The sequence below is a fragment of the Mesorhizobium sp. BR1-1-4 genome (genome assembly GCF_020165375.1).
Classification (GTDB): domain Bacteria; phylum Pseudomonadota; class Alphaproteobacteria; order Rhizobiales; family Rhizobiaceae; genus Mesorhizobium; species Mesorhizobium australicum.
In genome coordinates, this window is record NZ_JAIUIB010000008.1 from 1 (window position 1) to 324,847 (window position 324,847).

The window sequence follows — 324,847 nt, forward strand, 5'->3', positions numbered from 1 at the left end:
CCGCCCGCCCGACAGCCCGATGCCGCCGATCACCGCCACCAGCACGATGTCGTAAAGCAGCGTCGAATTGACGACACGCGTGTTGATCGAATGCAGGCTGGCCGCGGTCAAAAGGCCGGCGATCAGGGCGACGAATGCCGAGAGCACGTAACGCAGGACCAGCATCGGCCGTACCGGAATGCCGATATTGCGCGCCGCGACCGGATTGTCGCCGGCGAAATAGATGTAGCGGCCCCATTTGGTGCAGCGCAGGAACAGGAAGAACAGGAACGCCAGCCCCGCAAAGACGAACACCTCGATCGGGACGTCGAGAAAGCGCAGACCGCCGAGCAGTTCCACCCAATGGCCCTGCGGCACCGGCACGGCGTCCTGCGTGATCAATTGCGAACGGACATAGCCGAAGACGAAAGAGCCGGTCGCCAACGTGACGAAGATCGCCGGTACATCGGCGTAGGCGACGAGAAAGCCGTTGAGCAGGCCGATGGCGAGCACGCCGGCCAGCACATAGGCGAAGGCGAGCCCGTCCGGCGTTCCGCTGTTGAGCAGTTGCAGGTACCAGGCGACCGACATGGCCATGATCGCAACCGCCGACAGGTCGATGCCGCGGCCGATGATGACGACAGCCATGCCCAGCGCCAGTATACCCAGCACCGAGACGGAGCGGATAATGGCGACCAGATTGTTGGCATCGATGAAGCCTGGCAGGCCTATAGCCGCGGCAACGAACAGCACCACCGCTATGGCAAAGACAATGCCTTCCTGATTCAGGCTTCTGAAGTTCAGCCAGCCGGCCATGTTCATTGTCTGCTTTCACCCCGGTGGCAGTGCTGCCACCCCTGGAGAGAAAGCTAATCGGCTCAACGCCGCTTCGTCAAATGAATCCGCGTTCAAAACGTGGGCTGGCGATGAGATTCGCAAAGTGGACGCATTGATTGCCGAATCTGGCGCAATGCCCGGAAACTCCTGCACTTTTGGCCATTGTTTGCGCCGCCTCGGCGCTTGGCGAAGCACAACACCAAGGCGAAAGGCGAAGACGGAATTTAACCCTGCGATCTGGCGGAAAATTCGATTTCAGTTCCCGGCAACATGGCCGGAGACCTCGGCGCCGGCACCTCTTGGCAACACCAGGAAACGAAACGACGCCACCAGCCCGATAATGCCGATCAGCAGGAAGGCTGCTCGAAAATCGACGAGGTCGAGCGCCGGCCGGTCTCTCGCGATCTGCGACAGGTTGAGGATCGCCGCCGCCACCGCGACGCCGAACAGCATCGCCACTTGCTGCAGCATCGAGGACAAGGTCGCCGCGGAGCTACGCTGCGCGGCGGCGATATCGGCGAAGGCCAGCGTGTTGAGCGCGGTGAACTGCATCGAGCGCGACAGGCCGGCGATCAGCATCAGCGCCATCACCAGCGGCTGCGGCGTCTGCGGCGAGATCGCCGCACAGGCCATGATCGACACCGAGGCGATGATGCCGTTGACGACCATCACCGAGCGGAAGCCGAAGCGACGCAGCGTCGGCGTCGTCATCGTTTTCATGCCGAGATTGCCGAGGAAATAGGCCAGGATCATCATGCCGGCATCGACGGGCGATAGGCCGAAGCCGACCTGGAACAGCAGCGGCAAAAGGAACGGCGTGGCGTTGATCGCCACCCGGAAGATGGTGCCGGCCGCAAGCGTCGAGATGGCGAAGGTCTGCACCTTGAACGAGGAGAGGTCGAGCAGCGGATGCGGCGCGCGGCGCAGATGCCGCACCGCTAGCCAGCCGACGACGATCCCCGCCGCGATCAGCCCCACCGTCGGCAAGGCCCCATCCTCCGGATGCGCGATGCGCTCAAGGCCATAGAGCAGGCAGGCGAGCCCCAGCGACGTCAGGAAAAACCCCGGCCAGTCGAGCGGCTTGGGATCGGCTTCACGATCACCCGGTATGAAGCGGGCGACCAACACCAGCCCGATCGCGCCGAGCGGGATGTTGATGAAGAAATTCCAGTGCCAGGACAGATAGGTGGTGATGAAACCGCCAAGCACCGGGCCGACCACGGGCGCGAAGAGCGCCGGCCAGGTGATAAGCGCCGTGGCGTTGAGCAATTCGGATTTCGACGCGTTGCGCAGGACCAGGATGCGGCCGACCGGCGTCATCAAGGCGCTGCCCAGGCCCTGCACGGCACGGGCAACGACGAATTCGGTCAAATTTCCAGAGAAGCCGCAGGCGAGCGACGCCAGCGTGAACAGCGCGATGGCTGCGAGGAAGATGTTACGCGCGCCGAACCGGTCGGCGAGCCACCCCGACAGCGGCACGAACACGGCCATGGTCAGCATGTAGACGGTGATGCCGATGCTCATCGCCACCGCCGGCACGCCGAAGGAAGCGCCCATCTGCGGCAGCGACGTCGAGATGATCGTCGAATCCAGCAGTTGCATGAAGAAGGCGATGGCGACGATCAGCGCCACGCGCCGCGAATTCGTGGCTGTCTCGGGCAAGGCTTCATTTTCGGGAATGGCCGTCATGTCGGGTCGGTTTCAACAACATTTAGCCAACTGCGTCCAGAGATGGACCAACAAACTTTCGTGTCGTATCGCCGCCTGTTATGGAATGAATGGGCCTCGGTCTTAAACAACAGGAACCGTGCGCGCATGAAGCCTATCTATATCGACTACCTCAACGCCCTCGACATCGAAGCGCTTGCCATGGCCGATGGCGAGATCATCGACGCCGTCGAGGCCGGGCTCGTTGCGCAAGGCAAGGGCCAGACGGTGATCGAGCCGCGCGTCCACCTCGAACCCGACCCATCCTTCCACGGCCATTTCAATGTCTTGCGCGGCTACGTCGCGCCGCTCGATACGGCCGGCGTGAAAATCGTCGGCGACTATGTCGACAATTATCTTCACGGCCTGCCGTCGGAATTCGGCATCCTCAATTTGTTCGATCCACGCACCGGCACGCCGCGCGCCATTCTCGACGCCACGGTCATCACCGACATGCGCACCGGCGCCGTCACCGCCATCGGCGCCAAGCACTTGGCACGCAAGAACGCGAAGGTGCTCGCCCATATCGGCGCGCGCGGCACTGCGTACTGGAATGTGCGCCTGCTCGACCATCTCTTCGATTTCGATGAGATCCGCGTCCATTCGCGTCGCCCAGAAAGTCGCGATGGCTTTGCCGCAAAACTCTCCGCCGACCTCGGCAAGCCCGTCACCGCGGTCGCCGACTGGGAGAGCTGCGTCAAAGGCGCCGACATCGTCGTCGAAGCCTCACGCCTGCCCGAGCCGCAGCCCCTTCTCAAGACCGAATGGATCAAGCCGGGCGCGCTTGTCGTTCCCTATGGCACGATGAGCGCGGTGGAGCTGTCGCTGACCGACATCATGCAGAAGTTGGTCGTCGACGACTGGGGCCAGTGCAAGGGCGGCAAATTCGGCTCGCTGCGCGCGCATGTCGAGACCGGGCGGTTGAGCGAAAAGACGCTGCATGCCGAACTCGGCCAGATCGCCGCTGGCCTCAGGCCGGGACGGCAGAGTGACGACGAAACCATCCTCTTCTGGCATCGCGGCCTGTCGCTCTCCGACATTGCGCTCGGCAAGGCGATGCTGGCCAAGGCGCAGGCGCAAGGCATCGGCCAAAGGCTGCGCTTCGCATGAGCGCGCTCGTCCTCACCGGGGCCGGCGTCAGTGTCGGCGATGTCGCCGCCGTCGCCCGCGAGGCACGCAAGGTGGAGATCGGAGCCAATGTCATCGGCAGGCTGGAGAAGGCGCGAAAAGTGCTCGACCAGGCGGCGGCCTCCGGCCAGCAGATCTACGGCCTGAACACCGGGCTCGGCGCCAATCTTCGCACATCGGTCGAGGGTGACGCCAGCGCCTTCCAGCGCCAGTTGCTCGAGGGCCGCAGCGGGGCGGTCGGCGAAGCGCTGCCCGTCGAGGCCGTGCGCGCCACCATGCTTGCCCGTCTGACAATGTTGTCGGCTGGTGGCTCCGGCCTGTCGCCCGCCGTGTTCGTTGCCTTGGTCGAAGTCCTCAACGCCGGCGTCCATCCGGTGATGCCGTCGCTCGGCTCGATCGGCGCCGGCGACCTGGTGCTGATGACCGCGATGGCCCGCCTGCTGATCGGCGAAGGTGAAGCCGATTATCAGGGAAGGCGCATGCCGGCGGTCAAGGCACTGATGATGGCCCGCCTCGGCCCGATCGGCCTGGCGCCCAAGGATGGACTGTCGCTGATCAACGCTTCCGCCGTCTCCGCCGGCGGCGGCGCGCTTGCGGCCACGGACGCGCTGTCGGCTCTTGCCCAGCAGCAGCAGGCCGGCGCGCTGACCATGGAAGGTTTCAGCGCCAACCGCACCATCCTCGATCCCCGCCTGCACATGGCGCGGCCCGCCGCCGGCCAGCAGGAGGCCGCCAAGGCGCTGCATGATCTTCTCGCCCGCGACGAAGCGCCCGCGCCCACCACCATACAGGACCCGCTCTCGATCCGCTGCATGCCCTCGATCCATGGCGCGCTGATCGAGGCGATCGGCCAGGCAAGACGCGCCGTCGAGACCGAACTCAATGCCGCCGCCGACAACCCGCTGGTTCTGAGCGACGACGAGCTGGTGCTGTCGACCGGCAACTTTCACACCGCTTCGCTGGCACTCGCCTTCGAGGCGCTAAGCCTGGCAATCGCTCAATGTGCGGCCGCCAGTGCCGCCCGCTTCATCCAGCTCACCGGCCCGGGCCGCAACGGCCTGCCCAAATACCTGTCGCCGGTCGGTGGCGCCTCGGCTGGTTTGGTGCCGTTGCAAAAGACGGTGACGTCGATCCTGGCCGCCATCCGCCACAAGGCCAATCCGGTGATGCTCGATTTCCTGCCGGTTTCGGAAGGCGTGGAGGATCACGCCACGCAGACGCCGCTGGTGGTTTCGAAATGCGCCGACATGATCGCGCTGTGGCGGCGGCTGATCGCCTTCGAGTTGATGGCGGCGGCGCAAGCCGTCGACCTGCGCGAGGGATTGACGCTGGCGCCACGCACATCAGCCGTCCACACCGCGATACGCACGCTCGTCCCCGCGCTTGAGGAGGACCGGCCGCTCGGCGTCGATGCGGAAGCACTCCACGCGGCGCTCACCGGCGGCAAATGGCAAACGATCCTAGCCCCGGCCGACCTTGTCCAGAAACAGCTTTAGCTCGGCCGGGTCCATGTGCACGATGTGCCGGTCCTCGGGATAGGCGCCGCTGTTGACGTCGGCGACATATTCGGAAAATGCCGCCACCCGCTCCGCCTGAAGCCGATCGTATTCGGCGGCGAAATTGCGGTAGATCTTCGAGTGGCGCGGCATGTGGCCACGGTTCTGGCCAAGAATGTCGTCGGCGAACAGATATTGCGCGTCGCAGCCGGTGCCCGCGCCCATCGACAGCATGATCAGCGAGGTGCGCTCAGAGATAGCCTTCGCCACCTCGACTGGTACCACCTCGATCTCAGCGCCGATCGCACCGGCAGCCTCCAGTTGCTTGACCGCTTCGAACACCTGCATCGCCGTATCGGCGGACTTGCCGACCGCCTTGAAGCCGCCGGTCCAGGTCGCGCGGGAAGGAATGAGGCCGACATGGCCGATGACGGGAATGGCGTCATCGGCCATCCGCTTGATGGTGGCGTAGCCGGCGCTGCAATAGACGGCGTCGGCGCTCGCCTTGTAGAGCCGGAAGGCCCAGCGGACGAAATCGTCAGCGGTGCCGATCTCGAAGAAATTCTCGCCCGGCATGGTGAACAGGCTGGGAGCGGCATCGCGATATTGCGGGTTGAGCACCAGTTCCGGCGGCACCGAGACGATGTCGACCCCTGCCCGTTCGGCGGCCTCGGCCTCGTCCAGGGTCAGCACACGCAGCATGGTCAGCTGACGCTTGCCTTTCATGGCGCGCAAATCGGCGACGGTCGGTCTCTTTCGGCTCATTGAAGCGTTCCCCTCTATTGTTTGCCGTCGCGGTGCCGGATCGATTGATCATACCCCCGCTTCAGATCTGGATCATCACCTTGCCGGCTTCGATCTTCACCGGATAGGTCGCGAGATTGACGCAGACCGGCGCGCCCTTGGCCTGGCCGGTCTTGTAGTTGAAGCGGCCATTGTGCTTGGGGCATTCGATGATGTCGTCCATGACAAGCCCGTCGGCCAGATGCGCCTTCTCATGCGTGCAAAAACCGTCGGTGGCGAAGAACTCGTCATCCGGCGAGCGGTAGATCGCGAAGGTCCGCCCACCATGGTCGAAGCGGATGACATCCTCTTCCTCGACATCGTCCACCGCGCACGCTTCAACCCAATCGGCCATCTCTATCTCCTGCGGACATTCGCGATCGCTACTCGGCCGCCGCCGACATATCGACCTCGTGGAACTCACCGCGATAGGGCCTGGCCGTCGGCGGCAGTTCGCGCTTAAGGTAATAGTCCTCGTATTTCAGCTGCCTGAGCAGGACCGGCCAGACCTCGCGGTAGGCGTGCCACATGGACGGATTGGGCTTCGGCAGATCGTGCTTGATCAGTTCATGCAGCCTGGGCAGCGCGTGATACGGCACCATCGGGAACATGTGGTGCTCCACATGGTAATTCATGTTCCAGTAGATGAACCGGCTGATCGGGTTCATGTAGACGGTGCGCGTGTTCAGCCGATGGTCGACGACATTGTCGGCGAGCCCGATATGCTGCAGCAGGCCAGTCGTCACCATGTGCCAGGTGCCGTAGAGGCGCGGCAGGCCGATCAGCACCAGCGGTATCCATGACCTCAGCGCGATCGCGAGGGCGATCGTCGCCACATAGATCGCGACATGCCAGCGGGCCGCGACCACGGCCTTATGCTGTTCCATCTCGGGGATATAGCTCTTCTCTTCGTCGGACAGCGTCCCGAATGCCTGCCGCACCAGCGTCGGCAGCGAATAGCGAAAGTCGAGAATGCCGGTGAAGGCGAGCGCCGCCTTCAACAGGTCCGGCGGACGCATGACCGCGATCTCGGCGTCGCGGCCGACGATGATGGTGTCGGTGTGGTGGCGGGCATGGCTCCAGCGCCATTGCACGGGATTGCGCATCAGCATGAACGAGGCGATGTGGTAGACGACATCATTCATCCAGCGCGTGCGAAAAGCCGTGCCATGGCCGCATTCGTGCCAGCGTGAGTCGCTCGACGAGCCGTAGAGCACGCCATAGACGAACAGGAACGGCACCACCCACCACGAACCCCAGAACAGGACGATACCCACGGCCGAGCCCAGGATCGCGACAATCCAGATGATGGTGTCGCGGATCGCCGGGCCGTCGGAACGCTGCATCAACTCCTTCATCGCCTTGCGCGGCACGTCGGTGTGGTACCACTCGGCCGAGGCAAGCCCGGTCTCGATCGCTGCCCTGGTGCTTTCGCCGACCAGGCTGTAGTCGCGCTTTTTCGCCATCGTCGTCAAATTGGCCTCCAATCGTCGCGCAGCGCTGGCAATCCGGTCCGCCGGCCGGAGGGCTTGCTTTGAATAAATGTCGCGCTCATGTCCTGCCGGCCAGTCTTGGAAAATTTTCTGAAGGCTGAGGATAATCCTGCTCGGGCTGCCGGGCGATATCCGCGATCCTGGCTTCGGCGCCAGCGATTTCCTCCTTGCCGTCGAGGACGCGGAACACCGCGTCGTAGGCCCGGCTTTCGCCATGCTCCAGCCAGATCATCTCACCGCGCTCGCGGGCAGCGAGATCGCCGAGCACATGGTGGGTCGATGGCTCTATCCCCAGCGCGTACTGCCCGGCCTGGAAATTCTGCCATTGGTAGGCACACGGCAACTGGTCCTTGCGGGTCGCCACTTCGAAGCCGAGACCGAGCCGGTCGTTGACGACGGCCACCGGAACCTCGCCATGGGCGTCGGCGGCCATTTCGTGCTGCCAGACCTGCTCCCTGAAGTGCCGTTGCGGTGCCGGCGCCGTGCGATAGCCGACACTCTGCGCCTCGTAGCGCTCGCCGGCATGGCTGGCCCAGACGACGTCGCGGATCGGCGCCAGATAACGGGAGCCTTCGTCGAGCAAGGGATGGCTGACATTGACATGGTAGAAATACATATGCGGGGTGCGGTTGAAGCCGTGGTTGACGACATGGTCCGAAAGCCGGATCTCGTTACCCCCGACATCGGCTTCGATGCGGCGAGTGAGATGCAGATCCTCGCCGAATACAGCCGACTGCTGCACGATGCCTTCTGCCCACAGCACGCAGCGGTCGCCCTCCCAGCGCTCGCCATAGCCGGTCAGCCGCGCCGGGATGGTACCGACACGACCATGCAGCGAATGAAGCACCGTCTTCTTCCCCGGATAGTTGTAGCTCTCGGCCGGCACTTCTTCCCGCCCCAGAATGTGGTCGAGGCCGCAGGTGACGAGCAGCCCCGAGAAGGACCGCGCCCAGGCCAGCCCCGCTTCCCCCTCATAGTCGTGCAGGCCCGGATGGCGAAAGCCGCTCGGCGAATGCCAGCCGATCGCCTGGCCCTTGAAGTCGCAATCGGCGATGTCGAGCGCCCGGTCGACGAGCGCGGTGAAGCGCAGGCCCGAGCCGGTGCGGAATTCGAGCATGCGGATGCCGCGCTCCACCCCGTCGCCGAGCGTCGTCAGCCGCACGCCGGCGAACTGCGACAGCTGGCCTGACCGCTCGGCCACTTGCCGGCGCGACAGCGTCTTGCCGTAAAGCTCTACCATGCGACGCCCTTCACTTTGCCCTCGCCTCCTTGAGCAAGGCCGACATGTCGGCGCCGGTGATGATGCTTTCCACGGTCAGGAGGTCGGTGTCGGCGACCGTCTGTTCGGCGACGATCTCGCCGCGCCGCATGACGACGATGCGGTCGGCGACCTGGAAGACATGGTGGATGTTGTGGGTGATGAGCAGCACCGAATGGCCGGCGTCGCGTACCTCCTTGACGAAACGCAGCACACCGTGGGTTTCCTCGACGCCGAGATTGTTGGTCGGCTCGTCGAGAATGATCACCTTGGCGGCGAACTGCATGGCGCGCGAGATGGCGATCGACTGCCGCTCGCCGCCCGACAGCGTCGAGACCAGCGCATCAGCGTCGAGTTTCTTCGAGATGCCGACGCGCTTGCGGAGTTCGGAAGCGGCTTTGCGCAGCTTCGCGAGATCGAGCGGCGCGAACACGCCGAGCCAGCCGAAGTTGACCGGCTCGCGGCCGAGGAAAAGATTGCGCGCGATGCTGAGATCAGGCGCCAGTGAGGTGTCCTGATGGATGGTCTCGATGCCGAGGTCCATCGCATCCCGGGTCGAGCGGATCGAAACCTTTTCGCCGCGTACAAAGATGTCGCCACGATCGACAGGGAAGACACCCGAGATCGCCTTGATCAGCGTCGATTTTCCGGCGCCGTTGTCGCCCAGCAGAGCCACCACCTCGCCTTCCCGCAGTGTCAGCGAGGCGTTCTTCAGCGCGCGCACGCTGCCGAAGGACTTTTGCAGGTTCTGCAGCCGAAGTACTTCTTGCACCATCGTCAGCCCCTTGCGGCGTTCTTCTGCAGCAAAGCGTGCAGGATGAGCATGGCGAGGATGATGAGGCCGACAAAGATGTTGTAGGCGAGCCCCGGCACGCCGATCAGTACGATGCCGTTGCGGATGGCGCGCAGCATCAGCGCGCCGACGATGGTGCCGAGTATGGTGCCGCGTCCGCCGGTCAGCGCCGTGCCGCCGACCACCACCATGGCGATCACTTCCAGCTCATAGCCGGTGCCAGCCACCGGTGAGGCGGCCGAGATGCGAAAGGCGCTGATCATGCCGGCAAGGCCGGCCAGCACCGAGGTCGCGATGAACAGCCAGATCTTGACCGTATCGGCCGGCACGCCGCGCGCCACCGCCGCGTTGCGATTGGAGCCGATGGCACTGATCCAGTTGCCGAGCTTGGCGTAGCGCAGGATGTAGATGGCAAACAGCGAGAGGCCGATGAACCACCACAGCGAGGTGTAGAAGCGAAACGAGCCGATGTTGAAGCTGCCGGCGAGCAGCGTCACGAAGAAGCCCGGCTGGTCCCAGGATTTCAGCGGAAAGCCTTGCGTAATGTAAAGCGCTGCCCCGCGCACGACGAGCAACATCGACAGCGTCACCAGGAAGGAGGAGATGCCGATCTTGGTGACGATCAGCCCGTTGATCGCGCCGATCGCGATACAAAGCAGCAGCCCGGCCAGAAGCGCGACACCTATATCCACCCCACCATTTTGCACCAGCAGCATCACCACCACTGGCGCCAGCCCAAACACCGCGCCGACGGAAAGATCGAATTCGCCTGCCGTCAAAAGCAGCGTCATGCCGAGTGCGATGATGCCGAGCTCGGGCAGGAACGCCATCATGTTGGAGATGTTGAGCGGCGACAGGAAATTGGCGTCGGCGACCGCGAATACCGCCAGCAAAATGAGGAGGATGACGAAGGAGGAGAATTGCGGCGAGCGCAGCAGGCGCGATCTGCCTTTCACCCCCGGCACTTCGTCTTCTGCGGCAATTGTCATGACTGCTTGAACCATGCTTGAAAAGACGCCCGCCGCTTTTCCGGCGGGCGCTGTTTTTCTCATTTCTTGTCGTAAAGCTTCAGAATCGGGTCGACGCTGGAGGCGTCGTAGAGACCGAAAGTGTGGATGTCGTAGCCGATCGGCTCGCCTGACGCGGCAAGCCCGAGCAGCGCCACCGGCATGAAGCCTTGCGCAGAGGGATATTGCCAGGCGGCGGCATTGACGAAGCCGTCCTTGACGGCTTGTGCCGTCTCCTTCGAATTGCCCCAGCCGACGACGGGGATCTTGCCCGCCGGCACGCCGGCGCCATCGAACACGCGCTTGACGCTGGCGGCGACGGAATCGCCGAGCGCGATGATCGCCGGCGGATTGTTGGCGACCATGTAGTCGGTCATCTTGGCGATGATGCCAGCCGGATCGGTGCCGCAATCGACCACGTCATATTTGATCCCCAAGGGATCGAAAACGCTGGCGATGCCCTCGGTCTCGAGCTGCTGGTAACTGGCGCCGGGAACCTCGACCGGCAGGAAAACCTTGTCGCCCTGCTTCACCATCTTGTGCTCGACCAGATATTTGGCCCAGATGACACCCGCTTCTTTCAGGTCCGCGCCGACATAGGCCTGCCGCCCTGTCGCCGGATCGTCGGTATTGAAGAACACGATCGGGATGCCAGCCGCCTTGGCTGCTTTCACCTCCTCCGTCCACAGGCCCGGCTGCGCCGACGTGGTGGCGATGCCGTCGGGCTTTGCGGCAAGCGCCGAGTTGAAGGCTTCCTTCTGCGCCGCCATGTCGCCGCCGCTGAAGGAAATCTTGCAGGTTACCTTGAGCTGGTCGCAGGCCTTGGTCGCACCGGCGTTCCAGTCGATCCAGAACGCATCCGACGGACCGCCATGCGACAAGAGATAGAAGGTCTTCTGGCCGTCCTGCGCCTGCGCCGCCGTGCCAAGGGCGACGCCGGCGAGCACTGTCGCGGCGGCCGCCAGTTTCAATGCGAATTTCAACATTCTTTCCTCCCTTGTTTGAAGCCGCGCCGCCGTGCACTGGTGGCGCGGCTAGCCGTCACAGGCCGTTGGCGCGGAATTTCCCGTCGAGGAATGTCTTGGCGCGCGGCACGTCATCTTCCGACAGATGCTCGATGATCACCGGGATATTGGGATGCTTTTCGGCCAGCCGCTGGAGGTAGAGGTCGTAGTTCAGCGAGCCAAGGCCGGGCGCCGGCAGTTCGATTTCGCCAACCCCGCGGAACGTATGGCTTTCCATCGCGTCGGCATCGCCGATGTCGGCGTGCTTCTCCGACTTGTCATCGCCTGAGCGCTTGACGTCCTTGGCATGCGCTATTCTGATCTTTTCGGTCAGCGTGTCGAACACCTGGTTCAGGATCTGGTCCATCCGGTCGATGTTGTGCGTCTCGAAATAATTGGTCGGGTCCATCAGCAGGCCAAGGCCTGGATGGTCGACCTGCGCGAACATCTTCACCGTCTCCTCGACCGAGCCGACGACGTTGTTGACATAGGTTTCGAGCAGGAAGACCGCGCCATGGTCGTAAGCCGTCTGGGCAAGATCGGCGATGACCTTGCGGCATTCCTCAAAACCTTCCTCGGTCTTGTTCTTGGGGTGATGCACCCAGTCGGATTCGGTGTTGTAGGTGCCGGTCTCCGAGATCACGTAAGGGCTGCCGAACTCGCGCGCATTGCGGATGATCTCCTTGAGATAACCGACGCGCTTGTCGCGCTCCGCCTTGTCGGGATGGATGATGTTGGTGTAGCCCGACACGCAGCAGACCGGCAGGTTGTGGTCGCGGAAGACGTCGCGCACCTTCCTGGCCTTGTCCTTGGTGATCTGCCCAGCCGACAGGTCGACATCCCTGAAGTGCAGGTCGAGCTGCACCGTGTTGAAACCGAGCCCGCGGATCTTCTTTGCCGTCTCTTCGAGGCCGTACGGGAAATAGCCCGTGAAAATACCTGCCTGCATCATGATCTTGAATTCCTCCCTGTAAGCGATTCAGTTGTCTGCGATTTCAGTTAGTTGGTTTGTGGAGATTTCGGAAAGCTTGACCGTGCGGCCCGATGCCATCGAGCGATAGCCCGCTTCGACCAGCGCCATGGTCTTGACGTTGTCGGCAACGGTGAGCGCCGGCGGCGTACCGGTCTTCACGGCGTGCTGCAGCTGCTCCATGACGCCGATGAAGGCATGCGGGAACCACATCGTCTCCCAGCTTGGAGTTACCCACTCGCCGCCGGTCGTTTCGGCCGAAGCATAGGTCAGCGTCGAAGCAGCACCGGTCGGCCAGCCGATCGTGCCCTTGGCAACGCCCTTGGTGCCGTCGACGCGCCAGTTGATGTGCTGGTCGTCCTTGTAGCCCTGCTGGCGCGGACCGGACCACACATCCTCCAGCGACACGGCCAGCACGCCGGACGGGAATTTCAGCGTCGATACGGTGATGCCGTCGGAATGGTCGAATGTCGTGCGCGGATCCTTGCGCGTCAGCGTCGTGATCTCATCGGGATCGCCGAACAGGAAGCGCAGCACGTCAAGGTGGTGCACGCTCATATTGGCAAGCGTCAGCCGGTCGTAACCCTGAAGGAAGGTCTGCCAGTGCGGAATGGCGTGCATGTCGATCTGCGCGAAGACGATGTCTCCGAGCGCGCCACTGTCGATGAGCTGCTTCAACACGCGCATCGACTGGTCGTAGCGCATGTTCTGGTTGACCGAGAGTATCTTGCCGGCCTTCGCCGCCTCGTCGCGCAACTTGACGGCTTCCTCGACCGACAGCGCCAGCGGCTTCTGAGCCAGGATTGCCTTGATGTGGTTCTGCTTCAGCGCATGGCGGATCAGCGCCGGCTGCTGGTCCGGCGGAAACGCGAGGTCGATGATCTCGACATTTGCATCCTCGATCAGCTGTTCCGGGGTGTCGTGGACGGTCGGGATACCCCAACGGTCGGCGACCTTTTGCGCATTCGCCTTGGTACGCGAGGCGATCGCCACGACCGGAAAGCCAGCGTCCTTATAGGCGGCCAGATGGCATTCGGCCATGATCATGCCGGCGCCGACGCAGCCGATCCGATATTCCTTCGTGCGGACCTTCACATCCGGCTCGAAGCCCTTGCCTGTCATGCCTTCCTCCCGAAATCCTGTCCTTGCGGCCGCGTTCATCTTGCCAACGCGCCTCCGCCCTGTCCGAAATAATGCACGCGCGCCGGCTCGCAGGATATCGCCACCATCGCGTCGGGCCTGATGTCAGGCTGGCCGCGCAGCAAAGCCTTCAGCCGCGCTTGCCCGGCGGCGAGTGTCACCACGGTATAGCCGCCAAGCGGCTCGACCTCGAACACCCGCGCCGGGCGGCCGGGGCTCTCCTTCTCGGTGTCGCTCCAGGGCCTGACCTTGATATCCTCCGGCCTCAGCCCGATCTCGACGGCGTCGGCCGGAGCCGTGCGATCGGCGATGCTGATCGCGCCTTCGGCGGCCTCGATGCCGCCCTCGCCTTGAACGGATTTGAGGATGTTCATGACAGGCGACCCCAGCAGCCGCGCCACGTAGGTGCTGGCCGGGCGATCATAGATCTCGGCCGGCGCGCCGATCTGCCGGATCCTTCCGCTTTCCAGTATGGCCATGCGGTCGGCGATCGACATCGCCTCTTCCTGGTCGTGCGTGACATAGATCAGCGTCTTGCCGAGCTCGCGCTGGATGCGCTTCAGTTCGACGCGCGTTTCCTCGCGCAGCCGCGCGTCGAGCGCCGAGATCGGATCGTCCATCAGATAGGCGTTGGGGTCGCGCACCAGGGCGCGGGCGATCGCCACCCGCTGCCGCTCACCGCCCGAAAGCAGTGCCGGCGGCTTGTGCAGGATATGGCCGATATGCAGCTTGGCCGCGACATCGGCGACGCGCCGTTTGATATCGACCTCGGCGACCCGGCGCTCGACCAGCGGGAAACGGACATTGTCGAGCGAGCTCATATGCGGGAACAGTGCCAGGTTCTGGAACACCATGGCGACATTGCGCTCTGCTGGCGACACCGTGTTGACGGGCTTGCCGCCGATGAGGATTTCGCCGGCATCCGGCGTCTCCAGCCCGAGCACCAGGCGCAGGATTGTCGACTTGCCCGACAGCGGCGGCCCGAAGAAGCAGAAGAACTCGTTGTCGTTGACAGTGAACGAGGCGTCGTCGACGGCGAGCATCGTGCCGTAGCGTTTCGTGACATTGCGGAAGACGATGTCGGCCATGGCTCAACCCGCTCTCATCGCAAGGCCGCTAACGGCGTCGAAGACCCGCACTGACGACGCCGCGGGTGCGACGACCGCGGTTTGCCCTATCGACAGCCCGACATCATTGTCGAAGACCGCTTTCACGGCGCCGTCGCCCTGGCCGAGGTGAACGATGGTGCGCGCGCCGATGCGCTCGACGAAAGTGACAGGCATGGCAAGCCCGCGTCCATTCTCCGCCAGGGCTACCTGTTCCGGCCGAAAGCCGTAGAGCACCTCCCCGCGAGCACCGCGCACGCTGGCCGCCAGCTCATCCGGCAATGGCGGCGAGACCCCAAGCGCCCCGAGATCGACGACCAGACTCCGGTCGCTCTCCGCAGGTCGGCCCTTGAGCAGGTTCATGCCCGGCGCGCCGATGAAGCGGGCGACGAAGACATTGGCCGGATTGTTGTAGACCTCGAGCGGCGTGCCGACCTGCTGCAGCACGCCGTGGTCCATGACCGCGATACGGTCGGCCATGGTCATGGCTTCCAGCTGGTCGTGCGTGACGTAGACCATGGTCTGCTTGAACTGGCGCTGCAGCTGTTTCAGCTCGGTGCGCATCACCGCGCGGAAGGCGGCGTCGACATTGGACAGCGGCTCGTCGAGCAGGAAGATCGCCGGCTCCATGATTGCCGAGCGGCCGATCGCCACGCGCTGCAGTATGTTGACCGACAGCCGGTCGGCCTTGCGGTCGAGCAGCGGCGTCAGTTGCAGCAGCTCGGCAATCGTGCCGACGCGACGATCGATCTCGACCGTGGCGGCGCCACGCATCCTTGGCCCGTAGGCAAGGTTCTGGCGCACCGTCATATGGGTGAAGATCGCGTAGTTCTGGAACACGAAGCCAACCCCGCGCCGGCCCATCGGCACGCCGGCCATGTCGCGCTCGCCAAACAGGATCTTGCCGCTGGTCGGCTCTTCCATTCCGGCAATCATGTTCATCGTCGTCGACTTGCCGCAGCCTGAAGGCCCCAGCAGAGCCATGAACTCGCCATCGGCGATATCGAGGTCCATGGTCTTCAGCGCCGTGAAGTCGCCGAATGTCTTGGTGAGGTGCTTGAGCTGGATCGTGCTCATGCCGCCACCTGCCTTGCCCGGGCCATGCGCTTCATGGCGAACACGGCGACGATGGAGAGCACGACCAGAATGGCGAGCGCGATCGCCGCCACATAGCCCCAGATCAGATCCTGCGTGGTGACCTTGTAGATGTAGACGGAGATCGTTTCGGTGGCGACGCCGGGGCCGCCGCCGGTCATGATGTACAGCGTGTCGAAGATCTTGAAGTTCTCGATCACCCTTATCGCCAGCGCGATGATGATGATCGTCTTCATCTTGGGCAGCACGATGGTGGTAAAGCGTTGCCAGGGATTGGCGCCGAGCAGCGTTGCCGCCTTGATCTGGTCCTCCGGCACGCCGACGAGGCCGGCCAGCAGGATCAGGAACATCAGCGGCGTCCACTGCCAGATGTCGGCGATCATCACCGCGATCAGCGCCAGTGTCGGGTCCGACAGCCAGGCAATGGTGACTTGCGTGCCCGTGATTGCCGACAGGATGTCGTTCACCGGGCCGCCGGACTGGAACAGCATGAAGAACATGTAGCCGGCCACCGCCGGCACCACCATCATCGGCATCAGGAGGACCGAATAGAAGATGCGCTTGCCCGGAAAATCGTCGGCGAACAGCGTCGCCAGCGCCAAGCCTAACAGGAATTCGGCCGGCACGCAGACGACCATCACGATGACCGTGCGCTTCAGCGCACTCCAGAAGCGCGCGTCGGCGGCAAGGTCGGTGTAGTTGGCGAAGCTGTTCCACATCTCCCAGGCGTTCCACCAGCCGAGGCCCGAGAGTGGCGACCAGTCGGTGACGCTGATGTAGAGCTGCATCAAGAGTGGAAAGGCCGAGATGAACAGCACCAGGATCTGCGCCGGCAAGGTCAGGCGAAAGCCCAACCGCATGCCTTCGTCGCGCAGCGCCGGCTTTGCACGGGCCGCGTCCATCTCACCCTCCGAAATCGTCGCAACCACCGCGCTCATTGCTTGAGCGCTCCGAAAGTCAGCCCGCGCACCAAATGGCGCTGGATGGCGATGCCCATGATGACCGGCGGCACCGCCGCGATCAGCCCGAGTGCGGCCTTGGCGCCATAGAGCTGGCCGGTCATCGACGATGACAGCGAGGCCATGTAGACGGGGATTGTCACCCATTCGCGCGTCGTCAGAAGCAGCGCGATCAGATAGTCCGACCAGTTGAGGATGAAGACGAAGAGCGCAGCACTCGCCAATGGCGCGCGCATCATCGGCAGCGTGATGCGGGTGAAGACGCGCAGCCGCGAGCAGCCCTCGACCAAAGCGGCTTCCTCGATCTCGCGCGGCATGTCGTCGAAGAAGGTCTTCATCAGCCAGAAAGCGAACGGCAGCGTGACGATGCCGTAGATCAGCGCCAGCCCCCACCAGCTGTCTGTGAAATTCAGGAAGGCCCACATGATCATCACAGGGATCATGACGGCCATCGGCGGAAACAGCCTGAGCTGGATCAGCGCCAGCGGCAGGTTCTGGCCGGAGCCGAAGCGCGACAGGCCATAGGCGGCGGCGGTACCCGCCGACATGGCGATCGCGGTGCCGAATACCGCCGACAGAAGCGACGACAGGATCGGCCTCAGCGCGGTGCGGTCGAGCGCAACGATCAGATTGTTGGTGGACTCGCCGAACACGAACTGGAAATTGCTGAGCGTCGGGTTCTTCGGCCACCATGTCAGGTCCGCACCCGTCGCCGACCATTCGGCGATCGGCTTGAAGGCCATCGACACCATCCACAGGATCGGCACCAGCGTGACGGCCATCGCCGCGAGGATCGCGGCGTAGCGGAATATCTCGAAGGGGACGGAACGCTTCATCTGGCTGCTTTTGCTGGTGGCGTCGGTTGCGGAGGGGAAGAGCGGATGCTCCTCCCCTCCGGCTTTGATCCAGGGAGATGGATCAGCTGATCGGATCGAGAACGGTCGGCCATGCCTCCTTGTTGGTCCTGATGGCTTCGAGCAATTTGTCCTCGCCAATGCGCCGGGCGATCTTCTTCCACTCGGCTTCCGTGTCGGCCATCGCCTGCTCCGATGTCTTGGCCTTGGTCAGCGAGGCCATCAGGTTTTCGTCCAGCGCGTTGTGGAAGGCGGTGGCGCCGGGATAGTTGATGGTCGGCACCGTGCGGGCGACCGTCTCGCGCACCACGTCCATGTGATAGGCGTGGTAGGTCTGGCGCACCAGCGGATCGGAGAAATCCGAAAGCCGGAACGGATCGAGATAACCGCCGGGGTTGGCGCTCATCCAGGCATAGATGCGGGCCGAGCCCAGCCACTGCAGCAGGAGATAGGCGACCTCCTGGTTTTTCGACTGCGACGAGACCATGCCGGTCAGCGAGAACCACAATACGGAGCGGCTGATCAGTTTGCCGTCGATCTCGCGGCCGGGCGGCAGCATCGTGCCGATCTTGCCGGTGACCTTGGAGTCCTTGTTGCCGGCATTGTCGAGGAATTTCGGCAGGTTGGAGAAGGCACAGGTCATCGCCGCGCCGCCCTTGGCGAAATTGCCGTACTGCTCCGGCCAGCCCCACGAGATCGCGTCCGGCGAATGATGGACCAGCGATTCGACATATTCGTTGGTGGCGGCGATGCCATGCTCGGAATTGATCAGCGGCTTGCCGTCGTCGCCGAACAGAAACTGGTTGGGCGAGGCCATCGACACATAGCGCTGATACCAGTTGGTGTAGCCCCAGCCCTGGTTACGCAGGTCGGTGGAGCCGAACAGGCCCTTGTCCGGACGCTGGAAGAAGGCGGCGATATCGCCGTGCTGCTTCCAGGTTTTCGGCGGCGCCAGATCGTAGCCGTATTTGTCCTTGAAGGCCTTCTTCTCGGCTTCGTCACCGAACAGGTCGGTGCGGTAGACCCAGGTCTGGAAGTCGCCGTCCAACGACACCCCATAGTTGGAGCCGCGATATTTGTTGAGCAGCGATACACCCTTGGCGCCGTCGACATAGCCGGTCTTGGGATCGTCCCATTCGGGTTTGTACTGGGCGACGAAGTCGTCGAGCTTGGCGATGCCGCCGGTCTCGGCGAGATCGCCAAGGCGATTCCACTCGGTCGAATAGATGTCGTAGGCCCCACCCTTGGTGGAGATGTCCTGCATGGTTTTGGTGAATTCCTGGCCGTTCGGCAGACCGACGATCTCGATCGGGATCCCGGTTTCCTTTTCCCACAGCTCCTTGATCGACGGCGCCCCGGCCGGAAAAGGCTGGGTGAGCTGGCCAATCGAGCCGTCCGACAGGCCAAGCACGATCTTGGCCGGCGCCTTGCCGGCGCCCTTCAAAGCCTTGGCGGCCTCAATGGCGCGGCCCTCCGGTGTGTCGGGACCGTATTGATAGCGTTCGGCGCCATCGAAGCCCGTCGGACCGCCGATCATGCCAGGTGCGAGCGCATCGGCCGCGAAGGCGCGGCCGGGACGAATGAATTGCGGAGCGATACCTGCGGCGGCCACGAACACCGCCGCCTTTCCTCCGGACGCCAGCAACCGGCGCCGCGAGATGCGGATCAAATCAGACATTGGAATTCCTCCCTCAGGCCCAATGTTTCCTCCACGAGCCCATGAGGGATATTGACGGCAGGATCAGAAGGCTGTCAACATCATTAATAATCAAAATACATCACAACATCGCATCGAGTGAGGAAATGCGTCATACCAAGGTTCATAGACCCCCTCCGAATGCGTCGATTTGATGGGAAATGTGATCTCCCTTTCCGACGCGATCGTGCCGGACGAGTTGATTTAGCTTGGCGGCTTGCGCATCGGCCAAGGCCGGATACATCATTTCCCATCAGAATCGCGGATCGCGGGGCGTTGGGCGCAATCAGCCGCCAGCCGGCACTGCGTCATCCCTGATGCATTGAGGAGATGAGACGGTGCGTTCCACCCTGACCGACATAGCCCGGGAAGCCGGCGTCTCCGCCGCCACCGTCGACCGCGTGCTCAACAATCGCCCCGGCGTGCGGGCGCGCACACGCGAGATCGTGCTCGAAATGGCGCAGCGGCTCGGCTACATCGCCGAAGGCCCGAACGGGGCGCCGCCCAGGCCGGTGCCCGGCGATGTCATCCGGCTCGACTTCGCGCTGCCGGCCGGCACCAATTCCTTCATCAAGATGCTGCACCGCCACATCGAGGCACAAGCCCTGGCGCGTCCCGATCTCGACGTCCATATCGCCACCATAGAGGGCTTCAATCCCGACCGGCTCGCCCGCCTGCTGCAGGATTTGCGCGGCCAGACGCAAGGCGTCGGTGTCATCGCGCTCGACCATCCGACGGTGCGCGAGGCGATCCGCTCGCTATCGGCCAACGACGTCAAGGTGGTGACCATCGCCTCCGACATCCTGCATGTGCCAAGGGTTGCCTATATCGGCATCGACAACCGCGCCGCCGGGCGGCTGGCCGGCTATCTGCTCAACCGTTTCATGGGACCGGGGCGCCCCGGCAAGGTGGCGCTGTTTGCAGGCTCGCTGTCCTATCGTGGCCACGAGGAACGCGAGATGGGCTTCCGGCACATATTGACCGAGGAATCCCCCAATCTGGAGATCGTCGAGATGCGCGAAATGCTCGACGACCGCGAAAAGGCCTATTCGGAGGCGTCAGCCCTTCTGGAACGCCACCCCGACCTTGCCGCGATCTACAATGTCGGCGCCGGCAACACCGGCATCGCGCGCGCGCTGAAGGAACGCGGCCGTGCGCAATCCATGGTTTTCCTCGGCCACGAGGCGACGGACGGCACCAAGGAACTGCTGCTCGACGGCACGCTCGACGCCGTCATCGACCAGAACCCGCGCGTCGAAGCCCGTGAGGCGCTCAACATCCTGACCCACGCCGTCCGGGGCCTCCCCTATGAATTGCACCAGCCGAGGCTGCAGGTGATCTTCAAGGAGAACATCCCGGAGATTTGAGGCGCGCGCAGCACTTGGCTCGGCACGCACAAAACAAGGATTTAGGCGGTGTCGGTTAGATCATTTGGAGTAATGACAGGCCTGATCGGCCGGTAGGTTGGCGCGTCCTAGAGGCAGGCGGCAGCCGGATGCAGCGCTCACCCTATCAGCGCGTGCTCATTTCCTGACCTTGCGGACAATCGCCCCGCCATCACCGCCCACATCGATCGCGATCCGCTCGCCGGAAACAATGCCCCCAATGTCGCAAACCACCAGCGGCATGCTGATCGCGTAGAGGAACTCGGCGACGATGGCGCCAACGGCAAGGATCGGGTCCGGCCGTTCCAGAAGAATGCCGGCCGGCGCCGTGCCCCTGCGGATTGCCTCGGCCAAGACAGAGGAAGAAGACGAGGACCCTCGCCCGCTCGGCATGACCAGTATCTTGCCGGAGACATTCTGGCCAAGGCCTGGGTGCGAATGATCCGTTATGTCGCCGGTCTCGGCGTCTATGCCGCCCCAGAAGCTGAGCGGTTGCGAGAACACCAGCGCCGCGCCCTCGGCGGCACCGGCCAGTTGGAATGTGCCGGCTCTTTCAACGACCTTCACTTCAATCGACCGCGTCATGAGGCGCCCCGCACGACGTGCCCTGCGGCGGCGGAGCGGATGCAGTCCTGCATCTCGGCGAAGGCGACGGTCACGCCGATATTGCCCGGCGCATAATGCGCCCATTTGCCGGAATTGGTCATCACGACGCCGTCGAGACGCTCGAGAATCGAGGTGACATAGGTGCAGGTGTCAGCGACCGGGACCAGGCCGAACGCCTCCATGCCAGCCAATGCCCCCTCCTCCTGCAATCGTGTCAGCGTCGCGCGGCCGGTGTTGACATAGATCGGGATGCCCCTGCCCGGCGCCACCGCACGCAGCAACGGCAGCAGGCGCATCCATTCCTCATGCGAGAAATGCGGGGTGCCCAGCGACACGGCCGCCAGCGGCGTCCCGTCGGGTACGCGCGACAGCCTGGCCAGCGCTTGACCGATATCGGCGCGCGTGATGCGGATCGTTGCCTCCGGCGCTTGTCCATGGAACGCCTCGTCGAGTGTTCCCGCTTCCGGCGTGATGCCGACCGCGTGGAACAGCGCCACCGCGCCCGTCGTCGCCGCCGCCGCGCCAAGCGCCTTCAGCTGGTCCTCGTCGCGTGGCCGCGGCAGGCCCGATATGACCGGAACGCGATCGCCGCTCGCTTGCCCGATGATCAGCCCGACGCCGACGAACAGGCTATCGCTCGGCTCCCCGTCGGGAACATCCAGCTCGAACAGGATGCGGCCACGCCGGTTCCCGCTCAGATGCAGGCCCCAGGCCGGTGCGCGACCGGTCATGGCGCAGCACAGATCGATGAAATCGCCATAGCGGTTTGTGCGCGCGCCGATCACCGAATTGGCAAAGACGATGGCATTGGATTCGCCCCAGGCGATCTGCTGGCCGAATTCAGGCCGAAACCGCGTCTGGTAAGGGGCACAGGTGAAGGTCGCCTGGCAGCCAAGCTCCAGATGCGCCTTCATCAAGCGCCGCGCTGGCATTTCTTCAGCCGCCGGCATCTTGACCATGCCGGGATGAATAAGGTCGAACGACCCGACATTGAGCGTCGTCGGCACCCGGACACGTCCGCTTCCCTCGACCAGCCGCTCGACGAAGTCGAGCCCTGCCTTGCCGTGATAGAGGCAACCGTCAATATGGGCGCCGGTGATATCGAGCAGGCCGCCGGCGCCAATCGCGTTGGAAAAGGCGACGAGGATTTTCATGGCGGCGGCCGCGGCTGGGCCTTGCTCGCCATCGAGCATGGACCGGTCGCGGGCCGTCAGGTCAAGCGTCATCAAAATGCTCCGGGCTTAACTTGGGCCCGGCTATGCGTTCCTTATTATCAGCGGTCTGGCAAGAGCCGAAACGACGATCAGCCCGCCGCCGCAATCAGCACTGTGCTCTCCGGCGACCAGCGCAGCACCACATCCTGCCCCTCCGCCAACCTGTCGGCGCCAGTATTCTGGACGATGACCTTCAGCGTCTGACCGGCGCAGCCGCGAGGCGGAGCGAGCGCCCGGCTTCGATCAGCGAGTCGTCACCTCGAGGCCGAGGCGGAGTGAAGCCGGCAGCAGCGTCAGATAGAGATTCTGCGAGAAGAAGGCGGCGTAATTGCCCAGCGTGAACGCCCACGGCTTTCCCGTCAGCGGCAGGTCGGTCATGACGGAGAAAAAAGACCGTGGCCGAGAGCGGCAGAAAGACCGAAGGCAATCGCTTTGCAGAAGAACGAAAGCCCGCTCCGGGAACCGGGGCGGGCCTTGGAGGAGGATGAAGGGGTGGGACCCTCTCCTCTTGTTTCCACGGGGGGTGTGGACCGCAATCAACATACAGCCGTCCTGCGGGGCGCATGATCACAAGCCGGCCTGCTTCCATCACATTCCAGTGCACTCCGGCGCGGGTTCGCTCACGGGACCGCGACGCCGGCGACACAAGAGGAGCCGGCTAGATGCGTCCCAGGACGACAAGGATGATGACGATGATCAACACAAGTCCGAGACCGCCACCGCCATAGTAACCGGTTCCGTAGAACGGGCCACCGCCCAGACCGCTGAAGCCGCCGAGCAGCGCGAGGATTAGAATAATGATAAGTATCGTTCCGAGACCCATGGCCTTCCCTGCTCCTGAATGCGCGCTTTCGCGCTGGTTCAACATCGCGCCATTTCGGATGTCGCAAGGTATGAACGTTTTAGAGGGGCTGGCGTTCCGCTGGACTATTGCGGCTACGGAACACACAGCCCGCAACGCAGAAAGCCCGCCTGGACGGCGGGCTTTCCAACCGGCCGGAGGCCAGGAGAGTGCGGTCAGGCCTACGGCTGGTTCCGCAACCTCCCTCAGCCTCAGCGGCGTGCGATCAGCAGGCAGAGCTGCCGCAAGTCGCGGTCATAGGTCCCTTCGCTGCTGAGGACATCGACGCAGCGCTTCTTCATGCGCGTCACCTGCGAGCTTGACATCTGGGCCACGACACCAGGAACGTTGGGGTGATTGGGATTGGATGGATTGTTCGGGTTGGACGGATTGCTGGGATTGGTGCCGTTGCCGATGCCCGCGCCGACACCAATGCCACCGGCGCCGCCAACACTGGCGCCAAGCCCCGCATTGATGCCACCCGTTCCGCCAACATTGGCACCGAGCCCGGCGTTGATGCCGCCCGAACCACCGATATTGGCGCCGGCTCCTGCATTGACGCCATTGCTGCCGCCGACCGACGCGCCGAGCCCGGCGCTGACGCCCCTCGAGCCGCCGACATTGGCGCCGGCTCCGGCATTGACGCCACCGCTGCCGCCGACCGAGGCACCGACGCCGGCATTGATGCCGCCACCGCCGCCGACCGAGGCGCCGACACCGGCATTGACACCGCCGCTACCGCCAACCGAGGCGCCGACACCGACGCCAAGACCTGCTGCGTTTGCTGGCACGGACAGAACCAAGACTATTGCACTACCCGCCAACACACTGGCGACTGTCTTGATGGTAAAGGCCATAACACTCTCCTGTTGTCGTTGCGCTAGGCAGTCGGCATGCAGCCGATTGCGATGGCAACTACGTCGAAGAGAGTTTTGAGTTTCAATTCACGCTATACATGTGAGCGGCATGGTATTAACTGTCGAAACAAGAAAGCGGTAATGATAATAAAAATATAATATACTTGTAGAAAATATCTAATGGCAGACGTTTGCAATGTCTATATTTTGAGAAGTTTACGAGAAAAAACGATTTAGAGCCAGCTGTTGGAGAGCCGATGATTTGGTGCCAGGCTGCTTGCTACCGAACAGCCAGGATACAGCACCTCACCTGCGGAGCAGTTCCGGACCACTAGCCGCTAAGGAGCCCTGTTGGCCAACTCTGGATCAAACAGGACCGGCCACTCTCGCGTGACAGTCTGGCCTTCAGAATATCCGGTAAAACAGCCTATAGCGCACGCGCTCCATATAAGAGCGGTACTCCGGTTCCGCGGCAAGCAAGGCCTCCTCGCGCAGAATGCGGTACACCTGCAGATAGGTGATAACCGCATAGACGGCGAGATTGTAGAAGGAAAAGGCCGACAGCAGGTAAAGGACATGGCCGGTAAGGTAACCGGCATAGATCGGATGCCGCACCAGGCGGTAGGCGCCGCCGGTCATCACGCCGCGATTGGCGGGCAGGATGGCAAAGGAACGACCCAGCGACAGCTTTCCCCAGATGACGAACCACAGTGCCAGGAACTGCAGCGGCGCGGCGACATAGATGGGGATGATGGGGATGCCCGGTTCCATGGTGATCAAGGCGACACCAAAACTGGCGGTCACCGAAGCGACTACCGCAAGCGGGCTCCAGTCACGCGTCACCGGCCGCCGCGACAGCAGCAGCCAGGTAAAGGTGAGCGTCTCGGAGACCGCCACGAGCGCGATATTGAACCGGGTGGGGTCCTGCACGAAGTGATACACGCCCCGGTACACAAACAGCGCGGCGCATGCGAGCGCACAAATGCGAAAGAAGCCTTCGCGCAAGTCGGCCAGGATCTCGCGCTTGCGCGCTTCGGATATCATCCCGCCCTGGTTGACGCGCGGAAGCGTTTCGCTTTTTGGTGCAAGCAAGGCAAGAACCCCGATGATCCCTCGGAGGGACCTTTGCACGCAACCATTGCTGTGCGGTTAACCGAGAAGATCATATCGGCATCAGAAACGGCGACGGCGCCGCCGAAAGACATGCGAGACACAAGGCACGGCCGTGCAGATTGTCTCGGCTTCGAGGATCGCCAGGAATGGGTTTCGCCCGAGTTGATCCTCTCCTTAAGGGATTGGCCAGCTACCCCAGAAATGCGTTGCTGAAATACCTGGCGAAATCCGGGCTCTGCGGCAGAACCGTACCGTCGGTGTCGCGCAGAATGCCGGCGGCGAAGAGGTAGTTGCCGATCGCTTCCATCTTGGCAGGGTCCAACGTCCCGATGGCACCATTTTGCCCGCGTAGATAATTGCCCTCGAGCAGTGCCTTCAGCGAGGCGTGGACCAAGGCCGGATTCGTCAGGGCATCCTTGTTGGCGGCTATCAGCAGCGTGGCGGCCTCCCCTGGATGATCGACGGCGAATTGGTAACCGCGCCGCGTTGCCTGGATGAAGGATGACGACAATTCGGGGTTCGCCTGGAGATACGCTTCGCTCGAAGAGATAAGCGTGGTGTGCTCATCGGGGACGCCATGGTCGGCATAGACGAAACTGCGCTGCTTAACGCCCCTGAGTTCGGCTTCGACGCCCTCCCAGGTCGACACTTCCAGCGTGAAGTCGACCGAACCGTTGGCCAGCGCCTCGTAGGCGGAAGTGCCCAGCGTCACCGTCTCGAAATCGCCCTTGCCGCCGTCGTGACGGATGATGGTCGAGATCAGCGCGGTCTCCCAGGCGCTGCCGAAACCGCCATAGGTCAGGCCATCCAGATCTTTCGGGCTTTTGATGTCGCTGCGCGCGGCATTGAACACCAGCCGGCCTGTCTCGGACTGCACGACGGCATAGACGCCCTTCAGATCGGCCCCCGCGGTCTTCTGGGTGAACAGGCTGATGGTGCCGTTGATCCCGAAATCGGCGACATGGTTGGCGACAAGCGTGCCGGCACCGGTATCGCTGTACGGCAGGATGTCGACCTCGATGCCGGCTTCCCGATAAAATCCCTTATCGCGGGCGACGAACAGGCCGATGTGGTTGGTGTTGACCGTCCAGTCGAGGGCGACTGTGACCGTCCGCGTTGCCGCGAAGGAACGGCTCGATCCGGTGATCAGCGGTACGCTGCCGGCAAGGGTGAGCAGCAGGGCTTGCCTGCGCGTCAAGTCAATCATGGTCATGTCCTTTGGATGGCTGGGGGTTGAGCAAAATGTCGAGAATCTCGGCCTCGAGTGCCCCGGCCTGCCGCGTGGCCGCGCTGGCGGAATCGCGCGGGCGCGGCAGCGGCACCTTGATCTCGCGCACGACCCGGGCAGGCCGCGCGGACAGCACATAGATGCGGTCGGACAGGAACAGGGCTTCGCGCACGTCATGAGTGATCAGCAACGCCGTCCAGTGGTGGTGCCGCCACATCTGTTCGAGCCAGCGCTGCAGGGCCGCACGGGTCAGTGCGTCGAGCGCGCCGAACGGCTCGTCGAGCAGCAACATATCGCGTTCCTGCACCACGGTGCGTAAAAGCGCCGTGCGCTGGCGCATGCCGCCCGAGATCTGCGCTGGAAAGTGCCACTCGAAGCCGGCAAGGCCGAATTCGGCAAACAGCGGAGCCACACGCTTCCGTGCCGCCTTGCGGCTGACGCCTTGCACCTCGAGTCCGAGCGTGGTGTTGTCGAGGATGCGCCGCCACGGCATCAGCGCGTCGCGCTGCGGCATGAAGGCGAAATGCCTGCCGTGATCGTCGAGCGGCACGCCGTCGAAGAACATCTCACCCTCGCCATGCTCGGCGCCGGTCAGAAGCTGGAACAGCGTCGACTTGCCGGCTCCCGAAGGTCCAAGGATCGAGACGAATTCGCCGGCATCGACACGAAGCGAAATGTCGGCGAGCACATCGAGCCCGCCAAACGCCTTGCGAACATGCCGCAATTCGAGCCGGCTCATGCTTCTGGACCTTTTCCAGGGCCTTGCCTGCCAGCAGCTCGTTCCCAGGGCATGGCAAGACGCTGCAGCAGCATCGTCAGCCCGAACAGGACAAGGGTGAGCGCTGCGCTGACGCAGACGGCGGCGAGCACCAGGTCGGGACGGAAATTGTTCTTGGCGTTGAGCATGTAGATGCCCAGCCCTTTGGCCGCGCCTGCATATTCGGCGAAAATGGCGCCGACGACGGCATAGGTGATGGATATCCTGAGGCCAGCGAAGAAATAAGGCAGCGCCGAAGGCAATCGTGCCAGCATGAAGACACGCCAACGCCCTGCTCCCATGGCACGCAGCATCTGACCGATCTCCACCTCGGTAGCCTCGTAGCCCTGTACCAGCGCGACCAGCATCGGGAAGAAGGTGACCAGCGCCACCAGCACGATCTTGGGCGCCAGCCCGAAGCCGAACCACAGCACCACCAATGGCGCGATGGCGACCAGCGGCAAAGTCTGGCTGACTATGAAGATGGGAAACAGCGCTCGCCGCAAAGGCTGGAAGAAGTCGACCAGCATCGACAGGGCGAAGGCGGCACTGAGCGAACAGGCAAAACCGATCAGCGTGGCGCGGACCGTGGGAATGGCGTTGTCGACCAAGGCTTCCCGATTGAGCATCGCCTGTTCGAAGACGCGCGAGGGCGCCGGCAGAACCGTCGGCTTCATGCCGGAAATGTTTGCGTACAGTTCCCAGGCCACGAGCACCAAACCGATCGATATCACGGCCGGCGCTGTTTTTGCGAAGAAGCCCGCGACGTTACGCGGGTTGAATGACGATGAGACCACGAGCGGTTCAGACGGCGGTGGGACTGTTGGCCGAGACCGTGACATCGAGGGTTACATGGCCGGCGCCGGGCCCGAAGCGGCAGAAGGCTTCATCGAGGGCCGAGAAGATCGCGCCGGCATCGCCGCGCAGCTTGGTGCAGAAATTCTTGGAGCGATCGTAGACGCCGGACTGCTTCAGGAAATCTATGCAGCCATAGATTTCGTCCGTGTGGTCGTCAGTGCCCATCACATAGAGCGAGAACTGCGCCGCCGCCGGCTGGCCAGTGGCCGGCGCGCCGCGCACTGCGGTGATGGCGGCTTGCTTGCGCGGGCCGAGTGGCCCGGCAGGTCCGCCGAACGTGTCGGAGCGGCAGATCGGGTCATCCGGCTCGCCTGGGCAGCCACGCGAAATGGTGGCTGACAGCACGCAATGCCTGCCGCTGCCAGACGCGGCCACGAAAAGGTCGCGCAGCGCAGGGAATAACACCTCGGGGGGCCCGACCAGCAAGGTCGAAATGTCGTCGGTCTCGATCCTGAGCTTATCGCGGTACGGATCGAGCGCGCCGAGCGCGCCCAGAATGATGCCGACGAAATCGTCGGCCATTGGATATAGGGAAACCTGTGCGCCTGAAAACATCGCCCGCCTCGCTCCGCTGGTATTACCCAGATCAGCTTCTAGGGTCTGTGGGCTTGCCGCCCCCGTCTCAGCCCCGACCGTACGGAGCACCCCTGTGGATAGGCGCGTTAAAGCATCATTCGGACGGTTGGGAAAGCTGTTTTTTTGGCAAGCCGCGCTAAAGCATTGCCCGAGCTCCAGGGCAATTGGACATCGCCGGCGCGGAAATTTGTCTGGAACCTTCGCCATTCCGAGGGGTTGTCCCACCAGTCGCTGGACGCGATTCCAGGACCAATTTTCCGTTCGGGATTGTGTCAAAACAAGAGATTGAGCGGTTCATGATTTCCGCGAAACCGTGCACCGTTCCCGGCGACGAGTTCACAGAAAATGGAGACAAATCATGTTCATGAAAATCCTCGCGGCTTCGGCCTTCACCATTGCCGTTGCAACATCCGCCATGGCACAAAGCAATAGCGCAGCGGGCGCGGATGGGCCCGGCGGTAGCGGCAAGTCCGTCACTGTGGACCCAAGCACCCCGGCTTCACCCAGTACGATCGATCCGGGCGCGACCAACAGCACGACCACCACGCCGGGCGACATGAATTCCAATGCGGACAAGAATTGCCCGACCAACCCGCAGGGTGCACAGACGGACGCCAATGGCAACGCCACCGCGCCGACCGTGAACGACAACAACTGCGGAAAGTAGTTTGCCATCGCGATATGAGAACCGCGGACGCAGTTTCCGCGGTTCCCATTATTGGGATTCAGTGTCCGCGACTACCCGCTTGCGGCTCTGGTGCCGCTTCACTGCCCACCCGGCCAAAGACCCTTAATTCAGCGTACGGTTTGCCGGCCCGGGGGCGTGGGAATGAGGCGTATATTTTCATCAGCCGTTTGAGCAGGCGCCCGTAGGTGAGGTGCCGAACCCGGCCATTGGCAAGATCGAACTCCACCATCCCCCACCGCCTTACGGGACCCTTTCCGGTTGGCGGACCCAGTCGCCTGACCTGGAAGGCCAGCCTGACCTTGCGGCCGGCGACATCCAGATAGATACCGGGTTTAGCGCCCAATACGTGCCACATCCGGGCAACGTGCCCGATCGACATGTCGGACGAAATCGCCATGTGGTCCCGCTCAAGTCGAGCCCAGACGAAATCACCGGCTGGCTGCCGCATCCCCGACACCAGATTCTTGCAATAGCCTGGCGCCACCTCACGCACCAACCGGCGCATCGCGCTCGCCACGCCGTCCACCATATCCCGCCGCGATGCCCAGTCTGCTTCGGTGAACAGTACTTGTCCGAGGATGTCGCCGTCGTCGAAATTGGCCGACATCTTATGCAGTGTCACGCCGCCATGGACCGCATGCTGGCCATCCGCGACAAGACGATGGAGAGGATGCGGCCCCCGGTAGTTGGGCAGCAGCGCCGGATGAAAATTAAGCCCGCCCTTGGGAAAGAGGTCGAGCAGCTGCTGCGGGATCAAGGTCGGGAAAGCGAAGCAGATCAGCACATCCGCGGCGATGTCAGGCAATTGCCGGGCAAGCTCGTTCCAGTCGTAAGGCCGGCGGAATTCAATCAGCTTTACCGGCGTGTTGCCGAGATGGCGCCTGAGCAAAAGCCGGCGCCTCAGCCTGCGCCGAAAATTGCCAATGCTGAAGCCTCTGGATGGGCGTTGAAAACCAGGCACGATAATCGCACCAACACGGTTTCCCGCCTCGATCCATCCGGAAAGCAGCGGCCCGGTATAAGCAGAAACATCCAGGATGAAAATTGCATTGAGTTCCCCGGCGCGGGCCGCGGGTTCGGAAGAAATCATCTTCTCAAGCCCAGCGGGGCAAGACGTAGCCTGCCCGCGCCAGCAATTCGATCACCGTTACAACTCGGCCAGCCAGGCCCGAAAGCCGGCCTGGCCGGTCAGGCTGCCTTGGAAGAAAGCGGTCCCGCCGCAACACTTGAGAGTCTTTCCCGCTTCACCAACACCGGCTTTTCGTAGATCTTCTTCATGCTCATCCCCGATGATCGATCAACCCACACAGTTGGCCAGCAACGCAGCGGACTGTCAACCGCCGGACGGCGGCCAACAGCCACTATGCGTATGATCCTTGGCAATCGACGAGCGTTTACACCCCACCTACCGCCAAAACGGCTGGTGAACTTTATCAAACCGCCTTTTCACGAACCGGCAGCTTCCAGCCTGGTCTGACGAAATGGCAGGTGTAGCCGTTGGGATATTTCTCGAGATAGTCCTGGTGCTCGGGTTCGGCCTCCCAGAACGCTCCGGCCGGCGCAAGTTCGGTGACGACCTTGCCGGGCCACAGGCCGGAGGCGTCGACATCGGCGATGGTGTCCTCCGCCACACGCTTCTGCTCCTCATCGGTGTAGTAGATTGCGGAGCGATAGCTCATGCCGACATCGTTTCCCTGGCGATTGCGCGTCGTCGGATCATGTATCTGGAAGAAGAATTCCAGAAGCTGGCGAAAGCTGATTCTCGCCGGGTCGAAGGTGATCTCGATGGCTTCGGCATGCGTGCCATGATTGCGATAGGTAGCGTTCGGCACGTCGCCGCCACTGTAGCCGACACGCGTGGCAAGGACGCCCGGAAAGCGCCGGATCAAATCCTGCATGCCCCAGAAGCAGCCGCCGGCAAGCACTGCACGTTCGCTCGAAGTCGCCATGTCACGTCTCCTCAAAAGGCAATTCCGGGGAAGTGTAGCGGCTCTCCGTCGGGAATTGCGCGGCAACAAACTTGGATAGCGCCATAAATGGGCATTGTTGCCTGGTTCGTCCAGTCAGACGAGCGGCCGTCCGCTTGTATTATAGGGAATGGGATCGCACGACGCCGCTCACCCTAGCTGCGCGGATGCCGGGTCCGGCTGCTGGCGGCAGCCGGCAGATATCGCGTGCCGGGCGGAATGACGGCAAAGCTGATCGCCACCGGCGGTGCCTCGCGCGACCAGTTGAAAAGAACGGTCTTGACCGGGATATTGTCCACCCACGCCAGAAATCTTGACGGCACGTGACGACCCGACCAGACCATCAGCATGCCGTGATCGCGCAACCGCTGCCTCGTGATCCAGGGTGCGAACCGCATATCGAGATCGGTGAAGATAGACGGCTTGTCATAGGCGTTGAGGCCAGCCAGCATGGCAAGATTGGTGTCGCCACCGACGATGTCGAGCCTGCCCGGCGCCGCCGCGTGCCAGATTGCCTCGGCCTCGTCCGAGATCGGCCGCGCCGGCCAGCAGACGGCGTCCATGCGTCCCCGCACATTGCAGTCCGTCCATCGGATCGCCCCATAGGCGCCCGACATGGCGACGATGCAGATGAAGGCGCAGATCGCCAACCTCCTCATCTCGACGGCACCGAGCCGGTGACCGAGAAAGGCGAGCGCGACGACGCCGACAAGATTGTACATCGGTGCGCCCCAGGCTTCGCCGGTGCCGGTGAACAGCGAGACCACCATGATCAGCGCCGCCGGCCCAAGCCCCATCCAGCAGAGATAGACGAGCGTGTCGCGCTCGACCGGCACTTGCGGTGCTGGTGAGCGCCGCAATAGCCCTGATAGCGCCAACACCAGGAGAAAGCCGGAAAGGCCGGCCATCTGGACGCCGATATAATAGAGCCGCGCCCGGTGCTCGCTCACCCATGCATCGCGGCCGGCGAAATAGGTCAAAGGCAGGAAATCGATGCGGTAGAGTGCGATGGCAAGCGGCGCGGCGGCGGCGAGAAACACAGCCAGGCCAAGCCATGGCCAGGGTGTCGCCAGCCGGCTGCGCGCACGTGGGTCGCACAGCAGCCAGAGGCCGCCGAAGGCAAGCAGCAAGCCGGTGGAAAACTTGGCGTAGAGCCCAACGCCCGACACCAATCCGAGCGCCAGCCACCAGCCCGGCCCGCCGCCGCGGCTGGCGCGCCACAGCAGCCAGCAGATCGCCGCCCAGAACGGCATCTGCGCATAGTCGTGATTGAATTGCGGCGTCGGCCAGCCGAAGAAATAGACCGACGGCATCAAAAGCACGGCGGCCAGCGCTTTGTCGCGGCCGAGCGTGTCGCGAGCCAGCAGGTAGACCAGGACGAAAGTGGCCGAGATCGTCAGCTGGGCCAGCAGATATTGCGGCCAGCGGAACGATCCGGTCAGGAGATGACTGGTCTCGAGCAGCCAGCCGGGGAGTTGCGGATGCTTGTAGGTCAAAAGCACCCATTCGCGGCCCCACATGAAGCCTTCCACGACGTCGCCGGGCGGTGCGGGATCGATGAGTGTTGGCACCAGGGTCCAGCACAGGATCTGCACCAGGCACAAAAGTGCCAGCAAACCCCAAGGGTGCCGAAGCAGCGCGGACCAGACCAATGACGAGTCCAGGCCCACGGCAGGCAGTGCTGCCGGCACCCAACGATCCATGGAGTCGTCAATTCCCGCCATGCCGCGCTTAAATCACATCGCCCGGTTTGCCGAATAGCCCCAAGGTCAAAGCTTACAAAAAAGTATACTTGGGTGCCATTGCAATACCAAGATTGAGCGGGAATCTCGGCATTCTATTGCCCTCCCCGGGCAAAAACAGCCCGCACACCCGATCCCACTTCAGCATCCCGGACATTCGATGCGTCACCAGCATGCCGTCATTCACCACCGCGCGCTAGACTTCTGGCTGGCGCGCGCGGCTGTCCTCGTCATCATCTGCCTGCAGCTTCTGGTCATCAACGATCTTTCGTTCGGCCCTCGCTGGCTGGCGCCGGCGCTGGAGGCCGCCCTGCTGGTGCCCCTGTCCGTGGCCACCGCCTGGACACAGGTCGCCACCCAGAAAGCGGTCGAGGAAGAGCACTGGTATCTCGTCGGCCGTTTTCGCGTCATGATCCGCAGAACGGCCCTGGTAATGACCGGCGTCGTCAGTGTCATGAACTGCGGCTCGCTGGTGCTGCTGGTGCGCGCTTTGCTGGCGGGACATGCCGGCAGCAGCGGCCAGACACTGCTGGTCGACGCGCTCAATATCTGGCTCACCAACATCATCGTCTTCGCCTTGTGGTTCTGGAGCACCGACCGCGGCGGGCCGCCGACCTGCGGACTGGTCAAACGCGCCCATGCCGATTTCCTGTTTCCGCAAATGACCCTGGACGATCGCGAGATCCGCGACTGGCTGCCTGGCTTCGTTGATTATTTCTTCCTCGCCTTTACCAATGCGACGGCGTTTTCACCAACCGACACCTTGCCGCTTTCCCAGCGCGCCAAGCTTTTGATGATGGCGGAGGCGATGATCTCGCTGCTCACGATCGCGCTGGTCGCGGCCCGCGCCGTCAACATCCTGGCCTGAGTACGGTTTTCCGACCTTGCGCCGAAGAGGAGCCGGGCCTCGTTTCCGTGAAACGGTGAGCGGTCCGACGACGCAAAAAAGCTCGCCCCGGCGTGAGCCAAGGCGGGCTTTTGGTTCGATCGAGGCCTCAGGTGCCGGGTCCCAAAGCAGGGCCGGCCGTCAGTCCTCCGGGGCTGGCCCGAACTTCCGCACGATCACCTCGAACAGAATATCCGAGAGGACGTCCAATTGGTTGACGGCGACACCGAAATCCTTGGGCAGCACGGACAGCACGATCTTCAGATACTGGTCCGGCTTGTCGGTCCGCACCTCGGCGAGGACACCGGCGCCATGCGCCTGAAAATCGGCCCGCACGGCGGCGAGGAAATCATCGCCCAATGTTTTCTTGGTCCGCTTCGGCCGGGGCGTCTTGGCGGCTACCGGACTGGCAGCGGGCTTGCGCCTTGCCGCCCTGGCCTTGCGGCGCGCCGGCCCGGTTTCACCAGTCATGGGTCCGCGCCCCGACATTGACATCACCGGCGGCGGCCTTCGGCGGCGCCTGCCTGGCCCGCTTTTTCGAGCGGGCGGATTTCTTCCTGGCCTTCCCGCCGCGCTTCGGCTTCGCGGCCTGTGCGGGCCTCGCCAGAGGCCTTGCGGCCTTGAGCCGCGCCATGGCGAGACCTACGAGCTGTGCGCCGATACCGGCCTGCGGAAAGCAGAAACCACCTGCCGCATCGCGCACCATGCCGATCAGCACGCCGGGCGCAACCGCCTCGACACGGCCGAGGCGCGCCACCGGGCCGGCGCCCTCGAATTCGCCGATGGCGCTGACGATCTCGCGGCCGTCATCGCCGGTGATGATGCTGGCATAGCGGGGCATGGGATTTCTCGCATCTCGCGGAAGCAGCGCCCTACGGCGCCACCGCATCGGCAGGCAACCCAACCAGGGGCCAGAAACACAAAACCCGCCTCGGCGGCGGGTCGGTGGCGCAAATCAGCACCATGGATAGATTTATAGCATCGCTGCCCTCACCGGTCAATGCCAAATAGGAAAAAATTCATATTTCTCCGGGAGGCATGATCCCGTCCGCTGACATTTATCCGGCTGTTCATGAACCGGCTCCTGTGAAATCATCAGCGCCAGCTCATGGAATGATTCCCGTCGCACGGCCTTGTGGGAGAGGACGATGGACAGACCAGCCATGGCATCCGTCTTCAGGATGCGGCACGCTCCGGCCACGGTTTCCGGTGTGCGCAGCACCGGCCAGGGTCAGGCCGATCCGGTCATCCGGGTGCACTCGCTTGGCGAAGCGATCCGCTTCGTCGCCAACGCTTACCCCAATTACGACATCGGCACCGTCGCCATAGACTGCGGCGACCCTTCGATCCCGCGCCTCGGCAGCCTGGAAGTCAGGGCGCTTTGGCGCGAGTATGGCGAGCGCCTGACGCAGGAGTAGCGCCTGACCGCTCACGATCGGCGCGCTGGTTCCCGCACGCCGGCCGGATCGGAAACGCCGCTGATGCGTTCCACTGCGATCAACGGAGGGAGAAATCCATGAACGTCGCCAACCTGCAACTCGAAGGCCTGCTGATGGCCGTCGCCTCGATCAACCACGTCCTGGTCAAAAAGGGGGTGCTGACGTCGGAGGAGATCGACATCGCGCTTCGCAAGGCCGAGGCGTCGGAAACCGGCGAGGAGCGATCGGACGGCATGTCGGCGTCGAACCGCGACGCCGTCAATTTTCCGATCCGGCTGCTGGAACTCGCCAACCAGTGTCAGCCGGAGGCCGACATGCCGTCTTTCTCGAAGCTGGCCCGCATGGTCGGCCAGATGAAGGAGCCCTACAACGATCAGATGTGAGGCTCCCGCCCCCGGGCGGGCCCTACGCCCTGCCCCGGGCGGGCTTTATGCCCTGCCCGGCCATCCCAGGTTCAGCGCCAGAATTCTTCCCGGTCCGTGGACCGCCGCGAACAGCAGTCCGGCCATGAACGAAAAATGGTCGACGAAGAAGCCGAACTCGGCCTGGTTGCCGGCCCAGTGGCTGGGTCCGTGGAAGGCAAAGGCCAGGAACAGCACATAGGCCGCGGCGACCAGGGCGGCTTGGGTAAAGAAGGCGCCGCTGAGGAAACACAGCACCAGGGCCACCTCCAGGATCGCCGCGCACCATGCCAGGAAGAGCGGGAACGGAAAGCCCGCGGCCGCGATATAGCCCGCCGTGGCCTCCATGCCCATGAACTTGAAGGTCACCGCCATCAGGAAGACGGCGGCGAAGATCAGGCGGGCGACGAGAAGGGCCGCGGTCTGCCACGGCGATTGCGCGATTTGAGGCGACATGGTTGTTCTCCAGCTTCATCAGCCCCAAGGACGCGCCGCCATGTGCCGATCCGACATGCCGGGCGAAAATTTTCACCGGTTCCGGTTTGGCGCCCGATGCTATGGCAGCGCACCGCTCGAAGGAAGAAGCAAGGCCGCTTCCCGGCAGGCACAGCTTTAGAAATTCTTAATGATCCTGAAACTTGTCCGTAACCCTGATCGTGATATTGTTAGCCGGGGCTAATGCACAGCTGTGTCTGGTGCACGATATGGGTGGGTGGGTTTTGGGCGCAAGCGTCAGGCTGGGGACGAAGTCCTATCTGGTCCGGACACCGGTTCTGGAGTGCGAAGGCTGCGGCGGCACCGGACAGGTTTTCCAATGCCCGCGCTGGACGAGTTCCAGCGGCCTTTGCTGCCCCGCCGGTACGCATCGCCGCGGCTGTCCCGGCGCCAGCGCGCGCTGCGCCCAATGCAGCGACACCGACAGCACCGGCCCGACCTCTTCATCGGCCTAGGCTGAACTGGCATTGCTCCGCGATGGAACCAGCATCGCCGATCCGTGTTATGTGTGACCGCGACATATAGGCGTCCGCGCGACCATGCGGCTTACAGAAAGTGAGGCCCGACATGCCTGACGACAAATCCAAGACCAAACAGGACCGCAAGCTGGTCTCGAGCGAGGAAACTTACGAGGTCGCGGCCTTCGCGCGCAAATATGGCATTCCGCAGAGCGAGGCCCAGACCATCATCAAGCGCTACGGACCCTCGCGCAAGAAGCTCGACAACCACATGGCCGCCCGCGGATAGAAGGAGCGGCCGAAAGGCGGCAACCAATTCGCCGGCATGGCGTTGAAGAATGCTGCGGGCCGCGTCAACCGGGCTCGGCGGTACGGTGAACAGGATGTCTTTTTCCCGGTTTCTCATCCTGGCCAACGAAATGGCAGACGAGCATCTGTCCCGCCCGGCCCGCGGCATGCCAAACTGACGGAGCCGGCCATGGCTGGAGCAGCCCCATGGCAGGCAAAGCCAGGCTGGCGAAACGGAGGGCGCAACCATGTCCGACACAACACGCAGGACCGGCAGTTGCCTGTGCGGTGGCGTGCATTTCGTCGTCAACGGCCAGCCGTCGCGGGTTGGCCTTTGCCATTGCAAGGATTGCCGCAAGGCGGGTGGTTCGGTCTATTCGGCCTTTGCCATCTGGCCGCGCGATGCGTTCGAGACATCGGGCGAGGTCGCCAGCTACGGCACACGCAGCTTTTGCCCGACCTGCGGCAGCCGCGTCGCCTGGGTCGACGACAACGAGGCCGAGGTGATGCTCGGCAGCCTCGACGTCGCACCGACGGATTTGGCACCGCAATATGAATTGTGGACCGGCCGGCGCGAAACCTGGCTGCATGCCTTGCCCGACGCCGAGCAGTTCGAGCACGACCGGCCGCAAGCACAGGATGTCGATCCGCCGGCGGCCAGGCCCTTGTCGGACGCCGTCGCGCGCGACTGAAAGCATGGTTGGAAATTGATTGTCCGGGCCTGGAACCCTCCCCTGTCGCCGACGTTATCAGGCGCTTCCTCGGTGCATGTCGGCCGATGTGCATGATCCATGGAGACGACCGTTGAACGACAAGATGTTTCCCCGACCGATCCGCCTGAAATTCGCCCCCGAGCGGGAGCGCGTGGTGCGCAGCGCCTGGGAGGGGCTGGAATGCCTTGGCGACTGGCCGGCCGGCCAAGGCCGCCGATACCGCGCGGCACTGCGCAGCTGCCGCGATGCGCTGGACGGCTGGACGCCGGCGGAAAAGGCGATGCGGGCGATGATCGACGCCGCGCGCGAGGCGCGCATCCTGCAATGAGGACCCAGTAGCAGGAGAAACCAATGGCCGGTTTGATGCTGTCGACACCGCTGCGGGTCAAGCCCCATGGCTCGGAGACGATCCGCGAGGTGGCCACGCTTCAGGACGCCAGTGAAATCCTGATCGACTGGCCACAGGCCAGGCGCGGCCCCTTCTACCAGACCGCGCGCGAAAAGATCGAGTCGGCCCTGGCCAACAATGAGGGCGCGGCACAGGCGCAGGAAGCCTTCACCGCACTCTGCGATCACGCCGGCCTTCTGGTCAGGTAAGCCAAGGCACCATGCAAGCGAAAAGCAGGCGAACTCGCCTGCTTTCTTGTGCGGAACCGCTTTCGGGTCATTCCACTGGCAGATCGCCGTCCACGATCGGGTGGGAGGCCTCGAAGCCGAAGCTCTTCGGCGCCGTCAGCATCAGGACGATAACGATGGCAATAGAGGTAAGCAACGCGGCTGTACTGGCAACATCTCTCACGGTCCATCCTTTCCAGATCCGGTTTGTCAGAGAAACGTTTCCTGGTCTGCGAAGTTCCTCCGCCGCCATGACAATGCTGCCGAACGATCTCTACTGCTTTGGCGGCTGGGGCGGCACTTCGCCCGGCTTGATGACCGGCGTCTTGCCTTCGTCGGGTGCCGGCGCGGCCATGCCCTGGTCGCCTGTGGGGGGCGGTTTCAGCACGCCGCCGCAATCGTTGAGCTTTTCGCTCAGGTCGCCGCTGCCGGACTGCTGCTTGCCGCCCTGATCCGTTTGTGCCCGGCATTTGTCGGCCTGCTGGTTCGGCGACTGCTGGGCCGTCTGTGCCGCTGCCGGCAATGCCAGGGCCAGCATCGCGGCGCATGACGCAATGACGAGGGATTTCATCTCGGCCTCCTTCGTTGAAGCCGCCCCACGGCGGCCTTCCGTTCACGGGGACAACGTCCGCCGGCCCAAAAGGTTGGCCCAAGGGATTGGGGGAGAGCTTGCGCGGGATCGGCCCGTTGCGGCCGGCGCTTGCGAAGGCGCCGCAACCAATCCCGTTCTCCAGCCGTTGCCTGTGCCGGAGGCCAGCCATGTTCGAGCATTTCCAGCCTATCGACGTCGACATCGAGGACGCCGGCATCTTCGTGCGCCGCGCCGGTGCCGGACCGGCGGTGCTTTTGCTGCACGGCTTTCCGCAAACCCATCTGATGTGGCGCGATATTGCGCCGCTGCTTGCCGATCGTTTCACCGTCATCTGCGCCGACCTGCGTGGCTATGGGCGCAGCGCCTGCCCGGCCTCGAGCGCCGATCATGCTCCCTATGCCAAGCGGGCCATGGCATCGGAGATGGTGGCGATGATGGCCAGGCTCGGCTTTACCAGCTTCATGGTCGCCGGCCATGATCGCGGCGGGCGCGTCGCCTACCGCATGGCGCTCGACCATCCCGGCCGTATCGAAAAACTCGCCGTGCTCGACATCGTCCCCACGGCCGACGCCTGGGACCGGGCCGACGCGCGGCTGGCCCTCGGCTTCTGGCCGTGGTCCTTGCTGGCACAGCCCGAACCCTTGCCGGAAAAGATCCTGGCGGGCGCCGCCGACGCCATCGTCGACAATGCGTTGGGTGGCTGGGGGTCGTCGCCCGATGTCTTTCCGGCCGGCATCCGCCAGGCCTATGTCGAAGCCTTGCGCGACCCCGCCCACATCCACGCGATCTGCGAGGAATACCGGGCCGCGGCAACGCTGGACCGCGATCACGACCGGGCGGACAAAGCCGCCGGCCGGCGCATCGCCTGCCCGGTGCTGGCCTTGTGGAGCGGGCAAGGCGCGCTCGCCCAATGGTATGCCGGCGAAGGTGGGCCGTTGGCGCTCTGGCGGAACTGGGCCGACGACGTGCGCGGCCGCGCGATCTCGGGCGGACATTTCTTCCCGGAGGAGGCGCCCGCGCAAACGGCAGGTGCGCTGATCGATTTCTTCGGCGGGCTCAAGTCGGATGCCGGTTAGCCACCCGCCACCGGGCACCTCGGATCAGCCGGCTGGTTCCTCCGCTATATCCTCGCCCTCGGGCTCGCCGGGCCGGAAAGGATCGGGCATTCGCGGACATTCCTCGAACCGATGGTCGCGGCCGCCGCAGAAGGAGCAGCACATCGCCTCGCGGCCCTCGTTTCCGGGCCGCCATTGCGGTGTTTCGTAAGGTTTCCTGCCGTCCATGCCCAGCAATGCGCGACGCCTGATTTGGTTGCGCGGCGCGCCAACGCGCGCCCGGCAAGGCCCGTCGCGGAACCAACGGACACGATAGGGGGTTATGTGCGACAATGCATGCGGCCATTCCCCGGCGAATCCGGGCCAGCCGCGTTCGCAATTCCGTCAAACCGAAGAGAACCATCATGTCCGCTCGCGTTCCGACCCTGTTGATGGCCATGGCCGTCGTGCTCGCGGCGACCGGTCTGGCCGATGCCCGGCCCGACAGCCGCTCCATGGGCTGCGCTCAGATCCGGGCCATGATCCAGAACCACCGCGCCGTGGTGCTGACCACTGGCCCCAACACCTACGATCGCTATGTCAGGCAGTTCGGCAACGAGTGCGACTGGCCTGAAGTGCCGATGTCGGCCTATGTCCCGTCCCGCGACGGGGACTGCCCGGTCTATCGCTGCGAAGAGCCGGTCAACAATTTCCCGAATTGACCGCAAGCTGCCTGGGCGCCATAACGTGCCGGCTTTCCCGCTTCGTCTAATGGTAGGACAGCGCCCTTTGAAGGCGTGAATCGTGGTTCGAGCCCATGAGCGGGAACCAGGCAGCTGCAAGCCAACGAGTAGCCGGAACCAGGTCGGGTAGCTCCCGATCCTCTCCGATCAATGATGCCGTGATCCGGGACAGGAACCGGCCGGTATCCGGGCAGGAGGAAGGTGGCTTCCTCCCTGGACCTCCGTCGCGATTGACGGCCAGGTAACGTTACGTTAACTTTAATTTAGCTTAAGCTAAACTAGGGGGATCTAATGAAGATGGTTTTCATTTGCCTGGCGCTTGTCCTCGCCGGCTCAAATGTCGCTGCGGCACACGAAAAGAAGGCGACCGTCACCGCCTCGAAGGCATGCGCCGGTCTGTCGATCAAGGCGGCGGTGGCAGCAAAATTGGACTGCACAGCAACCGGAACAGCAACATCGACCCCGACCGACGCAGCGACTGCCAAGCCGCGCCTTGGGTACCAAAACCCTTGGACCATGTCCTCGTTTGGCCTTTGATGTTCCCGGAATTCTGGCTGCCCAGAGGCGCGGAGACCGAAGCCGCCGGGCTTTTGATAAGGCGTGAGTGCGCCGTCAGATCTCGCTCCTGGCCTGTTCCCGCACGTCCTGAGCTTCTCGACAATCGGACCAACTGATTGGGGTCGCTTCCGTCAGCATGAAACCTTGCGGCCTGTTGGACGTTCATTGTCGGCCAACAGGAGAGTTTCATGGATCCGGCAACCGCGGCGGTGATGATCATGCTGTCGTGCAACGCATCGCTCTGTCGGCCCATGGAGTCGCGCCCGGTCGTCTATTCATCGATGGCGCAGTGCCAAGCGGCGCTTGAAATCAGATTGGCACCGTGGCCGAAAGGCGAAATGGTCGGCCGGTGCAAGCAGGTCGACCGGATGGCGACCGGCTCGATTGCCCCGGAAGGCTATGCCTCGGTTCAAGTCACGCGTGGAATCGGCGGCGATGCGGTCACCACCAACTATTTCGTTCCGAGAGCCGACGACTGAATCAGAGGCCGGACGCCGGGGCTACCGGGCGGTTGATGACTTCGCCCGCGGACATCGGCAGGTGTTTGAGCCGGACCTCCTGAAACCATTTCATGGACCCCGCGTTGACGACCCGGGGGCACCGCCAGACACTGGAGAGAGTCCATGACCGTCAATTGCCGCATATCCATCGACAACAGGCCTGACGCCACCAATGTTACTTTCCAGGCGGTGCCGCGCATTGGCGAGAGCGTGTCCCTGTCGGTCGACGGAAACCCACAGGATCTGCGGGTCTCGCGCGTCGTGCACGTTCCCAACGGTGGACTGGAAGGCGCCGCGATCATCGTCGAAGTGACGACCAGCATCCTCTAGGGATTGGTTCGCGTGGAGATGCCCGGAAAGCCTCACGCTACAGTGATCGGCGGCGATGAAACCTCATGCCGCCCAACGCGTTCCACGGGCTAAACATGGTCTAGGTTCCAATGCAAACTGCATGGTTCTCCAAGCCCGTCGTCGTTTCGGTAGGCGTTGCCGGAGCCATCCGCAACCTGTCCAACACACAACAGGCGATCGAACTCCTCACGACACATTGGCGCGATGCCGGGAGCCTGAAACATCAGTCCGCACTGCGCGCCTGCCGCAGGGCAACGAGCGGCGACTTGCCCCCCGAAACCGCCAGGGAGGCCTTTGTCGAGGCCGCGCGCGAGGCGCATATCCTGGTCGAGCAGGTGCAGCCCGACAGGGAATAGGGGCGGCGTCCAGACCGGCGGATCGCCCTAGATGCCGAAACCCGGCGAAACACCATCGGCCTCGCTGCCGGCCTGCGCCACGATGATGGAGGCCAGCGGCGCGCTCAGCTGCCATTTGAGATGGCCGGGCGACCGCTCCAGAATGGCGGAGCCACCGAGCGACTGCGGCGCCACACGCTGCAGCACGACAGTGCCGAACCCCTTGCGCGTGGTCTGATCGCGCCGGTCGCCGGGATGCGGTTCGCAGTTTTCCTCCCAGGTCAGCTGGAATTCCCGTTCGCCAGCGGAGCCGGGAGCATGCGCTCCCGAGCCGATGGTCCAGGTAATCTCGACCCGGCCGCCTTCGCTGCCCAGCGCGCCATACTTTGATGAGTTGGTGCCCAGTTCGTGAAAGGCCATGCCGAGGTTCTGCACCGCGTTCGACTGCAGCGTCAGGACCGGGCCGGAGAGCAGGATCTGCTCCTCGAGGCCGAAGGGCTTGAGATGTTCCTGGATAAGGTCGAACAGGCTCGCCCCCGCCCACTCGGAGGTGACGAGCAGATCGTGCGACCGCGACAGTGCCATGATGCGGGCGCGGATCAATTCCTCGAACTCGCCTGGACCATTCGAACGCTTGCTGGTCTCCCTGACCATCGACAGGATGACCGCGAACTGGTTCTTGACCCGATGGTTGACCTCCCGCATCAGCAGCCTGATCCGGCGCTCGCTTTCCTTGGCGGCGGAGATATCGCGGGCGATTTTCGAGGCGCCGATGATTTCGCCATCGCCGTTCTTGATCGGCGAAATCGTCAGTGAGACCGAAATCAGCGCTCCGTCCTTGCGCTTGCGCGTCGTCTCATAGCTCGCCACGCGGTCGCCGCTGCGAATCTTGCTGATGATCCCGGTCTCCTCGCTCTTGAGGTGATCGGGAATGAGCATGAGGACGGATTGGCCGATCGCCTCCTCGGCGGTGTAGCCGAACATGCGTTCCGCCGCCTGGTTCCAGCTTTGGATGACGCTGTTCAGGTCCTTGCTGATGATGGCATCGAAGGAGGAATCGACAATTGCCGCGAGCCGGGCGTCGGCGGTCGCCCCCTGTCTGTCGCTGCCGTCGATGTCGTTCATCGCCACCCGCAATTGCATCTTTCCCGATCAGATAAGGCGCAAACGGATCAAGGCAATCGCCGGCGCGAGAATGGAAGGCTTACCGCGAAGTTTTACTCCGCCTGTTCCGGCGGGGCCTTGCCGTCGCCATTGGGCAGGAGCACGCCGAATTCCTGCGACTTGGCGCCCACCTCGGCCGTCAGGAAGCCATCGGAGGCAAGGCCGCGGCGCAGCAATTCGCGTACCGCCGCCGAGCGGCTGGGCATGCGTTTGTCGAAACGCCAGTTTTCCAGTGCGGCCAGTTCATCCTGGGTCAACATGATCTGCAGTCGTTCCGGGCGTTCCAGGTCAGCCATGTGCGCCTCCAAGCGCAAAGATCAGGCGAGTTAGTAACCGTCTCATTCTACTTACAGTTAGGAATTTCGGCATCCTGCGTCAAGCGCGGTCAGTGGGTGAATGCAGCGTCGTACCAAAGATGATCATCCAACGCAGGTTGCCCATTCGTGTAACTATGCTAACTAGCTGATTTTATTAATTCTTTTTTCACTTTTAACTTGCCATGCGCCGCCATGGGGCGCATCCTGCCAGCTTGAGGAAACCAACTCGCTTTGGGAGGTTTCAATGCGATACGATTATTCCACGCGGCTGCGTGAAGACGTCTATGCGAGCGTCCGCGCAGCGTTCAAGACCGCGGGCATCATCAACGTGTCGGTGGTGGCGGAAAGGATCAGGGTCAGGAACCTGGCCGAGAACGTCGCCCTCGAGGACATTGAACATCTGGTCCTGCAGGCTGCACAACTGGTTGGTGCTGCGATCGAATTCGACGCTTTGGGCAACGGATTGGCCCCGCCTGGAACCGGACTCGTCGAGAACCGTGATGAGAGCTCGATGATCCCTCTCGGTCTGCATCGATCAGGCTCGATGCAATAGCCAGAAGCGCCAGGTGCGACGGCTCCATGCGCCATGGAACCAGTCCGGCCTTCGGAGATTACCGCATCGTCCAGCAGAGGAGGATGTCGTGAAGGCCCTGCGCAGTCTGCTTGCCGAACTGTCGTCGAGCTGGCTCCAGCGCCGCAAGGCGCAAAAGTCATCCGCTGGAAATCCAGTCAAACCCGTGTCCCGCGTCCCCCGCCAGGCCGCGACGGTGAGGCCGGTACACAAGCCAAGGTCGCCCTCCTCCCGCGATGTCGCTTCCAATATGTGAACGACCGAGATCGACCCAGTCTCGGAGATCAACCGGCACCCACGGCTAGGTCGAGGCCGCCGAGGCCTTTTGGGAGGTGGCGCGCTGTCGCCGCATCCGGCGTTTGGCGACGAGCTTGAGGGCAATTGGCGGCTCGTTCGACAGCGCGCCGACCACTGCGTCCACCATGCCATGCGCCACGAAATCCGCGTTGATGTCACGGGCGAGCTTCGCGGCCGCTTCCTTGTCCTCATTGGCGGCTTGCGACCAGAACACGATTCCCACCCTCAACGCCGCTTTCGCCCGCTTCAGCCGGCGAACCAGAAACCGGGCATGCTTGACGGAATCCCGGTTCAGGAAGCCGACCACCACGGTATCGATGCCTTCGAGCTCGAGACGGCGGATGTTGGCGGGTTCCATATCGGCAAAGCCGGCCTTCGACACCGTCGTGCCCTGGACTTCCAGCACCTGTGCCAGCATCGCGGCGGCGGCATCGTCCAGTTCACCGCGCCCGCCTGTGCAAAGCACCGACAGATCCGTGCCGTCGGGCAGTTCGGTCTCGTCTTCGCGGGAAGGATCCTTGTCATCCGGCTCCTCTTCGGCCGCCGGCGGGGCATCCTCTTCCTCTGCTTCCTCATGCGCGCTGTCGTCGAGGTTTGCCACCATCACCAGGGCGCTCTCGGCCACCTGACGCCTTTGCTGGTCGCCCATGACACCGCGCGCACGGTCCTGCTCGCCCAGCAGCAGGGCGGGAATGGCCACCTTGTCGTAGAACTCGACCAGATATTTCTCTTCCAGCATCTCCTCGGCGTGATCCGTGGCTTCGTCAGGGTCACCGGCCAGCAGACGCTGGTAGAGGCGTGCATGAGGTTCGAGCACGGGCTCGTTGCCAAACAGGACATCGAGGAACTCAAACTGCGGCACGTGCCTGCCCAGCACCACCAGGCACACGGTGAGCGGCGTTGACAAAACCAGCCCGAGCGGGCCCCACAGCCACGTCCAGAAGATGGCCGCAACGATGATGGCCAGGGACGACAGCCCGGTTCGCGAGCCATAAAGCCAGGGTTCCACGACATTGCCGGTGATCAGTTCCATCACCACGAACAGGGCGGCTGTCCACAGCACCAGCGACCAGCCCGGCGCCACGGCCAGCGCCAGGAACAGCGGCAGCAGCATGCCGATCGCCGGGCCGATATAGGGAACGAAACGCAGGCCAAGGGCCAGCAGCCCCCACAGCAAGGCATTCGGAATGCCCAGGATCCACAGGCCGGCCGCAATTGGTACGGCGTACACGATGTTGACGACCAATTGCATCAGCAGGTACCGGCCAACACGCTTGCCGGCATCCTGAAGCGCCTCGGTGGTACGGTGAAGGTCGCCATACCCGACAAGGCGGATAAAGCGGTCGCGCAAATCCTCCCGCTCCAGCAGCATGAAGATGACGACGACGATGATCAGCCCGGCCGATCCGAGCGGGCTGATCAGCGGCCCGACTATGTTCTGCAGAACCTCCAGGGGTCTTTCGCGCGAGACGATCTCGACCGGCACCGGTTCACGCGGCTTTTCCGGGGTGGCGGCCGGCGGCGACGTCTCCTGCCTGTCGATCTCCTGGCCGACACGTTCGACCACCTTGCTCAACTTGGCAATGATCCCTCCCCCAACGCCAGTCTCCTTGAGCGAGCGGACCTTGGTCAGGATGTTGGCCTGGTAGACCGGGATGTTTTGCGCCAGTTCGCTGACCTGCGTGGCGACGATGAAGCTGAAGAGGGCAAGTGCGGCGAAAGCCCCCAATACGCTGACGATGACGGCCGCGATCCGGGGAACACCGGCCCGTTTGAGCGCGGACACAAGGGGGGCGAGCGCGAAAGTCAGCAACAGCGCGATCGCTATCGGCAGGAAAACCTCACGCCCGAAATACAACGCCGCCACCGTGGTGACGATGGTGGCTACATTGGGCAACGACGTTCGGGGGTGCGGGGCGGCGGGCGAAAGAATATCCTCCAAGCCATGCGCGGGCGACGCCATCCCGTTTCGACGATTGGCCGCCATTCCATGCCTCCCCTGCCAGTCCCATGATCGGGCATATAGAGCCGGCCAGCAACATTAGCCAGAGGTGGAAAGACACGCCGTCCAAAGGGCGGTTTATCCGATGCGGCGGCCGCTGACTCGGATCAGCGCGCGCCGTGCCGCGCCAGCGCATGCTCGATCAAGATATCGATGACCTCGCTGTAGCCGATGCCGATCGCGGCCAGCGCCTTGGCGTACATCGAGATGTCGGTGAAACCGGGCAGCGTGTTGACCTCGTTGACCAGCAGGGAGCCGTCGGCGCGCAGGAAGAAGTCGACGCGCGCCATCGCCTCGCAGCCGAGCGCCTTGAAGGCTTGCCCAGCCATTTCCCTCGCCCGGTCGATCACCGCTGCCGGCACATCGGCGGGCACTTTGACCACCGCGCCGTCGGCGTCGAGATATTTGGCCTCATAGGTGTAGAAGCCGTGCTTGCCGGCCGGGATGATCTCGCCGGGCAGCGACACCGTGAGCGAGCCGCCGGCCCGTTGCAGCACCGAGCACTCGATCTCGCGGCCTTCGACGAACTCCTCGATCAACGCCTTGCCGTCATAGCGGAAAGCCGTTTCGAGGGCTTGATCGAAACCATCCCTGTCGTTCACCTTGCTCACTCCGAACGACGAGCCCTGGCGCGCCGGCTTGGCGAAGAATGGCAGCCCCAGCGCCCCGGCGATCTCCTGGAAGGAACCGACGTCGTTACGATGGACAGTGACCGAGCGGGCGACGGCAAGCCCGGCCCCGTGCATGAGCCGCTTGGCGACATCCTTGTCCATCGCCGCGGCCGAGGCGAGGATGCCGCAGCCGACATAAGCGACGTCGGCAACCTCCGCATAGCCCTGCACCGAGCCGTCCTCCCCGAAAGGACCATGCAGCACGGGGAAGACGACATCGACCGGCGCCAGGTCAGCCCGCGTTCCCGTAGGCGACGCTGAGATCAGCCGGCCCTTGCCGCCGGGCAGCAGGGCTATCTCCACGCCATCCTGCGACACTGGAGCTCCCGCCCCTTCGCCGATGGCCTCGGACGCCGGCTGCAGCAGCCATCTGCCCTCCCTGGAAATGGCGATCGGCACCACCTCGTAGCGCGTCCGGTCGATGGCCTTCAGCACATTGGCGGCCGAAAGCCGCGACACGTCATGCTCGGCCGAGCGCCCGCCATAGAGGATCGCAACCCTGATCTTTCCGGTCATCGAAATCCCTCAACTGTCAAAATCAAATGGCGACGGCAATGCCGCGATTGGCAAAGAAGCGGTCGAAAGCGGCTGGCGCCAACACTGCGTTGGCCTGTGTGGCACTGGTATGGCCGGATGGGTTGTGAAAGCGGAACCCTTCATCCGAGGCGGCGGTGACCAGAACCAAATGTCCGCCCTTCGACGGCGGCTCGCGCTCGGGCCAGCGGATCGAACTGCTGACCGAAGCGATGAAGAACCGCGACCGGCCGAGGATCGACGGAATGTCAGCCGTCGCGACATCGGTCATCACCTCGGCATCGAGGCCGAATTCCGCCTTCACGAAGGTGACGAAGGGCGCATAGATCAGCCCCTTGATCGAGCCGTCATTGACGACATAGCCGCCATACGGAGTGCATCGCCTGGCCAGTTCGATCGTCGGCACGATCTCGCCGCGCGTCGCCAGGATCATCTTGAGACACGCCATGCCGCAGACATTGGCGGCCCAGGCCGTGTATTCATCGAGCGTGGCAGCGCCTGATCCCTGCCATAGCGGATCCCGCCGCAACGCGGCTTCGGCGCCGTTGGCGAGCACCGCCAGCGTCATGTCAGGCGTCTCCCACTGACTGAAAAACGGCACGGTTTCAGGCAATGGACTCATGCGAACTCCCCGGGTCTTCAACTCGTATACGAGCATACAAGATTGGAGAAAAGCCGCTCGGACCTGTCGAGGCGCGCGGCGTCTACTCGACCTTCGTCCAGCCAAAAACCAGCCAGGCGTTTCGATTTTCGTCGGGAGAGGTCGGTCGGCGCACCGTGCGGCGTCACCTCGCCTTCGAAGCGAAAAACGTGTTTTTCCAGGACGCGCCGCGAAGGCGGCATCGGCCGTGCGACCAGTCCGATAACCCGCTCGGCATGCAGGTCGAAGGCGAAAGCCAGGTCGCGCCTTTCCAGTCGTGCCGCCGGCTCACTTCGTATTGATCACCGAAGCGGCCCGATAGGTGTCCATGGTCGCGCCGTTGCGGTCCTCGTCGAACAGCGTATCGCTGCCGAAGCTGGCGCGCAGGCCGATGACGACCTTGTTGGCTCTGGTGTCCTGCGTAGACGTTTCGAACTTCCTCCGCTCGAATTCATAGCGTCCGAACACCGCCCATGGCGTTTCGTCGAACCGGTACATGGCCTGCACGGCGGCACCGACCACGTCTTCGTTGGTGCCGTTATAGTCGGTTCGGTTGAAGTCGAGCTCCGCATCGAGGCGAAGGTTCTTCCGGACGAAGTAGCGCGCCACCGCGCGTACGCCCCATTGGTCGCCATGAAAGTCGCTGATGGTGAGCTGGCCGAAACTGGCTTGGCCATAGAGGGTCAGATTGCCGAAATAGAGTTGTGCTTCCGGGCCGACCGCATAGTTGTTTACGGTCACGCCGCTTTCGCCGACAGATGTGTAGGCGGCGAAAATGCCGGCGGCGAAACGGTCGGGATCGCGGTAGAAGCCATGGACCGCACCGCGCGTGTCATCCAGGGGGGCGTAGTGGCCCCAGATGCGGTCGTAGGACAGGTCGCCCTGCAAATTCCAGCGCTCGGCAAACGGAATGTTGATGCGCACGGCGCCGCCGCCGGCCCGGGTCGTGTAGTCGTCGCCGACGAAGCGAAGCCCGCCGAGATAGAGTTCGCCGTAGCCCGAAACATGCGGCGTCACCACCGTCTCCGCTGCCAGCGGCTGCTGCGTATCGGCGGCGTAAGCGGAGGTCGCGGCGACCAGCGACGACGCGGCGAAGATTGAAAAGCGATGCATTAGAGCCCTCGAATGCGAATTTCCGGACCAGCGTCCGGCCGTGGAGATCAGAATTTGTAGGCCACGCCGATCCGCAGATCCTGTGTCGTCAGTTCGATGGCATCCCGATTGAGGGGAGCGCCATTGGAGAAGGCGTGGCGCACGGAGGTGTGGCGGCCGAAATCGGCGAACCTGTATTCGCCCCGAACCACCCAATTGTCGGTGACGGCGTATTCGCCGCCGGCACCCAGCGTATAACCCGCGACGGTATCTCGGACGTCGGCATAGGGACCGCCCGGAATGTTGGTGGTCGTGTGTTTGTAGCTTGCCACCACCAGGCCGCCGGTGACGAAAGGAAGCCAGCGATCGATCGCATAACCGGCTCTGAGGCGCACGGTGCCTACCGCCTCAAGCTCGAGCTCGCCACCAAAGGCGGGGTCGTCGACGCCGAGCGCCCGGTAGAGCGTCGTGTCGTTCACGCTTGCAAAGCTGTAGTCTCCCTCGACGCCAACAACCAATCCGCTGTCGAACTGCTTGTTGTAGCCGGCAAACACACCGCCGAAACCGCCGGACGGGCTGTAACCCCAGCCGTAATTGTCGAAGCTGCCCGGCGCGAAAGTCTGTCCGACCCTGGCGTCGCTCCGGGCATATCCGGCCTGTGCTCCGAGATAGCCGCCGGACCAGTTGTAGCTGGCCGCGACCGGCAAGGTCTCGGTGGGGTCGGCGGCCAACGCCATGCCGGCGGGAACGAAAAGAAAGGCAGTGGCGAGAAGAATCGTTTTCATTGCTTGTCTGCTGTCCCCGGGATGCTGCACCACGACCGACTTTGTCAGTGGCGGTCAGTCGAAGCTACGGTGTTGCATTGATCGCCGGCGGCGTCTTGGGCTGGACAGCATCGGAATTGTCTTGGAGCGCGCCGCCGCACCCCGGCCGGCCGGTGTGGCCGTTCAGCATCAGCCGCGGCGCAGGCAAAACCCCGGCGCGGACGCCAGGGTTTTGTTCGAACCGGCCTGTCAGAACTTATAGCTGAGGCCGACGCGTAAATCGTGCGTCTTGAGATCGATGTTCGAAACCGTGCCAAGACCAAAAATCGGCACCGAGAGATCCTCTTTGCCAAAGTCGGAATAGCGATATTCGACGCGGGCGATCCATTTGTCGGTGAAAGCGTGCTCGACGCCGGCCCCAACCGTCCAGCCAAGATGGGTTTCGTCGTGGATTGTTACTGTACCGAGGGGACCACTGCTGACCACACTCATTTCATACTTGGCCGCTGCCACGCCGGCACTGATATAAGGCAACGTCCGATCGAACGCATAGCCGGCCCGCAGCCGGGCCGAACCCGACCACTTGAGTTCGCTCGACAACAACGCGCCGGCACCGGCGAAGGTCCCCACCGCATCGACATTGCTGTAGGCAAGGTCAGCTTCGGCGCCGAGCACGAAACGGTTCGCCAATTCCTGATTGACGCCGATATGGATGCCACCAATAAAACCGTCCGGATCGAAGGCAGCATTGACGTCGGTGCCCCCAATGCCGGCGCCGCCGATGAAGAGATTGGATTTCCCGGCTACGTAACCGAAGTGAACGCCGGCATAGAGGCCGGACCAGTCATAGCCGGCAGCAACCGGCAAGGTTTCGTTGACGTCCGCCGCGGACGCCATGCCGGCTGGCGCAAGCACGAGGATGGTGGCGAGAAGAATCGTTTTCACTGTTTGCTACCCCAATGATGTTGCTTTCCCCGGCCGTGGAAAATACTCCGCGGCGACCCGGGTATCGTCGAGGTTTTGCATTGTTCGCGGGCGGCGTCTTGGGCTGAGCCGCATTGGAATTGTCGTGGAGAGCGCTGCGGCACTCGGGCCGATCAGTGTGGCCGTTCGGCATCAGTCGATCGGTTCGAAGACGACTGATCCGACTCGCTTCGAGTCCTTGTCTTTGATATCGCGCTTCCGCCCGGAATTGCGGAAAACAAGGAGTTAGAGCGGCCATCGATTCCGTGAAGCGACGATTCGTTCTAACGGGCGGCGTTCGGCGTTGAGCCGAAGCGGCGGCGGAAACAGCGATTGAAATAGGAGACGTCGGAAAAGCCGCTCAACAGCGCGATCTCGCTGACCCGCATGCGGTCGTTGCGCCGGTCGCGCAGCATGCGGTGGGCTCTCTGCAGACGCAGTTCGAGAATATGCTCGGCGAAACTCGAGCCCGTTTCCTGCAGGAGATCATGGACGTAGCGCGCGGAAAGCCGCAAACGCTGGGCGATATGCTGGGCCGAGATGCCGGGATCGGCGAAATTGTCCCGCATCGTCTGCAGGATGGCTTGCAGCCTTGCCGCGCGCAGGCCTCGCACGCCCGCCAGCTCGGCGATCTCGCCCTTGGCGCCCGTCGCCAATCCGATCAGGTCGACGATCGTTTCGGTGGCATGGGCGACAAGATCGGGCAAGAGCAATGCCGGCCCCGCTTCCAGGAAGCCGCAATAGCGCTTGAGCATGTCGAGCGCTTCATTGTCGACGCCGATGGTCAGCGCCAGGCGGTCCTCGACATGGGCGAAGGCATTTTCCATGATTTCGCGGGGCACCACGACATTGGTCCAGACATTGCGGTCGCCGCCGGTCATTTCCAGCGCTTCCGAAGCCGAGACCAGCGCGCCTTCGCCCCTGCCGATGCTGTAGTCGCGGCCGGTCTGCACACCGCTCAGCCTGGTGTCGCCATCGTTGACCAGCAGCAGATAGCCGTCGCGGCCGTCGTCGGCGATGTTGCGCGTCTTGCGGCTCGCATGCTTGATCGTCCCGGCCATCCGCCCGAGCACCAGCGGCCCGATGGCGGTGGCTTCGATATCCGCCTGGAACGGCACATTGCCGGAGATGGCATATTCGACCGACCAGATCTCGGCGACATGAATGTCCTGCCAGAGCGCGAAGCGCGCGCGGTCGTCGAGATGCGACGGCAGATCGAGCGAAGAGAAGACGTTCTTTTTCAACGAGCAACCGGCCTTTCCCGCGCACGCGTCTTCCCTGAAGCCGCACCGTATGGGACCGATTTGCCTCTTGTCCAGAGACGGCGCCATCCATGCTCCGCAGGACAATTTCAGTGCCGCCCAGGTCAAGAATCCGATCGGATTGGCCGGTGTGGCGTCCGAGTCTCCGAAATACCCCGGAAATGCGGCATCGGAATCACCTCGCCTCGACGCGGTCGATCGATTGCTCCTAGAACGTGATCTTCACCGACGCGGCGCTGCGGTTGGCCGGGCCGTGGTGGACGGCCTCGATGTTGTTGCCGTCCGGGTCGAGCAGGAAGGCGGCATAATAGCCGGGATGATAGGACCGCTCGCCCGGCGCGCCATTGTCCGTGCCGCCGGCTTCGAGCCCGGCCTTGTAGAAGGCATCGACCATGGCGTGATCCCTGGCCTGGAAGGCCAGATGATGACGTCCGGTCAGCTTTCCCAGCGCGGCCCGGCTGTCGGCGCTGGAAATGAACAATTCGTCGGCCCAGAAATAATCCTCGCCGGTGCCGCCGATCGGGACACCAAGGACTTGGAAAACCGCCTCGTAGAAACGCCGGCTGGCGGGGAGATCCCGGACCACGAGCTGGAGGTGGTCGATAAGCCGGCCGCGATGCAATTCCTGGGTGTCCATGAAAGCGCCTCCTCGCAAGGCCCGAATTTAGGCGCGGTCGGCAGGGCGTCAACGCGGGGCGCGTGCCTCTGCTGACAACCAGCGACAATTTTTCGAGGCCGAATGGAACTTTTGGGCCGATGGCAAGTTTGGTGGCGCGGCGGGAGAATGTCGGTTGGATTGTTTACAGAAGCTTGAAGCGCTGGTCGACGGCGCCAATGCCGATGCCATCGAGGAAGCGAACGCATTGCTGCGCCGGTTCAAGGACAGGTCTGAACAGACGACGCGGGCCATCGACGAGTTCATGCTGGACTTCAAGACATTGGTCTTCGTCGTCGAAGCCGGCGAAGAGGGTTTCGAAAAGCCGATCCGCAAGCTCGCCCGCGCCAGGCTTGCAAAGCTCAAGCAGCTGGTGAACGTGCCGGCTTAGGCGCATGCCGCTCTTGCTATTACGCAATTCCTAGGGAAAGCGCTGGGCGCTTTCCCGGGAAAACCATTTGAGACTTTCGTGGAATTTGCTCTAACCCTTGAGCAGCGCCGCCAGCCGGGAAATGCCCTCGCTCACCGCGCTGCGGGTGGCCAGCGTGAACGACAGCCGCAGCGTGTTGCGCCCGGTGCCGTCGGCGTAAAAGGCGTTGCCCGGCACGAAGGCGACCCGCGCCTCCTTCACCGACCGTGCCAGGAGGTCCGTGGCGTCGGTGCCTTCCGGCAGCGTCACCCAGACGAACATGCCGCCTTCCGGACGGCTCCAGGTCACCCCCTCTGGCATGTTGGCTTCAAGCGCGCCGAGCAGGCCGTCTCGGCGCTCGCGGTAGGCGCCGATGAGTTTTTCCACCTGGCCGTCGAACACGGCTTCGGCGACGCGGTGCATCACCATCTGGTTGACGGACGGGCTGTGCAGGTCCGAAGCCTGCTTCATCAGCACCAGCCTTTCCACCACGCGGCGCGGCGCACAAACCCAGCCGACACGCATGCCCGGCGACAGAATTTTCGAGAACGAGCCGCAATAGAGCGTGCGCGCCTTGTCGATGCCGCCGGACCTGATGCAGTCGAGCGCCAGGATCGGCGGCACACCCTCGCCGTCATAGCGCAGCGCCCGGTAGGCGGCATCCTCGATGACGGCGATGTCGAGCTCGCCGGCAAGGTCGAGCACCGCTTCGCGCTGCTTTCGGTCCAGCGTGTTGCCGGTCGGGTTGGCGAAATCGGGCACCAGATAGGCGAATTTCACCTTGCCGCCATTGGCGGCGGCGGCAGTGTGGTAGGCTTCGGGCGTCATGTTGCCGCCCTCGGGCCGCAGCCGGTCATAGCGGGGCTCGTAGGCGTTGAAGGCCTGCAGCGCGCCGAGATAGGTCGGCCATGTCACCAGCGCGGTATCGCCTGGCGACAGGAACAGCTTGCCGAGATAATCCAGCGCCTGCTGCGAGCCGGAGGTGATGAAGATGTTGGCCTCGTCGCAGGCCACGCCGAGCTTGCCCATTTGCCCGGCGAGCCAGCGCCGCAGCGGCAGATAGCCTTCCGAAACCTGGTATTGGAGTGCTGCCCCCGCTTCCGGCCCGCCGAGCACGTCGGCATAGGCATCGCGGATGGCGTCTGCCGGAAACAGCGACGGATCGGGAATGCCGCCGGCGAAAGAGATGATGTCGGGCTGGTCGAGCAGCTTCAACAGCTCGCGGATTTCGGAGGCCTTCATGCGCGATGAGCGCGAGGCCAGAAGGTTCAAAAGGGTCACGACACGCCTCCCCGGACGTTTTTACAATAGGTCAACCTGACTGACCTATATCCGCTTTGCCAGGCGATTTAAATAGTGCCTGAAGGGCTTCCGCTATACGCCAGTCACCGCCAGGCCCGAACCGGCGAGGGTTTCCGCTAAAGGCTCTTCTTGTAACCAATATGGCTGGCACTGAAGCCGAGCCCTTCATAGAAGCGGTGCGCATCCGCTCGCCCCTTGTCGGTGGTGAGCTGCACAAGGCCGCAGCCCCGCGCCCGGCACTCGTCGATCGCCCATTCGAACATCTTCTTGCCGACGCCGTCGGAGCGCCTGTCGCTGACAACGCGAACCGCCTCGATCTGCCCGCGCCAGCCGCCCTTGCGCGAAATACCGGCAAGGAAGCTGATCTGCAGGGTGCCGATTACCTCCGCGCCATCCACGGCCACGGCAAGCAGCTGATTGGGATCGGTATCGATGGCGTTGAAGGCATCGATATAACCCTGCGCCAACGGCAACGAGGCGTCTTCGCGGGCGGCACCCAGCGGATCGTCGGCGAGCATGGCGACGATGGCTGGCAGGTCGGAGGCTTGCGCCTTGCGGAATTGGATGTCGGTCATGGACGTGAGATACGGCCGCCCGGCGCTGGCGGCAAGCCGCTGATGGAATGGATCAATGGGCGGCAGGACAATGAGGGGCGGCGCAACCTCTCGAGGTTCAATCCCCGTCGCCCGCGGGCTTCGCCTTGCCGCACTGCGCCAGCACCTTGCCGATTGCCCCACTGGAACCCTTCAGCGCAAAACTGATCGAACCATATTTGGCAGCGCTGACCGACACGTCCCCCTTGGACCGCAACAGGTCGAGCAGCGGGTCCCCCTTCTCCAGATCGACCACGAAATAATTGTACATCGCCTCCAGCTGCAGCGTCTTGGTCACCGTCTTGCCGTCGGCCTTGAAGTCGAACGCGCCGCTGATGCCCGGTTCCAGTTGTTGGCCGCTGGCGCCCAGATCGTAGCTCAGCACCGGTTTGTCGTAGCAATTGAGCATCAGATAGGCGTCGCCCCTGGGCCCGCCGCAGACCGAAGCGGTCAGCACGCTGCCACCCTCGTCTTCCTCCATCTTGGCGCTCCAGCCGCCGCAGGATGCCGCGAAGGCCGATTGCGAGCCAAGCACCGCCGCCAAGGCACCGGCGGCAACGAGATTTCTTCTCATGACGTCCCCCTCCGGGCCATTTGCAGCGCCCGCCGGCAGCATATAGGAAAAGCCGTTGAATAGCGTTGCCTGAATGGCAGGGCCGCGCGCCTCGGAGAGAGCAGTGTTGAGAGCCTGTGTTCGCCTGTATCTTCCGACCGCCGCCCTGGTGGCCTTCCCGCTTGCGGCGCATGCCGAGTGGAAGCCTGTCGAGAAGGTCGAGACCTACGCCATTTCAGGCCAGTCCGGGCTCGAGCTCTACCGGTCGATTGGCGAGAACGGGCCGAATGTCGGCATTACCCGCGCCATTGCTCACACCAATTTCAAGCTGACCTGGACCAGGGATTATCAGCCGCGTGCCGGAGCCTGCGTGCTGGTCTCGGCCAAGCCAAAGCTCATCATCACCTACACCTTGCCCAGCCCCTCCTCGCCGCTGCCGTCCGCCATCCAGAAGAACTGGGAGGTTTTCCTCGCAGGCGTCAGCGCCCACGAAAAGGTGCATGGCGCGACCATTGTCGACATGGCGCGCAAGATCGAGGCGGCGACGGTCGGCCTCACCGTTCCCGACGATCCCAAATGCAGCAAGATCCGGGTCGAGATGACCAAACGCCTGTCCGCCCTTTCGCAGGCGCAGCGGCAGGCAAGCCGCGATTTCGACCGCATCGAACTCGGCCAGGGCGGCAATCTGCAAAAGCTCATTCTTGCCCTGGTCAATGGCGGCTGAGCCACCGCGCCTCGCGGCGCGGTGGCATATTCGCGGTTCGCTCCGCCCTAGCGGCTGAGATTAAGCGCGGCTGACAAATCCCCCATCGGCGGCTCGCCATTGGCGGCCAGCGCCTTGTCGCGGGCGACGATGCCCGTCAGCACCGGCAGATCGTAGCGCGCGGTGATGAAGCGCAGGATCGACGTCGTATCGTATTGCGTGTGGTCGACCGTGCCCATCCTGGCATAGGGCGAGACGATGAAGGCCGGGATGCGGTTGCCCGGGCCCCAGCGGTCGGCCTTGGGCGGCGCGACGTGATCCCAGAAGCCGCCATTCTCGTCATAGGTGATGACGACCAGCATGTGGCTCCATTGCGGGCTCTTCTCCAGATGCGCGACGAGGTCGGCCAGATGCTGGTCGCCCGATGTCACGTCGGCATAGCCTGAGTGCTCGTTGAGATTGCCCTGCGGCTTGTAGAAGGCGACCTGCGGCAGCTTGCCGTCGTCGATCGCCTTGATGAACTCGGCGCCATCCAGGCCGCCATCCCTGAGATGCTCGGTGCGCGCGGCGGTGCCGGGCGCGTAGGCGGCGAAATAGTTGAACGGCTGGTGGTGGAACTGGAAGTTCGGCACCGGCGTGGCGTTCTTGCCGTCGAGGGTAGCCTGCCAGGCGCCGGCGTACCAGGCCCAGTCGACCCCCTTCAGCGACAGGAGATCGCCGATGGTGATGTCGTGCTGCGGCGGCAGCGTGGTGGGCGCGGCCGGATCGGCCAGCGCCTTGTCGCCGCCCTCGGCAGGCTTGTTGGCGCTCGGCTGATAGGGCGGCTGCATGGTGTTCACGGCGTAAAAATCGGGCGTGATGGCGCCGTCATTGACGAATTTCGGCACGCCGCCCAGCGCCGACGGCGGCGAATTGTCGGCCACCTTCAAGGTCGTTCCGTCGGCCTCGACCACGGCGATCTGGCCCTTGATCGGACTCGTGTCGGCATGCGGATAGAGCGGCGTACAGGCGCAGGCGAGCTGGAAATGGTTGAGGAAGGAGCCGCCAAAGGCGCCCTGGAAGAAATTGTCGGCCAGCACATATTTCTTCGCCACCTGCCACATCGGCAGGCTCGAGCCGTCATAATGGCCCATGACCAGCCCGCCGGAATCGGCCCAGGCGACGAATTTATCGTTCTTGCCGCCGTCGATCTGCATCTGCTCCTGGTAGAAACGGTGCCACAAATCGTGGGTGATGACATTGGTGCCTTCGTTGAAGCCCTTGGGATCGTCGATGGCGAAGGCCGCGTTGGCGAGATGCGCGGTCTGCGCCTCCGTCACCACGGGCGTGACGCCCTTTCCGGTCAGCCCGCCCCAGGCCGGCGGCAGTTCGGTCAGCGGCTTGCCATCGCGATCGAGCTGGCGCGCCTGTTCGGCCGAGACATTGGCCAGCCCATTGGCGCCGGGGAAGCCACCATAAAGATTATCGAAGCTGCGGTTCTCCGCATAGATGACGACGACGGTGTCGATCTTGTCGAAGCCGGGAGGGGCGGCATTGGCGGCCGCAAGGGGAAACAAGGCCGAACCGGCCAGACAGAAGGAAGTGAGGAACTTGAGCCTCGTCATGGAAAGACCTCGTGGCAGACTTTAACTAGAAGAGCTATTGCGCGGGAACCATAGGCAGCTAACGTGGATGCCTTGTCACCTTTGTGACATCCGCCGCCGCGGCGAACACGGTTTCGTGAGCACTGGGACCGGTCATCAATCCGTTGCACTGCGTTCTTATTTCCGGGCCAAAGCGGACCGTGCCCCATGATGACGAGACGATGGAAAAGCCTGATGATCGCGAGTGCCGCGATCTCGGCATTTGGCTTTGCCGCGCCCGCGAATACGGCGGGGCCGGACGGGGTCCATCCCGGTCCGCTGTCGCGTGGCCAAGCCTTCGCACGCGCCGAGGCGCTGACTGCCTTGGGGCGAAAGATGTTCTTCGACCCGGCGCTCTCGGCTTCGGGAAAACAGGCCTGTTCCTCCTGCCACGATCCGCGCCATGCCTTCGGTCCGGCCTCGGCATCTCCCGTCGAGATGGGCGGCCCGAACCTCGACCTGCCTGGCGTGCGCGCGGTGCCGTCGCTGCGCTATCTTGAGGCGGCACCCGCCTTCACCGAGCATTTCCACGATTCCGAGGACGAGGGCGACGAGAGCGTCGACAATGGCCCGACCGGCGGTCTGACCTGGGACGGCCGCGCCGATCACGGTGTGGACCAGGCGAAAATCCCCCTGCTCTCGCCCTTCGAGATGGCAAACAAGGATGCCGTGGCGGTCTCCGCCGCCTTGCGCAAGTCAGCCTATGCCGATGACTTCAAGGCAACCTTCGGCAACGATGTCTTCGACCGCCCGGACGATGCCTTCGACGCCGCCGCCGAGGCGCTTGGCACGTTCGAGCAGAGCGCGGTCGACTTCTACCCCTATTCCAGCCGCTACGACGCCTTCCTCGCCGGCAAGGCGACGCTATCGGCGCGGGAACTGCATGGCCGCGCCCTGTTCGAGGACGAGGCGAAAGGCAATTGCGCCTCCTGCCACCTCAGCGAACCGGCCAATGACGGTGAGCCGCCGCAATTCACCGATTTCGGCCTGATCGCCATCGCCGTGCCGCGCAATCCGGCCATCCCGGCCAACGCCGACCCGGCCTATGTCGATCTCGGCCTGTGCGGTCCCCTGCGCACCGATTTCCGTGGCCGCACCGACTATTGCGGCCTGTTCAAGACACCGACCCTGCGCAACGTCGCACTGCGCAAGAGCTTCTTCCACAACGGATATTTCCACACGCTGCGCGAAGCGGTGGCCTTCTACGCCAGCCGCGACACCGACCCCGGCCGCTGGTACCCGAAAAACGCTTACGGTACGGTCGATAAATATGACGATTTGCCAAAGGCTTACTGGCCGAACTTGAATCAAGACCCGCCCTTCGGCGGCAAGAAACCCGGCGACAAGCCGGCGCTCGACGATGCCGAGATCGACGACATCGTGGCGTTTCTGCAGACGCTGACGGATGCGGATCAGGCGGCGAAGCGGTCGCAGTGAACTGGGAAGCCACGTCGTAAGGGTCGCTAGTTGACGTGGGGATTAGCCGAAGCCCTCCCTCGCTTCGTCATCCTAGGGCGGAGCAAGGAGCGAAGCGACGCGGCGCAGACCCTAGGATCCATGCCGCGACGCTTGCGACGGACAAAACGGTGCCGAACCTGGCTCCAACCTCCGACGAAACGCCATCAAACCGCGACCAACCTGTTCCGCGAAACAGCTCGAACCATTCCGGATTGGTCTTCTCGATCAGTTCGATCTTCCATTGTCGCGACCAGCGCTTCAGCGATTTCTCGCGTTGAATGGCGTCACGAATGTCGAAATGTTCCTCGTACCAGACCAACCGCTGCACACCGTAGCGCCTGGTGAAGCGCGAACCTTCGCCGGATTTGTGCTCCGGCATGCGGCGACCGAGATCGTTGGTGACACCGATGTAGATGGTGCCGCCCTTCTGGCTCGCGGTCATGTAAACATAGCCGGTCATGCGTTGACGGTAACCGCCAACCCGTCCGGGGACTATCCTCGTTCGCCGTATTTTTTCGGCCCACGTCGCGGCATGGATCCTAGGGTCTGCGCGGCGTCGCTTCGCTCCTTGCTGCGCCTAGGATGACGAAGGGAGGGAGGGCTTCGGCTAATCTGAGAGGTATGGGATCGCCGCCAGCCGCCTCTCACAGCGCCCGGATCACACCCCCATCCACGCGGATATTCTGCCCGGTAATATACCCTGCCCCGTCCGACGCCAAAAACGCGATCGTCGCGGCGATCTCCTCTGATGTGCCATAGCGCTGCATCGGCACGTTGTCGCGGCGCTCTTCGGTGGCGGGCAGGCTGTCGATCCAGCCGGGCAGCACATTGTTCATGCGCACATTGTCGGCCGCGTAGGTGTTGGCGAAAATCTTGGCGTAGGCGGCAAGGCCGGCGCGGAACACGGCCGAGGTCGGGAACATCGCGTTCGGTTCTGCCACCCAGGCCGTCGAGATGTTGATGATGGCCCCGCCCTTCTGCTTGACCATCTGCGGCGCCACGATGCGCACCGGCCGGATGACGTTCATCAGGTAGACGTCCATGCCGGTGTGCCACTGCTCGTCCGTGATCTCCAGGATCGGCGCGCGCGGCCCATGGCCGCCGCTGTTGACCAGCACGTCGATGCGGCCATAGCGCTCCAGGGTCAGGTCGGCGAGCCGCTGCAGATCGTCGTTCGACTGGTTGGAGCCGGTGACGCCGAGCCCGCCAAGCTCCTTGGCCAGCGCCTCGCCCTTGCCGGACGAGGACAGGATGGCGACCTTGAAACCATCCGCCGCCAGCCGCTTGGCCGCCGCCGCCCCCATGCCGCTGCCGCCGGCCACGATCACGGCTGTCTTTTCTACACTCATCGGATTTCCTTTTCAGATTGGCGGGAGCTACGGTTTCAGCGGTCCTATAGCCGGTTTGGCCGCGCAGTTCGAACGAGAAAGCCTGAATCGAGCTGCAGAAAACTTGCGCGGTGAGCTGCGCCCTATCCTTCAACCGTCTCCAGCTCGCTCAGCAGCGTGCCTTCCATGTCGGGCTCGTCGCCGGAGCAGACGCACAGCATCTCGGCGTCGCCCTCGCCCACCGACAGATAGGCGTGGCCCATGGTGGAATCGATGTAGACGCTCTCGCCCGCTTTCAGCCGCACCGGCGCGTACTGGTCGGTGTGCAGTTCGATCTCGCCCTTGAGCACGATCAGGAATTCCTCGCCGGCATGCCTGGTCAGCGGGCCGAACTCTTGCGGCGTGCGGGCGCGCGCATAGGCGTGGATCGGCACCATGCGCTTGCGCACCAGGTCGGTGGCCAGATACCGGTAGTCGTAGTTGCGGGTCAGCTGGCGCAGCGTGTTGGACTGCGAGGTCACCGAACGGCGGGTGCGCGCTGCCGGCTGCTTGCGGTCGCCGCTGAGCAGTTCCGTCACATGGATGCCGAGCCCCTCGCAGATCTGCAGCAGCTTGTCGTAGGTCAGCGACATCTGGTCGTTCTCGACCTTGGACAGCGTCGACACCGCGACGCCGGTGAGCGCGCTGACCTCCTGCAAGGTCCAGCCATGGGTTTTTCTCAAAGCCCGCAGACAATCACCGAGATTGGGTTGCTCCGACATTGCCAGCTCCAAGGCGCGGGATCGCGCCGCTCCACCCTAGGTAGTCGAACTCCCCGCAGCCATCAACAACATCGAAATTTTCTTATACGCTAAATATTGACTGGATACGAAAATATTTTTACGACTGATGAATGCAGTCAAAGTCCTTCCAAAAGATTGTCGTCATCGGCGGCGGCATTGCCGGCCTCTCACTTGCCGCCGAGGTGGCGGCCTCGGCCGAAGTCACCGTCATCGAGCGCGAACCGCATCTCGGCTACCACGCCAGCGGACGCTCCGCCGCTCTGTTCACCGAGACCTATGGCAACCGCCTCGTGCGCGGGCTGACGCTGGCCAGCCGGCAGGCAATCGTCGAGGGCGGTTTCGTCGCCCACCGGCGTGGCGCGCTGCATGTCGGATGGACCGGTGACGATGCCGCCATCGACAAGCTGGCTCGTGATTTGCAGGCGCTGGTGCCATCAGTGCGCCGCCTCTCGGCGGCCGAGCTCCACGCGCTGGTTCCGGTCATTGCCCAGCAAGCCACATGCGGCGGCGTCTATGAGCCGGACGCGGTGGATGTCGACACGGACAAGATGCTCGCGACCTGCGCGTCCAAGCTCAAAGCCGGCGGCGGCACCATCCGCACCGGCGAGGAGGTCCGCGCCATCTCACGCGACGGCAGCGCTTTTCGGGTTGAAACAAGCGCCGGCGTCTACTCGGCTGACATCATCGTCAACGCCGCCGGCGCCTGGGTCGATGTCGTCGCCGGCATGGTGGGACTCCCGGGCCTCGGCTTCCAGCCGAAACGGCGCACCGCCTTCCTGTTCGATCCGCCCGCCGGGTTGGACATCGCCGGCTGGCCGCTGGTGGTCGACCTGCACGAGCAGTTCTACTTCAAGCCCGATGCCGGCAGATTGATCGGTTCGCTCGCCGACGAGACGGATTCCGAGCCTTGCGATGCGTATCCCGAGGATATCGACGTCGCCATCGCCGTCGACCGCATCGAACAGGCGACGTCTATGCGCATCGGCCGCCCGTCGACGCCGTGGGCGGGCCTGCGTACCTTCGCTCCCGACCGCACGCCGGTCGCCGGCTTCGACCCGCGCCTGCCCGGCTTCTTCTGGCTCGGCGGCCAAGGTGGCTACGGTTTTCAGGTGTCGCTGACGCTGGCCAGGCTGAGCGCGGCGCTGATGCGCGGCGAGCCCCTGCCCGACGACGTCACCGCACTCGGCGTCACCGCTGGGGCGCTGGCGCCCGATCGCTTCCTTACCCCGGCGACGACGCCATGAAGTTCCTTCCCTCAACCCCGAAGTGTCATCAGGAGCGTTTGCGATGAAATCTCTGCGCGCGGTGCTTGCCCCGTCCCTTCTGGCCACGTCCCTCCTGGCCACGTCCGTTCTGGCCTCATCCGTCCTTCTCGGCGGACAGGCCTACGCCAAGACGCTGGTCTATTGCTCGGAAGCCAATCCCGAGACCTTCAACCCGGCGATCGGCATCGCCGATTCCACCATGGACGCCGCCGCCAAGACGATCTTCAACCGGCTGGTCGAGTTCAAGCCGGGCACCACCGAGGTCGGCTCGGCGCTCGCCGAAAGCTGGGATGTCTCGTCGGATGGCAAGGCCTACACTTTCCATCTCAGGCACGGCGTGAAGTTTCAGTCGAACGAGCATTTTTCGCCCACGCGCGACTTCGACGCGGACGACGTGCTCTACACCTTCAACCGCCAGCGCGACGCCAACAATCCCTATCACAAGCTTGGCGGCGGCTCTTACGAGTACTTCAACGCGCTGGGCATGGGCACGCTGATCGACAGAATAGACAAGGTCGACGACTACACCGTGCGCTTCACGCTGACGGCTCCCAACGTCACATTCCTGGCCGGGCTGGCACTCGACTATCTCTCCATCCTGTCGCTGGAGCAGACCGAAAAGATGGTCGCGGCCGGCACGCCGGAGCTGATCGACAGCATGCCGGTCGGCACCGGACCGTTCGTGCTTGAGGCCTATGTGCCCGACAGCCAGGTCCGTTATGCCGCAAACAAGGATTACTGGCGCGGCGCGCCGAAGATCGACACGCTGGTCTTCGCCGTCACGCCCGAGCCGACCACCCGCGTCGAGCGCATCAAGGCCAATGAATGCCAGGTCGCCGCGCCGCCGCCGCCAAGTGCTGTCGCCGACCTGCGCAGCGATCCCGACATCACGGTTCTCGATCTCAAGGGCCAGAACATCGGCATCCTCGGCTTCAATGTCGAGCACCAGCCGCTGGGCGACGTGCGCGTGCGCACGGCACTGGCCAAGGCCGTCGACCGCAAGGCGATCGTCGATGCGGTCTACGCCGGCGCCGGCACGGTGGCCGGCAGCGTCGTGCCGCCGGCGCAGCTCGGCGCCGTCACTGATGCCGGCATCGACTACGATCCCGATGGCGCCAAGAAACTGCTCAAGGAAGCGGGCCACGAAAGCGGCCTCAAGATCAGCCTGTGGGCGATGCCGGTGTCGCGCCCCTACAACCCCAACGCCAAGCGCATGGCCGAGATGATCCAGGCCGACTGGGCGAAGATCGGCGTGCACACGGAGATCGTCAGCTTCGAATGGGGCGAATACCTCAAGCGCACCGCGGCGGGCGAACAGGACGCCTTCCTGCTCGGCGGCAGCAGCGACAATGGCGATCCCGACAACATGCTGAGCTATCTGCTCTCCTGCGACGGCGTGAAGGGCGGCTCCAACCGCTCGCGCTGGTGCGACAAGGATTTCGAGAAGCTGCTCGACGAGGGCCGCGTTGCCGCCGACCCGAAGGAACGCGCCGCGATCTATGGAAAGGCGCAGGCCATCCTGAAGGCCGAGGTGCCGGTTGCGCCGATCGCCCATTCGATGGTGGCGATCCCGATCCGCAAAAGCGTGCTGAATTACGTGCTCGACCCCTTCGGCCGGCAGAATTTCGCCGCCGTCGACATTGCGGAGTGAGGCTTGTCGCGCCGGGTGCCCCCCTCATCCGGCCGCTACGCGGCCGATTTTGCGAAGATCCCGCGATCCACAAAAAGCGAGACCACCATGCCAAAAGACCTGAACGCCCTCCTCGACACCTACCTCGCCGATGGCGCGGTGGGTGCCTCGCTGGCCTATGCCCTCGACAGAGCAGCGCCTACCGCGCGCACATCAGGCCTCGCCGATCGCGCGCAGGGCACGCCCGTTACGTCGGACCAGCTGTTCAAGATCGGCAGCTGCACCAAGACCTTCGTCGCCGCGGCCCTGGTCAAGCTCGCCGAGACCGGCAAGCTCGACCTCGGCGCGCCGATCGCCTCCTGGTTCCCGGACCTGCCTGGCGCCAAAACCATTTCGGTACGCCAGCTGGTCAACCATCGCAGCGGCCTGCCGGAATTCGAATATTACATTCCGATGGACCCGAGCCGGCAATGGACGCCGCAACAGCTGGTCGACATCGCCTTCGCCTCCGACAAACAGAAGCCACCGGGCGGACCGGCCGTCTACAACAACACCGGCTATGTCCTGGCCGGCATGGTGATCGAGGCCGTCACCGGCCAGAAGCTGGGCGCCTATGTCAGAAGCGCGGTCCTTGAGCCACTCGGCCTGAACAACACCTGGTCGCCGGCGACCGAGGCCTTCCCCGATAAATCGATGGTGCGCGGCTATTACCACCGGCCGCCGCCAGCGCCGAACGCGCCCACCGATATCGCCTCGGGCGGCGAGATGTGGCGCATGGACGGCGTGCTGCCTTACTCCAATGAACTGCAGGATTCCTCCGACTCCTTCCCCTTCGGCGCCGCCTATGGTTGCGGCGACATGGTGTCGACGCCGTCAGACATGGTGGGCTTCATGCGCGGCCTGTTCTCCGGCGGACTGTTGTCACCGCCCTTCTTCGCCGAGATGTTCGAACACCGCGTGCCGGCGAGTTTCCCCGGCACCCGCATGCGCGAGACGGGCGCGGGCATGTTCCAGAGCACCTATGCGGACCGCGCCTTCTACGGGCACCAGGGCAGCATTCCGGGCTATGTCGCCGTCATGCTGCACGATCCCGAGACGGACCTCACCATCGCCATGACCAGCAATGTCGGCTCCGGCAATCGCCTCTCCTTCCAGGCGAGCGGCATGCATCCGGTGGTGGATCAAGCGATCGCGACAATCTTGCGGCTGTGATCTTAGGGAGGGGTAGGAAATCGAACTGCTGCCGTCAGAGGGCCTCACGCGATCTATGCGCGGACGTCAGCCATCTCTGCGCCTCTCGAAGAGCTGGAGGTATCGTTCGAACACGAAAAACCGATTGCGTCTTTGGCCGGTGACTTCGATTAGAACGCCGTGGCTTATGAGATCGGCAATCAATGACGTAGCCGTGTTTGTCGTCGTGTCCAACAGAATGGTGACACCCTTCACGTCGACCAATGGTTGCCTGTAGAGATGTCTTACAAGTTGTTGCGCGTTTCCTTGACGGCGATGGCTGAAGCGCGGCAGCGTTTCCCGTTCTATCCGCTCTTTAAGCACCAGAATTTTGCGGAACACGTCAGCAGACGCACGCGCTGTCTCTTCAACTCCGTGGAGAAAGAAAATCAGCCAGTCGCGCATATGGTTGCCCTCGCGTACGGCCATGAGGTGATCGATATACGCTGTCTTGTTGCGCTCGAAATAGTCGGACAGATAGAGCGCGGGTTTGACAAGAAGCCCCTGCGAGGCGAGGTAAAGCGAAATCATCAGGCGGCCCAGCCGCCCGTTGCCATCCAGGAACGGATGGATGGTTTCGAATTGATAGTGGGCGATCGCAATGCGGATGAGTGGCGGTACGCGCAGGCTGTCGGCATGGATGAATTTTTCCATATCGCTCATGAGCTCGGGAACATGCTCGTGATGCGGGGGCACGAAGACCGCGTTTCTTAGACTCACGCCAATCCAGTTCTGACTGGTTCGAAATTCGCCGGGTTGCTTAGTGTCGCCGCGCACCCCCTGCATGAGGATGGCGTGAGTTTCCTTCAGTAGCCTGTTGGAGAAAGGCAGGCGCTCCAGGCTGGCAATGGCGCTATTGATCGCTTGGATATAGTTCTGCACCTCCTCCCAGTCGTCGCGTGCCTCAGGAGACAAATCTTCGATCTGCTTGAAAGCGTCCTCGATATTGGTGTGGGTGCCTTCGATCCGGCTGGACTGGGTTGCTTCCTTCGCAACGTACATGCTGATGAAAAAATCGATGTCGGGAACGAGTTGTGCGAACGCATTCAATTCACCCAATGCTCGATCGGCGCGGCCAAGCACCTCTATGATGTTCGGGTCGGAGACGATCCAGGGATGATTGATCGAGGTCGGCACGAAGCTGCGATGTTCCAACCGCTTTTCGTACTGCCCCGCCTTGTAAGACGACAAATCCATATTTCAGAAACGTCCACGATTTCTACAATAAGAAAATCGTTATGTCAGATTCGACCAACTTCCAAAAGCTATTTCAATTTCTCACCAGGTTTCTGAAATAAGGGTTCGGCTATTTCAGAAACTTCCGTATTGCGGCTTCGACGGCCCAGCGGCCTGCACCCGGTCGTCGATCGGGCGATCCGCATCATTCTCGACTGACCGCGTTCAGCCGCCCTGCCGCGACGATGGATCGGGCAGGCCCGGCAGCATCTGGCTCAGCACCCGGTCGCGAAGGAAGAAATGGTGGAAGATGGCGGCGGCCGCGTGCAGGCCGGCGATCCACATCATGACGTCGCCGAGCGTGCCGTGAATCTCCGCCAGCGGCGCGCCCCAGCTGCCGGAAAACGGACCGATAGCTCCCAGCCCATAGACAGTGACCGGGTGGCCGCCGAACAAGGCGCCGACCATGGCTGTCGCCGGAACGGCGAACAGCAGCGCATAAAGCGCCCAATGCGTTGCCTTCGAGGCGACCTCCATCCAGGACGGCATGGCCGGGGCATCGGGAATGCGGTCGAACCGGCGCCAGATCAGGCGAACGACCAGCAAGCAGAAAACGGTGAAGCCGAGCGACTCGTGCAGCAGCAGCGTCGACGCCCTGGCCGCTGAATAGACCCGCTCCGGCGGACCGCCCGCCGAGACCAGGAAGGCAATGAGCACCAGCAATGCCGTCAGCCAATGAAATGCCTGGGCGAGGCGCCCATAGCGGGTTGTCGTGCCGGACAATGACATGCGAGAGCTCCGAAACGTTGGACATCTCCCCTCGCCCGCGAATGTGGCCTTATTTCAGCTGTTCCTCAATCGCCTTGCCCGAGCGAATGGCATCGCCGAGTTCGCCGGCGCGCGGCCCGACAAGGTTCAGCTGATACTCGTGGAGTGGAAATTCGCGGCGGCCGCGGCCACGATCTCGGCATTGTCCCTCGCCACCGTTCCATCGGCGAGTGTCTTGCCGTCCTCCAGCCCGACCCGTGTCGACCAGCGCTTTTGCCGCGCAAGGTCCACGAACGGCCAGACCGTGCCGTCGACGCCGTGCAGCAGGATCTGCCGCCGCACGCCTGCGCGTTCGAGAATGGCGGCGATGCCGTGCGCCTCGTCGAGGGCTGCAGGCAGGTCCGGTATGTCGATCTCGATCAGGATGCGCAGTACGCGGCCGTGATCGGCGAGCGTCACGAAGCGCTCGGCATCTTCCGTCGTGGCCAGCCCCGCCTCGATGCCGACGCCCTGCTTGCGCAACAACTCCATCACGGCGGGCGCGTCGGTTTCTGAAAGATTGACCGAGGCATAGTCGGGCAGTTCCCGCCAGGCGGCGATCGCCGCGCGGGTGCGCGCCACATCGTTCTCGATCCAGGCGCCGGTCGAGACGCCGATCAATGTGCCCGGACAGGCCTGGCGCACTGCAAGGACCGTCGCATCCACCGCCGCCAGGCTTTCGCGCCCGCCGGCGCCGCGCGGATGGATGTGCAGTTCGGCGGCACCCGCGGCGACGCAGGAAGCCGCATCGCCGGCCATTGCCTGTGCCGTCAACGGCAGCCTGGGATGGAAATCGCGCGAACGCGCGCCGTTGATGCAGGCTTGGACGATCATCGATTTCACCTCGGGCAAAAGAGCGCAGTCTAGACAAGCCGCCAAACCGCGCAAAGCCGGCAGGGCCGTCACTCCTGACACGATGGCGCCGCCAGCAGCACGGCGTTCGCCGGCATTTGAATAAAAGGCGCCTGTGGATATTTACCCCACCTTGCGCCAGGCAGGCCAATATCCATCAGGGCGGGATCATGGAGGGAACCATTGACCAGCGATTTTTCAGCCGCCCGTCTCCATCTCGAACGCGCCTACCATTATCTGCGCGGCAATGACGAGACGAGCCGCGCCACATGCGAGGCCCTCGACCTGTTGATCGAGATGGTAGCGGAAGCACAACACAGGAAGCCGGAACCCGGGGTGCTGGAATTTCCGCGAGCGTCGGCACGCCGACTCGGCTGAACAGCACGCGTGGCGTTGTTCAGCCCGCGCGGATCAAATCTTCGTCTTCACGCATGTCGCTCCGGGCCGCTTTTGGAGCGACATGCATTTGATCTCTCAGGACGCCCTGCGTCTCGATGCGGCGCCGGCCATTCGCGCCGCCTGCGCCACGACCCGCTCCAGCGGTTCGGGCCGGTGCAGCAGAAAACCCTGACCGAACTCGACGCCCATATCGCCCAGCATGGCCACCGTATCCTGCCGCTCGATCTTCTCGCCCACCACGGCGCAGCCGAGGCTGCGGGCAATGCTGGTGATGGCCAGCACGATCTCGCGGTCGAAGCGGCTTTCGGTGACGTGCTCGATGAAGGAGCCGTCGATCTTGATGGCGTCGACCGGAAAGCGCCTGAGATATTCGAACGAACTCATGCCGGCGCCGAAATCGTCGAGGCTGACCCGGCAGCGCCGCTCGCGCGCCTTGCGCACGAATGCCTCGGCGGCGTCGAAATTGGTGACGGCGGCGGTTTCGGTGATCTCGAAGCCGATGCCGGAATGCGGCGCCCCGGTCTCCTCGATGACCCGGTCGACAAAGTCCCATAGTCCTGGGTCGCTCAGCGTCTGCGCCGACAGGTTGAAGCCGAGCGTGATCGCGCCGGACTTCATCGCCGCGCCGTGCCGAGACAGGGCGGTGCGGATGATCCAGCGGTCGAGCCGCGCGGCAACGCCGAAACGCTCCGCCGCCGGAATGAACTCGCCGGGCGGGATCAGCCGGCCGCCCTGTCCGGCAAGCCGCGCCAGCACCTCGACATGGCGGCTCTCTTCCCAGGGCCTGCCCAGCCGGTGGATCTGCTGGCCGAACAATTTCAGCCTGCCGTCATCCATGGCGTCGACCGTGTCGGCGGCGAGCCGCGCCGCATTGAGGCCGACCGAACCGGAGACGGCATCGGTCGAAAACAGCGCGAAGCGATCGCGCCCGGCGGCCTTGGCCGCGTAGCAGGCATCGTCGGCGCAGGCCAGCGCGTCGGCAACCGTGGTGGCACGGTCGCGGACGACGGTGATGCCGATGCTGGCCGCCAACCGGCGCGACGTCGCGGCGAGGCCGAGATCGGCGTCGCGCACGGCCGCCAGGATGGCGCCGGCCAGACCTTCGGCTTGCACGGCGTCGCAATCGGGCACCATCAGGGCGAACTCGTCGCCGCCGAGCCGCGCCGCATGCGCCGATGGCGGCAGGCAGCGGCCGATACCCGCCGCGACGCTCTTCAGCGCCAGATCGCCCGCGGCATGGCCGGCGAAATCGTTGAGGGCCTTGAAGTAGTCGAGGTCGACATAGAACACCGCCAGCGGCACGGCCGTGGCGATATGGTGGGCGAGCAGACGGTCGAAGGCGGCGCGGTTCCAAAGGCCGGTCAGCGCGTCGTGGCGGGCGGCGAAGGCAAGCTCCTGTTCGCGCAGCTTGTCCTCGGTGATGTCGCGCACGGTCCCCAGCACCTGGCCGGTGGCACCGGCGGCGGCGATGAAGCGCAGCAGCGATTCGACATGCCGGATCTGGCCGTCGCGCTTGATAATGCGGTACTGCGCGGCGATGACGCCGTCGGTTCCCAATGGCACCCTGTGGGCGCGTTCGGCGGCGTCCTTATCGTCGGGATGCAGGTAGCTGTGCCAGAGATCGGCCGTCACCTCGTCGGTCACTGCGACGAGGCCGAATATCTCTCTTGTGCGCGCGTCCCAATAGCTCTTGTTGGTAGCGATGTCGTAGTGCCAGATGCCGGTGCCGCTGGCGGCGAGCGCCAGGCGAAAGCGGATATTGACCTGTTCGAGCGCGGCTTCGGCCGCCTTCTGCTTGGAGATGTCGGTCTGCACGCCCATCAGCCTGAGCGGCTTCCCGTCGGCGTCGCTCTCGACGATGCCGCCTCGGTCGAGCACCCAAACCCAGTGGCCCTGCTTGTGCTTGAGCCTGAGTTCTGTCTCGATGGCGTCGGTGAGCCCGGCAATGTGGCGGTCGCCGCTGGCCTGCGCCCGTTCCCGGTCGTCGGGATGGGTAAGCTGTAGCCACAGGTCACTGGTATTGGCGAGTTCGCCGTCCTCGTAACCCAGCATCCGGGCCCAGGTCGCCGAATAGAAGCAGTCGCCGGTGCTGAGATCCCAGTCCCAGACGCCAAGATGGGCGCGCTCCAGGGCCTTGGCCCAGAACGCTCCGCTGCGACTTTTCTTATCCTGACCCGCCATCGCCCGTTCCGCCACCCCCGCCCCTGGGCAATCTGCGGCAAAACCAGAGAAGAAACCGTTACCGGGCCGCGGAAGGGCGGAATGTCCACGCTCCCGGCGACAATCTTGGCATCAGCCTTTCGATTGGCCGGCAAGAACCGGAGTTTGGCGCGCCTCGATTGGTCATAGGAATGGCCGTGTTCACCAGCCAGTCCGGTGATCACGAAGCAAGACAGGAAAAGGACCTCCCAATGACCAAGCAGGAAGACAACAAGGCCGTCGTCGTCAGATGGTTCACCGACTTCTGGGGTGAAACCTGCGACCTCTCCGTCGTCGACGCCGTCGCGGCCCCCGATATGCTGCTCAAATACTCGCTGCACGAGCCGCGCCGCGGGCGCGACGACATCAAGGCCTTCATGACCGATTTTCGCGCAGCCTTCCCGGATCTCAACTTCTGGGCCACCGCCGATCTCATCGCCGAGGGCGACTATGTCGTCGGCCAATGGGAGGGCGGCGGCACGCATACCGGCCCGGCCTTCGGCGATTTTCTCATCGGTTCGCTGCCCGCCGCCACCGGCCGCATGATGCGCTTCACCGGCACCACGGTGCTCAAGGTGATCGACGGCAGGATCGTCGAGGAAATCGGTCTCGACGACGGCGTCACCGCCCTTACCCAGCTCGGCCTCATCAAGCCCGCCTGAGAAATCTCACGCAGAACCGAGGTGGGGGCCAGGCGGCATTGCCGCCGCCTGGCTATGCCGCTTACTGGCTCGGCGCCATCGCGTGTTCGCACGATACTTTCGGATTCATGTCGGCAAACGTGCCGGTCGGGTTGCCTTTCCAGGCCCAGACATGCAGTTCGTAGAACTCACCCAGGCCATAGCGGTTGGGCGCGCTGTTGAAGTTGAACAGCTGTCCCTCGAGCGACGCCGGCCCCTTCGAGGTGATGTATTCGACCGCCACCAGCTTCAGCGTGCCGTCGGTCATCGGCTCGTACATCACCGCTTCGGGACGGGCGATGTCGATCTTGTCGTCCTTCAGGTACCCGCCATTGACATAGTGGATGCCCATGGCGCCGCCGGTGATGCCGCTGGCGCAGGGAATGGGCGCATAGCCTTCCGCCGTCGCGGCGTTGACATCGAGAAACCGGCTGTTGGCGGCCCGCACCTTTTCGGCCAGCGGATTGGCACCGGACGCGGCTTCAGCCGCCTCCTGATGCGCCTGGGCAAAGGTGGTGCAGGCGGCCAGAATGGCCCCTGCCACGAAAAGCCCGTTGCGAAAATCGCGTATCATGTTTGTTCCATTCTTCTTGAAAAAGCACAGCGGGCCGGCCGCCGAAATACGGAGGCCCGGCAGGCAAGCGCCGTGGCTGTTGTTGCTTGGTGATCCCGGATACGGTGCAAGGAATGCCGGGAGGGATCATCCCTTCGGCAGATACGGGATCGTTCCGGCCAGATCGGTGTCGTCGATCAGCTGGAAACGGCTGTCGCTGCCGCCCTGGCGGGCCGAAACGAAAGGCGCGTAGGCCGGATCGTTGGTGAAGGCGCGCGCCGCTGCTTCCGACGGAAACGCCATCAGGGCGATCAGCGTGGTGTCGAGCGGCTTGCCTTCGAGCGTCTTCACATTGCCGCTGCGCGACAGATATTTGCCGCCATGCTTGTGGACGAGGTCGTGCACCGAGGCGGCATAGGCCGGCACCCATTTCGGGTCCTTCATCTTGATGTCGGCGATAACGTAAGCAGTCATTGTCGTCTCCTGGTTGCGGCGCACAGGATATCCCGTGCAACCGTCCAGAGGGCTCGCATGGCGGGACCCGAGCCGACCAGTCCGCGATCTGTACTGGGCCGGTACAGTTTCTGTACTCGCCGCTTCAATCACGAAGGACTAATGTTGCCCGCAGGTTCTAGGGAGAGGCACGGTCATGACCCAGCACGGATACAAACAGTTCTGCCCGCTATCGATGGCCGCCGAGGTGCTGTGCACCCGCTGGACGATGGTGCTGATGCGTGAGCTTGTGGCCGGTTCGACACGCTTCAACGACCTGCGCCGCGGCGTGCCGAAAATGTCGCCAACCCTTCTGTCGCAACGGCTGAAGGAGCTCGAGCTGGCGGGGATCGTCGAGCGCAAGGAGGTCCAGGGAGAAAAAGGGATCTTCGACTACCGGCTGACCGAGGCCGGCCGCGATCTGCGTCCGGTCGTCGAGGCGATGGGCTTCTGGGGCCAGAAATGGGTCGAGTCCCGCCTGTCCCTCAAGAACCTCGATCCGTCGCTGCTGATGTGGGACATGCGGCGCAATTTGAACCCCTCGCCGCTGCCGGAAGGACGAACGGTGATACAATTTCTGTATCAGGAACTCCCCGCCTCCAAACGCTCCTGGTGGCTGATCGTCGAAAAGCACGGCGAAGTCGATCTGTGCTGGTATGATCCGGGCTTCGACGTCGACCTCTATGTCTCGACCGACCTGCACACGATGACGGCGATCTGGATGGGAGTGCTCACCGTCGAGAAGGCCGGCGCGAAGGTTAGCCTGACCGGCGACCAGGCCATCGGCAGGAAGATGCAGGCCTGGCTCGGGCTCAGCCCGTTCGCGGTGGAACCCAAACGCGCGGCGTAGGAGCCGGTCCTGTCTGTGCAGGCATTCTCGGCTGCGCTCACATGCAACATCCCCGTTTCAATCACGCGTGCGCCTCCTGACGGTTGTCAGGAAACGGGTGGCGAGGCCGGCTTTTGGCGGCTTCAATGCCGGCCATGTTCATCACCCTGGCCAAACATCTGCAACCCGCGCCGCTGCCGGTGGCCGACGATCCACGCTGGGCGCGCATTGTCGCCCGTGACAAGTCGGCCGACGGCGCATTCTGGTATTCGGTGGCGACGACGGGGGTTTATTGCCGGCCCTCCTGTCCGTCGCGGCGCGCCAACCCAGCCAATGTCCAGTTGCACGACACTTTACAGGCGGCGAGGGCGACAGGCTTTCGCCCATGCCGGCGCTGCAATCCGGACGGCCCTTCGCTCGAGGTCGCCAACGCCGCCATGATCGCCGATGCCTGCCGCAGGATCGGGCAGAGCGAGGTTGAACCGTCGCTGATCGAACTGGCCGATGCCGCCGGCCGCAGCCCCGGCTATTTCCACCGCATTTTCAAGGCGGTCACCGGGCTGACGCCGAAGGATTATGCAGCGGCCCGGCGTGCCGCCCGGGTCCGCCAGGGCTTGGAAAACGGCGTCAGCGTGACATCGGCGATCTACGATGCGGGCTTCAATTCGAGCGGGCGCTTCTACGAGAAATCGACCGGCATGCTCGGCATGACGCCGACGCGCTATCGCGCCGGCGGCGCCAACGAAGAGATCCGCTTCGCCGTCGGCGAAACCTCGCTCGGCACCATCCTGGTCGCATCGAGCCGGAAAGGCGTCGCCTCGATCCTGCTCGGCCAGGACCCCGACGCGCTGGTGCGCGACCTGCAGGACCGTTTCCCCAAGGCGCGGCTGGTCGGTGGCGACAGCGACTACGAGGCGCTGGTGGCCCGCGTCGTTGGCCTCGTCGAGGCGCCGGCGCTCGGTCTCGACCTGCCGCTCGACGTGCGCGGCACCGCCTTCCAGCAGCGTGTCTGGCAAGCTCTGCGGGATATCCCGGCCGGCCGCACCGTCTCCTACGCCGATATCGCGGGGCGTATCGGCGCGCCGAACGCAACCCGCGCCGTCGCCGCCGCCTGCGCCGCCAACGCCCTCGCGGTCGCCATCCCTTGCCACCGTGTGATCAGGAAGGATGGCGTCCTGTCGGGCTATGCCTGGGGCGCCGAGCGCAAACGCGCGCTGCTCGACCGCGAGGCCGGCGATGCTGCGGAGAATGCCTCGCGGTCCTCGCGGGCCTGACGGCAATGCGCGCGATGGCCAGTTCTTCCACCACCGGTGCGAACGGTCAGGTCGCCAACGGCGCTGCCGTCAGCCTGGAGGACGCGAAGGCGCTGGTGTTGGCCGTCATCGGCACGCTTGTCGAGGATGGCAAGGCCGAGTGGAGCCGCACGACGACCGGCGAGTTCGAGCTGCGGCTGATATCAGGCGAAGTTTTTTTGCTGGACGAGGTCGGCGTCACCCGTGTCGCTTGAGGCGGTCCAAAACCGCACTTGCTTTCGCCGTTCAGCCCCCTGGATTGAATTTGAAAGCAAGCATCGGAGTGAGCGGCACCGGCCAGTTCGTTAGGGTCAAGGCATAGACAGGAGTGAAGGCAATGAACCACATTCAAACCGATATGCAGGCGACAACCACCAGCGTCCTTGACACCATCAGCTACGCCATCGGCCAGTCCGCGCTTGGAAACATCCTGGCGGCGCGCAGCCCCATCGGCGTCTGCGCCATCCTCATCGGCTCCGACGCCGGCACGTTGCGGCAGGACCTCGCCAACCGCTTCCCCGGCAGGGTGCTGCTCGAAGACGCGGCCGGCCTGCGCGATGATCTCGCGGCGATAGCGCGCTTCATCGAAACGCCCGGCGCCGGTCTCGACCTGCCGCTCGACATGCGCAACGGCACGCCCTTCCAGCAGCGCGTGTGGGAGGCGCTGCGCGCCATCCCATGCGGTGCCACCGTCACTTACACCGCCCTAGCCCGGCGCCTCGGCATGCCGGACGGCGCCCGCGCCGTGGCGACGGCCTGTGCCGCCAACGTCATCGCGCTCGGCATTCCTTGCCACCGGGTGTTGCGCGCCGACGGCTCGCTGTCCGGCTACCGCTGGGGCATCGAGCGCAAGCGCGCCTTGCTGGAAAGGGAGGCCGCGATATGAACGCCGACGCCAGGGTCGCGCCATCGCTGGTCGCAGCCGCCGAGACACGCATCGCCGCCTATGACTGGCCGGCGCTCGCCACCGAGCTCGACAGCTTCGGCTGCGCGGTGATGGAAAAGCTGCTCTCGGCCGATGAGTGCCGGCAACTCGCCGGCCTCTATCCCCAGGAGCAACATTTCCGCAGCCACATCCACATGGCCAGGCACGGTTTCGGCAAGGGCGAATACCGTTATTTCCGCTATCCCTTGCCCGATCTGGTCGGCGGCCTGCGCGGCGCGCTCTACCCCAGGCTGGCCGACGTCGCCAACCGGTGGAACGAGCGCATGGGGATCGCCATGCGCTACCCCGCCACGCATGGCGCGTTTCTCGACCAGTGCCATGCCGCGGGCCAGGTCAGGCCGACACCGCTTTTGCTGCAATATGTGCCCGGCGACTTCAACTGCCTGCACCAGGACCTCTATGGCGACCTTGCCTTCCCGCTGCAGGTGGCAATCCTGCTTTCCGAACCGGGCGAGGATTTCACCGGCGGCGAATTCGCCCTGACCGAACAGCGGCCGCGCATGCAGAGCCGGGTCGAAGTGGTGCCCCTGCGCCAGGGCGATGCGGTGGCTTTCGCGGTCCACAACCGGCCGGTGCAGGGCACGAAAGGCAATTACCGCGTCAACCTGCGCCACGGCGTCAGCCGCCTGCGCTCCGGCATGCGCCACACGGTCGGCATCATTTTTCACGATGGGAAGTGAGCGCCGGCTCATGCTCCCAATAGGGCGGATCGCCGAAAGCGTTGCGCAGCCATGCGGTAAGTGCGCGCAGTTTGGCGGATCCGCGCCGATCCTCGGGACAGGCGATATAGATGGTGGCTCCTTCAGGCTCCGCACCCACATCGACGACCGTCAATCGCTTGTCGGCGATCTCGGTGCGGATGAAGTAGGCGGGGAGCAGCGCCAGGCCCAGGCCGGCAAGCGCGGCGTCGCGCATCAAAATCCCATTGTTGACGCGCAGCGCGGTTTCCGGGCGGATCGTCACCAGCCGCCGCGAAATCTTGAACCGCCAGTCGGCGGCACCTCGGATGGAATAGATGATACCCTTGTGGCGCTTCAAGTCATCGATGGTCACGGGCAACCCGAATTGCTCGGTATAATCCGGCGAGGCCACCAGGAAGCGACGGCTGGAAGCCAGCTTCTTGACGATGACAGGTCCATCTTCGACGACCGGCCCATGACGCACAATGGCATCGTAGCCATCAGCCACCATGCTGACGAAACGATCCTCGAGATCGAGCGTCAGTTCGATTCCCGGGTGCTTGGCCAGGAAGCCATATAGCGCCGGGCCGAGATGGAGGATGCCGAAACTGGTCGGCGCCGATATCCTGAGCGGCCCGGCGAGTTCGCCGCGGCGCTCGGCGATTTCGGCGCGGGCATCGGCCACCTCCTGCATGATGCGCTTGGCGCGCTCGTAAAAACCTCGTCCCGCCTCGGTGATGGAGAGTTTGCGGGTGGTGCGGTCCAGCAGCTTTGTGCCGAGGCCGCGCTCCAGTTCCGACAGTCGCTCGCTGATGACGGATTTCGACAGGCTCATGCGCCTGGCCGCTTCGCTGATCGAACCGGATTCCGCTACGGCGACAAACGCGGCGGCCGATTCGAGCTTCAGCATTGTTCGGCTTTCCCAAATTCACCATCAGGCGACAGCCACCTAACGAAATCAAGGACATGGTGCCATAATTGTGCAGGTCGCGATACCGCGATCACAGAACAAAAGCTCGGAGAGTGCAGCATGTTTCGTCCGTTGGTTGTCGTCCTTGGTCTGCTGGCCATGAGTGTTCCGGCCTCCGCGCGCGTTGTCGCGTTTCCGGCCGGCTTCAAGACGCAGACGATCGAGACCAACGGCACCAGCCTGAACGTCCGTGTCGGCGGACAAGGGCCGGCGGTCGTGCTGCTGCATGGTTTCGCCGACACCGGCGACATGTGGGCGCCGGCTGCGATAGCGTTGATGAAGGACCACACCGTGATCGTGCCGGACCTGCGCGGCATGGGCCTTTCGGCGCATCCCGACGGCGGCTACACGAAGAAGAGCCAAGCCGTCGACATCGCCGGCGTGATGGACGCGCTGAAGATCGACAAGGCCGACCTGGTCACCCATGACATCGGCAACATGGTCGGCTATGCGCTGGCCGCGCAGTATCCGAAGCGCATCACCAAATGGGTTGTCATCGACGCGCCGCTGCCGGGCATAGGCGACTGGGACAAGATCAAGCAGAGCCCGCTGCTGTGGCATTTCAACTTCCGCGGCCCCGACATGGAACGGCTGGTGGCGGGCCGCGAGCGCATCTACCTCGACCGCTTCTACAACGAATTGTCGGCCGATCCCAAGAAGATCGACGAGGCGACGCGCGTCCACTACGCCAAGCTTTACGCCCGGCCACATGCCATGCACGACGCCTTCGAGCAGTTCAAGGCATTCGACCAGGATGCGATCGACAATCAGGCGATGCTCACCACGGGCGGCAAGCTGACCATGCCAGTGCTCGCGGCGGGTGCGGAAAAATCGGCCGGCACGACGCAGGCCGACATCTTGCGGTTGGTCGCCAGTGACGTGACCGGAGCCATCGTGCCTGCATCGGGCCATTGGATCATGCAGGAAAACCCGGACGCCACCGTCACGCTGATTACAGATTTCCTCGCCAAGTAACAGCACGGCTTCAGCGACCACCGCGGGCTCTGCCAGGGCCGACCTTTGTAACGATGAAGCCGAACGGGATCGCGCCCAGCAATGGTGCGGCCCGTCGCGACAATGGGAGACATTCTATGCCGTTAACGCATTTCCTGACTCTGGGAACCGCCGTTCTCCTGACGGCGACAGCACCGGCGTCAGCCGCCGATGTCCCGAAGAAAACGGTCGTCCTGGTGCACGGCGCGTTCGCCGACGGATCGAGCTGGAGCAAGGTCATTCCCTTGCTGGAGGCCAAGGGGCTCAATGTGGTGGCCGTGCAAAATCCTTTGAGCTCGCTTGCCGCCGATGTCGACGCAACCATGCGCGTCATTGATGCCCAGCCGGGTCCGGTCATTCTCGTCGGTCACTCCTGGGCCGGCGTCGTCATCAGCCAGGCCGGCGTGAACGACAAGGTCAAGGCGCTGGTCTACGTCGCCGCATTCGCGCCGCCAAAGGGCGTGTCGATCAACGAGCTTGGCAAGGGTCAGCCGCCGCCGCCCTGGGCAAGCGCGCTGCAACCCGACAGCGGCGGCTATCTCAGGTTGAGCGCCGAGGGTGTCGCCAAATATTTCGCGCAAGACCTGCCGCCGGCGGAAATCGGGGTGATCGCCGCCACCCAGGGACCAGCCTTCTCCGGTATCTTCGACGAAAAGCTCACCGCGGCCGCGTATGAGACAAAGCCGAGCTGGTACATCGTCGCCAGGCACGACGGAATGATCCCGCCGGCGGCCGAGGCCGCGATGGCGAAGGCGATCGGCGCCAAGGTCACCGAGTTGCCGACCAGCCACGTCGCCATGCTCGCCAAGCCCCGCGAAGTCGCCGATGTTATCCTGGCGGCGGTGGACTCGGTGAAGTAGGCAGGGAAACGATACCGGCGAGGAGGCCAGGATAGATCCCCTCCACGTTTGCCATCTCCAGGATCCACGGGCAGGCATAATAGTCGCTGATGCTGTCGATCACCCCGCCCGTGGCGCCGATCCGGACCAGATATGCCTGCCGCCAGACCTCGCCATATTGCCTGTCGACGACCAGCACCATCTCCCCTTCGAACGCGCCTGGCCGCACGCGCCAGGGCAGTTCGCTGCGCTCATATTCGACGAAGTAGGGCGAACCCGACAGCAAGCCGCTGTAGCAGTCCGACACCTGGAGGCGTGCATCGGCGCTGGTCAGTGCCCGCACGCCGTCCCAGTCCCTGGCGTTGAAGAGCGCGACATAGCGATCAAGCAGCCGCTCCAGTTCGGGATCGTGTGGCGGCGCCGCGGCCGGTTGCGCGGGTAGAGCGGCGAGCTTGGCGCGGCCGCGATTGAGCGCCGATTTGACGCCGCCCGGTGTCGAGCCGACCATCTCGGCGATCTCCTCCAGCGAATGGTCGAAGACATCCTTGAGCAGCACGCAGGCGCGCTCCTTCGGTGGCAGATGCACCACCAACCGCTCGATGGCGCGGCCGGCGCCCGGACCGGTCGGCTCGACCGGCTGCACCACGTCGTCGTCGGCATAGAAGGCCTCTGCCGCGTGCCGCGTGCGGCGATTGCGGATGAAATCGATGCACCTGTTATGCGCGATGCAGAAAAGCCACGGCCGCAGCGCCTGCGCATCGTCGAGCAGCTCGATCTTGCGATAGGCCTCGAACAGCGCCTCCTGCATGATGTCCTCGCCATCCAGCGCCGAGCCGGTCATGCGGGCGCAATAGCGATGCAGCCTGGCGCGCAGGTGCGAAACCGTCTCCAGGAACGCGGCATAGCGCAGGTCGAACACGCGGTCGGGCTCAGGCCAGACCCGCATGCCTCGTGCCGTGTCGGGGGATTTGCGGATCTGCTGGTTCATCGCGGCACATAGGTCAGGGTCACCACGCCATTGGCAAAACGGTTGATGTCGACCAGTTCGAGATCGATCGGCCCGACGTCGTCGAAGGCGCGCTTGCCCTGCCCGACCCATGTCGGCACGATCGACAGATGATACTCGTCCACCAGCCCAGTGGAAAGCAAGGTGCGGTCGAGCTGCGACACGCCATATTTCAGGATGTCGCCCCCCGGCTGGCGTTTCAGCGCCGCGAGCGCCTCGGCGACGTCGCCCTCGATCAGCGCGGCATTCCACGACACCGTCTTCAGCGTCGTCGAGGCGACCAGCTTCTTCAGGCCGTTGATGCGGTCCATGTACGGACCCTTGGCCCCGGGCCAGCGCGCGAAGAACATCTCGTAGGTGGCGCGGCCAAGCAGGAAGAACTCGACGTTCGAAAGCGCCCGCAAGGCATGGTCCACATTCTCTCCGACGAAGAATGGCGACGCCCACGTCATCGGCGCCTCGATGACGCCATCTAGCGAGACGAAACTCGACACGATCAGCCGCCGCATGCTCACGCCGCCTTTTCGCTGGTCTTCTCACCGGGAGCCGGCAGCCCCAGTCTCGGCCGCACCCAGGCGGCGAAGCGGGCAATGGCGTCATCGGCCTCCGGCGCCCGCCCTGCCATCATCTGGAAGGAGTGGAGCATGCCGTCAAAGACGTCGAGCCGCGTCTCGACGCCCGCCTGCCTCGCCCGCTCGGCGAACATGCGGCTTTCGTCGACCAGCGTCTCGTCGGCGCCGACCTGCAGGAAGACGGGTGGAAAGCCGGAGAGGTCGGCGTAGAGCGCGCTGACTTCGGGATCGCGCCGATCGGCATCGCCGATGAAATTGGCCGCCAGCCAGTCGACGGCTTCCCTAGCGAAGGCCGGGTCCTTGTCGCGGTTGGTCTCGTAGCTGGCGCCGGTCAACGCCATGTCGAACCAGCCGGAGATGATCAGCGTGGCGACCGGCAGTGGCCGCCCTTGCGCGCGCAGCCGCTGCAGGACGCCATAGGTCGGCACCGCGCCGCAGGAGTCGCCGGCGATCACGATCCGCTTGGGGTCGAAGCCTTGGTCGACGAGCCAGTCCCAGGCCGATGTCGCGGCCTCGAGTTGGGCCGGATGCTTGGCTTGGTGCGCCAGCGGATAGTCGTAGAGCAGCGCCCGGCAGCCGATGGCCTTGGCGAGATGACCGACCAGCTTGCGGTGGGTGTAGATCGAGCCGCCGATGAAGCCGCCGCCATGCGCGTAAAACAGCACCCGCTGCTCGTCGGCGCCCTTCGGCACGATCCACATCGCCGGCACGCCGCCGGCATCGACCTCGATATAATCGACGCCGCCCGGTTCGCCGGTCAGCGCCGTCCAATTGACGTCGTTGTAGTCGATGACCGCCTGCGGGCTGGTCAACTTGCCCGCATTGGCCGCGAGCGCGGCGTAATGGTTCCTGTTTGCCTGACTTTGCATGCTCGCCATGACCGTTTCTCCGTGGTGGCCGATCGCGGTCCGGCGCGACCTTCAGGCAAGAGACGGACGGGCAGGCAAAAAGGATACGTGCCGGCCCGCGTTTTTTCGGCGGCCTACGCCCCGCCCCGCAACATTGCCGCGTGGCGTTGGGCGAATTCGACGAACGGCGTTGCGCGCACGCCGAACATCTCGTGGGTGGCCAGATGCACCCGCGATTTCGGCCGCCGCAGGCGCTCGGTCAACTGCTCGTCCAGCGCATCGGCGAAGTCGGCGGGGACGCCGGCGGCCAGCAGGTTGCGCCGGCGGTCCTGCGGGCTGATGTCGACGTAGCGGACCGGCTTGCCGATCGCCTGCGAAATCCGCGCCGCGATGTCGCTCATCGTCAGCGCCTCGGGTCCGGTCATGTCGAGGCTCTCGCCTTCATGGCCGCCATCGCGCAGCAGACGGACGGCGACCTTGGCGATATCCTCGACATCGACCGGCGACAGTTCGGTGCCGCCAAGCGCCAGATAGAAGGCGCCCTCGGCGGCGATGGTCGGCGCGTCGCGCAGATAGACCTGCATGAACTGGCTGGGGCGCAGATGCGTCCACGCCATGCCGGCTCCTTCGAGATAGCGCTCGACCTGCTCATGCATGCGCGTGAAGCGGAACTTCGTCGCGTCATAGCCGATGTTGGATTCGGCACCGGAAAACTTCACCACATGCGCGACGCCGGCCTGCTTGCAGGCGTCGATAAAACGGCACTGCGTCTCGACCATGTCTTGCGCGGCGGTCGAAATCATCAGCACGCGATCGACACTATCGAGAGCCGCGCCAAGCGTCTCCGCCCGGCGCATGTCGCCCTCGACCAGCTCGACGCCGGCAAGTCCGCCGAGCCCTGCCGCGGATGCCCCGTTGAGATCGCGAACCAGCGCCCTCACTTGATGCTTCTGCCGCGCGAACTCGCGCACGACTGCCTTGCCGTTCAGGCCGGTGGCGCCTGTCACCAGGATCATCTGTCTCTCCATTCAGCATTGATGTGGCCGCCCTTCCGGCGACCCACCTTGAAGACGAAGAGAAGTGGGCAAAGGATTCCGGCCAAACGTCTTTTTACCGGCGTGCGGCCTGCGCGCCGGCGATCAGCCCGCCGGCGCGTAGCGGCTGACCACCATGCCGCAGGCATAAGCCTTCGAACCAAGCAGAAGCAGGTTTCGGAACCCGCCCTCATCGAAGATCCGGCGGCCGGCGCCCAGCACCGCCGGATTGACGAACAGCTGGAACTCGTCGACCAACCCGGCCGCGATCAGCGCCGACGCAAAGCCGGCCCCGCCGAAGACGGCCATGTCGCCGCCCTCACCCGCCTTCAATGCGTTGACCTCGCGCGGCAGGTCGCCGCTCACCACCGTCGTGCGCTCCCATCGCGAGGTCTCGAGCCTGTCGCTCGGCACCACCTTGCGCGCTTCGACGATACGCTGGGCGAAGGCATAGAACGGATCGGCCGGGTATTTCCGCGCCGCGTTGCCCCAATGGGTGAGGTAACCTTCCTCAGCCATCTTGCGGCTGAGCAGGATGGTGTCGATGCCGGCAAACACCGCGTTGAAATCACGCTTCAGTTCCTCGTCCCAGCCGATGTCGTCGCCCCATCCCCAAAGTTGCCAGGGGTGGTTCTCATTGGCACCGACAAAGCCGTCGACCGACATCTGCATCTGAAGGATCAGCTTTTTCATGGGGTTCTCCTCGTTTCCGGATTCCAGGCAGGAAGGATCACGCCGCGCTTTGCGAACGGGCAAAGGCTTGTGCCCAGCTCTCGAAAGTGGTCGGCGTGGCGTTGCGGATTGACGGTGCCTCAAGTGCCCAGCGTTCACGCTTGTTGAAACTCGCCGCCGTTTCGCCGAGCGCATCGGCAAAGCTCGGTGACAGACCGTTGGCGATCATCCCGGCGCGCGCCTCAGTGAATGGAGCCGCCTTGTAAGTGACCTGCCTCCCCATCGCGCTGCCCAGGATCGTGGTGGCCTGCTCGAAGGTATAATAGCCGCCGCCATGCAATTCGATAATCCGCTCGCTTGGAAAACGCGTAGCGTCCAGCAGGGCGGCGGCGCGCTGGCCGAGATCGCTGGCAGCAATCAAAGGCATCGGCAGATCGCCACGGAACGGCGTCATGAAGATGCCGGAAGCGGCCTGCTGGACAAAGCCCATGCCCTTGGCGAAGTTCTCCATGAAGAACGAGGCGCGCAAAAACACCAGTTCGTCGAGGCCGAGCGCCGCCAGCCGGTCCTCCATCAAGGCGGCGCCGAGCGAAGTTCCCATCCTGAGATGGGCGTTGAGGCCGCTGAGCAGCACGACGCGGCGCACGCCTGACTTCGCGATCACCGCCGCCAGCCGCTCGCTGACTTCATCTTCGAAGCGATGAAGATCCGGCGCCGTGACGTCGAACGGAATCATTACATAGGCGCTGTCGGCACCGGAAAAGGCGGAGGCGAGCGCGTCGTTATCGTCAAGCGCGACACCCAGGCTGCGCGCCACGCCGCGCACAATATGCCCCCGCCCGGTCAGGACCTGGGCGACCGCCTTGCCAACCTCGTTGGTGGCCCCGATGACCACGACGGTTCTTGGTGAGCTGATTTTCCCGACGGCCTGACTCATGACGTCCTCCTGCTGGCCAAGTTGCGGCCCAACGATTTACTTTTGGAAGCATTTGACTGATGGAAAGAACGATGTCAATAGTAAAGTGATTTAAAAATGGAACCGTAGAGATGTCGACGCGTGAAAGATCCGGCTGCCCGATCAGCCTGTCGCTGGAATTGCTCGGCGATCGCTGGACGTTGCTCATCATCCGCGACCTGGTCTTCGCCGGCAAAAAGCATTTTCGCGAGTTCCTCCAATCCGATGAAGGCATCTCCTCGCGCACATTGGCCGAGCGGCTGCAGACGCTGCAGGACGAAGGCATCCTCACCCGCAGCGACGACCCTAGCCACGGGCTGAAGGCGATCTACCGGCTGACCGAAGCCGGCATCGATCTCCTGCCTGTGCTGGCCACGCTCGGCGCCTGGGGCAGCAAGCACCGCAAATCCGACGACAAACTCGCCCGTATCGCCGACGAACTGGCGGCCGGCGGCGAGCCGGCGCTGGAACGGATGAAGGCGGCACTGCGGGCGGAGCATGTTGTCTAGGAAGTGGCGCTGCCTCCTCCGCCCTGTGGGAAAAGGAGGCACTTTACGCGCCTCGGTTACGCCCAAAGGACACCGATGCAGCAAAGACCCAATTGACAACGATCTCTGTTTGTTCACTATAGGTTCCTGTCTATCAGCAATCGCGGATGAGCGGAACAGGATGGAAACGACGGCCACCATCCTGCATGCCGATCTCGACGCCTTCTATGCCTCGGTCGAGCAACTGCTCGACCGGTCGCTGCGCGGCAAGCCGATCGCGGTTGGCGGCGGCGTGGTGCTCGCCGCCTCTTACGAAGCGCGCGCCTTTGGCGTGCGCGGCGGCATGCCGGGACGCAAGGCGCGCGAGCTTTGCCCGCAATTGATCTTCGTCGGCGGCAATTTCAGCCACTACCAGCGGCTGGGCGACGCGGCGATCAAGGTGCTCGACGATTTCACGCCGGTGGTCGAACGCATCTCCATCGACGAGGCCTTCGCTGATGTCGCCGGCTGCACGCATCTGTTCGGCTCCCCGCGGGAAATCGCGACGGCGATCCGCGGCCGTGTGCGGGCCGAACTCGGCCTGCCGATCTCGATCGGCGTGGCTCGCACCAAGCATCTGGCCAAGATCGCCTCGCAAGTCGCCAAGCCAGACGGGCTGGTGGTGGTCGAGCCCGGCACCGAGCTTGCCTTCCTGCACGATTTGCCGGTCTCGCTGATGTGGGGCGTCGGCCCGGCCACCAGGGCGCGCTTGGCCGAGATCGGCGTCGAGACCATCGGCGAGCTGGCCCGGACCCACAGCGGCGCCCTGACCCGGCTGCTAGGCCCCGCGGCCGGCGAAAAGCTCGCGGCGCTGTCGTGGAACCGCGATCCGCGCAAGCTGGAGACGAAGCGCCGGGCGCACTCGGCCGGCGCGCAATCGGCGCTCGGGCAAAAGCCGGCCGTGGCGCGAGTGATCGTGCCGACACTGCTGCATCTGGCCGATCGCGTCGCCAGCCGGCTGCGCGCCAAGAACCGTCCCGGCCGCACGGTAACCGTGCGCGTGCGCTTTGCCGATCTCAGCGCCGTCACGCGCTCGATCACGCTGGAACAGCCGATCTCGGCGACCGCCATGCTGGCCGAGATCGCAGGGGATTTGGTGCGCGGCGTGCTCGCCGAGCATCCCCGGGAGAAAACGATCTCGCTGCTGGCGATCTCGGTCTCGCACCTGGAGGAGAGCGCCGAACTGCAGCTCGACCTGCCGCTCGGCCTCGCCGACGAGAAGCGCCGCCCGGGCAGCCAAAAAGGCCTCGCGCGCTTCGGCGCCGACCGCGCCATCGACAAGATCCGCCAGCGTTTCGGCAAACAGGCGGTCGGCTACGGTACGGTGGCGCTGGAGGCGGCCCGCTCGGTGCCCGACGCATTCAGGGAGCTGGCGGAAAAGGAGCTTTGAGTGGAAAAGGGACTGTCCCCGACGGCGCGCCAACCGACACCATGGCGCTTCGCTACTGTCGGGCCGACGCTGCACCGACCCAATAGAGTTGCCCGCCTCCCGGCACGGCGCCTGTTTCCGTCCCGCCGCGCTCTGTAAACACAAGGCCGGAGCCCGGCACGAGATCGCGGATTGTGCGCGACGTAACGATCTCGCCCGGCAAGGCTTGGTCGAGCATCAGCACTGCTTGGTCGATGGCGGTGCCGGTTAAATCACCGTCTTGCTTTTCGCACTCGCCAATATGCACCGCGGCACGGACGCCGAGGCCGGATGGCTTCAAACCGTCGCGGATCGCCATGGCGCATTGGATCGCCCGCGTCGGACGCTGGAAGGCAGCGAGGAGGCCATTCGCGTTGCGCCGTATCTCCCTGCCCTGGGCCAGTTGGACTTGATCGCAGATCGCGTCGACATATCCCCGCCTCAAATCCCGGCCATCGGGGGACGCAGATGGCGAGGTGATGTCCACGCAGAGAATGGTGACCAGCACACGCTCGCCGGGTGCCGCCGGCAAGGTGCCGCTGACAAAGGACTGGATCTCATCGATCAGGCGATCGGAGCCTTCCCCCCAGATGACATGGTCGTTGCCCGCGAGCTCGATGTAGCTCGCTCCCGGTATGTGTTTCGCCAGGTAGCGCCCCTCCTCGGCCTTGACCCAGCGATCGCCCGTTCTCTGAAGGATCAGCGTTGGAACGTGGATGGCTCCCAGGATCTCCCGAACGTCGATTTCGGTGCTCCAGTACCACAGCGAGATCGCATCGGCGGGCGAAGCTGAATTGCGCAGGAAGGCCGCGAACCATTCGCGCTCGAATGCATCGTTCATCAGGCTGGGCGCGGCATTGCTGAGGTCGGCCGGCTCTCCCCATTCGCGCTCGATGGCGACGAGTTCTCTTTCCACCTGCGCCTTGGTTTTGGCCCAGGGGTAGTCCGGCGCCCATACGCCTCGGGCATAGGTCCCGTTCAAGATGAGGGCGGCCGTGCGTTCGGGATAGGTCGCGGCAAACAGCATGCACATGCTGCCGCCCTCGGAGCTGCCGAACAGGACGGTACGCTTCGAACCGACCGCGTCCAGGACCGCGCGCACGTCTTCCATACGCTCTTCGAGCGTCGGCAGGCCGACATTGCGATCCGACAGTCCGGTGCCGCGCTTGTCCATCCGGATCAGCCGGCAAAAAGAGCCGAGACGGTGCAGGACATGCGCCAGCCTGGGCGATGCCCAGGCAAGGTCGAGATTGGAAACCCAGCCTGGCACATAAATGAGGTCTACGGGGCCGTTGCCCGTTACCTGATACGCGATGTTGCTGCCAGCCGATTTGACATAGTGGGTCGGCGGCGATGCAGCCTGAGCACCGGGCGCAACCGGCCCGGCTGCTGCTGGGGCCGCCGACGCTGTGCGTCGGGCGCGAAGCTGTTCATAGAGCTGCCTCGTTTCCGGTTCCGGCTGAACACGTAGCTGGCGCTGCAAGGCGTCGCGGCAGAGCTCATATTGTTTCAGCGCCAAATTGACGCGGCCCTGGGCCGCACAGGCCCGCATCAAGGCCCGGTGGATGTCTTCACGCAGCGGCTCCCAGGCTAGCAAGCGTGTCGCCGCCTGCACGCAGGACGCCAGATCGTTCTGCGCGAAGTAATGCGCGACGAGCTTTTCCAGCACCAAGACGGCCGTGGCCCGCAGCCGTGCGCGTTCGATCCGCAGCCAGTCCTCGAAGGGTTCCTCCTTCAGGCTGAAGCCATCGAGGAGATCGCCTCGATAGAGGCTGATGGCCTGCTCAAGCTGCTCGGGTGCCGCCTCGGCGGCCAGCACCTCGAACCGGGCGACGTCGAAATCGAGATCATCCAGCGCCAGCATGATGCTGTCGCCATCGGTCAGGAAGCGAATGCCATGGGCCGAGGGCATAGCCTTCCTCACGACAGAAAGAGCCTGCCGAAGGTTCATGCGTGCCTGCGGCTCGCCGGTGTCGCCCCACAGCAGGGCGGCAAGCTTTTCGCGCGAGAGCGAATGCCCCGAATGGATCGCAAGATAGGCGACCATGGCGCGCGCCTTGCGGGTGAAGGACGGGGCCACGGCACCGCCAGCGAAATCGAACCCACCCAACAGTGAGAGGCGCGCCATCGGATCCACCACAGCTTCAGCGGCAATCCTTTACCGGTGCCGATACCAATTCAACCGGCTTTCTGCGTCGCGCGACGCTTTTCACGATTTCGTCACGCTGGCGCGAACGCGAGTCCGACGGGTGTGACGCACGGTGCTGCTGACAACTGTCATGGAGAATACCATGTTGCTCCCGCACCCAACAGACTGGCCGCTCCTGTTCTACGGCGATCCCTGGCTTACGTCGCGGTCTCCGGACCGGGTCGCGCCGCAGCGCCACGACCTGGCGCTGGCGGGGTACCTGGAGAAACAGGCGGCCAACCGGGAGGCGATGAATCGCCGGCCAGGCCTCCTCGGCCGCCTTATCGACAAGATCCGTCAGCGTTTCGGCAAACAGGCGGTCGGCTAAGGTACGGTGGCCCTGGAAGCGGCCCGCTCGCTGCCCGACGCATTCAGGAACTAGCGGAGAAGGAATTGTGAGCGGAGGAGCCCTCCCCGTCGCTCACGCTTTGCGGATCGACGTCCCGAACCAGGCGGCGCGGTGGTCGTCACCAGCGCCGGCTTTCAATAGGCCTTCTTCACGGCACGCCCGTTGCGCGGCGGGGTCAGTTTGCAGATCGTCGACATCGCTGCAATGATCGAGGGAAGGAGCGGAGACGCCGATGTTCGGGGCCTTCTAAAGAGAGTTGCCGGGTGACTGTCCTCGACAAGGCAAAGCAATGGGCGAAAGCCATCAAGCGCGATGTGATGGCCCTGTGGCTGGCCGCCCGCGATCCTCGCGTTCCCTGGTACGCCAAACTTGCCGCCGGCATGGTCGCCGCCTACGCGCTCAGTCCTATCGATCTGATACCCGATTTCATTCCCGTACTCGGATATTTAGACGATCTGATCATCGTACCGCTTGGCATCCTGCTCGCGGTGAAGTTGATCCCCGCCGATCTGATGGCGGAGTTTCGCGCGGAGGCCATTCGCCGATCGAGGCCGACCAGCCGCGGCGGCCTCGCATTCATAGTCGGAATTTGGGTTCTGATGGCCGCCGCGCTCATCTGGTTATTCTGGCCAGATCGCTCGGCCTGATATGGATTTCAGGCTGGGCGTTTCCCGTCGCCCGGCAGACCACGAATGAAGTTGGTCGCCTGGTCGAAAGGTTCCCCACGTCAAAGCCTAGCGGTGCCGAAAATCCGGTCCCAGAATATCGACGTCACGCCGAAATTGGCGTTGTCGTCGATATGGTGGTGCACCGCGTGGCGGCGCTTGAGCGTGTAGAGATAGCTCGGATGGGCCGGATGCCAGTGGTGGATCATGTGGTGGACGCTGATGTACCAGAGATAGCCCAGCATCAACCCGCAACTCACCGCGCTGGCGGTCGCGAAGTCGGAGACCATCCAGACGGGCAGGAACGCCACCAGCGCATGCACGCCCAGGCTGAGCCAGGTCGGCGTGCCCACCGGACTGCGCTCCTCGACGTGGTGACGGTCGTGCAGGTCCCGGATCCAGGGGACGTGGTGCAGCACGAAACGGTGCAGCACATATTCGATCAGCGTCCACAGGCCAAGGCAGATCAGCATCGTGCCGACCCAGTCCGGCGCGCTTTCTTCTCCGGCCTCGATCAGTCCGGCCACCCCCAGTATGGCGATCACCAGGGGATAGACCACGAAGTCGCTGTAGTAGCCGATCAGACCCAGCTGCATTCGGACGCCTCACCTGATTTTCGACGCCGCCCCAGAAACGATGCTATCAGTTTGCCGGACTCGCGTATGAGGTGCAATGCGGATGCATCTGACATAGCGTCGCAATTTCCAGGTGCAAGATCGGCAGCCATGATCGCTCAGAATCGGCCGGCTTCGCACCGGTGCCGCAAACGGACATGCAAACATGGCAAAACGCAGCGCGGGTCTGCTGATCTATCGCCGGAGCGATGACGGTATCGGGGTGCTGCTGGTTCATCCCGGCGGCCCGTTCTGGGCAAAGAAGGACGATGGCGCCTGGTCGATCCCGAAGGGCCTCATCGACGAGGACGAGGACGAATTGACGGCGGCACGACGCGAGACCGAGGAAGAGCTCGGCATCAAGGTCGGCGGCCCTTTCGCGCGCCTCGGCGACTACAGGCAGCCGGGCGGCAAGATCGTCATGGCCTGGTCCGTCGAGACCGACATCGATGTGGCCGCCATCAAGAGCAACACCTTCACCATGGAATGGCCGCCGCGGTCGGGATCGATGAAGGAATTCCCGGAGGTCGACAGGGCCGACTGGTTCACCTTGGCCGAAGCCGGGGTGAAGATTCTGCAGGGTCAGCGCCCGATGCTGTCGGATTTGGCAGAACAGTTGGGTATCGAATAATTGCCGACGGCAAAAGCTGCCGATCTCCCCCTCGGAGGTCGGCTGTTCATCCCGCAAACCTGGCCGCGGTCCAAGCCCCGCCTGCAGCATTCGACTCCACCGCGGCGGCGACGAACTTCACGCCGCGCGCCCCGTCGATCACGTCCGGCACTTGCGCCGCTCGGGCCGGATCCACCGCGCCGCCCGAGCGGTGGGCGCGGATGATGTCGGCGGCGTCGCGGTAGAAATTGGCGAACGCCTCGATATAGCCCTCCGGATGCGCCGCCGGCATGCGCGACACGCGGCGGGATTCCTCCGTCGAGCCATGGCCGCCGCGCACCAGCGTGCGGGTTTCCTCGCCGTACCTGGAAAAGCGCAGTTCCTCCGGCCGGCCGCCCGACCATTCGAGCCCGGCCCTGTCGCCATAGATGCGCACGGAGAGGTCGTTGTAGTGGCCGGGCGATGTCTGGCTGGCCAGGATCGTGCCGCGTGCCCCATCGGTCCAGCGCACCAGCACATGGGCATTGTCGTCGAGCCGACGTCCGGGCACCGCGGTGAACAGATCGGCCGACACCGTCTCGGCCTCGCGGCCCGAAATGAAGCCTGCCAGGTTGAAGGCATGCACGCCGATATCGGCCAGCACCGCCGACTGCCCCGCCCTCGCCGGATCGGTGCGCCATTCCGCCTGCTTCTGGCCGTCGGCGTCGATCGGCTTGGTCAGCCAGTCCTGGATGTAGGCGCCATGCACCGACACGATCCGGCCAAGCTCGCCCGCCATCACCATCTCGCGCGCCTGGCGCACCATCGCGTAGCCGGTGTTGTTGAGCGTGACGACGAAGCGGCGGTTTTTCGCCTTCGCGAGTGCAACCAGTGCCTCGGCGTCCGCCAGCGTCGTCGACAGCGGCTTGTCGCAGATCACGTCGATGCCGGCCTCGAGGAAGGCGGTGGCGATCGGCGCGTGCAGATGGTTGGGCGTGACGATGACGACCGCCTCTATGCCATCCGGCCGCGCGGCCTCCGCTTTGGCCATGGCGCGGTAATCGGCATAGCTGCGCTCCGGCGCGATGCCGATCTCGGCGGCCGAGGCGGCGGCATTGTCCGGGTCGGACGACAGCGCGCCAGCAACCAGCGCGATCTGGTCGTCGAGGCGCATGGCCAGCCGATGCACGGCGCCGATGAAGGCATTGCGGCCGCCGCCGACCATGCCGACGCGCAGACGCTGGCGCGTCGATCCATCCGATGTTGCATAGACCATGTTTTCTCCTCGGGGCTGATCACTAGCGGGGTCGTCATCCCAGGGCGTAGCAAGGAGCGAAGCGACGCGCCGCAGACCCCAGGATCTGCGCGGCTGCTTCGCCCTGGGATGACGATATCGCCGAGCCTCGCCCTATCCCCATCGAACACCATTTCCAAAATCCATATTGTAAAACGATCGTATCGCGCTAGCCTGAATTCATGAGCGGGGCGAGAAAACCATCCGGACGATCCAGTGCCGACGAGGCAGCGACGCGCAAACGCGGCCGTTCGCTGGCGGCACTTGGCTATATACAGCCGCGAACCTATGAGGAGCTGCGCGCGGTGCTGTCTTCCGGCACCGTGCATTTTCCCAAGCGCCTGCGCCAGGTGGCGATCTTCCTGTGGCAGCACCCGAGCGAGGTGGCGCTCGGCACCATTGCCCAGGTGGCGGCACAGGCCGGCGTGCAGCCCTCGACGCTGGTGCGCTTCGCCCAGATCTTCGGCTATTCCGGCTTTTCCGATTTCCAGGGCCTGTTCAAGGACCACGTCAAGGGATCGTGGCCGGAAGGCCGCGGCGAGCAGCGCGCCGAAGCCGAGCCCAATGCCGCCACGCATTTCCTGCGCGGCATGGTTGGCGCCTCGCAGGCCTCGCTCGGCCGCATCGAAAGCGGCTTCGATATCGAAAGCTTCGAGAAGATGGTGGCGACGCTGGCCAAGGCGGACCTGATCTACGTCATCGGCTCCAAGCGCGCCTTCCCCGTCACCACCTATCTGTCGCTGACGCTTTCGCAGCAAGGCGTGCGCAATGTGCTGGTCGACAATGTCGGCTCGACCGCGCTCGATCAGGTCGGCTGCATCGGCAGGCAGGATGCGGTGCTGGCGGTGTCCTTCAGCCCCTACAATTCGATCACGCCGGACCTGGTGGCCGTCGCGCATGAGCGCAAGGCGCGCATCGTCACCATCACCGACAGCACCTTCTCGCCGCTGATCCGGCTGTCGGACAGCTGGCTCGAAGTAGTGGAATCCGACTTCGCCGGCTTCCGCTCGCTGGCGGCGTCGCTGGCGGTGGGCATGGCGCTGGTCCAAGGCGTCGCGGCGCGCCGCGGCACATGAGGCGCCGCTGGTACAATTGACTATCGGGAATTGGCATTCCATATTTAAAGAAATAGAAACTTTGTTCCGGGAGGAGGAATGGAGATCAGGCTCGAAGGCAAGGTGGCGCTGGTCACCGGGTCGACGCAAGGCATCGGCCGTGCCATTGCCGAGACGCTGGCGCGCTCCGGCGCTGCCGGCCTGCTGATCACCGGGCGCGACAGCAAGCGCGGCGAGGCCGTGGCAGCGGAACTGTCGGCCCTGGGTACGCCGACGCTCTTCGTCGCCGCCGACCTTGGAGACACGGAAACTCCCGCCCTTTTGGCGCAGGCCTGCATCGAGCGCTTCGGCCGCATCGACGGCCTGGTCAACGCCGCCGGCCTGACCGACCGCGCCTCCTTCCTCGACGCGACACCGGACGACTGGTCGGCGCTGTTTGCCGTCAACGCGCGTGCGCCCTTCTTCCTGATGCAGGCCGCGATCGCCGACATGAAGAAGCGTGGCCACGGCGGCGCCATCGTCAACATCCTCTCGATAAACGCCCATTGCGGCTCGCCGGAACTCGCCGTCTATTCCGCCACCAAGGGCGCGCTGGCGACGCTGACCAAGAATGCCGCCAACGCCCACCGCTTCGACCGCATCCGCGTCAACGGCATCAATGTCGGCTGGACCGACACGCCGGCCGAACGCATCATGCAGGCGCAGACGCTGGGCAATGGCCCGGGATGGCTCGACGCCGCCAATGCCGCGCAGCCCTTCGGTCGGCTGCTCAAGCCGGACGATATCGCCAATCTCGCCGTGTTCCTGCTTTCCGACGCAGCCGGGCCGATGACCGGCGCGGTGATCGACCAGGAGCAGGCGGTGATCGGGGCGAACCGGTGAACTCCATCGAAAGGCTCGGGCCCAGACTGCTGGAGCGGCTGCCCGCAGCCGTGCAAAAGCCGTCATACGACCGCGCGGCGCTCTCACCAGGCATGGCGCATCTGGGCGTCGGCGCCTTCCATCGCTGTCACCAGGCCGAATACACCGATGACCTGCTTTCGCGCCGGTTCGGCCGCTGGGGCATCGTCGGCATCAACATTCGCCCGCCCGCCCTGGCCGAGACGCTTGGCCGGCAAGACGGCCTCTACACAAGGCTGATCCGCGACAACGATCATGTCGAGGCACGCGTCATCGGCAGCATCGTGAAGGTGGTCGACAGCCAGGACAGCGCCGCACCGGCGCTCGCGGTGCTCGTCTCCGCCGACATCGAGCTGGTGACGATGACGGTGACCGAAAAAGGCTATTGCCATGTGCCCTCGACTGGCGCGCTCGACCTCGATCATCCCGACATCGTCCACGACCTCGCCAACCCGGAAACGCCGCGCAGCGTGCCCGGTATCCTCACGCGGGCGCTGGAGCAACGCAGGGCCACGCATGGCCCGAAGCTGACGCTGCTCTCCTGCGACAACATTCCGACCAACGGCGTCATCCTGGAAAATGTCGTGCGGAGCTTTGCCGAACGGCGCGGCAATGGCCTGGCCGACTGGATCGCGGCCAATGCCGCCTTCCCCTCGGCCATGGTCGACCGCATCGCTCCGGCGGTGACACAGGACGATCTCGACAGCGTCGAGCGACGGTTCGGCTATCGCGACGCCGCCGTCGCCGTCGGCGAACCCTTCCGGCAATGGGTGATCGAGAAAAAGTTCGCCGGCCGCATGCCGCTCTGGGATCTGGCCGGCGCGACCTTTGTCGATGACGTCACCCCGTTCGAGCATCTCAAGATGCGGGTACTCAACGGCGCCCAGACGACACTCGCCACGCTCGGCGTACTGGCCGGCCTCGAACACACGTCGGATGCCATCGCGGACCCGCTGCTTTCGATCTTCGTCAGGCGAATGCTGGTCGAGCAAACCCTGCCGACACTGATGCCGGTGGCTGGCATGAATCCATCTGCTTATGTCGAGCAGAGCCTTGGCCGGTTGAAGAACACCGCGATCCGCCATCGCAACCACCAGATCGCCACCGACGGCTCGCAAAAAATCGTGCAGCGCCTGCTCAACCCGATCCGCGACCGCCTGAACCTGGGGGCCAGCATCGGCCTGCTGTCGGTGCCGGTCGCCGGCTGGATGGCTTATCTGATCCTGGCCTCGGCGCGCTTCGGCAAGCGCTGGCCGGTGTCGGATCCCTATGCCGGCAAGGTCGCCGCGATTGCGGACGAAACCGGCCACGATGCGCGGGCGCTGGCTTCCGCCATCCTGGCCATCGAGACGATATTCGACCCGGGCCTTGCCGCGGACGAGACGTTCCGGCTGGCCGTCACGTCAGCGCTTGGCGAACTGCTTTCGGGCGATCCGATGGCGGCAGTCCGTCACAGTCTCGAACAAGATGAGGTCGCGAGGTTGAAGCGATCCAAACAATCGGCATTATAGGCATCGATCGCGGGTTCGCGGCCAGGGGAGGCATGATGAAACTTGGACTGCTCACCGCACCGTTCGCGGACACGCCGCTTGGCGAGGTCGCCGGCTGGGCAAGCTCTGTCGGCTTCGAGGCACTGGAAATCGCCTGCTGGCCGAAAACCTCCGGCGCGACCCGCCGCTATGCCGGCACCAGCCATATCGATGTCGATGGCACTTCGGTCTCGCGGGCGAAAGAAATCGTTGCATCGCTGGCGGAAAAGAACCTCACGGTCTCCGGTCTCGGTTATTACCCCAACCCGCTGCACCCGGATACCGCCCATCGCGAGGCGGTCATCGGCCACCTGAAGAAGGTCATCGTCCTGGCGGCAAACATGGGCGTTCCCCTGGTCAACACCTTCTGCGGCGGCGATGCCTCCAAGACAGTCGACGTCAACTGGCAGGACGCGCTGAAAGTCTGGCCGGAAATCGTTGCCCATGCGCGCGGCCACGGGGTAAAACTCGCCTTCGAAAACTGCCCAATGATCTTCAGCTATGATGAATGGCCGGGCGGGCACAACATCGCCTATTCGCCGCAGGTCTGGCGTCGCATTCTCGAAGCCTGGGGCGGCGATGTCGGCATGAATTTCGACCCCTCGCATCTGGTCTGGCAGATGATCGACCAGGCCCGCTTCATCCGGGAATTCGGCCCCTATATGCTGCATGTCCACGCCAAGGACCTGATGATTGATCATGATGGTTTGTACGAGCGCGGAATTCTATCCGCGGGCATAGACTGGCAGGTGCCGCGCATGCCGGGGCTCGGCGATGTCGACTGGAGCGGCTTCTTCTCGGGCCTCTACCGCGCCGGCTATGACGGATCGGTCATCATCGAACACGAGGACAGGCGATTTGAAGGCAGCGACGAGCAGGTGAAGCGGGGCTTTCTGCTCGCCCGCGACGTGCTGCGTCCCTTCGTCAAGTAACGGCAAAGCGAGCCACTTGACTCTGATTGTGAGTGGCGCGGCCCAACAGGTTAAAACTGAACTGAAAAACAATGTGGAGGAAGACTGAAATGAAGAACTATCTGACCATGGTCCCGCTGCTTGCCAGCGCGGCGCTGCTGGCCTCGGTGGGCGTGTCGTCCGCTGCCGGCAAATACACGATCGGCATTTCCAACACCGTGCAGGGCAATGGCTGGCGCGAGGAAATGGTTTGCGCCATGAAGGCGCAGGCGCTCGCCTCCGGCGAAGTGACCAAGCTCAACATCGCCCACCGCAACACCGATGCCGCCGGCCAGCTGGAAGACATCCGCAACCTGATCAGTGCCAAGGTCGACGCCATCGTCGTTAACCCCGCCGACCCGGCCGGCATCAAGGCCGGCCTGGAAGAAGCCACCAAGGCCGGCATCGTCGTCGTCGCCGTCGACCAGGCGGTCACCGAGCCGTCGGCCTACATCATTTCCAACAACCAGGAGCAGTATGCGTATCTCGGCGCCAAATGGCTGTTCCAGCAGATGGGCGGCAAGGGCGAGGTGTTTTACATGCGCGGCGCGGCGGGCGCTTCGGCCGATAGCGATCGCGACAAAGGCTTCAAGAAGGCACTGGCCGAATTCCCCGACGTGAAGGTGGCGCAGGAGGTCTTCACCGGCTGGCAGCAGGACCAGGCCAAGCAGCAGATGCTGTCTTTCCTGGCCACCGGCACGCCGTTCAACGGCGTGTGGACGTCGGGCATCGATAACGTCATCGTCGACGCGCTGGTCGAATCGCAGGCGCCGCTGGTGCCCGTGGTCGGCGCCGACAATGCCGGCTTCGTCGGCCAGCTGAGCTCGGTCAAGGGCCTCGTGGGTGCCGCCGTCACCAACCCCGGCTCGATCGGTGGTGCCGGCGTGACGCTGGCGCTGCAGATCCTCGACGGCAAGAAGCCGGCCCAGCAGACCGTGCTGGTCGACCCGCAGCTGTGGGAGAATGCCACCGAGGAAGGCAAGGCCAAGCTGAAAGCCGCCGCCGACCCGTCGCTGAGCCCTGAATGGCCGGTCTCGATCATGATCCCCGACTGGACGACGTATACCAAGGACCAGATCGTGGCCTGCAAGGGCCCGGGCGAGTAAGCAGCGGCTTTGCTGACCATGGTCGGCGCCGCCCCTCACTGTCCTGCCGGACATCTCTCCCGGTAAAACGGGGCGAGAGAAGCTGGCCGCAACGCCGGAGGCAAGCCCCTCTCCCCGTCTCTATACGGGGAGAGGATGCCGGCAGGCAGGTGAGGGGCGGCGCTGACATTCGCGGTTATTAGGCACATAAATCGAGACCCAAATCATTTGACCACCAGTCCCCTCCTCGACGCGTCAGGCGTCGCCAAGAACTACGGCGCGGTCGCGGCTCTCCGCGATGCGTCGCTCTCCGTGCTGCCGGGCGAGGTGCATGCGCTGATGGGTGCCAATGGCGCCGGCAAGTCGACGCTGGTGAAGATCCTGACCGGCGCGATATCAGCCAATGCCGGACGCATCCTGATCCGTGGCGAGGCGCGCGACATACGCTCGCCGGCCGCCGCGCGCCGGGCCGGGCTGCTGCCTGTCTACCAGGAGCCGTCGCTGATCCCCGATCTCGATGTGCTGTCCAATCTGCGGCTGACCGGCACGCCGGTCGAGCCGTTCCGCGCCTGGGTACGCGAACTCGGCATACCTGACCTCGACCTGCGCGACACCGCGCGCGACATCCCGCTCGCCATCCTGCGCGTGCTCGACCTGGCCCGCGCGCTGGCCGTCGAGCCCGACGTGCTGCTGCTCGACGAGATGACGGCCGCACTCCCCGCCAACCTTGCCGAAAAGGTGCTGGAAGTGGTGCGCCGGCAGGGCGACGCCGGCCGCGCCGTGATCTTCATCTCCCACCGCTTCGTCGAAATCTCGGCCCTTTGCGACCGCGCCACGGTGCTGCGCGACGGCGCGACCGTCGGCGTCGTCGACATCGTGCCGGGCGTCGAGGAAAAGATCGTCGAGCTGATGCTCGGCACTCGCATTGTCAAGACCCATGTCGCCGCCCGCGGCGCCAGCGAAGAGGCCCGCCCCCCTGCTCGCCCGCGCATCGCCGTGCGAAACCTGCGCGTCGGGACCAAGCTCAGCGATGTCTCCTTCGATCTCCGCGATGGCGAGGTGGCCGGCGTCGTGGCGCTGGAAGGCCAGGGCCAGGACGAACTGTTCGCCGCCCTTGCCGGCTCGATCAAACCATCGGGCGGCACGATCGAGGTCGACGGCAGCCCGGTGAAATTCGCCCACCCGATCGACGCCATCCGATCGGGGGTCGCCTATGTGCCGGGCGACCGTTCCGAGGCGCTCGCCATGCAGCGCTCGGTGCGGGAGAACATTGCGCTCCCCTTCAGTGCCGCCCTGCGCAACTGGGGGCCTATTCGTATGCGCAAGGAGCGCGCCACCGTGGCGAGCGCCATCCAGCGCCTGCAGATCGACACCCGCGCTCAAGGCGAGGTGCAGCGCCTGTCCGGCGGCAACCAGCAAAAGGTCACCATCGCCCGCTGGATCGCGGCCGACGCGCGCACCATCCTGTGTTTCGACCCGACGCGCGGCATCGATGTCGGCACCAAGCAGGAGATCTATCGTCTGCTGCGCGAGCTCGCCGGCAACGGCAAGTCGGTTCTGTTCTACACCTCCGAACTGGAAGAAGTGCAGCGCGTCTGCGACCGCGTCATCGTCATCTTCGGCGGCCGCCTGGTCGATATTTTCCCTGTCGAGGAGGCCGACGAGCCGACGCTGATGCGCGCCGCCTACGGCCTGCCGCGCGGCGTCAAGGCGGATATCGGTATTTTGGCCGCACCCACGGCGAATGCCTCCGATGCGCCGGAGGCAACGCCATGAGCCATTTCCTGCGCCGGCAAGGCTGGGTAACAGGCCTGTTCGCCCTCCTCGTCATCCTGTTCATCGCCACCAAGATCATCCAGCCCGGCTATGGCAGCGGCGATTTCGGCTCGCTGGCGCGGGCCGTACTGCCCTACGCCTTTGCCGTCGCCGCGCAGACGGTCGTCGTCATCGCCGGCGGCATCGATCTCTCGGTCGCCGCCATGATGGCGTTGACCAGCGTCACCGCCGCCTCGATGATGGCGGGCGCGAGCGAGGAATACGCGCTGTTCGTGGTGCCTTTCGTGCTCGCCATGGGGTTCGTGCTCGGCGCGCTCAACGGGATGCTGATCGTCGTCACCCGCGTGCCGGACATCGTCGTCACGCTGGCCATGCTGTTCGTGCTGCAAGGCGCGGCCCTTCTGGTGCTCGGCGCCCCGGGCGGCGCGGCGGCCGAATGGCTGAAGGCGCTGATCTCGGGCACCGTGCCGATCCCGGGCCTGCCCGACGCCGTCGACGCGTGGCTGCCCAAGGCGCTGCTGGTGCTGATTGTCTGCCTCTGCATCGTCTGGATACCGCTTCGGCGGTCGCGCCTCGGCCTTTCCATCTACGCCATCGGCTCCAGCGAACTGGCGGCGTTCCGCAGCGGCGTGCCTGTCGCCCGCACCAGGGTCATCGCCTACGCGCTGTCAGGCCTGTTCGCGGCCATGGGCGGGTTGGCGCTGACCATGAGCACAGGCATCGGCGCGCCGATCCCCGGCCCCTATCTCCTGGCCAGCGTCGCCGCGGTCGTGCTGGGCGGCGTGGCGCTCGGCGGCGGCAAGGGCGGCCTGCTCGGCCCCATCGTCGCCGTCTTCGTGCTGCGGCTGGTGCGCACGGATCTCACCTTGCTCGCCATCGACCCCAACGTCACCGCCATCATCGAAGGCTTGATCATGGTCGCCGTGGTGATGTTCGGCGCCTTCATCACGATGCGAGGGCGGCAATCATGAAATTCACCCGCAGCGCTGTACGGCGCCGTAGAGCACCATCCTTCCAGAACGCCACCACCAAGCCCACCTCCTCGCGAGCAGGAGCCAACCCATGAGCACCACCGCGATCACGCCCGCGCCGGTCCCCTTCGGCCGCCGCATAAAACGCTTCATGGCCGACCGGCCTCTCATCCCGCTGATCATCCTGCTGGTCATCCTGGTGGTGATCCTGCAGATCCTGCGCCCCGGCATCGTCAACGAGCGCTGGATCGCCAACACCATCAAATTCGCCATTCCGCTGGCGATCCTCGCCGGCTGCCAGACCATGACCATGCTGACCGGCGGCATCGACCTTTCGGTCGGCACGGTGGCGACGATGAGCGCCTTCATCATGGCAACGCAGATCGTCAGCCAGGACCCGGCTGTGGCTTTCCTCCTGGCGATGATGCCGGCGGTGCTGATCGGCCTCGTCAACGGCATCGGCGTCGGTGTCTTCCGCGTCCATCCGCTGATCATGACGCTGGGCACCAGCCTGATCGGCACCGGCTGCCTGCAGGTCTACCAGCGCACGGTGATCGCGTCCGGTGCCAAGATCCCCGACTTTCTCGCCTGGCTGGGGACCGGCGTCACCCCCGTACTCGGCTTTGCCTTCCCCAACGCGCTGCTGCTGTTCGTTCCGTTGGCGGCTCTCATCGTCTTCACGCTCGCCCGCACCGGCTTCGGCCGCCTGCTCTACGCCGTCGGCGATAATGAGCGCGCGACGCGCCTGTCGGGCGTGCAATACTGGCAGGTCATCACGGCGCTCTACGTCACCTCCAGCGTGCTCGCCGGCATCACCGGCTTGCTCTACATCGGCCTGATCAAGGCGCCATCGCTGTCGCTCGCCGAACCGCTGGTGCTGCCATCGGTCGCCGCCGCCGTCATCGGCGGCACTTCCATCTTCGGCGGTCGCGGCGGCTACACCGGCACCATCATCGGCGCGCTGATCCTCACGGTGCTGACGACGCTGCTGACGATTTTGCAGATGCCGGAGGGAGCGAGGCGGATACTGTTCGGGTTGATCGTCCTGTTCGTGACGGCGGCTTATCTGCGCATTGTCGAGGACAAGTAGGCGCGGGCCGACTATTGGCACGGGGCAGCCACAGGCTCCGCCGACAAGGGAGACGAAATCATGGAAAAAATCATCCTGGACTGCGATCCTGGGCACGACGACGCCATCGCCATCCTGCTTGCGGCGGGAAACCCGAATATCGACCTTCTCGGCATCACGACGGTTTCGGGAAACCACAATGTCGAGAACACCACGCGCAATGCTCTGGCCGTATGCACGGCCTACGGCATCAAGGTGCCGGTGGCGAAGGGCTCACCCGGCCCGCTCATCGGCGAGCAGGTGCTGGCCGTCGAAATCCATGGCGATACCGGGCTCGACGGCCCCGTCCTGCCGCCCGCCTCGTTCGAACTCGACAAGCGGCATGCCGTCGACTTCATCATCGACACGGTCATGGCACACGAGCCGAAAACCATCACGCTGGTGCCGGTCGGTCCCTACACCAACATCGCGCTCGCCATTCGCAAGGACCCACGCATCATCGGGCGGGTGAAGGGCGTCGTCGCGATGGGCGGAGCCTACACGCGCGGCAACATCACGCCAGCGGCGGAGTTCAATGTCTATGGCGACCCGGAGGCCGCCGACGTCGTGTTCCGCGCCGATTGGGATGTCACCATGGTCGGCCTCGACCTCACGCACCAGGCGCTGGCCACTCCGGACCTGCAAAACAGGGTGCGCGCCGTCGGCGGCCCGATCGCCAAGTTCATCCTCGATATCTGGGAGTTCATAGCGACCACGCATGGCGGCCTCCTGCAGATCGAGTATCCAGCCGTCCACGACGCGTGCTGCGTCGCGGCCATGATCGACCCGACCGTCTTCACCACCGAGAAGGCCGATATCCGCGTCGAAATCGCCGGGCGGTGGACCAAGGGCATGACGGTCTGCAATTTCGAGAAGATGGGCGGGATGCACCATTTTGGCGGCACGGCGAGCGAGCAGGTCGACTTCCGCCATACCGTGGCGATGAAACTCGACCATCCGAAATTCTGCGGCCTGATCGTCGATGCGCTGGAGCGGTTAACCCACGCCAAGGCCTGACGGGTGAAGGTTTCGGCGATGTTCACAGGGATTAAGTGGCTCCGTATAGAAAGCCCGCCGCGCCATTTTTGCGGCACGGCGGGCCGCCCCCGTTGGCCAGGGACGAACTACCGGCATCACTCGATGATCTGCACGACCCTGCGTGTATCGGGGTCAACCAGAACCGCATGATCGCCGACAACAGTGTATTTGTATCTGACGTCGGGGACGTCGATTGTATGAAGCTCGACAGTGTCAGGGAGAGCGGAGCCGACGTTGAGTTCGACGCCGAGCAGGCTGACTGACGCGAGTTTTTGCTTGTGGATGTATTCGCGAACGACCGTCTGCTGCTCAGGCTTGAGAATTACGACGTCTCCCGCGAAGGAAGCACCAATTCCAGCCACAAGCGCGAGGGCCGCGACAGCGCCGACAAGATACCTTTTCATGACAAGTCCTTTTGTGAACTAAGACACATTTTCAGAGGCCAGAACAATTCTGGCCTCTGCCGCAGCCAATCAGCCACCATTGGCAGGTGCCGCGGGCTTCGCGGGCGCTGAAGTGGCCGGAGCTTCCACCTTTGGCGCCTCAACCTTCACGTTGATGTCCTTCCCGCCGCCGCCACCAATGTTGATGACACCGGTAAATATCAGCAGGACAACGATGGCGATTATCGCAAGAACAATAGCGACCGCAGTGCCGCCACCACCTCCAGAATTAACAACAGTTGGACCGTCAGCCATGACTTTCTCCTCTCCTATTCTTTGAGTTGTCACCGGTCACCAACGGCTCCCGCTGCATTGCGTTCCCGGGCAAGGCTTAGGTCTAAGAATTGGCAAGACTGAAGTCGTATGCGGCAACCCATGTCTTGCCGATACGTTGGGTTTCGCGCCGGAGCAACGCAGCCAATCACCCATCATCGCGGAATCCAGCTCGACCGCCGGATATTCTGAGAGCGAGGCAAGCAGTGACATCAGCCCAGAGACCGAGCACCCAGGACGACAATCGCCCCGCAAATGACAATGATGTTCAGGCCCCGGAAATCCCGTCGGGCCCGCCCGTCTGTCTGAGTGAGGACGCCAACATGGTCGATCTTGTCAGGCGAACCGAGCGCTTGGCTATCGCCGTTGTCGTGGGAATGGCGATCTGCCTGACGCTTATCCCGGCGATCTATGTTGCCCTCACCTACGGAATGTAGACGGTATATCAGCCGTCTGTCCGCTCCGAGGCAGGCGCAATCTCTTCACCACCTGCTCTCTCCAGGCTTTGCTCCCATTGCGCCTGGCATGCCGGACATGTTCCCGCGCGCCATCAATCCCGAGAATCTCAGACAAAAAGGAACCCGCCCCGGCGTCAACCGAAGGCGGGCTCTCTCCGTTTTCCAGTCCGTTGATAAAGCATTCGACGGCTATCAACCTCCAATGCCCGAGAGCGTTCCACCGGAGTGATGAACTATGCTTCGATCTGTCCGTCGATCGTTCCGAGGCAGGGCTTGCGCCGGCAAGCTTTGCTCTCTTTCGCCTTCGGCGAACTCAATCTTTCTTCCACGCCGCCAGCAGCGGGCCCTTGCTTCCATAGACGGGGTCCTTGTGCGGACGGCCGACCTTGGGGATCGTCACCACCGCCTTGGCGTGATCGGCGGTGGTCGTGCATTCGTCATAGGTGCCGGACGGCGGATAGGCGCCAACGACGAGAAAGTCGTCCGAAGCGGAGATGCGCTGGTGCCCCGTGCCGGCCGGAAGAACCGCGACATCGCCGGCCTTCAGCGCCAGCGTTCGGCCCTTCTTGCCGCCAAACCGGACCTTCGTCGTGCCACGCGCCACGCCGAGCACTTCGTGGATGCGCGAATGGTAGTGAACATAATCGTAGATGCCGTTGCGCCAGCTGTCTCCCCAGCCATTGGCCGAGAAAAGCGCCTCTAACACGGCCGCGGGATCGAAGTCTTCCGGCAATCTCACTGCGCCGTGATAGACGACCAGCGGCCAGGACGGATGATTGGGCACCAGGCCATCATCGCCAAACCTGAACTCGTTCGCTTTGCGCGGCCTGACAAGGTCGGCCGCCTGACGGCTGTCCGGTCTTGCGGCACCGGTCACCTGTTCGGCCACTTTCTTGATGCTTTGCAGGATGCTCATGACGTCGCCTCGCCTCGGGGAACCAACACTGATTCAACCCGATGGCCATCGCTTGGTTCCCCGCGGGCTCGCGCCCGCCACCGCCGCGAGGCGGACCGCTGAAGATCAGACGGACCTGCCGCCTCGCCCCGCCTGCAGCGCATTGTCCATCGCAGCGGCCGGCGAAACCATATCCGGCAGCAATATGTCGTTGCGACGTGCGAAGGTGACCAGCGTCGCGCGCACCGTCTCCGGGTCGATCTCACCGGCGATGCCCGCCTTGCAGGCATTGAGGGCGACGGCATGAGCGCCGTTGCGGCTGGCGGCCGGCCAGTCCTGCAACAGCGCGTAGGCTTCCATCACGCTTTCGATCTTCCTCGGAAAGCCCATTCCGACCAGAATGGTCACCGGTTCTTCAAACTGCCAGCGATTCATGGCTTGTGCCTCCTCTCGATTGTGCGGACCCGCGGCGGGCCGAACACCGGAAGGCGCGGCCCGCCGCGTAAGGTTCATGGGACTGCCCGTAAGGTTCATGGGACTGCCCGTAAGTTTATGGGACTGAATGTCAGCGCTCAGCCGCCGGCCGAGGCCTCGGACGCCTCCGACACCTGTTGCGCGGCCAGGAACATCAGCGTCGCGGCAACGGTCCGCCGCTTCCAGCCGGCGGCTTCGGCCCTGTCGAGCAGTTCCGCCAGCAGCGGCTTCAGCGCACCGCGGCATTCGCTTTCATAGGCCAGGAACTCCTTTGCCTGATGTGTCGGCGCGGGCACGGGCCCAAGGTCAGCAAGCGCATCCATATCTCTCTCCCTTCAACCGATGCCCGCTCCCTGTCGAGGGAGCGGGCGGACTGGTCGGACCTCAGAAGTCCATGCCGGCGCCGGCCGGCATTGCCGGGCTGGCGGCTTCCTTCTTCGGCTTCTCGGCCACCATTGCCTCGGTGGTCACCAGCAGGCCGGCGACCGACGCGGCATCCTGCAGCGCGGTGCGCACCACCTTGGCCGGGTCGATCACGCCCTGGCCATAGAGATCGCCGAACTCGTTGGTCTGAGCGTTCCAGCCCCAGCCGAATTCGCTCTTCTCGCGCAGCTTGCCGACGATGATCGAGCCTTCAGCACCGGCATTTTCCGCGATCTGGCGGACCGGCGTCTCGATGGCGCGGCGCACGATCTCGACACCGGTCTTCTGGTCGGCATTGTCCGTCTGGACAGCATCGAGCGCCTTGGCGGCCCGAAGCAGCGCGACGCCGCCGCCGGGCAGCACGCCTTCCTCGACAGCCGCGCGGGTCGCGTGCAAGGCATCGTCGACGCGGTCCTTGCGCTCCTTGACCTCAACCTCGGTCGAGCCGCCGACGCGGATCACCGCGACACCGCCGGCAAGCTTGGCCAGCCGCTCCTGCAGCTTCTCGCGGTCATAGTCGGAGGTGGTCTCCTCGATCTGGGCCTTGATCTGCGCGACGCGGCCCTGGATTTCTTCCTTGCGCCCGACGCCGTCGACGATGGTGGTGTTTTCCTTTTCGATCACCACCTTCTTGGCGCGGCCCAGCATCTCCAGCGTCACATTCTCGAGCTTGATGCCGAGATCCTCGGAGATCGCGGTGCCGCCGGTGAGGATCGCGATGTCTTCCAGCATGGCCTTGCGGCGGTCGCCGAAGCCCGGCGCCTTGACGGCCGCGACCTTGAGGCCGCCGCGCAGCTTGTTGACGACCAGCGTCGCCAGCGCCTCGCCCTCGACATCCTCGGCGATGATCAGCAGCGGCTTGCCCGACTGGACCACCGCTTCCAGCACCGGAAGCAGCGCCTGCAGGTTGGCGAGCTTCTTTTCGTGGATCAGCACGTAGGGCTCGTCAAGTTCGACGCGCATCTTGTCCTGGTTGGTGACGAAATAGGGCGAGAGATAGCCACGGTCGAACTGCATGCCTTCGACGACTTCCAACTCGGTCTCGGCTGTCTTGGCTTCCTCCACCGTAATGACGCCTTCATTGCCGACCTTCTCCATCGCTTCGGCGAGGAAGCGGCCGATCTCGGCGTCGCCATTGGCAGAGATGGTGCCGACCTGCGCGATCTCGTCGTTGCGGGTCACCTTGCGGGCGTTGGCCTTCAGCTCGGCGACGACGGCGTCCACCGCCTTGTCGATGCCGCGCTTCAGGTCCATCGGGTTCATGCCCGAGGCAACGGCCTTGGCGCCCTCCTTGACGATGGCCTGGGCCAGCACGGTCGCGGTGGTGGTGCCGTCGCCGGCAAGGTCATTGGTCTTGGAGGCGACTTCGCGCACCATCTGCGCGCCCATGTTCTCGAACTTGTCCTCAAGCTCGATTTCCTTGGCGACGGTGACGCCATCCTTGGTAATGCGCGGCGCACCGAACGACTTTTCAATGACGACATTGCGCCCCTTGGGGCCGAGCGTCACCTTCACCGCATTGGCCAGGATATCGACGCCGCGCAGCATCTTCTCGCGCGCTTCGGTATGGAATTTTACCTCTTTGGCAGCCATTGGATCACTCCTCTATCTCTAGGCAGCATTCGTTGACTGGTGGATTTTCTAAGAAGCCGTCAGGCGGCCTTCTTCACTTGCGCGGTCTGTTCGATCACGCCCATCACGTCACTTTCCTTCATGATGAGCAGGTCCTCGCCATTGAGCTTGATCTCGGTGCCGGACCATTTGCCGAAAAGGATACGGTCACCCACCCTGACATCCAGCTCGGTCAGTTTGCCGCTGTCGTCGCGCGCGCCGGGACCGACGGCGATGACTTCGCCTTCCTGCGGTTTTTCCTTGGCGGTATCGGGAATGATGATGCCGCCGGAGGTCTTTTCCTCGGCCTCGATGCGGCGGACCAGGATACGGTCATGCAATGGACGGAACGCCATGTCGTTCTCCTCTTGGGACAAACAGGTTTTCAGCTTCCTCCACACCGGACCGGCAATTCGGGCCGATGCGGAATGCGGCGACCCTTTGTCAGGCATCGCGCGCGCATATCGAGCTAGTTTTCCCTTTTTTCGGTTTCAAGAGGCCGCCAGAAAATTTTAGCACTCACGCCGGCGGAGTGCCAACTCCCTGTTATGGCGGTCTTATTCGCTCTGCGTCGGGAGCCGCCGCTTGAATTTACGCCTAGATCCGGCAAAATTATCCGAGCCGGTACCATCGCCGGCGCCGGAACCGCTCACCCTCTGAAGGAGTTGTTTCCCGGCGGCGCACATCGATGGGCCGAGAGACTTTTTCGCCGTTGCGGCCACCGCTGCCGCCGAAAGGAGACACGAATGATCGCAAGCGTCAGCAAGGGGTTCCGCCTCCAGATGGAAGGCTATGGCCTGACCACCGCACAAATCCATTACCGTCTGCCTGACCATCGGAGCCTGCTGCAGCTTTATGTCTGGCAGGACTACGACCTGGCGCCGGAGTTCCCCGAACTCAAGGGCTTTCTCTCCTATTGGGAGCGCGAATTGGACGGGCCGCTTCACTCCGTCCACATCGCCCACCACCGGCTCATCACCCCATCGGAATGGCGGGCGGTCGACGGTGTCATCACGGTCCAGTAAGGGCGGCCTCGTCGCGCGGTGCTGACCTCACCAGAAGCCGGCCAGCGAGCTCAGCATCGCCTTCGCACCCGCCGTCTGCGAGCAAGCTTCAGATACGATGATTGACCAGCGCGACGCCGAGCCCGACAAGGATCGAGCCGCGGGTTCCCGGCACCAGCCACCCGGCGCCGCTTGCCGGGGACCGCGCAAGCGGCGCCGAGGCGATGCCGGCCGCCGCCAAGTCCGTCATCGAGAACCAGCGGATCAGCGTTTGTCGATGAGATCGCGATGCGCCACGGCCGCCATGGCCGCCCTCACAGCGCCAAACTCCCCTGCTCCGCCCCCTCGGCATTGGGATCGCCGGGCGCCGTTGCCCAGGCGAGTTCGACCAGCGTTACGGTGCGCTTCCCCGTGCCGTCGACCTGGCAGACGATGAGGCCCTGCTCCTCGATATAGGTGAGCAGCCGCCGGGCGCGGCGCATGGAATGCGAGCCGTAGGCGCGGGCGATCGCGCCATCGCTCGGGCACGGCCAGCCCTCCTTCGCCGCGCGCGCGATCATCATGAACACGCCTTGCATGTCCTCCGGCAGCAGCGAAGCGCGCACCGAGACGTCGCGCCACACATCGTCCTCGCTGGCTTCGGCCCCCAGTCCGGCACGGGCGCGCGTCAACATGCGCCGGAAGGTGGGCAGGTCAGGCACGACCGAGGCGAGGCCCTCGATGCGGCAGCGCACGACAAACTCCTGGTAGAGCACCCCGATCACGCGGAAGCCCGCGTCAGGTTGTGCAAGAATGGCGCGCAGCACGCGGTCCACCCGCTCGCGCCGCTCCGCCAGATCCTCGGCGCTGACTTGCGGCTCCGCCGGTTCGGGGCGGATTTCCAGCGCAGCCGACTTCGCCGCCATCAACTGGTCGAGCAGGTCCGGCGACGCCACCCGGCGCGGCGCGCGCATCGTCTCGGGCGGCGGGGCGGCCAGGATGATGGCGCGGGCATCCTCGAGCGCCGCCTCCGGCAGCGGCATCAGCTTGGGCGTGCCGTTGCGCGGGCTGGTGTCGGTCGGGCCGATGCGCAGGCCGAGCGGCCGGCGCGACAGTGCCGGCCCCAGCGCCATGAACTGGCCGCGCTCCAGATCGCGGAAGGCCTCCGCCTGCCGCCGCTCCATGCCTAGGAGATCGGCCGCGCGCGCCATGTCGATATCGAGGAAGGTGCGGCCCATCAGGAAATTGGAGGCTTCCGCCGCGACGTTCTTGGCGAGCTTGGCCAGCCGCTGCGTGGCGATGATGCCGGCAAGCCCGCGCTTGCGGCCCCGGCACATCAGGTTGGTCATAGCGCCGAGCGAAAGCTTGCGCGCCTCGTCCGACACCTCGCCGGCCACCGCCGGCGCGAAAAGCTGAGCTTCGTCGACCACCACCAGCATCGGGTACCAGTGGTCGCGCGCGACCTCGAACAGCCCGCCGAGAAAAGCGGCGGCGCGCCGCATCTGGTTCTCGGCATCGAGGCCTTCGAGGTTGAGCACGGTCGAGACCCGGTGGATGCGCGCCCGCTCGCCGGCCGCCTGCAAGCCGCGCTCGGTATGCTCCTCGGCATCGATCACCAGATGGCCGTAGCGTTCGCCCAGGGATACGAAGTCGCCTTCCGGATCAATGATGGTCTGCTGCACCCAAGGCGCGCTCTGTTCCAAGAGGCGCCGCAAGAGGTGCGACTTGCCGGACCCCGAATTGCCCTGCACCAGAAGGCGGGTCGCCAGCAACTCCTCGAGATCGAGTTTCGCCGGCGCGCCCGCTGTCGTGTGTCCCATCTCGATCGCAACGGTCATGCCAGACTCATCAGCTCCTTCGCGGACGGGCTTAGCAATCCGATCGCGGCCCGTCGAGCGTGGCATGGCCGGCGATTCGCGTTGCGCACAGCCGAGACAATGACGATCTGGCCGCGATGGACGGCCGCAATCCGGCGGGCCTGCCGGATTGCGGCCCTGACCTGTGGATAGTAACCACCTGTTCACCATGGGCCGGCGTTTCGATTGCGGCGGCCGGCCATCCGCTTAGCCTGGCCTCTGCATCGCCCCCCAAAGCGATGCACCCCAACGCCCCCAAATGGCGGCCGGCGTTTTCAAGTTTCTCTCCAAACGTATACGCCGGTCGCCACCCCTTTCGACTACAGCCTCGGCGCCTCATGCGGCTCGACCTGTCCTGGGACTGGCGGCAATCGCGGCGCGTCCAGACCCTCGAAGGGATCACGCCAGGCGTCGATCGCTTCAAGCCGCCGATACCAGCGATCGACCAGTCGATAGTCGCCGAGCGGCAGGCCCGCGACATCGTTGAAAGGCAGGAAGGTCGCCATGCGGAAGTCGGCATAAGAAACTTCGTCTCCGACCAGCCATTGCCGGCCCGCAAGCGCGGTCTCCAGGATCGCCGCCGTTGTGTGAAACAGTTTCAGCCCATCCTCGACCAGTTGGTGATCGATCGGCCCGATGTGATAACGCTGCTTGGTGCCGCGCTCGAAATGCACCATGTCGCAGGCCCGCATGAAATTCTCCTTGCCCCAACTCAGCCAGCGGATCATCTCGGGCTCATCGTCGCCGCTGCGCCAGAAATCGGACCCCATGTCGCGCGACAACCGGCAGGCTATGGCGTCGGCCTCCCACAGGCTTCCGCCGGGCCAGGCCAGTATGGGCAGGGAAAGGTTGGGATTGAGCGGCCGAAATCGCTCCGCTTGCCCCGGCGCGAACGGCGACGCGAATTCGAAGGTCACCCTCGCCCCGAGATGACGCGCCACCGCGACCCCCAGGCGCGGATTGGGGTTGCGGCTGAAGTACAGTTTTGTTTCCACCCCAGCCGGCATCGGCTCGACTTCGTCACTCATGAATGCCTCTCCTTGTCTCGGCGACCGTCGCCAGATCAAGGACGGATGCGGCTGGTGCAATCCGACAAATCATCCACTCCCCGTGCGCCGGGCGGAACGAGCAGCCTATCGAAACAGGATGGGTTGCGCAAAGTTTGGGTTGACCGTCTCCGACGACGAGGCGACACTTCATCCCACAGCAAGGCAGGAGGAAATACGATGGACGAGCCCGACCGCTGGCGCCACATGTCGAGCGCGCCAAAAGACGGCAGCCGGATCCTCGTGACGGTCCGCCCATCCGAGCAGGGGCCGGCGGAAGTCGACCTCGCCTACTGGTCACGCGCCGATCAGTTCGGTGACGAGGGCTGGCGCGCCTCCGATTCCTCGCCCGGCCGCGTCGTCGAATATGCCGAGCCGGAGCTGAAGTGCTGGATGCCGATGCCCTCGGCCAATCTCAGCCGGGGCGCCTCGATGCCGGCGCCGTGGGAAGGCGACGACGCGCAACAGCTGGACGGCTCGGGGATTTAGCGCGCCGACCGCTTCGTCCTGTCAGAACAGAAACGCCGCCGTCACCGGATTCGGACCGTTACGGCCGTCAGCCGAATCCATGCCGGCGATCATCTCCAGGTCCTGTGCGTCCAGTTCGAAATCGAAGACATCGAAGTTGGCCGCGATGCGGTCCTGGCGCACCGACTTCGGGATGACGATCAGCCCTTGCTGGAGATGCCAGCGGATCATTGTCTGCGCGGTGGACTTGCCGTGTTTGCGGGCAATGCCTGATATGGTCGGGTCGCTCAGCAACCGGCCGCTGCCCAGCGGACTCCAGCTTTCCGTATGGATGTCGTGCCGGGCGTGAAATTCCCTCAGATCGCGCTGCTGGAAGCGCGGGTGCAGCTCGATCTGGTTGACGACGGGCGTCACGCCCGTCTCGCCGATGATGCGCTCCAGATGATCCCTGTTGAAATTCGAAACGCCGATCGACTTGATGCGGCCGGCCTGCTGCAGCTCGACGAGCGTCTTCCACGCCTCGACATATTTGTCCTGGCTGGGCACCGGCCAATGGATCAGGAACAGGTCGAGCTGCTCGACGCCGAGCTTCTTCATCGTGTCGTCGAAGGCCCGAAGCGCCGCATCGCGCTGGTGCGCGCCGTTGCGCAGCTTCGAGGTGATGAACAGCTCTGCCGCCGGCACGCCGGCGGCGCGGATCGCCTCGCCGACCCCTTCCTCGTTCCGGTAGCCCTCGGCGGTGTCGATCAGCCGGTAACCGGCCTGGATCGCCCAGCCCACCACCTGCGCCGTGATGTCGTGATCGACCTGCCAGACGCCAAGGCCAAGCTGGGGAATGGCGGTGCCGTCGTTCAACGTGATCTGTTCGGGCATGGGAGAATCCTTTTGTGGGGGATGGTCCAGCCTATCTAGGTTTGGCATCGCACAACGGCCAGTCGATTGGGGAAAATTCGCGGACCCTTATTTCGGCCGGCGCACCGCCCTCACCACGCCGGCGTTTCCGCTGCCGCAGAACAGTCGGTCGGCGCCATCGGATTCCAGCCCCGAGACGCCCATGCCGGCAGGCATGTCGAGCTTCTCCAGAACCTTGCCCGTCCGCGGGTCGACGCGGCGCAGATCGCTTTCGTCGCCCTCCCAGGTGGCGTGCCACAATTCCCCGTCGACCCAGGTCACCCCGGTGACGAACCGGTTGGATTCGATGGTGCGCAGGATCGCGCCGGTCTCGGGGTCGATCTGGTGGATCTTGCGCTCCCGGTGCTGGCCGACCCATAGCGTGCCTTCGGCCCAGGTCAGCCCGGAATCGCCGCCATTGCCGGGGGCTGGAATGGTGGAAAGCACCTCGCCCGTGTCGGGATCGATCTTCTGGATGCGGTCCTTGGCGAGTTGGAAGAAATGCCGGCCGTCATAGGCGGTGCCGGCATGTGCCGCGACATCGATCGAGCGCAAGGCCTGCCCACTCTCCGGATCGAAGGCGTTCAGCCTGTCGCCCGAGGCGAACCAGACATTCTTGCCGTCAAAGCTTACCCCGGCCACCGTATTGGCACCGGGAAAAGGCCCGTATTCCCTCAAGATTTCGGCTGCCGAATGTTTCATGTCCTTGTCCCTCGATGGTGGTCGTCGTCACTTTCTAGCCATTGGGAAGCGGCGCGGGGAGTAACAAGGTGGTCGTGAAACCCGCCACCGGCGGCGTCATCCAGCGGCGCGCCCGGCCATGGCCGAAGGATTGTACCTTGCCGGCCTCGGCAAGCGGCTCAAGCGCCCGCTGCACGCTGCGCTGGCCGGTTCCAAGTGCCAGCGCCAAGGCCGAGCTCGACCAGGCCTCGCCGTCGGCCAGCAAGGCAAGCACGGCCGCGTGCCGTTCCTCGATCGGCCGCGCCAGCACCACCACTGCATGGGCCTGGCGCGGCACCAGCGTGAAGCCATGCCTGGTGGCGCTGATGCCGGCCAATGCGCGAAACTCGGCACGCAGCCGCCCGATCTCGACGCGCAGGCGCGCGCGATGCGATTCATCGGCATGCTTGCCGCCGAAAGCCCGCGCCACGAGTTCCCCCCGCGACACATCACCGGGCCAGGCTTCGGCGAGCGTCCGCGCCAAGGCGAACAGCACAGGCCGGCTCGCCAGCGAAACCGTGGTCCGCCCAACGCGCACGGCGTAGCGGAAAGCATCGACGACCAGCGCCGGCGATCCCTGCAATGCCTCGACCTGTTCGAGCAGCAGCGGCTGCTCCCTGCCCTGCGCGATCAGCCGCGCCGCGGGTGTCTCCAGTGCCAGCCACGCGCTGTCGACCTCCGCGATGAGGCCGGGAATGCCGGCCTTGCGAGCGGCATGGCGCGCCCACTCCAGCGCCGCACGCGCCGGCCTGGTCCGCAGGCGCCGCATGGCGATGCCGGCGACGGCGAGTTCGTGCGCGGCTCTTGCCGCCGGCGGCAGCGGCGCCGGGTCGAGCCCGGCCAGCACCTGCTCGGCCTCGTCGAGGCGGCCGATCAAGAGCAGGCGCCGTACCTTGAGGTGACCGGCATGCGCCGCGTTCAACCGGTCGCCATGCTTTTCCAGCGCCGTGCGGGCCGCGTCGAGCGCCTTGGCCGGCCAGCCCAAATCGCGCGAAACCAGCGCGATCTCGGCCTCGGCGACGACGCATCTGGCGCGCGCCACCGCCTCTTTCGGACTGAAGGCACGCGCGGCCCGCCGCAACAAGAGCTTGGCGCGATCGAAGTCGCCGAGCTGCGCCATGGCAATGCCGCGAAGCGCCAGCGCCGGCGCATCCTCGCGCAGGGCAACGCGGTCGAGCGCGCCGAGCGGATCGCCGGCCGCCAGCGCCAGCGCTGCCGCGGTGATCAGCGAGTCCAATCCCGTCACACTTGTAACTCCCACCTCGGCGCAGCGCCGCCTAACTTACGTCAGTACCGTCAACCAGCAAGACGTGCCGGCAATGACGGCAGCAAGGGAGAACCAGAAATGCCTGCCTCCACCGACCTCGACCTCGACGCGGCCAATGATACGGCCAAGCACGCCACACGCCACCCCTGCTGCGCCGGGCCGGATCTTTCGGATTTCGCCGCGCCTGCGGCTCCCCCACACGCCCAGGCAACACCACATCGCAACGACGCCACGACTGGCAAAGGAGAAGACCAATGACCATGACCATGACCATGAACACCCCACCGATCGTCTCACAGCAGGATTGGAACGCCGCGCACGAAAAGATGCTGGTGAAGGAGAAGGCGACGATGCGCGCCAGGGACGCGCTGTCGGCCGAACGCCGGCGCATGCCGTGGACGGAAGTGGACAAGGCCTATGTCTTCGAGGGCCCTGACGGCAAGGTGAGCCTGCTCGACCTGTTCGAAGGCCGCCGCCAGCTCATCGTCTACCGCGCCTTCTTCGAGCCCGGCGTCTATGGCTGGCCCGATCATGCCTGCCGCGGCTGCTCGCTCGGCGCCGACCAGGTCGGCCACCTCGCCCATCTCAACGCCCGCGACACCACCCTCGCCTACGCCTCTCGCGCCCCGCAGGAAGACATCGAGCGGCTGAAGACACGGATGGGTTGGGAGATGCCCTGGTATACGATCACCGATAGCTTCGACAAGGACTTCGGCGTCGACGAATGGCACGGCCACAACGTGTTCATCCATGACGGGAACCGCATCTTCCGCACCTATTTCATCAACAACCGCGGCGACGAGGCTTTGGGCACCGTCTGGAGCTATCTCGACATCACGCCGCTCGGCCGCCAGGAGGTGTGGGAAGACTCGCCCGAAGGCTACCCGCAGACGCCACTCTACAGCTGGTGGAACTGGCACGACAATTACGATGCCGGGGCCGACAAGAAATGGGCCGAAGTGTCAGCTGCCGGCGAGGCCGCGTTCCGCGACAAGGGCAACCAGTAAGCTGGCGCAAGCCCGTCCAGCCTGGGTTCCTCTCCTCCGGCAGGGCCGAGGACCCAGGTCATGACGGGCCGCAACCATCAAGGGAATAAGATCATGAGCGATATCCATTCCGGCATCGGCAGCGTGACCGCCCCCCGTGGCATCGCCGACTGGCTATGCCTCGCCGCGGCGCCGACCTTTGCGGTGATGGCGCTGCTTTCCCGTCTTCACGGCGGCGACGGGACCATGCTGTGCATGGGCGCCTCGCCGCTGACCGGCTCGATCCTGACCGGCATGCCGGCCATGTATCTTCTGATGAGCGCTTTCCATCTGGCGCCGTGGCTGAGGGTGATGTCCCGCCGCTAGGCGCTGAGAAGGCATGGCTCTGCCCGACTCCGGCGTCCGACCTCATGTCGCGATGTCATTGACCGGCAGCAATGGCTTGGGAAGATCGCTCTCGCCGAGCCCGGCGCGCATCTCGATCTCGATGTCGCGGCAGATTTGCGAGATCGGCACGTCGTTGGCGTTGCCCTCGAAAGGGTTGGCGCTGCTCTCGCCGACCTGATCGAGGGACATGTAGGCCCAGCCCAGCAGCGTGCTGAACGGGATCGTCAGCCAGATGCCGATCGAGCCGAGCATTCCCCCCAGCTTGCCCATGTCGGCGAACACCGGAACCACGCCGAACGGCAGCAGCGTGCAGAAGATCATGACGAACATGGAACTGACGATGGCGTATTGCCGGGGATAGGGATTGTTCTTGATGCGGTCGCAGCGCGCCTGCTGGTCGTGGAAGTCGCGGATCAGCTTCGTCAGTTCGCCATGGATCTGCGGCGGGACCTTGGCGTCCTTGAACACTGCATTGACCTGGACGGACTGCAATTCGAGCAGGGCTATCGCCGGACGAGGCGATTTCAGGACATCCGCGGTCTGGTCGCCCAGCAGCGGGCGTAATTCGTCGGCGATCGAACCCTTGTCCTCCTGAATGTGGTAACGCCGTCGGTATTCGATATTGGCGGCCTTCCCCATGGATTCCCACGGCATCGGCCGCCGCAGCGCGTATCGCAGCGCCGTCATCCAGGCGATATGGCGGTAGATGAGCTGCCTGGCCGTCGGCGCATCGAGGAAATCCCGACAGAAATTCGACCATACGCGGCTGCTGGCCGTGATCTGCGTGAAGGCCTGCAGCGCCTCACCGCTGCGGGTGAACACCTGCGAGTTCTTGAAGCCGGCGACCAGCGACACCGTGGTGCCGAGCACCAGCACCACCGACCATGGCACGGAGAACCCGGCAATGCCCGGAAAGCGGTAGGCAGCCACGGCCAGCCCACTCACCACCACCATGTAGAGGACGCTGCGCCGTGACCACAGTGCGAAATCGATCACCTTGTAGGAACGGCCTACATACATTGAAATGCCCCTCAATCACGAACGGGCGGCAATCGGACCACCGGTAGCCTGACGCCTATCATATCGTTTGCACAGGGCGAAGAGCCGTCGACCGCGGTGTGCGCAGGACGCCGCCATGGGCACGGGATCTCGCCCGCGCCCGTGATCGTTCCCCCTATCTCAATTGCACTTCGGCTTGGCGAGTTGCAGGCGTCCGCCAGCTCCGCCCGGCGAGTGGTTGTGGAAGACCGTCTTGAAGGATTCCAGCAGCACCGGACTGCACCGCGGCAAGGCCTGGACTCCGATCGACGCCGGCGTGGGTTCGCCAATAAGCGCCTTCATCATGGCAAGCGCCTCGGCGACGCCCTTGTCATCGGGACGCCACGAGCCGATAGCCTTGAGCGGAACGCCCTTGGCGATCTCGTTTGCCGACCGCAGGCCGAGATCGACCGTGGTATCGGAATGTCGATGCCTTGCGCGCGCATCGAGGACAGCGTGTCGAGCGCCAGCTGGTCTCATGCCACCTTCTCGTAGCGGGCGCGGCTCAGGCTGACCAGGCAGGCGATGGCCGCGCAGACGCCGGCCAGGACCAGCGCGAGGCTGGGTGCGCCTGTCAGCGGCACGGTCGCGAAAATGATCGACATCGAAATGGCGCCAAGCGTTTGTCCCAACAGCCGTGCCGTGCCCTGCATGGCTCCCGCCGCACCGCTGCGCGCCTTGGGTGCGGAGAGAAGCAGGATGCGATTGTTCGGCGTCTGGAAAAGACCAAAACCCGTGCCCGCGACGACGGTTCCGACCAGGAAGGCAATCGCCCTTGGACCGGGCGGTGTCAGGCCCGCGATCAGAAGGCCGATCGCCAGCAACCCGCCGCCGGCGGCGCACAGCCACGCCGTCTTGAAACGATCGGCCAGCCGCCCCGAAATCGGAGCGATGATGATCGTCGCGATGGGCCATGGCATCATGTAGAGGCCCGCCTGGACCGGGCTCATGTGCAAGGTGTGCTGCAGGTAGAATGGCAGCGCGACGTAGCTGAGCATCTGCCCGGTGAAGCACGAGATCGAAGCGATGACGGCTACCCGGAAGGCTGGATCGGCCAAGAGGTCGGTCGGCACGATCGGTGCGGCACTCCTGCGTTCGAGAGACAACAAGATGACGAGGCACAGGACGGAACAACCGATCAGGATCGACCCGCTGACCGGCGCACCGGCGATGCGGTCGGCGCCCGTGAAGAACAGGATGAACATCAGTGTGTTGGCCAGCAATGCCACGAGGTTGAGGTGACGCTTCACGCCATCCAGATGCGCAAGCAACCCGCCAGACAACAGGACGATGATGCCGATCGGGATGTTGACGGCGAACAGCCACGGCCAGCTGGAAACGGAGAGGATCGCGCCGGCGACACCAGGGCCGGCGGCCGCGGAAATCGCGATCGTCATCGCGTTGAAGCCGATGACGGTTCCGAGCAGCCGCTGCGGCACCGAAACGCGCAGGTTCATCGGCCCGGTCGCCATGATGGCGCCCGCCCCCAGTCCCTGGATGGACCGGGCAGCCACAAGAACAGGCAGGCTGCCGGCGAAGGCGCAGGCGGCCGAAGCCACCGTGAACAGCGCGACACCCAGAAGAAAGACACGCCGGGGGCCGTGGATCTCGCCCAGGGCGCCGCAAGGCAAAAGAGCCACAAGGACCGCAAGCTGGTAGCTCGACACCACCCAAACGGTGCTGCTGGCACTGGCATTGAGCGAGGCCGCGATGGATGGCAGCGCGACATTGGCGATGGCGCCGTCCAGCACGACGAGCACCAGCGTCATCAGCAGGACGGCGATGGCCAGGTAGCGGCGTGGCGACGGCAGGCCGTCATGGGCGGGATTGATCGTTGCGGCTATGGACATCGCAGGCTCCGCTTCGTTGGTGTCGCCGCATCGATACCGCTCACCCCATGATTGCACCAGACGCAACGGAGTAAATTGACAGTTGCGTCAAACGCCTCATCTCGTTAGGCTCTCTCATGCTCAATCTCGACCTGAACCTTCTGGTGGCGCTTGACGCCTTGCTGCGGGAGCGCAGCGTCTCGGGCGCCGCCAAGAAACTTGGCCTCAGCACGTCCGCGATGAGCCGCACACTGTCGAGATTGCGGTTGGCGCTGAGCGATCCCATCCTGGTTTCGGCGGGACGCGCCATGGTGGCGACGCCTCATGCCGAAGCGATTGCCGAACAGGTGCACACGCTGACGTCGGCGGTCCGGTCCGTGCTCAGCCCCTCGCCGGAGATCGACATCAGCCAGGTGCGGCGCGATTTCACCATCCGGGCCAATGAAGCCTTCGTGCTGCTCTACGCCGCGCGTCTCCATGCCCTTGTCACCAGTGCCGCGCCCGGCATAAGGCTGCGCTTCGCGCCCCGGCCGGACAAGCGCATCGAACTGCTGAGAGAAGCCACGATCGACCTCGATATTGGCGTGCTTTCGGGTGATGGTGCCGAATTGCGCGGTCAGGCGTTGTTCGAGGACCGTTTTGTCGGCGTGGCGAGAACGGGGCATCCGCTTCTGGAGACCGAAATAACCGCTGAGCGTTACGCCGCGTGCCGGCACGTGGTCTCATCCCGGCGAGGCCATTTCATCGAACCGATCGATGAAGCACTCGCCGAACTCGGCCTTTCGCGAAAGGTCGATCTGGTGGTGCCTAGCTATCCGGCGGTCGTCGCGGTCGCGGCCGCATCCGATCTCGTTGGACTGGTGCCGCGCTCGTACCATCTGGGTGCGACAGGCCGTACCCAGATGTTTGATCTGCCGGTGGCAAGCCCAGGCTTTACCATCACCCAGGCATGGCACCCCCGCATGGATGCCGATCCCGTGCATCGCTGGCTGCGATCGTTGATCTTCAAGGAGTTTCCGGGCGCGGTTCGCCGGCTCGAGCAGCCGGCGAAGGCAGGGAGTCTGGTGGCGGATCGACAGCGGACCGACTGATCCTGTTCCCGGACCGGGAGCAGTTGCCGAGCTGCCATGCCGGAGCTAAATTCAGCCGCCCCCAAACACGATCGTCACGATCATCGTTTGCCTCATGCCGGGGCAAGCGGCGTTCGCCCTCTCATCCAGCCTTCCTCGCCCCGAACCGCAACCCGTCCATCAGGAGCTTGACCAGGCGGCGCGAGCGGTCGCGCCATTCGGGCGTGTCGGGCGCCGAGTAGATGCCGCCGAGCGCATGCAGCACGTCGGAGGCATCGACATCGCCGCGGATGGTGCCGTCGGCCACCGCCGCCTCGACCAGTTGCCGCAGCGCCTGCGACACCCGTCCCGACGTGTCGGAAAACAGCGTCGAATTGGTGGTGAACAGGATGCGCAGGCTGGTCGCCAGGCCGCGCTTGGTGGCGGTGTAGTCGACGAAGCGGCGCATCCATTCTTCCAGCGCCACATCGGAGGGATATCTTGCAGCGAGCTCGCCGGCCGCCGCGCACAACCCCTCCGCTTCGCGGCGGTAGACCACCTCGACCAGATGCTCGCGTGTCGGAAAATGCCGGTAGAGCGTGCCGATGCCGACGCCGGCGCGCCGAGCGATCTCCTCCAGCGAGCCGTCGATGCCGCGCTCGGCAAAGACCGCAGCCGCCACCTCGACCAGCCGGTCGCGATTGCGCCGTGCATCGGCACGCAACGGCTTGTCGGCGGCGGCGGTTTTTTGGTCAGCAGTTGCAATGGGCTCAAAAGCCAATTTTTTCTCCACCAGGGATATGGGGGCTTGAACCACGCCTGGCCAGCCCCCACGTAAATAAACGGAGGCACCTCCGCTTTTAGTGGAGAACCCTCATCATATAATCAGGGGAACCGGTATGTCACGTCTTTCGAAGCCGCAACCCGCCACTTTCCCAACCCGCAGGAGATTGGCCGTCGCCTGACCTTGCCCTTCCCCGCCCCTACCCCCACTTCATTCCCCTCAGCGTCAAGCAACTGGAGCCAGACGCCCATGACCAGCCTTCCCATCTCGCTTACCGTCAACGGACATCGACACGAACTGGAGGTCGACCCACGCGTCACCTTGCTTGACCTGCTGCGCGAGCGGCTTGAGTTCACCGGCACGAAGAAGGGCTGCGACCGCGGCCAGTGTGGCGCCTGCACGGTGCTGGTCGACGGCAAGCGCATAAACTCCTGCCTGGCGCTGGCGGTCAGCCATGACGGCGCCGAAGTGCTGACCATCGAAGGTATCGCTCACGGTGAAGAACTGCACCCTGTGCAGGCCGCCTTCATCGCCCATGACGGTTTCCAGTGCGGTTTCTGCACGCCCGGCCAGATCATGAGCACGCTCGGCCTGATCGCCGAAGGACAGGCTGGCGACGATCCCGAGCGCATCCGCGAGGGGCTGAGCGGCAACATCTGCCGCTGCGCGGCCTATGGCGGCATCGTCGAGGCCGTCCTGGAAGCCCAAAAAAACATGGAAGCCTGGAAAAACATGGCAGACACCGCCGCCACCGAGGCACGCAGGAGGACCGCGGCATGAGAGACTTCGATTTTATCAGGCCGGCCACCGTCTCCGACGCCATAGCGGCGGCGGCCGAACCGGGTTCGGCCTATCTCGCCGGCGGCACCAATCTGCTCGATCTGATGAAGGGCGGCATCACCAGCCCCGAACGGATCGTCGACATTACCCGCCTGCCGGAACTCAATCGCATCGAAACGCTCGATGATGGCGGCCTGCGCATCGGCGCGCTGGTCCGCAATGCCGATCTCGCACATGATCCGGCCTTCGCCAGAGCCTATCCGGCGGTGGCCGAAGCGCTGCTTTCGGGCGCCTCTGCGCAGCTTCGCAACGCCGCCACTGTCGGCGGCAATCTGTTGCAGCGCACGCGGTGCAGTTACTTCTACGACACCGCCAGCGCCTGCAACAGGCGCGAACCCGGTTCCGGCTGCTCGGCGCTTGGCGGCGAGAACCGCCTGCATGCGGTGCTTGGCTGGAGCGACGCCTGCATCGCCACCCATCCCTCCGATTTCTGTGTGCCGCTGGTGGCGCTGGACGCCGTCGTCGAGATCGAGGGCAAGGGAGGCCGGCGCCACGTGACCTTGGAGGAATTTCACCGGCTTCCAGGCGACACGCCGCAGCGCGAAACCGTGCTGCAGCCAGGCGACCTGATCGTTGCGGTGCGCCTGCCGGCGGAAGCAGCGTCCTTCGCCGCCCACGCCCGCTACCTGAAGCTACGCGAACGCACCTCCTACGCCTTCGCCGTCGTTTCGGCTGCCGCGGCCCTGACGGTCGCCGACGGCAAGATCCGCGCCGCGCGGCTGGCGCTCGGCGGTGTCGCGGCCAAGCCATGGCGGGCGCGCTCGGCGGAAGCGGTGCTGCTCGGCGCCGATGCCAATGAAGCGAGCTTCGTTCGGGCCGCGGATGCGGCTCTGGTCGACGCCAGCCCCTCCGGCGACAATGCGTTCAAGATCGAGCTTGCCCGCCGCATTGTCGTCAGGGCGCTGATGTCCGCACAGGCGGGAACGCCCGCTCTGATGCCCGCTTTGCCTGCTTCCCCTTTTTCCTCCCTTCCCGGAGTGCGTCATGACGCTTGAACTCGGCCTCAACCAACAGCCTGCCCATGCGCGCCAGGGCTCCAGCATCGGCCAGCCGCTGACGCGTCGCGACGGATTTTTGAAAGTCACCGGGACCGCGCGCTTTGCCGCCGACAACAATCCGCCCGGCATGCTCTATGCCGTGCTTGCCGTCTCCAGTATAGCGCGCGGCCGGGTTGTCTCGCTGGATGTCGAGGCGGCCAAGGCGCATGCCGGCGTGGTCGAGGTGATGACGCCACTGAACCGGCCGGCGCTCGCCGTCGATCCGGATGCCAAGGACCATCCCTTCATGTTCCGGCTCGACCTGCTGCAGAACGATGGGGTTCGCTACCCCAACCAGAGCATTGCCGTGGTAATCGCGCGGACGCTGGAAGCGGCGACCGAAGGGGCGGCACTGTTGTCGCCTCGCTATGAGGAGTTGCCGGCGCGCGTTGGTCTGGACGGCGCCAAAAGCTTCGTGCCGCGCGGCGTCGGCGTCGGCAATCCGGCTGTGCAGGAGAAGGGCGATGTCGAGGCCGGCCTCAAATCGGCAAGGACGCGGATCGAGGCGACCTACGAGACGCCGGCCCAGTACCACAACGCCATGGAGCCCCACGCGATCGTCGCTGCCTGGGATGGCGACCGGCTGTCGATCGACACGCCGAGCCAGGGCCTGGCCATGGCGCAGGGCCGCATCGCCGGCCTGTTCGGCATCGCGCCGCAAAACGTCCATATCCGCAGCCCTTTCCTGGGCGGCGGCTTCGGCTCCAAGGGCATGATTTCCGGACCGCAAGTGCTCGGCATCCTGGCGGCGCGTCTCGTCGGCCGCCCGGTCAAGCTGGTGCTCCGGCGCGAGCAGATGTACGGCCCGGTCGGTCACCGCGCCCCGACCCGCCAGACATTGCGCATGGGCATGGATGGCGAAGGGCTGCTGACCGCGATCTCCCATCACGCCAGGACCACGTCGAGCACGTTCGACGATTTCTTCGAACCGGCGGCGGACGCCTCGCACACGCTCTATGCCAGTCCGGCCATCGCCACCTCGCACGATGCCGTGCGGCTCGACACCGGCACGCCGCTGTTCATGCGGGCACCAGGCGAGGCCACCGGATCGATCGCGCTTGAGAGCGCCATCGACGAGGCGGCCCATGCCTGCGGCATGGACCCGCTGGAATTCCGGCTCAGGAATTACGCCGAGGTCGAACCGATGACCGGCAAGCCGTTCTCCTCCAAGGCGCTGCGCGAATGTTACGAACAGGCCGCCGAGGCGTTCGGCTGGGCGAGTCGCCCGCTGCAGCCGCGGCGGATGCGCGACGCCGACGGTTTCCTCACCGGCTGGGGCATGGGCACGGCGACGTTCCCGGCACTCATGTTCCAGGCGGAGGCACGCGCGGTGCTGAGGGCCGACGGCACCGGCTTGATGGAGACCGGCGCCCAGGACATGGGCCAAGGCGCCTGGACGGCTTTTGCCCAGATTGCAGCAGACGGGCTGGGGCTCGACATCGACCAGGTCGATTTCAGGGCCGGCAGTTCCGACCTGCCCAATGCGGGTATCGCCGGCGGTTCGGGTCACACGGCGACGGCCGGCATGGCCATCCACAATGCGGGTGCGGCCGTCATCGCCAACCTTGCCGATCTCGCCACCGGCGACGAAGCCTCGCCGCTGTTCGGCGCCGGCAATGAAGGCGTTGTTGCACGCGGCGGACGCCTTTACCGGCGCGATGACGAAAGCCGCGGCGAAAGCTATGTCGAGATCCTCGTCCGCGCGGGCCTGACCGAAATCGAGGGCCGGGGCAAAGGCGCTCCGGACCCGGCCTCCCAGGAGACTTACGCCAAGCACGCGCATGGGGCCGTCTTCGCCGAGGTGAAGGTCGACCCGGATCTCGGCCAGATCCGCGTCACCCGGCTGGTCGGCGCATTCGCCGCCGGACGGGTCATCAATCCGCGGCTGGTGCGCAGCCAGTATTATGGCGGGATGATCTGGGGCGTTTCCTTCGCGCTGCATGAGGAAGCCGTCACCGACCGGCGTTCCGGCCGCATCCAGAATGCCAACCTGGCGGACTATCATGTCCCGGTGAATGCCGACGTGCCCTCGGTCGAGGCGCTGCTGGTTCACGAGGACGACCCTTACGTGAACGCCCTCGGTATCAAGGGCGTTGGCGAAATCGGCATCACCGGGACTGCCGGCGCCGTCGCCAATGCGGTCTGGCACGCGACCGGCGTGCGCCCGCGGCGCTTTCCGATCCGGATCGAGGACCTGATGGGATGACGAGCGGTCCGCCTGAAACGACAGGCCTGCGCCAGAGCATGATGCCGAAAAGTGGGAACCGGTTTTCGGACGACATCATGCTCTATCTATTTTGATTTAGAGGCGGATTCAGATTTCAGGTCGAACGGACCTGAAATCATCCGGCTCTAGGGCAGGCAAGCGGTCGGTTGGAGCGCCCTGCCCCAGTTTCAATTCATTCCCCCAGCGTCAAGCAACTGGAGCCAGACGCCCATGACGAGCAAGACCACGATTCCCGTCCATCTCGATATCAACGGCCAGCATCACACGCTGGAACTCGAGCCGCGTGTCACGCTGCTCGACGCCTTGCGTGACAGGCTCGGCCTGACCGGCACCAAGAAGGGCTGCGACCACGGCCAGTGCGGCGCCTGCACCGTCCATGTCGACGGCGAGCGCGTGCTGGCCTGCCTGACGCTGGCCGCACAGGCCGAGGGCCGCGCCATCACCACCATAGAGGGGCTTGCACGGGAGGGCGAACTGCATCCCGTGCAGGCTGCTTTCCTCGAGCAGGACGCCTTCCAGTGCGGCTACTGCACGCCAGGCCAGATCATGTCGGCAGTGGCCTGCATCCGCGAGGGCCATGCCGGCTCGGACGAGGAAATCCGCGAATACATGGCCGGCAATCTCTGCCGCTGCGGCGCCTATCCACACATTGTCGCCGCCGTGCGCCAGGCGGCGCTGGAGGCCGCGTCATGAGGGATTTTTCCTATTTTCGCGCCACCTCGGCTGATGCCGCCCGCCAGGCGGCCGCGCTGCCCGGCGCCATGCTTCTGGCCGGCGGCACCACGCTGATCGACCTCGCCAAATGCGGTGTCGCCGAGCCCGACACGCTGGTCGATATCACCCATCTCAAGGGGTTCGACCAGATCGAGATCGACGAGCGCGGCGCCGTCATCGGCGCGCTCGCCAGGATGGGCCATGTCGCCGACCATGACGACATCAAGAGCCGCTTCCCCGCCATCTCCGAAGCGCTCTGGCAGGCAGCCTCGGCGCAGATCCGCAACATGGCGACGATCGGCGGCAATCTGATGCAGCGCACGCGCTGCCCCTATTTCCGCGATCCCTCGAACTTTGCCGCCTGCAACAAGCGCGAACCAGGCAGCGGCTGTTCGGCGATCGGCGGCGTTACCAGGGGCCATGCCGTGCTTGGCACCAGCGAGGCTTGCATCGCCATGTATCCCGGCGACCTCGCCACCGCGCTCGTCGCCTTCGACGCAACGGTCCATCTCGGCGAACGGCGCGTGCCGGTGGAGGACTTTTTCCTGCTGCCAGGCACGACGCCCGACAGGGAACACGCGATCGGACCGGGCGAGATGATCACCGCCTCGAAATCCCTTCTTCCGCCGTCGCCCGCCGTTCGACCTATCTGAAGATCCGCGACCGGCAGTCCTATGAGTTCGCCGCGGCCAGTGCCGCTGTCGGGCTCGAACTGGAGGCCGACGGGCGCACCATCCGCGACCTGCGCGTGGCGCTCGGTGGCGTCGCGACCAAACCCTGGCGGGCGCGAGCCGTGGAAGCCGCGCTGAAAGGCAAGGTGCTGGAGCCGGACGCTGTTCGCACGGCCAGCCTGCTCGCCGTCGAAGGCGCCGTCGACCACGGCGCCAACCGCTACAAGATCGAACTCGCGCCGCGCGTCGTCGCACGCGCCATCCTCAAATTGGGAGAAGCGGCATGACCGTTCACATCGCAAGCACTGTTTACGTCGGAAGACATGGCGACGCGTCCGACGGCGCGCAGGTGGAGGCCGTCGGCGGCCGGCTGTCGCGCGTCGACGGCCCGGCCAAGATCACGGGTGCGGCGAAATACGCCGTCGAGCAGCAGCTCGAAGGGCTCGCCTATGCCGTGCTGGTCGAAAGCACCATCGCATCCGGCAAGGTGCGCGCCATCGAGACGGCGGAGGCCGAGACTGCGCCGGGCGTCCTCAAGGTGTTGACACCAGACACGATCATCAGCCTGAAAACCGCCTCGGACTGGTTCGGCACGCCACCGCCGGACAAACCCTATTGTCCGCTGGCGCGCGACGTCACCTTCTCGGGCCAGCACGTCGCCGCCGTCATCGCCGAGACCTTCGAGCAGGCCGTGGCCGCCGCGACGATGGTCAAGGTCAGCTATGATGAGGCTTCGGCCATCGTCGACCTCAGCGACGGCAAGGCCGGCGACGGCATCCCGGTCGACGCCATGACCAAGGAATGGGGCGACGCGGCCGCCGCCTTCGCCTCCGCCCCGGTGCGCATCTGCGCCGCTTACAACACACCGCGCGAATACCAGGCGCCGATGGAACCGCATGGCCTGATCGCTCGCTGGGAGGGTGACCATCTCACCGTGTGGGAGCCGAGCCAATGGCTGGACGGCATGGCGCGCACCTATGCCGAATGGTTCGGCGTGCCGTTCGAGAATGTGCGGCTGGTGTCGCCCTATGTCGGCGGCGGCTTCGGCTCCAAGGCGCTGGCGCTCAGCCATGGCGCGATCGCCGCAAGTGCCGCGAAAATGCTCGGCCGGCCAGTGCGGCTGGTCATGACGCGGCCGCAGACCTTCACCGGCTATGGCGGCCGCGCCGCGACGCGGCAGACGGTGACGATCGGCGCCGACCATGACGGAAGAATCCAGTCGATCGTGCATCGCGGCGTCAACGAAACCTCCATCGACGGCATGTGGGTCGAGCCGCTGGGCTCGGTCACCTCGATCATGTACGCGACGCCGAACTTCTCCTCGAAACAGAATGTCGTGCGGGTGAATTCGGTGGTGCCGGGCGCCATGCGCGCACCGGGTGAAAACCCGTCGGCCTTCGGCATCGAAAGCGCCATCGACGAGCTCGCCTACGAGGTCGGCATCGATCCGCTGGAAATCCGGCTGCGCAACTACGCCGAACAAGATCCGCATGCGAACAAAGCCTGGTCGACCAGGCAGCTGCGCGAGGCTTTCGCAGCGGGTGCCGAACGCTTCGGCTGGGCCAGGCGCACGCCTGAGCCACGCTCGATGCGCGACGGCAACCATCTGGTCGGCTGGGGCGTGGCCGCCGGCACCTATCCGGTGCGGCGCGCCTATGGCGAGGCGATCGTGCGCATCCTGGCCGACGGCTCGGTCGAGGTCGAAAGCTCCTCCATCGACATGGGCCAGGGCACCTACACCATCCTGGCGCAGACGGCCGCCGAAACGGTCGGCGTTGCGGCCGACGACGTGGTGGTGAAGCTCGGCGATTCGCGCTTCCCCCGCGCCGGCGTCGCCGGCGGCTCGCGGCTGGCCGGCGTGATGACGGGCGCCGTCCACAAGGCCGCGACCTCGGCGCTCGACCAGCTGGTCGGCCTGGCGATCAGCGATCCGCGCTCGCCCTTCCATGCGCTGCAGGCCAACACGCTGGTCGTCGTCAATGGCCGCATCACCGCGCCGCGGGGCGACGGCCCCGACGTCTCGATCGCCGAACTGCTCAAAAGCGTCGGCCGCGACCGCATCGAGGCGACGGGCGACACCATGCCGGCCAATTCGAGCGTCGAGGATCGCTACAAGAACTACACCACCATCGCCATGGCGCTGCCACACACGGAGGGTGACTATTCGCGCCATTCCTGGTGCGCGCATTTCGTCGAGGTGCGCGTCGACGAGGATTTCGGCACGGTGCGTGTGTCGCGCGTCGTGTCGGCGCTGGATTCGGGCCGCCTCTACAATCCGAAACTCGCCGAGAGCCAGTGGAAGGGCGGCATCATCATGGGCATCGGCCAGGCGCTGCTCGAAGAAGGCATCGTCGATCGCCGCCACGGCCGCATCGTCAACAACAACCTCGCCGACTATCTCATCCCGACCAATGCCGACATCCCCGACATCGAGGTGATCTCGGTGGGGATTCCCGACCCGCACTCCTCGGTGCTCGGCGGCAAGGGCGTCGGCGAGCTGGCGATCGTCGGCATGGCGCCGGCCATTGCCAACGCGGTGTTCCATGCCACAGGCAAGCGCGTGCGGGATCTGCCGATCACGCTGGAGAAGCTGATCTGACGGTGAGGCTGCCAATCTTCCCCCTCGTGGGGGAGATTGGATGTCGCGGCGGTTCCGCCAATTTTCAACATTGAAAAAAAAGCGCCTGCGCCGATCACCACTCCAGCCCGAACACCAGCTTGCCGAAGTGCAGGCCGCCGGCGGCCATGTGGGCGTAGGCTTCGGCCGCTTCGTCGGGCGAAAACACCTTGTCGACCACCGGCTCGATCCGGGCCGCGCCGACGGCGCGGGCGGCGTCGCTGAGATCGGACACCGATCCGGTGTTGTTGCCGACCACTTTCAGCGCCTTGATGATGATCGGCAGCAGATTGATCGTGGCTTCGGCACCGGTGACGAAGCCGATGGTGAACAGCGTACCGCCGGGCGCGGTGGCGTTGACGGCGCGGGCGAAGGTGGCGCTGCCCCCGGTCTCGACGACAAGGTCGGCGCCGAGGCCGCCGGTCAGCTCCAGCACCTTGCCATCCCACTCGGGCGTCGCGCGGTAGTTGATGAGATGATCGGCGCCGAGCGCCTTCGCCCGCTCCAGCTTTTCGTCCGACGACGAGGTGATGATGACGGTCGCGCCGGCGGCTTTGGCGAGCTGCAGGGTGAAGATGGAGACGCCGCCAGTGCCAAGCAGCACGACGACCGAGCCCGGCCCGACATCGGCGGCGCGGATGGCGTTCCAGGCGGTGGTGCCGGCGATGGGCAGCGTCGACGCCGCCTCGAAGGAAAGATGAGCCGGCACCGGCACCAGCGAATTGGCCGGCAACGCGACATATTCGGCCAGTGACCCCGGCAGCGAAATGCCGCGCATCTGCGTCATTTCGTAAGGCCGCGGCGGCCCACCGATCCAGCGCGGCTTGGCATGGGCGATGACGCGATCGCCGATGGCGAATTTCGCAACGTCCTCGCCCAGCGCGACGATCTCGCCGGCGCCGTCGGCTACGGGGATGAGCGGAAAGCTCGGTCCGGGATAATTGCCGCTTGCCACCGCCACATCGACGAAATTGAGGCTCGCCGCACGCTGGCGGATCAGCACCTCTCCGCGCTGCGGTTCGGGGGTTGCAACGGTGGCGGCGCGGAAGGCGTCCAGCCTGGGCTGGCTGAGTTCGATGGCTTTCATGGTTTCACTCCGGTGGACGATTGGTGGTTGAGTGAACCTATTTGCTGCGTTATCTCTGGATAATCCTCGTTTCGCGAAATTGAGAACTGTGAATGATGCAGCAATCTCACGAACCCGCTGCCCTTGCCGAGATGGCTGCGTTCGCGGCCATCGCCGAGGCGCGCTCCTTCACCAAAGCGGCGGCGCGGGTCGGGCGCGACGCGACCATTCTGTCGCGGCGCCTGCAATCGCTGGAAACGCGGCTGGGGGTGAGATTGCTCTCGCGCACGACGCGCAGCGTCTCGCTGACCGAAGCGGGCGCCGAATTCCTGATGCGCGTGCGCGCCATCCTTGCATCCGTCGACGAGGCCGAGGCCGTCGCGTCCGCGCATGCCGGAGGCCGCCCGCGCGGCGTGCTCAGGCTGGCGCTGCCCGGCACGTTCGGGCGCATGTGGATCGGGCCGCTGCTGCCTCAATTCCTTGCCGAATTTCCCGATGTCCGCATCGAGGCCGAATTCTCCAACCGCTTCACCGATCTGGTCGCCGAGAATTTCGACGTCGCCGTGCGGCTGGGCAGCCTGGAGGATTCGCGCCTGGTGGCACGCAAGGTGGCGACGCGACGCAGGCTGCTCTGCGCGGCTCCCTCCTATCTCGCCCGCAGGGGCACGCCGGAGACGCCGCAGGCGCTGCTCGATCATTCCTGCCTGGGCTTCTCGGGCTTCCAGACCTTTCCGGCCTGGGAGATGACCGACCGCGAGGGCCGGCGCGCGCGCGTCGAGGTTTCCGGGCCGTTGGTCAGCGACGATGCCGAGGTGCTGGTCGAGGCCGCCGTGCAGGGGCTCGGCCTGATGATGAGCACCGACTGGCTGGTCGGGCGCGAGCTTGCCGATGGACGGCTGGTGCCTGTGCTGGAGGAGTGGACCTTGGCGGATGAAGGCGCCGTCTATGTCGTCACGCCCTCGGCCAAGGGAAAAGCCGCCAAGACCCGCGCCTTCACCGACTGGATCGGCAAGCGCTTCGCGCCGGAACCGCCCTGGCGGTAAAGCCGCTGACCCGCTCGCGGTAGAGACTGCGCGCTTCAGGGCCCATGAGCCGCCAGCGGCATGCCGATGTCCGACACGAGTTTGACGAGGTCGGCTTGGCGTCTCGTGCCGGTTTTGGCAAAGATTCGGTTGAGGTGGGTCTTCAAGGTGTTTTCGCCAATGCCGAGCGCCAACGCGCTCTTGGACGCTGACAATCCGCTGCCGATCCGCAGCAGCACCCGCGCCTCCGAGGGCGTAAGATCGAACAGCGTGGTCAGAACGGCCTCCGGGAGGGGAGAAGCCGATGTCGTCGTCGATATGAACACAGCCGCGCATGCCGGCCGGAAAACCGCGCGCGCCGTTCCTTCAGTCAACGGCAACACATAGGCAACGGCGGGCGGCTGGCCTTGGGCCGAAACCGGCAGCCCTATGCCGCGCGCGCCAAGCGAGGCATCCGCGCTCGCCGTGCTGGCGATCGCGTCGAGCAGGGCGCGGGCCACGACCCGATTCTGTGCCTGGAGCAGGCCGTTCCTGGAGAGAATGGGCCCCTGCACCGAAAACATCTGTTCGGCGGCCGCATTCGCATGGAGGATTGCTCCATTGGCGTGGGTAAGCACGACAGGCACAGCCAAATGATCGAGCGCCTGACGATAAAGATCGATGGTGATGCGGCCCTGGTCGAGCAGATCGCCGATCAGCGAAGCACGGCGCAGATGCGGCGAGAGCAATGCCAGGAAATGCTGCTCTTCGATCGAGATGCCTCCCCTGCTGGCTCGCGTGGTGCAGCCCAGAAGCCCGATTCGGTCCGGCGTATGAACGAATTTGGTGATGCAAGCCTCGCGCAGTCCCTGCGGTTTGGCCCAGTTCTGAAAAAACGGCGTCAGTTGGAGTTCGCTTTCGCTCATGAGCGACAGCGTCGCAACGGGCCGGTCGACATCGCCGACGACCGCTGCCTTCAGCCCGGGAATTCCATCAAAGTCATAGTCTTCCTCGAGGGCCCGCATCCGTACGGGATCCCAGGGCGACTGAGCCGCGAAACGGCCGCTATTATGGGCGGTGCCGGCAAGCGCGATGGTGGTATAGGCCGCGTCGACAGCTTTCGTGACGCGGGTCATGACTCCGGCCCAGCCTTCCGGGTTCAAAACGCAATCGTAGATATCGCCGATAATCGAACTCAGGACTTCGCTGCTCAGCCTTTCCATCACACCTCCAGGCACGCCCCGATCTCGCCTCGGAGGAATTTGTGACATCATACTTTTGGATGACGCAAGTCGCGGCCGCTCTCGACTATGGGTTGAACTTGGTCGCTTGAACGCCGGGCCGCCACTGTTGCCGGTTATTGTCGCAATGGAAAGCATCGCGTTCGATATTTTTTTAAGCCGTGGACAGTTGTCGAGGTTCCCCATTGTCGCGAAAGACGGTGCTTTCATCGGCTCGGTTGCCACCGCATCTTGATGAACGAGAACGATTTTCCCCGTGGCAAGACATCCCTGTCGCGGAAATACGGTCGGCCGAATACGACAGTCCGGAAAACCTGCACTTCGAAGCCATCGAAGCCACGGCCGTCGGTTCAGCGGTTCTCGGCCAGATGTCCGGACCCGTCAAGCATGCCACACGCAAAGCGAGCAACATCGCCAATGACGACAAGGACGGCTATCTGCTGATGATCAACAAGGCCGACACCATGCTGTCAGGGGTACATGCCGGCCGCGAATATGCCGTCGGCCGGGGAGAGGCCGTGCTTGTCACCGCATCGGAAGCTCTGAAAATGAACGGTGCCGACAGCAATGTCTGGACGAATGTGGTGGTCCCACGCGCGATCCTCCTGCGCGCCTTCCCGCAGATCGATGACAGGCTGGGGCTGAAGATCGGCGCCGACAGCGAAGCCCTCGAGCTTCTCAAACGCTATTGCCTGCTTCTTGAAAGCGGCAGCCCGCTTGCCTCCGCGGATCTGATCACGCACGCGACGGACACGATCGTGGATCTGATCGGCCTGGCGACCGGCGCAAAAGGTCGGGCTGCCGAACTGGCCGGGCTTCGGGGCCTGCGCGCTGCCAGGCTGGAGGCCGTCCTCGCAAGGATCGCCGAGGATTTTATCGACCCCGGCATCTCCGCCCAAAGTGTCGCTCTACAACTCGGCCTGTCGGTGCGCTACGTCCACGACCTCCTTCAGGAGACGGGAATGAGCTTCTCCGAACGCGTTCTCGAACTGCGTCTGCAGAGCGCCCACAGGATGCTCTCGCACAAACACCGCGACATGCGGGTCAGTGACATCGCCCTGACAAGCGGATTCAGCGACGTATCGTACTTCAACCGCTGCTTTCGTCGCCGTTTCGGCTATACGCCGACAAGCGCCAGATAAGTTTTGCAGCCTTCGCCAGCAGTCCGGTACCGCCCGTGCGAGGCCGTTCCGCAGCGGCTTGCGCCACCGATGACGCCGAACTGCCACAATGCGCGCAAAACACGCTGCTTTTCGCTCCAGTCCAATTCCGGTGCGGCCCTGCCCAAGACAAGGCCGGGCTCCAATGACATGTCAGCCTCAGGGTGAAACGACTGTCATGTCAGGGGATCGAATGCCGCGGAATGCATTTGGAGGCCGTAAGGCCAACGCATTGAAAAACCTGGCGCTGGCGTCGACGGCACTGGTCTGCCTTGGCCTGCCGATCCCCGCATCGGCAGCCGAGATCTGGACCGGCGCCGCCACCACGGATTGGTTTACCGCCGGAAACTGGAACCCCGCCGCTGTTCCGACATCGAGCGACGATGTTATGCTCGATCCGGTGTTCCCGCACCCGACCGTGGTCAATGCGGCGAATGCGGCCGCTCATTATCTGTTTGTCGGCACCATTTCGAGTTACTCGGGCTCGCTGACGATCACCAATGGCGGCACCCTCTCCGACACTGCCGGCTATCTCGGCTACGCTTCGGACGCGAGCGGCACCGTGAGCGTCACTGGAGCAGGCTCCGTCTGGAGCAACAGTTCGGACCTTTTCCTTGCCTTGGGTACGAACAGCAACGGCACCTTGACGATCTCCAGCGGCGGCGCTGTGAGCGACAAAGTGGGTCATGTCGGCTACGGCCCGGGCACCGGCACCGTAACGGTGGACGGCCCGGGCTCGACATGGACCAACAGCGGAGATCTTTATATCGCCGAATTTGGCACAGGCACGCTGGACATCACCAATGGCGGCGTGGTCAGCAATGCCATGGGCACCATCGGTTGGCATGTAGGCTCCACCGGCACGGTGACGGTCGACGGAGCGGGTTCGACCTGGACAAACTCCTCCCACCTATACGTCGGCGATCAGGGCACCGGTGCGCTGAAAATCTCGAACGGCGGCAAGGTCAGCAATCTGAGCGGTATCCTGGGCAACCTGGCGGGCTCCAGTGGCACGGCAACTGTCGACGGTGCTGGCTCGACCTGGGCGAACGCGGCCCTTGCGGTTGGGAACGCGGGCTTCGGCGCGCTGACGGTCACGAATGGCGGCGCGGTCACCAGTTCGGTGGGCTATGCCGGCTATGCCGCGGGCTCCAAGGGCCTGGTGGCGGTCGACGGCGTCGGCTCGGCCTGGACCAACACTTCGGACCTCTTCATCGGCTTCCAGGGCCAGGGTACGCTGACGGTCTCGAATAGCGGCGCGGTCAGCAACACCATCGGTATGATCGGCGCGCAGACGGGCTCGACCGGCATCGCGTTCGTCGATGGCGCCGGCTCGATCTGGACAAACAGCTCCAACCTGATTGTGGGCAATTTGGGTAACGGCGCACTGGGGATCACTCACGGCGGCGTGGTCAGCAACACCTGGGCCGCTGTCGGCGCGAAGACGGGCTCCATCGGCATGGCGTTCGTCGACGGCACCGGCTCGACCTGGACCAACAGCGGAAACCTGAGTATTGGCGATTTCGGCGCCGGCACTTTGGCGATAAGCAATGGCGGCGCCGTCACCAACGCCTGGGGCTTTGTCGGCAACTCGGCGGGCTCGGCTGGCGAAGTGTTCGTCGACGGCGCGGGATCAAAGTGGACAAATAGCGGGAATCTCTACCTCGGGGGTCTCAGCACGGGCACGCTGACGATCTCGAACGGCGGCGCGGTCAGCGACACTGTAGGCGCTGTGGGCACCATGGCGGGCTCGACGGGCTTTGCCACTATCACCGGTGCGGGCTCGACCTGGACAAGCAGTTCCGACTTCTATGTCGGCGATGGAGGCACTGGCACGCTGAAAATCCTGAACGGTGGCGCAGTCAGCAATGCCATGGGCTACGTTGGCTTCGAGGCGGCCTCGACGGGCACGGCAATGGTCGACGGTGCAGGCTCGACCTGGACCAACAGCGGAAACCTCAAGGTTGGGGTTGCGGGCACGGGCACGCTAGTTGTCACGAACGGTGGCGGCGTGAGCAACCTTGCTGGCTATCTCGGATATGCCGCGGGCTCGACCGGGACGGCGACGGTGGACGGCACCGGCTCAACCTGGGCGAATACGGGCGAACTCATTGTCGGCCAATCAGGAACCGGCACGCTCGACATCACCAATGGCGGCGCCGTTAGCAACCAGACTGGCTCTGCGGGCTACGACGTCGGGTCCATGGGCACCGTCACGGTCGATGGACCGGGTTCGAGCTGGACGAATTCCGGCGACCTGTTCCTCGGTTTCAAGGGCGCCGGCACGCTCCAGGTGGCAGATGGCGGCCATGTCCTCAACCAGGCCGCGCTCCTCGCAGTGTTTGAAACCGCAACCGCCACCGTGACGGTGGACGGAGCGGGATCCTCCTGGAGCACCGATGACAATCTTATCCTGGGAAGCGCCGGTCACGCGGCACTTTCCATCTCCAGCGGCGGTTCAGCGGATGCAGATTCCGTCTTTGTCGGCCAGGCGGCGACAGCCAACGGTGCGGTTACCGTCGACGGCGTGGGCTCGAAATGGACCAACAAGAACGGCATGTACCTTGGCGGTCTGGGAATCGGCACTCTTGCCGTCACCAATGGCGGCGTCGCATCCGGCGGCGGCACCTACATGGCGTTCGCCGCCGGTGCCACCGGCCAGGCAACCGTTGATGGCCCGGCCTCACTGTGGGAGATGCACGGCGACCTGGATATCGGGTTCAGCGGCACTGCTTCGGTGACGCTCTCCAACGGCGGCACCGCTCTGGTGGACGGCTCCACCGTGATCGCCAGCCAGGCCGGCTCAGTCGGCGCGCTTAACATCGGCGGCGCGGCGGGCTCCGCGGCGGCGGGCGCCGGCGTCCTCGATTCGGCAACGTTGCAGTTCGGCTCCGGCACCGGCACGCTCAATTTCAACCATACCAGCGCGAACAATGGCTTCGCTTCGGCGATCAGCGGACTGGGGACGATCAACCAGATCGCCGGCAACACCAAGTTGACCAGTAATTCCTCCGGCTTCACCGGGACGACGAACGTTCTCGGCGGCGGCCTCTATGTCAACGGCTCGCTCGGTGGCGCGATCAACGTCACCGGCGGCCTGCTTGGCGGGTCGGGCACGGTAGGCAACGTGACCATTGCTTCGGGCGGCACCTTTGCACCGGGCAATTCGATCGGCACGATCAATGTCAGCAACACAGCCTTCTCGGCCGGTTCGACTTATGCAGTTGAAGTCGAAATCGGCGGCACATCCGATCGGATCAGCGCCACCGGTACGGTGACGATCGGCGGCGGCACGGTCGACGTCATCCCCTATCCGGATTATGCGACCGGCACGACCTATACGATCGTCACGGCGGCGGGCGGTGTCACCGGCACCTTCGACAAGGCCAGTCTCGAAGGCGGCTCGATCTTCATTGCGCCGACGCTCACCTATGACGCGAACAATGTCTATCTCAACCTGGCCAAGGCAAGCTTTGCCAGTGTAGGCCTGACGCCTAACCAGATCGCCACCGGCGGCGGCGCCGAAAGCCTTGGCGCCGGCAATCCGCTCTTCGATGCCATCTTTGCCTTGCCGAGCGAGGCAGCCGCCCAAGACGCCTTCGACCAGCTTTCCGGCGAAATCCACGCCTCGGCCAAGGGGCTGCTGATCGAGGACTCCGGCTTCATCCGCGACGCCGCCAACAGCCGCATCGCTGCCGCCTTCGGTGATGCCGGCGCGGCGGCGCTTCCGGTCATGGCCTATGGCGAGGGCGGCCCGGAAATGGTCGCCGCCGATACCGACCGCTTCGCCGTCTGGGGCCAGGCGTTCGGTTCCTGGGGCAGTACCGACAGCGACGGCAACGCCGCCGCCTTCGACCGCTCGACCGGCGGCCTGCTGGCCGGCGCCGACGCTTTGGTCGGCGGCTGGCGCGTCGGTGTTCTCGGCGGCTACAGCCATTCCTCCTTCGACGCCGACGATCGCAATTCCTCCGGCAAGAGCGACGGCTACCATCTCGGCCTCTATGGCGGCACCAATTGGGGCGCCATCGCCTTCCGCACCGGTGCGGCCTACAGTTGGAGCAGCCTCTCGACCAAGCGGTCCGTCGCCTTCACCGGTTTTGCCGATCAGCTCTCGGCCGACTATGATGCCGGCACCGCGCAGATGTTCGGCGAACTCGCCTACAAGGCCGAGACCAGCGGGGGCCTCAAGTTCGAACCCTTCGCTAACCTCGCTTATGTCAGCCTGCACACTGACAGCTTCAGCGAAACCGGCGGTGCGGCGGCCTTGACCAGCGCCGGCGCGAGCAGCAACGCCACCTTCACTACGCTCGGCTTGCGCGGCTCGACCGATTTTGCGCTTGGCGGCGTCAATGCCACCGCGCGCGGCATGCTCGGCTGGCGCCACGCTTTCGGCGACGTCACGCCGACCTCAAGTTTCGCCTTCGCCGGCGGCGACGCCTTCACCATCGCCGGCGTGCCGATCGCCAGGGACGCGGCGGTTATCGAAGCCGGCATCGACATGAAAGTGTCGCCCAATGCCACGCTCGGCCTGTCCTATTCCGGGCAGTTCGGTGGTGGCGCCTTCGACAACGGCGCCAAGGCAAACCTCAGTGTCAAGTTCTGACGACAACAGGCCGCCGGCTCGCGCCAAATTAACGTCGCCGGGCGGTCCTGGCGTCCGTCCCCTACTCCGGCGACGGCACCGGCGGCTTCGAGGTTAGCGCGGTGCCGGCGGCGGCCACGATCACGGCGGCGATGCCGGCCAATTGCGGCGTGGTCAGGCTTTCCCGCAGGAACAGGAACCCGGCCAGCGCGCCAAGCCCCGGCTCGAGGCAGGTCAGCGTGCCATAGATGCGCGCCGGCATGCGGGTCAGCGCCACCATCTCCAGGAAGAACGGCAGCGCGCTCGAGAACAGGCCGACGAGCAGCGCGCTGACCAGGATCGACGGCGCGAGCAGGCCGCTTCCCGCCTCGGCAATGCCAAAGGGCAGCACCAGCACAGCGGCGATCGCCATGCCATAGGCGGTGGTGCGGGTGCCGAGTTCCGCGCCCGCCTTCTGCGCCAGAACGATATAGAGCGCCCAGAACCCGCCGGCCGCCAGCGCCAGCATCACGCCGATCGGGTCGAGCGGCTTTAGCGAGTGGATGAAGGGCGACAACAGCACGATGCCGGCGACCGCAAGTGCGATCCAGGCAAAGTCGCTGGCCCGCCGAGAGGTCAGTGTCGCCACCAGCAGCGGACCGGAAAACTCCAGCGCCACCGCGACGCCAAGCGGGATCCTGGCAAGTGCCGCGTAGAACAGAAGGTTGAGCGCGCACAGCGTCACCCCATAGGCGATGAGCCACGGCATGGTGGCGCGCGAGGGCCGTACCTGCCAGGGCCGCAGCACCGCGATCAGCATCAGCGCGCCGATGACCAGCCTGAGCGTCGTCGTGCCTTGCGCGCCGATCACCGGAAACAGCGTCTTGGCGAAGGTGGCGCCGATCTGGATCGACACCATGGCCCCCATCAGCGCCGCGACCGGCAAGGGTGCGGCTTCGCGGCTGGCAAGCGGCATTGATGTCACTTGTGCTTCATCTCCATGCCCGACGCGAAAACCTGCCCGGCAGCAATGCAATAGGATGAACCGGCCTGGCTGTCGTGAGACAGCGCGGATGCCTCGATGGGGGCACGGCCAGAAACGGTCGATGCCGTAAGGCGATTCCGCCACCGACAGCGCTTCGGGCGCCGGCGCGACACCGATGGCCGCCGGCCCACGGACGCGTCGCTGGCGGCGGCCCGGTTGAGTTCGACGACGGTCCCTGCCCTGAGCAGATGCGCCGTAGTCGGTCAGCGTGGTGGGCGAAAGCGCCGTGCGCCGCGCCAGTTCGGCACGACTGCGGACCGTCGTCGCGCAGCATGCGCAGGATCGCCGCTCCAAACTGGATTTGGCAGAACGCCGAACCCGCCCTAACCAGTTGGTTTCCTGGAATTGCCCTAGGCCGCGGCGGCGGAGCGCTTGAACACGATCGTGACCCGCGTGCCTTCGTCGGCGCTGGAAGTCACGTCGAACTCAGCCTTGGCGTTCTCTGTCAGCGATTGTGCGATGAGCGCGCCGAGCTTGCCTTGCTTGGGCCAGCTCTCGCCTTCCGGCAACCCGATCCCGTCATCGGCGACGACGACGCGGCAGCCATCCCCGTTCACGACGCTGTGCAGCGTGATCGTGCCGCTGTCACGCCCGCGAAATGCATGCTTGAGCGCGTTGGTCAGCAATTCGTTGACCACCAGGCCGGTGGGCATGGCAACGTTGATCGAGACCGGGTAGGTGTCCACCTTCATGTCGAGGCGAATGCCCTCGACAGCATGCGAACTCATCACGGCTGACGCGATCTGGCTCAGATAGACGCCGAGATCGACCTCCTCCTTGTGCTCCTCGCCCGATAGCGTTTGATAGAGGATGGCCAAGGCGTCGACGCGGCCGGCCAGTCTTTCGAAGCGTTTCCGGTCCGGCTCGGTCGCATTGCGCGTTTCGAGGCGGATCAGGGCGGTGATCATCTGCAGATTGTTCTTCACCCGGTGCTGCAATTCCCGCAGCAGCGTGTCTTTCTCGCGGACGCGCTCCTCGATCGAGCGCGCATCTTCGGTTTCGCCATGCGCTGAGACGTCGACCAGTGCCACCAGCCGGAAGCAGGCCTTGCCGTTGTCGTCCTCGATGACGTTGGAATAGACGTCGACGATCGCAGGCTTGTCCTCGGCCCGCTCGAGCCGGAACGTGCCGACGAAATCGGTCCCGTCGACCACCGCATGGGACAGCGCGCTGTCCTTCTGCTGGTGCAGGCCAATGCCGGAAAGTGCCGCCCAATGCTTCTGGGCGAGGCTGGCCGCCTTCAGGCCCGACAGTTTCTCGAACTCCGGATTGGCATAGACGACACGTTCCTGCCCGCCGAGGTCCGAAACGGCGATGGCAATCGGCACCTGGTCGAGGAACTTCTTGAACTGTTCGCTTTCCAGCGCGCTGGCAAGGTCGGGCGTTTCCAGCAACTGCTCGACCGTTTCCGCCTTATCTGAATTCGATGTCATCTCTTGCATCCAGGAATTTTCTGGACGCCACCAATATCAGCGAAGCGATGCGCGAGCTATCGCCAAAAGTGCCACTTTCACCGGCATCAGGACTAGGCCCGCGCCGGCCTGGTCCCGCGCAACGGCAGCGCCATGGTGAAATCCAGCCCGTCGCCAAGATAATTCAGCTTGATGATGGCATCGCATTGCAAGCGTTCCCCAGCCTGGAACCCTGCAGGAACCCGAACCGGTCAACTCTGGCCGGCCACCTTCGCCAGCCGCGGACCGGTCTTGCCGTCGACGATTTCGGGCCTGGCGCTGTCGACCGCGCCGTCCAGCCGCCGCCGAGCGCCTTGTTGAGGGCGATGTAGTCGGTCGCCAGAAGGACGCGGCTCTGCAACAGCGAATGCCGAACATCCCGCTCATTCCCTGAAAGCGCGGCTGATCTGATCCTGCAGCGGTTTGACGAGATAGGAGATCACGGTCCGGTCCGCGGTCTTGATGAAGGATTCGACCGGCATGCCGGGAACCAGCTTGACCTCGCCGAGGCGTGCCACCTCGGCATGCGTGGTTGCGATGCGAACGGTGTAGTAGCTGATGCCGGTGCGCTGGTCGGTCGTCGTGTCCGGTGAGGTCCGTTCGACCGTGCCGTTGATTTGCGGCGTGGTGCGCTGGTTGAAGGCCGAGAAGCGCAGCGCCGCCGACTGGCCGACCCAGAGCTGGTCGATGTCGCTCGGCGCGATCTTGGCCTCGACCGTCAGGCTGTCGCTATCGGGCACGATCTGCATGATCGTCTGGCCAGGGGTTATCACGCCGCCGATGGTGTGAGCGATGGACTGCTGCACGACGCCGTCCTGCGGCGCGCGGATGTCGATGCGCCTGAGCTGGTCCTCGGCGGCAATCTTTCGTTCCGTCAGCTCGCCGATCTTGCCGTCGATCTCGCGCAAATCCTTGTTGACGTCGGTGCCGAGTTCGAGGTCGATCTGGAGGACCTGCAAATTGATCTCGGCGATCTTGCCCTGGGCCTGTGCCAGGGCCGCCGTCAGCTGGCCGCGCTCGCCGTCGAGCCGCGCCGACTCGCGCTCCATGGCGGTCAGGCGATCGATTGAGATCAGCCGCTTCTTCCACAGTGCGCGTATGCTGGCCAGTTCCTCCTCGACGAGCGTGATTTCCTGCGACTTGGCTTCGACCTGCGCCGTGTCGCCGCCAATCTCCTTCTGCAGCTGCAGGATGCGCTCCTGCAGCTGGCTCTTCTGGCCGGAACGACCCGCACGCCTTGTTTTGAAAACCTGTTGCTCGCCGGCCATCATCGCGGCGATCCCCGGACTGGCGCGGCGATCGAAAAGATCTTGCGAAAAGACGATGGTGTCGGAGCCCTGGCGTTCGGCTTCGAGGCGCGCCTTGCGTGCCGACAGCTGATCGAGCGCCTTGGTGACGACGGCGAGGTTGGCCGCCGGCACGGTAGGGTCGAGGCGCACCAGCAGCGCCCCGCGCTTGACGCGGTCGCCGTCACGCGCCGAGATCTCGCCGACGATGCCGCCGGTCGAATGCTGCACATCCTTGACGTGGGAATCGACGACGAGAACCCCAGACGCGATGACCGCTCCCGAAATCCGCGTCAGCGAGGCCCAGCCGCCGACGCCGCCGACCAGCATCGCGACCGCGATGAGGCCCATATGCATGTAGCGCCGGATGGATTGGTGGGAAGCGTTCGACATCGTTCCCCCCGTCATTCGCCCGCCGCCGCCACGCCAGGCGATGGCGCCGGCCCTTCGGTGGCGAGCCTGAGGTGCGGCACGGCGGCCACTGCCGGTTGCGGCCGCGGAAACAGCTTGGCCAGAACATCGTCCTTGAGGCCGAACGCCTGGACGCGGCCCTGGCTCATGGCGAGGATGAAATCGACTGTGCTGAGCGCGCTTGGCCGGTGCGCCACGAGTACGACGATGCCGCCACGCTGCCGCACCGAAAAGATCGCCTGGAACAGCGCCTGCTCGCCTTCGGCGTCGAGGTTGGAATTCGGTTCGTCGAGCACCACCAGGAAAGGGTCGCGATAGAGCGCGCGGGCCAGCGCGATGCGCTGGCGCTGGCCCGCCGAGACGGCTTCGCCGAGTTCGCCGATCTGTGTTTCGTAGCCATCACGGAAACCGACGATGAGGTCATGCGCGCCGGCGGCCCTGGCGGCGGCAATCACCAATGCGGGATCGGCGCCGGGCTCGAAACGCGCGATGTTCTCGGCGATCGAGCCAGCAAACAGCTCGACGTCCTGCGGCAGATAGCCGATGAACCGGCCACGATCCTCCGGCGACCACTGATCGAGGTCGGCGCCGTCGAGCCTCACCCTGCCGGCGGCGGACGCCCAAGCGCCGACAAGCGCCCTGACCAACGTCGACTTGCCTGAGCCACTCTGGCCGATGATGCCGACGGCGTGTCCCGCTTCCAGCGCAAAGCTGGCATCCTGCACCAGAAGGCGCTGCGTGCCGGGTGCGGCAACACTGACACCCTGCATGAAGACATGGCGGCTCGGCGCCGGCATGGCCATCGGCTCGGCGTCGGCCGGCAAAGCGGCGAGAATCCTGGTCAGCCGCTGCCAGCCCTGCCGCGCGGTCACGAAACCCTTCCAGTTGGCGATGACCAGATCGACGGGTGCCAGCGCGCGGCCGCTCAGGATCGATGCGGTGATGATGATGCCCGCGGTCGCCTGCTGCTCGATGACCAGCCAGGCGCCAATGCCGAGCATGGCCGATTGCAGGAGCATGCGCAGCACCTTGGACACGGCGCCGAAGCCGCCGGCGATGTCGCTGACGCTGCGCTGCTCGGCGAGATAGTCGCGGTTGGCCTCTTCCCATCGTTTCGCCATCCGGCCGCCCATGCCGAGCGCCGCGATGACTTCCGCATTGCGATTGCCGGTCGTGGTCAGGCCGTTGCGGATGATGCCGGTCTGGGTGCCTGATGTGACCGGCTTGCGCGTCAGCCGCTCGGCAAAGACGGTCAACAGCACCAGCACGATCGCGCCGATCAGGGCGGTCACGCCGAGAAGCACGTGGAACATGAAAATGATGGCCAGATAGAGCGGCAGCCACGGCAGATCGAACAACGCGGTCGGGCCGGTGCCCGACAGGAAAGTCCGCACGCTGTCGAGATCGCGCACCGGCTGCATGCTGTCGCCGTTGCGGCCGACCTTGAGCGGCAGCTTGAGCACGCTGGAATAGACGCGGGCGCCGAGCACCTCGTCGAGGGCACCGCCGATGCGCACCAGGATGCGGCCGCGGATGAAATCGAGCCCGCCTTGCCCGGCATAGAGGATGGCGACAAGCAGGCTGAGGCCGATCAGCGTCGGCACGCTGCGGCTCGGCAGCACGCGATCGTAGACCTCGAGCATGTAGATCGAACTGGACAGCATCAGCACGTTGAGGACGCCGCTGAACAGCGCGATGGCGATGAACGCCGAGCGGCAGGATTTGATCGCCGCCGCGAGTTCCGATCCCTGCTGTTGTCTGGCGTTGGGCTGCCGGGCGTTGTTGGGCTGCCGGGTACTGGGCCCGGCAGCATCTCGCGCCGTCGCCGTGACGCCGGGGGCTGCGTCCGGACCGGCTTCAGCGCGAAAGGGATTGCGTTCCCGAAACAGCAGAAGTGCGCCGGATATCGCCAGCGCCAGGCACAGCAACCAGACGCCCTGCGATGCCGTCAGCACGCCGCCGAGCCCGAGAAAAAGGGCGCAGGCTATCAAAACCAGACCCAAGGACCTGATCATGGCCTGCGCCGATTTGAAGATGGTGGAGGCCCTTCCCATGCCAATTCATGCGAGCAGCGCTGCGGCAAGACACCCGACCGGAAGGCCGGGAGCCTGCCTCAGGCGATCCCCGTCAGGCCCCCCACTTGAGTCTGCGCCACCTCATGCAGCGTGAGCCAGAATTGATCGAGCGTGTTGGGATGCTCGTCGATGATGTTGGTCCCGTCGAACCAAGCGACATGCCCGTCCGGCCCGGATGTCACCAGTTGCCCCTGGTTGAACCACATCAGCGCGTTCTTCAGGCCCTCGCCGTCGGCCTCCTTGCCGCCGTTCCAGTCGACGATGCCGGAGCTCGCGTCGGTGACGTCGACATATTTGGTCCAGGCAACCGTGTTTGTCTTGACCGCAGGCCCCTTCAGCGCGGTGCCGACCTGATCGACGACGCCATCGTTGTCGGCGTCGACATTGACGCCGAGCCCGGCCCAGGTCCCCTGACCCTTCAGCCACATCACCGCCTCGTCGATCAGGTCGTTGGGCTGAGCGACATGGTTGTCGATGTTGAGCTGGGTGGCGATTGCCTGCTGCAGCATGATCACGCGCGCATCGCCACCCGCCGAACTCGATTCGATGGCCTTGGCCAGCGAGGTCGAAATCAGGAGGTCGTGCGCATCGTTGGCAATGCCGTCGCCGTTGCTGTCGCCGAGCAGCAGATAGCCGTCGCTACGCGGATTGACGTCAAGGCTGGACAAGACGCCGCTGGCCACCGCGCTCTTAGTGGGATTGCCCTCATTGCCGGCGACATTGTCCCAGGCATCGGAATGGCTTCCCCAGAACCCTTGTGTCAGCGCCTTGTTCGAGAAACCTTCGTAGTCGCTGTTGTCGGCGGCGAGCGGCGTGCGCGAATGTCCGGCCGTGTCGACATAGGCGTCGGTGGTGGCTGTTGCATTGTTGACGTAGCTGCCGAGCTGCGCGATGCCCGTCGCCTGGTAGTGCCAGGTCTCATTTATATCGAGCAGATTGTCGTGGTTGGTGTCGCCGCTGTTGAAGCCGCCGCTGAGGATCGCCGTCGGATGGAAATCGTCGCCGGTGCCGGCGGTGCCGTTGTCGTCGGTCACGACCACATGGGCGAGCGCGACATTGCCGTCGTTCTTGACATCGTAGGTCCAGGTCACGGCTTGGCCCTGGAAGATGTTGAGGCCGTGGTCGACGGCGTTGGTCTTCTTGTCGAGCGTGATGTGCGGATTGGCGCCGAAATAGCCGGAGTCGTCGGTGGCCGTGTCGGTGCCGGTATGATTGGCATCATCGGTGAAGGAGCCGGAGGCGGTGCCGGTGTTGCTGTAGGCGCCTGTCACGGCGGTGCCGGTTGCCGAGAACTTCCAGACTTCACCGATGTCGAGCTTGTTGTTGTCGTTGACGTCACCGATGTTGGTGACATGGCCACCGCCAAGCACCGCGCCCGGCGTCACGCCGGCGTCGCTGTCGGTTACCGTGACGCCCGACAGGGCAACGTTGCCGACATTGGTCACCGTGTATTCCCACGAGATCGGCTCGCCGGTCAGGATCGTCAGAGTGTCGCCCTTGGTCCCGTCGTCGACCGTCACCTTGTCGATCTTGATCTCGGGATCGGCGCCGAAATAGCTGGAGCCGTCGCTGTCGGTGACATTGACTACCCCGGCCGAGCCCGTGACCGTGCCAACATTGGTGTAATCGCCGACGACAGCCGTGCCGGTGCTCGTGCCGATGAAGCTCCAGTGCTCGGTGGTGTCGAGCTTGCCGTCATGGTTGGTGTCGCCGACGTTGAAGCCGCCGCTGAGAACCGCCGTCACGACCACGTCATTGTGGTCGTCGGTGACGACAATGTTCGACAGGGCGACATTGCCGGTGTTGCTGACCGTGTATTGCCAGGTGATCGTATCGCCGGCGAGCACGCTCAGCCCGTCGCCGATCGCCGTGCCGTCGACCGTTACCTTGTCGATGCCTATTCCAGGCGTATCAGTGCCGGTGCCGGGGGTCGTGAGGGTGCGCCACTCCTCGAAGCCGCCATTGGCTCCGGAGAAGCCCGAAGACAGCGTGACATAGGAATCGGGCGAGACACCGGCCGCCGTAAAGTCGCTGACCGGGACGAGCACGCGGTAGTCGTCCGTCCCCGAGCCATGATTGGAATCGATCAGCAACTGGTCGGCGGTCAGGTGGAAGACGGTGGTGAACCCTGCAAAGTCAGCATTATAGTCGGCAAGCGTCGCTCCGGCATTGGAGATGTAGATATCCAGCCCGGTCAGCGTGATGTTACCGTTTACATCATTGTTGCTTTCGTTCAGGTCCAGCCGAAACTCGATATACTGGACGCCGTCGACAGTGATCGCCTGCGAGGCGTCCACACCATAGCGTGCGGCCTCGACGCCCCGGCGGTTGGCGCCGAACAGGTCGAGTTCCCAACTGGCGTCGAAGCCCGATGATACTGGCTGTAGGCATCGCTGGCGGTGCCGTCGGCCGCGGCGGCGGCAGTCCTGTTGCGCGTCGCCGATGCCGAGCCGTCGGCTGACGGGAACAGCGTGCCGGCGCTCTGGCGGTAGTCGGCGCGCGCTTCGCGGATCTTGGCCTTCGCCGTGGCGACATCGAGGTTGCCGGCGACTGCTTCCTCGACAAGCGTGTCGAGCTGCGGGTCGCGCAGGCGTTGCCACCATTGCGACAGCTGCGCCGGCTGGACGGACTTGGTCGGCTTCTCACCGCTCCAGTTTGCCGGTATCGGCAGGTCGGGCCTGCGGTAATCCGGACCGACGACGCATCCCGCGAGCAAGGCCGCGCCGACAATAGGCGCAAGGAGCCGCCCCGCGGCCACCGAGCCACGTTCAAAACCTGTCATGTGAAGAACCCTTACTGCTGGTTGGCCGTCACCGGCGTTTCGCCCGTATCCTGCCCGGGATCTGGTTTGGCCACCCTGCCCTTGAAGATGCGCCGCACCGTGACGAACAGCAGCGGCACCAGGAACACACCGATCACGGTCGCGGCGATCATGCCGCCCATCACGCCGATGCCGACGGAGTTCTGCGCGCCCGAGCCGGCGCCGCTGGCGATCGCAAGCGGCGTGACGCCGAGGATGAAGGCCAGCGACGTCATCAGGATCGGCCGCAACCGCTGTCGCGCCGCCTCGAGCGTTGCCTCCACCAGCCCCATGCCGGCCGCCTGCCGTTCAATGGCGAACTCGACGATCAGGATGGCGTTCTTGGCGGCGAGGCCGATCGTGGTCAGCAGGCCGACCTTGAAATAGACGTCGTTGGTCTGGCCGAACAGGCTTGCCGCCAGCAGCGCGCCGAAGATGCCGATCGGTACCGACAGCATCACCGCGAACGGGATCGACCAGCTCTCATAGAGCGCGGCCAGGCACAGGAACACGACCAAGGCCGAGATCGCATAGAGCGACATCGCCTGGTTGCCCGAAAGCCGCTCCTGATGCGACAGCCCGGTCCATTCATGCGAATAGCCGGCCGGCAGTTGCGCGACGAGTTTGTCGATCTCGTCCATCGCCGCACCCGAGCTCACGCCCGCTGCCGCCGCGCCCTGGATCTCGACCGCGGCCGAACCATTATAGCGTTCGAGCCGGGGCGAACCGAATGTCCAGTGGCTGGAGGCAAAGGCCGAGAACGGCACCATGGCGCCGCTTGAATTGCGGACCTGCCATTTGTCGAGATCCTCCGGCTGCATGCGGAAATTCGCGTCCGATTGCATGTAGACCGGCTTCACCCGTCCGCGATCGATGAAGTCGTTGACGTAATCGCTGCCCCAGGCGCTGGACAACGTGTTGTTGATGTCGGCAAGGCTGACGCCCAGCGCGCTCGCCTTCTCCTGGTCGATGTCGACCGAGAATTGCGGCTGGTCCTCCTGGCCGTTGGGACGCGTGTTTGCGAGCACCTTGCTCTGCCCAGCCAAGGCCAGAAGCTGGTTGCGCGTCTGGATCAGCGCGTCATGGCCGGCGCCGTTGACGTCCTGCAGGTAGAAATCGAAGCCGTTGGTGTTGCCGAAGCCCTGGATGGCCGGGGGCGCCAGCGCGAAGACCTGCGCATCCCTGATCTTGGAGAACGCGCCCATGGCGCGGCCGGCGATCGCCTGCGCGGCCATTGCGGACGACTTGCGCTGGGCGAAATCCTTCAGCCGCACGAAGCCGATGCCGACATTCTGCCCGGCTCCGCCGAAGCCGAAGCCCGACGCGGTGAAGACCCCGTCGACGGCGTCCTTTTCGTCGTTGAGATAGTGGTCGGTGACTTGCTTCAGCACGCGCTCCGTGCGGTCCTGCGTGGCGCCGACCGGCAATTGCACGCTGGTGATCAGGATGCCCTGGTCTTCTTCCGGCAGGAACGAGCTCGGCAACCGCGCAAACATCCAGCCCATGGCGACGACAATGGCGAGGAAGATGGCAAGAAATCGCCACGACCGGTTGATGATGCCGTGCGAGCCGTCGCGATAGGCCGTCGTGCCGCGATCGAACATCCTGTTGAACCAGCCGAACGGACCGGTCTGCGTGGCATGGTCCTTCGGCCGCCGCAGGATCGTGGCGCACAATGCCGGCGTCAGCACCAGCGCCACCAACACGGACAGCACCATGGCCGAGACGATGGTCACCGAGAACTGCCGGTAGATGATGCCGGTCGAGCCGCCGAAGAAGGCCATCGGCACGAACACCGCTGACAGCACGGTGGCGATGCCGACCAGCGCGCCGGTAATCTCGTTCATCGATTTTCGCGTCGCTTCTTTCGGCGACAGATCTTCCTCCTGCATGACGCGTTCGACATTCTCGACCACGACGATGGCGTCGTCGACGAGCAGGCCGATGGCCAGCACCATGGCGAACATGGTCAGCGTGTTGACCGAATAGCCGAACAGCGACAGCACGCCGAACGTGCCCAGCAGCACCACCGGCACCGCGATGGTCGGGATGATCGTCGCCCGCAAGTTCTGCAGGAAGATGAACATCACCAGGAACACCAGCACGATCGCCTCGGCTAGCGTCTTGACCACCTCCTCGATCGACAGCCGCACGAAGGGCGAGGTGTCGTAGGGATAGACGACCTCGACGCCTTGCGGGAAGGTCGAGCTCAGCCGGTTTATCGTCGAGCGCACCGCTTCGGCGGTGCTGATCGCGTTGGCACCGGTCGCCAGGTTGACGGCGACGCCCGCCGCCGGCTTGCCGTTGTAGTTGGCTTGCGTCGTATAGCTTTCGGCGCCGAGTTCGACGGTGGCGACGTCGTTGAGGCGGACCAGCGAGCCGTCCGTCTGGCTCTTCAGGATGATGTTGCGGAACTGTTCGGCGGTTTGCAGCCGGCTCTTGGCGGTCACCGTGGCGTTGAGCTGCTGGCCCTTGCGCGCCGGCAGGCCGCCGAGCTGGCCGGCCGAAACCTGCGTGTTCTGCGCCTCGATGGCGCTCGCCACGTCGCTTGGCATCAGCGCGTATTTGGCCAGCTTGTCGGGGTCGAGCCAGATCCGCATCGCATAGCCCGAGCCGAAGAGCTGCGTCGAGCCCACGCCTTCGACGCGCTTCAGCGTGTCGTTGACGGTGGCGTCGACATAGTCGGCGAGGTCGGTCGAGTTCATCTTGCCGTCGCTGGAGACGAAGCCGATGACCATCAGGAAGCCGGTCGAGGATTTGGAGACGGTGATGCCGTTGCTCTGCACTACCTGCGGCAGTTGCGACTGCACCAGCTGCAGCTTGTTCTGCGTCTGCACCTGGGCGGTGTCGGGGTCGGCCGAACTGGTGAAGGTCAGCGTGATCGACGCAGAACCGGTCGAGGTCGACGTCGCCGTCATGTAATCGAGGTTGTCGATGCCGGTCATGCCTTGCTCGATGACCTTGGTCACCGAGTTCTCGACCGTCTGGGCGTCCGCGCCCGGATAGGTGGCGCTGATATTGACCGTGGTCGGCGCGATCTGCGGATATTGCGAGATCGGCAGCGTGGTGAGTGCGAGCAGACCGCCCAGCATGATCACGATGGCGATCACCCAGGCGAAGATCGGCCGGTTGATGAAAAATGCTGACATCGTCTCAGTTCCCGGTCGACGCGGCGGGTTGCCGGCCGGTGCTGGCCACCTTGGATGGGGCCGGCAAGGCGGAGGTCTGGCCGCGATCCTTGATCTCACCGGTCGCCTCGTCAATCGTCACTTCGACGCCGGTCGCATCGCCGCCGGGGCGCACGAGCTGCAGGCCCTCGACGATGACACGGTCACCATCGCCCACGCCGCTGTCGACCAGCCAGCTGTTGCCGACGGTGGTGCGCACGGCGAGCACGCGCGTCTCGACCTTGCCCTGCGCATTGATGACCATGGCCGTCGCCTCACCCTTCGTGTTGCGGGTGACGGCGCGCTGCGGCACGAGAAAACTGTTCTGGGCAACGCCCTCCTCGACCAGCGCCCGCACATACATGCCCGGCAGAAGCAGGCGGTCGGGATTGGGAAACTCGGCCCTGAGCGCGAACGTGCCGGTGGTCTGGTCGACATTGGCGCCGGCGAATTCCAGCTTGCCGGTCTGCGCGTAGATGGTGCCGTTCTCGAGCTTCAGCTTCACGCTGACATTGGGGCCGCTGAACTTCAGCCGCCCTTCCGAGATCGCCTGGCGCAGGTTGAGCAAATTGGTGCTCGACTGCGTGACGTCGACATTGATCGGGTCGAGCGAGCGGATCGTGGTCAGCACCGTCTCCTGGTTGGCGGTGACCAGCGCGCCCGGTGTCAGCGTGGACTTGTCGATGCGGCCTGCGATCGGCGCGGTGATCGAGGTGCGGTCGAGGCTGATGCGCGCGGTTTCGGCGCTCGCCTTGGCGGAAGCCACATCCGCCTGCGCCTGCGCAAGCGTGGCGGCGGCGTCATCATAATCCTGTTTGGAAACAACGTTCTGCTTCAACAGGCCGGCGTATCTGTCGAACTTGGCCTGCGCGGTAGGCACCGCCGCCGCCGCCTTCTGCTGCGCCGCGACCGCGCTGTCATAAGCCGCCTTGTAGCTCGCCGGGTCGATGAGGTAGAGCGGCTGTCCCGCCGCCACCTCGCTGCCTTCCTTGAACAGCCGTTGCTGGATGATGCCGTTCACTTGTGGACGCACCTCGGCGATCAGCGAGGCCGCCGTGCGCCCCGACAGTTCGGCTGTGATCGCCACCGATTGCGGATGCAGCGTGACGACGCCGACTTCCGGTTTGCCGACGCCGCCCATGCCTGCGGGAGCCTTGCCGCCCTCCTGTGAGCAGGCCGCCAGGAGAAGGGCTGCGGCAAGAGCCGTCCAGGACGCGAGCCGGCGAACCGGCGGGGAGGACTGGCTAGACTGCATGGACATGGCTGAATGATCTTTCGCTGGAGGTGCGGTGACCGCATGGGCGTTGGCCAATGCAAAGCGAGGGCGAACGCCGGCGGTCGCAGGTGAGGCTTGAGACGGACGATGTCGTGACGAGGGGTCGCGCCCACTTGCGGGCGGCGTCGAGCAGTGCTTCGAAGCGGCTCATGTCGCGCTCCTTCTTCGTGGCTGGAGCGCACCCGAGGATCGGATGGCTGGCCGCGATGCCCTCCGCGCCATTATGCCGATCAGCACCGACATGCCAAGCGCCTTGCCAGGTCTCACGCGATCTTGCGGTCATGATTTCCGTGGCCATCGGCGTGCCGCGAGATCGGCAGCGACAGGCGCCAGGCGGCGAATTCCAGCCGGATCGCGCCTTGCAGCGTGTCGACCGGCAAGGCCGGCGGCGTTGCGGCATGATCGATGCGCCGGCCGAACGAATATTTCGGGCTGGCCGATGCGATCAGCCGCAGCAGCATCAGGGCTTCCCACATTGTCGTGCCTTGTTGCATGGGGTGAATCCGGGAAGGCGCGATCCGCCATCCCGGAGAAGGAAACCCGGCCGGCCCGGGAACGGGTTGGGTACCGGGGCCGGCCGGCGCAGCCGGTCGGTTGTCAGCCGTTCCCGGGCTGGGGCGGCGGCATCGGGCCATCATTGGGCGGGCCTGCCGGACCGACTGCGTCATTCGGCGGGCCGCCCCATGGACCGGGGGGTGGTCCATGGGGGCGTTCCGCCGAAACGACGATTTCGAGCTGTTCAGGCGTGAGCTTGGCGCGCAGCTCGGCGATCGCGTCCTTCAGCTTGGCGGCCGAAGCCGCACGCGCCGTGACGTCGTCTGCCAGCCTTTCCTGGAAGGCGAACGGATCGGGCTTGCCGGCCGGCCCTGCATCGGGACCTCTCGCCTGCGGCCCGCCATCCGGCCCTCCAGGCCGGCCAGTGCCGCCCGGACCACGATCCGGCCGCGGTGGCGAAAGCACCGCCTGCAGCGCGCTGGTGTAGTCGCGCCAGGCGTCGAGCTGTTCGCTGCGGATGCCGACGCGTGTTTCGAGCGCGGCGAGCCGGGCGGCCAGCATGAATTCCGGCGGCGGCCCCACGCGGCGGGGGCCGAAGCCTTGCGGGCCGAAACTGTGCGGGCCAAAACCTTGCGGACCCCATCCTTGCGAAGGATGCGGCATCGAGCCATGGTCCGTTCCATCCTGCATTGCCATGGCAGGCGGCGGCCCGCCTGGCGCCGCGCCCGGGTCGGGCTGCGCCGCCAGCGCGGGGTGGATGGCGGCGGCGGAAAACAGGCCGAGCGCAAGAAGTCTGCTTCGCATGACGGTATTCCTTTCATCCATGCTTTGGACGTCAGGAGGATAGGAAGCGTGTTTGTCTGCTTCGCGTCGGCATGTTGCCGAAGGTTTCCGCAAAAGGGCAATTTGTTTCCGAATGTTGCCATCCCCCGGCCAGAAACATTGGGTTGCAATTTTCCATGCCGCTTGCGCGCGCGCTCCCTATAATCAGGACAAGCCCTGGGATCATGGGCAAGGGCACGATAATGCAGTCACAACCCCATATCCTCGTCGTCGACGACGACCGCGAAATCCGCACACTGCTCGGACGCTATCTCGATGGCCAGGGTTTTCGCGTCTCGGTGGCGGCCGACAGGCGCGAATGCGAGCAGAAGCTGGCCACTGGCCAGTTCGACCTGGCCGTGCTCGACGTCATGCTGCCGGATGGTTCGGGGCTCGACATCTGCCGGGGCTTGCGCGACCGCAAGCCGCATATTCCCGTCATCCTGCTGACGGCGCTGAAGGAGGATGTCGACCGCATCATCGGGCTGGAACTCGGCGCCGACGACTATCTCGGCAAGCCGTTCAACCCCCGCGAGCTCACCGCCCGCATCCGCGCCGTGCTCAGGCGCTCGACGCCGGAAGAAGCGGCGCCCGCGCCTCCGCCCCGCGCCTACCGCTTCGCCAGCTACAGGCTGGAGCCGGACACCCGCAAGGTGACGGATGCGCAGGGCGCGGCCGTCGATCTCACCGGCGCCGAATTCGACCTGTTGCAGGTGTTCCTCGACCGCCCCGGCCGGCTGCTGTCGCGCGACCAGCTGCTTGATCTCACACAAGGCCGCGAACGCGACCCGCTCGAACGCTCGGTCGACGTGCTGATGAGCCGGCTGCGCCGCAAATTCACCGATACCGGCGACGGGCCGCTGTTCAAGACGGTGCGCAATGGCGGCTACCAGCTAACCGCGCGCGTCGAGACGGTGGAGGCGCAGGCGTGAACTCGCTGCGCCGCCGCCTCATCCTGTTGCTGGTCGCCTCCATCGTCGGTGTCGTCGGCCTGGCGACGGCGGCGGTCCTCAGCGTGCGCGGCGGCGGGCCGCCGCCGGAACTCGTCGTGCCATGGGTTGCCCAGCAGATGGAACTCGTGGTGCGGCTGCTGCCGGGGCCGATACCGGATGTGCTGCGAGTGCAATTCAGCGACCGGCCGGCGGATGGCAAGGTGGACCGGCAGGAGACGGCGATGCTCAATGATCTGCTGCGCCGCCGCGGCTTCGACGTGCTGGCCATTGTCAGCGACAAACCGGGTGAACCCAGCCAACGTGCCTCGATGCGCCTGCCCGACAGCCGGTGGGCGATCCTCGAAATAGCACATATCGATCCGCCCAGGCGCGAATGGCTGGTTCTTGCCGGCTGGATCTCGCTGATCGTGGCCGGCGCCACCGCCGTCTCTGTCTATTTCACCTCGGTGCTGATCCGGCCGCTCGAAATGCTGGAGGCCACCGTCTCCAAGATCGGCAGGGACGGCGTGCTGGCGCCGGTGCCGGAGGTGGGCTCGGCCGAGGTCAAGGCCACGGCGCACGCACTGAACCAGCTCTCGTCCAGGCTGAAGACCGCCATGGAAAGCCGCATGCGGCTGGTGGCCGCCGCCGGCCACGACCTGCGCACGCCGATGACGCGCATGCGGCTGCGCGCCGAATTCCTCGACGAGGAGCGCGACAAGTGGCTGCACGACCTCGACGAGCTCGACCGCATCGCCGACAGCGCCATCCGCCTGGTGCGCGAGGAGGTGAACCAGGATGCCGTCGAGCCGCTCGACCTGGAAAAGATGGTGCGCGACATATCGGCCGAGATGGTCACGCTCGGCCATTCCGTCTCGATCGGGCATCTGGACAGGGTTGCGGTCCGCGCCGGCGCGCTCGGCCTGCGCCGCGCCCTGCGCAATCTGGTCGTCAACGCCGCCACCCACGGCAAGGCCTGCACGATCGCGCTCGACCTCGCCGACAGGCGCGCCGTGCTCTCCATATCGGACGTCGGCCCGGGCATTCCGCCCGACCTCATCCACAAGGCCTTCGAGCCCTTCTTCCGCGTCGACCCCGGCCGCCAGCAATCCATTCCAGGCGCCGGCCTCGGCCTCGCCATCGCCAAGGAGATCATCGAGCGCTACGGCGGCACCGTGACGCTGGAGAACCGCCAGGGCGGCGGGCTGGCGCAGACGGTGGTGTTCGCGGCGGTGTGATTGGGTCAGGCCCGTCCACATCGCGAAAGGCAGCCCAATGCGGGGACTGCCAAGCAACGAGGCCTGCGAAGCGCGCTACGACGTGGCGCGCAGATTCCTGCGGATGGGACGCCTGCCCGTTGCACGGGCTTTCTCGGCCACCACGGCGGCTATCTCCACCACCTCGCCCTCGCGCGATTTGCCGTTGGTGGCCTTGTGGAGCCGCTCGTAGGGCAGCAATTCCTTGATCCGGGCATTGAGCGACGCGATTTCGGCCCGCAAATCCTCGCATTCCTGCCGCTGGACATCCCGTTGTATGTCCTCCGATGCCTGTTGCAGCGCAAGTTGCGAAAGATTGGCGTTCGCCTTCGAAAGACTCAGCTTGTCGGCTTCGTTCTCGTCGGTGAGCGCGGACAATCTTTCATCGGCGATTTTCTTTTCGGCCACTGCGTCGTCCAGGTCGGTCTTGAGCCTGGCGATTTCGGCGGCAGCCGCACTGTTCTCGTTCGAGGCCCGCTCCAGCCGCGATTCCAGGTCTTGGATCTCGGACCGCAATCCGCGCATCTCCGTCTGGCCGCGAGCCCGTTCGGCTTCCCAGTCGCCTTCCATCAGGCTGGCCGTTTCGGTCTTTTCCGCCAGCTTCGCCTGTGTGGCCTCGAGCGCCTTCTGCAGCCGGATCTCCTCTTTCTCGCTCTTGCCAAGCGCCGCCATCAGTTCGGCAAGGCGCGCCGCTTCGCTGGCGTGGACTGCCGAAAGCTCGTCCAGCCTGTGGCGCGCCTGGCTCTCCCGCTTCAGCACCTTGTCGAGTTCGACCGACAGGCTGACATGTTTTTCCCGCAGCATCTTGCTCTCGCGCAAGCGCCTGTTGGCCTCGACCGTCCTGGCGGTCAGCCGGTTGGCGATGTCGCCGAATTCCGCGTCGCGTTTGGCGCTGGCATTGCCCATCTCGGCGAGCTCGAGCCTTGCCGCCGCGAGCGCTGTGCGAAGCGCATCCCGGTCCTGGACCAGGTCTGTCTCGCGCTGCTGCAGCACTTCGCACGTGCTGTCACGCTCGCGCAGCTTGGCCGCCGTGTCGTGCAGCTTTTCCGACAGCGCTCTTTGCTCGGCGATCAGGCCGGCGTTTGCGAGCTCCAGCTCATTGGCGCGAAGAATGTCGGTGTGGAGGATGTTGAGGAATTCGCGCGTCAGATGGTGCGAGGTCGAGATTTCCGACAATTTGCCGTTGATCTCATCCAGATAATCCCTGGCGTCGTGGAACATTCCTTCGAAGGCGTTCAACGCCGCGAGCCGGGTCTGGGCATGGGGCGTCAGTCGTGGCGTGGTTTCGGCGGTGTCGGTGTTGCCCGCATCGTCGGGATTGTCCGCGCCCTCCGCTTGCGCCGCATCGGCCTGGGGTGGCGAGACGGTTGACGCGTTATCGGGGACATCGTCGCCCTGTGGCGGTGCCTCGAATTCGCTGTCGAGGCTGGCATCCAGGGCGTCTGCCAGATCGTCCTGCAATTCCTGGAGTGCGTCGTCTACGTCTTCAGCACGCTTGATCAGGCTCTTGAAGTTCATACGGAACTCCCTCTTACGCAATCAAAACCAGATATTTAACAAACTGCTAATATGTATCCTTACATCCGCTTATTCCGCAGGGGAAGCCCCCCTAGGGAAATGTAAATTTCAGACATTTGGGGATTTGCACCGCCGCGACAGCCAGTGCCGGGTCCCGGGCTGGCACAGACCGTAGCGTTCGCGGCGATGTCAACGCTTCTCGTGCATATTCGGTGTGCAGCCTGATATGCTGCCAGCAAACGGCTTGCAGATCGAACGGGAGGGGATGGAGATGTCGATCAAGGTGATCGGAACCGGCTTTGGCCGAACGGGCACGGATTCGATGCGCGAGGCGCTGGCCATTCTCGGCTACGGTCCCTGTCATCACATGCATGAAGTGATCGGCAACGAGGAGCAGAAACGGATGTGGCGTGCGCTTGCCCAAGGTGCCGCGCCGGACTGGAACCAGCTGCTGTCGGGCTATGTCTCCTGTTTGGACTGGCCTTCGGCGTACTACTGGCGCGAACTGATCGATTTCTATCCGAATGCCAGGGTGATCCTGACCTACCGCTCGGCCGAAAGCTGGTGGGAGAGTTTTGAAAAAACGATCGCGGCGGGACTTGAGCAAAGCGTCGATCAAGAATCGCTGGGCCTCGCCCTGATCGCCAGGCAGGTGTTCGGCGGCCGGCCCGGCGATCGAGCGCATGCCATTGCCTGCTACGAGGCCAATGTCCGTGCGGTGTACGCCGAAGTGCCACGGGAGCGGCTGCTGGTCCACGCTCTTGGCGACGGTTGGGAACCGCTGTGCACCCATCTGGACGTTGCGATACCGGATCAGGACTATCCCAATCGCAACAGCGCCGCGGGCTTCAGGTCGAGATTTTCGCTGAACTGATCTGGACGAAAACCGGCGGTGCCGGCCCGGCAATCCGGGTTCCTCGCCCCCTGTGGAGCGGGGCGAGGAAAAGGCGCACCGTTTTTACCCCGCCATGGCCAGCGGCACGGCGCTCTTGTTGGGGATCTGGATGTCGATTTCCAGCGTCGACATGGTCTCGCCCCGATCCATCGACACCTGGAGATAGTCCTGGTCGATCTGCACATGCTTGGCGATCACAGCCATGATCTCCTCGCGCAGAATGGAGACGAGGTCGGGCTGGCCACGGCTGCGGCGCTCATAGGCGAGCAGCACCTGCAGCCGCTCGCGCGCCACCGGCGCGCTGGTGCGCCGCTTGAAGAGGTCGAGGATGCTCATGCGGCCCTCCTTCCGAGCAGACGGTCGAGGAAACCCTTGCGTTCGAAGGGAACCACCACCGGCAAATCTTCGCCTTCAAGCCGCCGTGCCGCTTCGAGATAGGCCTTGGCGGCGTTGTTGAGCGGTTCCGACAGCGTCACCGGCGAACCGAGGTTGGAGGCGCGCAGCACATCCTGGCTTTCCGGGATGATGCCGAGCAGCGGCACCGACAGGATTTCCAGCACGTCGTCGATCGAGAGCATTTCTCCCCGCGCGGCGCGCGCCGCGTCATAGCGCGTGACCAGCACATGCTTGGCGATCTGCTCGCCCTGTTCGGCGCGCATGGTGCGGGCGTCGAGCAGACCGATGATGCGGTCGGAATCGCGCACCGACGACACTTCCGGATTGGTGACGATGACGGCCTCGTCGGCAAAACGCATGGCGAGCTGCGCGCCGCGCTCGATGCCGGCCGGGCTGTCGCAGAAGACATAGTCGAAGACCGAGCGCAGCTTGTCGATCACCTCGCCGACGCCGTCCTCGGTCAGCGCGTCCTTGTCGCGCGTCTGCGACGCCGGCAGCAGGAACAGCGTGTCGACGCGCTTGTCGCGGATCAGCGCCTGCGACAGCTTGGCCTGGCCCTGGATGACGTTGACGAGGTCGAACACGACGCGCCGCTCGGCGCCCATGATCAGGTCGAGATTGCGCAGGCCGACGTCGAAATCGACCAGCGCCACCTTCTTGCCGGTCTTGGCGACCGCGGCACCCAGCGCGGCCGTCGAGGTGGTCTTGCCGACGCCCCCCTTGCCCGATGTGACGACCACTACCTTGCCCATGGAAAAAGCCTCCGTTGCCTGTTGTCGTTTGTTGTGCCATGCGCCGCACGGCTGTTGTCAGAGCCTGCCATCATGCCATCCCAAACCGGTCCGAGGCTTGCGCGCGGCGATGCCTCAGCGCTTGTCCGGGCCGGAACCGTGAAGCCGGGCGTCAGCATCGCGCCGCCCTAGTTCAGCGGCACGACGGCGAGCATGTCGCCTTCGAGGAAGGCCTGCACGGCCTTGCCGCGCGAGACGCCTTCCATCTCTTCGGCGGTGGTGTACCAGCCGTCGATCGAAATCAGCTCCGCCTCGTTCTTGCGGCAGAAGATGCGTGCCGAGCGATTGCCCTGCGAGCCGGCGATGGCGCGGCCGCGTAAGGTGCCATAGACATGGATAGAGCCCGCCGCGATGATTTCGGAGCCGGACGCGACCGAGCCCAAAACGATGACATCGCCATGTGGATGGAAGATCGACTGACCCGAGCGGATCGGCGACTTGACCATAAGCGTGCCGGCCTGGACAGTTTCGATCGCGCCGGCTTCCGCGGCCTTGGCCGCCTTGCCCTTGCCCACCTCGGCCCTGGCTTCGCCGGCCTTGCCCTCGCCTGCCTTGACTTCGCCGGCCTTTACTTCGCCGGCCTTGCCGGCATCCTTGCCGCGATCCGAAAACACCGTTTCCAGCTGGCCGGCTTCATCAGCCGCCTCCGCCTTGCCCTTGCGGCCGGGCTGCGACAGCAGGCCATCCGTGGTGGCCTCCTTGGCGCCGCCAAGCAACGGCGGCAGGTCAAGCCCGAGCGAGGCGCCTTCAAGCTCTATCGCATAGACCCGGATGCCTCGCGCACCGAGGGAAGCAACCAGCAGCCCGATGTCGGCGACGTCGGGCTTCAGCACGTTCAGATCGAGCACCACCGGCCGTCCCGCAAAATACCCCGGCGAATTGCCGATCCAGTGATCCAGCCCCTCCAGCCAGGCGGAAATCGGCGCCTCCGGCGTGAGCGTAAAGGCCACGAAAGAACGGGCGCGAAAACGAATGGATTTTGTTTCGACGGGGGCGGCAAAGGTCACGGCCAGCGAATCCTTACTGAGAGGTAAACGCTAGGGGGTTAATGGTTAACGAATGGTTAACGGCAAGGGGCAACTCGGCAGCTGGTGCGAGAAATTGGGAGGTCGGCTAAGCGCCTGCGGAGACCGACGACAAGCGCGGCTCCCCCGAACCACGGCCTTCAGCGGCGGCGCGAAGCTGATCGAATGGCTGCTACCAAATGGGCATCTTCGAAGGGCTTGCTGATCAACGCCACGTCGTGAGGGCGGTCCGAGATCTTCTCGGCATCGGCGTAGCCCGTGACGATGAGTGCCGGCCAATCCGCGCGCAGGCTTCGGGCGAAGCGGATGACGTCGATGCCCGAAATGAGCGGCATGGCGAAGTCGGTTACGATGACGTCGAAACGGTCCGGTTCCTTTTCGATGGCGGCCAGTGCCTGGGCGCCGCCGGAAAACGCCGTCACGTCGAAACCCGATTGCCGCAGCGACATCGCCGTCAACTCCCGCAGGGATTGACTATCGTCGACGAGCAGAACAGTCGGCAACTGATCCTCGGCCGCCGTCGGGAGGTCGGTGCCGGCATTGTTGGCGGCACTGGCTTCGAAAACGAGCTCATCCCTGGCGGTAACGTCTTGCGCCTCGCGTGAACGGGGCAGCCAGAGCTCCATGGTGGTGCCGTGGCCAAGCTCGCTGTCAATCCTGAGCGTGCCACCCGATTGCTTGGCGAAACCATAAACAGTGCTGAGGCCCAGACCCGTGCCCTTCCCGATCGGCTTTGTCGTGAAGAACGGCTCGATCACCTTGCTGATGACATCCGCGGCGATACCTGTCCCGGTGTCCTCGACCGCAAGCCTGACATAGTCGCCCGCGGCAAGCCCCTGGCCGGAATGGCCGACGCTGCGATTGTGGGCCCTGACGCAGATTGTCCCGCCGGAAGGCATCGCGTCGCGGGCATTGAAGACCAGGTTCATCAAGGCAAGCTCAAGCTGCGCCGGGTCCGCATGCACCGGCCATATGTCGTCACCGACATGCCAGTCGAAGCGCACCAGGCCGCCCAGGATCGGCGCCACAAGGCCGGTCATCGTGTCTCCCAGGCTCGACATCCGCACGGCAACCGGTTTCAGATCCTGGCGCCTTGAAAAGGCGAGCATGCGCTGGATGAGGTCCTTGCCCTGGGAAGCGGAGCGGCGCGTCATGTCGAGAACCTGGGCCGCCTTGCCGTCGAGGCTCACTTGCCTTTCGAGCAGGCTCAGCCCGGAGAGGATCGCCGCAAGCAGATTGTTGAAATCGTGGGCAAGTCCGCCGGTCAGCTTGCCGATCGCATCGAGCCGCTGCGATTGCAGCAATTGGCTTTCCAGATGGCGCTGCTCGGTGATGTCCTGCATGGTGCCCAGCAGTTCGAGCCCGGCGCCATCCCTGGCGACCACTCCCTGGTCGAGGAATATCCGGTATTCCTCATTGGCGCATCGCCAGCGGAACTCGCACGCATAAGAGCCGGTCTCGTGGGCGGCCGAAAGCGATCTTGTCACCGCGTCCCGGTCAGCCGGATGGACCCGGCTGATGCCGAAATCTGGATCCGCCATGAACCGGTCCGGAGAAAATCCCGTCAACCGCTCGACCCCCTTGGAAACATAGCTTGCGGCGAATGGCGCCTCGGCCGCGCGGGCGTGAAAACAGATCGGCAGCGAAGCGAGGATCGTCTCCTGCCGGGCCTCGGAATGCCGCAACGCCCGCTCGGCGTCGAGCTTGTCGGAGGTCGCCTTCAGCGCTCGCTCAAGCAGCAGTTGCTCCCTGGCCGCATTCCGTTCGATTTCCCTCGTCTTTTCATAGAGATCGACGAAGACCATGACCTTGGACCGCAGCATCGACGGGTCGAATGGCTTGAACAGATAATCCACCGCGCCGGCGTCATAGCCGCGCAACATATGTGCTTCTTCCTTGTTGATGGCGGTCAGGAAGATGATCGGCGTGGCGTTCGAACGTTCGCGCCTCCGGATCAGCGAAGCGGTTTCGTAGCCGTCGAGACCGGGCATCAGCACATCCAGCAGAATGACGGCGAAGTCGTCCTTGAGCAGAAAGCGCAGCGCCTCGTCGCCCGAATGGGCGCAAATCACCTGCCCGACCCCGTCAAGTGCCTCCTCTATGGCAAGGAGATTTCGCGCGTCGTCGTCGACGGCGAGAACGCGAACCGGCCCCAGCTTTTCGAACGGTTCGCTGCTTTCTGCTTCCATAGCGGCCATAGGCTAAATCCGCCGGGGCGCGATCAGATTGCGGTCGTCGCCGTCTGCCCGCGATGTCCCCGCTCGCGAGCGCGAGCGGCCGACCCAAACCCGCAGCAGGGCGAGGAGCAGGTCGAGGTCGACGGGCTTGGCGATGTAGTCGGACGCGCCGGCGTCCAGACATTTCTGGCGATCTCCTTTCATCGCCTTGGCCGTGACGGAAATCAGCGGAATGTGCGCGATTTCCGGCTGGGAGCGGATCCGGCGCATTGTCTCGTACCCGTCCATCTCGGGCATCATGATGTCGATCAGGGCGACATCGACGTCCGGTGCCTCTTCAAGCATGGCTATGCCGTCCCGCCCCCGCTCGGCATGCTGCACCTCGATACCGTAGGTTTCCAGCACGCTGGTCAGCGAATAGATGTTGCGAATGTCGTCGTCGACGATCAGAACCTTGGCCCCGGCCAGATCGGCGTTGTCGAGTTGTTCGGAAGCCAGGATTTCCTTGTCGGGCCTGTCGCCTGGAAGGGCTGCGGACATCAACAAGCCAAGCTGGGCAAAGTTGTCGGCACGCGGAACATCGCTGAGCGGCGGATGCAGGGCGATCTGCTGTTGAAAGGCGTCCGGATGGGGCGTGAAGAAGAGCAGGCGCGGGACAAAATCGCCGAACTGCGACATGATCTCATCGAGCATCTGGGCGTTGTCCTTGGCCGAACGGCCAAAACCGAACACGACGGCATCATATCCGGCAATACCACCCCCGTCGGCATTGGCCGCGACACGGCCGATGGCGGTGACCGACGTGACGCCGTCGCGAATGGCTTCGACCAGCGCCAGGCGACGCTCGGGGTCCGGATCCGCGACCAGCACATTGCGTTGTGTCCTGAGCGTCCTCGACTGAATGTCGTCGAAGACACGCGAAAGTTCGCCGGCGGACACCGGCTTGCTGGAAACGCTTGCGGCGCCTCGGCGCGTGAGGAGCTCGATGTCTTCGGCGCCGGAGATAACGTGGATGGGTATGTTCCTGGTCTTCGGATCGTGCCGTAAAAGGTCGAAAAGCACCCAGCCATCAATGTCCGAAAGGCCGAGATCCAACGTGATCGCATCGGGCATGAGCTTGCGCGTAAGCGCCAGCGTTCCCGAGCCGGCCGTGGAGAGCACGCCTTTCAATCCGGCCGATCGCGCAAGACCAAGCAGCAGCCCGCCAAAAGTGGGGTCGTCCTCCACGATCAGCACCACCCTGTCCGATGGATCGATCGCATCACGGTCGTCGGCGAGTTCCGGCGTTCCTGTCGTGCTGCTGGCCGCAACGGAAACGGCGGCCGGCGAAAGCTCGACCTGCGGTGCAAGACTGCTGCTGCGCGGGCCGTCGAAGGGAATGACAAGCGTGAAGGTCGATCCCGTTCCAGGCTGGCTTTCGACGCGCAACTCGCCGCCGAGCAGGCGGGCGATTTCCCGGCTGATCGAGAGGCCGAGGCCAGTGCCGCCATATTTGCGGCTGGTGGTGCCGTCGGCTTGTTGGAACGCCTCGAAGATCAGCTTTTGCTTGTCCTCCGGAATGCCGATGCCCGTGTCGGTGACGGCGATGGCCAGCGCTTGCGGCAGTGCCGCCGCGCCGTTTGCGCGGCCGGTCCGCTCGGCATGGATGCTGAGCGTCACGTCGCCTTGAGAGGTAAACTTGAAGGCGTTGGACAAAAGGTTGAGGACGATCTGCTGCAGCCGTTTTTCGTCCGTACGGATCGTCTCGGGCAGGATCTGATCGATCTTGATCGTAAACCCAAGCCCCTTGTCGGCCGCAAGCTGCCGGAAGGTTCGCTCCATATGCTGGCGCAGATGTGCGAGCGGCATGTCGTTGAGCTCGATCGAAACCGTGCCGGATTCGATTTTCGAAAGATCCAGTATGTCGTTGATGAGACTGAGCAGGTCCGTGCCCGCCGAGTTGATCGTGCGAGCGAACTCGATCTGCTTGTCGTTCAGGTTGCCCTGCTGGTTGGTCGCGAGCAAGTTGGACAGGATCAGCAGCGAGTTCAGCGGCGTCCTCAGCTCGTGGCTCATATTGGCCAGGAATTCGGACTTGTACTTGGACGTCAGCGCCAGCTGTTCCGCTTTCTCCTCGAGTGCGCGTCTGGCCATTTCGATCTCGAGATTCTTGTTCTCGACCTGCTTTTTCTCGTTCTCGAGAAGCTGCGCCTTCTCCTGCAATTCCTCGTTGGTGGCGTGAAGCTCTTCCTGTTTCTTGGTGAGCTCGGTCTGGCGCGACTGCAGTTCGGACGTCAGAAGCTGGGACTGCTTGAGAAGCCCTTCCGTGCGCATGGTCGCGGCGATCGTGTTGAGCACGATGCCGACCGACTCCATCAATTGCTCGAGGAACAGGCGATGCGTGTCGCTGAAGCGGCTGAACGAAGCGAGTTCGATGACCGCCTTGACCTCTTCCTCGAACAATGCCGGCAGAACGATGGCGCTGGCCGGCGGTGCTTCGCCGAGGCCCGAGCTGATGCGCAGGAAGCTCGAGGGAACCTCGTCGAGCATGATCGCCCGTTTGTCGGCCGCGCTTTGACCGATCAGGCCTTCCCGGAAGTCCACACGCTGGCGGATCTTGGCTTTGCCCTCGGCGGCGTAGGACGCGGCCAGCTCCAGATAAGATTCTTCCTCGTCGCGATTGGTCACGTAGAAAACGCCATACTGCGCGTTCACCAGCGGCGCGAGTTCCGAGATGATCATGCGCGACACCGTGGCCAGATCGCGCTCGCCCTGAAGCATGCGGGAGAACCGCGCGAGGTTGGTCTTCAGCCAATCCTGCTCGGCATTCTTGAGCGTCTGATCCTTCAGGTTGCGGATCATCTCGTTGATGTTGTCCTTGAGCGCCGCGACCTCCCCGGAAGCTTGGACGCTGATGGAACGGGTAAGATCGCCCTTGGTGACCGCGGTCGACACCTCGGCAATGGCCCGCACCTGTGTGGTCAGGTTCGCCGCCAGCTGATTGACGTTGTCGGTCAGGTCGCGCCACAGGCCGGCGGCGCCAGGCACCCTCGCCTGGCCGCCGAGCTTGCCCTCGATGCCGACCTCGCGGGCGACGTTGGTCACCTGATCGGCGAAGGTGGCCAGCGTTTCGATCATGCCGTTGATGGTGTCCGCCAGGGACGCGATCTCGCCCTTGGCATCGACGGCGAGTTTGCGCTTGAGATTGCCCTGCGCCACGGCGGTGACGACATCGGCGATGCCGCGCACCTGGTTGGTCAGGTTGGTCGCCATGAGGTTGACGTTGTCGGTCAGGTCCTTCCAGGTGCCCGCCACGCCCTCGACCTGTGCCTGGCCGCCGAGCTTTCCCTCCGTGCCGACTTCGCGCGCCACGCGCGTCACCTCGCCCGCGAATGAGTTGAGCTGGTCGACCATGGTGTTGATGGTGGACTTCAGCTCCAGGATCTCGCCCTTGACGTCGACGGTGATCTTCTTCGACAGATCGCCTCGCGCCACCGCGGTCGTCACATCGGCGATGTTGCGCACCTGGCCGGTCAGATTCTCGGCCATCGAATTGACGTTGTCGGTCAGGTCCTTCCAGGTGCCGGCGACGCCGCGCACCTGTGCCTGGCCGCCAAGCTTCCCCTCGGTGCCGACTTCGCGCGCGACACGCGTCACTTCCGAGGCGAAAGAGTTGAGCTGATCCACCATCGTGTTGATGGTGTCCTTGAGCTCGAGAATTTCGCCGCGAACGTCGACAGTGATCTTTTTCGACAGGTCGCCCAGCGCAACGGCGGTCGTCACTTCCGCGATGTTGCGGACCTGGCCCGTCAGATTGGCGGCCATGGCGTTGACGTTATCCGTCAGGTCCTTCCACGTGCCGGCGACACCGCGGACCTGTGCCTGGCCGCCAAGCTTGCCGTCCGATCCCACTTCGCGGGCCACGCGCGTCACCTCGGATGCGAAGGAGTTCAGCTGGTCCACCATCGTGTTGATGACGTCCTTGATCTGCAGAATCTCTCCCAGCGCATCGACGGTGATTTTCTGGGTGAGATCGCCGGTCGCGATCGCGGTCGCGACCTTGGAGACATCGCGCAACTGCACGGTTAGGTTGCCGGCCATGGCGTTGACGTTGTCGGTCAGGTCCTTCCAGGTGCCGCCGACCCCCTCGACATGGGCCTGGCCGCCGAGTTTTCCCTCCGAGCCCACTTCGCGGGCAACGCGCGTGACTTCGGAGGCGAATGAGTTGAGCTGGTCCACCATCGTGTTGACGGTGTTCTTGAGCTCGAGGATTTCGCCCTTCACGTCGACCGTGATCTTCTTGGAGAGATCACCCCGCGCGACGGCCGTCGTCACGTCGGCGATGTTGCGCACCTGGCCGGTGAGATTGGCGGCCATCAGATTGACGTTGTCGGTCAGGTCTTTCCAGGTGCCTCCGACGCCACGGACTTCCGCCTGACCGCCGAGCTTTCCCTCGGTGCCGACTTCGCGCGCGACGCGCGTCACTTCCGAGGCGAAGGAATTCAGCTGGTCCACCATCGTGTTGATGGTGTTCTTAAGCTCCAGGATCTCGCCCTTCACGTCGACCGTGATCTTCTTCGACAGATCGCCGAGAGCCACTGCGGTGGTCACTTCGGCGATGTTGCGCACCTGGCCGGTCAGGTTGGCCGCCATTGAATTGACGTTATCGGTCAAATCTTTCCAGGTTCCGGCGACACCCCGCACCTGCGCCTGCCCGCCGAGCTTTCCCTCCGTGCCGACCTCGCGCGCGACGCGCGTCACCTCGCCGGCAAATGAGTTGAGCTGGTCGACCATCGTATTGATGGTGGACTTCAGCTCCAAAATCTCTCCCTTCACATCGACGGTGATCTTCTTCGACAGGTCGCCGAGCGCGACCGCGGTCGTCACATCGGCGATATTGCGAACCTGGCCGGTCAAATTGGCGGCCATCAGGTTCACGCTGTCCGTCAGGTCCTTCCAGGTGCCACCGACGCCCTCGACGCGGGCTTGGCCGCCGAGCTTTCCCTCGGTGCCGACTTCGCGCGCGACGCGCGTCACCTCGCCGGCAAACGAGTTGAGCTGGTCGACCATGGTGTTGATGGTCGACTTCAGCTCCAGGATCTCGCCCTTCACGTCGACGGTGATCTTCTTTGACAAATCGCCCGAAGCGACTGCGGTGGTCACCTCCGCGATGTTGCGCACCTGGCTCGTCAGGTTGGTCGCCATCGCGTTCACATTGTCGGTCAGATCCTTCCAGGTGCCCGCCACCCCCTTGACCCGGGCCTGACCGCCTAGCTTGCCCTCGGTGCCGACCTCGCGCGCCACGCGCGTCACCTCCGAAGTGAACGAGGCGAGTTGCTCGACCATTGTGTTGACGATCTTGCCGATCCGCAGGAATTCGCCGCGCAGCGGCCTGCCGTCGATCTCCACCATCATGGTCTGGGACAGATCGCCCTTGGCGACGGCGCCGATGACCCGGGCCACCTCGGCGGTCGGTTGCACCATGTCCTCGATCAGGTCGTTGACCGATCGGACGCTCGATTCCCAGCTACCTTTGGCGTTCCTGACATGGCCGCGCTCGCTGATGCGCCCGTCCTTGCCGACCACCCGGCTGAGCCGCGCGAATTCCCGCGTCACCTGGTCATTGAGTTCGACGATTTGATTGAACGTGTCTGCAATCTCGCCACTCAGCCCATCATAGACGTTTTCGATGCGGACGGAGAAATCGCCGTTTCGAAAAGCTTTGAGAGCGCTAAGGATTTGTCGAGAGTCCAGTTGTTCTTTTGGTAACCGAGATGCGCCCAAAAACCCCTCCACGCGAACCCCCGGCCGGATCAGGCCGAAGCCCTTAACGCGTGGCCGCGTATTTGGTTCCACATGGCTTGCAAGCGCGGCTGAAAGGTCCGCCGCGCTTTGCTGGCCCCCTAGGAGGACGAAGAAGGCCGGTTGGCCTACAGCGGTCTCGGTCTCTGTGTACCGCTATGCAACAGCGATCCCTTCAATGCCGCTTGAAATACTGCACTTCCCTTTCGTGCTTCTCCGCCGCTTCGCGGCTGTCGAACGTGCCCAGATTCCGCCGCTTGCCCGTCTTCTCGTCCTTTTTCCTTGAATAAAGCCGATATTTTCCGTCTTTCAACTTCCTGATCATCGGTCTCTCCTCAGGAAAGGACGAAGGGCCCGACGATCGCCGAGCCCTTCCTATTGTCAGTCGCGGTGTTCGGGCATAGCTTTCAGCTGGTCCTTGGTCCAGCTGGTCACGGCGTGAACGTCGCCGTCCTCGTCGCGCATGAAATCGAGTTCGTTGGCGGCGACGGCGACCGGCTTGGCGCCGATGCCGAGGAAGCCGCCGACGTCGATGACGACCTGGCTGCTGCCATGCATATGGTCGACGGAGCCGATCTTCTCGTCGTTGGGGCCGTAGATGGTCGCGCCTTCAAGCGTATCCGGGGTCAGTTCGGCGCGGCTGAGCCTTACGTGATTGGCGTGGTCCATGAGTGCATCTCCTTTGCGGTGGGACAGGGTGAACCTCCGAGGCGGCCAAGGGTTCCGACATTGTCGGAGATGACCAGGGATAGCGCTCCAAGAGAGCGCCGGCTTCGGGGCGATCATGGTTTTTGCGCTCGGTGGCTCGATGAATCATCTTGTCATCGCGTTGCGCCAACCCGTTGTTTCGAAAGGCTCGCGCGTTCAGCGCCCGCGCTTTGGCTTGAGGCTGCGCGCGGCTTGCTCGATCGCGGCGCGGTCGGTGCCGAGACGGTCGATCAGCTCCTGCGCCTCCTCGCCCGATATGCCCGCGCGGATCGCCAGTTCCTCCACCGTCAGAACGTCGGAGCTCGCGATCTCGCCGGTTTGTGGCAGCGCGTCATCCGCCGTCAGCGGCAGGGCGGCTTCCCTGTCGATCTCCATCTCGGCCCGGCTCCAGTGCCGCTCATGGTCGCCATGGCCGCCGCCTTCGCGTTGCCAGATCTCGTAGGCGCGGTTCCTGATCTTGTCGTCGCGGTCGTCGCTCATGTCATTCCTCCACTCATGTGAGGCATGAACGCCGCGCCGGTGCGAACGATCCAAAAAATCTGCGTGATCGTCGGGACGACAAGATGCAACCCTTCAGCCAGGCCTGCACGGCAACGGCGGCTACTCGCACTGGCGCCTGGGTCCGCCGGAATATGGCTGATAGCTGTTGTCGTCGGGCCTGTAGGAGCGGTAGCGGCTGAAGCAGGAATCGACATGGTCGGCGGAAAGCGCCGTCGTCGCGACCGCCGGGGCGACACCGCCCTCGACATAGCTGACGGCTGCCGATGGCTGCGCGCCCTGGTCGTCGCCGGCGTCGAGATAGGGCGAGACGCAGGGGCGCTGCTGCCCGCTATAGGACATGTAGCTGTTGTCATCCGGATTGTAGGAGCGGTAGCGGTTCGCGCACCAACTGACATGGGACGCCGGCAGCGCGTCGGCTCCAGCCGCCGGCGCGATCGATCCGGTCGCGGCCGGATCGGGTGCCCGCGGCTTGACGGCGATATCGGGCGGCGCGGGCTGGTCGGCCGGCAAGCGTTGCAGATTTTGCGCCGCCTTGTTCACCGGCCGCGCGTCCCTGGTCCACAGTTCCGCCACGCTGACGGTCGGCCTTGCCTCATGCGCGGGCTTGGCGGCGAGCAACCAGGCGGCAAAGCCCAGCCCGCTGCCGAAGACCGCAAGGGTCAAGACAAAGCCGCCGACCAATGCCAAAATCGCTTTCACGTCACGCTCCTTCAGCCCCTGCTTATAGAATGCGGAGCATCAAGGCTGGTTCCAGCAAAGTACGTGTCGCAGGCGCTTGAACGGGTCGCGCGCGCTCAGCTCCTCCTCAGACCGGCAGCCTCACCTCTGGGAAAACTGGTTCTCGACCGCCAGCAGCGACGCCACCGTTTCCCGATCGCGCTGGCGCTGCTGCAGAGTGCAGGCCAGCAGCCAATCCAGCGAGATCCGGCCGGCGCCGGCTACGGCCAGAACGAACATGCCGCCGGCGATCGCCAGATCCTTTTCGAAATTCAGCAGCTCGCTCTGGCTGGCGAAGTTGGTGTGGAACAGTGTGGCCGTTGCCAGGCAGAAGAGGCCGAGGCCGATCGCCCCCAGCCGCGTCAGCACGCCCGTTGCCACCGAGAGCCCTGCCCCCAGTTGCAACGCGATGGTGGCGACAAACAGCGGCAGACCGACGCCTTGCGCGGCCATCGCCTTGGCGGCGCCGTCGAAATGGGTGGCCAGTGTCACCCCCTCATGCAGGAAGATGAAGGACATGAGCAGGCGCCCGACAAGCAGGGTCAGATCCCTGACATAGAGTTTGATGGCGAGGGCGTGCAGCTTCTCGGCGCGTTCGTTCAGGGTCATGGTCAGCCTCCGATATTTTGACACCGTGCATGCGCCGCACGAGGACGGCGCCTGCCGAATGTGATGCTTGAAAGGGCCGGAGCCGGCTCGAGGGAGAGGCGCCGGCTCCGGCAATGGGCGCCAGCCACGAGCGCCCGAACTTTGGTGGGTTAGCGCCAAGCCCCTCATCCGGGCGCTTCGCGGCCACCTCTCCCCAGCGGGGAGAAGAGAAAGGCGGCGCCTCCTCTCCCCGAGGGGGAGGTCGGATTGCCCCGAATTGCCCTTCGCAAGTGGGGGCAATCCGGGGGGAGAACTTACTTCGTCACCTTGGTATCGATGGCTTTCCGCAGGTCGGAAAGCTCGTCGCAGCCGGTCGGGCACAGTTTCTGCAGCGAGGCCAGTTGCTCATCGGCCTTGGCCATGTCGCCGGTTTCGACATAGAGCTCGCCCAGATATTCGCGGGCGGCCTTGTGGTCGGGTTTCAGCTCCAGTGCCTTGTTGTAGTAGGTCAGCGCGGTGGTGAAGTCGCCGGTCTTGCGCAGCGTGAAGCCGAGCAAATTGTAGACGTCGGCCTGCTGGTTGTCCTGCGCGAGGTCGCGCAGGTCCGCCAGCGCGCCCTTGTAATCCTTGGCGTCGATCTTGGCCTTGACGGCGGTGAGGTCGGGCGCGTCGGCGCCCTCGATGTCGTCGACCGCATAGGCTGGGATGATGGTTGCGACGGGAACCACGGTCAGCACGGCAATGGCGCCGAGCAGGCCGAACAGGGCGTGCTTGCCCAAAAAGGATTGTTTCATTGTCTGTCTCGCTTGGGTTGGGAGCTCGCGCTCAGATTTCGACAGGCGTGAAGCCGTAGGCATTGCCGTCCTTGACGAAGACGCCGGTGCCCGGGAACGGGAAGTGCGAACCGGAAATGCGGATGTTGTCCGCGATCACCCGGTCGATGATCTTGTGGCGCGTGGCGATCGCCGTCGGCCCGTCCTGGTCATAGGCGCCCTGCCATTCCGGATGCGGTGCGAGAAGCGCCGGCACATACATGGTGTCGGCCGAGATCATCAGTTGTTCCTTGCCGGAATTGGCGAGGTACACCGAATGGCCGCGCGTGTGGCCGGGGGCGGCGATGATCTGGATGCCGGGCGCGACCTCGGCGCCATCCTCGACCAGCTTCCAGTTCTTCCATTTCGGGAAGTTTTCGGCGATGCGCTTGCCCGCCGGCTTGCGGCCCTCGGGCAGCTTCGCCAGCCTGCTCGGGTCGGTCCACCAATTGTATTCGGTGGCGTTGACGATGAGCTCGGCATTGGGGAACACCGGCGTGTTGGTGCCCTTCTCCATGAGGCCCCAGACATGGTCGGGGTGGAAATGCGAGATCATGATGGTGTCGATCGCCTTGTAGTCGATTCCGGCGGCGGCCATGTTGGCCGGCAGGTGCGTGGCGTTGGCCTGCCACTGGCCGACGCCCGAGCCGGCATCCATCATGATCAGCCTGCCGCCCATCTTGAGCACGGCTACGGTGAGCGGAATGGGCATGAAGTCGGTCGTCAGCCCCGCCTTGGCGAGCGCTGCCTTGGTATCGTCGACCGAAACATCCTTGATGAAGGCCGGGTCGTGCGGCTTCTTCCAGATGCCGTCATAGACGGCGGTCACCTCGATATCGCCGACCGTGTATTTGTAGAAACCGACGGTGGGTTCCACCGGCGTCTGCGCGAAAGCGGGACGGGTGAATTCCAGCTTGCCGGCAAGGCCGAAGGCGGCAGCGGCGGCGGCGGATTGAAGCACTGTGCGGCGTGACATGCTGAACATGGTGATCTCCTCTGTTGAGTGGTGGCTAAGGCGAAAGGTCGAAGGGAATGACGGAGCGCCAAGCCCTGGCCCTCCGTCGCTGGTCGCGGATCGGATTGGCGCCGCCGGGATCGGGTGTCGACCCGTGAACTCAGTTGCCCCAGATGCCCTGGCCGGGTTCGTCCGCATCGGATTTGGTCGCCGGCCGGCTCGGCTTGGTCGTCACCTTGGTGTCGACGCCGTGAGGACGTGCCGTGTAGGGGATCGAGGCGGTGGCATTGGTGTCGACGGCGACGCCCGGCTGGTTGGGGGCATTGGCGTTGAAATGGTCGCTGCCGGCAAAGGCAGAAGTCGAGGCAAGCAACATCGCAGCCACGCTGAGAGCGAGCTTGGTCATTTCGGTAAATCCTTGTTTCGTTTTCTATGGGTCGCGGACCGCAAGATTGCCCCGCTTGCAGAGAAGACCCGCAAGGGCCGCGCTTTATTCCCGGGCGCTATGAGATTTTTCTGGAAGGGCTGAAACCGCAGAAAGCGGCCCTACGGAAAGCTGCCCAGACACAATTCAGAAACAAGATTCAACAGTTCGGAAAAACTGGCGAAAAGATCGGATGGCATAAGCATCCCTCAATGGCCGGAAATCTGGCCGCCGCACAAGCGCACGGACACAGGCGCACCGAATTGGGTAAGGGCAAATGCAACGAGGTTCGAACGGATCGATGGGTGGCCTGCCCGGCATGTCGCTCGCCGCCGGCAGCGCCCAGGCAATGCGCGCTCTCGCCCCACGCCCATGCTCCCGAAACTGTGAAGACAGGACGGTCGATTCCGTGATAACCGCCCGGCCAAAGAGGGTGCGGCCGGCGATCGCCGGTCTGAATTCCGGAATCTTCCGTTCTGGAAGCTTCAGTCATTCCCCCTCCATGAACAACGATCAAATTGCAGCGACGGCACAGCCGGCAATGCCCGCCGGCGCGGCGGCGTGACCGAGATGTGCCTGTAACGGCTTGCCAGGACGAGAAAGTTTGGAAATGGACCACGGTATCGATATCGCCGAACTGGACAGGGAAGCGGCAAGATCGGACGCAGGACCCGAGACCAGCTCCGACAGCGTCGATGCACTTGCGGGAATTGCCTCCGGAGCACACGGCCAGGTCCTGGCGGGCGCCGATTTTGCCCGGGCGGGTCAACCGGACGAGCGACTCGACAAGGTCTTCGAGCAACTCGCCGAGACATTCGCCACGCTGCCGGCGGTGATCTCCGAGGGCCGCGCCTGGACCTATCGGGAGCTGGACAAGCGCGCCAATCAGTTCGCCCGTCTGCTGGTCAAGCGCGGCGTACGGCCGGGTCACCGTGTCGGGCTCATCCTCGACCGGTCCGCGGAAACCTATGTGGCCCTGCTCGCCGTGGTGAAGGCGGGTGCCGCCTTCGTGCCGCTGGCCACCGCCTTTCCGCAAGAGCGCATGGCGCTCATCATCGAAGACGCCAGCGTCAGCCTGGTCGTCACCATCGCCACCTACGCTTCGCGGGCCGACCAGCTGCCGGTTCCGCACCTGTTGATCGACAGCGCCGCCGCCGAAATATCAGCCCAATCCGACGCGCCGCTGAAGCCGCACAAGGCGCCGGCCCCCACGGCGGCAGAAGACATCTGCTACATCCTCTATACGTCCGGCACCACCGGCAGGCCGAAGGGCGTCGCCATCCGCCACCAGAGCTTCGTCAACTTCATCCGCGTCGCCGCCGCATCCTACGGCTACCGGCCGGGCGATCGCGTCTACCAGGGCATGACGATCGCCTTCGACTTTTCCTCCGAGGAGATCTGGGTGCCATTCGTCGCCGGCGCAACGGTCGTGCCGGCACCAGGCCAGATGCCTCTCGTGGGCGAAGAGCTCGCCGATTTCCTGCGCCATCACGACATCACCTGCATGGCCTGCAGCCCGACGCTTCTGTCGTCCATGACATCGGACGTGCCCAGCCTGCGCACGCTGCTGGTCGGCGGCGAGGCCTGCCCGCACAATCTGGTGGTGCGCTGGTCGAAGCCCGGCCGGCAGATCCTCAACACCTATGGCCCGACCGAGGCGACCGTCACGGCAACCATGGGTGCATTGACGCCGGACCGGCCGGTGACGATCGGCGCGCCGCTGCCCACCTACTCGATCGTTATTCTCGACCCTTCGCTGCCGCGGCTCGCCGAACCTGGCGAACTGGGCGAGATCGGCATTGCCGGCATCGGGCTGGCGGCCGGCTATCTCAACCGGCCGGACCTGACCGAACAGAAGTTCATCGCCGATTTCCTCGGCCTGCCGAACAACCCGTCGAAGCGCATCTACCGCACCGGCGACCTTGGCCGGATCAGTGACGCCGGCGAGATCGAGTATGCCGGGCGCATCGATACCCAAGTGAAGATCCGCGGCTATCGCATTGAACTCGGCGAGATCGAGGCCGTGCTGCTCGACCAGCCCGAGATCGCGCAGGCCGCCGTCACCACCTGGGAGATCGAGCCCGGCCGCGTCGAACTCGTTGCCTATTACGCGCCCAAGGTCGGCCAGCCGGCGCTCTCGCGCGCCGACATTGCCCAGACGATGAAGCGGCGGCTGCCCGACTACATGGTGCCCTCCTATCTGGAGGAACTGCCGGCGATCCCGATGACGGTCTCCAACAAGGTCGACCTTCGCCAGTTGCCCAAACCAACCAGCGTCCGGCTCTCGGCCGATCGCGCCATGGTGCCGCCCGGCAATGACGACGAGCGTTTCCTGGCCGACGCGCTATGCGCCGTGCTGAAGTTCGACGACGTGTCCGTCGAGGACAATTTCTTCGACGATCTCGGCGCCAACTCGTTGCTGATGGCGCATTTTTGCGCGCGTGTGCGCACCCGCAAGGAATGGGCGACGACGTCGATGCGCGACATCTATCTCTATCCGACGGTGGCGCGCCTGGCCAAGCACCTGAGCGTCGCGGAAGAGATGACGACGGCCACCAACGAGCCCGTTCTCACCCGCCAGGCGTCCAATCTCGTCTACTGGACCTGCGGCGCGGCGCAGTTGCTGTTTTACGCGCTCTACAGCTACGTGGCCTTGTGGGCGATCAATGACGGCCTCAACTGGGTCTATGACACGCTCGACGACCCGCTGCAGCTTTATGTCAGGTGCGTGGTGCTCTCGGCCGGCGTGTTCTTCGGCATGTCGGGCTTCGCCATTGCCGCCAAATGGCTGCTGGTCGGCCGCTGGAAGGCGGAAGCGTTCCCGATCTGGGGCCTGCGCTACTATCGCTTCTGGGTGGTCAAAACCTTGATCCGCACGGCACCCGTCGTGCTGTTCCGCGGAAGCCCGCTCTACAGCCTCTACCTGCAGCTTCTGGGAACCAGGATCGGCAAGAACGTGGTCATCGAATCCCGGGCGGTGCCGGTGTGCACGGACCTGATTTCGATCGGCGACCGAACGATCCTGCGCAAGGAATCGCTGATCCTCGGCTATCGCGCCCAGGCCGGCTATATCCACACCGGGCCGCTGACCATCGGCCGCGACGCCTTCGTCGGCGTCGGCTGCACGCTCGACATCGACACCGCGATCGGCGACGGCGGCCAGCTCGGTCATTCCTCCTCGCTGCAGCACGGGCAAAGCATCCCCGACGGCGAACACTGGCATGGATCGCCCGCGGTGCCGACCACGGCGGACTATTGCAAGGTGCGCAACGTCAATCCTCCCCGCATCCGGCGCTTCCTCTACGAGGCCGTGCAGCTGATAGGCCTGTTTGCCATCGTCACCCCGCTGCCGCTTTTGTTCCACAGCTATTGGGAGAATGTCGGCGACGACTATCAGGAGACGATCGGCATTGTGGCGATCGGCACCACGGTCACGCTGTTCGGCTACATCGCCGCGGCCTTTTTCGCCGCCACGGTGGTGCCGCGCCTGTTCAGCCTGATCCTGAAACCCGGCCGTACCTACACGCTTTATGGCTTCCGCTACTGGCTGCAGACGGTTGCCGAGTTCTCGAGCAACTCCCGCGTGCTCGGGCTGCTGTTCGGTGACAGCTCGGCCATCGTCCATTACATGAGCGCCATCGGCTGGAACCTCAACAAGGTGGTGCAGACGGGCTCCAATTTCGGCTCCAACCAGCAGCACGAAAACCCGCTCCTGTGCGAGATCGGCACCCAGACCATGGTGTCGGACGGGCTTTTCATGATCAACATGCACAAGTCCGCTTCCGCGTTCCGGCTCGAGCCGACCCGGATCGGCGAGCGCAACTATCTCGGCAACAACATCTACTATCCGCCGGATGGACGCACGGGCGACAACGTCCTGCTCGGCACCAAGGTGATGGTCCCCATCGACGGGTCATTGCGCGAGAATGTCGGCCTTCTCGGCTCGCCGCCCTTTGAAATCCCGCGCATGGTGAACCGCGACAAGGAACTCATCGCCGGCATCGACGAGCAAGACCGACGCCAGCGCATCCCGCTCAAGAACCGTCACAACCTGGTGACGATCCTCCTGTTCATGGCGACGCAATGGATCATGCTGTTCGCCACGCTGGCGATCTGGGACCGGGCACTGAACTACTACACCGAATGGGCTGAGATCGCCCTCTTCGTGGCGGTGCTTTTGACCTCGGCGATCACCATTCCGTTCTACATCTTCGTCGAGCGGGCAAGCCTCGGTTTTCGCAAGCTGAAGCCGCAGATAACGACGATCTACGACGTCACATTCTGGCGCCACGAGCGCCACTGGAAGCTCGCGGATTCGCCTGTTGTGCGCCTGTTCGCCGGCACCCCGTTCCGGCCGATGATCCTGCGCATGCTTGGGGTCAAGGTGGGCAAGCGCGTCTATGACGGCGGCGCCAACCTGACCGAGCGTTCCCTCGTGGTGATCGGCGATGACGTCACGCTCAATGAAGGCTGCGTCATCCAGGCCCACTCGCTGGAAGAAGGTGCGTTCAAGTCCGACTTCATCCGTATCGGCGATGGCTGCACGCTCGGACCTTCCGCCTTTGTCCATTACGGCGTGGTGATGGGCAAGGGATCGATGGTCGATGCCGATTCCTTCGTGATGAAGGGCGAGGAGTTGGAGCCCAACTCGATCTGGCGCGGCAATCCGGCCAAGCTGCACCGGTTCGTCGAGCCGGTCATCGAAGACGGCTCCAGGGCGTCGTCCTGACGCTCGATCCCGATATCGTCGGAGGGCCACGTGGCAGAGCGATCCGGAAGCACCGCGGACATCCGGATCGGCCCGGTGACCCCAGCCAATCGCGCTTTGGTCACCGCATTGCAGCTGGCGCCGGAGCAGATGGATTTCGTCGCCAGCAATGCAGCCTCCCTGCGTGAGGCCAGATCCGATCGGGACGCGCGGCCACGCGCCGTCATGGCAGGCGACCAGATCGTCGGGTTCCTGATGTACGAGGCGCCGCGGGACGATGACGAGGCGCGCATCTACCGCTTCATGATCGACCGTGCCTCGCAAGGCCGGGGTTACGGCAAGGCCGCGTTGCGTGAAGTGCTGGAGGAAATCGACGGGCTCGGCCACATCAGGCATGTGTCGATCTGCTACGAACCGGAGAACGAGGCGGCGCGGCAGCTTTATCGCAGTGCCGGTTTCGTCGAACAGGGGCTCGACGAGGACGGCGAAATGATCGCCGATCTCATTCTGCCAACCGGCGACCGATGACGCCGCCCGCCGATCCGTCCGAGGAAATCGCCCTGGCGCGCGCCATGGCCGCCATGGCTCCGGCCGGGGTCCGCACCGGTTGCCGGATCATCCGCGAAGGCGACGAGACCCATCTGTTGCCGGCGGAAGCACGCTCCATCCCCGCTCGCCAGCCGTCCATGCGGCGGGCCAGCGGCGCGGCGCGATTGCTCGCGCACCGACTGCTGACGGATGCCGGCTTCGACGGTTTCGCCCTCTTGCGCACGCCGTCCGGTGCACCCGCATGGCCCGACGGGATAACGGGCTCGCTCGCGCATGACGACGACATGGCCGTGGCGGCGGTCGCGCCTGTTGGCCGCATCGCCTCGCTCGGCATCGACGTCGAGCCGGCGCTGCCCCTGCCCGATGAGATTTTCTCGCTCGTGGCAATTCCCGAAGACCGGATCGACGCCGCCGACCGGCAGCTTGCCGGCCGCATCCTTTTCGCCGCCAAGGAAGCGGTCTACAAGGCCGCCTATCCGCTGGATCGCGAGGTGCTGGGCTATGAGGATATCGCCGTGGACCTCGAAACCGGCCACGCGACAACGAGGACGGGCCGCAAGGTCAGCCTCGCACACTGTATCGCCCCGCGCGTGGTCGTGCTGGCGTTTGTTGCCAGATAGGCGTTGGCCTATTCGCCAACCACCTCTCGATAGGCCCTCACCGCACCATCCAGCCCACGTATGCGCCAGCGCTGCCCGTCCTGTTCCTCGACATGGCAAGGTCCAAGCGGCACTTTCCCTCCCCCGTCGGGCAGGTCGAGCACATAGACAGGGTTGCAGATGCCCGACAGGCGCGCGCGCAGCGCTTCCACCAGCGCCTGCCCCTGCGCGATCGTGGTGCGCCTGTGTGCCATGCCGCGTGCGAGATCGCCATGGTGGAGGTAGTAGGGTTTTATCCCCAGCCGGTACATCAGCTCGCGGCAGAGCTCTTCCAGCGCTTCGACCGTATCGTTGACGCCCTTCAGCAGAACGCTCTGGTTGAGCATCACGAAGCCGGCCTGTCGCAAGGCGCGGCAGGCCACTTCGGTGGCGTCGGTGATCTCGCGCGCGTGGTTGAAGTGGGTGACCACCGTCACCATCAGCCGACCCTGCAGCGCCGCGACCAGCCCTGGCGTGATGCGCGACGGCAGTGCCACCGGCACGCGCGTGTGGAGGCGCAGCAATCGCACATGGGCGATGTCCTCGATGCGCGCCCGGATCTCGGCCAGTGCCTTGTCGGGCAGCGACAGCGGATCGCCGCCGGTCAGGATCACTTCGCGGATTTCGGGATGGTCCGATATGTAGGCCAGCGCCGGCTCCAGCGCCTCGCGCGTATAACCACGGCCGATCGACGTCAGCGATTCCTTGCGGAAGCAGAATCGGCAATAGACCGCGCATTGATAGGTCGGGAACAACAGCACCCTATCCGCATGGCGATGCGTCAGCCGCGGCACCGGGCTGAATTCGTGATCGGCGATCGGGTCGCCAAGCTCACCCTCCGCCTCGTCCAATTCCCCAGGCGACGGGATCACCTGCGCCCGGATCGGATCGGCGGGATCGTTCCAGTCGATCAAGTCGAGATAGGCCTTTGGCGCCCGCACCTTGTGAAGCGCCGCGGCGGCGTGCGCGGCTTCGCGCTCGGCCGGCGAGAGCGGCAGGGAAGCGAGGTCACGCGCATGGCGCACGCCGGCGCGGACATCCTCCTGCCAGGCGCTGTCGGCGGCGCGGGTCGCATCTTTGAGATTGGGCATCGGGCGTCTCGGCTGTTTGCGCGGACCTATCGGCCGGATGGACAGCGCGGTCAACCGCTGTCGCAACGCCAACCATGTCCGCCGCCTTCACAACCTATGTCCATCCGCGCCAGCCATCGCCACAAAAGCGCTTTCGATGCTTTCAAACCTCAGCTCCGGATAACGCGCGCCCGCTTCAGGCGTAGCCGTCTCGAGCGCGGTCTCGCCGCGGATCCAGAATGCGCGCAGCAATCCAAGGCCGGGAACCGCCGCGATCAGCGCCTCCAGCTCCTCGGCGCTCATCTGCTTGACGCGGGGCGAACGGCCGCTCACTTGCCGCCACAGCTCGATCATTTCACCTTGGGTGATCTTGTTTTGTGCGATCCGTATCTCGCTGCGAACAGCATTGGCATCCTCCAGTGCGCGCATGGTGACCGCAGCGATATCCTTCTCGCTGACGAAGGTCGCCGGCACGTTGCCCTCGCCATAGAGCGTCACCTCGTCGGGTGGCAGCGGCGTCGAGCCGAAGCGCGTCAGGTCGCCCAGCGTCGCCACCCAGGTCGAGAAGAAGCCGTTGGTGTAGATCACCGTATAGGGCAGGTCGGCCTCACGGACCGCGTCGAAGACGGCCCGCTTGATGTCGAGCGGTTCGATCGAGCCGGGTGCGGCGGCGGCAAAGTCGAGGCCGAAGCCGGCGGACGGGACATAGCGGGAGATACCGGCATCCCTGATGGCGCGCACCAGCGTCATCTCGCTGGCCGACCCCACATGCACCGAGCTGACGACGCGGTCGACCTTGCCGACGGCGCGCACGAGGCTGTCATAGTCGTCGAGATCGCCGACATGCACGGTGGCGCCGAGGTCCTTCAGCGGGCGCATCCGCGCTTCATTGGCCGACGTTGCCTGCCGGACCAGAACATGCAGGCTGTCGCCATTGCGCGCGCTGGCCTTGGCCATCTCGCTGCCGAGCAGTCCGGTGGCGCCAATGATCAGGGTGCTGGTCATATTGCCCTCCCATTGCCCAGAATTTCGTTAGCAAGGATCGAACCATCCCAGTCGCGTTCCAGGCCGATGTCATGCAAACGGCGATCGGAAAGCCGGGAGATCTGGCGCAATGTGCGGCGGCGCTCGAACGCTGCCGCGCTTCGCATGGCAAGGCCGCTCATCGCGGCGCCGATGGGTCGAAGGGTCAAGGTCATAATCCGTCTCCTGTGTTTCACTGGGCGCAAGCCTGCCGATGTCGCCCGAGTGGGGCGAGCATGACGATTGCTCACACTTGTCTGATCAATTCAGCGCATCGATGAACCGGAGAGCCGGTGTGGATGCTTGGTACGCCTGAATATTGGGCCATTGAGGGCTGGACGACAAACGACTCTTTGTGCACGATTTGTGAGCAACACTCACAGGTCGATCCGATGCCGCGCAGACTGCCGCCCCTCACCGCTTTGCCCGCCTTCGACGCGGCGGCCAGGCATTTGAGTTTCTCCAAGGCCGCGGAGGAGCTCAACCTCACCCATGGCGCGGTCAGCCGCGCCATCCGCAACATAGAGGACAGGCTGGGCATCCAGCTGTTCGATCGCGGCACACGCTCCGTGCGCCTCACGGGCGTGGGCGCGGCCTATGCGGCGGAGGTCGGCAAGGCGCTCGACCAGATCGCCGCCGCCACCATCGCCGCCACACCCGACCGCTCGACGCGCATCCTCAATGTCAGCACGTCCGACGGTTTCGCCGGCCGCTGGCTGGTGCCGAGGCTGCATCGTTTCCATCGCGCCAATCCCGACATCGACGTGCGGCTGGCGACTTCGGGCGTGCTGGCCGATTTCGTCAGCGACGGCATCGACATATCCATCCGCTACGGCCGCGGCGGCTATAGCGGGGTGACGGCGGAATTCCTCGCCGACGAGGAGGTTTTCCCCGTCTGCAGCCCGGAACTGCTGCAAGGCGAGCATCCGCTGCATCTGCCAGCGGACCTCAGGCACCACAAACTGATCCACGACGCCTTTCGCATCGACTGGGCGACATGGCTTGAGCAGGCCGGTGTCGAAGGCATCGACCCCACACGCGGCGTGCGCTTCGATTCCGCCACCTTCGCCGTCGAGGCCGCCGTGCATGGCGAAGGCGTGCTGCTCGGCCGCAGCGCGCTGGTCTCGGCCGACCTCGCGGCAGGCCGGCTGGTCCGGCCCTTCGATCTCGCGCTGAAATCGGCGGCCAGCTACTACGTCGTCTATCCCGAAGGCGCGCTGCGCCAGAAAAAGATCAGGGCGTTCCGCGACTGGCTGTTCGCCGAAGTGGCGGCCGACTGGATTGGTGCGAAGAAGAGCGGCTGATCCGAGGAACGCCCACCTGAATTCCCTCTCTTGCCGGCCAGCTATCGCCTTTCGCTCCGGCGCATCCAGTCAGTCCGACGGGCCGTCAGGCAGCTTGGGCGTCACGATCCGTATGGGACGGCTCCCGATCGGCGTTCCGGTCCCGCGATCGATGCTGACTGGGTCGATTTCGGTTCCTGTCTCGGCGTCGAAGAACCGAGTGAAATTGCCACCGCCCCGGTGCTTGCTGCCCCAGGCGGCGAGCGAGAACAGCACCGGAAGCAAATCCCGACCGGCCTCGGTCAGCACATATTCATCCCGTGGCGGCCGCTCCGAATATCGCCGTTTCTCCAGCAGCCCTTCCTGAGTCAAGGTCGCCAACCGGCTGGTCAGCATCGTCGGAGCGATGCCAAGGTTCTTGCGAAATTCGTCGAAACGGCTGAGCCCCGCATGGGCATCGCGCATGATCAGCATGCTCCACGTGTCACCCATCGTGCCGAGGCTGCGGGCGATCAAACAGGGCTGGTTGGAAAGATTCTTCACGTAGATACCATTTTGATAGTGACTTACTATTAATTTGATAGTATCTGATCTCGCGAGGCCGTTCCACCGAAAAATGATGGTGACGGCCGGTCATCGCGCCGCTGGGAGTCCCAAATGAAATTCTATCTGTGCAAGTACATCCCGCCCCGTGCCGACTTTCTTGCATCCATGACCGGCGACGAGCGGGAATGGATGAGGCAGCATGGCGCCTTCTTGGACGAGTTGCTCGACCGCGGACTGATCGTCGCCCATGGTCCGGTGATGGATCCAGGCGGCGGCTATGGCTTGTCACTATACCGGATCGCCGACGACCAGGACATCCAGGCGATAACCTCACAAGACCCCATCGTGAGAAATGGCGCCGGCCATTACGAACATCACCCCATGCTTCATCTGAGCGTACACGGCTGACAAGTCCGTCGGCACAAACCGTCATGATCATGCATCTCGAAGGATATTGAAATGAACAACAAAAATCGCGGCGTCGCCGTCGTCACCGGAGCAGCGGGCGGCATCGGGCTTGCGACAGCCAAAGCCCTTCAGTCGGCCGGCTACCGCGTCTTCGGCACGAGCCGGAAAGCCGCGACCGGGTCACCGCCCGGGATCACGATGCTGAGCTGCGACGTGACCGACGCGGACTCCGTCGCAAGCATGGTGTCGCAAGTGATAAGCCAGGTCGGGCGCATCGACCTGCTGGTCAACAATGCTGGCAATGCACTGATCGCGGGTGCGGAAGAATCGTCCGTTGAACAGGCAAAGACCCTTTTCGACGTCAACGTCTTCGGTCTCATCCGCGTCACAAACGAGGTGCTGCCGATCATGCGGCGCCAGGGCGGCGGCCGGATCGTCAACATCAGCTCGGTTGTCGGCTTTGTCCCCAGCCCGTTCAGCGCGCTCTACACATCCACGAAACATGCCGTCGAGGGCTACTCCGAGTCGCTGGACCATGAGGTCCGCCCCTTCGGTATTCGCGTCCTGCTGGTCGAACCGGCCTTCACCCGTACGGCTCTCGATCACAATGCGACGAAGCCGGACAGGATGATGAGTGTCTATGACCAGGCGCGGGCAACGGCAACCGCGGTCTGGAACAGGGCGATCGAAACCGGCGATGCTCCCGAGGTCGTCGGCCAGGCGGTCGTCACCGCGGCCACCGCGACATCGCCGAAGCTGCGCTATCCCGCCAGCAAGCAGGCGCGTCGCCTATACCTGCTGCGACGGTTTGTTCCCGCGCATGCTTTCGACAAAAGCCTCCGAAAACAGATGAACCTGCCGTCGTGACAAAGGCGCGTAGCCACTGTTCGGCGAGCCGGTTTTGAAACGCCAGACATCCGCTGCTGCGGCCGGACGATTTGAGGCATCACAAGCCGATCCACGACGGTTCCGAGAGGGGAAATTGAGCCGGCGGAGTGGCGCCAAACCGCCTCTGGGCATTCCTGCCCGGTTTCAGGTGGCGCTCGACACTTTCGCGATTGCCGCCAGCACCAGCAGAGCCAGACAGCCAACAAGCGCCATCAGGCCCAGCGACCAGGAAATGCCGATATGGGCCATCGCCAATGCCAGGGCGAACGGCGCGACCGCCGAGACGATCAGGCGGGCGGACATGGCGCGTCCCTGCAGCCGGCCATAGCCTTCGCTGCCGAACAGCATCAGTGGCAGTGCCCCGGTGACGATGCTGAACAGCCCGTTGCCCATTCCGAAGACGACGGCGAACGCCATCGCGCCGGCGATCGAAGGCGCGGTGCCAAGCAGGATGACCACGCCCGCCGTCATCAGCACGGCTGAGATGATGGCGAGCCGCAGCGGCGGCAGGTTGATCCCGAAGACCATATTGATGAAACGGCTGAGCACCTGCGACGGCCCGAACAGCGTTCCAACGATGGCGGCGGCGGCACCCAGACCGAGCCCGGACAGCAGCGGCACCATATGGACCAGCACGGCGGCGCTGACCAGGTTCTGGAGCGAGAAAGCGACAACCATCAAGGCAAAGCCGAGCGGCCGCGCCGGGGCCGGCAGCGATCCCGCGACGTGCCGTGGCGGCTCGATCGCCGCGCGCCTGCTCCTGGCCAGCCCCTGCGAGAGCCAGGCGTGCAGCGGCAGGCAGACCAGCAGGTTCAGCCCGGCAAAGACGAGGTAGACGTCTCGCCAAGGCAAATGCCCATGCAGCGCCGATGTGATCGGCCAGAAGACGGTCGATGCGAAACCGGCGATGAGGGTGAGATAGGTTATGCTGCGCTGCGCGGCACGCGGCCGGATCTGGACCAGCAGCGCGAAGGCCGCGCCGTATTGGACAAGGTTCGATGCTGCCTCCAGGGCAATCAGCGCGGCGACGAAGGCTGGACCGTTGGGCGCATAGGCACAGGCGGCAAGCGCAGCGGCAGCAACGGCCGAGCCGGCGGTCATGATCCGTCCCGCGCCAAAACGGTCGATCCAGCCGCCGATCAAGGGTGCGGTCAGCCCGCCGGCCAGCAGCGCGGCCGATAGCGCGCCGAATATCCATTCGGTTGGCCAGCCCATATCCTTCGCCATGTCGCCGGCAAGGATGCTGAAACTGTAATAGAGCGTGCCGTAGCCGATAATCTGGGTGATCCCGAGCGCGGCGACAGCCGCTATCGGCGCACGCTCCGCGGTTTCGGCTTTTGCAAGGCTTCCATCATTGCCCACCGCGGTCATGGCTCACCACCTCGCCGTCTTCCTTGGTGAACCGGCTCACCGGGTGGTCGAGCAGATCCAGCACAAGCTCGGACGGACGGCACAGCCGTGTCCCTCTCGGCGTTTCGACGATCGGCCGGTTGATCAGGATCGGATGCTCGAGCATGGCATCGAGCAGTTGGCCGTCGGACCATTTTGGATCGGCCAGGCCCAGTTCGGCGTAGGGGGTGCCCTTTTCACGCAGCAGGGCGCGCACGGGAATTTCGAGCGTCGCTATCAACTGCTCCAGCCGCGCACGTGGCGGCGGATGTTTCAGATATTCGACGATGGTCGGCTCCTCGCCGCTCGCCCTGATCATGGCAAGCGTGTTGCGCGAGGTGCCGCAGTCCGGATTGTGGTAGATGGTGATCGTCACGGGCTGGCCTCGATGGGGAACGGTTGAACGTGCGGCTGCAGCAGCCATGTCGTCAGCGCCAGGGCAATGCCCGCGCCGGCCAGTTCGGCGGCGATGAAGCCCGGCAGGCTTGCCGGACTGATTCCGGAAAAACTGTCCGTCAGTGACCGTGCGGCCGCGACCGCTGGGTTGGCGAACGATGTCGATGCGGTGAACCAGTAGGCGGCGGTGATATAGAGGCCGACTAGCCAGGGGATGGCCGAGCGCTCGAAACGCAGGCCGGCGAGAATGACCGCCAGCAACCCGAAGGTCGCGATCCCTTCCGAAAGCCAGAGCGCGGGTCCCGTTCGGTCATGCGTCGACAAGGCGAGCGGCGAAAGCCCGAACATCAGGTGCGCGCCGACCGTGCCGGCGACGCCGCCCGAGAGTTGGGCGAGCACATACCAGGCGCAGTCGCTCGCCGGCAGCCGGCGCGACAGCGCCAGGACCATTGAAACGGCCGGATTGAAATGAGCGCCCGAGACCGGCCCCAGTATCGTGATGAGCACCACGAGGATTGCCCCCGTCGGCAAGGTGTTGCCAAGCAGCGTCAGTGCGCGATCGGGCGTCAGCGACTGCGCCATGATGCCGGAGCCGACCACCGTGGCCACCAGCAAGCCCGTGCCGAGAGCTTCCGCCGTGAGCCGGCGCGGCAAATCAAAACCGGCCATGTCCCGGATGGAGGACGCGCCAGGCACAGTGTGGCCGCCACTCATCGGGCAGGCTCCCGCGTGTCGGCCGCACAGCAGCCCGGCAACACCGCCGGCGCGCAGATTTCCGGCCGGCCGGAGCAACAATCCTCCATCAGGAAGCGGATAAGACCGCTCAGCATGTCATACTCGGCGCTGTAGACCATGGAGCGGGAATCGCGGCGCACGCTCACCAGCCCCGCGCGTTCAAGCTCCTTAAGGTGGAAGCTGACGTTGGACGCCGAAACCTCGACCTTTTCGGCGATCGCCCCGGCGGCGATGCCGTCGGGGCCGGCGATCACCAAATGGCGCAGCACGCGCAGCCGTGTCTCCTGCGACAGAGCCGCGAAGGCCGCCAGGGCTTGACGTTCATTCATATTTCAACAATCCTATGAATATTGAAGCAAGGATTATCGCACATGCTCGCCTCTGACAATCGAGAATTTGATCCCGTGATCACAGCCGACCCGCGGGACATCACCATGGCCGGCTTGCTGGACTTTCTGGCGGATCACAGGGAAAAGCCACTGGTGTTTTTCCATGAAGGCGGGCCAGTGTTGCCGGGCTACCATGTCACCGAGGTCAAGGCCGGCCGCTTCGACGCGCTCGACTGCGGCGGGAATCCGGAATCATGGTCGGAGATCTTCGTGCAGCTATGGGACGTCAATGAGGACCGCACCCATATGCCGGCTGGAAAATTCGCGGCGATCATCCGGAAAGTGACCGAGCATGTCGGTCTCGACCAGGCGGCCAAGCTGACCTTCGAGGTCAGCGACGGCGTGCGCCCGATGCAGCTCTACCGGGCCGCCCTGCCCCGGCTGGCCGACGGCGCCGTGCATGTCACGCTTGCGCCACGGCCAGCGAGTTGCAAGCCGCGCGACCGCTGGCTGGAGGAGGAAAAGAAGGCCAAGGCCTGCTGTGGCCCCTCCGCCGGGCCATGCTGCGGCTAGCGGAGGGTGCTTTTGAGCATGTGAGTACCGGAAGCGCGGGCGTGAGCCATGTGCAGGCCGGCCGGACATCGGCAACCTTAGTCCTTGGCGCGAAAAGCGTCCGGCACCACGAACACTTCGTCGGCGCGGCCATAGCCGCCATCGGCGACTTCCTCCACAAGCACCATCGTGTAGGGCCGCACGCCCTCGCCGAAAAAGTCGACGAACATGGCGGTCGTGCGATGGATGAGGTCTTCTTTCTGTGCCTTGGAGAGCGCCGCCTGCGGCATCTTGATATTGGCGAATGGCATGATGTTTTCCTTGTCTTCTCAATCATTTGGGCTAGGTTTCGAATGAAACGGGAGGCAGACCGCCACAGCAGCAGCGGCCAGCCTCCTTCAGATCACGCCGCCATTGGCGCGGATGATTTGCCCGTTGACCCAGCCACTGTCCGGCCCGGCCAGGAACGAGACCACGCCGGCAATGTCGTCGGGCTGGCCGAGCCTGCCGAGCGGGATCATCTTGGCCGTGGCCTCGATCTGCGCCGCGCTCTTGCCATCGGTGAACAGCGCCGTCTCGACCGGTCCGGGCGCCACCGCGTTGACGGTGATGCCGCGCGCGCCAAGCTCCTTGGCCAAGATGTGCGTCATCGCCTCGACCGCCGCCTTGGTGGCGGCATAGACGCCGTAACCCGGCTGGTAGAGGCCGACCACGCTGCTCGAAAAATTGACGATGCGGCCGCCATCGCGAATGCGTTTTGCGCCTTCGCGCATGCCACGGAACACGCCGCCGAGATTGATCGCGACCTGGGTGTCGAAGAAGGCATCATCGGCCTGTGCGATCGGCGAAAGCTTCATGATGCCGGCATTGTTGACCAGTATATCGATGCCTCCGAACGCCTTCTCGCCGGCGTCGAAGAGGCTGGCGATACCGGCCGGATCCGCGATATCGGCCTGCACGGCGATCGCCTTGCCGCCATCGGCTTCGATGGCGCGCACCAGCGCCTCGGCCCCGGCCTGTCCCCGAGCATAATTGATGACGACGGCGATGCCGTCACGGGCGAGCCGCCGCGCGATCGCCGCGCCGATGCCCTTGGAGGCGCCGGTCACGATCGCCGCTTTGGTTTGGCCCGTGCTCGTTTGGCCTGAAGTCATGGAAGTCTCTCCTTCTTGTTGGTGAGACGGATATAGGCGGAGCCAGCTTCCGGACAATCAGCCTTGTCTTGACATTACTATTCGGAAATTGCGAACAAAGAGCATGGATCGCCTGGACACGATGCGACTCTTCGTTCGCGTGCTGGAGCGGCGCAGCTTCACCGCTGCCGCCGCCGATCTCGGCCTGCCTCGCTCGACCGCGACGGAAGCGGTCCGGCGGCTGGAAGAACATCTCGGCGCAAGGCTGCTCGAGCGCACCACGCGCCAGGTGAACGCCACGCAGGATGGCGAGGCCTATTACCGGCGCTGCCTGTCCATCCTGGCCGAGATCGAGGATGCCGAGGCCGCCTTCCGCAATGCGGAACCCTTCGGCCTGCTGCGCATCGACGCCAGCACGCTGCTCACACGCACCTTCCTGTTGCCGCGCCTGCCGGAATTCCTCGCCCGCTATGCCAGGATCGACCTGCAGATCGGCCAGAGCGACCGGCTGGTCGACTTGGTGCGCGAGGGTGTCGACTGCGTCATCCGCGTCGGCGAGCCGCCTGACAGCGGCATGATCATGCGCCGGCTTGGCATGATCCGCGAGATGACCTGCGCCAGCCCCGCCTATCTCTCTCGCCACGGCACGCCGGCTTCCCCCGATGCGCTGGACGGCCATCAGGCGATCGGCTTCGTCTCCTCCCGCACCGGCGAAGTGCTGCCCTTCGAATTCACCGTCGGCGGCAAGACGCGCGAGGTCAGGCTGCCCGGCCGCGTCGCCGCCAACAATTCCGACACCGCCGCCGACCTCGCCCGGCTTGGCCTCGGTCTCATCCAGGCGCCGCGCTATCGCTTCGAGAAGGATTTGGCAGAGGGAACACTGGTCGAGGTGCTGGCCGGGTATCCGCCCTCGCCGACACCGCTCTCGGCGCTCTATCCGCAGAACCGGCAGCTTTCGCCGCGCCTGCGCGTCTTTCTCGACTGGGCGGCACGCATCTTCGCCGAGGCGAACCTGTAAGCGCAATTCCGGGAAAAGTGTGTAGCGGTTTTTCGTCCGGAGTTGCGTCAATACAAAGGAACAGGCACTCGCCGTTGCCCATCGGCGCCATCTGATGTCAATGTCGCCGCGACAGCGCGCCATGGGGAGATGGCGCACCGCCAGGGAGGATTTTCATGACCAAGCAGCAAGCCGGCTTGCCGCGCTATGACGATGCCGTTGCAAGCTTTCGTATTGAGGATGAGATCGCGAGACTGCAGGGCGACCCCGCGACCGGCATCAACGCCTATGTCGAATGCTGCGGCCGGCACACCGGCGGAAACCGCCTGGCGCTGCGCGCCATCTCTGCCGGCGGCGAACTCAGCGAATTCAGCTTCGAGGATCTCGCCGACATGTCCGGCCGCGTCGGCACTCTGCTGAAGGAGTTGGGCGTTGGCCCGGGCGATGTCGTGGCCGGCATGCTGCCGCGCATCCCCGAACTGGTGGCGCTGATCCTCGGCGCCTGGCGCATCGGCGCGGTCTACCAGCCGCTGTTCACTGCCTTCGGCCCGAAGGCGATCGAACACCGGCTTGGCTACAGCGGCGCCAGGCTGGTGGTGACCAATCCGGCCAATCGCGGCAAGCTCGACGAGGTCGCGAACCCTCCGCAAATCGCCACCATCCTCGGTGCTGGCGACGCCCTGTCCCCGGGCGACATCGATTTCCGTGCCGCGCTTGCCGCCGCCTCACCCAACTGCGACCCGGTGATGCGCAAGGGCGAAGACCTGTTCATGATGATGTCGACCTCGGGCACCACCGGCCTGCCGAAGGGCGTGCCGGTGCCGCTCAACGCGCTGCTCGCCTTCGGCGCCTATATGCGCGACGCGATCGGCCTGCGCCCAGACGACATCTTCTGGAACATCGCCGATCCGGGCTGGGCCTATGGCCTCTACTACGCCATCACGGGACCCCTGCTGCTCGGCATCGCCACGACCTTCAACGAGGGCGCCTTCACCGCCAAAAACACCTATGATGTCATCGAGCGGCTTGGCGTCACCAGCCTTGCCGGCTCGCCCACCGCCTTCCGCCTGCTGCTCGCCGAAGGTCCCGATGCCGCCGCGCGTGCAAAAGGCCGGCTGCGTGTGGTGAGCAGCGCCGGCGAGCCGCTCAACCCGGAAGTGATCCGCTGGTTCGACGCCCATCTCGCCGCGCCCATCCACGACCATTACGGCCAGACCGAGAACGGCATGATGGTCAACAACCATCACGGCCTGGCGCACCCTGTCCGCGCCGGCTCGGCGGGCTTTGCCATGCCGGGCTATCGCATGGTGGTGCTGGACGAGGCCGGCAACGAGCTCGGCCCCAACCAGCCCGGCATCCTCGCCGTCGACATCGCCAACTCGCCGTTGCGCTGGTTCGACGGCTACCACCAGGCCGAAACGCCGGCCATATCGGGCGGCTACTACCGCACCGGCGACACGGTGGAATACGAGCCGGACGGCTCGGTCTCCTTCATCGGCCGCGCCGACGACGTCATCACCTCGTCAGGCTACCGCATCGGCCCCTTCGACGTCGAAAGCGCGCTGATCGAACATCCCGCCGTCAACGAGGCGGCGGTGGTCGGCGTGCCCGACCCGCAGCGCACCGAGATCGTCAAGGCCTTCGTCATCCTGGCGCCCGCCTACGAGGGCAGCCCGGAACTCGCCGAAGAATTGGCGCAGCATGTCCGCAAACGCCTCTCGGCCCATGCCTATCCGCGCGAGATCGACTTCGTCGGGGAATTGCCGAAGACCCCTAGCGGCAAGATCCAACGGTTCTTGTTGCGCAAGGCTGAGGTGGAGAAAAGGAACGGGTGAAGGGCGGCGGGAAGATTGGAGTCGGTCCTGCGCCAATTGCTGAGACCTGCGCATTGGAGGCAAAGTTGAGTGCGGGCGATAGGCGCCACCGGTAAGGGCACGTCATGACGGAGCATCGAATCTATTCCACAAGCTTTGCCAGCGTCTATCCGCACTATGTCGCCAAGGCGCAAAGGAAAGGACGCACCAGAGCAGAGGTCGATGAGATCATCTGCTGGCTGACGGGCTACACCGAGAAGGAACTCGAGGCCGAACTGGAGAAGAAAACCAGCTTCGAGGATTTCTTTGGTCAGGCCTCCCGACTGAATCCTTTGCGGAATTTGATTACAGGGGTGGTCTGCGGCGTCCGCGTGGAAGATATTGAGGATCCACTGATGAAGGAAATTCGCTACCTCGATAAGCTGATCGACGAGCTTGCGAAGGGGAAAGCGATGGAGAAGATACTCCGGAAATGAGGCGAGAGGCTCGAGCGCGCGATATCATCAACCGGGCGCACGGGCGCCAACGCTAATCACACCCCTCACATCGCGATCTGCAGCGTCCCGTGGCGCTTCACCTCAGCCTCTATCTCCCGCACCAGCGTCTCCAGCGCGGGATTGCGGACGTTGCGGGCGCGGCGAATGACGTAGGCGAGGTCCGGAGGCTTGGGGAACGACTTGTCGACGATCTCCATGCCGGGCCGCAGATGCCGCTGGCTGAGCAGCGCGACGCCGAGGCCGGAGGTCACGCCGGCGATGATGCCGGCCGCGCTCGAACATTCGAACACGATCTCGAACACCGTTCCCTCGTCCTGGCCGAGATCGAGGCCCCAACGGCGATAGAAGCAGTTCTCGTCGAAGGATAGGAACGGCACCGGGTCGCCTTTCCCAAGGGTCAGCTCGGGCGACTTCACCCAATGCAGGGTCTCGCGGAACAGCAGGACATCGGTGGGGCGGACGTCGTGCTGGAACACCTGGATGATGGCCGCGTCGAGCGCGCCCTCGCCCAACAGCTTCTGCAAGGCCAGGCTCATGCGCACCTGCGTGCGCACGCTCACCTCGGGGTACAGCCGGCGAAACCGGCCAAGGATGCGCGAAAGGTCCGTGCAGGTCGTATCCTCGGTCATCCCCAAAGCGATCTTGCCTTGCAGCGTGCTCTTCGACAGGCTCAGGATCGCCTCGTCATGGATGCCCAGGATCCGCCTGGCATAGCCCAGCAGATCCTGCCCTGAACTGGTGAACATCGGCGCATTCGCCTTGCGGCTGAGGATTTCGCAGTCGAGACTTGCTTCCAGCCGCCTGATCTTGTGGCTGACGGCCGATTGCGACAGGCCGAGCATCTCGGCAGCCCGGGTAACACCGCCATGTTTCTCGATCGCCACCATCGCCCGCAAGGCATCGACATCCAGGCGGCGGCTCATCACTCCAGCCATGACAATCCTCGTTTGAAACGAAAGCAGCGCTCCAGGGTCTCGGCAGAGAACGGGCTTTGAGGCAATCAGATATGCCACATCTCCCGCCTATTTCATGAATACATCGAAATTTGTCATGTGCAAAGGCGCCTGCGCGCCGCCATAAATCCCGCATCCGAGATCGGCCGTAATCCGCTGGCGAACCCGCTTCGACGAAGAGACCGCATGACGCTCCCGAAACCTCCGTCCCGTTGCCTGGCCTGGCCGCTTCTGGCGGCAGCCCTGGTCGTAAGCTGGAGCTCGGGCTTTGTCGGCATCCGTTACGCCAGCGAGAGCGCCGACGTCATGCTCGTGCTGTTCTGGCGAACCTTGATGTCAGGGCTGGTCCTTCTGCCCTTCGCGCTCATGGTCGGGCCGCGCATCGGCGTCCGGGCGCTGCTCCAGCAGATGGCGTTCGGCGTGGCGATGATGTTCCTCTATCTCGGCGGCTTCGCGCTTGCCATCGGCCAGCGCGTGCCGACCGGCCTTGTCGCGCTGATCTCCGACCTCGTCCCCCTCGCCATCGCGGCACTATCGCAGCCCGTTCTCGGCCACCGGCTGACATCGAGGCAGTGGACCGGAACGGCTCTCGGCGTGCTCGGCGTGCTGATCGTTTCGCTGAACAGCCTCAGTCTCGGCACCGCGCCGGCCTGGGCGTACGTGGTCACGATCGCTTCCATGATGGTCTTCGCGCTGGCGACCGTGCTGCAGAAGCGGATGGGGACGATCAACATGCCCATCCACCAGAGCCTGTGCATCCAATGCCTGACAGCGGCGCTGTTTTTTGCCGCTTGCGCCGAATGGAAAGGCGGGCTGATGCCGCCCCTTGATGGCCGGTTCGAGTTCGGCATCGCCTGGCTGGTGCTGTTTTCGACCTTCTTCTGCTACGGCGTCTATTATGCGAGCCTGCGCCTCCACAGCGCCGCGCAGGTCAGCAGCATGATCTATCTCAGCCCGCCGGTGACGATGCTCTGGGCCTGGCTGCTCTTCGGCGAGCCCCTTTCTGCGGCGATGGTCCTTGGCCTCGCGGTGACGCTGGTCGGCATCTGGCTGACATCGTCGCGCGGCACCGCACCGAAGGGCGAGGCAGGTTTGCGCCCAGCCGGGCAGCCGGCCGATTGATCGCGATCCACGCAAACGCCAGCCAATTATCCAACTCAAGGGAGTGAACCATGAAGCTGACTGATTTCAAGGCCTTGACCTTCGATTGCTACGGCACGCTAATCGATTGGGAATCCGGCATGATCGACGCCCTGAAGCCGCTGACCGGGCGGGTTGGCCGCGGCCTCGGCCGCGACGAGATCCTGCAGGCGCATGCCAGGCACGAATCCAGCCAGCAGGACTGGACGCCGCAAAAACGCTACAGCGACCTTCTGGCTGTCGTCTACAAGCGGCTCGCCGAGGAATGGGGCGTCGTGACCACGCCGGAGGAATGCATCGCCTATGGCCAAAGCGTGAAGGACTGGCCGGCCTTTGCCGATACCGCCGCCGCCCTGCAATACCTCAAGCAGCACTACAAGCTCGTCATCCTCTCCAACGTCGACAATACGAGCTTCTCCTTCAGCAACAGGAAGCTCGGCGTCGATTTCGATGCGATCTACACGGCGGAGGACATCGGCTCCTACAAGCCGTCGCCCCGGAATTTCGACTATATGCTGGAAAAACTGGCGACGCTCGGGATCGGCGACAAGCAAGTCCTGCACACGGCCGAAAGCCTGTTTCATGACCATGCCGTGACCAACCGCCTGGGCCTTAAATCGTGCTGGATCCACCGCCGGCATGCCGATCAGGGTTTCGGCGCCACGATGCATCCCGGCGAGATGCCGAAGGTGGACTTCCGCTTCGACAGCATGGCCGACCTCGCCAAGGCGCATCAGGAAGAATTGGGCGGCTGATAGAAGGCCATCCCTTGAGCTGAAACCAGAACTCGCCTGAGCGTCATCAACTCTTTTTACGGGCGGCGCCGCGCTTTTCGGCGGAAGTGCCGGAACCCCACAGGGCGCGGCCGAGCAGGCCCCTGCGTTTGCGCGGGGCGAGGTCGATATCGCTGACCAGCTTGGCGCCACCCTTGCGCCGCTCGAGCGTGATCTTGCGGCTGTGGAAGGCCTCCAGCTCGGCGCGGTGCGCCACGCTCAAGATGGTCACATTAGGCAATTCGTGGATGATGGTCTCCATCATCCTGTCCTGGCTCTTCTCGTCGAGTGCCGCCGTCGCCTCGTCCAGCACGATGATATCGGGCGCGTGCAGGAGCAGCCGCGCGAAGGCCAGGCGCTGCTTCTCGCCGCCCGACAGGGTCTGGTCCCACGGCGCGTCTTCCTCGATCCGGTCGCCAAGATGACCGAGCCCAACCTTGTCGAGGGCAGCCCTGATCTGCGGGATCGTCCAATCCTCGGCGGCGCCTGGATAGGCAGCGGCCCGGCGCAGCGTGCCCGAGGGGATGTAGGGGCGCTGCGGCAGCATGAACATGCGCTTGCCCGGGTGGAAATCGACGCTGCCGCCGCCCCACGGCCACAAGCCCGCTATCGCCCGCACGAGCGTGCTCTTGCCCGAACCGGATTCGCCGGCCACCAGCAGCCGCTCGCCCGGCTGGATCACCACCTCGGTTTCCTTGACCACGGCGGTGCCGTCATCGAGCGACACGGACAGATTGTTGAGGTTGAGCATCGTGTCGTCCTTGGTCTCGCCGCGATTGATGCGTCCGAGCGCGTCGCTCTCTTCCGCGCGCTCGAGCCCATCCAGCGACATCATCAGCGAGGCGATGCGCCGTGCCGAGGCGTTCCAGTCGGCCAGGCGCGGGTAATTGTCGACCAGCCATCCGAACGCGCCCTGCACGATGGCAAAGGCGGATGCCGCCTGCATGACCTGCCCAAGCGACATCGAGCCGTCGAGGAATTTTGGCGCGCACAAAAGCACCGGCACCACCGGCGCGAACAGGCTCGATCCCTGCGAGACCAGCGCCGTGCGCATGTGCTGGCCAGCAAGCATCGCCCACTTCCCCAGCACGCCGGCGAAGGTCCTGTCGATGCCGCTGCGCTCCTCCTCCTCGCCGCCGAGCAGGGCAATGCTCTCGCCGTTTTCGCGCACGCGCATCAGCGTGTAGCGAAATTCCGCTTCCGCCTGGTTCTTCTGCTCGGAGAGTTCGACGAAATGCCGGCCGATGACCACCATCGAGGTGGAGGTGATGCCGGCATAGATGACCGCGGTGATGACGAGAAAGCCCGGAATGGTGACGGTCGAGGAGCCGATCGGCAGCGTCAGCGCGCCGCCGATGGTCCACAAGACGACGATGAAGGTCGAGGCCGCCAGGAACGCGTTGAGCACGCCGGAGACGAAATCAACAGGCGATTCGGTGGCGATCCGCAAATCGTCGGCGATGCGGGCTTCCGGGTTCTGGTGATCGCCGCTGACGAGATTGAGCTGGTAGTAGCGGCCGTTGGTGAGCCAGCGGCCGATGATGGATGTAGTGAGCCAGGAGCGCCAGCGGCGCTGGATCGTCATGCGCAGATAGACCTGCGCAACGACAAGGCTGACGCTTCCAAGCACCAGCGGCACGAACACGGCGCTCAGGAAATAGACGGTCGGCGCATTGCGCTGCTCGATGGCGTCGAAGATCGAGCGGTTCCAGACATTGATCCCGTACTGGAAGCCGACATTGACGCAGATCAGGATCAGGAGCGCGATCGTGCATGGCCAGGCGAGCTTGTCGCCCCGCCGGCTCCAATAGCCGCGCGCGCTGATCCAGAAGCGCTTCAGCAGGTATTTCTTGCGCGCCTGTTCGGCCTGTTCGGGGCTCAGCTGCGGATCAGGTTCCACCGCCGCTGGCGGCGGCGCCGCCTCGCCGACGACCTCGGATGCGGCCTCGACATCGGGTACCTTCTCCCGGCGGGGCTTCCTGGCACCGTTTGGCTTGGCGCCGCCGGCCGGCCTCTGTTTGGGTTTGATGTCTGCCACAACGGCCATAACGGCCTGGGTATCGGAAGGTTTCATCATGAGGGCTTGCGACCTTGCCAGGGCTGTCCTGGTGCCCCGATATCCGCCACGTCTCGCCATGACTTCACCGCCGCACAATCGCCACCAAGCCACGCGAAGAGCTTGTAAAACGGAGGTTTTCACGATGCGTCTGGTCTGGACTTTGGTGTTCGCGCTGGCGAGCGGTGCGGCGTATGCGGCTTCGCCGGAGGACGACTACATCGCCGCGCGCGACAAGGCGATCGCGGCCATCGCCGCGATGGAAAGCGCGAACGCTCCCGTGGAAACGCTCGATGCGGCCAATGAGAAGGCCCGCGCCGATCTCGAACAGCGCCTTTCGACGCTTCTTGGACCTTTCACGGTCAAGGGTTTTCCGGCGGCCGGCAGGATCAATATCGAAAGCCTCAGTTCCTCCGATGTCGGCTTCGGCATGCTGGACGGGCTGCGTCACGGCACCGAGGACGGCCCCAGCATCGTCGCGTCGACACGCGGGCTGGTCGAGCGCTGGCTGCAATCGCGTGCGGCGGAGACGGACGCCGATCTCAAACTGCCCACCAGCTTCGACGCGGCGCTGAAGCTCGATGCGTTCTACACCCAGGCCATCGGCAGCGACGCCGCTTTCACAGGCACGCTCGACTTCACCCTGAAGGCGCCCGACGGCGCCGACACGGCGATCGCCCGCCTTGGCGGCTGGGCACAGGATGTCGGACCTAACTACGACCAGGAAATCGTCGTCACGCTGGTCAAGGGCAACAGTGTCATGATCGCCGAGGCGCCCGCGACACCGCCCGTCCCAAGGATCGCGGCCTGCGACGCGGTGTGGACCGCGGCTGACGCCGCCGCCCAGAAACTGGTCAAGCAGGCCACCGACGACAGCGACGAAAATACATCCGATGCCGCCGACGCCGCCTGGGCAAAAGGCGACAGCGACTTCCGCGCCTGCATGGGCAAGAACCTGCGCGACAACCCGGCCTTCCCCACGCTGCTTGCCCAGGCGCAGGCGCTTGCCGACCAGATGGCGGGGAAGTAGGGCGCGCAGGACCGGCGCGGCGCCGACGCTGCCAATCTCCCCCTTCGCGGGGGGAGATTGGCTGTTTCGTCGTCAGCACCGTTTCCACCCCCTTGCGGCCCCAGCATCCCATCACGATATTGTCGGCGCGTTGGCCTTGCTGACGGCAGTTGCCAGCACCGTTGAAAATTGGTGAAAGGAAGTCCCGATCGCGCATGGCGCGACGGGCGGATGAAAGCGTGGGAAACTCGGAATGACGACAGACACGAAAGCGACGGAAACCAAGGCATTCGAGGCGGATGTTTCGCGGCTGCTGCACATGATGGTGCATTCGGTCTATTCCGATAAGGACGTCTTCCTGCGCGAACTGATTTCCAACGCCGCCGACGCCTGCGAGAAGCTGCGCTTCGAGGCCGTCAGCCGCCCCGAATTGCTGGCCGACGATCCGAAGCCCCGCATCTCGATTGCAGCCGATCCCGACGGCAAGCTGATCACCGTCGAGGACAACGGCATCGGCATGAGCCGAGACGACATGACGGAGGCGCTGGGCACGATCGCGCGCTCGGGCACGCGCGCTTTCATCGAGCGCGTCGGCGCCGGCAATTCGAGCGAGGACACGCAGCTCATCGGCCAGTTCGGCGTCGGCTTCTACTCCGCCTTCATGGTCGCGACCCGCGTCGACGTCATCAGCCGCCTGGCGGGAAGCGAAGAAGCCTGGCGCTGGTCGTCCGACGGTAAGGGTTCCTACGAGATCGCGCCCGCCCCGCTCGAAGCCGCCCCCAAGCGCGGCACCCGCGTCGTGCTGCATCTGATGGACGACGCCGCGTCCTACACCGGATCCTATCGGCTCGAGCAACTGGCCAAGTCGCAGTTGGGCCATGTGCCGGTGCCGATCACGCTCATCGAGAAGCCCGGTGCCGAGGCGCGCGACATTGCCGACGGCACGGCCCTTTGGGTCAGGCCGAAAAGCGAGATCAAGCCCGAGGAATACACCGACTTCTACCGCGGCGTCTCCGGCCAGTATGACGAGCCGGCCGCCACCGTCCATTTCCGCGCCGAGGGCCGGCAGGAATATAGCGTGCTGGCCTTCGTGCCCGGCTCGCGTCCCTTCGATCTGTTCGACCAGGACCGCAAGGGCCGCATGAAGCTCTATGTGCGCCGCGTCTTCATCACCGACGATGCCGATCTGTTGCCGCGCTACCTGCGCTTCATGCGCGGGCTGGTCGATTCCGCCGACCTGCCGCTCAACGTCTCGCGCGAGATGATCCAGGAAAGCCCGCTGCTGGCCGCGATCCGCAAGGGCCTGACCAACCGCGTGCTTGGCGATCTCGCCAAGCTGGCGGAGAACGAGACCGAGGCCTATGCGAAAATCTGGGAAAACTTCGGCGTCGTCCTCAAGGAAGGACTCTACGAGGACCATGAGCGGCGCGAGCAGCTCTTGAAGCTCGCCCGCTTCCGCTCAACCGCCTCCGGCGAAGGCTGGCGCGGCCTTGCCGACTACGTCTCGGCGATGAAGGAAGGCCAGAAGGCGATCTTCTTCATGGCCGGCGACGACCGTGCACGGCTCGAAGCCTCGCCGCAGCTCGAAGGTTTCAAGGCACGCGGCATCGAGGTGCTGCTGCTCACCGACCCGGTCGACAGTTTCTGGACGTCGATGGCGCCCGAATTCGACGGCAAGCCGTTCAGGTCGGTGACGCAGGGCGTGGCTGAACTTTCCGAGATCCCGCTGCTCGACGAGGCGAACAAGCCGGATGCGGCGGCGGCGCCCGAGGTCGATGGCTTCCTGGCCTTCGTCAAGGCGGCGCTTGGCGATGCCGTGTCGGACGTGAAGGCCTCCGACCGCCTGACCGAAAGCGCGGTCTGCCTGGTGGCGCCCGAACACGGTCCCGACCGGCAGTTCGAGCGGCTGCTCAACGCCGCCGGCCGCCTCGACAAGACGGCCAAACCGATCCTCGAGATCAACCCCCGCCACGAGCGCGTCCTGGCACTCGCCAACCTCGGCGAAGACGAGCAGGCGTTCAAGGAGGATGCCGCCCACCTTCTCTACGACGAGGCGCGCGTCCTCGACGGCGACAAGCCGGCCGACGCCAGGGCGTTTTCAGAGCGCCTCGCCCGGCTGATCGAGCGCGGTATTTCGAAGGGCTGAGGAGACGCCGGCCAGCCGTTCCCGACGTGTGGTCGAACGGGGTTGCGTGGCGACCCCGTCTCCCGACAAATTTCGGCATCTCTCGCACCCGGCGACACTGAAGTCCGCTGGCTCAATCGCCGACTGTGGACATCGCGCCTGCAATCCCTCAATCTTGGCCTGGGAACAAAACAGGCGCTTCAAAGAGAGCGCACCGGGTGCTCATGAAACGACGATGGACATTGTATGATCCACGGCTGGCCTGGATGCTGGTCGCGCCGGTGCTTTTGCTGCTGACCTTTTTCCTGGTGCTGCCGATCGCCGTGATGGCCGGCTATACCTTCTTCACCTTTGTCACCGCGGGCGTGGAAACGAGCGCACTGACGACGGCGAACTGGCACGAATTCCTCACCGACAGCTACTATCACGGCTTCCTCCTGAAGACGCTGAGGGTCGGAGCCATGACGGCGCTGCTGTGCGGCGTGCTCGGCTACTTCCCCGCCTATTTCATCTGGGCCACGACCTTCAAGCACAAATGGCTGCTGCTGCTTTTGCTGATCGTGCCGTTCTGGATCAGCTTCACCATCCGCACCTTTTCCTGGATCAACATCCTGGGGGAACAGGGCGTCATCAACGTCGCGCTGCTCAAAATGGGCATCATCCATGAGCCGCTGCAGATGCTCTACAACGAAGGCGCGGTCATCCTGGGCATGCTGCACTTCCTGCTGCCCTACATGATCCTCAACGTCTATGTCAGCCTGGAGAGCATTGATCGCACGTTGATTTCGGCGGCCCGCTCGATGGGCTGCACGAGTGCGCAGGCGTTCCGCGAGGTCACGCTGCCGCTGTCGCTGCCCGGCCTGGCGGCGGGCCTGCTGCTTTGCTTCGTGCTGGCCGCCGGCAGCTATGTGACGCCGCAGCTTCTCGGCTCGGGCCGCGACGCTCTGTTCGGCAACCTGATCTACGACACCATCATGGGCGAATTGAACTGGCCGATGGGAGCCACGCTTTCGATCGTGCTGTTCATCGTGCTCGGCTTCTTCGCCGCCGTCTACACGCGCTACATGGGCATGTCGCAGATCGTCAAAGGGCTTGGCGGATGACGGGGTTTGGAGGATGAGAGGAACACGGCGCAGGCAGGAAGGCAGATGGGCCTGGCGGCTGACCGGCTTCGTCACGGTCTGCGTCTACGTCTTCATGTTCGCGCCGATCGTGGCGACAGTGGTCCTGTCGTTCAACGCCTCGATGTTCGGCGGATTCCCGATGACCGGCTTCAGCCTGCAATGGTACGGCAAGCTGATGGCCAACGAGGCGGTGCTGGCTGCCTTTCGAACATCCTTGTGGATCGCATTGGTCACCGCCATCGTCACCACCGCCATCGGCGTCACCACGGCGTTTGCCTTGGTCCGCTTCGAATTTCGCGGCAAGCAGGCGCTGAGCACCCTGGTGATCCTGCCGGCGCTGGTGCCGGAAACCATCCTCGGCGTCGGCCTGCTGGTGCTGATCAAGGCCGTCGACCAGCCGAGGACAATGCTGCTCCTGGTGCTCGGCCATATCCTGCTCGCCGTGCCCTATGTGGTGCTGATCGCCCAGGCGCGCATGATCGGCATCCGCCGCGTCTACGAGGAGGCGGCACTGTCGCTTGGCGCCTCTCGCTTCTCGTCCTTCCGCGAGATCACGCTGCCGCTGCTCATCCCGGCCGTGGTCGGCGGCGCCCTGCTCGCCTTCACCATTTCGTTCGACAACACTTCGGCCAGCCTGTTCTGGCGGCCGGCCGGCGTCGAGACCATGCCTACCCAGATCCTTTCCATGCTCAAGATTTCGATCAGCCCGGAGATCAACGCGCTCGGCACCGTGATGATCCTGGTGACCGTCGGCATCCCGCTGATCGGCGGCCTGGTCCTGCAAAGCCTGACAAAACTGAGAAGACGTGGCGAACCAAAGGAGGAAATACAATGAAACTAACCACCACCAAGCGGCTGGAACGGCTGCACGATCGATACGCCAATGGCGACCTGAGCCGCCGCACGTTCCTGACGCTGACCGCCGCCGCGGCAGCATCGGCGGGCCTGTCCATGCCCTGGATGGGCCGGGCGCTCGCCGCGGTCCAGGAGGTTCGCTTCGACGGTTGGGGCGGCACGGTGCAGGACGCGATCGACAAGTTCGCCTTCCAGCCCTACACGACCAAGACCAAGATCAAGGTGGTCCAAGGCACGTTCGGCGACGAGGACGAGATCATCACCAAGATCAAGACCGCCAAGCCCGGCGACTACCAGGTCATCCATTCCTCCGGCGTCAACTACTACATCAAATACGTGAACGCCGGCCTGACCTCGGAAATCAACGAGGCCAACATTCCCAATATGGCGAACGTGCTGCAGCCGATGATCGAGCCGTTCCGCAAGCTGACGCCGAAGCTATCGGCCGTGCCCTACGACTACGGCACGACGGGCATCGCCTACAACACCAAGGTGATCTCGCCGGAGGAAGCCAAGGAAAAGGGCGCCGGGCTCCTGCTCGACAAGAAATATGCCGGCAAGGTCGGCGGCTATTCCGACATGACGACGCGCGTCTGGTATGCGGCGCTCGCCACCGGGCAGGACCCCAACAACCTCAAGGACATGGACGCCATCTGGGCCAAGGTGCGCGAAACGCGCGACCTCGCCAAGAAGTTCTGGAGTTCCGGCGCGGAGCTGATGGACCTGCTTTCCAAGGGTGAGATCGTGGTGACTGATGCCTGGTCGGGCCGCGTCGCCGCGCTGCAGGACCAGGGCCATCCGATCGGGTATCTCGATCCGGCCGGCTCCTACGCCTGGATGGAGGACATGCTGATCCTCAAGGGTTCGCCCATGGCCGAATGCGAGGAACTCATCAACTTCATGCTCGACCCGGCGACCTCGATCGCGGTGGCCGAAGGCCAGAGCTATCCGCCGTCGCTCGATCCGAACAAGGTCAAGCTGACCGAGAAGATCGAGAAGCTGCCGGCATTCGACAAGACGGGCACGATGAAGTCGCTGACCTTCGCCGATCCGACCTACTGGGCGACCAACGAGGACGCCTGGACCAAGCAGTGGAACAGGATCTCGAAGGGTGCCTGACAGCCAGGACACGACACTCCATCCCCGGCCTGTCCAGGCCGGGGCAGCCGGCTCGAGCGCGGCCGCCGAGGCGAACAGCCCGGCGGTCGAGTTCCGCGACATCGACATCGCCTACGGCAAGTTCGTCGCGGTGCGCGATTTCTCGCTGTCGATCCGCAAGGGCAGCTTCGTCACCCTGCTCGGGCCCTCGGGTTGCGGCAAGACCACGATCCTGCGCTCCATCGCCGGCCTGGTCGATATTTCGGGCGGCCAGATCATGATCGACGGGCGGCGCGTCGACGACGTCCCGATCTACAAGCGCAACATCGGCCTGGTCTTCCAGAGCTACGCGCTGTTCCCGCACAAGAACGTGTTCGACAACGTCGCCTTTGGCCTGAAGTACCGCAACGTGCCGAAGCCCGAGATCGTGCGCAAGGTCGGCAAGGCGCTCGAAATGGTGCGGCTGCCGGGCAGCGAGAAGAAGCTGCCGTCGCAACTGTCGGGCGGGCAGCAGCAGCGCATCGCGCTTGCCCGCGCCATCGTCTTCGAGCCGCAGGTGCTGCTGCTGGATGAGCCGTTGTCGGCGCTGGATGCCAACATGCGCGAGGAGATGCGCGTCGAGATCAAGAAGATCCAGAAGGAAACCGGCATCACCGCCATCTTCGTCACGCACGACCAGGAAGAAGCCCTTTCCATGTCGGATCGCATCGTGGTGATGAACGCGGGCGCGGTGGAGCAGATCGGCACTCCGGAGGAGGTCTACGAGGCGCCGGCGACGGCCTTCGTCGCCGACTTCCTCGGCAAGGCCAACATGCTTGCAGGGACCGTGAGCCGGTCCGGCCAAGGAACGGCAACGGTGGTGCTTGGCACCAGCCAGACGGTCAGCGTGGCTTGTCCAAGGCCGCTTGCCGACGGCAGCAAGGTCACCGTCGTGGTGCGGCCGCAGAAATTTTCGGTCGGTGCTGGAACGAGCGCCAATCGGCTGTCCGGTCGCGTGATCTCGGCCTCCTATCTGGGCGGCAGCGCGATCTACGAGATCGACATCGGCGGCAAGGCCAGCCTCCGCGCCAATACACCGATCACTGGCCGCGTGCTTCGCGAAGGCGAGACGATCGAATTGGGTTTTGCCCCCGACGGCTGCGTGCTGCTGGACGGGGCCGGGAAGCGGATTTCCTGAAGGTCGCGGGCGCTTGGTGCGGTTCAGCCACCATTTGACGCGCCCGTGCCGTCTCGCGCAACAGCCCAGATCCCAGCCGCCTGAAGGCGTGGGGTCTGCAGATCCCCATCGGGGCTCTAAACGCTTGTTTCCGCAATTCCGGCAGCGCCGGTCTGGTTTCAACTCGCACCGGTCAGTGATCGACTTTGCGGATGTTGCGCTCGGCCGTGGGTGCAAGGCTCCCGGCTCCGGGCACTGAAGCCGGCGCGCCTTGAAGAACCCAATCCGCCGCGATCTGCCCGATCACCGGCGCCAGCTGGATGCCATAGCCGCCGGCGCCGGCGGCGGTGACCAATGCCGGTTCCGAGGCATCGATCGGTCCGACGAGCGGCCGATGATCGGCCGTGACAGGATAAAGGCCGGCCCAGCCACGGCCAAGCCGCGCGCCCGGCAGATCGGGCAGCCGTTCCAGCAGCAGTTCGGCCAGGTGGACCTTCGATTGCTCCTCGCACTGGTCGTTGTAATTGTCCGGATCCTCGGGAGCGATGGACGTCACCTCGTGGATCTCGGCAATCAGCGCGCCTGGCTTGTCGTGGCGGAAATTAAGGCCGCTGCCCTCGCCGTCCACGAGGTCCATGACCATCGGCATCGTATAGTCGAGCGGCCTGTCCAGATGGATGACGACCGCCTCATGGCGCTCGGGCCATATGTGCAGGCGCTGGCCGAAGAGCTCGGCGACCCGCGGCGCCCAGGCGCCGCCTGCGTTGACCACGGCATCGCATTCGACCGGATCGCCATTGGTCTCCAGCCTGTAGCCGCCTGGCCGCCTTCCCACCCCGAGCACCTTGCGGTACTGGCGGATGTCGCCGGCCTTTTCGCGGACGATCCGCGCCAGGAAATTGCACATGTCATAGGGATCGAGAAAGCCGTTGTCGGGTCCGAACAAACCGCCTTCGAGCCCGTCGGGGCTGAGGTGGGGAACAAGGTCCCTGAGTTCGTTCGCGCGGATCAGGCGCGACTTCAGGCCGGCCCCGCCCTGAATCTCGACTGATTTCGCGAACAGCTCCATCTGCGCGGGCGTGCGCGCGAGCCGAAGATAGCCGATGTGGTTGAATTGAAGCCCCTGCCCCTCCCACTGGCGAAACCGGCGGAACGATTGAACGCGAAGCATGATCTCGAACGGATCGGTAAATTGCGACCCGACAACGCCGACCGACCTGCCGCTCGAACCCGAAGCGATCGACTGCGCTTCCAGCACCGTCACGCGTGCGCCCTGTTCGAGGAGGTTCAGCGCCGTGCATAGGCCCAGCGTGCCCGCACCGATCACCGCGACATGGAGGGAAGCTGTCATATTGTCACCTGCTTTCAGGCATGATCCCAGACGTGGGAACCGGTTTTCTCGGACTAACGCTTTCCGTTTGTCCAGAGCTCATGCTTCGACAAAGAGATAGGGAGGCGAATCGACCAAACGTCATCCTGATCCACGCTGCGCTGCGATCTCGCCCAGGGTGTCGTCGATCGCATGCAGAATGCTGCGCGCGTCCGCCTGTGTCATTGGCGTCGAGAGCGCGAACAGGCCGTAGCTGGCAGACAGGACGCCGCGGCTGAGCAAGCCCTTGTGGAATGTATCGAACCTCCGGTGCTCGGCCTGGCCCGGATAGACGGATCTATAGTCGGTAACCGGATGCGAGGTAAAATGAACCTTGAACAGCGAACCGAGGCCCACGCATTGGCCGGCAAGGCCATGCCTGTCGAACGAGGCGGACACCCCTTCGCGCAGGAATGCGCCCAGTGTATCGAGATGGGCAAAGCTCTCCTTCGTCAGCGCCCGCATCGAGGCGAGCCCGGCCCGCATGGTCACCGGATTGGCGGTGAACGTGCCGCCATGGGGAAGAGCGGGCTTGCCCCTGGTCGGATCGAACACCGCCATGACATCGGCGCGCCCGCCAACGGCGCCCACGGGGAAGCCGCCGCCGATGATCTTTCCGAGCGCGGTCAGGTCGGGCTCGATGCCCCACAACCCCTGCGCGCCCGACCAGCCAAGGCGAAACGAGATGACTTCGTCGAAGACAATCAGGGTCCCGGCCGCGCGGGCAATCTCGACCATTGCGTGCAGATAGTCCCGGCGTGCCGGGATGAGGCCGGCACGATTGGGCATCGGGTCGATCAGCACGCCTGCTATGCTGTCGCCCTGAGCGGCGAAGACGGCGCGAAGCGCCTCGACATCGTTGAAGGGCACGGCAATCACATCGTCCAGCACCCCGCGCGGCGTTCCCTTTGCGTAAGGCGTCGAGCTTGGCATGTCGCCCCAATTGGACGGGGAACTGTCCAGGCTCACCTCGGCGAAATCATACGACCCATGGTAGGCGCCTTCGATCTTGACGATCTTCGGCCGCCCGGTGAAGGCGCGCGCGGCCTTGATGGCCATCATCACCCCCTCCGTGCCGGAGTTGGTGAAGCGGATCCGGTCGACGGAGGGCAGCCGGTCGACGAGAAGCTCGGCAAGCTCAATCTCGCTGAGCGTCGGGGCGCCAAAGGCCGTGCCGAACGGCAGTTGCTCGACCACGGCGGCAGCGACGTCGGGATGCGTGTAGCCATGGATCATCGAGGTGAAATTGTTGATGCAGTCATAGTAGACGTTGCCGTCGACATCCCAGACCCTGCACCCCTCGCCTCGCGCGGCATAGATCGGAAACGGATCGACAAAGACGGTGGTGCGCGTATTGCCGCCCGGCATCACCCTCTTGGCGCGCTCGAAGAGGCTCTTTGATCCAGGCATGGCGTCAGGATAATGCGGCATGGCTCTCGCTGGCGAATTTGACCGTCAAGGCAGCAGCGGCACCGCCGCTTGTCGCAATGCTATGGCCAGCTTCTGCACCGACGCAATCGGCCAGGCGGGGTATGCGACACGACCAAGGCCGTCACCGACCATTAGCCTCCCGCCGCCATTGCCCGGTTCGGATGCCTGAGGTGGGTTGGCGTGATGCCGGTCTGCTGGCGGAACACACGGCTGAAATGGCCGGCATTGGTGAAGCCGCAGCGGTAGGCGATGTCGCCGATCTGCAAGTCGCTGCCTTCCAGCAGCGACTTGCGCATGATGCACCCTGAGCGTCAGATATGCCGCCATCGGGCCTATGCCCAGTTCCAACCCGAAGAGCCGTTCGAGCTGGCGCCGCGAGCAGTTCAGGCGGCTTGCGATCTCGGCCACCGACAGCGTCTCCTGCAGGTTGCTCTCCATCAACAGCAAGGCCCGCTTCACCGCCCGGCTCGACGCCGCCGGAAACAGGTCGCCGACGGGCTGCACGTCGCGGCTGCCCCTGATCCGGTCGAGCACCAGGATCTTGGCGGCCTTCTCGGCCGCCTTCTGGCCGATGAACTGGGACACGAAATGGCCCGCGAGGTCGGCGGCACCCGTGCCGCCCGCGCATGTCGCGCGGTCCCGGTCGACGGTAAAAAGGCTGTCGGCATGGGCGTTGACCTCCGGGAACCGGCTGCGGAAATCCTTGATGTGGAACCAGCTGACGGCGGCGCTGTAGCCGTCGAGCAACCCGTAGCGCGCCAGCACGAAGCTTCCCGTGCAGAGCGCCGTCAGCGGCACGCCCTTGCCGGCGGCACGCAAAAGAAACGCCTCCTTCTCGGAACTCAGGCTGCGGTTTGTGTCGAGCAGGCCGCCGACCACGACCACGTTATCGAAATCCTCGGGGTTGCCGATCCCCCCGGTCGGCAGCAATTCGACGCCGCAACTTGCCCGGATCGGCAGGCCGCGTTCGCCGACGATCTCCCAGTCGAACTCTATCCTGCGGCTGCGGTCGCCCTCATCGCCCGCCAGCCGCAGCGTGTCGATGAACAACGATAGCGGCGACAGCGTGAAGTCGCGAACGAGGAGAAACGCAAAACGCCTGGCCATTGTTGTTCGGAGCCGTCCTCGTGCCCTCTGATTGCACCCTGTTGCGCATCACTCGCCACCCCTTATATAGCCCGTGTCGGAAAAGGCAGAGTTGGTTTGGTAAGCCCAACTCCTTTCGCCAGCGAATTCCTTTCGCCGGGAAAGTTCTGGTCTTCGGCTTCGTGCACGAGATCCCCGCGACGAACATCGGACGCTGCTCAAGGGCCCGTCGCGTCCGACATGAAGGCGATCGCAACCCTTCTCGCCGCGCGGGCAAGCGCGATCAGCGCCGAGATCAGGCGCGGCCTCGGCGTCGAGGACTTCGAGCAAGTCGGATCAGCACATGACCGTCCGCGCCGGCGGCGAGACACTTCGCGCGCGCTGGCTTATTGGCCGCGGCGGCGGCCGCTGGGCCACCGACGCTGATCCGGACCTGGAGGGAGTTGCCAAGGCCGCGGCGCGGTGGTTTGGCGAACCCGAATGAAGCATGTCCATCGGGCGGCGAATCCAACTGCCCCGCCGATGAAGCCGAACACCCGCCGGGTCCCATGCAGGGGGAACTGACCGAGCCTGATTTCGGTTGTCTGTTGTGCGAACGTTCGTTGCACGGCAGGCACCTGACGAGCGAAGATGAGAGATGAAACCTGCAGCCAAGCGGCGCGGTTCCCTGCGGAAGGTCCTAGGTGGCATCGCAGCGGCGATTGCGACCACCCCTGACCGGAGGGCCGAGCAAGGCGCGAGCACCGCGTCAATGGTTGCCGAATGGCCGCTGCCGCCGTCGGCGACGCTTGGCTCCTCCTTGCGCTTGAAAGGGATCGAACGCGAAGTACGAGCCAGGCTACCCTGGACAGTGAGGAAATTTGCCAAGGCCGAGACCGGCCGCATCGTCTTGCGCATGCTGCAAGCCGACGCGGATGCGTTCCAGGCCGCCTCGGCGACCATCTCCAGGACGCTGGAGGGGATCGAAGCGCTGGCCGTGCTTCCGCGAGAAGCGGAGGACATTCTCACCATCTCGTCGCGCGAGCGGCACAAGTGGCTCAGGGACGGTCGCTTGAAAAGCATCGGCACGCGCACCGTGAAGATGCGCGGGCGATCCAAGGCCGTGACCTTCCATGTCTTCGATCCACGCCACATCGAGGACGTTCTTGATCGTGACCTGGCGACCGCCTGGCGGGAGGAGGACGCGCGGGAAATATCCGAAAACAGGAGGCGCGGAGCCGGCAAGGCCGCGCTGACGCGAGCAGGCAAGCGGACGGGCAACGCCCGCAAGACCAGGAATTCGGGAAAAGACGATGCGCCAAAGCTCGAAGGCTGGGACACGTTCGAGGCGGAAGGATTGCTGCGGTAGAGCAACAACCCCAGCAAAACGTGTAACGATTTTCCGACGAGGATCGCGCTCGCGCCCCATTCCCGTCTAGGGATATTGCGCCTTACCGGGGCCGGCAGCGCCGAGATCGCCCTGCAACTCCTTTGGCAGGGGAAGGCTCGAACATTGCAGATGGACGTCGCGGGCGAGCAGCTTTCGCTGCTTCTGCTCGTGCTCCTTGGTGGCTGCTATGATCCCCAATCCATACGGGCCAAGTGCGACGAATTCCCAACCCGGATGCGTTTTTTCGCGGACCGCGTAGTCCGAAGCCGCCGCTCGAGCTTGCTGGCATTGCGGCGACGCCCATTTCTGGTCCTGCTGCGAAAGAGAGGCTCCGTAATCGACTGGAGAGGTCGCGCATCCGGCCATCGTCGCGGCCAATGCGGACATTGCAAGCCCCACCGCAATTTTCATCCAGAAGCCCTTTGCCAACCACCGTGGAGAGTACATGGACGTCTTCATCTCACAAGGGGAGCGTTGCGACCAGAGAGCCCGGCCTCGTTCCTGGGCCCGCCCGTCGCCAGATTTGGACCGCGGCTTGGAACCAATGATGGGCGAGACTGTTCAGTTGTAACTTGATACGACGCTGACATTCTTGCCGGCGGGCAAGGCGGCCATCTTCAGGAGTTCCCATCATGACTATTTCGTCCGGATTTCGTTCAATCGCCATTGCCGCGATCGCCGCTGCGGGCGTCAGCCTGGCAAGCGCCGCGCATGCCGACAGCGGTAAAATCCGCTTCTCCGTCTACAAGGCGGCCTTCTTTGTCGGCGGCTCCGGTGGCGAGGGCACGCTGACTTTCCATGGCCGCAAATACCCGATCTCGATCGGCGGCGTCTCGGGCGGCCTCGCCTTCGGGGTCTCCAAGACCTATTTCCAGGGCACCGTGCGCCACATCAAGCGCGTCCGGGATGTGACTGGCGTATACGGCGCCGCCGGCGGCGGCGGCACGCTCGGCAAAGGCGCCCAGGTGATCGTGATGACAAACGACAAGGGCGCCCAGCTTGAACTCACGGGCCGACAGGTAGGCCTGCAGGTCAACGCCGACCTGAGCGGGCTCGCCATCTCGCTGAGATAAGCCTCGTGGCGTGAAGCGCGTCGCCATGACCCTGCGACGCGCTCCGGCGCACATTTTGAAACTGGAAATCAGCTCCTCAACCCCGGCGCTTCCTGTCCAGTGCGCTCGACATATTCCGTATAGCCGCCACCATAGGTGTGGATGCCTTCCGGCGTCAGTTCGAGCACACGGTTCGACAGCGCGGCCAGGAAATGCCGGTCGTGCGAGACGAACAGCATCGTGCCTTCATACTGCGACAGCGCCTCGATCAGCATCTGCTTGGTGGTGATGTCCAGATGGTTGGTCGGTTCGTCCAGCACCAGGAGGTTGGGCGGGTCGAACAGCATCAGCGCCATCACCAGCCGCGCCTTCTCGCCGCCTGACAGCACCCGGCATTTCTTCTCGATCTCGTCGCCGGAAAAGCCGAAACAGCCGGCAAGTGCCCGAAGCGGCGCCTGGCCGGCCTGCGGAAAATTATCCTCCAGCGTCTGGAACACGGTGCGCTCGCCTTCGAGCAACTCCATGGCGTGCTGGGCGAAATAGCCCATTTTCACACTCGGTCCCCGCGCCACCGTACCGGTATCGGGATCGGAAGCACCGGCCACCAGCTTCAGCAGCGTCGATTTCCCCGCGCCATTGACGCCCATGATGCACCAGCGCTCGCGGCGGCGGACCTGGAAGTCGAGCCCTTCATAGATGGTGCGGCTGCCATAGGCCTTGTGCACGTTCTTCAATGTGACGACGTCCTCGCCGCAGCGCGGCGCCGGCTGGAACTCGAAATTCACCACCTGGCGGCGCTTTGGCGGCTCGACGCGGTCGATTTTGTCTAGCTTCTTCACCCGGCTCTGCACCTGCGCGGCATGCGAGGCACGCGCCTTGAAGCGCTCGATGAAGGCGATCTCCTTGGCCAGCATCGCCTGCTGACGTTCGAACTGAGCCTGCTGCTGCTTGTCAGCGATCGCCCGCTGCTGCTGGTAGAATTCGTAATTGCCGGAATAGGCGGTGAGCGATCCCGCGTCGATCTCGACGATCTTGTTGACGATGCGGTTCATGAACTCGCGGTCGTGCGAGGTCATCAGCAGCGCGCCGTCATAGCCTTTCAGGAACTGCTCCAGCCAGATCAGGCTTTCCAGGTCGAGATGGTTCGACGGTTCGTCGAGCAGCATGGCGTCTGGCCGCATCAGCAGGATGCGGGCCAGCGCCACGCGCATCTTCCAGCCGCCCGAGAGTTTGCCGACGTCGCCGTCCATCATCTCCTGGCTGAAGCCCAGACCGTCCAGCACCTCGCGGGCGCGCCCGTCCAGCGCATAACCGTCGAGTTCCTCGAAGCGATGCTGCGCCTCGCCATACTTCTCGATGATCTCATCCATCCGGTCGGCCTGGTCGGGGTCGGCCATCGCAGCCTCGAGTTCCGCCATTTCGGCCGCCACGTCGCTCACTGGCCCAGCACCGTTCATCACTTCCGCGACCGCGCTGTGGCCCGCCATGTCGCCGACATCCTGGCTGAAATAGCCGATGGTGACGCCACGATCGACCTGCACCTGGCCCTCGTCAGGCTGCTCCTGGCCGGTGATCATGCGAAACAAGGTCGTCTTGCCGGCGCCGTTCGGCCCGACGAGGCCGATCTTCTCGCCCTTCTGCAGCGTGGCCGACGCCTCGATGAAGACAAGCTGACGGCCGTTCTGCTTGCCGATGTTTTCAAGTCTGATCATGGTGATCCGGGAGGCTCAAAGGAGATTGGAGGATTTGCCCGCGCCCTTACGCGAATGAAGATGCCAGGGGAAGAGGCAGAAGCGCCGCAGATGCCTGGCGGAGCACGAGGCGCCGATTTCCTCAACTGGCGGAAATCGGCGGTTTGCATGGCTGCTCCTGCCTGCCGGCGTCCATGAAAAATCGGCGGGCGGTCGAAATCCGCCCTTCTCGAACGACTTTGGCGCGGTGGCCTGCACGGCCAGACCAGAAACGCCAACAGGACAGGACCATGGCAATGGCCAAGATGCTCGTGATCTACAAAACCCCGGCCGATCCGGCCGCCTTCGACCGCCACTATTTCGACGTTCACATACCACTTGCCAAGAAGCTTCCCGGGCTGCGGCGCTATGATGTCAGCAGGCGGCCCATCGTCAAGCTCTCGGCGGGCGAGATGCCTTATCTGGTGGGAACATTGTATTTCGACAGCCTCGACGACATCCGCGCCGCCTTCGCCTCGGAAGTCGGCGTCGCCTGCGCCGCCGACCGGCGGATACTGGCTCCGGGTGACGACGATCTGACGATGCTGTTGTTCGACGCCGACGAGGTGTGATCCCGACCGCCAGAAACACTCCAGAAACAAGATTCAACATCCGGGAAAAACTGAGGAAAACATCGTCGGGCATAACATGCTCGTGGCAACCGGACAGCGGTCGCCACCAATGCAAAGGGATGCTGCCTGCGATGCAACGACATTCGACCAGATGGATGAGTGCCCTCGCAGGCATTTCGCTGGCCATGCTCGCGGTCGCACAGTCGGGTGCGGAGGCGGCGGTCACCCGAAGCGAATATTGCAGCCGGCTCGGTCTTCAACTCGACGGCGCCATCCAGACCAAGGCCAGGCCCGGTGCCAGTGCGAGCCAGATCGCGCAGGCAACGGCACTGCAGGACAAGGCGAACCGGTTCTGTGCCGAAAGCAAGCAGGCGCAAGGCATCCGGACCTACGCCAACGCCCTGAAGCTCCTCGGTGTGACACCGGTCGACCTCAACCAGTGACGAGCAGTCATCACCCTTGAAGACCCGTCGCGAAAAGGGCGGCCTTTTCCTGCGAGCAATGCCGCGAGCGGTCCGCCCTCGCGCAGCATGTCTTGCCCTTGCTGGATGGCGGCAAAGTCCTGATGACGGATCTGGGTGGAATCCGGGTAGAACGCGGTCGAGGAATTCTGCACGCCATCACCACGGCAGTCCCGACGTCACCACGGCAATCTCCTGCCATCGCGAAAAAAGCCGCCGGTCGGGCCGTCGTCCGGCAAGGTCGCGGCCCAGACGATGCCGGCCGCCCCTTGCGCGACCGGGCGTCCGCCCGGTCCTCCCATGTCGGTGGCGACCCAGCCAGGGCAAACGGCATTGACCAGCACGCCGGAGCCGCGCAGCTCCGCCGCCAGCACGCGCGTCAGCGCGTTGAGCGTCGCCTTCGAGGTCGAATAGGCCGGCGCCCCCGCCCCCATTGAGGCCAGCGAACGCCTTCGGACGACACATTGACCAGTCGGCCATGGCCGCCCGCCCCGAGCAGCGGCGCGAAGGCGGCGGCCGCCCGCCAGGCGCCGAAGACGTTGGTCTCGAACGCCTCGCGGATGACGGTCCAGTCGGGCCGCGAGGCGCGCGAGCCGGTGTCGTAATGGATGGCGGCATTGTTGATCAGCACGTCGAGCCGGCCGAACCGCCGCTGCACCTCTTCGGCTGCCGTCTGAGCCGCGTCAGGCGCGGCGACATCGAGCGCGATGACCTCGACATGGCCATCGAGCGCCTTGGCTGCCGCCTCGCCCTTGGCGATATCGCGCACGCCGAGCAGTACGGTGAAGCCGAGCTTGGCCAATTGCCGGCCGGTTTCCTGACCGATGCCGCGATTGGCACCTGTGACGAGGGCGACTTTGTCGGAATGGGTGTTCATCTGTCATGCCTTTGTGGCTGCCGATCATCGAAGCGAAGATGGCACGGAGGGAATTGATTTATTAGGCGGCGGAGATCGCAGTCATTGTGCGATCGATTGCATGGATCGGTTTGCGCAGGAATCGGGTGTCGGCCGGCGCTGCGCCATGCGATCGTTGATCCATCATGAGGACCGGTCATGCTCACGCTCCACGATTATCTGCCATCGCAGAACGGCTGGAAGGTCCGGGTCCTGCTCGGATTGCTTGAGATTCCCTACGACAGTCATCCCGTCTCGATTTTCGCGGGCGAGAGCCATACCGACGCCTTCCTGGCGCTCAACCCGGCAGGCGCTGTTCCCGTACTTCAACTCCAACACGGCAGCGCTATTGCCGAATCCAATGCGATCCTCACCTACCTCGCCGAAGGCACGTCCTTCCTGCCGTCGGACCGCTATCGGCGTGCCAAGGTCATGCAATGGCTGTTCTTCGAACAGTACAATATCGAGCCCGTCATCGGCTCGCTGCGCTTCTGGACCTTGACGGGACGGCTCGAGCGCAACCAGGCCATGGTTGCCGGAAAACGCGAAGCCGGAGCCCGTACGCTCGCCGCCCTGGACCGCAGCCTTGGCGAGACGCCGTTCCTCGCCGGCAGCGACTTCACCGTCGCCGACATCGCCGTCTATGCCTACAGCCATCGCGCCGGGGATTGCGGCTTTTCGCTGCCTGACTATTCAGCGTTCGCCGCATGGATGGAGCGCGTGCGCGATGCCATCGGACCCGGCTACCCCGTCCATCCCTACGGTATCGATCCGCATTCCGGAGCCTGAGCGCATGCGCTGACGGATCTGGCTCCCGCCAGAATCCGTCTCTGTTTACACCGCGGTGGAATAGGGATATTTTTTATCCTTAATAGGTCGGTCGGTACCGGCCCGGGAACCCGTGGATGATCCTGAAAAGCCAAGTCGAATGGGCACTGCACTGCTGCGCCATTCTCGCCGGTCTGCCCGAGGGGCGGTATCTCTCCACAAAAGCGCTTGCCGAGTTCCACGGCCTTCCCAAGGAATATCTCTCCAAGGCACTGCAAAGCCTGTCGAAGGCGGGACTGGTGCACACGACGCTGGGGCCGTCGGGTGGATACCGGTTGGCGCGGACGCCGGCAGAGCTGACCTTCCTCGACATCGTGGAGGCGGTTGAGGGCAAGGCGCGGACGTTTGTCTGCAACAATATCCGCGAGAACAATCCGTGTCGTCCCCAGGGCTATTGCGAAAGCAATCCTTGCCCGGTGGCGCGCATCATGTGGGAGGCCGATGAGGCCTGGCGCGCAAAATTGCGCGCCGTCAGGCTTTCCGACCTCACCGAAGCGTTGGCGCTCGACATCCCCGCGGAGCTTTGGAAAAACAGCTTCGAATGGGTGCTAGAGCGCGCCGGATGAACGTGGCCGCATGACCGTCGCGGGCGGCCGGTCTCCCGTCGCCGGCATGCAGGCGGCTAGCCATGCCCGCATCGTTCCCGGCGCCCGTTATCGACAGCGCCACGCCGAGATAGATGGCGGCGACCACCAGGTCCTGGAGCAGGCGCGCTTCTCGCGGCCTCAGGCGTGCCATGGGACGCCCACGGCCCTGGAAATACCAGACACGATGCCGGCAAGCCCGAGAAGGTTGATCAAGACCAGAGCCAGGAAATGATGATCGCCGAACATGGGCTCACCGACAGTATTTTGGCTGGCGGCAGGCCGGACGCGAGGAAGGGCGACCGGCCTTGCGCCCCTATTTCTTGGCCGGATAGGTCAATTCCTTCTGGGCGCTATCGACCACGAACACCGCCAGCAGCTTCGCGGGCTTCGTCTCGCTGCCGTTTTCGCTCACGCTGTGGCGATCACCCGGCATCTCCGAAAAGCTCTCGCCGGCCTTGTAGACCTTGACCGGGTCGTCGTTGACCTGGCTGCGGATGGAGCCTTCCAGAACGGTGGCATAGATGAAGGCGGAGCTTGGATGCGTATGCGCCTCCGAATAGCCGCCCGGGCCATATTCGACGAGGATGCCCTTGATGCTCTTGCCGGGGGCATTCGGCAGTTCATGCTCATAGACGAGGGTGACCTTGGCGGCCTTCTCGCCGGCGCGATGGGCCTCCTTGGCTCCAACCGGGCCGGCCAGTGCCGCCGTCAGGGCGAGCGCGATGGCGATTGACTTGATCATTCGAAAACTCCTTTGTGTGTTGAGCTACGGCGCATCCTGGCGGTCATTTCCGCGCCGCGGTGGCGAACCATTGCTCGAAGGTGATGCGGCCAAGGCGCGGATTGTTGTCGGAGACGAGCGAAGTGTCGTTCAGCCTCGCGCCGAAGTAGAGCGCCTCCGGATCAGCCACGACCTCGCGGGGATCGCCGACAGCCTTGAGGTAGCGGGCGACGAGTTCGCTCATGCGCGCACGCTCCGGACCGGAAATCTCGATCATGCCGTTGATCGGCGCGCCGAGCGCGATCCCGGCCATCGCATCGGCGACGTCGTCCGATGCGATAGGCTGCACATAGGCCGGCGACAGGTGCACGGCCTCGCCGACCGTGCCGGACTTGGCGATGCTGGCCAGGAATTCCATGAACTGCGTCGAATGAACGATGGTGTAGGGGATGCCGGAGGCCTTGATCAGCTCTTCCTGGACGAGCTTGGCGCGAAAATAGCCGCAGTCCTGCAGGCGTTCGGTCCCGACAACCGAGAGCGCGATGTGGTGCCTGACCCCGGCAACTTTGCCCGCGGCGAGCAGGTTGCGGCCCGAAGTGGTGAAGAAATCCATGGCGGGCTGGTCCTCGAACGAAGGTGAATTGGCGAGGTCGATGACGACCTCGGCGCCAGCCAGCGCCGCCTCCAGGCCTTCGCCCGTGATGGTGTTGACGCCGGTATTCGGGGCGGCGGCAACCACCTCGCAGCCCTGCTTGCGCAGCCGTTCGACCGTCTTGGAGCCGATAAGCCCGGTGCCCCCGATGATGACGATTTTCATGATAGTCTCCGTTCGCGGTCGCGCCGCGTCGTTGCTGGTTTCGTTGAGGGAGAGGTCAGTTCAGGCCGGCCTTGTCGAGGCCATAGAGCTTGTCCGCGGAGCCGGGCACGGTCTTGAAGGCGACGCTGACACGGTTCCAGGCGTTGATGGCCATGATCGAGAAGGTGAGGTCGGAGATTTCCTTCTCCGAAAGCTGCCCGCGCACGCGTTCATAGAGCTCGTCCGGGATACCGCCTTCGGGGAGTTTGGTGACGGCTTCGGTCCAGGCAAGGGCGGCACGTTCTCGGGGAATGAATAGGATCGATTCGCGCCAGACGGCGAGATGGTACAGCCGCAGCTCGCTCTCGCCGTGGATCTTTGCTTCCTTGACGTGCATGTCGAGGCAGAAGGCGCAGCCATTGATCTGGGATGCCCTGACGTGGACCAGATCGCGGAGCTTCTCTTCGATCGCGCCATGTGTCTCGGCCATGCTGAAATCGAGGAGCTTCTTGAAGAGTTCAGGCGATTGCTGGGCGGCGTTCAGGCGCTGCGTCATGGCTTTTCCTTTTTTGGATATCTTGTGTCCTTAAGGACAATTAATATCCATAATGACTGGACAGTAAAGCGCCACCCGCCTACGATGCGAACATAAGGCTTATGTCGAAAAGTATGAGGGCGAGGATGGACGTCGTATCGGCGTTGCGAACGTTCCTGCGGGTGGCGCAGACAAAATCCTTCTCAGCGGCCGCCATCGACCTCAATCTGACGCAGCCGGCTGTATCCCGGCAGGTCTCCGCGCTAGAATCGCATCTCAAGACGCGCCTCCTGCATCGCACGACGAGCGCGCTCGCCTTGACGGCGGAGGGTGAACGGATGCTGCCGATGGCGCTGCGCGTCATCGAAGCGGTCGAAGCGCTCGGCGAAGCCAGCGGCGCCGAAGCGGCAGCCATATCCGGAAAGGTTAGGCTCAGCCTGCCGACGCCCCTCGGCTTCTTCCTCAGCGACCGTCTGGCAGGGCTGTTGGAGCGCCATCCGGCACTTCAGGTCGAACTGCTCCTTCGGGATGAACCGTCGGACGTGGTCGCGAATGCGATCGATCTAGAGGTACGCCTCGGGCCGGTCTGTGACAGCAGCCTGATCTGCCGCCGGATCGGCTGGACAACAGCCTTTCTCGTGGCCTCGCCAGCCTACATCGAGGGGCGCGACACACCGCGAACGCCGCAAGACATCAAGGATCACTCCTGCATTTGCTACAGCCGTGGCGGGGACGGCCGGTCGTGGTCGTTCTCCAGTGGAGCGGAGGAAGTGGTTCTGCGGATTGAGCCCCGCCTCGTCGCCAACAATTCGATGGCCGTCCACCGCGCGACCCTGGCGGGAGCCGGGCTTGCGGTGCTTTCCCACATCCTCGCCGGATCGGACATCGAAGCGGGCAGGCTGGTCAAGCTGATGCCGGATTTTCCGCCGACGCGCCTGCCGATCAATGTCGTCTACCCGTCCCGCCGGAATATCCCGCTGCGTGTGACAACGGTGCTCGACTTTCTTATCCAGGCCGTCCGCGGCGATGTCTTGATGGCGTCGGCGCCCGTGCGGACAATTCCCGGACCCTTGACCCACACTACCGCGTCTGAAGGCTGCTATTTCTTTCCCTGCGGATAGATCGTCTCGCCGCGCTTCAGCATCGCCACGAAGGCTTCGATCTTCTTCTTGCGCCCGGCTTCGGTCTTCATGTTGTGGGTGCGGAAGGCGAGCGAGAAGCGGTTCTGCGCGCTGAGCTTTTCCAACATCGCCTTGGCCGCCGGCTCGGCATCGATCGCCGCTTGCAAATCATCGGGGATTTTCATCTCCTTGCCGCTGCCATAGGCACGTGCCCAGCGCCCGTCGGCCTTGGCCGCCTCGACCTGTTTCAGCCCGTGCTCGGTCATGCGGCCCTCCTCGATGAGCCGCGCGACATTGTCGATGTTGATCTTGCTCCAGATGCTTTTTTTGCCGCGCGGCGTGTAGCGCTGCAGGAAACTGTTCTCGTCCAGCCCCTTGCGCACGGCGTCGATCCAGCCGAAGCACAGCGCGACGTCGATGGCTTCCTTCGGTGTGATCGACTTCAGTCCCGAGCCCACCTTGTGAACCTTGATCCACACTTCGGTTTCCGTGGCGTGGTGCTGGCCGAGCCAGGTATGGAAACTGGCCGCGTCGGGAAATTCCCTGACCTTTTCGGGATCGACCTTGACCGGAGCCATCAGCGGGCCTGCCGGTTCAGAATTGTTGTCGCTGGGGCCCCTGTCATCTTGCCTCCGTCATCCTGCGGTCTCGGCATCATGGCATCGCCCACTGTCAATTCCCGTCAGCAGTGGAGACGCTGTCATGAAGTTGGAAACACACCATGGATTGCCGCGTTGCGGCTGAAGCGCGCCCGACCAGATGGAGGAGCACGACGCTTCCCCACCGTGCTATAGGACCACAAATGCCACGCGGGGGGATATGCCGCAATGAAATCTCTGCTCTTCGGCCTTGCCTTGTTGCTGCCGGGCGTGGCGCTGGCCGAACCGATCGAAACCCGCAAGATCATCACCGCGCTGACCGGCGACTTCAACGGCGACGGCGCTCCCGACCTTGCCATGGTGGTCGAGACCGGCCCGACCGACCCGATGGACATCCATTTCTTCCTCGGGGACAAGGAGCACAATTACCTCAAGCCTGTCGAGATCGTGGGCGAACAGATCGGTGGCGAGTGGAACGGCTACGACCGGGCGGGCTACGAAAACTCCGACGCCGAGCCGGAGCTGACAATGCTGCCCAACGGGTCGATCAAATTCCATCTGCCGGCGCCGGAGATCGGCAGCGAGCGCACCAACCAGACGCTGACCGTGGCCTACCGCAACGGCGCCTTCATCGTTGCCGGCTTCGCCTACGATTCCGATGATTACCTGCAGGAGAATGCCGCCAGCGCCTGTGACTACAATGTGCTGACCGGCAAGGGCACCAGCTCGAAGCGGCAGCCGGACGGCAGCACGAAGCACAAGACCGTGTCGGCGGAAGGCAAGACCATCGCATTCCGGGACTGGAACTCGGGCGACGCCTTCGCTGCTTGCCAGGAATAATGGCTCGCTGGGCTTCGGCCGGCATCAGGCCGGTGGCGGCATTGCCGGCGTCAGGCCGTGACGGCGCATGATCTCCATCATCGCAGCTTTGTCGGGCGGCCCGCCGGCAGCGGCGTTAAGCAGACCGAATGCCTCGCGGAAATAATCCGGACCAATCGCCGCCGGCGTGATGACGCACAGCGTCTTGGCATCCCGGGCGCCGTTATTGTCGAAGCGGTGGACGGCGCCGCGTGGAATACACAGCGCCTCCCCCGGCCCAACCTCGATCGGCTTGCCGTTCACGGTCCAGGTCAAAACCCCGTCAATGCCGTAGATCGTTTCCTCGTAATGGTCGTGGCTGTGCGCCGGCGCGGGCAAGCGCTGCGCGCTTGGCACCATCAGTTCGAAAGCGGCGACGCTGCCGTTCGAACTTTCGCCCGACACCAGGAAACGGACCGACAGCCCCTTGGTGCCGATGGTTTCATCGGCTGGGTTGACCTCAGGATTCATGGATGACATTGCGCAAACCCCTCCGGTAAATTACATTTACTAGTCATCAGTAAACTCAATTTACCGGATCGTCAATGGCCACCTCCACCGAAGTTCTGCAGACCAAGACCGAGGACCTTTTGATCGGCGCCCTGCTGCGCGTGCCAGCCCAGGCGATCCAGCGCCGGCTGATCAGGGAGCTCAATGCCGCCGGCTTCGACGAACTGCGTCTGCCGCATATGGCCGTGCTGCAGTTTCCCGGCCCGGACGGCGCGCGGCCCGGCACGATCGCCGAGCGTGCCGGCATGAGCAAGCAGGCCATCAACCAGCTGCTCACCAGTCTGGAAGGCTACGGTTATCTCGTCCGCTCCGACGGCGAAGGCAGCGCGCGCGTGGTGCGGTCCACCGAGCGCGGCCACGCCGCTTTCTGGAAAATGGTCGACATATTGCGCGACATCGAGGAGGACTGGCGCACCGAACTTGGGCCGAAGCGCTTCGCCGAACTTAAGGCACTCTTGTTCGCAGTCTGGGATAGCCCGCTGGCCCGTTGACCAAGCTCCGGCCATCGAGGCAATCGGGTTTCCAAACCGCACGGCGTCGGACCAATCGGCATCTCCGATAGCACCATCGGTTTCTTCCGTTTCCCCTCACCGCATCGAGCTGCCAATTCCCTGCCCTTGTCCAACCAACGAAGGCAGAGCGGAATGAGCATTTCGAACCAGAGAATCCTGATCGTCGGCGGCGGATCCGGCATGGGCCTCGCGCTTGCAAGGCGCTGCCTGGCAGCCGGGGCCGAAGTCATCATCGCCGGGCGCGGCGAGAACAGGCTGCGGCAGGCGCGTGAGGCGCTGGGCAATCCCGCAGGGCTGGGGATGGCCACTGTCGATATTGCGCGGGAAGACCAGGTCGGGGCGTTGTTCGCCGAGATCGGCGGCCTCGACCATATCGTCAGCACCGCCGCCGACATCGAAGGCGCCTACCGGCTGCTGCCGGAGCTCGATCTCGAGGCGGCGCAACGCGTGGTCGACAGCAAGCTCTTCGGCCCGCTGCTGCTTGCCAAGCATGGTGCGCCACGGTTGGCAGTGGCTGGATCGATGACCTTTGTCTCCGGCATCGCCGCCTACCGGCCGGCTGCGCGCGGCTCGGTCGTCGCCGCCGTCAATGCCGCGCTCGAAGGGCTGGTGCGGGCGTTGGCGATAGAACTCGCGCCGCTCCGCGTCAACGCGGTGTCGCCCGGCTGGGTCGATACCAACATTTGGGCGCAAGTGGCGGGCGACAGGAAGGCAGAGACGCTTGTGGCGATGGCCGAGCGGCTGCCGGTCGGCAGGATCGGCCAGCCCGAGGACATCGCCGACGCGATTGCGTTCCTCGTCGGCAATGGCTTTGCCACCGGCACGACGCTCCACGTCGAGGGCGGACATCGTCTCGTCTAAAACAGACGGCTCTACGAAACGCTTTCAAAGCAAGACTTTGGAGCGGCTTGCGGATTCAGCGTCTGAACTGGCTTTCGGGGATGCCGGCGCCTGCATGTCGCTCGCGGCGGTAAGCAGGCGGCGCAATGCCGGCGGCTGGACGCGCCGGCGCCGCCAGATCATCGTCAGCGGCGCCGCCTGTTCCGGGCCAGGCCAAGGCAGTTCGATCAGCTCACGACGCTTGAGCGCGTCGCTGACGGCCAGACGTGGAATGAGGCCCAGCCCCGCGCCGGCCGCCACCAGCCGGGCAATGGCACCGATGCTGCCGACTTCGGCGGCAAGTTCAGGCGTACCAGTGCCCGCCTCGGCAAAGGCGGTGTCGAACATGTGCCGGTAGATGCATCCAGGCTCCGTTGCCACGAAGCGCAGCGCGGCAAGGGCGGCCAGGTCGCACGGAACCGGCTTCTGCCCCGGCGCGGTGACCAGCGCCAGCGGTTCGGCCAAAATCGTGCGCCTGGCGAAGCGCTGATCGGCGCCGCCGTTGGACATATCGCGGCGCTCGAAACAGAAGGCGACATCGATGTCGCCCTCCTCCAGCAGGCGCAGCAGCGCGCCGCTATCAGTCACTTTCATGCGCACGGCGATATCAGGATAACTGGCCTGGAACCCCGGCAGCCAGGGCGCCAGCCGGGCCGAGGCGATCGTCTCCAGCGCGCCGATGGTCAGCGCTCCGCTGGTCTGTCCCGCCGCCGCGAGCACCGCCGCCCGCGCTTCGGCATCGAGCCGCAGCAGTTCCTCGGCGATGGGCTTCAACGCCAGTCCCGCCGAGGTCAGTTCCAGGCCCGACTTCAAGCGCGTGAACAAGACAGCGCCCAGCTCGGCCTCCAGCGACTGGATCTGGTCGCTCACACTCGACTGGGCGAGATGAACCGTCTCGGCGGCGCGCGTGACGGTACGGCAGCGCGCCACCACGAGGAAGGTCTTGAGCAGTCTTGGATGCATCGGCTGGCCGAAATCGCCCGGCCTACTGCAGCTGCGGCTTTTTCAGGAAACTGCCGCGGTCGGCGGATTTCACACGCAGCCACGTTTCGCGGCCATCGCGCACCACCCGCATCGGGATCTCGGCACCGGCCGAACCGCTTTCCCACAGCTTGCGATAGAAATCGGCGAGCCCGTCGACCGCGCCGTCACGGACCTCGGAGATGACGTCCCCTTCGCGCAGGCCGGCCTTGGCGGCCGGGCCGCCCTCGGTCACGCTCATCACCACCACCTTGCCGTCGCTTTCGGCCGACAGCGCCCCGAGCCACGGGCGCGGCGGCTTGGCCACCTGGCCACGCGTCAGCAGGTCGTCGAGGATCGGCGGCAACAGGTCGATCGGCACCACCATGTTGATATCGGCCACCTCGCCGGCGCGGCTCATCTGCAGGCGCAGCGAACCGATGCCGAGCAGTGCGCCCTCGGCGCTGAACAAGGGCGCGCCGCCCCAGGACGGATGCGCCGGCGCTATGAAGATCGCCTCGTCGAGCAGATACTCCCAATAGCCGGCGAATTCCTGCTTGGTGACGATCTTGGCCTCGACTGCCCGGCCGATGCCGTCGGCAAGCACCACCGCGTCGCCGATCCTGGCCTTGCCGGCATCGCCCAGCGCCACGGCCGGCAGGCCGGTCGGCGCCAGCGCCTGGACGAGGCCAAAGCCTGATTCCTGGTCGTAGGCCAGCGCATGCGCGGGAATGACACGGCCGTCATGCGAGGTCAGCCAGACCTCTTCCGCCTCGGTGATGAGATAGCCGATGGTCAGCACCAGCCCGTCATCGCGGATGACGACGCCGCTGCCTTCCCTGAGCGTGCCGAGGGCCCCGGCCGTGAAGGCATCCTCCGGAACGGTCGCCCGCACGGCAACCACGGAGCGCGGATTGGGATTGATGGTCATGATTTTGTCCTGCGATGCGAATGCCTGGCGGCTTGTTGTATAGGTATGCCACGCGGGAGAAGGCGCAAGGGGTGAGAACGGTGGCCATGGACCACGAAGCCAATCACTTGGCCTTTCGAGGTTCGAACGCCCGGCAGGACAATGCGGCGGCCCAAGATTAACATAGTTCAACACAAGTTGAACTTCCCCCTCCACAGCCCTACCTATAAACGCCTATCCATCCTTCCCACGACAAGAGGCCGTGCAATGACCGAATACACCCCGCCGAAAGTATGGACCTGGAACAAGGCCAATGGCGGCACCTTTGCCAGCATCAACCGGCCGATCGCCGGTCCGACGCATGACAAGGACCTGCCCGTGGGCAAGCACCCGCTGCAGCTTTATTCGCTGGCGACGCCGAACGGCGTCAAGGTGACGGTGATGCTGGAGGAGCTTCTGGCGCTTGGCCACAAGGGCGCCGAATACGACGCCTGGCTTATCCGGATCAACGATGGCGACCAGTTCGGCAGCGGCTTTGTCGAGGTCAATCCCAATTCCAAGATCCCCGCCCTGATGGATCGCAGCGGCAAGACCCCGCTGCGCGTCTTCGAATCCGGCTCGATCCTGGTTTATCTCGCCGAAAAATTCGGTGAATTCCTGCCCACCGAACAGCCGGCCCGGGCGGAGGTGCTGTCCTGGCTGTTTTGGCAGATGGGTTCTGCGCCCTACCTCGGCGGCGGTTTTGGCCATTTCTACGCCTATGCACCGGAGAAGTTCGAATACGCCATCGACCGCTTCTCGATGGAGGTGAAGCGGCAGATGGACGTACTCGACCGCCGGCTGGCCGAGGTCGAGTATCTCGGTGGCAAGGATTATTCGGTCGCCGACATGGCGGTCTGGCCCTGGTATGGCGGGCTGGCGCTCGGCCGGATGTACAATGATTCCGCCGAATTCCTGTCGGTTCAGGATTACAAGCACGTTCAGCGCTGGGCAAAGGCGATCGACGAACGGCCCGCTGTCCAGCGTGGCCGCATGGTCAACCGCGCCTTTGGCGAACCGTCCATGCAACTGCACGAACGCCATGACGCCAGCGACTTCGACACCAGGACGCAGGACAAGCTGGCCGCCGAGTAATTCTGGAGAACTGGCGGGCGACAAACAAAAGCCCATCACCGGATCAAATCGGTGATGGGCTTTTTGCTTGATGCAGAGACGGATCAGTGAAGAACTTCCACGATCTGACGGGTGTCCGGGTCGACCAGCACGGTCTGATCGTTGATCACCGCGACGCGATACTTGACGTTGGGGACTTCGCGCAGTTCGACCTTGTCCGGCACGGACGAGCCGAGCTTGAGCTCGACGCCCAGAAGGTTCACCGACGCCAGCGGCTCCTTCTTGATGTATTCGCGAACCACCGTCTCCTGTTCCGGCTGGACCACGATCGTGTCCGCCAGGGCCGCTCCGACGCCGCCCAGCAGGACGATGGCAGCCGCGGCGCTCGTAAGATAATGCTTCATAACAACCTCCATGATTTCGCTCCGCCTCAGGGGAAACTCTCACGCAACTGGGAGGTTCCATCCTTGTTTGTGAAATAAATGTGGCGCGCAACCAGAAACATGCCACATTTTATTATGCACACATGTGAAGATAAGCAATGGTATGCTTTGCTTTTCTGAAGAAACTTCTTCTAATTTGCGGAAATAGCAAAAGCATCGCGCGTTGCAGCGCAAGCAATGTCGCCTCTTTCTCGGATTACCCGCTCCTTAGGAACAACTAACGTATAGCGGAGAGTGTCGTTCCAAATGCTCTACCGGGCCTCCAAAAAAGGCCCGCCCTGCCGGGAGCAGAACGGGCCTTCAACGGACCGGTGGAGGTGGCGCCTCACCGATCGCGGCAGGAAAAACGCACGCATCACAGCTTCGTTCCACCGGCCGCCGCGATTTGGCGGAAGGTGCGCAACGCTCGATACCGGAGCGGGAGCTCTTCGTCAGAATCGGACGCCGTCCCGATGGAGCGGCGGCACCGGGTTGACTGCATCCGGGCTCATCGCGACGTTTTGCGCGCGCCTGTAGATCAGCCCCACGACGAGCACGAAATAGCCGACCTGCAGGACGACCAGGACCACCACTGTCCAGCCAAGCGCCACCCAGAACGAACCGGTAGCAATATAGGTCCACACTGCGACAACGATCGTGGTCGCCGACATCCCGACGAGAAAAGACCCAAAATACATCGACCATCAAGATCGCCGAACCGATTCCGGTCCGGCGACTCCCTGCCCATCTCCACACCCGCGCACAGGCTTTCATTATTTTAGCAACTACGCAAGTATGGCGTCCGCCTAGGCATCCATGTAGAAGTTTGTTGCGGGGCGGCCCCGGCAGGAGCAGTTTGATGCTCACGGACCGCGATATCAGGGAAAAGAAGTCCGGTGGGGATTGGAAATGACGCTCAAGCTTATCGGCGCCGGTTTCGGCCGCACCGGCACATGGTCGACCTTTGCAGCGCTTAACAGGCTCGGCCTGCCCTGCTATCACATGCAGGAAGTGATCATGAACAAGGCCAATAAGGGCCATCTTGATTTCTGGCGCGCGGTGGCCAACAGCCCGCCCGGCACCCAGCACGACTGGAACCGCGTGTTCGCAAGCTATACGGCCACCGTCGACAATCCAGGCTGCTGCGTCTGGAAGGAATTGATGGCTGCCTACCCCGACGCCAAGGTGCTGCTGACATTACACCCACGCGGCGCCGAGGCCTGGTATGAAAGCACCATCGACACGATCTACTTCACCGAGAACCTGTGGCAGTTCAAGGTCCTGGAATGGCTCACACCGTTCGGCCGCAAGTTCGGCGACATGTCGCGCAAGCTCATCTGGGGCCGCACATTGGCCGGCGTCATGGGTGACCGCGACAAGGCGGTTGCCCGCTACGCCAGCTATGTCGACGAAGTGAGAGCAGCCGTGCCGCCGGAAAAGCTGCTGGTGTTCAACGTCAGCGAAGGCTGGGGGCCGCTCTGCCATTTCCTCGACGTCGCCCAGCCAAACGAAACCTTCCCCAACCTGAACGACCGCGAAACGATCAAGAAGATCATCCGCGACATCATCAAAGGCTCCTACATCATGCTGGGGCTGACGATGGCCGCCATCGCGGCGGTGATCGCGGCATTGTGGTGGTGGCTGGGGTAACGGCAAGCCCAGGCAGTTCGATCCCTTGCCTGCATGGAGCGGTCAAGTTTTTCGCTCCGAAACAAACGACCTCAAGAGCTACCCGCTTTCACGCGGGCAGGCTGGCTGACAGCGGCTCTCGCCGGAATTTTGCGCTTGTCTTTGCCTGCCGGGCAGCCACCAGCCCATGCCTGTCCGAGCAGGCTACCGTTCTTGAACCTGGCGGCGAGGCCGGGTGATCATATCTCGATTGGATAAAATAGCGGAACGTCCAATGGACATTGCCGGAACCGAACGGGGCCTCTCGGACTTTCGGGCGCACGAAACAAGACCTTGGTCCTACAAGGAAAACCGATCAGTTCGATCCGCAGGCCGCAGCCCATCGAGTCAGATAGCAACGCAACGTCCCCGGTCAATCCATGGACCAGCACTTTGCCATACTGCGTTACCGCCTCGCCAGCCGCCTGGGGTTGGCCGATCATGCCCGGCTAGAATGCCGGGTCTTGCAGCCCCTGCCTATTCCGCTTTCGCGGAAGTTTCCGACGTGTGGGCGATGTGCGATGGTGTTGTTGCGGCGGTACGAGCCGCCCTGGTTGGCGCGGGCGCCGAGCACACCCCAACAATGCGCCCCCCCGTCCGCGTCGACCATGGCAAGCGCCCCGATTACTTGACCAGCGTCCATGCCCCGGCCCAGCCTCTCCAGGCACTCACCCCGGCGCCCCTGCAAACAGCACGACGCCGTCACCACCGGCCGCCGGCCAATCCCTGATGGTGCGGTCGGAGCCGCCGGTCAGCACCGTGCCATCGGCGGCGAAGGCGACTGCGTAGATCGGTCCGGTCTGGCTGTCGAACATGGCGATCTGGTTGCCGCTTGCCATGTCCCACAGCCTTGCGGTGCCGTCGAGCGATCCGGACAGCAGGTGTTTGCCGTCGGCCGATAGCACCAGCGCGTAGACCGTGCCCTCGTGGCCCTCGAAGCGCTTCACCTCGCGGCCGCTGTCGACGTCCCAGACCTTGATCGTCAGGTCGCCGCTACCGGTGATCAGATGATGCCCGTCGGCGGTGAAGACGGCGCCATAGGTGCCTTGCTCATGGCCGTGCCAGCTGCGCAACTGCTTGCCGCTGTCGATGTCCCAGAGTTTCAGCGTCCCGTCGATGCTGCCCGAGAGGGCCTGCTTGCCATCGGGCGAGACGGCGACCGCGCTGATCGACCAGTCGTGGCCGGTCAGCACATGCAGCACGGACCCGTTGACGAGGTCCCAGATGATGACGTTGCCGGTGTCGTGCCCGCTGACGGCGCGCCTGCCGTCCGGGCTGATCGCCAGCTTGTTGACGCCACCGTTCTGGCCGGATTGGAAGACGTGCAGCACCGCGCCGTCGGCGAGTTTTCGCTGCACGATCTCACCATCGTCGCCGGCCGTCAGCACGCTGGTGCCGTCGGGCATGTAGAGCGCGGTGCGCGCCATGTCCTTGTGAACGCCGAGATTGCGCATCAGGTGCTTGCCGCCCATGTCCCAGAGCTTGATCGTGTGGTCGGTGCTGGCGCTCATGATCGAACGTCCATCCGGCGCCACCGCCAGCCAGACGACCGCATCGCGATGGCCGTCGGGCTGCGTTGGTGCCGCCGGCGGCGACGGCGGCAACGGCGCCACCGTCGGCGGCGGAATGACCGTGACCTCCGGCGGCATCGGGGCCGTAGACGCCGGCGGAACAGCAGGCTCGGCCACCGGCGGAGCTGGTTGCACCGGCAAAGCCGGCGGGTTTGCAGCGGCTGGCGGCGTGGCCGCCTGCTCGGGCGGCAGGGCCGGCGGCAAGGGCGGTGTCCGAGCAACCGGCGCCGGCGATTCCGGCTTTGGCACGGATTCCATGGGCGGCGCGCTGGCGACATGCTCGCCACCCTCATGCGGCCGCCACGAGCCGAACCCGTCGCCAAGCAGCGCCAGCAAGACAACCACTGGCAGCACCAGGAAAGTTTGGCGCAGGCGTGGGCGGCCCGCCGGCTCCAATTCGGCGTCCCTGCCGAACAGCGGCACCCCGGCCGCGTGCACGGGCCGGCCGGGCAATTGACCCGCCAGGAACAGCAACGCACCGATGAAACAGGCAAGTGCCGCCGCCGAATATGCCGCCGGCCGCAGCGTGGCAACGTCGAGCCCGGCAAGGCCACGCCCGGCCAGGATGTCGATCAGCGGATAGACCTGGGCCAGACAGGCAGCCGCGACCACGGCCAGGACAAGCGCCAGCACCTTGTCAGCCAACCTGTTCATCGCGCCCTCCGCCCGCCGATTTGGACAAGATTATCAGCGCCGGTGGATGCCGCAAAGCGCCGCTCTTGTTTCCTGCCCTGATGTACACCGATCGCAGTATTCGGATTTGCGCCAGGGCACCCGGCCTCCTGGAGCCCAGAGTCCGCAATGCTTCGGTGGGCTAACCTCGACTATCGCCCTCACAACATTGACAGATGACCGTGATGTGTCACTATCGTGACGGGATATAGTGGAGAGCTTGCACTATGAAGAAGATTTATGAACGACCCGTCCTGGTCAAGAAGGGTAATCTGAAGTCGGTCACGGCCGGGCCCTCGGCGCCGATACTGCCAGGCTGATTTCAGTACCCGGGAACATATCCGCCAATAATGTTGGGGGCACTGTCCGATCGGCAGGCAGGGATGCTCTGTCTTTCTTGAGGCCGTGACAGCGTTGCCGTCGCGTGGTTTACGCGACGACTGTCGCGACGGCCTTCACCCCAATTCCACCCAGACCGGCGCGTGGTCGCTGGCGCCGTCCTGTCCGCGCACGTCACGATCGATGCCTGCCGCCCTGAGCTTGCGCACCAGCGTCGTCGACAACAGGATGTGGTCGAGCCGCAGGCCCGCGTTGCGTGGCCAGCGGTTCCGTCGGTAATCCCAGAAGGTGTAGAGCGTCTCCTTCGGGTATTTCTTGCGCAACGCATCGGTCCAGCCTTGTTCGAGCAGCGCGGCGAAGGCAGCGCGGCTTTCCGGCTGCACCAGCGCGTTTTCGTCATAGGAGCGTGTGGCGTAGATGTCGCGCGGTTCGGGCACGATGTTGTAGTCGCCGGCCAGCACCACCGGCAGGCCGGTGTCGATGAGCTGTTCGGCATGCGCTTCGAGCCTTGCGTGCCAGGCGAGCTTGTAGGTGAATTTCGGCCCCGGTTGCGGGTTGCCGTTGGGCGCATAGAGACAGGCGATGACGATGCCGTTCACCGCCGCCTCGATGTAGCGGCTCTGCCGGTCGGCATCGTCGCCGGGCAACACATCGCGGGTCAGCACCGGCTCGGCACCGCGCGCGAGTATGGCGACGCCGTTCCAGGTCGGCTCGCCTTTCCACACCGCGCCATAGCCGGCATCGGCAAGCGCGGTACGCGGAAACTGCGTGTCGCGCGCCTTCAGTTCCTGCAGGCAGACCACATCGGGTTTTGCGGAGCCGAGCCACGACAGCAGGTTGTCCAGCCTGCTGTTGATGTTGTTGATGTTGAAGCTGGCGATCTTCATTGGGATCAGGGCGCGATCCTGCCCATCCAAGCCCTCACCGTCTCCGCCAGCGTCGTCAGATGATCCGCGATCGAGAAACCCGAAATACTCTTGCGCGGCTTCAAATCATGGTCGCCGTCCTCCAGCCAGATCACTTCGATTGCATTGGAAAGGTTGTAGGTCGCAACCTCGTCCTTCGTGCCGAACTCGTCGCGCGTGCCTTGGAAGATCAGCGTCGGCGTCTTCAGCCCGGCGAGATGTTTTGTCCGCAATTGCTCGGGCTTGCCAGGCGGATGGAAGGGATAGCCGAGGCAGACCAGTCCTAATATTTCGCCCTTGGAAAACATCTCGTCGGCGATCATCGACGCGACCCGCCCGCCCATCGACTTGCCGCCGATGATGAGCTTGCCCGTCACGCCCTTCGCCCTGAGGTCGGCGATCGCGTTGATGTATTCCGGGTTCACCGTCTCGGCACGCGGCGGCGGCTTGCGCTGGCCGTAGCGGCGCGCGGCCATATAGTGGAACTCGAAGCGCACGACCTGGAAGCCAGCGGCGGCCAGCGCCTTTGCGGTGGCTGTCATGGAGGGAGAGTCCATTGAAGCGCCGGCGCCATGGGCAAGCAGGATGGTGACGGGAGCGGTCTCGTGGCCGTCGAAGAGGAAGCTGGTCATGATGTGACACCCCGCGCGACGGCGAAGCTGCCGATCTCCCCCCACGAAGCGAGAGATCGGCTGTCATCGCGGCCTTCGCCCACCATCGTCACCCCGCCGACTTCGCCAGCTGCATGTCCACGAACTGCACACCCCTGGCAGCCACCCCTGCCCATTCCGAGACCGCGTCGAGCTCCAGGTACCGCATCCACAACCGCCGCGCCTCGAGCAGATTGCCGGCGTCAAACTCCAGCCGCGCCAGATTGAACACCGGGTCGGCATAAGTCTTGTCGAGCGCGATCGCCTTCTGCAAATGCCTTCGCGCCGAAGCGTCGCGCCCTTGCTCGCTCATCAGCCCGGCCAGGTTGAACCAGGCTTCGACGAAGGCCGGATCGAGCTTGATCGCCCTGGCATAATCATGCGCGGCTTCCGCCACGCGCCCGGACCCGCGCAAACAGTTGGCGCGGTTGAAGGCGGCGATGGCGTCGGTGGGATCGATGGCGAGGCAGCGCTGGTAGAGTGCGGCGGCCCCGTCATGGTCGCCGCTCTCCTCGGCGGCTTCCGCCTCGGCGAACAAATCTTCCAGCGTGTCGTCGCCTTGTGCGGCGGCGCCGAGATCGAACAGCAGCTGCCCGTCGAGCTCGCTCTGGCCGCCTTCGAGGTAGATGGCGTCGGGGCGGCCGTGCTGCGAGCCGACATTGAGCGACTTGGCGGTCAGCGAAGCCACCGGGCCGGAGCGGTGGACGGAGCGCGCGATCGCGCCCCATGTCGCGCCCCCGGCGATCAGCCCCGCATATTTGCGCGCCAGGATCAGGTCGCGGAAGGAATAGGGCTCGCCATCATGCTCGAAGGCGTCGAACAGGCTGAGCCTGTCGAGATCGGCGCCGGACAGCCTTGACTGGTCGATCAGCGATTGGCGCGACAGCGAAGAGGCCTCGGGCGCCTTCATCAGCCCGAGCAGCCGCAGGAAACCGTTCTCGCTCATGAGAATGCGCCCGGCCGCGCGCTCGGCGTCGAGGCGACGTTCGATCTCGCTATCGCTATTTTTGGTGAGTCCGGCCTTGGTCAGTCCCGCCTTGACCAACAATGCGCGTCCGAACACGACATGCGTGGTGCGGCGGGTGACGCCGCGCCTGAGCTGGCCGTGCTGGCGCTCCACCTCGCGTGCGGCGAGCCTGAGCGGAAACGCCGCCAGTGCGCCGATCGTGCCGAAGACAGCGCCCGGAACGGCCGGAGCCGTCATTTCTTGCTCTTGCCGACCGCCTTGAGCAGGTTGGCCTTGAGCGGATTTTCAGGCGCACCACCCGCGGCCGCCTTCTTCGCGGCGGGCTTGGCGGGCTCGTCGGCCTTGCTCTTCGACTTGGCCGGCGGCTTCGACTGAGACAGGCTGGCCTTCAGCGCATCCATCAGGTTGATGACGTTGCCGCGCTCCGGTGCCGCCGCGATGATCGGCTTGTGGCCCTTCAGCTTCTCGCGGATCATCGTCATCAGCGCGACCTCGTAGCGGTCCTCGTAATTCTTCGGATCGAAGGTGGTTTCCTTCTGCTTGATCAGCGCTTCGGCAAGCTGCAGCATTTCCGGGTCAGGCTTGCCGGCTGGAATGTTGCCGAAATATTCAGCCGTCCCACGCACTTCGTTCGGGTTCCTCAACGTGCACACGAACATCCCGTTCTCGCGCGCGCCGATCGTCACCACGCGCTCGCGGCTGGACAGCACCAGCCTGGCGATGGCGAGCTTGCCGGATTTGCGCATCGCTTCGCGCAGCACGGCGAAAGTCTCTTCCGCCATCGCCCCGTCCGGCGCCATGTAATAGGGCGCGTCCTGGTAGATAACGTCGACCTCGTCCTCGTCGACGAAGGCCTCGATGTTCATCGTGTGGTTGGATTCGATGCGCACCGCGTCGAGGTCGGCATCGTCGATGATGATGTACTGCTTGTCCTCGTACTCGTAGCCCTTGACCAGATCCGCCCGCTCGACGAGCCCCAGTTCAGGGTCGACCGGCTTCATGTTGATGCGGTTGTGGGTCTTCTTGTGCAGCTGGTTGAACGAGATGCGCTCGCTGGCGCTGGTGGCGGGGTATAGCCGCACCGGACAGCTGACGAGACTGAGTTTGAGGTAACCCTTCCAACTTGCCCTGGGCGCCATGATGAACTCCTACGCGGCCATGCACTGACTGTTACTTCGCAGCGCTTCGTCCGAAGGACGAACAAGGCTGCGCGAATCCTACACCGACCCCGCACAATATCGACAAATCCCTGACGAAATCTTCCCGCCGGGGCTGCGAGAGGACCGGCGACAAGATAATTCAAATTGTCGAAAGCGTCGATGGCGTTTGAGCCGACACGCCGGCGACCACAGCGAACGCTCCACGCTTCGTCATCCTAGGGCGTAGCAAGGAGCGAAGCGACGCGCGCAGACCCTAGGATCCATGCCGTGACCTACAAGCGTTGCCGCGGTGAAGGAAAGCTCACCATCCAGTCCCGCGAAAGAGTTCGAACCAGTCTGGATTGGCCTTCTCGATCAGTTCAAATTTCCATAGGCGCGGCCAGCGCTTAAGTGACTTCTCGCGCTGGATTGCATCGGTAATGTCGAAATATTCCTCATACCAGACCAGCCGTTGCACGCCGTATTGGCTGGTGAAACGCGAGCCTTGGCCCGACTTGTGTTCTGGCATACGGCGACCGAGGTCATTGGTGACACCGATAGATTGTGCCACGCTTCTGGCTCGCGGTCATGTAGACGTATCCGGTCATCTGAACAGGTGCATTCTACAACAACGGTCGCGGCATGGATCCTAGGGTCTTCGCGACGGAGCTTCGCTCCTGCTTCGCTCTAGGATGACGAAGTTCAGGAGCCCTGGTCGTCGAAGGGCGCCTCAAAGCCCGTTTACCTTTCCCGAGACCACCGGCAGATCCCTGGCGAAGTCGTCGATCTCAGCCCACGGATCGCCCGACGTCTCCAGCAGCCCCGGCAGCGACGCATAATTTAAATCCTGCGGTGCATCGATCGCCTCCAGATCGGCCCAGCTCACCGGTGTCGAGGCCGGCAGGTTGGTTCGGGCGCGCAGCGAATAGGGCGCGGCCGAGGTGTGGCCACGCGCGTTGCGGTGATAGTCGATGAAGATGCGCCGCTTGCGGTTTTCCTTGCCCATTGTGGTGGTGAAGGTGTCGGGCGCGGTGGCCGCTAGATGCGTTGATATGGCGCTGGTTGCCTGATGCAGCTTCTTCCAGTTCTGCTTTTGCGTCACCGGCACGGTGATGTGGATACCGCTGCCGCCGGAGGTTTTTGCGAACGGCACCAGGCCAAGCCCCTCCAGCTCGCCCTTGATGTGCACGGCGGCCTCCACCACCTCGCGCCAGGAAATCCCCTCGCCCGGGTCGAGGTCGAGGACGATCTGGTCGGGCTTGTCGAGGCTCGAGCGATGCGTGCCCCAGGTGTGGAACTCGACGACGCCGAACTGCGCCAGCGCCAGGTATCCTTTCGCGCCCTCGACCGAGAGATAGGACTTGGTCTCGCCCTCGGAATTGGTCGCCTGGAATGTCACCACCGAAGGCGGCATGCCGGTGAACGCATGACGCTGGAAGAAGCAGTCCTTGGGCAGGCCGGTCGGGCAGCGCACCAGCGACGCCGGGCGGCCAAGGATGTGCGGCAGCATGAAGTCGCCGACCAGCGCGTAATAGACGGCGATGTCGAGCTTGGTCGGGCCGGTCTTGCCGAACAGCCGCCGCGTCGGGTTTGTCACCCAGATGGTGGCGAGATCGGTTTCGGCGATCAGGCGCTTGCGCGTCGAGGAGACCGGCGTCGACAGGCCGACATCCCTGAGGCCCCGGAACACACCGTGGCGCAACGAATTGTCCGCGGTTCGATTGGCGTAGTGGATGCGCGCCGAAAACAGCGGCTTGACCCAGTGCATCTCGCGCATGATTTCGCGCGGCACGCCTTCCGGCGGCGTGGCGCCGGATGTGAGCGGCTCAAGCCGGGCCAGCAGGTCGGCCGCGGTCCCGGCATCGAAGCCGGTGCCGACCTTGCCGCGATAGTGCAGTTCGCCGTCCACCCACTCGGCCATGCCGAGCGCGGCCAGCCCCTCGGCCGCGTCCGAAATGGTGTAGCCGGCGATGACGAAATCGTCCTTTTCGAGCGCCTTGGTCTTGGTCCAGCTCTTGGTGCGGCCGCTCTGATAGATCGCGGTGGCGCGCTTGGAGACCACGCCCTCCAGGCCGAGTTCCGTCACCTGGTCGTAAAGCGCTTGCCCGGAACCCTCGACATGGTCGGAGAACTGGATCGCGGAGTTGGTGGCAAGCCCGCCAAGCAGTTCGGCCAACAGCGCCTTGCGCCGGATGAGCGGCACCTTGATCAGGTCCCAGCCGTCGAGATGCAGCAGGTCGAAGGCGTAGAAATGCAGCTTGCTGCCGGCGCCCGCTGCCAGCGCGTCCTGCAACAGCGCAAAGCGGGAAATGCCCTTGGCATCGAGCACGACGATCTCACCGTCGATGATCGTCTCGCGGCACGGCAGCTTGGCGAACGCATGTGGCAAGTCGCCATAGCGTCTCGTCCAGTCGATGCCACCGCGCGTGATCAGCCGCACCTGCCCGTCGGAGATATGCGCCATGGTGCGGTAGCCGTCGAATTTGATCTCGTGCAGCCAGAGCTCGTTCGTATTCTCGGCAAGGCCTTCGCCGCCCGGCGGCTTCGGCACCTGTGTTGCCAGTTGCGGCTCGATGCGGCTCAGCGCCGGCGCCTTGGCCGCACCCGGCAGGTCGCCCGGCTTCAGCGAACCGGGCTTTGGCGCGGACTTCGCGGCCGGCTTAGGCGGCGCTGCCAGCTCCTCGATGCGCAAGCCGGATTTCACGCTTTCCGGCCGCGCTTCGAGGATATTCAGCCCCGTGTCGGCGGCGAGGTCGCGCTCCTTGAACAGCAGCCAGTTCTTCTTGGCCTCGTCTTCGCCGGGCTTTGGCTTCAGCCGGGTCAACATCCAGCCGCCATTGAGCTTTTCGCCGGCCAGCCGGAACTTGAAGGCGCCGGTGCGCAGGCTTTTGTCGACATCGTCCATCGGCGCCCAGCTGCCTGTGTCCCAGACGATCATCGGCCCGCCGCCATATTCGCCTTCGGGAATGACGCCCTCGAAATCGATGTATTCGAGCGGATGGTCCTCGGTCTCCACCGCCAGCCTTTTGTCGGCTGGGTTGAGCGATGGCCCGCGCGGCACCGCCCAGCTTTTCAAGACATCGCCAACCTGCAGGCGCAGATCGTAGTGGTCCGCCGTAGCGTGATGCTTATGGATGACGAAGCGGTTGCCGCCTCCGGTCATCAGCCCGCCGGCCGGCTCCGGCGTCTTCGAGAACTCGCGCTTGGCGCGATAGGATCCGAGCTTGGCGGGCGGCATGTCAAAAGCCGAGCCTAGCGGAAACCAACAACCGCCTCGTTCCTTCGCGCCGTGGGGCGCTATCTTGGCACCGCTCGCGATTTATCACGTGGTCTCAGTCGTCCGTCGCCGGCGTCAGCTCCAGCTCGGCTGGCGACAAACCCTGCTGCAACTGGCTCAGCCGGAACTCATCCACCCAGTAGGCCTCGCCGTCGACCAGCACGCGCGCACTGTAGGTGCCGCCTGAGAAACGCTGCGCGGTGACGTAGACCTTGTGGCGGTCAAGTGCCTTGCGCACCGCGGCGCGCTTGGAGTTCTGGCCGTTCACGGCAGTGGACATGCGCTTCGCCCTCGGTCGCCTGACACGGAACTCGGCCGCTTTTGGCGGCCCGGCGACTGGTCCCAAGGATGGCGGAGACGCGCGCGCCTGTCAATTTCGCGGGCGGCGTCCTTCAGGTCTTCAACCGCCGGAAACGGCGCATCACGCCCTGCACGGCCTTGTAAAGCCGCGGCTTGGAGCGCACGAACAGCTCGGCCTTGCAGCGCAGCCTGATATAGGTGGTCGAGCCCCTGCCCTTCAGCGTCATCGCCTCGCACAGTTCGGCCAGCACCGAGTTCGAGGCGCCGATATGCTGCTTGTATCCCTGTCCGCCGACCGAGAGGTCGAAATAGCCGAGCCCTTGCGCCCGTGCCCACACCATCAGCTTGCCGATCATCGTCAGGCCCGGCGCGACGTTGGCCACCGCGTCCTGGTCGATCCCGAGCAGCAGGGCGTGCAAGGTGCCCTTCATGACCAGCACGTACATGACAGCGAGATAGGCCTGGCCGACGCGCAGCCCGAACAGCCGCACCGAGCCGTCGGAAAGCCCCTGCAGGGCGGCGTTGCGGTAGAACTCCACGATCGGCGCCTGCGTCAAAAGGTCGAAGCGCCCGAGTTCGCGAAAGCGGTTGAGCCTGAGGTCGAGCAGCCTGCCGAACTGCTCCTCGATCATCTCAGGCGTCTCGGCTTCGACCAGTGCGAGGCCTCCGAGTTGTTCGAAGCGGCGGCAGTGCTTGTTGAAATTCTTGGTGAACGAGGATTTGCAGATACGCTTGACCAGCGTCTCCGGCTCGCCATCCATGACCAGACCCGAGGCGATCTGAATGGAGTCGCGCGCCGCCGAAAGCAGCGCCAGCGGATTGGCCACGCCGTGGATTTCCCGCGGAATCCCCGCAATATGGATGCGGTCGGCCGGCGGCAGCACGGCGCGGACCGCGGCCCAGGCGGCGTCGGCGTTTTGCCTGGTCCAAGGCCTGGCATCGGCCAGCAGCGGCGCCGAATAATCGCACACCCCGCAGCTCGGCCATTCGATCACGGAGTGGCCGAGCGCCCGGCGCCGCATCAGCGGCAGCAGCATGACATGCGCGCCCGTGGCGGCATCATTGACCTCGACGACGAGCAGATCGGCGCTTTTGGGCATCAGCCGCCCGGCGATCCCTTCCACCCAGGCAAGGCCCTGGTGACCGGTGCACAAACCGGTCTCCTCAAGACGCTGCCAGAGCTGCCTTACGGTGTCGAAGCTCGTGTGCAGCCGCGCCGTATAGCGCGCGGTGGCGCCCATGCCTGCTCTAACCGGCGAAATCGGCTGAACCGGTGCATCCGCTGTCGCGACCAACCGCACTGCCTGGCTTGCCACATGCCTCTCCCATTCGTTCTGGGGCGCATGGGCATTATCCACGCAAGCGCCGAAAACCCCGCATTGTTCCCTGGACCGCGTTGAGCAGCCTTGGGCTGGAGCGTACGAAAGCCTCGACCCGCCTGCGGAACTCGATGGCGGTGGTCGCCACACTGCCCCGCATCGTGAACCCATGGCAGAGTTCGACCAATACCGAACCCTTGGCGCCCATATGTTCCTTGTAGCTCTGGTTGCCGACCGACAGGTCGAAATATCCAAAGCCTCGTTCGCGCGCCCAGCCGATCAACCTGCCCATGATTGCAAGCCCCGGCGAGACATTGGGCACGACGCCCTGGTCCATTGCTATCAGCAGAGCATGAACAGTCCCTTGATGCACGAGCAGATATTGAACCGCGATCAGAGCCTCGCCGACGAGCAGCCCGAAAAGCCGCACAGAGCCGTCCAACAGGCCCTGAACAGCCGCGTTCCGGTAAAATTCGACGATGTTCTCCTGGGTCAGCAGATCGAAGCGACCAAGCTCGCGAAAGCGGTCGAGCCGCATCCGCACCAGTTCGCCGAAGATACGGTCAACCTCGGCCGGCGCCCCGGCCTCGACCAGTTCCACGCTGCCAAGCCGTTCGAGGCGGCGCCAGTCCTTGCCGAATTCCTTGACGAAGGATGGCCTGCAGAGACGCTTGAGCACTGTTTCGGGATCGCCGTCGATGGCGAGGCCGAAAGTGGTCTGGATGGAATCGCGCGTGGCCGACAGCAAGGCCAGCGGATTGGCGACGCCCTGAATCTGTCGGGGAATCCCCACGATGTGGACGCGGTCCGCCGGCGGCAGCGCCGAGCGCACCGCCGCCCACGCAGCCTGCGCGGATTGCCGCGTCCACGGGCTGGCATCGGCCAGCAGCGGTGCCGAATAGTCGCAGACGCCACAGCTCAACCATTCGACCACCCAATGATGGAAGGCCCTGCGCCGCATCAGCGGCACCAGCATCCTGGGTTCGCCGGTCGTGGCGTCGCCCACCTCGACGATGAGGAGTTCGGCGCCTTCCGGCAGCAGCCGCGTGGCGATCCCTTCCGCCCAGGCGTAATTCTGGTGGCCGGTGCACACACCGCTTTCCTGGAGGCGCAGCCAGAGTGGCCTGACCGCCTCGAGGCTGGTGTGCAGTTTTGCCGTATAGGCGTCGTTCGCCGCGACGGAGGTGGGATGCGAGACCTGCCCGCCAGGCAAGTCGGTCATCGCGGCAATTTGCACTGCGTGGCCTGTCACATCCTTCTCCTATCGCTTGACCGCGGCGAACGAAACCGCCCGTCGCCAGGAGCCCAGGCGGCTGTCGCGCTGCTGGTCCGGGTGTTCGATGTTCCACATGCGGTGATGCACGAAATACCATGATGCCACGAGCACGAAGATCTCGGACACCGCCGAACCCAGCAGCGCCCATGGCGGGGAGGCGATCGACAGCAGGATGGCGATCAACGCCAGCCCGACGATGGCGCCGCCCAGGGTTATGAACGCGACGATGCGGAAGTCACCCATTATCTCGAGCACGATGCGGGGCATGATGTAGAGCATGATCGGAACGAAATTCGCGATCACGAAAAACCCGATAAATCCCACCGACGCGTCCTGGAGAGCCTGGGACTTTATCATCGGCAGGACGAACAGGATGGCGCATCCATAGACAACCGCGCCAAGGCCCATGACAACGGCCCACAGCTTTGCCTGCGCCCAGACACGGCGCGTTTCGTTGTTGCGCATCAGCTTGGCGAGTTCGGGCTGCGTCATGTTCACGAAGGCAAGACTGCTGATGCGCAGCGGCGCGAACAGCACCAGCACCGCCGCCAGCGGCGCATAGGCGGCCGGCCCGGCAATGCCCGCGACCAGCAGCGCCAGGCATTGCCCCTGGATGTTGGTGGTGGTGGCGCTGAATGCCGACCAGCAGAGCTGGGACCACAGCCTCGCATAGCGCCGCCGCGTCGGCATGCGGAAGCTGATGCGCATCGTGCGGCGCGCCAGCCTGACCAGGATGAAGATGCCAAACACATTGGCCGCCGCGAGCGCATAGAACACGGTCTGCAGCGCGTCCTTGGCCAGCCAGATCGCCAGGCCGGCCATAACCGTTCCGGCGATCGTGAAGGCGGCATCGCTGACGGAAACGATCACCTGCTGGCGGCGCGCGAAGAAGGCCGTGCGCATGTGGCTGCGCAGCGACCATGCGCCGACGAAACAGCCCGCGGCAATTCCGCTGGGGTCGCCCAAGAGACGCATCACGATCGCCGTGCCGACGGCCATCAGCACGGCAACGACCAGCGCCGCCGTCCCGAAGGCGACGTCATAGGCATCGACGCCGGCGCTGTTGGTGCTCTTGCCCATCCATATCGAGGCCGGGACGGCGGTGAGCGACCTGATGTAGGACAGGCCGACGCCGCCCATCACCATGCCGATGGCAAAGAGGCCGTAGCCTTGCGCCGAAAGCATATGCAGCAGCGCGATGTTGAGGGCGAAGTGGAAGCCGCTCTGCATCGCCTCGCCGCCGATCATCAGCACGAGACGCCGCACCAGATGGCCAGGAAGTTTCACGGCCGTGTCTCCGCCTGGCGGGTGGTTGCCGTCCGCCCCGGCCTGGCGATGGCTGTCTTCAGCTTGTCGGCGGCTATCGCCGCGATCGCCGCCGCCGCGACCGGTTCGCTGAAGACCGCCTCGTAGCGCGCCCGCCCGGCAGCGACAAAGGAGCGCCAGGCCTCGGGCCGCAGGATGATCTCCTCGAGTTTGGCTGCAAGGGCGGCGGCATCGCCGGGCGGAACATGCCAGCCGGTCTCACCGTCGCTCACCACCTCGACCAGCCCGCCGATCGCCGACACCAGCGGCGGCCGGCCGTAGGCCATCGCCTCGATGGCGACGCGGCCGAGCGATTCGGGACGCCGCGAGGGCACGGTGACGATATCGGCCCAGCGATAATGCTCGGAGGGATCGGGGATGAAGGGCAGCACGCTGACGCGTCCGCCGAGCCCCATGCTGCCGACCAGTTCGGCGAGCGCGCGTTCGCGCTCGGTACTTTCGAAGGCGCCGCCGACCAGCCGCACCTCGATCCTCGACTTGAGTTCCGCCGGCAACGAGGCGATCGCCTCCAAAAGCACTTCCTGGCCCTTGATCCTGTTGATGCGGCCAAGCAGCAGCACCTTGAGCGGCCGCTTGCCGTCATAGGTCGTCGCTTCGGCCGCGGCCGGGCCGGCAACGCCGTTATAGACCACATGGGAGCGCGCGTATCTGGGCTCGCCGAACGCGGCGCGTGTGGCGCGCGAGTTGAAGATGAGATCGGCATGGCTCCAGTGCATCAGGCCGACTAGGATCCTGCGCATGGCGCCTTCGGGAATTTCGTGGATGTGCAGCACGGCCTTGTGCGGCAGCAGGCGCGCGGCAAGCGCATAGTCGGCCACGATCGAGGTGTTGACATAGGTGAGATCGCAATCCCGGAGCCGCCGCCAGGCCCTCAGCACCGCGACCGGCAGCCGCGCCATCTCGATGGTGGCAAGGCGCGCAATCGCCTGGCGCCTCAGCACCCAGAGCGGCTCGAAGACGATCCGGGTCGCATGCGGTTCGAGGATCCGCACGATCGGTCCGCTGCGCGGCAGGACGACCTCGATATCGGCTGAAGGAAACGCGGCGCGCAACGCGGCGACGCTCTCCGCGAAGCTGCGATCGGAACCATAGAGTTCATAGCCCTGATGGACGCATGCAATCCGCATATTCCCATGCATCTTTCTGCCAGGGGTAGTTTGACGATCCCGCCGCCTGACAGAACAGGCGACTGGAGACTTCAAGCCCAACACCCCTTTGGACTTCACTTGTTGCCGGCATGGTGACGAGCGGATGTAGAACCCGGATCACCATACCAAATGCTGCACGTCCTCCGCCGGTGTGGCGCGCAGAAGTCCATGAGCAAGGATCATGCCGGCCCTGATTTCTCCGTCCGCAGGTCGCCCGGTCGCGGCATTGCCTTGTTTCGATACACATACGCTGGGATAGTTGACCGATAGTGAAACAACTCCGGCCGCTGGAAGAAATATTTTACACCCCGGTGCGATGATGGCTGGAACTGAGTCTGGCACGGGTATTCGCTGGGCTGTGTTTCCAGAGGGACGGCCGCGCATTGCGGAATCGAGCGGACTTGAAAGCGCCAGCAGCCATGAAACCTGAAATGCCCACCATCCTGATCCTCGGGACGCGCGGCATTCCAGCGGCCCATGGTGGCTTTGAAACCTTCGCCGAGAGGCTGGCGCTGTTTCTTGCCGGGCGCGGCTGGAAGGTCGGCGTCTATTGCCAGGAGGAGGTCGAGCGGGTCGACCAAAGGGTGCGTGTCGACACCTGGAACGGCATCGATCTCATCCATGTCCAGGTCGCCTCGAAAGGTCCCCGCGCGACGCTGGAATTCGACTGGCAATGCGTGCTCGACGCCGCCCGGCGGCCCGGCATCTGCCTGGTGCTCGGCTATAATGGCGCGGTCTTCCTGACCTGGCTGAGGCTGATGCGGCGCAAGATCATCACCAACATGGACGGCATCGAGTGGCGCCGGCCCAAATGGGGTGTGGCTGCGCGCACATGGTTCTGGCTAAACGAATGGATCGGCGCCTGGGCCTCGCACCGCCTGGTCGCCGACCATCCGGTGATCGCGGATCACCTGGCGACGCGCCGGCCGCGCAGCGCCATCGCCACCATCACCTATGGCGCCGACCCGGTGACATCGGCCCCGGAGGCGCCGGTGCGCGCGCTCGGCCTTGAGCCTGGCAACTACCTGATCTCGATCGCGCGCATCGAGCCCGACAACAACATCCTGCCCATGGTCGAGGCCTTCTGCAGCCAGAAGCGCGACATGAAGCTGGTGGTGCTGGGCACGCTTTCCCCCGATATCCCTTACCATGTCGCCGTCCGCAAGGCGGCGAACGCCTCGGTGGTGCTGCCCGGCGCCATCTACGACCAGGCGGCGGTGAAGGCGCTGCGTTTTCACGCGCGCGCCTATCTGCATGGCCACACCGTCGGCGGCACCAACCCGTCGCTGGTCGAGGCGTTGGCCGCCGGCAACATGGTGATCGCCCACGACAACCCCTATAACAGATGGACCGCCGGCGCGGCCGCCATCTATTTCACCGACCGGCAGAGTTGCGCCGAGCGGATGCGGCAGGCGATGGAGGATGACGCGCTGGTCAGGACCTGCGGCGCGGCCGCGAGAGCCCGCGCCAACGAAGCTTTCCGCTGGGACGATGTCCTGCTTGCCTATGAAACCGAAGCCTACCGGCTTCTGGGCGTGAGCGCCGCCGCAGCCCAGCCGGTCGACCGTCCCTCGCCCGGCGCCGTATGACGGGCTGGTCGCGACGGCGGCTGCTGAGGACCGCGCTGTCGACGGCGCTGGTGCCCGCAACGGCAGCACTCTCGTCCGCATCGCCCGCGCTGGCCGCCACCGGCGAATGGCGTTTTCGCCGCGGCGTCAACGCCTGGCCCTGGTTCGCGCTGACGCGTGAGTTTCCCGCGCCGCGCACCGACTATGACTGGCCGCCCTTCCAGTCGCAGCGGCCGGTGCCGACACCGGACGACCTTCGCCGGCTGCGCCGGACCGGGCTCGACTTCGTCCGCCTGCCGGTCGATCCCGGCCCGTTCCTGGCCGCCGATGCCGCCACGCGCGCAAAATTGCTGGCGATGCTGGACGATGCCGTCGCGGCAGTCATCGATGCGGATCTCGGCATCATCGTCAACGTGCAGGCCAACGGCGCCACCCATTACTGGAATCCCGACCGCATGGTCTCCAGCACGGCCGCGCCCGAATTCGAAGCCTATCGCGCGCTGGTCGGCACGCTTGCCGGCAGGCTGCAGCGGTTCCCGTCGGGCATGGTAGCACTGGAGCCGGTCAACGAACCGCCGCAATCCTGCTCCTCCAACGTCTGGTCGAACGTCCAGGCGGCCCTCCTGACGGCGGCCAGGGCGTCATCCCAGACGTTGCCGTTGGTCGTCACCGGCGGCTGCGGCTCGATGGTGAGCGGGCTTGCCGCGCTCGATCCGGAACCGCTGGTGGCCTTCGAGCCGATCCTGTTCACCTTCCATTTCTACGAACCCTATCTGTTCAGCCATCAGGGCGCACCCTGGATGCGCGAGCCGGTCTACCGCGCGCTCAACAACGTGCCATGGCCAGCCTCCGCCGGTTCGCTCGAACGGACGCTGGCCTCGGTCAGGGCCCGCATGGCCGGGGACACCGAAACCTCGGAAGCGGACAAGCAGGCCGCCTATGCCGAAACCGAACGCGTGCTGAAGGTCTATTTCGACGCCAGGCCAGACCGCTGGTTCGTCGACAAATATATCGGCCAGGCGCGCGATTGGGCCGACAGCCACGGCATCGCCCCGACGCGCGTCATCATGGGCGAATTCGGCGCGCTGCGCACCGACGCCCGCTACGTCGCCGCCCCCAATCCCGACCGCGCCCGCTACATCGCCGATGTCAGGCAGAGCGCCGAGGCATCCGGCTTCCCCTGGGCCTTCTGGGACCTGTTCGACGGCATGGGCATGATGAACGACAAAACCCGCTCGCTCGACCCGGCGATGGTGGATGCACTCGGGTTGAGGATGCCGGAATAACCGCCTTCCAAATGCGGCCGAGTTCCTTGTCGCCGTAGAGCAGCGCTACCTCGGCACCCCTTGTGCGCCCGGACGCCCCGCCGTCCGCGCTGGCCGCACCGGCCTGTAAAGCGCCAGCGCGATCACCACGAACTTGGTCATCAGCGTCGTCTTGGACGCCAGGCTTTCGGAGGTGTTGAGCAGGATCAGCCAGCCCAGCATCGGCAGCCAGATGCCGGGATGGCAGCGGCGTGCCACTTCGTGCATGAACAGCGCGAAGCCGAAAAACAACAGCAGGGTGAAGAAGGCGCCCTGATAGAGGAGCAGGCGGATGATCGGGTTCTCGATGCCCTGTTCGAGGCCGTTGATGCGGCGCAGGCTTTCGATGAGATCGATGTCGGGCCCCACGATCAGGTCGCGCAGTTCGAAATGCTTGAACAGCTCGAACATTTCGACGCGGGCGTTGGCGCTGCCGCTGTCGGACACGAAGCGCTCCAGCAGCGCGTCGAAGAAGCCGTAGGAGAACAGCATGACCACCACGACCGGCAGCAGCGAGGCGAGCATGACGGCAAGGGCGGCACCCGGCAGGCTGATGCGTCCTCGCCGCAGATAAGCCACGCCACTGAAAAGCAGATAGATGCCGCCGAGCACGATCGTCGTCACCATCGCCGAGCGCCCGCCAAATACCACCAGCGCCGCGCATTGCAGGCCGATCAGCCCGAGCCGCAGCGGCATGGACAGGGATTTCGAACCGGAGAGCAGCGCCAGCACATAGATCGAGGTGATCGTGGCGTTGGACAGAGGATGGCCCTGGAGCGCCGTCGAGCGCAGGTCGTTCATGAACACCTCGCCGTCGAGCCGGTAGGGAAAGACCAGCGTCTTGGTGGCGAACTCGAACAGCGCCAGCAGCGCGTTGACCGTCATCACCGCGTGCACCACGGTTTGCATGCGGGCGAACGTCTTTTCGTCGGCCTCGGCCAGCATCATCACCAGCAGCGCCGCCGCCATGAACGTGTCGATCATGCCGGCCATGCCGGGGCGCTGCCTGACGATGGCGACGACCAGCAGCATGATCGACATGACGGCCAGCAGCGCGCTGGCAGGCCGCCTGTCGGCGATGGCCAGCGTATAGCCTACCGGGTTGCCGAACGTGCAGGCGCGCCAGGCAAACATCAGCACGAGCAGATAGGTGGAAGGATGGATCTTGGTCGCCGGATTGCCGGTCAGGCCGTCGTAATTGTAGCCCACCAGCCACAGCATGCCACCCGAAATGCTGAACAGCAGCGCCACCACCGCCATAAGGCCGTAGCCGGTCACCCAGTCCACGGAATTGCCGGTGCGGGGCGCGGTCGGGGCTTGACCCTGGCCGGCCCAGCCGGCCGCCGGGGTGGCGGACCGGGCGGCGCCCCGGATGGCAGCCATGTCAGGCCGCCTCGTCGACCAGCAAGGCGCCGGTCGGCAACCGCCCCATGACCGAAATGGCTTGCGAGGCCGCCGTGACATCGCGCATCGGCGTCGCGTTCAGCGTGGCGACGAGCACGATCTCGTCGACCATGGCGACCAGCGGTGAGGCGTTGAGATTGTCGGCCAGCGCGCCGCCATCGACGACGACGAGTTCGAAATTGCGGCTCGCCTGGGCCAGCATATGCTGTGTGAAATAGACGCCCTGCGCCTCGGAAAAAGCAGCCTTCGGCCGACCCTTGCCCAGAAGCGCGACGTTGCTGCCGGGCGCGTATTGGCTGAGCGCTTCGAAGGCGTATTCGCCGCGCAGCACGTCGAGGAGACCTGGCTGCGGCTCCTTCTGGCTGCCGCCGGCATTGTTGGTGTCGATGAACAGGACACGGCTGCCCCTGGCAGCCGCCGCGTTGGCCAGCAGGCGCGCCACCCGGCCCCGCTGCGCGGCGTCCTCTGGCGCCGACGTCACCAGGATCGACGGTACCAGTGGCCAGTTCGGCGGACGCCGGCTGGAGGAGAACAGGCGTCTCAACGCCAGGCCGGCGACGGCGTCCATCTTCTGTCCGGCCGGCGCGGCGGCGCCGCCGAAAGGCCACCAGCGGCGGCGCGCTGATTTTGCCGGCAGCACGCCCACCACGGGCGCGTCGATGGCCGATTGCATCTGCGCGCTGGAAAGCACCGTCGGCGATGAATATTCCGCGATCAGCGCCATGCCGGTGCCGAGCCCCAGCCCGCCGAAGAACGCGCCGAACACCAGCAGCAACAGCGGCGGCCAGCTCTTCTTCAGGGCCGGCATGGCGTCGGAGATGATGCGCGCATTGGTGCTGTCGACATTGACCTGCTCGCGCGTTTCCTGCGCCCGTTGCAGATAGGTGGCATAGACGGAGCGCACCGCCTCGAGATCGCGTTGCAGTTCGCGCAGCTTGACCGAGGCCTGGTCGGTGTCGAGCGACTTGCTCTTCATGCCCGCGACCTTCGCTTCCAGCGCCTGCTGGTTGGCCAGCGCGCGCTCGTAGTCGGTTTCGGCGGCGGCGGCGATACGACCGAGTTCGCGCGCGATGAGCGCGCGCGTGTCGCGCAATTGCTGCTGGGCCGCCATCATCGAAGGATGGCGCGGCCCGAGCTCGGTGCCGAGCTGCGAAACCTGGTCGACAAGTGTCGCCTCCTGCGCCCGCAGGCTCGAAATCACCGCCGAGCGCATCGCTTCCGAGGTCGCGTCCGGCGCGCCGCCGGACCGGCGCAACTGGTCGACCTGCGCCTTCAGCGTCGCGGTGCGGCTCTGCGCGGCGGCGAGCTGCGTGTTGATCTCGGTCAGTTCCTGGTCACTGACCAGATTGCCGGCGGCCATCACCATGTTGTTGGCCGACCTGTAGGCCTCGACCGCATTCTCGGCCCGCTGGACGCGCTTGCGCTGCTCGTCCAGCCGCGCCGTGATCGAGTCGGAAGCATCCGTGGCCATCTTCGCGCGCGCGCTCGCCTGATCCGCCAGGTAAGCCTGCGCGATGGCATTGGCGAGCTTCGCCGCCTTGTCGGCGCTCTTGGCGGTAACGATCACGTCGAGGACCAGCACCTTGTCGGCCCGCTTGACCGCAAGCCGCCGGCGCAGCGCATCGAGCGTCTTGCCCGCCTTGTCGGTTTCGGCCGAGCCCGAGCCCAGCACGCCGCCGAGCAGGCGGCTCAACAACCCGCCCTGCCCGTTGAATTCCGGGTCCTCGGTCAGGTTGGTCGCCGCGATTGCCCTGAGCAGCACGCCGCTCGACTGGACGACGGCAACCTGGCTTTCCACCATGGTGATGCCGCCATCAGGCGGAACGCGGCTCGGATTGACGTCGTTGGTGACCACCTGCAGGTCCTGCGGATCGACGATGATCTCCGCCACCGAGCTGTAAAGCGCCGGCGTGAACAGTCCATAGAGCAGCGCCCCGAGGGTCAGCAGCGCGGCGGTGGCGAGGATCAGGAAACGGCGGCGCACCAGAATGCGCTTCAGGTCACCCAGCTCGACGGTCGAGGACGGATAGGACGCGGCCGGCGGTGGCTCCGGCGCATATTGCATCACCTCTGGAGCGTGTTGTTGCGGCAACGAGAGCAGGGATGATTGCAAAGGTCGCTCCGACAACACTCCATGTGCCCCAAAAGCTTAAATTGCGGCTTAAGCTTAGCTATTACTCCAACTGTTAAAACACTGTTAATTATGTTGGGAGCTCTTCTGATTTTTGGCACGGAGTTTGCGTAGCAGAGGCATGGGCCGTGTTGACAGGGCGCAAGCGAGCGGGAAACGAATGGAAATGGAGCAACATCTTCCTCCAGTCCGACCGTCGCCCACCGATCGTGCCTAAAAATCGAACACCGGCCAATACCGAACATCAGAATTCTAGGGGTGCGACATGCAGGTGAGCCTGCGCCTGAACAGCGACTGCCTCCGTGCCTTTCACCTGCTGCTGCTGCAGCGCCTGGCCGCGCTCGCCGAGGTCGCGGTCAGCGTCGACGCACGCCCAGCCGAGAGCGGCATTCCAGGCAGCGTCGCGGCACTGTTCCAGCTTGAAACGGTCATCCATGGCTTGCCCGCGGACGGACTGGCCAAGCGCCTGCCGTTGTCGGCGCTGGCACCCTACCGCACGCAGCCCGCCGCCGCGCCCGACCTCGTGCTCGACCTCTGCGGCGATGTGCGAATGGAAGGAACACGCGTCTGGCATGTGACCTATGACGGCGCCGGCGGCGAAGCGGCCCTGCTGGCGTCGATCCTCGATGGCCGGACCCCGCGGGCCTGCATCGAGGAGAACGGCGCCGTCGTCGCCGAAGGACGCCTGGGCACCGAATATGGCGGCATCGCGCTCGCCTCGTTCCAAGACATGGTGGCGCGCACGGCAAGCCTGATCCTGGCGGCGGTGACGGGCGCGGCGCGGGGCGCCCTGCCCGCCCTGCCCGCCCTGCCCGAGCCGGAGGACGGCAGGGGGCCGCCATCGCTGCCCTCGGCCGGCAAGCTCGGCGTCAGGGCGGGCAAGGCATTGGCGCGCCGCGTCGTCCAGAAGATCTACCATCTCTGCTACAACGCCCCGCACTGGAAGGTCGGCTGGCGCCAGACCGGCGGGCGGGATCTGTTCGACCTGCGCGCGCATCCGGCCTCTGGCTGGCGAGAATTGCCCGACGACGGCAGCCGCTTCTACGCCGATCCGTTCCCGATCCTTCATCAGGGACAGGTAACCCTGTTCGTCGAGGACTATATCCACCGCCTGGGCCGAGCCATCATTTCCGCCGTGCCCTTTGGTCCGTCGGGGCCAATCGGCAGTCCGGAGCCGGTGCTCGATCTGCCCTACCACCTCTCCTACCCCTTCGTCTTCGAGCGTGACGGCGAGGTTTGGATGGTTCCCGAAAGCTGCGCCAACCGGACGGTGGATCTCTACCGCGCCACGGCCTTCCCGGGCGGATGGGTCAAGGAAGCGACGCTGCTGTCCGACATCGTCGCCAGCGACGCCACCTTGGTCGAGCATGGCGGCTCGTGGTGGCTGTTCGCCACCGTCCGGGACGGTGAAGGCAGCGCCCGGGACGGCGGCGGCGCCTTCTCGGACGCGCTGCATCTGTGGTCGGCGCCGGACTTTCGCGGCCCCTGGACGCCGCATCCCAGGAATCCGGTGCTGATCGACATCGCCTCGGCGCGGCCGGCCGGACGCATGGTCGAACGCGACGGCCAGTTGCTGCGTCCGGTACAGGACTGCCGCAGGAGCTACGGCGGCGCCCTTGGCATCGCACGCGTCACTCACCTTGATTTGAACGGCATGGAGCAGCGTGTCGAGACGATCTTAACCCCCGGCGCGCTATGGAGTGGGCGTAAGCTGCACACGCTCAACGAGGCGGGCGGCCTGGAGTTCATCGACGGCTCGGCGATCGCGCCGCGCTGGAAAAGTGGTGACGGTGGTTAACCTAAACGTTTGTTACTACCGGCCACCCGCGCTGGTTGCTTGAGGTTGATTATGGTCCGGAAGATATTTTCCACCACGGATTGTGGAGACAGAAGATGACCAGCATGAAGGGCAGCGATATCACCCCCGCCCACGCTGACCCCATCGAGGTCGACGTGGCGATCGTTGGCGCCGGAATGGCCGGCACCACGCTGGCAACCGTGTTGGCAAAAGCCGGCCGCAAGGTGGCACTGATCGATCCGCACCGCGTTCATCACGACGAGTTCCGGGCCGAAAAAATCGGTACCGATCAGATACGGCTGTTCGAGAAGCTCGGCCTCGACAAAACGATCATGCGGCTCGTCACGCCGTTTGACGACATTCATGTCTTCCGCCTTGGCCAGTTGTTCGCGCGTGAGCGCAGGCCCGAATACGCATTTTCCTATGGAGCGTTGATCAACGGGCTGCGCGATGCCCTTCCCCCGCAAGTGCCGATAACGGTCGGCAAGGTCGCCGAGGTCTCGACCGGACCGGACCGGCAGCGCCTTGTGCTGAACGACGGCAGGGTCATCACGGCTCGCCTGCTGGTGGTCGCCACCGGTCACAGCGAAGCGGTGCGGCGCGCCATCGGCGTCGAGCGGGTCGAGCAATCGAAAGCTCATTCGCTGTCGATGGGTTTCGACCTCGCCATTCCGCCGCGCAAATGCGGCTACCAGGCCGTCACCTGCTACGGCAGGCGGGCCAGCGACCGCGTCGCCTACATCACCGTCTTTCCTCTCGGCGACAAGATGCGGGCCAACATGTTCGTCTATCGCACCGTGGCCGAACAATGGACGAGGGACTTTCGGGCCAATCCGCAGAAAATGCTTTGCGAATTGATGCCTGAAATATCGGCGCAATGCGGCAACTTCGCTGTCTCAAGTCCCGTCGAGGTCCGGCAGATCAACCTGACCACGACGCAAGGCCATCGCCGCGACGGGGTCGTCTTCATCGGTGACGCGTTCTGGACGACATGCCCGACGCCGGGCGTCGGCATAGGGCGGGTCATGATCGACGTCGATCAGCTCCATTCCGTTCACATTCCACGCTGGCTGGAAACGCCAGGCATGGCGGCGGACAAGATCGCCGCTTTCTATGACGATCCGGTCAAGCGGGCCTCCGATGAGGCCGGCATGCGTGTGAGTGTCTATGCCAGGCGGATCACCACCGAAACCGGGCTGGAATGGCGCGCGCGGCGCCTGCGCAACAATACGGCACGCAGGCTGATGATCATCGGCCGCAAGGTGCGCCATTTGGGAATGCGGAGGGAACCGGGCATGGCGTGAGGGGTCTCCCACCCTTCATCGTCATCGTGGTTCTGTCCTGAGGGCCGTACCTCTAACCTGGCTCCACCCCTCCCGGAGAAGGAAACCGCTGGAGCGCTTCACCGGGACAGCGACATCGCGCTCAAAAAGCAGATCCAGTGCCGTTCGGTGGGAACAAGCGGCTTGCCGACAGGTTATTCCCGCAGGAGATCCTGTCATGGTCAAGAATATCGACCGCGCGTTGCAGGATGCTATTCTGGCAATGCGCATTCTTCGCAAATCCATCATTGATCATGGGCATATGGAAGCCATGGCCGAATTTGACGGCTTGATGAGCGTGACCATATCGGAGGCCGAGCGCCAACTCACCAGTTGGCAGGCCGGTCATCGCGCCGAGCGATCGGACCACGCAGAATCCTGACGCGATCTCAAAGCTCCCACCCAACGGAACCTTGCCGAACGGCGTTGGTTTCATGGAATGCGACACGCTGCCGGAGGACAAAGTGGCCCGATTGGTCGACAAGCATAAGCTTGAGAGAGCCGATCGCGAGTCGCGGCTCATCCTCGACGCCGAACGGCAGGCCCGCGACGCAAAGACCGAGCGCCTTCGCAAGCAGCGGCTGTCCGCCGAGCCAAGCGGCGAGCGACAGAAGCCCGCACCGCCGAAGCGGCGTGGGTGACGGCCTGCTCGTTCGCAAAGGCAAAAGGCCCGATCGGTCGATCGCGCCTTTGTTCGACCGGCGAATGCACTAGCCGATTCAGAGCGTGGTCGGTAACCCTGAAGATCCGCTGAGAGCAGTGACGGCCGAAAGCCGTTCGCGCTTCTGCCAGGTTGGCTTCTCGTATTTCTTCACCAGCCATCTCCCCTGTTGGAAACCGCAGAGAAGACCGGCTTCGCCGCCAATGTCAATCGTACCAGGACGGCCGTGGTGATTGTTCGAAACGCCCCGCGCCGGGTGAATTGGTCTACCGTGCTTTCAAATCCGCCGGCACGGGATAGATTTAGGATCGAGAAAGCGCCACAAGCCGCCTGGGAGGACTTTGCCATGTCAGACACCGCCTTGCCACTGGTGATCAGCGCGCCCGAGCCGCGCACGCTCGAACTGATTTTCACGCCGCCGCAGCTGGCGCGCCTCAAGGCGCATTATCGCATCGTCGAGACGACGCCCGACGGCGTGGCGCGGCTGCCGGCCGAGGTGCTGGCCGAGGCCCGCTACATCGTCGGCCAGCCGCCGATCTCGCCGCGGACGCTTGAGGCGATGAAGGCGCTGCGCTGCGTCTTCAATGTCGAGAGCAACCTCCTCGACAACATGCCCTACGAAACACTGTTCGCACGGGGTATCCATGTCGTCACGACGGGCCTGGTCTTCGCCGAGCCGGTAGCCGAGCTCGGCCTGGCCATGGCGCTCAACCTTGCCCGCGGCATCGTCGATGCCGATCTTGCTTTCCGCAAAGGCGAGGAACTGTGGGGCGGCGACGGCAACCAGACGGCGCGGCTGCTTTCAGGAGCCGATGTCGGCATCATCGGCTTCGGCGATCTCGGCCGCGCCCTCAACCGCCTGCTGTCGGGCTTCCGCACCCACACGAAGGTGTTCGACCCCTGGCTGCCGCCGTCGATCCTGAGGGAAAACGGCGTCGAGCCGGCCTCGCTGGACGAGGTGCTGTCATCAAGCGACTTCGTCTTCGTCGTCGCCTCGGTAACCTCCGAGAACCAGGGGTTTCTGGGCGCCGATGCTTTTGGCAGGATGCGCAAGGGAGCCGCCTTCATCCTGCTCAGCCGTGCCGGCGTGGTCGATTTCCCCGCCTTGATGGCGGCTGTGAAGAGCGGCCACATCCTTGCCGCCAGCGATGTCTTTCCCGAGGAGCCGCTGGCAGTCGACCATCCCGTGCGCGCGCTGCCCGGCTTCCTGCGCTCCGCCCATCGCGCCGGCGCCCTCGACATCGCCTTCAAACGCATGGGCGACATGGTGCTGGAGGACATGGACCTGATCGACCGTGGCCTGCCGCCGCTGCGCTCCAAACGCGCCGAGCGCGAGACGGTGTCGAGGATGCGTTCGAAGCCGTCCGACAGGAATTGAGCAACCGCGCGGGTGTGCTCAACCGCATAGGCGGGTTTTGTACCAAACCGTACGCTGAATCCCCTTTGAGATGCACCTTCGGAGGCGTAAAAAACAACCTCAGGGAGGTAGCGATGGTTGGAAGCCATATAGAGGTGGCGCGGGCAGCTATCGAAGCCAGCTTCCTGCTACGACATCGTTCCATTGCTGGAAACATCGCCTTTCGCCGCGAAATGGACCATTCCAGGCGCGCGATCGCGCAATCGCGCGAGCTTCTGAAACGCCTTCGCCAACGCCAGCGCGATGGCAACAGTCGAGCCTGGGAAGCTACAGACCCGGTTCCTTTTGCCGTCTCAGCGTTCGATGCCGACATTCTGCGCGCTGTGTTTCGAGATCTGGTCTCCGAAGCGAACGTGCCCGAGTGTCAATGGCGCGATCTGGCCAAAAGCCTGGTTCACGAGTTTACCGGCTGCGAGCTGGTCGAGACCGGCTTGATAGAATGGCTCATCCACAAATAGTGACCCGCAAAGGTCCGTGAGCCCGTCTCCCAGAGATGCCCGCGCTTCCTGATGGAACGATCGCGCCGCCGGCTGGTTTTGCAAATGGCCGGGCGGTGGGAAGCCCGGCGTACTCGGAAGGCCCGTCACGAGTCGCGTCGGTGGCGGGCCTTTCCATGTCCAGCAGCGATATTGGCCGAAGGTCCCATTCGTGGCCGTGCAGTGGGCGCCCTTCTCCGAACCGGTCCTGGTCGGCCAGGCCTTCGTGCTGACCGGAGCGGGGCAGGCCTGCCTGCCGGTCATCATGCGCCAGCAAGTCGGCAGGATCAGCCTGCGCCACGCGATGCGGATGTGCGGCGTCGTCAGCCTCGACCAGCTTGTGGCCAGCCTCGCGCGCGAACGCTAGAGTGGTCTGGGCCAATGACGATTTGGCCGGGCCAGCAAGAGGATCGCGATGCTCAACACGGTCGACTATGGCGGCAAGGAAGCCGATATCGTCCATGCGCTGGAGGAAGACATCATCTTTGGCCGGCTGGCGCCCGGCACGCGGCTGGTCGAGGACGTGCTGCTGGCCCGCTTCCCGGTCTCGCGCCACACCATCCGCCAGGCCCTCTACCAGCTGGAAAGGCTTGGCGTCGCCACGCGCGAGCGCAACAAGGGCGCCACGGTGCGCCGGCTCGCCCCCGAGGAAGTCCGCCAGATATATGAGGTGCGCGAGATGCTGCAGCGCCAGGCCGCGCTGATGATCCGGCTGCCGGCGAGCGAGGCGCTGATCGCCGAGCTGATCGAGATCCACCGCGTCTACAGCACCCATGTCGACGCCGGCTACCTCAGAGGCATCCATGAGGCCAACGACCGCTTCCACCTCACCATGTTCTCGGCCTGCGGCAACGCCTATCTCGTGTCCTCGATCGAGCACTATATGCGCCTCAGCCTGCCGGTACGGGCGAATTCGCTGGCCGACCGGGACAAGCTCGAAATCTCGCGCCAGCATCATCTGATGATGATCGAGGCGCTGAAGCGCAGCGACAATTGGGTGCTGGCGCAGCTCTGTGTCGATCACCTGCAGCCGAGCAAGGCGTTTTATCTCAGGGAGGTCGAGATGGGACCGGGGGGCCGCGACGCCGGCCAAGGATGATGATGGGCAGCGCCGGGGACAGGTGACGCGCTGCCGCGCCATTCTATCTGACCTTGATGACGACCTTGCCTTTTGCCCGTCCGGTCCCGACATAGGCCAATGCTTCGTTGGTCTGTTCGAATGGGAAGACCCGATCGACGACGGGGCGTACGGCGCCGGATTCGATGAGCGACGTGATCTTGCCCAGCTGGTCGCCCTGCGCCCACATGAACAGGAACGAATAGTCGACACCGGCGCGTTTTGCCTTGCGGCGTATGCCACGGCTCAGCAGGCCCACGATCAGCCTCAGGACGATATTGAGGCCTTGTTTCCTGGCAAAATCGGAATCCGGGGGACCGGAGATGGAGATCAGCTTGCCGCCCGGCTTCAGAACGCGCAGCGATTTTTCGAGCGTCTTGGCGTCCTGGCTGTTCAGGATAACGTCGTAGCCCTGCAGGACGTTTTCGAAATCGTCCTTCTTGTAATCGACGACGATATCGGCGCCGAGACTTTTGACCAGATCGGTGCTCGCCGCGCTCGCTGTTGTCGCGACCGTCGCGCCGAGATGCTTCGCCAGCTGGATGGCGAAGGTCCCCACCCCGCCGGAACCGGCCTGGATGAAGACTTTCTGCCCCTTCCTCAGTTTGGCTTTCTCGACCAGCACCTGCCAGGCAGTCAGGCCGACGAGCGGGATCGAGGCGGCCTCTTCCATGCTGAGGTTTTTTGGCTTCAGGGCCACGTCGGCTTCGTTCATGGCTATGGATTGCGCGAATGTCCCGATCCGGCCATCGCGCGGCCGGGCATAGACTTCGTCGCCTGGCTTGAAGCCGCGGACTTTCGATCCGACCCGCACGACGATCCCTGCCACGTCGTGGCCCAGAATGAAGGGCGGGCGATAGGGCAGGATGGGTTTGAACTCTCCGTCCCGGACTTTGGCATCCAGGAGGTTCACGGCGGCGGCATGAATCTCGACCAGGACATCATCGTCCCGCGGATCCGGCTCCGGCATTTCGGCCAGCCGCAGGGCGCCCTTCTTCTGATATTTGTCGACGACAAAGGCTTTCATCATGGTCACTTTCTGAAAATCGTTTGCTCAGGCAGGCAAGCGGAACTGCTTGCGCAAGGTCTTGTCGAACATCCCGGCGGGCGCGAAGCGACGCAGCAGGCTGACCTGCCGGGCCGCCTTGCCCGCGGTGTAGCGCCGGCGCGGCTGGCTGGCGGTCGCCGCTTTGACGACCACATCCGCCACCACTTCCGGCCGATCGGCTTTGGGCATCACATCGGCAAGCAACGCCTTGAAGCCGGCTCGCGCCCGATCGTATTCCTTCAGCACGGAATCCGGTTCTATTCCATTCTGGTCGAAGACGGTGCGCACGAATGCCGGCTCGATGACCGAGACGCGAATATTGAAGGCACGAATCTCATGATCGAGCGATTCCGAATAACCTTCGAGCGCGTGCTTGACCGCGGAGTAATGCGCCGAATATGGCGCGGGTACCAATCCCAGGATCGAGCCGATATTTATGATGCGTCCTACGCCCTGCCGCCGCATCGACGGCAACACCGCATTGGTCACGCGCATGACGCCGAACAGATTGACGTCGAACAGCGCCTGCACCTGCGAGATCGAGGATTCTTCGGCTCCTCCAAACATGCCGACGCCGGCATTGTTGACCAGCAGATCGATGCGGCCGGTCCGCGCGTGTATGGTTGAAACGAGTGCATCGATGGCCTTGTCGTCGGTCACATCGCAAACCAGCATGGTTACTCCGTTCGGGCTGTCGCCGAGCTTGCGGCGGCTTGTGCCGAACACGGTAAATCCCGCTCGCGCCAGCGCTTCCGCGCTGGCGCGGCCGATGCTCGAGGAGGCTCCCGTGACGAGCGCGGTCTTTCCCGAATTCCTGTTCATTTGGTGCTCCAAAATCATGAGGGCTAGCTTTTTCGCCTCGTTAGAATTATGCTCGTAATATCATATTACACTCATAATGCAATAGAAGAAAGGAATCGCAGCCATGCGCTATGAAAAAGGCCGGAAGGACGCCTCGCGCAGCCGGATCATGGAGGTTGCCGCCAACCGTTTTCGCGGTGACGGTATCGCCGCGTCCGGGCTCGCAACCATCATGAAAGACGCCGGCCTGACCAACGGGGCCTTCTATCCGCACTTTCAATCCAAGGCGGCGCTTGTCCGTGAAACCGTGGCAGCGGCCTTGGAGGATCAGTCGGACCAGATCCGCGAAGCTTTGGCTGCCGGCGGCCTGGATATGGCCATCGACGCTTATCTGTCGACGGCACACCGGGATAATCCGGGACAGGGCTGCGCGTCCGCCGCATTGCTGCCGGAGATCGCACGCGAGCCTTCCGAAACACGTCAACTCTACACCGAGCGCTTGCTGACCCAGGTGCGCCAGGTGGCGGCGGAACTGCCGCCGCGGACCCGGAATCGGGAAAGCGTTGCGCTGGGCATCTTTGCGACCCTTATCGGCGCCCTTCAGATGGCCCGCGCCGTGGACGGAACGGAACTCTCGGAACGCATCCTGGCGGCAGGGGCAGACGCGGCGCGCACGCTGATCCAGCGGGATAGCGAGGCTTCCTCCTAGGTTCGAGCGAAGTTGTAGGCTCAGACGAAGTCAGCAAGGTGCCGGCAAGCTGATCTTGGCTCTCGTAGCAGAGGCGCTTGACGGTCGCTGGGCGCTGAAACTTTCCGCAAGCCGGCCTCGTTGCTGCGCAATCGCTTCCTGAGGCGATGACAAGTCCCTCCAATCAATGCCTCGCTGGCTGCGCCCGCGAGGCCTTTTTTGTGCGGCGACAAGGCCGTCCTGCCGGAACCCGGAACCATCCGCGAGCCGCGAAGTTGTCCAGACGACCTGAAGCCTGGTCGTCCAGCGTCAGCGGCGATGAGCGGCAGCGGGGAAGATTGCTGAAAACCAAGCAGTCGCCTGGAGCCGTGGCTCGCGTTCCAAATATTGCAAATATTTCTAAGGCTAGACAGAACACATTTTGGCGGAATTAGGGAATCTTGGTCTGATAAACCGGAACTTTCGGGCAAACTGTTTCGTTATAACCTTGATCGTTGCTTCGACGATCACAAAGCAACAGGGAAGGATCCAGTCATGAACATCAAGATGATCTGTCTTGGCGCGATGGCGCTTTCGATGGCCACCGGTTCGGCTCTCGCGGGAGGCAGCACGGGAACATCCGCTCTCGACGATCCTGCCAAGATGAAGCCGTTCTACACGGACTCAGGCATGAAGAAGATGGTCGGCAATGATGACTTCGTCAAAGCCTGGAAGGCCCTCACGCCCGAGGACCAGACCGCCATGAAGACCGCCTGCGCCGACGAGGCCAAGAACGCCAACCCGACCAACACGCATCCGGAGTTCTGCAGCAGCGTGAAATTGAACGGCGGCAGTTGATAATGCGCCGCAGCCGTGAAAACAGCCCCGTTCGCGGGGCTGTTTTCGTGACCGCCGTGCTTTGCCCTGCCGCTACTCATTCGGCCCCCACTCCAAGTGCCTGACCCCACGAGTTTTTGCCTCGATCAACACATTTCCGCTTTTTTCAAGAAGAGGAAAAAACAGCGTCCTTGCTCTGGCCATGTTGCACTGCGAAATATATGCTGCATTGCAATATCGGCTACCCGGCCGGACAGGTGACGGCTGGGCGCAAACGAAGGAGCTGTCGTGGCGGCATCGTTTCGGCCTGACATACAGGGCTTGCGCGCGCTGGCGGTTGGCGGCGTCGTCGCCTACCATTTTGGCCTCACGGCGCTGCCTGGCGGCTTTGCCGGGGTCGACATCTTCTTTGTCATTTCCGGCTGGCTGATCACCACGCATCTGATGCAGGAGATCACCGAGACCGGCCGGCTCGACCTCTGGCGCTTCTATGCCAGGCGCGCACGGCGCCTTCTGCCGGCCGCCATCTTCGTCATCCTGATCACGCTCGCCATCGGCACCTTCATCATGGCGCCGCAGGAACAGGCGCTCTATTCGCGCGGCGCCATGTATGCCGCGGCCTATACCATCAATCTGTGGCTGCTGCGCTGGTCGTTCGACTATTTCGCCGCCGATGCCTTGAGCAACCCCTTCATCCACTTCTGGTCGCTGTCGGTGGAGGAGCAGTTCTATCTCGTCTGGCCGGCACTGCTTGTCTTCGCCGCCTGGTTGCATCGGGGCCGGCGCATGACGGTGGTCGTGATCGGTACCGTCGGCCTCGCCTCCTTCGCGGCTTGTCTCTGGCTCACCAGTCTCTCGCCGGCCTGGGCTTTCTATTTCTCGCCGCTGCGGGCCTGGGAATTCGCCGCCGGCGGCCTGGCGACCTTTGCCGCGCCAATCTTGTGGCGGCATCAATCCTGGCTGCGGGCGGCACAGGGATGGTTGGGCTTGGCGCTGATCGCCGTCGCCTATCTCTGTTTGAGCGAAGACCTGCCCTTCCCCGGCTGGTACGCGCTGCTGCCGGTTGCCGGCTCCGTGCTGGTGCTGTTGAACGGCGCCGGCGAGCAGGGCGATGCCCCGGCCAGGACTCGCTGGCGGGCCTTGGCGCCCGCCGCCATGCTCTCGCTGCCGCCCTTGCAGTGGGTCGGCACGCTCTCCTATTCGCTCTATCTCTGGCATTGGCCCGTCATCGTCTATGCCACCATGCTGCAGCCCGACCTCGGCGTGGCGCAGCGCATCGGCTGCGCCGTGCTGGCGCTGGCGCTGGCGTCGGCCACCTACCGGCTGATCGAAAACCCCGCGCGGCGCGGCGACTGGCTGGCGGCGACAGCCAGGGCCTTTCGCTTCGACGCCAGCCCGGCCGCAGGACCGCTTCGGCTTTTCCCCGGGCTTGCCCTCGCCCCGGCCCTCGTGCTGACCGCCGCCGGCGTGGCTGCGGCCTACGCCAACGCGCATCTGGCCACGCGCAACATCGACCCCACCCAGCGCGGCATCGAAGAGGCCGCCGAACAGCCGTCCATCGCGCGCGCCGTCGACAAGGACTGCCTGCTCGATTTTCACACGGTGGAGCCGAAACCTTGCACCTTCGGGCCGGCCGACGCCGCCCACACCATCGTGCTGTTCGGCGATTCGCATGCCGACCACTGGTCGACGCCGCTGGTCGAGGCAGCAAAACGCAACGACACCAAAGTGATCACCTACCTCAAATCCTCGTGCCGCGCTTCACGCCTGTCGACCTTCAACGCCGTGCTCAAGCGCGACTACACCGAATGCGACGCCTGGCGCGAACAGGCGATTTCAGACATTATCCGCAGCAAGCCGCGCCTGGTGGTGATCTCGGAATTCTCGATCGGCAATCTGACACGCGACATGTCCGCCGCCAGCCGCAAGGCCGAGATAGCTCGCTGGCAGGCTGGCCTGCGCTCCACCTTGGAGGCCTTCAGCCAGGCCGGCGTCGAGGCCGCCGTCATCCGCGACACGCCGATCGGCGACAGCTTCGCGAACGCCTGCGTCGCCCGCGCGCTGTGGTGGCGCGAGGCGCCGTCGCTGTGCGACACGCCGAGGGCCGAGGCCGCCAATGACGACGTGGCCGCCGCCGAGCGCGCGGTGGTGAAAAGCATCCCCGACACGCTCTATGTCGACCTCACCGACCGCTTCTGCGGCCCGACCGAATGCCACGTCTTCATCGACGGCAAACTCGCCTTCCGCGACAGGCATCATCTGGCGACGGCCTTTGCCGAGACACTGGCAGCACCGCTGGAAAAGGCGCTGTTCTAGAGGGTTTCCTTTCTCCTGCGGAAGAAAGAAGAGGCGCCCGCTTACTCGGCCCCCGTTGCATCCAGGGGAAATGGACAGCGGCGGCCAAGGTTCAAAACGCGCCCCACCATGTTGACAGGTATGGCCAGGGCGGCATCGCCGGACAGGTCCTTTCGCGCCCCGGCAAACAGCTCGAACGATCGATCCACCGATTTATGGGAACAGGGCCGCGGCTGCAGCGTTTATTAGGCACACCTTAAGAAGGAGGTTGTCATGAAAAAGCTCTTGCTTGCATCCGTGATCGCGGTCGCTTCGGCGATGGCGGTGATCGCTCCGGCAAATGCCGCCAGTATCACGCTCGGCATCGGGAACGGCTATGATGACGACTACTACGTTCCCAGACATCGCGACTATTACCGTCACTACTCCGACGATAGCGACTATTACGGTGGCTACTCCGACGATGGAGCCTATTACCGCCGTCACCACTATCGTTATGGCGTGTACGACGACGGCTACCGGCCGCGCTATTACGGCATGTACCATCGCCGCTGCCACACCGAGCTGGTGAAGCATTGGCGCCACCACCACCGTGTAATCGAGAGAGTGCGGGTCTGCGGCTACTGACCTTGGGATTTGGCCCGGCCGGCGTTAGCCGGCCGGTGGCGGATAAAGGAGTGTGCCTCAAGATCAGTGCACGCGCGCGAACCGCTCTCGGTGTGAGCCAAGAACGCCGGATGGGGCATCAATCGCGAATCCTTGGGCCAGTGCAAACCTTGGGATTCAGGGCGAAAGAGATTTCTCAATTCACTGGGGACCCGATTATGAGCGACCAGCAGCCGATGGTTCTCGTCTATCGAAATCAGGTGTCGGTCAAATAGCCAGTGCACGGTGGCTGATAGCGCGATGCCATTGCGCACAACATCGGGACCACCAGCCGCGACCGGCTTGATATGTGCGGCCTGAACCTCAGCTCGACCACCACCATTGATGATGCGCAAGCCGGTGACGGCGCAGGTATCCTCGTAGGCGCGACAGACCTCCAGCCGGAAAGTCGCGTCACGGACTTTGCGGTTTAGCAAAATCCGCTCGACCCGACGATCGACTGTCTCGGCAAAACCGGATTGTCCACCGAAACGAGGCTGCATCGACCATGGAACGTCGAGCGGAAGCATATCAGGGCTAAGTCTTCTGGCATTTGCGGGGTCGAGTGGTTCCCGCAAGCCAGCCAGGACGATCTCGTCGAAATCCTCCTGCGGGATCAACCGTATCGATCTGCCTTGTATCTCCCGTCACCGACATGGCGTAGCGCTGTCTCTGCGTAGCGGCCGTCCTTCTTGAAAGGCACAGGTGTCGGAAAGTCCAGGTAGTCCGTCACATTGGCATAGTAGTGGCCGGCCAGTTCCAGATCCGGCTCAATATCGGCCACCCGAGCGACGGCAATATAAGCTTGGCTACCATTATTGCGTCGAGGTTCACGGTAAAGCACCCAATCACCAACCGAATTTCGAGCCACTTCCAGATAGCGAGCCGGAAAGTGATAATGGCCTTGGCCATCCTTATAACCAGACCCCGATTTCAAATCGAAAATGGCTTTCACGATTCCCCTCGGCACTACACGGACTGGAATTTAGCCGCGTTTCGAACATCGTGCGAGATGGCTCCTTCCAACAATGGTTGCACCTCTGGCCCTTCACTTTCGTGCCAAAACGCAACACCATCTTCCCGAATCATGAGACGATGAAAAGTGGACACCCTCTCGACCACCGAACGAAGTGAACGGATGGCGCGTATCCATGGCAGGGATACGAAGCCGGAGATGGTCGTGCGCCGGCTACTCCACGGGATGGGCTATCGTTACCGGCTCCACCGTGGCGACCTGCCTGGAAAACCGGACATTGTTTTTGGAAAACGCAAAAAAGCGATTTTCATTCATGGGTGCTTTTGGCATCGTCACGACGATCCGGCGTGCCGGCTCGCCCGTCTTCCAAAGTCCCGGTTGGATTTCTGGGAACCTAAATTGTCGGCGAACGCGGAGCGCGACGCGCTCAAACAGGATGCACTAAAGCGGCTCGGCTGGAACGTCCTGGTTGTCTGGGAATGCGAATTGCGGCAAAGTGAACAATTAGAGAACAAGCTGCGCCAATTCGTGGGGGAATAGCATGAAATCGATCGAGCTGTTCGCGGGCGCTGGCGGGCTTGGCATGGGTGTGAGCCGTGCCGGATTCACGCCGGAAGCCGTAATCGAGTGGGACCGGTGGTGCTGCGACACCATTCGCGAAAACCGGGCCGATGGCCTCGGCCTGGTCGGTGATTGGCCGGAGCCTATCGAGGGCGATGTTCGCGGCGTGGATTTTCGGGCACACGAGGGCAAGATAGATCTGGTGACAGGCGGCCCGCCCTGCCAACCATTCTCGTTGGGCGGCAAGCATCGCGCCCATCTGGATTCGCGTGATATGTGGCCGGAAGCGGTCCGGGCGGTTCGGGAAGCCAAGCCACGCGCCTTCATCTTCGAGAATGTCAAAGGGCTGACTCGCGAAACCTTCGCGACGTATTTTTCGCACATCGTGCTGCAAATGACCTACCCGGAGCTGGTCGCCGAATCCGACGAGGGTTGGGAAAGCCATCTGCGGCGGCTTGAAAAGCATCATACCGGCCGTCGTGGACCAAGAGGCCTTGAATATCGGGTTGTTCCACGATCGTTAAACGCGGCGAACTACGGTATCCCGCAGCGTCGGGAGCGGGTAATTTTCGTGGGCTTCCGAGCCGACCTCGACATCAAATGGGCTTTCCCGTTGGAGACGCACTCTCTCGAGGCCTTGCTGTGGGATCAGGAAAAAGGGGACTACTGGGATCGACACAAGGTCCGCAATGCTGATCGCAAGGTTGGCGATAGGCATTCCGAGCGCGCGGCACGACTCGACGTCAAACCAAAAACCGCGCCGTGGCGGACAACGCGAGACGCGATAGGCGATCTGCCCGATCCCGAGCATGAGTTGCGAAAAGCCGCGAACCATAACAACCACCGGTTCCAACCCGGAGCGCGATCCTATCCCGGGCACACCGGAAGCCCACTCGACGAACCGGCCAAGACGCTGAAAGCAGGTGTCCATGGCGTTCCGGGTGGCGAGAACATGCTGCTACGGCCAGATGGCAGCGTGCGCTACTTCACCGTGCGCGAAAGCGCGCGCTTGCAGACATTCCCGGATAATTTCCGTTTCCACGGCGCATGGTCCGAAACCATGCGTCAGCTCGGCAATGCTGTCCCGGTGGAACTGGCGAACATCGTCGCGCGCAGCGTGAAACGCCATCTCGACTTCGGTGGGTCGGATTTCTTGAAATGAAGGGTTATGTCGAATTCGAATTCGACCTTCCAGGCGCACTGTTGGCACGACTTATCGACGTGCTTGACAGGCTTGATACTGCCCCGCTCAACACCGCGAGCTTGCAGGCGGTCCCCGAGGAACAGGGCGTCTATCAACTCCTGCTTGATGGTCAGCTCGTCTATGTGGGCAAGACTGACGCCGAGGCCGGACTACAGAAGCGCCTGTCCCGCCATGCCCGCAAGATCATGCATCGGGTTGACCTGGATCCAGCGCGCGTTAGCTTCAAGGCCGTGCGCATTTTCGTGTTCACAGCCATGGATCTGGAGGCGAATCTCATACGCCACTATGGCGGCGTAAAGGCCATAGATTGGAATGGAAGCGGGTTCGGCTCCAACGATCCAGGCAGGCAGCGCGACACCACTAAGGTCAAATCCAAGAACTATGACGCTAAGTTCCCGATCGACATTGACCGGCAAATGGCGTTCGCCATCGACCATGGCGAGACCGCGTCAAGCGCCCTCGCTCGGCTCAAAGAGGCCTTGCCGTACACGTTCCGTTTCCAGAAAGCTGACTCGGATTTCGATGCAACCAAGCTGGCGGCGTTGAGCGGCCCTATAACTCCAAGGGCAGCGATCCGTCATATCGTGAATCCCTTGCCTCAAGGATGGCAGGCAACCGCCCTGCCCGGTTACATCATCCTCTACAAAGAGAAACGTGATTACCCCCAGGCTGAAGTAATCGCGGTTTCAAAGGGGTAGAAGGGCCTTATCAAACAGCCGTGCCCTTCGCTGCTCACCGTCCCATCATCATCCCATAGTGCACGGCCAGCAGGTCGAGCCCTACCTTCAACAGCCTTGTCACCACGTCGCGGCCTTCGCCATCCTGTTCGGCCACGGTCTTCACCGGCTGTTCCAGGCACACGACCTTCCGCACGATTGCCGCCACGTCCCAATGCCCGAGCGCCCGTGTCGCGGCGGCGTGCGCGCGGCCGGCGTTGAGCACGCTGTCGGCGATGCCGCCGCCGATGCGGCCGCCGTCGACGCGCTCCGTCCAGCGCATCGGCTTGATATCGGCCTGCTGGCTGCACCGGAAGTGCTCGCGGTAGCGCATGCCGGCCTCGCGCTGTTGGCGGGTCAGCGAGGTGATGCCCAGCAGCGGGTCGACATTGCGCACCCGCACGATGCCGCCGGTGGAAGTGTGGCCGTCATTCGACACCTCGTAGACGCGCCGCGCCTCGGCCGTGCCCGGTGTCAGCCGCTTGCGGCCGAAGGCATCGTCCTTCAGCGCGAAATCATGGCCGACCTCGCGACGGATGCGCACCTGCTCGGCCTCGCCTCTCGGCAGTTTCGGCGCTTGCGGCCTGGCGGCCTTGGTTTTTTTGGGCATGGGTGGCTCCTTGGTTGTGTTCGAGTGGTGGCCTTGCAGAACCTGGGTTCCTCGGCCTCGCAAAGCGTGGGAGAGGTGGGCCGCGAAGCGGACAGAGCGGAGGCGGCGCCGACAGTCGAAAGTCGCTTCTTCAGGGGTGCGCATTGCAATGCTCAAATCTCAGTCGGCTCTGGCGTGGCCGAGGGCGTCCCCCTCTCCGTCCCGGCTTCGCCGGGCCGCCTCTCCCCCGCTTCGCACAGGCGAGGAAACCAGGCCGACGCCCCTCCGCGCCAGCAACTCCCGCATCACCCGCCGCTCGCGCACTTCGATGCAGAGCTGCGCGCTCGAAGGGCAGAACTGCGCGTTGCCGCTCCTCACCTCGCCGCGCACGAAGCGCTGGATGGCGGCCTGCAGGTCGCCTAGTTCGGCATCCCTGATCGCGCCGAGGTAGCCGCGCAGTTGCATCTCGACGTCAGTCAGGGCGGATTGCGGGAAGCAGGAGAACATTGCCGCCAGCGCCTTCGTTGCCTGCTGCAGTTCGGCCGTGGTCATATCCGCGGATCTCCTCGATGATGGCGTTGGCGGCGTCCCCGTGGGTTTTCGGCCTGGTCCAGCCCGGCGGCTTTTTGAGCCGGCCCGGTCTTTCGCGCCCTTCGCGCGCTGAAAAAGCCGAAGCTTTTTCCATCTGGTTTCTGGACTCTGGAGAATGCCGCGTCAAAACATCGGCATTTGCTTGGGTATGCGCCTTTGTTTTCAAGGCGGTGGCGGCTCCGCCGCGCGCGCCGGCGGCCGCTCTCGCCTCGCTCTTGAGCCGCGCCTTGCGCAGCTCCTTCGTCAGTCTCTTGTGTCCGATCTCGTCGCCCTCGCGCTCGAAGAAGGCGAGCAGCTCGGCGCTGATCGCCCGCCATCGCTTCAACGGCAGGCGCGCCACGCGCGCCAGCCTGGCGTCATCATCGGGCAGGCTTCCCCCGGCATTCCACATCGCCATCAGCAGCAGCATGTAGGCGCCGATCTGCTCGGTCGAGAGTTGCAGCGTGTCGCCGACGAAATCGGAGACGTAGAGCTGCATGAAGGGCCGTTCGCTCATGCCGCGCACCACCTCGTTCTTACAGCCGCGCTAATGGAACCCGCCGCCGGTCCGGACGTTGTGACGCGTCCATGCCCAAGGGGAGGATTGCCCATGACGGCTTTCATGCCGGTGACCCTGCGTTTCTGCGACAACAAGACCATGCTGGTCGGCTCGGTGGCCGATGCGGCGACAGCGCTTCGTCACCAATGGCCCGACAAAACCGCGCCGGGCTATCTCGAGGCGGCGCGGCTCGTCCGGCTCGCGGTCGAGGGCACTTGCTGTCCGCGCCCCGCCTTCGAGGCCTTCCGCGAGGCGGCCAGGCAACAAGGCATATTGGTGGCCAAGCCAAGAAGCCGCGCGCATGAGTGGCTCGACGCGGCGGCGAGCCCCTGAGACGGCCGCGATGCAACCGGCGGCAGGCCTTGTGCGTTTATGAGCGTCGGCTCGGAAGCCGCGCCCGCACCGAAGGTGAATGCCGTGGGTACGATGAAGACCGGAGTGCCGCTCAAAGTCTCCCTGGACGGCCACGTCGAGGAGATCGAGACTGTCAGCGAGGCCGCCGATTTCCTGCAGCGCTGGCCGATCGAGCGGCGGGGCCACGTCTATCGCAGCGCCCTCAACGCCTGCAGCGCCGCCATCGCGGCGCAGATCTCGCAATCCGATGCAATGAAAGTGTTCACCGGCTTTGCCCGGGTTGCCGGCATTCTGGTTGCCGGCGGCGGCCCGGCGACGATGCTGGAGCGACGGGCGGTGCAGCCGCCCAAACAAGGGCGCCAGATGCCGAAATAGCGGTGCGGCGCGATAGGCGTTCACGGTAATTCTCCCGGTATTGGCGGCGATCGAAACTGGTGACGGCGGCGTGAGAAGCGCCTTTTCCTCCATTCAACGGGGAGAAGGGACCGAGCTTCACCCGGCTTCGCAAACAGGGCGGTGAAAGCGCGCCTGATGGTAGCCGCAGTAGCTTTTCAACGCCGTGGTGCGCATGCCGCAGCACAGCATGTCCTGGCCGGGCCGTCCGCCGGGCTGACCATTTTTAGCATCTTCCTCCGGCGCTGGGTCGAGCGGAGCACGGCAGCGGGTGAACAGGCAATCGATGAAGCGCATGGCCACGCCATGCGGCTGCCGGCCGATAGGACCGCGCGGCGACGCCGGCACCTTGAAGCGGTAGGTTTGCCCATCAGCGATCAGCACGCCCGCCTCGCGTTGGAAAAGCCGTGGCCGGACGGGCGAAGGGGCCTGCTTCGGCCGCACGGCCGGTGTGCTCCCCGGCTGCGGGATGGCGCCGGCACGGCTCGTTGGAGGTTCCGCCTTGGCGGCTCGGCTCGCCGCCGTGGCCATCGCCGTGCCGGCCGCCGACGGGCCCTTGCCATTGGCGAAGCCGATCGCGCCCAGCATGGCATTGCGATGGACGATGCCGATAATGGCGTTGCGCGATACTGGGCTGCCGCGCTGTGCGCTGAACGCCGCCGCGATCCTGGAGGCCGAAAGCCCATCCCCGAGCCAGGCGGCAATCGCCTGCAATTCGCTGTCACTGTAGCTTGCCATGTCCGTCTCCATTGCGCGGCCAGCGGCCGCCGTGGACGGCGCCGTCAGGCAAGCGTGGGGTTTGCCCGCGGCCGTCATGGGCGCTGTCGGGCCTGGTCGGCCTGTCGGCCGCTGGGATTGCTGTGGACGAGCCGGCTCTCAGCCTCGCCGGGCGACCTGCGGCGAGGCGCGCAAGCCGCGCCCGCGCCAGGTCTCTATCGGGGGGCCGAACCAGCCCTGCCCGTCATCGGCTCGTACAGGATCTACGGTGCCGTTCTGCGTGCGACAGGCAACACCCGCGGCCGGGTCGAATGGGGGGCCGGAGCCGCGGGGAGCGGCGGCTCCGGCCGTTCCGGCCGCCGGGAACGGGCGGACCGGACGCAAGGCCGATGCACCAAGGCAATCGGCTTCGCGCTTCGCCCCGGCCGGGGAGGTGGCGGCCGGGGCGGAAGGGAAAGGGCAGGCCGGCAAGGCCGGTCTGGAGGTGCTGTCGACTCTGAGAGGGTTGAGCTTTTGCATAAGTCGATATAAGCATAACTCAAAAACTCATGCAAGCCATTCTTTCATGGACGAAAGCAGGACTTGCCGGTCACATGAGGCCATGGTGAAAACGCAACTGTCGATCAGGGTCGGGGCCGCGATCCGCCAGGCACGCAAGCAGCGTGGCCTGGTCATGCGCCACATCGCCGAGCACAACGACACCGATGTCGCCGCCGTCGGCAACTGGGAAACCGGGCGCAACCTGCCCAAGACCGAGAACTTGCTGAAGACCGCCGCCTTCCTGCGCGTCGACCCCGTGGCGCTGGGCCAAGGGCAGGTCGTCTTTCTCGACGATGCCGGCCCAGTGGCGGACGCCGAGATCGTCACCGACGCCGGCCCGCTGCCGGCCGGAGCGATGGACATTCCGGTGCTGGGCGCCGCCGTCGGCGGCGACGACGGCGACTTCACCTTCAACGGCGAGCCGGCAGGATACGTGCAGCGTCCGCCAGGGATCCGCAACCTGCCGAGAGTATTCGCGCTCCATGTCCTCTCGGATTCCATGGTGCCGCGCTACGAACCCGGCGACATGATCTATTGCGGCGGCCGCGACGCGGTGCCGGGCGACCATGTGGTGATCGAGACCTTTCCCGACGAGAACGAGAAGAACGGCAAGGCCTTCATCAAGAAACTGGTCCGGCGCACGGCGGGCGAGCTGGTGGTCGAGCAGTACAATCCGCCCAAGACGCTGACCTTCAATCGCTACGCCATCAAGCACGTCTGGCGGGTGATTCCGCTGAAGGAACTGCTGGGATACTAGACCGGGCCTGCGTGGCGTGGGCTATCGCCCGCGAGCCACGATAGCATTCAGCGTCAAGGACAACACCGTGACGGTCTTGCAAGCCTTTCACGGCGGGCGAGACGTTGCCCTCTTCGACGAAGACACGTTTGCTGACGCCTTAGGCAGCCGGCGCCCTCAAGCCCGCCTCGACCCCTCCAGCGGCACGTCGCGGCCGCTCAGCATGCGCGCTTCCGAGCGCACGCGCTGGCGCTCGTCGATGAAAGCGGCCTGGATCGAGATCGCCGTGCCAGGCAGCCCGTCGGCCCGGCAGGCCGAGCAGACGATGCGGCCCGACAGCGCGGCCAGCGGCGTGCTCCCATTCACACCGAAGCGCTTCAACTGATCGGGCCGCCACCACCTGTTGCGGCCGCAATCGGCGCACTCGACCGACAGCGAGGCGACCTGCGCGATCACTGCTTCCCTGCCTGGCAACGCCATCACTTCTCCGTCCTTTTGTTCGTGCTTTGTTCCTATCTTCCCGTGTTTCGAAGCAGGAGTCGAGTCGCAGTTTCCAAACTCCTCCAAAAGTCTCCCTTCTATGTACGTTTGAGTTATGCTTATATCACACTTGCAAATGTGAGTCGGCGCGGGATCACCTCGCGCCAGATCCGGGAGCAAGAATGGATGCCGCCGATTTCGCCCGCGCCTGCGGCTACACCGGCGACAGTCCCGCCTTGCTCGAAGCCTTCGAGGCGATCCGCCGCACCGGCATCGCGCAGGCCCGCCTGGATCATTTCAGGCGCAAGGCCGTCATCGACGAGTTGAAGCAGGCGGAGCCGCTGTTCCTGGCCGCGATCGACCCGGCGCTGTCGGCGCACGAAGCCGTCGAGGATGCAGCCCGTTTCATCGCCGGCTGGCGCAACATGCCGCGCTGGCGCCAGGAACGGCGCCTGGCCGACCTTGCCAGGGCGAAGCAGCAGCGGCTCGTGGCGCGCTTCTTCCGCCGTTTCGGCCATCGTCTTTGGGCACTTGAAGCAGCCTGAGGCCCGAGCACGGCTGGACCGAGCCATTTGCGGTTTCAATCCCTGATTTTTCTTTCTAGATTGCGCCTGGGGTGCCTGTTCGTTCGACGCACATAATTTGGAATGTTCAAGACTGCCCGCTCAAAAGTTCAGACCTGGATAACGGCCGGCGCGGGAACCATTGCCGCCTTGTTCGTCGCCGGCCTGATGGGGGCATTCGGCGCCCTGCCCGCCCATGATCCACCACAATTGCCGCCAGACGCCGTCATCGAGGCCGGCCGCTGGCGCCTGCAGCCGGTGCGCGCCTATGTCGGCCATGCCAGGGTCCACGGCGTGCCGCTGAAGCCGGGCCAGAAGGCGCTGGTGCTGGAAGTCGACATGACCAACCACACCGCGCAATCCGACAAGGGCTATTTCAACGTCTTCGCGCCGGACGGCGTCATCCTGTCCGATCCCGTGCCGATGATCGTGTTGACACGCGATCCCACGATGACGCCGGAACTGCATCCCGGCATGACCGAGCGCATGGCCTATGTCTGGCCGCTTGCCGGGGACGCCGCCGTGCCGGCAAGCCTCGCCTTCGGCGTCACCGCCGAGATCTTCAAGCCGCGCGACAATCTCTATGGCACACCAGGCTGGTACAACCCCTACCGGCTCGGCACCGTCACCTTGCCGGTCGCCGACCTGCCGGCGGCCGGGCAGTCGCAGAGTGGGCAGTCTCAGAGTGGGCAGCCGGAAAGCGGCCCATGAGGATACGCGTGCTTGGCAATCTCGCGATCCTTTGCGCCACCGTGGTGCTGAGCTACGGCATGCAGATGACGAAGCCGCATTATGCCGACCTCACCGCACCTATCCCCATCGATGGTTCGATGCATGACACGGTGCGCGCGCGCAGCTTCGCTGTCAGCTTGGACAAGGTGATCTTCGCGCGCCAGCTCAAGACCAATCAGTTCGGCCAGGAGAAGCTTTTGACGACCAGCGGCCTATGGGCGGTGGTAACAACAAACCTCACCGCGACCAGCACCTCCACGGCGGTCGCCGACGGCATCTGGCAAGGCCCGACCGGGCTGCGTTATCACCAGACGGAGCGGCTGGGCTACCGCCCCGACATGCCGCCGCACGGCGTCGATCCGGGCCTGGACAAGCGTAGCCTGTTCGTTTTCGAGGTACCACCGGACCAGATCCGCGGCGCCAGGCTGCTGATATCGGCGCGCCAGTTCGGCCCGCTCGACGGGCAGGCCCGCATCAGCCTCGACGCGCTGCCGACCGGCGCTGACGGCCAGCCGGCCGACATCCTGCCGGAATTCGACCTCGACGCGGCGCCGGGCCTGACACCGCAGGACAAGACACCGCAGGGCAAGACATGAGCGCCGTTTCGACAGACACCCCGACCGTGGACCGGCAATCCGAGCGACGATGGCGCCGGCGCGGCTTGATGGCGCTCGCCATCCTGCTGCCGCTGACACTGGCCGAGACCAGCCATGACAGCGTCCGCGAATGGCTGCATGGCGAGGACCTTATCGCCAGGGATGTCGAGTTCGGCCAATCCGTGCCGTTCGGCGGCAGCGGCTGGAAACTGGCCGATTTGCGCGGCGGCAAGGCCGGCCGCCTGCCCAACCACGCCTTCGCCGTCATCGCTACCTTCACCGTGACCATTGGCGACCCAGACCTGCAGAAACAATGGCTGGGCTGCAAACTGATGCTGACCGATGCCGCCGGGCGCCGATGGCTGCCCGATTTCATCAGCGGCGTCAGCCTGCCCGACGGCGTGATGAATTGCGCTTCGGCCATCTTCTCCGGCGCCAAAAAAGGCGATGTCATCACCGTCGGCGACACCTTCATCGTGCCCGAGGACGCGGTGAAAACCATTCGCCCCGCCGTCGGGCTGGGCAGCGAACGGCCGTGGTATCTGCGTTTCCAGCGGCCGCCGAAGTGACAGCGCCCCAGGCTCGGCTCTGCAAGGCCGGCGCCAACAAATCCTCTACTTCCGCGCTTCGACAGTCCCGGTCACCCGCTTGGGCAGCGAGAACGCCGTCTCCAGCACGGCGGCGAGAAAACATATCCTGATCGGCTCGATCAAAATGCCGGTGGAGGAATCCTGGAACGGGCTGCCGAACAGCAGCGTCAGTCCATGGGAGAAAATCTGCCAGACATCGAGCTCGTGCGGGCCAATCAGCCGCGTCGCGCCAAGCCACAGCCAGGCCGCGCCCCAGTCGAGCAGGCGGTAGCCGACGATCAGCGTGCACAAAAGCACCAGGCTGGAACTCACCGTCAGCCGCACGCCATTGGCGATTGGCAGGTAGCGCGAACGATAGCCGGCGATGAAATGCTCGACGAAATCGCGCAGGAATTTCGGCAGTCCGGCATAGCGCCGGCCGAACCGCTCGACGCGGCTGTCGACCCGCATCAACGCCGCGTCGTCGCGCACATCATAGCCATAGATCAGCGCCGCCATCACCAGCCAGATCAGCGGCAAAAGCATGTAGAAAAACAGATTGACCGCCACCGTCGAGGGCGCGATCGAGGTGATCTCGACCGGCACCACAGATGCGGCGCTCGTCGCCGTCACCACAGGTGCGGCGCTCGTCGCCGTCACCGGGCTCGCCAGCCCGTCGATGGACGCCTGCAGCACGGACCAGAGATTGCGGCTCATCAGCCAGTGCAGCGCGCTGTCCTTCCAGCGGCTGATGACGTAGAGACCGACGAAGATCCAGTTGGTCTCGCAGATCACCACCACGATCTGCCAGAACGACGTTGCCGTCGTCTTCGTCTGCATGAACTTGGCCAACCGGCGGATCAGCCATGACACGGCGACCGAAATCAGCAGCCAGCGCGAATCGAGCACGTCGAGCACATTGCCGCTCTGGCCGAAATCGGCCTGTTCGAGCGAGGCGCGCGAATATTGGCGCACGATATCGCCGAGGAACCCCCAGGCGGCGTAATAGGCAAAGAACGGCAGCAGCGCGATGGTGATCATGCGCACCAGCCGCGAGCCGCGCCGGTCAGTACCTCTCGCCTCCTTGCCAGCGACTTCGCTCTCGGAGGCCGCGGCCTTGTCCGCGCCGCGCTGCGCGGCCAGCACATTGGGCAGGCCTGGCCGCAGCACATGGAACATCGCAACCGTCACCACCAGCTGCGCCAGCGCCACCAGCGTCAGCATGGCAAGCCCGGCGAAATGGTTGGCGAGCGCCACCCTGGCAGCCAGCTGCAGCAGGAGATCGCCGGCCAGCACCCCGGCCAGCACCAGCGCCACGAGCTGCGGCCAGAAGCGCCGCAGCAGCGAAAAACTCAAGCTGATCGGCCCGATGATGTCGGCAACCATGAGATTCTTTCACGCTGCCCCGCGCGAAGCCTTTCTAGCAAGGCGCGGATGTTTTGCAAGAAATGGGGCAGCTTCCTGGCAAATGGCTGGGGTGAGCGCACAACCTCTCGCTCCTATCGCCTCACCCGCGACTTCAGCCAGCGGTCGAACGCCACCGCCAGGATCAGGATCAGCCCAATGACGATGCTTTGCGTGTAGGACGAGACGTTGTTGAACTGCAGGCCGTTCTGCAGCACGCCGATCAGGGCAGCACCCACCACCGTGCCGCCGACCGAGCCGATGCCGCCGAACAGCGAGGTGCCGCCGATGACGACGGCGGAGATCACCGTCAATTCGTAGCCGATGCCGGCGACCGCTTCGGAAGAATTCAGCCTGGCCGACAGCACGAAGGCGGCGAGCCCGGCGAAGAAGCCGACGATGACATAGACCGAGACCAGGATACGGTCGACCCGCAGGCCCGACAGCCGCGCGGCCTCGGCATTGCCGCCGACGGCATAGACGGCGCGGCCATAGCGGGTGTAGCGCAGCACGATATGGCACAGGATGGCGGCGATGGCGAAGATGATCGCCGGCACCGGCACCGGACCGATCAGCCCCGTGCCGAACCAGCGCATCGAGGCGTCGAAGCCGGAGATCGGGCCGCCGTTGGAAATGGTCAGCGTCAGCCCGCGGAACACCGTCAGCCCACCCAGCGTGACGACGAAGGGCGGCACTTTCAGTCTTGTGATGGCGAACCCCTGCACGCCGCCGGCGAGCGCACCGACCACCACAGCGGCCAGCAGGGCGGCGAACCAGCCAAAACCCTGCGTGCCTGACGTCGACAGAGACAGCGTGTTGGCGGTGCCGCCCTTGGCGACCACGGCCGCGACCATGCCACAGAAGGCGAGCAGCGAGCCGACCGAAAGATCGATGCCGGCGGTGAGGATGACGAAGGTCATGCCGAGCGCGATCAGCCCGGTAATCGAGATCTGCCTGGTGATGTTGAACAGGTTGATCGGATCGATGAAGCTCGGCTTCAGCACGGTGAAGACGATGACCAGCGCCGCCAGGAACAGCAGCGGCCCAAAGCTCATCAAAAGCCGCGCGACCGTCACGCCGCCGCGCTGGCTCTGTTCCTCGGCGATGCTCATCGTGCCTGCCCCTCCGCATCCTGTGCCGCCGCATCCTGCCTGTCGAGCGCCATCAGTTCCATCAATCTTTCCTCGTTTGCCTCGACGCCCGGCATTTCGCCGGTGATGCGCCCCTTGCGCATGGTGACGATGCGGTCCGACACTGCCAGCACCTCGGGCAGCTCGGACGAGATCATCATCACCGCGATGCCGCGCGCCGCCAGCTGCACCAGGATCTGGTGCACCTCCGCCTTGGCGCCGACATCGACGCCGCGCGTCGGCTCGTCGACGATCAGCACTTTCGGGTCGCGCGCCAGCCAGCGCGCCAGGATCACCTTCTGCTGGTTGCCGCCCGACAGGCCCTCGATCGCCTGCTCGGCCGAAGCCATGCGGATCGACAGCATCTTCCTGAACCCCGACAGCGCGTCGCGCTCGCGCCGCTCGGCCATGAAGCCGAAGCCGTTGCTGAAGCGCCCGAGGGAGGCGACGGAGAAATTCGGCAGGATACCAAGGGCTGCAAAGATCGCCTGGTGCTTGCGGTCTTCCGGCACCAGCCCGATGCCGAGCGCGATGGCGTCGGCCGGCGAGGCGGGCGCGATCTGCTTGCCGTCGAGCGTGATCGTTCCCGCCGCGATGCGGTCGGCGCCGAAAATGGCGCGCGCCAGTTCCGTGCGGCCGGAGCCGACAAGACCGGCGACGCCGAGGATCTCGCCCGCCTTGAGGTCGATATCGACGCCGTCGAGCACGATGGCGTGCGGCGCTTCGGGATCGCGCACGGTGCGCAAGCCCCGAACCGACAGCACCACATCGCCGGCCGCCGCGCGTTGCGCCGGACGGGCGTAAAGTTCGGAAGCGGCGCGGCCGACCATCTTTTCGATGATGGCGGGCAATTTGATGGGCCCGCCCTGACGCTCGATATGCCCCGCCAGCCTGCCGTCGCGCAGCACCGTCATGCGGTCGCAGATGGCGGATGCCTCTTCCAGCCGGTGGGTGACGAACATGATGGCAACATGGTCCTTGCGCAGCCGGTCCATGATCGACAGCAGCCTCTGCACCTCCGTCTCGGTCAGCGCCGAGGTCGGCTCGTCCATGATGATCAGCCGGCTTTTCAAGGACAACGCGCGGGCGATCTCGACCAGCTGCTGCTCGGCCACCGACAGCGCCGAAACCGGCGTCATCGGATCGATGGTAAGGCCGACACGGGCAATGATGGCGCGGGAATCCTGTTCCATCTTGCGCCAGCTCACCAGCCCAAGCCGGCCGATCGGCGCGCGGCCGATGAAAATATTCTCGGCCACGGTCAGCGTCGGGATCAGGCTGAGTTCCTGGTAGATGGTGACGATGCCCAGCCGCTTGGCCTCCTGCGGGCTCGCCGGCTGGTAGTCGGCGCCGTCGAAGGTGATGCGGCCGCCGGACGGTGGCATGACGCCCGACAGGATTTTCAGAAGCGTCGATTTCCCCGCGCCGTTTTCGCCAAGCAGGCCGAGGATTTCGCCGGCGCGGACATCGAGCGAGACATCGCTCAGCGCGGTCACCCCCGCAAAATGCTTGGTGACGCCCTCGACGGCAAGCAGGATCGGCGATGCGGCTTCAGATGGAGACAAGGGTGGCTCCTTGATGCGGTTCAGGCTGTGCTTGAACACCCCCCTCTGGCCGGCAGGACAGAGGGGGGTGCTGTCCTGCCCGCCTCGCCAATCGGCCGATGTCCACCCGCCCCTACTTCGTCTCGCTCAACCTCTCCGCCTTATCGAGATTGTCCTTGCCGATGACGATCGGCGTCAGCAGCACCAGCTTCTCCTTCGGCTCCGTCTTGTCCTTGGCGTAGGCGACCGCGATCTGCACGGCGGTGCGCGACTGCTTGCCTGGGAACTGTTCGACCGTGCCGGCGAGCTTGCCGTCACGCACGGCCACCAGCGCTTCCGGCAGCGCGTCGAAGCCGTAGATCTTGACGTCGCTGAAATTGCGCGCGGCACACGCTTCGAGCGCACCCAGCGCCATGTCGTCATTGGCGCAGATGATGGCGTCCGGCTTGCCGTTGGCGGCAAGGCCGGCTTCCGTCACCGTCAGCGCCTCGGCGCGGGCGAAGTTGGCGGTCTGCTCGTAGACGATCTGGTACTTGTCCTTCAGCGGATCGAGCACATTGTGCACGCCCTTGTTGCGGTCGATCGCGGGACCCGCGCCCGGCTGGCCCTGCAGGTGGAACAGCTTGGCGCCATTGGGGAACGCCGCCACCACGGCCTGGGCTTCCGCCTCGCCGCCCTTGACATTATCGGCGCCGACATGGGCCAGAATGCCCTGGACACCGTCGACGCGGCGGTCGATCGTCACCACGGGAACGCCGGCCTTGACCGCTTCCTCGATGGCTGGCGCCAGCGCGTTCACGTCGAGCGGCGAGATGACGATGGCGTTGACCTTCTGCACCAGCGCCGCCTCGATGTCGGCGGTCTGCTTGGTGGCCGAGTTCTGGCCGTCGCTCTCGGTCAGGTTGACGCCTTGCGCCTGCGCTTCGGCCTTGATCTCGTTCAGCATGTGCACGAAGAACGGAAAGCCGAGACTGGGCACCGAGCCCAGTATGGTGAGTTTGTCCTCGGCGAAAGCCGAGCGTGCGGCGAGCATCATGGCGCCCGCGGCCACGGACGTCATCAGGAATTCGCGTCTGTTCATGGGTTCCTCCTCCACAGAAGCGCACGGTCCCTAAAAACCGGGACCGGTTTCAGGAAGGATCATGCGCCGGTTAAAGTGTTGGAGCATCCTCCTTGCGCCAAGAACGCATGCCGCTCCAGCTGACCGCCGCCTAAATTCCTCCGATCGGCGTCAACAAGAGGATGCTAACCCAGGGTCAACCATTTGTGCAACATCGATATAACAGCCAGGACAGCAACTTGTCGGAATTGTCTGAATTTTGGACTCTTCGGTCCGAAGGCCTTCTACGTCAGGAACGCCAAGGAGCGGCTCCAGAGCTGCGCGGCCGCCGTTGCATTGTAATCGGACAGTGCCGGGTCGGAAAAATAATGTCCCGCGTTTGGATAGCGGAAAACCTGCACATCCGCTCTCGCTGCCTCCGCGCTTTCCTGCCAGGCAGTGACGTCGGGCTCGGGGAACAGTGGATCGGTGTCCGCGACATGCAGTTGGATGGGCAAGCCGGGTCGTGTGTTGGCAGGCACGGTCGCCAAACCATGCAACAGCAGAACACCCGCTGCCAGCGGCCGCGACTCCCAGAATTCCGCCACCACGCCGGCTCCCATCGAGATACCCGCCAGCACCGCATCCCCCGGCGTCGAGGCCAGAGCCTCTCGCGCCTTCAGGCAGATGGCACCCCAGCCGATCCGCGCCTTGATCGCGAAACCTTCATCCAGATCATCCGTCGCCGCACCCTGATAAAGATCTGGCAGTGCGACCGCATGGCCGCAGGCGCGAAGGCATTCCGCAAGATGACGCTCGATCGGGCGAAGGCCAAGAACCGAGTGAAACAGGATGATGTCCGTCATGCACCGGCCCCTAGGTCGCGCAGATCCAGTCATTTTTACCTGCCGGGGCGTGCAGCCTCAAGGCACACCGCATCGGCTTCCATTTTCCCGGTGCGCCACTACCTTTGGGACGGCCAGGCCGACGAAATGGAGACACCATATGAAGCCGCGCATCATCTGCCACATGCTTGCCTCGCTCGACGGCAGCCTTCATCCGAGCCGCTATACTGAAAGCCCCGACGGCAGCCGGGCGGAGTGGTCGGGCCTCTATGAAAAGATCCACAACGACCTCGAAGGTGACGCCTGGATCGTCGGCCGCGTCACCATGGCCGAGATGAGCAAGGCCGCCGCGCATCCGCCCGAGCATGTGGGCAAGGTCGATCGGCCGCATCATTTCGCGCGGCGCGACGCGGGCAGCTTTGCCGTGGCGCTCGATGCCTCGGGCAAGCTGCACTTCGCCAAACCCGATATCGGCGGCGACCATGTCGTGGTGCTGCTCGGGTATGATGTGGCCGACAGCCATCTGGCCGAGCTCGCCACTGACGGCGTGTCTTATATCGTGTCGCAAACGCCCGGCATCGATCTCGCCGCCATGCTGGGCGTGCTTGCCCGTGAGCTCGGCATCCGCCGCCTGCTGCTCGAAGGCGGCGCCGGCATCAACGGCTCCTTCCTGGCGGCGGGGCTGGTCGATGAACTCAGCCTTCTCATTGCCCCCGCGCTCGACGCGCGGGCGGCAAACCAGAGCTTTGTCGAGTTCGGTGAAAGCGGCCTTGCCGACAAGGTGCGGTTGTCGCTCAAGGATTGCAAAGCCCTCGCGCATGGGCTCGTCCATTTGCGCTATGCCGTCACCCCTGGCTAAGGCCGCCTCTTGCGCGCCTCAGTATCGCATCGCGTCCAGATCGGCGATCAGCGTCGGGCCGGTCGGACGCCAGCCGAGCCGCGCCTGGGTCAGCGCGCTGGAGGCCGGCAGGTCCATGGGGGCGAACATCGCCATCCAGCCGAAATGCTCCGCCGCCTTTTCCGGCGCGATCGAAACCACCGGCAGGTTCAGTCCCCGGCCAAGCGCCTCGGCGATCGCGCGCACCTCGACGCCTTCCTCGCCGACGGCGTGATAGCGCGCGCCGGGCTGCCGCTTCTCCACCGCGAGCCGGTAAAGACGCGCGGCGTCCGCGACATGGCCGGCCGAATAGCGGTTGCGGCCCTCGCCGACATAGGCCGAGGTGCCCTTCTGGCGCGCGATCTCGATGAGCGGCGAAATCAGCCCCTGCTTAAGGGTGTTGTGGACCTGCGGCAGGCGCATCACCGACAGATTGATGCCCGCCTCCAGCAACGCATTCCCGGCGAGTTCCGAGGCGATGCGCGGATTGGGGTGATCGGGGTTGAAGACATCCTCGACGGCCAGTTGGCCGTGGCCGGGACTGCCCATGCCGACGCCCGAGGTGATCACCAGCGGCCGGTCGGAGCCGGCGAGTGCCTGGCCGAGCGCGGCGATGACACGGCTGTCCTTTTCGCAATTCTCGGCGAACCGCGAAAAATCATGGTCGAACGCGGTGTGGATCACGGCTTCCGCCTCCGCCGCGCCGTCGCGCAGGCCTTGGGGATTCTCGAGGGTTCCCCGATACACCTCGGCGCCGGCGGCGGCCAACGCCTCGGCACCGGCATCGGAGCGGGTGACGCCGACGACCTGATGGCCGGCCTGAAGAAGTTCGGGAACGATGGCCGAACCGATGAAACCGGTCGCGCCGGTTAAAAAGATACGCATGCAAAATCTCCTGCACAGTTGCCTGCGTACTATCGCTGCTCTATTATTCCATTAAAGTAGTGATCTTATCATGGTATAATGGCTAACAGGATGTCCAACACTTCCGCCGGTTCGCTCGCGGCATTCCTGAAAGACAGACGCACCCGGCTCGACCCCTCATCGTTCGGCTTTTCCGGGCGCAGGCGCACGCCGGGACTGCGCCGGGAAGAAGTCGCGCAACGCGCCAACATCAGCCCGACCTGGTACACATGGCTGGAACAGGGACGCGGCGGCGCGCCTTCGGCCGACGTGCTGAACCGGATCGCCAAGGGCCTGCTGCTGACAGAGGCCGAGCGCGAACATCTTTTCATGCTGGGGCTCGGGCGCCCGCCCGAGGTCCGCTACATCGGCGCCGACGGCGTCAGCCCCAGGCTGCAGCGCCTTATCGACACGCTCGAGGCAAGCCCGGCCCTGATCAAGACGGCGACCTGGGATGTCGTCGCCTGGAACCGCGCCGCGCAAGTCGTGATGACCGATTACAGCACCTTGCCCGCTGGCCAGCGCAACATCCTGCGGTTTATGTTCCTGAGCCCCACCATCCGCGCCAAGCAGCACGATTGGGAGAACCTCGCCCGTTTCGTGGTCGGCGCGTTCCGGGCCGATGCGGCGCGCGCCGGCGCGGTGTCAGAGGTCGCCCAACTGGTGGAGGAGCTTTGCAGCGCCAGCCCGGAATTCGACGCGCTGTGGCGGGAAAACGACGTGCTCAGCCATGGCGACGGGACAAAGCGCCTGAAGCATCCCGAACTCGGCGACATCGAGCTGGAATATTCAGCCTTCGCGGTGGATGGGCGGCCGGATCTGAGCCTGACCGTCTACAATCCGGTGGACAGCAAGGTCGCCGACCGGATCCGCGATCTCGCCCGGCGGCACAAGGAGCGAGAGGCGGACCTGTCGCGTTGACTCTGGATCCCATTGAACGGGCGTTCGCACACCCGTTCAGCTTGCGCAAGGTCGGCATCCACCCACACAAATTCTGATTGTCAGGCAATGCATTTGCACGGTTGGCCCGCCGCCAGCCGGCAGCGGGCCAGGCGCCGCTACTGGATGATCTTGACGATCTTGCGGGTGCTTGGATCCACGATCACGGTCCGGTTGTCGACCACGGTGTAGCGATACTTGACGTTGGGGACTTCGTGGAGTTCGACGGTATCGGGCAAGGCCGTGCCGACGTTGAGTTCCACGCCGGGAAGCTTGACCGAAGCCAGCGGCTGCTTATGCACATACTCCTTGATCACTGTTTCCTGCTCGGGCTGGATGACGACGTCCTCGGCAGCGGCTGCGCCGACACCTGCGAGCAAGAGAACGGCGGCTACGGCGGCAAGATCTTTTTTCATGAGTACCTCCATCTGAAACCTGCACAGCACAACATTGTCGCCGCGCTGCCGGATCGAACTTCAGGCATGATTGAATGTTCCAGGCTTGGGCTTCGGTCCGGCCAGCACCGGACTTAGGTCCCATCGAAAAACGCAATAGTCCTGCCGGCGCCGCCGCCGGGAACGGCCGTCTTTCGCGCTCGTTGTTCGCTGCAAGTTCATCGCGGATACCTGACGGATGTCGGGCACTGCGGGTGTGTTTTTTGCGAATTGGCGCAGCTACGTCCCTTCCTGCGCCAATAGGGTTCGCTCACTGCTTCAGGCGGTGAGCGAACCCTAAACCCTCGGCGTCAGCCGATAAGTGAGGAGGTTTAATGTTCAGCGACAAGGAAACCCGCCTTATGGAGGCGGCGCTGGTGATGGCGGTTCCGTTGTCGGCCTTGATCGCCGTCCTGCTCGTCAGCCTTACTTTGAACTGGTAGCAGCCCTTGCTGCCTTTATCGCCAATCGTGGGGTCGAGTTCAGGCCATGGGACAACAGATCCGCCCATACAATCCCAACCTGACCATGCTGGCCCGATCTGACCATGCTAGCCGCCAAAGGGAGGAGAATCGCGCCTTTGTCGCCGTGGAGCAAGGCGGACGGAACCGGCGCGCTTTCCGCTTTCGAGAAAGGAGCCCGGCCTGCTTTGGCGGAGGGCTCGGCACGTTGCGAGCAGGCCGGGCTATGCTCCGGCTGCCACACTTGGCGAAGGCTCGGCCGGTGCAAAGCCAGGTTGTGCGTTTATCGCTCGACCCGCAACTCGGACTGAAGTCCTGCTAATCAGGCGCATTGGTCCCAAACGCTGAACATAGTTTGCTGGCGCTCGTTGCCGAGAGGGACGCGTGAATTGGAGAAGAGCAATGCAGCTTGGTGAGATCATCGCCAACACCTTGGCCATCCTCTTGCTGGTCTGTTTTCTCGCCAGCACATTCTTCCTTTTCGGAAAGCCATTGTGGCCGGAGCAGCATGCCCGCATGATCATCATCGTGCCGGTTGACGCGATGGCGACAGCCTCGACCAGCCGCAGTGGCCCACCCGCGCTGCCAGGCACCTTCGACACCGGCCTTGCCCATCCAAGGCCGTCCTGATGGGCATCGGCGATGGGGGAGCCGACGCTGGCCGGTGCGACGGAGCGCTGCTCGCGGCAAGCCTGCAAGCCTAGTCGAGCTTCTGGATGCGCCCTTTGTCGAGACGGAACACGCCATCGTTGCCGCCTTGTTGCTCGAAGTCGGTCTGCAGCTCATCCCAGATACCAAGATATCTGCCGCACTCGGCGCAACTGATCCGCGTCGATGGTGTCGCATCGGCCGGGATTTGCAGGCGGATGGTGCCGCAAAAAGGGCACTCCAATCGGTGATCGAGATATTCGCCAGGGCGCGTCTGTAATAGCCTGCGCACAGCTTCCTCCTGGATTTGGGTGGAAGCAGGATGATCGCTCCCAAGCGCCCACGTGTCTTCGCGTCGCGGACGGCCTTTGACAAGTTACGCCAGCCATTGGCGGGGTCAATAAACAAAGACATGACTGCCAATCACCAGCCCAATCCTGGAAGCGTGGCGGCCGCCGCATCTCCAGGCAGACGCCTGACCCCGGCAGCGAATACAGCTTCACGAACGGCCCGGAACCAAACCACCCGGCAGCGGTTTCCCAATGGAAGGGACCGCAAACCACGGAAGCAGCAATGGAACTTTTGACCTTGGAACTTGCCAGGGCGAGGCAGCGACTTAACCGGGCGGAACTCGCCCTTGAACGCGCAAACGCGATGCTGGACGAAGACTGTGGCGTCGGTATCAATCTGCGGCTTTGTGACAGGATAAGATCCGCGCAACAACGCGTCGGTGAAGCGAAGGCTCGTCTTGTGAAGCTCGATCGCGCCAGCACGGATTCAGCTCACTCCGGCTGAGCTTACGCGCCACCGAGAGAGCTTCCCGCCCGGACCCTCGTTCAGGCAATCGCAAGCTCAGCCTTGATCCAAATCCACCGGCAGTGGCCTTGCAAGTCTCATATCTTGCGCCGGGAACCGGTCGAGCGTTGGTCGCTGAGATGCGGGCGCCAGCCATGCACCCGGTCCCGCCCGGCGGCCTTGGCGCCGTAAAGCGCCTCGTCGGCGCGTCTCAGAAGATCGGCAATCTCCATCGCGGCGCCGTCCGCATCGAGGGTGCTCACCCCAATGCTGACCGTGACGATACCCTTTTCGCTGCCGGCATGCGCCATGGCAAGGTCGCGCACCTTGCTCCTGAGGGTCTCGGCGATGACGAAGGCGCCCCGGGCGTCGGTCTCCGGCAGGATGAGCGCGAACTCCTCGCCGCCGTAGCGGGCCGCCGCGTCGGCCGGACGGCGGGCAGTCGCCTGGATGCAGCGGCTCACGGCGCGCAGGCAATCATCGCCCGCCGGATGGCCGTAATGGTCGTTGAACCGCTTAAACCAGTCGACATCGATGATCACCAGGCTGAGCGGCGCCGCATTGCGCCTGGCGCGCGAGAATTCGCGCGCCAGCGCTTCATCGAAGGCGCGGCGCGTCCACAGTTCGGTCAGCCCGTCGCGGTGCGCCAGAAGGTTCAGCTTCTCGTTGACGGCCAGCAGTTCGGCCTCGACCTGCTTGGCCTCGGTGATGTCGGAAAACACGCTGAGGCTGCCGCCGTCGCCTGTCGGCCGGGTGCGTACGTCGAGCCAGCGGCCGTCGGCGAGCCGGACCTGGCGGTGGCTGACAAGCTTCTGCGAGGCCATGATGCCGTCGATCCAGCCCTCGACCGCGTCTGGCGGTGTGGTCCCCTCGCCGCGCGCCGCCGAGGCGCGCAGGATGTCGCGATAGTCGGCCCCGGGCACCCTCATCTCAGCCGTCTTAGGAAACATGGCGCGATACTGGTCGTTGCACAGCACCAGCCTGCCGTCCGGGTCGAACATCACCAGACCGTCGGCCATGTGTGTCAAGGCGTCTCCGAGCCGGACCCGACTTTCCGCCAGCTCGGTCTCGAGCTGCTTGCGCGCCGTGATGTCGCGATTGTGCGTGATCAGGCCGACGACGGCCCCGCTCCTGTCGCGAAAGGGCGCCTTCAAGGTCGCCAGCCAGCCTTCGGTTCCATCCTCGTGATGAAGGTGCTGTTCGATGGTGGACGAGACGCCCGACGCCAGCACGGCAAGCTCGTCCTCGCGGAAACCTTTCGCCGTCTCGCGCGGATAGAAGTCGAAGTCCGTCTTGCCGATCAGCGCCTTGGCGTCTGGCGCCTGCATCAGTTCGGCCGTTGCCGGATTGGCCGCGATGAACCGCCCGTCGAGGTCCTTGACGTTCAGGCAATCCGGCAGCGTCTCCACCACGGCCTTGTAGATGCGCCGCGACTGCAGCGCCTCGAGGCGCCGCCGCTCCTGGTAAAGCGTAAGCCCCGACAGCACCACCGAGACGAAGATGAGCAGGGAGGAAGGCAGCGCAACCTTCGGCAGGACTGTTTGCAGCACATCCCGCGGCAGGACGCTGAGGCCAAGCAGCGACGCCGCCGCTGCCGCCGCGCCGAGGGTCATGATGTCGACCATGGTGGGCCGGCGGCCCCTAAGGGCGAGGTTTCCGGCAACACCGACCAGCATGGCGGCCGCGATCCCCACCGCGCCGGCGAAGGCGCCGAGCCCGCCCTCGAAAGTCCGGAACGCACCGGCCATAACCCCGGCGACGACGCCGGCGACGGGACCGCCGAAGAAGCCGGCAACGGCAATCATCGTCGCCCTGAGATCGGCGAGCACGCCAGGCTGCAGCTGCATTGGTGTGAGCATCAGGATGATGGCTCCGGCGCCCATCAGCAGGCCGAAGGTCGCCGCCTTTGCGGCGGGCGCCCAGCGGTCCAGCCACACATGGGTGTGGATCCAGACCGACACGAACATCGCCACGACCGCCAGATTGGCCAGCAATTCGGACCAGGGCGAACCCATTGGGCGCCTTTCCTGTTACCGGGCTTTCGCCGTACCGCCTCCTCGATAGACCCTCAATGACAACAAAGTGTTACATCAGGGATTGCCTTTGGTCGAAGGAGCCAGGCCGTCGCGCCCCCCTCACCACCGCATCCCGTCGACAAAATCGATGAATGCCCGCAGCGGCGCTGGCGTCAGGCGGCGGCCGGGGTAGTAAAGGAACGGACCCGAGAATTCCTGCCACCAGGGCTCCAGCACGGGCTCGAGCCTGCCATCGTCGAAATAGGGGCGCAGCCAGTCCTCGAACAATGAGACGATACCGCCGCCGTCGACCGCCACGCTGACAGCGAGGTCCATCGCCGTGCCGGTGCTGACCAGCAGCGGGCCGGTCGGGTCGACGCTCACCGTCTCGCCGTTGCGTTCGAAATCCCAGGGCGGCATGGAGCCGCTGGCGAAGCGGCCGCGCAGGCAGGCATGGTCGAGCAGGTCGCGTGGATGGCCGGGCCGGCCGCGCCGATCGAGATAGGCCGGTGCGGCGGCGGTGGCGAAGCGCTGCCGCCGCGGGCCGATCGGCACCGCGATCATGTCCTGCTCCAGCCGTTCGTCATAGCGGATGCCGGCATCGCAGCCGCTCGCCAGTATGTCGACGAAACTGTCCTCGGCGGTCACTTCGACGCGGATGTCGGGATAGGCCGCGAGGAAGGGCGGCAGAAGGCGCGGCAGCACCAGTTTCGCCGCCACCACCGGCACGTTGAGCCGTAGCGTGCCGGCCGGACGGCCGCGAAACCCGTTGACCACGTCGAGCGCGGCCTCGACCTCGCCGAGCGCGGGACCGAGCCGCTCCAGCAGGCGCGCGCCGGCTTCGGTGGGGGCGACGCTGCGCGTGGTGCGGTTGAGGAGCCGCACGCCAAGCCCCGTTTCCAGCCGTCGCACCGTCTCGCTCAGGCTGGAGGCGCTGAAGCCGGTCGTCCGCGCCGCCTGCCGAAACCCGCCGGCGCGCGCCACCGCCATGAATGCCTGGAGGTCACCCAGATCCGATGCCATTGTTCACCTTTCCGCACAGCCTGTGCCGATTGCACCATATTATCGCGCGGACGGGGACTGTCTATATCCGGCCGATCCAAAGGAGATCGAAACCCATGACCGACATCAGCAAAGCCGGAACTTTCAAGCTCGGCGTCCGCACCGTGAAGCGCCTGGGCTATGGCGCCATGCAACTGGCCGGACCCGGCGTCTTCGGCCCGCCGAAGGACCGCGACGCGGCGATAGCCGTGCTGCGCGAGGCCGTTGCCAGCGGCGTCGACCATATCGACACATCGGATTTCTATGGTCCGCACGTCACCAACCAGATCATCCGCGAGGCGCTGCACCCCTATCCCGCGGACCTCACCATCGTCACCAAGATCAGTGCGCGGCGCGGCGAGGATGCCTCGTGGATCCCGGCGATGTCACCACAGGAACTGACGCAGGCCGTGCACGACAATCTGCGCAATCTCGGGCTGGACGCGATCGAGGTCGTGAACCTGCGCTCCATGCATGGCATCCACGGGCCCGCCGAAGGCTCGCTCGAGCCGCAATTCGAAACGCTCGCCGAACTGCAGCGCCAGGGGCTTGTGCGCCATATTGGCTTGAGCAACGTCACCCGCAAGCAGATCGCGCAGGGACGCGGCATGGCCGACATCGTCTGCGTGCAGAACCAATACAACATCGCGCATCGCCAGGACGACGCGCTGATCGACGAGCTTGCCGCCGACGGCATCGCCTATGTGCCGTTCTTCCCGCTCGGCGGCTTCACGCCGCTGCAGTCGAGCACGCTTGCCGACGTCGCGCAAAAACTCGGCGCCACCCCCATGCAGGTGGCGCTCGCCTGGCTGTTGCAGCGCTCGCCCAACATCCTGCTTATCCCCGGCACCTCGTCAGTCGGGCATCTCAGGGAGAACCTGGCGGCCGCAGAGCTTAAGCTGCCGGCGGATGCCGTCCAGGTCTTGAACGGCATAGCAGGCGAGACCGAGCAGGCCGCGTGACGCGTCGAAAGGCCCCGTTTGGCCGGCTTGCCGCCGGGGCCTCGATGCGGCCTCGGCGGCAGCTTGCTAAGCTGACGCTGCCCATGGCATCTGTCCAATACCACGGATCGACCCAAGCAGCATGGCTTCACGACCACCACCGCCCGGCAGGCCGCCACCCGGCAAGCCACGCAGCGCCGGCCCTCCTGGCGTCAGCCTGAACCGAGCGCTCTCAAAACTCGGCCTGTGCTCGCGCACGCAGGGCGAGGCGCTGATCGCGCAAGGCCGCGTGCGCGTCGGCGGCAAGGTGGTGCGCGATGCCGCGCTGCGCGTCGACATGAACCGCGACAGGATCGTCGTCGATGGCGTCGAGGTGGTTGCCGAGCGCAAGGTCTATCTGATGGTGAACAAGCCGCGCGGGCTGGTCACCACCCGCGACGACCCGCTCGAGCGCGACACCGTCTATGCCTGTCTCGAAGGGCTCGACCTGCCCTTCGTTTCACCGGTCGGCCGGCTGGACAAGGCCAGCGAAGGCCTGCTGCTGATGACCAACGACACACGCTTCGCCAACCGGCTGATGGACCCGGCCTCGCATCTGCCCAAGACCTATCACGTGCAGGTCGCCACGGTGCCGGATGAAACGCTGCTGGACAAACTCCGCGCGGGCGCCACCATCGACGGCGAGACCTTGGCGGCCAATTCGATCGAATTCCTGCGCAGCGGCGGTCGCACGGCCTGGCTGGAGATCGTGCTCGACGAAGGCAAGAATCGCCACATCCGCCGCCTGCTCGCCGCTCATGGCATCGAGGTCAAGCGCCTGATCCGCGTCGCCATCGGCAGCCTGCCGCTCGGCGACCTCGCCAAGGGCGTGGCGCGGCACCTCACGCCGGAGGAACTGGCGCTGCTGGCGGGCTGAGTGGGCGGCGAAGCCACTATTCGACGTTGATGCTGACGGCGGTCTGATGGGCATTGCCCATATAGGTGTGGACCGAAAACGTGACCTGGTCGCGCCCCTTGTATCCGGGGTTCGACCGGTAAAACCCCTTGATGCCGTCCACTTTGTGGGCATTGCATTTCCAGCGCTCGTTCGATTTGCTGAAACCGGTATAGAGCTTGGCATGCACGAGCCTGATCTTCCCGTGGCTTGGGCCCGCGACGATCCTGACATCGTTCGCGCCGGCGCTGGAACAGTCGGCATTCAGGCTGGCATCCCTGAAAATATAGATCTCCTGTCCGGAGAGCGCCACCTTTCCATAGCTTTCCGCCGCCGCCGGCCAGGCGGCACATCCCAGAACCGCCAATGCCGTTATCGCACCTGTCGTCCGACGCTTCATTTCAACGATCCTCCTGCTTGTGCGATTTAGGGCAATTCCAGGAAAAGTGCGTAATGGTTTTCTGTCCGGAATTGCGTAAAACAAAGCGTTCGGGCGAGCACTACTCCACCTTGATGTTGGTGACGTATTTGAACGCGTCGCCGTCATAGGTGTGAACCGAGATCGTCACCTGATCCCAGCCCTTGAAGCCAGGGCTCGACCTGTAAAGCGCCTTGATGCCATTCACCTTGTGGGAATTGCATTTTGCCCGGTCGTTCGACTTGTTGTAATGCGTAAACACCCCGTCATGGACGAGTTTTACATTTCCGTGGCTTGGACCCGAGACCACCCTCACATCGTCCCTGCCCGCGCTGGAACAATCCACGTTCAGGCTCGCTCCGCCGAAGAAATAGACATCGCGGCCCGAAAGCGCTGTCTTTTGGGAGGTGAACATGCGGTTGGAAGCAGCCGCCGGACTGACCGCAAAAGCCAGAAGCGCCAGGCCGGCCATGATGCTTGTCGCGCGGTGAGACATTTTTTTCCCCCGTTTCAGAAATTTCCCACCGGCGATTTTATGACGGCACAAATCCAGGCTCAAATCACGGAAACAGCCATACCAATCAATTCATGGTTATCAGAACAAAATCGAGTAAAGGCCCGGCGATCGCCTTTATCAACACTCTGCCGAATGAAATGGAGTATTCCTGTCGAAACAACGCCATGAAAATCGTGAAGCCATAAATTTTGCCAAGAACAGATTGCCGATTGCGCTGTTTGACACCTGCCGATGATTTCTCCCTCGCGCCGTCCAGGAGTCGGTCAGGCCCGAATAGACAATCGCACCCCCTCTCCTGACAGAAAGCTGGCAGGAGACTTGGGCTATGCATCGGCTGGGAAGCCCGGCCCGGGCTTCAGTGACCAAGGAACCTAAGCGATGAATTTCGTCTCAGTCCGCATCATCACATCGGATGTCCAGCGCCTCGTGCGCTTCTACGGTGAGGTCACCGGCATGCCGGTGACGGTCTATACCGAAGACTTCGCCGAACTGACGACGCCAGCCTGCACGCTGGCGATCGGCAGCACGCGCACCTTGATGCTGTTCGGCGGCGACATCGCCCGCCCCGCCGACAACCACACGGCAATCCTCGAATTCCGCGTCGGCGACGTCGATGCCGAATTCGCCCGGCTGTCGGACCTCATCAAGAGCACGACCGTGCAGCAGCCGACCACCATGCCCTGGGGGAACCGCTCGCTGCTGTTTCGCGACCCCGACGGCAATCTGGTGAATTTCTTCCAGCCCGTCACCGCCGAGGCGATCCGGAAGTTTGACAGATAGAGACGGTCGGGATTGGCTAGGGTTTGGGAATTGCCGAAGCCTCCCCGCGTTCGTCATCCCAGGGCGGAGCAGCCGCGAAAGCGGCGTGGCGGAGACCCTGGGATCCATGCCGCGATGCTGGCCGTGGAGTGCAGCGGAGCAGATTCCGCACCGTGGCCGCGTTCGGAGGTCGCGGCATGGATCCTCGGGTCTGCGCGGCGTCGCTACGCTCCTTGCTCCGCCCGTGGATGACGAAAAGACGGCGCTTCCGCGCCGAGCCGGTGCCCGCCCTACTTCCCGTTCCATTTGCGCACGACCGGCTCACCGAAATCATGCTCGTAGCCGAGCACGCTGATGCTGGCCGTGTCGAGCACGAACAGCGCCCCGCCTTCCGGCGGCAGGCCGAGCCAGCGGGCGGCCAGCACGCGCAGGAAGTGCGCGCTGGAAAAGATCAGTATGTCGGCATTGGACTTGCGCAGGCGCTCGATGATCCTGTCGGCGCGGGTGCCGACATCGGCCGCCAGCTCGCCTTGCGGACAGCCGTCGCGAAATACGTTCCAGCCCGGCCGCTCGGCCAGGATCTCTTTCGTCGTGCGCCCTTCATAGGCGCCGTAGTCCCACTCCTGCAGATCGTCCATCTTGACGCTTGTCGCGCCAAAGCCGGCAAGCACGCTGGTGTTGTAGGCGCGCTGCGAGGGGCTCGACCAGACGGCTGAGAACGATAAGCCTTTCAACCGCTCAGCAACACCCCGCGCGGCCGCCTCGCCGGCCGGCGTCAGCGGCATGTCGGTGCGCCCGGTATGCTGCCCCGAAAGGCTCCATGCCGTCTCGCCATGCCGGACCAGATGGATTTGGGGGAACGCACTGCTCATGGGGTACCCTTCGATGTCGGCGGCACCTTAGAGGACGATGCGGCAAAGGGGAATCCGGGGTAATGGCGAAACCTCGCCTGGCCCTGATTCCCGCCGCATTGGCACAATGATTGAGCGTGCGGCATAACTATCTCTGTTGGATAGTCATCAGGCACGACAGGCAACACCATCATGTACAAACATCTGCTCATCGCCACCGACGGTTCGGACCTGGCCGACAAGGGTGTCGCCCAGGGCCTCACACTGGCCAAGGGCATCGGCGCCGTCGTCACCTTCGTTACCGTCTCGGAACAATTCCCGATCTTCGCCTGGGGCGGCGCCATGGCCGGCTATGCCGCCGGCGACGAGCTGGTCACCTATCAGGAGGAAGCGCGCCGCTATGGCAAGGAAGTGCTCGACAAATGTAAGGCATCCGCCGATGCCGCCGGCGTGTCCGCCACGCTGGTCCATGTCGAGGACAAAAGGCCGGCCGAAGCGATCCTGGAACTGTCGCGGGCGCAAGGCTGCGACCTGATTGTCATGGCCTCGCACGGCCGCCGTGGCCTCGGCAGGCTGCTTCTGGGCAGCCAGACGGCGGAAGTGCTGTCCTACACCGAGATCCCGGTGCTGGTGGTGCGGTAGCGGCCACAACCCGATATTTTCAAGCTGGCGCCATCGGTCAGCGCGGTTTCACCGGTGCGGCTTCATTCGCCAGGGCATATTCAACCCGTGGCGGATGCCCGAAGAGCTGTTTGTAGGCGCGGCTGAAGGCGGCTTCGGACTCGTAGCCGATGCGCAAGCCGATCTCACCCACGCGTGCGTCTCGCCTGGCCAGCAGATCGCGAGCCAGGCCCAGCCGCCATTCATTCTGGTAGCGCAGCGGCGAGCGCCCGACAAGCGCGGCGAAACGCTCGCAGAAGCTGGAACGGGACATGCCGGCTTTGTCGGCCAGTTCATTGATGCTCCACCGCTGCAGCGGCCTTTCGTGAATGGCTTTCAGGGAACGGGCGATGCGTGCATCCGAAAGCCCGCCGAGCCAGCCCGTGGCGCGTCCTTCATGCACCCAACTGCGCAAGGTGCGGATGACCATGAGATCGATGATGCGGGAAATCATCAAAGCCGCCCCGGGCTGGGCGTCGCTGGTTTCGACCATCAGGAAAGGCAGCATTCCATCGACCCACCCTGCCCCCTGGGCACGCTCGATATGGATGCATCGCGGCAAGGCGAAGATCATTCCCCGCAGGCTGTCAGGATCGAACCAGAAGCGGCAGGCGACGATCGCCACCTGCGGATGCGACGCCACCAGCCGCAACGTGCCGGGACCGCGAGGCAGGAGCACGAGGTCGCCGGCCTCTATGACGACAGGGGCCTGATCCCCACTCTCCATGCGCAGCGCGCCGACGGTCACCACGACGATATGGGCTTGGCCCTCGTCGAGATCGAGTTGCTCCGCCTGTGCCAGCGTGCGTGAGAAAACCTCGTCGCCGGTAAGCCTGATCTGCGCCAGCACATGCGAGAGAAGGTCCCCGGAGACACCGGCACGCGGCCCTCCATCCGGAAGAATGGTCAAATTTTCAGGCGATTCCATCATGGATGCGGCCGGCCGGCTCCCCTACATTCCTCACGAGGATAGCGCATTTTCATGCTGATTATGCGCCGTTTTTTGCTTGGATCAAAACCATTCCCGCAGCCAAGGCTGGGAGAACGGGCTGTTCCAATCATCCAACCCGGCGGCCGTGATTCCAAATCGATCAAGCGGATCAATCACCGTCCAACAACAAGACAGGAAATTCCAATGAGCACTCAAACCATCCAGGCGCCCGGCGCCGCATCGCAGTGGCTGAAATCCTATTATTTCCTCCGGGCCGGCTTTTCGGTCGCCTGGGTGGCGGCCGCCTTCACCCTTGGCAAAAGCGCGCCGCCGGTCTCCGCGCTACTCCTGGTCGCCTACCCCTTGTGGGACGCTGTCGCCAATATTCTGGACGCGCAGCGCAGCGGCGGCCTGAAAGCCAATCCCAGCCAGGCGCTCAACGCGGTGGTCAGCACGATCACTGCCATTGCCGTCGTCATCGCACTCGGACAGGGCCCGCACGCGGTTCTGGCGGTGTTCGGTGCGTGGGCGGTTCTCGCCGGCCTGTTCCAGCTTGCGACCGGCGTGCGCCGTTGGCGGGCAGGCGCGCAATGGGCGATGGTGCTGAGCGGTGCGCAGTCAGCGCTGGCCGGTGGCTTCTTCATCAAACAGGCAATCGGCACCGCGACGCCTGGCATCACCGACATCGCGCCCTATGCCGCGTTCGGCGCCTTCTATTTCCTCGTCTCGGCCGTATGGCTGGCCGTCACGCAGGCACGCAAGCCCACGTAAAGGCCTGGGACTGGTTGCCGCGGCGGCCTTCGCTCAAACCACTTCCAGCACCTTGCCCGTGTCGTGCTGGCGCACGAAATCGACGCGGCCGCCGTCCCAGTGGTAGCTGTAGTGGCGGCCCTGAACCGGGACACCGATGGCGTCGGGCCAGAAGATGCCGATGCACTCCCCATCGGGCATGCGCACGCTGTTCCACACCAGCCCGTCGCTGCCGGCGGCCCGCAGCGCCCGCCCTTCCGCCTGCGACGCCGTGTAGTCGTCGGGATCGAGCACGCCGGGCACGGCGTTGACGTCGTCGAGGTCGCGATCGACGCTGCCGATCAGCACGCGGAAATCGGCCGTCCAGCCGGGCGCCTCGTTGGTGGCGCGCATGAATTTCTGGTGATGGTGGATGGTTTCGGCCAGCGCCACGTCCTCGCTGTCGCCGGCATAGTAGATGCCGTAGCTGCCGTCCGAAAACCGGCCGGGCCGAAGGACGGAACAATGCACGAAAGGCGCCATGACGAAACTGGCCCCGGGACCGGAAACCCGCCTTGCGGCCGGCACCTTGCCGAGATCGCCAAGCTCCAGCCGGATGCGCGGGTTGGTCTTCTCCTCGACGGCGGCGAGCGCCTCCCAGTCGCGCGGATCGGCGATGTCCTCGAAGAGATCGATCGGCGGATGGATGGAGCGGATGATGCGATAGGTCTGGGGCCAGTGGACGCGGCGCCGGACCGCGAGCCCACTCACCATGCACCACGCTCCGCGTCGAGCCATTCGCGCATCGCCGCGAGATCGGAAATGTCGCCGCGCAGCATCACGTCGAGCGCCGACTGCCCGCCAAAGGTGGCATTGGGCTTGCGTATCCAGGCATAGCCGCGCGCCGGCTCGGTGAAGAGGTAACGCAGCCCCTTGTGGATGCCCATCAGATGCGCCATGCGGGTGCGCAGGTCGCGGTCGATCCGGCCGATGCCGCCCTCCTTCCAGCGCGCCCAGGTGCGCGCCGAAATGCCGCCAAGCAGGACGCAGGCCTCGAAGTCGGTGAGGTTCCAGGCCTTGAACAGGTTGACCGTGGTGCGCGCCAAAGCGCCTGCCTCTTCATCCGAAATGGCTGAGCCGACAGTGGCCGGTGTGGCGGTGATGGCTTGAAGCTGCATGTTTAGACCTCGCTAATTGGCAGATATATAGCACGTATATGCCAATTGGCAAGGCGGGGAGCCATTGCCAGTGAAGACCGCACTGATGGCGATTAGATGGTCCGAACAATATTGCATCAACAATTACGGTCGAATTTCCCGGTAGTTGGATTTCCAACTAAGGTCGCGCGTGCCCCTAAACGGTCCTTGGCGCGGTTCCGCGACCCGTGACAAACCGCAAGATCGGTCGAGCGCGTCATGTCCGCATACGCTTTAGCTGGTGCTGCCACGGAGAACGGAATGATGAAGGCGGCGCTTCAAAACTACCATGCCCGGATGCAGAGAGTGTTGGATCATATCGACCAGCATTTGAACGGCAATCTGGACCTGGATGCTTTGAGCGGCATCGCGGCATTTTCCAAATACCATTTCCACCGGCAGTTCACGGCGACCTTCGGGCTGTCCGTGCATCGCTATGTCCAGCTTGCCCGCATGAAGCGCGCTTCATACCGGCTGGCCTTCAGGGATGCCGAAAGCGTCACTGACATAGCAATGGATGCCGGTTACGATGCACCGGACGCCTTCGCCCGCGCCTTTCGGCAACGGTTCGGGCAGTCTCCTTCATCGTTCCGGAAGTCGCCCGACTGGGCACCGTGGCTTGCGGCCTTCGGGCCTATGGACAATGCGAGGAGCAAGCTCATGCACATTACCTATGACCACGACGACGTGACGATCCGCGATGTGCCCCCGACGCCGGTGGCGATCATGGAACATCGAGGCGACCGGGCGACACTCGGCGACACCATTCAGCGGTTCATCGCCTGGCGCAAGGCCGCCGGCCTGTCGCCGGAGACGAGCCCGACCTTCAACGTCTTCCGTTCCGAGAGGATGCCCGCCAACCCAGCCGATTACAGCATGGACCTGTGTGTCGGGACTGACCTGCCGATCGACGCTGATGACGGGCAGATGATGGCTGGCGTGATCCCCGGCGGACGTTGCGCGGTGTTGCGCGTCGTCCACAATACCAACAACCTGGAGCCAGCCGCGCTCTACCTTTATCGCGACTGGCTTCCTGCCAGCGGCGAGGAAGCGCGTGACTTCCCGATCTATTGCCAACGGCACTTTTCGATGTTCCCGAATGTGCCGGTGCCTGATGTGGTCTGCGAATTGTTTCTGCCGCTGAAATAAAGCCTTCTGACGGGACCTGTCCCTTCTGACCGGGCCGGCGTTGCGCCGGCCCGAAAGTCCTGCACTACTCCGCCGCCTCGTACCCCGCGATGCCCTTGATCTCGAGGAAATCCTCGAGCCCGTATTCGGCGTATTCGCGGCCGTTGCCCGACTGCTTGTAGCCGCCGAAGGGCAGGCCGGCGTCCCATTGGGGATAGTTGATGTAGACATTGCCCGAGCGCATGCGGGCCGCGACCTCGCGCGCCTTCTGTAGGTCCTTGGCCTGGATGTAGGAGGCAAGGCCGTAGACGGTGTCGTTGGCCTGCTCGACAGCCTGCTCGACCGTGTCGTAGGGCAGGATCGCCAACACCGGCCCGAAAACCTCCTCGCGCGCGATGCGCATGTCGTGGGTGACGTCGGCGAACACGGTCGGCCTGACATAGTAGCCGCGATTGAGTTCGGCAGGGCGGCCGGGGCCGCCGGCGACCAGCCTGGCACCCTCGTCGATGCCGCTCTGGATCAGGTCCTGGATCTTGTCGAACTGGACCTGGCTGACGACTGGGCCGAGCTTGGTGTTGGCGCCGTCGGCTGGACCGACCGTGAACCTTTCCGCCGCCGTCCTGGCATATCCCGCGGCCTCGTCGTGGCGGTCGCGCGGCACGAACATGCGCGTCGGCGCGTTGCAGGACTGGCCGCTGTTGCTGAAGCAGCCGGCGACGCCCTTGCTGACGGCGGTGGCGAGGTCGACATCCGGGAACAGGATGTTGGCCGACTTGCCGCCAAGCTCCTGATGCACGCGCTTGACGGTGTCGGCGGCAGCCTTGGCCACCAATATGCCGGCTCGCGTCGAACCGGTGAACGACATCATGTCGATGTCGGGATGGCTGGACAGCGCCTGGCCGACGCCAGGGCCGTCGCCATTGACGAGGTTGAACACGCCCTTCGGCACGCCGGCCTCGTCGATGATCTCGGCGAAGATGATGGCGTCGAGCGGCGCGATTTCCGAGGGCTTCAGCACCATGGTGCAGCCGGCGGCGAGTGCCGGACCGACCTTGCAGGTGATCTGGTTCAGCGGCCAGTTCCAGGGCGTGATCAGGCCGACGACGCCGATCGGCTCCTTGACCACGAGATGGTTGCCCTTGACGTGGCGGAACTGGAAATTCTTCAGCGTCTCGGCCATTTTGGCCAGATGCGCCAGGCCGATGCCGACCTGGCTGTCGAGCGCCATCTGGCGCGGCGCGCCCATCTCGCGCGACACGGCGATCGCCAGGTCCTTGCTGCGCTTCTTGTAGACCTCGATGACGCGGTTGAGGATGTCGAGGCGCTCCTCGACCGAGGTGAAGCCATATGTGTTGAAGGCGCGCTTGGCGGCGGCCACAGCCTTGTCGACATCGGCCCTGGAGCCGAGCGAGATCCGCGCAAAGGCGTCCTCGTTCGATGGATCGATGACGTCGAGCGTGTTGGGCACGACAGGATCGACCCACGCGCCATCGATGTAGAACTGCAGATCGTGTGACATGGTCTCTCCTTGGGGTGCCGCATGGCCGGTCAGGCCGTGATATCTGGCTAGAAATAACGATGCGCGAACGGCGCTGTCAAACGCAACCCCCGAACTGGTTGAGCCAGTGCGGCAGTGGTTGAGCCAGACGGCTGGATCAGCGAAGGGCGGACTATACCAGCGTATGCCCGGCTTCGCCCAGCAGCCGTGTTGCCGCCGGCCGGTCCTTGTCCTTCACCAGCAGGTGGTCGCCATCGAAGGTCGATACCAGGAAGATGCCCAGCCCGTTTTCCGACAGCGGCCTGATGACGGACAGCACGATGCCGGTTTCGTCGAACGCGAACGGCCCCTGCAATTTGAAGGCGACCCAGTCGCGGTCATGCTTGACGGCATCGGGCACGCGATCCTGAAGGCAGGTGATCGAGAGCTCGTCGTCGGTCCTCGTGATGCTGACGAAACCTGGTCCGTCCGCCCAGCCAGGGATCCCGTCACCGGCTTGAAGTCGCGAAATCGCGTAGAGCCCGGACAGTTGCTTCAGCGCTACTCTCGCAGCCATCGTCGCGCTCCGATCGTCATGCCAACCTCTTGCTCATATAGACCGTCACCCCATTCATGAACGGCTCTTCCCGGTCGACCGTATAGCCGTGCCGCTTGTAGAGCGACACGTTGGCTTCGAAGGCGCCGTTGGTCAACAGGCGAAGCTCGTTGCGGCCCGCCTCGCGCGCCTTGATTTCCGCACGCTCCAGCAGGAGCCGGCCGATACCCCTGCCCTGCGCTTCCGGCGCGACGCAGACGTTCTCGATCCACAGGTGATCGTCGGCCAGCGTGGTCTCGATCATGCCGACGATGCGGCCGTCCTCGACGGCGAGGTCGAACGGATGCTCGGCGATGGCCTTTTCGTAGTCGGCGCGCATCGGCAGCGGCTCGCGGCCGATCACCGGCACCCATTTGGCATAGGCGGCACGCACAATGTCTTGGATGGCGGCGGCATCGGCGGGTTCGGCCGGCCGAAACCGGATGGCAGACTCGATGGTCATGACAGTGCTCCAGGCATGAAAAACCCCGCCGGCTGTTGTCGCGGGCGGGGCTGGAAACGAGCGAAGCGGATTTATCCTGCCGGCCTTTGTCGTCGCGCAATCAGCGTGCCGCTCCGCGCTGGGCGGAAGCGGCGTCGCTTGGCGACGACGGGCGCGGGAACGAACATGGCGGCAAGCTGGAGCAGCAACGGTTCCGCGTCAAGACACCGCCTCGGCCTGTCATTGGGCCAATCCGTCGGCAACGCCTTGGCCTGATACGGCTGGGACCCTCAGCGATCGATCCTCGCCGCCTGTTGCGGGGAGTATCGTTCTCCCTGGACGGCAATCGCCGAGACCGCGTTCTCGATATCGCGAAGATCGTCCGCGGTCAGGGCAACGGCGAGAGATCCGATGTTTTCCTCAAGGCGGTTTAGCTTGGTCGTGCCTGGGATGGGAACGATCCAGGGCTTGCGCGCCAGCAGCCAGGCAAGCGCGACCTGTGCCGATGTCGCGTTCTTGTCAGCCGCGATCGCGACGATGGCGTCGACCAGTGCCTGGTTTGCCTGGCGGGCTTCCTCCGTGAACCGCGGAACGCTGTTGCGGAAATCGTTGGCATCGAACGTCGTCCCGGCGTTGATGGCGCCGGTGAGGAAACCCTTGCCCAGCGGACTGAAAGGCACGAAGCCGATTCCCAGTTCCTCGAGGACCGGCAGGATCGCCTCCTCGGGTTCACGCCACCAGAGTGAATATTCGCTCTGAAGCGCGGCGACCGGCTGCACCGCATGAGCGCGGCGGATGGTGCGCACGCCCGCTTCCGAGAGGCCGAAATGCTTCACCTTGCCTTGGCTGATCAAGTCCTTCACCACGCCAGCCACCTCTTCGATCGGCACGACCGGATCGACCCGATGCTGGTAGAGAAGATCGATGTAGTCCGTCCTCAGCCGCTTGAAAGAGGCCTCGACGACGTCGCGAATATGCTGCGGCCGGCTGTCCATGCCCTGATGTCCGGCCGCACCGGCGATGTCGATGCCGAATTTGGTGGCGATCACCACCTGGTCGCGAATTGGCTGCAACGCCTCGCCGACGACCTCTTCGTTCCTGAACGGTCCGTAGACCTCCGCCGTGTCGAAGAAGGTGACACCGCGCTCGAATGCCGCCCGGATCAGACGGACTGCATCCGGCGTCTCCATCGGCTGCCCATAGGACTGGCTCATGCCCATGCAGCCCAGGCCGATGGCCGAGACTTCGAGGCCGCTGTTTCCAAGTGTGCGCTTTTGCATCGTCAGTGTCCCTTCTTCTCGGCGTCGGCCTGTTCGAAGACCTTGCGGGCGATGCCGATCGCGGTGCTTGCCGGCGGCCATCCAGCATAGAAGGCAAGATGCGTGATGGCCTCGATGAGCTCGTCATGGGTCACGCCATTCTCGAGCGCCCGCTTCATGTGGAACGGCATCTCGTTGATCCGGTATCCCGAGACCAGGCTGGCGACGGTGACGAGGCTGCGGTCGCGCGGCGAGAGGCCGGGGCGTTTCCAGACGTCGCCGAAAAGCACCTCGTCGGTATAGGTGCCGAGTGCTGGAGCGATGTCGGAAAACGGGCTTTTGGAAGGCGCTGGGGCATGGGTCATGAGGATCTCCTTCTTGTGTCGTCGGTGGGCGAGGTCTGGTCGGTCAAATCCCGTATTGTTCGTCGGTGACATGCCCCATCCAGTCGACGACCTTGCCGTCGAGCGCTTCGGCAATGGCGATATGGCTCATCGCCGTTGTCGGCGACGCCCCATGCCAATGCTTTTCGCCCGGCGCGAACCAGATGATGTCGCCGGGACGGATCTGTTGGATCGGCCCACCTTCGCATTGCACCAGACCGGCGCCCGACAGAACGATAAGCGTCTGGCCGAGCGGGTGCGTGTGCCAGGCCGTGCGCGCGCCGGGCTCGAAGGTCACGGTGGCCCCGCCGACGCGCGCGGGGCCGCTGCCCTTGAAGGATGCATCGATGCGCACCGCCCCGGTGAAATATTCTGCGGGCCCCTTCGCCGAGGGCTGTGAGCCGCTTTGTGTGATCTCCACGTTTTCCGTCCTTTCGTGATGCCGGGAGGACATTGCCGCCAGGCCAGGAGCGCCGGCTTGTTCGGCCGATTGCGTTCTATTTAGGGGCTGCGATGGTCATGAGTAGCTGCTATATCCGGCATGTACTTATGAGAGAAATTCATCAATGCCACGCGACAATCTGAATGAGTTGACCGCCTTCCTCGCCGTCGCGCGCGAGAAGAGCTTCACCAGGGCGGCGGCCAAGCTTGGCGTATCCCAATCGGCGCTCAGCCATGCCTTGCGCACGTTGGAAGAGCGGCTGGGCGTGCGGCTTTTGACCCGCACCACGCGCAGTGTCTCGCCGACCGAAGCCGGCGAACGCCTGGCCCGCACCGTCGGACCGAGGCTCGACGAGATCGAAAGTGAGCTCGCCGCCTTGAGCGCATTGCGAGAAAAGCCCGCCGGGACCATCCGCATCACCGCCGGCGAACATTCGGCCGACACGGTCCTGTGGCCAGCCATCGCCCGGCTGTTGCCGCAATATCCCGACATCCGGGTCGAGATCGTCGTCGACTACGGCCTGACCGACATCGTCGCCGGGCGTTACGACGCCGGCGTACGGCTGGGCGAACAGGTGGCGCGAGACATGATCGCGGTGCGCATCGGGCCGGACATGCGCATGGCGGTGGTCGGCTCGCCGGCCTATTTCGCAAGCCGGCCGAAGCCGCGCACGCCGCAGGACCTGACCGATCACAATTGCATCAACCTGCGCCTGCCGACCCATGGCGGGCTCTATGCCTGGGAATTCGAGAAGGCCGGACGCGAGCTGAAGGTGCGCGTCGACGGCCAGTTGATCTTCAACACGGCGGGGCTGCGCATGAATGCCGTGTTGGCCGGCGTCGGCCTCGCCTATCTCCCGGAGGATCAAGTGACGGCGCATCTCGCCGATGGCCGTTTGTTGCGGCTCATGGCCGACTGGTGCCCGCCGTTTCCCGGCTACCACCTCTACTATCCCAGCCGCCGCCAGGCGACGCCCGCCTTTACGCTGCTGGTCGATGCGCTGCGTTATCGCGGCTAGCCTACGGGTCCAGGAACCAATTCAGCCGGACAGCGTTCACGGTGGTTAAATGGAACCTTGCGCATGACGGACCTGTCGAACAGTTCGACACTCGATCTATCCCATCAAATCCTCGATAATCTTCCTGTCGCCATCTACACGACCGATAGCGAAGGCAGGATCACCTATTTCAACCGGGCCGCGGCCGATTTTGCCGGGCGCGAGCCCGAGCTCGGAAAAGACCAGTGGTGCGTAACGCACAAGCTGTTCACGACCGACGGGCAGGTGTTGCCGCACGACCAATGCCCGATGGCCATTGCGTTGCGGGAGAACCGGCCGATCAGAAACCAGTCGGCCATCTCGCAGCGTCCGGACGGCACGCGCGTGCCCTTCCTTCCCTATCCCACGCCGCTCCATGACGACCAAGGCAGGCTGGTCGGGGCCGTCAACATGCTGTTCGACCTCACCGACCGGCATCTTGCCGACGAGGCCAGGCATCATCTGTCGGCCATCGTGGAATCCTCCTTCGATGCAATCGTCAGCAAGGATTTGAACGGCGTCATCAAGAGCTGGAACTCAGGCGCCCAGCGCCTGTTCGGCTACACCGCCGACGAAGCGGTCGGCAGGTCCGTGACGATGCTGATACCCGATGACCACCTGGACGAGGAGCCGCGCATATTGGAGCGCATCCGCAAAGGCGAGCGGGTCGAGACCTACGAGACCATCCGCCGCCGCAAGGACGGCAGCCTAGTGCCCGTATCCCTGACGATCTCGCCCGTACGCAATGCCGTCGGCCGGATCATCGGCGCCTCCAAGATCGCCCGCGACATCTCGATAGCCAAGGAGAGCGAATATCGCATCCGCATGCTGATGCGCGAGGTCAACCATCGGGTCAAGAACCAGTATTCCGTCATCATCTCTATGATCCGCGAGACCAGCAAGAGGTCCTCGACACCGGCGGAGTTCGAACGCCAGGTGCGCGAGCGCATCATGGCGCTGTCGCTCTCGCACGACCTGCTGGTGTCCGGCGACTGGCGAGGCGCGACGATTTTCGAGCTGCTCCTGGCACAAGCCAAACCGTTCGGCAACGAGGAACGGATTTCCATGGCTGGCCCTTCCCTGACGCTGAACCCCAATGCCGTCCAGTATCTCGGCATCGCCTTTCATGAACTGGCGACCAACTCCGCCAAATATGGCGTGCTTTCGGCCGCCGAGGGAACGATATCGGTGCAATGGAAGGTGAGCCAGGCAGGCGCCCTGAAACGGTTCCAGCTGATCTGGAAAGAGCGCGATGGTCCTCAGGTGCAGAACATCGGCCATGGCGGTTTCGGCACCGTCGTGCTCCAGCGCGTCGCTCCAGCAGCTGTAAGTGGCACCGGCGTTCTCGAATATGACAGCCACGGCGTCACCTGGACCCTTGAAGCCCCCTTGTCGCAGCTCGAAGCCTCGGTCGACAGCGAGCACGTCGACCCACAGGCGATCGACGAGGTGATCGGCGGACCGGAATTCGAAGTCCTTCCCTGATGCCGCACTCGCATTCCGGCATCGCCGCTCTATGTCTTCCCCGAACAAGCATTTCTCGCCGTCCGGAACAGTCGTGGAAGACATGCGGTTGGCAAAGCACCGGAGCATGCTATGACCGATGAAGATCTTGCCAATAGCTATCGTGGTTACATCGACTGCCTCAACGCCCAGGACTGGCGGAGCCTAGACCGCTTCGTACACCAGGAGGTGCACTACAATGGCGACCGGGTCGGCCTGTCGGGTTACCGCGACATGCTGGAGCGGGATTTTCGCGAAATTCCCGATCTCTATTTCGACATCCAGCTGCTGATCGCCGATACGCCTTTCATAGCGAGCCGCCTTCAATTCAACTGCACGCCGAATGAAACTTTTCTCGGCCTGCCGGTCAACGGCAGGAAAGTGTCCTTCAGCGAGAACGTCTTCTACGAGTTTCTCGACGGCAGGATCAGGCACGTCTGGTCGGTGATCGACAAGGCGGCGATCGAAGCGCAGCTGTAGGCCGGCCCCTTTCTCAGCTTTCGAGGGGCCAAGACCGTTCGTAAAAATCGATCATTCTAACGAAAATAATTCGTTTGAAAGATTAGTCTTGGAATGACATTTCTCCGGCGTACTCGCACGGAGAATTGTATTGTCGTCCCTGACTCCCATCGCAAACGGTATTCCGAAAGGCCTGATTTCCGCCGATCTGGCCCAAGGTCGCAAGCGCCTCGATTCCCTGGGAAACGGCGTCATTCCCGGCATCGTGCTGGTGGCCATGATCACGGCCGTCGCCTTCTCGGCCCGCAATGTCTCCGGTTTTGCCCTGTTCAGCCCGATGATCCTGGCCGTCGTTGCTGGCATGGTCTATTCCAACGTGCTCGGCACACCGGTGCACGCCAAGGCCGGCATCGCCTTTTCGCAAAAGCGCCTGCTGCGCTTCGCCATCGTGCTGCTCGGCTTCCAGCTGACGCTTGGCCAGGTCGTCTCGATCGGCGCCGGCGGCGTCGGCATCGTCGCGCTGACCCTTGGCGCCACCTTCGTCTTCACCATCACGCTCGGCCGGCTGATCGGCGTCGACGCCAAGCTCACCCAGTTGATCGCCGCCGGCACCTCGATCTGCGGTGCCTCGGCGATCGTCGCCACCAACATCGTCACCGATGCGCGCGACGAGGACGTCACCTATGCCGTCGCCTCGATCACCTTGTTCGGCACCATCGCCATGCTCGGCTTCCCGCTGCTGGCGCCGCTGCTCGGCCTCGACCAGCACGCCTTCGGACTGTGGGCCGGGGCCTCCATCCATGAGGTGGCGCAAGTCATCGGCGCCGGTTTCCAGAACGGCACCCAATCCGGCGAGATCGCCACCGTCGCCAAGCTGACCCGCGTCGCCATGCTTGCGCCGATGATCATCGCGCTCGGCCTGATGGCGCGCCGCAAAAGTGACGACCAGTCGGCTGCACGCCCGCCCATGCCGTGGTTCGTCGCCGCCTTTGTCGCCGTCGTGGCATTGAACAGCCTGGTTACGATACCAGCCGAAGTGAAGCAGGCTGTAGTGCTGGCCACCACCATCATGCTCACCATGGGGCTGGCCGCCATGGGCCTGCAGGCGGACATTTCGCAACTGCGCTCGCGCGGCCTGCGCCCGCTGGCGCTCGCCTTCTGCGCCTTCCTGTTCATCGGCGGCTTCAGCCTGATGCTGGTGAAGGTCTCAGGGTAACTAATCCTGGAACGAACTCGCCGCGACATAGATCGCCGCCAGCGCCTCGATGCCGGCCTGGTCGGCACTGTCGAAGCGGCCGGGCAGCGGGCTGTCGAGATCGAGCACGCCGAAAACGCCCTCCTCGTCCTCAAGCAGCACGACCAGCTCGGAGCGCGAGGCGGCGTCGCAGGCGATGTGGCCGGGGAAATCATGCACGTCCTTGATCAGCATCGAGGTGCCGAGCTCGACCGCCGTTCCGCATACGCCTTGGCCGACGGCAATGCGCACGCAGGCCGGCTTGCCCTGGAAGGGCCCCAGCACAAGTTCCTCGTCCGATGCCAGGAAATAGAAGCCGGCCCAGTTGAGGTCGGGCACCATCTGGAAGATCAGCGCCGCGGTGTTGGCGGCGTTGGCGATCGAATCGTGCTCGCCCTCGAGCAGCGCCTTCAATTGCTTGGCAAGGTCGCGGTAGAACGCGGCCTTGTCTGAGATATCGATGGCCTGGGCCGCGAACATGATTTGTCTCCAAACTGGGAATCGCGGTTCCGTTTCCGCAAACCCTGCACCAAACGACCACCGGACCATCCTAGGCAATTCCAGGAAAATGCGAAACGGTTTTCCGTTCGAAATTCTGTCCGTTGGCGCCTTGGCGCTATCTTCATTCCCGGCGCAAGATTTGATTCCGGCGGGAGAAAAATTTCAAAAGTATTATTTCGAAGCGCGGTCTCCTGACGCCGACAAGGAGGCCAAATTATTCGAAAGATTGAATTTTTCCTTCCGGGCGCCTATTTATCGAGAAGTTCATTTTCACGATTTCACGCGCGAAGGAGATTTCTTCAATGGCCGACGGCAATCAGACGATCATGCAAAAAGCTGAAGCCCGCTTTGTCGACAAGCAGAAGAAAACCGCGGAGCGCAACAAGGCAACCGCCGAATACATGTCCGAGGCGAGGGCCAGGGAGATCAAGACGGCAAGGCTGAGGGAATTGCGCCTGGCCAAGGAAGAAGCCGATCGCGTGGCGGAAGCGCTGAACCCGGCGCCGAAAAAGAAGCGTGTGGCCAAGAAGGCATAGAGTCACTCCAAGGACGTGAGCGGTCTCCCGCTGGGCTTGCACCAAGTCAAGGAATGCGGCGGCTCAAGCCACGTCTGACGTTCCAGCCATGCAATGATCCTGCCGACCAAGGGCAAGAGCGTCCAGCTCCACACCGCGGTGCGTTCCCTTTCACCTGCCTTTCGGCCTCGAAGATGCGAAACGTCGCGGCCGCGCGCGAAATAGCGGATGGTACCGAGGAACCCTGATCTGGCCATTTTCCTCTTGATCGGTCCCCCGATCTGGCCTAGCCTTCAAGTTGAGAAAAGGTTTTTCCAGACAGTCCCGATGGGGTTCGGCCGTTAGCCGGGCTTTATTCCGGCCGGTAAGGGAAAACCTTTTTCCAAACCAAGGATTTCTGCCGCGATGGCATCGGACGACCAGCCAGTTCCGGTCTTTCCCAAACCCGTCACCTTGCGCGACGTGGCCGCGCGGGCCGGCGTCAGCGTTGCCACTGCATCCAAGGCACTCAATGATCAGGGGCGCATGACCGCCGAGACCCGCGAGCGCATTCGCGAGACGGCGCGCAACCTGGGCTTCCGGCCTAACAGCCTGGCGCAGAGCCTGCTGAGGCGCCGCTCCTTTACTGTCGGCCTGCTCACCAACGACACCTATGGCCGTTTTTCGCTGCCGCTGATGTCGGGCATTTCGGATGCGCTGGTCGATGCCGGCGTCTCGGTGTTCCTGTGCAATGTCGAGGAGGATCCCCGGCTCGGCCAGCTCCATGTCGAGGCCATGCTGGACAAGCGCGTCGACGGCATCATCGCCACCGGCAAGCGCATCGACCGCCATCTGCCGATCGATCTCGCCAATTTGCGCATCCCCGTGATCTACGCCTTCACTCAGCCCGATCCCGACGCCGTCGCCTTCGTTTCCGACGATGCCGGCGGGGCGCGGCTGGCCGTCGACCATTTCTGCCGGCTCGGCCGCAAGCGCATCGCCCATGTCACCGGCCCGGCCAGTTTTGCCGTGGTGCATGAACGGGCGCAGGCCTATCGCGCCGCGCTGATCGAGAACGGCCTGTCCGTCATCGAACCCCTGCTCGGCGCCTGGTCGGAAGCCTGGGGGCATGAGGCGGTGACGACCCTTTTCGATGGCGGGGGAGAAAAGCCGGACGCCGTCTTCTGCGGCAACGACCAGATCGCGCGCGGCGTCATCGATGCTCTGCGCGAGCGTGGCTTGAGCGTTCCCGGCGATGTCGGCGTCATCGGCTTCGACAATTGGGAGATCGTGGCCGAGGCGACCCGCCCGCCGCTGACCTCGGTCGACATGAACCTGACAGCACTAGGCCGCGAGGCCGGGCTGACCCTGCTTTCCCTGGTCGGCGGCAAGCCCGCCGCGCCGGGCATCAGAAAACTGCCGTGCCGGCTGGTGGTGCGGCAGTCCTGCGGCCGCCTGCCCGACGGCTGAAAAGACGGCTGAGAAACGAAGCGCCGCGATCGGCGGCAAGCCGCGCATCGCGGCCAAATGAGGAGGAGGAGAACATGAGGACTTTGATTGCCAAACTGGCCCCGACCAAATTGGCCCTGACCAAATTGACGTTGACGGCTGCCGTTCTGGGTTGCGGCCTGCAATTTGCCGCCGCCGAAACCGCCAACATCTGGGTACGCGCCGACGGCTCGAACTTCATGCCGAGGATCGTCGACGCCTTCAACAAGGCGAACAAGGACCAGGTCAAGCTCGACATCATCCCCAATGCCGAGATCATCCCGAAATATGGCGCGGCCGCGGCCGGCGGCACGGCGCCCGACGCGCTGTCGCTCGACCTGATCTACACGCCCTCCTTCGCGGCCGCCGGCCAGTTGGAGGACATCACCGACTGGGCGAAGTCGCTTCCCTATTTCGCCAGCCTGTCGCCCGCGCATGTGAAGACCGGCACCTACAAGGACCGCATTTACGGCCTGCCCTTCTCGGCCGACGCCTCGGTGCTGATCTGGAACAAGAAGCTGTTCAAGCAGGCAGGCCTCGACCCTGAAAAGGGCCCGGCCAACTGGGCCGAGATCGAAGCCGACGCCGAGAAGGTCAACGCGCTTGGCGGCAACATCAAGGGCTTCTACTTCTCCGGCAATTGCGGTGGCTGCAACATCTTCACCTTCACGCCGCTGATCTGGGCCTCGGGCGGCGACATCCTGTCGGAGGACGGCTCCAAGGCGACGCTGGACAGCCCGCAATTGCGCGGCGCCATCGATCTCTACCGCTCGATGGTCAAGAAGGATTTGGTGCCGGCGGGCGCGCAGACCGATACGGGCGCCAATTTCTTTGCCGCCTTCGCCGCCGGCAATATCGGCATCTCGCCCTCCGGCGCCTTCGCCATCGGCGCGCTCAACACGCAATATCCCAACGTCGACTACGGGGTCACCTTCCTGCCGGGCAAGGATGGCAACTGGTCGTCGTTTGCCGGCGGCGACAATTTCGTCGTCACCAAGGGCACCAAGAAACTCGCCGTGGTGAAAGAGTTCCTGGACTTCGCCTATTCGCTCGAAGGCCAGACGATCCTCGCCAAATACGGCAGCCTGCCGGTGCGCGGCGACATCGCCAAGGACGCGCTGAAGGAGCTCGACCCGCGCTACCAGATTGCCGCCGAGGCGATGGCCAAGGGCAAGACACCTTATTCGGTGGTGTTCAACGACCTGATCAACTCCGCCAACGGCCCGTGGACACAGATGATCAACGAGGTGTTCTTCGGCGACGACGTCGATGGCGCCATAGCAAACGCCCAGGAGACCATGCAGTCGATCATCGACCAGGCGCCGCAGAAGTAGCGCCGCCTCCACCTCCCCCTTGAGGGGAGGTCGGACCGCAGGTCCGGGTGGGGTCGTCTCGGCAGTGCTCGACGTTCCTTGATGTCGGCGCGCTTGGCGGAGGACCCCACCCCCGGCCTTCGGCCGGACCCTCCCCTCGAGGAGGAGGGGACGCAGCGCCAGGGAAACAGCCATGACCACCATGACCGCAACCACCGCCCCACCCCGCCTCCGCAAACGCGTCGGCGCCGGGCGCCGGCAATGGATTGGCCTGCTCTATGTGGCGCCGGCGGTGGCGCTGGTCATGCTGTTCTTCGTCATTCCGCTCGGCATGACGGCCTGGATGTCGCTGCACAACTGGCCCTTGATGGGCGAGCACTCCTTCATCGGCCTCGGCAATTACTGGGCAATCCTGCGCGACACCAGGTTCTGGAACGCGCTGAGATTCACCGGCTACTACACGCTGATCGTCACCATCGCGATCTTCGCCGTCGCCTTTCCGCTGGCGATCTTCATCGAGCGGCCGCGCCCGTTCACCAACCTCTACCGCACCATGTTCTTCATGCCGGCGGTGGTCGGCTTTGCCTCGGCGAGCCTTTTGTGGTCGTGGCTGCTCAACGTCGATTCCGGCCTGTTCAGCCCCGCCGCCTACGATCTCGGCCTGATCGACAAGAAGTTCAACCTGCTCGCCACCTTCCAACCGGCCTTCTGGTCGATCATCGCCATGGTGGTGTGGAAGGTCGCTGGCTTCACCATGATCATCCTGATGACCGGCCTGCAGTCGATCCCGCAGGATCTGCAGGAGGCCGCCGTCATCGACGGCGCCGGGCCGTTCGCCAGGTTCCGGGCGATCACCTTGCCGCTGATGCGCCGCACCCTGGCGCTGGCGCTGATCCTGTCGGTCGCGGGCTCCATCCTTGCCTTCGACCAGTTCTACATCATCCTGCGCGGCGGCCCGCGCAACCAGACGCTGACGGCGGTGTACTGGATCTTCAACCAGTCCTTCGTCTCGTTCAAGCTCGGCTATGGCGCGGCACTCTCGATGGTGCTGCTGGTCATCCTGGTGGCGCTCAGCCTCGTCCAGCTCTGGTTGCTGCGCAAACCCGAGGGGCTCGACTGATGGCGCAGGCGATATCGGGCACAGGCAAGCTTGCCGCGCGCTTGGCCAGGCATTCCACCGGCATCGTCGCCTCGGTGCTGTTCGTGGCGCCGATCGTGTGGACGGTGCTGTCGGCCTTCAAGCCGGCACAGGAGGCGCGCCTGCCGCCGCTGCCGCCCTGGCCGACGACGGGCTTCTCGCTGGAGAACTATCAAACGCTGAACAGTTTCGGCGACGGCCTGTGGGCCTCGGCGCAGAACAGCATCTATGTCTCGGTGATGACGGTCATGCTGTCGGTCATCGTCAGCGTGCTCGCCGGCTACGGTTTTTCGCGGTTTCGGTTCCCGTTCAAGGACTTGTTCTTCGTCCTCATACTGTCGACGATCATGATCCCGTTCCAGTCGATCCTGACGCCGATCTTCCTGGTGCTGACCAAGCTTGGCCTGCACAACACGTTGACCGGCCTGGTCGGCGTCTATGTGACGCTGCAGCTGCCGTTCTCGATCTTCATGATGCGCAACGCCTTCGACGCGGTGCCGCGCGAGATCGAGGAGGCCGCGCGCATGGACGGCGCCGGCAACGCCACCATGCTCATAAAGGTCATGCTGCCGCTGGTCTGGCCTGGTGTCGTCACCATCGCGCTGTTTGCCTTCCTCGGCGCCTGGAACGAATTCCTCGCTGCCCTGGTGCTGATGACCGACCAGTCCAAGTTCACGCTGCCGGTGATGATGACCGCACTTCAGTCCGGCCGCTTCGGCGCCATCGACTGGGGCGCGGTGCAGGCGGGCGTCACCGTGATGATGGTGCCGTGCCTGATCCTGTTCCTGGCTTTGCAGCGCTTCTACATCCGCGGCCTGATGGCCGGGGCCGTCAAATAGAGCATGATCCCGAAAAGTGGGAACCGGTTTTCGGAAAGATCAGGCTCCAACAAAGAGATAGACGTCAGATCGAATGGAGTGAGTTCATGACCGCATCGCCATCCCCCCGGCACGCCACCCCAAATAAATCGCAGGAGACGGGCAAGCCGAAGCTCGCCTTCCGCCCGCTGCCGGTGCCGCAGGTCGACGTGCGCGGCTTCTGGGGCGACCGCGCCGAGGCGGTTGCCACGCGCACCGCCGACATCCTTTACGACCGCTGCGTGGCGGCGCGCATGCTGGAGCAGATCGATCCGGACCAGCCCTCGCCAGGCGTCGTCATTCCGTTCCACTCGCCCTCGCCCGACGAGGCGGCCTCCGCCGGCTTCACCGGCTCGACGGTGACCACGCAGATGTTCTGGGATTCCGATCTCGGCAAGACGATCGAGACCGCGGCCTATTCGCTCTACCGGCGTAAGAATCCCGAACTGGAGAAGAAGATCGATGCCGTCATCGACATGTACGGCAGGCTGCAGCAGGAGGACGGCTATCTCTCCAGCTGGTACCAGCGCATCCAGCCGGGCAAGCGCTGGACCAATCTGCGCGACTGCCACGAGCTTTATTGCGCCGGCCACCTCATCGAGGGCGCGGTCGCCTACTACCAGGCGACGGGCAAGCGCAAGCTGCTCGACATCATGTGCCGCTACGCCGACCACATCGCTTCGGTGCTGGGGCCCGAGCCCGGCAAGAAAAAGGGCTATTGCGGCCATGAGGAGATCGAGCTGGCGCTGGTCAAGCTGGCGCGGGTGACGGGCGAACAAAAGTACATGGAATTGGCCAAATACTTCATCGACCAGCGCGGGCAGCAGCCGCACTATTTCGACGAGGAGGCGCGCGCCCGTGGCGCCGACCCGAAGGCTTATCATTTCAAGACCTACGAATACAGCCAGTCGCACATACCGGTGCGCGAGCAGGACAAGGTCGTCGGCCACGCGGTGCGGGCCATGTACCTTTATTCGGGGATGGCCGACATCGCGACCGAATATGGCGACGACACGTTGCGGGTGGCGCTCGACCGGCTGTGGGACGACCTCACCACCAAGAACCTCTACATCACCGGCGGGCTCGGCCCGTCGGCGCACAATGAGGGCTTCACCAGCGACTACGACCTGCCCAACGAAACCGCCTATGCCGAGACCTGTGCATCGGTCGGGCTGGTGTTCTGGGCGAGCCGCATGCTCGGCATGGGGCCGAACGCGCGCTACGCCGACATGATGGAGCGCGCGCTCTACAATGGTTCCATTTCCGGCCTGTCGCTCGACGGCTCGCTGTTCTTCTACGAGAATCCGCTGGAAAGCCGGGGCAAGCATAACCGCTGGAAATGGCACCGCTGCCCTTGCTGCCCGCCCAATATCGGGCGCATGGTCGCCTCGATCGGCAGCTATTTCTACAGCCTGGCGGACGACGCGCTGGCGGTTCATCTCTATGGCGACTCCACCGCCCGCTTCGACATTGCAGACACGCCGGTCACACTGACGCAGGCGAGCCGCTATCCCTGGGATGGTGCCGTCGAGATTACCGTTGAGCCGCAGGCGCCGGTAGAGTTCACGCTGCACCTGCGTGTGCCGGCCTGGAGCGGCAACGCCGGCCTGGCCGTCAATGGCGAGACGGTCGACCTCGAGGATTTGACCAGTGACGGCTACGCCGCGATCCGGCGCAGGTGGCAGAAGGGCGACCGTGTCCGGCTCGATCTCGAAATGCCGATCGAGCGGCTCTATGCCAATCCCGAGGTGAGGCAGGATGCCGGCCGCGTCGCACTGTCGCGCGGGCCGCTGATCTACTGCGTCGAGGCGACCGACAATGACAATCGCCTGCATCGCCTGACCCTGCCGCGCACGGCCGGCATCGAGGCGCATGACGAACCGGATCTGCTCGGCGGTGTGGTGACGCTTTCAGCCACGGCACAAGCCGATGCCGGGGATGGCTGGCAGGACGGCCTTTATCGCGCCGATCCGCCGGCCAGGGTCGAGACGCGCCTGACCGCCATCCCCTATTTCGCCTGGGACAACCGCGAGCCCGGCGAGATGCTGGTTTGGCTGCGGGATGGTTGATACCGGCGGCAACGCCGTGGGGCGGCCGGTTATGTCCGGCTTGACTGGGCGGCGGCGGTCAGCGGCTTTTTCGGCGCTGCTTTCGCGGCGCTGCCGTCAATATGCGCCCAGGCCGGCCGCTCGAACAGGAACATGCCGAAGCCGATGCGCTGCACGATGAAGTAGAGCACGATGGGACTGATGATCGAGACCAGCAGCACCGCCAGGCTGAGCAAGCCCGTGTCGGTCAGCAGGCCGCTTGCCAGCGCCGCGCCGCGGAACAGCGACATCGGAATGGTGAAGGCGACATAGACGACCAGGGAATGTTCGCCCAGCCAGCGCAGCCATTCCATGGCGGGAAATTTCGACAGGAAACCGCCAAGCACGCAAAGCGCCACGGCACCGGCGACGGCCAGGACGAGATGCAGCGGCGGCCATGCCGCCAAGCCCATCTGCATGCCGACCGGCTGCATGGCATAACCCGGCGAATAGACCAGCAGGCCATTGACGACAGCCCACAGGACGAGCCCGGCGACAGCCACCGCCGAGCGAGCTTGCGTCCATTCGACGAGCCGGAACACCAGCGGCGCCATGACGAAGCCAACGTAGAAAAAGACGAAATAGGCGGCGAATTGTTCGACCGCGTAGCTGTCGGGATGCGGCGCCCACATCTGCAGACCGGCGGCGATCGGGATGACGATCCAGGCGGGCACGGCAAGCTGCCGCAGCAGTTTCGCGGCAAGACCGAACACCGCCAGCACGTAGATGAACCACAGGACGCCATAGGGCTGGACGACGGCCATTGCCAGGTCGTGCAGCATGCCGGCGGGATCCCGGCTGAAGATGCCGATCTTCAGCCCGATCGAGATGATCGCCCACAGCACGTAGAAATAGAGGTAATGGACGACGCGCCGGTCGATATAGCGCCGCCACGGCCGGTCGATCACCTGCGACAGGAACAGCCCCGAGATCAGGAAGAATTCCGGCATCCGAAACGGCGTCGCGAAGCCGATGACATAGTGGAGAAAGCCGACGCCGCCTGTATACTCGCCGGTGTTGTAGGCCGAGTACATCATGACCACGAGGATGATCGAGAGACCTTTGGCCGTGTCCACCCACGGCATGCGCATCGGGCTGCTGTTCATGGCGGCGAATCCAAACCGGCCGGCCCGGCTGGCCAGCCATCATCCCGCGATGTCTAGCACCATCAAGCTTCCCAGATCGTAAACGCGGCTGTCTTGCGGTGAGGCTGGCAGCGTCCGCGGGCCGCCGTGTTGAAGCCGTTGGCAATCATCTGCCGTCAGCGCTGCCCCTCGCCTGCCTGGCATCATCTCCCCGTAAACGGGGCGAGGGACGCCGTTCTCGCCGATTTCGCCAATCGCCGGCGTTGCGGAAAGAGCGTCGGCCTCGCGGCAGCCCTCTCGCCCCGTTTACGGGGAGAGATGTCCGGCAGGACAGTGAGGGGCAGCGCCGACCGTGACCTCTATGCACAATGAACGATTACTTTCGGGACTTGGATTTGTTCAAAGCCACCGCCGCGCGTACCAGCGCCTTGAAGGCCTCCTCGTCGACCTCCTCGCCTTTCTGGAAATCGATGGCGCGCCGTGTGTTGCCTTCGAGGCTGGAATTGAACAGGCGCGCGGGATCGGGCAGCGCGGCACCCTTGGCGAAGGTCAGCTTGACGACGGCCTTGTAGGTCTCGCCGGTGCAGATCATGCCGGCATCCTCCCACACCGGCACGCCGCGCCATTTCCACGTCTCGACCACGTCGGGATCGGCTTGATGGATCAGCGCGCGCAGCCGCCCCAGCATCTCGCCGCGCCAGTCGCCCAAGTCCTTGATCCTGCCGTCGATCAGCTCGGAGGGAGATTTGCTGTCCTCGGTGGTCGTCATTGTGGTTCTCCTTCGAACTGAAGATAGAGCGCTTACATGCGCTCGCCAGGCAAGAGGCTCGCCTGCTTCACCCAGGCGCTGAACTGCGCTTCGTCGAACGCGTCGTCCTCATGAATATTGAGGTAGCGCGTGTCCTGGCTCCTGGATTCGCCCGGCGGCACCGGATCCAGCGACATGCCGCGGAAGAAGGCCACCTTGATGTATCTGGTGAAGCAATGGAAGCTGAGGAACCAGCCCTCGCCCTCGACGCCGTAGAAAGGCGAGTTCCATTTCACCGCCTTGTTTACGCCGGGCACGGCGCGCTCGATGAGCGCGTCGAGCCGCCCGCCCATCTCGCGCTTCCAGCCCGGCATAGCCACGATATAGGCCTGCACCGGAGCGTCGCCATAGCCCTTGGCGATCTGCGGATTGCCACCGGAAAGCAGCTTCGGCTCAGCCTTGGCCGGGGTCGCCTTGGCCATGCGCTTTCCTCCTATCCATTGGCCCGCTGTGCGCTGCGTCCTTTCGCGACATAGGGCAGCACGAACATATAGAGGCCGCTGAACAGCATAAGGAAGAGCGGCGGCAGTGGCGAATAGACCACCCAGGCCGGCGGCTGTCCAAACGCCATGGTGACGAAATTGGCGATGACGGTGATCGTGAAAATGATCGACAGCCAGCGATGCGCTTGCCTGATCCATTTGCTCCAGTCCAATTCTGCCTCCTCTTGCGCTATGCGTTGAAACCCGGCGCCCTACCAGCGCGCCAGTTCGGTGATCTGGATGAGATTGCCGCAGCCATCCTCCAACTTGGCGATGGTCGAGCCGGTCACGTCGGTAGGCGCCATGGCAAAGGCACCGCCATTGGCCTTGATGCGCTCATGGTCGCCCTTGATGTTGTCGGTGAAGAGCATCAGCGCCGGCTGGCCCTGCTTGAAGATCGCCTGCTGGTAGGCCTTTGCCGCCGGGTTGTCGTTCAGCGCCAGCTGCAATTCGGTGCCGTCGGGCTCTTCGGCCGAGACGACCGTCAGCCAACGGAACGGCCCATTGCTGAAATCGGCTTTTTTGGTGAAGCCCAGCACGCCGGTGTAGAAGGCAAGCGCCTTTTCCTGATCGTCGACATAGATGCTGGTCAGTTTGATCTTCATCGCTTTTTCTCCATGGTTTCGCCGGCGGGAAACCCACCCTCTAATATTTCTGTCTGGCTTTCAGTTCGGCCGAGAGGCCTCAGTCCGTCCGCGCCAGAAGCTCTTCCAGCTTTTCCAGGAATTGCGGCCAACCCACCTTGGCGCCGCCATAGGCCCGCTTCTGGTCGGGCCGGAAACCGGCCTGCTCCATGCGCAGATGGGTTCCCGTTGGCGTCGGGGTGAGCGTGAAAGTCACCACGCTCCTGAGATCGAACGCCGGGTCCTGATGCGCGAGGTTCCAGCTGTAGGACAACCTCTTGTGCGGCTCGACGGCAAGCACCTCGCAGTCCAGCACGCCGCCCCAGTCGGCGCTGATGTTGAAGCGATGGCCGACGGCGGGTTTGAAATCGCTCTTCATCAGCCACTCCTCGATCAGATGCGGTTGCGTCAGCGCGCGCCAGAGTTTTTCGGGCGGATGGGAGATCTCCCGCTCGACAACGACAGTGCGGGTTTGCTGTGCACTATCGTTCACTGGTCCATCCTTTTGAGCAAATCCTCGAGGTCGTCGAACCGGCTTTCCCAGAACCCTGCCATATGGCGTGTCCAGTCCATCAGCGGCGCCAGCGCGGCAAGCCGGGCGCTGTAATGCGTCTGGCGGCCTTCATGGCGGTCGCGCACCAGCCCGGCCTGCTTCAGCACGCCGAGATGCTTCGACACCGCCGGCTGCGAGACGCCGGACTGGCTGGTCAGCGCCCCGACCGTCTGCTCTCCCTGGCGGCACAGCCGCTCGAAAATCGCCCGCCGTGTCGGGTCGGCGAGCGTCCTGAAGAGCATGTCATGAGCGTCTGGCATTTCTAATCGATAACCCGTTGGCTATTGGTTGACGTATAACCACAGGGATATATGTTCGTCAAGCGGAAGATTGGAGCGTCCTGACACGGTGGTGGCTATATGGGGCCGTGGCTGCGACCGATCTCGCGCGCCACCAGTTCCTGCAGTTGCCACAGATTGCGGTCGCGTATGCCGCAGGCGTCGAGATGGCGGATGGTCTCGAACAGATATTGCGCGCCCGAGCCCCAATGGCCGACGGCGTTCGCCAGCGTCGCCGCGACCGCGGGCTTGTCCAGTTTGCCGGCGTAGCGCGGGTTGGCGGGATCGACGACGAAGCCGAGCGCCAGGCACGGCCCGCTTTCGGTGCTGACCCGCAGCCAGCGCGGCACGTTGACGGCGGGCAGGATGGTCATTTCGCGGCGCAGCAGCGCTTCCAGATTGGCGGCAACCGGTTCGGCGATCTCGAACACCATGCCCTGGCACTGGCCGCCACGGTCGAGCGCCATCATCAGCCCGGGCTGCTCGAGCGTGCCGCGAAAGCGCTGCACCGTGAAGCAGAACGACCGATTCCAGCCCCGCGCCACCGCCCGCTCGCCGCCCCTCACCTCGCCGGCCGGCTTCCACAACAGCGAGCCATAGGCGAACAGCCTCAGCGGCCCGGCCGGTGCCGAGGCCAGGATCTCGTCGCGAAACCGCGCATAGTCGTCATCGGTCATCGGGATCATGCCCGGCACCGGCCCGGCATCCTCGACCACGCGCAAGGTGCGCGCCACCAGCGCCTCGGTCAGCGCCATCGGCGACTTGCGTGGCGGTGATTTGCGCGGTGCGGCGGAAATCGGCTTGCTCATTGTCATGCCTCGGCCATGGCAGCCATGTTGCTGAAGGTTCGGGGATTCTCAAGAGCCAGAACCGTTCGAAACCTGGAATCCGTACCTGAGCCATCCCGTGCAGCAGCTTGATCGGATTCAACAAAATCGGGCGACGTTCGGCGTGCCTATGACACCAGCGGCATCGGCACCTTGAGCCCGTCGATCAGCGCATCGCGGAACAGCGCGATGGGGCGCCCCAGCCGCCCGGCAGGCGGGCGGTGCAGCAGCCAGGCGCGCACTTGCGGCTTGAAGTCGGGGCAGTCGATCACCTCGACGGCATCGCGCCAGCGACTGTCGGCGAAGGCGCCCGGCGTGACGATGCCGATGCCATGGCCGCGCGCCACCAGCGACATTCTGAGATCGACGCTGAGCGCTTCGACGCCGACCTGGAACGGTAGCCTCGCGGCCTCGAAGCTCTGACGGATGAAGGCGCGAAAACCGCAGCCGTTTTCGTTCATCACCCAGGCAAAGCGCGATAGATCGGCAAGCTTCGCCTGCTTCGGCACGCCAAGGCCGGGAGACGCGACCAGCAGCACCGATTGTACGCCGAGATCGTCGCAGACCAGTTCGTCCGGTGGCGCCAGGCCTTCGGCGAGGCACACCGCCACCGCGTCGACCTCGCTGCGCGCCACCTGCTCGACCAGCCTTGGCGACCAGCCCGACGTAATGCGCAGCGTCAATTGCGGGAAGGCGGCGCGCAGGCCATCGAGCGGCAGCGCCAGCGCCGCATCCGAGAGATAGGGCATGATGCCCAGGCGGAATTCGCCCCTGACCTCGCCTTGCGGCGACACGCCTGCCTTCAGGTCCTCCAGCGAACGCAGCACGCGCCGGCCATGCTCATAAGCCTCGCGTCCCGAGGCGGTCGGCTTCAGCGGCTTCGACTGGCGGTCGAGCAATGCTGTCGCCAGCCCAACCTCGAGGTTCTGGATGCGGCGCGTGACGCCCGGCTGGGTGAGATTGAGCCTGGCCGAGGCGCCGACGATCGAGCCAGTTTCCACCACGGCGACGAAAGCTTCGAGATCATGGATATTCATGCGCATCTCGCATAATCATTATCGATTTGATTTAATTGTAGCATGATAAAACTTCGGCATAAAGTCCTCATGAGATATGCAACTTCATTGAGGATTTTCATGCTCGATACCAATGATGGTCAATTGGCCGGACGGCTGCCGGCTCGAACCATCACCGGCCCGCAGACGCTGCTTTTTGCCGCCTCTACCGGCATTATCGTCACCAACCTGTTCGCGCCGCAGACACTGGTCGGCCTGATCGGCCCGTCGCTCGGCGCCGGCACAGCGAGCGTCGGTCTGGTCGCCATGGCGACGCTGCTCGGCTATGCCGCCGGCCTGTTCTTCTTGGTGCCGATGGCCGATCTCGGCGAAAACCGCACCCTGATCCTGCGCATGCTGGGCGCGGCGGCTCTTGCGGCCGGCATCGCCGCGCTGGCGCCCACCATCGCCTCGCTGCTGATCGTCCTGTTCGTGCTCGGCGCCGCCTGTTCGGCGATCCAGATACTGGTGCCAATCGCCGCCTCGATGGCGCCGCCCGGCGAGGCCGGCCGCGTCATCGGCCATGTGATGAGCGGACTGATGATCGGCATCCTGCTCGCACGGCCGCTGGCCAGCCTCGTCGCCGATGCCTGGGGCTGGCGCGCCTTCTATGGCCTCAGCGCCGCCGCCCTGACGCTGCTCGCCATCGTGCTCGCCTTCACCCTGCCGCGACGGCGGCCGGAGGTGAAATCGTCCTATGGCGCGCTGATTGCTTCACTGTTCCATCTGCTGCGCCAAGAGCCGGTGTTGCGGCGCCGCGCCTTGACCGCGGCGTTGGTGATGACGGCGTTCAGTCTGTTCTGGACGGCGGTGGCCCTGCGCCTGGCGCAGCCGCCTTTCGGCCTCGGGCAGCGCGGCATCGCGCTTTTCGCGCTCGTCGGCGCCGGCGGTGCCGTGGTTACGCCGCTGTTCGGTCGCGCCGGCGACCGTGGCTGGACGCGGGCGGCGACGATCTTCTGCCATCTCCTGCTGATCGGCGCGCTGGTGCTCGCGGCCTGGGCCGGCTCCTTTCAGTCCGGCGCGTCATGGACACCGCTCGCGCTGATGGGCGTCAGCGCCGTGCTGCTCGACATCGGCGTCACCGGCGACCAGACGCTCGGCCGCCGCGCCATCAACCTGCTGCGTCCCGAGGCGCGCGGCCGCCTCAACGGCCTGTTCGTCGGCATCTTCTTCATCGGCGGCGCCATCGGCTCCTTGCTGGCCGGCATCGGCTGGACCCTGGGTGGCTGGCCCTGTCTCTGCGCCATCGGCGCCGCCTTTGGTCTCGCTGCCCTGCTGGTCGACTGGACCGGCGGGCCCGAATGACCGCTGGCCGGAACGACATTGCCCCATAAGCGTTGTCCGCGGGGAGGAAGTCATGAACGATGCGCCGGCAACGCCCGTCGGCAGGCCGCTTTCGCCTGGCGAGCTGGTCACCGTGATGTCCCATTTTCATCGCGCCGAGATCGCCCGCATGGCCGGCTGGCGCGACCGCCTCGACCGCACCAGCAATTGGGCGATCACCGTTGTCGCGGCGATGCTGTCGGTGTCGCTGTCGACGGCCAGCGCCCATCACGGCGTGCTGCTGTTCGCCATGCTGCTGGTGCTGCTCTTGTTGTGGATCGAGGCGCGCCGATACCGCTTCTTCGATGTCTACCGCGCCCGCGTGCGCCAGTTCGAGCGCCATTATTTCGCGCAGATCTTCTCGCCGCAGCCCGACTTTGCCTCCGACTGGCTGCTGATCCTCGGCGAGAGCCTGCGCACGCCAAAATTCCTGGTCTCGCAGCGCGTGGCGCTGGCGCGCCGCCTGCGCCGCAACTACCTGCACATGATGCTGATCCTGCTGCTCGCCTGGATCCTGAAACTGTCGACCCCGAGCCTGATCGACCAAGGCGTGCCGGTCGGCTTTGTCGGCACGATGCGCGAAGCTGTCGGCGCCGCGGCGCTCGGTCCCATTCCGGGCGTAGTCATCGTCGCCGTGGTTGCCCTCCTCTATGCCGTCCTGCTGGCAGCCGCCTTCCTGACACCGGGCGACGACGGCGAACTCTCCTTCGGCGACGTCCACGTCTGAGTTCGATATCTCGCGACGATGGCTGCAACGCAAACCCCGGCCGCGCGTTGTGATGGTCAGTCCGCGGCGGCGTCTTGAAGGGACCCATGATCCACCCACTGGCAACAAGGTCGCACGGCACCGCGGCCGCCCTTTCGCTGGCCACCGCCCTTTCGCTGGCCGCCGCCCTTTCGCTGGCCGCCGTCCTTTCGCTGGCCATCATCGCCCTCGCCTCGGCAAGCCAGGCGCTGGCCGCGCAGCCGACCGGCCACGCTTCGGGCATGGGCGGCTCGGCCGAAGGGCTGTTCGTCGCCGAGATCGTGCTTCTGCTTCTGGTCGGCCGTGGCCTTGGCGAGATCTTCCAGCGCTACCGGCAGCCGGCGATCATGGGCCAGCTGATCGGCGGCATCCTGCTCGGGCCGTCGCTGTTCGGCTGGCTCTGGCCCGGCGCCCAGCATCTGATCTTCTCCACCGATCCGGCGCAGAAAGGCATGATCGATGCCGTCTCGCAGCTCGGCATCCTGCTGCTCCTGCTGCTCACCGGCATGGAGACGGATTTGCGGCTCGTGCGGCGGGTGGGTGCGGCCTGTTTTTCGATCTCGATCACCGGCGTCGTCCTGCCCTTTGCCTGCGGTTTCGCGCTGGCGCAGGTGCTGCCGGATTCGCTTCTGCCCGAGCCGAGCGAGCGCATCGTCGCAGGGCTGTTCCTCGGCACCGCGCTGTCGATCTCCTCGGTCAAAATCGTCGCCATGGTGGTGCGCGAAATGAATTTCATGCGCCGCAATCTCGGCCAGGTCATCGTCTCCTCGGCCATCATCGAGGACACGATCGGCTGGCTGATCATCGCCGTCACTTTCGGCATCGCCACCAATGGCAGCCTGCAGGTGCTGCCGCTGGTGCTGACGGTGGCCGAAGTGGCGCTGTTCATGGTGTTCTCCTTCACCATCGGCCGCCGCCTGGTGTTCACCCTGATCCGCTGGAGCAACGATTCCTTCCGCAGCGAATACGCCGTCATCACCGTTATCCTCATCATCATGGGCGTGATGGCGCTGATCACCAACCTGATCGGCGTCCACACCGTGCTCGGCGCCTTCGTCGCGGGCATACTGGTCGGGGAATCGCCGATCCTGTCGGACCACATCGAGGGCCAGTTGCGCGGCGTCATCACGGCGCTGTTCATGCCGGTGTTCTTCGGCATGGCCGGCCTGTCCGCGGACCTTACCGTGCTTGCCGACCCGACGCTGGCGCTGCTGACGCTGGCCCTGGTGGCGATCGCCAGCATCGGCAAGTTCTCGGGCGCCTTCCTCGGCGGCCGGCTGGCCGGCATGTCCCTGAAGGAGTCTACCGCCGTCGGCAGCGCCATGAACGCGCGCGGCTCGACCGAGGTCATCGTCGCCTCGATCGGCCTGTCGATGAACATCCTCTCCCACAATCTGTTCACCATGATCGTCACCATGGCCGTCATCACCACGCTGGCCATGCCGCCAATGCTGCGCTGGGCGCTCGGCCGGCTGCCGGTCGGCGACACCGAAAAGCAGCGCGTCGACCGCGAACTGCTCGACGAGCGCGGCTTCGTCTCCAAGCTGGAGCGGCTGCTGCTGCTCGTCGATGACAGCCCGGTCGGCAAGTTCACCGCCTACCTCGCCGGTCTCGTCGGCGGCGGCAGCGGCATGCCGACCACGCTGCTCCACCTCGAGGATGGCAAACTGCCCGGCCCGGCCCGCGACAAAGGCTCCGAGCGCGCCTCCAAGCAGGTCAAGAGGGGGGCGGCCAGAAGCGCCAGGGCTGTCAGGAAGGCCGAGGATACGCCCGTCGACAAGGTCCACCTCACGGCCCGCACCGAGCTTGAAGCCACCACCGAGACGATCGCCGCGGAAGCCCGCAAGGGCTACGGCCTGCTGCTGGTCGGGCTGGACAACGCGCTGGCCGAAGGCACCTTCAGCGGCACGCTGAACGCCATCACCAGCGGCTTCGACGGCCCGCTCTGCCTGGTGCTGAATGGCGCCAAGGCCGATGGCAAGATGCCGATGCTGCGCGCCGGCGCGACCATTCTGGTTCCGGTGAACGGCACCGAGGTGGCGCGGCGCGCGGCCGATTTCGCGCTCGCCTTGGCGCGGCCGCACCGGGCGCGCGTGAAAGTCCTTTATGTCTCGCAGGCCCGCAAGGGCAGCCGGCCGAGCTCGGTTTCGCACCGCCGCGAGGAGGCCGTGCTCAAGGATGTCGCCGATCTCGCCGACCGCTATGGCGTCGCCGTCGACACCGCGATCAGGACGCGCGCCACGCCCGACAGGGCGATCGCCAGGGAAGCAGCCAAGGGCGCCGCCATGGTGGTGATGGGCGTCACCCAGCGGCCAGGCGACGAGCTGTTCTTCGGCGACACGGCGAGCGCGGTGCTGACCGCCGCCGCCTGCCCGGTCGTGCTTCTGGCCAGCGACCGCGTGCGGCGAACCGAAGCCACCGCCGAGGAGACGGCAGCCGAGACTGGGGCTTGATGCCTGTCGGCTTGACCGGAGTACGCAATTCCCCCGGGGGAAGCGCTTACGCACGTTTCCTGGAATTGCGCCTACAGGCCGAGGAATTGCCGCCCGATCATGTAGCCCAGCGCCGCCGCGACGAGCGGAAACAGCGCCGGCGCGACCTTGCCGAACAAGGAGACGCTTGTCTCCTTGGGCGGCACATAGCGTCCATTGCCAAGATTCTTGGTCATTGCGTACCCCACGCCACCGGATAATTAGCAGATGCTTATTGACGCATGGCCGCATTAACGGGTTGCAAAGAAATTCGATCGAAAGCCGGCCATTCGACTGGATGACTGGCGAATGCGGCTTGGCTTGGCCTGGATCTCGGAAGCGGGTATGCCCCGGCCTCGCGCAGCCGCCGGGGGCATCGGTCGTCGCGGCCGAGCGCTAGGTCCGGCAGACCGCCACGACGAAGAACTCGCGGTAGCAGAAATCGGGATCGTCGAGCAGGCGATCCGGCCGCTGCTTCAGCTGCCGCCAATAGGCCTGGTCGGCGTCAGGCAGGGCGTAGCCCGGCGCGACGCTGGCAAAATAGGCCAGCAGGTCGCGAACATAGTCGCGCGTGAAGCGAGGCGCCGGCGCCCAGCGCTCGACCAGCCAGCCCTTGCGGCTGACGACCTCCATGCCCGCCTGCCGCAGGCGCGCCGGGAGCGTCGAACCGCAGTCGGTGCCGAGCACGCCCCGGTCGCGGAACCCCTGCAGCCTGGCGGCCATGAAGCGCGCCAGCAGGGCCCGGTCCATGGGCAGGATTTGCAGGATGGTCGAATCGAAATCCTTGACCGCCAAGATGCCGCCCGGCTTCAGCACGCGCCTGGCCTCGCCGACGGCAAGCTCGAACTCGGCCGGCGTCAGATACTGCATGACATTGCCGGACCAGACGCAATCGAACGATGCGTCGGCGAAGGGCAGCGACAGGATGCTGCCGACATGCGTGGCAATCTCCGGCGGCTCGGGCAGCGTGCCCGCGAGCGCCTCCACCCGGCCCATGTTTTCGGGCGCGAGGTCGAGCGCGGCGATGAAGCCGGATGGGCCGACGGCGCTCGCGATGAGCGGCAGGAAGCCGCCGCTGCCGCAACCGGCGTCGAGCACGCGCCAACCCGGGCGGATGCCGGCGTCGAGCAAGGCCGCCTCGTATTCGGGCCGCGACGATTCGAAATGAAGATCGAGCCAGCCGGCCTCGCTCGCTTCGTGACCGGTGGACGTTTGGTTCCTGCCAGACAAATGATGACCCCCCATGGCGCGGCAGGGATAGAAGCGCACCCAACGGCATCGCGCAATGCCCTGCGCGGCGTTGAACCGGCGCCGGTCTACGCCGGCAGGGACGGCTCGGTATTGGGTTCCAGCGCCTCTTCCGCCTCGTGGTCGTCCGGAAGCACGTCGCCATGCACCGCCAGCGGCCGGCCGATCCAGATGGGATCGACCAGATGGTCGCGCTTGGGATTGCTCGTGTTCGGGTGGATGAGGATGCTGAGGCCGCCATGGTTCAGCATCAGCCACGGAACCAGCGCGCCGAAGATCCCGGTCGCGAAGGAGACCTGGTACATGGCCTTATCATGCGGCCCGATCTGTCGCTCGTGCCAATTGCCTAGGCGCACGCGGAATCGTTCCGCGATGCGCAGCCGCAGCCATTCGGCATGCTGCCGCTCGGCGTGGCCGTCGAAATAGACATGCGCGTGATAGCTGGCGATCTCGGCAAGTGGCCGTGGACTGTCCTGGCTCATCTCGATGCCCTCCTCCTCCCGCCATTCAGCCCGAGAGCGCGGTCTTAAGCAAGGTCACCGACTGCCGCTCGGCCCCCGGGACGACCGGCACCGGCTGGACGCGGTTCCCGCCTCCCAGGCATGCCGTCACGCCGCTGGCGCCGCGAGGCTTTCGGCCCCGCGCACATCGTGTAGTCTGATCATCCCCTTGGAAAATGACAAGATGAACACCGCCGAAACCTTGCCCTATCTGTCATCCCGGCTGCTCGACCGCCTGCCGATCTCGACCGTCGACATGGTCGACGAGATCGAACGCCAGATCGTCGGCCAGCGGCGCGGCGAGGTCTGGTGCGCGCCGAAGGCGGTCGTGCTGCCGGGCGACGACCGCTACATCATGGCGACGCTTGGCGTCGCCTCCACGCCGCCCGTGCTGGCAACGAAATCGCTGGTCGTCAATCCGCGCAACGCCGGGCGCGGACTGCCGACGCTCAATTCGCTGATCACGCTGCTCGACGCCGAGACCGGCCTGCCGCTTGCCCTGGTCGACGGCAATTGGGTGACGGAGAAGCGCACGGCCGCCTTGAGCGCCGTCGCCGCCAGGCGCATGGCGCGCGGCGATGCGTCATCCCTGGCCTTCATCGGCTGCGGGGTGCAAGCGCGTGGACATTTAGAGGCATTCGCCGACCTCTTCCCCTTGCGCGAAATCCGCGCCTTCGGCCGCGGCACCGCCAACCGCGACGCGCTGTGCCAAATGGCGCAATCGCGCGGACTGCAAGCAATCCCCTGCGACACGGCAAGGGCCGCGATCGAAGGCGCCGACATGGTGGTGACGACGGTGACCCTGGTGCCCAAACCCGCGCCCTTCCTCGACGCCAACTGGCTGAAGCCGGGAAGCTTCACCGTGATGACCGACCAGGCCCTGCCCTGGCTGCGAGAGACCATGCCCCGCTTCGACCGCATCATCGTCGACGATTTGGAGCAGGAGCGAAACATGGCCAAGCCGATGGTTGATCCCGGACTGGTTGCCGGAGATTTGACGGGGCTGGTTTGTGGGGACTTTGCGGGG

At 64.4% G+C, this 324,847-nt stretch carries 336 protein-coding genes, 1 tRNA gene, 8 pseudogenes and 1 riboswitch; of the genes and pseudogenes, 146 read left to right on the forward strand and 199 right to left on the reverse strand.

The window, feature by feature from the left end:
* Together LB571_RS18080 and LB571_RS18085 are read right to left on the reverse strand one after the other, a co-directional pair.
* On the reverse strand, positions 1-801 hold an 801-nt coding region (locus tag LB571_RS18080), incomplete at its 3' end, for an ABC transporter permease (RefSeq protein ID WP_224596522.1).
* 270 nt (positions 802-1,071) lie between these two features.
* On the reverse strand, positions 1,072-2,505 hold the full coding sequence (locus tag LB571_RS18085) for a DHA2 family efflux MFS transporter permease subunit (RefSeq protein WP_224596525.1): 1,434 nt from the start codon (positions 2,503-2,505) through the stop codon (positions 1,072-1,074).
* Positions 2,506-2,631: 126 nt separating this feature from the next.
* On the opposite strand from LB571_RS18085, the gene LB571_RS18090 reads away from it, so the two are divergent.
* Positions 2,632-3,633: an ornithine cyclodeaminase family protein gene (locus tag LB571_RS18090; RefSeq protein WP_140790368.1), complete on the forward strand. Its 1,002-nt coding sequence runs from the start codon at positions 2,632-2,634 to the stop codon at positions 3,631-3,633.
* Positions 3,630-5,147 (forward strand): histidine ammonia-lyase, encoded by a 1,518-nt coding sequence (hutH, locus tag LB571_RS18095; protein WP_224596528.1) that lies wholly within the window; start codon positions 3,630-3,632, stop codon positions 5,145-5,147. Before LB571_RS18090 ends, hutH begins: the two co-directional genes overlap by 4 nt.
* Here the strand turns inward: hutH and LB571_RS18100 are convergent.
* From LB571_RS18100 to LB571_RS18165, 14 genes are all read right to left on the reverse strand, one after another.
* Positions 5,112-5,912 carry a 3-methyl-2-oxobutanoate hydroxymethyltransferase gene (locus tag LB571_RS18100; protein ID WP_140665850.1) on the reverse strand — a complete coding sequence of 267 codons (801 nt, stop codon included), beginning with the start codon at positions 5,910-5,912 and terminating at the stop codon, positions 5,112-5,114. The genes hutH and LB571_RS18100 overlap by 36 nt on opposite strands.
* A gap of 61 nt (positions 5,913-5,973) precedes the next feature.
* Positions 5,974-6,285 (reverse strand): MocE family 2Fe-2S type ferredoxin, encoded by a 312-nt coding sequence (locus tag LB571_RS18105; protein WP_023769541.1) that lies wholly within the window; start codon positions 6,283-6,285, stop codon positions 5,974-5,976.
* A gap of 28 nt (positions 6,286-6,313) precedes the next feature.
* A complete protein-coding gene (locus tag LB571_RS18110; protein ID WP_140620674.1) occupies positions 6,314-7,396 on the reverse strand; it encodes a fatty acid desaturase family protein in 1,083 nt (360 codons plus the stop codon).
* Positions 7,397-7,481: 85 nt separating this feature from the next.
* Positions 7,482-8,663, reverse strand: coding sequence for an aldose 1-epimerase family protein (locus LB571_RS18115; protein ID WP_224596531.1), 1,182 nt, complete (start codon positions 8,661-8,663; stop codon positions 7,482-7,484).
* A gap of 10 nt (positions 8,664-8,673) precedes the next feature.
* Positions 8,674-9,456 (reverse strand): ATP-binding cassette domain-containing protein, encoded by a 783-nt coding sequence (locus LB571_RS18120; protein WP_224596534.1) that lies wholly within the window; start codon positions 9,454-9,456, stop codon positions 8,674-8,676.
* Positions 9,457-9,458: 2 nt separating this feature from the next.
* Positions 9,459-10,478, reverse strand: a complete 1,020-nt coding sequence (locus LB571_RS18125) for an ABC transporter permease (RefSeq protein WP_140725477.1) — start codon at positions 10,476-10,478, stop codon at positions 9,459-9,461.
* A 44-nt stretch (positions 10,479-10,522) separates the two neighbouring features.
* Positions 10,523-11,467 carry a substrate-binding domain-containing protein gene (locus LB571_RS18130; protein ID WP_224596537.1) on the reverse strand — a complete coding sequence of 315 codons (945 nt, stop codon included), beginning with the start codon at positions 11,465-11,467 and terminating at the stop codon, positions 10,523-10,525.
* A gap of 55 nt (positions 11,468-11,522) precedes the next feature.
* Positions 11,523-12,437: a sugar phosphate isomerase/epimerase family protein gene (locus LB571_RS18135; RefSeq protein WP_224596540.1), complete on the reverse strand. Its 915-nt coding sequence runs from the start codon at positions 12,435-12,437 to the stop codon at positions 11,523-11,525.
* A 27-nt stretch (positions 12,438-12,464) separates the two neighbouring features.
* Positions 12,465-13,577: a Gfo/Idh/MocA family protein gene (locus tag LB571_RS18140; protein ID WP_224596558.1), complete on the reverse strand. Its 1,113-nt coding sequence runs from the start codon at positions 13,575-13,577 to the stop codon at positions 12,465-12,467.
* 35 nt (positions 13,578-13,612) lie between these two features.
* Positions 13,613-14,683 carry an ABC transporter ATP-binding protein gene (locus LB571_RS18145; RefSeq protein WP_224596560.1) on the reverse strand — a complete coding sequence of 357 codons (1,071 nt, stop codon included), beginning with the start codon at positions 14,681-14,683 and terminating at the stop codon, positions 13,613-13,615.
* A gap of 3 nt (positions 14,684-14,686) precedes the next feature.
* Positions 14,687-15,778: an ABC transporter ATP-binding protein gene (locus LB571_RS18150; protein ID WP_140725468.1), complete on the reverse strand. Its 1,092-nt coding sequence runs from the start codon at positions 15,776-15,778 to the stop codon at positions 14,687-14,689.
* Positions 15,775-16,734 (reverse strand): carbohydrate ABC transporter permease, encoded by a 960-nt coding sequence (locus tag LB571_RS18155; RefSeq protein WP_015317069.1) that lies wholly within the window; start codon positions 16,732-16,734, stop codon positions 15,775-15,777. The genes LB571_RS18150 and LB571_RS18155 overlap by 4 nt, the downstream gene beginning before the upstream one ends.
* Positions 16,731-17,591 (reverse strand): carbohydrate ABC transporter permease, encoded by an 861-nt coding sequence (locus LB571_RS18160; protein ID WP_140876239.1) that lies wholly within the window; start codon positions 17,589-17,591, stop codon positions 16,731-16,733. The genes LB571_RS18155 and LB571_RS18160 overlap by 4 nt, the downstream gene beginning before the upstream one ends.
* 82 nt (positions 17,592-17,673) lie before the next feature.
* A complete protein-coding gene (locus LB571_RS18165; protein ID WP_140620628.1) occupies positions 17,674-19,287 on the reverse strand; it encodes an extracellular solute-binding protein in 1,614 nt (537 codons plus the stop codon).
* 356 nt (positions 19,288-19,643) lie between these two features.
* Here LB571_RS18165 and LB571_RS18170 point away from each other — a divergent pair, with 356 nt between their 5' ends.
* On the forward strand, positions 19,644-20,672 hold the full coding sequence (locus tag LB571_RS18170; protein ID WP_224596562.1) for a LacI family DNA-binding transcriptional regulator: 1,029 nt from the start codon (positions 19,644-19,646) through the stop codon (positions 20,670-20,672).
* Positions 20,673-20,828: 156 nt separating this feature from the next.
* On the opposite strand, the gene LB571_RS18175 is transcribed toward LB571_RS18170, so the two are convergent.
* The 11 genes and pseudogenes from LB571_RS18175 to LB571_RS18220 all read right to left on the reverse strand — a co-directional run bounded on the left by LB571_RS18175 (position 20,829) and on the right by LB571_RS18220 (position 28,719).
* On the reverse strand, positions 20,829-21,275 hold the full coding sequence (locus LB571_RS18175) for an aconitase X swivel domain-containing protein (RefSeq protein WP_224531670.1): 447 nt from the start codon (positions 21,273-21,275) through the stop codon (positions 20,829-20,831).
* Complete coding sequence (locus tag LB571_RS18180; protein ID WP_224596578.1) at positions 21,272-22,522, reverse strand: aconitase X; 1,251 nt, start codon at positions 22,520-22,522, stop codon at positions 21,272-21,274. The genes LB571_RS18175 and LB571_RS18180 overlap by 4 nt, the downstream gene beginning before the upstream one ends.
* 77 nt (positions 22,523-22,599) lie before the next feature.
* A pseudogene (locus LB571_RS18185) lies at positions 22,600-22,716 on the reverse strand (TOBE domain-containing protein); the annotation flags it as partial.
* 46 nt (positions 22,717-22,762) lie between these two features.
* Positions 22,763-22,937: pseudogene (locus tag LB571_RS28795) on the reverse strand (ABC transporter permease); the annotation flags it as partial.
* Positions 22,938-23,168: 231 nt separating this feature from the next.
* Positions 23,169-23,333: a DUF3309 family protein gene (locus tag LB571_RS18190; protein ID WP_023769518.1), complete on the reverse strand. Its 165-nt coding sequence runs from the start codon at positions 23,331-23,333 to the stop codon at positions 23,169-23,171.
* Positions 23,334-23,563: 230 nt separating this feature from the next.
* Positions 23,564-24,208: a hypothetical protein gene (locus LB571_RS18195; RefSeq protein WP_015317055.1), complete on the reverse strand. Its 645-nt coding sequence runs from the start codon at positions 24,206-24,208 to the stop codon at positions 23,564-23,566.
* A 405-nt stretch (positions 24,209-24,613) separates the two neighbouring features.
* Positions 24,614-25,252 (reverse strand): methyltransferase family protein, encoded by a 639-nt coding sequence (locus tag LB571_RS18200; protein WP_224587972.1) that lies wholly within the window; start codon positions 25,250-25,252, stop codon positions 24,614-24,616.
* Positions 25,253-25,511: 259 nt separating this feature from the next.
* Positions 25,512-26,528, reverse strand: coding sequence for an ABC transporter substrate-binding protein (locus tag LB571_RS18205; RefSeq protein ID WP_224596581.1), 1,017 nt, complete (start codon positions 26,526-26,528; stop codon positions 25,512-25,514).
* Positions 26,521-27,288 (reverse strand): ABC transporter ATP-binding protein, encoded by a 768-nt coding sequence (locus tag LB571_RS18210; protein ID WP_224596583.1) that lies wholly within the window; start codon positions 27,286-27,288, stop codon positions 26,521-26,523. Before LB571_RS18210 ends, LB571_RS18205 begins: the two co-directional genes overlap by 8 nt.
* Positions 27,285-27,983 carry an ABC transporter permease gene (locus LB571_RS18215; protein ID WP_411961396.1) on the reverse strand — a complete coding sequence of 233 codons (699 nt, stop codon included), beginning with the start codon at positions 27,981-27,983 and terminating at the stop codon, positions 27,285-27,287. Before LB571_RS18215 ends, LB571_RS18210 begins: the two co-directional genes overlap by 4 nt.
* 127 nt (positions 27,984-28,110) lie before the next feature.
* Positions 28,111-28,719: a Ykof family thiamine-binding protein gene (locus LB571_RS18220; protein WP_224596586.1), complete on the reverse strand. Its 609-nt coding sequence runs from the start codon at positions 28,717-28,719 to the stop codon at positions 28,111-28,113.
* A riboswitch (TPP riboswitch) is annotated at positions 28,710-28,823 on the reverse strand. (Overlaps the previous gene by 10 nt.)
* Before the next feature lie 275 nt (positions 28,824-29,098).
* Here LB571_RS18220 and LB571_RS18225 point away from each other — a divergent pair.
* Positions 29,099-29,407, forward strand: coding sequence for a hypothetical protein (locus LB571_RS18225; protein ID WP_140718388.1), 309 nt, complete (start codon positions 29,099-29,101; stop codon positions 29,405-29,407).
* Positions 29,408-29,465: 58 nt separating this feature from the next.
* Here LB571_RS18225 and LB571_RS18230 read toward each other — a convergent pair whose 3' ends face one another.
* From LB571_RS18230 to LB571_RS18245, 3 genes are all read right to left on the reverse strand, one after another.
* Positions 29,466-30,518 (reverse strand): formyltransferase family protein, encoded by a 1,053-nt coding sequence (locus LB571_RS18230; RefSeq protein WP_140876257.1) that lies wholly within the window; start codon positions 30,516-30,518, stop codon positions 29,466-29,468.
* A gap of 343 nt (positions 30,519-30,861) precedes the next feature.
* A complete protein-coding gene (msrA, locus tag LB571_RS18240; protein ID WP_224596591.1) occupies positions 30,862-31,377 on the reverse strand; it encodes a peptide-methionine (S)-S-oxide reductase MsrA in 516 nt (171 codons plus the stop codon).
* A gap of 173 nt (positions 31,378-31,550) precedes the next feature.
* Complete coding sequence (locus LB571_RS18245) at positions 31,551-33,098, reverse strand: glycosyltransferase family 39 protein (protein ID WP_224596607.1); 1,548 nt, start codon at positions 33,096-33,098, stop codon at positions 31,551-31,553.
* Between the two features lie 199 nt (positions 33,099-33,297).
* Between LB571_RS18245 and LB571_RS18250 the strand changes: the two genes are divergently transcribed.
* Positions 33,298-34,005 (forward strand): hypothetical protein, encoded by a 708-nt coding sequence (locus LB571_RS18250; RefSeq protein ID WP_224596610.1) that lies wholly within the window; start codon positions 33,298-33,300, stop codon positions 34,003-34,005.
* 159 nt (positions 34,006-34,164) lie between these two features.
* On the opposite strand, the gene LB571_RS18255 is transcribed toward LB571_RS18250, so the two are convergent.
* On the reverse strand, positions 34,165-34,494 hold the full coding sequence (locus LB571_RS18255) for a hypothetical protein (RefSeq protein ID WP_224596612.1): 330 nt from the start codon (positions 34,492-34,494) through the stop codon (positions 34,165-34,167).
* A complete protein-coding gene (locus LB571_RS18260) occupies positions 34,484-34,864 on the reverse strand; it encodes a hypothetical protein (RefSeq protein WP_224596614.1) in 381 nt (126 codons plus the stop codon). The genes LB571_RS18255 and LB571_RS18260 overlap by 11 nt, the downstream gene beginning before the upstream one ends.
* 307 nt (positions 34,865-35,171) lie before the next feature.
* On the opposite strand from LB571_RS18260, the gene LB571_RS18265 reads away from it, so the two are divergent.
* Positions 35,172-35,441 (forward strand): hypothetical protein, encoded by a 270-nt coding sequence (locus LB571_RS18265; protein ID WP_015317042.1) that lies wholly within the window; start codon positions 35,172-35,174, stop codon positions 35,439-35,441.
* A 98-nt stretch (positions 35,442-35,539) separates the two neighbouring features.
* The gene (locus LB571_RS18270; RefSeq protein ID WP_015317041.1) at positions 35,540-35,845 is read left to right on the forward strand and encodes a hypothetical protein; all 306 of its coding nucleotides are present in this window, start codon (positions 35,540-35,542) and stop codon (positions 35,843-35,845) included.
* Positions 35,846-35,890: 45 nt separating this feature from the next.
* Here the strand turns inward: LB571_RS18270 and LB571_RS18275 are convergent, their stop codons facing one another.
* Positions 35,891-36,319, reverse strand: coding sequence for a DoxX family protein (locus LB571_RS18275; protein ID WP_224596629.1), 429 nt, complete (start codon positions 36,317-36,319; stop codon positions 35,891-35,893).
* 606 nt (positions 36,320-36,925) lie between these two features.
* Here LB571_RS18275 and LB571_RS18280 point away from each other — a divergent pair.
* The 4 genes from LB571_RS18280 (at position 36,926) to LB571_RS18295 (ending at position 38,414) form a co-directional block, all read left to right on the forward strand.
* Positions 36,926-37,105 (forward strand): DUF3606 domain-containing protein, encoded by a 180-nt coding sequence (locus LB571_RS18280; protein ID WP_015317039.1) that lies wholly within the window; start codon positions 36,926-36,928, stop codon positions 37,103-37,105.
* A 247-nt stretch (positions 37,106-37,352) separates the two neighbouring features.
* Positions 37,353-37,796, forward strand: coding sequence for a GFA family protein (locus tag LB571_RS18285; protein WP_224596633.1), 444 nt, complete (start codon positions 37,353-37,355; stop codon positions 37,794-37,796).
* Positions 37,797-37,908: 112 nt separating this feature from the next.
* The gene (locus LB571_RS18290) at positions 37,909-38,145 is read left to right on the forward strand and encodes a DUF982 domain-containing protein (protein WP_023782817.1); all 237 of its coding nucleotides are present in this window, start codon (positions 37,909-37,911) and stop codon (positions 38,143-38,145) included.
* 23 nt (positions 38,146-38,168) lie between these two features.
* Positions 38,169-38,414: a DUF982 domain-containing protein gene (locus tag LB571_RS18295; protein WP_140716210.1), complete on the forward strand. Its 246-nt coding sequence runs from the start codon at positions 38,169-38,171 to the stop codon at positions 38,412-38,414.
* 67 nt (positions 38,415-38,481) lie between these two features.
* Here LB571_RS18295 and LB571_RS28800 read toward each other — a convergent pair whose 3' ends face one another.
* Positions 38,482-38,616 carry a hypothetical protein gene (locus tag LB571_RS28800; protein WP_263484611.1) on the reverse strand — a complete coding sequence of 45 codons (135 nt, stop codon included), beginning with the start codon at positions 38,614-38,616 and terminating at the stop codon, positions 38,482-38,484.
* A gap of 90 nt (positions 38,617-38,706) precedes the next feature.
* Positions 38,707-39,003 (reverse strand): hypothetical protein, encoded by a 297-nt coding sequence (locus LB571_RS18300; protein WP_140716212.1) that lies wholly within the window; start codon positions 39,001-39,003, stop codon positions 38,707-38,709.
* Between the two features lie 188 nt (positions 39,004-39,191).
* Here LB571_RS18300 and LB571_RS18305 point away from each other — a divergent pair, with 188 nt between their 5' ends.
* The 7 genes from LB571_RS18305 to LB571_RS18335 all read left to right on the forward strand — a co-directional run bounded on the left by LB571_RS18305 (position 39,192) and on the right by LB571_RS18335 (position 42,566).
* Entirely contained in the window at positions 39,192-40,100 is a 909-nt protein-coding gene (locus LB571_RS18305; RefSeq protein ID WP_140665781.1) for an alpha/beta fold hydrolase, read from the forward strand.
* A 383-nt stretch (positions 40,101-40,483) separates the two neighbouring features.
* Positions 40,484-40,780, forward strand: coding sequence for a hypothetical protein (locus LB571_RS18310; protein ID WP_140618060.1), 297 nt, complete (start codon positions 40,484-40,486; stop codon positions 40,778-40,780).
* A 35-nt stretch (positions 40,781-40,815) separates the two neighbouring features.
* Positions 40,816-40,889: transfer RNA gene (locus tag LB571_RS18315), tRNA-Gln, on the forward strand.
* 203 nt (positions 40,890-41,092) lie between these two features.
* Complete coding sequence (locus LB571_RS18320) at positions 41,093-41,338, forward strand: hypothetical protein (protein ID WP_224596635.1); 246 nt, start codon at positions 41,093-41,095, stop codon at positions 41,336-41,338.
* 209 nt (positions 41,339-41,547) lie between these two features.
* Complete coding sequence (locus LB571_RS18325; RefSeq protein ID WP_224596638.1) at positions 41,548-41,838, forward strand: hypothetical protein; 291 nt, start codon at positions 41,548-41,550, stop codon at positions 41,836-41,838.
* Between the two features lie 144 nt (positions 41,839-41,982).
* Positions 41,983-42,189, forward strand: coding sequence for a hypothetical protein (locus LB571_RS18330; RefSeq protein ID WP_015317029.1), 207 nt, complete (start codon positions 41,983-41,985; stop codon positions 42,187-42,189).
* A gap of 110 nt (positions 42,190-42,299) precedes the next feature.
* Entirely contained in the window at positions 42,300-42,566 is a 267-nt protein-coding gene (locus tag LB571_RS18335) for a DUF982 domain-containing protein (protein WP_140876268.1), read from the forward strand.
* Between the two features lie 27 nt (positions 42,567-42,593).
* On the opposite strand, the gene LB571_RS18340 is transcribed toward LB571_RS18335, so the two are convergent.
* Positions 42,594-43,670 (reverse strand): sensor histidine kinase, encoded by a 1,077-nt coding sequence (locus LB571_RS18340; RefSeq protein WP_224596639.1) that lies wholly within the window; start codon positions 43,668-43,670, stop codon positions 42,594-42,596.
* 92 nt (positions 43,671-43,762) lie between these two features.
* Complete coding sequence (locus LB571_RS18345) at positions 43,763-44,005, reverse strand: hypothetical protein (protein ID WP_015317026.1); 243 nt, start codon at positions 44,003-44,005, stop codon at positions 43,763-43,765.
* Between the two features lie 265 nt (positions 44,006-44,270).
* Between LB571_RS18345 and LB571_RS18350 the strand changes: the two genes are divergently transcribed.
* Positions 44,271-44,579 carry a hypothetical protein gene (locus tag LB571_RS18350; RefSeq protein WP_140791360.1) on the forward strand — a complete coding sequence of 103 codons (309 nt, stop codon included), beginning with the start codon at positions 44,271-44,273 and terminating at the stop codon, positions 44,577-44,579.
* Between the two features lie 319 nt (positions 44,580-44,898).
* Here LB571_RS18350 and LB571_RS18355 read toward each other — a convergent pair whose 3' ends face one another.
* The 8 genes from LB571_RS18355 to LB571_RS18390 all read right to left on the reverse strand — a co-directional run bounded on the left by LB571_RS18355 (position 44,899) and on the right by LB571_RS18390 (position 53,459).
* Complete coding sequence (locus tag LB571_RS18355; RefSeq protein WP_224596642.1) at positions 44,899-46,881, reverse strand: AI-2E family transporter; 1,983 nt, start codon at positions 46,879-46,881, stop codon at positions 44,899-44,901.
* A 122-nt stretch (positions 46,882-47,003) separates the two neighbouring features.
* Positions 47,004-48,083, reverse strand: coding sequence for a D-alanine--D-alanine ligase family protein (locus LB571_RS18360; RefSeq protein ID WP_224596645.1), 1,080 nt, complete (start codon positions 48,081-48,083; stop codon positions 47,004-47,006).
* Positions 48,084-48,105: 22 nt separating this feature from the next.
* A complete protein-coding gene (locus tag LB571_RS18365; RefSeq protein ID WP_224596648.1) occupies positions 48,106-48,723 on the reverse strand; it encodes a C39 family peptidase in 618 nt (205 codons plus the stop codon).
* A 306-nt stretch (positions 48,724-49,029) separates the two neighbouring features.
* Positions 49,030-49,854 carry an outer membrane beta-barrel protein gene (locus LB571_RS18370; protein WP_224596651.1) on the reverse strand — a complete coding sequence of 275 codons (825 nt, stop codon included), beginning with the start codon at positions 49,852-49,854 and terminating at the stop codon, positions 49,030-49,032.
* 47 nt (positions 49,855-49,901) lie between these two features.
* On the reverse strand, positions 49,902-50,618 hold the full coding sequence (locus tag LB571_RS18375) for an outer membrane protein (protein ID WP_224596653.1): 717 nt from the start codon (positions 50,616-50,618) through the stop codon (positions 49,902-49,904).
* Positions 50,619-50,846: 228 nt separating this feature from the next.
* A complete protein-coding gene (locus tag LB571_RS18380; protein WP_224583711.1) occupies positions 50,847-51,494 on the reverse strand; it encodes an outer membrane protein in 648 nt (215 codons plus the stop codon).
* Between the two features lie 350 nt (positions 51,495-51,844).
* Positions 51,845-52,804, reverse strand: coding sequence for an AraC family transcriptional regulator (locus LB571_RS18385; protein ID WP_041163409.1), 960 nt, complete (start codon positions 52,802-52,804; stop codon positions 51,845-51,847).
* A gap of 226 nt (positions 52,805-53,030) precedes the next feature.
* Entirely contained in the window at positions 53,031-53,459 is a 429-nt protein-coding gene (locus LB571_RS18390) for a VOC family protein (protein ID WP_140716239.1), read from the reverse strand.
* Between the two features lie 154 nt (positions 53,460-53,613).
* On the opposite strand from LB571_RS18390, the gene LB571_RS18395 reads away from it, so the two are divergent.
* On the forward strand, positions 53,614-53,868 hold the full coding sequence (locus tag LB571_RS18395) for a hypothetical protein (protein ID WP_224583713.1): 255 nt from the start codon (positions 53,614-53,616) through the stop codon (positions 53,866-53,868).
* Between the two features lie 90 nt (positions 53,869-53,958).
* Here LB571_RS18395 and LB571_RS18400 read toward each other — a convergent pair whose 3' ends face one another.
* The 3 genes from LB571_RS18400 to LB571_RS18410 all read right to left on the reverse strand — a co-directional run bounded on the left by LB571_RS18400 (position 53,959) and on the right by LB571_RS18410 (position 56,355).
* Complete coding sequence (locus LB571_RS18400; protein WP_224597174.1) at positions 53,959-55,128, reverse strand: PLP-dependent aminotransferase family protein; 1,170 nt, start codon at positions 55,126-55,128, stop codon at positions 53,959-53,961.
* A gap of 176 nt (positions 55,129-55,304) precedes the next feature.
* Positions 55,305-55,763 carry a GNAT family N-acetyltransferase gene (locus LB571_RS18405; RefSeq protein ID WP_224596657.1) on the reverse strand — a complete coding sequence of 153 codons (459 nt, stop codon included), beginning with the start codon at positions 55,761-55,763 and terminating at the stop codon, positions 55,305-55,307.
* 97 nt (positions 55,764-55,860) lie between these two features.
* Positions 55,861-56,355, reverse strand: a complete 495-nt coding sequence (locus LB571_RS18410) for a hypothetical protein (protein ID WP_224583715.1) — start codon at positions 56,353-56,355, stop codon at positions 55,861-55,863.
* A 106-nt stretch (positions 56,356-56,461) separates the two neighbouring features.
* Between LB571_RS18410 and LB571_RS18415 the strand changes: the two genes are divergently transcribed.
* Positions 56,462-57,058 (forward strand): DUF922 domain-containing Zn-dependent protease, encoded by a 597-nt coding sequence (locus tag LB571_RS18415; RefSeq protein ID WP_041163408.1) that lies wholly within the window; start codon positions 56,462-56,464, stop codon positions 57,056-57,058.
* A gap of 47 nt (positions 57,059-57,105) precedes the next feature.
* Here LB571_RS18415 and LB571_RS18420 read toward each other — a convergent pair whose 3' ends face one another.
* Positions 57,106-58,641: an acid phosphatase gene (locus LB571_RS18420; protein WP_224596660.1), complete on the reverse strand. Its 1,536-nt coding sequence runs from the start codon at positions 58,639-58,641 to the stop codon at positions 57,106-57,108.
* Between the two features lie 213 nt (positions 58,642-58,854).
* Between LB571_RS18420 and LB571_RS18425 the strand changes: the two genes are divergently transcribed.
* Entirely contained in the window at positions 58,855-60,096 is a 1,242-nt protein-coding gene (locus LB571_RS18425) for a cytochrome-c peroxidase (RefSeq protein ID WP_411961394.1), read from the forward strand.
* A gap of 196 nt (positions 60,097-60,292) precedes the next feature.
* On the opposite strand, the pseudogene LB571_RS18430 reads toward LB571_RS18425, so the two are convergent.
* The 3 genes and pseudogenes from LB571_RS18430 to LB571_RS18440 form a co-directional block, all read right to left on the reverse strand.
* A pseudogene (locus LB571_RS18430) lies at positions 60,293-60,577 on the reverse strand (GIY-YIG nuclease family protein); the annotation flags it as partial.
* A gap of 184 nt (positions 60,578-60,761) precedes the next feature.
* Entirely contained in the window at positions 60,762-61,466 is a 705-nt protein-coding gene (locus LB571_RS18435) for an SDR family oxidoreductase (RefSeq protein WP_140618041.1), read from the reverse strand.
* Positions 61,467-61,588: 122 nt separating this feature from the next.
* Positions 61,589-62,206, reverse strand: a complete 618-nt coding sequence (locus LB571_RS18440) for a helix-turn-helix domain-containing protein (RefSeq protein WP_015317007.1) — start codon at positions 62,204-62,206, stop codon at positions 61,589-61,591.
* A 131-nt stretch (positions 62,207-62,337) separates the two neighbouring features.
* Here LB571_RS18440 and LB571_RS18445 point away from each other — a divergent pair, with 131 nt between their 5' ends.
* The 3 genes from LB571_RS18445 to LB571_RS18455 all read left to right on the forward strand — a co-directional run bounded on the left by LB571_RS18445 (position 62,338) and on the right by LB571_RS18455 (position 66,334).
* Complete coding sequence (locus LB571_RS18445; protein ID WP_224596667.1) at positions 62,338-63,471, forward strand: NAD(P)/FAD-dependent oxidoreductase; 1,134 nt, start codon at positions 62,338-62,340, stop codon at positions 63,469-63,471.
* A 43-nt stretch (positions 63,472-63,514) separates the two neighbouring features.
* Positions 63,515-65,143 carry an ABC transporter substrate-binding protein gene (locus tag LB571_RS18450; RefSeq protein WP_224596671.1) on the forward strand — a complete coding sequence of 543 codons (1,629 nt, stop codon included), beginning with the start codon at positions 63,515-63,517 and terminating at the stop codon, positions 65,141-65,143.
* An 87-nt stretch (positions 65,144-65,230) separates the two neighbouring features.
* On the forward strand, positions 65,231-66,334 hold the full coding sequence (locus tag LB571_RS18455) for a serine hydrolase domain-containing protein (RefSeq protein WP_224596674.1): 1,104 nt from the start codon (positions 65,231-65,233) through the stop codon (positions 66,332-66,334).
* A 66-nt stretch (positions 66,335-66,400) separates the two neighbouring features.
* Here LB571_RS18455 and LB571_RS18460 read toward each other — a convergent pair whose 3' ends face one another.
* The 3 genes from LB571_RS18460 to LB571_RS18470 form a co-directional block, all read right to left on the reverse strand.
* Positions 66,401-67,549 (reverse strand): Fic family protein, encoded by a 1,149-nt coding sequence (locus LB571_RS18460; RefSeq protein WP_224596677.1) that lies wholly within the window; start codon positions 67,547-67,549, stop codon positions 66,401-66,403.
* Positions 67,550-67,753: 204 nt separating this feature from the next.
* Positions 67,754-68,317, reverse strand: a complete 564-nt coding sequence (locus LB571_RS18465; protein ID WP_015317002.1) for a cytochrome b — start codon at positions 68,315-68,317, stop codon at positions 67,754-67,756.
* Positions 68,318-68,443: 126 nt separating this feature from the next.
* Positions 68,444-69,169 (reverse strand): 3-keto-5-aminohexanoate cleavage protein, encoded by a 726-nt coding sequence (locus tag LB571_RS18470; RefSeq protein ID WP_224596680.1) that lies wholly within the window; start codon positions 69,167-69,169, stop codon positions 68,444-68,446.
* Positions 69,170-69,370: 201 nt separating this feature from the next.
* Between LB571_RS18470 and LB571_RS18475 the strand changes: the two genes are divergently transcribed.
* Positions 69,371-69,565, forward strand: coding sequence for a hypothetical protein (locus tag LB571_RS18475; RefSeq protein WP_023774040.1), 195 nt, complete (start codon positions 69,371-69,373; stop codon positions 69,563-69,565).
* 96 nt (positions 69,566-69,661) lie between these two features.
* On the opposite strand, the gene LB571_RS18480 is transcribed toward LB571_RS18475, so the two are convergent.
* Entirely contained in the window at positions 69,662-71,767 is a 2,106-nt protein-coding gene (locus LB571_RS18480; protein WP_224596695.1) for an EAL domain-containing protein, read from the reverse strand.
* Between the two features lie 230 nt (positions 71,768-71,997).
* On the opposite strand from LB571_RS18480, the gene LB571_RS18485 reads away from it, so the two are divergent.
* On the forward strand, positions 71,998-72,447 hold the full coding sequence (locus LB571_RS18485) for an ester cyclase (protein ID WP_224596697.1): 450 nt from the start codon (positions 71,998-72,000) through the stop codon (positions 72,445-72,447).
* Between the two features lie 61 nt (positions 72,448-72,508).
* Here the strand turns inward: LB571_RS18485 and LB571_RS18490 are convergent, their stop codons facing one another.
* Both LB571_RS18490 and LB571_RS18495 read right to left on the reverse strand, forming a co-directional pair.
* Positions 72,509-73,039 (reverse strand): hypothetical protein, encoded by a 531-nt coding sequence (locus LB571_RS18490; protein ID WP_224596699.1) that lies wholly within the window; start codon positions 73,037-73,039, stop codon positions 72,509-72,511.
* A 126-nt stretch (positions 73,040-73,165) separates the two neighbouring features.
* On the reverse strand, positions 73,166-73,492 hold the full coding sequence (locus tag LB571_RS18495; RefSeq protein WP_149902579.1) for a DUF1330 domain-containing protein: 327 nt from the start codon (positions 73,490-73,492) through the stop codon (positions 73,166-73,168).
* 175 nt (positions 73,493-73,667) lie between these two features.
* Here LB571_RS18495 and LB571_RS18500 point away from each other — a divergent pair, with 175 nt between their 5' ends.
* The 5 genes from LB571_RS18500 (at position 73,668) to LB571_RS18520 (ending at position 77,257) form a co-directional block, all read left to right on the forward strand.
* Positions 73,668-74,360: a winged helix-turn-helix transcriptional regulator gene (locus tag LB571_RS18500; RefSeq protein ID WP_140791324.1), complete on the forward strand. Its 693-nt coding sequence runs from the start codon at positions 73,668-73,670 to the stop codon at positions 74,358-74,360.
* A gap of 134 nt (positions 74,361-74,494) precedes the next feature.
* The gene (gene ada / locus LB571_RS18505) at positions 74,495-75,613 is read left to right on the forward strand and encodes a bifunctional DNA-binding transcriptional regulator/O6-methylguanine-DNA methyltransferase Ada (RefSeq protein WP_224597177.1); all 1,119 of its coding nucleotides are present in this window, start codon (positions 74,495-74,497) and stop codon (positions 75,611-75,613) included.
* Positions 75,614-75,627: 14 nt separating this feature from the next.
* Positions 75,628-75,846 carry a hypothetical protein gene (locus tag LB571_RS18510; RefSeq protein ID WP_224526894.1) on the forward strand — a complete coding sequence of 73 codons (219 nt, stop codon included), beginning with the start codon at positions 75,628-75,630 and terminating at the stop codon, positions 75,844-75,846.
* A 122-nt stretch (positions 75,847-75,968) separates the two neighbouring features.
* On the forward strand, positions 75,969-76,517 hold the full coding sequence (locus LB571_RS18515) for a methylated-DNA--[protein]-cysteine S-methyltransferase (RefSeq protein ID WP_224596701.1): 549 nt from the start codon (positions 75,969-75,971) through the stop codon (positions 76,515-76,517).
* Positions 76,514-77,257: a 2OG-Fe(II) oxygenase gene (locus tag LB571_RS18520; protein ID WP_224596703.1), complete on the forward strand. Its 744-nt coding sequence runs from the start codon at positions 76,514-76,516 to the stop codon at positions 77,255-77,257. The genes LB571_RS18515 and LB571_RS18520 overlap by 4 nt, the downstream gene beginning before the upstream one ends.
* Here the strand turns inward: LB571_RS18520 and LB571_RS18525 are convergent.
* The gene (locus tag LB571_RS18525) at positions 77,235-78,167 is read right to left on the reverse strand and encodes a LysR family transcriptional regulator (protein WP_140716273.1); all 933 of its coding nucleotides are present in this window, start codon (positions 78,165-78,167) and stop codon (positions 77,235-77,237) included. The two genes, LB571_RS18520 and LB571_RS18525, sit on opposite strands and share 23 nt — an antisense overlap.
* A gap of 120 nt (positions 78,168-78,287) precedes the next feature.
* Here LB571_RS18525 and LB571_RS18530 point away from each other — a divergent pair, with 120 nt between their 5' ends.
* Positions 78,288-79,202: an alpha/beta fold hydrolase gene (locus LB571_RS18530; protein ID WP_224596707.1), complete on the forward strand. Its 915-nt coding sequence runs from the start codon at positions 78,288-78,290 to the stop codon at positions 79,200-79,202.
* 116 nt (positions 79,203-79,318) lie between these two features.
* On the forward strand, positions 79,319-80,080 hold the full coding sequence (locus tag LB571_RS18535) for an alpha/beta fold hydrolase (RefSeq protein WP_140716277.1): 762 nt from the start codon (positions 79,319-79,321) through the stop codon (positions 80,078-80,080).
* Here the strand turns inward: LB571_RS18535 and LB571_RS18540 are convergent.
* The 6 genes from LB571_RS18540 to LB571_RS18565 form a co-directional block, all read right to left on the reverse strand.
* Positions 80,049-81,047: a sigma-70 family RNA polymerase sigma factor gene (locus LB571_RS18540; protein ID WP_224596710.1), complete on the reverse strand. Its 999-nt coding sequence runs from the start codon at positions 81,045-81,047 to the stop codon at positions 80,049-80,051. The genes LB571_RS18535 and LB571_RS18540 overlap by 32 nt on opposite strands.
* The gene (locus tag LB571_RS18545; protein ID WP_224596712.1) at positions 81,044-81,574 is read right to left on the reverse strand and encodes a dihydrofolate reductase family protein; all 531 of its coding nucleotides are present in this window, start codon (positions 81,572-81,574) and stop codon (positions 81,044-81,046) included. Before LB571_RS18545 ends, LB571_RS18540 begins: the two co-directional genes overlap by 4 nt.
* 2 nt (positions 81,575-81,576) lie before the next feature.
* The gene (locus LB571_RS18550; protein ID WP_224596715.1) at positions 81,577-82,515 is read right to left on the reverse strand and encodes an alpha/beta hydrolase; all 939 of its coding nucleotides are present in this window, start codon (positions 82,513-82,515) and stop codon (positions 81,577-81,579) included.
* 104 nt (positions 82,516-82,619) lie between these two features.
* Positions 82,620-83,501 carry an SDR family oxidoreductase gene (locus tag LB571_RS18555; RefSeq protein ID WP_224596718.1) on the reverse strand — a complete coding sequence of 294 codons (882 nt, stop codon included), beginning with the start codon at positions 83,499-83,501 and terminating at the stop codon, positions 82,620-82,622.
* 123 nt (positions 83,502-83,624) lie between these two features.
* Positions 83,625-84,212, reverse strand: a complete 588-nt coding sequence (locus LB571_RS18560) for a dihydrofolate reductase family protein (protein WP_224596721.1) — start codon at positions 84,210-84,212, stop codon at positions 83,625-83,627.
* Between the two features lie 37 nt (positions 84,213-84,249).
* Positions 84,250-85,128, reverse strand: coding sequence for an NmrA family NAD(P)-binding protein (locus LB571_RS18565; RefSeq protein WP_224596724.1), 879 nt, complete (start codon positions 85,126-85,128; stop codon positions 84,250-84,252).
* A 110-nt stretch (positions 85,129-85,238) separates the two neighbouring features.
* Here LB571_RS18565 and LB571_RS18570 point away from each other — a divergent pair, with 110 nt between their 5' ends.
* Both LB571_RS18570 and dinB read left to right on the forward strand, forming a co-directional pair.
* Positions 85,239-85,655, forward strand: a complete 417-nt coding sequence (locus LB571_RS18570) for a winged helix-turn-helix transcriptional regulator (RefSeq protein WP_015316982.1) — start codon at positions 85,239-85,241, stop codon at positions 85,653-85,655.
* 160 nt (positions 85,656-85,815) lie between these two features.
* Positions 85,816-87,063 carry a DNA polymerase IV gene (gene dinB / locus LB571_RS18575; RefSeq protein WP_224596730.1) on the forward strand — a complete coding sequence of 416 codons (1,248 nt, stop codon included), beginning with the start codon at positions 85,816-85,818 and terminating at the stop codon, positions 87,061-87,063.
* Between the two features lie 52 nt (positions 87,064-87,115).
* On the opposite strand, the gene LB571_RS18580 is transcribed toward dinB, so the two are convergent.
* Positions 87,116-89,209: an alpha/beta fold hydrolase gene (locus LB571_RS18580; RefSeq protein WP_224596732.1), complete on the reverse strand. Its 2,094-nt coding sequence runs from the start codon at positions 89,207-89,209 to the stop codon at positions 87,116-87,118.
* Between the two features lie 163 nt (positions 89,210-89,372).
* Between LB571_RS18580 and LB571_RS18585 the strand changes: the two genes are divergently transcribed.
* Both LB571_RS18585 and LB571_RS18590 read left to right on the forward strand, forming a co-directional pair.
* Positions 89,373-89,597, forward strand: a complete 225-nt coding sequence (locus LB571_RS18585) for a hypothetical protein (RefSeq protein ID WP_140716291.1) — start codon at positions 89,373-89,375, stop codon at positions 89,595-89,597.
* A gap of 284 nt (positions 89,598-89,881) precedes the next feature.
* Positions 89,882-90,265 (forward strand): YkvA family protein, encoded by a 384-nt coding sequence (locus tag LB571_RS18590; protein WP_140716293.1) that lies wholly within the window; start codon positions 89,882-89,884, stop codon positions 90,263-90,265.
* A gap of 80 nt (positions 90,266-90,345) precedes the next feature.
* Here LB571_RS18590 and LB571_RS18595 read toward each other — a convergent pair whose 3' ends face one another.
* Positions 90,346-90,879 (reverse strand): sterol desaturase family protein, encoded by a 534-nt coding sequence (locus LB571_RS18595; RefSeq protein ID WP_140716295.1) that lies wholly within the window; start codon positions 90,877-90,879, stop codon positions 90,346-90,348.
* Positions 90,880-91,063: 184 nt separating this feature from the next.
* Here LB571_RS18595 and LB571_RS18600 point away from each other — a divergent pair, with 184 nt between their 5' ends.
* On the forward strand, positions 91,064-91,528 hold the full coding sequence (locus tag LB571_RS18600; protein ID WP_224596735.1) for an NUDIX domain-containing protein: 465 nt from the start codon (positions 91,064-91,066) through the stop codon (positions 91,526-91,528).
* A gap of 46 nt (positions 91,529-91,574) precedes the next feature.
* Here LB571_RS18600 and LB571_RS18605 read toward each other — a convergent pair whose 3' ends face one another.
* Positions 91,575-92,762, reverse strand: coding sequence for a Gfo/Idh/MocA family protein (locus LB571_RS18605; RefSeq protein WP_224596739.1), 1,188 nt, complete (start codon positions 92,760-92,762; stop codon positions 91,575-91,577).
* A 200-nt stretch (positions 92,763-92,962) separates the two neighbouring features.
* On the opposite strand from LB571_RS18605, the gene LB571_RS18610 reads away from it, so the two are divergent.
* From LB571_RS18610 to LB571_RS18650, 9 genes are all read left to right on the forward strand, one after another.
* Positions 92,963-93,856, forward strand: a complete 894-nt coding sequence (locus tag LB571_RS18610) for a MurR/RpiR family transcriptional regulator (protein ID WP_140824085.1) — start codon at positions 92,963-92,965, stop codon at positions 93,854-93,856.
* A 78-nt stretch (positions 93,857-93,934) separates the two neighbouring features.
* Entirely contained in the window at positions 93,935-94,717 is a 783-nt protein-coding gene (locus LB571_RS18615; RefSeq protein WP_140716301.1) for an SDR family oxidoreductase, read from the forward strand.
* Positions 94,714-96,246, forward strand: coding sequence for a mannitol dehydrogenase family protein (locus tag LB571_RS18620; RefSeq protein WP_224596742.1), 1,533 nt, complete (start codon positions 94,714-94,716; stop codon positions 96,244-96,246). Before LB571_RS18615 ends, LB571_RS18620 begins: the two co-directional genes overlap by 4 nt.
* A gap of 35 nt (positions 96,247-96,281) precedes the next feature.
* Positions 96,282-97,196 carry a sugar phosphate isomerase/epimerase family protein gene (locus tag LB571_RS18625; RefSeq protein WP_224596745.1) on the forward strand — a complete coding sequence of 305 codons (915 nt, stop codon included), beginning with the start codon at positions 96,282-96,284 and terminating at the stop codon, positions 97,194-97,196.
* A gap of 89 nt (positions 97,197-97,285) precedes the next feature.
* Complete coding sequence (locus tag LB571_RS18630) at positions 97,286-98,320, forward strand: ABC transporter substrate-binding protein (RefSeq protein WP_015316972.1); 1,035 nt, start codon at positions 97,286-97,288, stop codon at positions 98,318-98,320.
* A 207-nt stretch (positions 98,321-98,527) separates the two neighbouring features.
* Positions 98,528-100,075: a sugar ABC transporter ATP-binding protein gene (locus LB571_RS18635; protein ID WP_140725295.1), complete on the forward strand. Its 1,548-nt coding sequence runs from the start codon at positions 98,528-98,530 to the stop codon at positions 100,073-100,075.
* Complete coding sequence (locus tag LB571_RS18640) at positions 100,072-101,046, forward strand: ABC transporter permease (RefSeq protein WP_140618012.1); 975 nt, start codon at positions 100,072-100,074, stop codon at positions 101,044-101,046. Before LB571_RS18635 ends, LB571_RS18640 begins: the two co-directional genes overlap by 4 nt.
* A gap of 91 nt (positions 101,047-101,137) precedes the next feature.
* A complete protein-coding gene (locus LB571_RS18645; protein WP_140791300.1) occupies positions 101,138-102,136 on the forward strand; it encodes an ABC transporter permease in 999 nt (332 codons plus the stop codon).
* Between the two features lie 60 nt (positions 102,137-102,196).
* Positions 102,197-103,171 (forward strand): nucleoside hydrolase, encoded by a 975-nt coding sequence (locus tag LB571_RS18650; protein WP_140663339.1) that lies wholly within the window; start codon positions 102,197-102,199, stop codon positions 103,169-103,171.
* A gap of 116 nt (positions 103,172-103,287) precedes the next feature.
* Here LB571_RS18650 and LB571_RS18655 read toward each other — a convergent pair whose 3' ends face one another.
* The 7 genes from LB571_RS18655 to LB571_RS18685 form a co-directional block, all read right to left on the reverse strand.
* Positions 103,288-103,596 (reverse strand): DUF1236 domain-containing protein, encoded by a 309-nt coding sequence (locus LB571_RS18655; protein WP_140725290.1) that lies wholly within the window; start codon positions 103,594-103,596, stop codon positions 103,288-103,290.
* A gap of 69 nt (positions 103,597-103,665) precedes the next feature.
* On the reverse strand, positions 103,666-103,890 hold the full coding sequence (locus LB571_RS18660; protein ID WP_023782864.1) for a hypothetical protein: 225 nt from the start codon (positions 103,888-103,890) through the stop codon (positions 103,666-103,668).
* Positions 103,891-104,679: 789 nt separating this feature from the next.
* Positions 104,680-105,282, reverse strand: coding sequence for a cupin (locus LB571_RS18665; RefSeq protein WP_224596748.1), 603 nt, complete (start codon positions 105,280-105,282; stop codon positions 104,680-104,682).
* A gap of 105 nt (positions 105,283-105,387) precedes the next feature.
* Positions 105,388-105,696, reverse strand: coding sequence for a DUF982 domain-containing protein (locus LB571_RS18670; protein WP_140663343.1), 309 nt, complete (start codon positions 105,694-105,696; stop codon positions 105,388-105,390).
* A 137-nt stretch (positions 105,697-105,833) separates the two neighbouring features.
* Complete coding sequence (locus LB571_RS18675; RefSeq protein ID WP_015316964.1) at positions 105,834-106,058, reverse strand: hypothetical protein; 225 nt, start codon at positions 106,056-106,058, stop codon at positions 105,834-105,836.
* A 61-nt stretch (positions 106,059-106,119) separates the two neighbouring features.
* On the reverse strand, positions 106,120-107,751 hold the full coding sequence (gene groL / locus LB571_RS18680; RefSeq protein ID WP_224596750.1) for a chaperonin GroEL: 1,632 nt from the start codon (positions 107,749-107,751) through the stop codon (positions 106,120-106,122).
* 59 nt (positions 107,752-107,810) lie between these two features.
* Positions 107,811-108,125, reverse strand: a complete 315-nt coding sequence (locus tag LB571_RS18685) for a co-chaperone GroES (RefSeq protein ID WP_015316962.1) — start codon at positions 108,123-108,125, stop codon at positions 107,811-107,813.
* A gap of 390 nt (positions 108,126-108,515) precedes the next feature.
* On the opposite strand from LB571_RS18685, the gene LB571_RS18690 reads away from it, so the two are divergent.
* Entirely contained in the window at positions 108,516-108,794 is a 279-nt protein-coding gene (locus tag LB571_RS18690; RefSeq protein ID WP_224596752.1) for an usg protein, read from the forward strand.
* An 88-nt stretch (positions 108,795-108,882) separates the two neighbouring features.
* Here the strand turns inward: LB571_RS18690 and LB571_RS18695 are convergent, their stop codons facing one another.
* The 3 genes from LB571_RS18695 to LB571_RS18705 all read right to left on the reverse strand — a co-directional run bounded on the left by LB571_RS18695 (position 108,883) and on the right by LB571_RS18705 (position 111,636).
* On the reverse strand, positions 108,883-109,023 hold the full coding sequence (locus LB571_RS18695; protein ID WP_224596753.1) for a hypothetical protein: 141 nt from the start codon (positions 109,021-109,023) through the stop codon (positions 108,883-108,885).
* 64 nt (positions 109,024-109,087) lie between these two features.
* Complete coding sequence (locus LB571_RS18700; protein WP_140791283.1) at positions 109,088-110,590, reverse strand: ATP-binding protein; 1,503 nt, start codon at positions 110,588-110,590, stop codon at positions 109,088-109,090.
* Positions 110,591-110,928: 338 nt separating this feature from the next.
* The gene (locus tag LB571_RS18705; RefSeq protein WP_181166452.1) at positions 110,929-111,636 is read right to left on the reverse strand and encodes a glutathione S-transferase family protein; all 708 of its coding nucleotides are present in this window, start codon (positions 111,634-111,636) and stop codon (positions 110,929-110,931) included.
* Positions 111,637-111,834: 198 nt separating this feature from the next.
* On the opposite strand from LB571_RS18705, the gene LB571_RS18710 reads away from it, so the two are divergent.
* Positions 111,835-112,143 carry a hypothetical protein gene (locus LB571_RS18710; protein WP_015316958.1) on the forward strand — a complete coding sequence of 103 codons (309 nt, stop codon included), beginning with the start codon at positions 111,835-111,837 and terminating at the stop codon, positions 112,141-112,143.
* 21 nt (positions 112,144-112,164) lie between these two features.
* On the opposite strand, the gene LB571_RS18715 is transcribed toward LB571_RS18710, so the two are convergent.
* The 3 genes from LB571_RS18715 to LB571_RS18725 form a co-directional block, all read right to left on the reverse strand.
* Positions 112,165-112,995 carry an aldo/keto reductase gene (locus LB571_RS18715; protein ID WP_224596769.1) on the reverse strand — a complete coding sequence of 277 codons (831 nt, stop codon included), beginning with the start codon at positions 112,993-112,995 and terminating at the stop codon, positions 112,165-112,167.
* An 87-nt stretch (positions 112,996-113,082) separates the two neighbouring features.
* Entirely contained in the window at positions 113,083-113,715 is a 633-nt protein-coding gene (locus LB571_RS18720) for a DUF5074 domain-containing protein (protein WP_023775517.1), read from the reverse strand.
* Between the two features lie 34 nt (positions 113,716-113,749).
* A complete protein-coding gene (locus tag LB571_RS18725) occupies positions 113,750-114,970 on the reverse strand; it encodes a helix-turn-helix domain-containing protein (RefSeq protein WP_224597180.1) in 1,221 nt (406 codons plus the stop codon).
* A gap of 108 nt (positions 114,971-115,078) precedes the next feature.
* Between LB571_RS18725 and LB571_RS18730 the strand changes: the two genes are divergently transcribed.
* The 3 genes from LB571_RS18730 to LB571_RS18740 all read left to right on the forward strand — a co-directional run bounded on the left by LB571_RS18730 (position 115,079) and on the right by LB571_RS18740 (position 116,352).
* Positions 115,079-115,258, forward strand: coding sequence for a hypothetical protein (locus LB571_RS18730; protein ID WP_224596773.1), 180 nt, complete (start codon positions 115,079-115,081; stop codon positions 115,256-115,258).
* Between the two features lie 2 nt (positions 115,259-115,260).
* Entirely contained in the window at positions 115,261-116,007 is a 747-nt protein-coding gene (locus LB571_RS18735; RefSeq protein ID WP_140663351.1) for a DUF899 domain-containing protein, read from the forward strand.
* A gap of 93 nt (positions 116,008-116,100) precedes the next feature.
* The gene (locus tag LB571_RS18740) at positions 116,101-116,352 is read left to right on the forward strand and encodes a hypothetical protein (protein WP_224596775.1); all 252 of its coding nucleotides are present in this window, start codon (positions 116,101-116,103) and stop codon (positions 116,350-116,352) included.
* Between the two features lie 42 nt (positions 116,353-116,394).
* On the opposite strand, the gene LB571_RS18745 is transcribed toward LB571_RS18740, so the two are convergent.
* From LB571_RS18745 to LB571_RS18755, 3 genes are all read right to left on the reverse strand, one after another.
* A complete protein-coding gene (locus tag LB571_RS18745) occupies positions 116,395-117,393 on the reverse strand; it encodes a bestrophin family protein (RefSeq protein ID WP_224596778.1) in 999 nt (332 codons plus the stop codon).
* A gap of 159 nt (positions 117,394-117,552) precedes the next feature.
* Positions 117,553-117,891, reverse strand: coding sequence for a hypothetical protein (locus tag LB571_RS18750; RefSeq protein ID WP_224596781.1), 339 nt, complete (start codon positions 117,889-117,891; stop codon positions 117,553-117,555).
* Complete coding sequence (locus tag LB571_RS18755; protein WP_411961397.1) at positions 117,888-119,180, reverse strand: MFS transporter; 1,293 nt, start codon at positions 119,178-119,180, stop codon at positions 117,888-117,890. The genes LB571_RS18750 and LB571_RS18755 overlap by 4 nt, the downstream gene beginning before the upstream one ends.
* A gap of 197 nt (positions 119,181-119,377) precedes the next feature.
* Here LB571_RS18755 and LB571_RS18760 point away from each other — a divergent pair, with 197 nt between their 5' ends.
* The gene (locus LB571_RS18760) at positions 119,378-120,331 is read left to right on the forward strand and encodes a LysR family transcriptional regulator (RefSeq protein ID WP_224596787.1); all 954 of its coding nucleotides are present in this window, start codon (positions 119,378-119,380) and stop codon (positions 120,329-120,331) included.
* Between the two features lie 121 nt (positions 120,332-120,452).
* Here the strand turns inward: LB571_RS18760 and LB571_RS18765 are convergent, their stop codons facing one another.
* Entirely contained in the window at positions 120,453-121,070 is a 618-nt protein-coding gene (locus LB571_RS18765; RefSeq protein ID WP_224596792.1) for a TetR/AcrR family transcriptional regulator, read from the reverse strand.
* Between the two features lie 252 nt (positions 121,071-121,322).
* On the opposite strand from LB571_RS18765, the gene LB571_RS18770 reads away from it, so the two are divergent.
* From LB571_RS18770 to LB571_RS18795, 6 genes and pseudogenes are all read left to right on the forward strand, one after another.
* A complete protein-coding gene (locus LB571_RS18770; protein WP_224596797.1) occupies positions 121,323-121,853 on the forward strand; it encodes a (2Fe-2S)-binding protein in 531 nt (176 codons plus the stop codon).
* A complete protein-coding gene (locus LB571_RS18775; protein WP_015316946.1) occupies positions 121,850-122,908 on the forward strand; it encodes an FAD binding domain-containing protein in 1,059 nt (352 codons plus the stop codon). The genes LB571_RS18770 and LB571_RS18775 overlap by 4 nt, the downstream gene beginning before the upstream one ends.
* On the forward strand, positions 122,898-125,156 hold the full coding sequence (locus LB571_RS18780) for a xanthine dehydrogenase family protein molybdopterin-binding subunit (protein WP_224596800.1): 2,259 nt from the start codon (positions 122,898-122,900) through the stop codon (positions 125,154-125,156). The genes LB571_RS18775 and LB571_RS18780 overlap by 11 nt, the downstream gene beginning before the upstream one ends.
* Before the next feature lie 231 nt (positions 125,157-125,387).
* Positions 125,388-125,870 (forward strand): (2Fe-2S)-binding protein, encoded by a 483-nt coding sequence (locus tag LB571_RS18785; RefSeq protein WP_015316943.1) that lies wholly within the window; start codon positions 125,388-125,390, stop codon positions 125,868-125,870.
* A pseudogene (locus LB571_RS18790) lies at positions 125,867-126,849 on the forward strand (FAD binding domain-containing protein). The gene LB571_RS18785 and the pseudogene LB571_RS18790 overlap by 4 nt, the downstream one beginning before the upstream one ends.
* A complete protein-coding gene (locus LB571_RS18795) occupies positions 126,846-129,161 on the forward strand; it encodes a xanthine dehydrogenase family protein molybdopterin-binding subunit (protein ID WP_224596804.1) in 2,316 nt (771 codons plus the stop codon). Before LB571_RS18790 ends, LB571_RS18795 begins: the two are co-directional and overlap by 4 nt.
* 94 nt (positions 129,162-129,255) lie before the next feature.
* Here LB571_RS18795 and LB571_RS18800 read toward each other — a convergent pair whose 3' ends face one another.
* Positions 129,256-130,266: a zinc-dependent alcohol dehydrogenase family protein gene (locus LB571_RS18800; protein ID WP_140663371.1), complete on the reverse strand. Its 1,011-nt coding sequence runs from the start codon at positions 130,264-130,266 to the stop codon at positions 129,256-129,258.
* Positions 130,267-130,361: 95 nt separating this feature from the next.
* On the opposite strand from LB571_RS18800, the gene LB571_RS18805 reads away from it, so the two are divergent.
* Positions 130,362-131,288 (forward strand): LysR family transcriptional regulator, encoded by a 927-nt coding sequence (locus LB571_RS18805; RefSeq protein WP_041163790.1) that lies wholly within the window; start codon positions 130,362-130,364, stop codon positions 131,286-131,288.
* A 35-nt stretch (positions 131,289-131,323) separates the two neighbouring features.
* On the opposite strand, the gene LB571_RS18810 is transcribed toward LB571_RS18805, so the two are convergent.
* Positions 131,324-132,697 (reverse strand): helix-turn-helix transcriptional regulator, encoded by a 1,374-nt coding sequence (locus tag LB571_RS18810; protein WP_224596809.1) that lies wholly within the window; start codon positions 132,695-132,697, stop codon positions 131,324-131,326.
* On the opposite strand from LB571_RS18810, the gene LB571_RS18815 reads away from it, so the two are divergent.
* Together LB571_RS18815 and LB571_RS18820 are read left to right on the forward strand one after the other, a co-directional pair.
* Entirely contained in the window at positions 132,673-133,629 is a 957-nt protein-coding gene (locus LB571_RS18815) for an AraC family transcriptional regulator (protein ID WP_224596813.1), read from the forward strand. The two genes, LB571_RS18810 and LB571_RS18815, sit on opposite strands and share 25 nt — an antisense overlap.
* 211 nt (positions 133,630-133,840) lie before the next feature.
* The gene (locus tag LB571_RS18820) at positions 133,841-138,250 is read left to right on the forward strand and encodes an autotransporter outer membrane beta-barrel domain-containing protein (protein WP_224654966.1); all 4,410 of its coding nucleotides are present in this window, start codon (positions 133,841-133,843) and stop codon (positions 138,248-138,250) included.
* A 61-nt stretch (positions 138,251-138,311) separates the two neighbouring features.
* Here LB571_RS18820 and LB571_RS18825 read toward each other — a convergent pair whose 3' ends face one another.
* The 10 genes and pseudogenes from LB571_RS18825 to LB571_RS18870 all read right to left on the reverse strand — a co-directional run bounded on the left by LB571_RS18825 (position 138,312) and on the right by LB571_RS18870 (position 153,018).
* Positions 138,312-139,193 (reverse strand): EamA family transporter, encoded by an 882-nt coding sequence (locus tag LB571_RS18825; protein ID WP_015316934.1) that lies wholly within the window; start codon positions 139,191-139,193, stop codon positions 138,312-138,314.
* Between the two features lie 410 nt (positions 139,194-139,603).
* Positions 139,604-140,686, reverse strand: coding sequence for a sensor histidine kinase (locus tag LB571_RS18830; RefSeq protein WP_140716345.1), 1,083 nt, complete (start codon positions 140,684-140,686; stop codon positions 139,604-139,606).
* 401 nt (positions 140,687-141,087) lie between these two features.
* Positions 141,088-142,383: an HlyD family type I secretion periplasmic adaptor subunit gene (locus LB571_RS18835; protein WP_224596834.1), complete on the reverse strand. Its 1,296-nt coding sequence runs from the start codon at positions 142,381-142,383 to the stop codon at positions 141,088-141,090.
* An 11-nt stretch (positions 142,384-142,394) separates the two neighbouring features.
* Complete coding sequence (locus LB571_RS18840; RefSeq protein ID WP_224596837.1) at positions 142,395-144,416, reverse strand: type I secretion system permease/ATPase; 2,022 nt, start codon at positions 144,414-144,416, stop codon at positions 142,395-142,397.
* A gap of 98 nt (positions 144,417-144,514) precedes the next feature.
* Positions 144,515-146,773: a hypothetical protein gene (locus tag LB571_RS18845; RefSeq protein ID WP_224597183.1), complete on the reverse strand. Its 2,259-nt coding sequence runs from the start codon at positions 146,771-146,773 to the stop codon at positions 144,515-144,517.
* A pseudogene (locus LB571_RS18850) lies at positions 146,759-147,258 on the reverse strand (TolC family protein); the annotation flags it as partial. The pseudogene LB571_RS18850 and the gene LB571_RS18845, both read right to left, overlap by 15 nt.
* Before the next feature lie 11 nt (positions 147,259-147,269).
* Positions 147,270-150,425 (reverse strand): efflux RND transporter permease subunit, encoded by a 3,156-nt coding sequence (locus LB571_RS18855; protein WP_224596840.1) that lies wholly within the window; start codon positions 150,423-150,425, stop codon positions 147,270-147,272.
* 4 nt (positions 150,426-150,429) lie between these two features.
* Positions 150,430-151,704, reverse strand: coding sequence for an efflux RND transporter periplasmic adaptor subunit (locus LB571_RS18860; protein ID WP_224596844.1), 1,275 nt, complete (start codon positions 151,702-151,704; stop codon positions 150,430-150,432).
* Between the two features lie 278 nt (positions 151,705-151,982).
* On the reverse strand, positions 151,983-152,213 hold the full coding sequence (locus tag LB571_RS18865) for a hypothetical protein (RefSeq protein ID WP_224527071.1): 231 nt from the start codon (positions 152,211-152,213) through the stop codon (positions 151,983-151,985).
* A gap of 103 nt (positions 152,214-152,316) precedes the next feature.
* Positions 152,317-153,018 carry a hypothetical protein gene (locus LB571_RS18870; RefSeq protein ID WP_224596847.1) on the reverse strand — a complete coding sequence of 234 codons (702 nt, stop codon included), beginning with the start codon at positions 153,016-153,018 and terminating at the stop codon, positions 152,317-152,319.
* A gap of 221 nt (positions 153,019-153,239) precedes the next feature.
* Between LB571_RS18870 and LB571_RS18875 the strand changes: the two genes are divergently transcribed.
* Both LB571_RS18875 and LB571_RS18880 read left to right on the forward strand, forming a co-directional pair.
* Positions 153,240-153,968, forward strand: coding sequence for a response regulator (locus LB571_RS18875; protein ID WP_140617985.1), 729 nt, complete (start codon positions 153,240-153,242; stop codon positions 153,966-153,968).
* Positions 153,965-155,206 carry an ATP-binding protein gene (locus tag LB571_RS18880; protein WP_224596851.1) on the forward strand — a complete coding sequence of 414 codons (1,242 nt, stop codon included), beginning with the start codon at positions 153,965-153,967 and terminating at the stop codon, positions 155,204-155,206. Before LB571_RS18875 ends, LB571_RS18880 begins: the two co-directional genes overlap by 4 nt.
* 75 nt (positions 155,207-155,281) lie before the next feature.
* On the opposite strand, the gene LB571_RS18885 is transcribed toward LB571_RS18880, so the two are convergent.
* Positions 155,282-156,742, reverse strand: coding sequence for a hypothetical protein (locus LB571_RS18885; protein WP_140792455.1), 1,461 nt, complete (start codon positions 156,740-156,742; stop codon positions 155,282-155,284).
* A 271-nt stretch (positions 156,743-157,013) separates the two neighbouring features.
* On the opposite strand from LB571_RS18885, the gene LB571_RS18890 reads away from it, so the two are divergent.
* Entirely contained in the window at positions 157,014-157,616 is a 603-nt protein-coding gene (locus LB571_RS18890; RefSeq protein WP_224597186.1) for a sulfotransferase family protein, read from the forward strand.
* An 84-nt stretch (positions 157,617-157,700) separates the two neighbouring features.
* On the opposite strand, the gene minE is transcribed toward LB571_RS18890, so the two are convergent.
* The 13 genes from minE to LB571_RS18955 all read right to left on the reverse strand — a co-directional run bounded on the left by minE (position 157,701) and on the right by LB571_RS18955 (position 172,494).
* Complete coding sequence (minE, locus tag LB571_RS18895; RefSeq protein WP_023774842.1) at positions 157,701-157,973, reverse strand: cell division topological specificity factor MinE; 273 nt, start codon at positions 157,971-157,973, stop codon at positions 157,701-157,703.
* Positions 157,970-158,785 (reverse strand): septum site-determining protein MinD, encoded by an 816-nt coding sequence (minD, locus tag LB571_RS18900; protein WP_015316922.1) that lies wholly within the window; start codon positions 158,783-158,785, stop codon positions 157,970-157,972. Before minD ends, minE begins: the two co-directional genes overlap by 4 nt.
* 167 nt (positions 158,786-158,952) lie before the next feature.
* Positions 158,953-159,831 (reverse strand): septum site-determining protein MinC, encoded by an 879-nt coding sequence (gene minC, locus LB571_RS18905; RefSeq protein ID WP_224596853.1) that lies wholly within the window; start codon positions 159,829-159,831, stop codon positions 158,953-158,955.
* Positions 159,832-159,989: 158 nt separating this feature from the next.
* Positions 159,990-162,047, reverse strand: a complete 2,058-nt coding sequence (locus tag LB571_RS18910) for a response regulator (RefSeq protein ID WP_224596856.1) — start codon at positions 162,045-162,047, stop codon at positions 159,990-159,992.
* Between the two features lie 3 nt (positions 162,048-162,050).
* Complete coding sequence (locus LB571_RS18915; RefSeq protein WP_411961395.1) at positions 162,051-167,801, reverse strand: HAMP domain-containing protein; 5,751 nt, start codon at positions 167,799-167,801, stop codon at positions 162,051-162,053.
* Positions 167,802-167,982: 181 nt separating this feature from the next.
* Entirely contained in the window at positions 167,983-168,132 is a 150-nt protein-coding gene (locus LB571_RS18920) for a hypothetical protein (RefSeq protein ID WP_127204769.1), read from the reverse strand.
* 56 nt (positions 168,133-168,188) lie between these two features.
* Entirely contained in the window at positions 168,189-168,476 is a 288-nt protein-coding gene (locus tag LB571_RS18925; protein WP_015316916.1) for a hypothetical protein, read from the reverse strand.
* A 195-nt stretch (positions 168,477-168,671) separates the two neighbouring features.
* Positions 168,672-168,995, reverse strand: coding sequence for a DUF2934 domain-containing protein (locus LB571_RS18930; protein WP_015316915.1), 324 nt, complete (start codon positions 168,993-168,995; stop codon positions 168,672-168,674).
* A gap of 120 nt (positions 168,996-169,115) precedes the next feature.
* Positions 169,116-169,715, reverse strand: a complete 600-nt coding sequence (locus LB571_RS18935; protein ID WP_140663394.1) for a BA14K family protein — start codon at positions 169,713-169,715, stop codon at positions 169,116-169,118.
* Between the two features lie 120 nt (positions 169,716-169,835).
* Positions 169,836-170,342, reverse strand: coding sequence for a DoxX family protein (locus LB571_RS18940; protein WP_140725199.1), 507 nt, complete (start codon positions 170,340-170,342; stop codon positions 169,836-169,838).
* A 293-nt stretch (positions 170,343-170,635) separates the two neighbouring features.
* Entirely contained in the window at positions 170,636-171,115 is a 480-nt protein-coding gene (locus tag LB571_RS18945) for a tetratricopeptide repeat protein (protein WP_140617977.1), read from the reverse strand.
* 31 nt (positions 171,116-171,146) lie between these two features.
* Positions 171,147-172,118, reverse strand: a complete 972-nt coding sequence (locus LB571_RS18950; RefSeq protein ID WP_224596860.1) for an MBL fold metallo-hydrolase — start codon at positions 172,116-172,118, stop codon at positions 171,147-171,149.
* A 130-nt stretch (positions 172,119-172,248) separates the two neighbouring features.
* Positions 172,249-172,494 (reverse strand): DUF680 domain-containing protein, encoded by a 246-nt coding sequence (locus LB571_RS18955; RefSeq protein WP_140663400.1) that lies wholly within the window; start codon positions 172,492-172,494, stop codon positions 172,249-172,251.
* 628 nt (positions 172,495-173,122) lie between these two features.
* Here LB571_RS18955 and LB571_RS18960 point away from each other — a divergent pair.
* The 3 genes from LB571_RS18960 to LB571_RS18970 are packed head-to-tail and all read left to right on the forward strand — an operon-like array spanning position 173,123 to position 178,389.
* On the forward strand, positions 173,123-177,241 hold the full coding sequence (locus LB571_RS18960) for a Pls/PosA family non-ribosomal peptide synthetase (protein ID WP_224596863.1): 4,119 nt from the start codon (positions 173,123-173,125) through the stop codon (positions 177,239-177,241).
* A 30-nt stretch (positions 177,242-177,271) separates the two neighbouring features.
* Positions 177,272-177,748, forward strand: a complete 477-nt coding sequence (locus LB571_RS18965; protein ID WP_140663404.1) for a GNAT family N-acetyltransferase — start codon at positions 177,272-177,274, stop codon at positions 177,746-177,748.
* Entirely contained in the window at positions 177,745-178,389 is a 645-nt protein-coding gene (locus tag LB571_RS18970) for a 4'-phosphopantetheinyl transferase (RefSeq protein WP_224596866.1), read from the forward strand. The genes LB571_RS18965 and LB571_RS18970 overlap by 4 nt, the downstream gene beginning before the upstream one ends.
* 8 nt (positions 178,390-178,397) lie before the next feature.
* Here LB571_RS18970 and LB571_RS18975 read toward each other — a convergent pair whose 3' ends face one another.
* The 3 genes from LB571_RS18975 to LB571_RS18985 all read right to left on the reverse strand — a co-directional run bounded on the left by LB571_RS18975 (position 178,398) and on the right by LB571_RS18985 (position 180,676).
* Positions 178,398-179,498 (reverse strand): KamA family radical SAM protein, encoded by a 1,101-nt coding sequence (locus tag LB571_RS18975; RefSeq protein WP_224596868.1) that lies wholly within the window; start codon positions 179,496-179,498, stop codon positions 178,398-178,400.
* Between the two features lie 87 nt (positions 179,499-179,585).
* Entirely contained in the window at positions 179,586-180,482 is an 897-nt protein-coding gene (locus LB571_RS18980) for an NmrA family NAD(P)-binding protein (RefSeq protein ID WP_140788499.1), read from the reverse strand.
* A complete protein-coding gene (locus LB571_RS18985) occupies positions 180,479-180,676 on the reverse strand; it encodes a DUF1127 domain-containing protein (RefSeq protein WP_140788497.1) in 198 nt (65 codons plus the stop codon). The genes LB571_RS18980 and LB571_RS18985 overlap by 4 nt, the downstream gene beginning before the upstream one ends.
* 216 nt (positions 180,677-180,892) lie before the next feature.
* On the opposite strand from LB571_RS18985, the gene LB571_RS18990 reads away from it, so the two are divergent.
* Complete coding sequence (locus LB571_RS18990; protein WP_015316903.1) at positions 180,893-181,804, forward strand: transcriptional regulator GcvA; 912 nt, start codon at positions 180,893-180,895, stop codon at positions 181,802-181,804.
* 69 nt (positions 181,805-181,873) lie between these two features.
* Here the strand turns inward: LB571_RS18990 and LB571_RS18995 are convergent, their stop codons facing one another.
* Complete coding sequence (locus LB571_RS18995) at positions 181,874-182,326, reverse strand: winged helix-turn-helix transcriptional regulator (RefSeq protein WP_140788494.1); 453 nt, start codon at positions 182,324-182,326, stop codon at positions 181,874-181,876.
* A gap of 114 nt (positions 182,327-182,440) precedes the next feature.
* Between LB571_RS18995 and LB571_RS19000 the strand changes: the two genes are divergently transcribed.
* Together LB571_RS19000 and LB571_RS19005 are read left to right on the forward strand one after the other, a co-directional pair.
* Positions 182,441-182,737: a YciI family protein gene (locus tag LB571_RS19000; protein WP_015316901.1), complete on the forward strand. Its 297-nt coding sequence runs from the start codon at positions 182,441-182,443 to the stop codon at positions 182,735-182,737.
* 51 nt (positions 182,738-182,788) lie between these two features.
* The gene (locus tag LB571_RS19005) at positions 182,789-183,604 is read left to right on the forward strand and encodes an oxidoreductase (protein ID WP_140716380.1); all 816 of its coding nucleotides are present in this window, start codon (positions 182,789-182,791) and stop codon (positions 183,602-183,604) included.
* Positions 183,605-183,769: 165 nt separating this feature from the next.
* Here LB571_RS19005 and arsK read toward each other — a convergent pair whose 3' ends face one another.
* From arsK to LB571_RS19025, 4 genes are read right to left on the reverse strand one after another with little or no spacing between them, the layout of a single operon-like run.
* Positions 183,770-184,996 carry an arsenite efflux MFS transporter ArsK gene (gene arsK, locus LB571_RS19010; RefSeq protein ID WP_224596870.1) on the reverse strand — a complete coding sequence of 409 codons (1,227 nt, stop codon included), beginning with the start codon at positions 184,994-184,996 and terminating at the stop codon, positions 183,770-183,772.
* A complete protein-coding gene (gene arsC / locus LB571_RS19015; protein WP_140617965.1) occupies positions 184,977-185,390 on the reverse strand; it encodes an arsenate reductase (glutaredoxin) in 414 nt (137 codons plus the stop codon). Before arsC ends, arsK begins: the two co-directional genes overlap by 20 nt.
* Positions 185,387-186,079, reverse strand: a complete 693-nt coding sequence (locus LB571_RS19020; protein ID WP_140618078.1) for an aquaporin — start codon at positions 186,077-186,079, stop codon at positions 185,387-185,389. The genes arsC and LB571_RS19020 overlap by 4 nt, the downstream gene beginning before the upstream one ends.
* 41 nt (positions 186,080-186,120) lie before the next feature.
* Positions 186,121-186,474: an ArsR/SmtB family transcription factor gene (locus tag LB571_RS19025; protein ID WP_140617964.1), complete on the reverse strand. Its 354-nt coding sequence runs from the start codon at positions 186,472-186,474 to the stop codon at positions 186,121-186,123.
* 42 nt (positions 186,475-186,516) lie between these two features.
* Here LB571_RS19025 and LB571_RS19030 point away from each other — a divergent pair, with 42 nt between their 5' ends.
* The gene (locus LB571_RS19030; protein WP_140617963.1) at positions 186,517-187,047 is read left to right on the forward strand and encodes a DUF6428 family protein; all 531 of its coding nucleotides are present in this window, start codon (positions 186,517-186,519) and stop codon (positions 187,045-187,047) included.
* 77 nt (positions 187,048-187,124) lie between these two features.
* On the opposite strand, the gene LB571_RS19035 is transcribed toward LB571_RS19030, so the two are convergent.
* Positions 187,125-187,337 (reverse strand): tautomerase family protein, encoded by a 213-nt coding sequence (locus LB571_RS19035; protein ID WP_015316894.1) that lies wholly within the window; start codon positions 187,335-187,337, stop codon positions 187,125-187,127.
* Positions 187,338-187,424: 87 nt separating this feature from the next.
* The gene (locus LB571_RS19040) at positions 187,425-188,180 is read right to left on the reverse strand and encodes an SDR family oxidoreductase (RefSeq protein ID WP_140617962.1); all 756 of its coding nucleotides are present in this window, start codon (positions 188,178-188,180) and stop codon (positions 187,425-187,427) included.
* Positions 188,181-188,283: 103 nt separating this feature from the next.
* Here LB571_RS19040 and LB571_RS19045 point away from each other — a divergent pair, with 103 nt between their 5' ends.
* The 3 genes from LB571_RS19045 (at position 188,284) to LB571_RS19055 (ending at position 191,446) form a co-directional block, all read left to right on the forward strand.
* A complete protein-coding gene (locus tag LB571_RS19045; RefSeq protein ID WP_015316892.1) occupies positions 188,284-189,177 on the forward strand; it encodes a LysR family transcriptional regulator in 894 nt (297 codons plus the stop codon).
* Positions 189,178-189,332: 155 nt separating this feature from the next.
* On the forward strand, positions 189,333-190,991 hold the full coding sequence (locus tag LB571_RS19050; protein ID WP_015316891.1) for an acyl-CoA synthetase: 1,659 nt from the start codon (positions 189,333-189,335) through the stop codon (positions 190,989-190,991).
* Between the two features lie 104 nt (positions 190,992-191,095).
* Complete coding sequence (locus tag LB571_RS19055) at positions 191,096-191,446, forward strand: DUF2200 domain-containing protein (protein WP_140617961.1); 351 nt, start codon at positions 191,096-191,098, stop codon at positions 191,444-191,446.
* Between the two features lie 65 nt (positions 191,447-191,511).
* Here the strand turns inward: LB571_RS19055 and LB571_RS19060 are convergent, their stop codons facing one another.
* On the reverse strand, positions 191,512-192,402 hold the full coding sequence (locus LB571_RS19060) for a LysR family transcriptional regulator (protein WP_140663432.1): 891 nt from the start codon (positions 192,400-192,402) through the stop codon (positions 191,512-191,514).
* Between the two features lie 204 nt (positions 192,403-192,606).
* Between LB571_RS19060 and LB571_RS19065 the strand changes: the two genes are divergently transcribed.
* Both LB571_RS19065 and LB571_RS19070 read left to right on the forward strand, forming a co-directional pair.
* Positions 192,607-193,542 (forward strand): DMT family transporter, encoded by a 936-nt coding sequence (locus LB571_RS19065; protein WP_224596872.1) that lies wholly within the window; start codon positions 192,607-192,609, stop codon positions 193,540-193,542.
* 50 nt (positions 193,543-193,592) lie between these two features.
* Entirely contained in the window at positions 193,593-194,315 is a 723-nt protein-coding gene (locus LB571_RS19070) for a haloacid dehalogenase type II (RefSeq protein ID WP_224596875.1), read from the forward strand.
* Positions 194,316-194,361: 46 nt separating this feature from the next.
* Here LB571_RS19070 and LB571_RS19075 read toward each other — a convergent pair whose 3' ends face one another.
* Positions 194,362-196,410: an ABC transporter ATP-binding protein/permease gene (locus LB571_RS19075; protein WP_015316886.1), complete on the reverse strand. Its 2,049-nt coding sequence runs from the start codon at positions 196,408-196,410 to the stop codon at positions 194,362-194,364.
* 124 nt (positions 196,411-196,534) lie between these two features.
* On the opposite strand from LB571_RS19075, the gene LB571_RS19080 reads away from it, so the two are divergent.
* The 6 genes from LB571_RS19080 (at position 196,535) to LB571_RS19105 (ending at position 203,777) form a co-directional block, all read left to right on the forward strand.
* The gene (locus LB571_RS19080) at positions 196,535-197,419 is read left to right on the forward strand and encodes a hypothetical protein (RefSeq protein WP_224596877.1); all 885 of its coding nucleotides are present in this window, start codon (positions 196,535-196,537) and stop codon (positions 197,417-197,419) included.
* Between the two features lie 232 nt (positions 197,420-197,651).
* Positions 197,652-199,544, forward strand: coding sequence for a molecular chaperone HtpG (gene htpG / locus LB571_RS19085; protein WP_224596879.1), 1,893 nt, complete (start codon positions 197,652-197,654; stop codon positions 199,542-199,544).
* A gap of 203 nt (positions 199,545-199,747) precedes the next feature.
* Positions 199,748-200,626, forward strand: coding sequence for an ABC transporter permease (locus tag LB571_RS19090; protein WP_224596882.1), 879 nt, complete (start codon positions 199,748-199,750; stop codon positions 200,624-200,626).
* A 13-nt stretch (positions 200,627-200,639) separates the two neighbouring features.
* Positions 200,640-201,482 (forward strand): ABC transporter permease, encoded by an 843-nt coding sequence (locus tag LB571_RS19095; RefSeq protein WP_224596885.1) that lies wholly within the window; start codon positions 200,640-200,642, stop codon positions 201,480-201,482.
* Positions 201,479-202,621, forward strand: a complete 1,143-nt coding sequence (locus tag LB571_RS19100; protein WP_140617953.1) for an ABC transporter substrate-binding protein — start codon at positions 201,479-201,481, stop codon at positions 202,619-202,621. The genes LB571_RS19095 and LB571_RS19100 overlap by 4 nt, the downstream gene beginning before the upstream one ends.
* On the forward strand, positions 202,614-203,777 hold the full coding sequence (locus LB571_RS19105; protein WP_224596886.1) for an ABC transporter ATP-binding protein: 1,164 nt from the start codon (positions 202,614-202,616) through the stop codon (positions 203,775-203,777). Before LB571_RS19100 ends, LB571_RS19105 begins: the two co-directional genes overlap by 8 nt.
* A 172-nt stretch (positions 203,778-203,949) precedes the next feature.
* On the opposite strand, the gene LB571_RS19110 is transcribed toward LB571_RS19105, so the two are convergent.
* From LB571_RS19110 to LB571_RS28970, 4 genes and pseudogenes are all read right to left on the reverse strand, one after another.
* A complete protein-coding gene (locus LB571_RS19110) occupies positions 203,950-205,107 on the reverse strand; it encodes an NAD(P)/FAD-dependent oxidoreductase (RefSeq protein ID WP_224596890.1) in 1,158 nt (385 codons plus the stop codon).
* Between the two features lie 120 nt (positions 205,108-205,227).
* Positions 205,228-206,556 carry an aspartate aminotransferase family protein gene (locus LB571_RS19115; protein ID WP_224596893.1) on the reverse strand — a complete coding sequence of 443 codons (1,329 nt, stop codon included), beginning with the start codon at positions 206,554-206,556 and terminating at the stop codon, positions 205,228-205,230.
* 131 nt (positions 206,557-206,687) lie between these two features.
* Positions 206,688-206,852, reverse strand: a complete 165-nt coding sequence (locus tag LB571_RS19120) for a helix-turn-helix domain-containing protein (protein ID WP_224597193.1) — start codon at positions 206,850-206,852, stop codon at positions 206,688-206,690.
* Between the two features lie 79 nt (positions 206,853-206,931).
* A pseudogene (locus LB571_RS28970) lies at positions 206,932-207,663 on the reverse strand (GlxA family transcriptional regulator); the annotation flags it as partial.
* 322 nt (positions 207,664-207,985) lie between these two features.
* Between LB571_RS28970 and LB571_RS19130 the strand changes: the two are divergent.
* Together LB571_RS19130 and LB571_RS19135 are read left to right on the forward strand one after the other, a co-directional pair.
* A complete protein-coding gene (locus tag LB571_RS19130) occupies positions 207,986-208,126 on the forward strand; it encodes a hypothetical protein (protein WP_224596896.1) in 141 nt (46 codons plus the stop codon).
* A 153-nt stretch (positions 208,127-208,279) separates the two neighbouring features.
* Positions 208,280-208,990 carry a hypothetical protein gene (locus tag LB571_RS19135; protein ID WP_224596898.1) on the forward strand — a complete coding sequence of 237 codons (711 nt, stop codon included), beginning with the start codon at positions 208,280-208,282 and terminating at the stop codon, positions 208,988-208,990.
* A 66-nt stretch (positions 208,991-209,056) separates the two neighbouring features.
* On the opposite strand, the gene LB571_RS19140 is transcribed toward LB571_RS19135, so the two are convergent.
* On the reverse strand, positions 209,057-209,422 hold the full coding sequence (locus LB571_RS19140) for a hypothetical protein (RefSeq protein WP_140824043.1): 366 nt from the start codon (positions 209,420-209,422) through the stop codon (positions 209,057-209,059).
* 221 nt (positions 209,423-209,643) lie between these two features.
* On the opposite strand from LB571_RS19140, the gene LB571_RS19145 reads away from it, so the two are divergent.
* Positions 209,644-210,084 (forward strand): hypothetical protein, encoded by a 441-nt coding sequence (locus LB571_RS19145; protein ID WP_140663452.1) that lies wholly within the window; start codon positions 209,644-209,646, stop codon positions 210,082-210,084.
* A 68-nt stretch (positions 210,085-210,152) separates the two neighbouring features.
* Here LB571_RS19145 and LB571_RS19150 read toward each other — a convergent pair whose 3' ends face one another.
* Positions 210,153-211,775, reverse strand: a complete 1,623-nt coding sequence (locus tag LB571_RS19150; RefSeq protein ID WP_140663454.1) for an ABC-F family ATP-binding cassette domain-containing protein — start codon at positions 211,773-211,775, stop codon at positions 210,153-210,155.
* 275 nt (positions 211,776-212,050) lie between these two features.
* Here LB571_RS19150 and LB571_RS19155 point away from each other — a divergent pair, with 275 nt between their 5' ends.
* Positions 212,051-212,365, forward strand: coding sequence for an EthD family reductase (locus LB571_RS19155; RefSeq protein ID WP_015316871.1), 315 nt, complete (start codon positions 212,051-212,053; stop codon positions 212,363-212,365).
* A 155-nt stretch (positions 212,366-212,520) separates the two neighbouring features.
* Positions 212,521-212,808, forward strand: a complete 288-nt coding sequence (locus tag LB571_RS19160) for a hypothetical protein (RefSeq protein ID WP_224527170.1) — start codon at positions 212,521-212,523, stop codon at positions 212,806-212,808.
* 197 nt (positions 212,809-213,005) lie between these two features.
* On the opposite strand, the gene LB571_RS28810 is transcribed toward LB571_RS19160, so the two are convergent.
* Both LB571_RS28810 and LB571_RS19165 read right to left on the reverse strand, forming a co-directional pair.
* Complete coding sequence (locus LB571_RS28810) at positions 213,006-213,260, reverse strand: SDR family NAD(P)-dependent oxidoreductase (protein ID WP_263484593.1); 255 nt, start codon at positions 213,258-213,260, stop codon at positions 213,006-213,008.
* Complete coding sequence (locus tag LB571_RS19165) at positions 213,206-213,703, reverse strand: SDR family NAD(P)-dependent oxidoreductase (RefSeq protein WP_263484594.1); 498 nt, start codon at positions 213,701-213,703, stop codon at positions 213,206-213,208. The genes LB571_RS28810 and LB571_RS19165 overlap by 55 nt, the downstream gene beginning before the upstream one ends.
* 177 nt (positions 213,704-213,880) lie before the next feature.
* On the opposite strand from LB571_RS19165, the gene LB571_RS19170 reads away from it, so the two are divergent.
* A complete protein-coding gene (locus LB571_RS19170; RefSeq protein WP_224596901.1) occupies positions 213,881-214,510 on the forward strand; it encodes a glutathione S-transferase family protein in 630 nt (209 codons plus the stop codon).
* A gap of 116 nt (positions 214,511-214,626) precedes the next feature.
* Positions 214,627-215,115 carry an RrF2 family transcriptional regulator gene (locus LB571_RS19175; RefSeq protein ID WP_224596904.1) on the forward strand — a complete coding sequence of 163 codons (489 nt, stop codon included), beginning with the start codon at positions 214,627-214,629 and terminating at the stop codon, positions 215,113-215,115.
* Between the two features lie 82 nt (positions 215,116-215,197).
* Here LB571_RS19175 and LB571_RS19180 read toward each other — a convergent pair.
* The 4 genes and pseudogenes from LB571_RS19180 to LB571_RS19195 all read right to left on the reverse strand — a co-directional run.
* Positions 215,198-215,382 (reverse strand): annotated as a pseudogene (locus LB571_RS19180) (hypothetical protein); the annotation flags it as partial.
* Between the two features lie 67 nt (positions 215,383-215,449).
* Entirely contained in the window at positions 215,450-215,878 is a 429-nt protein-coding gene (locus LB571_RS19185) for a cupin domain-containing protein (RefSeq protein WP_140663463.1), read from the reverse strand.
* 43 nt (positions 215,879-215,921) lie between these two features.
* The gene (locus tag LB571_RS19190; RefSeq protein WP_140788450.1) at positions 215,922-216,674 is read right to left on the reverse strand and encodes an SDR family oxidoreductase; all 753 of its coding nucleotides are present in this window, start codon (positions 216,672-216,674) and stop codon (positions 215,922-215,924) included.
* A gap of 55 nt (positions 216,675-216,729) precedes the next feature.
* Positions 216,730-217,209 (reverse strand): carboxymuconolactone decarboxylase family protein, encoded by a 480-nt coding sequence (locus LB571_RS19195; protein WP_015316865.1) that lies wholly within the window; start codon positions 217,207-217,209, stop codon positions 216,730-216,732.
* Positions 217,210-217,334: 125 nt separating this feature from the next.
* Here LB571_RS19195 and LB571_RS19200 point away from each other — a divergent pair, with 125 nt between their 5' ends.
* A complete protein-coding gene (locus LB571_RS19200) occupies positions 217,335-218,309 on the forward strand; it encodes a LysR family transcriptional regulator (RefSeq protein ID WP_140876440.1) in 975 nt (324 codons plus the stop codon).
* Here LB571_RS19200 and LB571_RS19205 read toward each other — a convergent pair.
* Complete coding sequence (locus tag LB571_RS19205) at positions 218,288-218,887, reverse strand: YdeI/OmpD-associated family protein (RefSeq protein WP_140725121.1); 600 nt, start codon at positions 218,885-218,887, stop codon at positions 218,288-218,290. The two genes, LB571_RS19200 and LB571_RS19205, sit on opposite strands and share 22 nt — an antisense overlap.
* A gap of 249 nt (positions 218,888-219,136) precedes the next feature.
* Here LB571_RS19205 and LB571_RS19210 point away from each other — a divergent pair, with 249 nt between their 5' ends.
* Complete coding sequence (locus LB571_RS19210; protein WP_224596906.1) at positions 219,137-219,748, forward strand: hypothetical protein; 612 nt, start codon at positions 219,137-219,139, stop codon at positions 219,746-219,748.
* A 24-nt stretch (positions 219,749-219,772) separates the two neighbouring features.
* Here the strand turns inward: LB571_RS19210 and LB571_RS19215 are convergent, their stop codons facing one another.
* Positions 219,773-220,246: a cupin domain-containing protein gene (locus LB571_RS19215; RefSeq protein ID WP_224596910.1), complete on the reverse strand. Its 474-nt coding sequence runs from the start codon at positions 220,244-220,246 to the stop codon at positions 219,773-219,775.
* 65 nt (positions 220,247-220,311) lie between these two features.
* Here LB571_RS19215 and LB571_RS19220 point away from each other — a divergent pair, with 65 nt between their 5' ends.
* Both LB571_RS19220 and LB571_RS19225 read left to right on the forward strand, forming a co-directional pair.
* The gene (locus LB571_RS19220; RefSeq protein WP_015316860.1) at positions 220,312-220,767 is read left to right on the forward strand and encodes a MarR family winged helix-turn-helix transcriptional regulator; all 456 of its coding nucleotides are present in this window, start codon (positions 220,312-220,314) and stop codon (positions 220,765-220,767) included.
* A 153-nt stretch (positions 220,768-220,920) separates the two neighbouring features.
* Entirely contained in the window at positions 220,921-221,649 is a 729-nt protein-coding gene (locus tag LB571_RS19225; RefSeq protein ID WP_224596926.1) for an SDR family oxidoreductase, read from the forward strand.
* Positions 221,650-221,673: 24 nt separating this feature from the next.
* On the opposite strand, the gene LB571_RS19230 is transcribed toward LB571_RS19225, so the two are convergent.
* Both LB571_RS19230 and LB571_RS19235 read right to left on the reverse strand, forming a co-directional pair.
* Complete coding sequence (locus tag LB571_RS19230; protein ID WP_224596927.1) at positions 221,674-222,630, reverse strand: LysR family transcriptional regulator; 957 nt, start codon at positions 222,628-222,630, stop codon at positions 221,674-221,676.
* Between the two features lie 22 nt (positions 222,631-222,652).
* Positions 222,653-223,558 carry a S1C family serine protease gene (locus LB571_RS19235; protein ID WP_023775064.1) on the reverse strand — a complete coding sequence of 302 codons (906 nt, stop codon included), beginning with the start codon at positions 223,556-223,558 and terminating at the stop codon, positions 222,653-222,655.
* Between the two features lie 246 nt (positions 223,559-223,804).
* Between LB571_RS19235 and yghU the strand changes: the two genes are divergently transcribed.
* Positions 223,805-224,671: a glutathione-dependent disulfide-bond oxidoreductase gene (gene yghU, locus LB571_RS19240; RefSeq protein WP_015316856.1), complete on the forward strand. Its 867-nt coding sequence runs from the start codon at positions 223,805-223,807 to the stop codon at positions 224,669-224,671.
* Positions 224,672-224,754: 83 nt separating this feature from the next.
* On the opposite strand, the gene LB571_RS19245 is transcribed toward yghU, so the two are convergent.
* Together LB571_RS19245 and LB571_RS19250 are read right to left on the reverse strand one after the other, a co-directional pair.
* Positions 224,755-225,054: a DUF1236 domain-containing protein gene (locus LB571_RS19245; RefSeq protein WP_015316855.1), complete on the reverse strand. Its 300-nt coding sequence runs from the start codon at positions 225,052-225,054 to the stop codon at positions 224,755-224,757.
* Between the two features lie 470 nt (positions 225,055-225,524).
* Positions 225,525-225,770 carry a hypothetical protein gene (locus LB571_RS19250; RefSeq protein ID WP_015316854.1) on the reverse strand — a complete coding sequence of 82 codons (246 nt, stop codon included), beginning with the start codon at positions 225,768-225,770 and terminating at the stop codon, positions 225,525-225,527.
* Positions 225,771-225,981: 211 nt separating this feature from the next.
* Between LB571_RS19250 and LB571_RS19255 the strand changes: the two genes are divergently transcribed.
* Complete coding sequence (locus LB571_RS19255; protein WP_140617933.1) at positions 225,982-226,722, forward strand: sulfotransferase family protein; 741 nt, start codon at positions 225,982-225,984, stop codon at positions 226,720-226,722.
* A 686-nt stretch (positions 226,723-227,408) separates the two neighbouring features.
* Here the strand turns inward: LB571_RS19255 and LB571_RS19260 are convergent.
* The gene (locus LB571_RS19260) at positions 227,409-228,965 is read right to left on the reverse strand and encodes a WD40 repeat domain-containing protein (protein WP_224596937.1); all 1,557 of its coding nucleotides are present in this window, start codon (positions 228,963-228,965) and stop codon (positions 227,409-227,411) included.
* A 245-nt stretch (positions 228,966-229,210) separates the two neighbouring features.
* Here LB571_RS19260 and LB571_RS19265 point away from each other — a divergent pair, with 245 nt between their 5' ends.
* Entirely contained in the window at positions 229,211-229,303 is a 93-nt protein-coding gene (locus LB571_RS19265) for a lasso RiPP family leader peptide-containing protein (RefSeq protein ID WP_140617931.1), read from the forward strand.
* Between the two features lie 135 nt (positions 229,304-229,438).
* Here LB571_RS19265 and LB571_RS19270 read toward each other — a convergent pair whose 3' ends face one another.
* The 11 genes and pseudogenes from LB571_RS19270 to LB571_RS19320 form a co-directional block, all read right to left on the reverse strand.
* Positions 229,439-230,209, reverse strand: a complete 771-nt coding sequence (locus LB571_RS19270; RefSeq protein WP_224596939.1) for an exodeoxyribonuclease III — start codon at positions 230,207-230,209, stop codon at positions 229,439-229,441.
* Between the two features lie 5 nt (positions 230,210-230,214).
* The gene (locus tag LB571_RS19275; RefSeq protein ID WP_224596941.1) at positions 230,215-230,859 is read right to left on the reverse strand and encodes an alpha/beta family hydrolase; all 645 of its coding nucleotides are present in this window, start codon (positions 230,857-230,859) and stop codon (positions 230,215-230,217) included.
* 88 nt (positions 230,860-230,947) lie between these two features.
* Positions 230,948-232,081: a tetratricopeptide repeat protein gene (locus tag LB571_RS19280; protein WP_224596944.1), complete on the reverse strand. Its 1,134-nt coding sequence runs from the start codon at positions 232,079-232,081 to the stop codon at positions 230,948-230,950.
* Positions 232,078-232,983, reverse strand: a complete 906-nt coding sequence (locus LB571_RS19285; protein WP_015316846.1) for a Ku protein — start codon at positions 232,981-232,983, stop codon at positions 232,078-232,080. Before LB571_RS19285 ends, LB571_RS19280 begins: the two co-directional genes overlap by 4 nt.
* Before the next feature lie 322 nt (positions 232,984-233,305).
* Positions 233,306-233,591, reverse strand: a pseudogene (locus LB571_RS19290) (GIY-YIG nuclease family protein).
* Positions 233,592-233,713: 122 nt separating this feature from the next.
* On the reverse strand, positions 233,714-236,221 hold the full coding sequence (gene ligD / locus LB571_RS19295) for a DNA ligase D (protein ID WP_224596946.1): 2,508 nt from the start codon (positions 236,219-236,221) through the stop codon (positions 233,714-233,716).
* A gap of 94 nt (positions 236,222-236,315) precedes the next feature.
* A complete protein-coding gene (locus LB571_RS19300) occupies positions 236,316-236,540 on the reverse strand; it encodes a hypothetical protein (RefSeq protein ID WP_015316844.1) in 225 nt (74 codons plus the stop codon).
* 112 nt (positions 236,541-236,652) lie between these two features.
* Complete coding sequence (locus tag LB571_RS19305; RefSeq protein WP_224596948.1) at positions 236,653-237,876, reverse strand: GNAT family N-acetyltransferase; 1,224 nt, start codon at positions 237,874-237,876, stop codon at positions 236,653-236,655.
* Between the two features lie 34 nt (positions 237,877-237,910).
* Positions 237,911-239,131, reverse strand: coding sequence for a GNAT family N-acetyltransferase (locus tag LB571_RS19310; RefSeq protein WP_140716459.1), 1,221 nt, complete (start codon positions 239,129-239,131; stop codon positions 237,911-237,913).
* A 9-nt stretch (positions 239,132-239,140) separates the two neighbouring features.
* On the reverse strand, positions 239,141-240,442 hold the full coding sequence (locus LB571_RS19315) for a hypothetical protein (protein WP_224596950.1): 1,302 nt from the start codon (positions 240,440-240,442) through the stop codon (positions 239,141-239,143).
* Positions 240,439-241,608: a glycosyltransferase family 4 protein gene (locus LB571_RS19320; RefSeq protein WP_083883006.1), complete on the reverse strand. Its 1,170-nt coding sequence runs from the start codon at positions 241,606-241,608 to the stop codon at positions 240,439-240,441. Before LB571_RS19320 ends, LB571_RS19315 begins: the two co-directional genes overlap by 4 nt.
* Before the next feature lie 440 nt (positions 241,609-242,048).
* On the opposite strand from LB571_RS19320, the gene LB571_RS19325 reads away from it, so the two are divergent.
* Together LB571_RS19325 and LB571_RS19330 are read left to right on the forward strand one after the other, a co-directional pair.
* Positions 242,049-243,218: a DUF1972 domain-containing protein gene (locus LB571_RS19325; RefSeq protein ID WP_224596953.1), complete on the forward strand. Its 1,170-nt coding sequence runs from the start codon at positions 242,049-242,051 to the stop codon at positions 243,216-243,218.
* Entirely contained in the window at positions 243,215-244,483 is a 1,269-nt protein-coding gene (locus tag LB571_RS19330) for a glycoside hydrolase family 5 protein (RefSeq protein WP_224596955.1), read from the forward strand. Before LB571_RS19325 ends, LB571_RS19330 begins: the two co-directional genes overlap by 4 nt.
* Positions 244,484-244,528: 45 nt before the next feature.
* Here LB571_RS19330 and LB571_RS19335 read toward each other — a convergent pair whose 3' ends face one another.
* Positions 244,529-245,884, reverse strand: coding sequence for a VpsF family polysaccharide biosynthesis protein (locus tag LB571_RS19335; protein ID WP_224596956.1), 1,356 nt, complete (start codon positions 245,882-245,884; stop codon positions 244,529-244,531).
* A gap of 1 nt (position 245,885) precedes the next feature.
* Positions 245,886-248,018, reverse strand: coding sequence for a GumC family protein (locus LB571_RS19340; protein ID WP_140617920.1), 2,133 nt, complete (start codon positions 248,016-248,018; stop codon positions 245,886-245,888).
* A gap of 283 nt (positions 248,019-248,301) precedes the next feature.
* Here LB571_RS19340 and LB571_RS19345 point away from each other — a divergent pair, with 283 nt between their 5' ends.
* From LB571_RS19345 to LB571_RS19380, 8 genes are all read left to right on the forward strand, one after another.
* Positions 248,302-249,834, forward strand: coding sequence for a formyl transferase (locus LB571_RS19345; protein ID WP_224596959.1), 1,533 nt, complete (start codon positions 248,302-248,304; stop codon positions 249,832-249,834).
* 95 nt (positions 249,835-249,929) lie between these two features.
* The gene (locus tag LB571_RS19350; RefSeq protein WP_224596961.1) at positions 249,930-251,138 is read left to right on the forward strand and encodes an FAD-dependent oxidoreductase; all 1,209 of its coding nucleotides are present in this window, start codon (positions 249,930-249,932) and stop codon (positions 251,136-251,138) included.
* A 196-nt stretch (positions 251,139-251,334) separates the two neighbouring features.
* Positions 251,335-251,538, forward strand: a complete 204-nt coding sequence (locus LB571_RS19355) for a hypothetical protein (RefSeq protein WP_015316833.1) — start codon at positions 251,335-251,337, stop codon at positions 251,536-251,538.
* A gap of 52 nt (positions 251,539-251,590) precedes the next feature.
* Positions 251,591-251,797: a hypothetical protein gene (locus tag LB571_RS19360; protein WP_041163398.1), complete on the forward strand. Its 207-nt coding sequence runs from the start codon at positions 251,591-251,593 to the stop codon at positions 251,795-251,797.
* Between the two features lie 366 nt (positions 251,798-252,163).
* Entirely contained in the window at positions 252,164-253,195 is a 1,032-nt protein-coding gene (locus LB571_RS19365; RefSeq protein ID WP_015316831.1) for a hydroxyacid dehydrogenase, read from the forward strand.
* Positions 253,196-253,308: 113 nt separating this feature from the next.
* Positions 253,309-253,692, forward strand: coding sequence for an FAD-dependent oxidoreductase (locus tag LB571_RS19370; protein ID WP_224596976.1), 384 nt, complete (start codon positions 253,309-253,311; stop codon positions 253,690-253,692).
* 190 nt (positions 253,693-253,882) lie between these two features.
* Positions 253,883-254,077: a hypothetical protein gene (locus LB571_RS19375; RefSeq protein WP_224596980.1), complete on the forward strand. Its 195-nt coding sequence runs from the start codon at positions 253,883-253,885 to the stop codon at positions 254,075-254,077.
* Between the two features lie 48 nt (positions 254,078-254,125).
* Positions 254,126-254,809: a GntR family transcriptional regulator gene (locus LB571_RS19380; protein WP_140716475.1), complete on the forward strand. Its 684-nt coding sequence runs from the start codon at positions 254,126-254,128 to the stop codon at positions 254,807-254,809.
* A gap of 43 nt (positions 254,810-254,852) precedes the next feature.
* Here the strand turns inward: LB571_RS19380 and LB571_RS19385 are convergent, their stop codons facing one another.
* Both LB571_RS19385 and LB571_RS19390 read right to left on the reverse strand, forming a co-directional pair.
* Positions 254,853-255,854, reverse strand: coding sequence for an NADP-dependent oxidoreductase (locus LB571_RS19385; protein ID WP_224597197.1), 1,002 nt, complete (start codon positions 255,852-255,854; stop codon positions 254,853-254,855).
* Positions 255,855-255,881: 27 nt separating this feature from the next.
* On the reverse strand, positions 255,882-256,697 hold the full coding sequence (locus tag LB571_RS19390; RefSeq protein ID WP_224596982.1) for an oxidoreductase: 816 nt from the start codon (positions 256,695-256,697) through the stop codon (positions 255,882-255,884).
* A gap of 103 nt (positions 256,698-256,800) precedes the next feature.
* On the opposite strand from LB571_RS19390, the gene LB571_RS19395 reads away from it, so the two are divergent.
* From LB571_RS19395 to LB571_RS19410, 4 genes are all read left to right on the forward strand, one after another.
* Positions 256,801-257,385: a TetR/AcrR family transcriptional regulator gene (locus LB571_RS19395; protein WP_140663505.1), complete on the forward strand. Its 585-nt coding sequence runs from the start codon at positions 256,801-256,803 to the stop codon at positions 257,383-257,385.
* 513 nt (positions 257,386-257,898) lie between these two features.
* Positions 257,899-258,201, forward strand: a complete 303-nt coding sequence (locus LB571_RS19400; RefSeq protein ID WP_015316825.1) for a hypothetical protein — start codon at positions 257,899-257,901, stop codon at positions 258,199-258,201.
* A gap of 267 nt (positions 258,202-258,468) precedes the next feature.
* Complete coding sequence (locus LB571_RS19405) at positions 258,469-260,496, forward strand: acyltransferase family protein (protein ID WP_224596985.1); 2,028 nt, start codon at positions 258,469-258,471, stop codon at positions 260,494-260,496.
* Between the two features lie 252 nt (positions 260,497-260,748).
* A complete protein-coding gene (locus LB571_RS19410; protein ID WP_140788398.1) occupies positions 260,749-261,102 on the forward strand; it encodes a hypothetical protein in 354 nt (117 codons plus the stop codon).
* Here the strand turns inward: LB571_RS19410 and LB571_RS19415 are convergent.
* Positions 261,096-261,740 (reverse strand): HNH endonuclease, encoded by a 645-nt coding sequence (locus LB571_RS19415; RefSeq protein ID WP_224596987.1) that lies wholly within the window; start codon positions 261,738-261,740, stop codon positions 261,096-261,098. The genes LB571_RS19410 and LB571_RS19415 overlap by 7 nt on opposite strands.
* Complete coding sequence (locus LB571_RS19420) at positions 261,737-262,075, reverse strand: hypothetical protein (RefSeq protein ID WP_224596990.1); 339 nt, start codon at positions 262,073-262,075, stop codon at positions 261,737-261,739. The genes LB571_RS19415 and LB571_RS19420 overlap by 4 nt, the downstream gene beginning before the upstream one ends.
* Positions 262,076-262,222: 147 nt before the next feature.
* Here LB571_RS19420 and LB571_RS19425 point away from each other — a divergent pair, with 147 nt between their 5' ends.
* Genes LB571_RS19425 through LB571_RS19435 form a run of 3 tightly spaced genes read left to right on the forward strand, consistent with a single transcriptional unit; the run spans position 262,223 to position 264,559 of the window.
* Entirely contained in the window at positions 262,223-262,636 is a 414-nt protein-coding gene (locus tag LB571_RS19425; protein WP_140725049.1) for a very short patch repair endonuclease, read from the forward strand.
* A gap of 1 nt (position 262,637) precedes the next feature.
* Positions 262,638-263,819 (forward strand): DNA cytosine methyltransferase, encoded by a 1,182-nt coding sequence (locus tag LB571_RS19430; RefSeq protein WP_140725046.1) that lies wholly within the window; start codon positions 262,638-262,640, stop codon positions 263,817-263,819.
* Entirely contained in the window at positions 263,816-264,559 is a 744-nt protein-coding gene (locus tag LB571_RS19435) for a GIY-YIG nuclease family protein (protein WP_140725043.1), read from the forward strand. Before LB571_RS19430 ends, LB571_RS19435 begins: the two co-directional genes overlap by 4 nt.
* A gap of 34 nt (positions 264,560-264,593) precedes the next feature.
* Here LB571_RS19435 and LB571_RS19440 read toward each other — a convergent pair whose 3' ends face one another.
* From LB571_RS19440 to LB571_RS19450, 3 genes are all read right to left on the reverse strand, one after another.
* Positions 264,594-265,187: a DUF6456 domain-containing protein gene (locus LB571_RS19440; protein WP_224596993.1), complete on the reverse strand. Its 594-nt coding sequence runs from the start codon at positions 265,185-265,187 to the stop codon at positions 264,594-264,596.
* A gap of 159 nt (positions 265,188-265,346) precedes the next feature.
* On the reverse strand, positions 265,347-265,718 hold the full coding sequence (locus tag LB571_RS19445; RefSeq protein ID WP_224596996.1) for a hypothetical protein: 372 nt from the start codon (positions 265,716-265,718) through the stop codon (positions 265,347-265,349).
* Positions 265,639-266,253, reverse strand: a complete 615-nt coding sequence (locus tag LB571_RS19450) for a YdaU family protein (RefSeq protein WP_140716485.1) — start codon at positions 266,251-266,253, stop codon at positions 265,639-265,641. Before LB571_RS19450 ends, LB571_RS19445 begins: the two co-directional genes overlap by 80 nt.
* A gap of 93 nt (positions 266,254-266,346) precedes the next feature.
* On the opposite strand from LB571_RS19450, the gene LB571_RS19455 reads away from it, so the two are divergent.
* Both LB571_RS19455 and LB571_RS19460 read left to right on the forward strand, forming a co-directional pair.
* Positions 266,347-266,628, forward strand: a complete 282-nt coding sequence (locus LB571_RS19455) for a DUF982 domain-containing protein (protein WP_140617911.1) — start codon at positions 266,347-266,349, stop codon at positions 266,626-266,628.
* Positions 266,629-266,667: 39 nt separating this feature from the next.
* Positions 266,668-267,024 (forward strand): DUF982 domain-containing protein, encoded by a 357-nt coding sequence (locus LB571_RS19460; RefSeq protein ID WP_140617910.1) that lies wholly within the window; start codon positions 266,668-266,670, stop codon positions 267,022-267,024.
* A 117-nt stretch (positions 267,025-267,141) separates the two neighbouring features.
* Here the strand turns inward: LB571_RS19460 and LB571_RS19465 are convergent, their stop codons facing one another.
* Positions 267,142-267,780 carry a GcrA family cell cycle regulator gene (locus LB571_RS19465; protein WP_224596999.1) on the reverse strand — a complete coding sequence of 213 codons (639 nt, stop codon included), beginning with the start codon at positions 267,778-267,780 and terminating at the stop codon, positions 267,142-267,144.
* A gap of 580 nt (positions 267,781-268,360) precedes the next feature.
* On the opposite strand from LB571_RS19465, the gene LB571_RS19470 reads away from it, so the two are divergent.
* Entirely contained in the window at positions 268,361-269,056 is a 696-nt protein-coding gene (locus LB571_RS19470; protein ID WP_041163394.1) for an XRE family transcriptional regulator, read from the forward strand.
* A gap of 156 nt (positions 269,057-269,212) precedes the next feature.
* Here the strand turns inward: LB571_RS19470 and LB571_RS19475 are convergent, their stop codons facing one another.
* Positions 269,213-269,515 carry a hypothetical protein gene (locus tag LB571_RS19475; protein WP_015316815.1) on the reverse strand — a complete coding sequence of 101 codons (303 nt, stop codon included), beginning with the start codon at positions 269,513-269,515 and terminating at the stop codon, positions 269,213-269,215.
* Positions 269,516-269,697: 182 nt separating this feature from the next.
* On the opposite strand from LB571_RS19475, the gene LB571_RS19480 reads away from it, so the two are divergent.
* The 4 genes from LB571_RS19480 to LB571_RS19495 all read left to right on the forward strand — a co-directional run bounded on the left by LB571_RS19480 (position 269,698) and on the right by LB571_RS19495 (position 271,975).
* Complete coding sequence (locus tag LB571_RS19480) at positions 269,698-270,060, forward strand: hypothetical protein (protein ID WP_015316814.1); 363 nt, start codon at positions 269,698-269,700, stop codon at positions 270,058-270,060.
* A 102-nt stretch (positions 270,061-270,162) separates the two neighbouring features.
* A complete protein-coding gene (locus LB571_RS19485) occupies positions 270,163-270,789 on the forward strand; it encodes a hypothetical protein (protein ID WP_224527288.1) in 627 nt (208 codons plus the stop codon).
* Positions 270,786-271,406 (forward strand): hypothetical protein, encoded by a 621-nt coding sequence (locus tag LB571_RS19490; RefSeq protein ID WP_224597006.1) that lies wholly within the window; start codon positions 270,786-270,788, stop codon positions 271,404-271,406. Before LB571_RS19485 ends, LB571_RS19490 begins: the two co-directional genes overlap by 4 nt.
* The gene (locus LB571_RS19495) at positions 271,403-271,975 is read left to right on the forward strand and encodes a hypothetical protein (protein ID WP_015316812.1); all 573 of its coding nucleotides are present in this window, start codon (positions 271,403-271,405) and stop codon (positions 271,973-271,975) included. Before LB571_RS19490 ends, LB571_RS19495 begins: the two co-directional genes overlap by 4 nt.
* 45 nt (positions 271,976-272,020) lie before the next feature.
* Here the strand turns inward: LB571_RS19495 and LB571_RS19500 are convergent, their stop codons facing one another.
* The 5 genes from LB571_RS19500 to LB571_RS19520 form a co-directional block, all read right to left on the reverse strand.
* Positions 272,021-273,361: a hypothetical protein gene (locus tag LB571_RS19500; protein WP_224597009.1), complete on the reverse strand. Its 1,341-nt coding sequence runs from the start codon at positions 273,359-273,361 to the stop codon at positions 272,021-272,023.
* A gap of 113 nt (positions 273,362-273,474) precedes the next feature.
* Positions 273,475-274,491, reverse strand: coding sequence for an ABC transporter permease (locus LB571_RS19505; RefSeq protein ID WP_224597012.1), 1,017 nt, complete (start codon positions 274,489-274,491; stop codon positions 273,475-273,477).
* Positions 274,488-276,074, reverse strand: coding sequence for a sugar ABC transporter ATP-binding protein (locus tag LB571_RS19510; RefSeq protein WP_224597016.1), 1,587 nt, complete (start codon positions 276,072-276,074; stop codon positions 274,488-274,490). The genes LB571_RS19505 and LB571_RS19510 overlap by 4 nt, the downstream gene beginning before the upstream one ends.
* A gap of 112 nt (positions 276,075-276,186) precedes the next feature.
* Positions 276,187-277,134 (reverse strand): substrate-binding domain-containing protein, encoded by a 948-nt coding sequence (locus LB571_RS19515; RefSeq protein WP_015316808.1) that lies wholly within the window; start codon positions 277,132-277,134, stop codon positions 276,187-276,189.
* Between the two features lie 263 nt (positions 277,135-277,397).
* Positions 277,398-277,958 (reverse strand): dienelactone hydrolase family protein, encoded by a 561-nt coding sequence (locus LB571_RS19520; protein ID WP_224597019.1) that lies wholly within the window; start codon positions 277,956-277,958, stop codon positions 277,398-277,400.
* A gap of 139 nt (positions 277,959-278,097) precedes the next feature.
* On the opposite strand from LB571_RS19520, the gene LB571_RS19525 reads away from it, so the two are divergent.
* Complete coding sequence (locus LB571_RS19525) at positions 278,098-278,796, forward strand: RibD family protein (RefSeq protein ID WP_224597023.1); 699 nt, start codon at positions 278,098-278,100, stop codon at positions 278,794-278,796.
* Between the two features lie 18 nt (positions 278,797-278,814).
* Here LB571_RS19525 and LB571_RS19530 read toward each other — a convergent pair whose 3' ends face one another.
* Positions 278,815-279,699, reverse strand: coding sequence for an SDR family oxidoreductase (locus tag LB571_RS19530; RefSeq protein WP_140663534.1), 885 nt, complete (start codon positions 279,697-279,699; stop codon positions 278,815-278,817).
* 90 nt (positions 279,700-279,789) lie between these two features.
* Between LB571_RS19530 and LB571_RS19535 the strand changes: the two genes are divergently transcribed.
* On the forward strand, positions 279,790-280,638 hold the full coding sequence (locus LB571_RS19535) for a helix-turn-helix transcriptional regulator (protein WP_224583961.1): 849 nt from the start codon (positions 279,790-279,792) through the stop codon (positions 280,636-280,638).
* Positions 280,639-280,775: 137 nt separating this feature from the next.
* Here LB571_RS19535 and LB571_RS19540 read toward each other — a convergent pair whose 3' ends face one another.
* The gene (locus LB571_RS19540) at positions 280,776-281,072 is read right to left on the reverse strand and encodes a DUF1236 domain-containing protein (RefSeq protein WP_140716509.1); all 297 of its coding nucleotides are present in this window, start codon (positions 281,070-281,072) and stop codon (positions 280,776-280,778) included.
* 881 nt (positions 281,073-281,953) lie between these two features.
* Here LB571_RS19540 and LB571_RS19545 point away from each other — a divergent pair.
* On the forward strand, positions 281,954-282,181 hold the full coding sequence (locus LB571_RS19545; RefSeq protein ID WP_140617897.1) for a polymerase: 228 nt from the start codon (positions 281,954-281,956) through the stop codon (positions 282,179-282,181).
* A 70-nt stretch (positions 282,182-282,251) separates the two neighbouring features.
* Here LB571_RS19545 and LB571_RS19550 read toward each other — a convergent pair whose 3' ends face one another.
* The gene (locus LB571_RS19550) at positions 282,252-282,491 is read right to left on the reverse strand and encodes a hypothetical protein (RefSeq protein WP_015316799.1); all 240 of its coding nucleotides are present in this window, start codon (positions 282,489-282,491) and stop codon (positions 282,252-282,254) included.
* 281 nt (positions 282,492-282,772) lie between these two features.
* Between LB571_RS19550 and LB571_RS19555 the strand changes: the two genes are divergently transcribed.
* Complete coding sequence (locus LB571_RS19555; RefSeq protein ID WP_140617896.1) at positions 282,773-282,994, forward strand: hypothetical protein; 222 nt, start codon at positions 282,773-282,775, stop codon at positions 282,992-282,994.
* A gap of 98 nt (positions 282,995-283,092) precedes the next feature.
* Here LB571_RS19555 and LB571_RS19560 read toward each other — a convergent pair whose 3' ends face one another.
* Complete coding sequence (locus LB571_RS19560) at positions 283,093-285,009, reverse strand: diguanylate cyclase (protein WP_224597025.1); 1,917 nt, start codon at positions 285,007-285,009, stop codon at positions 283,093-283,095.
* Positions 285,010-285,129: 120 nt separating this feature from the next.
* Positions 285,130-286,032, reverse strand: a complete 903-nt coding sequence (locus LB571_RS19565; protein WP_224597029.1) for a LysR family transcriptional regulator — start codon at positions 286,030-286,032, stop codon at positions 285,130-285,132.
* A gap of 95 nt (positions 286,033-286,127) precedes the next feature.
* Between LB571_RS19565 and LB571_RS19570 the strand changes: the two genes are divergently transcribed.
* Together LB571_RS19570 and LB571_RS19575 are read left to right on the forward strand one after the other, a co-directional pair.
* A complete protein-coding gene (locus LB571_RS19570) occupies positions 286,128-287,012 on the forward strand; it encodes an aldo/keto reductase family oxidoreductase (RefSeq protein ID WP_224597032.1) in 885 nt (294 codons plus the stop codon).
* Positions 287,013-287,133: 121 nt separating this feature from the next.
* Positions 287,134-287,907, forward strand: a complete 774-nt coding sequence (locus LB571_RS19575) for a pseudouridine synthase (RefSeq protein ID WP_224597035.1) — start codon at positions 287,134-287,136, stop codon at positions 287,905-287,907.
* Positions 287,908-287,923: 16 nt separating this feature from the next.
* Here LB571_RS19575 and LB571_RS19580 read toward each other — a convergent pair whose 3' ends face one another.
* Positions 287,924-288,325 (reverse strand): hypothetical protein, encoded by a 402-nt coding sequence (locus LB571_RS19580; RefSeq protein ID WP_224597038.1) that lies wholly within the window; start codon positions 288,323-288,325, stop codon positions 287,924-287,926.
* Between the two features lie 100 nt (positions 288,326-288,425).
* On the reverse strand, positions 288,426-288,839 hold the full coding sequence (locus tag LB571_RS19585) for a hypothetical protein (RefSeq protein ID WP_015316792.1): 414 nt from the start codon (positions 288,837-288,839) through the stop codon (positions 288,426-288,428).
* Between the two features lie 399 nt (positions 288,840-289,238).
* Here LB571_RS19585 and LB571_RS19590 point away from each other — a divergent pair, with 399 nt between their 5' ends.
* Positions 289,239-289,640: a VOC family protein gene (locus tag LB571_RS19590; protein WP_224597042.1), complete on the forward strand. Its 402-nt coding sequence runs from the start codon at positions 289,239-289,241 to the stop codon at positions 289,638-289,640.
* A gap of 269 nt (positions 289,641-289,909) precedes the next feature.
* Here LB571_RS19590 and LB571_RS19595 read toward each other — a convergent pair whose 3' ends face one another.
* Positions 289,910-290,491 carry a histidine phosphatase family protein gene (locus tag LB571_RS19595; protein ID WP_224597047.1) on the reverse strand — a complete coding sequence of 194 codons (582 nt, stop codon included), beginning with the start codon at positions 290,489-290,491 and terminating at the stop codon, positions 289,910-289,912.
* Between the two features lie 171 nt (positions 290,492-290,662).
* Here LB571_RS19595 and LB571_RS19600 point away from each other — a divergent pair, with 171 nt between their 5' ends.
* Positions 290,663-291,112 carry a universal stress protein gene (locus tag LB571_RS19600; protein ID WP_224597050.1) on the forward strand — a complete coding sequence of 150 codons (450 nt, stop codon included), beginning with the start codon at positions 290,663-290,665 and terminating at the stop codon, positions 291,110-291,112.
* Positions 291,113-291,149: 37 nt separating this feature from the next.
* Here the strand turns inward: LB571_RS19600 and LB571_RS19605 are convergent, their stop codons facing one another.
* Positions 291,150-292,061 carry an AraC family transcriptional regulator gene (locus LB571_RS19605; protein WP_140663551.1) on the reverse strand — a complete coding sequence of 304 codons (912 nt, stop codon included), beginning with the start codon at positions 292,059-292,061 and terminating at the stop codon, positions 291,150-291,152.
* Positions 292,062-292,265: 204 nt separating this feature from the next.
* Here LB571_RS19605 and LB571_RS19610 point away from each other — a divergent pair, with 204 nt between their 5' ends.
* Positions 292,266-292,832 (forward strand): DUF308 domain-containing protein, encoded by a 567-nt coding sequence (locus LB571_RS19610; RefSeq protein WP_224597070.1) that lies wholly within the window; start codon positions 292,266-292,268, stop codon positions 292,830-292,832.
* A gap of 33 nt (positions 292,833-292,865) precedes the next feature.
* Here LB571_RS19610 and LB571_RS19615 read toward each other — a convergent pair whose 3' ends face one another.
* Both LB571_RS19615 and LB571_RS19620 read right to left on the reverse strand, forming a co-directional pair.
* Positions 292,866-293,564, reverse strand: a complete 699-nt coding sequence (locus LB571_RS19615; RefSeq protein WP_140663555.1) for an RES family NAD+ phosphorylase — start codon at positions 293,562-293,564, stop codon at positions 292,866-292,868.
* A complete protein-coding gene (locus LB571_RS19620) occupies positions 293,558-293,968 on the reverse strand; it encodes an MbcA/ParS/Xre antitoxin family protein (protein WP_015316785.1) in 411 nt (136 codons plus the stop codon). The genes LB571_RS19615 and LB571_RS19620 overlap by 7 nt, the downstream gene beginning before the upstream one ends.
* 282 nt (positions 293,969-294,250) lie before the next feature.
* On the opposite strand from LB571_RS19620, the gene LB571_RS19625 reads away from it, so the two are divergent.
* Positions 294,251-295,135 carry a GyrI-like domain-containing protein gene (locus LB571_RS19625; RefSeq protein ID WP_224527543.1) on the forward strand — a complete coding sequence of 295 codons (885 nt, stop codon included), beginning with the start codon at positions 294,251-294,253 and terminating at the stop codon, positions 295,133-295,135.
* Between the two features lie 64 nt (positions 295,136-295,199).
* On the opposite strand, the gene LB571_RS19630 is transcribed toward LB571_RS19625, so the two are convergent.
* The 6 genes from LB571_RS19630 to LB571_RS19655 all read right to left on the reverse strand — a co-directional run bounded on the left by LB571_RS19630 (position 295,200) and on the right by LB571_RS19655 (position 299,691).
* Positions 295,200-296,633, reverse strand: coding sequence for an aldehyde dehydrogenase family protein (locus tag LB571_RS19630; RefSeq protein WP_224597073.1), 1,434 nt, complete (start codon positions 296,631-296,633; stop codon positions 295,200-295,202).
* Between the two features lie 151 nt (positions 296,634-296,784).
* Positions 296,785-297,168, reverse strand: coding sequence for an ACT domain-containing protein (locus LB571_RS19635; protein WP_224597076.1), 384 nt, complete (start codon positions 297,166-297,168; stop codon positions 296,785-296,787).
* A 16-nt stretch (positions 297,169-297,184) separates the two neighbouring features.
* The gene (locus tag LB571_RS19640) at positions 297,185-297,649 is read right to left on the reverse strand and encodes a GNAT family N-acetyltransferase (RefSeq protein ID WP_224597079.1); all 465 of its coding nucleotides are present in this window, start codon (positions 297,647-297,649) and stop codon (positions 297,185-297,187) included.
* A 269-nt stretch (positions 297,650-297,918) separates the two neighbouring features.
* Complete coding sequence (locus tag LB571_RS19645) at positions 297,919-298,908, reverse strand: aldo/keto reductase (RefSeq protein WP_224597082.1); 990 nt, start codon at positions 298,906-298,908, stop codon at positions 297,919-297,921.
* Positions 298,909-298,910: 2 nt separating this feature from the next.
* Positions 298,911-299,252, reverse strand: a complete 342-nt coding sequence (locus LB571_RS19650; protein WP_224597085.1) for a carboxymuconolactone decarboxylase family protein — start codon at positions 299,250-299,252, stop codon at positions 298,911-298,913.
* Positions 299,253-299,295: 43 nt separating this feature from the next.
* Positions 299,296-299,691: a cupin domain-containing protein gene (locus tag LB571_RS19655; protein WP_224597088.1), complete on the reverse strand. Its 396-nt coding sequence runs from the start codon at positions 299,689-299,691 to the stop codon at positions 299,296-299,298.
* Between the two features lie 145 nt (positions 299,692-299,836).
* On the opposite strand from LB571_RS19655, the gene LB571_RS19660 reads away from it, so the two are divergent.
* The 4 genes from LB571_RS19660 to LB571_RS19675 all read left to right on the forward strand — a co-directional run bounded on the left by LB571_RS19660 (position 299,837) and on the right by LB571_RS19675 (position 303,926).
* The gene (locus LB571_RS19660; RefSeq protein WP_140824333.1) at positions 299,837-300,730 is read left to right on the forward strand and encodes a LysR family transcriptional regulator; all 894 of its coding nucleotides are present in this window, start codon (positions 299,837-299,839) and stop codon (positions 300,728-300,730) included.
* A gap of 63 nt (positions 300,731-300,793) precedes the next feature.
* On the forward strand, positions 300,794-302,233 hold the full coding sequence (locus LB571_RS19665) for a PAS domain S-box protein (RefSeq protein WP_224597090.1): 1,440 nt from the start codon (positions 300,794-300,796) through the stop codon (positions 302,231-302,233).
* A 111-nt stretch (positions 302,234-302,344) separates the two neighbouring features.
* Complete coding sequence (locus LB571_RS19670; RefSeq protein ID WP_224597094.1) at positions 302,345-302,731, forward strand: ester cyclase; 387 nt, start codon at positions 302,345-302,347, stop codon at positions 302,729-302,731.
* A 130-nt stretch (positions 302,732-302,861) separates the two neighbouring features.
* Positions 302,862-303,926: a YeiH family protein gene (locus LB571_RS19675; RefSeq protein WP_224597097.1), complete on the forward strand. Its 1,065-nt coding sequence runs from the start codon at positions 302,862-302,864 to the stop codon at positions 303,924-303,926.
* Here LB571_RS19675 and LB571_RS19680 read toward each other — a convergent pair whose 3' ends face one another.
* A complete protein-coding gene (locus LB571_RS19680) occupies positions 303,927-304,424 on the reverse strand; it encodes a GAF domain-containing protein (protein WP_015316771.1) in 498 nt (165 codons plus the stop codon). It abuts the gene before it with no gap.
* A gap of 323 nt (positions 304,425-304,747) precedes the next feature.
* On the opposite strand from LB571_RS19680, the gene LB571_RS19685 reads away from it, so the two are divergent.
* From LB571_RS19685 to LB571_RS19710, 6 genes are all read left to right on the forward strand, one after another.
* Positions 304,748-304,981 (forward strand): hypothetical protein, encoded by a 234-nt coding sequence (locus tag LB571_RS19685; RefSeq protein ID WP_015316770.1) that lies wholly within the window; start codon positions 304,748-304,750, stop codon positions 304,979-304,981.
* A gap of 384 nt (positions 304,982-305,365) precedes the next feature.
* Positions 305,366-306,409 (forward strand): LacI family DNA-binding transcriptional regulator, encoded by a 1,044-nt coding sequence (locus LB571_RS19690; RefSeq protein WP_140824328.1) that lies wholly within the window; start codon positions 305,366-305,368, stop codon positions 306,407-306,409.
* Positions 306,410-306,483: 74 nt separating this feature from the next.
* On the forward strand, positions 306,484-307,761 hold the full coding sequence (locus tag LB571_RS19695) for an ABC transporter substrate-binding protein (RefSeq protein ID WP_224597099.1): 1,278 nt from the start codon (positions 306,484-306,486) through the stop codon (positions 307,759-307,761).
* Between the two features lie 172 nt (positions 307,762-307,933).
* Complete coding sequence (locus tag LB571_RS19700; protein WP_224597103.1) at positions 307,934-308,860, forward strand: carbohydrate ABC transporter permease; 927 nt, start codon at positions 307,934-307,936, stop codon at positions 308,858-308,860.
* Entirely contained in the window at positions 308,860-309,717 is an 858-nt protein-coding gene (locus LB571_RS19705; protein WP_140617877.1) for a carbohydrate ABC transporter permease, read from the forward strand. Before LB571_RS19700 ends, LB571_RS19705 begins: the two co-directional genes overlap by 1 nt.
* Before the next feature lie 86 nt (positions 309,718-309,803).
* Complete coding sequence (locus tag LB571_RS19710) at positions 309,804-311,804, forward strand: glycoside hydrolase family 127 protein (protein ID WP_224597105.1); 2,001 nt, start codon at positions 309,804-309,806, stop codon at positions 311,802-311,804.
* Positions 311,805-311,833: 29 nt separating this feature from the next.
* Here LB571_RS19710 and LB571_RS19715 read toward each other — a convergent pair whose 3' ends face one another.
* The 9 genes from LB571_RS19715 to LB571_RS19755 all read right to left on the reverse strand — a co-directional run bounded on the left by LB571_RS19715 (position 311,834) and on the right by LB571_RS19755 (position 317,515).
* Entirely contained in the window at positions 311,834-312,928 is a 1,095-nt protein-coding gene (locus LB571_RS19715) for an acyltransferase family protein (RefSeq protein WP_224597108.1), read from the reverse strand.
* 355 nt (positions 312,929-313,283) lie between these two features.
* A complete protein-coding gene (locus LB571_RS19720) occupies positions 313,284-313,676 on the reverse strand; it encodes a DUF1801 domain-containing protein (RefSeq protein WP_224597111.1) in 393 nt (130 codons plus the stop codon).
* Between the two features lie 32 nt (positions 313,677-313,708).
* Positions 313,709-314,137, reverse strand: coding sequence for a DUF1801 domain-containing protein (locus LB571_RS19725; protein WP_224597112.1), 429 nt, complete (start codon positions 314,135-314,137; stop codon positions 313,709-313,711).
* Positions 314,138-314,148: 11 nt separating this feature from the next.
* A complete protein-coding gene (locus LB571_RS19730; protein ID WP_224597114.1) occupies positions 314,149-314,370 on the reverse strand; it encodes a hypothetical protein in 222 nt (73 codons plus the stop codon).
* Between the two features lie 39 nt (positions 314,371-314,409).
* On the reverse strand, positions 314,410-314,802 hold the full coding sequence (locus LB571_RS19735; protein ID WP_140617872.1) for a VOC family protein: 393 nt from the start codon (positions 314,800-314,802) through the stop codon (positions 314,410-314,412).
* A gap of 79 nt (positions 314,803-314,881) precedes the next feature.
* The gene (locus tag LB571_RS19740) at positions 314,882-315,313 is read right to left on the reverse strand and encodes an SRPBCC family protein (RefSeq protein WP_140716562.1); all 432 of its coding nucleotides are present in this window, start codon (positions 315,311-315,313) and stop codon (positions 314,882-314,884) included.
* Positions 315,310-315,633 (reverse strand): ArsR/SmtB family transcription factor, encoded by a 324-nt coding sequence (locus LB571_RS19745; RefSeq protein ID WP_224597144.1) that lies wholly within the window; start codon positions 315,631-315,633, stop codon positions 315,310-315,312. Before LB571_RS19745 ends, LB571_RS19740 begins: the two co-directional genes overlap by 4 nt.
* 95 nt (positions 315,634-315,728) lie before the next feature.
* The gene (locus LB571_RS19750; protein ID WP_224597147.1) at positions 315,729-316,460 is read right to left on the reverse strand and encodes a gamma-glutamylcyclotransferase; all 732 of its coding nucleotides are present in this window, start codon (positions 316,458-316,460) and stop codon (positions 315,729-315,731) included.
* A gap of 146 nt (positions 316,461-316,606) precedes the next feature.
* Complete coding sequence (locus LB571_RS19755) at positions 316,607-317,515, reverse strand: LysR family transcriptional regulator (protein WP_224597150.1); 909 nt, start codon at positions 317,513-317,515, stop codon at positions 316,607-316,609.
* A gap of 99 nt (positions 317,516-317,614) precedes the next feature.
* Between LB571_RS19755 and LB571_RS19760 the strand changes: the two genes are divergently transcribed.
* From LB571_RS19760 to LB571_RS19770, 3 genes are all read left to right on the forward strand, one after another.
* Entirely contained in the window at positions 317,615-318,838 is a 1,224-nt protein-coding gene (locus LB571_RS19760; protein WP_224597155.1) for an MFS transporter, read from the forward strand.
* 52 nt (positions 318,839-318,890) lie between these two features.
* Complete coding sequence (locus LB571_RS19765; protein ID WP_140724925.1) at positions 318,891-319,583, forward strand: DUF2270 domain-containing protein; 693 nt, start codon at positions 318,891-318,893, stop codon at positions 319,581-319,583.
* A gap of 260 nt (positions 319,584-319,843) precedes the next feature.
* Positions 319,844-322,054 (forward strand): cation:proton antiporter, encoded by a 2,211-nt coding sequence (locus tag LB571_RS19770; protein ID WP_411961427.1) that lies wholly within the window; start codon positions 319,844-319,846, stop codon positions 322,052-322,054.
* Positions 322,055-322,125: 71 nt separating this feature from the next.
* Here the strand turns inward: LB571_RS19770 and LB571_RS19775 are convergent, their stop codons facing one another.
* The 3 genes from LB571_RS19775 to LB571_RS19785 all read right to left on the reverse strand — a co-directional run bounded on the left by LB571_RS19775 (position 322,126) and on the right by LB571_RS19785 (position 323,802).
* Positions 322,126-322,269: a hypothetical protein gene (locus LB571_RS19775; protein WP_181171116.1), complete on the reverse strand. Its 144-nt coding sequence runs from the start codon at positions 322,267-322,269 to the stop codon at positions 322,126-322,128.
* 199 nt (positions 322,270-322,468) lie between these two features.
* On the reverse strand, positions 322,469-323,203 hold the full coding sequence (locus tag LB571_RS19780; RefSeq protein ID WP_224597161.1) for a methyltransferase domain-containing protein: 735 nt from the start codon (positions 323,201-323,203) through the stop codon (positions 322,469-322,471).
* A gap of 185 nt (positions 323,204-323,388) precedes the next feature.
* The gene (locus LB571_RS19785) at positions 323,389-323,802 is read right to left on the reverse strand and encodes a DOPA 4,5-dioxygenase family protein (protein WP_224597163.1); all 414 of its coding nucleotides are present in this window, start codon (positions 323,800-323,802) and stop codon (positions 323,389-323,391) included.
* Between the two features lie 202 nt (positions 323,803-324,004).
* Here LB571_RS19785 and LB571_RS19790 point away from each other — a divergent pair.
* The coding region (locus LB571_RS19790) for an ornithine cyclodeaminase family protein (RefSeq protein WP_224597166.1) at positions 324,005-324,847 on the forward strand (843 nt) is incomplete at its 3' end.

Excerpts from the sequence above, each read along its gene's own strand:
- LB571_RS18085 (WP_224596525.1), bottom strand. The coding sequence starts at position 2,505 with ATGACGGCCATTCCCGAAAATGAAGCCTTGCCCGAGACAGCCACGAAT.
- LB571_RS18090 (WP_140790368.1), top strand. The coding sequence starts at position 2,632 with ATGAAGCCTATCTATATCGACTACCTCAACGCCCTCGACATCGAAGCG.
- hutH (WP_224596528.1), top strand. The coding sequence starts at position 3,630 with ATGAGCGCGCTCGTCCTCACCGGGGCCGGCGTCAGTGTCGGCGATGTC.
- LB571_RS18100 (WP_140665850.1), bottom strand. The coding sequence starts at position 5,912 with ATGAGCCGAAAGAGACCGACCGTCGCCGATTTGCGCGCCATGAAAGGC.
- LB571_RS18105 (WP_023769541.1), bottom strand. The coding sequence starts at position 6,285 with ATGGCCGATTGGGTTGAAGCGTGCGCGGTGGACGATGTCGAGGAAGAG.
- LB571_RS18110 (WP_140620674.1), bottom strand. The coding sequence starts at position 7,396 with ATGGCGAAAAAGCGCGACTACAGCCTGGTCGGCGAAAGCACCAGGGCA.
- LB571_RS18115 (WP_224596531.1), bottom strand. The coding sequence starts at position 8,663 with ATGGTAGAGCTTTACGGCAAGACGCTGTCGCGCCGGCAAGTGGCCGAG.
- LB571_RS18120 (WP_224596534.1), bottom strand. The coding sequence starts at position 9,456 with ATGGTGCAAGAAGTACTTCGGCTGCAGAACCTGCAAAAGTCCTTCGGC.
- LB571_RS18125 (WP_140725477.1), bottom strand. The coding sequence starts at position 10,478 with ATGGTTCAAGCAGTCATGACAATTGCCGCAGAAGACGAAGTGCCGGGG.
- LB571_RS18130 (WP_224596537.1), bottom strand. The coding sequence starts at position 11,467 with ATGTTGAAATTCGCATTGAAACTGGCGGCCGCCGCGACAGTGCTCGCC.
- LB571_RS18135 (WP_224596540.1), bottom strand. The coding sequence starts at position 12,437 with ATGATGCAGGCAGGTATTTTCACGGGCTATTTCCCGTACGGCCTCGAA.
- LB571_RS18140 (WP_224596558.1), bottom strand. The coding sequence starts at position 13,577 with ATGACAGGCAAGGGCTTCGAGCCGGATGTGAAGGTCCGCACGAAGGAA.
- LB571_RS18145 (WP_224596560.1), bottom strand. The coding sequence starts at position 14,683 with ATGGCCGACATCGTCTTCCGCAATGTCACGAAACGCTACGGCACGATG.
- LB571_RS18150 (WP_140725468.1), bottom strand. The coding sequence starts at position 15,778 with ATGAGCACGATCCAGCTCAAGCACCTCACCAAGACATTCGGCGACTTC.
- LB571_RS18155 (WP_015317069.1), bottom strand. The coding sequence starts at position 16,734 with ATGAGCGCGGTGGTTGCGACGATTTCGGAGGGTGAGATGGACGCGGCC.
- LB571_RS18160 (WP_140876239.1), bottom strand. The coding sequence starts at position 17,591 with ATGAAGCGTTCCGTCCCCTTCGAGATATTCCGCTACGCCGCGATCCTC.
- LB571_RS18165 (WP_140620628.1), bottom strand. The coding sequence starts at position 19,287 with ATGTCTGATTTGATCCGCATCTCGCGGCGCCGGTTGCTGGCGTCCGGA.
- LB571_RS18175 (WP_224531670.1), bottom strand. The coding sequence starts at position 21,275 with ATGACGCGGTCGATTGAAGTGAAGGTCGTTGAAAGAGCCGGCACATTC.
- LB571_RS18180 (WP_224596578.1), bottom strand. The coding sequence starts at position 22,522 with ATGACGCTTGACCTGACGGCCCGCGACCGGTCCATGCTCGATGGCGAG.
- LB571_RS18190 (WP_023769518.1), bottom strand. The coding sequence starts at position 23,333 with ATGGGTCTCGGAACGATACTTATCATTATTCTAATCCTCGCGCTGCTC.
- LB571_RS18195 (WP_015317055.1), bottom strand. The coding sequence starts at position 24,208 with ATGGCCTTTACCATCAAGACAGTCGCCAGTGTGTTGGCGGGTAGTGCA.
- LB571_RS18200 (WP_224587972.1), bottom strand. The coding sequence starts at position 25,252 with ATGATATCCGAAGCGCGCAAGCGCGAGATCCTGGCCGACTTGCGCGAA.
- LB571_RS18205 (WP_224596581.1), bottom strand. The coding sequence starts at position 26,528 with ATGATTGACTTGACGCGCAGGCAAGCCCTGCTGCTCACCCTTGCCGGC.
- LB571_RS18210 (WP_224596583.1), bottom strand. The coding sequence starts at position 27,288 with ATGAGCCGGCTCGAATTGCGGCATGTTCGCAAGGCGTTTGGCGGGCTC.
- LB571_RS18215 (WP_411961396.1), bottom strand. The coding sequence starts at position 27,983 with ATGAAGCCGACGGTTCTGCCGGCGCCCTCGCGCGTCTTCGAACAGGCG.
- LB571_RS18220 (WP_224596586.1), bottom strand. The coding sequence starts at position 28,719 with ATGTTTTCAGGCGCACAGGTTTCCCTATATCCAATGGCCGACGATTTC.
- LB571_RS18225 (WP_140718388.1), top strand. The coding sequence starts at position 29,099 with ATGTTCATGAAAATCCTCGCGGCTTCGGCCTTCACCATTGCCGTTGCA.
- LB571_RS18230 (WP_140876257.1), bottom strand. The coding sequence starts at position 30,518 with ATGATTTCTTCCGAACCCGCGGCCCGCGCCGGGGAACTCAATGCAATT.
- msrA (WP_224596591.1), bottom strand. The coding sequence starts at position 31,377 with ATGGCGACTTCGAGCGAACGTGCAGTGCTTGCCGGCGGCTGCTTCTGG.
- LB571_RS18245 (WP_224596607.1), bottom strand. The coding sequence starts at position 33,098 with ATGGATCGTTGGGTGCCGGCAGCACTGCCTGCCGTGGGCCTGGACTCG.
- LB571_RS18250 (WP_224596610.1), top strand. The coding sequence starts at position 33,298 with ATGCGTCACCAGCATGCCGTCATTCACCACCGCGCGCTAGACTTCTGG.
- LB571_RS18255 (WP_224596612.1), bottom strand. The coding sequence starts at position 34,494 with ATGACTGGTGAAACCGGGCCGGCGCGCCGCAAGGCCAGGGCGGCAAGG.
- LB571_RS18260 (WP_224596614.1), bottom strand. The coding sequence starts at position 34,864 with ATGCCCCGCTATGCCAGCATCATCACCGGCGATGACGGCCGCGAGATC.
- LB571_RS18265 (WP_015317042.1), top strand. The coding sequence starts at position 35,172 with ATGGACAGACCAGCCATGGCATCCGTCTTCAGGATGCGGCACGCTCCG.
- LB571_RS18270 (WP_015317041.1), top strand. The coding sequence starts at position 35,540 with ATGAACGTCGCCAACCTGCAACTCGAAGGCCTGCTGATGGCCGTCGCC.
- LB571_RS18275 (WP_224596629.1), bottom strand. The coding sequence starts at position 36,319 with ATGTCGCCTCAAATCGCGCAATCGCCGTGGCAGACCGCGGCCCTTCTC.
- LB571_RS18280 (WP_015317039.1), top strand. The coding sequence starts at position 36,926 with ATGCCTGACGACAAATCCAAGACCAAACAGGACCGCAAGCTGGTCTCG.
- LB571_RS18285 (WP_224596633.1), top strand. The coding sequence starts at position 37,353 with ATGTCCGACACAACACGCAGGACCGGCAGTTGCCTGTGCGGTGGCGTG.
- LB571_RS18295 (WP_140716210.1), top strand. The coding sequence starts at position 38,169 with ATGGCCGGTTTGATGCTGTCGACACCGCTGCGGGTCAAGCCCCATGGC.
- LB571_RS18300 (WP_140716212.1), bottom strand. The coding sequence starts at position 39,003 with ATGAAATCCCTCGTCATTGCGTCATGCGCCGCGATGCTGGCCCTGGCA.
- LB571_RS18305 (WP_140665781.1), top strand. The coding sequence starts at position 39,192 with ATGTTCGAGCATTTCCAGCCTATCGACGTCGACATCGAGGACGCCGGC.
- LB571_RS18310 (WP_140618060.1), top strand. The coding sequence starts at position 40,484 with ATGTCCGCTCGCGTTCCGACCCTGTTGATGGCCATGGCCGTCGTGCTC.
- LB571_RS18320 (WP_224596635.1), top strand. The coding sequence starts at position 41,093 with ATGAAGATGGTTTTCATTTGCCTGGCGCTTGTCCTCGCCGGCTCAAAT.
- LB571_RS18325 (WP_224596638.1), top strand. The coding sequence starts at position 41,548 with ATGGATCCGGCAACCGCGGCGGTGATGATCATGCTGTCGTGCAACGCA.
- LB571_RS18330 (WP_015317029.1), top strand. The coding sequence starts at position 41,983 with ATGACCGTCAATTGCCGCATATCCATCGACAACAGGCCTGACGCCACC.
- LB571_RS18335 (WP_140876268.1), top strand. The coding sequence starts at position 42,300 with ATGCAAACTGCATGGTTCTCCAAGCCCGTCGTCGTTTCGGTAGGCGTT.
- LB571_RS18340 (WP_224596639.1), bottom strand. The coding sequence starts at position 43,670 with ATGAACGACATCGACGGCAGCGACAGACAGGGGGCGACCGCCGACGCC.
- LB571_RS18345 (WP_015317026.1), bottom strand. The coding sequence starts at position 44,005 with ATGGCTGACCTGGAACGCCCGGAACGACTGCAGATCATGTTGACCCAG.
- LB571_RS18350 (WP_140791360.1), top strand. The coding sequence starts at position 44,271 with ATGCGATACGATTATTCCACGCGGCTGCGTGAAGACGTCTATGCGAGC.
- LB571_RS18355 (WP_224596642.1), bottom strand. The coding sequence starts at position 46,881 with ATGGCGGCCAATCGTCGAAACGGGATGGCGTCGCCCGCGCATGGCTTG.
- LB571_RS18360 (WP_224596645.1), bottom strand. The coding sequence starts at position 48,083 with ATGACCGGAAAGATCAGGGTTGCGATCCTCTATGGCGGGCGCTCGGCC.
- LB571_RS18365 (WP_224596648.1), bottom strand. The coding sequence starts at position 48,723 with ATGAGTCCATTGCCTGAAACCGTGCCGTTTTTCAGTCAGTGGGAGACG.
- LB571_RS18370 (WP_224596651.1), bottom strand. The coding sequence starts at position 49,854 with ATGCATCGCTTTTCAATCTTCGCCGCGTCGTCGCTGGTCGCCGCGACC.
- LB571_RS18375 (WP_224596653.1), bottom strand. The coding sequence starts at position 50,618 with ATGAAAACGATTCTTCTCGCCACTGCCTTTCTTTTCGTTCCCGCCGGC.
- LB571_RS18380 (WP_224583711.1), bottom strand. The coding sequence starts at position 51,494 with ATGGCGTCCGCGGCGGACGTCAACGAAACCTTGCCGGTTGCTGCCGGC.
- LB571_RS18390 (WP_140716239.1), bottom strand. The coding sequence starts at position 53,459 with ATGGACACCCAGGAATTGCATCGCGGCCGGCTTATCGACCACCTCCAG.
- LB571_RS18400 (WP_224597174.1), bottom strand. The coding sequence starts at position 55,128 with ATGAAGGCCTCCGAAATCCGCGAGCTGTTGAAGCTGCTCGACCAGCCC.
- LB571_RS18405 (WP_224596657.1), bottom strand. The coding sequence starts at position 55,763 with ATGACCGACATCCAATTCCGCAAGGCGCAAGCCTCCGACCTGCCAGCC.
- LB571_RS18410 (WP_224583715.1), bottom strand. The coding sequence starts at position 56,355 with ATGAGAAGAAATCTCGTTGCCGCCGGTGCCTTGGCGGCGGTGCTTGGC.
- LB571_RS18420 (WP_224596660.1), bottom strand. The coding sequence starts at position 58,641 with ATGACGAGGCTCAAGTTCCTCACTTCCTTCTGTCTGGCCGGTTCGGCC.
- LB571_RS18425 (WP_411961394.1), top strand. The coding sequence starts at position 58,855 with ATGATCGCGAGTGCCGCGATCTCGGCATTTGGCTTTGCCGCGCCCGCG.
- LB571_RS18435 (WP_140618041.1), bottom strand. The coding sequence starts at position 61,466 with ATGAGTGTAGAAAAGACAGCCGTGATCGTGGCCGGCGGCAGCGGCATG.
- LB571_RS18440 (WP_015317007.1), bottom strand. The coding sequence starts at position 62,206 with ATGTCGGAGCAACCCAATCTCGGTGATTGTCTGCGGGCTTTGAGAAAA.
- LB571_RS18445 (WP_224596667.1), top strand. The coding sequence starts at position 62,338 with ATGCAGTCAAAGTCCTTCCAAAAGATTGTCGTCATCGGCGGCGGCATT.
- LB571_RS18450 (WP_224596671.1), top strand. The coding sequence starts at position 63,515 with ATGAAATCTCTGCGCGCGGTGCTTGCCCCGTCCCTTCTGGCCACGTCC.
- LB571_RS18455 (WP_224596674.1), top strand. The coding sequence starts at position 65,231 with ATGCCAAAAGACCTGAACGCCCTCCTCGACACCTACCTCGCCGATGGC.
- LB571_RS18460 (WP_224596677.1), bottom strand. The coding sequence starts at position 67,549 with ATGGATTTGTCGTCTTACAAGGCGGGGCAGTACGAAAAGCGGTTGGAA.
- LB571_RS18465 (WP_015317002.1), bottom strand. The coding sequence starts at position 68,317 with ATGTCATTGTCCGGCACGACAACCCGCTATGGGCGCCTCGCCCAGGCA.
- LB571_RS18470 (WP_224596680.1), bottom strand. The coding sequence starts at position 69,169 with ATGATCGTCCAAGCCTGCATCAACGGCGCGCGTTCGCGCGATTTCCAT.
- LB571_RS18480 (WP_224596695.1), bottom strand. The coding sequence starts at position 71,767 with ATGGCGGGTCAGGATAAGAAAAGTCGCAGCGGAGCGTTCTGGGCCAAG.
- LB571_RS18485 (WP_224596697.1), top strand. The coding sequence starts at position 71,998 with ATGACCAAGCAGGAAGACAACAAGGCCGTCGTCGTCAGATGGTTCACC.
- LB571_RS18490 (WP_224596699.1), bottom strand. The coding sequence starts at position 73,039 with ATGATACGCGATTTTCGCAACGGGCTTTTCGTGGCAGGGGCCATTCTG.
- LB571_RS18495 (WP_149902579.1), bottom strand. The coding sequence starts at position 73,492 with ATGACTGCTTACGTTATCGCCGACATCAAGATGAAGGACCCGAAATGG.
- LB571_RS18500 (WP_140791324.1), top strand. The coding sequence starts at position 73,668 with ATGACCCAGCACGGATACAAACAGTTCTGCCCGCTATCGATGGCCGCC.
- ada (WP_224597177.1), top strand. The coding sequence starts at position 74,495 with ATGTTCATCACCCTGGCCAAACATCTGCAACCCGCGCCGCTGCCGGTG.
- LB571_RS18510 (WP_224526894.1), top strand. The coding sequence starts at position 75,628 with ATGGCCAGTTCTTCCACCACCGGTGCGAACGGTCAGGTCGCCAACGGC.
- LB571_RS18515 (WP_224596701.1), top strand. The coding sequence starts at position 75,969 with ATGAACCACATTCAAACCGATATGCAGGCGACAACCACCAGCGTCCTT.
- LB571_RS18520 (WP_224596703.1), top strand. The coding sequence starts at position 76,514 with ATGAACGCCGACGCCAGGGTCGCGCCATCGCTGGTCGCAGCCGCCGAG.
- LB571_RS18525 (WP_140716273.1), bottom strand. The coding sequence starts at position 78,167 with ATGCTGAAGCTCGAATCGGCCGCCGCGTTTGTCGCCGTAGCGGAATCC.
- LB571_RS18530 (WP_224596707.1), top strand. The coding sequence starts at position 78,288 with ATGTTTCGTCCGTTGGTTGTCGTCCTTGGTCTGCTGGCCATGAGTGTT.
- LB571_RS18535 (WP_140716277.1), top strand. The coding sequence starts at position 79,319 with ATGCCGTTAACGCATTTCCTGACTCTGGGAACCGCCGTTCTCCTGACG.
- LB571_RS18540 (WP_224596710.1), bottom strand. The coding sequence starts at position 81,047 with ATGAACCAGCAGATCCGCAAATCCCCCGACACGGCACGAGGCATGCGG.
- LB571_RS18545 (WP_224596712.1), bottom strand. The coding sequence starts at position 81,574 with ATGCGGCGGCTGATCGTGTCGAGTTTCGTCTCGCTAGATGGCGTCATC.
- LB571_RS18550 (WP_224596715.1), bottom strand. The coding sequence starts at position 82,515 with ATGGCGAGCATGCAAAGTCAGGCAAACAGGAACCATTACGCCGCGCTC.
- LB571_RS18555 (WP_224596718.1), bottom strand. The coding sequence starts at position 83,501 with ATGATCCTGGTGACAGGCGCCACCGGCCTGAACGGCAAGGCAGTCGTG.
- LB571_RS18560 (WP_224596721.1), bottom strand. The coding sequence starts at position 84,212 with ATGAAAAAGCTGATCCTTCAGATGCAGATGTCGGTCGACGGCTTTGTC.
- LB571_RS18565 (WP_224596724.1), bottom strand. The coding sequence starts at position 85,128 with ATGAGTCAGGCCGTCGGGAAAATCAGCTCACCAAGAACCGTCGTGGTC.
- LB571_RS18570 (WP_015316982.1), top strand. The coding sequence starts at position 85,239 with ATGTCGACGCGTGAAAGATCCGGCTGCCCGATCAGCCTGTCGCTGGAA.
- dinB (WP_224596730.1), top strand. The coding sequence starts at position 85,816 with ATGGAAACGACGGCCACCATCCTGCATGCCGATCTCGACGCCTTCTAT.
- LB571_RS18580 (WP_224596732.1), bottom strand. The coding sequence starts at position 89,209 with ATGGCGCGCCTCTCACTGTTGGGTGGGTTCGATTTCGCTGGCGGTGCC.
- LB571_RS18585 (WP_140716291.1), top strand. The coding sequence starts at position 89,373 with ATGTTGCTCCCGCACCCAACAGACTGGCCGCTCCTGTTCTACGGCGAT.
- LB571_RS18595 (WP_140716295.1), bottom strand. The coding sequence starts at position 90,879 with ATGCAGCTGGGTCTGATCGGCTACTACAGCGACTTCGTGGTCTATCCC.
- LB571_RS18600 (WP_224596735.1), top strand. The coding sequence starts at position 91,064 with ATGGCAAAACGCAGCGCGGGTCTGCTGATCTATCGCCGGAGCGATGAC.
- LB571_RS18605 (WP_224596739.1), bottom strand. The coding sequence starts at position 92,762 with ATGGTCTATGCAACATCGGATGGATCGACGCGCCAGCGTCTGCGCGTC.
- LB571_RS18610 (WP_140824085.1), top strand. The coding sequence starts at position 92,963 with ATGAGCGGGGCGAGAAAACCATCCGGACGATCCAGTGCCGACGAGGCA.
- LB571_RS18615 (WP_140716301.1), top strand. The coding sequence starts at position 93,935 with ATGGAGATCAGGCTCGAAGGCAAGGTGGCGCTGGTCACCGGGTCGACG.
- LB571_RS18625 (WP_224596745.1), top strand. The coding sequence starts at position 96,282 with ATGAAACTTGGACTGCTCACCGCACCGTTCGCGGACACGCCGCTTGGC.
- LB571_RS18630 (WP_015316972.1), top strand. The coding sequence starts at position 97,286 with ATGAAGAACTATCTGACCATGGTCCCGCTGCTTGCCAGCGCGGCGCTG.
- LB571_RS18640 (WP_140618012.1), top strand. The coding sequence starts at position 100,072 with ATGAGCCATTTCCTGCGCCGGCAAGGCTGGGTAACAGGCCTGTTCGCC.
- LB571_RS18645 (WP_140791300.1), top strand. The coding sequence starts at position 101,138 with ATGAGCACCACCGCGATCACGCCCGCGCCGGTCCCCTTCGGCCGCCGC.
- LB571_RS18650 (WP_140663339.1), top strand. The coding sequence starts at position 102,197 with ATGGAAAAAATCATCCTGGACTGCGATCCTGGGCACGACGACGCCATC.
- LB571_RS18655 (WP_140725290.1), bottom strand. The coding sequence starts at position 103,596 with ATGAAAAGGTATCTTGTCGGCGCTGTCGCGGCCCTCGCGCTTGTGGCT.
- LB571_RS18660 (WP_023782864.1), bottom strand. The coding sequence starts at position 103,890 with ATGGCTGACGGTCCAACTGTTGTTAATTCTGGAGGTGGTGGCGGCACT.
- LB571_RS18665 (WP_224596748.1), bottom strand. The coding sequence starts at position 105,282 with ATGAGCATCCTGCAAAGCATCAAGAAAGTGGCCGAACAGGTGACCGGT.
- LB571_RS18670 (WP_140663343.1), bottom strand. The coding sequence starts at position 105,696 with ATGAATCGCTGGCAGTTTGAAGAACCGGTGACCATTCTGGTCGGAATG.
- LB571_RS18675 (WP_015316964.1), bottom strand. The coding sequence starts at position 106,058 with ATGGATGCGCTTGCTGACCTTGGGCCCGTGCCCGCGCCGACACATCAG.
- groL (WP_224596750.1), bottom strand. The coding sequence starts at position 107,751 with ATGGCTGCCAAAGAGGTAAAATTCCATACCGAAGCGCGCGAGAAGATG.
- LB571_RS18685 (WP_015316962.1), bottom strand. The coding sequence starts at position 108,125 with ATGGCGTTCCGTCCATTGCATGACCGTATCCTGGTCCGCCGCATCGAG.
- LB571_RS18690 (WP_224596752.1), top strand. The coding sequence starts at position 108,516 with ATGATCGCAAGCGTCAGCAAGGGGTTCCGCCTCCAGATGGAAGGCTAT.
- LB571_RS18695 (WP_224596753.1), bottom strand. The coding sequence starts at position 109,023 with ATGACGGACTTGGCGGCGGCCGGCATCGCCTCGGCGCCGCTTGCGCGG.
- LB571_RS18700 (WP_140791283.1), bottom strand. The coding sequence starts at position 110,590 with ATGACCGTTGCGATCGAGATGGGACACACGACAGCGGGCGCGCCGGCG.
- LB571_RS18705 (WP_181166452.1), bottom strand. The coding sequence starts at position 111,636 with ATGAGTGACGAAGTCGAGCCGATGCCGGCTGGGGTGGAAACAAAACTG.
- LB571_RS18710 (WP_015316958.1), top strand. The coding sequence starts at position 111,835 with ATGGACGAGCCCGACCGCTGGCGCCACATGTCGAGCGCGCCAAAAGAC.
- LB571_RS18715 (WP_224596769.1), bottom strand. The coding sequence starts at position 112,995 with ATGCCCGAACAGATCACGTTGAACGACGGCACCGCCATTCCCCAGCTT.
- LB571_RS18720 (WP_023775517.1), bottom strand. The coding sequence starts at position 113,715 with ATGAAACATTCGGCAGCCGAAATCTTGAGGGAATACGGGCCTTTTCCC.
- LB571_RS18730 (WP_224596773.1), top strand. The coding sequence starts at position 115,079 with ATGCCTGCCTCCACCGACCTCGACCTCGACGCGGCCAATGATACGGCC.
- LB571_RS18735 (WP_140663351.1), top strand. The coding sequence starts at position 115,261 with ATGACCATGACCATGAACACCCCACCGATCGTCTCACAGCAGGATTGG.
- LB571_RS18740 (WP_224596775.1), top strand. The coding sequence starts at position 116,101 with ATGAGCGATATCCATTCCGGCATCGGCAGCGTGACCGCCCCCCGTGGC.
- LB571_RS18745 (WP_224596778.1), bottom strand. The coding sequence starts at position 117,393 with ATGTATGTAGGCCGTTCCTACAAGGTGATCGATTTCGCACTGTGGTCA.
- LB571_RS18750 (WP_224596781.1), bottom strand. The coding sequence starts at position 117,891 with ATGAGACCAGCTGGCGCTCGACACGCTGTCCTCGATGCGCGCGCAAGG.
- LB571_RS18755 (WP_411961397.1), bottom strand. The coding sequence starts at position 119,180 with ATGACGCTGGTGCTCGTCGTGCTGGACGGCGCCATCGCCAATGTCGCG.
- LB571_RS18760 (WP_224596787.1), top strand. The coding sequence starts at position 119,378 with ATGCTCAATCTCGACCTGAACCTTCTGGTGGCGCTTGACGCCTTGCTG.
- LB571_RS18770 (WP_224596797.1), top strand. The coding sequence starts at position 121,323 with ATGACCAGCCTTCCCATCTCGCTTACCGTCAACGGACATCGACACGAA.
- LB571_RS18775 (WP_015316946.1), top strand. The coding sequence starts at position 121,850 with ATGAGAGACTTCGATTTTATCAGGCCGGCCACCGTCTCCGACGCCATA.
- LB571_RS18780 (WP_224596800.1), top strand. The coding sequence starts at position 122,898 with ATGACGCTTGAACTCGGCCTCAACCAACAGCCTGCCCATGCGCGCCAG.
- LB571_RS18785 (WP_015316943.1), top strand. The coding sequence starts at position 125,388 with ATGACGAGCAAGACCACGATTCCCGTCCATCTCGATATCAACGGCCAG.
- LB571_RS18795 (WP_224596804.1), top strand. The coding sequence starts at position 126,846 with ATGACCGTTCACATCGCAAGCACTGTTTACGTCGGAAGACATGGCGAC.
- LB571_RS18800 (WP_140663371.1), bottom strand. The coding sequence starts at position 130,266 with ATGAAAGCCATCGAACTCAGCCAGCCCAGGCTGGACGCCTTCCGCGCC.
- LB571_RS18805 (WP_041163790.1), top strand. The coding sequence starts at position 130,362 with ATGCAGCAATCTCACGAACCCGCTGCCCTTGCCGAGATGGCTGCGTTC.
- LB571_RS18810 (WP_224596809.1), bottom strand. The coding sequence starts at position 132,697 with ATGAAAGCACCGTCTTTCGCGACAATGGGGAACCTCGACAACTGTCCA.
- LB571_RS18820 (WP_224654966.1), top strand. The coding sequence starts at position 133,841 with ATGCCGCGGAATGCATTTGGAGGCCGTAAGGCCAACGCATTGAAAAAC.
- LB571_RS18830 (WP_140716345.1), bottom strand. The coding sequence starts at position 140,686 with ATGACATCGAATTCAGATAAGGCGGAAACGGTCGAGCAGTTGCTGGAA.
- LB571_RS18835 (WP_224596834.1), bottom strand. The coding sequence starts at position 142,383 with ATGTCGAACGCTTCCCACCAATCCATCCGGCGCTACATGCATATGGGC.
- LB571_RS18840 (WP_224596837.1), bottom strand. The coding sequence starts at position 144,416 with ATGATCAGGTCCTTGGGTCTGGTTTTGATAGCCTGCGCCCTTTTTCTC.
- LB571_RS18855 (WP_224596840.1), bottom strand. The coding sequence starts at position 150,425 with ATGTCAGCATTTTTCATCAACCGGCCGATCTTCGCCTGGGTGATCGCC.
- LB571_RS18860 (WP_224596844.1), bottom strand. The coding sequence starts at position 151,704 with ATGTCCATGCAGTCTAGCCAGTCCTCCCCGCCGGTTCGCCGGCTCGCG.
- LB571_RS18865 (WP_224527071.1), bottom strand. The coding sequence starts at position 152,213 with ATGCAACAAGGCACGACAATGTGGGAAGCCCTGATGCTGCTGCGGCTG.
- LB571_RS18870 (WP_224596847.1), bottom strand. The coding sequence starts at position 153,018 with ATGCGAAGCAGACTTCTTGCGCTCGGCCTGTTTTCCGCCGCCGCCATC.
- LB571_RS18875 (WP_140617985.1), top strand. The coding sequence starts at position 153,240 with ATGCAGTCACAACCCCATATCCTCGTCGTCGACGACGACCGCGAAATC.
- LB571_RS18885 (WP_140792455.1), bottom strand. The coding sequence starts at position 156,742 with ATGAACTTCAAGAGCCTGATCAAGCGTGCTGAAGACGTAGACGACGCA.
- LB571_RS18890 (WP_224597186.1), top strand. The coding sequence starts at position 157,014 with ATGTCGATCAAGGTGATCGGAACCGGCTTTGGCCGAACGGGCACGGAT.
- minE (WP_023774842.1), bottom strand. The coding sequence starts at position 157,973 with ATGAGCATCCTCGACCTCTTCAAGCGGCGCACCAGCGCGCCGGTGGCG.
- minD (WP_015316922.1), bottom strand. The coding sequence starts at position 158,785 with ATGGGCAAGGTAGTGGTCGTCACATCGGGCAAGGGGGGCGTCGGCAAG.
- LB571_RS18910 (WP_224596856.1), bottom strand. The coding sequence starts at position 162,047 with ATGGCCGCTATGGAAGCAGAAAGCAGCGAACCGTTCGAAAAGCTGGGG.
- LB571_RS18920 (WP_127204769.1), bottom strand. The coding sequence starts at position 168,132 with ATGATCAGGAAGTTGAAAGACGGAAAATATCGGCTTTATTCAAGGAAA.
- LB571_RS18925 (WP_015316916.1), bottom strand. The coding sequence starts at position 168,476 with ATGGACCACGCCAATCACGTAAGGCTCAGCCGCGCCGAACTGACCCCG.
- LB571_RS18930 (WP_015316915.1), bottom strand. The coding sequence starts at position 168,995 with ATGAGCGACGACCGCGACGACAAGATCAGGAACCGCGCCTACGAGATC.
- LB571_RS18940 (WP_140725199.1), bottom strand. The coding sequence starts at position 170,342 with ATGACCCTGAACGAACGCGCCGAGAAGCTGCACGCCCTCGCCATCAAA.
- LB571_RS18945 (WP_140617977.1), bottom strand. The coding sequence starts at position 171,115 with ATGAAACAATCCTTTTTGGGCAAGCACGCCCTGTTCGGCCTGCTCGGC.
- LB571_RS18950 (WP_224596860.1), bottom strand. The coding sequence starts at position 172,118 with ATGTTCAGCATGTCACGCCGCACAGTGCTTCAATCCGCCGCCGCCGCT.
- LB571_RS18955 (WP_140663400.1), bottom strand. The coding sequence starts at position 172,494 with ATGACCAAGCTCGCTCTCAGCGTGGCTGCGATGTTGCTTGCCTCGACT.
- LB571_RS18960 (WP_224596863.1), top strand. The coding sequence starts at position 173,123 with ATGGACCACGGTATCGATATCGCCGAACTGGACAGGGAAGCGGCAAGA.
- LB571_RS18970 (WP_224596866.1), top strand. The coding sequence starts at position 177,745 with ATGACGCCGCCCGCCGATCCGTCCGAGGAAATCGCCCTGGCGCGCGCC.
- LB571_RS18975 (WP_224596868.1), bottom strand. The coding sequence starts at position 179,498 with ATGCCCAATCTCAAAGATGCGACCCGCGCCGCCGACAGCGCCTGGCAG.
- LB571_RS18980 (WP_140788499.1), bottom strand. The coding sequence starts at position 180,482 with ATGACCAGCACCCTGATCATTGGCGCCACCGGACTGCTCGGCAGCGAG.
- LB571_RS18985 (WP_140788497.1), bottom strand. The coding sequence starts at position 180,676 with ATGACCTTGACCCTTCGACCCATCGGCGCCGCGATGAGCGGCCTTGCC.
- LB571_RS18990 (WP_015316903.1), top strand. The coding sequence starts at position 180,893 with ATGCCGCGCAGACTGCCGCCCCTCACCGCTTTGCCCGCCTTCGACGCG.
- LB571_RS19000 (WP_015316901.1), top strand. The coding sequence starts at position 182,441 with ATGAAATTCTATCTGTGCAAGTACATCCCGCCCCGTGCCGACTTTCTT.
- LB571_RS19005 (WP_140716380.1), top strand. The coding sequence starts at position 182,789 with ATGAACAACAAAAATCGCGGCGTCGCCGTCGTCACCGGAGCAGCGGGC.
- arsK (WP_224596870.1), bottom strand. The coding sequence starts at position 184,996 with ATGACCGCGGTGGGCAATGATGGAAGCCTTGCAAAAGCCGAAACCGCG.
- LB571_RS19020 (WP_140618078.1), bottom strand. The coding sequence starts at position 186,079 with ATGGCCGGTTTTGATTTGCCGCGCCGGCTCACGGCGGAAGCTCTCGGC.
- LB571_RS19025 (WP_140617964.1), bottom strand. The coding sequence starts at position 186,474 with ATGAATGAACGTCAAGCCCTGGCGGCCTTCGCGGCTCTGTCGCAGGAG.
- LB571_RS19030 (WP_140617963.1), top strand. The coding sequence starts at position 186,517 with ATGCTCGCCTCTGACAATCGAGAATTTGATCCCGTGATCACAGCCGAC.
- LB571_RS19035 (WP_015316894.1), bottom strand. The coding sequence starts at position 187,337 with ATGCCATTCGCCAATATCAAGATGCCGCAGGCGGCGCTCTCCAAGGCA.
- LB571_RS19040 (WP_140617962.1), bottom strand. The coding sequence starts at position 188,180 with ATGACTTCAGGCCAAACGAGCACGGGCCAAACCAAAGCGGCGATCGTG.
- LB571_RS19045 (WP_015316892.1), top strand. The coding sequence starts at position 188,284 with ATGGATCGCCTGGACACGATGCGACTCTTCGTTCGCGTGCTGGAGCGG.
- LB571_RS19050 (WP_015316891.1), top strand. The coding sequence starts at position 189,333 with ATGACCAAGCAGCAAGCCGGCTTGCCGCGCTATGACGATGCCGTTGCA.
- LB571_RS19055 (WP_140617961.1), top strand. The coding sequence starts at position 191,096 with ATGACGGAGCATCGAATCTATTCCACAAGCTTTGCCAGCGTCTATCCG.
- LB571_RS19060 (WP_140663432.1), bottom strand. The coding sequence starts at position 192,402 with ATGGCTGGAGTGATGAGCCGCCGCCTGGATGTCGATGCCTTGCGGGCG.
- LB571_RS19065 (WP_224596872.1), top strand. The coding sequence starts at position 192,607 with ATGACGCTCCCGAAACCTCCGTCCCGTTGCCTGGCCTGGCCGCTTCTG.
- LB571_RS19070 (WP_224596875.1), top strand. The coding sequence starts at position 193,593 with ATGAAGCTGACTGATTTCAAGGCCTTGACCTTCGATTGCTACGGCACG.
- LB571_RS19075 (WP_015316886.1), bottom strand. The coding sequence starts at position 196,410 with ATGATGAAACCTTCCGATACCCAGGCCGTTATGGCCGTTGTGGCAGAC.
- LB571_RS19080 (WP_224596877.1), top strand. The coding sequence starts at position 196,535 with ATGCGTCTGGTCTGGACTTTGGTGTTCGCGCTGGCGAGCGGTGCGGCG.
- htpG (WP_224596879.1), top strand. The coding sequence starts at position 197,652 with ATGACGACAGACACGAAAGCGACGGAAACCAAGGCATTCGAGGCGGAT.
- LB571_RS19090 (WP_224596882.1), top strand. The coding sequence starts at position 199,748 with ATGAAACGACGATGGACATTGTATGATCCACGGCTGGCCTGGATGCTG.
- LB571_RS19095 (WP_224596885.1), top strand. The coding sequence starts at position 200,640 with ATGAGAGGAACACGGCGCAGGCAGGAAGGCAGATGGGCCTGGCGGCTG.
- LB571_RS19100 (WP_140617953.1), top strand. The coding sequence starts at position 201,479 with ATGAAACTAACCACCACCAAGCGGCTGGAACGGCTGCACGATCGATAC.
- LB571_RS19110 (WP_224596890.1), bottom strand. The coding sequence starts at position 205,107 with ATGACAGCTTCCCTCCATGTCGCGGTGATCGGTGCGGGCACGCTGGGC.
- LB571_RS19115 (WP_224596893.1), bottom strand. The coding sequence starts at position 206,556 with ATGCCGCATTATCCTGACGCCATGCCTGGATCAAAGAGCCTCTTCGAG.
- LB571_RS19120 (WP_224597193.1), bottom strand. The coding sequence starts at position 206,852 with ATGCGCAAGTCGCTGCTGGAAGGCAGCGACTTGCAGATCGGCGACATC.
- LB571_RS19130 (WP_224596896.1), top strand. The coding sequence starts at position 207,986 with ATGACCGTCCGCGCCGGCGGCGAGACACTTCGCGCGCGCTGGCTTATT.
- LB571_RS19135 (WP_224596898.1), top strand. The coding sequence starts at position 208,280 with ATGAAACCTGCAGCCAAGCGGCGCGGTTCCCTGCGGAAGGTCCTAGGT.
- LB571_RS19140 (WP_140824043.1), bottom strand. The coding sequence starts at position 209,422 with ATGAAAATTGCGGTGGGGCTTGCAATGTCCGCATTGGCCGCGACGATG.
- LB571_RS19145 (WP_140663452.1), top strand. The coding sequence starts at position 209,644 with ATGACTATTTCGTCCGGATTTCGTTCAATCGCCATTGCCGCGATCGCC.
- LB571_RS19150 (WP_140663454.1), bottom strand. The coding sequence starts at position 211,775 with ATGATCAGACTTGAAAACATCGGCAAGCAGAACGGCCGTCAGCTTGTC.
- LB571_RS19155 (WP_015316871.1), top strand. The coding sequence starts at position 212,051 with ATGGCCAAGATGCTCGTGATCTACAAAACCCCGGCCGATCCGGCCGCC.
- LB571_RS19160 (WP_224527170.1), top strand. The coding sequence starts at position 212,521 with ATGAGTGCCCTCGCAGGCATTTCGCTGGCCATGCTCGCGGTCGCACAG.
- LB571_RS28810 (WP_263484593.1), bottom strand. The coding sequence starts at position 213,260 with ATGGGGGCGGGGGCGCCGGCCTATTCGACCTCGAAGGCGACGCTCAAC.
- LB571_RS19165 (WP_263484594.1), bottom strand. The coding sequence starts at position 213,703 with ATGAACACCCATTCCGACAAAGTCGCCCTCGTCACAGGTGCCAATCGC.
- LB571_RS19170 (WP_224596901.1), top strand. The coding sequence starts at position 213,881 with ATGCTCACGCTCCACGATTATCTGCCATCGCAGAACGGCTGGAAGGTC.
- LB571_RS19175 (WP_224596904.1), top strand. The coding sequence starts at position 214,627 with ATGATCCTGAAAAGCCAAGTCGAATGGGCACTGCACTGCTGCGCCATT.
- LB571_RS19185 (WP_140663463.1), bottom strand. The coding sequence starts at position 215,878 with ATGATCAAGTCAATCGCCATCGCGCTCGCCCTGACGGCGGCACTGGCC.
- LB571_RS19190 (WP_140788450.1), bottom strand. The coding sequence starts at position 216,674 with ATGAAAATCGTCATCATCGGGGGCACCGGGCTTATCGGCTCCAAGACG.
- LB571_RS19195 (WP_015316865.1), bottom strand. The coding sequence starts at position 217,209 with ATGACGCAGCGCCTGAACGCCGCCCAGCAATCGCCTGAACTCTTCAAG.
- LB571_RS19200 (WP_140876440.1), top strand. The coding sequence starts at position 217,335 with ATGGACGTCGTATCGGCGTTGCGAACGTTCCTGCGGGTGGCGCAGACA.
- LB571_RS19205 (WP_140725121.1), bottom strand. The coding sequence starts at position 218,887 with ATGGCTCCGGTCAAGGTCGATCCCGAAAAGGTCAGGGAATTTCCCGAC.
- LB571_RS19210 (WP_224596906.1), top strand. The coding sequence starts at position 219,137 with ATGAAATCTCTGCTCTTCGGCCTTGCCTTGTTGCTGCCGGGCGTGGCG.
- LB571_RS19215 (WP_224596910.1), bottom strand. The coding sequence starts at position 220,246 with ATGTCATCCATGAATCCTGAGGTCAACCCAGCCGATGAAACCATCGGC.
- LB571_RS19220 (WP_015316860.1), top strand. The coding sequence starts at position 220,312 with ATGGCCACCTCCACCGAAGTTCTGCAGACCAAGACCGAGGACCTTTTG.
- LB571_RS19225 (WP_224596926.1), top strand. The coding sequence starts at position 220,921 with ATGAGCATTTCGAACCAGAGAATCCTGATCGTCGGCGGCGGATCCGGC.
- LB571_RS19230 (WP_224596927.1), bottom strand. The coding sequence starts at position 222,630 with ATGCATCCAAGACTGCTCAAGACCTTCCTCGTGGTGGCGCGCTGCCGT.
- LB571_RS19235 (WP_023775064.1), bottom strand. The coding sequence starts at position 223,558 with ATGACCATCAATCCCAATCCGCGCTCCGTGGTTGCCGTGCGGGCGACC.
- yghU (WP_015316856.1), top strand. The coding sequence starts at position 223,805 with ATGACCGAATACACCCCGCCGAAAGTATGGACCTGGAACAAGGCCAAT.
- LB571_RS19245 (WP_015316855.1), bottom strand. The coding sequence starts at position 225,054 with ATGAAGCATTATCTTACGAGCGCCGCGGCTGCCATCGTCCTGCTGGGC.
- LB571_RS19250 (WP_015316854.1), bottom strand. The coding sequence starts at position 225,770 with ATGTATTTTGGGTCTTTTCTCGTCGGGATGTCGGCGACCACGATCGTT.
- LB571_RS19255 (WP_140617933.1), top strand. The coding sequence starts at position 225,982 with ATGACGCTCAAGCTTATCGGCGCCGGTTTCGGCCGCACCGGCACATGG.
- LB571_RS19260 (WP_224596937.1), bottom strand. The coding sequence starts at position 228,965 with ATGAACAGGTTGGCTGACAAGGTGCTGGCGCTTGTCCTGGCCGTGGTC.
- LB571_RS19265 (WP_140617931.1), top strand. The coding sequence starts at position 229,211 with ATGAAGAAGATTTATGAACGACCCGTCCTGGTCAAGAAGGGTAATCTG.
- LB571_RS19270 (WP_224596939.1), bottom strand. The coding sequence starts at position 230,209 with ATGAAGATCGCCAGCTTCAACATCAACAACATCAACAGCAGGCTGGAC.
- LB571_RS19275 (WP_224596941.1), bottom strand. The coding sequence starts at position 230,859 with ATGACCAGCTTCCTCTTCGACGGCCACGAGACCGCTCCCGTCACCATC.
- LB571_RS19280 (WP_224596944.1), bottom strand. The coding sequence starts at position 232,081 with ATGACGGCTCCGGCCGTTCCGGGCGCTGTCTTCGGCACGATCGGCGCA.
- LB571_RS19285 (WP_015316846.1), bottom strand. The coding sequence starts at position 232,983 with ATGGCGCCCAGGGCAAGTTGGAAGGGTTACCTCAAACTCAGTCTCGTC.
- ligD (WP_224596946.1), bottom strand. The coding sequence starts at position 236,221 with ATGCCGCCCGCCAAGCTCGGATCCTATCGCGCCAAGCGCGAGTTCTCG.
- LB571_RS19300 (WP_015316844.1), bottom strand. The coding sequence starts at position 236,540 with ATGTCCACTGCCGTGAACGGCCAGAACTCCAAGCGCGCCGCGGTGCGC.
- LB571_RS19320 (WP_083883006.1), bottom strand. The coding sequence starts at position 241,608 with ATGCGGATTGCATGCGTCCATCAGGGCTATGAACTCTATGGTTCCGAT.
- LB571_RS19325 (WP_224596953.1), top strand. The coding sequence starts at position 242,049 with ATGAAACCTGAAATGCCCACCATCCTGATCCTCGGGACGCGCGGCATT.
- LB571_RS19330 (WP_224596955.1), top strand. The coding sequence starts at position 243,215 with ATGACGGGCTGGTCGCGACGGCGGCTGCTGAGGACCGCGCTGTCGACG.
- LB571_RS19335 (WP_224596956.1), bottom strand. The coding sequence starts at position 245,884 with ATGGCTGCCATCCGGGGCGCCGCCCGGTCCGCCACCCCGGCGGCCGGC.
- LB571_RS19345 (WP_224596959.1), top strand. The coding sequence starts at position 248,302 with ATGCAGGTGAGCCTGCGCCTGAACAGCGACTGCCTCCGTGCCTTTCAC.
- LB571_RS19350 (WP_224596961.1), top strand. The coding sequence starts at position 249,930 with ATGACCAGCATGAAGGGCAGCGATATCACCCCCGCCCACGCTGACCCC.
- LB571_RS19355 (WP_015316833.1), top strand. The coding sequence starts at position 251,335 with ATGGTCAAGAATATCGACCGCGCGTTGCAGGATGCTATTCTGGCAATG.
- LB571_RS19360 (WP_041163398.1), top strand. The coding sequence starts at position 251,591 with ATGGAATGCGACACGCTGCCGGAGGACAAAGTGGCCCGATTGGTCGAC.
- LB571_RS19365 (WP_015316831.1), top strand. The coding sequence starts at position 252,164 with ATGTCAGACACCGCCTTGCCACTGGTGATCAGCGCGCCCGAGCCGCGC.
- LB571_RS19370 (WP_224596976.1), top strand. The coding sequence starts at position 253,309 with ATGGTTGGAAGCCATATAGAGGTGGCGCGGGCAGCTATCGAAGCCAGC.
- LB571_RS19380 (WP_140716475.1), top strand. The coding sequence starts at position 254,126 with ATGCTCAACACGGTCGACTATGGCGGCAAGGAAGCCGATATCGTCCAT.
- LB571_RS19385 (WP_224597197.1), bottom strand. The coding sequence starts at position 255,854 with ATGAAAGCCTTTGTCGTCGACAAATATCAGAAGAAGGGCGCCCTGCGG.
- LB571_RS19390 (WP_224596982.1), bottom strand. The coding sequence starts at position 256,697 with ATGAACAGGAATTCGGGAAAGACCGCGCTCGTCACGGGAGCCTCCTCG.
- LB571_RS19395 (WP_140663505.1), top strand. The coding sequence starts at position 256,801 with ATGCGCTATGAAAAAGGCCGGAAGGACGCCTCGCGCAGCCGGATCATG.
- LB571_RS19400 (WP_015316825.1), top strand. The coding sequence starts at position 257,899 with ATGAACATCAAGATGATCTGTCTTGGCGCGATGGCGCTTTCGATGGCC.
- LB571_RS19410 (WP_140788398.1), top strand. The coding sequence starts at position 260,749 with ATGAAAAAGCTCTTGCTTGCATCCGTGATCGCGGTCGCTTCGGCGATG.
- LB571_RS19430 (WP_140725046.1), top strand. The coding sequence starts at position 262,638 with ATGAAATCGATCGAGCTGTTCGCGGGCGCTGGCGGGCTTGGCATGGGT.
- LB571_RS19435 (WP_140725043.1), top strand. The coding sequence starts at position 263,816 with ATGAAGGGTTATGTCGAATTCGAATTCGACCTTCCAGGCGCACTGTTG.
- LB571_RS19440 (WP_224596993.1), bottom strand. The coding sequence starts at position 265,187 with ATGCCCAAAAAAACCAAGGCCGCCAGGCCGCAAGCGCCGAAACTGCCG.
- LB571_RS19445 (WP_224596996.1), bottom strand. The coding sequence starts at position 265,718 with ATGACCACGGCCGAACTGCAGCAGGCAACGAAGGCGCTGGCGGCAATG.
- LB571_RS19450 (WP_140716485.1), bottom strand. The coding sequence starts at position 266,253 with ATGAGCGAACGGCCCTTCATGCAGCTCTACGTCTCCGATTTCGTCGGC.
- LB571_RS19455 (WP_140617911.1), top strand. The coding sequence starts at position 266,347 with ATGACGGCTTTCATGCCGGTGACCCTGCGTTTCTGCGACAACAAGACC.
- LB571_RS19460 (WP_140617910.1), top strand. The coding sequence starts at position 266,668 with ATGAGCGTCGGCTCGGAAGCCGCGCCCGCACCGAAGGTGAATGCCGTG.
- LB571_RS19465 (WP_224596999.1), bottom strand. The coding sequence starts at position 267,780 with ATGGCAAGCTACAGTGACAGCGAATTGCAGGCGATTGCCGCCTGGCTC.
- LB571_RS19470 (WP_041163394.1), top strand. The coding sequence starts at position 268,361 with ATGGTGAAAACGCAACTGTCGATCAGGGTCGGGGCCGCGATCCGCCAG.
- LB571_RS19475 (WP_015316815.1), bottom strand. The coding sequence starts at position 269,515 with ATGGCGTTGCCAGGCAGGGAAGCAGTGATCGCGCAGGTCGCCTCGCTG.
- LB571_RS19480 (WP_015316814.1), top strand. The coding sequence starts at position 269,698 with ATGGATGCCGCCGATTTCGCCCGCGCCTGCGGCTACACCGGCGACAGT.
- LB571_RS19485 (WP_224527288.1), top strand. The coding sequence starts at position 270,163 with ATGTTCAAGACTGCCCGCTCAAAAGTTCAGACCTGGATAACGGCCGGC.
- LB571_RS19490 (WP_224597006.1), top strand. The coding sequence starts at position 270,786 with ATGAGGATACGCGTGCTTGGCAATCTCGCGATCCTTTGCGCCACCGTG.
- LB571_RS19495 (WP_015316812.1), top strand. The coding sequence starts at position 271,403 with ATGAGCGCCGTTTCGACAGACACCCCGACCGTGGACCGGCAATCCGAG.
- LB571_RS19500 (WP_224597009.1), bottom strand. The coding sequence starts at position 273,361 with ATGGTTGCCGACATCATCGGGCCGATCAGCTTGAGTTTTTCGCTGCTG.
- LB571_RS19505 (WP_224597012.1), bottom strand. The coding sequence starts at position 274,491 with ATGAGCATCGCCGAGGAACAGAGCCAGCGCGGCGGCGTGACGGTCGCG.
- LB571_RS19515 (WP_015316808.1), bottom strand. The coding sequence starts at position 277,134 with ATGAACAGACGCGAATTCCTGATGACGTCCGTGGCCGCGGGCGCCATG.
- LB571_RS19520 (WP_224597019.1), bottom strand. The coding sequence starts at position 277,958 with ATGACGGACATCATCCTGTTTCACTCGGTTCTTGGCCTTCGCCCGATC.
- LB571_RS19525 (WP_224597023.1), top strand. The coding sequence starts at position 278,098 with ATGAAGCCGCGCATCATCTGCCACATGCTTGCCTCGCTCGACGGCAGC.
- LB571_RS19530 (WP_140663534.1), bottom strand. The coding sequence starts at position 279,699 with ATGCGTATCTTTTTAACCGGCGCGACCGGTTTCATCGGTTCGGCCATC.
- LB571_RS19535 (WP_224583961.1), top strand. The coding sequence starts at position 279,790 with ATGTCCAACACTTCCGCCGGTTCGCTCGCGGCATTCCTGAAAGACAGA.
- LB571_RS19540 (WP_140716509.1), bottom strand. The coding sequence starts at position 281,072 with ATGAAAAAAGATCTTGCCGCCGTAGCCGCCGTTCTCTTGCTCGCAGGT.
- LB571_RS19545 (WP_140617897.1), top strand. The coding sequence starts at position 281,954 with ATGCAGCTTGGTGAGATCATCGCCAACACCTTGGCCATCCTCTTGCTG.
- LB571_RS19555 (WP_140617896.1), top strand. The coding sequence starts at position 282,773 with ATGGAACTTTTGACCTTGGAACTTGCCAGGGCGAGGCAGCGACTTAAC.
- LB571_RS19560 (WP_224597025.1), bottom strand. The coding sequence starts at position 285,009 with ATGGGTTCGCCCTGGTCCGAATTGCTGGCCAATCTGGCGGTCGTGGCG.
- LB571_RS19565 (WP_224597029.1), bottom strand. The coding sequence starts at position 286,032 with ATGGCATCGGATCTGGGTGACCTCCAGGCATTCATGGCGGTGGCGCGC.
- LB571_RS19570 (WP_224597032.1), top strand. The coding sequence starts at position 286,128 with ATGACCGACATCAGCAAAGCCGGAACTTTCAAGCTCGGCGTCCGCACC.
- LB571_RS19575 (WP_224597035.1), top strand. The coding sequence starts at position 287,134 with ATGGCTTCACGACCACCACCGCCCGGCAGGCCGCCACCCGGCAAGCCA.
- LB571_RS19580 (WP_224597038.1), bottom strand. The coding sequence starts at position 288,325 with ATGAAGCGTCGGACGACAGGTGCGATAACGGCATTGGCGGTTCTGGGA.
- LB571_RS19585 (WP_015316792.1), bottom strand. The coding sequence starts at position 288,839 with ATGTCTCACCGCGCGACAAGCATCATGGCCGGCCTGGCGCTTCTGGCT.
- LB571_RS19590 (WP_224597042.1), top strand. The coding sequence starts at position 289,239 with ATGAATTTCGTCTCAGTCCGCATCATCACATCGGATGTCCAGCGCCTC.
- LB571_RS19595 (WP_224597047.1), bottom strand. The coding sequence starts at position 290,491 with ATGAGCAGTGCGTTCCCCCAAATCCATCTGGTCCGGCATGGCGAGACG.
- LB571_RS19600 (WP_224597050.1), top strand. The coding sequence starts at position 290,663 with ATGTACAAACATCTGCTCATCGCCACCGACGGTTCGGACCTGGCCGAC.
- LB571_RS19605 (WP_140663551.1), bottom strand. The coding sequence starts at position 292,061 with ATGATGGAATCGCCTGAAAATTTGACCATTCTTCCGGATGGAGGGCCG.
- LB571_RS19610 (WP_224597070.1), top strand. The coding sequence starts at position 292,266 with ATGAGCACTCAAACCATCCAGGCGCCCGGCGCCGCATCGCAGTGGCTG.
- LB571_RS19615 (WP_140663555.1), bottom strand. The coding sequence starts at position 293,564 with ATGGTGAGTGGGCTCGCGGTCCGGCGCCGCGTCCACTGGCCCCAGACC.
- LB571_RS19620 (WP_015316785.1), bottom strand. The coding sequence starts at position 293,968 with ATGCAGCTTCAAGCCATCACCGCCACACCGGCCACTGTCGGCTCAGCC.
- LB571_RS19625 (WP_224527543.1), top strand. The coding sequence starts at position 294,251 with ATGAAGGCGGCGCTTCAAAACTACCATGCCCGGATGCAGAGAGTGTTG.
- LB571_RS19630 (WP_224597073.1), bottom strand. The coding sequence starts at position 296,633 with ATGTCACACGATCTGCAGTTCTACATCGATGGCGCGTGGGTCGATCCT.
- LB571_RS19635 (WP_224597076.1), bottom strand. The coding sequence starts at position 297,168 with ATGGCTGCGAGAGTAGCGCTGAAGCAACTGTCCGGGCTCTACGCGATT.
- LB571_RS19640 (WP_224597079.1), bottom strand. The coding sequence starts at position 297,649 with ATGACCATCGAGTCTGCCATCCGGTTTCGGCCGGCCGAACCCGCCGAT.
- LB571_RS19645 (WP_224597082.1), bottom strand. The coding sequence starts at position 298,908 with ATGCAAAAGCGCACACTTGGAAACAGCGGCCTCGAAGTCTCGGCCATC.
- LB571_RS19650 (WP_224597085.1), bottom strand. The coding sequence starts at position 299,252 with ATGACCCATGCCCCAGCGCCTTCCAAAAGCCCGTTTTCCGACATCGCT.
- LB571_RS19660 (WP_140824333.1), top strand. The coding sequence starts at position 299,837 with ATGCCACGCGACAATCTGAATGAGTTGACCGCCTTCCTCGCCGTCGCG.
- LB571_RS19665 (WP_224597090.1), top strand. The coding sequence starts at position 300,794 with ATGACGGACCTGTCGAACAGTTCGACACTCGATCTATCCCATCAAATC.
- LB571_RS19670 (WP_224597094.1), top strand. The coding sequence starts at position 302,345 with ATGACCGATGAAGATCTTGCCAATAGCTATCGTGGTTACATCGACTGC.
- LB571_RS19680 (WP_015316771.1), bottom strand. The coding sequence starts at position 304,424 with ATGTTCGCGGCCCAGGCCATCGATATCTCAGACAAGGCCGCGTTCTAC.
- LB571_RS19685 (WP_015316770.1), top strand. The coding sequence starts at position 304,748 with ATGGCCGACGGCAATCAGACGATCATGCAAAAAGCTGAAGCCCGCTTT.
- LB571_RS19690 (WP_140824328.1), top strand. The coding sequence starts at position 305,366 with ATGGCATCGGACGACCAGCCAGTTCCGGTCTTTCCCAAACCCGTCACC.
- LB571_RS19695 (WP_224597099.1), top strand. The coding sequence starts at position 306,484 with ATGAGGACTTTGATTGCCAAACTGGCCCCGACCAAATTGGCCCTGACC.
- LB571_RS19700 (WP_224597103.1), top strand. The coding sequence starts at position 307,934 with ATGACCACCATGACCGCAACCACCGCCCCACCCCGCCTCCGCAAACGC.
- LB571_RS19705 (WP_140617877.1), top strand. The coding sequence starts at position 308,860 with ATGGCGCAGGCGATATCGGGCACAGGCAAGCTTGCCGCGCGCTTGGCC.
- LB571_RS19710 (WP_224597105.1), top strand. The coding sequence starts at position 309,804 with ATGACCGCATCGCCATCCCCCCGGCACGCCACCCCAAATAAATCGCAG.
- LB571_RS19715 (WP_224597108.1), bottom strand. The coding sequence starts at position 312,928 with ATGAACAGCAGCCCGATGCGCATGCCGTGGGTGGACACGGCCAAAGGT.
- LB571_RS19720 (WP_224597111.1), bottom strand. The coding sequence starts at position 313,676 with ATGACGACCACCGAGGACAGCAAATCTCCCTCCGAGCTGATCGACGGC.
- LB571_RS19725 (WP_224597112.1), bottom strand. The coding sequence starts at position 314,137 with ATGGCCAAGGCGACCCCGGCCAAGGCTGAGCCGAAGCTGCTTTCCGGT.
- LB571_RS19735 (WP_140617872.1), bottom strand. The coding sequence starts at position 314,802 with ATGAAGATCAAACTGACCAGCATCTATGTCGACGATCAGGAAAAGGCG.
- LB571_RS19745 (WP_224597144.1), bottom strand. The coding sequence starts at position 315,633 with ATGCCAGACGCTCATGACATGCTCTTCAGGACGCTCGCCGACCCGACA.
- LB571_RS19750 (WP_224597147.1), bottom strand. The coding sequence starts at position 316,460 with ATGAGCAAGCCGATTTCCGCCGCACCGCGCAAATCACCGCCACGCAAG.
- LB571_RS19755 (WP_224597150.1), bottom strand. The coding sequence starts at position 317,515 with ATGAATATCCATGATCTCGAAGCTTTCGTCGCCGTGGTGGAAACTGGC.
- LB571_RS19760 (WP_224597155.1), top strand. The coding sequence starts at position 317,615 with ATGCTCGATACCAATGATGGTCAATTGGCCGGACGGCTGCCGGCTCGA.
- LB571_RS19765 (WP_140724925.1), top strand. The coding sequence starts at position 318,891 with ATGAACGATGCGCCGGCAACGCCCGTCGGCAGGCCGCTTTCGCCTGGC.
- LB571_RS19770 (WP_411961427.1), top strand. The coding sequence starts at position 319,844 with ATGGGCGGCTCGGCCGAAGGGCTGTTCGTCGCCGAGATCGTGCTTCTG.
- LB571_RS19775 (WP_181171116.1), bottom strand. The coding sequence starts at position 322,269 with ATGACCAAGAATCTTGGCAATGGACGCTATGTGCCGCCCAAGGAGACA.
- LB571_RS19785 (WP_224597163.1), bottom strand. The coding sequence starts at position 323,802 with ATGAGCCAGGACAGTCCACGGCCACTTGCCGAGATCGCCAGCTATCAC.